Origin of the sequence: Variovorax sp. W2I14, assembly GCF_050435205.1 — a bacterium.
GTDB classification, from domain to species: domain Bacteria; phylum Pseudomonadota; class Gammaproteobacteria; order Burkholderiales; family Burkholderiaceae_C; genus Variovorax; species Variovorax paradoxus_C.
This window is the reverse complement of record NZ_JBNDJX010000001.1, coordinates 4,808,762-5,265,993: the sequence shown is the minus strand read 5'-3', so window position 1 is coordinate 5,265,993 and position 457,232 is coordinate 4,808,762. Positions and strand designations below refer to the sequence as shown.

Annotated in this window: 399 protein-coding genes, 3 tRNA genes, 3 rRNA genes, 7 pseudogenes and 1 riboswitch (1 of these 413 cut by a window edge); of the genes and pseudogenes, 229 read left to right on the top strand and 183 right to left on the bottom strand. The window is 67.0% G+C overall.

Annotation, left to right across the window (positions count from 1 at the left end):
- The first annotated feature begins 15 nt into the window (after positions 1-15).
- From QF040_RS24560 to QF040_RS24550, 3 genes are all read left to right on the top strand, one after another.
- Positions 16-618, top strand: coding sequence for a TetR/AcrR family transcriptional regulator (locus QF040_RS24560; protein WP_306883259.1), 603 nt, complete (start codon positions 16-18; stop codon positions 616-618).
- A 367-nt stretch (positions 619-985) separates the two neighbouring features.
- Positions 986-1,894 (top strand): alpha/beta fold hydrolase, encoded by a 909-nt coding sequence (locus tag QF040_RS24555; RefSeq protein ID WP_429613203.1) that lies wholly within the window; start codon positions 986-988, stop codon positions 1,892-1,894.
- A gap of 69 nt (positions 1,895-1,963) precedes the next feature.
- Complete coding sequence (locus QF040_RS24550) at positions 1,964-4,909, top strand: SEL1-like repeat protein (protein ID WP_429613202.1); 2,946 nt, start codon at positions 1,964-1,966, stop codon at positions 4,907-4,909.
- On the opposite strand, the gene QF040_RS24545 is transcribed toward QF040_RS24550, so the two are convergent.
- Positions 4,884-5,834, bottom strand: coding sequence for a fatty acid desaturase (locus QF040_RS24545; protein WP_429613201.1), 951 nt, complete (start codon positions 5,832-5,834; stop codon positions 4,884-4,886). The genes QF040_RS24550 and QF040_RS24545 overlap by 26 nt on opposite strands.
- 134 nt (positions 5,835-5,968) lie before the next feature.
- Here QF040_RS24545 and QF040_RS24540 point away from each other — a divergent pair, with 134 nt between their 5' ends.
- Positions 5,969-7,618 (top strand): rhodanese-like domain-containing protein, encoded by a 1,650-nt coding sequence (locus QF040_RS24540; RefSeq protein ID WP_429613200.1) that lies wholly within the window; start codon positions 5,969-5,971, stop codon positions 7,616-7,618.
- On the opposite strand, the gene minE is transcribed toward QF040_RS24540, so the two are convergent.
- From minE to QF040_RS24515, 5 genes are all read right to left on the bottom strand, one after another.
- The gene (gene minE / locus QF040_RS24535; protein ID WP_013538543.1) at positions 7,581-7,853 is read right to left on the bottom strand and encodes a cell division topological specificity factor MinE; all 273 of its coding nucleotides are present in this window, start codon (positions 7,851-7,853) and stop codon (positions 7,581-7,583) included. The genes QF040_RS24540 and minE overlap by 38 nt on opposite strands.
- A gap of 2 nt (positions 7,854-7,855) precedes the next feature.
- Positions 7,856-8,671: a septum site-determining protein MinD gene (minD, locus tag QF040_RS24530; protein ID WP_013538544.1), complete on the bottom strand. Its 816-nt coding sequence runs from the start codon at positions 8,669-8,671 to the stop codon at positions 7,856-7,858.
- Positions 8,672-8,723: 52 nt separating this feature from the next.
- Entirely contained in the window at positions 8,724-9,491 is a 768-nt protein-coding gene (minC, locus tag QF040_RS24525; protein WP_429613199.1) for a septum site-determining protein MinC, read from the bottom strand.
- A gap of 158 nt (positions 9,492-9,649) precedes the next feature.
- Positions 9,650-10,933 carry a solute carrier family 23 protein gene (locus QF040_RS24520; protein ID WP_307685123.1) on the bottom strand — a complete coding sequence of 428 codons (1,284 nt, stop codon included), beginning with the start codon at positions 10,931-10,933 and terminating at the stop codon, positions 9,650-9,652.
- Between the two features lie 131 nt (positions 10,934-11,064).
- Positions 11,065-11,487 carry a hotdog fold thioesterase gene (locus tag QF040_RS24515; RefSeq protein WP_013538547.1) on the bottom strand — a complete coding sequence of 141 codons (423 nt, stop codon included), beginning with the start codon at positions 11,485-11,487 and terminating at the stop codon, positions 11,065-11,067.
- Between the two features lie 84 nt (positions 11,488-11,571).
- Between QF040_RS24515 and QF040_RS24510 the strand changes: the two genes are divergently transcribed.
- The gene (locus QF040_RS24510; protein ID WP_429613198.1) at positions 11,572-12,912 is read left to right on the top strand and encodes a hypothetical protein; all 1,341 of its coding nucleotides are present in this window, start codon (positions 11,572-11,574) and stop codon (positions 12,910-12,912) included.
- A gap of 23 nt (positions 12,913-12,935) precedes the next feature.
- Here QF040_RS24510 and QF040_RS24505 read toward each other — a convergent pair whose 3' ends face one another.
- The 3 genes from QF040_RS24505 to QF040_RS24495 form a co-directional block, all read right to left on the bottom strand.
- On the bottom strand, positions 12,936-14,321 hold the full coding sequence (locus tag QF040_RS24505; protein WP_429614691.1) for a tripartite tricarboxylate transporter permease: 1,386 nt from the start codon (positions 14,319-14,321) through the stop codon (positions 12,936-12,938).
- The gene (locus QF040_RS24500) at positions 14,321-14,773 is read right to left on the bottom strand and encodes a hypothetical protein (protein WP_429613197.1); all 453 of its coding nucleotides are present in this window, start codon (positions 14,771-14,773) and stop codon (positions 14,321-14,323) included. Before QF040_RS24500 ends, QF040_RS24505 begins: the two co-directional genes overlap by 1 nt.
- A gap of 94 nt (positions 14,774-14,867) precedes the next feature.
- Positions 14,868-16,154, bottom strand: a complete 1,287-nt coding sequence (locus QF040_RS24495) for a hydroxymethylglutaryl-CoA reductase, degradative (protein WP_429613196.1) — start codon at positions 16,152-16,154, stop codon at positions 14,868-14,870.
- A 136-nt stretch (positions 16,155-16,290) separates the two neighbouring features.
- Here QF040_RS24495 and QF040_RS24490 point away from each other — a divergent pair, with 136 nt between their 5' ends.
- Positions 16,291-17,682 (top strand): PLP-dependent aminotransferase family protein, encoded by a 1,392-nt coding sequence (locus QF040_RS24490; protein WP_429613195.1) that lies wholly within the window; start codon positions 16,291-16,293, stop codon positions 17,680-17,682.
- 1 nt (position 17,683) lies between these two features.
- On the opposite strand, the gene QF040_RS24485 is transcribed toward QF040_RS24490, so the two are convergent.
- Positions 17,684-18,460 carry a crotonase/enoyl-CoA hydratase family protein gene (locus QF040_RS24485; protein WP_429614690.1) on the bottom strand — a complete coding sequence of 259 codons (777 nt, stop codon included), beginning with the start codon at positions 18,458-18,460 and terminating at the stop codon, positions 17,684-17,686.
- Between the two features lie 85 nt (positions 18,461-18,545).
- On the opposite strand from QF040_RS24485, the gene QF040_RS24480 reads away from it, so the two are divergent.
- Positions 18,546-19,352, top strand: coding sequence for a PaaX family transcriptional regulator (locus QF040_RS24480; protein ID WP_429613194.1), 807 nt, complete (start codon positions 18,546-18,548; stop codon positions 19,350-19,352).
- Between the two features lie 30 nt (positions 19,353-19,382).
- On the opposite strand, the gene QF040_RS24475 is transcribed toward QF040_RS24480, so the two are convergent.
- The 3 genes from QF040_RS24475 to QF040_RS24465 are packed head-to-tail and all read right to left on the bottom strand — an operon-like array spanning position 19,383 to position 22,522.
- Complete coding sequence (locus QF040_RS24475) at positions 19,383-20,630, bottom strand: amidohydrolase family protein (protein WP_429613193.1); 1,248 nt, start codon at positions 20,628-20,630, stop codon at positions 19,383-19,385.
- Positions 20,627-21,139 (bottom strand): GAF domain-containing protein, encoded by a 513-nt coding sequence (locus QF040_RS24470; protein ID WP_429613192.1) that lies wholly within the window; start codon positions 21,137-21,139, stop codon positions 20,627-20,629. Before QF040_RS24470 ends, QF040_RS24475 begins: the two co-directional genes overlap by 4 nt.
- Positions 21,140-21,154: 15 nt before the next feature.
- Complete coding sequence (locus tag QF040_RS24465) at positions 21,155-22,522, bottom strand: MFS transporter (protein ID WP_429613191.1); 1,368 nt, start codon at positions 22,520-22,522, stop codon at positions 21,155-21,157.
- A gap of 121 nt (positions 22,523-22,643) precedes the next feature.
- On the opposite strand from QF040_RS24465, the gene QF040_RS24460 reads away from it, so the two are divergent.
- A complete protein-coding gene (locus QF040_RS24460) occupies positions 22,644-23,135 on the top strand; it encodes a LysR family transcriptional regulator (RefSeq protein WP_429613190.1) in 492 nt (163 codons plus the stop codon).
- Between the two features lie 264 nt (positions 23,136-23,399).
- Here the strand turns inward: QF040_RS24460 and QF040_RS24455 are convergent, their stop codons facing one another.
- From QF040_RS24455 to QF040_RS24440, 4 genes are all read right to left on the bottom strand, one after another.
- Positions 23,400-25,208: a feruloyl-CoA synthase gene (locus QF040_RS24455; protein WP_429613189.1), complete on the bottom strand. Its 1,809-nt coding sequence runs from the start codon at positions 25,206-25,208 to the stop codon at positions 23,400-23,402.
- A 313-nt stretch (positions 25,209-25,521) separates the two neighbouring features.
- Positions 25,522-26,508, bottom strand: a complete 987-nt coding sequence (locus QF040_RS24450) for a 3-hydroxyacyl-CoA dehydrogenase NAD-binding domain-containing protein (RefSeq protein WP_429613188.1) — start codon at positions 26,506-26,508, stop codon at positions 25,522-25,524.
- Positions 26,463-27,677 (bottom strand): ABC transporter substrate-binding protein, encoded by a 1,215-nt coding sequence (locus QF040_RS24445; protein ID WP_429613187.1) that lies wholly within the window; start codon positions 27,675-27,677, stop codon positions 26,463-26,465. Before QF040_RS24445 ends, QF040_RS24450 begins: the two co-directional genes overlap by 46 nt.
- A gap of 31 nt (positions 27,678-27,708) precedes the next feature.
- On the bottom strand, positions 27,709-28,632 hold the full coding sequence (locus QF040_RS24440) for a 3-keto-5-aminohexanoate cleavage protein (protein WP_429613186.1): 924 nt from the start codon (positions 28,630-28,632) through the stop codon (positions 27,709-27,711).
- Between the two features lie 125 nt (positions 28,633-28,757).
- Between QF040_RS24440 and QF040_RS24435 the strand changes: the two genes are divergently transcribed.
- Positions 28,758-29,471, top strand: coding sequence for a Crp/Fnr family transcriptional regulator (locus tag QF040_RS24435; protein ID WP_429613185.1), 714 nt, complete (start codon positions 28,758-28,760; stop codon positions 29,469-29,471).
- Between the two features lie 21 nt (positions 29,472-29,492).
- Here QF040_RS24435 and QF040_RS24430 read toward each other — a convergent pair whose 3' ends face one another.
- Positions 29,493-29,717 (bottom strand): tautomerase family protein, encoded by a 225-nt coding sequence (locus QF040_RS24430; RefSeq protein WP_013538562.1) that lies wholly within the window; start codon positions 29,715-29,717, stop codon positions 29,493-29,495.
- Positions 29,718-29,760: 43 nt separating this feature from the next.
- Complete coding sequence (locus QF040_RS24425) at positions 29,761-30,504, bottom strand: SDR family NAD(P)-dependent oxidoreductase (protein ID WP_429613184.1); 744 nt, start codon at positions 30,502-30,504, stop codon at positions 29,761-29,763.
- Between the two features lie 105 nt (positions 30,505-30,609).
- Here QF040_RS24425 and QF040_RS24420 point away from each other — a divergent pair, with 105 nt between their 5' ends.
- Positions 30,610-31,521, top strand: coding sequence for a LysR substrate-binding domain-containing protein (locus QF040_RS24420; RefSeq protein WP_429613183.1), 912 nt, complete (start codon positions 30,610-30,612; stop codon positions 31,519-31,521).
- 4 nt (positions 31,522-31,525) lie between these two features.
- Here QF040_RS24420 and QF040_RS24415 read toward each other — a convergent pair whose 3' ends face one another.
- From QF040_RS24415 to QF040_RS24365, 11 genes and pseudogenes are all read right to left on the bottom strand, one after another.
- Positions 31,526-33,436 carry a tannase/feruloyl esterase family alpha/beta hydrolase gene (locus QF040_RS24415; protein ID WP_429613182.1) on the bottom strand — a complete coding sequence of 637 codons (1,911 nt, stop codon included), beginning with the start codon at positions 33,434-33,436 and terminating at the stop codon, positions 31,526-31,528.
- Positions 33,437-33,542: 106 nt separating this feature from the next.
- Positions 33,543-34,421, bottom strand: coding sequence for a helix-turn-helix domain-containing protein (locus QF040_RS24410; protein WP_429613181.1), 879 nt, complete (start codon positions 34,419-34,421; stop codon positions 33,543-33,545).
- A gap of 17 nt (positions 34,422-34,438) precedes the next feature.
- Entirely contained in the window at positions 34,439-35,140 is a 702-nt protein-coding gene (locus tag QF040_RS24405; protein WP_429613180.1) for an ABC transporter ATP-binding protein, read from the bottom strand.
- A 1-nt stretch (position 35,141) separates the two neighbouring features.
- Complete coding sequence (locus tag QF040_RS24400; RefSeq protein WP_429613179.1) at positions 35,142-35,894, bottom strand: ABC transporter ATP-binding protein; 753 nt, start codon at positions 35,892-35,894, stop codon at positions 35,142-35,144.
- A gap of 142 nt (positions 35,895-36,036) precedes the next feature.
- Complete coding sequence (locus QF040_RS24395) at positions 36,037-36,990, bottom strand: branched-chain amino acid ABC transporter permease (protein WP_429613178.1); 954 nt, start codon at positions 36,988-36,990, stop codon at positions 36,037-36,039.
- On the bottom strand, positions 36,987-37,859 hold the full coding sequence (locus QF040_RS24390) for a branched-chain amino acid ABC transporter permease (RefSeq protein ID WP_042580696.1): 873 nt from the start codon (positions 37,857-37,859) through the stop codon (positions 36,987-36,989). The genes QF040_RS24395 and QF040_RS24390 overlap by 4 nt, the downstream gene beginning before the upstream one ends.
- 104 nt (positions 37,860-37,963) lie before the next feature.
- A complete protein-coding gene (locus QF040_RS24385) occupies positions 37,964-39,139 on the bottom strand; it encodes an ABC transporter substrate-binding protein (RefSeq protein ID WP_429613177.1) in 1,176 nt (391 codons plus the stop codon).
- On the bottom strand, positions 39,136-39,942 hold the full coding sequence (locus QF040_RS24380) for an alpha/beta fold hydrolase (RefSeq protein ID WP_429613176.1): 807 nt from the start codon (positions 39,940-39,942) through the stop codon (positions 39,136-39,138). The genes QF040_RS24385 and QF040_RS24380 overlap by 4 nt, the downstream gene beginning before the upstream one ends.
- A gap of 133 nt (positions 39,943-40,075) precedes the next feature.
- On the bottom strand, positions 40,076-41,623 hold the full coding sequence (locus QF040_RS24375) for a benzoate-CoA ligase family protein (protein WP_429613175.1): 1,548 nt from the start codon (positions 41,621-41,623) through the stop codon (positions 40,076-40,078).
- Between the two features lie 42 nt (positions 41,624-41,665).
- Positions 41,666-43,217: pseudogene (locus tag QF040_RS24370) on the bottom strand (3,4-dehydroadipyl-CoA semialdehyde dehydrogenase).
- Positions 43,214-43,708 (bottom strand): DUF4863 family protein, encoded by a 495-nt coding sequence (locus QF040_RS24365; RefSeq protein ID WP_429613174.1) that lies wholly within the window; start codon positions 43,706-43,708, stop codon positions 43,214-43,216. Before QF040_RS24365 ends, QF040_RS24370 begins: the two are co-directional and overlap by 4 nt.
- Positions 43,709-43,872: 164 nt before the next feature.
- Here QF040_RS24365 and QF040_RS24360 point away from each other — a divergent pair, with 164 nt between their 5' ends.
- The 5 genes from QF040_RS24360 to QF040_RS24340 all read left to right on the top strand — a co-directional run bounded on the left by QF040_RS24360 (position 43,873) and on the right by QF040_RS24340 (position 49,952).
- Complete coding sequence (locus QF040_RS24360; RefSeq protein WP_306882876.1) at positions 43,873-44,811, top strand: helix-turn-helix transcriptional regulator; 939 nt, start codon at positions 43,873-43,875, stop codon at positions 44,809-44,811.
- Positions 44,812-44,950: 139 nt separating this feature from the next.
- Positions 44,951-46,627, top strand: coding sequence for a 2,3-epoxybenzoyl-CoA dihydrolase (gene boxC / locus QF040_RS24355; protein ID WP_429613173.1), 1,677 nt, complete (start codon positions 44,951-44,953; stop codon positions 46,625-46,627).
- A gap of 31 nt (positions 46,628-46,658) precedes the next feature.
- Positions 46,659-48,086 (top strand): benzoyl-CoA 2,3-epoxidase subunit BoxB, encoded by a 1,428-nt coding sequence (gene boxB, locus QF040_RS24350; RefSeq protein ID WP_307604168.1) that lies wholly within the window; start codon positions 46,659-46,661, stop codon positions 48,084-48,086.
- Positions 48,087-48,211: 125 nt separating this feature from the next.
- Positions 48,212-49,501, top strand: coding sequence for a benzoyl-CoA 2,3-epoxidase subunit BoxA (gene boxA, locus QF040_RS24345; protein WP_429613172.1), 1,290 nt, complete (start codon positions 48,212-48,214; stop codon positions 49,499-49,501).
- 10 nt (positions 49,502-49,511) lie between these two features.
- Positions 49,512-49,952 (top strand): MaoC family dehydratase, encoded by a 441-nt coding sequence (locus tag QF040_RS24340; protein ID WP_429613171.1) that lies wholly within the window; start codon positions 49,512-49,514, stop codon positions 49,950-49,952.
- A gap of 60 nt (positions 49,953-50,012) precedes the next feature.
- Here QF040_RS24340 and QF040_RS24335 read toward each other — a convergent pair whose 3' ends face one another.
- Positions 50,013-50,513 carry an adhesin gene (locus QF040_RS24335; RefSeq protein WP_429613170.1) on the bottom strand — a complete coding sequence of 167 codons (501 nt, stop codon included), beginning with the start codon at positions 50,511-50,513 and terminating at the stop codon, positions 50,013-50,015.
- A 261-nt stretch (positions 50,514-50,774) separates the two neighbouring features.
- On the opposite strand from QF040_RS24335, the pseudogene QF040_RS24330 reads away from it, so the two are divergent.
- The 3 genes and pseudogenes from QF040_RS24330 to QF040_RS24320 all read left to right on the top strand — a co-directional run.
- A pseudogene (locus tag QF040_RS24330) lies at positions 50,775-51,161 on the top strand (Rrf2 family transcriptional regulator); the annotation flags it as partial.
- Between the two features lie 64 nt (positions 51,162-51,225).
- Positions 51,226-52,131: an NAD(P)/FAD-dependent oxidoreductase gene (locus QF040_RS24325; protein WP_429613169.1), complete on the top strand. Its 906-nt coding sequence runs from the start codon at positions 51,226-51,228 to the stop codon at positions 52,129-52,131.
- Between the two features lie 65 nt (positions 52,132-52,196).
- Positions 52,197-52,272, top strand: a tRNA-Gly gene (locus QF040_RS24320).
- Between the two features lie 53 nt (positions 52,273-52,325).
- Here the strand turns inward: QF040_RS24320 and fahA (QF040_RS24315) are convergent.
- The 7 genes from fahA (QF040_RS24315) to QF040_RS24285 all read right to left on the bottom strand — a co-directional run bounded on the left by fahA (QF040_RS24315) (position 52,326) and on the right by QF040_RS24285 (position 58,625).
- On the bottom strand, positions 52,326-53,648 hold the full coding sequence (gene fahA, locus QF040_RS24315; protein ID WP_429613168.1) for a fumarylacetoacetase: 1,323 nt from the start codon (positions 53,646-53,648) through the stop codon (positions 52,326-52,328).
- Positions 53,649-53,667: 19 nt separating this feature from the next.
- Positions 53,668-54,474 carry a cyclase family protein gene (locus QF040_RS24310; RefSeq protein ID WP_013538585.1) on the bottom strand — a complete coding sequence of 269 codons (807 nt, stop codon included), beginning with the start codon at positions 54,472-54,474 and terminating at the stop codon, positions 53,668-53,670.
- A gap of 67 nt (positions 54,475-54,541) precedes the next feature.
- On the bottom strand, positions 54,542-55,333 hold the full coding sequence (locus QF040_RS24305; protein WP_429613167.1) for an ABC transporter permease: 792 nt from the start codon (positions 55,331-55,333) through the stop codon (positions 54,542-54,544).
- On the bottom strand, positions 55,330-56,100 hold the full coding sequence (locus QF040_RS24300) for an ABC transporter permease (protein WP_307604182.1): 771 nt from the start codon (positions 56,098-56,100) through the stop codon (positions 55,330-55,332). The genes QF040_RS24305 and QF040_RS24300 overlap by 4 nt, the downstream gene beginning before the upstream one ends.
- Positions 56,093-56,950, bottom strand: coding sequence for an ABC transporter ATP-binding protein (locus QF040_RS24295; protein WP_429613166.1), 858 nt, complete (start codon positions 56,948-56,950; stop codon positions 56,093-56,095). The genes QF040_RS24300 and QF040_RS24295 overlap by 8 nt, the downstream gene beginning before the upstream one ends.
- Positions 56,947-57,894 (bottom strand): ABC transporter substrate-binding protein, encoded by a 948-nt coding sequence (locus tag QF040_RS24290; RefSeq protein ID WP_307511884.1) that lies wholly within the window; start codon positions 57,892-57,894, stop codon positions 56,947-56,949. Before QF040_RS24290 ends, QF040_RS24295 begins: the two co-directional genes overlap by 4 nt.
- Positions 57,891-58,625 (bottom strand): TetR family transcriptional regulator, encoded by a 735-nt coding sequence (locus QF040_RS24285; RefSeq protein WP_429613165.1) that lies wholly within the window; start codon positions 58,623-58,625, stop codon positions 57,891-57,893. The genes QF040_RS24290 and QF040_RS24285 overlap by 4 nt, the downstream gene beginning before the upstream one ends.
- A gap of 100 nt (positions 58,626-58,725) precedes the next feature.
- On the opposite strand from QF040_RS24285, the gene QF040_RS24280 reads away from it, so the two are divergent.
- Both QF040_RS24280 and QF040_RS24275 read left to right on the top strand, forming a co-directional pair.
- Positions 58,726-60,729 (top strand): acetoacetate--CoA ligase, encoded by a 2,004-nt coding sequence (locus QF040_RS24280; protein WP_429613164.1) that lies wholly within the window; start codon positions 58,726-58,728, stop codon positions 60,727-60,729.
- 8 nt (positions 60,730-60,737) lie between these two features.
- Positions 60,738-61,184, top strand: coding sequence for a YbaY family lipoprotein (locus QF040_RS24275; RefSeq protein ID WP_429613163.1), 447 nt, complete (start codon positions 60,738-60,740; stop codon positions 61,182-61,184).
- Positions 61,185-61,191: 7 nt separating this feature from the next.
- On the opposite strand, the gene QF040_RS24270 is transcribed toward QF040_RS24275, so the two are convergent.
- From QF040_RS24270 to QF040_RS24245, 6 genes are all read right to left on the bottom strand, one after another.
- Positions 61,192-63,159, bottom strand: a complete 1,968-nt coding sequence (locus tag QF040_RS24270) for an adenylate/guanylate cyclase domain-containing protein (RefSeq protein WP_429613162.1) — start codon at positions 63,157-63,159, stop codon at positions 61,192-61,194.
- 184 nt (positions 63,160-63,343) lie between these two features.
- Positions 63,344-64,066 (bottom strand): 2OG-Fe(II) oxygenase, encoded by a 723-nt coding sequence (locus QF040_RS24265; RefSeq protein ID WP_429613161.1) that lies wholly within the window; start codon positions 64,064-64,066, stop codon positions 63,344-63,346.
- 90 nt (positions 64,067-64,156) lie between these two features.
- Positions 64,157-64,888, bottom strand: coding sequence for a nucleotidyl transferase AbiEii/AbiGii toxin family protein (locus QF040_RS24260; RefSeq protein WP_429613160.1), 732 nt, complete (start codon positions 64,886-64,888; stop codon positions 64,157-64,159).
- Positions 64,881-65,375, bottom strand: coding sequence for a helix-turn-helix domain-containing protein (locus QF040_RS24255; RefSeq protein ID WP_429613159.1), 495 nt, complete (start codon positions 65,373-65,375; stop codon positions 64,881-64,883). Before QF040_RS24255 ends, QF040_RS24260 begins: the two co-directional genes overlap by 8 nt.
- Positions 65,376-65,503: 128 nt before the next feature.
- The gene (locus QF040_RS24250; RefSeq protein ID WP_429613158.1) at positions 65,504-66,436 is read right to left on the bottom strand and encodes an AraC family transcriptional regulator; all 933 of its coding nucleotides are present in this window, start codon (positions 66,434-66,436) and stop codon (positions 65,504-65,506) included.
- An 11-nt stretch (positions 66,437-66,447) separates the two neighbouring features.
- The gene (locus QF040_RS24245; protein ID WP_013538598.1) at positions 66,448-67,350 is read right to left on the bottom strand and encodes a LysR substrate-binding domain-containing protein; all 903 of its coding nucleotides are present in this window, start codon (positions 67,348-67,350) and stop codon (positions 66,448-66,450) included.
- 185 nt (positions 67,351-67,535) lie between these two features.
- Between QF040_RS24245 and QF040_RS24240 the strand changes: the two genes are divergently transcribed.
- From QF040_RS24240 to QF040_RS24220, 5 genes are all read left to right on the top strand, one after another.
- Positions 67,536-68,735 carry an acyl-CoA dehydrogenase gene (locus tag QF040_RS24240; RefSeq protein WP_042580725.1) on the top strand — a complete coding sequence of 400 codons (1,200 nt, stop codon included), beginning with the start codon at positions 67,536-67,538 and terminating at the stop codon, positions 68,733-68,735.
- 10 nt (positions 68,736-68,745) lie between these two features.
- Positions 68,746-69,981, top strand: a complete 1,236-nt coding sequence (locus QF040_RS24235) for a CaiB/BaiF CoA transferase family protein (protein WP_429613157.1) — start codon at positions 68,746-68,748, stop codon at positions 69,979-69,981.
- A gap of 26 nt (positions 69,982-70,007) precedes the next feature.
- Positions 70,008-70,442 carry a VOC family protein gene (locus tag QF040_RS24230; protein ID WP_429613156.1) on the top strand — a complete coding sequence of 145 codons (435 nt, stop codon included), beginning with the start codon at positions 70,008-70,010 and terminating at the stop codon, positions 70,440-70,442.
- A 239-nt stretch (positions 70,443-70,681) separates the two neighbouring features.
- Positions 70,682-71,056 (top strand): helicase SNF2, encoded by a 375-nt coding sequence (locus QF040_RS24225; RefSeq protein WP_429613155.1) that lies wholly within the window; start codon positions 70,682-70,684, stop codon positions 71,054-71,056.
- A gap of 322 nt (positions 71,057-71,378) precedes the next feature.
- On the top strand, positions 71,379-71,735 hold the full coding sequence (locus QF040_RS24220) for a hypothetical protein (RefSeq protein WP_429613154.1): 357 nt from the start codon (positions 71,379-71,381) through the stop codon (positions 71,733-71,735).
- Positions 71,736-71,741: 6 nt separating this feature from the next.
- Here QF040_RS24220 and QF040_RS24215 read toward each other — a convergent pair whose 3' ends face one another.
- Entirely contained in the window at positions 71,742-72,200 is a 459-nt protein-coding gene (locus QF040_RS24215) for a CopD family protein (protein ID WP_429613153.1), read from the bottom strand.
- A gap of 97 nt (positions 72,201-72,297) precedes the next feature.
- On the opposite strand from QF040_RS24215, the gene QF040_RS24210 reads away from it, so the two are divergent.
- Both QF040_RS24210 and QF040_RS24205 read left to right on the top strand, forming a co-directional pair.
- The gene (locus QF040_RS24210; protein WP_429613152.1) at positions 72,298-73,128 is read left to right on the top strand and encodes an isocitrate lyase/PEP mutase family protein; all 831 of its coding nucleotides are present in this window, start codon (positions 72,298-72,300) and stop codon (positions 73,126-73,128) included.
- A 16-nt stretch (positions 73,129-73,144) separates the two neighbouring features.
- Complete coding sequence (locus QF040_RS24205; protein WP_429613151.1) at positions 73,145-73,723, top strand: uracil-DNA glycosylase family protein; 579 nt, start codon at positions 73,145-73,147, stop codon at positions 73,721-73,723.
- Here the strand turns inward: QF040_RS24205 and QF040_RS24200 are convergent, their stop codons facing one another.
- Complete coding sequence (locus QF040_RS24200; RefSeq protein ID WP_429613150.1) at positions 73,724-75,415, bottom strand: hypothetical protein; 1,692 nt, start codon at positions 75,413-75,415, stop codon at positions 73,724-73,726.
- A gap of 68 nt (positions 75,416-75,483) precedes the next feature.
- Positions 75,484-75,678 (bottom strand): DUF1127 domain-containing protein, encoded by a 195-nt coding sequence (locus tag QF040_RS24195; protein WP_429613149.1) that lies wholly within the window; start codon positions 75,676-75,678, stop codon positions 75,484-75,486.
- Between the two features lie 90 nt (positions 75,679-75,768).
- Between QF040_RS24195 and QF040_RS24190 the strand changes: the two genes are divergently transcribed.
- Positions 75,769-76,659, top strand: a complete 891-nt coding sequence (locus tag QF040_RS24190) for a LysR family transcriptional regulator (RefSeq protein WP_429613148.1) — start codon at positions 75,769-75,771, stop codon at positions 76,657-76,659.
- On the opposite strand, the gene QF040_RS24185 is transcribed toward QF040_RS24190, so the two are convergent.
- The 3 genes from QF040_RS24185 to QF040_RS24175 all read right to left on the bottom strand — a co-directional run bounded on the left by QF040_RS24185 (position 76,650) and on the right by QF040_RS24175 (position 79,330).
- Entirely contained in the window at positions 76,650-77,687 is a 1,038-nt protein-coding gene (locus QF040_RS24185; RefSeq protein WP_429613147.1) for an aliphatic amidase, read from the bottom strand. The two genes, QF040_RS24190 and QF040_RS24185, sit on opposite strands and share 10 nt — an antisense overlap.
- A gap of 192 nt (positions 77,688-77,879) precedes the next feature.
- Positions 77,880-78,380, bottom strand: coding sequence for a hypothetical protein (locus QF040_RS24180; protein WP_429613146.1), 501 nt, complete (start codon positions 78,378-78,380; stop codon positions 77,880-77,882).
- Entirely contained in the window at positions 78,377-79,330 is a 954-nt protein-coding gene (locus tag QF040_RS24175; RefSeq protein ID WP_429613145.1) for a LysR family transcriptional regulator, read from the bottom strand. Before QF040_RS24175 ends, QF040_RS24180 begins: the two co-directional genes overlap by 4 nt.
- Positions 79,331-79,425: 95 nt before the next feature.
- Between QF040_RS24175 and QF040_RS24170 the strand changes: the two genes are divergently transcribed.
- Positions 79,426-80,424, top strand: coding sequence for an NAD-dependent epimerase/dehydratase family protein (locus QF040_RS24170; protein WP_429613144.1), 999 nt, complete (start codon positions 79,426-79,428; stop codon positions 80,422-80,424).
- Positions 80,425-80,529: 105 nt separating this feature from the next.
- Here QF040_RS24170 and QF040_RS24165 read toward each other — a convergent pair whose 3' ends face one another.
- The 5 genes from QF040_RS24165 to QF040_RS24145 are packed head-to-tail and all read right to left on the bottom strand — an operon-like array spanning position 80,530 to position 84,415.
- Positions 80,530-81,459 (bottom strand): glutaminase, encoded by a 930-nt coding sequence (locus QF040_RS24165; RefSeq protein ID WP_429613143.1) that lies wholly within the window; start codon positions 81,457-81,459, stop codon positions 80,530-80,532.
- A gap of 8 nt (positions 81,460-81,467) precedes the next feature.
- Entirely contained in the window at positions 81,468-82,376 is a 909-nt protein-coding gene (locus QF040_RS24160) for a DMT family transporter (protein ID WP_429613142.1), read from the bottom strand.
- Positions 82,377-82,410: 34 nt separating this feature from the next.
- Positions 82,411-82,923 (bottom strand): BON domain-containing protein, encoded by a 513-nt coding sequence (locus QF040_RS24155; protein ID WP_429613141.1) that lies wholly within the window; start codon positions 82,921-82,923, stop codon positions 82,411-82,413.
- Positions 82,923-83,432, bottom strand: coding sequence for a flavin reductase family protein (locus QF040_RS24150; protein WP_429613140.1), 510 nt, complete (start codon positions 83,430-83,432; stop codon positions 82,923-82,925). The genes QF040_RS24155 and QF040_RS24150 overlap by 1 nt, the downstream gene beginning before the upstream one ends.
- Before the next feature lie 41 nt (positions 83,433-83,473).
- A complete protein-coding gene (locus QF040_RS24145; RefSeq protein WP_429613139.1) occupies positions 83,474-84,415 on the bottom strand; it encodes a LysR family transcriptional regulator in 942 nt (313 codons plus the stop codon).
- Positions 84,416-84,525: 110 nt separating this feature from the next.
- On the opposite strand from QF040_RS24145, the gene QF040_RS24140 reads away from it, so the two are divergent.
- A complete protein-coding gene (locus QF040_RS24140; RefSeq protein ID WP_429613138.1) occupies positions 84,526-86,517 on the top strand; it encodes an alkyl/aryl-sulfatase in 1,992 nt (663 codons plus the stop codon).
- A gap of 7 nt (positions 86,518-86,524) precedes the next feature.
- Here QF040_RS24140 and QF040_RS24135 read toward each other — a convergent pair whose 3' ends face one another.
- Positions 86,525-87,754, bottom strand: a complete 1,230-nt coding sequence (locus tag QF040_RS24135; protein WP_429613137.1) for a nucleoside recognition domain-containing protein — start codon at positions 87,752-87,754, stop codon at positions 86,525-86,527.
- 68 nt (positions 87,755-87,822) lie between these two features.
- Here QF040_RS24135 and QF040_RS24130 point away from each other — a divergent pair, with 68 nt between their 5' ends.
- The 3 genes from QF040_RS24130 (at position 87,823) to QF040_RS24120 (ending at position 91,107) form a co-directional block, all read left to right on the top strand.
- Positions 87,823-89,400, top strand: a complete 1,578-nt coding sequence (locus tag QF040_RS24130; protein ID WP_429613136.1) for a phospholipase D family protein — start codon at positions 87,823-87,825, stop codon at positions 89,398-89,400.
- 86 nt (positions 89,401-89,486) lie between these two features.
- Entirely contained in the window at positions 89,487-90,644 is a 1,158-nt protein-coding gene (locus QF040_RS24125; protein WP_429613135.1) for an ABC transporter substrate-binding protein, read from the top strand.
- Between the two features lie 97 nt (positions 90,645-90,741).
- Entirely contained in the window at positions 90,742-91,107 is a 366-nt protein-coding gene (locus QF040_RS24120) for a hypothetical protein (RefSeq protein ID WP_429613134.1), read from the top strand.
- A gap of 15 nt (positions 91,108-91,122) precedes the next feature.
- On the opposite strand, the gene QF040_RS24115 is transcribed toward QF040_RS24120, so the two are convergent.
- Genes QF040_RS24115 through QF040_RS24080 form a run of 8 tightly spaced genes read right to left on the bottom strand, consistent with a single transcriptional unit; the run spans position 91,123 to position 98,843 of the window.
- The gene (locus QF040_RS24115; protein ID WP_429613133.1) at positions 91,123-91,845 is read right to left on the bottom strand and encodes an ABC transporter ATP-binding protein; all 723 of its coding nucleotides are present in this window, start codon (positions 91,843-91,845) and stop codon (positions 91,123-91,125) included.
- Entirely contained in the window at positions 91,838-92,614 is a 777-nt protein-coding gene (locus QF040_RS24110; protein WP_429613132.1) for an ABC transporter ATP-binding protein, read from the bottom strand. Before QF040_RS24110 ends, QF040_RS24115 begins: the two co-directional genes overlap by 8 nt.
- Positions 92,611-93,573, bottom strand: a complete 963-nt coding sequence (locus QF040_RS24105; protein ID WP_429613131.1) for a branched-chain amino acid ABC transporter permease — start codon at positions 93,571-93,573, stop codon at positions 92,611-92,613. Before QF040_RS24105 ends, QF040_RS24110 begins: the two co-directional genes overlap by 4 nt.
- A complete protein-coding gene (locus tag QF040_RS24100) occupies positions 93,570-94,430 on the bottom strand; it encodes a branched-chain amino acid ABC transporter permease (RefSeq protein WP_429613130.1) in 861 nt (286 codons plus the stop codon). The genes QF040_RS24105 and QF040_RS24100 overlap by 4 nt, the downstream gene beginning before the upstream one ends.
- A gap of 34 nt (positions 94,431-94,464) precedes the next feature.
- Entirely contained in the window at positions 94,465-95,664 is a 1,200-nt protein-coding gene (locus QF040_RS24095; protein ID WP_429613129.1) for an ABC transporter substrate-binding protein, read from the bottom strand.
- Between the two features lie 48 nt (positions 95,665-95,712).
- Positions 95,713-96,036, bottom strand: coding sequence for a 2Fe-2S iron-sulfur cluster-binding protein (locus QF040_RS24090; RefSeq protein WP_429613128.1), 324 nt, complete (start codon positions 96,034-96,036; stop codon positions 95,713-95,715).
- Between the two features lie 15 nt (positions 96,037-96,051).
- Positions 96,052-97,500: a glutamine synthetase family protein gene (locus tag QF040_RS24085; protein WP_429613127.1), complete on the bottom strand. Its 1,449-nt coding sequence runs from the start codon at positions 97,498-97,500 to the stop codon at positions 96,052-96,054.
- A gap of 11 nt (positions 97,501-97,511) precedes the next feature.
- On the bottom strand, positions 97,512-98,843 hold the full coding sequence (locus QF040_RS24080; RefSeq protein WP_429613126.1) for a Rieske 2Fe-2S domain-containing protein: 1,332 nt from the start codon (positions 98,841-98,843) through the stop codon (positions 97,512-97,514).
- A gap of 284 nt (positions 98,844-99,127) precedes the next feature.
- Here QF040_RS24080 and QF040_RS24075 point away from each other — a divergent pair, with 284 nt between their 5' ends.
- A complete protein-coding gene (locus QF040_RS24075; protein ID WP_013538635.1) occupies positions 99,128-99,862 on the top strand; it encodes a GntR family transcriptional regulator in 735 nt (244 codons plus the stop codon).
- Between the two features lie 87 nt (positions 99,863-99,949).
- The gene (locus tag QF040_RS24070; RefSeq protein ID WP_429613125.1) at positions 99,950-100,573 is read left to right on the top strand and encodes a TetR/AcrR family transcriptional regulator; all 624 of its coding nucleotides are present in this window, start codon (positions 99,950-99,952) and stop codon (positions 100,571-100,573) included.
- 80 nt (positions 100,574-100,653) lie between these two features.
- On the opposite strand, the gene QF040_RS24065 is transcribed toward QF040_RS24070, so the two are convergent.
- Positions 100,654-101,460, bottom strand: a complete 807-nt coding sequence (locus tag QF040_RS24065) for a metallophosphoesterase (protein WP_429613124.1) — start codon at positions 101,458-101,460, stop codon at positions 100,654-100,656.
- Positions 101,461-101,586: 126 nt separating this feature from the next.
- On the opposite strand from QF040_RS24065, the gene QF040_RS24060 reads away from it, so the two are divergent.
- A complete protein-coding gene (locus QF040_RS24060; RefSeq protein ID WP_429613123.1) occupies positions 101,587-101,760 on the top strand; it encodes a hypothetical protein in 174 nt (57 codons plus the stop codon).
- Positions 101,761-101,774: 14 nt separating this feature from the next.
- On the opposite strand, the gene QF040_RS24055 is transcribed toward QF040_RS24060, so the two are convergent.
- The gene (locus tag QF040_RS24055; RefSeq protein WP_429613122.1) at positions 101,775-102,755 is read right to left on the bottom strand and encodes a LysR family transcriptional regulator; all 981 of its coding nucleotides are present in this window, start codon (positions 102,753-102,755) and stop codon (positions 101,775-101,777) included.
- Between the two features lie 110 nt (positions 102,756-102,865).
- On the opposite strand from QF040_RS24055, the gene QF040_RS24050 reads away from it, so the two are divergent.
- The 6 genes from QF040_RS24050 to rrf all read left to right on the top strand — a co-directional run bounded on the left by QF040_RS24050 (position 102,866) and on the right by rrf (position 109,368).
- On the top strand, positions 102,866-103,408 hold the full coding sequence (locus tag QF040_RS24050; RefSeq protein ID WP_429613121.1) for a hypothetical protein: 543 nt from the start codon (positions 102,866-102,868) through the stop codon (positions 103,406-103,408).
- A gap of 708 nt (positions 103,409-104,116) precedes the next feature.
- A 16S ribosomal RNA gene (locus QF040_RS24045) occupies positions 104,117-105,651 on the top strand.
- 79 nt (positions 105,652-105,730) lie between these two features.
- Positions 105,731-105,807 (top strand) — tRNA-Ile (locus QF040_RS24040).
- Positions 105,808-105,836: 29 nt separating this feature from the next.
- Positions 105,837-105,912 (top strand) — tRNA-Ala (locus tag QF040_RS24035).
- A 324-nt stretch (positions 105,913-106,236) separates the two neighbouring features.
- Positions 106,237-109,110: ribosomal RNA gene (locus QF040_RS24030) — 23S ribosomal RNA — on the top strand.
- Between the two features lie 145 nt (positions 109,111-109,255).
- Positions 109,256-109,368 (top strand): 5S ribosomal RNA (gene rrf, locus QF040_RS24025).
- The 16S, 23S and 5S rRNA genes sit together here with 2 tRNA genes alongside, the layout of an rRNA operon.
- Positions 109,369-109,542: 174 nt before the next feature.
- On the opposite strand, the gene QF040_RS24020 is transcribed toward rrf, so the two are convergent.
- The 3 genes from QF040_RS24020 to QF040_RS24010 form a co-directional block, all read right to left on the bottom strand.
- A complete protein-coding gene (locus QF040_RS24020) occupies positions 109,543-111,408 on the bottom strand; it encodes a phosphoenolpyruvate carboxykinase (GTP) (RefSeq protein WP_307687430.1) in 1,866 nt (621 codons plus the stop codon).
- A gap of 146 nt (positions 111,409-111,554) precedes the next feature.
- On the bottom strand, positions 111,555-111,707 hold the full coding sequence (locus QF040_RS24015; protein ID WP_013538642.1) for a hypothetical protein: 153 nt from the start codon (positions 111,705-111,707) through the stop codon (positions 111,555-111,557).
- Positions 111,708-111,809: 102 nt separating this feature from the next.
- Entirely contained in the window at positions 111,810-113,009 is a 1,200-nt protein-coding gene (locus tag QF040_RS24010; protein ID WP_307604055.1) for a threonine ammonia-lyase, read from the bottom strand.
- A gap of 116 nt (positions 113,010-113,125) precedes the next feature.
- Here QF040_RS24010 and QF040_RS24005 point away from each other — a divergent pair, with 116 nt between their 5' ends.
- From QF040_RS24005 to QF040_RS23995, 3 genes are all read left to right on the top strand, one after another.
- The gene (locus QF040_RS24005; RefSeq protein ID WP_429613120.1) at positions 113,126-115,450 is read left to right on the top strand and encodes an ATP-binding protein; all 2,325 of its coding nucleotides are present in this window, start codon (positions 113,126-113,128) and stop codon (positions 115,448-115,450) included.
- A 50-nt stretch (positions 115,451-115,500) separates the two neighbouring features.
- On the top strand, positions 115,501-117,126 hold the full coding sequence (locus QF040_RS24000; protein WP_429613119.1) for a S41 family peptidase: 1,626 nt from the start codon (positions 115,501-115,503) through the stop codon (positions 117,124-117,126).
- Positions 117,127-117,292: 166 nt separating this feature from the next.
- Positions 117,293-118,483, top strand: a complete 1,191-nt coding sequence (locus QF040_RS23995) for a nucleoside hydrolase (RefSeq protein WP_429613118.1) — start codon at positions 117,293-117,295, stop codon at positions 118,481-118,483.
- Positions 118,484-118,501: 18 nt separating this feature from the next.
- Here the strand turns inward: QF040_RS23995 and recQ are convergent.
- A pseudogene (recQ, locus tag QF040_RS23990) lies at positions 118,502-120,398 on the bottom strand (DNA helicase RecQ).
- Between the two features lie 300 nt (positions 120,399-120,698).
- Here recQ and QF040_RS23985 point away from each other — a divergent pair.
- The 15 genes from QF040_RS23985 (at position 120,699) to QF040_RS23915 (ending at position 135,457) form a co-directional block, all read left to right on the top strand.
- The gene (locus QF040_RS23985) at positions 120,699-121,670 is read left to right on the top strand and encodes an ABC transporter substrate-binding protein (protein ID WP_429613117.1); all 972 of its coding nucleotides are present in this window, start codon (positions 120,699-120,701) and stop codon (positions 121,668-121,670) included.
- A complete protein-coding gene (locus QF040_RS23980) occupies positions 121,651-122,532 on the top strand; it encodes an ABC transporter permease (protein ID WP_429613116.1) in 882 nt (293 codons plus the stop codon). Before QF040_RS23985 ends, QF040_RS23980 begins: the two co-directional genes overlap by 20 nt.
- The gene (locus QF040_RS23975) at positions 122,517-123,311 is read left to right on the top strand and encodes an ABC transporter ATP-binding protein (RefSeq protein ID WP_198789445.1); all 795 of its coding nucleotides are present in this window, start codon (positions 122,517-122,519) and stop codon (positions 123,309-123,311) included. Before QF040_RS23980 ends, QF040_RS23975 begins: the two co-directional genes overlap by 16 nt.
- A 10-nt stretch (positions 123,312-123,321) precedes the next feature.
- The gene (hutC, locus tag QF040_RS23970) at positions 123,322-124,059 is read left to right on the top strand and encodes a histidine utilization repressor (protein ID WP_280810327.1); all 738 of its coding nucleotides are present in this window, start codon (positions 123,322-123,324) and stop codon (positions 124,057-124,059) included.
- Positions 124,060-124,121: 62 nt separating this feature from the next.
- Complete coding sequence (hutH, locus tag QF040_RS23965; RefSeq protein ID WP_429613115.1) at positions 124,122-125,681, top strand: histidine ammonia-lyase; 1,560 nt, start codon at positions 124,122-124,124, stop codon at positions 125,679-125,681.
- A 27-nt stretch (positions 125,682-125,708) separates the two neighbouring features.
- A complete protein-coding gene (gene hutU / locus QF040_RS23960) occupies positions 125,709-127,436 on the top strand; it encodes a urocanate hydratase (protein WP_429613114.1) in 1,728 nt (575 codons plus the stop codon).
- A 119-nt stretch (positions 127,437-127,555) separates the two neighbouring features.
- Positions 127,556-128,290, top strand: a complete 735-nt coding sequence (locus tag QF040_RS23955) for an IclR family transcriptional regulator (protein ID WP_429613113.1) — start codon at positions 127,556-127,558, stop codon at positions 128,288-128,290.
- Positions 128,291-128,333: 43 nt separating this feature from the next.
- Positions 128,334-129,080 (top strand): transporter substrate-binding domain-containing protein, encoded by a 747-nt coding sequence (locus tag QF040_RS23950; protein WP_429613112.1) that lies wholly within the window; start codon positions 128,334-128,336, stop codon positions 129,078-129,080.
- Between the two features lie 19 nt (positions 129,081-129,099).
- Complete coding sequence (locus QF040_RS23945; RefSeq protein WP_306880890.1) at positions 129,100-129,768, top strand: amino acid ABC transporter permease; 669 nt, start codon at positions 129,100-129,102, stop codon at positions 129,766-129,768.
- Positions 129,769-129,916: 148 nt separating this feature from the next.
- Complete coding sequence (locus QF040_RS23940; RefSeq protein ID WP_429613111.1) at positions 129,917-130,489, top strand: HutD/Ves family protein; 573 nt, start codon at positions 129,917-129,919, stop codon at positions 130,487-130,489.
- A 22-nt stretch (positions 130,490-130,511) separates the two neighbouring features.
- Positions 130,512-131,774, top strand: coding sequence for an imidazolonepropionase (gene hutI, locus QF040_RS23935; protein WP_429613110.1), 1,263 nt, complete (start codon positions 130,512-130,514; stop codon positions 131,772-131,774).
- Complete coding sequence (locus QF040_RS23930; RefSeq protein WP_429613109.1) at positions 131,771-133,222, top strand: formimidoylglutamate deiminase; 1,452 nt, start codon at positions 131,771-131,773, stop codon at positions 133,220-133,222. Before hutI ends, QF040_RS23930 begins: the two co-directional genes overlap by 4 nt.
- Positions 133,223-133,226: 4 nt before the next feature.
- Positions 133,227-134,051, top strand: coding sequence for an N-formylglutamate deformylase (hutG, locus tag QF040_RS23925; RefSeq protein WP_429613108.1), 825 nt, complete (start codon positions 133,227-133,229; stop codon positions 134,049-134,051).
- Positions 134,052-134,091: 40 nt separating this feature from the next.
- Entirely contained in the window at positions 134,092-135,141 is a 1,050-nt protein-coding gene (locus QF040_RS23920) for a homocysteine S-methyltransferase family protein (RefSeq protein ID WP_429613107.1), read from the top strand.
- A gap of 52 nt (positions 135,142-135,193) precedes the next feature.
- Positions 135,194-135,457 (top strand): hypothetical protein, encoded by a 264-nt coding sequence (locus tag QF040_RS23915; RefSeq protein ID WP_429613106.1) that lies wholly within the window; start codon positions 135,194-135,196, stop codon positions 135,455-135,457.
- A 197-nt stretch (positions 135,458-135,654) separates the two neighbouring features.
- On the opposite strand, the gene QF040_RS23910 is transcribed toward QF040_RS23915, so the two are convergent.
- Positions 135,655-136,578 (bottom strand): LysR family transcriptional regulator, encoded by a 924-nt coding sequence (locus tag QF040_RS23910; RefSeq protein WP_429613105.1) that lies wholly within the window; start codon positions 136,576-136,578, stop codon positions 135,655-135,657.
- A gap of 98 nt (positions 136,579-136,676) precedes the next feature.
- On the opposite strand from QF040_RS23910, the gene QF040_RS23905 reads away from it, so the two are divergent.
- On the top strand, positions 136,677-137,150 hold the full coding sequence (locus QF040_RS23905; protein ID WP_307604025.1) for a PACE efflux transporter: 474 nt from the start codon (positions 136,677-136,679) through the stop codon (positions 137,148-137,150).
- On the opposite strand, the gene QF040_RS23900 is transcribed toward QF040_RS23905, so the two are convergent.
- Together QF040_RS23900 and QF040_RS23895 are read right to left on the bottom strand one after the other, a co-directional pair.
- On the bottom strand, positions 137,047-138,015 hold the full coding sequence (locus QF040_RS23900) for a lipase secretion chaperone (RefSeq protein ID WP_429613104.1): 969 nt from the start codon (positions 138,013-138,015) through the stop codon (positions 137,047-137,049). The genes QF040_RS23905 and QF040_RS23900 overlap by 104 nt on opposite strands.
- Before the next feature lie 19 nt (positions 138,016-138,034).
- A complete protein-coding gene (locus QF040_RS23895) occupies positions 138,035-139,072 on the bottom strand; it encodes a lipase family alpha/beta hydrolase (protein WP_429613103.1) in 1,038 nt (345 codons plus the stop codon).
- A gap of 140 nt (positions 139,073-139,212) precedes the next feature.
- Positions 139,213-139,286, top strand: a riboswitch (S-adenosyl-L-homocysteine riboswitch).
- A gap of 55 nt (positions 139,287-139,341) precedes the next feature.
- Between QF040_RS23895 and metH the strand changes: the two genes are divergently transcribed.
- Genes metH through QF040_RS23875 form a run of 4 tightly spaced genes read left to right on the top strand, consistent with a single transcriptional unit; the run spans position 139,342 to position 145,292 of the window.
- On the top strand, positions 139,342-142,056 hold the full coding sequence (gene metH / locus QF040_RS23890) for a methionine synthase (RefSeq protein WP_429613102.1): 2,715 nt from the start codon (positions 139,342-139,344) through the stop codon (positions 142,054-142,056).
- Positions 142,057-142,108: 52 nt separating this feature from the next.
- A complete protein-coding gene (locus tag QF040_RS23885) occupies positions 142,109-143,911 on the top strand; it encodes an ArnT family glycosyltransferase (RefSeq protein ID WP_429613101.1) in 1,803 nt (600 codons plus the stop codon).
- Positions 143,908-144,906, top strand: a complete 999-nt coding sequence (locus QF040_RS23880; protein WP_429613100.1) for a glycosyltransferase — start codon at positions 143,908-143,910, stop codon at positions 144,904-144,906. The genes QF040_RS23885 and QF040_RS23880 overlap by 4 nt, the downstream gene beginning before the upstream one ends.
- Positions 144,903-145,292 carry a GtrA family protein gene (locus QF040_RS23875; RefSeq protein ID WP_429613099.1) on the top strand — a complete coding sequence of 130 codons (390 nt, stop codon included), beginning with the start codon at positions 144,903-144,905 and terminating at the stop codon, positions 145,290-145,292. The genes QF040_RS23880 and QF040_RS23875 overlap by 4 nt, the downstream gene beginning before the upstream one ends.
- 144 nt (positions 145,293-145,436) lie before the next feature.
- Here QF040_RS23875 and QF040_RS23870 read toward each other — a convergent pair whose 3' ends face one another.
- The 3 genes from QF040_RS23870 to QF040_RS23860 are packed head-to-tail and all read right to left on the bottom strand — an operon-like array spanning position 145,437 to position 148,162.
- On the bottom strand, positions 145,437-146,636 hold the full coding sequence (locus tag QF040_RS23870; protein WP_257865064.1) for an amidohydrolase family protein: 1,200 nt from the start codon (positions 146,634-146,636) through the stop codon (positions 145,437-145,439).
- Positions 146,582-147,367, bottom strand: a complete 786-nt coding sequence (locus QF040_RS23865; RefSeq protein ID WP_429613098.1) for a TetR family transcriptional regulator — start codon at positions 147,365-147,367, stop codon at positions 146,582-146,584. Before QF040_RS23865 ends, QF040_RS23870 begins: the two co-directional genes overlap by 55 nt.
- 21 nt (positions 147,368-147,388) lie before the next feature.
- Positions 147,389-148,162 carry a ferredoxin--NADP reductase gene (locus QF040_RS23860; protein WP_130426483.1) on the bottom strand — a complete coding sequence of 258 codons (774 nt, stop codon included), beginning with the start codon at positions 148,160-148,162 and terminating at the stop codon, positions 147,389-147,391.
- Positions 148,163-148,478: 316 nt separating this feature from the next.
- Between QF040_RS23860 and QF040_RS23855 the strand changes: the two genes are divergently transcribed.
- The 13 genes from QF040_RS23855 to QF040_RS23795 all read left to right on the top strand — a co-directional run bounded on the left by QF040_RS23855 (position 148,479) and on the right by QF040_RS23795 (position 164,903).
- Complete coding sequence (locus QF040_RS23855) at positions 148,479-150,104, top strand: 6-hydroxynicotinate reductase (RefSeq protein WP_429613097.1); 1,626 nt, start codon at positions 148,479-148,481, stop codon at positions 150,102-150,104.
- A gap of 109 nt (positions 150,105-150,213) precedes the next feature.
- Complete coding sequence (locus QF040_RS23850; RefSeq protein ID WP_429613096.1) at positions 150,214-151,122, top strand: UPF0280 family protein; 909 nt, start codon at positions 150,214-150,216, stop codon at positions 151,120-151,122.
- Between the two features lie 20 nt (positions 151,123-151,142).
- Positions 151,143-151,784 carry an amino acid synthesis family protein gene (locus tag QF040_RS23845; RefSeq protein ID WP_429613095.1) on the top strand — a complete coding sequence of 214 codons (642 nt, stop codon included), beginning with the start codon at positions 151,143-151,145 and terminating at the stop codon, positions 151,782-151,784.
- A gap of 46 nt (positions 151,785-151,830) precedes the next feature.
- Complete coding sequence (locus QF040_RS23840; RefSeq protein WP_013538679.1) at positions 151,831-152,415, top strand: amino acid synthesis family protein; 585 nt, start codon at positions 151,831-151,833, stop codon at positions 152,413-152,415.
- Between the two features lie 65 nt (positions 152,416-152,480).
- Positions 152,481-153,686, top strand: coding sequence for an ABC transporter substrate-binding protein (locus tag QF040_RS23835; protein WP_429613094.1), 1,206 nt, complete (start codon positions 152,481-152,483; stop codon positions 153,684-153,686).
- A gap of 80 nt (positions 153,687-153,766) precedes the next feature.
- Positions 153,767-155,701, top strand: a complete 1,935-nt coding sequence (locus QF040_RS23830) for an ABC transporter permease (protein ID WP_429613093.1) — start codon at positions 153,767-153,769, stop codon at positions 155,699-155,701.
- On the top strand, positions 155,698-156,492 hold the full coding sequence (locus tag QF040_RS23825; protein WP_429613092.1) for an ABC transporter ATP-binding protein: 795 nt from the start codon (positions 155,698-155,700) through the stop codon (positions 156,490-156,492). The genes QF040_RS23830 and QF040_RS23825 overlap by 4 nt, the downstream gene beginning before the upstream one ends.
- Positions 156,489-157,223 carry an ABC transporter ATP-binding protein gene (locus tag QF040_RS23820; protein WP_429613091.1) on the top strand — a complete coding sequence of 245 codons (735 nt, stop codon included), beginning with the start codon at positions 156,489-156,491 and terminating at the stop codon, positions 157,221-157,223. Before QF040_RS23825 ends, QF040_RS23820 begins: the two co-directional genes overlap by 4 nt.
- A 43-nt stretch (positions 157,224-157,266) precedes the next feature.
- On the top strand, positions 157,267-157,992 hold the full coding sequence (gene pncA, locus QF040_RS23815) for a bifunctional nicotinamidase/pyrazinamidase (protein WP_429613090.1): 726 nt from the start codon (positions 157,267-157,269) through the stop codon (positions 157,990-157,992).
- 49 nt (positions 157,993-158,041) lie between these two features.
- Positions 158,042-159,202 carry an ABC transporter substrate-binding protein gene (locus QF040_RS23810; protein WP_307651433.1) on the top strand — a complete coding sequence of 387 codons (1,161 nt, stop codon included), beginning with the start codon at positions 158,042-158,044 and terminating at the stop codon, positions 159,200-159,202.
- The gene (locus tag QF040_RS23805; RefSeq protein WP_429613089.1) at positions 159,180-159,680 is read left to right on the top strand and encodes a (2Fe-2S)-binding protein; all 501 of its coding nucleotides are present in this window, start codon (positions 159,180-159,182) and stop codon (positions 159,678-159,680) included. The genes QF040_RS23810 and QF040_RS23805 overlap by 23 nt, the downstream gene beginning before the upstream one ends.
- Positions 159,681-159,831: 151 nt before the next feature.
- Positions 159,832-163,593, top strand: a complete 3,762-nt coding sequence (locus QF040_RS23800; protein ID WP_429613088.1) for a molybdopterin cofactor-binding domain-containing protein — start codon at positions 159,832-159,834, stop codon at positions 163,591-163,593.
- Between the two features lie 122 nt (positions 163,594-163,715).
- Positions 163,716-164,903 carry a fumarylacetoacetate hydrolase family protein gene (locus QF040_RS23795; protein WP_429613087.1) on the top strand — a complete coding sequence of 396 codons (1,188 nt, stop codon included), beginning with the start codon at positions 163,716-163,718 and terminating at the stop codon, positions 164,901-164,903.
- A 24-nt stretch (positions 164,904-164,927) separates the two neighbouring features.
- Here QF040_RS23795 and QF040_RS23790 read toward each other — a convergent pair whose 3' ends face one another.
- The gene (locus QF040_RS23790) at positions 164,928-166,469 is read right to left on the bottom strand and encodes a YifB family Mg chelatase-like AAA ATPase (RefSeq protein ID WP_429613086.1); all 1,542 of its coding nucleotides are present in this window, start codon (positions 166,467-166,469) and stop codon (positions 164,928-164,930) included.
- A 221-nt stretch (positions 166,470-166,690) separates the two neighbouring features.
- Here QF040_RS23790 and QF040_RS23785 point away from each other — a divergent pair, with 221 nt between their 5' ends.
- The 9 genes from QF040_RS23785 to QF040_RS23745 all read left to right on the top strand — a co-directional run bounded on the left by QF040_RS23785 (position 166,691) and on the right by QF040_RS23745 (position 176,369).
- Positions 166,691-167,560 (top strand): TorF family putative porin, encoded by an 870-nt coding sequence (locus QF040_RS23785; RefSeq protein WP_429613085.1) that lies wholly within the window; start codon positions 166,691-166,693, stop codon positions 167,558-167,560.
- Between the two features lie 66 nt (positions 167,561-167,626).
- Entirely contained in the window at positions 167,627-167,965 is a 339-nt protein-coding gene (gene glnK / locus QF040_RS23780; protein ID WP_007833403.1) for a P-II family nitrogen regulator, read from the top strand.
- A 28-nt stretch (positions 167,966-167,993) separates the two neighbouring features.
- Positions 167,994-169,538 carry an ammonium transporter gene (locus QF040_RS23775; RefSeq protein WP_200861448.1) on the top strand — a complete coding sequence of 515 codons (1,545 nt, stop codon included), beginning with the start codon at positions 167,994-167,996 and terminating at the stop codon, positions 169,536-169,538.
- Between the two features lie 192 nt (positions 169,539-169,730).
- Positions 169,731-170,663 (top strand): SMP-30/gluconolactonase/LRE family protein, encoded by a 933-nt coding sequence (locus QF040_RS23770; protein ID WP_429613084.1) that lies wholly within the window; start codon positions 169,731-169,733, stop codon positions 170,661-170,663.
- Positions 170,664-170,950: 287 nt separating this feature from the next.
- A complete protein-coding gene (locus QF040_RS23765; RefSeq protein WP_429613083.1) occupies positions 170,951-171,832 on the top strand; it encodes a LysR substrate-binding domain-containing protein in 882 nt (293 codons plus the stop codon).
- A 129-nt stretch (positions 171,833-171,961) separates the two neighbouring features.
- Entirely contained in the window at positions 171,962-173,464 is a 1,503-nt protein-coding gene (locus QF040_RS23760) for an FAD-linked oxidase C-terminal domain-containing protein (RefSeq protein ID WP_429613082.1), read from the top strand.
- Between the two features lie 21 nt (positions 173,465-173,485).
- Positions 173,486-174,577, top strand: a complete 1,092-nt coding sequence (gene glcE, locus QF040_RS23755) for a glycolate oxidase subunit GlcE (protein ID WP_429613081.1) — start codon at positions 173,486-173,488, stop codon at positions 174,575-174,577.
- 23 nt (positions 174,578-174,600) lie between these two features.
- On the top strand, positions 174,601-175,854 hold the full coding sequence (glcF, locus tag QF040_RS23750; RefSeq protein WP_429613080.1) for a glycolate oxidase subunit GlcF: 1,254 nt from the start codon (positions 174,601-174,603) through the stop codon (positions 175,852-175,854).
- 89 nt (positions 175,855-175,943) lie between these two features.
- A complete protein-coding gene (locus QF040_RS23745; protein ID WP_429613079.1) occupies positions 175,944-176,369 on the top strand; it encodes a carboxypeptidase regulatory-like domain-containing protein in 426 nt (141 codons plus the stop codon).
- A gap of 20 nt (positions 176,370-176,389) precedes the next feature.
- Here the strand turns inward: QF040_RS23745 and QF040_RS23740 are convergent, their stop codons facing one another.
- From QF040_RS23740 to lplT, 3 genes are all read right to left on the bottom strand, one after another.
- The gene (locus QF040_RS23740; RefSeq protein ID WP_429613078.1) at positions 176,390-176,878 is read right to left on the bottom strand and encodes a glutathione peroxidase; all 489 of its coding nucleotides are present in this window, start codon (positions 176,876-176,878) and stop codon (positions 176,390-176,392) included.
- Positions 176,879-176,888: 10 nt separating this feature from the next.
- Positions 176,889-177,779, bottom strand: coding sequence for a DMT family transporter (locus QF040_RS23735; protein ID WP_429613077.1), 891 nt, complete (start codon positions 177,777-177,779; stop codon positions 176,889-176,891).
- A 70-nt stretch (positions 177,780-177,849) separates the two neighbouring features.
- Entirely contained in the window at positions 177,850-179,154 is a 1,305-nt protein-coding gene (lplT, locus tag QF040_RS23730; protein ID WP_429613076.1) for a lysophospholipid transporter LplT, read from the bottom strand.
- 193 nt (positions 179,155-179,347) lie between these two features.
- Between lplT and alr the strand changes: the two genes are divergently transcribed.
- Together alr and QF040_RS23720 are read left to right on the top strand one after the other, a co-directional pair.
- Positions 179,348-180,448, top strand: a complete 1,101-nt coding sequence (alr, locus tag QF040_RS23725; protein WP_429613075.1) for an alanine racemase — start codon at positions 179,348-179,350, stop codon at positions 180,446-180,448.
- A complete protein-coding gene (locus tag QF040_RS23720; RefSeq protein ID WP_429613074.1) occupies positions 180,445-181,182 on the top strand; it encodes a hypothetical protein in 738 nt (245 codons plus the stop codon). The genes alr and QF040_RS23720 overlap by 4 nt, the downstream gene beginning before the upstream one ends.
- A 29-nt stretch (positions 181,183-181,211) precedes the next feature.
- On the opposite strand, the gene QF040_RS23715 is transcribed toward QF040_RS23720, so the two are convergent.
- The 15 genes from QF040_RS23715 to hpaR form a co-directional block, all read right to left on the bottom strand.
- Positions 181,212-182,189: a 2-dehydropantoate 2-reductase gene (locus QF040_RS23715; RefSeq protein WP_429613073.1), complete on the bottom strand. Its 978-nt coding sequence runs from the start codon at positions 182,187-182,189 to the stop codon at positions 181,212-181,214.
- Positions 182,190-182,211: 22 nt separating this feature from the next.
- Positions 182,212-183,012, bottom strand: a complete 801-nt coding sequence (locus QF040_RS23710) for a class II aldolase/adducin family protein (RefSeq protein ID WP_429613072.1) — start codon at positions 183,010-183,012, stop codon at positions 182,212-182,214.
- 18 nt (positions 183,013-183,030) lie between these two features.
- Complete coding sequence (locus QF040_RS23705; protein WP_307644605.1) at positions 183,031-184,020, bottom strand: Bug family tripartite tricarboxylate transporter substrate binding protein; 990 nt, start codon at positions 184,018-184,020, stop codon at positions 183,031-183,033.
- Between the two features lie 130 nt (positions 184,021-184,150).
- Entirely contained in the window at positions 184,151-184,618 is a 468-nt protein-coding gene (locus QF040_RS23700; RefSeq protein WP_429614689.1) for a nuclear transport factor 2 family protein, read from the bottom strand.
- 28 nt (positions 184,619-184,646) lie between these two features.
- Positions 184,647-185,477, bottom strand: a complete 831-nt coding sequence (gene hpaI, locus QF040_RS23695) for a 4-hydroxy-2-oxoheptanedioate aldolase (protein ID WP_429613071.1) — start codon at positions 185,475-185,477, stop codon at positions 184,647-184,649.
- Positions 185,478-185,490: 13 nt separating this feature from the next.
- On the bottom strand, positions 185,491-186,294 hold the full coding sequence (gene hpaH, locus QF040_RS23690) for a 2-oxo-hept-4-ene-1,7-dioate hydratase (RefSeq protein ID WP_429613070.1): 804 nt from the start codon (positions 186,292-186,294) through the stop codon (positions 185,491-185,493).
- Between the two features lie 12 nt (positions 186,295-186,306).
- Positions 186,307-186,714, bottom strand: a complete 408-nt coding sequence (locus QF040_RS23685; RefSeq protein WP_429613069.1) for a 5-carboxymethyl-2-hydroxymuconate Delta-isomerase — start codon at positions 186,712-186,714, stop codon at positions 186,307-186,309.
- A 14-nt stretch (positions 186,715-186,728) separates the two neighbouring features.
- Complete coding sequence (locus tag QF040_RS23680; protein ID WP_307603961.1) at positions 186,729-187,556, bottom strand: extradiol ring-cleavage dioxygenase; 828 nt, start codon at positions 187,554-187,556, stop codon at positions 186,729-186,731.
- 85 nt (positions 187,557-187,641) lie between these two features.
- Positions 187,642-187,977 (bottom strand): aromatic ring-opening dioxygenase subunit LigA, encoded by a 336-nt coding sequence (locus QF040_RS23675; protein WP_307684221.1) that lies wholly within the window; start codon positions 187,975-187,977, stop codon positions 187,642-187,644.
- Between the two features lie 6 nt (positions 187,978-187,983).
- Positions 187,984-188,967: a tripartite tricarboxylate transporter substrate binding protein gene (locus QF040_RS23670; protein ID WP_429613068.1), complete on the bottom strand. Its 984-nt coding sequence runs from the start codon at positions 188,965-188,967 to the stop codon at positions 187,984-187,986.
- Positions 188,964-190,430 carry a 5-carboxymethyl-2-hydroxymuconate semialdehyde dehydrogenase gene (gene hpaE, locus QF040_RS23665; protein WP_429613067.1) on the bottom strand — a complete coding sequence of 489 codons (1,467 nt, stop codon included), beginning with the start codon at positions 190,428-190,430 and terminating at the stop codon, positions 188,964-188,966. Before hpaE ends, QF040_RS23670 begins: the two co-directional genes overlap by 4 nt.
- A 17-nt stretch (positions 190,431-190,447) precedes the next feature.
- A complete protein-coding gene (locus QF040_RS23660; RefSeq protein WP_429613066.1) occupies positions 190,448-191,434 on the bottom strand; it encodes a Bug family tripartite tricarboxylate transporter substrate binding protein in 987 nt (328 codons plus the stop codon).
- Between the two features lie 45 nt (positions 191,435-191,479).
- On the bottom strand, positions 191,480-192,250 hold the full coding sequence (locus tag QF040_RS23655; RefSeq protein ID WP_429613065.1) for a fumarylacetoacetate hydrolase family protein: 771 nt from the start codon (positions 192,248-192,250) through the stop codon (positions 191,480-191,482).
- Positions 192,247-192,885 carry a fumarylacetoacetate hydrolase family protein gene (locus QF040_RS23650; RefSeq protein WP_429613064.1) on the bottom strand — a complete coding sequence of 213 codons (639 nt, stop codon included), beginning with the start codon at positions 192,883-192,885 and terminating at the stop codon, positions 192,247-192,249. Before QF040_RS23650 ends, QF040_RS23655 begins: the two co-directional genes overlap by 4 nt.
- The gene (hpaR, locus tag QF040_RS23645; RefSeq protein WP_429613063.1) at positions 192,882-193,316 is read right to left on the bottom strand and encodes a homoprotocatechuate degradation operon regulator HpaR; all 435 of its coding nucleotides are present in this window, start codon (positions 193,314-193,316) and stop codon (positions 192,882-192,884) included. Before hpaR ends, QF040_RS23650 begins: the two co-directional genes overlap by 4 nt.
- Positions 193,317-193,418: 102 nt before the next feature.
- Between hpaR and radA the strand changes: the two genes are divergently transcribed.
- A complete protein-coding gene (gene radA, locus QF040_RS23640) occupies positions 193,419-194,807 on the top strand; it encodes a DNA repair protein RadA (protein WP_429613062.1) in 1,389 nt (462 codons plus the stop codon).
- A gap of 55 nt (positions 194,808-194,862) precedes the next feature.
- Here the strand turns inward: radA and QF040_RS23635 are convergent, their stop codons facing one another.
- Positions 194,863-195,513, bottom strand: coding sequence for a hypothetical protein (locus QF040_RS23635; RefSeq protein WP_429613061.1), 651 nt, complete (start codon positions 195,511-195,513; stop codon positions 194,863-194,865).
- Here QF040_RS23635 and QF040_RS23630 point away from each other — a divergent pair.
- Positions 195,513-195,938 carry a glycerate kinase gene (locus tag QF040_RS23630; RefSeq protein ID WP_429613060.1) on the top strand — a complete coding sequence of 142 codons (426 nt, stop codon included), beginning with the start codon at positions 195,513-195,515 and terminating at the stop codon, positions 195,936-195,938. The two genes, QF040_RS23635 and QF040_RS23630, sit on opposite strands and share 1 nt — an antisense overlap.
- Here the strand turns inward: QF040_RS23630 and QF040_RS23625 are convergent.
- On the bottom strand, positions 195,935-196,879 hold the full coding sequence (locus tag QF040_RS23625) for a LysR family transcriptional regulator (protein WP_429613059.1): 945 nt from the start codon (positions 196,877-196,879) through the stop codon (positions 195,935-195,937). The two genes, QF040_RS23630 and QF040_RS23625, sit on opposite strands and share 4 nt — an antisense overlap.
- A gap of 130 nt (positions 196,880-197,009) precedes the next feature.
- Here QF040_RS23625 and QF040_RS23620 point away from each other — a divergent pair, with 130 nt between their 5' ends.
- Together QF040_RS23620 and QF040_RS23615 are read left to right on the top strand one after the other, a co-directional pair.
- Positions 197,010-198,359, top strand: a complete 1,350-nt coding sequence (locus QF040_RS23620; protein WP_429613058.1) for an MFS transporter — start codon at positions 197,010-197,012, stop codon at positions 198,357-198,359.
- 51 nt (positions 198,360-198,410) lie between these two features.
- Complete coding sequence (locus QF040_RS23615; protein ID WP_429613057.1) at positions 198,411-199,622, top strand: M20 aminoacylase family protein; 1,212 nt, start codon at positions 198,411-198,413, stop codon at positions 199,620-199,622.
- A 7-nt stretch (positions 199,623-199,629) separates the two neighbouring features.
- Here the strand turns inward: QF040_RS23615 and QF040_RS23610 are convergent, their stop codons facing one another.
- Entirely contained in the window at positions 199,630-200,631 is a 1,002-nt protein-coding gene (locus QF040_RS23610) for a recombination-associated protein RdgC (protein ID WP_429613056.1), read from the bottom strand.
- 134 nt (positions 200,632-200,765) lie between these two features.
- Between QF040_RS23610 and QF040_RS23605 the strand changes: the two genes are divergently transcribed.
- Genes QF040_RS23605 through QF040_RS23595 form a run of 3 tightly spaced genes read left to right on the top strand, consistent with a single transcriptional unit; the run spans position 200,766 to position 202,364 of the window.
- A complete protein-coding gene (locus QF040_RS23605; protein ID WP_198789380.1) occupies positions 200,766-201,719 on the top strand; it encodes a branched-chain amino acid transaminase in 954 nt (317 codons plus the stop codon).
- Between the two features lie 8 nt (positions 201,720-201,727).
- The gene (locus QF040_RS23600) at positions 201,728-201,937 is read left to right on the top strand and encodes a zinc-finger domain-containing protein (RefSeq protein ID WP_081270012.1); all 210 of its coding nucleotides are present in this window, start codon (positions 201,728-201,730) and stop codon (positions 201,935-201,937) included.
- Position 201,938: 1 nt separating this feature from the next.
- Positions 201,939-202,364, top strand: coding sequence for an ABZJ_00895 family protein (locus tag QF040_RS23595; protein ID WP_429613055.1), 426 nt, complete (start codon positions 201,939-201,941; stop codon positions 202,362-202,364).
- A gap of 1 nt (position 202,365) precedes the next feature.
- On the opposite strand, the gene QF040_RS23590 is transcribed toward QF040_RS23595, so the two are convergent.
- From QF040_RS23590 to QF040_RS23555, 8 genes are all read right to left on the bottom strand, one after another.
- Positions 202,366-203,415, bottom strand: a complete 1,050-nt coding sequence (locus QF040_RS23590) for a hypothetical protein (RefSeq protein WP_429613054.1) — start codon at positions 203,413-203,415, stop codon at positions 202,366-202,368.
- A 5-nt stretch (positions 203,416-203,420) separates the two neighbouring features.
- A complete protein-coding gene (locus tag QF040_RS23585; RefSeq protein ID WP_429613053.1) occupies positions 203,421-204,671 on the bottom strand; it encodes an O-antigen ligase family protein in 1,251 nt (416 codons plus the stop codon).
- A 62-nt stretch (positions 204,672-204,733) separates the two neighbouring features.
- On the bottom strand, positions 204,734-205,933 hold the full coding sequence (locus QF040_RS23580) for an ATP-binding protein (RefSeq protein ID WP_429613052.1): 1,200 nt from the start codon (positions 205,931-205,933) through the stop codon (positions 204,734-204,736).
- A gap of 6 nt (positions 205,934-205,939) precedes the next feature.
- Positions 205,940-206,662 (bottom strand): response regulator transcription factor, encoded by a 723-nt coding sequence (locus tag QF040_RS23575; RefSeq protein WP_013538733.1) that lies wholly within the window; start codon positions 206,660-206,662, stop codon positions 205,940-205,942.
- On the bottom strand, positions 206,659-208,365 hold the full coding sequence (locus QF040_RS23570) for an NAD(P)/FAD-dependent oxidoreductase (RefSeq protein ID WP_429613051.1): 1,707 nt from the start codon (positions 208,363-208,365) through the stop codon (positions 206,659-206,661). The genes QF040_RS23575 and QF040_RS23570 overlap by 4 nt, the downstream gene beginning before the upstream one ends.
- A gap of 4 nt (positions 208,366-208,369) precedes the next feature.
- The gene (locus QF040_RS23565) at positions 208,370-209,233 is read right to left on the bottom strand and encodes a beta-ketoacyl synthase chain length factor (RefSeq protein ID WP_429613050.1); all 864 of its coding nucleotides are present in this window, start codon (positions 209,231-209,233) and stop codon (positions 208,370-208,372) included.
- Entirely contained in the window at positions 209,230-210,438 is a 1,209-nt protein-coding gene (locus tag QF040_RS23560) for a beta-ketoacyl-[acyl-carrier-protein] synthase family protein (protein ID WP_429613049.1), read from the bottom strand. The genes QF040_RS23565 and QF040_RS23560 overlap by 4 nt, the downstream gene beginning before the upstream one ends.
- A 145-nt stretch (positions 210,439-210,583) precedes the next feature.
- The gene (locus QF040_RS23555; RefSeq protein ID WP_307684205.1) at positions 210,584-211,969 is read right to left on the bottom strand and encodes an AmpG family muropeptide MFS transporter; all 1,386 of its coding nucleotides are present in this window, start codon (positions 211,967-211,969) and stop codon (positions 210,584-210,586) included.
- 60 nt (positions 211,970-212,029) lie between these two features.
- On the opposite strand from QF040_RS23555, the gene QF040_RS23550 reads away from it, so the two are divergent.
- The 14 genes and pseudogenes from QF040_RS23550 (at position 212,030) to QF040_RS23485 (ending at position 225,856) form a co-directional block, all read left to right on the top strand.
- Positions 212,030-212,902 carry a M48 family metallopeptidase gene (locus QF040_RS23550; RefSeq protein WP_306880983.1) on the top strand — a complete coding sequence of 291 codons (873 nt, stop codon included), beginning with the start codon at positions 212,030-212,032 and terminating at the stop codon, positions 212,900-212,902.
- Positions 212,903-213,120: 218 nt separating this feature from the next.
- A complete protein-coding gene (gene atzF / locus QF040_RS23545; RefSeq protein ID WP_429613048.1) occupies positions 213,121-214,836 on the top strand; it encodes an allophanate hydrolase in 1,716 nt (571 codons plus the stop codon).
- A gap of 21 nt (positions 214,837-214,857) precedes the next feature.
- The gene (locus tag QF040_RS23540; protein WP_429613047.1) at positions 214,858-215,862 is read left to right on the top strand and encodes an ABC transporter substrate-binding protein; all 1,005 of its coding nucleotides are present in this window, start codon (positions 214,858-214,860) and stop codon (positions 215,860-215,862) included.
- Positions 215,863-215,864: 2 nt separating this feature from the next.
- Complete coding sequence (locus QF040_RS23535) at positions 215,865-216,692, top strand: ABC transporter permease (protein WP_307606918.1); 828 nt, start codon at positions 215,865-215,867, stop codon at positions 216,690-216,692.
- On the top strand, positions 216,689-217,522 hold the full coding sequence (locus QF040_RS23530) for an ABC transporter ATP-binding protein (protein WP_307603915.1): 834 nt from the start codon (positions 216,689-216,691) through the stop codon (positions 217,520-217,522). The genes QF040_RS23535 and QF040_RS23530 overlap by 4 nt, the downstream gene beginning before the upstream one ends.
- Complete coding sequence (hpxZ, locus tag QF040_RS23525) at positions 217,519-217,899, top strand: oxalurate catabolism protein HpxZ (protein WP_429613046.1); 381 nt, start codon at positions 217,519-217,521, stop codon at positions 217,897-217,899. Before QF040_RS23530 ends, hpxZ begins: the two co-directional genes overlap by 4 nt.
- A gap of 61 nt (positions 217,900-217,960) precedes the next feature.
- Positions 217,961-219,079, top strand: a complete 1,119-nt coding sequence (locus QF040_RS23520; protein WP_429613045.1) for a BMP family ABC transporter substrate-binding protein — start codon at positions 217,961-217,963, stop codon at positions 219,077-219,079.
- A 29-nt stretch (positions 219,080-219,108) separates the two neighbouring features.
- The gene (locus tag QF040_RS23515; RefSeq protein WP_429614688.1) at positions 219,109-220,170 is read left to right on the top strand and encodes an ABC transporter permease; all 1,062 of its coding nucleotides are present in this window, start codon (positions 219,109-219,111) and stop codon (positions 220,168-220,170) included.
- Entirely contained in the window at positions 220,167-221,090 is a 924-nt protein-coding gene (locus QF040_RS23510) for an ABC transporter permease (RefSeq protein ID WP_429613044.1), read from the top strand. The genes QF040_RS23515 and QF040_RS23510 overlap by 4 nt, the downstream gene beginning before the upstream one ends.
- Before the next feature lie 5 nt (positions 221,091-221,095).
- Positions 221,096-222,088, top strand: coding sequence for a formamidase (locus tag QF040_RS23505; RefSeq protein ID WP_429613043.1), 993 nt, complete (start codon positions 221,096-221,098; stop codon positions 222,086-222,088).
- An 8-nt stretch (positions 222,089-222,096) separates the two neighbouring features.
- Positions 222,097-222,810 (top strand): biuret amidohydrolase, encoded by a 714-nt coding sequence (gene biuH / locus QF040_RS23500; RefSeq protein ID WP_429613042.1) that lies wholly within the window; start codon positions 222,097-222,099, stop codon positions 222,808-222,810.
- A gap of 7 nt (positions 222,811-222,817) precedes the next feature.
- Positions 222,818-224,397 (top strand): annotated as a pseudogene (locus QF040_RS23495) (ABC transporter ATP-binding protein).
- 11 nt (positions 224,398-224,408) lie between these two features.
- Complete coding sequence (locus QF040_RS23490; protein ID WP_429613041.1) at positions 224,409-225,080, top strand: cysteine hydrolase family protein; 672 nt, start codon at positions 224,409-224,411, stop codon at positions 225,078-225,080.
- Between the two features lie 29 nt (positions 225,081-225,109).
- The gene (locus QF040_RS23485; protein WP_307603902.1) at positions 225,110-225,856 is read left to right on the top strand and encodes a GntR family transcriptional regulator; all 747 of its coding nucleotides are present in this window, start codon (positions 225,110-225,112) and stop codon (positions 225,854-225,856) included.
- Between the two features lie 6 nt (positions 225,857-225,862).
- On the opposite strand, the gene QF040_RS23480 is transcribed toward QF040_RS23485, so the two are convergent.
- Both QF040_RS23480 and QF040_RS23475 read right to left on the bottom strand, forming a co-directional pair.
- Entirely contained in the window at positions 225,863-226,825 is a 963-nt protein-coding gene (locus QF040_RS23480) for a tripartite tricarboxylate transporter substrate binding protein (protein WP_429613040.1), read from the bottom strand.
- Positions 226,826-226,865: 40 nt separating this feature from the next.
- Positions 226,866-228,107 (bottom strand): flavin-dependent oxidoreductase, encoded by a 1,242-nt coding sequence (locus QF040_RS23475; RefSeq protein WP_429613039.1) that lies wholly within the window; start codon positions 228,105-228,107, stop codon positions 226,866-226,868.
- A 99-nt stretch (positions 228,108-228,206) separates the two neighbouring features.
- On the opposite strand from QF040_RS23475, the gene QF040_RS23470 reads away from it, so the two are divergent.
- On the top strand, positions 228,207-229,121 hold the full coding sequence (locus QF040_RS23470) for a LysR family transcriptional regulator (protein WP_429613038.1): 915 nt from the start codon (positions 228,207-228,209) through the stop codon (positions 229,119-229,121).
- Here QF040_RS23470 and QF040_RS23465 read toward each other — a convergent pair.
- Complete coding sequence (locus QF040_RS23465; protein WP_429613037.1) at positions 229,118-230,020, bottom strand: LysR family transcriptional regulator; 903 nt, start codon at positions 230,018-230,020, stop codon at positions 229,118-229,120. The genes QF040_RS23470 and QF040_RS23465 overlap by 4 nt on opposite strands.
- Positions 230,021-230,148: 128 nt before the next feature.
- Between QF040_RS23465 and QF040_RS23460 the strand changes: the two genes are divergently transcribed.
- From QF040_RS23460 to QF040_RS23415, 10 genes are read left to right on the top strand one after another with little or no spacing between them, the layout of a single operon-like run.
- On the top strand, positions 230,149-230,991 hold the full coding sequence (locus QF040_RS23460) for a cysteine hydrolase family protein (protein ID WP_429613036.1): 843 nt from the start codon (positions 230,149-230,151) through the stop codon (positions 230,989-230,991).
- 10 nt (positions 230,992-231,001) lie between these two features.
- A complete protein-coding gene (locus QF040_RS23455; RefSeq protein WP_429613035.1) occupies positions 231,002-232,066 on the top strand; it encodes an ABC transporter substrate-binding protein in 1,065 nt (354 codons plus the stop codon).
- Between the two features lie 14 nt (positions 232,067-232,080).
- A complete protein-coding gene (locus QF040_RS23450; RefSeq protein ID WP_429613034.1) occupies positions 232,081-232,872 on the top strand; it encodes an SDR family NAD(P)-dependent oxidoreductase in 792 nt (263 codons plus the stop codon).
- 10 nt (positions 232,873-232,882) lie between these two features.
- A complete protein-coding gene (gene allB / locus QF040_RS23445) occupies positions 232,883-234,355 on the top strand; it encodes an allantoinase AllB (RefSeq protein WP_429613033.1) in 1,473 nt (490 codons plus the stop codon).
- Positions 234,352-235,512, top strand: coding sequence for a ring-opening amidohydrolase (locus QF040_RS23440; protein ID WP_429613032.1), 1,161 nt, complete (start codon positions 234,352-234,354; stop codon positions 235,510-235,512). Before allB ends, QF040_RS23440 begins: the two co-directional genes overlap by 4 nt.
- Positions 235,513-235,520: 8 nt before the next feature.
- Positions 235,521-236,411, top strand: coding sequence for an ABC transporter ATP-binding protein (locus QF040_RS23435; protein ID WP_429613031.1), 891 nt, complete (start codon positions 235,521-235,523; stop codon positions 236,409-236,411).
- On the top strand, positions 236,408-237,184 hold the full coding sequence (locus tag QF040_RS23430; RefSeq protein ID WP_429613030.1) for an ABC transporter permease: 777 nt from the start codon (positions 236,408-236,410) through the stop codon (positions 237,182-237,184). Before QF040_RS23435 ends, QF040_RS23430 begins: the two co-directional genes overlap by 4 nt.
- Positions 237,181-237,597 carry a DUF3830 family protein gene (locus QF040_RS23425; RefSeq protein ID WP_429613029.1) on the top strand — a complete coding sequence of 139 codons (417 nt, stop codon included), beginning with the start codon at positions 237,181-237,183 and terminating at the stop codon, positions 237,595-237,597. The genes QF040_RS23430 and QF040_RS23425 overlap by 4 nt, the downstream gene beginning before the upstream one ends.
- A gap of 20 nt (positions 237,598-237,617) precedes the next feature.
- Positions 237,618-238,673 carry an ABC transporter substrate-binding protein gene (locus QF040_RS23420; protein WP_429613028.1) on the top strand — a complete coding sequence of 352 codons (1,056 nt, stop codon included), beginning with the start codon at positions 237,618-237,620 and terminating at the stop codon, positions 238,671-238,673.
- 41 nt (positions 238,674-238,714) lie between these two features.
- A complete protein-coding gene (locus QF040_RS23415) occupies positions 238,715-240,223 on the top strand; it encodes an amidohydrolase family protein (RefSeq protein WP_429613027.1) in 1,509 nt (502 codons plus the stop codon).
- Between the two features lie 24 nt (positions 240,224-240,247).
- On the opposite strand, the gene QF040_RS23410 is transcribed toward QF040_RS23415, so the two are convergent.
- Positions 240,248-241,051, bottom strand: coding sequence for an exodeoxyribonuclease III (locus tag QF040_RS23410; RefSeq protein WP_429613026.1), 804 nt, complete (start codon positions 241,049-241,051; stop codon positions 240,248-240,250).
- Positions 241,052-241,063: 12 nt separating this feature from the next.
- Between QF040_RS23410 and pyrE the strand changes: the two genes are divergently transcribed.
- On the top strand, positions 241,064-241,747 hold the full coding sequence (gene pyrE, locus QF040_RS23405; protein WP_429613025.1) for an orotate phosphoribosyltransferase: 684 nt from the start codon (positions 241,064-241,066) through the stop codon (positions 241,745-241,747).
- Between the two features lie 13 nt (positions 241,748-241,760).
- Positions 241,761-242,459, top strand: coding sequence for a DUF4124 domain-containing protein (locus QF040_RS23400; RefSeq protein ID WP_429613024.1), 699 nt, complete (start codon positions 241,761-241,763; stop codon positions 242,457-242,459).
- Positions 242,460-242,499: 40 nt separating this feature from the next.
- Here QF040_RS23400 and gatB read toward each other — a convergent pair whose 3' ends face one another.
- Genes gatB through gatC form a run of 3 tightly spaced genes read right to left on the bottom strand, consistent with a single transcriptional unit; the run spans position 242,500 to position 245,787 of the window.
- Positions 242,500-243,993 (bottom strand): Asp-tRNA(Asn)/Glu-tRNA(Gln) amidotransferase subunit GatB, encoded by a 1,494-nt coding sequence (gene gatB, locus QF040_RS23395; RefSeq protein WP_429613023.1) that lies wholly within the window; start codon positions 243,991-243,993, stop codon positions 242,500-242,502.
- A 1-nt stretch (position 243,994) separates the two neighbouring features.
- The gene (gene gatA / locus QF040_RS23390; protein ID WP_429613022.1) at positions 243,995-245,488 is read right to left on the bottom strand and encodes an Asp-tRNA(Asn)/Glu-tRNA(Gln) amidotransferase subunit GatA; all 1,494 of its coding nucleotides are present in this window, start codon (positions 245,486-245,488) and stop codon (positions 243,995-243,997) included.
- Positions 245,488-245,787 (bottom strand): Asp-tRNA(Asn)/Glu-tRNA(Gln) amidotransferase subunit GatC, encoded by a 300-nt coding sequence (gene gatC, locus QF040_RS23385; RefSeq protein ID WP_013538760.1) that lies wholly within the window; start codon positions 245,785-245,787, stop codon positions 245,488-245,490. The genes gatA and gatC overlap by 1 nt, the downstream gene beginning before the upstream one ends.
- 213 nt (positions 245,788-246,000) lie before the next feature.
- Between gatC and QF040_RS23380 the strand changes: the two genes are divergently transcribed.
- The 4 genes from QF040_RS23380 to mrdA all read left to right on the top strand — a co-directional run bounded on the left by QF040_RS23380 (position 246,001) and on the right by mrdA (position 250,636).
- Positions 246,001-247,044, top strand: a complete 1,044-nt coding sequence (locus QF040_RS23380) for a rod shape-determining protein (protein WP_013538761.1) — start codon at positions 246,001-246,003, stop codon at positions 247,042-247,044.
- A gap of 86 nt (positions 247,045-247,130) precedes the next feature.
- The gene (mreC, locus tag QF040_RS23375; RefSeq protein WP_429613021.1) at positions 247,131-248,096 is read left to right on the top strand and encodes a rod shape-determining protein MreC; all 966 of its coding nucleotides are present in this window, start codon (positions 247,131-247,133) and stop codon (positions 248,094-248,096) included.
- Positions 248,093-248,614 carry a rod shape-determining protein MreD gene (mreD, locus tag QF040_RS23370; RefSeq protein ID WP_307603887.1) on the top strand — a complete coding sequence of 174 codons (522 nt, stop codon included), beginning with the start codon at positions 248,093-248,095 and terminating at the stop codon, positions 248,612-248,614. Before mreC ends, mreD begins: the two co-directional genes overlap by 4 nt.
- 54 nt (positions 248,615-248,668) lie before the next feature.
- Positions 248,669-250,636 carry a penicillin-binding protein 2 gene (gene mrdA, locus QF040_RS23365; RefSeq protein WP_429613020.1) on the top strand — a complete coding sequence of 656 codons (1,968 nt, stop codon included), beginning with the start codon at positions 248,669-248,671 and terminating at the stop codon, positions 250,634-250,636.
- A 136-nt stretch (positions 250,637-250,772) separates the two neighbouring features.
- Here the strand turns inward: mrdA and fahA (QF040_RS23360) are convergent, their stop codons facing one another.
- From fahA (QF040_RS23360) to QF040_RS23335, 6 genes are all read right to left on the bottom strand, one after another.
- Positions 250,773-252,041 (bottom strand): fumarylacetoacetase, encoded by a 1,269-nt coding sequence (gene fahA / locus QF040_RS23360; protein WP_429613019.1) that lies wholly within the window; start codon positions 252,039-252,041, stop codon positions 250,773-250,775.
- A gap of 155 nt (positions 252,042-252,196) precedes the next feature.
- On the bottom strand, positions 252,197-253,171 hold the full coding sequence (locus QF040_RS23355; RefSeq protein ID WP_429614687.1) for a Bug family tripartite tricarboxylate transporter substrate binding protein: 975 nt from the start codon (positions 253,169-253,171) through the stop codon (positions 252,197-252,199).
- Positions 253,171-254,478 (bottom strand): homogentisate 1,2-dioxygenase, encoded by a 1,308-nt coding sequence (gene hmgA, locus QF040_RS23350; RefSeq protein ID WP_429613018.1) that lies wholly within the window; start codon positions 254,476-254,478, stop codon positions 253,171-253,173. The genes QF040_RS23355 and hmgA overlap by 1 nt, the downstream gene beginning before the upstream one ends.
- A 42-nt stretch (positions 254,479-254,520) precedes the next feature.
- Complete coding sequence (locus tag QF040_RS23345; protein ID WP_429613017.1) at positions 254,521-254,712, bottom strand: DUF2783 domain-containing protein; 192 nt, start codon at positions 254,710-254,712, stop codon at positions 254,521-254,523.
- A gap of 13 nt (positions 254,713-254,725) precedes the next feature.
- A complete protein-coding gene (locus tag QF040_RS23340) occupies positions 254,726-256,447 on the bottom strand; it encodes an FAD-dependent oxidoreductase (RefSeq protein ID WP_429613016.1) in 1,722 nt (573 codons plus the stop codon).
- Between the two features lie 147 nt (positions 256,448-256,594).
- Positions 256,595-257,554 carry an MBL fold metallo-hydrolase gene (locus tag QF040_RS23335; RefSeq protein WP_307512071.1) on the bottom strand — a complete coding sequence of 320 codons (960 nt, stop codon included), beginning with the start codon at positions 257,552-257,554 and terminating at the stop codon, positions 256,595-256,597.
- Positions 257,555-257,702: 148 nt separating this feature from the next.
- Between QF040_RS23335 and QF040_RS23330 the strand changes: the two genes are divergently transcribed.
- On the top strand, positions 257,703-258,617 hold the full coding sequence (locus QF040_RS23330) for an IclR family transcriptional regulator (RefSeq protein ID WP_429613015.1): 915 nt from the start codon (positions 257,703-257,705) through the stop codon (positions 258,615-258,617).
- A complete protein-coding gene (locus QF040_RS23325; protein ID WP_429613014.1) occupies positions 258,614-259,369 on the top strand; it encodes an SIR2 family NAD-dependent protein deacylase in 756 nt (251 codons plus the stop codon). Before QF040_RS23330 ends, QF040_RS23325 begins: the two co-directional genes overlap by 4 nt.
- Before the next feature lie 18 nt (positions 259,370-259,387).
- On the opposite strand, the gene QF040_RS23320 is transcribed toward QF040_RS23325, so the two are convergent.
- The 7 genes and pseudogenes from QF040_RS23320 to QF040_RS23290 all read right to left on the bottom strand — a co-directional run bounded on the left by QF040_RS23320 (position 259,388) and on the right by QF040_RS23290 (position 265,058).
- Entirely contained in the window at positions 259,388-259,882 is a 495-nt protein-coding gene (locus tag QF040_RS23320) for a pentapeptide repeat-containing protein (RefSeq protein ID WP_307604684.1), read from the bottom strand.
- Between the two features lie 182 nt (positions 259,883-260,064).
- A complete protein-coding gene (locus tag QF040_RS23315) occupies positions 260,065-260,286 on the bottom strand; it encodes a hypothetical protein (protein ID WP_013538774.1) in 222 nt (73 codons plus the stop codon).
- 57 nt (positions 260,287-260,343) lie between these two features.
- A complete protein-coding gene (locus QF040_RS23310) occupies positions 260,344-261,018 on the bottom strand; it encodes an ABC-type transport auxiliary lipoprotein family protein (RefSeq protein ID WP_429613013.1) in 675 nt (224 codons plus the stop codon).
- Positions 261,019-261,033: 15 nt separating this feature from the next.
- Positions 261,034-261,990, bottom strand: a complete 957-nt coding sequence (locus tag QF040_RS23305) for an MlaD family protein (protein ID WP_429613012.1) — start codon at positions 261,988-261,990, stop codon at positions 261,034-261,036.
- Between the two features lie 16 nt (positions 261,991-262,006).
- The gene (locus QF040_RS23300) at positions 262,007-262,849 is read right to left on the bottom strand and encodes an ABC transporter ATP-binding protein (protein ID WP_429613011.1); all 843 of its coding nucleotides are present in this window, start codon (positions 262,847-262,849) and stop codon (positions 262,007-262,009) included.
- A complete protein-coding gene (locus QF040_RS23295) occupies positions 262,846-264,012 on the bottom strand; it encodes an MlaE family ABC transporter permease (RefSeq protein ID WP_429613010.1) in 1,167 nt (388 codons plus the stop codon). The genes QF040_RS23300 and QF040_RS23295 overlap by 4 nt, the downstream gene beginning before the upstream one ends.
- A 136-nt stretch (positions 264,013-264,148) precedes the next feature.
- Positions 264,149-265,058: pseudogene (locus tag QF040_RS23290) on the bottom strand (LysR family transcriptional regulator).
- Positions 265,059-265,151: 93 nt separating this feature from the next.
- Here QF040_RS23290 and QF040_RS23285 point away from each other — a divergent pair.
- From QF040_RS23285 to QF040_RS23275, 3 genes are read left to right on the top strand one after another with little or no spacing between them, the layout of a single operon-like run.
- Positions 265,152-266,663, top strand: coding sequence for a CoA-acylating methylmalonate-semialdehyde dehydrogenase (locus tag QF040_RS23285; RefSeq protein WP_429613009.1), 1,512 nt, complete (start codon positions 265,152-265,154; stop codon positions 266,661-266,663).
- A gap of 22 nt (positions 266,664-266,685) precedes the next feature.
- Positions 266,686-267,294, top strand: a complete 609-nt coding sequence (locus tag QF040_RS23280; RefSeq protein WP_429613008.1) for a hypothetical protein — start codon at positions 266,686-266,688, stop codon at positions 267,292-267,294.
- Between the two features lie 26 nt (positions 267,295-267,320).
- Positions 267,321-268,955, top strand: a complete 1,635-nt coding sequence (locus tag QF040_RS23275; protein ID WP_429613007.1) for a GMC family oxidoreductase — start codon at positions 267,321-267,323, stop codon at positions 268,953-268,955.
- A 124-nt stretch (positions 268,956-269,079) separates the two neighbouring features.
- Here QF040_RS23275 and tetR read toward each other — a convergent pair whose 3' ends face one another.
- Positions 269,080-269,754 (bottom strand): tetracycline resistance transcriptional repressor TetR, encoded by a 675-nt coding sequence (gene tetR, locus QF040_RS23270; protein WP_429613006.1) that lies wholly within the window; start codon positions 269,752-269,754, stop codon positions 269,080-269,082.
- A 92-nt stretch (positions 269,755-269,846) separates the two neighbouring features.
- Here tetR and tet point away from each other — a divergent pair, with 92 nt between their 5' ends.
- Positions 269,847-271,046 carry a Tet(A)/Tet(B)/Tet(C) family tetracycline efflux MFS transporter gene (gene tet / locus QF040_RS23265; RefSeq protein ID WP_429613005.1) on the top strand — a complete coding sequence of 400 codons (1,200 nt, stop codon included), beginning with the start codon at positions 269,847-269,849 and terminating at the stop codon, positions 271,044-271,046.
- Positions 271,047-271,050: 4 nt separating this feature from the next.
- Here tet and QF040_RS23260 read toward each other — a convergent pair whose 3' ends face one another.
- From QF040_RS23260 to QF040_RS23230, 7 genes are read right to left on the bottom strand one after another with little or no spacing between them, the layout of a single operon-like run.
- Complete coding sequence (locus QF040_RS23260) at positions 271,051-272,118, bottom strand: ABC transporter substrate-binding protein (RefSeq protein ID WP_013538783.1); 1,068 nt, start codon at positions 272,116-272,118, stop codon at positions 271,051-271,053.
- Positions 272,119-272,130: 12 nt separating this feature from the next.
- Positions 272,131-273,318, bottom strand: a complete 1,188-nt coding sequence (locus QF040_RS23255) for an NAD(P)/FAD-dependent oxidoreductase (RefSeq protein ID WP_429613004.1) — start codon at positions 273,316-273,318, stop codon at positions 272,131-272,133.
- Positions 273,315-274,727, bottom strand: coding sequence for an FAD-dependent oxidoreductase (locus QF040_RS23250; protein ID WP_429613003.1), 1,413 nt, complete (start codon positions 274,725-274,727; stop codon positions 273,315-273,317). The genes QF040_RS23255 and QF040_RS23250 overlap by 4 nt, the downstream gene beginning before the upstream one ends.
- Positions 274,724-275,029, bottom strand: a complete 306-nt coding sequence (locus QF040_RS23245) for a (2Fe-2S)-binding protein (RefSeq protein ID WP_429613002.1) — start codon at positions 275,027-275,029, stop codon at positions 274,724-274,726. Before QF040_RS23245 ends, QF040_RS23250 begins: the two co-directional genes overlap by 4 nt.
- Positions 275,030-275,824, bottom strand: coding sequence for an ABC transporter permease (locus QF040_RS23240; protein WP_429613001.1), 795 nt, complete (start codon positions 275,822-275,824; stop codon positions 275,030-275,032). It lies immediately after the preceding gene.
- 4 nt (positions 275,825-275,828) lie between these two features.
- On the bottom strand, positions 275,829-276,689 hold the full coding sequence (locus tag QF040_RS23235) for an ABC transporter permease (RefSeq protein ID WP_429613000.1): 861 nt from the start codon (positions 276,687-276,689) through the stop codon (positions 275,829-275,831).
- Positions 276,686-277,756 (bottom strand): ABC transporter ATP-binding protein, encoded by a 1,071-nt coding sequence (locus tag QF040_RS23230; protein WP_429612999.1) that lies wholly within the window; start codon positions 277,754-277,756, stop codon positions 276,686-276,688. Before QF040_RS23230 ends, QF040_RS23235 begins: the two co-directional genes overlap by 4 nt.
- A gap of 206 nt (positions 277,757-277,962) precedes the next feature.
- Here QF040_RS23230 and QF040_RS23225 point away from each other — a divergent pair, with 206 nt between their 5' ends.
- A complete protein-coding gene (locus tag QF040_RS23225; protein ID WP_429612998.1) occupies positions 277,963-278,841 on the top strand; it encodes an IclR family transcriptional regulator in 879 nt (292 codons plus the stop codon).
- Here QF040_RS23225 and QF040_RS23220 read toward each other — a convergent pair whose 3' ends face one another.
- Complete coding sequence (locus tag QF040_RS23220; RefSeq protein WP_307684169.1) at positions 278,842-279,342, bottom strand: hypothetical protein; 501 nt, start codon at positions 279,340-279,342, stop codon at positions 278,842-278,844. It lies immediately after the preceding gene.
- 227 nt (positions 279,343-279,569) lie between these two features.
- On the opposite strand from QF040_RS23220, the gene amaB reads away from it, so the two are divergent.
- From amaB to QF040_RS23200, 4 genes are all read left to right on the top strand, one after another.
- Entirely contained in the window at positions 279,570-281,108 is a 1,539-nt protein-coding gene (gene amaB, locus QF040_RS23215; RefSeq protein ID WP_429612997.1) for an L-piperidine-6-carboxylate dehydrogenase, read from the top strand.
- Between the two features lie 96 nt (positions 281,109-281,204).
- Positions 281,205-282,113: an amino acid ABC transporter substrate-binding protein gene (locus QF040_RS23210; protein ID WP_429612996.1), complete on the top strand. Its 909-nt coding sequence runs from the start codon at positions 281,205-281,207 to the stop codon at positions 282,111-282,113.
- Complete coding sequence (locus QF040_RS23205; RefSeq protein ID WP_429612995.1) at positions 282,110-283,327, top strand: pyridoxal phosphate-dependent aminotransferase; 1,218 nt, start codon at positions 282,110-282,112, stop codon at positions 283,325-283,327. The genes QF040_RS23210 and QF040_RS23205 overlap by 4 nt, the downstream gene beginning before the upstream one ends.
- Positions 283,328-283,484: 157 nt before the next feature.
- Positions 283,485-285,158: a thiamine pyrophosphate-binding protein gene (locus QF040_RS23200; protein WP_429612994.1), complete on the top strand. Its 1,674-nt coding sequence runs from the start codon at positions 283,485-283,487 to the stop codon at positions 285,156-285,158.
- A gap of 54 nt (positions 285,159-285,212) precedes the next feature.
- Here the strand turns inward: QF040_RS23200 and QF040_RS23195 are convergent, their stop codons facing one another.
- The 3 genes from QF040_RS23195 to QF040_RS23185 form a co-directional block, all read right to left on the bottom strand.
- Positions 285,213-286,307, bottom strand: a complete 1,095-nt coding sequence (locus QF040_RS23195; protein WP_429612993.1) for a M14 family metallopeptidase — start codon at positions 286,305-286,307, stop codon at positions 285,213-285,215.
- Positions 286,304-287,509 (bottom strand): M20 aminoacylase family protein, encoded by a 1,206-nt coding sequence (locus tag QF040_RS23190; protein ID WP_307604636.1) that lies wholly within the window; start codon positions 287,507-287,509, stop codon positions 286,304-286,306. The genes QF040_RS23195 and QF040_RS23190 overlap by 4 nt, the downstream gene beginning before the upstream one ends.
- Before the next feature lie 170 nt (positions 287,510-287,679).
- The gene (locus QF040_RS23185; RefSeq protein WP_429612992.1) at positions 287,680-288,873 is read right to left on the bottom strand and encodes a glycerophosphodiester phosphodiesterase; all 1,194 of its coding nucleotides are present in this window, start codon (positions 288,871-288,873) and stop codon (positions 287,680-287,682) included.
- Positions 288,874-288,973: 100 nt separating this feature from the next.
- Between QF040_RS23185 and argE the strand changes: the two genes are divergently transcribed.
- The 10 genes from argE (at position 288,974) to QF040_RS23135 (ending at position 301,589) form a co-directional block, all read left to right on the top strand.
- Positions 288,974-290,140, top strand: a complete 1,167-nt coding sequence (gene argE, locus QF040_RS23180; protein ID WP_013538799.1) for an acetylornithine deacetylase — start codon at positions 288,974-288,976, stop codon at positions 290,138-290,140.
- A complete protein-coding gene (locus QF040_RS23175; RefSeq protein WP_429612991.1) occupies positions 290,133-291,395 on the top strand; it encodes a DUF445 domain-containing protein in 1,263 nt (420 codons plus the stop codon). Before argE ends, QF040_RS23175 begins: the two co-directional genes overlap by 8 nt.
- Before the next feature lie 118 nt (positions 291,396-291,513).
- The gene (locus QF040_RS23170; RefSeq protein ID WP_429612990.1) at positions 291,514-293,223 is read left to right on the top strand and encodes a hypothetical protein; all 1,710 of its coding nucleotides are present in this window, start codon (positions 291,514-291,516) and stop codon (positions 293,221-293,223) included.
- 134 nt (positions 293,224-293,357) lie between these two features.
- Positions 293,358-294,134, top strand: a complete 777-nt coding sequence (locus QF040_RS23165) for an MHYT domain-containing protein (protein ID WP_429612989.1) — start codon at positions 293,358-293,360, stop codon at positions 294,132-294,134.
- 74 nt (positions 294,135-294,208) lie between these two features.
- Positions 294,209-295,819: an acyl-CoA carboxylase subunit beta gene (locus tag QF040_RS23160; protein WP_429612988.1), complete on the top strand. Its 1,611-nt coding sequence runs from the start codon at positions 294,209-294,211 to the stop codon at positions 295,817-295,819.
- The gene (locus QF040_RS23155) at positions 295,816-297,768 is read left to right on the top strand and encodes an acetyl/propionyl/methylcrotonyl-CoA carboxylase subunit alpha (RefSeq protein WP_429612987.1); all 1,953 of its coding nucleotides are present in this window, start codon (positions 295,816-295,818) and stop codon (positions 297,766-297,768) included. Before QF040_RS23160 ends, QF040_RS23155 begins: the two co-directional genes overlap by 4 nt.
- 40 nt (positions 297,769-297,808) lie before the next feature.
- Positions 297,809-298,720, top strand: coding sequence for an SDR family oxidoreductase (locus QF040_RS23150; RefSeq protein ID WP_429612986.1), 912 nt, complete (start codon positions 297,809-297,811; stop codon positions 298,718-298,720).
- 31 nt (positions 298,721-298,751) lie between these two features.
- A complete protein-coding gene (locus tag QF040_RS23145) occupies positions 298,752-299,912 on the top strand; it encodes an acyl-CoA dehydrogenase family protein (RefSeq protein ID WP_429612985.1) in 1,161 nt (386 codons plus the stop codon).
- A gap of 12 nt (positions 299,913-299,924) precedes the next feature.
- The gene (locus QF040_RS23140; RefSeq protein WP_429612984.1) at positions 299,925-301,103 is read left to right on the top strand and encodes an acyl-CoA dehydrogenase family protein; all 1,179 of its coding nucleotides are present in this window, start codon (positions 299,925-299,927) and stop codon (positions 301,101-301,103) included.
- Between the two features lie 165 nt (positions 301,104-301,268).
- The gene (locus QF040_RS23135; protein ID WP_306881045.1) at positions 301,269-301,589 is read left to right on the top strand and encodes a Dabb family protein; all 321 of its coding nucleotides are present in this window, start codon (positions 301,269-301,271) and stop codon (positions 301,587-301,589) included.
- 12 nt (positions 301,590-301,601) lie between these two features.
- Here QF040_RS23135 and QF040_RS23130 read toward each other — a convergent pair whose 3' ends face one another.
- Positions 301,602-302,528, bottom strand: coding sequence for a LysR family transcriptional regulator (locus QF040_RS23130; protein WP_429612983.1), 927 nt, complete (start codon positions 302,526-302,528; stop codon positions 301,602-301,604).
- A gap of 98 nt (positions 302,529-302,626) precedes the next feature.
- Here QF040_RS23130 and QF040_RS23125 point away from each other — a divergent pair, with 98 nt between their 5' ends.
- From QF040_RS23125 to QF040_RS23115, 3 genes are read left to right on the top strand one after another with little or no spacing between them, the layout of a single operon-like run.
- The gene (locus QF040_RS23125) at positions 302,627-303,625 is read left to right on the top strand and encodes a tripartite tricarboxylate transporter substrate binding protein (protein WP_429612982.1); all 999 of its coding nucleotides are present in this window, start codon (positions 302,627-302,629) and stop codon (positions 303,623-303,625) included.
- Between the two features lie 32 nt (positions 303,626-303,657).
- Entirely contained in the window at positions 303,658-305,334 is a 1,677-nt protein-coding gene (locus QF040_RS23120) for a carboxylesterase/lipase family protein (protein WP_429612981.1), read from the top strand.
- Between the two features lie 23 nt (positions 305,335-305,357).
- A complete protein-coding gene (locus QF040_RS23115) occupies positions 305,358-306,758 on the top strand; it encodes a dipeptidase (protein ID WP_429612980.1) in 1,401 nt (466 codons plus the stop codon).
- A gap of 3 nt (positions 306,759-306,761) precedes the next feature.
- On the opposite strand, the gene QF040_RS23110 is transcribed toward QF040_RS23115, so the two are convergent.
- Positions 306,762-308,033, bottom strand: coding sequence for a DEAD/DEAH box helicase (locus QF040_RS23110; protein WP_429612979.1), 1,272 nt, complete (start codon positions 308,031-308,033; stop codon positions 306,762-306,764).
- Positions 308,034-308,083: 50 nt separating this feature from the next.
- Between QF040_RS23110 and QF040_RS23105 the strand changes: the two genes are divergently transcribed.
- The 7 genes from QF040_RS23105 (at position 308,084) to QF040_RS23075 (ending at position 313,738) form a co-directional block, all read left to right on the top strand.
- A complete protein-coding gene (locus QF040_RS23105) occupies positions 308,084-308,461 on the top strand; it encodes a translation initiation factor Sui1 (protein ID WP_429612978.1) in 378 nt (125 codons plus the stop codon).
- Positions 308,462-308,475: 14 nt separating this feature from the next.
- Positions 308,476-308,712: a DUF3820 family protein gene (locus QF040_RS23100; protein ID WP_093053658.1), complete on the top strand. Its 237-nt coding sequence runs from the start codon at positions 308,476-308,478 to the stop codon at positions 308,710-308,712.
- A gap of 183 nt (positions 308,713-308,895) precedes the next feature.
- Positions 308,896-309,318 (top strand): RNA recognition motif domain-containing protein, encoded by a 423-nt coding sequence (locus QF040_RS23095; protein WP_307604615.1) that lies wholly within the window; start codon positions 308,896-308,898, stop codon positions 309,316-309,318.
- 205 nt (positions 309,319-309,523) lie between these two features.
- Positions 309,524-310,012 (top strand): tripartite tricarboxylate transporter TctB family protein, encoded by a 489-nt coding sequence (locus QF040_RS23090; RefSeq protein WP_013538813.1) that lies wholly within the window; start codon positions 309,524-309,526, stop codon positions 310,010-310,012.
- Positions 310,013-310,024: 12 nt separating this feature from the next.
- Positions 310,025-311,536, top strand: coding sequence for a tripartite tricarboxylate transporter permease (locus QF040_RS23085; protein ID WP_176660688.1), 1,512 nt, complete (start codon positions 310,025-310,027; stop codon positions 311,534-311,536).
- A gap of 645 nt (positions 311,537-312,181) precedes the next feature.
- On the top strand, positions 312,182-313,417 hold the full coding sequence (locus tag QF040_RS23080) for an ammonium transporter (protein WP_013538815.1): 1,236 nt from the start codon (positions 312,182-312,184) through the stop codon (positions 313,415-313,417).
- Positions 313,418-313,435: 18 nt separating this feature from the next.
- Positions 313,436-313,738 (top strand): hypothetical protein, encoded by a 303-nt coding sequence (locus tag QF040_RS23075; protein WP_013538816.1) that lies wholly within the window; start codon positions 313,436-313,438, stop codon positions 313,736-313,738.
- 60 nt (positions 313,739-313,798) lie between these two features.
- Here the strand turns inward: QF040_RS23075 and QF040_RS23070 are convergent, their stop codons facing one another.
- Positions 313,799-314,926: an ABC transporter substrate-binding protein gene (locus QF040_RS23070; protein WP_429612977.1), complete on the bottom strand. Its 1,128-nt coding sequence runs from the start codon at positions 314,924-314,926 to the stop codon at positions 313,799-313,801.
- Positions 314,927-314,986: 60 nt separating this feature from the next.
- Here QF040_RS23070 and QF040_RS23065 point away from each other — a divergent pair, with 60 nt between their 5' ends.
- The 3 genes from QF040_RS23065 to QF040_RS23055 are packed head-to-tail and all read left to right on the top strand — an operon-like array spanning position 314,987 to position 318,484.
- A complete protein-coding gene (locus QF040_RS23065) occupies positions 314,987-317,056 on the top strand; it encodes a molybdopterin-containing oxidoreductase family protein (RefSeq protein ID WP_429612976.1) in 2,070 nt (689 codons plus the stop codon).
- The gene (locus QF040_RS23060) at positions 317,053-318,177 is read left to right on the top strand and encodes an aminopeptidase (RefSeq protein WP_429612975.1); all 1,125 of its coding nucleotides are present in this window, start codon (positions 317,053-317,055) and stop codon (positions 318,175-318,177) included. The genes QF040_RS23065 and QF040_RS23060 overlap by 4 nt, the downstream gene beginning before the upstream one ends.
- Positions 318,170-318,484: a polyhydroxyalkanoic acid system family protein gene (locus tag QF040_RS23055; RefSeq protein WP_307644692.1), complete on the top strand. Its 315-nt coding sequence runs from the start codon at positions 318,170-318,172 to the stop codon at positions 318,482-318,484. The genes QF040_RS23060 and QF040_RS23055 overlap by 8 nt, the downstream gene beginning before the upstream one ends.
- Positions 318,485-318,496: 12 nt before the next feature.
- Here the strand turns inward: QF040_RS23055 and QF040_RS23050 are convergent, their stop codons facing one another.
- From QF040_RS23050 to QF040_RS23020, 7 genes are all read right to left on the bottom strand, one after another.
- Positions 318,497-319,234: an SDR family oxidoreductase gene (locus QF040_RS23050; protein ID WP_429612974.1), complete on the bottom strand. Its 738-nt coding sequence runs from the start codon at positions 319,232-319,234 to the stop codon at positions 318,497-318,499.
- A 313-nt stretch (positions 319,235-319,547) separates the two neighbouring features.
- Positions 319,548-321,074, bottom strand: a complete 1,527-nt coding sequence (locus QF040_RS23045; RefSeq protein ID WP_429612973.1) for an FGGY-family carbohydrate kinase — start codon at positions 321,072-321,074, stop codon at positions 319,548-319,550.
- Positions 321,075-321,096: 22 nt separating this feature from the next.
- Positions 321,097-322,170, bottom strand: a complete 1,074-nt coding sequence (locus tag QF040_RS23040) for an alcohol dehydrogenase catalytic domain-containing protein (RefSeq protein WP_306881125.1) — start codon at positions 322,168-322,170, stop codon at positions 321,097-321,099.
- Positions 322,171-322,404: 234 nt separating this feature from the next.
- Positions 322,405-323,394: an ABC transporter permease gene (locus QF040_RS23035; RefSeq protein ID WP_429612972.1), complete on the bottom strand. Its 990-nt coding sequence runs from the start codon at positions 323,392-323,394 to the stop codon at positions 322,405-322,407.
- Positions 323,391-324,908: a sugar ABC transporter ATP-binding protein gene (locus QF040_RS23030; RefSeq protein WP_429612971.1), complete on the bottom strand. Its 1,518-nt coding sequence runs from the start codon at positions 324,906-324,908 to the stop codon at positions 323,391-323,393. The genes QF040_RS23035 and QF040_RS23030 overlap by 4 nt, the downstream gene beginning before the upstream one ends.
- A gap of 19 nt (positions 324,909-324,927) precedes the next feature.
- Positions 324,928-325,848, bottom strand: a complete 921-nt coding sequence (locus tag QF040_RS23025; RefSeq protein ID WP_306881058.1) for an ABC transporter substrate-binding protein — start codon at positions 325,846-325,848, stop codon at positions 324,928-324,930.
- A gap of 130 nt (positions 325,849-325,978) precedes the next feature.
- Positions 325,979-326,869, bottom strand: coding sequence for an AraC family transcriptional regulator (locus QF040_RS23020; RefSeq protein WP_306881059.1), 891 nt, complete (start codon positions 326,867-326,869; stop codon positions 325,979-325,981).
- Positions 326,870-327,185: 316 nt separating this feature from the next.
- Between QF040_RS23020 and QF040_RS23015 the strand changes: the two genes are divergently transcribed.
- The 4 genes from QF040_RS23015 to QF040_RS23000 all read left to right on the top strand — a co-directional run bounded on the left by QF040_RS23015 (position 327,186) and on the right by QF040_RS23000 (position 331,383).
- Entirely contained in the window at positions 327,186-328,433 is a 1,248-nt protein-coding gene (locus QF040_RS23015; protein WP_429612970.1) for a CaiB/BaiF CoA transferase family protein, read from the top strand.
- Positions 328,434-328,499: 66 nt separating this feature from the next.
- Positions 328,500-330,161 (top strand): S8 family peptidase, encoded by a 1,662-nt coding sequence (locus tag QF040_RS23010; protein ID WP_429612969.1) that lies wholly within the window; start codon positions 328,500-328,502, stop codon positions 330,159-330,161.
- Positions 330,158-330,409 carry a hypothetical protein gene (locus QF040_RS23005; protein ID WP_307604592.1) on the top strand — a complete coding sequence of 84 codons (252 nt, stop codon included), beginning with the start codon at positions 330,158-330,160 and terminating at the stop codon, positions 330,407-330,409. The genes QF040_RS23010 and QF040_RS23005 overlap by 4 nt, the downstream gene beginning before the upstream one ends.
- A gap of 59 nt (positions 330,410-330,468) precedes the next feature.
- Positions 330,469-331,383, top strand: coding sequence for a DNA/RNA non-specific endonuclease (locus tag QF040_RS23000; protein WP_429612968.1), 915 nt, complete (start codon positions 330,469-330,471; stop codon positions 331,381-331,383).
- 13 nt (positions 331,384-331,396) lie between these two features.
- Here QF040_RS23000 and QF040_RS22995 read toward each other — a convergent pair whose 3' ends face one another.
- A complete protein-coding gene (locus tag QF040_RS22995) occupies positions 331,397-331,654 on the bottom strand; it encodes an acyl-CoA-binding protein (protein ID WP_306881064.1) in 258 nt (85 codons plus the stop codon).
- Between the two features lie 62 nt (positions 331,655-331,716).
- On the opposite strand from QF040_RS22995, the gene QF040_RS22990 reads away from it, so the two are divergent.
- Positions 331,717-332,601 (top strand): dienelactone hydrolase family protein, encoded by an 885-nt coding sequence (locus QF040_RS22990; protein ID WP_429612967.1) that lies wholly within the window; start codon positions 331,717-331,719, stop codon positions 332,599-332,601.
- A gap of 18 nt (positions 332,602-332,619) precedes the next feature.
- Here QF040_RS22990 and QF040_RS22985 read toward each other — a convergent pair whose 3' ends face one another.
- From QF040_RS22985 to QF040_RS22965, 5 genes are all read right to left on the bottom strand, one after another.
- Positions 332,620-333,456 (bottom strand): hypothetical protein, encoded by an 837-nt coding sequence (locus tag QF040_RS22985; RefSeq protein ID WP_429612966.1) that lies wholly within the window; start codon positions 333,454-333,456, stop codon positions 332,620-332,622.
- Positions 333,457-333,470: 14 nt separating this feature from the next.
- Positions 333,471-334,169 (bottom strand): TetR/AcrR family transcriptional regulator, encoded by a 699-nt coding sequence (locus QF040_RS22980; RefSeq protein ID WP_429612965.1) that lies wholly within the window; start codon positions 334,167-334,169, stop codon positions 333,471-333,473.
- A 124-nt stretch (positions 334,170-334,293) separates the two neighbouring features.
- Positions 334,294-334,788 (bottom strand): phasin family protein, encoded by a 495-nt coding sequence (locus tag QF040_RS22975; protein ID WP_429612964.1) that lies wholly within the window; start codon positions 334,786-334,788, stop codon positions 334,294-334,296.
- Positions 334,789-334,878: 90 nt separating this feature from the next.
- Entirely contained in the window at positions 334,879-335,328 is a 450-nt protein-coding gene (locus tag QF040_RS22970; RefSeq protein ID WP_013538834.1) for an acyl-CoA thioesterase, read from the bottom strand.
- Between the two features lie 179 nt (positions 335,329-335,507).
- Positions 335,508-336,404: a LysR family transcriptional regulator gene (locus QF040_RS22965; protein ID WP_429612963.1), complete on the bottom strand. Its 897-nt coding sequence runs from the start codon at positions 336,402-336,404 to the stop codon at positions 335,508-335,510.
- Positions 336,405-336,533: 129 nt separating this feature from the next.
- Between QF040_RS22965 and gtdA the strand changes: the two genes are divergently transcribed.
- From gtdA to QF040_RS22905, 12 genes and pseudogenes are all read left to right on the top strand, one after another.
- Positions 336,534-337,631: a gentisate 1,2-dioxygenase gene (gene gtdA / locus QF040_RS22960; RefSeq protein WP_429612962.1), complete on the top strand. Its 1,098-nt coding sequence runs from the start codon at positions 336,534-336,536 to the stop codon at positions 337,629-337,631.
- Positions 337,632-337,697: 66 nt separating this feature from the next.
- Positions 337,698-338,402: a fumarylacetoacetate hydrolase family protein gene (locus QF040_RS22955; RefSeq protein WP_429612961.1), complete on the top strand. Its 705-nt coding sequence runs from the start codon at positions 337,698-337,700 to the stop codon at positions 338,400-338,402.
- Between the two features lie 124 nt (positions 338,403-338,526).
- Positions 338,527-339,780 (top strand): 3-hydroxybenzoate 6-monooxygenase, encoded by a 1,254-nt coding sequence (locus QF040_RS22950; RefSeq protein WP_429612960.1) that lies wholly within the window; start codon positions 338,527-338,529, stop codon positions 339,778-339,780.
- Positions 339,781-339,835: 55 nt separating this feature from the next.
- On the top strand, positions 339,836-340,813 hold the full coding sequence (locus QF040_RS22945; RefSeq protein WP_429612959.1) for a Bug family tripartite tricarboxylate transporter substrate binding protein: 978 nt from the start codon (positions 339,836-339,838) through the stop codon (positions 340,811-340,813).
- Between the two features lie 88 nt (positions 340,814-340,901).
- Positions 340,902-341,879, top strand: coding sequence for a Bug family tripartite tricarboxylate transporter substrate binding protein (locus tag QF040_RS22940; protein WP_013538840.1), 978 nt, complete (start codon positions 340,902-340,904; stop codon positions 341,877-341,879).
- On the top strand, positions 341,879-343,234 hold the full coding sequence (locus QF040_RS22935) for an FAD-dependent oxidoreductase (RefSeq protein ID WP_429612958.1): 1,356 nt from the start codon (positions 341,879-341,881) through the stop codon (positions 343,232-343,234). Before QF040_RS22940 ends, QF040_RS22935 begins: the two co-directional genes overlap by 1 nt.
- Positions 343,235-343,371: 137 nt before the next feature.
- Positions 343,372-343,989, top strand: coding sequence for a hypothetical protein (locus QF040_RS22930; RefSeq protein ID WP_429612957.1), 618 nt, complete (start codon positions 343,372-343,374; stop codon positions 343,987-343,989).
- A gap of 93 nt (positions 343,990-344,082) precedes the next feature.
- Positions 344,083-344,961: an acyl-CoA thioesterase gene (locus tag QF040_RS22925; RefSeq protein ID WP_307644712.1), complete on the top strand. Its 879-nt coding sequence runs from the start codon at positions 344,083-344,085 to the stop codon at positions 344,959-344,961.
- A 32-nt stretch (positions 344,962-344,993) separates the two neighbouring features.
- Complete coding sequence (locus tag QF040_RS22920; RefSeq protein WP_306881077.1) at positions 344,994-345,605, top strand: glutathione S-transferase; 612 nt, start codon at positions 344,994-344,996, stop codon at positions 345,603-345,605.
- A gap of 307 nt (positions 345,606-345,912) precedes the next feature.
- Entirely contained in the window at positions 345,913-346,626 is a 714-nt protein-coding gene (locus QF040_RS22915) for an SDR family oxidoreductase (protein ID WP_429612956.1), read from the top strand.
- 232 nt (positions 346,627-346,858) lie between these two features.
- Positions 346,859-348,317 (top strand): annotated as a pseudogene (locus QF040_RS22910) (SulP family inorganic anion transporter).
- Between the two features lie 109 nt (positions 348,318-348,426).
- Complete coding sequence (locus tag QF040_RS22905; protein WP_429612955.1) at positions 348,427-349,038, top strand: methyltransferase domain-containing protein; 612 nt, start codon at positions 348,427-348,429, stop codon at positions 349,036-349,038.
- Between the two features lie 10 nt (positions 349,039-349,048).
- Here the strand turns inward: QF040_RS22905 and QF040_RS22900 are convergent, their stop codons facing one another.
- The 12 genes from QF040_RS22900 to QF040_RS22845 all read right to left on the bottom strand — a co-directional run bounded on the left by QF040_RS22900 (position 349,049) and on the right by QF040_RS22845 (position 364,755).
- Positions 349,049-349,777 (bottom strand): ABC transporter ATP-binding protein, encoded by a 729-nt coding sequence (locus tag QF040_RS22900; protein ID WP_306881081.1) that lies wholly within the window; start codon positions 349,775-349,777, stop codon positions 349,049-349,051.
- On the bottom strand, positions 349,774-350,529 hold the full coding sequence (locus QF040_RS22895; RefSeq protein WP_429612954.1) for an ABC transporter ATP-binding protein: 756 nt from the start codon (positions 350,527-350,529) through the stop codon (positions 349,774-349,776). The genes QF040_RS22900 and QF040_RS22895 overlap by 4 nt, the downstream gene beginning before the upstream one ends.
- Entirely contained in the window at positions 350,526-351,488 is a 963-nt protein-coding gene (locus QF040_RS22890; RefSeq protein ID WP_429612953.1) for a branched-chain amino acid ABC transporter permease, read from the bottom strand. The genes QF040_RS22895 and QF040_RS22890 overlap by 4 nt, the downstream gene beginning before the upstream one ends.
- On the bottom strand, positions 351,485-352,405 hold the full coding sequence (locus QF040_RS22885) for a branched-chain amino acid ABC transporter permease (protein WP_429612952.1): 921 nt from the start codon (positions 352,403-352,405) through the stop codon (positions 351,485-351,487). The genes QF040_RS22890 and QF040_RS22885 overlap by 4 nt, the downstream gene beginning before the upstream one ends.
- A 129-nt stretch (positions 352,406-352,534) precedes the next feature.
- On the bottom strand, positions 352,535-353,740 hold the full coding sequence (locus QF040_RS22880; RefSeq protein ID WP_429612951.1) for an ABC transporter substrate-binding protein: 1,206 nt from the start codon (positions 353,738-353,740) through the stop codon (positions 352,535-352,537).
- Between the two features lie 193 nt (positions 353,741-353,933).
- A complete protein-coding gene (gene atpE, locus QF040_RS22875) occupies positions 353,934-354,173 on the bottom strand; it encodes a F0F1 ATP synthase subunit C (RefSeq protein ID WP_013538854.1) in 240 nt (79 codons plus the stop codon).
- Between the two features lie 143 nt (positions 354,174-354,316).
- The gene (locus QF040_RS22870; RefSeq protein WP_429612950.1) at positions 354,317-359,038 is read right to left on the bottom strand and encodes an RICIN domain-containing protein; all 4,722 of its coding nucleotides are present in this window, start codon (positions 359,036-359,038) and stop codon (positions 354,317-354,319) included.
- A 229-nt stretch (positions 359,039-359,267) separates the two neighbouring features.
- Complete coding sequence (locus QF040_RS22865; RefSeq protein WP_429612949.1) at positions 359,268-360,128, bottom strand: class I fructose-bisphosphate aldolase; 861 nt, start codon at positions 360,126-360,128, stop codon at positions 359,268-359,270.
- Positions 360,129-360,171: 43 nt separating this feature from the next.
- Positions 360,172-361,152, bottom strand: coding sequence for an aldo/keto reductase (locus QF040_RS22860; RefSeq protein ID WP_429612948.1), 981 nt, complete (start codon positions 361,150-361,152; stop codon positions 360,172-360,174).
- Between the two features lie 8 nt (positions 361,153-361,160).
- On the bottom strand, positions 361,161-362,195 hold the full coding sequence (locus QF040_RS22855) for an ABC transporter permease (RefSeq protein WP_429612947.1): 1,035 nt from the start codon (positions 362,193-362,195) through the stop codon (positions 361,161-361,163).
- Positions 362,192-363,712, bottom strand: a complete 1,521-nt coding sequence (locus tag QF040_RS22850) for a sugar ABC transporter ATP-binding protein (RefSeq protein ID WP_429612946.1) — start codon at positions 363,710-363,712, stop codon at positions 362,192-362,194. Before QF040_RS22850 ends, QF040_RS22855 begins: the two co-directional genes overlap by 4 nt.
- The gene (locus tag QF040_RS22845) at positions 363,709-364,755 is read right to left on the bottom strand and encodes a substrate-binding domain-containing protein (protein WP_429612945.1); all 1,047 of its coding nucleotides are present in this window, start codon (positions 364,753-364,755) and stop codon (positions 363,709-363,711) included. The genes QF040_RS22850 and QF040_RS22845 overlap by 4 nt, the downstream gene beginning before the upstream one ends.
- Before the next feature lie 179 nt (positions 364,756-364,934).
- On the opposite strand from QF040_RS22845, the gene QF040_RS22840 reads away from it, so the two are divergent.
- Genes QF040_RS22840 through QF040_RS22830 form a run of 3 tightly spaced genes read left to right on the top strand, consistent with a single transcriptional unit; the run spans position 364,935 to position 368,943 of the window.
- On the top strand, positions 364,935-366,422 hold the full coding sequence (locus QF040_RS22840; protein WP_429612944.1) for an FGGY family carbohydrate kinase: 1,488 nt from the start codon (positions 364,935-364,937) through the stop codon (positions 366,420-366,422).
- Positions 366,419-368,179 carry a glycerol-3-phosphate dehydrogenase/oxidase gene (locus tag QF040_RS22835; protein ID WP_307604729.1) on the top strand — a complete coding sequence of 587 codons (1,761 nt, stop codon included), beginning with the start codon at positions 366,419-366,421 and terminating at the stop codon, positions 368,177-368,179. The genes QF040_RS22840 and QF040_RS22835 overlap by 4 nt, the downstream gene beginning before the upstream one ends.
- A 2-nt stretch (positions 368,180-368,181) precedes the next feature.
- The gene (locus tag QF040_RS22830; RefSeq protein WP_429612943.1) at positions 368,182-368,943 is read left to right on the top strand and encodes a GntR family transcriptional regulator; all 762 of its coding nucleotides are present in this window, start codon (positions 368,182-368,184) and stop codon (positions 368,941-368,943) included.
- 13 nt (positions 368,944-368,956) lie between these two features.
- Here the strand turns inward: QF040_RS22830 and QF040_RS22825 are convergent, their stop codons facing one another.
- Together QF040_RS22825 and uvrA are read right to left on the bottom strand one after the other, a co-directional pair.
- Positions 368,957-369,850, bottom strand: coding sequence for a DMT family transporter (locus tag QF040_RS22825; protein ID WP_429612942.1), 894 nt, complete (start codon positions 369,848-369,850; stop codon positions 368,957-368,959).
- A gap of 9 nt (positions 369,851-369,859) precedes the next feature.
- Positions 369,860-372,976: an excinuclease ABC subunit UvrA gene (gene uvrA / locus QF040_RS22820; protein ID WP_429612941.1), complete on the bottom strand. Its 3,117-nt coding sequence runs from the start codon at positions 372,974-372,976 to the stop codon at positions 369,860-369,862.
- A 172-nt stretch (positions 372,977-373,148) separates the two neighbouring features.
- On the opposite strand from uvrA, the gene ssb reads away from it, so the two are divergent.
- From ssb to QF040_RS22720, 20 genes are all read left to right on the top strand, one after another.
- Positions 373,149-373,712, top strand: a complete 564-nt coding sequence (ssb, locus tag QF040_RS22815; protein WP_429612940.1) for a single-stranded DNA-binding protein — start codon at positions 373,149-373,151, stop codon at positions 373,710-373,712.
- A gap of 1,107 nt (positions 373,713-374,819) precedes the next feature.
- The gene (locus QF040_RS22810; protein WP_429612939.1) at positions 374,820-375,485 is read left to right on the top strand and encodes a rhodanese-like domain-containing protein; all 666 of its coding nucleotides are present in this window, start codon (positions 374,820-374,822) and stop codon (positions 375,483-375,485) included.
- A gap of 7 nt (positions 375,486-375,492) precedes the next feature.
- Entirely contained in the window at positions 375,493-380,469 is a 4,977-nt protein-coding gene (locus tag QF040_RS22805) for a beta strand repeat-containing protein (RefSeq protein ID WP_429612938.1), read from the top strand.
- A 133-nt stretch (positions 380,470-380,602) separates the two neighbouring features.
- The gene (locus QF040_RS22800; RefSeq protein WP_429612937.1) at positions 380,603-386,857 is read left to right on the top strand and encodes an Ig-like domain-containing protein; all 6,255 of its coding nucleotides are present in this window, start codon (positions 380,603-380,605) and stop codon (positions 386,855-386,857) included.
- 22 nt (positions 386,858-386,879) lie between these two features.
- Complete coding sequence (locus QF040_RS22795; protein ID WP_429612936.1) at positions 386,880-392,171, top strand: RHS repeat-associated core domain-containing protein; 5,292 nt, start codon at positions 386,880-386,882, stop codon at positions 392,169-392,171.
- On the top strand, positions 392,168-392,782 hold the full coding sequence (locus QF040_RS22790) for a hypothetical protein (protein WP_429612935.1): 615 nt from the start codon (positions 392,168-392,170) through the stop codon (positions 392,780-392,782). The genes QF040_RS22795 and QF040_RS22790 overlap by 4 nt, the downstream gene beginning before the upstream one ends.
- Before the next feature lie 164 nt (positions 392,783-392,946).
- A complete protein-coding gene (locus QF040_RS22785; protein WP_429612934.1) occupies positions 392,947-396,912 on the top strand; it encodes a hypothetical protein in 3,966 nt (1,321 codons plus the stop codon).
- A complete protein-coding gene (gspG, locus tag QF040_RS22780) occupies positions 396,909-397,361 on the top strand; it encodes a type II secretion system major pseudopilin GspG (RefSeq protein ID WP_429612933.1) in 453 nt (150 codons plus the stop codon). Before QF040_RS22785 ends, gspG begins: the two co-directional genes overlap by 4 nt.
- Before the next feature lie 133 nt (positions 397,362-397,494).
- Positions 397,495-398,619 (top strand): type II secretion system F family protein, encoded by a 1,125-nt coding sequence (locus QF040_RS22775; RefSeq protein WP_429612932.1) that lies wholly within the window; start codon positions 397,495-397,497, stop codon positions 398,617-398,619.
- Positions 398,616-400,205 carry a GspE/PulE family protein gene (locus QF040_RS22770; protein WP_429612931.1) on the top strand — a complete coding sequence of 530 codons (1,590 nt, stop codon included), beginning with the start codon at positions 398,616-398,618 and terminating at the stop codon, positions 400,203-400,205. Before QF040_RS22775 ends, QF040_RS22770 begins: the two co-directional genes overlap by 4 nt.
- 11 nt (positions 400,206-400,216) lie before the next feature.
- The gene (locus QF040_RS22765) at positions 400,217-401,683 is read left to right on the top strand and encodes a hypothetical protein (protein ID WP_429612930.1); all 1,467 of its coding nucleotides are present in this window, start codon (positions 400,217-400,219) and stop codon (positions 401,681-401,683) included.
- Positions 401,671-402,330 carry a hypothetical protein gene (locus QF040_RS22760; protein WP_429612929.1) on the top strand — a complete coding sequence of 220 codons (660 nt, stop codon included), beginning with the start codon at positions 401,671-401,673 and terminating at the stop codon, positions 402,328-402,330. The genes QF040_RS22765 and QF040_RS22760 overlap by 13 nt, the downstream gene beginning before the upstream one ends.
- On the top strand, positions 402,327-402,869 hold the full coding sequence (locus QF040_RS22755; RefSeq protein ID WP_429612928.1) for a hypothetical protein: 543 nt from the start codon (positions 402,327-402,329) through the stop codon (positions 402,867-402,869). The genes QF040_RS22760 and QF040_RS22755 overlap by 4 nt, the downstream gene beginning before the upstream one ends.
- An 8-nt stretch (positions 402,870-402,877) precedes the next feature.
- The gene (locus tag QF040_RS22750; protein ID WP_429612927.1) at positions 402,878-405,298 is read left to right on the top strand and encodes a cohesin domain-containing protein; all 2,421 of its coding nucleotides are present in this window, start codon (positions 402,878-402,880) and stop codon (positions 405,296-405,298) included.
- On the top strand, positions 405,288-405,773 hold the full coding sequence (locus tag QF040_RS22745) for a type II secretion system protein (RefSeq protein WP_429612926.1): 486 nt from the start codon (positions 405,288-405,290) through the stop codon (positions 405,771-405,773). Before QF040_RS22750 ends, QF040_RS22745 begins: the two co-directional genes overlap by 11 nt.
- A 2-nt stretch (positions 405,774-405,775) precedes the next feature.
- Positions 405,776-406,171: a type II secretion system protein gene (locus QF040_RS22740; protein WP_429612925.1), complete on the top strand. Its 396-nt coding sequence runs from the start codon at positions 405,776-405,778 to the stop codon at positions 406,169-406,171.
- Between the two features lie 296 nt (positions 406,172-406,467).
- Positions 406,468-406,881, top strand: coding sequence for a hypothetical protein (locus QF040_RS22735; protein WP_429612924.1), 414 nt, complete (start codon positions 406,468-406,470; stop codon positions 406,879-406,881).
- Positions 406,882-406,898: 17 nt separating this feature from the next.
- Positions 406,899-407,822, top strand: a complete 924-nt coding sequence (locus QF040_RS22730; RefSeq protein WP_429612923.1) for a rhodanese-like domain-containing protein — start codon at positions 406,899-406,901, stop codon at positions 407,820-407,822.
- Positions 407,788-408,684: a transglutaminase-like domain-containing protein gene (locus tag QF040_RS22725; RefSeq protein ID WP_429612922.1), complete on the top strand. Its 897-nt coding sequence runs from the start codon at positions 407,788-407,790 to the stop codon at positions 408,682-408,684. The genes QF040_RS22730 and QF040_RS22725 overlap by 35 nt, the downstream gene beginning before the upstream one ends.
- A gap of 118 nt (positions 408,685-408,802) precedes the next feature.
- A complete protein-coding gene (locus QF040_RS22720) occupies positions 408,803-410,782 on the top strand; it encodes an ATP-binding protein (protein WP_429612921.1) in 1,980 nt (659 codons plus the stop codon).
- A gap of 9 nt (positions 410,783-410,791) precedes the next feature.
- Here the strand turns inward: QF040_RS22720 and QF040_RS22715 are convergent, their stop codons facing one another.
- Both QF040_RS22715 and QF040_RS22710 read right to left on the bottom strand, forming a co-directional pair.
- Positions 410,792-411,220: a GFA family protein gene (locus tag QF040_RS22715; protein WP_429612920.1), complete on the bottom strand. Its 429-nt coding sequence runs from the start codon at positions 411,218-411,220 to the stop codon at positions 410,792-410,794.
- Positions 411,221-411,247: 27 nt separating this feature from the next.
- Positions 411,248-411,961, bottom strand: a complete 714-nt coding sequence (locus QF040_RS22710) for a YebC/PmpR family DNA-binding transcriptional regulator (protein WP_429612919.1) — start codon at positions 411,959-411,961, stop codon at positions 411,248-411,250.
- Between the two features lie 131 nt (positions 411,962-412,092).
- On the opposite strand from QF040_RS22710, the gene QF040_RS22705 reads away from it, so the two are divergent.
- From QF040_RS22705 to QF040_RS22690, 4 genes and pseudogenes are all read left to right on the top strand, one after another.
- Entirely contained in the window at positions 412,093-412,938 is an 846-nt protein-coding gene (locus tag QF040_RS22705) for an isocitrate lyase/PEP mutase family protein (RefSeq protein ID WP_429612918.1), read from the top strand.
- A gap of 40 nt (positions 412,939-412,978) precedes the next feature.
- Positions 412,979-413,738, top strand: a pseudogene (locus QF040_RS22700) (energy-coupling factor ABC transporter ATP-binding protein).
- Positions 413,731-414,324 (top strand): energy-coupling factor transporter transmembrane component T family protein, encoded by a 594-nt coding sequence (locus QF040_RS22695; RefSeq protein ID WP_429612917.1) that lies wholly within the window; start codon positions 413,731-413,733, stop codon positions 414,322-414,324. Before QF040_RS22700 ends, QF040_RS22695 begins: the two are co-directional and overlap by 8 nt.
- A 51-nt stretch (positions 414,325-414,375) precedes the next feature.
- Positions 414,376-414,954, top strand: coding sequence for a biotin transporter BioY (locus QF040_RS22690; RefSeq protein ID WP_206176828.1), 579 nt, complete (start codon positions 414,376-414,378; stop codon positions 414,952-414,954).
- Positions 414,955-414,960: 6 nt separating this feature from the next.
- Here QF040_RS22690 and QF040_RS22685 read toward each other — a convergent pair whose 3' ends face one another.
- Positions 414,961-415,428 (bottom strand): DUF6314 family protein, encoded by a 468-nt coding sequence (locus QF040_RS22685; RefSeq protein ID WP_429612916.1) that lies wholly within the window; start codon positions 415,426-415,428, stop codon positions 414,961-414,963.
- 257 nt (positions 415,429-415,685) lie between these two features.
- Here QF040_RS22685 and QF040_RS22680 point away from each other — a divergent pair, with 257 nt between their 5' ends.
- The gene (locus QF040_RS22680) at positions 415,686-416,066 is read left to right on the top strand and encodes a hypothetical protein (protein WP_013538875.1); all 381 of its coding nucleotides are present in this window, start codon (positions 415,686-415,688) and stop codon (positions 416,064-416,066) included.
- A gap of 87 nt (positions 416,067-416,153) precedes the next feature.
- Here the strand turns inward: QF040_RS22680 and QF040_RS22675 are convergent, their stop codons facing one another.
- A complete protein-coding gene (locus QF040_RS22675) occupies positions 416,154-417,170 on the bottom strand; it encodes a hypothetical protein (RefSeq protein WP_429612915.1) in 1,017 nt (338 codons plus the stop codon).
- A 295-nt stretch (positions 417,171-417,465) separates the two neighbouring features.
- On the opposite strand from QF040_RS22675, the gene QF040_RS22670 reads away from it, so the two are divergent.
- The 5 genes from QF040_RS22670 to mnmA are packed head-to-tail and all read left to right on the top strand — an operon-like array spanning position 417,466 to position 423,770.
- On the top strand, positions 417,466-418,071 hold the full coding sequence (locus QF040_RS22670; RefSeq protein WP_429612914.1) for a DUF6891 domain-containing protein: 606 nt from the start codon (positions 417,466-417,468) through the stop codon (positions 418,069-418,071).
- A complete protein-coding gene (locus QF040_RS22665; RefSeq protein ID WP_429612913.1) occupies positions 418,044-419,915 on the top strand; it encodes a VanW family protein in 1,872 nt (623 codons plus the stop codon). Before QF040_RS22670 ends, QF040_RS22665 begins: the two co-directional genes overlap by 28 nt.
- Positions 419,912-421,588: an FxLYD domain-containing protein gene (locus QF040_RS22660; protein ID WP_429612912.1), complete on the top strand. Its 1,677-nt coding sequence runs from the start codon at positions 419,912-419,914 to the stop codon at positions 421,586-421,588. Before QF040_RS22665 ends, QF040_RS22660 begins: the two co-directional genes overlap by 4 nt.
- A 45-nt stretch (positions 421,589-421,633) precedes the next feature.
- Positions 421,634-422,611, top strand: coding sequence for an LLM class flavin-dependent oxidoreductase (locus QF040_RS22655; protein ID WP_429614686.1), 978 nt, complete (start codon positions 421,634-421,636; stop codon positions 422,609-422,611).
- A gap of 58 nt (positions 422,612-422,669) precedes the next feature.
- Positions 422,670-423,770 (top strand): tRNA 2-thiouridine(34) synthase MnmA, encoded by a 1,101-nt coding sequence (gene mnmA / locus QF040_RS22650; RefSeq protein WP_429612911.1) that lies wholly within the window; start codon positions 422,670-422,672, stop codon positions 423,768-423,770.
- Here the strand turns inward: mnmA and QF040_RS22645 are convergent.
- From QF040_RS22645 to QF040_RS22635, 3 genes are all read right to left on the bottom strand, one after another.
- On the bottom strand, positions 423,760-424,257 hold the full coding sequence (locus QF040_RS22645) for an NUDIX hydrolase (protein ID WP_429612910.1): 498 nt from the start codon (positions 424,255-424,257) through the stop codon (positions 423,760-423,762). The two genes, mnmA and QF040_RS22645, sit on opposite strands and share 11 nt — an antisense overlap.
- A 7-nt stretch (positions 424,258-424,264) precedes the next feature.
- The gene (locus tag QF040_RS22640; RefSeq protein WP_429612909.1) at positions 424,265-424,705 is read right to left on the bottom strand and encodes a DUF4019 domain-containing protein; all 441 of its coding nucleotides are present in this window, start codon (positions 424,703-424,705) and stop codon (positions 424,265-424,267) included.
- A gap of 90 nt (positions 424,706-424,795) precedes the next feature.
- On the bottom strand, positions 424,796-425,500 hold the full coding sequence (locus QF040_RS22635; RefSeq protein ID WP_429612908.1) for a response regulator transcription factor: 705 nt from the start codon (positions 425,498-425,500) through the stop codon (positions 424,796-424,798).
- A gap of 426 nt (positions 425,501-425,926) precedes the next feature.
- On the opposite strand from QF040_RS22635, the gene QF040_RS22630 reads away from it, so the two are divergent.
- From QF040_RS22630 to QF040_RS22585, 10 genes are all read left to right on the top strand, one after another.
- Positions 425,927-427,057, top strand: a complete 1,131-nt coding sequence (locus QF040_RS22630) for a Re/Si-specific NAD(P)(+) transhydrogenase subunit alpha (RefSeq protein ID WP_429612907.1) — start codon at positions 425,927-425,929, stop codon at positions 427,055-427,057.
- A gap of 31 nt (positions 427,058-427,088) precedes the next feature.
- On the top strand, positions 427,089-427,421 hold the full coding sequence (locus QF040_RS22625; protein ID WP_013538886.1) for an NAD(P) transhydrogenase subunit alpha: 333 nt from the start codon (positions 427,089-427,091) through the stop codon (positions 427,419-427,421).
- The gene (locus QF040_RS22620; RefSeq protein ID WP_307684106.1) at positions 427,418-428,917 is read left to right on the top strand and encodes an NAD(P)(+) transhydrogenase (Re/Si-specific) subunit beta; all 1,500 of its coding nucleotides are present in this window, start codon (positions 427,418-427,420) and stop codon (positions 428,915-428,917) included. Before QF040_RS22625 ends, QF040_RS22620 begins: the two co-directional genes overlap by 4 nt.
- 109 nt (positions 428,918-429,026) lie before the next feature.
- On the top strand, positions 429,027-430,706 hold the full coding sequence (locus QF040_RS22615) for a long-chain-fatty-acid--CoA ligase (protein ID WP_429612906.1): 1,680 nt from the start codon (positions 429,027-429,029) through the stop codon (positions 430,704-430,706).
- Positions 430,707-430,757: 51 nt separating this feature from the next.
- Entirely contained in the window at positions 430,758-431,762 is a 1,005-nt protein-coding gene (locus tag QF040_RS22610; protein WP_429612905.1) for an ABC transporter permease subunit, read from the top strand.
- The gene (locus QF040_RS22605; RefSeq protein WP_429612904.1) at positions 431,762-432,676 is read left to right on the top strand and encodes an ABC transporter permease subunit; all 915 of its coding nucleotides are present in this window, start codon (positions 431,762-431,764) and stop codon (positions 432,674-432,676) included. Before QF040_RS22610 ends, QF040_RS22605 begins: the two co-directional genes overlap by 1 nt.
- 22 nt (positions 432,677-432,698) lie before the next feature.
- Complete coding sequence (locus tag QF040_RS22600) at positions 432,699-433,727, top strand: ABC transporter ATP-binding protein (protein WP_429612903.1); 1,029 nt, start codon at positions 432,699-432,701, stop codon at positions 433,725-433,727.
- Positions 433,724-434,767 carry a dipeptide ABC transporter ATP-binding protein gene (locus QF040_RS22595; RefSeq protein ID WP_429612902.1) on the top strand — a complete coding sequence of 348 codons (1,044 nt, stop codon included), beginning with the start codon at positions 433,724-433,726 and terminating at the stop codon, positions 434,765-434,767. The genes QF040_RS22600 and QF040_RS22595 overlap by 4 nt, the downstream gene beginning before the upstream one ends.
- 39 nt (positions 434,768-434,806) lie before the next feature.
- Entirely contained in the window at positions 434,807-436,438 is a 1,632-nt protein-coding gene (locus tag QF040_RS22590; RefSeq protein ID WP_429612901.1) for an ABC transporter substrate-binding protein, read from the top strand.
- Positions 436,439-436,441: 3 nt separating this feature from the next.
- Complete coding sequence (locus QF040_RS22585; protein WP_429612900.1) at positions 436,442-437,206, top strand: 5'-methylthioadenosine/adenosylhomocysteine nucleosidase; 765 nt, start codon at positions 436,442-436,444, stop codon at positions 437,204-437,206.
- Here QF040_RS22585 and corA read toward each other — a convergent pair.
- Complete coding sequence (corA, locus tag QF040_RS22580) at positions 437,199-438,185, bottom strand: magnesium/cobalt transporter CorA (RefSeq protein ID WP_013538896.1); 987 nt, start codon at positions 438,183-438,185, stop codon at positions 437,199-437,201. The genes QF040_RS22585 and corA overlap by 8 nt on opposite strands.
- Before the next feature lie 213 nt (positions 438,186-438,398).
- On the opposite strand from corA, the gene QF040_RS22575 reads away from it, so the two are divergent.
- From QF040_RS22575 to hprK, 4 genes are all read left to right on the top strand, one after another.
- On the top strand, positions 438,399-440,516 hold the full coding sequence (locus tag QF040_RS22575) for an ATP-dependent helicase (RefSeq protein ID WP_429612899.1): 2,118 nt from the start codon (positions 438,399-438,401) through the stop codon (positions 440,514-440,516).
- 320 nt (positions 440,517-440,836) lie between these two features.
- Positions 440,837-441,166, top strand: a complete 330-nt coding sequence (hpf, locus tag QF040_RS22570; protein WP_013538898.1) for a ribosome hibernation-promoting factor, HPF/YfiA family — start codon at positions 440,837-440,839, stop codon at positions 441,164-441,166.
- Between the two features lie 223 nt (positions 441,167-441,389).
- Positions 441,390-441,857 carry a PTS sugar transporter subunit IIA gene (locus tag QF040_RS22565; RefSeq protein WP_042581318.1) on the top strand — a complete coding sequence of 156 codons (468 nt, stop codon included), beginning with the start codon at positions 441,390-441,392 and terminating at the stop codon, positions 441,855-441,857.
- Positions 441,858-441,955: 98 nt separating this feature from the next.
- Entirely contained in the window at positions 441,956-442,915 is a 960-nt protein-coding gene (gene hprK, locus QF040_RS22560; protein WP_429612898.1) for an HPr(Ser) kinase/phosphatase, read from the top strand.
- Positions 442,916-442,937: 22 nt separating this feature from the next.
- On the opposite strand, the gene fur is transcribed toward hprK, so the two are convergent.
- Positions 442,938-443,357, bottom strand: coding sequence for a ferric iron uptake transcriptional regulator (gene fur / locus QF040_RS22555; protein ID WP_013538901.1), 420 nt, complete (start codon positions 443,355-443,357; stop codon positions 442,938-442,940).
- 88 nt (positions 443,358-443,445) lie between these two features.
- Here fur and QF040_RS22550 point away from each other — a divergent pair, with 88 nt between their 5' ends.
- The 4 genes from QF040_RS22550 (at position 443,446) to QF040_RS22535 (ending at position 446,143) form a co-directional block, all read left to right on the top strand.
- The gene (locus QF040_RS22550; RefSeq protein ID WP_429612897.1) at positions 443,446-444,003 is read left to right on the top strand and encodes an outer membrane protein assembly factor BamE; all 558 of its coding nucleotides are present in this window, start codon (positions 443,446-443,448) and stop codon (positions 444,001-444,003) included.
- 100 nt (positions 444,004-444,103) lie between these two features.
- Complete coding sequence (gene dapB, locus QF040_RS22545) at positions 444,104-444,949, top strand: 4-hydroxy-tetrahydrodipicolinate reductase (protein WP_429612896.1); 846 nt, start codon at positions 444,104-444,106, stop codon at positions 444,947-444,949.
- A gap of 11 nt (positions 444,950-444,960) precedes the next feature.
- A complete protein-coding gene (locus QF040_RS22540; RefSeq protein WP_429612895.1) occupies positions 444,961-445,656 on the top strand; it encodes a MotA/TolQ/ExbB proton channel family protein in 696 nt (231 codons plus the stop codon).
- Positions 445,657-445,672: 16 nt separating this feature from the next.
- Positions 445,673-446,143 carry an ExbD/TolR family protein gene (locus tag QF040_RS22535; RefSeq protein WP_429612894.1) on the top strand — a complete coding sequence of 157 codons (471 nt, stop codon included), beginning with the start codon at positions 445,673-445,675 and terminating at the stop codon, positions 446,141-446,143.
- A gap of 124 nt (positions 446,144-446,267) precedes the next feature.
- Here QF040_RS22535 and QF040_RS22530 read toward each other — a convergent pair whose 3' ends face one another.
- From QF040_RS22530 to QF040_RS22505, 6 genes are all read right to left on the bottom strand, one after another.
- A complete protein-coding gene (locus QF040_RS22530; protein WP_429612893.1) occupies positions 446,268-448,751 on the bottom strand; it encodes a glycogen/starch/alpha-glucan phosphorylase in 2,484 nt (827 codons plus the stop codon).
- A 50-nt stretch (positions 448,752-448,801) separates the two neighbouring features.
- Positions 448,802-450,280, bottom strand: coding sequence for a glycogen synthase GlgA (glgA, locus tag QF040_RS22525; RefSeq protein ID WP_429612892.1), 1,479 nt, complete (start codon positions 450,278-450,280; stop codon positions 448,802-448,804).
- 26 nt (positions 450,281-450,306) lie between these two features.
- A complete protein-coding gene (gene glgC, locus QF040_RS22520; protein WP_306881121.1) occupies positions 450,307-451,614 on the bottom strand; it encodes a glucose-1-phosphate adenylyltransferase in 1,308 nt (435 codons plus the stop codon).
- Positions 451,615-451,693: 79 nt separating this feature from the next.
- Positions 451,694-453,784 carry a glycogen debranching protein GlgX gene (glgX, locus tag QF040_RS22515; protein WP_429612891.1) on the bottom strand — a complete coding sequence of 697 codons (2,091 nt, stop codon included), beginning with the start codon at positions 453,782-453,784 and terminating at the stop codon, positions 451,694-451,696.
- Between the two features lie 811 nt (positions 453,785-454,595).
- On the bottom strand, positions 454,596-456,770 hold the full coding sequence (gene glgB / locus QF040_RS22510) for a 1,4-alpha-glucan branching protein GlgB (protein WP_429612890.1): 2,175 nt from the start codon (positions 456,768-456,770) through the stop codon (positions 454,596-454,598).
- A gap of 5 nt (positions 456,771-456,775) precedes the next feature.
- Positions 456,776-457,232 carry the end of an alpha-amylase family glycosyl hydrolase gene (locus QF040_RS22505; protein ID WP_429612889.1) on the bottom strand. Its footprint extends 1,223 nt past the window's final position, so only the last 457 of its 1,680 coding nucleotides appear in the window; its start codon lies off the right edge, out of view — the gene reads right to left on this strand; it ends in the stop codon at positions 456,776-456,778.

Genomic DNA, 457,232 nt, shown 5'->3' with positions numbered 1-457,232 from the left:
GCTAAAGTTCGCCGCATGGACGCCAAGACCCAGAAAAGCGAACTCACCCGTGCCGCCATCGTCGGCGCCGCGTTGGACCTCGCCCTGGCCGAAGGCCTGGAAGCGATTTCGCTGCAGGTCATCGCGAGCCGCCTCGGGCTTTCCAAGAGCGGCGTGTTCTCCCGCGTGGGTTCGCGCGAGGCGCTGCAGAAGGCCGTCATCGAGGAGTACGGCCGCGGCTTCCTGGCCGATGTGTTCGTGCCGGCCATGCAGAAGCCCAAGGGCCTCGCGCGGCTGAACGACATCGTGGCCCGCTGGATCGCCCGCACCCGCGATGTCGAAGCCCAGACCGGCTGCCTCTATGTCGCCGGCGCCTTCGAATTCGACGACCGCGAAGGCGAGCTGCGCGACGTGCTCCTCGGAGAGATCACACGCTGGCGCGCGGCCTTGCGCCGCACCGTGACGCTCGCCATCGAGGCGGGCGAGCTCAAGGCCGACACCGAACCCGCACAGCTGGTCAGCGAGATCAACGGGATCATGATGAACCAGCTCCACGACGCGCGCTTCCTGCGCGACCCGCACACCGCCGACCGGGCCACGCAGACCTGGCAGCGGCTCCTTTCCAGCTATCTCGCCTGAGCCGTGAAGCAGGTGGATTTCCCTCATCTTTGTTTGCCATAATTTCGCACAGCTGTGCGATAACAGGAGAAGCAGCCATGCTGATCATTGCCCTTTGCCTCGCCATCTATGCCGTCGCCCTTGGCGTCGAAACCGCCCGCGACACGCTGCGCAGCCTGCCACGCAGCAACCAGGACTGGGTCTGGTATTAAGAGGCTGAGAGGCAATCCGACATGACCGCTCATCCCCCACAAATGGCCCCACTCCGCGTTGCAAATGCTCGCCATAGCCCGAGCTATGGCTGCGCTTTGCGCCTTGATTGGGACCATTTGCGGGGGGCTGCTCGGTCACGCCGAATTGCCTCTCAGCCTCTGAAGGAACCCCGCAAATGACAAGCACACCCGCCCCTTCGAACTACTACGGCGCCAGCCGGCTGATGCGCGCGATGCGCTTCGGCCTCGGCGCATCGCAACGCCTCTGGCCGGCACTGGGCATGCGCGCGGCTTACCGCGTGTTCGGCACGCCGCTGCCGCCCAAGTGGCTCTACCGCGGGCAGCACCCCGGCGCCGACTGGCGGCACGAGGCCTGGTCCTTCGAAGACGCGAGCGTCGGCATCTACCACCTGGCGGCGCAGGACTCGGGCGCGGAATCGGCGCCGGTCGCGCTGCTGGTGCACGGCTGGGGCGGGCATGCGGGCCAGATGCTGCCGCTTGCGCAGGCGCTGGCGGCGGCAGGTCTTCGGCCGGTGCTGCTCGAACTGCCCGCGCACGGCCGCAGCGAAGGCATGGCGACCAACGGTGCGCAGTTTGCGCGCGCCATCGACTACGTCACCGCCCGGCTCGCCGCGGACGGCCGCGCGTTGCGCGCCGTGGTCGCGCATTCGCTGGGCGCCAATGCGCTGGCCTATGCCGCGGGGCGCGGGCTGCCGGCCGAGCGCATCGTGCTGCTCGCACCGCCCGCGTCGCCGCGCGAATACACGCGCTACTTCGCGCACGCCTTCGGTCTCAGCGAGCAGACGCGTGCCGCGATGCAGCGGATGTTCGAGGCGCGCGAAGGCGTGCTGATGCCGCAGTTCGAGCCCGCGCTCGCCGGCCCGCGCATCGCGCAGCCGACGCTGATCGTTCATGACCGCGACGACCGCGTGAACCGTTTCGCCGACGGCGAGGCTTACCGCGATGCGATTCCCCGTGCGCAACTCTTCGCCACGCAGGGCTGGGGCCACCGCCGCATCCTCAAGGAAGAGGCCGTGCTTGCACAGGTCACGCAATTTCTGATGCAGCCTTCGGCGGTCATGTGAGCGTGAAAAGGCGCCTCTAAACTGGGCGCCACCCATGGCCTTCGCCGTGGAGGACACACGCGACCACACATGGGCAATCGTTCCTGGCTCTATCTCGAACACCGTCTTTCCGGCGCCGACAACGGCGCTGACCATCAAGAAACTTCGGCCAACGAAATCGCCGAAGCCAACAACAACTTCCCCGTGCTCTGGCAGCTTCTGCTGGCCGATGGCGCGGCCAGCGGCGCCATCGACCATCAGCGCGTCTTTGGCGATGCCGGCACCGACAACCTTTCCAGCGACGCGCATGCCGCGCTCGCGCGCATCCGGCAACTGCACGCTTTTGTCGAGCGGCATCCGATGCTGCACACGCTGCCGCAGATCGCGCTGCAGTTCCAGGCGCTGGCGCTGCACCTGGCCGAGCTGATCGACGAGGTGCCGGCCGACAGCGCGCCGCGCTTCTCCGCCAACCTCGACGAGCTGTCCTGGCTGGGCGGTGAAACCGAAGGCGAGGGCTTCATCGAACGCAACCGCCGCGAGTGCAACGAGCGATGGACCGAGGTGCGTCGCTGCATCGACAGCGGCAACCACCCGGGCGTGGACGCGGCCCTCGGTATCCAGCGCTTTGCGGACTGGGAGGCCTGGGCCTGGCAGTTCGGTTTCGGCGGGCTGTCGCATCCGTACTTCGATGGCTACGAGGCGCCGCGCGACGAGCGCTTTGCCGACTTCGAGCCGGAAGAAGAAGACGACGAAGACGGGTACGAACGCCCCGACTACGACAACCACCTGGGCGGTGAACTCTGGCGCTTCGAGGTCGATGGCCGCTGGGGCGTGATGCGCCTGGTGCACGACGACAACGGCGCCAGCCAGCGCACCACCGTGGTCGAGCCCGCATGGGACGACATCCGCAGCGCCGGCGGGCGCGATCGGCATCTGCTCTGGATCTCGCAGGGCGAGCGCTCGGGCCTGCTGCTCGCCGACCCAGAGGCGCCGCGCGTGCTGCTCGAACCGCAGCTCGACGAGGTCTGGGACTTCGAGGACGACATCGCCACGGCCCTGGTCGGCGACCACATCGGCTTGCTGCGCGCCAATGGCAGTTGGCTGCTCGAGCCCTCGGTCGACGAGGTCTGGAGCTTTGTCGAAGGCCGGGTGCGCGCCCGCGTGGGCGAGCGCATCGGGTACGTCGACCAGCAGGGCCAGTGGGCCATTGCGCCGCGATTCGAGGAGGCCGAAGACTTCACGCCCTTCGGCCTGGCGCCGGTGCGCGGCGACGAGGGCGGCTGGGGGCTCGTGCGCGCGGACGGCGACTGGGCCGTGCCGCCGGATTTCGAGCAGCTCCAGTGGCGCCACGACTGGGAGGCCTTCGAAGCCACGCGCAACGGCAAGAGCGGGCTGCTCGATGCGCAAGGCCGCGTCGTGATCGAGCCGGTGTACGAGCAGGTCGACCTGCTCGAGGAATACCCCATCGAGTTCCTGACGAGCGAAGACGACGATCCGGCGAACGAGCGCGGCGCCGAGGCCCGGCCGAAGCGCTTTGCCGTGGAACGCGCCGATGGCCTGTGCGGCCTGGTCGATGGCCAGGGCCGCGTGCTCGTGCCCTTCGACTACGGCCGGTTCGAGACCCTGGAGCCGCTGACCGGCCAGGAGCGCGCGCACGCCATGGCCCGGCGCGACCTGGTGCGCGTAGCGTCCAAGGGCGGGCGCACGGCGAAGAACGCGCCCTGGCTGCGCGGCATCTACGACGTGGCCGCCGGCCGCGAGCTGGTGCCTTGCCGGCACCGCACGCTCCAGCCGCTGGCCTGGGGCACGCAGGACATCGGCTGGCTGGTCGCCGATCCGCTGCCGCGCGGCGCGAAGACCGAAAAGATCGAGAAAGGGCAACTCGCCGTGGGCGTCCTGCACGGCGACGGCACCGTGCTGCATCCGCAGGCCTATCCGTGGATCGCCACCGCGGTCTCGGTCGCCGACAACTGGCTTGCCGCGGTGGTGCGCTCGGACCTGTGCAAGCGCTGGGGCGCGGGCGAGCCGGTGAAGGCCGTGCGCAACGACACCGGCCTCTATGTCTGGCTGCATGCCGACGGCCGGGAGCAGCCGCACGCCGAGCACATGGCCGCGCGCCATGCCGCCGGCGACCTGCGGGCCGCCTACGAGCTGGCCTGCCATCTGCGCGACGGCGAGGGCATCGAGGCCGACCCGCGCGAAGCCCTGCGCTGGATGGCGCGCGCCGCCGGCGTGCGCGAGCCCGGCGACGCTCCCGCGAACGCGTCATCCGACGGCCTGCCCGTGGCGATGTGCGAGCTCTCGAAGATGCTGCGCTGGGACACGGCGGGCCTGGGCGCCGATGCCGCCCTGGGCCGCGCGTGGCTGCTGCACGCGGTCGCCCATGGCGGCGCGGACGACGCCGCCACGCAGGCCCAGCTCGGCTACATGCTGTGCGAAGGCGAGGGTGGCGAGCGCGACCTGGAAGGCGGCGTGCGGCACTACGAGCTGGCGGCAGAGAAGAACAACACGATGGCGCTCTACAACCTCGGTCTGGCGCACAAGCTCGGCGAACCCGGGGAGCCTGACCTGGCGCGCGCGATCGGCTACTTCCGCCGTGGCCACGAAGCCGGCGACATCAGCGCCACGATGCAGCTCGGCCGCACGCTGTGCCTGCACGCAGAGGCGCTGGCCGAACAGGGCCATGGAGACGCGGAGGTGAACGTCCTGCATGCCGAAGCCCTCTACGCGCGGCAGAAGGTGGCGGAGGACAGCAACCAGCGCGAACAGGGCTGGGCCTGCTACGAACTGGGCTGGATGCGCTTTCGGGGTCAGGGCGCACCGGAAGATGCTGCGGCCGCGGAGCGCTGGCTGCTCGCCGGTGCCGCGCTCGACGACTGCGAAGAGAACCTGGAGAGCCAGCGCGCCTGCATGGAAGTTCTGGCAGAGACGTTCTACGGTGACCCCGACAGTCCGCTCTTCGACGAGGACAAGGCCCGCGAGTGGACACAGCGCCTGCAGGCGCTGCCCGCTACCACGCCGGATGCACCGGCGTGAACACCGGCCTGAACAGGTGGCGCCTGACGATCTCCCCGTAACCCCGATAGTAGAAATGGCCGTTCGCGGCCAGCACCTCGGCGCGGTGGCGCCGGAAGTACACGGGAATCTCGTACCAGGGCATCGTCGGCGCGCGGTGGTGCACGTGGTGCAGGTTGTTGAACAGGTAGAGCAGCCCGAAGACGACGTTCGATTCCACGATGGCCACGCGCTCGTGCGGCGTGTCGGCCCAGCGGTGTTCGGTGAAGGTGCGCAGCGAGCCCAGCATCATCCCGGGGTAGACGAAGTACAGCAGGTACTCGCCGAAGCCCATGCCGCAGATACCGGTGACGAAATACAGCACCGGCGCCACGCTCAGTGCATGCCAGCCCCAGGTGGGCAGCCGCGAGAAGTCTCCCCCGCGCACCCGCCCCGCCTCGAAGCGCGCCAGCTTCCATAGCCGCAGGAACGGTCCGAGCACGACGCGGAACGCGATCGTCTGGTTCGCCATGTAGATCCACCGCCGCACCGGCCCATAGCCTGCCCACGCGGGCGCCGAGTGGTAGGCGCTCTCGTCGTCGCGCTCCGGATGCGTGAGGTGGAAATTGACGTGGTGCGCGCTGTGCCCGCGGTTGTAGAACGGATACGGCAGCCACAAGGTGAGCGGCGGCCACACCACCGCATGGCGCAGCCACTTCGGGAGATGGCGCATCGCATGGATGCTCTCGTGCTGCAGCGAGGAATGCAGCTGCGCGAGAAAACCGCCCAGCAGGAACAGCGCCCATCCGGGCAGCGCCGCGTGCCACCACAGCAAAGCCACCCAGGCCCCGTACAGCGCGGCGGCGAGGGCGAGCGTCGGCAGCTCGAAGTGCCACCACCAATGCCGCCTGCGCGTGCCGGACGGTGCGCGCGTCGGTGCGGTGGACGAAGGGGCGGTCGATGTCATGGCTTGACGGCTCAAAGGACTGCGATCCTAGGTATGAAGACGCCGCTCGCATGCGCGCTTTTCGAATAAGCAAGGCCGCGAAATTTCGTTTCCGTTTGGCCGTGAAGTGCCTACGCTTGGCGGCTTTGGCCGAAATGAACAGCAGCGCTCCCACGACCCTCGCACCCGTGCTGCTGCAGGCGCTGCTGCTGGCCGAACCCGCCGGCGAGCTGGCCTTGCTGGACGTGCGCGAAACCCGCTGGTTCGTGCAGCGCCATCCCAACCTCGCGCGCAACGCGCCGCTCAGTGGGCTCGAACTGCAGGTCGGCGCCTTCGTGCCGCGCCGTTCCACGCCCGTGGTGCTTTACGACGACTACAACGCGCCCGACGGTCCGGCGCAGGCCGCGGCCGCGGTTCTCGCGCGGCTCGGCTACACCGACGTGCGCACGCTCGATGGCGGCCTGCAGCGCTGGGTGACCGAGGGCCTGCCTGCCATCGACGGCTACGGCACGCTGGTCAAGGCCTTCGGCGATCTCGCGCGGCTGCATTACGGCACGCCCTCGCTGTCCGTCGATGCCCTGCGCGCACGCCGGCGCCAAGGCCTGCCGACCACGCTGGTCGATGCACGGCCGCGCGCGGAATTCGAATTCCTCTCGCTGCCCGGCGCGCGAAACCACGCCGGCACCGAGCTCGCGCTGCGCCGCTTCGAGGCGGACGATGCGGAACACGTCTGGGCGATCAACTGCTTCAGCCGCACCCGCGGCATCATCGGCGCCACCACGCTGCGGGTGCTGGGCCGTGCGCCCGATGCGGTGTTCGTCGAGGACGGCGTGATGGCCTGGGGCCTGCAAGGCGCACCGACGGTGCAGAACGCGGCGCCCGACGACGAGCTTCCGCCTGAATCGCCCGAGGTGCTGCGACGCATCGCCGACGAGCTGGTCGAGCGCTTTGCCCTTCCCGTGGCCGACGCCGCGCAGCTCGCGAGCTGGCGCGCCGACGACACGCGCAGCCTCTACATCTTCGACGTGCGCCCCACCGCCGACCCGGCCTTCGCGGACACGGCGGTGCAACAAGTCCCCGGCGGCCAATTGCTCATGCACTTCGAGAACCTCGCCGGCACGCGCGGCGCCCGCATCGTGCTGGTCGACGATCCAGCGCACCGCCTGCGCGCCGCGGTCACCAGCTTCTGGCTCACGCAGTTGAATCAGGCGGAGGTGTACGTCTACGACGGTGCGCTGTCGCCGGAGCAAGCGCCCCCAGCGCAAGCTGTCACCGTGTCGGATGCACCCTCACCGCTGGATGCCGAAGCCCTCGCGCATCTGCGCAGGAACGGCGCGGTGACGGTGATCGACGTGGGCGCCAGCCTCGACTACGAACGCGGCCACCTGCCCGGCGCGCTCTACATGCTGCCGGCCTCGCTGGGCCCGCTGGCCTCCCACGCCGTGGCCGGCCGCACGCTGGTCTTCACCTCGCCCGACGGCGCGGCCGCACGCCGCGTCGCGCGCGATGCGCAGCAGCGCTGGCCGGGTTCGGGGGCGGTGTTCACCTGGCTGCGGGGCGGAACACAGGCGTGGAAGGCGTCAGGACGGCCGCTGTCGACCGCGTTCGTGCCGGCCCAGCTCCTCATCCCGTTCGACGACGACTGGGGCTCGGTCATGCGCGTCTTCGGCCCGCGCCGCGATGCGGTCTGGGCCGACTACCTCGCGTGGGAGCGGGCGCTGGCCGTGCGGGTCCTGCAGGACCCGTCGGTGCGCTTTCGCTTCTTTCCTACCGGGCAGGGGCCGGATCGGGCAGCTCGATCTTGATGTCGAGCACTTCGAGGTTGTCCTGGGTTTCCAGGTGCACCTTGATGTCGTCGGGATTGATCGACACGTACTTGGAAATCACCGCCACCAGCTCGCGCTGGAGTTCGGGCAGGTAGTCGGGGCGCTTCTTGCCGCTGAGGCTGGAGCGCTCGTGCGCGAGGATGATCTGCAGGCGCTCTTTCGCGACGCTTGCAGTCTTCTTCTTCTCGCCAAGCAGGAACGAGAGAAACGACATGCCTACTTGCCTCCGAAGATCCGCTTGAAGAAGCCCGGCTTCTCGGCGTCGACGAAGCGCATCGGCTTCTCTTCACCGAGAAAACGCGCCACCACGTCGCTGTAGGCCTGCGCCACGTCGGTGTCCTTGTCGTGGATCGCCGGCACGCCCTGGTTGGAGGCATGCAGCACGCTTTCCGACTCGGGAATCACACCGATCAGCTTGATGCGCAGGATGTCCTGGATGTCTTCCAGCGAAAGCATCTGGCCGCCCGCCACCCGGTTCGGGTTGTAGCGGGTGATCAAGAGGTGCTCCTTGATCGGGTCGCCGCCTTCCTTGGCGCGCTTGGTCTTGCTGCTGAGCATGCCCAGGATGCGGTCCGAGTCGCGCACCGAGGAGACCTCGGGGTTGGTCACCACCAGCGCCTCGTCGGCGAAGTGCATCGCCATCATCGCGCCGGTCTCGATGCCGGCGGGCGAGTCGCAGACGATGTATTCGAAGTCCATCGCCGCGAGGTCGTTCAGGATCTTCTCGACGCCTTCCTGCGTGAGCGCTTCCTTGTCGCGCGTCTGCGAGGCGGCCAGCACGAAGAGGTTTTCGCACTGCTTGTCCTTGATGAGCGCCTGGCTCAGGTTGGCTTCGCCCTGGATCACGTTGATGAGGTCGTACACCACGCGGCGTTCGCAGCCCATGATGAGGTCGAGGTTCCGCAGGCCCACGTCGAAGTCGATCACGGCCGTCTTCTTGCCCGCGAGCGCGAGGCCGGATGCGAAGCTGGCGCTGGTGGTCGTCTTGCCGACGCCACCCTTGCCCGAGGTCACCACCACAATTTTGGCCATGGCCATTCCTTCTTGTTTCGATTCTGTTGTTGGTTTCAGAGCGCCGCGTCCGTCAGGGAATCGCGTCGATCACTAGTTTCTTGCCGTCGAGCCGCACCTGCGCCGACTTGCCGAGCACCGGGTCGGGCAGCGGCACTTCGTTCGTGCGGTAGATGCCGGCGATGGCCACGAGCTGCGCTTCCATGCAGGTCGAGAAGATGCGCGCCTCGGTGTTGCCGCGCGCGCCTGCAATCGCCTTGCCGCGCAATGGCGCGTAAACGTGCACGTTCCCGTCGGCGATGACTTCGGCGCCGAAGCTCACCACGGCCGTCACCACCACGTCGCCGCCGCGGGCGTAGACCTGCTGGCCCGAGCGCAGCGGCTTGTCGATGAGGAGCGTGCCGTTGGCCGGCACCGGCACTTCACGAATGATCTGGGGGGCTTCGGCCGGCGCCTCGGCGGGCGGGGCCGGTGGCCGGGGCGCGGGCGCCGAGGGCATGGCCGCCAGCGAGAGGCCGGCGGCGCGGGCGGCGGCATTCTGGGTGTCGTTGCCGCCGCGCACCGCAATCGGCTGGGTCTGGTGGCGCGCCAGGAGGCTGCGCAGGGCCGCGAAGTCGATCTCGGCGGTGGCTTCGCCCGCTTCGTCGTGCTCGGGGAGCTGCGAGAGGTCGATCACCACCGGCTCCTGCTCGAAGAAGTCGGGCGAATCGGCCAGCTGGGCGTCGAGCGCCTCGGCCAGCACGTCCAGGTCGGACGTCTTGAGGATCACTGCAATCAGCGGCAGCGTGGCGCTCTTGAATTCGAAAACCGCCTTGGTGCGCGCGGCGGAGACATCGGCCATTGGGAAAACGTCGGTGCGAAAAGCGTTGGAGTCTAACGGGCGCGGGCTTCCGGGCGGTCACCGGGCCTCGCTTGATCCGCTCCGGACAACACTTCTTGCATGAGGTTACGAGGCGAACGCCAGGAATTGCGTGCACTTCGCGCCGCGCCGCCGGCCCCTCAGTTCTTCGTCTTGCCGAGCAATGCGTAAAGGATGATCGCCCCGAAAGTCGCGGTCCCGATGCCGCCCAGCGCGAAGTCGCCGAACTTCAGCGTGAAGTCGCCGGTGCCGATGATCAGCGTGATCGCGGCCACGATCAGGTTCTTGTTCTGCGAGAAATCGACCTTGTTGTCGACCCAGATCTTCGCGCCCGCAATCGCGATCAGGCCGAACACCACGATGCTCACGCCGCCCATCACCGGCAGCGGAATCGCCTGGATCAGCGCGCCGAACTTGGGGCTGAAGCCCAGCACCAGCGCAATCACCGCCGCCACCACGAACACCGCCGTCGAGTAGATGCGCGTGGCCGCCATCACGCCGATGTTCTCGGCATAGGTGGTCACGCCCGTGCCGCCCGCGGCGCCGCTCACCACGGTGGCGATGCCGTCGCCGATGAAGGCGCGGCCCATGTAGGGGTCGAGGTTGCGGCCGGTCATGGCGGTCACCGCCTTGAGGTGGCCGAGGTTTTCCGCCACGAGGATGATCGCCACGGGCGCGATCAGCAGCATCGCGTTGGCGGTGAACACCGGCGTGGTGAAGGTCGGCAGGCCGAACCAGGCGGCGTTGGCGATGCCGCTCAGGTCCACCGGCTTGCCCATGCCCAGGAGGTTCGTGAGCACCGCGTAGACGACAGTGGCCAGGATCAGCCCGACCAGGATCAGGAGGCGCTGCAGCATGCCCCGCGCAAACACCGCCACCAGCCCGACGCACAGGAAGGTCACGGCCTGCATCCACGAATCGAAGTTGCTGGCCGCCATGTTCTTGATCGGCACGCTGGCCAGGTTGAGCCCGATCACCGCCACCACGGCGCCGGTGACCACGGGCGGCATGAAGCGCTCGATCCAGCCGGTGCCGATGGCCTGCACCAGCGCCCCGATCAGGATGTAGACCACCCCGCAGGCCACGATGCCGCCGAGCGCCACCGCGATGTTGGCGTTCGGCCCCTTGCCTGCGTAGCCGCTGGCCGCGATCACCACGCCGATGAACGCGAAGCTCGAGCCCAGGTAGCTGGGCACCTTGCCGCCGGTGACGAAATAGAAGATCAGCGTGCCGATGCCGCTCATCAGGATCGCGATGTTGGGGCTGAAGCCCATGAGGATCGGCGCCAGCACCGTGGCGCCGAACATCGCGATCACGTGCTGGATGCCCATCGCGCCGGTCTGCAGCCAGGGCAGCCGCTCGTCGGGCCCGATGACCGCGCCGTCGGCCAGTGTGGACACCGGCTTTTCAGTCCAGTTGAACATTGCTTGTCTCCTCTTGTTGGTTGTGGCGGGCGCCCCGCGCGCTCCGGGGCGTGATTGTGGTCGATGAACCCCGCGCTGAACACATCCGCAAGAGAAGAAGATGGCGTGCCGCCCGGCCCGCCGGACCAGCCTCAGCGCGGCTGCAGCACCGCCATCGTGATCCGCGACACGCAGGTCAATTCGCCCGCCTCGTTCGTCAGGTCGATCTGCCAGACCTGCGTGCTGCGCCCCCGGTGCACCGGCCGCGCGGTGCCGATGACCCAGCCGCTGGTGACCGAGCGGATGTGGTTCGCGTTGATGTCCAGGCCCACGGCGCGGTCGCCTTCGGGGGCCGAGTAGTGCGCGCCGCAGGAGCCCAGCGTCTCGGCCAGCACCACCGACACGCCGCCGTGCAGGATGCCGTAGGGCTGGCGGGTGCGTTCGTCGACCGGCACGCGGGCGCGGATGAAGTCGTCGCCCACCTCCAGGAACTCCATGCCCAGCGTGGACACGGCCGTGCCGACATGGTTGCGGGTCAGTTCTTCGACGGAGATCTCTTTTTTCCAGATACGCATTCGCTTCTTTCGGGGACAGGGTTGCAGAAACTATAGCGACGGCGGCTGACAAGCGCAGTCGCCTTTGCGTGCTAACTTGGCCCGATGAAGCACCCCCTGCGCCGTTGGCTCCTCGGCATCGCCGCCGTCCTGCTGCTCGGCATCGGTGCGCTGGTGTGGTTCGTGAGTTCGCGGCTGCCGAGCGACGAGGAGGTCGCGGTCCGCATCTCCGAGGGCTTCGAAAAACGCTTCGGCGTCGGCCTGAAGGTCGGCGGCGCCCACTGGGCCCTGCTGCCGACGCCGATGCTCGTGCTCTCCGACATCGCCACCGACCAGCCGCGCCCGATCACCCTGCGCCGCGTGACGGCGCAGCTCAAGCTCACCGAGTTGCTGCACCGCGTCATCGCCGTGGACGAGCTGGAGATCGAAAGCCTCGTGCTGCCGCGCGAGTCGGTGCGCGCCTTCCGCGGCAAGGGGCCGAAGCCCCACGAAGGCGGCAACGTCATCGCGCTGCCCGCGCCCTGGACGCTTGCGCCCATTCCGCTGGAGCAGCTGCGCTGGCGCGACGTGGTCTGGATCGACCGGCGCGACATCGCGCTCGCCTACGATGGCGAAGTCGCCTTCGACCCCCAGTGGCGTCCGCGCCAGGCCCGCATCGAGCGCGCGGGTGCGACACCGCCCGCGCGCCTTCGCCTGGACCGCGAGGCCGGGCAGGACCGCTGGCGCACCCGCATCGACGTGGGCGGCGGCACGTGGAATGGCGTCACGCTGTTCGAGAGGCCGGCCGGCGGCAAGCTGCGCCTGTCGGCCGAGCTCGATCCGCGCCAGGTCGACATCGAAGGCCTCGTGCAGGCCTTCGGGCGGCGCACCTCGGTCGCGGGCAAGGTCAACGGCCATTCCACGCTCGTGGCCGAGGCCGACGAGGCCAACGAACTGGGCGCGCTCATACGCAGCATGCACACCCGCACCACCTTCTCGGTGCGGCCCGCCACGCTCACCAAGGTCGACATCGCCAAGGCCGTGACCACGGCCGGCATCAGCCGCGGCGGCACCACGCCGCTGGACGAACTCACCGGCACGCTCGACACCCAGGGCACAGAAAACGGCATCGTGATGCGCTACACCAACCTCAAGGCGCGATCGGGCGTGCTCACAGCGAGCGGCAACCTGCAGCTCTTCAATCGCAAGATGGAGGGTGACCTCGCGGTGGACCTGGTGGACGGCGTGGTCGGCGTGCCGCTCAAGATCGGCGGCAGCGTGAGCGATCCGGAGGTGTCGCTCACGGGCGGCGCGCTCGCGGGTGCCGCGGTCGGCAGCGCGGTGCTGCCGGGCGTGGGCACGGCCATCGGTGCGCGCGTGGGACAGCAGGTCGAAAAGCTGTTCGGCGGCGGCGAGCCCGAGAAGAAGCCGGCGCCGGCGCGCAAGCCGCCCGCTTCGCAACGCTGAACCGCCGCCGTCCGGCGCGTGGCCTAGGACATCGCCTTGATCACCGCCGGCACCGTCAGCACCGCTGTGTAGTAGCCCATGAACTGCACCCCGGTGTTGAACCCGATGGCGCGCGACAGCAACCCGCCGAGCAGGCCCATCGTGAGGATCACCAGCAACCCGAGCAACTGGCCTTCCCACACGCTGATCACCACGATCAACCCGACGAAGGTCGCGATGATCGCCTCGTGGCTCACCTTGCGCGAGACGAACAGCGCCGCGCGGCGCGCGAAGTTCATCGTGAACGGGTAGGCGACCAGCGCCGCGAGCACCACGGCCAGCATGCCGTAGCCGAGGAACTCCCAGTGGTTCAGCAGGTTGTGCAGGTTGTGGGTCTGGCCCGTGGCCGAGTCGATGGTGAACACCGGTGGCGCGTTGAAGAGCGGTGCGGCCGGGCCGGCCGCGACGGGGCTCAGCGGCAGGCCGATGGCGATCAGCGGGATCAGCGCCTCGGCGATGTAGGTCGCCTCGGTCACGCCGTTGCGCGCGGCCAGCGTGGTGGTGAGGCGGTGGTACGCATGCTTGATGCGCGAGCCCACCAGTTCGCCCAGCACCACGGTCATCGCGACAGGGCTGAACACGAAGGTGGCGCTGGAGATCGTGGCGGTCGCGAAGGTCCACTTCACCTGCGTGCGGTCGAGCACCTTGAACGGGTTCGGAAAATAGCCCGTCCAGCCCTTCACGTCGGGTGCGAGCGAGAAGGTGCGGACCTTGTCGCGCTTCATGCGCGCACGCGCCGCGGGCGAGATCACCGAGAACAGGTCCGCCACCAGCGGTCCGATGGCAATGCCCAGGAAGTAGCTGATGCTGAGCTTCACGCCGTACTTGCCGGTGAGCGCCTGCAGCGCCACGATCACCATCACGAACGGCACCAGCGTGGCGACCGACGCCCAGCGTCCGCTCGAGAAGTAGGCGATGGCCACGGCCGCGACCACGAAGATCCACGGCGCCGCCTTGGTGATGGCCGTGCCATAGGGCGCGAGCAGCACCGCGAACAGCACGGCCAGCGGCACGGCGATGAAGGCCGCGATGATCGCGCCCGACACCATCTTGCGCAGCGCGATGTGCGGCACGCCCAGGTTGCGCAGCACGTTCGCGTCCTGCAGCAGCGGCGTGGCCATGGTGTCGCCCGGAATGCCGAGCAGCGCGGTGGGCACCGCGTGCGTCATGTGCTTGGCAACCGCGGCTGCGAGAAAGAAGGTGAACACGCCTTCGGGCGGCACGCCGAGCAGCACCACCAGCAGGGTGAGCGGCGCGAGTGTGGTGGTTTCGTCGGTGCCCGAGACGAGGCCGATGGCCGCGAACACGATGGCGCCCACGAGGCCCATGCCGGTGGCGACGAGGATCTGGTTGAGGAGTGCGGCTTCGATCACGATGCGGCTCCTTCGGCGCTGCGAGCGCGGGGTTTGTAAGACGCGAACAGGTCGTAGATCTCCAGCTCCTTCATCTCGCGCACCACCGACGGCGGCAGGTCGTCCACCGAGCCCAGGTCGCCGTGCTCGCCGGCCAGTTCGGCCAGCACCTCTTCACGCCAGCGCGGATCGGGGTCCGTGCCCTCGACCACTTCGCGCTTCGGTGCGAAGAGCTTCGCGCAGATCACCCCCGACACCACGCATCCGCCGAGGCCCGCGAGCATGGCGTAGGCGCGCGCCAACTCGGGCGTGCTCACGACGCTCGCGAGCACGCGGCTCGCGACGAGGTAGCCGGTGAGGCTCACCGCGACGCCGATGACGATGGACCACGCGAGGTGCCCCAGGTCGGCCGTGTCGCCCCATATCTCCACCAGCCGCCACCGCGTGGGCGTTGCACCGTCTGCGTTCATTTGTGATGTCTCCGTCTTGGTTATGTGACGGCCAATTTCGTGGCCGCCGCGGTATCGGCCGCGGACCGTTGTGCGGGGCTCTCCCGCTTTCTGCTTACTTCTTGCGCAATGCTTCGAGCAGCGCGACGGCGCGATCGGTGCGCACGTCGTGCTCGGCGGCCATCTGCTTGGCGATGCTGTCGATCTCGTCGCCGGCGGCGCCCGCGACCAACGCGATGTTGCGGGCATGCAGCGCCATGTGGCCGCGCTGGATGCCTTCGGTGGCGAGCGCGCGCAAGGCACCGAGGTTCTGCGCGAGGCCGACGGCCACGGCGACCTCGCCAAGCTCCTGCGCCGACTTCACATCGAGGATCTTCAGCGCGAGCCGCGCGAGCGGATGCGTCTTGGTGGCGCCGCCCACGAGCCCCACCGGCATCGGCATCTCGATGGTGCCCACCAGCGCGCCCGTCGTGTCCTTTTCCCACGTGGTCAGCGAGGTGTATCGCCCACTGCGGCAGGCGTACGCATGCGCGCCGGCCTCCACCGCGCGCCAGTCGTTGCCGGTCGCGACGATCACCGGGTCGACGCCGTTCATGATGCCCTTGTTGTGCGTCGCCGCGCGGTAGGGGTCGATGGCCGCGAAGGTGTAGGCATCGATCACGCCCTCGACCACCTCTTCACCGCTGCGCTCGCGTGTGGCCAGCACAGAAGGTGCGAGCCGCACGCGCGCACGCGCCAGCCTGAGGTCCGCGAGGTTCGACAGGATGCGCAGGCGCACCGTGCCGCCGGTGAGCTTCTCGACCAGCGGCGACACTGCCTCGGCCATGGTGTTGACGGTGTTCGCGCCCATCGCGTCGCGCACGTCGACGATCAGGTGCATCACCACCATCGCGCCGCGCGGTGTGTCGCCGAACACATGCACCTCGATGTCGCGGCAGCCGCCGCCGAGATCAATCAGCACCTTGTCGCGGCTGTTCGCCACGGCCAGGATTTCGTCGCGCGCACGCAGCAGCGCGAGCCGTGCGCCGTAGGGGTCGGTGATGCCGATCACCTGCACCTGCGCGCGCATCAGCGGGCCGGTGCTCGAAGCCTCGAAGCCGCCGCCTTCGCGCGCCAGCTTGGCCATGAACGATGCGGCAGCGACCACAGAGGGTTCTTCCACCGCCATCGGCACGAGGTAGTCGCGCCCGTTCACGGTGAAGTTGCCGGCCACGCCCAGCGGCAGCTCGAAGGTGCCGATCACGTTCTCGACCATGCCGTTGGCGCGGTCCACGCTCAGCGCGCCGGGCTGGGCGAGGAGGGCCACCTCGTCGTCGGTGAGCGATGCGGCCTTGGCGATGTGGGCGAAGCGCTGCGCGGGCGTGAGGGCACGGAAATTGGGAATGCGGGAGTCGGCGACCATCGTTGCTTGTCTCTTGGGAAGATGAATTCGGGAGCAGGCAATTTAGGTCGGCTGTACCGCCGGCGGAAGGCACAGTTTGGCGGGACAGTGCGGACAGTGGTGCGCTGAAGCGGCCCGCTGTGTCAAAGTCCCGCCCATGACAACCATCGCCGATTCGCTCGCCGACACCCTCGCGCGCCAGATCGCGAGCGGCGCCTACAAGGCCGGCGACAAGCTGCCGTCGCTGCGCGAACTGGCGCAACTGCACAGCTATGCCAAGAACACCGTGGTGGCCGCGTTCGAGCTTCTGGTGTCGCGCGGCCTCGTCGAGCCGCGGCGCGGTTCCGGTTACTTCGTGCTCGCGCAATCGACGGCACCCAAGCCGCCCGAGGAAGACGCGGGCAGCCTCGGCCGCGCGATGGACATCGTGTGGCTCATGCGGGAGCAACTCAAGACGCAGCCCGATGCGGTGGCCGTGGGCGACGGCTTTCCGCCCGTCGAATGGCTCGCCGATGTGCGCCTGGACAAGTACCACCCGAAGGTTGTCCGCACGGGGCTCGGTGCGCTGTTCCGCTACGGCAGCCGCTTCGGTTATGCGCCGCTGCGCGACCACCTCGTGCGCAAGCTCGCGGACTTCGGCATCGGCGCCGAGCCGCGGCAGATCGTGCTCACGCATGGCGCCAACGAAGCGATGGACATCGTCATCCGCTACTTCGTGCCGCCCGGCGGCAAGGTGCTGGTGGACGACCCGGGTTACTACCCGCTGTTCGGCAAGCTCAAGCTCGCAGGCGCGCAGATGCTGGCCGTGCCGCGCCTGGCGGACGGGCCAGACCTCGACGTGCTGGAGCAGTTGCTCATCGCCGAGCGGCCGCGCCTCTTCTTCACGCAGTCGCTCGCGCACAACCCCACGGGGTCGGACATCTCGCCGGCCAAGGCCTTTCGAGTGCTGCAGCTCGCGCAAAAGTACGACCTGTTGATCGTGGAGAACGACCCGCTGGCCGACTTCAAGCCGACCGCGTTGCCGCGGCTCTCGGCGCTCGACCAACTGGAGCGCACGATTTACATCGGCAGCTTCTCGAAGTCGTTCTCGGCGGCGCTGCGTGTGGGCTTCATCGCCTGCGGAGCAGACCTCGCGAGCGATCTCGCCGACCTGAAGGCGCTGATCCACGTGAGCAGCTCGGAGTACAGCGAGCGCACGGTCGATGTGATCCTGAGCGAAGGCCACTACCAGCGACACCTGAACCGACTGCAGAACCGACTCGGCGAGGCCACGCGCAGTGCGCTGCAGCTCTTCGACTCGGTCGATGCGGAGGTCTTCGCGCGCACCCCGCAGTCGCTCTATATCTGGGCGGCGCTGCCCGGCGTGGCCGACTCGCTGGCGTTCGCGAAGGAACTGCTGCCGCGCAAGATCGTGATGGCGCCGGGCCGCATCTTCAGCGTCGATTCGACGCAGGTCTCGCGCTGGTCGCGCTTCAACGTCGGCGCGATGGCCGACCCGCGTTTCGCGAAGGCGCTGCGCACCGCGTTGCGGCGGCGATCCAGTCCTTGAATCAGCCCTTGAAGGCGCCGTGCCGCCCCGCGCCGCTGGCAAAGCGTGCGGCCCCGGCTTCGCCCTCGGCAAAGACGATCGGCACGCCCTGTGCGCCTTCGCGACGCAATGCCTCGGCCAGCGGCAGGTTCCACTGCTCGTAGGCGGAGCGGCGGTCGGTGAGCATGCATTGCTGCGGGAACGCGGCGATCTGCAGCGCCAGTTCCCGCGCCGCGGCGAGCGCGCCGCCCGGCGGCGTGACACGGTTGACCAGGCCCATCGACAGCGCCTCGGTGGCGGAGACGGGCCGGCCTGTGAGGATCATGTCCAACGCCCGCCCCATGCCCACGATGCGCGGCAGCCGCACCGTGCCGCCATCGATCAGCGGCACGCCCCAGCGGCGGCAGAACACGCCGAAGACCGCGTCGTCGTCGGCCACGCGCAAGTCGGCAAGCAGCGCGAGTTCGAGGCCGCCCGCGACCGCATAGCCGTTCACGGCTGCGATCAATGGCTTGGACAAGGCCATGCGCGTCGGCCCCATCGGCCCGCTGCCGCCGCCCTCGGGGTCGAGCTCGTTGCGTTCGTCAGGGTTGCCGACGGCGCCCAGGTCGGCGCCGGCGCAGAAGTGGCCGCCGGCGCCGGTGAGGATCGCCACGCGCAGCGCATCGTCGGCCTCGAAGCGCTCGAAGGCTTCGCGCAGCTCGGCGGCCACGATGCCGTTGACGGCATTGCGCTTGTCGGGGCGGTTCAGCGTGAGGGTGCAGACCGCCCGATCCGTGTCATAGGTCACGTATTCCATAGCCATGCTCGCGTTCCCTTGGAGGCAAAATTACTTACTCAATAGCTCTGGTTCATCGTAGGAAATATTTCTCCGATGTGCAAACGTGGAAAAAATATGCAATGTCCCGGTCGCCATTCCGAGTGCGCCGGAACTGATCCTCGACCTGCTCGTCGCCCACAGCGGGATGCTGGGTGCGCAGTCGCTGTGCCGCGCCGGCGCGCTGATGGGCATCGGTGAATCGACGCTGCGCGTGGCCCTCACGCGGCTCGCGAGCGACGGCAAGATCGAACGCGGCGAGCGCGGCAGCTATGCGCTCAACCGCGCGGGGCCGGCGCTGTCTCGCGCGGTCGATGGCTGGCGGCAGCGCGGCGCGCAGGCCGTCCCATGGCGCAACGACTGGCTCGCGGTGCACGACGCCGGTGTGCCGCGTTCGGACAAGACGGCCTGGCGCCACCACGGCCTGGCGCTGTCGCTGCGCGGCTTTGCTCCGTTGCAGGCCGGGCTGCACATCCGGCCCGACAACCTCCGAGGCGGGCTGGCGGCCGAGCGCGAACAGCTGCAGGGCCTGGGCCTGTCGTCGAAGGCGCTGGTGTTTCGCCTTGCCGACATGGACGAAGCCACCGAGGAGGCCGCGCGCAAGCTGTGGAATGTGCGCGCGCTGACGACCGGCTACCAGCGCCTGCAGACCGGCATCGAGCGCGGCGAAAAGCGGCTGGACAAGCTGCCGCTCGAAGCGGCGGTGCGCGAGTCGCTGCTGCTCGGGCGCGCCGTCATCGCGCACCTCATTCGCGATCCGCTGCTGCCGGCCGAACTCATGTCGCCCGCGCCGCGCACCGCGCTGCAGACCGTCACGCGGCGCTACCAGGACAAGGCGCGCAAGCTGTGGCGCGCGTGGTTCGCACAGGCCTGATCGCCACGGCCACGTCCGCGACCGAAAGCTTCAGCCCAGTTCGTCGAACTGGACCACGCCTTCCTTCATGACCAGCGGAATGCGCTCGCCCTGTCCCAGCAGGCATTCGACATCACGCAGCGGATTGCCATCGACCACGAGGATGTCGGCCAGCGCGCCCGGCACGAGACGACCGAGGCGATCCGGCATGCCCAGCACCTCGGCACCGACCACGGTGGCGCTCGCAATCGCCTCGGCCGGCGACAGCACGTCGGCGCGCAGGCGGAATTCGTCGCTCTGCAGGCGCTGCGATTCGCCCAGCAGGTCGGAGCCGAAGCCCATCTTCACGCCGGCCTTCTTGTAGATCTCCAGCGAGCGCAGGCCGGCCTCGCGCACGTCGGCCACCTTGGCGACGCTCTCCTTCGGCAGGCCGAAGCTCTCGCCCTCGTTGGCCAGCGCGTCGTAGGTGACCAGCGTCGGCACCGCGTAGGCGCCCAGCTCGGCCATCAGCGCGGCCGTGGGCGCGTCCACGAGGTTGCCGTGCTCGATGGTGCGCACGCCGCAGCGCACCGCGCGCGCGATGGCCGCAGCGGTATACGCATGCGCCATCACGTAGGTGCCGCGCCCCGCGGCTTCTTCCACGATGGCGCGGATCTCGTCCTCGCTGTAGCCGAAGGCGCCCACCGGATCGGTCGGCGAGGCCACGCCGCCGGAGGCCATGATCTTGATCTGGTCCGCGCCCATCTGCAGCTCTTCGCGCACGGCGCGGCGCACCGCATCGACGCCGTCGACCACGCGCGCGAGCGCACCGACGCGCACGCAGGTCGAACAGGTCGCGGCGGGGTCGATGAAGTCGGAGCGCCCGCGCATGTCGCCATGTCCGCCGGTCTGGCTCAGCGCGCGGCCCGAGACGAAGAGGCGCGGCCCCTGCGCGAGGCCCGCGTCCACCGCCTGCTTGAACGCGAAGCCCGCGCCGCCCGCATCGCGCACCGTGGTGAAGCCACGGCGCAGCATGCCGCGCAGCATGGGCACACTGCGCAGCGTGATGAGCACGTTGGGCATGTGGACCTGGCGCGAGAGATTCAGCTCCACCGCGATCACATGCACATGCAGGTCGATGAGGCCCGGCATCACCGTCTTGCCCTTCACGTCGATGACGCGCGCGGCCTTGCTCTGCAGCGGCTTGTCGGACACCTCGCGAACCACGCCGCCTTCGACCAGGATGTCGTGGCTTTCGAGCAGTTCGCCGCGCAGCGGATCGAGCAGGTTCGCGTTCTTGAAAAGGACCGTGTTCGTCATGCGATGGATTCCTTGGTCTGTTGCTGCGCCATCACGGCCGGCACCGCCAGTTGCGCGAACACCCGCGCGAGATCGACGTGGCCGTCGCCGTACCAGTTCTCTTCATGCAGCATGTTGAGCGTGCCGAGCGTCTCGCCCTGCCAGCGCAGCGGAATGTTCAGCACGCTGCGGCAGCCGAGCGACACGATGAGTTCGTGGTCGTAGAACACGTCGCGCAGGTCGTCGGCGTTGCGGCCGATGTAGGGCAGGCCTTGCTGCATCACCTGCTGCATCCACGGCGAATCGGTGATGGGCTTGCGCCCGCCCACCGGGTAGGCCTCGCGCATGTTGGTGTACACGCGCTCCGATTCGCGCGCTTCGCGGTGATGGACCAGGATGGTGAAGAGCCGGTGGCCGATGGTCTCGGCCACCGCCTTCTCGATGGCATCGAAGGTGGCGTGCGGCTGGGTGGTGTCGGCGTGGGCGCGTGCCACGGCCGACAGGGAATCTTCGAGAGAGGTCGATTGCATGGTTGTCGAGGGTCGTCAGGAAAGTTCGCCGGCCGCGATGTCTTCGAGCGAGCGGCCGCGCGTCGGAATGCCCATGAAGGTGACGGCCGCCGCGCCCAGCAGCAGCACCGCCGTCGTCATGCCGAACACGCCCGCGAAGCCGGCGGTCGGGTAGATGAAGCCCACCAGGATCGGCGCGGTGATGCCGCCGATGCGCCCGATGGCCGAGGCGAGGCCCGAGCCCGTCGCCCGCACCTGCGTCGGAAACACCTCGGGCGTGTAGGCATAGACGCCCGCATAGGTGCCGTTCATGAAGAAGGACAGCAGCACGCCCGCGGCCATGATCTGCGCATCGCTGTGCGTGAACGCGAGGCCCAGCGCGCAGAGCCCGCCCAGCAGCATGTAGCTCACGATGGTGGCCTGCCGGCCGATGCGCTCGTTGAACCATGCAGCCGAAAAGTAGCCGGGAATCTGCGCGATGTACATCACCAGCGAATAGCCGAAGCTCTTGGTGATCGTCATGCCGTTCTGGATCAGCAGGCTCGGAATCCAGGTGAAGAACGAGTAGTAGCTGAAGGTGATCGACAGCCACATCAGCCAGGTCATGGTGCTGATGCGGATGAGCTTCCTGGAGACCAGCGTTGCGTAGTTCGTCAGCAGGTTGCCGCGCGTGGTGCTCGGCGGCGGCGCGGCGACATCTTCGGCATTGAGCACGGGCAGCGCCTGGCCACGGCGCAGGTGGTCGGACTCCATCGCATCCATGATCGCGTCCGCCTCGACGGCGCGGCCCTGGCTCTCGAGCCAGCGCGGCGACTCCGGCAGCGCGCGGCGCCACCACAGCAACAGCACCACCGGCAGCGCCGTGATGAAGATGACGATGCGCCAGCCCTGAGGATGCGCCGGCACGATGAAGTAGCCCAGCAACGCCGCGGCGACGAAGCCGAACGAGAAGAAGCCCGCGAGCGCGCCGGTGAAGGTGCCGCGGTAGCGCCGCGCCACGAACTCCGAGAGGTACGGCGCGATGATCGCGCTCTCGGCCCCGGCGCCGAAGCCGGCCACGATGCGCAGCCCGAGGAAGAGCGTCCAGTCGTTGACCATGCCGCTGAAGAGCGAGGCCACGCAATAGATCGCGAGCGCCGACATCATCACCTTGCGCCGCCCGATCAGGTCGCCGCAGGCGCCGGCCGCCAGCGCGCCGAAGAAGAAACCGATGAAGTTCGCGCTGGCCAGCACGCCGATCTGCACGCTGCTCAGCCCCCATTCGGTGCGCAGCACCGGCAGCACGAAGGCGATCACCGCGGCATCCATCGCATCGAAGGTGTAGCCGAGGCCTCCCATGAGGAGCAGGCGTCGATGGAAACCAGAGAAGGGCAGGCGCTCGATGCGCGCCGACAGCATGGTCATGGGAATCCCTCGGCTTCAGGTGGGGTGGGGTGAAGCGGCAGATCGTAGGATCGGGGGGATATCACCGCAAATTTATATGCGTGATTGTGTTTATTGAGCTGGTGAATGAACGGGACGCACGATGAACTACCGCAATGCCGATCTCAACCTGCTGAAGGTGTTCGAAGCGCTGATGACCGAAGGCAACGTCACGCGCGCAGCCAGCAAGCTGTCGCTGACGCAGCCCGCCGTCAGCAATGCGCTGCGCCGGCTGCGCGACACCTTCGACGATCCGCTCTTCGTGCGCAGCGGCGCGGGCGTCAATCCGACCCGGCGCGCCATCGACCTGTGGGAGCCGCTGTCGCAGTCGCTGCATGCGATCCGCGCGACGATGGACGACGAGCGCTTCGACGCGCTGCGCAGCACCGCGAGCGTGAGCATCGCGATGTCCGACTACGTGTCCTCGATCGTGGTGCCGGCGGCTGGCGGCCCGGCTCGGCAAGGTCGCGCCGTCGATGCAGGTTCATGCCATTCCGAACACGCTGGTGGATTTCGGCCCGGTGCTGGCCGACAACAAAGCCGACTTCGCGATCAGCGTCTACAACGAGGAGGTGCGGCGGCCCGCGTTCCTTAAATCTAGGGCGTTGTGGTCACCCGATTTCCTCTGCTTCATGCGCGCGGGACATCCGCTGGCGCGCACGGGCAAGATTCCGCTGAAGAAATTCCTTGCGGCGCGGCATGTGGATGTGAGCCTGGTCGGCAAGACCACGCCGACCTACGACCTCTTTCTGCGCAGCCGCGCATCATCGAATTGTTCTGGCACCAGCGGCACGAGACCTCGGCGCTGCATCAATGGGTCAAGGAAACGCTGCTCGCGCTGTTCGAGCAGCCGTCCTGATCAGCCGCGCAGGCGCACCACCTGCGGGTCCGGGTCCGTCGCATGCAGGCGCGCCACGTCGGCCGCACGCCGCGCGAGCACCGCGCGCTGGTTGATGTAGCCCTTGTCGGTGATCTCGCCCGCGTCCAGGCTCGGCGGCTCCGCGAGCACCAGTGCACAGGCCGGGCATTGCGACGAGCCCGCGCCTTCGTCGCGCAGCACACGCAGCACACCGGCGATGCGCTCGGCCAACGCCTCGGGCGCGAGCGATGCGGCCTGCGGACTGGCGAACACCAGCATGCCGATCTCGTCGAGGTCGTGGCCGGTGAGCACCACGTCCTGCACATGCGGCGCGAGCATCGACACCAGCTTCACGCGCAGCGTGCCCACCGAGACCCAGGTGCCGGTCGAGAGCTTGAAGTCCTCGGCCACGCGGCCGTTGAAGATCACGCCTTGCTCGGGTTCCGCGGTGTTCGCAAGAAAGCCAGCATCGCCGATGCGGTAGTAGCCCTCTTCATCGAACGCCTCCGCCGTTTCACGTGGCGCATCGCGGTAGCCAGGGAACACCGACACGCCCTTGACCCGCATCTCCAGCTTCTGGCCGTTGGGCACGAACTTGAGTTCGAGCCCCGGCAGCGGCGCACCGATGCAGCCGGCACCGTCGAGCTTCCAGTGCGCGGAGGTGATGGCGGGCGAGGTTTCGGTCGCGCCCCACGAGGTGGTGAGCCACAGCGGCCGCGTGGGCCGCACGCGCTGCGCAACCGCTTCGAGCCGTTGCCATGTCGAAGGCGCGAGCGCGGCCGCCGCATAGAAGGCAAGGCGCAGCCGCGAGAACACCTCGGTGGCGAGTGTGTCGTCGGCTTCGAGAAAAGGCAGCAGCATGTCGAAGCCGCGCGGCACGTTGAACAGCAGCGTGGGTTTGACCTCGCGCAGGTTGCGCACCGTCTTCTCGATCAGGCCCGGCGCGGGCCGGCCTTCGTCGATGTAGAGCGCGCCGCCATGGCACAGCACCATGTGCAGGTTGTGGTTCGCGCTGAAGGTGTGGCTCCATGGAAGCCAGTCGACCAGCACCGGCTTTTCTTCCGCGAGGAAGCGCCAGGTCTGCGCCATCATCTGCTGGTTGGCGCACAGCATGCGGTGCGTGTTGATCACTACCTTGGGCTTGCCGGTGGAGCCGGAGGTCAGCAGGTACTTGGCGTGGGTGTCGGCAAGGATCGCTGCGAAGGCTTCCATCACGGCTGGCGTTTCCTTCGCCGCGAGCAATTGGTCGAAGGCCATCGCGCCTGGATGCGCGTCGGCGTCGCGGCTGAACACCGTCACGGCCTCGACACCGCAGCCTGCCAGCGCGCCGCCGTAGACCTTGGCGTCCGATGCGTAGATCAGCGAAGGACCGAGCGCTTTCAGCATGCCGTGCAGCCGCGACGGGTCCTTGGCCATGCGGGAGTACGCGCTCGACAGCGAGCACGCGGTGCGGCCGATGTGCATCGTCGCAAGCATCAGCACCGCATGGTCGATCGCGTTGTCCGAGAGGATCACGATGGGCTGGCCCGCGGGCAGCTTCAGGTCGAGCAAGCCCTGTGCGACCGCACCGACGGCGTGGCGCAGCGCGCGGTAATCGAGCTTGCGCCAGCCTTCGCCGCTCTCGTCGCGTTCGGCGAACGCCAGCGCGTCGGGCGTCTCGCGCGCCCAGCGTTCGATCCATTCGCCGATGCAGCGCGCATAGGGCTTCAGCGTCTGCGGCGAGCGCAGCGCGAAGGAGCCGTCGTCGAAGTCGATGCGCACCGTGCGAGGCGGGGCGATCAGGTTTTCGTCGTGGAGGAAGTCGGTCATTTCTGTATTCCGAGGGTTTTGTTCAGGGCGTGTGCACAGGCCACCGGGTACTCCCCTCCGCGAATGTCCCCCGGCCTGCGGCCTCCTCCTTGATTTCGCTGCGGGGAGCACCCGATGCCCTGCGCACACAGAGCGCGGTCGTTGTGCTTTCCGATCAACCAGTGCTCTGAAAACGAGCACGCCGATGGGGTGCCTTGCGCAGCGAAATCAAGGAGGAGCCCGAAGGGCGGGGGACATTCGCGAAGCAAGGTACCCCGTCGGCGGGATCGCAGCCTGAACGCACAGCGCAACGCATCGAAGAGCAAGGTTTCATCTAGCCAAGCTTGCCGGTGTCGGCCTTGGCGCGAATCAGGTTTAACAGCAGGGTGTCGCGCGCGGCTTCGAGGTCGACCGTGCGGCGCGTGCCCAGTTCCTCCGCCACACCCTCTGTCACCTTCTGCTTGAGCTCGGCCGTCATCGACGGCGCGCCCAGGTCCTTCCACCAATCTTCGATCGGCCCGCCCAGGTGCGCGAGCACATGTTCGATGCCGCCCGCACCGCCCGACAGATGCAGGTTCATGAACGGCCCCATCACCGCCCAGCGGAGGCCCGGGCCGTGCGCAATCGCCGTGTCGATGTCCGCCACGCTCGCCACGCCTTCATTGACGAGGTGGAAGGCCTCGCGCCAGAGCGCTGCCTGCAGCCGGTTCGCGATGTGGCCCTTGACCTCGCGCTTCACATGGATCGGCCGCTTGCCGATGGCCGCGTAGAACGCCATCGTGCGTTCGATGACCTCGGCCGAGGTCTTCTCGCCACCGATCACCTCCACCAGCGGAATCAGGTGCGGCGGATTGAACGGATGCCCGAGCACCACGCGCTGCGGATGCGCGCAGCCCGATTGCACGCCACTGATCGCGAGGCCCGACGAACTCGACGCGAGGATGGTTTCCGGCGGCGCTGCCGCGTCCATGCGGCGGAACAGATCGATCTTGAAGTCCATGCGCTCGGGGCCGTTCTCCTGCACGAAGTCGGCCACCGATACCGCGTCTTCCAGGCTGTCGTGAAAGCGCAAGCGATCCACCGATGCGCCTTCGGCAAGTCCGAAGCGTTCCAGCGTCGGCCAGTGCTGCGCCACCGCGGCGCGCAGCCTGTCTTCGGCGCCGGGCGACGGATCGGTCGCATTCACATCGAGCCCGTGCGCGAGGAAGTACGCCGCCCAGCTCGCGCCGATCACGCCAGTGCCGACGACTGCGACGCGTTGCACATTCAAGAGGGTCATGATTTCCACCGCGCGCAGCGGCTCTCTGCCTTCGTCGTCCATGCGGCCTCGCCGCGGATCGGCTCGACCACCTTGTAGTAGTCCCACGGTTCTTTCGATTCGTCGGGGGTCTTCACCTGCATCAGCTGCATGTCGTGCACCATGAGGCCGTCGTCGCGGAGCCACCCGCCCTTGACGAACATGTCATTGAACTTCGTCTTGCGCAGTTGCGCCATCACCTTGTCGGCATCGTCGCTGCCGGCCGCCTTCACCGCCTGCAGATATTGCAGCGCGGCCGAGTAGTCGCCGGCATGGAAGGAGGAGGGCATGCGCTTGTGCTTGTCGAAGAAGCGCCGCGCCCAGGTGCGGGCCTCGGGGCTCTGGTTCCAGTACCAGCTGTCGGTGAGGTACATGCCCTGCGAGGTCTTCAGCCCCAGCGCGTGCACGTCGTTGATGGTGATGATCATGCCGGCCAGCTTCATGTTCTTGCTGATGCCGAACTCGGCCGCCGACTTGATCGCGTTCACCGTGTCGCCGCCCGCATTGGCGAGCGCCAGCACCTGCGCCTTCGAGCCCTGCGCCTGCAGCATGAACGACGAGAAATCGCTCGCGCCCAGCGGGTGCTTCACCGAGCCCGCGACCGTGCCGCCGCTCGCGTTGATGATCTTGGCCGCGTCGGTCTGCAGCGCGGCGCCGAAGGCGTAGTCGGCGGTCACGAAGTACCAGCTCTTGCCGCCCGCCTTGACCACCGCGCTCGCGGTGCCGCGCGCCATGGCCACCGTGTCGTAAGCGTAGTGCACGGTGTAGGGCGAGCAGTATTCGTTGGTGAGGCTCGAGGCGCCCGAGCCGACCACGAAGTACGGCTTCTTCTTGTCCGCCGCCACGCCCGCCATCGCGATGGCCGCGCCGGAGTTGACGCCCGCGATCAGCATGTCGACCTTCTGCACGTCGAACCACTCGCGGGCCTTGGCGGCGGCGATGTCGGGCTTGTTCTGGTGATCGGCCGTGACCAACTCGATCTTCTTGCCATCGATGGCACCGCCCATGTCGGCAATCGCCATGCGGATCGCTTCAGCGCCGGCCGGGCCGTCGTAGTCGCGGTAGATGCCCGACATGTCGCTGATGAAGCCGATGCGGATGGTGTCGTCCGACACCTGCGCCGAGGCACTGGTGCTGGCGAAGGCGGTGCCGAGTGCGATGGCGAGCGCAGTGCGCGAGAGGGTGATGTTCATGGTCTTGTCTCCTGTCGTTGTAGTTGTTCGATCAGCCCAATGCGAACTCGGGCCATGGCGTGCCGGCGCGCGGCAGCCCCATCATCTGCCGCGCCTCGGCCGGCGTGGCCACTTCCATGTCGAGCTCGCGGATCACCCGCACGATGCGCTCGGTGAGCTGCACGTTGGTGGCCAGTTCGCCGTGGCGGAAGTAAAGGTTGTCTTCGAGCCCGACGCGCGCATGCCCGCCCAGCAGCAGCGCCGCCACATTGGCTTCGAGTTGCGAAGGGCCGATGCCGCTCACGCAGAAGATGCTGCCCTTGGGGAGCGTGTCGACCATCATCTGCAGGAAGCGCGGCGAATACGGCATCGCGTTCTGGAAATTGCGGTGCACGTTCATCACGAGGTTGATGAAGTACGGCTCCTCGTCATGACCCTCGCCGATCAGCGTGGTCGTGTCCTGCAGGATGTGCGTGGGGCTGAACACCTCCCACTCGGGCTTGATGCCGCGCGCCTTCATGCCGGCGGCCAGTTCGCGGCCCTTGGTGATGGGCGTGTCCATCAGGATCTGCTTGCCCTCGAAGCTCAGGTTGAGCGTGGTCGCATCCAGCGTGCACATCTCGGCGCCGGCGTCCATGCCCTTGATGCGCTCTTCCCACGCGATCTCCCAGCGGTCGCCCGCGAGCGGCTTGACCATGTCGCCGTGCACGCCGCCGCCGGTGGAGTTGTTGATGACGATGTCGCAGCCGCCCGCGCGGATGCGGCTGTTGATGTCGCGGTACACCTCGGCGTTGCAGGTGGCACCGTCGTCGGGCCGCCGCGCATGGATCGCCACCACGCTCGCGCCGGCGTTCCAGCAGCGCAGCACGTCGGCGGCAATCTCGGCGGGTTGCGTAGGCAGGTGCGGGTTCTGCGACTTGTGCGCCATGCCGCCGGTGGGAGCGATGGTCACGATCACTTTGCGCTTGGACGACATGGCGTTTTCCTGGTGTCTTGCATGAGGGGCGCGCTATTATTTTTGGGAGCGCATGCACACTCAGTCATCGCGACGACATTTGGGCTCAGGGTTTACGCACCCGTGCCTCCAGGAGCTTTCATTCCATGCCCACGAAGAAGGCGGAGCCGCCCATCACGGCGGCATCGCTGACCATTCCGCAACTGCTGCAAGGCTCTGCCTGGTTTCCGCTGCTCGATGCGGCCGCGCGCGAGCGCGTGCTCGACGAGATGCGCGAGGTCGAGGTGGCCGCCGGCGCCGCGCTGTGCCGGCGCGGCGACACGCCGCTGCACTGGTACGGCACGCTCGAAGGGCTGCTCAAGTGGTCGATCACATCCAGCGACGGGCGCTCGGTGACCTTCGGCGGTCTGTCGGTCGGCAGCTGGTTCGGCGAGGGCACGCTGCTGCGTGCGGTGCCGCGCTCGGCCGACATCATTGCGCTGCGCCCGAGCCGCGTGGCCCAGTTGCCGCTGGAGACCTTCGAATGGCTGCACCGCACGCAGCGCGGCTTCGATCATTTCTTGTTGCAGCAGATCAACGAGCGGCTGCACTGGTTCATGGGCAACTACGCGGCGCACCGGCTGCTCGACGCCGACAGCCAGGTGGCGCGCGCGCTCGCCGGGTTGTTCCACCCATGGCTGCATCCGGGGAGCGAGCCGCACCTGCAGACATCGCAGGAGGAGATCGCGAATCTCTCGGGGGTGTCGCGGCAGCGGTGCAATGCGGCGCTGAACCGGTTGAAGGAGGCGGGCTTCTTGCGGATCGAGTACGGAGGGATCACGGTGATCGACCTGGACGGGCTGCGGCGGTTCATCGAGTAGGCCGTCCGCGCCCGTCCGCCTTCATTGCGCTTTCTTGGCGGCCTCCGCCAGCCGCTTGCGGTACTCCGTGGTCGTCACGCCCCCGAACCCCCAGTCATCGGTATCGATCTCCTCGATCACGATGTGCGTCCACTCCGGCGGCTTCTTCAGCACGCGTTCGAGGACTTCGGTGAACTCGGCGATGACCTGGGTCTTCTGCTCGCGCGTGACGCCGTCGCGGGTGATCTTCAGATTGACGAAAGGCATGGTGTGCTCCTTGGGTGAGTGGATGAGTGCGTGAGCGAGGCGATTACCAGGTGCCGGCGCTCGCGCCGCCGTCCACCGCCAGCACCACGCCCGAGGTGAAGCCGGCGCCGGTGAGGTACAGCACCGCATCGGCGATCTCGCGCACGGTCGCGATGCGGCCCGCGGGCGCCAGGCCGCTCAAGAAGCCGTGGTTCTCGGCGGGGTGCATCGGCGTGTCGACGATGCCGGGAGCTACCGCATTCACCTGGATGTTGTGCGGCGAGAGCTCGAGCGCGAGGGCGCGCGTCGCCGCATTGATGCCGCCCTTGACCAGCACCGGCACCAGCGCCGGCACCTTGAGGTTCGGCTGCAGCGCGATGCCCGCGGTGATGTTCACGATGTGACCCTTGCGGCGCGGAATCATGTGCTTCGCGGCGGCCTGCGAGGCGTAGACGAAACCCTTGAGGTTGGTGGCGACCAGCTGGTCAAGCTCTTCCTCGGTGTAGTCGACGAAGGGCTTGGCGTTGAAGATGCCGGCGTTGTTGATGAGCACGTCGACGTGGCCGAAGCGCGCCACAGCACGGTCGATGAGCTGCTCGGCCGTTGCGCGCAGGGCGATGTCGCCCGCGACGCCGAGAAAGCGGTCCGGGTTGCCCAGCTGCTTTGCGGCGGCCGCGAGGCGCTCGTCGGTGCGGGCGTTGGCGACCACGTTGAAGCCACGTTCGAGGTACGCCGCCGCGAGGCCCAGCCCGATGCCGCTCGAGGCGCCGGTGATGACGACGGTGGGGGATGAATTGCTGTCTTGCATGTCGGTTCTCCAAAAGTTGATGACGTGGGGAGAACTGTATTGATGACGCAGCCGTAGATAAATCACTAGACTCGCACTTCACTTGATACGCAAGGTAATCAATCCATGCAACGGCAGTTCGGCGACATCCTCCTTGGCAGCATCGAGCTCTTCTGTCTCGCGGCGGAGACGGGCGGTTTCACCTCGGCGGCGCTTGCCGCGGGCGTGACGCCGGCGGCGGTGAGCCGCTCGATCTCACGACTGGAGAAACGACTCGGTCTTCGCCTGTTCGTGCGCACCACGCGCAGCGTGCGGCTCACCGACGCGGGCCGCTCCTACTTCGCGCAGTGCCGCCAGGCGCTCGCGCAACTCGCCGAGGCCGAGCGCGAAGTGATGGGCCAGCAGGCGCAGCCCTCGGGCACGCTGCGCATCAGCGTGCCGACCACCTACGGCCACCACCGCATCCTGCCGACGCTGCCCGCGTTCCGCGAACGCTATCCCGACATCCGGCTGCATGTGCACCTGAGCAACCGCAACATCGATTTCGTGGAAGAGGGCTACGACATGGCCGTGCGCGTGCGCGCCCAGCCCGACTCCACGCTGATCGCGCGGCACCTGGAGGACGCGGCGCTCGTGGTGGTCGCGACGCGCAAGTACCTGAAGGCGGCTGGCACGCCCCGCACGCCGGACGACCTCGCCGCGCACGAGTGCATCCAGTTCGAGCTGCCCAGCAGCGGCCGGCGCATCTCATGGCTCTTCAAGGAAGACGGCAAGGACCGCGAGGTGCTCGCGGACAGCGCCTACAGCTGCTCCGACGACGTGCTCGGCGGCGTCACGCTCGCCAAGAGCGGCGCCGGGTTGTTCCAGACCTACCGCTTCGTGGTGGAGAAGGAGCTTGCCGACGGCTCGCTCGTCGAGGTGCTGAAACCGTTCGCGGGCCGCTCGCGCCCGTACACGCTGCTGTACCCGGACGGGCGCCATGTGCCGCTGCGCATGCGGGTGTTCATCGATTTCCTGATGGCGCAGCGGCTCGTCTGAAAGCTCAGCGGCAGGCGAAGCTGGCCGCCGACTTCACATCGCCGCCGAGGTACGCGATCTTCTTCGGGTAGGTGCACAGCGGCCGCGCCAGTGACTTGTCGGCGTTCTGCAGCACGAGGTTGTCGGGCGCCACGCCTTTCTCGACCCAGTCGGTGAGCGCGGCGAACAACTGGTTCGGCGGGGGGAGCGGCGGGTTGGCCGCGGGGCTCACGCCAGCCAGGCCGTTCACCGAGCCCACGCCGGCGCAGTGCCCCATCGCGGGAATCTCGAGGTAGCGGTAGAACTTCTGCGTCGCGTCGATGCCGCCCATCGCCTTGGCCGCGCGCTCGTAGTAGTTGGCCGTGCCCGAGTTCGGGATCAGCTGGTCGGCCAGGCCGTGGTACGTCAGCAGCTTGGCGCCGCGGTCGCGAAACCTGGCCAGGTCGGGGTTGTCGGCGTTGATGTTCGCGAAGGCGGTTTGCAGCGCCTTGCCGCGATCGCTGGCGTTGGCCAACTGGGCATACGACAGGCCCTTCCAGAGGTTCGCGCCGTTGCCCGTCGCATTGATGAAATCCGGCGTCGCGATCGTCGGGTCCTGCAGGTTCAGCGCGACCTGGTGTGCGGCGATGGGAAACGGGTTGGGCACGCCGCCGGTGGAGTCCGCCAGCGAGAACCCTGGCATGCCGGGGCTGTTGAGCGCGGTGCCGCGCGTGAGGCCGTACCAGAGCTGGCCCGACGCCAGCGTGGCGCCGTAGCCGATGTCGCCCGCGGGCGCCGGTGCGCTGCCGTCGCGCGTCTGGCCGTACCAGATCTTGTTGACCGCCTGCGCCTGCACAGTGCTCAGGCAGGCTGCAGTCGCGTTGGTGCCGCCGCTGCCGGTGCACAGCACGGCCTTGTCCTGCGCGGGGTCGTACTTGCAGGCGGCCGGATCGCTGATGAAGCCTTCGTGTTGGCCGGTGAGCGTGCTGTCGCAGGCGCTCACGGCGGCCGAAGACACCAGCGTCATCTGGTCCGGCGTGAGCGGCGTGCCGCCCAGGTCGCGCTGCATCACGACCTGCGGATACAGCTCGGCGGTGATGAAGGTGGTCCAGTTGATCGCGCTGTTGCCGGCGAGGATGCCGTCGAAATCGTCGGGGTTCACCTGTGCCTGCATGTGGCCCTGGCGGCCGCCGGTGGAGCAGCCGTCCCAGTAGGCGTACTGCGCGCTGCGCTGGTAGAAGCCGGCCGCCAGCGCCTTGGCCTTGGCGGCCATCTCATGGATGCCGCGGCTTGCGAAGTCGGTCCACAGCGTGGTGTTGACGGTGCCGTCGGGGTTCATTGCGAACGAGCCGTCCACCGAAGCGATGGGCAACTTCGAGGCATGGCCCGCATCGGTCACGGCGCTCACCGAGCCTTCGCCCGCGGCAATGGCGGCCGCGGCCGCGCCGCCGATCTGCGCCTTGGCGCTGATGCCCGCATCGCCCACGAAGCCGCCACCGCCGAGCACGCGCACGCGGTTGTTCCACTTGGACATCGTCGGCAGCCACACCTCGATGCCGATGCCGGGCGAGGTCGACGGCGCATCCGCCGGCCCCGCATAGCCCGGTCCGACGTTGAGCTTGACCATGCACACGTCGCTGGCCGCCACGGTGCCCGAGGCCTTGCCGTCGAGGTTCAGGTCGTCGCCTTGCTTGAACTGCTTCACCACGGTGACGGTGGTGTTCGCGTCGGGCTTGAATGCGGTCTTCAGGCTGTCGTCGCAGGCGAGCGCCACGGGCGCGGCCGGACCCGATGGTGGCGGCGATGCGGGGATGAAGGGCAGCACCGTCCCCGAGGAGTCGCTGCCCCCGCACGCCGTGAGTGCTGCTGCGGCGCACATGCCCATGCAGAGCGCAGCCACCGCCGTGAACCGGGTGCGCGAAGGGTTGGGTGCTGTGCGATGAATCGTGCGGGGCATCTTCTTGTCTCCTGTTGTATGGACACCTGAATTTGCCTTTGCCTCGCTGTGCGGTCTATCGACAAGCGATCATGGTTTGCAGGATCCCTTCACCCTGCACGGGGACTTACCCGAGCCGTGCACGCGCGGGCGTGGTGCCCACCAGTTGCTTGAACACCTGCGTGAAATGCGCCTGGCTCGAGAAGCCGACGGCATGCGCGATCTCGGCGAGCGACAACCGCCCCTCCAGCAGCGACAGCGCATGGCGCACGCGCTGCTCCATCACGTAGCGGTACGGCGTCGCACCCGTGCTGGCCCTGAAGAGGCGCGTGAAATGGACGGCGCTCATGTGCAGCTCGGCCGCGAGTTCGTCGATGCCGAAGTCTTCGCCCAGGTGCTGCATCACCCAGTCGTACACCTTGCGCAGGTCCGCCTGCGAGAGGCGCCCGGGCGGCCGCTTCGCATTGCCCGCGCCGCCGTAGCGGTGCTGCAGGTAGCTCACCAATGCCATCGACAGGCCCTGCGCATGCAGGCGGCCTGAAGTGCAGCCGCGCTCCACTTCGTCGCGCATCGCGATGGCGAGCGACGTCAGGGTGGCGTCGGTGGTCGAGAGATGCGTCTGCAGGTGAAGCTCGCCATGGCCCTCGGGCATCAGGTCGCGCAGCGTCTCGGGGCGAATTTCCAGCGCGATCATTTCCTCGACGTGGCCGGACCACGTCACGCGGTCGACTTCGTAGCCCTGCTCGAAGATGCACAGCCCGCCGGACCGTATCTCGGTGTGACGGGTGCGGTGCCCCGTGGTCATCGCGGACTTCACGTGTCCGCGCACGCAGAACGCGAGCAGCGGGTGCGGGTTGTAGCAGGCCGGGTTCTCGCCGTCGCCCTGTATCGCGCGCACCTCCAGCGCAAAGCCCTGCCACGGCGTGGTGGCGGCGTTGATCAGCGTCTTGCCCTCGAAGCGAACCGGCTTGCCCGAGGGATCGAGGAGGCTGATCTCGCGTGTCACCGCCATGCTCCTTTTTGCTACACGCCCAGCAGCTCCTCGAGCGCATGCGGCTCCGCCAGCAGGTCGGCCGACGCCCCGTGCCGCACGATCTGCCCCTTCTCCATCACCACCGCGAGGTCGGTGTGCGCGAGCACCTTGCGGTAGTCGCGGTCCACGATCAGCGTGGCGATGCCGGTGCCGCGGATCTCGCCGATCACGCGCCAGATCTCGGCCACGATCAGCGGCGCGAGGCCTTCGGTGGCTTCGTCCAGGATCAAGAGGCGCGGGTTGGTCATGAGGGCGCGGCCGATCGAGAGCATCTGCTGCTCGCCGCCCGAGAGTTGCTGGCCGCCGTGCGAGAGCCGCTCGGCCAGCCGCGGGAAGGTGGCCATCACGCGGTCGAAGGTCCAGGCGCGGCGGCCGTCGATGCCCGCGCGCTCGCTCATCACGAGGTTCTCGCGCACCGAGAGGTTCGGGAAGATGCCTCGGCCCTCGGGCACGTAGCCGATGCCAAGGCGCGCCATCTTCTCAGGCGGCCAGCCGGTGACGGTGCGGCCGTCCACCTGCACTTCGCCCGAGGCGGGCCGCACGTAGCCCATCATGCTGCGGATGAGCGTGGTCTTGCCCATGCCGTTGCGGCCAAGCAGGCCCACCGACGTGGCCGTCGGGATGCCGGCGTGCACGCCGCGCAGGATGTGGCTGTTGCCGTAGTAGGTGTTGAGGTCGCGGACGATCAGCATGTCAGTGGTCCTCTCCGAGATACGCCGTGCGCACTTCGGGGTTCTCGCGGATCGATGTCGGGTCGCCGGTCGCGATGACGGTGCCGTTCACCATCACCGTGATGCGGTCGGCGATGCGGAAGACCGCGTCCATGTCGTGCTCCACCAGCAGGATCGCGTGCGTGGCCTTCAGCCGCGCGAGCAGCGTGAGCATGCGGTCGGTTTCCTCGGCGCCCATGCCGGCGAGCGGCTCGTCGAGCAGCAGCACGCGTGGATTTGTCGCGAGGCACATGGCGACTTCAAGCTGGCGCTGCGCGCCGTGGCTCAGCGTGCCCGCAATGCGCAAGGATTCGTTCGAAAGGCCTGCGGCTTCGAGCGCCGAGTCGGCGGCCGCATTGCTCGCCGTACAGCGTTGCGAGGCCTGCCAGATCGCCCACGGCCGCGCAGTCGCGGCTTGTGCGGCGAGCCGGCAGTTCTCGTGCACGCTGAACTCGGGAAAGATCGTCGTGCGCTGGTAGCTGCGGCCCACGCCGTCGCGCGCGCGCCTCGATTGCGCACGCTGCGTGATGTCGATGCCGTCCAGCGCGATGCGGCCCTCGGAGGCCTCGATCTCGCCCGAGAGCATGTTGATGAGCGTCGACTTGCCCGCGCCGTTGGTGCCGATCACCGCATGCACTTCGCCGACATGCAGGTCGAGCGTGACGGCGTTCACCGCGGTGAGGCCGCCGAAGCGGCGTGTGAGGCCGGCGACGGAAAGCAGTGTAGTGGTGTTCATGGCATTGCTCCTTCCCCCTTTGGGGGAAGGTTGGGATGGGGGCAAGCGGCGCTGGCGGAGGCCGTGCTTTTGCAAAGGCCGCGTGCCCCCACCCCGGCCCTCCCCCAGGAGGGGAGGGAGAAAGACGGAAGGTGCGAGCAGGTCATGCGGCCTCCTTCGGCGAGATGCGCTTCACGAGCCCGATCAGCCCCTTGGGCAACCACGCGACGAACACGATGATCGCGATGCCCAGCGTGAGCTGCCAGTGGTCCGCCAGAGGCCCCATCACGGCATGCGTCGAGAAGATTTCCTTCAAGAGCGTGAACGCGATCGCGCCGATCACCGCGCCGCGCAGGTGGCCGAGGCCGCCGAGGATCACCATCAGCAGCACCTCGCCCGAGTTGTGCCAGGCCATCAACTCGGGATTGACCACGCCGTCACGCGAAGCCAGCAGGAAACCCGCGAGACCCGCCAGCGCGCCCGCCAGCACGAAGGCCGCGAGCTTGTAGCCGTACACAGGGAACCCCGCCGCGCGCATGCGCTGTTCGTTCACGCGAATGCCCGCGAGCGCCGCGCCGAAGCGCGAGCGGCGAATCAGCGCAAGCAGCCCGTAGGTGAACACCAACGATGCAAGCACCACGTAGAACAGTACCGTGCGGTTCTCCAGGTCGAGCGCGCCGATGGCGGGCCGCACGTACATGTAGATGCCGTCGCTGCCGCCGCCGACCTTGGTGTCGTGGAACACGAAGAAGGCCATCTGCGCGAAAGCCAGCGTCACCATGATGAAGTACACGCCGCGCGTGCGCAGGCTCAAGGCGCCGACGAACAGCGCATAGAGCGCAGCCGCGCCCATGGCCATCGGCAGCAGCAGTGCGAAGTTGCCGCCTTCGCTGCCCGATGCGAGCACCGTCACGTAGGCGCCGATGCCGTAGAACGCCGCATGGCCCAGGCTCACGAGGCCGGTCATGCCGACCAGCAGTTCGAGGCTCAGCGCGAAGATCGAGAGGATCATCACCTTCACGACGAAGTCCGAGGCGTAGTTGCCCATCAACGGGCCGGCGATGCCGATGAGCACCGCGCAGGCCACGGGCACGAGGAATGCACCCTTCTTCGTCATGGCCGCCTCCCCATCAGCCCTTCGGGCTTCCAGATCAGCACGATGGCCATCAGCAGGTAGATGCCGATGCCGCTGAGGTCCGCGAAGAACACCTTGCCGAAGGTGTCGACAAAACCCACCAGCAGCGAAGCGAGCAGCGCGCCGGTGATCGAGCCGATGCCGCCGATCACCACCAGCACGAAGCAGATGATGAGCACGCTCGCGCCCATGTTCGGATACACCGAGGACATCGGCGCGGCGATCATCCCGGCCAGCGCCGCGAGCGCCACGCCGGCCGCGAACACGATGCGGTAGAGCCGCTTCACGTCGATGCCGAGGCCCCGCACCATGTCGCGGTTGCTCGCGCCGGCGCGGATCATCATGCCCAGGCGCGTGCGGTTCACCACCCAGTACAAGCCCACTGCGAGCACGATGCATGCGGCCGATGCGAAGAGCCGGTACCAGGGGTAGCTCATGACGTTGCCGAGCGCGAAGCTGCCGTCGAGCCATGCGGGCACCTTCACGCCGTGCACGTCGTTGCCCACGAGGATGGAGCGCAGCTCCTCGAACACCAGGATGAGCCCGTAGGTCATCAGCACCTGCTGCAGGTGGTCACGCTGGTAGAGATAACTGAAGAACGCCCATTCGAGCAGGTAGCCGAAGATCGCCGCGAGCACCACGCCCGCCACCAGCATCAGCAAGAACTGGTCGCCGAACAGCGGCGCGAGCGAGAACGCCAGGTACGCGCCGATCATGTAGAAGCTGCCGTGCGCGAGGTTGATCACGCCCATGATCCCGAAGATCAGCGTGAGGCCCGACGCCACGAGGAAGAGCAGCAGTCCGTACTGAACGGAGTTCAGGCACTGGACGAGGAAGGTTCCGAAATCCACCGTGTGAGATCCCAGTTGAATGTGGTTGCCGCAAGGCGGCTCGCAGCCGTGAACTCGGTCAGGGGCTGCGAGGGAACGAAATAACCGAAGGCCCTCAGGCCTGCTTACATCCGGCAGCCGCGGGCCGGATCTGCGAGGCCCTTGATCGCGGTGCTGACCAGCTTGTTCTCCTTGCCATCCACCTTGCGCAGATAGATGTCCTGCACCGGGTTGTGCGACTTGCTCATCGTGAACGTGCCGCGCGGGCTGTCGATCCTGGCCTTCTCGATGGCGGCGGTGAACTCGGCCTTCTTGCCGATGTCGCCCTTGGCGGCGGCAAGGCCCACGCCCAGCATCTGCGCCGCGTCGTAGCCCTGCACCGCATACACGTCGGGCTGCAGCTTGAACGACTTGGCATACGCCACGCGGAACGCGTTGTCGCGCGCGGTGTTGAGGCCGTCCGCATAGTGCAGCGTGGTCAGCATGCCCTGCGCCGAGTCGCCCTGCGCATCGAGCGTGCCGTCGGTCAGGAAGCCCGGGCCGTAGAGCGGAATGGTCTTGTTGAGGCCCGCGGCCTGGTAGTCCTTGACGAACTTCACCGCGCCGCCGCCCGCGAAGAAGGCATACACCGCATCGGGCTTGGCCGCCGCGATCTCGGTCAGCAGCGCCTGGAACTCGACGTTGGGAAAGGGCAGCGTGAGCTGCTTGTCCACCTTGCCGCCGTTCTTCTCGAAGCCTTCCTTGAAGCCGTTGACCGACTCGTCGCCGGCCGCGTACTTCCAGGTGATGGTCATCGCCTTTTTCTTGCCCTGCTGCTTGGCAGCGACCTCGCCCATCGCATAGGCGGGCTGCCAGTTGCTGAACGAGCTGCGGAAGATGTTGGGTGCGCACATCGGGCCGGTCACCGCGTCGGCGCCGGCGTTGGGCACGATCAGCACGGTGCCGCTTTCCTTCGCAGCCTTGGCCATCGCCATCGCGACGCCGGAGTGCACGGTGCCCACGATCACGTCGACGTTGTCGCGCTTGATGAGCTTGTTGACGTTGTCGGTCGCCTTGGCGGGATCGGATTCGTCGTCCACCTTGAAGTACTCGATCTCGCGGCCCGAGAGCTTGCCGCCCTGTTCGTCCACATAGAGCTTGAAGCCGTTCTCGATGGCCACGCCCAGCGCGGTGTAGGTGCCGCTGTACGGCAGCATCAGGCCGACCTTGAGCTTGCCGGTGCCCTGGGCGCCGGCCGCCGATGCGAGGGCGGCAAAGGCGATGGCGGTGAGCGCGAGGCGCGCCGTGCGGATGGTCGTCATGGTGTCTGTCTCCTGTTTTTGGTGATGAAAGAAGCGGTAGCGACGGTGACACGTTCCGGCTGATCGCGATGTGGGGAATGCCCGCATTCAGGGATTTCCACCAGTTCGCAACCGCCGCCGACGCGCGCGGCAATCCCGCGGATCTGCGCGAGCGTTCCGTACTCGTCGTCGAGGCCCTGGATGGCGAGCACGGGGCAGCGGATGGCGTCGAGTTCGGCCTCGATGTTCCAGTCGCGAAAGGGCGGATGCAGCCAGATGCGGTTCCAGCCCCAGAAGGCGGAATCGGCACTGTCGTGGTAGCGGGCGAGCTTCTTCGGCAGGTCGGTCGAGAGGTAGGCCGTGCGGGCCAGCTCGATGTTCGCGACCGTCACGTCTTCCACGAAGATGTGCGGGGCCAGTACGACAAGGCCCGACACGCGCTCGGGGAAGCGCGAGGCATACAGCAGCGAGATCGAGCCGCCGTCGCTGTGGCCGAAGAGCCAGGGCTTTTCGTGGTCGAGCTTCAAGGCGGTGAAGAGGGCGGGCAGCACCTCGTGCGCCTGGCGGTGCATGAAGTCGACGTCCCAGATTTCGTTGTCTTCGCGCGGCGTGGAGCGGCCATAGCCGGGGCGCGAGAACACGAGCCCGCGGGCGTTGGCGGCCTCGCAGACCTGTGCGGGAAAGTCCTTCCACATCGCGACGGAGCCGAGGCCTTCGTGCAGGAAGACGATGAGCGGCGCGTCGGTGCGCTCGGGGGCGATCCATGCGCACTCGACCTGCACGGCGCGGCCGCGCCAGGCGATGGTGGCGAAGGTGGTGCTCATCGCGTTGCTCCTTCCCCCTTTGGGGGAAGGTTGGGATGGGGGCAAGCGGCGCTTGCAGTGGCAGTGCTTTTGCCAAGGCCGCTTGCCCCCACCCCAGCCCTCCCCCAGAGCGGGAGGGAGAAAAACGGGAACCTCATGCCTGCTTCTCCCGCTCGCGCAACCTGAAGCGCTGGATCTTCCCAGTCGCCGTCTTCGGCAGCTCGCTCACGAATTCGAGAAAGCGCGGGTACTTGTACGGTGCGAGGCGCTCCTTCACGAAGGCCTTGAGTTCGTCTTCGGTCGCGGCACTGCCGTCCTTCAGCACGACGAAGGCCTTGGTCTTGGTGAGGCCCTCTGCGTCTTCCTTGCCGATCACCGCGGCTTCGAGCACAGACGGATGCTGCATCAGCGTGGCCTCGACCTCGAACGGCGAGACGTAGATGCCGCTCACCTTCAGCATGTCGTCGCTGCGGCCCGCGTAGGTGAAGTAGCCGTCGGCATCGCGCGTGTACTTGTCGCCGCTCTTGGTCCAGCCGCCCTGGAAGGTGTCGCGCGACTTCTCGCGGTTGTTCCAGTACATGAGCGCCGAGCTCGGGCCGCGGATGTAGAGATCGCCGACTTCGCCATCTGGAACGGGGCGGCCGTCCTCGCCGCGCAGTTCGACCTCGTAGCCTTCGACCGGCTTGCCGGTCGTGCCGTAGCGCACATCGCCGGGGCGGTTGGAGATGAAGATGTGCAGCATCTCGGTCGAGCCGATGCCGTCGATGATCTCGCAGCCGTAGTGCGCCTTGAAGCGCTGCGCGATCTCGCCGGGCAGGGCCTCGCCGGCAGACGAGCACATGCGCAGCGCGACAGTGTCGCGTGCGGGCAGCTTGGGTGAAGCCAGCATGCCGGCGAAGCCCGTGGGTGCGCCGAAGAACACGGTGGGCTTGTGCTCGGTCCAGCGGCGGAAGATGGCGTCGGGCGTGGGGCGCTCGGCCATCAGAACGACCGTCGCGCCGACCGAGAGCGGAAAGGTCAGCGCATTGCCCAGGCCGTAGGCGAAGTACATCTTGGCGGCCGAGAAGCACACGTCGTCTTCGGTCAGCGCGAGCACCGGCTTGCCGTAGAGCTCGGCCGTCCACCAGAGGTTGGCGTGCGTATGGACCGTGCCCTTGGGCTTGCCGGTGGAGCCGGAGGAATAGAGCCAGAAGCCGGGGTCGTCGGAGGCAGTGTTCACCGGCGCGGCCAGCGGTTCGGCATTGGCGAGCGCGTCGTTGAAGGTCTGTGCATTGGCAGGCAACGAGCCGGTAGGCTGCGAGACGATCAGCGCCTGCAACTCGTGCGCGCCGCGCCTCATCGCATCCTGCAGCACGGGCAACAGCGCGCCCGACACCAGCGCGGCCTGCGCGCGGCTGTGGTCGAGCATGTAGGCGTAGTCCTCGGGCGTGAGCAGCGTGTTGACGGCGACGGGAACGATGCCGGCATACAGGCAGCCGAGAAAGCTCACGGGCCAGTCGTTGGTGTCGAGCATCAAGAGCAGCACGCGCTCTTCGCGGCGCACGCCGGCTGCCTTGAGCGCGGCGGCCAGGCGGCGCGCGCGGTCTTCGAGCTGGCCGTAGCTCAGCGTGCCGCGGTCGTCGATGTACGCGGTGCGTTCGGCGCGGCTGCGGTTGAGGGCGAACAGGTGTTCGGCGAAATTGAATCGTGCGGGCAGGCTCATCGTGTTGTCTCCTTGGGGCCTCTTCTCTTCTCTCTGATTCTTCTAGAGGCCGAGGGCCGCGAGCACGCCGGGGCTCGCCTGCACCGCGCTCTTGCGGTGATAGAAATCGAGCGCGCGCAAGCCGCCCAGTTCGGCACCGCCGCCCGCGCGGCCGGGGGCCGCCGTGCATCGACATCGGCATCACGTTGCCGTGGCCGGTGTGGGCTTGCGCGACCTCGGGGGTGATCACATGCACGCGGCCGTGGCTCGGTGCGACGGCGAGTGCGGCCTGTGCGAGCGCGGTGTCGTCGCTGCCATAGAGCGAAGTCACGAGAGATCCTTGTCCGCGATGTGCCAATGCGATGCCGTGTGCGAGATCGCGGTACGGCAGCAGCGTGGCGACCGGCCCGAACACTTCCACGTCGTGCACGCGCTGCGCCGCATCGGCATCACGCGCGCCGAGCAGCACCGGGCCGATGCAGGCGGCGATGGCGGGGTCGGCATCGATCAGCGGCTTGCTGCGGCTGTCGTGCAGCACCGTGGTCTGCGCGGCGAGCGCATCGAGTCCATCGCGCACCGCATTCAGTTGCGCACGGCTCACCAGCGAACCCATGCGCACGCTCTCGTTGCGCGGATTGCCGACGGTGACGCCCGCGAGCTTCGCGCCAATGGCTTCGGCGGCGGCGTCGTACACCTCGGCGGGCACGAGGATGCGGCGGATGGCGGTGCACTTCTGGCCCGATTTCACCGTCATCTCGCGCACCACTTCGCGCACGAGCAGGTTGAAGGCCTCGCTGCCGGGCGCGGTGCCGGGCAGCAGCAGGGCGCTGTTGAGGCTGTCGGCCTCGATGTTCGCGCGCACCGAGCGCGCCGCGACGGCGGGGTGCGAGCGGATCACCGCCGCGGTTTCGGCCGACCCGGTGAACGAGACCACGTCGAAAGGCTGCAGCTGGTCCATCAACCCGGCCGAGCTGCCGCAGATGACCGAGAGCGCGCCCGCGGGCAGCACGCCCGCGTCGACCACGTCGCGCACCATGCGCTGCGTGAGCCAGGCGGTGGCCGTCGCGGGCTTCACGATCACGGGCACGCCCGAGAGCAATGCCGGCGCGGCCTTTTCCCACAGGCCCCATGACGGGAAGTTGAAGGCGTTGATGAAGAGCGCCACGCCGTGCGTCGGCACCTGGAGGTGCTGCGACTGGAACACCGGCTCCTTGCCGAGCTTGACCGCGTCGCCATCGCGCAGCGCACGCACGTCGCCGAGCGCATCGCCCCACTTGGCGTACTGGCCGAGCGTGAAGATGGCGCCGTCGATGTCGACGGCCGAGTCGTTCTTCACCGTGCCGGAGTTCGCGGTGGCGATCTCGTAATAGGCATCGCGGTTGGCCTGCAGCACCTTGACGATCGCGCCGAGCAGGCCGGCGCGCTGGCGGTAGGTGAGGGCGCGCAATGCGTTGCCGCCCTGTTCGCGCGCAAACAAGAAGGCTTCGGGCAGGTCGAGCCCCGTCGCATCGACACGCGCGAGTTCGGTGCCGAGCACCGGATCGAACAGCGGCGTGCCGGCGCCCGAGCCGCTTTGCCAGCGGCCGGCGACGTGGTTGGAAAGGAGTTCGGTCATTGCGTGAACTTGATCTGTCCTTCGGGCAGTAAATAGAGAACGAGCGCGCGGCCTTTCGCGACGGTCGGGCGGTGCGCGGTGCCGGGCCCGTAGACGCACCAGCCCGCGGGCCGCCCGTCGAAGGTGGCAGCGGCGCTGTCGTCGAGCGGCATGATCAGATCGATCTCGCCGTTGGGATGCGTGTGGTGCGGGCCGGCGATGTCCTGCATGTCGACCACGTCGACCGAGAAGCGGTGCAGCGCGTCTTCGGCCTTGAAGACGCGGCCATATTTGATGCCGCCGCCTTCGCGCTCGCAAAGCCAGCCTTCGGCGACGCCGCCGATGCAGGCCTGGCGCAGTTGTTCGAAGCTGGCGCTGCCCGCGCCGTGGGTGGCGTTGAGCCATTGGTCGAGTTGGGCGTCGAGCGGCCGGCCGGCGATTTCGGCGGTCAGGCCGGCGATCAACTGGTGAAATGCTTCCTTGCCGGTGGCTGGGTGGCTGCTGTCGGACATCGTGGGGCCTCGAACTTGTGGAACTGCCTTGCAGGAATACCGCGTGTGCAGTATCTTGCTTGTGGCCGAACAATAAGCACCGAGACAATGAGTGTCAAGCAATATAGTGCATCTATGGTGTTTACCCTGAGCGCGCACAATCCCGGCCACGAACGAGGACTCGCATGAATGAGCATGTAGACGCGGTGCTGACTACCGCGCCAGAGGGCGGCAACTCCAGCGCCGCACCGGCCGGGGAGGCCAAGAATCCGCTGCTGGCCGCGTTGGGCGACCGGGTGCGCAACCTGCGCGCGCAGCGCGGCCTCACGCGCAAGGCGGTGGCCGTTGCGGCCGACGTGTCGGAGCGGCACCTGGCCAACCTGGAATACGGCATCGGCAACGCATCGATCCTGGTGCTGCAGCAGGTGGCCGGCGCGCTGCATTGCTCGCTGGCCGAACTGGTCGGCGACGTCACGACCAGCTCGCCCGAGTGGCTGCTGATCCGCGAGCTGCTCGAGAACCGCAGCGAAGCGGACCTGCGCCGCGTGCGCGTGGCACTCGGCGAACTGCTGGGCACCGCCTCGGTCGATCCGGCGCGGCACCGCCGCATCGCGCTCGTGGGCCTGCGCGGCGCGGGCAAGTCCACGCTCGGGCAGATGCTGGCCGACGACCTCGACGTGCCCTTCGTGGAACTGAGCCGCGAAATCGAGAAGCTTGCGGGCTGCAGCGTGCGCGAGATCCACGACCTCTACGGCACCAACGCCTACCGCCGCTACGAGCGCCGTGCGCTCGAAGAGGCCGTGCAGATCTATAGCGAAGTGGTGATCGCGACGCCCGGCGGCATCGTTTCCGACCCCGCCACCTTCAACGAGCTGCTCGCGCACTGCACCACCGTGTGGCTGCAGGCCGCGCCCGAGGAGCACATGGGTCGCGTGGCCGCGCAGGGCGACACCCGCCCGATGGCCGCGAGCAAGGAAGCGATGGAAGACCTGCGCCGCATTCTCAATGGCCGCGCCGCCTTCTATTCGAAGGCCGACCTCTCGGTGGACACGAGTGGCAAGAGCCTCTCGCAAAGCTTCCACGCGCTGCGTGCGGTGACCCGCCAGTCGATGGGCCTGGTCTAAGGCCGGCTGAACTGAAAAAAAGCACAACAGGCATTGACTTGCCTGTTTGCATGCAGCATGATGCATGTCATCGGCGCAAGAAAGTGCATTATCTTTCCTGTTCCCGGTTTCCGAACACAGCCCCACAGGAGACTTCCGCATGACCGACACCACCACGCTGCAGGCGCCCCCGCGCGTCGACTACCGCACCGAACCCGGCCAGTACCGTCATTGGTCCCTGAGCTTCGACGGCGCCATCGCCCGCCTGGTGCTCGACATCGCGGAAGACGGCGGCATCCGCCCCGGCTACAAGCTGAAGCTCAATAGCTACGACCTGGGCGTGGACATCGAGCTGAACGACGCGCTCAACCGCGTGCGCTTCGAGCACCCCGAAGTGCGCAGCGTGATCGTCACCAGCGGCAAGGACCGCATCTTCTGTTCGGGCGCCAACATCTTCATGCTGGGCGTCTCTGGCCACGCCTGGAAGGTGAACTTCTGCAAGTTCACCAACGAAACCCGCAACGGCATCGAAGACTCCTCGAAGCACTCGGGCCTGAAGTTCCTCGCGGCCGTGAACGGCGCCTGCGCCGGCGGCGGCTACGAGCTGGCGCTGGCCTGCGACGAGATCCTGCTGGTGGACGATCGCTCCTCCGCCGTCTCGCTGCCCGAAGTGCCGCTGCTCGGCGTGCTGCCCGGCACCGGCGGCCTCACCCGCGTGACCGACAAGCGCCATGTGCGCCATGACCTCGCCGACATCTTCTGCACCAGCGTCGAAGGCGTGCGCGGCCAGCGTGCCGTCGAATGGCGTCTGGTCGATGCCGTGGCCAAGCCCGCGCAGTTCGCCGCCGCCGTGCAGGACCGCGCCTCGCAGCTCGCCGCCGGCAGCGACCGCCCCGCAGGCGGCAAGGGCGTGGCGCTCACGCGCCTGGAGCGAACCGACAGCGCCGACGGCATCGCGTATTCGACCGTCAACGTGCAGATCGATCGCAGCAAGCGCACCGCGACGATCACCGTGAAGGCACCCACCGGCGCGCAGCCGGGCGACATCGCCGCCATCGAAGCCGCGGGTGCCGCGTGGTGGCCGCTCGCGATGTGCCGCGAACTCGACGACGCGATCCTCAACCTGCGCACCAACGAGCTTGACGTGGGCACCTGGCTGCTCAAGACCGAAGGCGATGCGGCCGCCGTGCTCGCATCGGACGCCGTGATGTTCGCCAACAAGGACCACTGGCTGGTGCGTGAAACCATCGGCGCGCTGCGCCGCACGCTCGCGCGCCTCGATGTGTCGTCGCGCAGCCTGTTCGCGCTTGTCGAAGCCGGTTCGTGCTTCGCCGGCACGCTGGCCGAACTGGCCTTCGCGGCCGACCGCACCTACATGCTCGCGCTGCCCGACGATGCCGAGCGCGCGCCGAAGCTCGTGCTCAACGAATTCAACTTCGGCTTCTTCCCGATGGTGAACGACCAGAGCCGCCTGCAGCGCCGCTTCTATGAAGAGGCTGCACCGCTCGACGCAGCACGCGCAGCAGCCGGCAAGCCGCTGGACGCCGACGAGGCTCTCAAGCTCGGCCTGGTCACCGCCGCGCCCGACGACATCGACTGGGACGACGAAATCCGCATCGCCATCGAAGAACGCGCCGCCATGTCGCCCGATGCGCTCACCGGCCTGGAAGCGAACCTGCGCTTTGCAAGCAAGGAGAACATGGCCACCCGCATCTTCGGCCGGCTCACCGCCTGGCAGAACTGGATCTTCAACCGCCCCAACGCCGTCGGCGAAAAGGGTGCGCTCAAGGTCTACGGCACCGGCGAAAAGGCCGGCTTCGACATGAACCGCGTTTGATACCGCAGTCCGTACAACCCAAGGAACAACGATGAGCACGATCAACTACAGCGAGAAGATCCCCAACAACGTCAACCTCGGCGAAGACCGCACGCTGCAGCGCGCGCTCGAAGGCTGGCAGCCGAACTTCATCAACTGGTGGGACGACGTCGGCCCCGAAGGCTCGACCAACCACGACGTGTACCTGCGCACCGCGGTGAGCGTCGATCCCCAGGGCTGGGCGCAGTTCGGCCACGTGAAGATGCGCGACTACCGCTGGGGCATCTTCCTGAACCCGGGCGATGCCAACCGCGAGATCCACTTCGGTGACCACAAGGGCGAGAAGGCCTGGCAGGACGTGCCGGGCGAGCACCGCGCGAACCTGCGCCGCATCATCGTGACGCAGGGCGACACCGAGCCCGCGTCGGTCGAGCAGCAGCGCCACCTGGGCCTCACCGCGCCGTCGATGTACGACCTGCGCAACCTCTTCCAGATCAACGTGGAAGAAGGCCGCCACCTGTGGGCCATGGTGTACCTGCTGCAGAAGCACTTCGGCCGCGACGGCCGCGAAGAAGCCGATGCGCTGCTGCAGCGCACCTCGGGCGACGAGAACAACCCGCGCATCCTGGGCGCCTTCAACGAACGCACGCCCGACTGGCTCGCGTTCTTCATGTTCACCTACTTCACCGACCGCGACGGCAAGTTCCAGCTGTCGGCGCTGGCCGAGAGCGCGTTCGATCCGCTCGCGCGCACCACGAAGTTCATGCTGACCGAAGAGGCGCACCACATGTTCGTGGGCGAGAGCGGCGTCTCGCGCGTCATCGCGCGCACCGCACAGGTGATGAACGAATTGAAGACCGACGACGCGCAGAAGATCCGCGCCGCGGGCTGCATCGACCTGGGCACGATCCAGCGCTACCTGAACTTCCATTACAGCGTGACCATCGACCTGTTCGGCGCCGACCAGTCGAGCAACGCCGCCATCTTCTACAGCTCGGGCCTGAAGGGCCGCTACGAAGAGGGCAAGCGCACCGACGACCACATCCTGAAGGGCCAGACCTACAAGGTGCTGGAGGTGAAGGACGGCCAGCTCGTCGAAAAGGACGTGCCGATGCTCAACGCGCTCAACGAAGTGCTGCGCGATGACTTCATCAAGGACTCGGTGGCCGGCGTGGGCCGCTGGAACAAGGTGCTCGAGAAGGCCGGCATTCCGACCCGCCTGGTTGTGCCGCACAAGGCCTTCAACCGCCAGATCGGCGCGCTCGCCGGCATCAAGATGTCGCCCGAGGGCCGCGTGGTGAACGAGGTCGAATGGGCCGCCAAGCGCGATGAGTGGCTGCCCAGTTCCGAAGACTTCGCTTTCGTGGCATCGTTGATGGGCCGCGTGGTGGAGCCGGGCAAGTTTGCCGGCTGGATCTCGCCGCCGGTGATGGGCATCAATCGCCAGCCCGTCGATTTCGAGTACGTGCGCTTCGGGTAATTGGTATTGCTCCTTCCCCCTCTGGGGGAAGGCTGGGATGGGGGCACGCAGCGTGACCACGACAAGCGCCGCTTGCCCCCACCCAACCCTCCCCCAGAGGGGGAGGGCTTTCAGGAGAGAACAACATGGACATGGCCGTTGAAGCCGGAGTCATCAAGCAGCACCTGATCGACCCCGAGATCTGCATCCGCTGCAACACCTGCGAGGCCACCTGCCCCGTCAACGCGATCACGCACGACGACAACAACTACGTCGTGCGGGCCGACGTGTGCAATGGCTGCATGGCCTGCATCTCGCCTTGCCCGACTGGCTCGATCGACAACTGGCGCACGATGCCGCTGGTGCGCGCGTACACCATCGAAGAACAGCTCACCTGGGAAGAACTGCCCGCGGAGCTGACGCCCGAAGAACTCGAAGCCGCCGGTGTTTCCGCCGATGCGGGCGATGAAGCCGCTGGCACCGCCGCGCCTTCGCCGACACAGGCGCAAGCCCCGGCCGAGCCCATCGAAGCGGTCTTCAACTCCGCACAATACGGCGCCACGGTGCCCCCGTGGTCGGCCGCGCACGCATACACCAACCTGTTCCCGCCGAAGACCCCGACGACCGCCACTGTGGTGGGCAACTTCAACTGCACCGAAGCGGGCTTCGAGAGCGAGACGCACCACATCGTGCTCGACTTCGGCGTGGTGCCGTTCCCGGTGCTCGAAGGCCAGTCGATCGGCATCGTGCCGCCGGGCGTCGATGCCATCGGCAAGCGCCACCATGCACGCCAGTATTCCGTGGCGAGTCCGCGCAACGGCGAGCGGCCCGGCTACAACAACGTTTCGCTCACCGTGAAGCGCGTGACCGAAGACCACCAGGGCGACCCGGTGCTCGGCGTGTGCTCCAACTACGTGTGCGACCTGAAGGTGGGCGACACGGTGCAGGTGGTGGGGCCCTTCGGCGCCTCGTTCCTGATGCCGAACCACCCCAAGTCGCACATCGTGATGATCTGCACCGGCACCGGCAGCGCACCGATGCGCGCGATGACCGAGTGGCGCCGGCGCCTGCGCAAGAGCGGCAAGTTCGAAGGCGGCAAGCTCATGCTGTTCTTCGGCGCGCGCACGCAGCAGGAGCTGCCGTACTTCGGCCCGCTGCAGTCGCTGCCCAAGGACTTCATCGACATCAACCTCGCGTTCTCGCGCACGCCGGGAAGCCCCAAGCGCTACGTGCAGGACCTGATGCGCGAGCGTGCCGCGGACCTGGCCGCGCTGCTGAAGGACGGCAGCAGCCACTTCTATGTGTGCGGCTTGAAGAGCATGGAAGAGGGCGTGGTGCTCGCGCTGCGCGATGTGGCGGTGGAAGCGGGGCTCGACTGGGACACGCTCGGTGCATCGCTGAAGCGCGAAGGCCGCCTGCACCTGGAAACCTACTGAGCCGCGGCGAATGAAGTTCGCCGACTTCCATGCGGGCCAGGTCATCGAGGCCGGGCCGTACGTGCTCACCGAAGAAGAACTGGTCAGGTTCGCGAAGGACTACGACCCGCAGTGGTTCCACACCGATGCGGAGGCCGCCGCGGACAGCGCGTTCGGTGGATTGATCGCGAGCGGTTGGCACACCTGTGCGATCGCCATGCGCCTCGTGGTCGAAGCGGCGCTGAAGGGTTCGGAGTCTTTTGCTTCGCCGGGGCTCGAACATGTGCGCTGGCCCCACCCCGTGCGGCCCGGCGATGCCTTGCGGCTCGTGGCCGACGTGATCGAGGTGCGCCGCTCCGAGAAGCGGCCGACGCTGGGCATCCTGCGGTGGCAGTGGCGGCTGTTCAACCAGCGTGAACTGATGGTGCTCGACGTGGAAGTCACGAGTCTCTTTCGGCTCGAAGCGACCTGAAAAAAAGCCCGCAACGCGCGAGCGCTGCGGGCTTGTTCGGACGGCGTGATGCGCGTCTGCTTACTTCGTGAGGTCGACCGCGCCAGAGCCCTTGGCCTTGCCGCTGGCCTTCGCCCCCACGCCGGTGCCCGATGGCTTCACCGCGCCGCCCGCCGAGCCGACCGCACCGGTCGCACTGTTCAGCGTGCCGCCCACGGTGTTCGTGAGGCCGCCTGCCGCACTGGTCGCACCGCCCACCGCACCGGTGGCGCCGCCGACCGTGCTGGTCGCGTTGCCCACGGCGCCAGTCGTGCTGCCGACCACGCCACCGACAGTGCTACCCAGCCCGCCTGCTGCGTTGCTGGCACCGCCATTGGCTGATGTGCCCGCACCCGCCGCAGCGCCGGTACTTGCGCCTGCGCTGCCTTGCGCTGGTGCGGTCTTGACCGCGCCCGATGCATTCACATCGGCGTTCACGCCCACGCCGACCCCGACGCCCTGTGCCTGGGCGAAGCCGCTCATGGCAAGAAGGCCTGCGAGCAAGGCGCCGACGAAGATGGATTTGTTTTGTTGTTGCTTCATGGGTGACTGTTCCTTTCGTTTGAATGGTCACGGATTGACAAGAACCGGTTTGGAGCCAGTTCGGTCGCTACCGTGACCACCTCGAACCTTGTCGCCATGTGCGGAGTGTTCGCTCTCGCTTGTGAGACGTGTCCGTCGGCGGAAATGGAGGCTGGTGCGTTAGGGCGCGCTCAGGGCTTCGCATGGAACAAACCTTTCGTTCGTCAGGGTCAAAGAGACCTTTCGCGGGCGCCGGCAATTTCACGCAACTAATAATGTTGCATGAAACGAGACAGCAAGCTTTCAGCCGTTCTCCACGTGCTGCTGCACATGGCCGAGATGGACAGACCCATCACCTCCGAGTCGCTTGCGGCGGCGATGCACACCAACCCGGTTGTCGTGCGGCGGATCATGGCGGGCCTGCGACAAGCCGGCTTCGTGAGCTCGGCCAAGGGCCACGGCGGCGGCTGGGTGCTGTCATGCTCGCTGGCGCGCGTAACGCTCGGCGACATCCACAACGCCGTCGGCGCGCCTGCGCTGCTGGCCATGGGCAACCGGACCGAGAGCCCCGGCTGCATCGTCGAGCAGGCGGTGAATGCGGCGCTCGACGACGCCTTCGATGCGGCCGAGGCCTTGCTGCTCAAGCGTTTCAACAGCATCACGCTGGCCGATCTCTCCAAGGACTTTCATCGCCGCATGACGGGCGGCGGCTTCACCCAGAAGGACATTGAACATGCGCTATGACGCTCTCGTCGTGGGCGGCAGCTTTGCCGGCCTTTCCGCTGCCATGCAACTCGCACGCGCTCGAAAAAAGGTGTGCGTGGTCGATGCGGGCGCGCCGCGCAACCGCTTCGCCGCCGCGGCGCACGGCTTCTTCGGACAGGACGGCGTGCCGCCGCTGAAGATGATTGCCGATGCGCGGGCCAAGCTCCTGGCCTATCCGAACGTCACCTTCATCGAAGGCCGCGTGGCAAGCGCGCAAGCCGATGGCGCGGGCGGGTTCGTCGCATCGCTGGAGGACAACCGCCAGCTCTCGGCCGGCAAGCTCCTGCTGGCCTTCGGTGTGCAGGACGGCTTTCCGGGCGGCATTGCCGGTGTGCGCGAACGCTGGGGTACCAGCGTGCTGCACTGTCCGTACTGCCACGGTTATGAATTCAGCGGCCGCAGGCTCGGCGTGCTGATCGAGGCGCCGCACCCGCCGGATCACGCGATGCTGATCGCCGAGTGGGGGCCGGCGACGCTGTTCCTGAACGGCAACAACACGGTGGACGAGGAGGCGCGCGCGAAGCTGCTGGCGCGCGGCGTGACGATCGAACCCGGCCGCATCGTGGCGCTGGAAGGGCCGGCGAAGGACCTGTCCGGTGTTCGGCTCGACGACGGCCGCATCGTGCCCGTCGACGCGCTGTTCATGGTCCCGCGCACGCGTCCTTCCAGCCCCATTGCGGAACAGCTGGGATGCGCATTCGACGACGGCCCGGCCGGTCCGGTGATCCGCACCGACGCGATGAAGATGACCACCGTGACCGGCGTGTATGCCGCGGGCGATGTGGCCATGCCGATGCACAACGCCACGCTGTCCTCGGCCGACGGCGTGATGGCCGGCACGTCGATGCATCGCGCGATGGTGTTTGGCGCTTGACCCCACTTTTTTCTCGGGCTCGGGAAAAACGGGCTCGGAGCCCTCTATAATTCGACGCTCGAAATGCGGGAATAGCTCAGTTGGTAGAGCGCAACCTTGCCAAGGTTGAGGTCGAGAGTTCGAGACTCTTTTCCCGCTCCACATTTCATGCAAAAGGCCACCTCACCGGTGGCCTTTTCTTTTGGGGCGCGTGTTCAGCCCTTCGCGGGCAGCACCGTTCCGCGGCTCTCGCCGAATCCGATGCGCGCATGCCCCGGCTTCTCGCACCAGCCCCGCAGCAGCACCGCATCGCCGTCTTCCAGGAAGCCGCGCTGCTCGCCGTTCGCCAGCGCCACAGGGCTTTGCCCCGCACGCGTCAACTCGATGATCGCGCCGGCCTCGCCTTCGCCTGGCCCCGAAATCGTGCCGCTGCCGAACAGGTCGCCCGGGTTCAGCTGGCAGCCACCCATCGTGTGGTGCGCCACCATCTGCGCCACGCTCCAGTACTGGTGTTTGAAGCTCGTGCGCGACAGACGTGAGGGGCCGCTCTTGCCTTCGCGTGCCTTCTCGCTTTCGAGCCACACCTCCAGGCGGATGTCGATCGCGCCGTTCTCGCGGTTCGCCTTGCTCTCCAGGTAGTCGAGCGGCTGGGGCTCGCTGCTCGGCCGTGTCCAGGCCTGGCGATAGGGCGCGAGCGCTTCCATCGTCACGATCCACGGCGAGATCGTGGTCGCGAAGTTCTTCGCGAGGAAAGGCCCGAGCGGCGCCATCTCCCAGAACTGGATGTCGCGCGCGGACCAGTCGTTGAGCAAGCAGATGCCGAAGATATGTTCCTCCGCGCGTTCCAGCGGAATTGGCTCGCCGGCCGCGTTGCCTTCGCCGATCCACACGCCGAGTTCGAGCTCGTAGTCCAGCCGCGCGCACGCGTGGTACGTCGGCGCCTTCGCGCCCGGTGCCAAGGTCTGCCCCATCGGCCGGTGAAAGCGCTGCCCGCTCACGCCGATGGTCGAGACGCGCCCGTGGTAGGCCGTCGGAATCCAGCGGAAGTTCGGCGTCACGTCGCCCTCGGGATTGAACAGGCGCGTGATGTTCAGCGCATGGTCGATCGATGTGTAGAAGTCGGTGTAGTCGCCGATGCGCGCGGGCACGGTGTATTCGACTTCAGACTGCGGCACGAGGAACTTGCGCAAGTCGTCCACGGTCGCTGCCGGCGCATCGCTTCGCAGCAGCGCGAAAACCAGATGGCGCAGCGCTTGCCACGCAGCAGGGCCGAGAGCGAAGAAATCGTTCAGCGCGGGCAGGGCGGCCGCGCGAGCTGCATCGAGCGCGAGCCCGTCGGCATGCTGGCCGGCAGCCAGCGCTGCCAGGTCGAGCACTTGGTCGCCGATGGCCACGCCGCCGCGAAACGGCTCAGGGCTGCCGATGCGGCGGAACACCGCATACGGCAGGTTCTGGATCGGGAAGTCGTTGCCCGCGACGTTGGCGGTGTCCACCCAGCTGCGGGCATCGACGTCGTGCGTGTGGTTGAGTTCGATCATGGGAGCGGTTTTCCTTCGCTCAGACCGACGCCATCAGCGCGTCGTCGAAGATCGCCACCGCGCGCGTCCAACCCGCCGAGGCGCCGCGGATCTTGTGCGGAAAGCAGCTGATGAAGAAGCCCGTGGGCGGCAGCACTTCCAGGTTGTGCAGCTTTTCGATATGGCAGTAGCCGATGTCGCGACCGGCCTTGTGACCTTCCCAGATCAATGAGGCGTCCTGCGTCTCGCCGTATTTCTTCGCGGTGTGCACGAACGGCGCGTCCCAGCTCCACGCATCGGTGCCGGTGAGGCGCACGCCGCGTTCCAGCAAGTACATCGTCGCTTCGTAGCCCATGCCTGCGCCGGCCGAAACGTAGTCGTTGCTGCCGTAGCGCTTGCCCGCGCGCGTGTTGACCACCACGATCTCCAGCGGGCTCAGCGTGTGGCCGATGCGCTTCAGTTCGGCTTCCACGTCAGCGGCCGTGACCACGTAGCCATCGGCGAAGTGGCGAAAGTCGAGCTTCACGCCGGGCTGGAAGCACCATTCGAGCGGCACGTCGTGGATGGCGATGGCGGGCTTCTTTTCGCCGAGCGCCTTGTCCATGGTCGAGTGGAAGTGATAGGGCGCATCCAGGTGCGTGCCGTTGTGCGTGGAGAGCTGCACCAGTTCCACGGCCCAGCCTTCGCCGTCGGGGAGGTCTTCTTTCTTCAAGCCGGGGAAGAACGGCTCGATCTGCTCGTAGGTCTGCTCGTGGGTGAAGTACTGGATCTTCGGCGCGAAGGCGGGCGGATCGGAGAGCACATCGTTCTCCAGAAAGATCGAGAGGTCGACGAATTTGCGTGGCATGGCGGGGCTCCTTGTGGGGGATGTTGGTGTTGGCGTGAAGGAAGGAATGAATGACTGAAGCAATCGGTCAGGGCTGCTGCCAGCGCAGCAGGCGCTTCTCGGCAAAGGCCAGCAGCGCATTGCTCACGAAGCCGATGAGCCCGAGCAGCACGATGCCGGCGAAGAGATCGCTCGCGCGGAAGGCGCGCGCGGCCAGCAGGATGGCTTGGCCGAGGCCGCTTTGCGAGGCGATCATTTCGCCCACCACCGCGACGATGAGTGCGATGGTCAGCGCGAGGCGCATGCCGGCCAGGATGTCGGGCATCGCATTCGGCAATCCCATCTTCCAGATGTACGCGGCACGCGACATCTGCAGGCAGCGCGCCACTTCCGCGAGGCGCGGCTCCACCGCCGCGAAGCCGTGCACCGTGGCCAGCAGCACCGGCCACATCGCGCCGAACGCGACCACGAAAAGCACCATGCCGGGGTTCAGCCCGAAGATCGAAATGGCGAGCGGCAGCAATGCCGATGCGGGCAGCGGACGGATGAATTCGAGCGTCGGTTGAATCCACGCGCGCACTGCGGGCGACACGCCAATGGCCGCGCCCAGCACCACGCCGAAGAGCGAGGCGAGCAGCCAGCCCTCGACCATGCGGCCGACCGTCGCTTGCGTGAAGGCCAGCAGTTCGCCGTTGCCTGAATCACCGGAGAGGTTGAGGCCTTCGAGCAGGCTTGCGAAGGTGGCTTGCGGCGTGGGCAGGAACACGCGGCTGACCCAGCCCGCGTTGCTCGCGACCCACCAGAGCGCGACGAGCGCGCACAGCACGGCGAACGAGCCAAGCCAGTGCACGCCTGAAGGCGCGCGATCGTTGCTGTTCATGGCATCACCCCCATGCGCCGCGCGACCGTGCGCTGCAGCAGCACCATGCCCGCGTTGACCGCAAAGCCGACCACGCCGATCCAGCCGAGCCACGCGAGCATCAGCGCGGGGTCGAAGCTCTGCTGCGCAATCATCATCGCGTAGCCCATGCCGTTGGGGTTGGCGGCGATCTCCACCGTCACGGCCACCACCAGCGCCACGGCCACGCCCAGGCGCAGCGCGACGAACAGGCGCGGCACGATGGCCGGCAGCACGATCTTGAAGGCACGCTCGCGCGCCGAGAGGCCGAGCACGCGACTCACCTCGAGCAGGCGCGGCTCGATCTGCTGCACCGCCGACTGCACCAGCACCAGGAGCGGCCAGAAGGTGGCGAAGGCGACGATGGCCAGTTCCATGCGCACGCCGAAGCCGAAGGCCAGCATCGCGAGCGGAATCAGCGCGACCGAAGGCACGGGCCGCAGCACCTCGATCGAGACCGAGCCCAGCTGCGCGGCACGGCGCGAGAGGCCAAGCACCAGGCCCAGCGCAATGCCGAGCACAGCGCCGATCAGCAAGCCGAGCGCCGCGGTGCCGAGCGTGAAGCCCGTGGCCTGCCAGAGCGAGCCGTCGAGCGCCGCGCCAACGAAAGCCTTGGCGGCCGCACTCGGCGGCGCGAGCGCATCGCTGCCCAGCGCCGCTGCGCGCCGCGCATACCACTCGAAGGCACCGACCAGCAGCGCGGGAAACACCCACGGCCGCAGCCAGCGGAAGAGGCGGCCTTCAGTCATGACCTTGTTCGATGAAAGCGAACAGCTCACGCCGCAACTGCAGGTATTCGGGATGCTCCTTGGTCGTGAGCTGGTCGCGCGGGCGCGGGATCTTCACGTCGATCATCCGCGCGAGGCTCGGCCGTCCGGGGCCGGGGTTGGCCTGCAGCGCGATCACGCGGTCGCCGAGGTAGATGGCTTCTTCGAGGTCGTGCGTGACGAACAGCACCGTGAGCCCGTCGTCGCGCACCAGCCGCGCGAGCTCGTCCTGCAGGCTCTGGCGGGTGAGCGCGTCGAGCGCGCCGAAGGGCTCGTCCATCATCATCAGTTCGGGCTTCTGCGCGAGGCAGCGTGCGATCTGCGCGCGCTGTTGCATGCCGCCCGAGAGCTGCACCGGAAACTTCTGCGCATGCTTCGCGAGGCCGACCTTGCCGAGCACATCCGCGATCCGCGGCGCGCGTTCGGCGGCGGGCACGCCGGCCGCTTCGAGCGCGAGGCTCACGTTGCCTTCCACCGTGCGCCACGGCAGCAGCGCGCGGCCGTAGTCCTGGAACACGAAGGCCACTTCGCGTGAAGGCTCGGTCATCTTCACGCCATTGCGACGCACCTCGCCGGCACTCGCGGTGACGAGGCCGCTGGCCGCGCGCAGCAGCGTGGTCTTGCCGCAGCCGCTCGGGCCGACGATGCAGACGAACTCGCCGCGCGCCACGTCGAACGAGGTGGGCGACAGGATCTCGCGGCCGCCCAGGCGGATGGCGACGCCGTCGAAGCGAAGGAAGGGCGTGGCCTGCATCGCGGAACTTGTCGGCGAACGCGCGGCGCTCACGGAAAGCGCGGCGCGCGCGGTGATCGGGGCGGGTGACGAAATCACTTGGCGATCAGCTTCGCAACGTCGATGTTGGTCTTGAGCATGTCCTGCTCCTTCATGAGCCCGGTCCAGTAGCCGAGCTGCTTGTCGGTGACAACCGGGCCGGGCGGCGAGACCTGCACCTTGGCCAGCACCTCGGGCGGCAGCTTGATGTATTTGCCGATGGCCGCGCGCACCTTCGCGTCGTTCTTCGCCTGCTGCATGAAACCGCCGGACTCGACGAGGGCCTCGCGGAATGCACGTGCCGTCGCGGGGTTCTTCGCAACCCATTCGCGCTTGGCCGCATGCACGATGGTCTGGTTGTTCTCGGGCAGGAAGGTCGAGTAGTACGAGGCCACATAGCCCGCGCCGCTCTCGGTGATGCGGCTCATGAACGGATCGGCCGACACCACCGCATCCACCGAGCCGCCGCGCAAGAGGTCGGCATGCTGCGGGAAGGAGGCCTCGACGAAGTTGACCTTGCGGTAGTCGACGCCGCTGTCCTTCAGCCACGCACGGAAGGTCACGTGCAGGAAGGCGCCGAGGCCCGGCACGCCGATCTTCTTGCCCACGCAGTCCTGCGGACTCTTGATGCCCGAGCCTGCGCGCGCCACCAGGCCGAAGCCGGTGATGGTCTTCGAGGTGAGGCCGCCGCCGGCCACCAGCACCAGGTCGAGCCCGCCATCGACTGCCTGCAGGAACACCGAGGGCGTGGGGCCGCCGATCTGCAGCGAATCGGACTGCAGCGCCGCGGGAATGGTGGAGTTGAGCGGAATGAACTTCAGCTCGACATCGAGCCCGCGCTTCTTGAAATAGCCCTCTTCGGCAGCCACGAAGACAGAGGCGAAATCGGTCACGGCGGTGTAGCCGAACACGATCTTCGGATGGGACTGCTGCGCGCGCGAAGGCAGCGCCGCGCTGGCCGATGCGGCCGCAAGCGCCGACAGCAGGGTGCGTCGTTTCATCATGTCTTCTGTCTCCGGGTGGGGGTTTTCTGTTGTGTGCGCGAGGTCTTGGGCTTCGGCAGCGCGGCGCGCAGGCCGCCGACGATGAAGTTCACCAGCATCGGCGCCACGGCGGGGTCGGCGCGCTTGTTCTCGCCGCGCGAAAGCCGTTCGATGCGGCTGTCGTTCAGGTGGTGCAGCAGCGCACCGAGCGCGAACTGGTAGCCCCATGCGACCTGGCCGCGCGTGGCGTGCGGCAGCGCGACATGCAGCGCATCGATGTACGCGGCGGCCAGCGGGTCGAAGTAGCCGCGCAGCACGCGGTCGGCTTCCTCGGTCGCGTGATAGAGCTCGCGCGCCACCAGCAGCGCGTAGTACTCGCCCTCGGCGCTCGCGCGCAATGCGAGCACGGGCGTGGTGAAGGCTTCGATGATGCGCGGCAACGTGCAGGCGTCGTCGGGGTCGTTGTTCACCTCCGCGAGGCGAGTGAGCCGCTCCTCGATGGTGTGGCTCCAGTGCTCGAAGATGGCATGGAAGAGCTCGTGCTTCGGTCCGAAGTAGTAGCCCACCAGCGCGAGCGGCACGCCGGCCTCTTCTGCGATCTGCCGGATCGTCACCGCGTGGTAGCCGTGCTGTGCGAAGAGCTTCTCGGCGGCCAGCAGGATGGCCTGGCGGCGGTCGGGCCTGCCGGCCTCGGCGGTGATCGCCGCGGCCCGCGGGGCACTGCGTCGGGCGGTAGGGGTGCGGGTGTTCATGTGGGCGTATTGAACGGCCGTACAAAAATGTTGAACACGCGTACAAACCCTGAGGTCAACCCCCATTGAGCACGGTCGTTCGCAGCGCTACGCTCGGGTCATGCCTGTTCCCAATGTTCCCAACATCCCCCAGATCCGCCTCTATCAAAACTGGCTGCGCGACCAGCGCGGCCTCTCGTTCGACACCTACGACGCGCTCTGGCGCTGGTCCGTCACCGACCTCGATGCGTTCTGGCAGAGCATCTGGGACTACGCGGGCCTGGAGTCGCCCACGCCGCACACCGCGGTGCTCGCCGAGTCGCGCATGCCCGGTGCGCGCTGGTTCCCGGGCGCGCAGGTCAACTACGCGCGCGAGGTGCTGCGGCATGCCGATGCAGCGCATGCCGCCGGCATGCCCGCGATCGTGAGCGACAACGAACTCGGCGAAGTGCGCGAGCTGTCGTGGCCCGAGATGCGCCGTCAGGTCGCCGCAGTCGCGCTCACGCTCAAGTCGCTCGGTGTGCAGCGCGGCGACCGTGTCGCGGCCTACATGCCCAACGTGCCCGAGACCATGGTCGCGTTTCTCGCATGCTCCAGCATCGGCGCGATCTGGAGCGTGTGCGCGCCCGACATGGGCACCGCCGCCGTGGCCGATCGCTTCCGCCAGATCGAGCCCAAGGTGCTGATCGCTGTCGACGGCGTTCACTACGGCGGCAAGCCGCTCGACCGCAGCGCCGTGCTGCAGGAGCTGCGCGCCCAATTGCCGAGCGTGAAGAAGCTGCTGCTCGTGAAGACGCCTTTCGCCGCGAGCCCCGTTGCACACGACGTCGACTGGACCGAGGCCACCGCACGCAACGACGGCGAGGTCGCTGCCTTCGAACCCGAGTGGCTGCCCTTCGACCACCCGATCTGGATCGTCTATTCGAGCGGCACCACGGGTCTCCCCAAGCCCATCGTGCACGGGCAGGGCGGCATCCTGCTCACCATGCACGCCTGCGGGCTGCACAACGACGTGGGCGCGAGCTACGGCGCCAACAACTTCGGCGAGCGCTACCACTGGTACAGCTCCACCGGCTGGGTGATGTGGAATTCGCAGCTCTCCGGCATGGCCTTCGGCGCGACCATCTGCATCTACGACGGCAACCCGGCGGGCAGCAAGGAGAAGCCCGACTGGGGTGTGCTGTGGCGCTTCGTCGCACGCCACAAGGTCAGCTTCTTCGGCGCGGGCGCGGCCTACTTCACCAACTGCATGAAGGCCGGCATCGTCGCGAAGGAATGCGGCGACCTTTCTCGCGTGCGCGCGCTCGGCAGCACCGGCTCGCCGCTGCCCGAGGAGGTGCAGCGCTGGGGCTCGCAGCAGATCCTCGATGCGGGTTCGAAAGAAGTGTGGTGGTGCAACATCTCCGGCGGCACCGACTTCTGCGGCGCCTTCGTCGGCGGCAACCGCGAGCTGCCCGAGGTGCCGGGCCAGATGCAGTGCCGCGAGCTCGGCCATGCGGTCGAAGCGTGGAACGAGCAAGGGCAGCCGGTCATCGGCGAGGTCGGCGAGCTGGTCTGCACGAAAGCCATTCCGTCGATGCCGCTCTACTTCTGGGGCGACGAGGGCAACGCGCGCTACGTGTCGAGCTACTTCGACACCTACCCCGGCGTGTGGCGCCACGGCGACTGGATCAAGGTCGGCGAGGACGGCGGCTGCATCATCTACGGCCGCAGCGACGCCACCATCAACCGCCAGGGCCTGCGGATGGGCACCAGCGAGATCTACAGCGCGGTCGAGGGCCTGCCCGAAGTGCTCGACTCGATGGTGGTCGATCTCGAATACCTGGGCCGCGACAGCTACATGCCGCTCTTCGTGGTGTTGCGCCCGGGCGTGGCGCTCGACGAGGCGATGCGCACCCGCCTCAACAACGCGATCAAGACCTCGCTCTCGCCGCGCTTCGTGCCCAACGACATTTTTCAGGTCGCCGAGATTCCGCGCACGCTCTCGGGCAAGAAGCAGGAGCTGCCGATCAAGAAGCTGCTGCTGGGCCAGCCGATCGAGAAGGTCGTGAACCGCGAGGCAATGGCCAATCCGGGAAGCCTCGATTGGTACGTGGCCTTTGCCGCCGAGCGTGCCTCCGCATAATGAGCCGGATGAAAAGACGTACCAGCCTCCTGATGCTTTCCGCCGCAGCCGGCGCTTCCATGCTGAGCGCCTGTGCTTCTTCCACACCCGCATCGAAGCCCGCTGGCGCCGCATCGCTGCGCGTGAGCGGCACGGTGGCCTACCGCGAGCGCATCGCGCTCGACCCCGCGGCCGAGGTCGTGGTCCAGCTGCTCGATGTGTCGCGCATGGACGCGCCTTCGGTCACGCTCGCCGAGCAGCGCATCAAGGCCAACGGCAGGCAGGTGCCCTTCGCCTACGAGCTGCAGGTCGATGCCGCGCGCATCGATCCGCGCATGCGCTACGCGGTGTCGGCGCGCATCCTGCGCGGCGAGCAACTGCTCTTCATCAACGACACGCAGTACCCGGTGCTCACGCAGGGCAGCGGCACCACCGCCAACCTCTTGCTGGTGCGCGTCACGCCGTCGCCGCGCTGAGCGGCGCTCAAGGCGTCATCAGCTCGTAGAGCACCATCCGCGTCTGCCGGCCGCGCAGCTCCACCAGCTCCTCGATGCGGCGCGTGCTGAGCCGCCCCTTCAGTCCCGCGAAGGTGTCCTCCGACATCAGCGTCTGCGTCCCCAGTTGCTTGTTGATGCCCTCGATGCGGCTCGCCACGTTGATGACGTCGCCGAACGCCGTGTACGACAGCCGGTCGTTCGACCCCAGCACCCCCGCGATCACCACGCCGGTGTGGATGCCGATGCGGGTGCGGAACTCGGGCAGGCCCCGCGCGCGCCACTTGCTGTTGAGCTCGCCCATCTGCACATGCAGCTGCAGTGCGGCGAGACAGGCGCGGTACTCCGCATCCTTCATGTCGGCAGGCGCGCCCCACAGCACCATGATCCCGTCGCCGATGAACTTGTCGACCACGCCGCCGTAGCGCGCGAACACGCCGGTGGCGAGGTTGAAGTACTCGGTCAGCATGCCCACCAGCACGTCGATGGGCAGTGACTCCGAAATCGAGGTGAAGCCCTCCACGTCGGTGAACATCACCGTCACCCGCCGCGCCGAACCGCTGGGCGCAAGCGCATGCCCCTCGGCCACGAGCTGGTTGATCACGTTCACCGGCACGAACTTGCTGAAAGCCTTGAGGCTGCGCGCCGAGTCGTCCAGCGCCTGGTCCAGGTGCTGTATCTCCAGCACGCGGCTGGGTTCGCGCGGCAGGTTGTCCAATTCCAGCAGGCCGATGCGGCGCGCGATGCGCGAGAGGTTCTCCACCGGCGAGGTCACCAGCTTGGAGAGCTTGAGCGACATGAACAGCGCCAGCGCCAGGAACACCAGCGCCAGCAGCAGCCCCCAGAGCACCGCGCGGCGCAGGTCGCCCAGCACCATGTCCTCGGGCACCCAGCTCACCAGCTCCCATCCGGTCGATGGGATCAGAGAGGTCTGCACCAGGTAGCGCTTGCCTTCGAAGTCGAACGGGAAGGTCGAGTCGCCGTTGCCGTCGGGCGTGCCGTCGGTCGCCATGTGGAAGTGCATCTGCGCGTGCAGCGTGCCGAGCACGCCAGTGGGCGCATCCAGCTGGTGCAGCACGCCGGGCGTGTCGCTGCGCGCCAGCACCTTGTGGTCGGCGCTCAGCAGGGCGCTGTGGCCATGGCCGTTGCTGCTGAAGAGCCGCACGAACTCCGACAGCCGCCCGAGCGACACATCGCCCGCCACCACCAGCGCCTTGGGGCTGCCCTCGGTGTAGCGCCGCTCGCTCGGCAGCGCGTAGGTCACGCCCAGTTCCTGCGCCGCGGCGAACACGTAGGGCTGCGTCCATATCGGACCCTGCATCTTGCTGGCCTGCTGGAACCAGCTGCGCCGCGTCGGGTCGTAGCTGCTGCGAAAGGATTCGATGCGCTGCGTGGCAAAGCGCTGCTGCGCATCGAGCTCCGCGCCGAGCGGCCGCTTGTACTGCCAGGTCTCGGTGGTGAATTCCGCGCCACGCGCGATGTGCCGGATCGCGGGCACCGGGTAGCGCAGCGCCATCAGCATCTGGCCGCTTTCGTTGGCCACGTACACGCTGTCGAGCTCGGGTGATTGCTGCAGCAGCGTCCAGAGCAGTTCGGCGGTGCGCTCGGAATGCTCGCCCGCCGGGCTCAGGCTCGGCGCGCTGCCGATGGCGCCGACCACTGACTCGGCCTTCGTCAGGAAAGCGAGCACCTTGTCCTCGGTCCGGTCGTGCGCGGCCCGGTGCGCGGAGGTGCCGATGTTCGACACCAGCCGCTGCGAGCCCCAGTAGCCGAGGGAGACCAGCAGCAGCGACTGGGCCAGGGCGACCGCGCTGACGATGGTGCCCACGTCGACCCGGAAACGGCGCGAGCGCCTGGGCGACGCGTCGAGCCCTGCCGGCGGCGGCGTGCGCACACCGGCGGATTCAAACGGCGGCTTTCCCGCCACATCCGGCGATCCGGACGAGTTCATGTTCATACAGCTCCCTGTCGACCACTCCAACGCATCCGCTGCGGGTCGGCCGCGGATCGGCACCAGGCTTGCCCGCCGTTCCGATCGTTGGGTGTCGGGAATTCAGGCGGGCGCGCCTGGCGCGACAGGATTTTGCGCGACTTCGGCTTTTCTGTGCGTTATCGCACGGTCGTTCGGGAGTTGGGAGTTGTCAGCGCGCGTCGTGAAAGATGAGGCCCACCGTGTGCCGCCGCCCCGAGTGCAGGCGGCTCACGCCGTGGCGCATCGTCACGCGGTAGGTGCCGCGCGTGCCCGCCACCGGGCGCTGGTTGACCGCGAAGATCACGGCCTCGCCCTGCGCGAGCGACACCACCTCGGCGCGCGACTGCATGCGCGGCCGCTGCTCGGTCAGCACGAACTCGCCGCCGGTGAAGTCCGCGCCTGGCTGGCTCAGCAGCACCGTGAGCTGCAGCGGAAACTGCAGGTCGCCGTACAGGTCCTGGTGCAGGCAGTTGTAGTCGCCCTCGTCGTAGCGCAGCAGCAGCGGAGTGGGGCGCAGCTGGCCCGCCGCGTGGCAGCGCGCGAGGTAGGCGGCGTGGTCGGGTGGGTAGTCGGCCGGCTGGCCCATCGCGCTCGCCCAGGCATTGGCGAGCGGCGCGAGGCGTTCATAAAGCGCGCTGCGCCACGCAACGACGAGCGGCGGCAGCGGATTAGCGAAGTACTGGTATTCGCCTTGGCCGAAGCCATGGCGCTGCATGACCACGCGACTGCGGAAATGATGGCCGCCCCCGTCGTACATCGCCGCGAGCTGGGCGCATTCCTTCGGCGTGAAAAGCTGGCCGGTGGTGGCGCAGCCGCGCGTGGCGAGATCGGTCTCGATGCGGGGCCAGTCGAGCGCGTCGATCGCGCGGGCAGGGGTGACAGGGGTTTGCATCGGGCCAGTGTCCGGGCGCCAGGATGGCGGTGCTGGCCGTTTCCGGACTTGGTTCCGAATGCGACGCGCCGGACACCGGCGGGCGGCCGTTCAAGAGACGCTGCTGTGCTTCGCGCGGGGCGCTTTGGGAAGCAAGGCCTTGATCTGCTTGCGCAGCAGCGCCGGCGGGACCGAGGGCGTCATCTGCAGCATTTCCATGCACCGTTCCATGCGGCCAGTGCGCTGCAGCAAGGCGTCGGCTGCCTTTGCAAGGTCGGCGCCGATGCTGTCGCCGTAAGCGAGCCTGGCCTTCTCTGCCGCGCGCTCGAACAGCGCCTTGCCGGGCTGCATCATGGCCAGGTCGATCAGGTCCCGGCTGAACACGCTGTCGTCGGCCCAGCGGTCGGAGTTGGCGAGCAGCTTGCTTGCTGCCATGTCCAGAGGCGTGAGAGTGGCGATGCCGCCGATGCGATCGGCTGTGCCCGGCGCCTCGAGTTCGATGCGTGCTTCGAGCACGATCTCGAATTTGATCTCGATGTCTTCCACGCCGACGAGGGTTCGAATCCCGTATTGATCGGCACGGACTTCGCGTGTCTGCTGCAATTGCGCGCCTTCCCGTGCGAGTGCACGCAGGCCTTCACTGCCGGTTGCCAACTGGCGCAGGCAACGGTAGCCGGCCACATCGGACACGAGGAAGCCGATGTCCACCGATTCGCGGTACTCGCCATACCGAAGCGCGATGGCGGTGCCTCCACCGAACAGGCAATGCTTGTCCGCGAACAGCTTTGCGTTCAGTGCGGCGAGCACCTCGGCCACGCGGCGATGGTGCGCACGCTCAAACATCGAGCGGCTTGCGGCCCAGCGTGTGGGCCAGTTCTGCCAGCAACTGGCGTTCGTTGTCTTCGAGCGCGGACGGATCGGCGTGGCGCCAGTTGCGTTCGTAGGTGCCCCATGCCTCTTCGGGCGTGAGTTCCGCGTTTGCAGGCAGTTGCCAAGCGAGACGACGCAGCTGCGCAAAATCGGCGACCCGGACGGTTTGCGTCGACGCCCTTGCAGACGCGGGAGCCGCAACGTCATTGGCCGAGCGGTCGTCCGGCGCAACCACCTCGACATCCAGCCCCAACGCCGCCAAGGCATTCATGTAGGCCCCCATCGTGACGGACGGCTCTCCGCGCTCGATGCGATGCAGTGTCATGCGCGACATGCCCGCTGCCTCGGCCGTCGTGACGGCGCTGATCTTCAGCGCCTTTCGCCGAGCGTGGATGCGCCGGCCAAAAGCTTCGAGGCGTCGGCTCGCCGCTTGGAATGTTGGAGGTGCTGCAGGCTGCATATGTACCTCATGCTAGACACTTCGACTAAAAATGTCTAGTTTGAGATACGATTTACGTACTGCCAAAGTAACTGATTGGTTATTGGCGCACGGAGGCGGGCGCCTCCCCAGGGACTGCGCAAACGCGTTCAGAGCGGCGCGATCGGAATGCAGATGTCGCATTCGAAGGCGCCGGTCTTCTCGTCGAAGGCCATGCCGGGCCCGTAGTACTCGAACGCGGGCCGGCTGTCGAACTGGAAGCCGCTGGCCGGCAGCCAGTCGCGCATCAGGCGCATCCACGCATCGTTGATCTCCGCGGGCAGGCCTTGAAATTTCAGCGAGGCATAGCGCCCGCCCGGCAGCACCGTCTTCTGGAAGCCGCCATCGGTCACGAAGTCGTCGGGCACCTCCACGCAGGCGTCGTAGCGCGAGTGCTCGGGCGCGGTGATGCTCGGGTCGTCGTGGCTGATGCCGTAGCGCGCATGCGACCACAGGTCGTGCGCGCAGATCCAGGGCGCGACCTTGGTGGCCCAGAATTCGCCCACCGGCGCGCCGAACGGGCCGGTGTAGCGCAGGTAGGCAATGGTGACGGGTGGGCGGGTGATCAGCTGGACATTCACGGGTGGCTCCTCGTGCGCGGGGTTGCGCAGTGGAGAGCCATTCTTCGTGAAGCCGTGCAGGACGATCTGATCGGGATTGCTATCGCGTGAGGGGCCGTCGCAGGGCAGCGCCCCGTCGTGCGACGCACGCCACGCGCTGGGCGCGCTGCCGAAATGCGCACGGAACGCGCGGGTGAAAGCCTCGCCCGAACCGAAGCCCACCGACACCGCCGCCTCAAGCACCGACAGGCGCGGCTGCGTCGCGAGCCGCAGTGCCGCCACCTCCACGCGGCGGCGCCGGATGTAGTCGCCCAGCGTCTCGCCGGCCCAGGCCGCGAAGAGGCGATGGAAGTGAGACGCCGAGAAATGCGCCACATCGGCCAGCGCTGCGAGTTCGAGCGGCTCGTCCAGGTGGTCGTCGATGTGCGTGAGCACCTTGTGCATGCGCCATTCGTATTCGGAGCGGCTGTCGCGCGTCGTCATGGCGCGCATTCTCAACCTTGGCGCGCCTGCTCCAGCAACCAGTCGCTGAAGAACTTGAGCAGCGGCCGCTGATCGGCCCGCTCAGGCGTCACGAGGTAGTAGTTGCGTTCACCCGATAAAGGCCGCGCGCACGCCACCACCAGTTCACCGCGCGCCAGTTCGTCGGCCACCAGCATCGTGGGCATCAGCGCCACGCCCAGGCCGTGCGACGCGGCGGCGGCGAGGATGGAGAACAGCTCGTAGCGCGGGCCGCCGCGCGCATTGGGCGCGTCGATCTGCTGCGCGTCGAACCACTGGCGCCAGCCGTCGGGCCGCGTGCTCTGCTGCAGCAGCGGCATCTTCGAAATGACCGCCGGTGCCACGGCCTTGCCGCGCGGCAGAAGCGACGGGCTGCACACCGGCACCACGTCCTCGTGCATCAGCAGCAGCGCGCGCGTGCCGGCCCAGTTCTCGACCTGCGCGGGCGTGCCGGCGTAAAGGGCCGCGTCGAATTCCGCATCGGCAAAAAGAAAGGGGCGGGTGCGCGTCTCGATGTGCACCACCACGTCGGGCTGAAGCGCGGCAAAACCCTTCAGGCGCGGCATCAGCCAGCGCGTGGCGAAGGTGGGCACGGCCGCCAGCGAGAGCGAGCCGCCTTCGCCCTGGTGCGCCATGGCGTCGAGCGTGTCGCGCTCCATCGCTTCGAGCCGCTTGGTGATCTGCCGCGCATAGGCTGCGCCGCTCGCGGTGAGCGCCACGCCGTGCCGCGTGCGGCGAAAGAGCGCGACGCCGAGAAAAGCCTCCAGCGTGCCGATCTGCCGCGACACCGCGCTCTGGGTGAGCGCGAGTTCCTGCGCGGCGCGGGTGTAGCTCTCGTGGCGCGCGGCGGCGTCGAAGCACACGAGGGTTTGCAGGGGTGGGATCTTGCGGCGCATGTATGCCTCGGGTGTATGTATGGAGATCGAGCCTCGCCAATGGCAAGGCCGCTCGAACATCTTGCAAGACATTCTACAAACGCATATCTGGGTGAGGATTCATCGTTTGCGCCAGGCCCCTCGCGTGGCTAGGATCGCTCCCATCCCCCTCTTTTCTCTTTTTTCCCTCTTTCCGGAGACAGCACATGGCCGCCAAAGCGCAATTCCACTGGGACGATCCTCTTCTTCTCGACCAGCAACTGACCGACGAAGAACGCATGATCCGCGACGCGGCCAATGCCTATTGCCAGGAGCGCCTGGCGCCCCGCGTCATCGAGGGCTTCCGCACCGGTGAAACCGACCCCGCCATCTTTCGCGAAATGGGCGCGCTCGGCCTCCTCGGCCCCACGATCCCCGAGCAGTACGGCGGCCCCGGCCTCAACTACGTGGCCTACGGCCTGATCGCCCGCGAAGTCGAGCGCGTCGATTCGGGCTACCGCTCGATGGCCAGCGTGCAGAGCTCGCTGGTGATGGTGCCGATCTTCGAATTCGGCACCGAAGCGCAGAAGCAGAAGTTCCTGCCCAAGCTGGCCACCGGCGAATGGATCGGCTGCTTCGGCCTGACCGAACCCGACCACGGCTCGGACCCCGGCAGCATGGTCACGCGCGCCAAGAAGGTGCCGGGCGGCTATTCGCTCAGCGGCGCGAAGATGTGGATCAGCAACTCGCCTATCGCCGACGTGTTCGTCGTGTGGGCCAAGGAAGTCAGCGAAAGCGGCACGGTCGGCCCGATCCGCGGCTTCGTGCTCGAGAAGGGCATGAAGGGCCTCTCGGCTCCGGCGATCCACGGCAAGGTCGGTCTGCGCGCCAGCATCACCGGCGAAATCGTGATGGACGGCGTGTTCTGCCCTGAAGAAAACGCGTTCCCCGAAGTGCAGGGGCTCAAGGGTCCGTTCACCTGCCTCAACAGCGCCCGCTACGGCATCTCGTGGGGCGCGCTCGGTGCCGCCGAAGATTGCTGGCACCGCGCCCGCCAGTACACGCTGGACCGCAAGCAGTTCGGCCGCCCGCTCGCCGCCAACCAACTCATCCAGAAGAAGCTGGCCGACATGCAGACCGAGATCACGCTGGGCCTGCAAGGGAGCCTGCGCCTGGGCCGCATGAAGGACGAAGGCACGGCCTCGGTCGAGATCACCTCGATCATGAAGCGCAACAACTGCGGCAAGGCCCTGGACATCGCCCGCCTGGCGCGCGACATGATGGGCGGCAACGGCATCAGCGACGAGTTCGGCGTGGCCCGCCACCTGGTGAACCTGGAAGTGGTCAACACCTACGAAGGCACGCACGACATCCACGCGCTCATTCTTGGCCGCGCCATCACCGGCATCGCCGCTTTCGCGAACTAAGCAAGAACGAATGACCAAGCCCGCAGCGCTCGACGGCATCAAGGTCCTCGATCTGTCCCGCGTGCTCGCGGGCCCGTGGTGCACGCAGATCCTCGCGGACCTGGGTGCCGACGTCATCAAGATCGAGCGTCCCGGCGTGGGCGACGACACGCGCACCTGGGGCCCACCGTTCATCAAGGACGTGGACGGCAACGACACCGACCAGGCCAGCTACTTCACCGCCTGCAACCGCAACAAGCGCTCGGTCACGGTCGACATGGCCACGGCCGATGGGCAGGCGCTGCTGCAGCAAATGGCCGCGCAGGCCGACATCGTGGTGGAGAACTTCAAGACCGGCGGCCTCAAGCAATACGGCCTCGACCAGGAGAGCCTGCGCGCGGCCAACCCGCGCCTCATCTACTGCAGCGTGACCGGCTTCGGCCACGACGGCCCGTATGCCGAGCGCGCGGGCTACGACCTGATGATCCAGGCCATGACCGGCATGATGAGCATCACCGGCCGTCCCGACGACGTGCCCGGCGGTGGCCCGCTGCGCGTGGGCGTGGCGCTCACCGACCTGTTCACCGGTGTCTACGCGAGCACCGCGATTCTTGCGGCGCTGCAGGTGCGCGACCGCACCGGCGAAGGCCAGCACATCGACATGGCGCTGCTCGACGTGGGCATGGCCATCCTCGCCAACCAGGCGAGCGCATTTCTGAACACCGGCAAGGCGCCGCAGCGGCAGGGCAACACGCACCCGAGCCTCGCGCCGTATCAAGACTTTCCGACGCTCGACGGCGCGATGCTGCTGGCCATCGGCAACAACGGCCAGTTCGCGCGTTTCTGCGAAGCGGCCGGCCACCCAGAGTGGGCGGCTGATGCGCGCTTTGCGACCAACACGCTGCGCGTGAAGCACCGCGGCGTGCTGATCCCGATGATGGAAGAGCTCACCCGCACCCGCACCACCGCCGACTGGGTCACGCTGCTCGAAGACAAGGCCGTGCCCTGCGGTCCGATCAACGACATCGCGCAGGCCTTCGACGATGCGCAGGTCAAGGCGCGGGGCCTCGCGGTCACGCTGCCGCGCGACGCGGGCGACGGCATCGCCAGCATCACCGGCGTGGCGAGCCCGCTGCGCCTGTCGGCCACGCCGCCCGTGCTGCGCCATGCGCCGCCGGCGCTCGGGCAGCACACGCGCGAAGTGCTGGCCGAGTTCGGCATCGACGCTGCACGGTTCGATGCACTGCGCTCGGCGGGCGTGGTGTGAACCGCATGTAGAAAAGGAGGCACGTGATGACCGACAGCAAGACGCACAGCCTTCCGTTCTCGGTTCTGCGCATCGACCATGTCGTGTTGCGCGTGAAGGATGCCGAGCGCGCGATCGCCTTCTACCGCGATGTGCTGGGCTGCACGGTCGAGAAGCGCCGCGACGACCTGGGGCTCGTGCACCTGCGTGCGGGCACCAATCTCATCGACCTCGTCACGCCCGAGGGTCCGTTGGGCAAACAAGGCGGTGCCTTGGCCGGCAAGGAAGGCCGCAACGTCGACCACCTGTGCCTGCGCATCGAGCCTTTCGATGAAGCGGCGATTCGCGCCCTGATGGCGCAGCACGGCGTGCCGGTGCACGGCGAGGTGCAGAACAACTTCGGTGCCGAAGGCAACGGGCCTTCGATCTACATCTCCGACCCCGACGGCAACGCCGTCGAACTCAAGGGCGCGGCCGGCTGAGCGCCGGCCTTTCGTCCACTCTCTTTTTCCGAAGCGCAGTGCGGCCCGCGCGGGCCGATTTGTACGCCACTGTGTCCAGTCGGCGAAGCGCACACACGCGCATGCAAAACCGCCCGGATCTCGACACATCGCAGATACAGCCTGCCGATGTAATTCATTCATCGCCCCACGGCACCGTACCCCGCTGTAGCGATGAATGTCCCGACAGATCCCTCATCTACTTTTTGAAAGACACCGCCATGAAGACCACCAAGCTCCTCCTCGCCGCCGCCGTTCTCTCCGTTTTCGCCGTCGGCGCCAGCGCCGAGGAATACCAGGGCGTGCTGCAGTTCCAGTCGACCGCAAGCCGCGCCGCTGTGCGCGCCGACGCGGTCGTTGCAGCCCACAGCGCCGACCAGTACGCCGAAGGCGCATCGGCCGGCGTGCCCGTCGCCATCGCGAGCGCTACCGATCGCGCCACCGTGCGCACGCAAGCCGTGGCTGCCGCCCGCGCCGGCGACCTGTACGCCGAAGCCGCATCGGCCGGCACCGTGCCACGCTTGTCGAGCACGCTGGACCGCGCCACCGTTCGCGCCCAGGCCGTGGCGCATGGCATCGGCGCGCTCGGGCTGTAAGTCAATTGGCCACGTGGTGTCTCCATGCAGAATCGGGCGCGCGTCCCCAGAGGCGCGTTCGATTCACCAGGGAGATCACCAATGACCAGCCACCCGTTCGCCGCGCGCATTGCCGCGCGGCTTTCCTTTGCCGTGGGCACTGCCGCACTGCTCGCCGCCTGCGGTACGCGCCAGCCGGCGTCCCCCGAACCCCCACCGCCTGAAGCCACCGCGCGCAACAGCGTGGTCATGCCCGCCGTCACCTATGGCGCCACCGCCAAGGGCATCCAGCTGAAAAAGGAAGACGACGCGTGCGACGTCCCCGCATCGCTCAAGCAGGTCTGTGCAAGACCAGTTGCTCGAACCCTACGAATACCTTCTTGCGCCGCCGCCGACCGCCAACGCCGAGGGCGCGCCGGTTCTCAAGGTCGAGATCACCGACCTGCTGGCCAATGCAGGCGGCCTCTACGGCGGTCCGAAGATCGTGCAGTTGCGCGGCACGCTGGAACGCAAGGGCGAGGCGCCCGCGCGCTTCACCGCCGAGCGCCAGATGTTCATCTACTTCGGCATGCCGCGCAGCACCTGCAGCATGGTCGGTGTCGTGACCTATGCATTGGGCGAGGACATCGCCAAGTGGCTGCAGAAGCCCGTCGATGGCGCCCTGCTCGGCGAACTGAGCACCACTGCCGGGAAGCGCTGACGGGCTCTAGCCCGCGCGTCCGATGGTCGCGACGGCAAACACCACCACGCCGAGCGCGAGGTTCAGGCTCACCAGCTTGCGCACCGTGTTGAGCCGCGCGGCCGCCACCGGCCACGCGCTCTCTTCGACCGCACGGCGCAGCGCCGTGAACACCGAGGCGCGGATGTAGACGTAGATGCCGGTCATCACGATGGCAATGCTCATCATGGCCTCGATGCGCCAGTGCACGCTGCGGAATCCACCCGCGAGCAGGATCATCGACACGCCGCTCACGAACAGCAGCGTGATCGACGCGTCCACGCCGACAAAGAAGCGCCGCAGCGCCGCGGCCATCGTGCGCAGGCGCAGCGGCGGCTCCAGCGTGGCGACGGCGGCGGGGCGCACCGCGAAGTGCATCGTGGCCATGCCGCCGACCCAGAAGGCGGCAGCGACAAGGTGAAGGAAAAGCAGGATGGCGTAGGGCATGGGGGCCGATCAGAACACCGAACGCCGTGGGTGCGCAATGTCTGCCTCGTTGCGTTAAAAACCATCCTCCGCACAAAGCAAGAAAGATGAGGCCCCCATGACCCGCACCGTCGCCCAGAAACGCGCCGACTTCCGCGCGCTCCACGAACAGGGCTGCTTCGTCATCCCCAACCCCTGGGACACCGGCAGCGCGCGCTACCTGCAGGGCCTGGGCTTCAAGGCACTGGCCACCACGAGCTCGGGCCATGCGTGGTCGCAGGGCTTTGCCGACGGGGCGCAATCGCGCGATGTCGTGCTTGCGCACCTGCGCGACATCGTGGCGGCGACCGACCTGCCGGTGAACGCCGACTTCGAGAACGGCTTCGCATCCGACGCGCAAGGCGTGGCCGAGAGCGTGCGGCTCGCGGTCGAGACCGGCGTGGCGGGCCTGTCGATCGAAGATTCGACGGGCGACGCTACGAATCCGCTCTTTCCCATCGATGTCGCGGTCGAGCGCCTGCGCGCCGCGCGCCGGGCCATCGATGCGGCGGGTGGCGACATCTTGCTCGTGGGCCGCGCCGAGAACTTCTTCGCGGGCCGGCCCGACCTGAACGACACCATCGCGCGGCTCAAGGCCTATGCGGAGGCCGGAGCCGACTGCCTCTATGCGCCCGGCATCAAGACACGCGAGCAGATTGCCGCCGTGGTCGCGGCCGTGGCGCCGAAGCCCGTCAACCTGCTGGTCGGCGGGGTGAGCGATCTCACGATGAAGGACATCGCCGATCTCGGCGTGCGGCGCGTCAGCGTGGGCGGCGGGCTCGCGCGCGCGGCATGGGGCGGCTTCGATCGCGCCGCGCGCGCGCTCGCCGAACACGGGCGCTTCGACGGTTTCGAGGGGGCCGCCGCGGGTGCGGATCTCAATGGGTTCTTCGGCCGTTTTTCCAGTTAGCGGACCGGCCGGCGCCATGGATGCGCTGCTCACGGAAATCCGCGATTGCCGCGCCTGCGCCGCGCACCTGCCGCTCGGGCCACGTCCCGTCGTGCAGACCAGCGCCACGGCGCGCCTGCTGCTCGTCGGCCAGGCGCCGAGCATGACGGTGCACACCACCGGCGTGCCGTGGAACGACAAGAGCGGCGAGCAGCTGCGCCGCTGGCTCGGCATCGACCGCGAAGTGTTCTACGACGCCACGCGCGTCGCGCTCATGCCGATGGGTTTCTGCTACCCGGGTCGCGGCACCAGCGGCGACCTGCCGCCGCGCAGGGAATGCGCCGAGCTCTGGCAGGCGCGGCTGCTCGCAGAGATGAAGCAGGTCGAGCTCACGCTGCTGATCGGCCAGTACGCGCAGCGCCACTTCCTGGGCGCGGCGCGCAAGGCCGGCGTGACCGAAACCGTCGAGGCCTTTGCGGAATACGGGCCCCGCTTCATTCCGCTGCCGCATCCGTCGCCGCGCAACACCGGCTGGTTCAAGCACCACCCGTGGTTCGAAAGCGATGTGCTGCCGGTGCTGCGCGAGCGCGTGCGGCAGGCGCTCGCGCAGCGCTGATCAACGGGCTGTGCGGCGCACGGCCTTCTTGCGCGCTGCGGGGCGCCGCGGCGGCTTCGACTCCAGCACCAGTTCCGCGGGCAGCGTGTCGTTCCACGATTCGGTGAAGTAGGCGCGATCGCTCGGCACGAGCAGAGGCAGGGCTTCGCGCAACACGCCCAACGACTGCTCGGCCGCTTCCAGGTCGCCGGCATGCGCCGCATACCAGGCGTGCTCGAACAGAAGGCTGCAGTGCTGCAGGCCCGGGTAGCGCCGCCGACCGGCCTGGTGATCGGCCAGCCGCGCCTGCGCCACATCGACCCAGCGCGCTGGCCAATGCGTGGCATCGAAGGCATCGGCCAACGGTCCTGCGAGCCTGGAGATCGCCGCCGGGTCCAGCGGCTTCTGCATGCGGAATTGCGCGAGGGTGGGTTGCTTGTCGGGCCGGCAATGGCCACGCGCGATGCGCATCAGGTAGATCGCATTCCATGCCGAGCGGCCTTGCCCGTCGGCGTGGCCGCAAAGCCATTCGCTGAAGGCGATCCACTGCACTGCGCGGCGCGTGGTGTCGGCGTGGCCATCGTGCGCGAGCGCGGGAAGATCGGAGAGCCCGACGCGATCGAACAGCCAAGCCGCCATGCCCATGTTGGCGGCCACGTGCTGGGCTGCGTCGAACGAATGCGATTCGAAGGCCGCGGCCAGCGCCTCGCCGAAGCGCTGCAGCGACTCTTCGGCGAGCGCGGCGGCGGCCGGCTTGTCGTCGGCCGAGAGCCCGAGCGCGCGCGAGCGGCACACCAGCGCCCAGAGATTGCACCACTCGAAGCGCACATCGGGGTGATGCCGCAGCACCAGCCCGCGCGCCGCGTCCTCGGCCATGCCGCTCAAGAGCGATTGCGCGAGCGGCAGATCGCGCGCCGTGTAGGCGCACCACGCCGAGACGATGCATTCCATCGCGCCCAGGTAGTCGTTGCCCGCCACGTGATGCGCCAGGCGCTGCTTCTTGAGCGCCTGAAGCCGCCGACGTGCCTGCTCGTTGTCGCCGAGCCGGCGCCACAACATCGCTTCGTTGAGCGTGACCAGTGCGCGCTGAAAGTCGGTGGTGGCCAGCGTGCCGGCCAGGCGGATCGACTCCAGCGCGCTGGCCGGCAAACCGGTCGCGCTGCTGTCCGGCCTGGGCGCTATCGGTGTCATGAGCCGGCCCTGCCGCGCCGCCTGCTGCGACGCGACCAGTTGCTTCCAGAACGCCGCGTCCTGCAGATGCACCGCATCGGGCGGCGGCGAACCGGGTTCCGCCGTGCGGCGCTTGCGCGAGCGCAGGCCGAGAAAGGAGGCCACCTCCGCGGCGGTGGCCGCGTGGCCCTCCACCAGCACGCGCAGGCGCTTCGCCTCGGCGGCCGGCAGCCAGAACGGTCCCTGGCTGCGCCGCTCGGCATTGAGGAAGCGCGGCTCGCGCTGCGTGTCTTCGCCCCAGCCGACTTCGATGTTCCAGGCCTTGAAGTCGCGGAAGGCGCGGCTCACGACCATGCGCAGCGTGCTCGCATCGGAGACTTCGCCGCGCAGGTCGGCCAGTCGCACGAGGCCGCCTTCGGCATCGTGCGCGTGCTGCATGCGCACCAGCAGCCAGAGCGACTGGAAGGCCGCGCGCTTGCCGTTGACCGACTGCGGCGAGGTGAGTTCGATGGAGAGCGGGGCGGGTGTCTTGAGTTGGGGCACGCCCCGGATTGAACCTCAAATTCAGGGGCGAAGGCTGAAGGCCGGCGCCGCTTCCTTCGCTTCTTTCTTCAGTACCGCTCGCGGTCGATCAGCTCGCGGACTTCGCTGCGGCCGATGCCTAGGTCGCGCAGTTCGTGGTCGCTCATGCCGGTCAGGTGCCGTGAATCGGCGCGGCTGCGTCGGCGCTGTGCGGCGCGGCGGCGCCAGTCGTGCAGGGCATGCATCAGGCGTTGATGAAAAGTCGAAGGCTTCGGCGCTGTCACGGTGGGCTCCTTGGTGGGGAGCGCTCATCTTCAGTCGCTGCATGCTATTGTGGAAGTTGAGATTCCTGAACCACACAATCAGCATTCCTGATGCGACAGCTCAACCTCGACCAACTGCGAACGCTCATCGCCATTGCGGACCTGGGCACGTTTTCGGCGGCCGCCAAGGCGCTGCATTTGGCGCAACCCACGGTGAGCCTGCACATCAGCGAACTCGAATCGCGCCTCGGTGCGCAGCTGGTGGTGCGCGGCAGCCGCACCGTCACGCCCACGGCCGCGGGCGCTGCATTGGTGGAGCGCGGCCGCAGGCTGCTGCGCGACACCGACGAGGCCATCGACGCCGTCAAGCGCCAGACCGAAGGCCGCACCGGTCGTGTGCGGTTGGGCACATCGACCGGCGTGGTGGTCGACCTGTTGCCGCAGGTGCTCGAGGCACTGGGCACGGTGCATGCGGGCATCGACGTGGAGGTGAGCATCCTCGGCTCCAACGAGGCGATGGCACGGCTGGCCGCGGGCACGCTGGACATCGGGCTGGTCGCGATGCCGCAGCCGCCTGGGCGCGATCTCGTCGTCACCCCGTGGCGCGACCAGGCCATGATGGCCTTCGTGCCGCAGCGCTGGAAGGCTCCGAAGCGCGTGACGCCCGCATGGCTCGCCGCGCAGCCGCTGATCTTCAACGACGCCACCACCCACATGTACCGGCTCACGATGGAGTGGTTCGCCGAGGCCGGCTTCGCACCGCGCGCGCGCATCGAGCTCAACTACGACGCGGCGATCCAGAGCCTCGTCGCCGCCGGCTATGGCGCGGCACTTCTGCCGCTGCAGCACACGGCTGACGATGCACTCAACCAACGCATGCAGGTGCTGCCGATCACGCCGAGGCTCACGCGCCGCCTGGGCATCGCGCACCGCTTGCCCGGCGTGATCGATGGCGCGACGCAGAGCGTGCTGAAGGTGCTGAGGACGTTCCGTCAGCTTTGATTGCTGCCTTCATTCGGAAGCCCCTCGATCGGACACTCGGCCGTGCCGATCGTGCGGCGCGTGAACGACTCCACCTGCTCGCGCGCGCCCTCGGGATCGTTGATCCACTGCTTGTAGAAGTCGAAGGGGCAGTCCGCCACGCCCTTGTCGCCGTCGCCCGAGTTGATGACGCCGGTGTAGCCGCGGTGCATGAGCTTGAAGAGGTGGTTCTGCGACTGGCCGTTCCTGCGCGCATCGCGGATGAGGCTCATCGAGAGCTCGGCGTAGTTGATGCCCATTTCTTCCTCGCCACATTCGCCGAGCGTGCGGCCGTCGAAGCCGATGAGCGCGGAGTGGCCGAAGTAGGAGTACACGCCGTCGAAGCCCGCCGCGTTGGCCACCGCCACGTAGGTGTTGTTCATGAAGGCCATCGCCTTGGACACCAGGATCTGCTGCTCCTTGGCCGGGTACATGTAGCCCTGGCAGCGGATGACGAGCTCGGCGCCGCGCATCGTGCAGTCGCGCCAGATCTCGGGGTAGTTGCCGTCGTCGCAGACGATCAGGCTGATCTTCATGCCCTTGGGGCCGTCGCTCACGTAGGTGCGGTCGCCGGGGTACCACCCCTCGATGGGCACCCACGGCATGATCTTCCGGTACTTCTGGACGATCTCGCCCTCGTTGTTCATGAGGATCAGCGTGTTGTAGGGCGCCTTGTCCGGGTGCTGCTCGTGGCGCTCGCCGGTCAGCGAGAACACGCCCCACACGTTGGCGCGGCGGCAGGCGTCCGCGAAGATCGCGGTCTCCTCGCCGGGCACGGTGGCGGCGGTGTCGTACATCTCCTTGGTGTCGTACATGATCCCGTGCGTGGAGTACTCGGGAAAGATCACCAGGTCCATGCCGGGCAGGCCCCGCTTCATGCCGACCAGCATCTCGCCGATCTTGCGTGCGTTGTCCAGCACCTCGGCCTTGGTGTGAAGGCGAGGCATCTTGTAGTTGACGACCGCGACGCCCACGCAATCGCTGCTGCTCGAAATATCACCATGTCGCATGACGCTGCTCCTGAAATCCTGATGGATGGTTGAGAAAACAAAAAGGCCCGGCCGGTGTTCAACCGGGTCGGGCCTGCTTGTCTTGTCCGGCAACGATTTCGCGTCGTCGGAGCCGATTGTTCTCAACTCATCGCGGGCTGCCCATACGTCATTTCGCTGATTGCGGGTTGCGGCGGGTGGGCGGGCAAGCGCTCAGCGCGGGCGGGCGAAGTCGGCCTCGATCCAGCTGGTGGCGCTGCCGGACGTGAGCTTGAAGGCCGGCGAGACATTCACGCTCGCCAGTTCGCTGTCGTCTTCGTCGTCGTGCGCGCTCAGCGTGGCCGAGGGGTTGTCCTCGTCGGGGACGATGACCAGCGCCACGCGAATGCGCCGGCCGTCGCGCGCCGTCACCGTCACGCTCTTGTTGAGCGTGGCGTGCAGCTGCTGCTCGTGGCGGCGGATCACCTCGGCGGCGGTCTTCACCAGCGTGGAGAAGGCGGGGCCGTCCATGGGCTTGGGATTCTTCTTGTCGCGGCCCATGGTCCAGGGGCCGACCAGCGCGGGCTCGGGGTCGCCGTCGCGGGTCATTTCGACGGCCCAGCCGTCGTCTTCCTCGTTCTTGATGATGCGGGCGGTCCAGCCTCTGTCTTGCCAGAAGCGGTCTTGCTGGAGGGCGGGGGTGTCGGGGTTTGCGGAGTCGATGGGTTCGGTCATTCGGAGGCTTGTGTTCGTGCGCGGCCTATTTTCCCCTTTGTCCCTTGCACGGGCGGATCGATGTAGGCCTGCAGTCCGTCGACCAGTGCATCGAAGGCCACGCGGCAGCGCGGGCTGTTGCGCAGGTCTTCATGCATCGTGATCCAGGTCTCCAGCTTCATCGAGAAAGCGCGCGGCATCAGGCGCACCAGCGCGGCATCGCGCCGGGCGAGGCCGGCCTGGCAAATGCCGATGCCCGCGCCGGCGCGGATCAGCGCCAGTTGCGCGAGGTCGCTGTCGGTGCGCAGCGAGAAAGCGTCGCGGCCGTAGCCCGGCAGCGCCTTGCCCGCGTTGCGCACGAACGCCGAAGGCTGGTCGTAGCCGATGACGGCGTGCGCCGCGAGGTCTTCCATCTTGCGCGGCGTGCCGTGGCGGGCCAGGTAGTCCTTCTGCGCATGAAAGCCCAGTTCGATCTGCCCGACGCGGCGCGCGACCAGCTGTTCCTGCTTCGGCCGCACCATGCGCACGGCGATGTCGGCTTCGCGCCGCAGCAGGTCCTGCACGCGGTTGGTAAGCACGAGCTCGACCTTCAACGCGGGGTGCGCCTGGCGCAGCCGCGCGACGATGGGCGGCAGCACCTCGACGCCGATCACCTCGCTGGCCGAGATGCGCACGACGCCTCGGATCTTTCCTTCGCCTTCGCCCTGGCTCGTGGCAGCGCGCTCCAGCGAAGCGGCGGTGCTCTCCATTGCTTCGGCGTGGCCCTGCAATGCAAGCGCCACCTCGGTGGGCATCAGCCCCACCTGCGAGCGCGTGAACAGCACCACGCCGAGCGCCGTCTCGAGCGCGGCGACATGGCGGCCGGCCGTCGGCTGCGTGATGCCCAGCGCACGCGCCGCGCCGGAGAGCGAGCCTTCCCGCAGGACGCCGAGGAACGAGCGGTACAGCTCCCAGCCGATGTTCGAAGTCATACGCAAATGTATAGCTGCTGTCTCATGTTCGGCAATTCCAATGGAACAGGCATCGACCCAGAATTGGCCCATCGACAACATTTCTGGAGCATTTCATGGCACACGACAACAACACGGTTCTGGTTCTCGGCGCAACGGGCGGCATCGGCGGCGAGGTGACTCGGCAACTTCGCCAGGCGGGATGGACGGTGCGGGCGCTCCGGCGCGGCATGGCGCAGCCCATGAAGCAGGAGGACGGCATCATCTGGCTGCGCGGCGACGCGATGGACCGGCAGGCCGTCATGGACGCCGCGAAGGGTTGCTCGGTCATCGTGCATGCGGTCAACCCGCCCGGCTACCGCAACTGGGCGCAGCTGGTGCTGCCGATGCTCGACAACACCATCGCCGCCGCAAAGGCTGAAGGCGCGACCATCGTGCTGCCTGGCACGGTCTACAACTACGGCCCCGATGCGTTCTCCGGACCGATTGGCGAAGACGCGCCGCAGCAGCCCGTCACCCGCAAGGGCGCCATCCGGGTCGAACTGGAGCAGCGCCTCGAAGCCGCCAGCCGCAACGGCGCCCGCGTGCTCATCGTGCGTGCCGGCGACTTCTTCGGGCCGAAGGCCGGCAACAACTGGTTCTCGCAGGGCTTGGTGAAGGCGGGGCTGCCGGTCAAGGCCGTGAGCTATCCAGGCAATGCCAACACGGCGCATCAATGGTCGTACCTGCCGGACGTCGCCCGCACCATGGGCGCCTTGCTGGCGCGGCGTGACAGGCTCGAACCCTTTGCCCGCTTCCACATGGCGGGCCATCGCGACACCGACGGCACGCAGATGAGCAACACGATCCGCAATGTGGTGGCGCGCCGCACCGGCACCACGCCGCGCGTGACGGCCTTCCCGTGGTGGCTGCTGACGCTGGCTTCGCCCTTCGTCACCACCCTGCGAGAAATGCGCGAGATGCGCTACCTGTGGCAGACACCGGTGCTGATGGACAACGCGAAGCTGGTGGCCTTCCTCGGGCACGAGCCGCACACCCCGCTGGAAGAAGCGGTCGAGGCGTCGCTGGAAGGCATGGGCTGCCTGGGTGCGGCGCCGATGGCGGTTACGGCATAAGCGACTCGACCCACCGTTCGGGCTGAGCCTGTCGAAGCTGTGCGCGGCGCTTCGACAGGCTCAGCGTGAACGGGTTTGCTTTTTTTGGAGGGGGTGCGGCCCGGATCAGAAAACCGAGAGCCCCGTGCGCGTCACGAACAGCTCCAGCGCCTTCATGCCCAGCAGCGAATTGCCCGTCGCATCCAGCGCCGGCGACCAGACGCAGAGCGTGAGCTTGTCGGGCACGACCGCCACGATGCCGCCGCCCACGCCGCTCTTGCACGGCAGCCCGATGGAGAACGCCACGTCGCCCGCGGCATCGTAGGTGCCGCAGGTCAGCATCAGCGCGTTGATGCGCCGCGTCTGCCGCTCGCCGGTGATCTCGGGCTCGCCATCGATCGGATGCGCGCCGTCGCGGCAAAGGAAGGCGGCGGCGCGCGCGAGTTGGCGGCAGCTCATGCGCAGCGAGCACTGGTGGAAGTAGGTGTCGAGTACCGTGCCGACGTCGTTGTCGATCTTGCCGAAGCTCTTCATGAAGTTCGCGAGCGCCACGTTGCGAAAGCCCGTGTCGGCCTCGGACTTCGCCACCTCTTCATCGAACGCAATCGGCTCGCCGCACAAGCCGCCCATCAGCGCGAGGATGTCGGCCTTCGCGCTGCCGCCATTGGCCGCCGCCTGGCTCACCAGACGGTCGGCCACCGCGATCGCGCCTGCATTGATGAACGGATTGCGCGGCTTGCCCTGCTCGTTCTCCAGCTGTACCAGCGAATTGAACGGATTGCCCGAGGGCTCGCGCCCGATGCGTTCCCACAGCGCGTCGCCCATGCGCTGCATCGCGAGCGTCAGCGTGAAGAGCTTCGAGACGCTCTGGATCGAGAACGGCACCTCGCCATCGCCCGCGAAGGCTTCTTCGCCCTCGCAGGTGCGCAGCGCGATGCCGAACTGCCGCGCATCGACACGCGCGAGCGCGGGGATGTAGCTGGCCACGGTGCCTGCTTGGCCGAGTTCGGGGCGCAGGGTGGCGACGATGTCGTCGAGAACGTGCTGGAAGTTCATGGCCGCGCTCATGCCGTGCGTTGCACCGCGGGGCGCCGGTTCACCAGCACGATGCCGAGCGCGACGCCTGCGAGCGCCACCATCAGTTGCAGCGTCAGCGGCTCCTTCAGCAGGACCACGCCGAACACCAGTGCGAAGAGCGGCGTGAGAAAGGTGAAGGACGACATCTGCGTCGCGGGGTAGTGCCGAAGCAGCCACATCCAGGTGAGGTAGCTCGCGAACGCGCCGATCACGGTCTGCAGGCCGATCGAGGTCCAGGCCCAGCTGGAGTACGAAAAGCTCCAGGTCTCGCCCAGCGCGAGCGACAGCACCGGGCACGCCGCCGCGGTCACCGCCACCTGGTAGAAAAGCGTTTTCTCCGCGCTGGCCGTGGCGAGCTTGGTGGTGCGCAGCGTCAGCGTGGTCAGGCCCCAGAGCATGCCGGCCGCCAGGCCCATCGCATCGCCGATGAGTTGCGACGAACTCATGTGGCCGAAGCCTTCGCTGAAAGCGAGCACAACGCCCGAGAACGCGATGAAGAGCCCGAGCCATTGAAAGCCGCGCAGGCGCTCGGCGGGCACCCAGCGCGGCAGCAGCAGCGAGACCCAGAACGGCGCGGTATACAGGAACACCGTGAGCCGCGAGGCGCTGGTGTGCTGCAGGCCGAGGTAGATGCCGGCGAACTCGCCCGCGAAGAGCGCACCGGCCAGCAGGCCGGGCCACAGCGTGCCGTCGCGGTTGAACAGCGGCACGCCGCGCGAGGCGCACCACAGCCACAGGAGCACGGTGGCGCCCACCATGCGGATCGAGGCCTGCCACATGGGCGGCACTTCGGTCACGGTCGTCTTGATGAGGATCTGCTGCAGGCCCCAGAACGCGCAGCACGCGATGAGAAGGCCGATGGCGAGGGAGTCGAGGTGGGTCTTGCGCTGGATCATTCGTCGTCTGGTTGTCGTTGTTCGCTTCGTTCATTTATCGGCCGGCCACCGGATACGGCGGCTTGCCCCGCGTGCCGATCATCAGGTCGGGCACCACCGTCTCCACATCCGGCACCGCACGCGCTGCGCGTTCGAGCCGCTTGGCCAGCGCGGGCGTCGGCACGCAGCCCTGCAGGTAGACCCAGCGGCGCTGAACCATCACCCAGACGCTGCCGCTGCGCATGCCGGGCACGGCCAGCAGCGCGGCGCGCACCTTGGGCGCGAGGGGTTTGTCGTAGCGGTAGGCGTTGCTGTCGGTGCACTTGCCGGCGAGCCAGCAACTGGTGCCGCGCTCCAGGCGCGAGTGGGTCTGGGCACGCCGTTCCTCGGCGGTATAGAAGGGGCCTTCGGGCACGGCGCAGGCCGCAAGGCCGGTGGACACCTGGAAGAACGGGTCGTCGAACCAGTTCTGCTTGGGCGCCGTTCCCGCTGCGTCCTGTGCCTGCTGCTGCGCTACCGCGGTCTGCGCGGCCAGCAGCAGGACGGGCATGAGCGCAGCGGTGCGCATCACAAGGGATGTTCCGTGTAGAAACGTCCGCCGTGGAACAGCAACGGCGAGGCGCCTGCGTCGTGGGTGCAGCGCTCGACTTCGCCGACAAAGATCACGTGGTCGCCTTCGTCGTAGCGGCTGCGGTTGAAGCACTCGAAGCTCGCCGCAGCGCCGACCAGCACCGGCGCGCCTCCGATGCCCCGGGTGAACTCCACGTCGGCCCAGCGGTCGATGTTCTTGGTGGCGAAGCGCTCGGCCAGTTGCTTCTGGCTCGCGGCCAGGATGTTGACCGCGTAGTGCGAACCGGTGCTGAGCGCGGGCATCGAGCCCGCCGCGCGGGCCAGGCTCCACAGCACCAGCGGCGGCGTGAGCGACACCGAATTGAAGGAGTTGGCCGTGAGGCCGACCAGCGTGCCGTCGGCCGCGCGCGCGGTGACGATGGTGACGCCCGTGGCGAACATGCCGAGCGCTTCCCGGAACTCGTCGGGCGAAAAGGAGGGCGCTTGGGCCCGGCGGGGAGTGGTCACGAGGGAGGCTGGGCGGTGGTCGGCAAGAGGGCCATTTTGGCTCAGCGACTGGCGGGCCGCTTGAACGGCGCCATCAACTCTGTCACGAGGCGGGTATAGACGGTGGCGGCGGCAGAGGGCGTGCGGCCCGCGAGCGTGACCAGGCTGTAGTGCGTCTGCATGCCCGCGAAGCCGGCGATCGGCAGGGGCACGAGGGCGTCGGTGTCGGTGTTCAGGGCCGGCGCGTGCAGCGCATGCGGCGCGAGGATCACCGCGTTGGCGGTGAGGGCAAGGTGGCGCAGGGTGCCCGCGTCGTCGCAGGTGACGTTGAACACGCCGCGTTCGTCGCGTCCATCGCGCCAGGTGTCGCGCTGCACATGGCGCTCGAAATGCGCGGCCACTTCGGCGGGCAGGTTCGGGCCGGCCAAGGGATAGGCCATCGCCTTTTCCAGCGTCACCTGCTTCAGCCGGCGCAGTGGGTGCTTCGGCTGCACGAAGAAGGACACCGGCAGGTCGGGCAGGCGCGCGAGCTTCAGGCCGGGCTGCTTCTTCAGGTCGCGGGTGTCGGCGATGAACAGGTCCAACTGCCGCCGGTGCAGCCGCTCGCTGAGCGTGACGGTGTCGGCCACTTCCATGCGCATGAGCAATTGCGGGTGTCGCTGCGCCATCAGCGACAGAGCCATGCGCCCGAGCGTGCTGGCAGCGAAGGGGCCGAGCCCCACGGCAAGGCTGCCGATGGCCAGGCCTTCGAGCTGCAGCACGTCGCGCTGGATCTGCTGCGCATCGGCGATGAGCTCGCGGGCGCGCGCGAGCACCAGCTCGCCGGCCTGGGTAAAGCGCACGGTGCCGTAGGCCCGGTCGACCAGGCGTGCCTGCAGCTTGTCTTCGAGCATGTCGATGCTGCGCGAGAAAGCGGGCTGCGACAGGTGCACCGCCTGCGCGGCCCGGCCGAAGCTGCCTTGCTCGGCAAGGGCGACCAGATGCTGGAGTTGGCGCAGCTGCATTTTGCGTTTTCCGTAAAAAGGACTCGCACATTTTGCATTTGCCAATGCTTCGGGCGATTCGGAAAATCGCGCGCTGCTGTTCCCGCTCCACCGAAGACAAAGAGACACCGATGACCGCTTCTTCCGCCTGCTCCTCCTTTTCCTTCCCCGTGGCCCTGGTTGCACTGGCCTGCGCCTTCGGCAGCGCACACGCCTTCGCCCAGATCGCGCCCAAGCCACCTGAAGCCGCCACGCTCAAAGCCAATGCCGACATGGCGAAGACACTGCCCTTTGCCAACCGGCAGGACTTCGAGGACGCGATGCGCGGCTTCATCGGCACGGTGCCCGATGCGCTCGTGCCCGGCGCCGGCCCGCGCCCGGCCTGGAGCATGAAGCCCTATGACTTCCTGAAGTCGAACGAGCCCGCCGACAGCGTCAATCCGAGCCTGTGGCGTCAGGCACAGCTCAACGCGATCCACGGCCTCTTCCGGGTGACCGACCGCGTCTACCAGGTGCGCGGCTTCGACATCGCGAACATGACCATCGTCGAAGGCGACACCTCGCTGATCGTCATCGACCCGCTGCTCGCGGCCGAGACGGCGCGTGCCGCGCTGGCGCTGTATTACCAGCACCGCCCGAGGAAGCCCGTCGGCACGGTGATCTACACGCATGGCCATGCCGACCACTTCGGCGGCGTGAAGGGTGTGGTCGACGAGGCCGATGTCGCCGCGGGCAAGGTGCAGGTGATCGCGCCTTCGGGCTTCATGGAAACCGCGGTGGCCGAGAACATCCTCGCGGGCAATGCGATGAGCCGGCGCTCGCAATACCAGTTCGGCACGCTGCTGCCGCCGGGCGCGCGCGGGCAGGTCGACACCGGCCTGGGCAAGGCGCTCGCGCGCGGCACCATCACGCTGATCGCGCCGACCTCGACCGTCGACAAGACGACCGAGGAGCGCACCATCGACGGCGTGCAGGTCGTGTTCCAGCTGGTGCCGGGCTCCGAGGCGCCCTCGGAAATGCTCATGTACCTGCCGCAGTTCCGCGTGCTCAACATGGCCGAGGACGTGACGCACACCATGCACAACCTCTACACGATCCGCGGTGCCGAGGTGCGCGACGGCAATCTGTGGGCCAGGTACATCGACCAGGCGCGCGTGGCCTTCGCCGGCAAGACCGACGTGCTGATCGCCCAGCACCACTGGCCGACGACGGGGCAGGCGCGCATCGCCGACCTGCTGAAGAAGCAGCGCGACATGTACAAGTTCATCAACGACCAGTCGCTGCGCCTGCTGAACCAGGGCTACACCGCGGCCGATATCGCCGAGACGCTGCGCATGCCCGCGAGCCTGGAGCAGGAATGGTCGGCGCGCGGCTACTACGGCACGCTCAGGCACAACGCCAAGGCGGTCTACCAGAAGTACCTCGGCTGGTACGACGCGAACCCCGCGAACCTGAACCCGCTGCCGCCGGTCGACTACGCGAAGAAGACGGTGCAGTACATGGGCGGGGCGGATGCGGTGGTCGCGCGGGCGCGGGACGATTTCAAGAAGGGCGAGTACCGCTGGGTGGCGAGCGCGATGAGCCAGGTCGTCTACGCCGACCCCACGAACCGCGCGGCGCGCGAGCTCGGCGCCGATGCGCTCGAGCAGCTCGGCTACCAGTCGGAGGCCGGCACCTGGCGCAGCGCCTACCTCGTGGGCGCGATGGAGTTGCGCAATGGCGTGCCCAAGATCCCGGGCGGCAGCAGCTCGAATGCCGACACGCTCAAGGCGGTGAGCAACGACCTCTTCTTCGACTTCCTCGGCGTGCGGCTCGATGCGGCCAAGGCCGAGGGCAAGACGATGGTCATCAACTGGAACTTCACCGATTCGAACCAGCAGTTCGTGCTGACGCTGGAAAACTCGGCGCTCACGCACATCGCCGGCCAGCAGCCCGGCGCCGACGCCACGGTGACGCTGAGCCGCGCCACGCTCGATGCGATCACGCTGAAGGAGACGAGCTTTCCCGCGGCGGTGCTGGCGGGCAAGGTGAAGATCGATGGCGATCGCACGAAGCTCGGCGAGCTGATGGCGATGCTCGATACCTTCGAGCCGATGTTCCCCGTGGTCGAGCCGCGGAAGTGAACCTGGCTCAGCCGAAGAACCAGTAGCACACCGAAATCGCCGCGACCACGCCCGCCAGCTCGGCCAGCAGCGCGCACGTCACCGCATGCCGCGCGCGCTGGATGCCGACCGCGCCGAAGTACACGGCCAGCACATAGAAGGTGGTCTCGGTGCTGCCCTGGATGGTGGCGGCCACCAGCGCCGGGAAGCTGTCGACGCCCTGGCTCTTCATGGTTTCGATCAGCATTGCGCGCGCCGCGCTGCCCGAGAAGGGCTTGACCAGCGCGGTGGGCATGGCGTCGACGAAGCGTGCATCCCAGCCGCCCGCGGTCACCAGCCAGCGCAGACCGCCGAGGATGAGGTCGAGCGCTCCCGAAGCCCGCAGCACGCCGACCGCGCACAGCATCGCGACCAGGTACGGCAGCAGGTTCTTCGCGATGTCGAAGCCTTCCTTCGCGCCTTCGATGAAGCATTCGTAGACCTTGATGCGCCGGATCGCGCCGGCCGCCAGGAACACGAGGATCACGCCGAAGAGCGCGAGGTTGCCCATCAGCGAGGAGAGCGAGGCAATCGCCACCGCCGACAGCGTGCCCAAGAGGGCCATGAAACCGCCGAGCACCAGCGCGCCGGGGATCAGGTAGGCCAGCACCACCGGGTCCCAGAGCCGCAGGCGCTGCGCAACGGCCACCGTGAGCAGCCCGACCAGCGTCGATGCGCTCGTCGCCAGCAGGATCGGCAGGAACACCATCGTCGGGTCGGGCGCGCCTTGTTGCGCGCGGTACATGAAGATGGTGACGGGCAGCAGCGTCAGCGATGAGGCGTTGAGTACGAGGAAAAGAATCTGCGCGTTGGTGGCGGTGACCGGATCGGGGTTCAGCCGCTGCAATTCGCGCATCGCTTTCAGCCCAATGGGCGTGGCGGCGTTGTCCAGGCCGAGCGCATTGGCCGCGAAGTTCATCGTGATGAGGCCGAGCGCCGGATGTCCCGCAGGCACCCCCGGCATGAGCCGCCGGAACAACGGTCCGAGCAGCCGCGCGAGCCAGCCGACCAGCCCCGCCGCCTCGGCGATGCGCAGGAAACCGAGCCACAGCGTGAGCGTGCCGAACAGCAGCACCATCACCTCGACTGCGAGCCGCGCCATCGCGAACAGGCTCTCGACCAGCGCCGCGAACACGGTCGGATCGCCGCCGACGAGCCACCGCACCAGCGCCGCGAGCGCCGCCATCCCGAAGAAACCCAGCCACAAGCCGTTGAGCACGCTTTTTTCCTTTTGTCGGCGCGATCATAGGTCGCCGCGCACGCGCGCTGCGCGCTACAGTTCGGCCCATGCGCGCCTCCCTCGTCCGCAGTTTTGCCACCCTCCTGGGGGTGCTTGCGGCGGCGTGGCTGACCGGTTGCGTCAGCCTTCCGCCGCCCGAGCCGCGCACGCCGGTCATGGCCATCACCGATGTGGCGAACACCGAACTCGGCCAGCTCGCGGCCAAGGACGTGCCGGGCAATTCCACCGCGCTCTCGGGTTTCCGGCTGCTTCCGGAAGCGGCGTTCGCGTTCGATGCGCGCATCTCGCTCGCGCGCCACGCCGAGAAATCGCTCGACGTGCAGTACTACCTGATCCAGAAGGACGACGTGGGCCTCCTCTTCTTGAAGGAACTGCGCGAGGCCGCGGCGCGCGGCGTGCGGGTGCGCCTTTTGGTGGACGACCTCTACACGGCCGGCGAGGACGAGGTGTTCAGTTCGTTCTCGGCCTTTCCGAACGTGGAGGTGCGCCTCTTCAACCCGCTGCCTTCGCGCGCGGATTCGCTGGCCACGCGACTCCTGCTCTCCCTCACCGACTTCGGCCGCATCAACCACCGCATGCACAACAAGATGCTGATCGCGGACAACAGCTTCGCGGTCTCGGGCGGACGCAACATCGGCAACGAGTACTTCATGCGCAGCACGGCCGCGAACTTCATCGACATGGACGTGATCTCCAGCGGCCCGATCGTGCGGCAGATGTCCGAGGGGTTCGACCGCTACTGGAACAGTTCGCACGCCTGGCCCATCGAGCGCATCGCGCCGCGGCGCACGACGCCCGAGGCCGCGCAGCAACGCTTCGACGAGATCGTGCGCACGGCCGTGCCCGACGTGCCGATCCGCCCGCGTGACGTGCTGAACAAGTCGCCCGTCGGCGAGCAGCTGATCACCGGCAAGATCGACCGCTACTGGGCGCTGGGCACCTTGTTCATCGACGACCCCGAGAAGATCACGCGCAAGGCCGACGAGGCCTACCTGGGCAGCGTGACCGAGGGCGCGCTGAGCGTGATCAATGCGGCGCGCCGCGAAGTCACGATCGCCTCGCCGTACTTCATCCCGGGGCCCAAGGGCATGGAGGAGATGCGCGCCTGCATCGCCAAGGGCGGCCGCATCACGGTCGTGACCAACTCGCTGGGCGCGACCGACGAGCCGCTGGCCTACGCGGGTTACGAGCGCTACCGCGCCGACATGCTGAAGATCGGGGTGACCATCTTCGAGATCGCGCCCACGCTCACCGGGCGATCGGGGCGTTTCGGCGATTTCGGCCAATCGATCAGCCGGCTGCACGCCAAGCTCGCGATCGTCGACAACGAGCGCTTCTTCGTCGGCTCGATGAACCTGGACCACCGATCGGCCGCCGTCAATACCGAGGTCGGGCTGGTCATCGACAGCCCCGAGCTGGTGCGCGACTACAACCAGCTCATGATGGGCGAGCGCGTGAACCTCGGCTATCGCCTGCGCCTGGGACCGAACGGCCGGCGCGTGCAGTGGCTCGAATACGACGATGCGGGCGGCGACATCGTCCATGAAGACGAGCCAGGCGAATTCCTCTGGCTGCGCTTCAAGAACTGGCTGCTGCTGCCCATCGTGGGCGAAGAACTGCTGTAGCTGGCTGTCATCTCCGGCACGGTGACGTGCGTTACATTTCTGAGTGAAATGTGAATTTTTGTCACTGAATTCTGGAGACCTCGACCATGACCGTTCCCGAGCAGCGCGTGTTCCTTGCGCCGCCCACCACCAGCCGTCGCCGTGTGCTGACCGGACTGGCCGCCACCGCCGCCGCGGGCCTGGGCATGCCGGCCTTCGCGCAGGGCAAGCCGATCCGCATCGGGACCACCTTCGACAACAGCAGCGTGGAGAAGGCCAACGGGCAGGGGCTCTTCCAGGGTTCGAGCGCGTTCTTCAACGCGCTGAACAAGTCAGGGGGCCTCAACGGCGCCAAGGTCGAGCTGGTCATGGCCGACGACACCTTCAAGCCCGATGTGGCCAAGGCCAACGCGCTGGCCTTCGAGAAGGACAACTCGGTGCTCGCCCTGCTGCACCCGCTGGGCACCCGCCAGACCTCCGAGGTGATGGATGCCGTGCCCGGCATGGCCGTGGTCGGCCCGATCACCGGCACCGTCGCGCTGCGCAAGAAGGCCTCGCCCAACACCTTCTGGGTGCGGGTGAACTACGACCAGGAAGTTGAAAAGCTGGTGACCACGGCGGCCGTGCTGGGCCAGAGCCGCATCGGCCTCGTGCATTCGAACGACCCGCTGGGCCAATCGGTGCTGGCGGCATTCAAGGCCGCGCTCGCGAAGGCGAAGCTGGAGCCGGCCGTCATCGCGACCACGCCCAACACCACCAGCATGGAAGTCGGCCCCGCGGCCGAAGCCATCGCCAAGGCGAAGCCGCAGGTCGTCATCATCGGCCTGGCCGGCACGGCGCCGGTGTTCATGAAGGCGCTGCGCGATGCCGGTGGCAACAGCTCGGCGTACGGTCTGTCGATCACCGCCAGCGCGTTGGCCGCGATGGGCGATCTCGCGCGGGGTCTCGGCTTCGTGATCGTCGTGCCCTCGCCGTACTCGACCAAGTTCGAGATCGTGCGCCGCTACCAGGCCGACATGGTGGCCAACGGCACCAAGGATTTCTCGCTCACGAGCCTGGAGGGCTACATCAACGCCGCCGTGCTCGCCGAGGGCCTGCGCCGCGCGGGCGCCTCGCCCACCCGCGCCTCGGTGATGGCGGGCCTGGCCAGCATCGAGAACTTCGAACTGGGTGGGTTGAAGATCAACTACGGCCGCACCAACCGCGAAGGCGGGCATTTCGTGGACGTGGCCGTGATCGGCAGCCGCGGGCAGATGCTGAGCTGATCCGGGTTCGTATCGCGCGCCGTGGCGCGCGGTAGCGTGCATCGGTACTCCGGTAGACGCCGGCTGGTTTTCGGGGGCGCGACCTTACAGTGCGCGCATGGTCCTCGACTTCTGCATTTCCTTCGGCCTGGCCGCCCCTGTGGTGCTGAGCGTCGTTCTCTATCAAGTCGGCCATCGCGCCGTCGCGCAAGGACGCGTGGGTCCGGTGACGGCCAGCCTCGTCTACGGCCTGTGCGTGGCGGCGCTGCCGCTGGCCGTGTGGTGGGGCGTCCACGCCATCGCGGAGTTCTACATCGTCGGGGAGGGCACCTCGTTCTTGAAGTCGGTACTGCAGATCGGGCTGGCCTTCATCATGTATGCGTACCTCTGCATCTCGTGGGCCCTGAGCTTCGTGGCGGCGTGCCTCGCCGCATGGCGCTTTACGGTCTGCGCGAACCGGTTGAAGCAGGAAGCCCTGGCCTGACGGCGGGCGGGTCGTTCAGCCCGCCACGTCCTCGGCGATTCCCACGCCCAGCAGCCCTTCGAGCAACCCCTTGTCGGCCGCGAGTTCCGCGCTCGGGCCGGCGTGCACCACGGTGCCGCGCTCCAGCACGATGGCCTGGTGCGTCATCTCCAGCGCGAGCACCGGGTGCTGCTCGACCACGATCGACGCCAGCCCTTCCGATTCGCACAGCCGCCGGATCGCCGCGGACAGCTCCTCCACGATGATCGGTGCGAGGCCTTCCATTGGCTCGTCGAGCAGCAGGAGCTTGGGGTTGGTCATCAGCGCGCGGCCGATGGCCAGCATCTGCTGCTCGCCGCCCGAGAGCTGGTTGCCGTAGTTGCCGCGGCGCTCGCGCAGGCGCGGAAAGAAGTCGTAGACGCGCTTCAGGTTCCAGCCACCCAGCCGCGCGATCACCGTGAGGTTTTCCTCGACGGTGAGCGAGGGGAACACCTCGCGCTCCTGCGGCACCCAGCCCAGGCCGGCGCGCACGCGCTGGTGCGAGGGCCAGCGTGTGATGTCCACGCCTTGCCAGCGGATCGCACCCTGCATCACGCGCGTGTTGCCCATCAGCGTTTCGAGCAACGTGGTCTTGCCCACGCCGTTGCGCCCGAGGATCGCGAGGCTTTCGCCCTGCTGCAGCGAGAAGTCGAGACGGTCGAGCACCACGGCGTTGCCGTAGCCGGCGGTGACGTGGTCGAAGGCGAGCGCTTCAGGCATGGCGGTGGGAGCTTCCAAGGTAGACCTCGCGCACGCGCGGGTCGGCGCCGATTTCGGCGGGCGTGCCTTCGGTGAGGATGCGGCCGCCCACCAGCACCGAGATGCGGCGGGAAAAACGGAACACGAGCTTCATGTCGTGCTCGATGAAAAGCACGCTGATGTCGTCCGGCAGTGCCGCGATGGCTTCGAAGAGTTCGCCGCTTTCGCCTTCGGGCACGCCGGCCGCGGGCTCGTCGAGCAGGAGGATGCGGGGCTTGGCCGCAAGCGCGAGCGCGATCTCCAGCAGCCGCTGCTTACCGTAGGCGAGCTCGGAGACCGGTACGTCGGCCAGGCTGTCGAGCTTCAGCGTGCCGAGCAGCGCATGTGCCTCGTCGAACACCGCGGTGCAGCCCTTGAGCGGCCGCCACCAGGTGGCGCCCAGCCCTTCGCGCTCGCTGATCGCCAGCACCACCGACAAGAGCGGCGTGAGGCTGGGGAACAGCGTGTTGATCTGGAAGGTGCGCGCCAGGCCCATGCGCGCGCGCTTGTCGCCCGACAGACGCGTGATGTCGCGATCGCCCATGTGGATCGATCCGCTCGTGGGTTTGAACACGCCGGTGAGCAGGTTGATGAGCGTGGTCTTGCCCGCGCCGTTGGGCCCGATCAGCGCCTGCCGCGCGCCGGGTTCGAGCGAGAGGTTCACTTCGCTCACCGCCTGGAAGGCGCCGAAGCGGATGCCGAGGTCGCGGGTGCGCAGGGTGTGCGTGCCGTTCGTGGTGAAGGAACTCATCGCGCCTTCCCCGTCCGCACGAAGCGCGAGAGCGCGCCCATGATCCCGCCGCGCCCGAGCATCACCGCCGCGATCAGGAAGATGCCGAGCCAGAACATCCAGTACTGCGGGTTCATGTCCGCGAACCAGTCATGCACCAGCATGTAGACGATGGCGCCGATCATTCCGCCGTACAGGCGCCCGGTGCCACCGAGCACCAGGATGATCAGCACTTCGGCCGAGCGGTTGAAGCCGATCGATTCGATGCCGACGAACTGCGTCGTTTGCGCGAGCAGCGCGCCCGCCACGCCGGCCACCGCGGCCGAGAAGGCGTAGGCCATGCGCAGGCGCGCCTCGACCGGCGAGCCGATGGCCGTCATGCGCTTGCGGCTGTCGTGGATGCCGCGCAGCGCCAGGCCGAAGGGCGAGCGCAGCACCAGCCGCACCAGCAGGAACATCGCCAGCACCACGCCGAAGGCATAGCCGAATGCGGTCTTGCCGTAGAGATCGAACTCGAAGAAACCGAGCACCGGCGCGATGACCACGCCCTGCAGGCCGTCGGTGCCGCCGGTGATGCCCGAGAGCCGGTTGGCCAGTTCGTACAGCAGCACGCACACGCCGATGGTGATCATCAGCCGCGTGAGGTCGGCGCCACGCACCACGAGGTAGCTGAGGGCATAGCCGAGGAGGCCGCTCACGACCAGCGCGAACGCGAGGCCGGTGAAGGGCTCGCTCCAGCCGTACTTGGCGAGCAGGCCGGCCGCGTATGCGCCCGCGCCGAAGAAGGCCGCATGGCCGACGGTGAGGATGCCCGCATAGCCGAGCGCCATGTCGAGCGACACGGCGAACAGGCCGAAGATCATGATCTGGCTCATCAGCGTGAGCTTGTCGGGCAGAAGGAAGAAGCTGGATGCGAGCGCGACCCAGAAGGCGACTTCGGCGATGCGCAACTGCGCGGGTGACACGGTGAGGGCTTTCATGCGAGCCCCTTCTTCGCGACGATGCCGTTCGGCCGCACCAGCAGCATGACGATCATGAAGACGTAGATGAGAAAGGCGCCCGCTTCAGGCCAGTAGTACTTGCCGGCGACGTCGACGATACCCACCAGCAGCGCCGCGATGAACGGCCCGGTGACGGTGCCCGCACCGCCCACGCACACCACCATCAAAAAGTAGACGAGGTACTTGAGCGGGAACGACGGCTCCAGCCCCAGCATGCCCAGGCTCAGTGCGCCGCCCAGGCCCGCTAGGCCGCAGCCCAGCGAGAAGGTGAGAAAGAAAAGGCGCTGCACATGGATGCCGGTGGCGCCCGCCACGCGCTGGTTGTCCACCGCCGCGCGCACCATCGCGCCATAGCGCGTCTTGCCGAGCACCAGCAGCAGGGCCGCCAGCACGGCGACGCCGCAGACGATCAAAAAGAGCCGATAGCGGCCCACTTCGAGCCCGCCGATAGCGACCTGTCCGTCGAGCGCCGGCGGCAGCGTGAACGGCTGCATCGTCGGCCCGAAGAAATAGGTGAACGCGGCGATCGACACGAACACCACGCCGATCGACAGCAGCACCTGGTCCAGCGGATGCGCGCGGTACAGCCGCCGGTAGAACGCGAACTCCAGCACCGCGCCCACCAGCGCCGCGGACACGAAGGCGGCCGCGAGGGAGAGCCCGAAGCCCAGCCCCCAGTGGTTCATCAGCAGGCTCGCCGCGTAGCCGCCCACCATCGCGAAACTGCCGTGCGCGAGGTTGACGAAGTTCATCAGCCCCATCGTGATGGACAGGCCCACGCCGATGAGGAACAGGAGCATGCCGTAGGCCACCCCGTCGAAGATCACGATGCCCATGGGCCTCCTGGTGCTGCGCTGCTTGCCTGCGTGCTTAGTTCGAGCTTTCCTTGGCCGGGTCCTTCACGCGGTCGAACTTGTCGAACTCCACGTTCACCAGCTGGCCGTTCACGCGCTCGGTCTTGCGGATGTAGACGGTCTGCACGATGTCGCGCGTGAGCGGATCGACCTCGATCGGGCCGCGCGGGCTTTCGAAGCGCAGGCCGCGCAGCGCGTCCATGAATTTGTCGCCGGTGGCGTCGCCCTTGGTCTTTTGCAGCGTGAGGTCGATGGCGGCCATGGCGTCGTAGGCGGTCACGGCGAAGTAGCTGGGGCGCAGCTTGGCGCCGTTGTCGGCGGCGAAGTCCTTCACGAACTTCTGGTTCTTGGGCGAGTTGTGCGCGAAGGAATAGTGGTGGCTGGTGACGAGGCCGAGTGCCACGTCGCCGGTGGCATCGAGGTAGCTGTCGTCAGTCGCTTCACCCGTTGCGTAGAGCTTGATGCCGGCCTGTTCCATGCCGCGCTCCTTCCACACCTTGAGGAAGGCCGGCGGCATCACACCCGAGGGGAAGAAGAAGAACACGGCCTGGGGCTTGGCGTCCTTGATGCGCTGCACGTAGGCCGAGAAGTCAGGGTTGTTCATCGGCGTGCGCACCTCGCCCGAGACCTTGCCGCCGCCGGCGGTGAAGGTCTTCTTGAAGGCGGTTTCGGCATCCACGCCCGAGGCGTAGTCGGCGACCACGGTGTAGGCGTCCTTGATGCCATCCTTGAGCATGAAGCGCGCCATCGGGTCGGTGACCTGCTGCACGGTGAACGACAGCCGCGCGATGTAGGGCGAGCTGTTGGTGATTGCCGACGAGGCTGCGTTCATCACGATTGTCGGGATCTTCGCCTGCGTGGCGATGGCGCCCACGGCATAGGCGTTGGGGCTGAAGTCCAGGCCGGTGAGGATGCTCACCTTGTCGCGCACGACCAGCTCCTGGGCAATGCGCTTGGCGGCGTCGGGTGCGGGGCCGGCGGTGTCTTTCTTGATGATCTCGACGGTGCGCCCGCCCACCTTGCCGCCGTGCTCCTTCAGGTACAGCGCGATGCCGGCATCGAACTGGCGGCCGTAGTCGGCGTAGGGGCCGGAGTAGGTGGCGATGAGGCCGATGCGCAGCGGCTCGTCGGCAGCGTGCGCGGCCACGGAGCCCAGCATGCCGAAGCCGGCGAGCAGGAGGGTCGAGAGAACGGTTCTCTTCGTCATCGTCGTCATTGAAAAACGCCTTTCAGGTGGAATGGATGCGGAGCGGGCGAGTGTGCGTCAGACCTGTGACTCTGGAACGCGCACGGTGAGGCCGTCGAAGGCCGCGGTCACGGTGAGCTGGCAGCTCAGCCGCGAATGGGGCTGGCGCTCGGAGGCGACGACTTCGAGCAGGGCGCTCTCCATGTCGTCGGGCGGCGGCAGCAGGTCGGCGAAGGCGTCGTCCACGTAGACGTGGCAGGTGGCGCAGGAGCAGCAGCCGCCGCACTCGGCATCGATGCCGCGCACGTTGCCGCGGATGGCCGTCTCCATGACGCTGGCGCCGATCTTGGCGTCGACCGCGCGCGTGGTGCCGTCCTTGAGGATGTAGTGGATCGTGGGCATGTCGTGGGAACTGGTTCAGAACATGTCGAAGTACTCGCGGTGTTCCCACTCGCTGACTTCGAGGTTGAAGCGGGCGATTTCCGCTTCCTTGATGTGGCAGAGGTAGTCGATGAAGACCTTGCCCATCTGGGTGTTGAGCATCTCGTCGCGGCGCAGGCAGGCGAGGGCGTCGCCGAGCGAGCGCGGCAGGTGTTCGGCCGGCGTTTCGTAAGGCGCGTCGGCCGAGGGACCGGGATCGATCTTGTGGCGGACGCCGTCGAGCCCTGAGAACAGTTGCGATGCGAGATACAGGTACGGGTTGGCCGTCGGCTCCCCCACGCGGTTCTCGATGCGCGAGGCGCTCTGGCCCACGCCGCCGAGCACGCGCAGCATCGCGCCGCGGTTGTCGCGCGCCCAGATCGCGCGGTCGGGCGCGAGCGAGAAGGGACGGTAGCGCCGGTAGCCGTTGATCGTGGGGCTCGCGAGCGCGGCTGCGCCACAGGCATGCGCCTTCAGGCCGCCGAGGTAGTGCATGCCGATCTCGCTCAGGTCCTGGCCTTCGGCCTCGGGCATGAACGCGTTGACGCCATCGCTCTTGCGGCGCAGCGACTGGTGCAGGTGCCAGCCGCTGGACATCACGTTCGGAATCTTCGGCCGGCACATGAAGCTCGCGTGCAGCCCGTTGCGCTGGCAGATCTGCTTGATCGCGCTGCGCAGCAGCACCATGGTGTCGGCGGGCATCACGCCGGCCGTGGGGCCGAAGGTGAGCTCGAACTGGCTCGGGCCGAATTCGATTTCCAGCGAGCGCAGCGGCAGGCCCAGCGCGATGAGGTTCGAGCGCAGCAGTTCCATCAACCCGTCGACGCGGTCGTAGCGCAGCTCGGTGAGGTACTGGTGGCCGTGCGAGAGCAGCGACACGCGCGGCGGCTCGCCGGGCTGGCCCGAATCGGCCAGGCCCATGCGCGCATCGTCCAGCTTGAAGACATGGAACTCCACCTCGAGGCCGGCGATGAAGTCGAGCCCCAGCTCGTCGAGCTGGCGCACCGCGCGCTGCAGGATCTGTCGCGTCGCGAAGGGGCAGGGCTTGCCGTCGGCCATGTAGGCGTCGCACAGGATCCAGCCGGTGCGCGGCGCCCACGGCAGCACCTTGAAGGTGGCGGGGTCGGCCACGATGGTGAAGTCCGCGCCGCCCTGCAGGCCCTCGATGGCGAAGCCGCCGTTCGTGGTGAAGACCGGGAACACGGTCTTGTGCGAGGTATCCTTGGCGAGCAGCGTGGAGGTGAGGTTCACACCTTCCCACAGCGCCGAGCGCGCCTCGGTGGCGACCAGCGTCTTGCCGCGCAGGATGCCGTGCTGGTCGGGCCAGGCGAAGCGCACGAGGTCGACCCCGCCGCTGTCGATGCGGCGCACGAGTTCGCGCGCCTGTGCATGCTGGTCGTCGGACCAGAGACCGAAGCGGTCGACGAAGGTGTTGGAGCTGCTCATGGCCGGTGTGCTCAGGCGGCGAGCCGTGCGGAGGCCCAGTCGGACTTCAGGCGGCGCGCGCGGTCGGCTTCCTGCCAGTAAGTCTCGGTGGCGGCTTCATCGACGACTTGGCCGATGCCGTCGATGGAGGGTGGGCCGGTCATCGTGCTGGCCTGTGCGGCGTCGATCAGCATCGGTGCGGTCTCGCCGGCCAGCGTTGCCTCGATGGCCTTCACCAGCACGCGGCGGTAGGCAATGATTCCCTTGTCGGTGCTGCCCAGGTGCTCGCGCGTGCGGTCCTGGATGGCGCCCTGCGACTCCACCGCCCACTGGTCGTGCACGTTGATGTCGTCGCCCATGCCGGTGTAGGTTTCGGTCAACTGCTCGTCGATGCTGTAGCCGTAGTTGTTGCGCTTGTTCTTGCGCGAGGTGTAGTCGGGCAGTTCGTAGAGCTTCAGGCGCTGGTCGCGCATCTGCTCTTTGTCGACCGGGCCGGTGAAGCTGGTGAAGATGGCGTACCAATAGCAGTGCGTGTCATCCACCGGCACGTGCCATTGCGAGATGGTCATCTCCGCGCTCATCGGGATCACGAAGGCTTGCGGGAACACGACATTGGTCACGCGCACATGGGTGGTGTCTTCCGACAGCTTGCGCAGCGCCTTCAGGCGGAAGCCGTAGTCGGTGGGCTCCACGCTGATCTCGGGCCGGTCGTACTCGCGCAGCACCTTGGTGATCGGCATGTCGGAGTCGGCCGAGGCGCCGCGGAACTGCTTGCCGTAGCTCTCGGAGGTGTCTTCGTCCTCGAAGAAGCGGTGCAGGTACGAGGCGTGCGCGGGGTCGATGCCCACTTCCAGCGCCTGCAGCCAGTTGCATTCGAAGAGGCCCTTGAACGCGAAGGTGTGGGTGTCGGGGGCGACGAAGCAGTCGAAATCGGGAAAGGCCGGGGGCTCGCCCTCGCCGATGTACGCGAACACGACGCCGGCCTTCTCGACCACCGGATAGGCCGACTGCTTGATGCGGCTGCACAGCTTGCTGGTGGCGGGCTCGGCGGGGGTTTCGAGGCAATTGCCCTTGGCGTCGAACAGCCAGCCGTGGAAGGCGCAGCGGATGCCGCCGTTTTCGAGCCGGCCGAAGGCGAGATCGGCGCCGCGGTGCGGGCAGTCCCGGTCGAGCATGCCGAGCTGGCCGCTCTCGTCGCGGAACAGCACGAAGTCCTGGCCCATGAGCTTCACGGGCTTGACCGGGCGCGGACCGGCCAATTCGTCGGCCAGGGCCACCGGCTGCCAGTAGCGGCGCAGCAGCTTGCCGGCGGGGGCGTCGCGTCCGACGCGGGTGATGAAATCGTTCTGCTCGGCGCTGATCATCGTGCGGGCTCCATCGTGGGTCTTCGGAAAGAGGCTGCAAGACATTGCATGCAACTGTATGCATTGTCTTGGTGATCCTCGAGCCGGGTCAAACTTTCATCTGCGGTTTTGCTCTGATTTGGGGCTTGTGGCGCTCTAAATCAGGGTTAACGCTGAGTGTGGCGTGTGTTTTTGACACTTCTAGTGACGTGATGCATGCAACAAGCGAGCCAGGGTAAATATCCTGCGTGCAATGATCGACCCGTCTCCTAGAATCCGCTCATTCCTGCTCCCGGCGCCTCCTGATGGACTCTCAACAATCCCGCGTGCTCGTGCAGTTGCGCGACATGATCCTCAAGGGTGAATTCGTGCCTGGAGAGCGGCTGGCCGAGATCCCGCTCGCCGAGAAGCTCGAAGCCTCGCGCACCCCGGTGCGCCTTGCGCTCGCCAGCCTCGAGCACGAAGGCCTCATCGAACAATCGCCCAGCGGCGGCTACCAGATGCGCCGCTTTACTTCGCAGGAAGTGGCCGACGCGATCCGCGTGCGCGGCGTGATCGAAGGTTTCGCGGCGCGCCTGCTGGCCGAAGACGGCGCTTCGCGCCAGTTGCTGCGCGACCTGAAGGACTGCCTGGACGCCGGCGACCGGGCGGTGAACAAGCCCACCATGGAAATCGACGACTACGCCGCCTACGTCGAGATGAACGACCGCTTCCACAAGCTGATCGTCGAAGGCTGCGGCAATCTCGCGCTCAAGCGGGTGATGGACATGCTCGGCGGCCAGCCCTTCGCCGCACCGAGCGCGATGCTGCCGATGCAGTCGTCGATGGAAGAGGGCCAGCAGTGGATGCGCCAAGCGCACCGTACGCACCATGCAATGGTGCAGGCCATCGAGCGCGGGCAGGGCTCGCGCGCGCAGGCGTTGGGTGAAGAGCACGTCGAGATCGCGCGCATGAACCTCGACTACGCGCTGGAGCGGCCCGAGCTTGCGGCCGAGCTGATGCCGGGGATCAAGCTGGTTTCCAAGGGGCGCAACGCCTGAGCGAACCGTTCGGTCTGCCATGAAGACCGGACGGTATTTCCGCACTCGCACCGTCTGGCCGGCGACGGCCAAGACTAGAATTTCCGCATGACCACCGCTGCTGCCGCCCCCGCCAAGCCCTCGTTCAAGGAACAGATGCTGCAGGCCCGCGAAGAGGCCATTGTCCAAACCGCGAACCGTCTGCTCGCCGAGAAGGGTTTCGAATCGATGACGGTCGACGAGGTCGCGGCCTCCGTCGGCATCGCCAAGGCCAGTCTCTACAAGCACTTTCCCAGCAAGGAAGACCTCGCGGCCGCCGCGATGGTGCGCCTCATGCAGCGCACGCAGGATGTGCTGGCCTCGGTGCCGGCCGACCAGAAACCCATCGACAAGCTGCGCGCGGTAGTGCGCTGGGCGATGGAGGCGCAGTTGGCCGGCGAGATGCCCTCGCTGCCGCACCAGAACTCGAGCCTGCGCGCCGCGCTGATGAACAACCGCGGCTACCTCGACCGGCTGGTCGCGATCAGCGACACGCTCGGCGGCTGGATCCAGGCCGCGCAGGCCGATGGCACGCTGAACCCGAAGCTGCCCGCGATTGCCGTGCTCTACACGCTGTTCGCTCGCGCCTGCGATCCGGTCCTCGGTTTCCTCAAATCGAGCGGCCTGCAAAGCGATGCACAGATCGTCGACCTGGTGCTCGGCACCTGTTTCGACGGGCTCGCCTCGCGCTGAACGCGTTTTCGTCCTTCGCTGTTCAAAAGCGCTGCGGGATTGCCGCCGCCTTTTCGCACGCGGCGAATGTCGATTGGCCGCTATTTCACTTCGATGAGCAGGTCGGGCCTGTAGCCCTCTTGCTCGCCGTTGCGCTTGTAGCCCAGCGGATTGGCCACCACGCGGCAGCCGTCCTTCACATAGTCGAAGGCACAGTGCAGATGGCCGTGCAGCCAGAGCTTGGCGTTTGGCAGGAGTTCGTCCAGGGAATTGCAGAAACCGGCGGTGCCGGGCGTCAGTCCGTATCGCGGATCGGCGCTTGCCAGCGTCGGCGCGAAGTGAGTGATCGCAACCGTGGTGCCGTCGAAAGGCTGGGCCAGCGCTTCGCGCAGCCACGCCTGGCACACGAGCGCCTGCTCGCGCATCGGGCCGGACAGGAAGATTTCGCCGTGGCGCCGGGCGGCCATCTTTTCCAGGTAGAAATCGGCAGCGCGCATCGCCTTGCCGCGCTTCTTGAGCGCTTCGGCCAAACCATCGGTGGGTTCCACCAGCGCATCGAAGTCGGCCCAGAGCGTGGTGCCGACGAAGCGGATGCCGTCGATGACGAGGGTTTCGCGCTCGAGCCACTGGATGTCGAGCTCGGCGCAGAGCGCGCGAAGGCGGTCGTGCGTTTCGTCGAAGTCGGCGTTGTCGTATTCGTGGTTGCCTGGCACATAGATCACCGGCGCCGGCCAGCCGTTGCGGGGCGAGAAACGGCCGAGGCCGAAGTCGGTGTCCGTGAGGCGGGAGCCTTCCTGGTAGGAGCCGATGTCGCCCGCCAGGACCAGCAGGTCGGCGCCGGGAATCGGCTCGGCGTGGAATCGGGGGTGGGACTCCAGGTGCAGGTCGGAGAGCAGTTGAAGCTTCATCGTCGGGTCAGTCTAGGTGAATTGCCCCATGCATGAAGCGCATAAGACCAGGGTTGTTTTCCTAGGGAAAACCCTTAATCTTGGAGCATCAACCACTCAGAGCACGGCCATAAGCCGCGCAACACCATGTTCAGCCTCATCGCCCAAGTGGCCCGTTTCTTCCGTTCCTCCACCGACAGTGCACCGGCCAGCCACGCCGCCGCGCTGATGGAAAGCGCTGACGTTCGCGCCGGTCGCGGTGCGCACCACGCGCAGGAACTGCGCGCCGCCGCATCCGCCTGGCTCAGCGTCGTCCGCTGATCGACCAACGCCGGTCAGTCGGGCACCTTCTGCCCGAGGATCGAGCCCGCGAAGGCTGCCGCGGCCGACCGCAACAACGCGGTCCGCAGCCATTCATGCGCATGCCCATGCTGGGCGCGCCGGTGCCAGATGGCATCCACGTGCACCGGCGGCTGGTCAAAGGGCAGGTCGCGCAGCACCAACTGGTCGTCGATGCCTGTCACGGTCACGAAGTGGCGGGGCAGGACGGTCAAGAGGTCAGAGTTGGCGACCACCCGGCCGGCCGTGAAGAACTGGTTCACCGTCACCACGATGCGCCGCTCGCGTCCCAGCGCGCCCAGCGTCTGGTCGATGAAGCCGTATGGGCGCCCCGAAAAACTCACCAATAGATGCCGCGCGGCGCAATAGTCGTCAAGCGTGAGCGGCGCATTCGCGAGCGGATGGTCGCGGCGCATCACACATACATATTGACCCAGGTAGAGCCGCTGGGTCTCGAACGGCACCCCCACCCCCGATTGGCCTCGCGCCGCCAAGCTGGCGATGACCGCCGGGAAGTAGCCGATCGCCATGTCGACCTCTTCGTTCTCCAGCATCCGGCGCGGATCGCGTGTGGTCAACGGGAGCACGCGCAAAGAAATGGCGGGCGCTTCGTTTTCGGAGATCTGCACCAGGCCGGGAATCAGCTCCGCCGCGGTGGCGTCGGCCATGGCCAACAGGAAGGTGGTGTCGGCGTTCGCTGCATCGAACTCGCCCGGTGCCAAGGTGTGCTGCAACTGGCGCAGGGCATCGCGCACCGTTGGCCAGAGCGCCAGAGCCCGTGGCGTGGGCTCGACGCCGGCGCCGGCGCGGCGCACCAGTTCGTCACCCATCACCTCGCGAAGACGCCGCAGCGCATTGCTCACTGCCGGCTGGGTAATAGAGAGGTTGCGGGCGGCGCGCGTGAGATTGCGCTCCGCCATCACCTCGTCGAAGACGCGAAGCAGGTTGAGGTCGAGCGTGCGAAAGTTGACGTCCATCAGTGCTGTGAATGATAAACATCAGAAAGATAAAGTGGCAAAGCATTAGGGTAACCCCTAATATCACCGCATCGGCACTCGTTGCCATTCATCCCCGGAGGGATCGCACCATGACCAGCTTTGTCCACGTTGACCAACCTACTGTCCATCCCGGCGTCCGTCGCGCCGAAGTCCTGTTCGGCCAGATCCAGGCCGCCCGCGCAGGCGCCGAAGGCGCCCGTCCGCTGATCGCCCTGTTCATCGTTGCACTCGCTGCAGCGGTGCTGGTGGTCGCCGACATGCTCGTCTCCAACTGGAACGAAGGTGCACTGCTCGCCGCCTGGACCGTCTTCTGCCTCGCAGCGATCGCCCTGTTTGCGCTGTTCGCAAGCTCGGTGCGCAAGAGCAGCATCGCCGGCCTCTGGCAAGCTGCTGCCCAGCGCCGCGCTGCAAACCGCGCTGACGCACGTTTCATGGAAACCGCGAAGAACGATCCGCGCGTGATGCAGGAACTGCAAGCCGCCGTGTGGCGCCAGCAATCGGAAGGCACTGTGCCTGCCGCTGCAGTTGCCAAGGTCGACGCGCTGGCTCGCATGAGCACCCGTTCGCAGGAAGCGCGCATGCCGACGCTCTATGAAGCGATGCGCCGCATGAACAGCTCGCGCTATTACTAAGCTGAGCTGAAGCTCGCTCGAGATAGATAGCCGCTTTCGGGCGGCTTTTTCTTGTTTGGTCGAATCCTCCTTGGGCAGCTGCGGCTCGCTCCCCTACTAGTTAGTAAGAGAAGAGCGTGCGGGCTGCGCGTGCGCTAAGGGGATCATGAGCGACCTTGCCTGCCAAGTAGGGGCGGTTCGCACGCACCGCATAAGAACAAAACATCTCCGGCGTGGCGCCAAGCTAAAAAAACGATGTATACTCGTGGGCTCGGCTGACAGCGCATTGATGTGTTGTTCGGTGGTTGCCCTGGAAGGGGTGGTTGCTGAGAGTTGGCTGAGAAAAAGATTCTTCGAAGTTGACTGGATTGCAAAAAACAGTGCATAATCGAAGGCTCCGCTGAACAGCTTCAGCGTCTCGCAGCGAAGGTTGCGGGGTGCAAATAGGAAGATGTTGAAAGCGAAAAAAGTTTGACGGTTCTGTAAAAACCGTGATAGACTACAAGGCTTCGCTGATCGCAGCAAAGCAAAACGAAGTAAACGATAAGTTGCTTCGGTGATCGTTAAAAATTTACAGCCGATAAGCGTGGGCGTTTGAAGGTAATTGCGTAAGTTCTTCGGAACAAGTCGCAAGACTTAAAAACGCTCATGAGATAGAAGTGAAGTTCACTTTAATTCTTTTTTTATGAGTTTTGCTTGACCGCGAGGTCAGGCGCAAAAATCAAGATCGAACTATAGAGTTTGATCCTGGCTCAGATTGAACGCTGGCGGCATGCCTTACACATGCAAGTCGAACGGCAGCGCGGGAGCAATCCTGGCGGCGAGTGGCGAACGGGTGAGTAATACATCGGAACGTGCCCAATCGTGGGGGATAACGCAGCGAAAGCTGTGCTAATACCGCATACGATCTACGGATGAAAGCAGGGGATCGCAAGACCTTGCGCGAATGGAGCGGCCGATGGCAGATTAGGTAGTTGGTGAGGTAAAGGCTCACCAAGCCTTCGATCTGTAGCTGGTCTGAGAGGACGACCAGCCACACTGGGACTGAGACACGGCCCAGACTCCTACGGGAGGCAGCAGTGGGGAATTTTGGACAATGGGCGAAAGCCTGATCCAGCCATGCCGCGTGCAGGATGAAGGCCTTCGGGTTGTAAACTGCTTTTGTACGGAACGAAACGGCCTTTTCTAATAAAGAGGGCTAATGACGGTACCGTAAGAATAAGCACCGGCTAACTACGTGCCAGCAGCCGCGGTAATACGTAGGGTGCAAGCGTTAATCGGAATTACTGGGCGTAAAGCGTGCGCAGGCGGTTATGTAAGACAGTTGTGAAATCCCCGGGCTCAACCTGGGAACTGCATCTGTGACTGCATAGCTAGAGTACGGTAGAGGGGGATGGAATTCCGCGTGTAGCAGTGAAATGCGTAGATATGCGGAGGAACACCGATGGCGAAGGCAATCCCCTGGACCTGTACTGACGCTCATGCACGAAAGCGTGGGGAGCAAACAGGATTAGATACCCTGGTAGTCCACGCCCTAAACGATGTCAACTGGTTGTTGGGTCTTCACTGACTCAGTAACGAAGCTAACGCGTGAAGTTGACCGCCTGGGGAGTACGGCCGCAAGGTTGAAACTCAAAGGAATTGACGGGGACCCGCACAAGCGGTGGATGATGTGGTTTAATTCGATGCAACGCGAAAAACCTTACCCACCTTTGACATGTACGGAATTCGCCAGAGATGGCTTAGTGCTCGAAAGAGAACCGTAACACAGGTGCTGCATGGCTGTCGTCAGCTCGTGTCGTGAGATGTTGGGTTAAGTCCCGCAACGAGCGCAACCCTTGTCATTAGTTGCTACATTCAGTTGGGCACTCTAATGAGACTGCCGGTGACAAACCGGAGGAAGGTGGGGATGACGTCAAGTCCTCATGGCCCTTATAGGTGGGGCTACACACGTCATACAATGGCTGGTACAAAGGGTTGCCAACCCGCGAGGGGGAGCTAATCCCATAAAACCAGTCGTAGTCCGGATCGCAGTCTGCAACTCGACTGCGTGAAGTCGGAATCGCTAGTAATCGTGGATCAGAATGTCACGGTGAATACGTTCCCGGGTCTTGTACACACCGCCCGTCACACCATGGGAGCGGGTTCTGCCAGAAGTAGTTAGCTTAACCGCAAGGAGGGCGATTACCACGGCAGGGTTCGTGACTGGGGTGAAGTCGTAACAAGGTAGCCGTATCGGAAGGTGCGGCTGGATCACCTCCTTTCTGGAAACAAGCAATTTAATTTAAACGCCCACACTTATCGGTTGTTGGAAGAAGTCGAAATCTTCATTGATTCTCGATTGGGTCTGTAGCTCAGCTGGTTAGAGCACCGTCTTGATAAGGCGGGGGTCGTTGGTTCGAGCCCAACTAGACCCACCAAATCTTCTGATTTCTCGTGTGAGAGTTTTGGGGGATTAGCTCAGCTGGGAGAGCACCTGCTTTGCAAGCAGGGGGTCGTCGGTTCGATCCCGTCATCCTCCACCAATAAATCGATACTTAAATTCAACACCAAAGCGGCTTTGTGCGCGAGCATGAGGCTTCTTTGTTGTTGATCGAGATCTCTTGATCAATCGGCTGTTCTTTAAAAATTCATAGAGTCGAATCAGCGTTGCTGATGGAAACTGCACATTCGTAAAGGTTTAGTGCAGACCGTGCCATCAGCAACATAGAATTTTTGATTGCGTCAAAAGAAACTTCAATTTCGAGTCAAATCGAATTTTGAATGTAACGGCATAACGCGTCAGGTGAGAGACCTGACATATTCCTTGAAATGATTTTGTAGTTTCGCAAGAAACGTCAAAGTTATAGGGTCAAGTGAATAAGAGCACGTGGTGGATGCCTTGGCAATGATAGGCGACGAAGGACGTGATAGCCTGCGATAAGCTTCGGGGAGCTGGCAAATTAGCTTTGATCCGGAGATTTCCGAATGGGGAAACCCACCGAAAGGTATCGCATGATGAATACATAGTCATGCGAGGCGAACCGGGTGAACTGAAACATCTCAGTAGCTCGAGGAAAAGACATCAACCGAGATTCCGAAAGTAGTGGCGAGCGAAATCGGAAGAGCCTGTTAGTGATAGCACAAGACATAACGGAACAGTTTGGAAAGACTGGCCATAGCGGGTGATAGCCCCGTACGTGAAATGACCTGTGTGGTACTGAGCTAACGACAAGTAGGGCGGGACACGAGAAATCCTGTCTGAATATGGGGGGACCATCCTCCAAGGCTAAATACTCATCATTGACCGATAGTGAACTAGTACCGTGAGGGAAAGGCGAAAAGAACCCCGGGAGGGGAGTGAAATAGATCCTGAAACCGCGTGCTTACAAAAAGTAGGAGCCTCGTAAGGGGTGACTGCGTACCTTTTGTATAATGGGTCAGCGACTTACATTCAGTGGCAAGGTTAACCGAATAGGGAAGCCGTAGAGAAATCGAGTCCGAATAGGGCGATCAGTCGCTGGGTGTAGACCCGAAACCAAGTGATCTATCCATGGCCAGGATGAAGGTGCCGTAACAGGTACTGGAGGTCCGAACCGACTAGTGTTGCAAAACTAGCGGATGAGCTGTGGATAGGGGTGAAAGGCTAAACAAACTTGGAAATAGCTGGTTCTCTCCGAAAACTATTTAGGTAGTGCCTCAAGTATTACCATCGGGGGTAGAGCACTGTTTTGGCTAGGGGGTCATGGCGACTTACCAAACCAAGGCAAACTCCGAATACCGATGAGTACAGCTTGGGAGACAGAGCACCGGGTGCTAACGTCCGGACTCAAGAGGGAAACAACCCAGACCGCCAGCTAAGGTCCCTAAAATTGGCTAAGTGGGAAACGAAGTGGGAAGGCTAAAACAGTCAGGATGTTGGCTTAGAAGCAGCCATCATTTAAAGAAAGCGTAATAGCTCACTGATCGAGTCGTCCTGCGCGGAAGATGTAACGGGGCTAAGCCAGTTACCGAAGCTGCGGATTTGCAATTTATTGCAAGTGGTAGGAGAGCGTTCTGTAAGCCTGTGAAGGTGCGTTGTAAAGCGTGCTGGAGGTATCAGAAGTGCGAATGCTGACATGAGTAGCGTTAAAGGGGGTGAAAAGCCCCCTCGCCGTAAGCGCAAGGTTTTCTACGCAACGTTCATCGGCGTAGAGTGAGTCGGCCCCTAAGGCGAGGCAGAGATGCGTAGCTGATGGGAAACAGGTCAATATTCCTGTACCGTTATATAGTGCGATGTGGGGACGGATCTTAATAGGTCATCCAGTTATTGGATTATTCTGGTTTAGTTGGATGTAGGCGTGCATTAGGCAAATCCGGTGCACATATACCGAGGCCAACGATCGAGCGGACTTGTCCGTGAAGTGACTGAACGAGGTTCCAGGAAAAGCCACTAAGCTTCAGCTATATACGACCGTACCGCAAACCGACACTGGTGCGCGAGATGAGTATTCTAAGGCGCTTGAGAGAACTCAGGAGAAGGAACTCGGCAAATTGACACCGTAACTTCGGAAGAAGGTGTGCCCTATTAGTGTGTAGTGAACAACGAAGCATGAATGGGTTGCAAAAAATCGGTGGCTGCGACTGTTTATTAAAAACACAGCACTCTGCAAACACGAAAGTGGACGTATAGGGTGTGACGCCTGCCCGGTGCTGGAAGATTAAATGATGGGGTGCAAGCTCTTGATTGAAGTCCCAGTAAACGGCGGCCGTAACTATAACGGTCCTAAGGTAGCGAAATTCCTTGTCGGGTAAGTTCCGACCTGCACGAATGGCGTAACGATGGCCACACTGTCTCCTCCTGAGACTCAGCGAAGTTGAAATGTTTGTGATGATGCAATCTCCCCGCGGAAAGACGGAAAGACCCCATGAACCTTTACTGTAGCTTTGTATTGGACTTTGAACAGATCTGTGTAGGATAGGTGGGAGGCTTTGAAGCAGGGTCGCTAGATCTTGTGGAGCCAACGTTGAAATACCACCCTGGTGTGTTTGAGGTTCTAACCTAGGTCCATTATCTGGATCGGGGACAGTGCATGGTAGGCAGTTTGACTGGGGCGGTCTCCTCCCAAAGCGTAACGGAGGAGTTCGAAGGTACGCTAGTTACGGTCGGACATCGTGACGATAGTGCAATGGCATAAGCGTGCTTAACTGCGAGACTGACAAGTCGAGCAGATGCGAAAGCAGGACATAGTGATCCGGTGGTTCTGTATGGAAGGGCCATCGCTCAACGGATAAAAGGTACTCTGGGGATAACAGGCTGATACCGCCCAAGAGTTCATATCGACGGCGGTGTTTGGCACCTCGATGTCGGCTCATCTCATCCTGGGGCTGTAGCCGGTCCCAAGGGTATGGCTGTTCGCCATTTAAAGAGGTACGTGAGCTGGGTTTAAAACGTCGTGAGACAGTTTGGTCCCTATCTTCCGTGGGCGCTGCAGATTTGAGGAAGCCTGCTCCTAGTACGAGAGGACCGGAGTGGACACACCTCTGGTGTATCGGTTGTCACGCCAGTGGCATTGCCGAGTAGCTAAGTGTGGAAGAGATAACCGCTGAAAGCATCTAAGCGGGAAACTCGTTTCAAGATGAGATCTGCCGGGGCCTTGAGCCCCCTAAAGAGTCGTTCAAGACCAGGACGTTGATAGGTCAGGTGTGGAAGCGCAGTAATGCGTTAAGCTAACTGATACTAATTGCTCGTGCGGCTTGACCCTATAACTTTGATCAATCAGATCAAGGTGTTATGCCAAGTTGACGCATTCAAAATATATTCAAGCCAGCGCAAGACAATTGCGCGCTGATTCCAAACTCTATGAATTCGTTTGTTTGATCGCGTGATCAAATGAACAACCCTTTATGCCTGATGACCATAGCGAGTTGGTACCACTCCTTCCCATCCCGAACAGGACAGTGAAACGACTCAGCGCCGATGATAGTGCGGGTTCCCGTGTGAAAGTAGGTCATCGTCAGGCTCTTACAGCCCAGAAAACCCCAGTCAGCAATGACTGGGGTTTTTTGCTTTGGAGCAAACAACTTCAGTTACCAGTGCCAGATCGCGAGTAATTGATGGTGGCTAACCAAGCGACCAAGAAAAAAGCCCGGGGGAACAATCCACCGGGCTTTTGTTATTTGAAATCTGCTGAAGATCAGGCAGCCAGGCGCTGCTCAATAGCAGCCTTGGTCTCCGGCAACTCCTTCGGCAGGTGATGCGACAACTGCTGGAAGAGCTCTGCGTGCAGCTTGAGCTCCGCCTGCCAAGCCGCCTTGTCGATGCTGGTCACAGTCGCGAATTGCTCTGCGCTGAATTCCAGCCCCGTCCAGTTCAGATCTTCATAGCGCGGGCTCACACCAGTGATGTGCTCCACGCCTTCCGTCTTCTTGCCTTCGATGCGATCGATCATCCACTTCAGCACGCGCATGTTCTCGCCATAACCAGGCCAGACGAACTTGCCATCAGCGCCCTTGCGGAACCAGTTGGTCGTGTAGATCTTCGGCAGCTTCGCGCCCGAGGCCTCGAGCTTCTTGCCGACGTTGAGCCAATGCTGGAAGTAGTCGGCCATGTTGTAGCCGGCGAATGGCAACATCGCGAACGGATCGCGGCGCACCACACCTTGCTGGCCGCCGGCGGCTGCCGTCGTTTCGGAGCCCATCGTTGCGGCCATGTAGACGCCTTCGACCCAGTTGCGGGCTTCAGTCACCAGCGGCACGGTCGTCGAGCGGCGGCCGCCGAAGATGAAGGCGTCAATCGCCACACCCTTCGGGTCGTCCCATGCGTCGTCGAGTGCCGGGTTGTTGGTTGCGGCCACGGTGAAGCGCGAGTTCGGGTGCGCTGCCTTCGCGCCGGTTTCCTTGGCGATCTGCGGCGTCCAGTCCTTGCCCTGCCAGTCGGTCAGGTGCTCGGGCAGGGTTTTGGTGTCCTGCTCCATGCCTTCCCACCAGACGTCGCCATCATCGGTCAGCGCGACATTCGTGAAGATCACGTCGCTGTTCAGGCTGTCCATGCAGTTCGGATTGGTCAGCATGTTGGTGCCAGGCGCCACGCCGAAATAACCGGCCTCGGGATTGATCGCGTACAGGCGACCGTCCTTGCCGGGTTTGATCCAGGCGATGTCGTCGCCGATGGTCGTGACCTTCCAGCCTTCGAAACCAGCGGGCGGCACCAGCATCGAGAAATTCGTCTTGCCGCACGCGCTCGGGAAGGCGGCGGCCACGTGGTACTTCTTGCCCTCGGGGTTCGTCACGCCGAGGATCAACATGTGCTCGGCCAGCCAGCCTTCGTCGCGGCCCATGTTCGAGGCGATGCGCAGCGCGAAGCACTTCTTGCCCAGCAGCGCATTGCCGCCGTAGCCCGAGCCATAGCTCCAGATCTCGCGCGTCTCGGGGTAGTGAACGATGTACTTGGTCTTGTTGCAGGGCCAGGACACATCCTTCTGCCCAGCTTCGAGCGGCGCACCCACGGTGTGCACGCACGGCACGAACTCACCGTCGGCGCCCAGCACCTCGTACACGGCCTTGCCCATGCGGGTCATGATGCGCATGTTGACCGCCACGTAAGGCGAGTCGGAGAGTTCGATGCCGATGTGTGCGATCGGCGAACCCAGCGGGCCCATGCTGAACGGCACCACATACATCGTGCGGCCCTTCATGCAGCCGTCGAAAAGCGGCTGCAGCGTCGCACGCATCTCGGCCGGGGCCATCCAGTTGTTGGTGGGGCCGGCGCTTTCCTTCTCGTTGGAACAGATGAAGGTGCGGTCTTCGACGCGCGCGACGTCGGTCGGATCAGACACCGCGAGGAACGAATTGGGGCGCTTGGCGGGATTGAGCTTCTTGAAGGTGCCGGCGTCGACCAGTTGCTGGCAGAGGCGGTCGTACTCTTCCTTGCTGCCGTCGCACCAGTAGATGGACTCGGGTTTGCACAGTGCGGCCATGTCGGCCACCCAGGCAATCAGTTTCGCGTTCTTGACGTATGAGGGCGCCTGAATGGTGAGGCCCTTCATCGTGGGTGCGTTCATCGGAAATCTCCTAAGTTGAAAAATCGTCTTTCCGAACGGGACGCCGTGCCTGGGTGGGCGCAGAGGTCCGTTTGAGAAAACGTTTCGCGAAGGGAGATTGCGCTACCGCGGGCCGCACCGCCCGCGGACGACAGCCCAAGAGGCTGTCAGGCCAAGTAGACAGCGATGGACGCCAGGAGAAGCATCAGCACGCCGCCAGCGAGCGGCAGCACGATCGGCATCAGGTGAACGACCGATTCGACGGCGTCTTTTTCGACGGCGGCGGCGTGGCCGGGCTCGACGGGAGTGGGGTTGGACATCGGGAAGTACCTCGAATACACAAATGACAAAACTGCGGGCATTTTACCGGCGGGGCCCTGCGGAGCGGTCTAGGGGGTTGCGAGCCCCCTGGCACACATCTCTCAATGTTGCTCTTCGGCCTCGAAGCCGGCGTCCTTCAATGCCGTCAGCACGCTGGCCAGGTGGGCCCGCCCGCGGGTCTGCAGGACCAGCTCGATATCCACGTTCTGGGCCGCGAGCATGGTGAAGGCGCGCTGATGGTGAACTTCGTCGACGTTAGCGCCCGCTTCGGCCACAGTCGCCGTAATCTCGGCCAGCGAGCCCGGCACATCGCGCGCGCTCACCCGCACCCGCGCCAGCCGCCCGGCCCTGACCATGCCGCGCTCGATGATGGCCGCGAGCAGCAGCGGATCGATGTTTCCGCCCGAGAGCACCAGCCCGACGCGCTTGCCCTTGAAGCGCTCCGGATGCCGGATCAGCGCCGCAAGGCCTGCAGCACCCGCACCTTCCACCAGGGTCTTTTCGATCTCGAGCAGCATCAGCACGCCTTGCTCGATGTCGCCTTCGTCCACCAGCACCAGGTCGTCGACCTTGCTTGCGATGATTTCCTGCGTCAGCACGCCCGGCGTTCCGACCGCGATGCCTTCGGCGATGGTGCTCTTGCCCTGCACGTGGTGCGTGCCCTTGATGGCGTTGACCATGCCCGGGAAGCGCGTGGTCTGCACGCCGACGATCTCGATGCCGGGCTTGCGATCGCGCGCCGCGACCGCCATGCCGGCGATCAGCCCGCCGCCGCCGACCGCCACGACGAGCGTGTCGAGGTCGGGCACCGCATCGAGCATCTCGAGTGCGACCGTGCCCTGGCCGGCAATGATGGCTTCGTCGTCGTAGGGATGCACGAAGGCCAGCCCTTCGCGTTCGGCAAGCTCCAATGCATGCGCGCGCGCCGCATCGAGCGTGTCGCCGTGCAGCACCACCTCGGCGCCAAAGCCGCGGGTGCGCTCGATCTTCACGCCGGGCGTGAAGCGCGGCATCACGATCAGCGCCCGAAGGCCCAGCCGCTGCGCGTGATAGGCCACACCCTGCGCGTGGTTGCCGGCCGACATGGCGATCACGCCGCGCGTGCCCGCCTCCGACAGGTCGACCAGCTTGTTGCAGGCACCCCGCTCCTTGAAGGAGGATGTGAACTGCAGGTTCTCGAATTTCAGGAACACCTGCGCGCCGACGATTTCGGAGAGCGTGCGTGATTCGACACAGGGCGTATTGAGCACCTGACCCTGGAGGCGCACCGCGGCGCGCCGGATTTCTTCGATTCCGACCATGGCGCGCATTGTGGGCTGGAATCGCCAGATCAGGGTTTTTACCCTTTCGGCGTCTTCCCGAAGCCAAAAGTCTGCGTTATGGTCTCTCCACGAATTTCCTCATTGGAGGTTTCCTGATGGTCAAGCGTGCGGGTGTCGATGTAGTGGCTGCTGCGGTACGCGGGCAGGCATTGCCTTCGCCTGGACTCAAGGAGGCACCGGTGCTCGAGCTCATGTGCTCGCACTTCGTGCTCACGCTCGCAGCCAAGCAGGGACCGCGCTTCAATGTGCGGCGCGATATCAACGGATTGCTCTCGCTCACGGGACGTCACCTCGTGTGGCCCGCCCCGGTGCTGCAGCGATTGCGCGAGTTCCTTGGCCGGCGCTGTGCGGGCAACGAAGCGTGGAAGGGCGTCGAGAATTTCGATGGCCGCACGCTGCTCGAACGCCACGGCGTGTGGCGCGGCCCGTATGAAGAAGGCACGCTCTTCTTCTATCTCGACGAATACGCGAAGGACCAGCCGAAGGACCTGCTCTCGGTGCTCGCCGTCACGCGCGACTGGCTCACGCATGCGCTGCGCAAGCAATCGACGCTGGTCGAGAAGAACATCGATGCGCTCGCGGGCCTGCTGCAACTCAACAAGGCCGAACGCGCGCTGCTGCTCTACGGCACGCTCGCGCGCTATCAGCGCGACCTGCGCTCGCTGCTGGTCGAGTTCAAGGTCAACAACGCGCCCGAGGCTTATGCGGCCATCGCCGACATCGCAGGCGTCAACGCGAGCGAAGTGGGCGAGGCATTGCGCGCGGGCTCGCGGCTCGAGCGCATCGGCCTCGTGGAGAACCTGATCTCCGAGCACAACATCACCGACCTCGCCGATCTGATGAAGGTCAGCGAGAAGCTTCCGCCGGTGCTGATGCGCGAGTACCGCGACCACAACGAATTGATGGCGGTGTTCACGCGGCCTTCGGCCAAGAGCGCGCTCACGCCGCACGATTTTTCCTTCGTCGAGGAAGACGCGCAGATGCTCGTCACGCTGCTGCGCGCCGCGGTCGCGCGCAAGGAGCCCGGCGTCAACGTGCTGCTCTACGGGCCGCCCGGCACCGGCAAGACCGAGCTCGCGAAAGTGGTCGCGCAGGCTGCGGGCCTCGAACTCTTCGAGGTCGAATACGCCGACCGCGACGGCAACTCGCTGAGCGGTCGCGACCGCTACCGCTCGCTGCAGATCGCGCAGGTGTTCTTGAAGGGCAGCGCGCAGGCCGCGTTGCTGTTCGATGAAGTCGAGGATGTGTTCCCGCCCATCAGCACCGAGGCCGCGCAGTTCATGGCGCGCGCCGAGCAGATTCCGTCGTCCACCAGCGGCAGCGTGAGCGGCAAGGCGTGGGTCAACCAGATCCTCGAAGCCAACCCGGTGCCGACGCTGTGGGTCACCAACCGCATCGAGCAGATCGACCCGGCGTTCCGCCGCCGCTTCGCCTACCACCTCGAACTCAAGTCGCCGCCGCCCGGCGCGCGTGAGCAGCTCGTGAAGAAGACGCTCGAAGGCGTGGTCGTGTCCGAGGCGTTCACCGCCAAGCTCGCCGAGCGCAAGGGCCTCACGCCCGCGCAGATTCGCACCGCGGTGCGCTTCGCCGGGCTTGCGAAGACCGACGACGCCTCGATGGAAGGCCTCATCGAACGGCAGCTGCGCAACGCCGACTTGGCGCTGGGCACGCTGGACACCGGCCGCGGCGAGCGCCGCAACGTCACCACCTACGACCTCGACATGCTCAACGTCGAGACCCGCTTCGAGATTCCGCGCATCGTCGAGGCGCTCAAGGCGCGCGGCCATGGCTCGCTGTGCTTCTACGGCGCGCCGGGCACCGGCAAGACCGCGCTGGCCGAGCACATTGCGCGGGCCGTGGGCCGGCCGCTCATCATCAAGCAGGCCAGCGACCTCATGAGCAAGTACGTCGGCGAGACCGAGCAGAACATGGCCGCCATGTTCAAGGAAGCCGAGGCCGAAAAAGCCGTGCTGCTGCTGGACGAGGCCGACTCCTTCCTGCAGGACCGGCGCGGCGCGCAGCGCACCTACGAGGTCACCGAGGTCAACGAGATGCTGCAGGGCATGGAGCGCTTCAACGGCGTGTTCGTCTGCACGACCAACCTCTTGGACCGGCTCGACCAGGCGGCCCTGCGGCGCTTCACTTTCAAGATCAAGTTCAAGCCGCTCACGGCGGTGCAGCGCGAGCGCATGTTCGTGACCGAAGCGCTGGCGGGCGATGCCGCGCTCCTGACCGGCGAAGTGAAAACGCGGCTCGCGCAACTGGCGCAGCTGTGCCCGGGGGATTTCGCGGCGGTGAAACGCCAGACCGATATCCTCGCGGTCGAATTTTCGGCTGCGGAGTTTCTCGACCAGCTCGAGGCCGAGCACCGCATCAAGCCCGAGGTCCGCGAATCGCGCGGCATGGGCTTCGTCCAGTAGCAAAGATCAACAGGCGGGTGCCCGGTCAACGCGGGCACGAGGAGGATTCCATGGGCTTTCGCACCACCGACCTGCGGCGGCTGCCGCGTCCCGGCGCATGGGCTGCTGCGGCAGCGCTTGCCATCGCCGGTCTTCTGACGGGTTGCGGCGGCGGCGGGGGTGGAGGAGGCGGGGGCGGCGGTTTCCCCATCGTCGGTGGTGCGCCGCCACCGGGCGGCACTCCACCCACCAACGGCGGCGGCGGCGGCCTTGTTCCATCTTCGGAAGTCGCCGGCCAGTGCGCCGCACCGCGCCGCGGCATCGACCCCGCAACCGGCACCGCCTATCCCGACACTGCCGGCACGGTCGACAACGAAAAGAGCTGGGTGCGCAGCTGGATCGACGAGACCTACCTTTGGTACAACGAAGTGCCGGCCACGCTGGTGGCGGCCGACTACGCGACGCCCGTGGCGTTCTTCAACGTGCTCAAGACCACGGCCACCACCGCCTCCGGCCGCGCCAAGGACCGCTTTCACTACATCTACGACACCGAGGCATACCGCCAGCTGTCGAATGCCGGCATTTCGCCAAGCTACGGAATCGAGTTCGCGTTCGTGCGCGGCTCCCGCCCCAACCGTGACCTGCGCGTGGCCTTCGTCGAGCCGCATTCCAGCTCGCCCGCCGCAGCCCAGGGCATCGCGCGCGGCGCGAGGATTCTGGAGATCGACGGCGTCGATGTGCTCAACAGCACGAACACGGCGGTCATCAACCGCGGCATCTCGCCGCAGGCGGCCGGAGAGACGCACACCTTCAAGCTGCAGGAGGGCAGCACGACGCGAACCATCGACCTCACGGCCGCCCTGGTGACGCGCACGCCGGTGCAGAACGTCAAGTCCATCGACGATGCGGGCGGCCGTGTCGGCTACCTGCTGTTCAACGACCACATCCTCACCTCCGAGGCGCAGCTCATCGCGGCAATGAACAAGCTCAAGGGCGATGGCATCCAGGACCTGGTGCTTGATATGCGCTACAACGGCGGCGGCCGCCTCGACATTGCAAGCCGGCTCGCCTACATGGTGGCCGGGCCCGGCCAGACCGCCGGCAAGACTTTCGAGCTGCTGAGCTTCAACGACAAGAACCCGTTCCGCCTCACGCTCGCGCAGAGCCTCACGCCGTTCCACAGCACCAGTCGCACCAACCAGCCGCTGCCCACGCTGGGCCTCTCGCGCGTCACCGTGCTGACCAGCCCCGACACCTGCTCGGCCAGCGAGTCGGTGATCAACAGCCTTCGGGGCATCGGCGTCACGGTCAACCTCGTGGGCGGCACCACCTGCGGCAAGCCCTACGGCTTCTATCCGCAGGACAACTGCGGCACCACCTACTTCGCGATCCAGTTCAAGGGCGTGAACCAGGCGGGCTTCGGCGACTACGGCGACGGCTTCGCGCCCAACGCCAATTGCGTCGTGGCCGACGACTTCGGCCACCAGCTCGGCGATCCCGCCGAGGCGCGGCTGGCCGCGGCGCTCACGCTGCGCAGCTCCGGCGCGTGTCCGGTGCCCGTGGCGTCGTCCAAGGCCGTGCCGGGCATCGGGCTGGACAAGGCGGAGGTCGCACCCTCTGAAGAGCAACCCGCTCTTCTCAATCGCTCGCCATTGCGCGAGAACCGCCTGATCGATCCCCCTCCCAATGCGGGTTGACAGGCATCTGCGGCGCCAGTCAGCGCTTCCCGGAAACCGGGATTAAACGGCGCTTGCCACGCCCGTGCTTCGCCATTTAGAGTTTGGCAAACGTTTGCGCAAAGCTTTGCGCACGTTTGTATTCAGTGCCCTCTCGAGCTGAAAACCAAACACCTAGGAGAAGCAGATGCGCAAGTTGCACAAATGGATCGGGGCCGTGTTCGCCCTCGTCGCCGCGGCCGTGGTGGCGGGCTGCGGCGGAGGCGGTGACGGCAACGGCGGCTTCGGGCTCGCGCCCGGCTTCGGCGCACCTCCGCCGCCCGCGCAGAAGATCATCATCGACAGCGACTACAACACCATGAGCGACGACGGCCAGCTCGGCGTCATGGCCGCGCAGCTGCAGGCGCAGGGCAAGGTCCAGGTCATGGGCATCAGCGTGGTCTCGGGCAACCAGTGGCTCAAGCAGGGCGTGGCCGACGCGCTGATGTCGGTCGAGCGGCTCGGCGTGGGCGACCGCATCGGCGTGTACGTGGGCGAGAACTACGCGCTCAACCACACCTTCGCCGACGTCGAGGCCGAAATGGCGGCGGGCGCCGGCGGCGACGGCTACCTGGGCGCCTGGAGCGGCCCCGAGCCCAAGACCGACGCCGACCTGAAGCCCTCGCCCGACGGCTTTGCCACGCACACGCTGGTGCAGCGCAAGAGCGCGGTCGACTTCATCATCGACACGGTGAAGGCCAATCCGAACGAGATCACCATCCTGGCCATCGGGCCGCTCACCAACATCGCGCTCGCGGTGAAGAAGAGCCCCGAGATCGTCCCGCTGATCAAGAAGATCGTCTACATGGGCGGCGCGATCGACGTGCCCGGCAACACCACCAAGGCGGCCGAGTTCAACTGGTGGTTCGATCCCGATGCCGCGCAGTTCGTGGTGCGCCTGCCGATCCCGCAGGTGATCGTGCCGCTGGACGTGACCGACACCGTGTTCCTCACCAAGCCGATCTACGACCGCATCGCCCACCCGGCCAAGCCGACCGCGGTGACGGAAGTGTTCCGCAAGCTCAACGGCTACGGCTTCAGCGGCACGAACGGCTTCGAGAACAACCCCGACTACACGCAGAACATCTGGGACACCCTCACGCTGGCCTACCTGATCGATCCGACCTACGCGACGAAGACGGTGGAGCGCTATGTCGATGTGGTGGCCAAGCCGGGCGCCGCGGACAACGGCCGATCCATCGGCTACGCCTCGCAGCCCGCGGGCCCGACGCTGCAGAAGATGACGGTGGTGCAGCGCTTCGACAACACGCGCTTCTTCGAGCTTTTCGTCGATCTGCTGACGCGGCCCGTGCCGATCACGTTGCCGGCAACAAATTGATGAAGTCGGTGTGCCTGGCTAGAACGCCGAGCACACCCGCAGCACCTCGGTCCCATAAGCCTCGAGCTTCTTGGTGCCGATGCCGCTGATGCCCTGCAGGTCTTCGAGCGTCGCCGGTGCGCGCTCGGCGATCGACGCCAGCGTGGCGTCGTGGAAGATCACGTAGGCCGGCAGGTTGTGCTCCTTGGCCACCTCGCCGCGCCAGGCCTTGAGCGCCTCGAAGCGCTTCTTGCCGGTGTCGTCGAGCTTGGCGGCGGCCGGCGACGGCGCGCCCTTGGCGACCTTCTCGCGGCGGGGCTTGCGCTCCGCCGGTGACGAGATGGATTCGCGCAGCGTCACGTTCGCCTCGCCCTTGAGCACAGCGCGCGAGCCCTCGGTGAGCTTGAGCGTGTTGAAGGCCTCCGCATCGACCGCCAGCGCGCCGGTGGCGATCAGCTGGCGCAGCACGCCGCGCAGCTGCACCTCGCTGAACTCCGCGCCCAGCCCGAAGGTGCGTGATGCGCTCGTGGCCGAACTGCTTGACCTTCTCTGTTTCCTTGCCGCGCAGGATGTCCATGATGTGCCCCGCGCCGAAGCTGATGCCGCTGAGCTGCTGCACGCGGTAGATGGTGCTCAGCAGCTTGCGCGCTGCATCGGTGCCGTCCCACACCTGCGGCGGGTTCAGGCAGTTGTCGCAGTTGCCGCAGGGCGTGCTCTTCTCGCCGAAGTAGCCCAGGAGCCGCACGCGGCGGCAGTCGCTCGCCTCGGCCAGCGAGAGCAGCGCGTCGAGCTTGCCGCGCATCACCTGCTTGAACTCCTCGCCGGCCGGGCTCTCGTCGATCATGCGGCGCTGGTTGACCACGTCGTTCAGGCCGTAGGTCATCCAGGCATCGGCGGGAGCGCCGTCGCGGCCGGCACGGCCGGTTTCCTGGTAGTAGCCCTCGATGTTCTTGGGCATGTCCAGGTGGCCGACGAAGCGCACGTCGGGCTTGTCGATGCCCATGCCGAAGGCGATGGTCGCGACCATCACGATGCCTTCTTCGCGCAGGAACCGGTCCTGGTGCTTCTGGCGCACCGCGGCGTCGAGGCCCGCGTGGTAAGGCAGGGCATTGATGCCCGCACCCTGCAGCGTGGTCGCGAGGTCTTCCACGCGCTTGCGCGATTGGCAATAGACCACGCCCGCATCGCCCTCGTGCTCGCGCTCGATGAAGCGCAGGAGTTGCGTGGTCGCGTCCTTCTTCTCGACGATGGTGTAGCGGATGTTCGGCCGGTCGAAGCTGGAGACGAACTGGCGCGCTTCTTCGAGCTGCAGCCGTTCGACGATGTCCGCGCGCGTGAGCGCATCGGCCGTGGCGGTGAGCGCGATGCGCGGCACGCCCGCATAACGCTCGTGCAGCACGGTGAGCGCGCGGTATTCGGGGCGGAAGTCGTGGCCCCACTGGCTCACGCAATGCGCCTCGTCGATCGCGAACAGCGAGAGCTTGCCGCGCTCTTTGAGCGAATCGAGTTGCGACAGGAAGCGCGGCGTGTTGACCCGCTCGGGCGCCGCGTAGAGCAGCGTGATCTCGCCGCGCAGCATGCGGCGCTCCACGTCCTGCGTCTGCTCCCAGTCGAGCGTCGAATTGAGGAACGCCGCGTTCACCCCCGCCTCGTGCAGCGCGCCGACCTGGTCGTGCATCAGCGCGATCAGCGGCGACACCACCACCGCAACGCCGCGCCCCGCACGCTGCCGCGCGATGGCCGGGATCTGGTAGCAAAGCGACTTGCCGCCGCCGGTGGGCATCAGCACCAGCGCGTCGCCGCCGCCCACCACGTGATCGACGATGTCCTGCTGGGCCCCGCGGAACTGCGAATAGCCGAAGACTTCGTGGAGGATTTCGACCGGCGAGGTGCTGCTGCCGGGAGCGTCGAGGGGGTGGGATGCGAGGGAGGACACGGGCTGCGAGGCGGACTTCGGGAGAGATGAAAGAGGAACTGGCGGGGAGGGCGGTCGATTGTCCCCCAGCCACCCAGTTATGACTGTGGCACGAGCTTTGCAATGGTTGCCTCCGTCCCGCCGCCCTATTTGTCTAGACAGCAATCTGGTGCATCTTCCTTCCGAAATGCACCGGAACAGCCCTCCCGGGTTATCCTGTATATACAAGTTGGGGCGCTTGGCAACAATGCGAGGCGCGCGCAGCCCAGACGTTGGGGCGCATCGCCGAGCCATCTCAAGAAAACAGAACCAGGAGTACCCATGGTCAAGACGACGGTAGTTGTGAAAGTCGCTTCGCTGCTGGCAGCAGGTGCATGTGCAGCGGGCATGGCCGGAACGGCCGCCGCCCAGGACACCAAGATTGCGCTCGGCATGTCCGGCTGGACCGGCTTCGCGCCGCTCTCGCTGGCCGACAAGGCCGGCATCTTCAAGAAGAACGGGCTGGACGTCGAACTGAAGATGATTCCGCAGAAGGACCGCCACCTGGCCCTGGCCTCGGGCGCCATCCAGTGCGCGGCCACCACCGTGGAAACGCACGTCGCCTGGAACGCCAACGGCGTGCCGATCGTGCAGATCTTCCAGATGGACAAGTCCTACGGCGCCGACGGCATCGCGGTGCGCAATGACGTGAAGACCTTCGCCGACCTCAAGGGCAAGTCCATCGGCGTGAGCGCCCCCGGCACCGCGCCGTACTTCGGCCTGGCCTGGATGCTCAGCAAGAACGGCATGAGCCTGAAGGACGTGAAGGTCGTTTCGCTCGAGCCGCAGCCTGCGGCGCAAGCCTTCGTGGCCGGCCAGAACGACGCCGCCATGACCTATGAGCCGTACCTCTCGACCGTGCGCGCCAACCCGGCGGCCGGCAAGATTCTGGCCACCACGCTCGACTACCCGATGGTGATGGACACCGTCGGCTGCGCGCCGACCTGGCTCAAGGCCAACCCCAAGGCCGCCGCCGCGCTCACCAAGTCGTACTTCGACGCGCTGGACATGATCAAGGCCGACCCGGCCAAGTCGAACGAGCTCATGGGTTCGGCCGTCAAGCAGAGCGGCGAGCAGTTCGCCAAGTCGTCGGCGTACCTGCGCTGGCAGGACAAGGCGGCCAACCAGAAGTTCTTTGCGGGCGAACTCACCACCTTCATGAAGGAAGCCGCGGCGATCCTTCTGGAAGCCGGCGTGATCCGCAAGGCCCCTGAAGACTACGCAGTCACCTTCGATGCAAGCTACGTCAAGTAAGGCGCTGCCGCAGCAGGTGCCGCCGCGCGCGGCATCGGCGGGCGCCGCGTCCTCCCAGCCCGTCGTGCCAGCCGTGCGGCGCCGAGCGTTCGCGCCGCTCGAACCCATCGGCGCCCGTGCGCGGGTGCTGCTGGGGCTCGGCTTCTTCGTCGTGTTCGTGCTCGTGTGGTCGCTCGCCACGCTCGGCGGCTTCGTGTCGCCGACCTTCCTCGCGAGCCCGCCGACCATGGTCAAGGAAGGCTGGCTGCTCTTCACCGAGTACGGCTTCATCGGCGACATCGGCATGACCGTGTGGCGCGTGTTCGGCGGCTTCCTGCTGGCGGCCGTGTTCGCGGTGCCGCTGGGCATCGCGATGGGCACCTGGAAAACCGTCGAGGCCTTCTTCGAGCCCTTCGTGTCGTTCTGCCGCTACCTGCCAGCCTCGGCCTTCATTCCGCTGCTCATCCTGTGGGCGGGCCTGGGCGAAATGCAGAAGCTGCTGGTGATCTTCATCGGCTCCTTCTTCCAGATCGTGCTGATGGTGGCCGTCACCGTGGGCGGCGCGCGGCGCGACCTCGTCGAGGCCGCGTACACGCTGGGCGCGAAGAGCCGCGGCATCGTCGCGCGCGTGCTCATTCCGGGCGCCGCACCGGGCATCGCCGAAACGCTGCGCCTCGTGCTCGGCTGGGCGTGGACCTACGTGATCGTCGCGGAACTGATCGGCTCCTCCTCGGGCATCGGCCACATGATCACCGACAGCCAGGCGCTGCTGAACACCGGGCAGATCATCTTCGGGATCATCGTGATCGGCGTCATCGGCCTCCTGTCCGACTTCGCTTTCAAGGCGCTCAACCGCCGCCTTTTTGCATGGGCCGCACTGTGAAGAACCAGCTTTCCATCCAGGGCGTCTCGCGCGTCTTCACCGGCACCAAGGGCCAGAGCACGCAGGCATTGCTGCCCATCGACTTCGAGGTGAAGGAGAACGACTTCGTCACCATCCTCGGCCCCTCGGGCTGCGGCAAGTCGACGCTGCTGCGCATCGTGGCGGGGCTCGATTTCCCGACCACCGGCCAGGTGCTGCTCGACGGCGAGCGCATCGAGGGCCCGGGCGCCGACCGCGGCGTGGTGTTCCAGAGCTACACGCTCTTTCCGTGGCTCACCGTGGCGCAGAACATCCGCTTCGGCCTGCGCGAGCGCGGCATGAGCGAGGCCGACCAGAAGGAGCGCAGCGAGTTCTTCATCGCCAAGGTGGGCCTGCGCGGTTTCGAGAACCATTTTCCGAAGCAACTCTCGGGCGGCATGCAGCAGCGCACGGCGATTGCGCGCGCGCTCGCCAACGACCCCAAGATGCTGCTGCTCGACGAGCCCTTCGGCGCGCTGGACAACCAGACGCGCGTGCTGATGCAGGAGCTGCTGCTGGGCATCTGGGAGTCGGCGCAGAAGACGGTGCTCTTCGTCACGCACGACATCGACGAGGCGATCTTCATGGCCAACCGCGTGGCGGTGTTCAGCGCGCGGCCCGGGCGCATCAAGACCGAGATCGCGGTGGACTTTCCGCATCCGCGCAGCTACACGATCAAGACCTCGCCCGAGTTCATGGACATCAAGGCGCGCCTGACCGAAGAGATCCGCGCCGAGTCGATGGCCGCTGCAGAGCATTGAACAACCCACGATGAAACGCGACCTGCCGACCCTCGCGCTCTACGCGCAAGTCAAGGATCACATCTCCCGCAAGATCCAGGACGGCACCTGGCCGCCCGGCCACCGCCTGCCGTCGGAGCACGAGCTGGTCGCGCAGTTCGGCATGGCGCGCATGACGGTGAACCGGGCGCTGCGCGAACTCGTGGAGCAGGGCCGCATCGTGCGCGTGGCCGGCGTCGGCAGCTTCGTGGCGGAGAACAAGCCGCAATCGACGCTGCTGCAGATCGCGAACATCGCCAGCGAAATCCGCCAGCGCGGCCACGACTACCGCTGCGAGATGCTCGCGGTCGAGCGCATCGCTGCCTCGCCCGATGTGGCTGCATGGCTCGACCTGCGCGCGGGCGACTCTGTCTTCCACAGCGCCTGCCTGCACCTGGAGAACGACACGCCGGTGCAGCTCGAAGAGCGCTACGTCAACCCGCAGGTCGTGCCCGACTACCTCGAGCAGGACTTCAGCGCGATGCCGCCCAGCGAGTACCTGGTGCGCAACGTGCCCTTCGACCAGATCGAACATGTCGTCGATGCCGTGCTGCCCAACGCCGAACAGGCCGAGCGGCTCGCGATGGAAGTGACCGACCCCTGCCTCCTGCTCACGCGCCGCACCTGGACGCGCAACACGCCCGTGACCTGGGTGCGCTGCCTGCATCCGGCGTCGCGCTACAGCCTGGGCAGCCGCTTCCGAGCCGACGGCAACCCGAGCTTCGGCTAGCCTTTTTCTTGTCGCACCGACCGATCGTTATCTCTCGCAACCACTTGTATAGACAGGTTCACATGCCAAGCAACAACACCGCTTCGTCCAATACCACTTTGACCCTCACGCCCGGCAAGGTCGACCTTGCGATGCTGCGGCGCATCCAGGCCGGCGGCGTGCGGCTCGCGCTCGATCCGTCGGTGCGTGATGGCATGCAGAAGGCCGAGGCGGCGGTGCGCCACATCGTCGAGAACGACCAGGTGGTCTACGGCATCAACACCGGCTTCGGCAAGCTCGCGAGCACCCGCATCGGCAACGATCATCTGGCCGAGCTGCAGCGCAACCTCGTGCTCTCGCACAGCGTGGGCACGGGCGAGCCGCTGGCCGCGCCAGTGGTGCGCATGATCCTCGCGACCAAGGCGGTGAGCCTGGCGCGCGGGCACTCGGGCGTGCGGCCCGCGCTGGTCGATGCGCTGCTGGCGCTCTTCAACGCGGGCGCCACGCCGAGCATTCCGTGCAAGGGCTCGGTCGGCGCATCGGGCGACCTCGCGCCGCTCGCGCACATGGCCTGCGTGCTGATCGGTGAAGGCGAAGCGACGCTGGCCGACGGCAAGAAGGTCAGCGGTGCCGAGGCGATGCGCAGCATCGGCCTCGAGCCCTTCGTGCTCGGCCCGAAGGAAGGCCTCGCGCTGCTCAACGGCACGCAGGTGTCGACCGCGCTGGCACTCGCCGGCCTCTTCGGCGCGGAGGATGTGTTCGCCTCGGCGCTGATGTCGGGTGCGCTCTCGCTCGAAGCGATCCAGGGTTCGATCAAGCCGTTCGATGCCCGCATCCACGCCGCACGCGGCCAGCCCGGCCAGATCGCCGTTGCCTGCGCAGTGCGCACGCTGCTCGAAGGCAGCGAAATTGTGCCGTCTCACGCCGACTGCGGCCGTGTGCAGGATCCGTACTCGGTGCGCTGCATCCCGCAGGTGATGGGCGCCTGCCTTGACAACCTCGCCCACGCATCGCGCGTGCTGGTCATCGAAGCCAATGCCGCATCGGACAACCCGCTCGTGTTCTGCGACACCGGCGAAGTGATCTCGGGCGGCAACTTCCACGCCGAGCCTGTCGCGTTCGCGGCCGACATCATTGCGCTGGCCGTGAGCGAAGTCGGCGCGATCGCCGAGCGCCGCATTGCGCTGCTGCTCGACACTGGCCTCTCGGGCCTTCCGCCGTTCCTGGTGCGCGATGGCGGACTGAATTCCGGCTTCATGATCGCGCAGGTCACCGCCGCGGCGTTGGCTTCGGAAAACAAGTCGCTCGCGCATCCCGCCAGCGTCGACAGCCTGCCCACGTCAGCCAATCAAGAGGACCACGTCTCGATGGCCACCTTCGCAGCGCGCCGTCTCGGCGACATGGTCAACAACACCGCGGTGGTCGTCGGCATCGAAGCGATGGCCGCCGCGCAAGGCATCGAACTCAAGCGCAAGCTCAAGAGTTCGCCGATGGTCGAGGCGGAATTCGCCCGCATCCGCCAGAACGTTGCTTTTCTCGAACGCGACCGCTACCTCGCTCCCGACATCGAAGCCATGCGCCAGTGGGCGCTCAAGGCCGAGCTGCCGGCCGCGCTGCTGAACATCCTGCCCAGTCACTCGTAAAACATCACTCGATAGGAGAACCACGCCATGAACGCTCCCGAAAAATTCGCCCTGAACAATCCCGACGCCGCCGATCCGCGCCATGACCCGACGCGCGTGATCCGCGCCCCGCGCGGCAGCGAGCTCAACTGCAAGAGCTGGCTCACCGAAGCGCCGTTCCGCATGCTGCAGAACAACCTCGATGCCGAGGTGGCCGAGCGCCCGCAGGACCTCGTGGTGTACGGCGGCATCGGCCGCGCCGCGCGCAACTGGGAGTGCTACGACCAGATCCTCGCGTCGCTGAAAGAGCTGAACGACGACGAGACGCTGCTCATCCAGTCGGGCAAGCCGGTCGGCGTCTTCAAGACGCACGAGAACGCACCGCGCGTGCTGCTCGCCAATTCGAACCTCGTACCCAAGTGGGGCACCTGGGAGCACTTCAACGAGCTCGACCGCAAGGGCCTCTTCATGTACGGCCAGATGACGGCCGGCAGCTGGATCTACATCGGCAGCCAGGGCATCGTGCAGGGCACCTTCGAGACCTTCGTCGAAGCCGGCCGCCAGCACTACAACAACAGCCTCGCGGGCAAGTGGATCCTCACGGCCGGCCTCGGCGGCATGGGCGGCGCGCAGCCGCTCGCGGCCACGCTCGCGGGCGCGGTGTCGCTCAACATCGAGTGCCAGCAGTCGAGCATCGACTTTCGCCTGCGCACGCGTTACGTCGACAAGCAGGCACGCGACATCGACCATGCCTTCGAGCTCATCAAACAGCACTGCGATGCGAAGGAAGCCGTGTCAATCGCGCTGCTGGGCAATGCAGCCGACATCCTCCCCGAACTCGTGAAGCGCGCGAAGGCCGGCGGTCTCAAGCCCGACCTCGTGACCGACCAGACATCGGCGCATGACCTCATCAACGGCTACCTGCCCTCGGGTTGGACCGTGCCGCAATGGCAGGCCGCGATGAAGGATGTTTCGCAACACGACGCGCTGAAGAAGGCCGCCGCCAAGTCGTGCGCCGTCCACGTGCAGGCCATGCTGGACTTCCAGGCCATGGGCATCCCGACCGTCGACTACGGCAACAACATCCGCCAGGTCGCGTTCGACGAAGGCGTGAAGAACGCGTTCGACTTCCCCGGCTTCGTGCCCGCCTACATCCGTCCGCTCTTCTGCGAGGGCAAGGGTCCGTTCCGCTGGGTCGCGCTCTCGGGCGATCCGGAAGACATCTACAAGACCGACGCCAAGATCAAGGAGCTGTTCCCCGAGAACACCCACACCCACCGCTGGCTCGACATGGCGCGAGAGCGCATCGCCTTCCAGGGCCTGCCCGCGCGCATCTGCTGGCTGGGCCTGGGCGAGCGCCACATTGCGGGCCTGGCCTTCAACGAGATGGTGAAGAACGGCGAGCTGAAGGCGCCCATCGTCATCGGCCGCGATCACCTCGATACCGGTTCGGTCGCGAGCCCGAACCGCGAGACCGAAGCCATGAAGGACGGCACCGATGCCGTCTCCGACTGGCCGCTGCTCAATGCGCTGCTCAACACCGCAGGCGGTGCCACCTGGGTCAGCCTGCACCACGGCGGCGGCGTCGGCATGGGCTACTCGCAGCACTCGGGCGTGGTGATCGTGTGCGACGGCACCGACGCCGCGGCCAAGCGCATCGAGCGCGTGCTTTTCAACGACCCGGCCACCGGCGTCATGCGCCACGCCGATGCGGGCTACGACATCGCCGTCGCGACGGCCAAGAAGCAGGGCCTGAAGCTGCCGATGGTGCGTTGAACGAGCTCCTCGCGGCACGTCCACCGGTAAGACAAAGGTAGAAGTAAAAATCCGGCCCATTCCCACCCGGTGGGAATTCGGGCTTGGAAGTGAGAACGGCCAGCAAGATACTGCCTGCGATGACGCCCCCGACCGATGCTCCCGCCCACAACGACCGCGCGCTGTTCGTGCTGTCGGTGCTGGCGCAGAGCAAGGTCGCGATGACGGCGGCCGAGCTGGTGCAGGCCACCGGCCTCGTCAAGAGCACGCTCTATCGCCAGATCGCCACGCTGCGCCGCTGGGGCTTCGTGATGGAGTCCGACGGCCGCTACTCGCCGGGCCCGGTGAGCGTGCAGCTCGCGAGCGGCTTCGACGGCAACTCCGACCTCGTGATGGCCGCCCGCGCCGACATGCGCGCGCTGGTGCAGCAGAGCCACGAGAGCGTGGCGCTGGTCACAGCGGTGAACGACCGCGTGGTGTGCCTGGAGATGATCGACAGCGAACATTCGCTGCGCTGCTCGTTCGACCGGGGCCGCAGCGTTCCGGCCAGCGATGGCGCGAGCGCCAAGTGCCTGCTCGCGCACCTGCCGCTCGATCAGCGGGATGCCTTGCTCGACGGCCTCGGCGAACGCCCTGAGCGCCGCGCCGAACGCGCCGCCGAGCTCGATGCGATCCGCGAAGCCGGCCATGCCGTGACAGAGGGCGAGGTCGATGCCGGCGTCTGGGGCGCGAGCGCACCGGTGCTGGCCTCGGGCCGACGCCTTCGCGGCGCGATCACGCTCATGGCGCCGATCACGCGCGTCCAGGGCATGGAAGCTGCATTGCTCCACATGACCGTCGTCACGGCGGCCCGTATCTCTCGCGCGCTTCAGTAGCCAGTCGCCCCTGCCTTTTTCAAACCCACGAAAGCCTCACCTCATGAACACCCGTCGCACTCTTTTCACCGTTGCCGCCGCCGCTCTCTTGGGTTTCGCCGGCGCCGCACATGCGCAAGGCGAGCCGCTGCGCGTGGCCACCGATGCCACCTTCCCGCCGATGGAGTTCGTGGAGAACGGCAAACGCACCGGCTTCGACGTGGAACTGGTCGAGGCCGTCGGCAAGACGCTGGGCCGCAAGATCGAATGGATCGACATCGACTTCAAAGGGCTCGTGCCGGGCCTGATTTCCAAGCGCTTCGACATGGCTGTCTCGGCCATCTACATCACCGACGAGCGCAAGAAGGTCGTCGACTTCACCGTGCCGTACTACGCGGGCGGCCTCGTCGTGATGGTGAAGGACGGCAACACGGCGATCAAGGTGCCGGCCGACATCAACGGCAAGAAGGTCAGCGTGCAGGTGGGCACCAAGTCGGTCGCCTTCACGAAAGAGAAGTACCCGCAGGTGCAGTTGATGGAAGTCGAGAAGAACCAGGAAATGTTCAACCTCGTGGACATCGGCCGTGCCGACGCCGCCGTCACTGGCAAGCCCGCCGCTTATCAGTACGTGCGCACGCGCGGCGGCCTGAAGGTGCTGCCCGAGCAGATCACGACCGAGGAATACGGCATGGCGATCCGCAAGGACACGCCCGAGCTCACCAAGGCGGTGAATGGCGCGATCGAGAAGCTGAAGGCCGACGGCACCTACGCGCAGATCGAGAAGAAGTGGTTCAGCGCCACGGCCAAGTAAGCAAGAAAAGAAACGCGCGATGGATCTCGATTTCTCGCCGGTCTGGCAGGGCTGGCCCGACCTGCTGCGCGGTGCGCTCGTCACGGTGGAGATCACTGCGTGCGCGCTCGCGCTGGGCTGCGTGCTCGGCCTCATCGTCGGCATCGGCCGGCTGAACCCGAAGCGGCGCTGGATCTACAGCGTGTGCACGGCCTACGTGGCCGTCATCCGCGGCACGCCGCTGCTGGTGCAGCTGTTCATCCTGTTCTTCGGCCTGCCGCATTTCGGCATCCTGCTGCCCGCATTCCTCTGCGGCGTGCTGGGGCTCGGCGTGTACTCGGGCGCGTACGTGTCGGAGATCGTGCGCGGCGCGATCCAGTCGATCGACAAGGGCCAGACCATGGCCGCGCAGTCGCTGGGCATGACGCCCGGCGTGGCGATGCGCCAGATCGTGCTCCCGCAGGCGGTGGTGCGGATGATTCCGCCGCTGGGCAACGAGTTCATCGCGCTCATCAAGAACTCGGCGCTGGTGTCGCTGTTGACGATTCATGACGTGATGCACGAGGGGCAGAAGATCATCAGCGTGTCGTACCGGTCGCTGGAGGTGTACCTGGCGATCGCGCTCGTGTATTTCGTGCTGACCGGCACGATGACGCTGGTGCTGCGGCACTTCGAGCAGAAGCTGCGGCAAGGCGGGTTGATGCGATGAGCGTGCACTCTGTATTCGTATTTCTCCCTCCCCTCCCGGGGGAGGGTTTGGGTGGGGGCACGACGGCCTTGACCCGCGCTCGGCGCTCGTTGGGCGCTGCCCCCATCCCAGCCTTCCCCCGGAAGGGGAAGGAGCAAGAGGGACGGTCATGAACGAGTTGCAGCGCTTCTCTCGCGCCACGCTGCCCGCCATGCCCTGGAAGAACGGCGGCGGCACCACGCAGGAAATCGCGAGCTGGCCGCAGGGCGCGGGGCTCGACAGCTTCGGCTGGCGCGTGAGCATCGCGACCATCGCGGCGGCAGGGCCGTTCTCGGTGTTCGCGGGCATCGACCGCAGCATCATGCTGCTGGAAGGCGACGGGGTGCGACTCTTCACGCACGACGGACGCGTGGAGCACCGGCTCGATGTGCCGCACCGTCCGTTCGCATTCAGCGGCGACGACGCGATCGACTGCACGCTGCTGGGCGGCGCATCGAACGATTTCAACGTGATGACGCGGCACGGTCAGTGGCGTGCCGATGTGCATGTGCTGGACCACGCAACGGCCATCGAGGCCGCACCGCACGGCGTGCTGCTCGCCCTGCGCGGCGCATGGCGCTTGAACGACGAGCGGTGCGCCGAGGGCGAGGGCCTGCACTGGGCCGACGCGTCGTTGGCATGGCAAGCGGTGCCGGAGAGCGCAGACGCGCGGCTGGTGGCGGTCCGCATCGTGCCGGCGTAATCTGCAGAAAGAGAACGAGACGATGAAACCTGCCAACGAATACCCCTCGGCCGACGGCCTCTGGACCGGCCTGCGCCTGGCGAGCGATGCGGGGACAGAAGCCGCCATCGTGGTTGCGGAAGGCGCGATCCGCTGGGTCGGCGCACGCAGCGCGCTGCCGGCCGAGTTCGCAGGGCTTGCCGCGCACGACGGCGGCGATGCACTCGTCACGCCCGGCCTCGTCGATTGCCACACGCACCTCGTCTACGGCGGACAGCGCGCGAACGAATTCGCGATGCGGCTCGCAGGTGCGACCTACGAAGAAGTGGCGAAGGCAGGCGGCGGCATCGTTTCGTCGGTGCGCGCCACGCGCGAGGCCGACGAAGACACGCTCTTCGCGCAGGCCGCGCCGCGCCTCGAACAACTGCTGGCCGACGGCGTCTGCGCCATCGAGATCAAGTCGGGTTATGGGCTCTCGCTCGACCATGAGCGGAAGCAACTGCGTGTGGCGCGGCGCCTCGGCGAAGCGTACGGCGTCACCGTGCGCACCACTTTCCTCGGCGCCCATGCACTGCCGCCCGAATACGCGAACCGCAGCGGCGAGTACATCGACCTCGTATGCCGCGAGATGCTGCCCGCGCTCGCGGCCGAAGGCCTCGTCGATGCGGTGGACGTGTTCTGCGAGCGCATCGCCTTCTCGCTCGCGGAAACCGAGCAGGTCTTCCAGGCCGCGAAGGCGCTGGGCCTGCCGGTGAAGCTGCATGCCGAGCAGTTGTCGGACATGGGCGGTGCCGCGCTCGCCGCGCGCTACGGTGCGCTCTCGTGCGACCACATCGAGCACCTGTCGGCCGACGGCATCGAGGCGATGCGCCGGTCGGGCACGGTGGCCGTGCTGCTCCCCGGCGCCTACTACACGCTGGGCGACACGCACCTGCCGCCCATCGAGGCGCTGCGCGCGGCAGGCGTGCCGATGGCCGTATCGACCGACCACAACCCCGGTACCTCGCCGACACTGAGCCTGCTGCTGATGGTCAACATGGCTTGCACGCTGTTCCGCCTGACGGTGCCCGAGGCGCTGGCTGGCGTGACGCTGCATGCGGCACGCGCGCTGGGGCTGCAGAACACACACGGTGCGATCGCCGAAGGCATGCCCGCCAACTTCGTGCTGTGGAACGTGCGTGATGCGGCCGAGCTTGCTTACTGGTTCGGCCAACGACCGCTGCGCACCGCGGTGCGCCAAGGCCGCATTTGTATTTCTTTCCCCTCTCCCTCTGGGAGAGGGCAGGGTGAGGGCCTGCGGCCATGAATACGACGACGGCGTTATCGAAGGCCGACAGCCCTCACCCCAACCCTCTCCCAGAGGGAGAGGGAGCAAGACAAACACTCTTCGCAGCCGACGCGCTGCTGCCCGCGGGCTGGGCGAAGAACGTCCTGCTGACGTGGAACGATGCAGGCCAGCTCACGCAGGTCCAGTCCGCCGCGCAGGCGCCCGCAGGCGCGCAGGCAGCGACCGGCCCCGTGATCCCCGGCATGCCCAACCTGCACTCGCACGCCTTCCAGCGCGCCTTCGCGGGCCTCACCGAACACCGCGCCGAGCAGCGCGACAGCTTCTGGAGCTGGCGCACGCTGATGTACCGCTTCGCCGCGCGCCTCGGCCCGCAGCACATGGAAGCGATCGCGACCTGGCTCTATGCCGAGATGCTCGAGGCGGGCTACACCAGTGTCTGCGAATTCCAGTACGTGCACCACGACGCCGACGGCCGCCCCTATGCCGACGACGCGACGCTGAGCCTGGCGCTGCTGCGCGCCGCACAGAAGACCGGCATCGGCTTCACGCTGCTGCCGGTGCTCTACCAGACCAGCGGCTTCGGCGACCAGCCGCCCAACGAAGGGCAGCGCCGCTTCATCCGCTCGACCGAATCGATGCTGCGTTTGCTCGAAGCGCTCAAGCCCGCGTGCGATGCACAGGGTGCGCGCCTGGGCATGGCGCCGCACTCGCTGCGCGCCGTGCCGCCCGAGGCATTGCGCGATGCGGTCGCGGGGCTCGAAGCCATCGACCGCACCGCGCCGATCCACATCCACATCGCCGAGCAGACCAAGGAAGTGGACGATTGCGTGGAGTGGAGCGGGCTGCGCCCCGTCGAGTGGCTGCTCGATCACGCGCCGGTCGATGCGCGCTGGTGCCTCATCCATGCGACGCACATGAACGACGCCGAGTACGAGTACGCCGCGAAGAGCGGCGCGGTCGCGGGCTTGTGCCCGACGACCGAGGCGAACCTCGGCGACGGCATCTTTGATTTCTCCAAGTGGCGCAGCCACGGCGGCGCATGGGGCGTGGGCTCCGACAGCCACGCGAGCGTCAACGCGGCCGAAGAACTGCTGATGCTCGAATACAGCCAGCGCCTTGCCAAGCGCCAGCGCAATGTCGGCGCGAGCGCGGCGCAGCCGCATGTCGCCACCGCGCTCACGCTCGAAGCGGTGCAGGGCGGGGCGCAGGCCTCGGGCCGCGCGGTCGGCGGGCTCGCCGTGGGGCAGCAGGCCGACTTCATCGTGCTCGATGCAGCGCATGTCGCGCTGCAAGGCCTGTCGGCGCCCGACATGCTGTCGGCGCACGTCTTCGCAAGCCATCGCACTTCCGCCATCGATGCGGTCTGGGTGGCGGGCCGCGAGCGCGTCTCGAGCGGTCGCCATGCGCTGCACAACGAATCCGCGTCCGCCTTCGTCGCGGCGCGCACCCAACTTCTCAAGGATTGAATCCATGGCCTTCACCACCGCCGAGCCGGCGTTCCGCTTCCGCCAGGGCACGCGCCCGCTGCTGATCTCGATGCCGCATGTCGGCACCCACGTCCCGCCCGCGCTGGCCGCCCGCCTCACCGACGAGGCGCGCCATGTGCCCGACACCGACTGGCATCTCGAACAGCTCTACGACTTCGCCGATGAGCTCGGCGCCTCGGTGCTCGTGGCCACGCACTCGCGCTACGTGATCGACCTGAACCGTCCGCCGGATGGCGCGAGCCTCTACCCGGGCCAGAGCGTGACGGGCCTGTGCCCGGTCGACACCTTCGACGACACGCCGGTCTACGCATCCAAGGACGACCTGCCCGATGACGCGGAAGTCGCCGAACGCCGCGACGCGATCTGGCACCCGTACCACTGCCAGCTGCAGGCCGAACTCGACCGCCTGAAAGCTGCTCACGGCACCATTGCGCTGTGGGACGCGCACTCGATCCGCTCGGTGCTGCCGCGCTTCTTCGACGGCAAGCTGCCCGACCTGAACCTGGGCACGGGCAACGGCACGAGCTGCGATCCGGTGCTGGCCGCCACGCTGCTGGGGATCGCCGAATCGGCCACGGGCTACACCGGCGTGCTCAACGGCCGCTTCAAGGGCGGCCACATCACGCGCCAGTACGGCAATCCGGCTGGCGGCGTGCACGCGGTGCAGTTGGAGATGACGCAGTCGAGCTACATGCAGGAGCAGCTGCCGTTCGACTACCTGCCCGAGGTGGCGGCCGGCGTGAAGCCGCATGTGCGGCGGATGATCGAGGCGGTGCTGGCCTTCGTCGAGAACGCCGCAAAGCACTGACGCACGGCAGGGACAGGGCCGCTTTCTACAATCGGGGGCTATGAAGCCCCTTGTCTACACCCGCGGCCAGGCACTTGCCGGCATCCTCGAAAAGCGCATCGCCATCCTCGACGGCGCAATGGGCACGATGATCCAGCGCTTCAAGCTCACCGAGGCGCAGTACCGCGGCGAGCGCTTCAAGGACCTCGAGCGCGATGTGAAGGGCAACAACGAACTGCTCTCGCTCACCCGGCCCGACGTCATCTCCGACATCCACGAGGGCTACCTCGCTGCCGGCGCCGACCTCATCGAGACCAACACCTTCGGCGCGACCACCATCGCGCAGGAGGACTACAAGATGGCGCACCTGGCGCGCGAGATGAACCTCGAATCCGCCAAGCTCGCGCGCGCGGCCTGCGACAAGTTCAGCACCCCCGACAAGCCCCGCTTCGTGGCCGGTGCCCTCGGCCCGACGCCCAAGACCGCGAGCATCAGCCCCGACGTGAACGACCCGGGCGCACGCAATGTCGATTTCGAGTCGCTGCGCGCGGCCTACTACGAGCAGACCGAGGCGCTGGTCGAAGGCGGCGCCGACGTGATCCTGGTCGAGACGATCTTCGACACGCTCAACGCCAAGGCCGCGCTCTTCGCGGTGGACGAGTACTTCGACAACAGCGGCGAGCGCCTGCCGCTGATCATCAGCGGCACCGTGACCGACGCCTCGGGCCGCATCCTGAGCGGCCAGACCGTCACCGCGTTCTGGCACAGCGTGCGGCATGCGCGGCCGCTGGCCATCGGCCTCAATTGCGCGCTGGGCGCGGCGCTGATGCGCCCCTACATCCAGGAGCTCGCGCGCGTGGCGGGCGACACCTTCATCAGCTGCTACCCGAACGCGGGCCTGCCCAATCCGATGAGCGACACCGGCTTCGACGAGACGCCTGACGTCACCTCGCGCCTCTTGCACGAGTTCGCGGCCGCGGGGCTGGTGAACATCGTGGGCGGCTGCTGCGGCACGACGCCGGACCACATCGCGGCGATCGGCCGTGCCGTGGCTCCGGTGCCGGGGCGGCTGCTGAACAACACGGCGGGCTTCTACAGCGAAGCTGCCTGAGCCGGTGCACCGGGTGGGCGCTGCCGGCCTTCGCTTCGCGGGACTCGCGCTCATGACATCGGCGCTCGCGGCGGGTTGCGGCGACACCGGCAAGCCGCCTTCGTGGGACACGCTGCTGTCCGGCCGCATCGCCGATGCGCGCCCCGACTGCAAGGTCAGTGTGCCGATGCCTGGCAAGATCGCTGTGGCTTGCCCCGGACTGGCGCCGGCCATCTTTGATGTCGCGCCGACGGCCACCTACTGCCAGCGCGGGCCGCGCGATTGCGAGTTCGCGGTGACGCAGATGGTGTTGATGCTGCCGCCGCCCAAGCCTTGAGAGCCATCGACTCAAGACGCTTCGGGGTGATCGTCGTCGGCGCGGTGGTTGTTCAGCGGAACACCCACAGCGTGTTCTGTGCACGCACCCCGAACTGGCCGTTCGCCTCGCTGTGCGGCGCAGCTCAACAGACATCAAAAGGTGCGACGTTGTCGCACCAATGGAGCCATCGTCAGCACGGTCGGCCACCAATCAATTCATGGCTCCAGGTCTTTTGACGCGTGAGCCGCCGCCTGCCTGTCCCGCGCAATCAGCGCCACGAAGCGCTGCGCGCCCAGCCCGAGCGGGCGCTCCCGTGACCACACCACGTCGACCCACAGGTCGAGCCCGTTGCTGAGGTTCTCGAACGGGATCTCGACCAGCGCCCCCGCCGCCACATGCGGCCGCGCGAAGTTGCGCGGGAGCCACCCCCAGCCGAGACCGGCGGTGATCAGGCTCAGCGCCGCCAGCGCGTTGTCGGTGCGCCAGACATGACGCGCGAACACGAAGCGCGGATCGCTGGTGGCCAGGTCGCGGCCAGCGACGACGATCTGCCGGGTGTTCGTGAGGTGCTCTTCCCGCAACCGCTCGCCGGCCGCCGCGACGAGCGCCGGGTGGTCGGGGGCCATCACGGCCACCATCGTGTCGCTGCCCACTTCCTGAAAACCTTCGCGGCCGTCCAGGCTCGGGCGCTCGAACACCAGCGCCAGTTGCGCGCGGCCGCTGTGCAGCAGCGTGAGCGCATCAGCCTGCGGCGCGGCGAGCACCTCGACCTGCAGCAGCGGGTATTCCTGCGCCAGTTCGGCGAGCGGACCGCTCCAGGGCGCGGCCAGCAGTTCGGGCGCGATGGCGAGCGTCAGGCGGTTTTCCAGTCCCTGGGTAAGCGCGAGCGCCTGCACCTGCAATTGCTTTAACTGCGCCGCGAGCATGCGCGCCTGCGGCTCCAGCGAACGCGCGGCGGCGGTGGGTTGGGGCTCGCGGCCCTTGCGGTCGAACAGGGGCAGGTTCAACTCGGCTTCGAGGCCGGCGATGGCCATGCTCACGGCCGACGGCACCTTGTGCAGCGCCCGCGCGGCGGCTGAAAACGAGCCGTGGTCGATCACAGCCAGGAACACCTCGACGTTGTCGCTGGAGAAGGCCATGGCGTCCGATCTATCAGTTGAATTGAAATAAGGTGACTTTTTATATCAATAAATAGCAAATAAAGTCCAGCCATCGCATCAAGTTCAAGAGGAAAGTCATGCAAGGGCTCCAGCGTCGTGTCGTCTACATCTCCCTTTACGAAGGGATCGCCATCGTCTGCGCCAGCGCCGGCCTGGCCCTGATGACGGACGCCGGGCTCGGCCATTCGGGCGTGCTGGCGGTGGCCGCATCAGTGGTCGCGGTGATCTGGAACCTGATCTTCAACGCGCTCTTCGAGCGCTGGGAATCGCGCCAGGCCGTGCGCGGGCGCAGCGTGCGCCGCCGCATCGCCCACGCCATCGGTTTCGAGGGCGGGCTGATCGCGTTCCTGGTGCCCCTGTTCGCCTGGGGCCTGGGCGTGACGCTCTGGCAGGCGCTGGTGATGGACCTGGGCCTGGTGCTGTTCTTCCTGGTCTACACCTTCGTCTTCAACTGGGGCTTCGACCGGGTGTTCGGCCTGCCGCGTTCGGCGCAGGCCTTGCCGAGCGCAATGCCAACGCCCCGCTCAGGCGCAAGCGCTCCCGCTCGTTGAAGAGCGACTCGCGCAACTGCGCCTGCTGGTCCGGGGGCGCGTTGGCGTACTGGTCCAGGCGGCTGTTCCAGTCCTGGTTTTCCTGGTCCAGCGCGGCCAGTTGGCGGGCCGCTTCGTAACCGTAGGCGGCGTTGCGTTCGGCAAAGCGCTCCTGGGCGCTGGCGCCGCGCGCGTCCATGGCATCGGTCTGGCGCTGCACGTCGACCTGCGCGGTGAAGGCGCGCCGCTGCTCGCGCTGCTCCGGCGTGAGCAGGGCTTCCTCGCTGCGCTTGGCGGCCGCTTCGCGCTCCTCGGGCGTGAGGTTGACGTCGCGGGCGATCGCCATCTTGTCGGCCATGAGGGCGTCCTGGCGGATCTCGTCGCCGAAGAGGCCTTCGATTTCCTCGGGCGCGAAGTACCTGCGCCGCACTTCGGCACGCGCCTCGATGGTCTTGCGCAGCGATGCGGGGTCGCCGGCGTCGGGCGGCGGCAGCGCCTGCATGGCTTCCTGCATGTCGATGTAGCGCTCGAGCAGGCCCATGGCGCGAGCGACCAGCTCGGCCGGCAGGCGCTTGGCGAGCAGGCCGGGGGCCATCGCCATGAAGGCGGCCTTGCCGGTGGCCTGCGCCTCGGCGAGCGCGCTTTCGAAGATGAGGATCAGCGACGGGTTCAGCATCGCGTCGGGGGCGGGGCGGGCATCGCCGATCGGTTGAGCCGTTGCCGCCATCGCGCCGCCGGGCGCGGTGGCGGTGATGGTGGAAGTCGCCACCACCGTCTCCGGGGCGTCAGCCGGAGGCAGCCCGTCCACCCACCACCATCCGGCAAGGATGGCGAGCACCGCGGCGCCCGCCATCGCGCCGAGCTGCAGCGGTCTCGCTTTTTTCACAACAAGGCGCGCCGCATCGTCAGAGGCCCGCGCTCTTCAGCCGGGCGGCCTGCTCCTGGTAGAGCTGCACCGGCTTCTTCTCGAACAGCGTCCACAGCCCGATGTAGGTCAGGCCGAAGAGCTGGTTGACTTCGTCCAGGTGGTTCTGGCGGTAGTCGCCCAGGTGCGTGCCCAGGCGCGTGGAGCACACGGCCAGGAGGCCGTCGTTGGTCTCGCTCCCGAAGGCGACGAGGCTCAGCCCGCCCATGGCCGCGTCGCTCGCATCGAACGCGTTGGTGAGCGGCTGCACGCCGGACCACGAGTAATAGCGCACGCCGTTCGCCTCGGCCGGGCCGCTCTTCACGTCGCACGAGGAGCCGGGAGCCGGGCGGCCTTGGGGAAACTTCTTGTCGAAGGCCGCGCCGCCCGCGGTGGTGAGCGAATTGAGCGCGTTCAGCGGCACTTCGGGCAGCTGGCTCGGCTCCTTGCCCGAGATGGCGCCGAGCAGCAGCATCGCCAGCCGCAGCGTCTCCGCGACCACCGCCTCGGAGACGCTGCCCTCGGGAATCTTGCGCAAGAGGTCCGCCACCTTCGACCCGCCGTTGGCCCCGCCCACGGAGGTGACCGAGGCGACCAGCCCGGGCTCCACCGCCGCCACGTAGCGCGCGGTCGGCGCGCCCTGCGAATGGCCGACGAGGTTGAACTTGAGCGACGGGTCGCCCGAGAGCGCCCGCAGGTTCTTCAGCTCCTGGATCAACTGCTCGCCGCGGATCTCCGAGCTGTTGGCGCCCGAGACCTGGGCCACGTACACCTTCGCGCCCGCGCCGGCCAGGCTCTCGGGGATGCGATAGAAGTAGTCGATGCCCAGCACGTTGTCGAAACCGAAGAGGCCGTGCACCAGCACGATCGGGTTCTTGGTCTTCGCTTCGCTGGATGTCACCCGGGCCTGGACCTGCGTGGGGGTGTCGGCGATGGCCGCCTGGCTCAGCGTTGTCGTCCCCACCAGACCGAGAAGCAGTGCGGCGCACACCGGGCGGGCGGCGAGGCGCAGCAGCCTCGAATTCCTCTTTCTTGGCATATGTTCATTCCTTTGTTTTCAGATAAAAACACGAACGTTCGTTCTTCGACGAATTGCGCGCCCGCATTCTGTGGGGGGTGCCTGCGGGGGCTGACTAGGGCTTTCCCGCGGGCTCAGGCGAACGCCCTTAAAATGCATCCCCTCCCAAGGAGCGTTGCAGCGGTCCGCCCGGCGGGCCGTCAGGCTTGGGATTTCAAAACGACGCTCGCCTGTCCGTTCCTTTCGCAGGTGAGCCCATGGCGCAGACCCCACAGATTTCCGTTCCCCCCATGAAGTTGTCCGGCCTCGAGCCGGTCGCCATCGGCGAGGGCACGCTGTTCGTCAACATCGGCGAACGCACCAACGTCACCGGTTCCAAGGCCTTCGCGCGAATGATCCTGAACGGCCAGTTCGAGGAAGCGCTGGCCGTTGCGCGCCAGCAGGTCGAAAACGGCGCCCAGGTGATCGACATCAATATGGACGAGGCCATGCTCGACAGCAAGGTCGCGATGGTCCGGTTCCTGAATCTCATCGCGAGCGAGCCCGACATCGCGCGGGTGCCGGTGATGGTCGACAGCTCCAAGTGGGACGTGATCGAGGCGGGCCTGCGCTGCATCCAGGGCAAGGGCATCGTCAACTCCATCTCCATGAAGGAGGGCGTGGACAAGTTCAAGCACGAGGCCAAGCTCGTGAAGCGCTACGGCGCCGCCGCGGTGGTCATGGCCTTCGACGAGAAGGGCCAGGCCGACACCTACGAGCGCAAGGTCGAGATCTGCGAGCGCGCCTACCGCATCCTGGTGGACGAGGTGGGCTTTCCGCCCGAGGACATCATCTTCGACCCGAACATCTTCGCCATTGCCACCGGCATCGAGGAGCACGACAACTACGCGGTCGACTTCATCAATGCCGTGCGCTGGATCAAGGAAAACCTGCCGGGCGCGAAGGTGTCGGGCGGCGTGTCGAACGTGAGCTTCAGCTTCCGCGGCAACGACCCGATGCGCGAAGCCATCCACACCGTGTTCCTGTACCACGCGATCAAGGCGGGCATGGACATGGGCATCGTCAACGCCGGCATGGTGGGCGTGTACGACGACCTGGAGCCCGAGCTGCGCGAGCGCGTGGAAGATGTGGTGCTCAACCGCCGGCCCGACGCCGGCGAGCGCCTGGTCGAAGTGGCCGAAACCGCCAAGAGCGGCGCCAAGGACGAGAGCAAGCGCCTCGAGTGGCGCGGCACGCCCGAGAACCCGGTGCACGTCAACCAGCGCCTCTCGCACGCGATGGTGCACGGCATCACCGACTTCATCGTGGAAGACACCGAAGAGGCCTACCAGCAGATCCTCGCCAAGGGCGGGCGTCCGCTGCATGTGATCGAAGGCCCGCTCATGGACGGCATGAACATCGTGGGCGACCTCTTCGGCGCCGGCAAGATGTTCCTGCCGCAGGTGGTGAAGTCGGCGCGCGTGATGAAGTCCGCCGTGGCCCACCTGCTGCCCTACATCGAGGAAGAAAAGCTGCGCGATGAAGCCGCGGGTCGCGACGTGCGCACCAAGGGCAAGATCATCATCGCCACGGTGAAGGGCGACGTGCACGACATCGGCAAGAACATCGTGACCGTCGTGCTCCAGTGCAACAACTTCGAAGTGGTGAACATGGGCGTGATGGTCCCGTGCCACGAAATTCTGGCGCGCGCCAAGGTCGAGGGCGCGGACATCGTGGGTCTCTCGGGCCTGATCACGCCGAGCCTGGAAGAGATGCAGTACGTGGCCGGCGAGATGCAGCGCGACGACCATTTCCGCATCAAGAAGATCCCGCTGATGATCGGCGGCGCCACCACCAGCCGCGTGCACACGGCCGTGAAGATCGCGCCGCACTACGAGGGCCCCGTGGTCTACGTGCCCGACGCGTCGCGCAGCGTGAGCGTGGCGCAGTCGCTGCTCTCCGACCAGGCCACCGCGTACATCGACGAGATCAACGCCGACTACGAGAAGGTGCGCACGCAGCACGCCAACAAGAAGCAGGTGCCGATGTGGCCGCTCGCCAAGGCGCGCGCCAACAAGACGCCGATCGATTGGACGAACTACGTGCCGCCGGTGCCCAAGTTCATCGGCCGGCGCGTGTTCAAGAACTTCGACCTGACCGAACTCGCCAAGTACATCGACTGGGGCCCGTTCTTCCAGACCTGGGACCTGGCCGGCCCATTCCCCGCGATCCTGAAGGACGAAGTCGTCGGCACCGAGGCCGTGCGCGTGTACGCCGACGGCCAGCGCATGTTGAAGCGCCTGATCGAGGGCCGCTGGCTCAGCGCGAGCGGCATCGTCGGCTTCTGGCCCGCCAACACGGTGAACGACGACGACATCGAGCTCTACACCGACGAGACGCGCAGCGAAGTCGCGCTCACCTGGTACGGCATGCGCCAGCAGACCGAGAAGCAGGTGATCGACGGCGTGATGCGCCCGAGCCGGTGCCTGGCCGACTTCGTCGCGCCGAAGGACAGCGGCCTGAAGGATTACGTGGGCGTGTTCGCGGTCACCGCCGGCCTGGGCGTCGAGAAGAAAGAGAAGTACTTCATCGACGACCTGGACGACTACTCGGCCATCATGCTCAAGGCCCTGGCCGACCGGCTGGCCGAGGCCTTTGCCGAATCGCTGCACCACCGTTCGCGCACCGACCTCTGGGGCTACGCGCCCGACGAGGGCCTGAGCAACGAGGACATGATCGCGGAGAAATACCGCGGCATCCGCCCCGCGCCCGGCTACCCGGCCTGCCCGGACCACAGCGTGAAGGGCCCGATGTTCGACCTTCTGGCCTGCGCGGACATTGGCATGACCCTGACGGAAAGCCTCGCTATGATGCCCGCCGCCAGCGTCAGTGGCTTCTACCTGAGCCACCCCGATGCGACGTACTTCAACGTCGGCAAGATCGGGCACGACCAGTTGCAGGACCAGGCCGCGCGGCGCAAGGAGAGCGAGTCCGATCTCGAGCGGCTCCTCGCGCCCAACCTTTGAACCTGCCGGCCGGCCTGGCCGACCGGCACCGGGAGTTGTTATTCAGAAGCTGATGTTTGCAGCCGCGCACTACGCGGCACTCGTGGTTTTCGTCGTCAGCTGCTGGGGGTGGGGTCGCGGCGTGCTGGCTCGCCTGGCGCCGCCGTCGCGGCGCGATGGCTGGCTCGAAGCCGCGCTGGCGGTTGCGCTCGGCGTCGGGCTCTTCATCTGTGCGTTTCAGGTGTTGGCGATCTTCGGTGTGTTCAAGCTCGGCGCCACGCTGGCGGTGATTGCGGCGGGCGTCGTCGTCGCCGCGCTGCAGTTGCCCGCGTGGCTGCGCGAGCGGCGCGCCCTGAACGCGAGCGCCGTCGCCGTGCCGTGGACCTACTTCGACCGCATCGCGATGGTCGCGCTGGTGCTTGTCGCGCTGCCCGCACTGATCGCGCCGCTCGCACCGCCGGCTGCCTTCGACGAGCTGATGTACCACCTGCCCTATGCGCGCGAAGTCGCGCAGCAGGGCTCGCTCGGTATCCACAAGTGGCTGCGCTACCCCTGGTTTCCGTACAACTACAACCTGCTCTACGCCGCCGCCCTGCAGGTGGGCGACGACGTGCTGCCGCACTTCCTGAACGCGCTGGCGGGCGGGCTCTCGGTGGTGATGATCTATCGCCTCGGGATGCTCCACGCCAACCGGCTCACCGCCTGCATCGGCGCGGCGATCTGGCTGGGGCTCGGCGACTACTCGAACGCGCTGATCGACATGGGCGTGGCGCTCTTCGTGCTCACGGCCTGCGTGTCGCTGTGGTGGTGGCGCGAATCGCAACCCGTGCACAGCGGCATGCGCTGGCTTGGCCTTGCCGCCTTCTGCCTCGGCGTGGCCGCGGGCTCCAAGTACCAGGCGCTGGTCTTCATGCCGCTGGTGGCTCTCTTCGTCGTGTGGCACGAGCGCCGGCCCAAGGCCTGGGCGCTGGCGCTCGTCTGCTTCCTGATTCCGTGCATCTACTGGTATGCACGCAACGCCGTCATGACCGGCGATCCGTTCAACCCGATCGGCGCGCGCGTGTTCGGCTTCAGCGAGTGGATTCCGGCCGACTACGTGCAGCAACTCGCCGACGTGCGCGATCACGCCGAGATGCCGAACGCGCTGATCTGGTCGGTGTTCCTCGCGCCTTTCGGTGTGTTGTGGAAGCGCTCCGCCGCCGTGCGTGCCGCGGGCTGGTTCTGCTTCTATTCGCTGGCCGTGTGGGTCGTGACCTCGCGTTATCCGCGCTATCTGACGGCCTCGTTCCCTCTCCTTGCGATGACGGCGGCCATCGGCTGGCAGGTGCTGTTCGGCTGGATTGCAGCGGGCGTGCGCCGCGTTTTCGGCATGAAGGCGGCCGCCGCGGAAGGCGTGCCCGAGCTCACCAACCGGCGCAGCGCGGCCCGCATCGGCGACTGGGTCGTGGTGTTGCTCCTGGCCGTGCTGGCGGCCGTGTCGGTGCGGCAGACCGCAGGCAAGGTCGCGATGATCTCGCCCACGCCCGAGACGCGCGAAGCGTTCCTGCGCAAGCACGTGCCGGGCTATGCGGTGATGGATTACCTGCGCCGCAACCCGACCGGCCGCGTCTACCAGATCGCATTGAACGAGGCGATCTACTACGGCCCGAACCCGATCTGGGGCGATACGCTCGGCCCGTGGCGCTATGCCGACTTCCTGCTGCTGCCGCCCGGCGACATGGCGAACAAGCTCGCCAAGCTGGGCTTTACCGCCATCGTCATGCCCGACCACCTGGCACCGACGCTCGCGACCCGCGCCGGTTTCGACACCCACTTCACCCCGCTGTTCGCGCAAGATGGCAGCCGGGCCTACCGAATCCTTCCGACCGCACCATGAACGACGTTGACGACGCCGCCGACACCGTGAGCCGACGAAGCGCCGCGCCGCGCATTGCCGCGGTGATTCCGTGCTTCAACGAAGCGCTGGCCATCCGCCAGGTGGTCGAGGGCTTCCGCGCCTCGCTGCCGGCGGATGCCGAGATCCACGTGTTCGACAACAACTCGACCGACGACACGGCCGCCGTCGCGCGCGCGGCCGGCGCCATCGTCACGCACGTGGCGGCGCCGGGCAAGGGCAACGTGGTGCGGCGCATGTTCGCCGACGTGGAGGCCGACATCTACGTGATGGTCGACGGCGACGCCACCTACGAGACCGCCGCCGCGCCGCGCCTCATCCAGCGGCTGATCGACGGCAACCTCGACATGGTGGTGGGCAACCGCATCGACGACGGGCAGAACGCGCTCACTTATCGCGCCGGCCATCGCCTCGGCAACCGCATGCTCACCGGCGCGGTGGTGCAGCTGTTCGGCGGCGGCCTCACCGACATGCTCTCGGGCTACCGCGTGTTCTCGCGGCGCTATGCGAAGTCGTTCCCGGCGCTGTCGCGCGGTTTCGAGATCGAGACCGAGCTCACGGTGCACGCGCTGGAACTGCGCATGCCCTGGGCCGAGGAAAGCACCGCCTACAGCACGCGTCCCGAAGGTTCGCACAGCAAGCTGTCCACCTACCGCGACGGCTGGCGCATCCTCAAGACCATCTGCAAGCTCTTCGTGAGCGAGCGGCCGCTGCAGTTCTTCTCGATCATTGCGGCGTTGCTCGCGTTGGGCGCGATCACGCTGGTGGTGCCGCTCGTGGTCACCTACATGCACACCGGCCTGGTGCCCCGGCTCCCGACGGCGGTGCTGGCCACCGGCGCGATGCTGGGCGCGATGCTGTCGATGGTGTGCGGCGTGGTGATGCACGCGGTGACGCTCGGGCGCAGGGAGGCCAAGCGGCTGCGCTACCTGGCGATTCCCGGCGTGCGCAACTGCAGCTCCAACGCGCCGCGATGAAGCTGGGGCGGGAGTTCCTGTCGTTCGCCGTGGTCGGCGCGGCGGGCTTCGTGGTCGATGTGGCGGTGCTGTACCTGACGGCGCCGCTGCTGGGCTGGTATGGCGCGCGGGTGCTGTCTTTCCTGGCGGCTGCTACCGCGACTTGGGCATTGAACCGGCGCTATACGTTCAGTGCGCGGAGCTCCAACGACTCCATGCTGCGCGAGTACCTTGGCTACCTCGTGACCATGCTGGGCGGCGCCGTCGTCAACTACGGTGCGTATGTGCTCGTGTTGCATTGGGTCACGGGTCCGTGGGCGCCGGCGGCCGGCGTGGCGCTGGGCAGCTGCGCGGGACTGGTGGTGAACTTCCTGTCGGCGCGGTATCTGGTGTTTCGCGCGAAGTAGGATTCCCGTCTTGCTCCCTCTCCCCTCGGGGAGAGGGTTGGGGTGAGGGTCTGCGGCGCTCGCGAATGCGGTGCTTGTGCGAAGGTCGAGGCCCTCACCCTAGCCCTCTCCCGCAGGCGGGAGAGGAGACAAGACCGGTGCTGCTCAGTGCGCGCCTGACACCACCACCGGAATCTCCGTCGCAGGCGGCGTGTTGCGGCTGCGACCGCAGCGCACGATGCCGTCGATCATCACCATGCCCACGCCCGGGATGTCGCCCAGCTGCACGCTTTCGAGCAGGCCCGGTGCGGGCGAATGTTGCGCGCGGTCCATGAAGACGAAGTCGGCATCGCGGCCCACTTCGATCAGGCCGCAGTTGAGCTTGCGGATCTTCGCCGTGTTGCCGGTCGCGAAGCAGAACACCAGCTCGGCCGGGATGTTCGCGATGGACGACAGCATCGCCACCATGCGCAGGATGCCCAGCGGCTGCACGCCCGAGCCCGCGGGGCCGTCGGTGCCGAGGATCACGCGGTGCGGACACTTCAACTCCAGCGCTGCCTTGGCCGCCGCGATGGCGACCTTCTCGTTGCCGTTGTGCACGATCTCTATCGCGCGCGAGCTCTTCTCGCACAGCTCGCACACATGCGCCTCGGGCAGCGAGGTGTGGCCGCCGTTGATGTGGCCGATGATGTCTGCGTCGGCTTCGAGCACCACGTCCTTGTCGATCAGGCCCGAGCCAGGGATCGACGGGCCGCCCGTGTGGATCGTGCTCTGGATGCCGTACTTGCGTGCCCACGCCACCATTTCCTTGGCTTCGTAGCCGGCCTTCACCGAGCCCAGGCCCACTTCGCCCAACAGGCCCACGCCGGCTTCGGCGAGTTCCTTGAAGTCGCTCTCGACCATGCCCTTTTCGATGACTGGTGCACCGGCCAGCACCTTCACGCCGCCCGGGCGGAAGTTGTCGAACGCACGCTGCGCGGTGATGGCCAACGCCTTCAGGCCCACGATGTCCTTGGGGCGCCCCGGCAGGTGCACCTCGCCCGCCGAGATCATGGTGGTCACGCCGCCGTGCATCGTCGAATCGATCCAGCCGATCTGGCCCTGGCGCGGCGTCCAGTCGCCGAACACCGGGTGCACGTGGCTGTCGATGAGGCCGGGTGCGACGCAGGTTTTCTTCGCGTCGATGACGGTCTTCGCGCCTTCGAGGTCGCAGTCCTTTTCCTTGCCGACCGCGACGATCAGGCCGTCGTTCACAACGATGGTGTCGGCATCCAGGATGGGCTTGTCGATGTCGCCCGAGAGCAGCAGCCCTATGTTCTTGATGACGACCTTGCCCGACTTTGCGCCGGCTGCGATTTCTGCCATTTCGTGGTGTCCTCGTCGTGGGGTGGGGTGTTGTCTTGTTCGGTGATGTCGTCCGCGCGCACGGTGCGCAGCAGGGTCTCGATCACGAAGTTTTCCCAGTGCGTGATCGCCTCCGGCGACTCCAGCGGCTCGCCGAGGAAGGCGGTGAGCGTGTGGCGGTTGGAGGTGTAGAAATAACCGGTGGACGCGATCAGCAGGTAGATGTCGCGCGCCACCAGGTCCTTGCGAAACAGGCCCTGCGCCGAGCCGCTCGCGAGGATTTCCGCAATGATTGCCACTGCTCGCGACGAATACTCGCGCGCCCTGAGCGACTTGGAGATGTGCCGGCCCTTGTGCAGGTTCTCGGTGTTCAAGAGCGTCACGAACTCGGGGTTCTTGCGGTAGTAGCCGAGCACGAAGCGGATGACTTCGGTGAGCGCCTCCACCGGGCGCGAGGCGTCGAGCGCGATGGCGGCCTCGGCATCGTCCATGCGCTGGTAGATGCCTTCGAGCACCGCGATGAAGAGACCTTCCTTGCTGCCGAAGTAGTAATAGATCATCCGGTCGTACGACTTGGCAGCCTTGGAGATCTTCTCCACGCTGCCGCCGTCGTAGCCGTACTTGGCGAACACCTTGGTCGCCGACTTCAGGATGCTGTCGCGCGTAGCCTGGGCGGCCGCCTCGCGCACGCCGGTGCGGCGCTGGGGCTTGGTTGCCTTGCTTGTTTTCGAAGCGGTGCGGCTGTCGGCCATCGTGCGCGCGGCGTCTCTGGCTTACTTCTCGGCGAAGGCGCGTTCGACGACGAAGTCGCCGGGCGTCGAGGTGTTGCCTTCCTTGAAGCCGCGCTTCTCCAGGATGTGCTTCAGGTCCACCAAGAGGCCGGGGCTGCCGCACAGCATGACGCGGTCTTCCTCGACATTGAGTGGCGGCAGGCCCAGGTCGTCGGTGAGCTTGTTGCTCTCGATCAGGTCGGTGATGCGGCCCTGGTTGCGGAACTCTTCGCGCGTGACGGTCGGGTAGTAGAGCAACTGCTTCTCGATCATCTCGCCCAGGATCTCGTGCTTGGGCAGGTGATCGGTCACGAGGTCGTGATAGGCCAGCTCGTCGACCTGGCGCACGCCGTGCACCAGGATGACCTGCTCGAACTTCTCGTAGGTGTCCGGGTCGCGGATGATGCTCATGAACGGTGCGAGGCCGGTGCCCGTGCCGAAGAGGTACAGGCGCTTGGCGGGCAGCGTGTAGTCGATCAGCAGCGTGCCCGTGGGCTTGCGGCCCACGATGATGGTGTCGCCCACCTGGATGTGCTGCAGCTTCGAGGTGAGCGGGCCTTCTTCCACCTTGATGCTCAGGAACTCCAGGTGCTCCTCGTAGTTCGGGCTCACGATGCTGTAGGCGCGCAGCAGGGGCTTGTTGTTGACCTTCAGGCCGATCATCGTGAAATGACCGTTCGAGAAGCGCAGCGCCGGGTCGCGCGTGGTGGTGAAGGTGAACAGGCGGTCGGTCCAGTGGTGGACGCTCAGGACGCGTTCTTCGCTGAATGCACTCATACGGAACTCAAGAGTTGGTTGGTAACAGGGGAGGGGCTGGCTGAGCCGCGGATGCACACCCTTGGGGCATGACCGCCGGCCGGCTGCGAACCCTCCATTGTCGTTGGTCGTAAAAACCCCGATGAACACCGCGAGAAAACACCATTGCAAGCATCGGGCCTGTTTGCTACATTGATCTTCAATGTAGTGATTGCAACATGAAAGTGTAGGGAATGCTACACAAACGGCAGGCGGCGCACAAGCGGGCAGACGGCACGTTTGTTGCAAACCTCACCGGACCGATTGCCCCATACAGACAGCCCACGAGATCGCCCCGATGACCGAACACACCAAGACAGACGGATTGCCCGGCATGGATATGCCGGTGGTCGCCGAAGCCGGCGCGAGCGCCTTCGGCAAGGCGCCGCCGCGCAACGAGAAGATGAGCACTGCCAAGGTCGAGTGCAACGCGTGTCCGGTGCTTTGCCAGATTTCCGACGGCCGCACCGGCGCCTGCGACCGCTATGCGAACCGCGAAGGCGTGCTGGTGCGCGTCGACCCCGTCGTGCTGCTGCGCCGCGAGATCGCGAGCGAGGCGCCCACGCTGGTGCCTTTCGACCGCCCGGCCGCCGACAAGAGCGAAGTGATCGAAGCGGGCGCCCCCGACTGGAACGGCGACCTGCTGCACGCAGACGAAGTCTTCGTCACCGGCGTGGGCTCTTCCACCACCTACCCCGACTACAAGCCTGCCCCCTTCATCGTGGCCTCGAAAGCCCAGGGCGTGGACATGGTCACCGTCGTCACCGAGGGCATCTTCAGCTATTGCAGCTTCAAGGTGAAGATCGACACCGACCGTTTCCTCGGCTCCGAGCAGGCCAACGTGCGCTACCGCGGCGAGGTCGTGGGCCACGTCACCACGGCCGAATACGGCTCGCAGATGCTGTCGCTCGGCGGCGTGCACCACCTCACCGGCGGCAGCAAGAAGGAAGGCCGCATGACGGCCGAGCTGATGCAGTTCCTGGGCAACAAGAAGGCGGTGGAGTGCACCATCGACGGCGGCTCCACGCTCGTGATCCAGGCCGGCAAGGCGCCCATCGTCAACGGCGTGGAAGAGCAGCGCATGCGCGTGGGCTGCGGCTCCGCGGCGGTCGGCATCTTCGCGCGCCAGTTCGCGGGCGTGGCCGACGAGGTGGTGGTGGTCGACGACCACATCACCGGTGTGCTCACCGAGCACCAGGCCGGCCGGTGCCTCGACATGGCGCCTTCGGGCATCCAGATGCTGGGTCGCAAGTCCACGCCGGGGCGCTACTTCCAGGTGGCGAATCCGGGGAACGGCTGGGGCGGCACCGACATCGCCGATCCGCTCGCGATCATCGAAGGCTGGGAAGAGGGAGTCGCGCGCCCGGGTCTGCGATTGCTCATGACCTCGACCACCGGAGAGCACGCGCAGTGGTACGTGCTGGACGACGCGCTGAAGCCCGTCGAACAGGAGATGCCCGCCGAAGTGAAGCGCATCGTCGACCGCATCGGCGAGAACTGCGAGCCCTCGCTGTGCACCGTGCTGTTCCTCGGCGGCGCCGGCGGCAGCCTGCGTGCGGGCGTGACCGAAAACCCGGTGCTGCTGACGCGCGCGATCAAGCGTGCGCTGGTCAACGTCACCTGCGGCGGCGCGCCGGCTTATGTATGGCCCGGCGGCGGCATCACCGTGATGGCCGATGTCATGCGCATGCCCGACAACAGCTTCGGCACCGTGCCCACGCCGGCCATCGTCGCGCCCATCGAATTCAGCATGCGGCGCACCGACTACGAGGCGCTCGGCGGCCACATGGAACACATCTTCTCGCTCGAACAGGCGCTCGCGCGCGGGGCATGGCAGGAAGACGGCGCGCCGCTCGCGCGCCAATGGCTCGCGATGGACGCGGCCAACCCGTGGCCACTCGGCCACGCACCCATGCTGGGCTGAAAGAAATGTCAGCCCCCCGGCTTTTCATTCGCTGCGCTCATGTAACTCCACCCCCCGGGGGGGAGGCGCGGCGCGCCTTGGGGCGGCCCGGCGGCGGCCGCAATGTCGTATGACGGCATCTCGTCGTGCGCTGGACGGCGGTCGCTGGCACTTCAACCACGGCCCGATCGACATCGTGGCCGAGGCGCACGGCGATCCGTACGCCGTCGCGGCCGCGCACGATGCGGCCTGGGTGCGCTTCGGCCATGTGCTCGACGAGTTGGTGCGCGAACTGCCGCTCTTGCGTTTGCCGGTGACCGACAAGCTGCGCCCGCGCGGTGTCGTTGGTCAGCGCATGTGGGACGCGTGCGCCGCGTTCTCGCCGATGTTCATCACGCCGATGGCCGCCGTAGCCGGTTCGGTGGCGCAGGAGCTCATCGCGTTTTACGACCGCCCCGGCATCGAGCGCGCCTGGATCAACAACGGCGGCGACATCGCGGTGCACCTCGCGCCTGGTCAGTCCGCGCGCGTGGGCGTGTTCGCCGACATCGCGCGCTTCGACTGGCGCGACCACAGCAACAGCATCCTCACCACTGACGGCCAGTTCGAACTGCATGCGGACGAGCCCGTGCGCGGCGTCGCCACCAGCGGCTGGCGCGGCCGCAGCTTCTCGCTGGGCATCGCCGACAGCGTGACGGTCCTGGCCGCCACGGCAGCACAGGCCGATGCGGCGGCGACAGTGATCGCCAACGCCGTCGATGTCGACGACGCCCTCATCCAGCGCAAGCCCGCAAGCGAATGCAAGGATGACAGCGACTTGGGTGACACCCTCGTCACCATCGATGTGCCGCCGCTCGCACCATCGCAGGTGAAAAGCGCACTCGATACGGGCGCGATCTGCGCCAAGGTCCTGCAAAAAGGGGGGCTCGTCTGGGCCGTTCTACTCGTTTGCCAGGGGCAGTTCCGACTTGTCGAGCCCTTATGCTCGAAGTCGCTGCAGACCGTGCTGCCGAAATCACTTGGTTCAGTATTTGCTTAACGAAAGCAAGGTTCTTTTTCATGATCGATATCCGCCGCGTCTTCACCCATGTCGAGCACATCCACCACGAGTTCGGACCGCGTGCCGACATCCCGTTGGTGCGCGGTGCGATCGGCGCGGTGCTGACCAATCCTTTCGCCGGCCGCTATGAGCCCGACATCCTGCCGATGATGGCGCTGCTCGATCCCGTCGGCGTGGACATGGCGCACCAGCTGCACGCCGCGATGGACGTGCCGCTCGAGCAGATTTCCACCTACGGCAAGGGCGCCATCGTCGGCGCTGACGGCGAACTGGAGCACGGTGCGCTCTGGCACGTGCCCGGCGGCTACGCGATGCGCGAGCTGCTCGGCTGGAAGGGCAGCCGCGTGGCCTACACCGCAGGCATTGCTGAAGAGAAAAAAGGCCAGCCCGGCAATGCGCTTTCCATCGTGCCCTCGACCAAGAAGGTCGGCCCACCCGGCGCCGCGCTGGACGTGCCGCTCACCAACATCAATGCGAGCTATGTGCGCGGCCAGTTCGATGCCATCGAAGTGAGCGTGCCCGGCGCGCCGGCGGCCGACGAGATCGTCTTCATTCTCGCGATGAGCACCGGCTACCGCGTGCACGCCCGCGTCGGCGGTCTGCTCGCGAAAGACATCAGCAAGTGGGACGGCCTGCGCTGAGCCCGCGCACGCAGAAACAAGAGACAAGACAAGGAACACCCAGAACATGACCGCCAACATCCGCAAGCTCGTCATCCAGGTCGATGAAGTCCGCAAGGAAATGGGGCAAGACGTGACGCCGCCCACGCGCCGCGCCGTCGCCATTGCCGTGATCGAGAACCCGTACGCCGGCCGCTACAGCGAGAACCTCGATGAGCTCATCGCCATCGGCGAAGAGCTCGGCGCGCTGCTCGGCCAGAAGGCCGTGAAGGCGCTCGGCATCGAGCCCGGCCAGGCGCAGAGCTATGGCAAGGCCGCCATCGTCGGCGAGCGCGGCGAACTCGAGCATGCGGCTGCGATCCTGCATCCCAAGCTCGGTGCGCCGCTGCGCGTGGCGGTCGAGAAGGGCGCGGCGCTCGTGCCTTCGGCCAAGAAGCAAGGCACGCTCGGCACCGCCATCGACGTGCCGCTCGGCCATAAAGACGCCGCCTTCGTGCGCAGCCATTTCGACGCCATCGAGGCCCGCGTGTCCGATGCGCCGCGCGCCAACGAAATCGTCGTCGCCGTGGCCGTCACCGACAGCGGCCGTCCGCTGCCGCGCATCGGCGGGCTGCAGGCCAGCGAGATCAAGGGAGAAGACGGTCTTCGCTGATCGATTCGCCTTCTCGCCATCACCACGCACACGTGTTTTCTGTTCGAACCCCTAGGAGCTTCCCGATGAATCCATTGCGCCTTGCCTTCTGCGCCGCTTCCGTCGTCACGCTGGCCACAGCCCTTGTCCCCGCGCATGCGCAGGGCGTGATCAAGATCGGCGAAATCAACAGCTACAAGGCGCAACCCGCCTTCCTCGAGCCCTACAAGAAGGGCATGGAACTGGCGGTCGACGAGATCAACGCCAAGGGCGGCATCAACGGCAAGAAGATCGAGCTCATCAGCCGCGACGACAACGCCAACCCCGGCGACGCGGTGCGCGTGGCCGAGGAGCTCATCTCGCGCGAGAAGATCGACGTGCTGGCCGGCGCGTTCCTGTCGAACACGGGCTTGGCGCTCACCGACTTCGCCAAGCAAAAGAAATTCTTCTACCTCGCTGCCGAGCCGCTCACCGACAAGATCGTCTGGAGCAACGGCAACAAGTACACCTACCGCCTGCGCCCCTCGACCTACATGCAGGTAGCGATGCTGGTGCCCGAGGCCGCCAAGCTCAAGAAGAAGCGCTGGGCGATCGTGTACCCCAACTACGAATACGGCCAGTCGTCGGCCGCAACCTTCAAGACGCTGCTGAAGGCCGCGCAGCCCGATGTCGAGTTCGTCACCGAACAGGCCCCGCCGCTGGGCAAGGTCGATTCGGGCAGCGTGGTGCAGGCGCTGGCCGATGCCAAGCCCGACGCGATCTTCAACGTGCTCTTCGGCGCCGACCTTTCCAAGTTCGTGCGCGAAGGCAACACGCGCGGCCTCTTCAAGGACCGCGAAGTGGTGAGCGTGCTGACCGGCGAGCCCGAGTACCTCGACCCGCTGAAGGACGAAGCGCCCAACGGCTGGATCGTGACCGGCTACCCGTGGAACGGCGTGAAGACGCCCGAGCACAAGGCCTTCCTCGATGCCTACCAGGCCAAGTTCAAGGACTATCCGCGCCTGGGCTCGGTGGTCGGCTACAGCGCAATCCACTCGATCGCCGCGGGCATCAAGAAGGCCGGCGGCACCGACACCGAAAAGCTCATCGCGGCCTTCAAGGGCCTGCAGGTCGACACCCCCTTCGGCAAGATCAACTACCGCGCGCAGGACAACCAGTCCACCATGGGCGCGTATGTCGGCAAGACCAAGAACGACGGCGGCAAGGGCGTGATGGTCGACTACGTGTACCTCGACGGTGCCAAGTTCCAGCCTTCGGATGACGAAGTGAAAAAGATGCGCCCCGCAGACTGATTGCGCGGCTCCTGCAACGCGCCTGTCGCCGCTGATCGAGCGGGGCTGGGCGCGGTGTCTCCAGTTTCCTCAGGGTCCTTATGAGCTTTTCAGGCTTCGTTGTTCAGTTGCTCAACGGGTTGGCCGGCGCGTCCTCGCTTTTCCTCGTGGCGGCCGGCTTGTCGTTGATCTTCGGCGTGACGCGCATCGTCAACTTCGCCCATGGATCGTTTTTCATGGTCGGCATCTATGTCGCGTACACGCTCGTCGAGAAGCTGGGTTCGAGCCTGGGCTTCTGGCCTGCGCTCCTGATCGCGGCGCTCGCGGTCGGCGTGCTCGGCGCGCTGATCGAGGTGCTGCTGCTGCGCCGCATCTACAAGGCGCCCGAGTTGTTCCAGCTGCTCGCCACCTTCGCGCTGGTGCTCGTCATCAAGGACGCGGTGCTGTGGCTCTGGGGGCCTGACGAACTGCTCGGCCCGCGCGCGCCAGGACTCAAGGGCTCCATCGAAATCCTCGGTCGCCAGTTTCCTTCCTACGACCTGTTCCTGATCGTCGTCGGCCCACTCGTGCTCGGCCTCGTCTGGCTGCTGCTCACCCGCACGCGCTTCGGCACGCTGGTGCGCGCCGCCACGCAAGACCGCGAGATGGTGAGCGCGCTCGGCGTCAACCAGGCCTGGCTCTTCACCGCGGTGTTCGCGCTTGGCGCACTGCTTGCGGGTCTCGGCGGTGCGCTGCAACTGCCGCGCGAACCCGCCACGTTGGAGATGGACCTCAACACCATCGGCGCCGCGTTCGTGGTGGTGGTGGTCGGCGGCATGGGCTCGCTGCCCGGGGCTTACGTGGCCGCATTGCTCATCGCCGAGATCAAGGCCGTGTGCATCTGGCTCGGCGTGGTGCAGATCTTCGGCGTCGACGTGTCCTTCTCCAAGCTCACGCTGATGGTCGACTTCCTCGTGATGGCGATCGTGCTGGTCTGGCGGCCGTGGGGCCTGTTCGGCCGGCCGCAGGCGCCGAGCCGCTACGTCGGCATGCAGGAAGAGCCGCTGCGCCGGCCGAGCAATGCCTACCTCATCGCCGCCGCGGTGCTCGCACTGATGCTCGCGGTCCTGCCGTTCCTGACGGTGAATTCGCCCTACACGATGGTGCTGATGATCGACCTGCTGATCGCCGCGCTCTTCGCGACCAGCCTGCACTTCATCATGGGTCCGGCGGGTATGCACTCGTTCGGACATGCCGCGTACTTCGGGCTCGGTGCCTACGGCGCCGCATTGCTGGTGCGCTCGCTGCACCTGCCGATGGAACTCGCACTGATCGTCGCGCCGGTCGTGGCTGCGCTCGGCGCGCTGGTCTATGGCTGGTTCGCGGTGCGGCTCTCGGGCGTCTACCTTGCGATGCTCACGCTGGCCTTCGCGCAGATCACCTGGGCCATCACCTACCAATGGGACAGCTTCACCGGCGGCAGCAACGGCCTGACCGGCGTGTGGCCCTCCGAGTGGCTCTCGAACAAGCAGGCGTATTACTGGCTCACGCTGGTGCTCGTCGGCGCCGGCGTGTGGTGGCTGCGCCGCGTGCTGTTCTCGCCCTTCGGCTATGCGCTGCGCGCGGGCCGCGACTCGGTGCTGCGCGCCGACGCCATCGGCATCGACGTGAAGCGCATGCAGTGGATGGCCTTCGTCATCGCGGGCACGGTGGCCGGGTTGGCCGGTGCGCTCTACGCGTTCTCCAAGGGCAGCATCTCGCCAGAGAGCCTGTCGGTCGGCAAGTCGGTCGACGGCCTCGTGATGGTGCTGCTCGGCGGCATCCAGACGCTCGCGGGCCCGGTGGTCGGCGCCGTCACCTTCACCTGGCTGCACGACACCGTGGCGCGCAACACCGACTACTGGCGCGCGATGCTCGGCGCCATCATCCTGATCCTGGTGCTGCTGTTCCCGCAAGGTATCGCAGGCTCCGTCAAGCAACTCGCCGACCGCTGGCGCGCTCCGAAGAATGATGAAACCGCTGAAGCAGATGCGAAGCTCAAGGAGGTGAAGGCATGAGCCTTCTCAAAGTAGACAACCTGGGCAAGTCCTTCGGCGGCGTGAAGGCCGTCGACGGCATCAGCTTCGAGCTGCCCGCGGGCGAACTGCTCGCGCTCATCGGCCCCAACGGCGCGGGCAAGTCCACCACCTTCAACATGGTCAACGGCCAGCTGAAGGCCGACCAGGGCTCGATCACGCTCGACGGCCATGAGCTCGTGGGCCGCAAGCCCCGCGAGATCTGGCGCAAGGGCGTGGGCCGCACCTTCCAGATCGCCGAAACTTTTGCCTCGCTCACTGTCGTCGAGAACGTGCAGATGGCCTTGCTCTCGCACGACCAGAAGCTGTTCTCGATGTGGCGCCGCGCGGCCGACCACAAGCGCGACGAAGCGCTCGCGCTGCTCGATCAGGTGGGCATGAAGTCGCAGGCAGACCGGCCTTGCAGCGTGCTGGCATACGGCGACGTGAAGCGCGTCGAACTCGCCATTGCGATGGCCAACAGCCCCAAGCTCCTCTTGATGGACGAGCCCACCGCCGGCATGGCGCCCAAGGAGCGCAACTCGCTCATGGCATTGACCAAGGACCTCGTGATCCAACGCGGCATGGCCGTGCTCTTCACCGAGCACAGCATGGACGTGGTGTTCGCGTACGCCGACCGCATGATCGTGCTCGCGCGCGGCCGCCTCATCGCGCAGGGCAAGCCGCTGGAGATTCGCGACCATCCGAAGGTGCAGGAGGTGTATTTCGGCAGCGGCAAGACATTCGAGAAGATCGCAGAGAAAGCCGCAGCGCTGGGAGTGACAACCGCATGAGCACGCACGAACCTCTTCTTCAAGCCAAGGCGCTGTGCGCCTGGTACGGCGCCGCGCAGATCCTGTACGACGTCGACCTCGACGTGCGCCGCGGCGAAGTCGTCGCGCTCATGGGCCGCAACGGCGCGGGCAAGTCGACCACGCTGAAGGCGCTGATCGGCATGCTCGCCAAGCGCCGTGGCGTGGTGCGCTTCCTGGGCCACGACATTTCGAAGAGCGAGCCGCACCACGCGGCGCGCCTCGGCCTCGGCTTCGTGCCCGAAGACCGGCGCGTGTTCACCGACCTCACGGTGATGGAGAACCTCGAAGTCGGCAAGCAGCCCGCACGCCAATGGGCCGACGGCACCGAGGCGCCACTGTGGACGCCGGAGCGCCTGTTCAAGCTCTTTCCCAATCTCGGCGAAATGCCCAACCGCCCCGGTGGTCGCATGAGCGGCGGCGAGCAGCAGATGCTGACCGTCGCGCGCACGCTGATGGGCAACCCCTACCTCGTGCTGCTCGACGAGCCGTCCGAAGGCGTGGCGCCCGTCATCGTCGAACAGATGGCCAACATGATCCTGGAGCTCAAGGCGCAAGGCGTGAGCATCCTCCTGTCGGAGCAGAACATGCACTTCGCCGAGCTCGTGTCCGACCGGGCCTATGTGCTCGAGAAGGGCCAGATCCGCTATCACGCCACGATGGCCGAACTTTCTGCCAACGAAGAAGTGCGCCGCGCGTATCTCAGCGTTTGATCGTTTCCCTGATCGTTTTCGTCAACCCACCGGAGTCCACACCATGCATCGCAGAATCGTCTTGAAGTCCGCAGCAGCCCTTGGGCTCATGAGCGGCCTCGGCAGCTTCGGCCTCTCCGCTTTCGCAGCCGGCAAGATCAAGCCCGGCAGCAAGGCCGCACTCATCGTGGTCGATGTGCAGAACTGCTTTCTCGACGGCGGCACGCTCGCGGTGAAGGGCGGCAACGAGGTGATCCCGGTCATCAACGGCCTCGCACCCGCGTTCGAGAACATCGTTGTCACGCAGGATTGGCACACGGCCGGCCATGCGTCTTTTGCGAGCACCTACTCGGGCAAGAAGCCCTTTGAAACGACCAAGCTCAACTACGGCACGCAGGTGCTGTGGCCCGACCACTGCGTGCAGGGCACCGAAGATGCCGCGCTCGGCAAGGACCTGAAGGTGCCGACCGCGCAGCTCATCATCCGCAAGGGCTTCCACAAAGAGATGGACAGCTACTCGGCCTTCGAGGAAGCCGACCACAAGACGGCCACCGGCCTCGCGGGCTACCTCAAGGCGCGCGGCATCAAGACCGTGTTCGTCACGGGTCTGGCCACCGACTTTTGCGTGGCCTGGACCGCGATGGATGCGCGCAAGGCCGGCTTCGAGGCCTACGTGATCGAAGACGCCACGCGCGGCATCGACCTGAACGGCTCGCTCGCCGCCGCATGGAAGCAGATGACCGCCAAGGGCGTCAAGCGCATCCAGTCGGCGGACATCCAGACCGCCTGAAGGCGCCGCGGCACCACCCCCAACCACAACAACTCCGAAGCAACGACGCATGAAGCTTTCGATTTCAAGGCGCGCCATGGTGGCGGGCGGCGCAGCCCTGGCATTGGGCCCGGGCCTTCTCCGGTCGGCACGCGCAGAGAACGGCGTGACCGACACCACCATCCGCATCGGCCAGTCGGCCGTGTTCAGCGGGCCGGCCAAGGACTTCGGCGTCGACTACCGCGCGGGCATCAAGCTCTACTTCGACCGCGTCAACAAGTCGGGCGGCATCAACGGCCGCAAGATCGAACTCGTCACGTATGACGATGCCTACGACCCCGCGAAGACGGCCGTCAACACCGCCAAGCTGATCGACGAGGACAAGGTCTTCGCGCTCACCGGCTTCGTGGCTACCGGCAACCTCGCGGCGGCGATGCCGCTCGCCGAGAAGGCGGGCGTGCCGATGTTCGCGCCGCTGGTGGGCACCACCTCGTTCCGCACCAAGGTCAATCGCTACCTCTTTCATGTGCGCGCGGGCTACGACTTGGAGCTGCGCAAGATCATCAGCCACCTCTCGACCATCGGCATCTCGTCGATCGCGGTGGTGTTCCAGGACAGCCCCTTCGGCAAGTCGAACCTCGCCACCTGCGAGCAGCTCGCGGCCGAATACAAGGTGCAGGTGGTCAAGACGCTGCCGCTGGCCATCACCGCGGAAGACGCGAAACAGGTCGCCACCGAAATCTCCGCGGCCAAGCCCGGCGCGGTCGTGATGATCATGGCCGGCCGCATGGTCGAGACCTTCATTCGCGACTACCGCGCGGGCGGCGTGGGCGCGCCGCTGTACACGCTCTCGGTCGGCATCACCGATGCGGCCGGCTCGGCCAAGCGGCTGGACGGCAAGCTCGCGGGCCTGGTCACGGCCAGTATCGTGCCGCCGCCCAACGCGCAGCGCGTGCCCATCGTGGCCGACTACCAGCGCGACCGCGCCGAGTTCGGCGAGAAGATCGACAGCTACACCACGCTGGAGGGCTACATCGTCGCGCGCGTGATGGTCGAGGGCCTGCGCCGCGCGGGCAAGACGCTCACGCGCGACAGCTTCATCGCGGGGCTCGAGAGCATCGGCAGCACGCGCTTCGGCGATTTCCCCATCGACTACAGCGCGAAGAACCACAACGGCTCGACCTTCGTGGATCTGGAGATGTACACCCGTGACGGCCAGTTGCGGCGCTGAGCCGCTGCACCTGCAGGTCAACGGGCAGGCCCAGTCGCTCGCGGGCGTGTCCCGCGAGGCGTCGCTGCTGCACGTTCTGCGCAACGACCTTGGGCTCAACGGGCCGAAGTACGGATGCGGGTTGGGGCAGTGCGGTGCGTGCACGGTGCATGTCGATGGTGTGGCTGCGCGTTCGTGCGTGATTCCTGCGCATGGCGTGGCCGGGCGAGCTGTCACCACGCTCGAAGGCCTTGGCATGCGCGGGCGCTGGCATCCGGTGCAGGCCGCCTTCGAGGAAGCGCAGGCCGCGCAGTGCGGCTATTGCCTCAACGGCATGGTGATGCAGGCAGCGGCGCTGCTCGCGCGCGATCCGCATGCAAGCGAAGCGCGCATCCGCAGCGAACTGTCGGGCAACCTGTGCCGCTGCGGCACGCACATTGAAATCCTTGACGCCGTGCAGCGCGCGGCCGTGCGCATGAGCGCAAAGGTGAATCCATGAGCGGCCGGTCTTGTCCCCGCTCCCTGTCTTGTTCCCTCTCCCTCTGGGAGAGGGTTAGGGTGAGGGCATCGGCCTTCGCACAAGCACAGCCTTTGCTATCGCCGCTTTCCCTCACCCCAAGCCTCTCCCCGAGGGGAGAGGGAGCAAGCCTGTGACACGCCGCGCCGACCTGCCGCAGACCCGCGCGGAGTTCCTCGCCGCCGATGGCGTGCTCCTCGTCGTGCGCGAGACGCCGCCCGCGCCGGCGCCCGCCAAGGGCCAACCAATGGCGATCGCCGGCAATCCCATCGAAGGCGACGAGGTCCTGATCGCCGTGTGGGACGACGGCAGCGTCTCCGCGCTCAACGGCCACGTCGATCTCGGCACCGGCATCCAGACCGCGCTCGCGCAGATCGTGGCCGAAGAGCTCGACCTTGGCATGCCATGCGTGCGCATGATGCTGGGCGACACCGCGCGCGTCCCCAACCAGGGCGCGACGATCGCAAGCGCATCGATCCAGATCCATGCGCAGCCGCTGCGCCTTGCCGCTGCACAGGCGCGCGCGTGGCTGCTCGCGCGCGCGGCCGAACGCTTGGATATGGCGGTCGATGCGCTGCAGGTGCGCAACGGTGTGGTGCGCGTCACGGAGACACCGGACCGCCACATCAATTACGCGGACCTCGTGGCGCATCAGCGCACGGTGCTGCGCCTCGACCCCGCCGCGAAGCCCAAGGACCCCGCCGACTACCGCATCGTCGGCACGCGGCAGGCGCGCGTGGACATTCCCGCCAAGCTCGCGGGCGAGCTCGTGTTCGTGCACGACATGCGCGTGCCCGGCATGCTGCATGGCCGCGTCGTGCGTCCGCCGTACGCGGGCGCGGACCACGGCGACTTCATCGGCAACACGCTCGAGTCGGTCGATGAATCGTCGATTGCGCACATCCCCGGCATCCGCGCCGTCGTCGTGGTTCGCGACTTCGTCGGCATCGTCGCCGAGCGCGAGGAGCACGCCGAGCAGGCGCTGCGCGAGCTGCGCGTCACCTGGAAGCCGTGGCCCGGCATGCCCGACCTTTCCGATGTCGCGCAGGCCCTGCGCGACAACCCCTCGACGCAGCGCTTGCTGGTCGACGAAGGCGATGTCGATGGCGCCATTGCTTCGGCTGCGAAGCCGATGCCGCGCACCTACGTATGGCCCTACCAGATGCACGCCTCGATCGGCCCCTCGTGCGCGCTGGCCGACTGGCAACCGGCCGACGACAGCGGCGTGCAGTTGCGTGTGTGGGCCGGCTCGCAGAACCCGCACGTGCTGCGCGCGGACCTGGCGAAGCTCATGGCCGTGGACGACGTGCAGGTCGACGTGGTCCGCATGGAAGCCGCCGGCTGCTACGGCCGCAACGGCGCCGACGACGTGGCGGCCGATGCGGCGCTGCTCGCACGCGCCGTCGGTGCGCCGGTGCGCGTGCAGCTCACGCGCGAACAGGAACACGCGTGGGAGCCCAAGGGCGCCGCGCAACTCATGGAAGTCGATGGCGGCCTGATGGCCGACGGCCGCATCGCCGCCTACGACTTCGAGACTTCTTATCCATCGAACGGCGCACCCACGCTCGCGCTGCTGCTCACGCGCACCATCGAGCCGGTCGCGCAGGCCTACGAGATGGGCGACCGCACCGCGCGACCGCCCTACAGCTACGACAACCTGCGCGTGAAGGTCAACGACATGGCGCCGATCGTGCGCGCCTCGTGGTTGCGCGGCGTGTCGGCGCTGCCGAGTTCGTTCGCGCACGAGTCGTACATCGACGAGCTGGCGACGGCCGCGGGCGTCGATCCGGTGCAGTTTCGCTTGCGCCACCTCAACGATCCGCGCGCGGTCGAGCTCGTGCAGGCCACCGCGCAGAAGGCCGGCTGGCGCATGCGCACCGGCCCGCAGGAGAACGCGGACGGCGGGCTGGGCGAGGGCGGCGACATCCTCTTTGGCCAGGGCTTTGCGTACGCGCGCTACATCCACAGCAAGTGGCCGGGCTTCGGCGCCGCATGGGCCGCGTGGGTGGCTGACGTGGAGGTCAACCGCAAGACCGGCGAGGTGCATGTGCGCCGCGTGGTGGTGGGGCACGACGCGGGACTGATGGTCAACCCCGCGGGCGTCGAGCACCAGGTGCACGGCAACGTGATCCAGACCACGAGCCGCGCGCTCATGGAAGAGGTGAAATTCGCGCCGCAGCAGGGCACGCCGTCGGGCGGCGCGCAGCTGCCGGGCGTGCTGCCGACCGGCGTGGTGGCGAGCCGCGAATGGGGCAGCTACCCGATCATCAATTTCCGGGACGTGCCGGTGATCGAGGTGATGCACATGCCGCGGCCGGGCGAGCCGTCGCTGGGCGCGGGCGAGTCGTCGTCGGTGCCGGGGACGGCTGCGATTGCGAATGCGATCTTCGATGCGACGGGGGTGCGGTTCAGGGCGCCGCCGTTCACGCCGGAGACGGTGTTGGCCGAGTTGAACCGGGGGGCGCTCCCTCCCCCTCTGGGGGAGGGCGGGGGTGGGGGCGTGCGGCGCTCGAGTGGTGACGCCGCTGTGCCCCCATCCCAACCTTCCCCCGGAAGGGGAAGGAGCAAGACGGATGCGCCTTGGCCTGGGCGCAAAAGTGTGTGGGCGACGGGCGCCGCGCTTTTCATCGGCGGCATCGGCGTCATCGCCGGCCTGCTCGGCTGGCGCTCCGCCATCGCACCCGTTTCGCTCACGGCGCCGGTCTACAGCGAAGCCACCATCGAACGCGGCCGCGTGCTCGCTGCGCTCGGCGACTGCGCGGTGTGCCACACCGCACCCGGCGGCGCGGCCAACGCGGGCGGCCGCGCGATGGACACGCCCTTCGGCACGCTCTACACCACCAATCTCACGCCCGATGCCGACACCGGCCTCGGCCGCTGGTCCTTCAGCGCGTTCCAGCGCGCGATGCGCGAAGGCGTCTCGCGCGACGGCCATCACCTGTATCCGGCGTTTCCGTACACCGCGTTCGCCAAGACCAGCGACGACGACCTGCAGGCGCTCTATGCGTACTTCATGTCGATGCCCGCGGTGCGCGCGGAAACGCCGAAGTCCGAACTCAAGTTCCCGTTCAGCATGCGGCCGCTGATGGCCGGATGGAACGCGCTCTTCCACGACCCCGCACCGCTGCAGCCCGTCGCCACGCAAAGCGCCGAGTGGAACCGCGGCGCTTACCTCGTCAACGGCCTCGGCCATTGCGGCGCCTGCCACACGCCGCGCAATGCGTTCGGGGCGGAGCAGGGCGGCAGCGCGTTTCTCTCGGGCGCGATGGTCGACGGCTGGGAGGCGCCCGCGCTCACGCACCTGTCGAAGTCCGCCGTGCCATGGGACACCGAAGAGCTCTACCGGTACCTGCGCAACGGCCACACGCAAAGCCACGGCATCGCCGGCGGCCCGATGGCCGAGGTGGTGCGCGAACTCGGGCAGGTGTCCGACGCCGACGTGCGCGCGATGGCGACCTACCTCGGCTCCTTCAACCCCGCACCTGCCGCCGATCCGCAAGCCCTCGCGCAACAGGCCGTCGACAACGCCGCCCGCACGCAAGGCCAACTGCTCGGCCCCGCGCAGCGCATGTTCGACAGCGCCTGCGCCTCCTGCCACCACGACGGCAACGGCCCCACGCTGCTGGGCGTGAACACGCCGCTCGCGCTCAACAGCAGCCTCACGAGCGCGCGGCCCGACAACCTGCTGCGCACCATCCTCGACGGCGTGCGCGAGCCGGCGAACCGCGAGATCGGCTTCATGCCGGCCTTCCGCGAAGCGCTCGACGACCGGCAGATCGCCGAGCTGGCCGGTTACATGCGCGCGCGCTTCGCACCGCAGGAGCCGGCGTGGACCGACCTGCCCGCGCAGGTGGCGCGCGCACGCGCCGCGAAGGCGCACGGGGCGGGGCACTGAACCCAGTGTCCCGGTGCGCCCGCGGACGCACCGCCGACGCTACGATGCGGCGTCGCGCACCGGCCTCGTTGCTCGTTCGCGCGCTGCACCACTGAACACCATCAACGGAGACACACAGCACCATGGCCCTGAACCTCTCGCCCGCGACCAGCCTTCCCACCGACGCCGACCGCGCCACCCTGGTCGGCCGCATCTGGCAACCCGATGTGGGCCCGGTGCTGGTGGCCGTGCACGAAGGCGGCCTGCATGACCTGTCGAAGCTCGCGCCGACCATGAGCGACCTGCTCGAAGCCAAGGGATCGCCGTCCGCCGCTGTGCGCGAAGCGCTCAAGAGCGGCAAGGCGCCGCGCATCGCCGCGCTCGATGCCGTGCTCGCCAACAGCGACGAGACCGCGCGCGACAACGGCAAGCCCTGGCTGCTCGCACCCTGCGACCTGCAGGTCATCAAGGCCAGCGGCGTGACCTTCGTGGCGAGCCTGCTCGAGCGCGTGATCGAGGAGCAGGCTCGCGGCGATGCGTCGAAAGCCGAGGCCACGCGCGCGGCCATCGGCAAGGTGCTCGGCGACAACCTCGCCGACATCGTGCCCGGCTCGCCCGAGGCTGCACGGGTGAAGGAAGTGCTGATCGCGCAGGGCGTGTGGTCGCAGTACCTCGAAGTGGGCATCGGCCCCGATGCCGAGATCTTCACCAAGGCCCCGGTGCTCGCCGCCGTGGGCACCGGCGCCGACGTGGGCATCCATTCGGGCTCGGTCTGGAACAACCCCGAGCCCGAGGTCGTGCTCGCCGTCAACAGCCGCGGCGAGACGCTGGGTGCCGCGCTCGGCAACGACGTCAACCTGCGCGACTTCGAAGGCCGCAGCGCACTGCTGCTCGGCAAGGCGAAGGACAACAACGCCTCGTGCGCGATCGGTCCATTCATCCGCCTGTTCGACGAGCATTTCGGCATCGCCGACGTGCGGCGCATCACCGTGGGGCTCCAGGTGACCGGGCCCGAAGGCTTCGTGCTCGAAGGCTCGAGCTCGCTCACGAAGATCAGCCGCGATCCGCTGGACATCGTGTCGCAGGCTGTTGGCATTCACCACGACTACCCGGACGGCTTCATGCTGTTTCTGGGCACCATGTTTGCGCCGACGCAGGACCGGCATGGGCCGGGGCAGGGGTTCACTCATGTCGTGGGGGACCATGTGCGCGTCGGTGCGCCGGAATTGGGCGCGTTGTTCAACCGCGTCGTGCATTCGGATCAGGCGCCGCGCTGGACTTTCGGGCTGAGTGCGCTGATGCGCAACCTGGGCGCGCGCGGCCTGTTGTAGCCCCGGTCGTCGGCGCGGCGTGCCTCACGCCACGCCGTGCAACCCCCTGCGGTACTGCACCGCCTCCGCCACATGCACGACCTGCACCGTCTCCGACGAAGCCAGGTCCGCAATCGTGCGCGCCACCTTCAGCGCCCGGTGCGTGCTGCGCGCCGACCAGCCCAGCTTGGCGGCCGCGTTGTAGATGAACTTGAGCGCCGTGGCGTCCAGCTCCGCATGCTTGTCGATCGCGCTGCCCTGCAGGTTCTGGTTGGCGTGGCCCTGGCGCTGCATCGCGCGTTCGCGCGCCGCCACCACGCGGCTGCGGATGCTCTCGGTCGATTCGCCTGGAGGTGAGTTGAGCAGCTGCTCCGCCGACACCGCCGGCACTTCGATGTGCAGGTCGATGCGGTCCAGCAGCGGCCCGCTGAGCTTGCCCTGGTAACGCGAGACCTGGTCCGGCGTGCAGCGGCAAGACTTCAGCGACGAACCGAGATAGCCGCAAGGGCAGGGATTCATCGCCGCGATCAGCTGGAAGCGCGCAGGGAATTCGGCGCGACGCGCAGCACGGACGATCGTGATCGTGCCGGTCTCCAGCGGTTCGCGCAGCGCCTCCAAGGCAGAGCGCGCGAATTCGGGAAATTCGTCAAGGAACAGCACGCCGTGGTGCGCTCTTGAAATCTCGCCCGGCCGCGGCGGCGAGCCGCCGCCCACCAATGCCACCGCGGAAGAGGTGTGATGCGGCGCCGAAGTCGGCCTGCACATCCACCGCTCCGTCGCGAAGCGCCCGCCCAAGCTGGCGACCGCCGCGCTCTCCAGCGCCTCGTCGATGCTCATCACCGGCAGCAGGCCCGCAAAGCGCTGCGCGAGCATCGACTTGCCCGAGCCCGGCTCGCCCACCATCAACAGGCTGTGGCCGCCGGCCGCGGCGATCTCGAGCGCGCGCTTGGCACCGACATGGCCCTTGACCTCGGCCAGGTCCGCGTACTGCGATGCGGCGATGCCCGGTGTGACGTGGATCCGCGCCCAGCCATCGTCGGAGGGCTCGGGTGCCGCGGCCTTGTCGTCCTCGGGCAGGAACTGCCGCACCACATCGAGCAGGTGCCTCGCGCCGTACACCTCTCCGCCGGGCACCAGCGCGGCCTCTTGCGCGCTGTCCATCGGCAGCACCAGCTTCGTCGCGACGCCGCGCGTGTGCAGCGCCAGCGCCATGGCCAGCGCGCCGCGCACCGGCCGCAGCTCGCCCGACAGCGACAGCTCGCCCGCGAACTCGTGCCCCGCCAGCCGCGTGCCCTGGATCTGCCCGCTGGCCGCGAGGATGCCCAGCGCAATCGGCAGATCGAAGCGGCCGGAATCCTTTGGCAAATCGGCCGGCGCCAGACTGACGACGATTTTTTTGTTGTTTGGAAACTCCAACCCCGCGTTCTGGATGGCCGAGCGCACCCGGTCGCGCGATTCCTTCACCTCGGTTTCCGCCAGCCCCACGAGCGTGAAACTGGGCAAACCGTTCGCCAGATGCACCTCGACCGTGACATCGGCCGCTTCCAGCCCAAGCAAAGCGCGGCTTTGCACCAAAGACAGACTCATTTTTCTCCCTCTCCCCAAGATGGTGCATCCATCTTTTGTTGACCCCACGGCCGCGCGGCACGCTGGTGCCTGCAACCGATCGAAACAACGCTTGTAACGAATTGGCGCTCATCGGCAGCCATTCGCTTCCTGCTGGATGAAGGTATTCGTGCACTTTGGCACGCTCCCTGCTTTGAGGGTGTCAGGTCCCCAACACTTACTTACTTGCGAGGAGTTTCCCGATGACGCACCGTTCCGCCGTTCAGGCGCTGATCGTTCTGGCCACTGCATTGACCGCATCGGGCGCCGCCCTGGCGCAGACGGCTCCGGCAGATCCGGCGCCGGCCCCGGCTCCCTCGCTGACCGGCAACATCTCGCTGACCACGAACTACAAGTTCCGCGGCCAGGACCAGGACATGATCGGCCGCAACGACTACGCCAAGACCCGCGGCCTGAAGCCCGCCATCCAGGGCGGCTTCGACTACGCCTTCGGCGACAGCGGCTTCTACGTGGGCAACTGGAACTCGAGCGTCAACTGGCTCAAGGGCAACAGCATCGAGACGGACCTGTACGGCGGCTACAAGTTCAAGGCCGGCCCGATCGACATGGACGTTGGTGCGCTCACCTATATCTACCCGGGCAACTCCGTGGGCAACACCACCGAGCTCTACCTGGGCGCCACCTACGCCAACGAAACCTTCGGCTCGTTCACCGCCAAGTACTCGCACACCGTCTCCAAGGACTACTTCGGCTACGCCGGCAACAAGCTCGGCTCGGGCCTGAAGGGCCGCAACACCGGCTACCTGAACCTCGCGTACAGCAAGGAAATCGTGCCCAAGGTCACGCTGAAGGCGGCGGTCGGCTTCACGAACATGTCCAGCGACATCCGCAGCCTGGGCTACAAGAGCTATGTCGACTACAACGTCGGCGCCTCGTACGACTTCGGCAACGGCCTGTCGCTCACCGGCTCGGTGCAGGGCGCCAACAAGAAGGCGAACTACCAGGTCGTCGCAAACCCGGGCATCGAGATCCCCGACTTCGGCACCTTCGGCACGACGTACTACTCGCCGAACAAGGCGCGCTTCATCCTCACGCTGACGAAGACGCTCTAAATAAGAACAACGAGGTGCGGCCCAAGCTGCCGCACCATTCCATTTCCATCCAAAGGAGAAGTTCACATGAAGCTGGTCACAGCCATCATCAAACCGTTCAAGCTCGACGAAGTGCGTGAAGCACTGTCGGCGATCGGCGTGCAGGGGATCACCGTCACCGAGGTGAAGGGCTTCGGCCGCCAGAAGGGCCACACCGAGCTCTACCGCGGCGCGGAGTACGTGGTCGACTTCCTGCCCAAGGTCAAGATCGAAGCGGCCGTCTCCGACGACCTGGTCGATCGCGTGATCGAAGCCGTCGAAGGTGCAGCGCGCACCGGCAAGATCGGCGACGGAAAGATTTTTGTCTACAACCTCGAGCAGGTCGTACGCATCCGCACCGGCGAAACGGGCCGCGAAGCCCTCTGATCGAGTCTGGCCCGAAAGAACAACGATTATGAAAAAACTGCTTGTCTCTCTTGCGCTCGGCCTGAGCGTTCTCGCCGCCGGCACCTCCGGCTTTGCACAGACGCCCGCCGCGCCTGCTGAAGCGCCCGCCGCATCCGCGCCGGCTGCCGCAGCACCCGCGGCCGCTCCCGCCGCTGCAGCGCCTGCCGCCGCAGCAGCTGCCGCACCCGCCGCGGCCGAAGCAGCACCTGCTGCGGCACCCGCGCCGTCCTTCAACAAGGGCGACACCAGCTGGATGATGCTGTCCACGCTGCTCGTGATCATGATGACCATCCCCGGCCTCGCGCTGTTCTACGGCGGCCTGGTCCGCAGCAAGAACATGCTGTCGGTGCTGATGCAGGTGATGGTCACGTTCTCGCTGATCGTCGTGCTGTGGCTCATCTACGGCTACAGCCTCGCGTTCACCGAGGGCAATGCCTTCATCGGCGGATTCGACCGGCTCTTCATGAAGGGGATCTTCGATCCGGCCACCGGCGTGTTCGCAGCCGGCGCAACCTTCAGCAAGGGCGTCTACATCCCCGAACTGCTGTTCGCCGCCTTCCAGGCCACGTTCGCCGGCATCACCTGCTGCCTGATCGTGGGCGCCTTCGCCGAACGCGCCAAGTTCTCGGCAGTGCTGCTGTTCATGGTGATCTGGTTCACCTTCAGCTATGCACCGCTGGCTCACATGGTCTGGTTCTGGATGGGCCCTGACGCCTACACCGCCGCCAACGTGGTGGACGCACAGAACGCCAAGGCCGGCCTGATCTGGCAGTGGGGCGCTCTCGACTTCGCAGGCGGCACCGTGGTGCACATCAACGCAGCCGTCGCCGGCCTCGTGGGCGCCTTCCTGATCGGCAAGCGCGTGGGCTACGGCAAGGAAGCCTTCACGCCGCACTCGCTCACGCTCACCATGGTCGGCGCTTCGCTGCTGTGGGTCGGCTGGTTCGGCTTCAACGCAGGTTCGGCCCTGGAAGCCGGCACCAGCGCCGTGCTCGCCTTCATGAACACCTTCTCGGCCACCGCCGCCGCCGTGCTCGCATGGTGCATCGGTGAAGCGCTGATGCGCGGCAAGGCTTCGATGCTGGGTGCCGCTTCGGGCGCCGTTGCAGGCCTCGTGGCCATCACCCCGGCCGCCGGCAACGTCGGCCTGATGGGCGCCATCGTCATCGGCTTCATCGCCGGCTTCGCCTGCCTCTGGGGCGTCAACGGTCTCAAGAAGCTGCTCGGCGCGGACGACTCGCTTGACGTGTTCGGCGTGCACGGTGTCGGCGGTATCGTCGGCGCGCTGCTCACCGGCGTGTTCAACACCCAGGCCCTGGGCGGCCCCGGCCTCGTGGGCGACTGGGTCACGGCCAGCGTCGTCTCCAACGGCATCGGCGCCCAGGTCTGGATCCAGCTCAAGGGCGTGCTGCTGACCATCGTGTGGTCGGGCGTGGTGGCGTTCATCGCCTTCAAGATCGCCGACCTCACCATCGGCCTGCGTGTGTCGGAAGAAGAAGAGCGCGAAGGCCTCGACATCTCCTCGCACGGCGAGACTGCCTACAACCGTTGATCGGCCACTGGGGAGCCCTCATCAGGGGTTCCCCAGCCGGATGACCACCATCCTTTTTCTTCACAAGAACAATTCTTCGTAACGAGTTTTTCAAGCGAGGTCTCCTTTGGATGTTCAGCCCGCGAGCGCTTCGGCGCCAGCGGGCTTTTTTTTGCCTGCCGCCGCCATCGCCAGGGGCACAATCGCCCCACCATGTGGACCTCCCTCGACAACAGCCTCTGCGAGCTCGGCGAATCGCCGTTCTGGCACCCCGAAGAACGCTCCCTCTACTGGCTCGACATCCCAGGCCGCGCCGTGTTGCGAACGCGCGGCGAGATCGGCACACCGGCTGCCACCGTCGAGCGATGGTCGCTCTCCACCGAACCCGGCTGCATGGCGCCGGCCCGAAGCGGCGGCCTCGTGATCGCGCTGCGCGACGGCATCTACCGCGCGCGCGAATGGGGCGGTGAGCTGGTTGCGATGGCGCGCGTCGAGCACGACGTGCGCACCATGCGCTTCAACGACGGCAAGTGCGATCCGCTCGGCCGCTTCTGGGGCGGTTCGCTCAACGAGGCGAAAGACCGCGCCAACGCCGCGCTCTACTGCTTCGATGCGCGCCCCGGCACCGACATCGCTCCCACGCTTTCGCAAATGGCCAACGAGTCCACCACCGCCAACGGCCTCGCGTTCTCCCCCGACGCACGCACCCTGTACTGGGCCGACACCGCCGCGCACCTGGTCTGCGCATGGGACTGGGACGCCGAGGGCAACGCGCTCTCGCACGCCCGCGTGTTCCACCAGTTCGATGCCAAGCCCGAAGGCTGGACACCCGACTCGTCCGTTCGCTACGAAGGGCGGCCCGATGGCGCGACGGTCGATGCGGAAGGCCACTACTGGGTCGCGATGTTCGAAGGCGCGCAACTGTTGCGCTTCGCTCCGTCGGGCGAGATCGTGGCGTCGGTGCCCGTGCCTGTTCAATGCCCGACCATGCCGTGCTTTGGTAGCGACGATTTGAAGACGCTGTTTGTCACCAGCGGTCGCAAGGGCCGGCCTGCGGCGGAGATCGAACGGCTTCCGGCATCGGGCACTGTGATCTCGATGCGCGTCGATACGCCTGGGTTGCCCGTCAACTTCTTCGAGGACTGAAGTGGGGCATCCAGGGCGCGATCACGCCGACGGGGTACGCGGCGAAGCGAATGTCCCCCGCCTTCGGCTCCTCCTTGATTTCGCTGCGCAAGGCACCCCATCGGCGTGCTCGTTGTCCAGTGCAGTCATTGATCGGCCAGCACCACGACAGCGCCTTGCGTGCGCAGGGCATCGGGTGCTCCCCGCAGCGAAATCAAGGAGGAGGGCGAAGCCCGGGGGACATTCGCGGAGGGGAGTACCCGGTGGCCTGTGCACGCGCCCTGAACAAGAGATCAGAGCGTAAGACGATGGCCCTCCAGCACATCCCGCCCATCCAGTGCTTGCTCACCTTCGAAGCCGTGGCGAGATTGCGTCACGCGGGCCGAGCAGCCGACGAGCTGTGCGTCACCCCCAGTGCAGTCAGTCACCGCATCCGCCAACTCGAAGCGCACGTCGGCTTCAAGCTCTTCGGCCGCAGTGACTTCAGCCTGACGGCGGACGGCGCGGCCTACCTTGCGAACGTGCGCACCGGCCTCGCGGCACTGCAAGCCACGCCGCTGGCCAACGCCGCACCGCGCGCCACGCGGCTGCGCATCGCCGTCACGCCGACCTTCAGCCGCCAGTTCCTGATGCCCCGGCTCGAACTGTTCCGCAACATCTATCCGGACATCGAACTCGTGCTGCAGGTGTCGATCCCGCTGCTCGACGTGACGGCGGAGCAGGCCGACCTCGAAGTGCGCTACGGCACCGGCGCCTATGCCGACTGCGAACACCGTCTGTTGCTCGAGGAAGAAGTGGTGCCTGCGTGCAGCCCGAGCTTCCTCAACGAGTTCGGCCCGTTCGACGGATTCCGCACTGCCGCCGAAATCGCGAGCGCGCGGCTCATCCGCAGCCCGCTCGAACCCTGGGGCACCTGGTTCGCGCACTGCGGCATCGACCAGCCCGAGCCGCATGTCGGCTCGCAATTCAACGACCTGGGGCTGGTCTACGACGCGGCCGCGAGCGGCTTCGGCGTGGCGCTGGTGCGGCAGAAGATGGGCGCTGCGTGGTTCGAATCGGGGCGGCTCGTGGCGCTCTCCGACAAGGCCGTGCCGTCGCCGCACCGGCACACCATCTGCTGGCAGCCCGGCACCCTCGAGCGCTGGGAGTGCGCGGCCTTCGTCGACTGGCTTGCGCAGAGCCTGCGCTGAGCGGGCGGCCGGGCGGCCGGCAAAGTTCTTTCAAGCGCGGCGCAAAAAAGCTTCAACCCGGCGCCGCCGCATTTCCGTAGAGTGCGGTACCCCCGAGACATCCGCCAGAAAAGACAAGAGGCCCGCCGCATGAATGCGCCGCTCACTGCCGTCCAGCAAGATTCGCTACAGAAAACGGAGCGCCAGTCGCAGGTAGTGCGTGCGCTGCAAGCCCACCTGCCCGCGCATGCCTTGATCTGGCATGCCGAAGACACCACGCCTTACGAGTGCGACGGCCTCACCGCCTACCGGCAGCGGCCGCTCGTCGTGGCCCTGCCCGAGACCGAGGCACAGGTCGCCGCCGTGCTCAAGACCTGCCATCAGCTTGGCGTGCCCGTGGTGGCGCGCGGCGCGGGTACCGGGCTCTCGGGCGGCGCGATGCCGCATGCGCTGGGCGTGACGCTGTCGCTCGCCAAGTTCAACCGCATCCTGAAGATCGACCCGGTGAGCCGCACGGCCGTCGTGCAGTGCGGCGTGCGCAACCTCGCGATCAGCGAGGCGGCCGCGCCGTTCAACCTCTACTACGCGCCCGATCCGTCGAGCCAGATCGCCTGCACCATCGGCGGCAACGTGGCCGAGAACTCGGGCGGCGTGCATTGCCTGAAGTACGGTCTCACGCTGCACAACGTGCTGCGCGTGCGCGGCTTCACTGCGGAGGGCGACGCGATCGAATTCGGCGGCGAGGCGCTCGATGCGCCGGGGCTCGACCTGCTCGCACTCGTCATCGGCAGCGAAGGGATGCTGGCCGTGACCACCGAGGTCACCGTCAAGCTCGTGCCCAAGCCGCAGCTCGCGCGCTGCATCATGGCCAGCTTCGACGACGTGCGCAAAGCCGGCGATGCGGTCGCGGCGGTGATCGCGGCGGGCATCATCCCCGCGGGGCTGGAGATGATGGACAAGCCGATGACCGCTGCCGTCGAAGATTTCGTGCGCGCGGGCTACGACCTCGATGCCGCGGCGATCCTGCTGTGCGAATCGGACGGCACACCTGAAGAAGTGGAAGAGGAAATCGGCCGCATGACCGCCGTGCTGCGCGGCTGCGGCGCCACCGCCATCGCGGTGAGCAACAGCGAAGAAGAGCGCATGAAATTCTGGAGCGGCCGCAAGAACGCCTTTCCGGCGTCGGGCCGCATCAGCCCCGACTACATGTGCCTGGATTCCACCATTCCGCGCAAGCGCCTCGCGGACATCCTGCTCGCGATCCAGGAGATGGAGAAAAAGTACAACCTGCGCTGCTGCAACGTGTTCCACGCGGGCGACGGCAACCTGCATCCGCTGGTGCTGTTCGATGCGAACGACCCCGACGAGCTGCATCGCTGCGAGCTTTTCGGCGCCGACATCCTGGAGACCAGCGTCGCGATGGGCGGTACGGTGTCGGGCGAGCACGGCGTGGGCGTCGAAAAGCTCAACAGCATGTGCGTGCAGTTCACCGCGGCCGAGAACGAGCAGATGTTCGGCGTGAAGCGCGCCTTCGATCCGGCCGGGTTGTTGAACCCTGGCAAGGTGATTCCGACGCTGCAGCGCTGCGCCGAGTACGGCAAGCAGGTGGTGCGTGGCGGGAAGTTGCCGCATCCCGATCTGCCGCGCTTCTGAGAACAACAACAAAAAGAGACCATGGATTCAGCTCTCCACCAGATCGCAGAGCGCATCCGCGCCGCAGCCGCCGGCGCCACGCCGCTTTGCATTCGCGGCGGTGGCACCAAGGATTTTTACGGCGAGGCGCTGCAAGGCGACATCCTCGACACCACAGCGCTCACGGGCATCACGAGCTACGAGCCGAGCGAGCTCGTTGTCACCGTGCGCGCAGGTACGCCGCTCGCCGAACTCGACGCCGCGTTGGCAGGGAAAGGGCAATGCCTGCCCTTCGAGCCGCCGCACTTCGGCAGCGGCGGCACCGTAGGCGGCATGGTCGCCGCTGGCCTCAGCGGCCCCGCGCGCGCCAGCGTGGGCGCGGTGCGCGACTACGTGCTCGGTGCCACGCTGGTCAACGGCCGCGGTGATGTCCTGAGCTTTGGCGGGCAGGTGATGAAGAACGTCGCGGGCTATGACGTCTCGCGCGTGCTCGCGGGCTCGCTCGGTACGCTGGGCGTGATCGCCGAGGTGAGCCTCAAGGTGCTGCCCATCGCGCCGGCCGAGGCCACGCTGGAATTCGCCTGCAGCCAGGCCGATGCGCTGCGGCTGCTCAATGAATGGGGCGGCCGGCCGCTGCCGCTGAATGCGAGCTGCTGGTTTGAACACGGCGGAGCCGGTGCGCTCTACCTGCGGCTGCGCGGCGCGGTTGCTGCCGTGGAGGCGGCATGCACGCACCTCGGCGGCGAGCGCAAGGACGACGCACGTGCCGCCGCCGACTGGCAGGCGCTGCGCGACCAGCCGTTGCCGTGGTTCGACACCTCCGACGGAACGGATGCACTCTGGCGCCTGTCGGTGCCGCAGACCGCGCCGGTGCTCGCCATCGATGGCAACGCGCCTCTGATCGAGTGGCACGGCGGACAGCGCTGGTACAAGGCGCGGCCCGATCAAGCCGCACGCATCCGCGAGGCCGCGCACGCAGCAGGCGGACACGCCACGCTGTTCAGAACGCCTGTCTCCAACATCCCCCGCTTCGACGCGATGAGCGCCCCGATCGCCCGCATCCACCGCGCGCTGATGCAGGAGTTCGATCCGCACCGCATCTTCAACCGCGGCCGCCTTTTCGCAGACGCATAAAAAAGAGACGACAACACCCCGCGATGCAAACCGAACTCGCCCCCGAATTCCGCGACACCGACGAAGGCCGCGAAGCCGAAGCCATCCTGCGCAAATGCGTGCACTGCGGCTTCTGCACCGCCACCTGCCCGACCTACCAGCTGCTCGGCGACGAGCTCGACGGCCCGCGCGGTCGCATCTACCTCATCAAGCAGGTGCTCGAAGGCAAGGCGCCGACGCGCAGCACGCAGTTGCACCTCGACCGGTGCCTGACCTGCCGCAACTGCGAGAGCACCTGCCCGAGCGGCGTGCAGTACGGCAACCTCGTGGACATCGGCCGCAAGATCGTCGACGAGAAGGTGCCGCGCCCCGCGATGGAATCGGCCACGCGCTGGCTGCTGAAGGAAGGGCTGCCGTCGCCGCTCTTCGGCCCCGCGATGAAGCTCGGGCAGTCGGTGCGCAGCCTGTTGCCCGATGCGCTCAAGGCCAAGGTGCCGGCGAAGCAGGATGCGGGCGCCTGGCCCACCGCCACGCATGCGCGCAAGGTGCTGATGCTCGCGGGCTGCGTGCAGCCGTCGATGATGCCCAACATCAACAGCGCCACCGCGCGCGTGCTCGATGCGGCCGGCATCCAGGTCGTGATCGCGAAGGAGGCCGGCTGCTGCGGCGCGGTGAAGTTCCACCTCAACGACCAGGAAGGCGGAAAGGCGCAGATGCGCGCCAACATCGATGCGTGGTGGCCAGAGGTCGAGCGCAATGAAGTCGAAGCCATCGTGATGAACGCGTCGGGCTGCGGCGTCACGGTGCGCGAGTACGGCCACATCCTGCAGCACGACCCGGCGTATGCGGCGAAGGCGAAACGCATCAGCGAACTGACGCGCGACCTGAGCGAGCTGCTGCCCGATCTCGTGCCCGCGTTGAAGGCCCGCGTGCGCGCGCCCGAAGGCGTGGTCGCGTATCACCCGCCCTGCACGCTGCAGCATGGCCAGAAGCTGCGCGGTGGCGTCGAGACGCACCTGCGTGCATTGGGTTTCGACGTGCGCGTGGCGATGAACGAATCGCACCTGTGCTGCGGCTCGGCCGGCACGTATTCGGTGCTGCAACCCGAGCTGGCCTATCCGCTGCGCGACCGCAAGCTGGGGCACCTGAAGCAACTGCAGCCGGTCACCATCGCCTCAGCCAACATCGGCTGCATCACGCACCTGCAAAGCGGCAGCGGAGAGACGCCGGTTCGGCACTGGGTCGAGCTGCTGGACGCCGCGCTGGATCGCGTGGCGGGCGCGCAGGGTAGGGCCTGATCGCACAGCAGGGCAGGGCGCGGTCCGACTCGCGCGGCGGACGCTTGCGGCGCATCATGACGACACCGAATCTGCAAGGAGCCTGTGCCATGTCCCACGTTACCCAACTTCCGCTGCGACGCGTTCTGCTGGCCTGCGCTTGCGTGGCCGGTGCCGTGGCGGCGCACGCCCAGTCCGCCATGCCCGCGTGGCAGGGCGCCGGCCCGACGCGCTACGTCTGCGGCGGCATCGGCTCCGACGAATCGAACGCAATGCGCGCAGCCATGAAGGAGCATCCGCTCTCGCTGCTGTTTGCGCGCGCCGACGGCGCCTACATGGCCAGCGTGGACGTCACGATCAAGGGCGGCGACACCAACTCCTCCGCTGCCATGGCCTTTCGCGCCGGCGGGCCGGTATGCCTGATCGACATTCCCGACGGGCGCTACACCATCGATGTCACCACGCCCGGCGGGCAGGCCAAGAGCCAGACGGTGACGGTGGGCGGCGGCGCGAAGACCGCCAGCTTCCGCTTCTGAAGAGGGCGTGAAGCGGGTGCTCAGCCCGCTGCGAGCGCCGCCTCGACGTCGCGCGTGAGCGAGGCGGGCGTGTCGAGCGGCGCATAGCGCTTGAGCACTGTGCCATCGCGCCCGATGAGGAACTTGGTGAAGTTCCATTTGATGGCTGTCGAGCCCAGCAAGCCGGGCTTCTCCTTGGTGAGCCACTGGTAAAGCGGTGCGGCGTTGCTGCCGTTCACGTCGATCTTTTCCATCATCGGAAAACTCACGCCGTAGTTCGTGGTGCAGAAGGCGCCGATTTCCTCGTTGGTGCCCGGGTCCTGCGAGCCGAACTGGTTCGAGGGAAAACCCAGCACGGCGAGGCCTTGGTCGGCGTACTTCTCGTGCAGCGCTTCGAGCCCGGCGAACTGCGGCGTGAACCCGCATTTGCTCGCCGTGTTGACGATCAGCAGCACCTTGCCCTTGAAGGCGGAAAGCTTCACGGGCTTGCCGTCGATCTGGTTGGCCTCGAAGTCGTAGACGCTGGTCATGGGGTGTTCCTCAGGTGGACGCAGAGGCGCGATCATCGCCCCGTGCCGGCGTTCGTGCAAACGCGGCCCAGACGGCGCCCAGCACGATCAGCGCACCGCCCGTGAGGATGCGCGGGTCCATCGTGGACGCGCCGAGCGCCACCGACGAGACGCTGGCGAACAGCACCTCCGACAGCATGATCACCGAGGTCGCGCTGGCCGCGAGCCGTGCCGCGCCGTACTGAAGACACACGTTGCCGATCACGAAACCTGCGCCCAGCAGCACGGCCCAGCCGAGCCAGCCCGGCGCAGCCTGCAGGGGCGAAGCGATGGCGCCAAGCGAGGTACCGACCAGCGCCGCGATGCCCGCCACGAACGTGCAGCCGCAGAACATCGCGAGCGCACGCGATTCGCCCGGCGCGGGCCGCAGGTGGCGCAGCACGATGTTGGTCACCGCGAAGCTGAAGCCGGCCGCAAGGCCCAGCCAGTCGGGCAGGCTCGACGGCACCGGCCAGTCGGTGCCCGGCGCCTTGAGCACCACGACCACCCCGGTGAGCGCCAGCGCCACGCGCGCGAGTGCGCCGCCCGTGGGCCGCTCCCCCAGCAGCAGCCAGCCCAGCAGCACGCTCCACAGCGGCATCAGATAGAACAGCAGCACCACGCGCACCACGTCGCCCTGCGTCACCGCCCAGTTGAAACCCACGTTGGTGAAGCCCGCCGCGAGGCCCAGCACCGCGAGCATCGGGTAGGCCGCGAAGCTCTTCCAGGCATGGCGGCGCACGATGCCCATCACGGTCGCGATGGCCAGGTAGATGAGGCACGTGGTCCACAACGGGTGCAGGCCGTGGCTTTCGATGTGCCGGAAGGGAAACCACGACAGCCCCCAGACGAAGGCGTTGAAGATCAGCGCGAGGGCGGGCATGGCGGCGTCGGGAGAAAAGGGGCTTCGGCGCTCGGCGCGCCGGCCGTCTCACCAACGCAGTCGCGCAAGGTCAATGATGTTTGTCGCTGCGGGCGATGGCCAGCAGGTGCTCGACTTCTTCCGGGTACTTCTTCAGGTTGTTCTCGTGCCAGCGCTTGATGAGCCACATGCACCCGGCCACCACGAGGCCGAAGGCGCTGATCGCACCGTAGGCCGACAGGCCCAGCCCGGTGCACACGCTGTAGAAGCCGCCCAGCAAGAGAATGCAGGCCTGCTCGTTGAAGTTCTGCACCGCAATCGAACGGCCCGCGCCCATGAGGTTGTGGCCGCGGTGCTGCAAGAGCGCATTCATCGGCACCACCAGGAAGCCGCCCAGGCCGCCCAGGATGATGAGGAACGGCACCGCGAGCCACACGTTGCCGATGAAGTTCATGCAGATGACCATCAGCCCCATCGCGATGCCCATCGGGATCACGCGGGTGGCCATGTCCAGCCGCATGCGCATCGAGGCCACGATGGCGCCCACGGCCGTGCCGATGGTCACCACGCCAGTGAGCGCCGAGGCCTGCGTCGTGTTGTAGCCCAGCGCGAGCGAAGCCCAGGCCAGCACGATGTACTTGAGGTTGCCGCCCGCGCCCCAGAAGAGCGTGGTGGTGGCCAGCGAGATCTGGCCGAGGCGGTCGCGCCACAGGCGCGCATTGCAATGCCAGAAGTCGGGCAGCAGCGCGGCGAGGTTCCGCACGAAGCTGTGCTCGGGGTTGGAGCGCAGGGGTCGCATCTCGACGCCGGTGTGCGGGATGCGTGTGTTGAACCAGGCGGCCAGCATGTAGACCAGGATCAGCACCGAGATCGCGGCTTCGGCCGGCGAATCGATGCCGGTGTCGATCAGCGGGAAGTCGAAGGCCAGCAACTGGCTGGAGACCGCATGACCCACCAACGTGCCGCCGAGCACGATGCCCAGGAGGATGGAGGCGATGGTGAGGCCCTCGATCCAGCCGTTGGCCTTGACCAGTTGGGAGGCCGGCAGCAGCTCGGTGAGGATGCCGTACTTGGCCGGCGAGTAGGCCGCCGCGCCCAGGCCCACGATCGAATACGACAACAGGGGGTGCGAGCCGAACAGCATCATCAGGCAGCCGACGACCTTGATCGCGTTGCTGATGAACATCACCTTGCCCTTGGGCAACGCGTCTGCAAACGCGCCCACCAGCGGCGCGAGCACCACGTAGAAGACCGCGAAGATCGGCACCAGGGCCGCGCGCTGCCATTCGGGGGCGCCCGAACTTCGCATGAGATCGACGGCAACAACGAAAAGCGCTTGGTCGGCCAGCGACGAAAAGAACTGGGCCGACATGATCGTGTAGAAACCGCGCTTCATCGATGGGCTGGCTGGCCAGAGGGGTCTGCTGGCGGTAGTGAAAAAGTGTCGCGTCCGGAGCGAATGGGCGGTTATAGCATGGGGGTACGACGTGGAAATGGGCATCCCTTCCGTATTCGACCCCATTCCCGGAAATGCTAAAACGTGGTCTGAACTTACCCCCAGTCCGCCTGCAGCCTGCCCAGAGCACCCCATGCCGCGCCCCATTCTTGCCACCGTCCACACCGCCGCCCTTCGCAACAACCTGGAGCGGGTCCGCCGTTCGGCGCTCGACGCCCGTGTCTGGGCTGTGGTCAAGGCCAACGCCTATGGCCACGGCATCGAGCGGGTCTATGAAGGCCTGCGCGGCGCCGACGGCTTCGCGCTGCTCGACCTGGCCGAGGCCGAGCGCGTGCGCGCCCTGGGCTGGCGCGGCCCCGTGCTGCTGCTGGAAGGCGTGTTCGATGCGCGCGACCTGGAGCTGTGCTCGCGACTGGACCTCTGGCACACCGTGCATTGCGACGAGCAGATCGACATGCTCGCAGCGCACAAGACCCTCAAGCCGCAGCGTGTTTTCCTGAAGATGAACTCGGGCATGAACCGTCTGGGCTTCACGCCCGAGCGCTTCGGCTCGGCCTGGACGCGGCTCAACGCACTGACGCAGGTCGACGAGATCTCGCTGATGACGCACTTCAGCGACGCCGACGGCCCCCGCGGCATCGCGCACCAGCTCGAAGCCTTCGAGCGCGCCACGCGCGACCTGCCGGGCGAGCGCTCCATTGCCAACAGCGCAGCCACCCTGCGTCATGCCGACCAGACGCGCGGCGACTGGGTGCGCCCCGGCATCGTGCTGTACGGCAGCGCCCCCGACTTTCCGTTGCACGACGCGGCGCACTGGCAACTGCAGCCCACGATGACGCTTTCGACGCAACTGCTCTCGGTGCAGACGCTCAAGGCCGGCGACACCATCGGCTATGGCTCCAACTTCACGGCCGAGGGGCCGCTCACCATCGGCGTTGCCGCGGTCGGCTACGCCGATGGCTATCCGCGCCACTGCAACACCGGCACGCCGGTGCTGGTGAACGGCGTGCGCACCCGCATGGTGGGCCGCGTGAGCATGGACATGATCACCGTCGACCTCACGCCGGTGCCCGATGCGAAGTTCGGCGCCGAGGTCACGCTGTGGGGCCGCTCCGCCGCGACGGGCGCGATGCTCTCCATCGACGAGGTCGCGCAGGCGGCGGGCACCGTCGGCTACGAACTCATGTGCGCCGTGGCCCAACGCGTGCCGTTCGCCGCTCCCACCGACGAATGAAGATCCTTTCCAACTGGCGCTCGGTGCGCCTTTGGGAAACGGAGGTCGAGCGCGACCTGCACCGCAACCACAGCCTGCGCACGCACGGCATCCTGATCGGCACGTTCACGCTCCTCCTGATGTGGGGCGTGTCGGCGCTGCAGATGCACCTGCTGCATGTGGATTCGCTGGCGGTGCGCTACTTCCTCACGCTGGGCGTGGGTTACCTCGGCTACTTGCTCGTGCTGCGCTGGTGGGCGAAGCGCCTGGTCGAGGGGCGCAGCGTCGATGTGGATGTCGATGTGCCCGATATGGACTTCAACGGCGGGAGCTCATCCGATCACCTGAGCGTTGCCGATGTTGCCGATGGCGGCAGTGTGCTGTCCGACGTGGCCGGTGGCGTGCTCGACGTGGCGGGCGGCGCGGACGAAGGCGCCATCATCGTGGTGCCGGTGCTTGCGATCTTCGCAATCTGCGTGGCCGTGCTCTTCGGCGCCGGCTATCTCGCGCTCTTGTACTTCAGTTGGGACGCATTGCTGGCCGTGGCCGTCGAGGTGGCGTTCTCGTATGTCTCGGCTCGCGCAGCGGTGCGCGTGGCGCGCGAAGGCTGGTTGATGGCCGCGGTGCGGCTGACCTGGAAGCCGCTGCTCGGCGCAGTGATCTCCGCCGTGATCCTTGGCGCCGTGCTCGACCGCTTCATGCCGCAGGTCAACTCCTTGCCCGAGGCGGTGCGCGTCTTGCTGAAGACGCACTGACGCCACTCGCCGCGCGCGGGCGGCCCGTTTCAGTACAACCCAAGCTGCCGCGTCCTCAACCGCGCCAGCCCCAGCAGCGCATCGGTAAACGGCGTGGCCACCCCGGTCAACTCGCCCAGCTCGCGCACCACCGTCACCAGCGCATCGAGCTCCACCGATCGCCCGGCCTCCACGTCCTGCAGCATCGAGGTCTTGAATGCGCCGAGCTTCTTCGTCACCTCGTGCCGGTCTTCGGGGCTCTGCGTGATCTCGATGCCGATGCGCCGGCCGATCTCCTTGGCCTCCAGCATCACGGCCGAGATGAACCCGCGCACGTAGTCGTCGCCCATGATGAGGTCGGTGGTGGCACCGGTCAGCGCGCTGATCGGGTTCACCGTCATGTTGCCCCAGAGCTTGAACCACACGTCCTTCTGGATCTGCGGCGACAGCGTGGTGTTGATGCCCGCGCGGGTCAAGAGGTCGACCAGCGCCTGCACGCGCGGCGTGGCCTCGCCCGAAGGCTCGCCGACGATCAGCCCGTTGCCGAAGTGATGCCGCACCACGCCCGGTCCGTCGAGCGAGCAGCTCGCATGCACCACGCAGCCGATCACGTTGCGCGCCGGAATGGCCTTGGCGATGGCGCCATCGGGGTCGACCGCGGCCAGCCGGCGGCCCGTGATCTCGCCGCCGAAGCCGCCTTCGAGAAACCACCACGGCACGCCGTTCATTGCGACCAGCACGATGGTGTCGGGCCCGATCAGCGGCCCGATGCGTTCGGCCACGGCCGCCAGCGCGGGCGCCTTCACGGCGATGACCACCAGGTCCTGCACGCCGAGCGCCTCGGGGTCGGCCACTGCGTTGACCGGCACGCGCGTGCGCACGTCGCCGCGCATCAGCGAGAGGCCATCGCGTTGCAGCACTTCGAGCGTCGCGCCGCGTGCCACCACATTGAGCCGTTCGCCGGCCTGCGCAAGGCCGGCACCGATCCAGCCGCCGATCGCACCGGCGCCGTAAATACAAATCTTCATGGGAGAGGCCGTCTCGATCTTTTCAGTTTCTGTAGCTCGGGTCGATGCGGTCCACCTGCCGCACCAGCGCATTGAACACGTCCTGCCCGGCGCCGTGCGCGGGGCTGAACTGCAGCGCATCGCGCGTGCAGCGCTCGGCGATTTCCTCGCTCACCGGAATGGCCGTGCCCATCGAGAAGGTCGCCATCTGGATCTCGCAGGCGCGCTGCAGTGTCCACAGGATCGCGAAGGTCTGCGGCAGCGTCTGGCCCCAGGCCAGGAGGCCGTGGTTGCGCAGGATCACCGCGTTGCGGTTGTCGATGCTCTTCAAGAGGCGCGGGCCTTCGTCGGCATGGATCGTGATGCCTTCGAAGTCGTGGTACGCCACCATGCCGTGCAGCTGGGCGGTATAGAAGTTGGTCTGCTGCAGGCCGCCCTGCAGGCAGGCCACGGCCACGCCGGCCGTGGTGTGGGTGTGCATCACGCAGTGCGCGCCGGGCAGGCCGTCGTGAATGGCCGCGTGCACCGTGAAGCCGGCGGGGTTCACCGGGTACGACGAGCCGTCGAGCACCTTGCCCTGCAGGTCGATCTTCACGAGGTTGCTGGCCGTCACTTCGCTGTAGTGAAGCCCGAAGGGGTTGATGAGGAACTGCTTCTCGCCACCGGTCACGCTGTCGGGCAGCCGCACCGTGATGTGGTTGTAGATCATCTCGACCCAGCCCAGCATCGCGAAGACGCGATAGCAGGCCGCGAGCTCTTCGCGCGCGGCGCGCTCGTCGGGGTGGATCGAGGGATGGACCAGCGCCGAAGGCGTCGAGGTCGCGGTGGCGAGTGGGGTGTTCATTGCAGTTCCTTCATACGGTTAACCCTCCGCGGTGAAGCCGACCTCTTTCACGATCGGCGCCCACTTGGCGGTGTCTTTCTTCAGCAGCTCGGTCAGCTCCGCGGGCGTGGAAGACATGGCTTCCAGCCCGAAGGTGCCCAGGCCGTCGATCACGTCTTTTTGCGCGAGCGCGTTCTTCATCGCGGTGTTCAGGCGCGCCACCAGCTCGGGCGACGCCTTGGCAGGCAGGAAGAAGGCGAACCACTCGCTGTGCGCCATGTCCTTGATGCCCTGCTCGCCGAAGGTCGGCACATCGGGCGCGAAGCGGCTGCGCTTGGCACCTGACACACCCAGGATTCGCACCTTGCCCGACTGCAGATGCTGGGTGATGTCGCCGATCGGGCCCGACACGGCCGAGATGTTGCCGCCCAGGAGGTCGAGCATCGCCGGCTGCGTGCCGCGGTAGGCGGCGTGCTTGAGTTCGACATCGCCCTTCTTGCCCAGCAGCGCGCCGATGAAGTGCGGCGTGGAGCCCGCGGCCGGCGAGCCGAAGTTGGCGCCGGCCGGGTTGGCCTTGGCCCAGGCGAGGAACTCGGGCACGCTCTTCACGCTGGCGGGCACCGACGGGCCGACGGCAAAGCCGAAGTCGAAGATGCAGCCGATGCTGACCGGGGTGAGGTCCACCATCGGGTCGTACGGCAGCTTCTTGTAGATGTGCGGATAGATCGTGAGGATCGAGGTCGGCGTCTGCAGGATGGTGACGCCGTCGGCCGGCCGGCCCTTCACGTAGGTGACCGCGATCTGGCCGCCCGCGCCGGTGCGGTTCTCGACCACCGCCGCCTTGGCGTATTCGGGGCTGAGCTTCTGCGCCAGGCGACGGCAGATGGTGTCCGAGGTGCCGCCGGCCGCGAAGCCGGTGACGATGGTCGCGGTCTCGATGCCCGCCTGCGCGTAGGCCTGCTGGCCGATGCTCGCAAGCAGCGCCGAGGCGCCGGTGGTCTGAAGGATCTGGCGGCGTGTGAAGCTCATGATGGGTCTCTCTCCGGGTGGTGGTGGTTCGGGAGCGCGTATTTTTCCAGCAAGGCATGGGGCGGGACCCCCGCGTTTACCTCACGTTTTGAAAGCCGCGACACGTTTTCCTCGACCGGCGAGTTCGCTGTCAGAACATTCCGTTCTTGTTGGCGGCGGTTTCGGGCACGGGCTGCACCACATCCCAGTGTTCGACGATCTTTCCGTTCTCCAGCTTGAAGATGTCCACGATGGCGCTGCCGCGCGTGCCCGGCTCGCGCACCGCGTTCACATGCAGGATCACGTAATCGCCGTCGACGAAGGAGCGCTTGATCTCGCTGCGCGAATTCGGAAACTTCTCGCGCAGGAAGGCAATGAACTTGCGAAAGCCCTCGGCGCCGTCGGCTGCGGTGGGGTTGTGCTGCACGTAGCGGTTGCCGACGTACTGCAGGGCCGCGTCGGCGTCCTTCTGGTTCAGGCCCTTCTCGTAGAAGGCGAGCACGGTCTGGCGGTTGGCCTCCTGCCGTGCCTGGGCGGTCGGGCTGCCGCCCGGTTGTGCGCAGGCTGCGAGGAAGAGGGTGGCGGCCGCGAGTGCGGCGGCCAGGATCATGCGTTTCATCATCTAGGACTCCCGGTATGAAAGGACTTCAGTAGCCGTTGGGCACTACGCCACTCGTAGCGCCCGCGGCGTTCTTGTATTTCGCCGCCAGTTGCTTCGCCGCGGCCGTGAGCACGATGGTGTCCACGCCCACGGCCACGAACAGCGCACCGGCCGCGAGCCACTTGCGCGCCTGCTCCTCGGTGGTCGAGAGAATGCCCGGCGCTTTGCCGGCTTTCAGAATGCGCGCGATGGCATCGGCGATCACCGCCTGCACCTCCGGGTGGTTGGGCTGGCCCACGAAGCCCATCGATGCCGACAGGTCGGCCGGTCCGATGAACACGCCGTCCACGCCCGGCGTGGCCGCAATGGCATCGAGATTCTTCATCGCCTCGACCGTCTCGGCCTGCACCAGGAGGCAGGTCTGCGCATTGGCTTCGTGCAGGTACTGCGGATAGGCTTGCCAGCGCGACGCACGCGCGAGCGCGCTGCCCATGCCGCGGATGCCCTCGGGCGGATAGCGCATGCCCTGCACCATGCGCGCGGCCTGCTCGGCGGTGTCGACCATCGGCACCAGCAGTGTCTGCGCGCCGATGTCCAGGTACTGCTTGATCAGCGTGGTGTCGCCGGTCGGAATGCGCACCACCGGATGCGAGCGCTCCGATTCGGGTTGCGCGGACCACGCGCTCGAAATGCCCTGCAACTGACCGAGCACCGAGCGCACGTCGTTGGGCGCGTGCTCGCCGTCGACCAGCAGCCAGTCGTAGCCGCAGCCCGCGAGGATTTCCGCGACGTAGCCATCGGCGAGGCCGACCCAGAGGCCGATCTTTTGCTCGCCGGCCAGCATGGCCTGCTTGAAGGTGTTGATGGGGGTGTGCATGAACGTCTTTCTTTCAGACAAGGCGGAACGAGATGGCGCCGAGCGGGCCGTAGTCGGCGTGGAAGGTGTCGCCCGGCAGCGCCGTGGTCGGTCGGGTGAATGAACCCGCCAGCACCACTTCACCGGCTTCGAGGTGTTCGTCCCACGGTGCGAGCTTGTTCGCGAGCCACGCCACGCCGGTGGCGGGATGGTTGAGCACGCCCGCGGCCACGCCCGTTTCCTCGATCACGCCGTTCTTGTAGAGCAGGGCGCTCACCCAGCGCAGGTCGACCGCATCGGGCTTCACCGGCCGGCCGCCCATCACGATGCCGGCGTTGGCCGCGTTGTCGGAGATGGTGTCGAACACCTTGCGAGGCGCCTTGGTGTGGCGGTCGAACTGCTCGATGCGCGCATCGATGATCTCGATGGCGGGCACCACGTAGTCGGTGGCGGCGAGCACGTCGAAGATGGTCACGCCCGGGCCCTGCAGCTTCCTGCCGAGGATGAAGGCCAGCTCCACCTCGATGCGCGGCGCGATGAAACGCGTGAAGGGAATGTCGCCGCCCTGCTCGAAGAACATGTCGTCCAGCAGCGTGCCGTAGTCGGGCTCGTCGATCTGGCTGGACTGCTGCATCGCGCGCGAGGTGAGGCCGATCTTGTGGCCCTTCACCGTGCGGCCCTCGGCGATCTTGTGCTTCACCCATGCGCGCGAGATGGCGTAGCCGTCCTCGACGGTCATCTCGGGAAAGCGCTTGGAGAAGTGCTCGACCTGCACGCGCGATTTCTCGCTCTCGTGCAGCTCGGCGGCCAGCTTGGCAATGGTGTCGGAAGAGAGCATGGAGGCCTTCGCTCAGGTCTTGTTGAAGAGAGGATGCAGGTTGCTGTGCTTGCCGTCGTACACCTGGCCCGGGCTTTCGTCGATCTGCAGCGTGATGCCGATGTGGCGCTGGTCGAAGATCGGCGCGAAATGCGCGCGCACGTCGGCCAGCAGTTCATCGCCGGCCTTCTTCTTCACCGCCTCGGAACGCCCCGCGGCCATGCGGATGTTGAGGTAGACGAAGGCGTAGTCGGCCTTGCCGTCGGCCACCGCGTAGTGCGCGGCCGGATAGGCCAGCACGCGCGTGCCGCCGATGGGGAACACGGGCTTGCCGGACTCGTCGTGCTGCTTGAGCATCGTGTCGGCGAGCGTGCGGCACAGCGCCGACATGTCGGTCTCGGCTTCGATGTTGGGCGTGTAGAGGATCACCAGGTGCGGCATGCGTGTTCTTTCGTTCAGGCCACCGACATGACGGCGGCCGTGCAGGTCACCGCGAAGATCGGGATGGCCTTCATGTGGAAGATCTCGCCCTTGCCGCGCGCGGCCGCGGCCACGCTCAGGAAGGTGCGGATCTCGAAGCCGCCCTGGCCCGCTTCGCGGTAGGTGGCCTCGTCGTTGTAGTCGTCCTGCGAGAGCAGCGCCTCGCGGTCATTGGCGCACCAGCGGCGCATGAACTCGGCGTCCCACTCGGCATTCACCTTGCCCGAATCGGGCGTGGCCGGCCAGTGCGAGATGCCGCCCGTGCCCACCAGCGCGATGCGCTCGGGCGCCTTGTCGCAGGCGCGGCGCAAGGCTTCGCCGAAGGCCCAGGCGCGGTGCAGCGGCGTGAGCGGCGGGCCCTGGCAGTTGATGTTGACGGGGATGACCTTGGTGTCGAACGCCGGCGTGAGGAAATTCAGCGGCACCATGATCCCGTGGTCGAACTTCCACTCTTCCGCATAGGCCACGTCCACCGTCTGCATCACCTCGCGGATCAGGCGCTGGGAGAGCGCGGCGTCGCCCGGCACCCTCGTCTTCTCGATGCCGAGCCACTTCGGGTCCTCGATCGGACCCTCGTAGCTGTCGGCCATGCCGATGGCGTAGGCCGGCATGTTGTTCATGAAGAAGTTGGCGAAGTGCTCGGCGGCGATGACGATCACCGCGTCGGGCTTCGTCGCGCGCATCGCCTCGCCGAAGCGGTGGAACTGCGCGTGGAACTCGTCCTTCACCGCCGCGTCGGCGAGATGCGCGCGGCCGGTGATGCCGGGGGCGTGGCTGCACACGCCTGCGAATACGAGACTCATCTCGATGCCCGCCCGGCCGCCCGAAGGGCATCGAGCACCCCCGCGGGGGGCAGCGAACCACACGAAGTGGGGAGCGTGGGGGTCTTCATATTCCTGCCACTTTCTCGTTCGTTCCAGTTGTCATTGCGTAGATGCCGGCGCGCACGGGGCCGTACTTGCGCACGCCTTCGCGCATGGCTTCCAGGTAGTCGGCCCATGCGATGCCGAGCAGCGGCGCGAAGTGCATCAGCAACTGGCCATTGCAGCCGAGCACATAGAGCTTGCCGATGTCGCCGGTCGCGATGGCCTCGCGCTCTTCCTCGTCGAGGTCGTAGTCGGCGAGCAGCGCGGCACGCACCTCGCCGCCTTCCGCATACCGGCGCTGCACCTCGGCTTCGCGGTTGAGCGCGAAGAGGAATTTCTGCATCGCATAGAGGCTCATCGTTCTTCAGCCCTCGATCTGGATGTTGGCCTTGCGGATCACGTCGCCGTACTTCGCGATCTCGCTCTGGATGAACGCCGCGAAGCGCTCGGGCGTGCCCGACAGCGACGCGATGCCGCCCTTGCGGAAAGCCTCGGTCACGGCAGGGCCCGCGAGCGCGCGGTTCACTTCGTCGTTCATGCGCAGCACGATGGCATCGGGCGTGCCGGCGGGCGCCAGCAGGCCGTTCCACGAATTGGACTCGATGGCCACGCCCTGTTCTGCGAGTGTGGGTATGGCGGGCGCGTACTGCGATCGCCGCGCGGTCGCCATGCCCAGCGCGACCAGCTTGCCGCTCTGGATGTGCCCGCGGAACTCGGGCCAGTTGCCGAACATCATCGTCACCTGCCCGCCGAGCAGGTCGGTGAGCGCGGGCCCCTGGCCCTTGTAGGGCACGTGCACGATGTCCAGGCCCATCTGCAGCTTGAGCATTTCGCCCGACAGGTGGGCCGAGGTGCCGTTGCCGAAGGAGGCGAAGCTCAGCGTGCCGGGCTTCGCCTTGGCCTGGTTGCGCAGGTCGGCCAGCGTCTTCAGGCCGCTCGATGGATGCGTGGCGAGCACGTGTTCCGACATGCCCATGAGCGCGACGGGGCGCAGGTCTTTCTGCGTGTCGTAAGGGAGCTTGCGCACCAGCGTCTGGTTGGCTGTGAAGCTGTTGGCCACGCAGACGAAGCTGTAGCCATCGGGCGCGGACTTGGCGACCGAATCGACGCCGATCACCGTGCCCGCGCCGGGCTTGTTCTCGACGATTACCGCCTGATCGAGCGTCTTGCCGAGTTCGACCGCCACGAGCCGCGCGACGAAGTCGGTGGTGCCGCCGGGCGGGAAGGGCACGACGATGCGCACCGGCTTGTTGGGCCAGTCGCCGCGTGCGTGGGCGAATGGCGCGAGCGACGGCAGGGCCGCGAGCGCGGCGGCGCCCTGCAGCAGCGCACGGCGGCTGGTGTTCACGCCACGCCCCAGTGCGGAATGTGATGCGAGCCCATCGACACCGCGATGTTCTTCGGCTCGCAGAACACTTCGTAGCTCCAGGTGCCGCCTTCGCGGCCGGTGCCCGAAGCCTTGGTGCCGCCGAAGGGCTGTCGCAGGTCTCGCACGTTCTGGCTGTTGACGAAGCACATGCCGGCTTCCACCGCGGCGGCCACGCGGTGCGCCTTGCCGATGTTCTCGGTCCACACGTAGCTCGAGAGGCCGTACTGGATGTCGTTGGCGAGGCGAATCGCATCGGCCTCGTCCTTGAACGGGATGAGGCATGCGACCGGGCCGAAGATTTCTTCCTGCGCGATCTTCATGCGGTTGTCGACATCGGCGAAGACGGTGGGCATCACGTAGTTGCCGCGCTGAACGCGGTCAGGCAGGTTCGACGGCGCATCGAGGCCGCCGCACAGCAGCGTCGCGCCTTCCTTCGGACCGAGCTCGATGTAGCTGCGCACCTTGGCCAGGTGGGCCTGCGAAATCATCGGGCCGACGATGGTCTTCTCGTCGAGCGGGTCGCCCACCGTGATGCGCTTGGCGCGCTCGGCGAACTTCGCGGCGAAGTCGGCGTAGATCGACTGCTGCACCAGGATGCGCGAGCCCGCCGTGCAGCGCTCGCCGTTGTTGCTGAAGATCATGAACACGGCCGCGTCGAGCGCGCGGTCGAGGTCGGCATCCTCGAAGATCACGAAGGGGCTCTTGCCGCCCAGCTCCATGCTGAACTTCTTGAGGCCTGCGCTCTTCACGATGCGGTTGCCCGTGGCGGTGGAGCCGGTGAACGAAATCGCGCGCACATCGGGGTGCGCCGCCAGCGGCTCGCCCGCTTCCTTGCCGTAGCCGTGCACGAGGTTCAGCACGCCGGGCGGAATGCCGGCTTCGAGCGCCAGCTCACCCAGGCGCGCGGCCGTGAGCGGCGAGAGTTCGCTCATCTTCAGCACGGCCGTGTTGCCGAATGCCAGGCACGGCGCGACCTTCCAGGTGGCCGTCATGAACGGCACGTTCCACGGGCTGATCAGCGCGCACACGCCCACCGGGTGGAACAGCGTGTAGTTCAGGTGCGTGGGCGTGGGGTAGGTGTGGCCGTCCACGCGCGTGCACATCTCGGCGAAGTAATAGAAGTTGTCGGCCGCGCGCGGAATCAGCTGCTTGCCTGTTTGCGCGATGACCTGGCCGCAGTCGTTGGTCTCGGTCTGCGCGATCTCGGGCACGTGCGCGGCGATCAGGTCGCCGAGCTTGCGGATGAGCTTCGCGCGTTCGGGCGCGGGCATGCCGGCCCATTTCGGGAAGGCTTCCTTCGCCGCGGCGACGGCCGCATTCACCTCGGCCTCGCCGCCCGAGGCGACTTCGGCCAGCACCTCCTGCGTGGCAGGGTTGACGGTTTCGAAGTAGTCCTTGCCCGTGACGGACTTGCCGCCGATGAGGTGGTTGATCTGTTGCATGGAGGGTGTCCGGTTCTTCAGTCGAGCTTGATGTCGCGCGCCTTGATCAAGGCATGCCATTTCTTGCGCTCCGCATCGGTGTAGCGCGTCATTTCGGTGGCGTCGGCGGAGCGTGCTTCCCAGCCAGCGTCGTAGAGCTTCTGCTTCACGCCGGCATCGCCCATGGCCTTCTGCAATTCGGAGCCGAGCTTTGCCTGCACTTCCTTGGGCGTAGCGGCAGGCGTCACCAGGCCTTGCCAGGTGTAGGCCTCGACGTTGGCGTAGCCCATTTCTTTGGCGGTGGGCACGTTGGGCAGTTGCGGAATGCGCTCGGCCGACATCGCCAGCAGCGGAATCACCTTGCCGGCCTTCACCGCGCTCACGCCGCTGGGCAGGTCGAGCATCATCAGCGGCACCTGGCCGCCCATGAGGTCTTGCAATGCCGGCGCGCCGCCCTTGTAGGGCACGTGCAGCATCGACACGCCGGCCTCGCGCTGGAACAGTTCCATCGCCAGGTGGTGCGGGCTGCCGGTGCCGGGCGTCGCGATGCTGAACTTGCCGGGCGATGCCTTCAGCGCGGCAATGAGCGCCTTCGCATCGGCCACGCCGGCGTTGGGCGCGGCGGTGATGACGAGGGGCGAGCGGCCCATCATGCCGACGAGCGCGAAGTCTTTCTCGGCGTCGTAGGGCAGCTTCTTGTAGAGCGCGGGGTTGTAGACCAGCACGCCGTTGTCGGCCGAGAACACCGTGTAGCCGTCGCCCGGTGCGCGTGCCACGTTCTCCGACGCGATGATCGCGCCCGCGCCCGGCTTGTTGTCGACCAGCACCGGCTGGCCCATCTGCTGCGACACCTGCGCGCCGACCGTGCGCGCGAGAAAGTCGGTGCCGCCGCCGGCCGGGTAGCCCACCACCCATCGCACGGGCTTGGTGGGGTAGGCGGCCGTCTGCGCCGGTGCATCGAGCGCGAGCATCGAGGCAGCCAGCGCCACGAGGGCGACGGCGAGTGTTTTCTTTCTGGTGTTCATCGCGTTTGTCTCCGCTGGTTTTGTGTGTGTGTGACAGGAAAAAAATCAGGCCGCGTCGATCGTGTTGACCAGCGCGCCGATGTGCTCGATCTCGGTGACGATCACATCGCCCGGCTTGCAGTCGACGACGCCGTCAGGTGTGCCGGTGAGGATCAGGTCGCCCGGCGAGAGCGTCATGAAACGGCTGAAGTACTCGATGAGGAAGGGCGCATCGAAGATCATGTCGCGCGTGTTGCCCTGCTGCGTGACGGTGCCGTTGACGGTGGTTCGCAGCGCGAGCGCCATCGGGTCGGGTACATCGGCCGCATCGACGAACCAGGGGCCGAGCGGCGTGCAGGTGTCGCGGTTCTTCACACGCAGGTTCGGGCGGTACCAGTTCTCCAGGTAGTCGCGGATCGCGTAGTCGTTGGCGACCGTGTAGCCGCCGATGAAGTCGTAGGCGTCGTCGCGCCTCACGTTCCTCGCGGTCTTGCCGACCACGATCGCGAGCTCGCACTCGTAGTGCATGAACTGCACGCCGGCCGGCCGGTGCGTGAGCTGGCGGTGGCCGATCAGCGTGCTTTGGCCCTTGACGAAGACCAGCGGTTCCTCGGGCGCCTTGAACTCGAGTTCCTTGGCATGGTCGGCGTAGTTGAGGCCGAGCGCGAGGATCGTGCGCGGGCGTGCGGTGGGCGCGAGCGGAGGGAGCCAGGTGAGCTGTTCTTGCGGAACGACGCGACCGTCTTCGAGACGGACGGCAGCGTCTGGCTGGCCGTTGAATTCGTGGGCGATGCCGGTGTGCTCGCGGCCTTCGTGAATGACGCGTGCGTGCTTCATGCGGCGGTCTCCTGCACCAGCGTGTGGGTCAATGTTTCGAAGCCCGGCGCGGAGATCTCGATGCGGTCGCCCGCGCGCGCCAGCGGTCGGCCCGCATCGCAACCCAGCATCAGCACGTCGCCATGTGCGAGCGTCATGAATTCGCCGACGTCGGCGAGCAACTGCTGCGCAGGACGCACGAGCTGCGAGAAGTCGATCGACTGCTTCAGTTCGCCATTGATGCGCACCTCGACGCGGAAATTCGCGGGGTCGGCCACGTCCTGCGCATCGCGCATCGCGGGGCCGATGCCGAGGAAGCCATCGAGGCATTTGAACTTCACCGGCGGGCGGAAGAAGCTCGCGTGCGGGATCGACAGGTCGTTCATCAGCACGAAGCCCTCGATGTCGCCCTCGGCGCCGATCACCATGCCGACGCTCGCGCCGATCTCCACTTCGGGAACCGACGAAGGCACGGCGATGGCGCTGCCGTGCGGGCTCCAGGTGTTGGCGGTCTTCACGTAGAGCACGGGTGCTTTGGGCGGTGCCTTGTAGGGCGGCGCGGTCATCTGCGGCGCGAGCGCTTCGACCTCGGCGCGGAAGTTCAGCAGCGTGCCGTACACGGTGCCGGTGGGAAGGAAATGCGAGGCGGTGCTCATAAGGGCTGCTCCAGTGCGATCAGCTCGTCGAGCAGGCCGTAGAGCTGCGTGAGCTTGGCTTTGCCGAGCGACTTTTCCATCCAGTCGTAGTGCGCCTCGATGCTGGTGCCGAGGCGCTTGACCAGCTTCATGCCATGCGGCGTGGCCTCGACCACGGTGCGGCGCTGGTCGGCCGGATCGCGGGCACGCGTGATGAGGTTGTCGCGCTCCATGCGCGCGAGCACGCCGGTGAGGCTGGGTCCGAGGATGAAGGCCTCGCGCGCGACGCGGCCGGTGTCGACCGCGCCGTGTTCGCCGAGCACGCGCAGCACGCGCCATTGCTGGTCGGACAGCGCGTGTTCGCGCAGGCTGGGCCGCGTGTGGGCCATCACGGCTTCGCGGGCCTGCAGCAGCAGGCGCGGCAAATTGCGGTGGGTGAAGGTGGTGCTCAAGAGCGAGGCCTCATCATCAAATTAGTTAACATGTTAAATGAATGGCGATTTCTTTCCAAGCCATCGGCCATCAGGGTTTGTGCGGACACCTAAACTCGACCGATGGCCAAGGACAAAACGACTTTCGTCTGCAGTGAATGCGGCGGCACCAGCCCCAAGTGGCTCGGCAAATGCCCGAGCTGCGGGGCATGGAACACATTGATAGAACAGGCGGCCGGGAGCAACGCGCCGGCCAACAACCGCTTCGGCACGCAGTTCTCGCCGCTGGCGGGTGTGTCCGAACTGGCGACGCTCTCGGAGATCGAGGCGACCGACATCGCACGCACGCCCACCGGCATCGACGAACTCGACCGCGTGCTGGGCGGCGGCATCGTGTCGGGCGGCGTGACGCTCATCGGTGGCGACCCGGGCATCGGTAAATCCACGCTGCTGCTGCAGGCGGTCGATGCGCTGCAGCGCGCGGGGCAGAACGCGCTCTATGTGACAGGCGAGGAAAGCGGCGCGCAGGTCGCGCTGCGGTCGCGCCGGCTCGGACTCGATCACTCGCAGGTGCAGGTGCTCGCCGAGATCCAGCTCGAGAAGATCATCGCCACGCTCGACGCCACGCGACCCGCGATCGCGGTCATCGACTCGATCCAGACCGTGTATTCAGACCAGCTCACTTCGGCGCCAGGCTCCGTGGCGCAGGTGCGCGAATGCGCCGCGCACCTCACGCGCTTTGCCAAGACCAGCGGCACGGCCGTGGTGCTGGTGGGCCACGTCACGAAAGAGGGCGCCCTCGCAGGTCCGCGCGTGCTCGAGCACATGGTCGACACGGTGCTGTATTTCGAAGGCGACACGCATTCGAGCTTTCGCCTCGTGCGCGCCATCAAGAACCGCTTCGGCGCGGTCAATGAGATCGGCGTGTTCGCGATGACCGAGCGGGGCTTGAAGGGCGTGGCGAATCCGAGCGCGATCTTCCTGAGCCAGCACGCCGAACCAGTGCCCGGCAGCGTGGTGCTGGTCACGCTCGAAGGCACGCGGCCGATGCTGGTGGAAATCCAGGCGCTGGTCGACAACGGCGGGCCGAGCCCGCGGCGCCTGTCGGTGGGCTTGGACCGTGACCGTCTCGCCATGTTGCTGGCGGTGCTGCACCGCCACGCGGGCGTGGCCTGCATGGATCAGGACGTGTTCGTGAACGCGGTGGGCGGCGTGCGCATCAGCGAGCCTGCGGCCGACCTGGCTGTGATGCTGGCCATCACCTCGAGCCTGCGCGGCAAGCCGATGCCCAAGGGTTTCATCGCGTTCGGTGAAGTGGGACTGGCCGGTGAGGTGCGTCCGGCGCCACGTGGGCAGGAGCGCCTGCGCGAAGCCGCCAAGCTGGGCTTCAGCATCGCGGTGGTGCCCAAGGCCAATGCACCGCGCAAAGGTTCGAAGGAGATCGAGGGCTTGACCATCCATCCCGTCGAACGCATCGAAGAGGCGATGGACGTGGTCCGCCGCCTCGATTGATTCATTCATTGGGAAAAAATGCCCGGCGCGCCTGTGACGCGCCGGGCCACCCTCCCTATCCCCCGATGTGCATCGTGAACGCCGGCCCGCTGTTGAGCACGCATTGGCCGCTGCCCAACGTGGCCGAGTTCATCGTGTACTGGCAACTCAGGTTGCCGCCGCGATTGCCGCTGGCATTTGCCACACCGGCACTTCGCGAGCCGGCAACCCGGGTCGCCTCTCCCTGAAACTGTTCACTGCCAATCTGCGCGTTGAAATGGCCGCGGCCGTTCATGTCGTTGGTCACCGTGCCTGCGACGGTTCCGTAGCGCGCCGCTTCGGCGTTCGACGGATACAGGCGTGCACTGAAGCTCTGCGCGATCGGTCCCGGTGCAACGGCATAGGCCTGCGAAGGCGGCGCCGCGGGTGCGGGTTGTGCGATGGGCACCACGTAGCAACCGCTGAGTGCGGCGGCCGTGAGCGTGGCGGCGAGAGTGAGACGAACGATGGTGGCGGAACGCGGAATATTCATACGCTTTTCTGTGGCCCGGGTTGATGCCCGTGCGGTGAAATGTGCCGTCTCGCGCCACCGCGCCACTCGCATTTCGCAGTGAGTACCGTTTTTCGCGCCCGGTGGTAGCCACGGCCGATACAGCGCCGCCGCACTCATGTCGATATGTGAACTTTCGAATGCGCCGGCAGGGCGCAAAGCATCGAGCGGCGACAATGCGCGCCATGAATTTCCAGAAATTGCTGGTGCCCGTGGGCGGCATCGTCCTTCTCGGCCTGGCCTGGCGCAGCTACGGCTGGGCCGGTGTCGCATTGACCGGCGGCGTGATCGTGATGTTCCTGCTGCTGCACTTCAACCGCGCGATGCAGGTGCTCAAGCGCGCTGCCGACCGGCCGGTGGGCTATGTGGCCAGCGCGGTGATGCTCAACGCGAAGCTCAAGAAGGGCGTGACCCTGATGCATGTCATCGCGATGACACGCGCACTCGGCGAACTGCGTTCCCCCGCGGACACGCAGCCCGAGCTCTACCGCTGGACCGACACGGGCGGCTCGTACGTCGATGCGGTGTTCAACGGCGGCAAGCTGCAGAGCTGGGAAATGACGCGGCCCGAGACGCCCGAAGAAGAAACCCCGGCCAGCTAATCCGCAGCGGCCTTGTGGCGCGGCCGGCGCCACAGCGGATTCACCTTCGCGTGGTGGCGCACTTCCTTGGTGAACTCCGCGCACATGTGGGTCATGAGGTCGGCCGAGCGATAGACCAGGTAGACATCGAAGTCCGGCACCTCGTCGGTGATCGGCAGGCGCTCCAGCAGGCCGGGCTGCATCCGCACCGCGCCGGCGTCGTGGAACACACTGTCCGACCACATGCTCACGAGGTCGGTCTGCGTGGCCAGTTGCAGCCCCAGCAGGTTCGATGCGCTCTGCACCATGCGCTTGGGCATCTCCAGCCCGTTCACACGCATCGTGGACACCAGCGGACTGCCGGGCTCGTCGATGGGGTCGAGCACCAGCCAATCGGCCTCCAGCAGCGTGCGGAGCTTGCGCACCCGCCGCAGCGGATGCCCGGTGCGCACCGCCACATGCATCGACAGCGAGAACAGCGGCTCCCACTGAAAGACGTTGGTGCCCGGTCCGTTGCAGGTCGAAACCAGTGCCAGGTCGAGCCGGCCTTCGCGCAGCCCCTCGAAGAGCTGCTGCGGCCGCTGCTCGTAGGCGCGCAGCGCCACGTTGGGAAAGCGCTGCCTGAACGATGCCATCGCATTGGGCAGCGGCCCGCCCGAGGCGACCGCGGTAAAGCCGATATTGAGCTGTGCCTCGTCGCGCCCGCGAATCGCCTCGATGTCCTCGAGCGCGTGTCGCAGCTCCTGCTCGACGAGGCTCGCGCGCCTGACCAGTGCCGTGCCATAGGCCGTGAGGTTCACGCCGCGCGTGGTGCGCAGCATCAGCGTCACGCCGAGTTCGCGTTCCAGTTCGGCGATCGTCTTGGACAGCGCCGGCTGCGTGATGTGCAGGCTGCGCGCGGCCTCATGGATGCTTCCGTTCTGGGCGACCGCCAGGAGAACGCGCAGTTGTTGCAGCTTCATCTTGCCTCCGTGATCCCAAGGGGAATCCCTTGGGGGATTCCATTTGGTTATCAGCATGAAAATATGTGATTCTGCGCTGGCGCGCTTTGCCTGAATACTCCGCCGCTGTTCTGTTCGTGGAGTCGATTCGATGAGTGAAGCCGCTTTGCCCGCAAGCCAGATGGGGCGCTCCCCCGCGGCGGCCGCTGCGCCGTCTTCCCCCGCCGAGACCGTGCACGCCAAGGGCAAGCACAAGGGCAAGCAGACCCAGTTCCGCCTGATCGCCGCCTGCTCTCTCGGCAATGCGCTCGAGATGTACGACTTCACCGTCTACAGCTTCTTCGCGCTCCTGATCGGCAAGCTGTTCTTCCCGTCCGACAGCCCGTACGGTTCGCTGCTGCTGGCCGTGGCCACCTTCGGCATCGGCTTCGTGATGCGGCCGCTGGGCGGCGTGATCATCGGCAACTACGCCGACCGCAAGGGCCGCAAGGCCGCGTTGACGCTCACCATCGGGCTCATGGTGGCCGGCACGCTGTGCATCGCGCTCGCGCCCACCTACGCCTCGGCCGGTGTGTTCGGCTCGCTGATGATCCTGGCGGGGCGCCTCTTGCAGGGCTTCTCGCTCGGCGGCGAGGTGGGCGCCGCCACCTCGATGCTGATGGAGTCGGGCGGCATCCGGGGCCGCGGCTTTCGCGTGAGCTGGCAGCTCGCGAGCCAGGGCATCGCGGCGGTGTTGGGCGCGCTCACCGGCGCCGCGCTGTACGCCGCGCTGCCGCAGGCCTCGCTCGAGAGCTGGGGCTGGCGCCTGCCCTTCCTGTTCGGCCTGCTGATTGCGCCGGTGGGCTTCTACATCCGCGCCAACCTCGAGGAAACTCACCAGGCCCGCAGCCACGAATCCAGCCCGATGGGCCGGCTGCTGCGCGAGCACGGAGGCACGGTGCTCAAGGGCATCTTCGCCACGACGGCGGGCACGGCCGCCATGTACCTGGTCGTGTTCTTCATGCCGACCTACATGATCCGCGTGCTGCACATGCCGCCGTCGCTGTCGCTGCTGTCGGGCTGCGCCACCGGCATCACGATGTTCGCGGTGGCTCTGCTGGCGGGACGCCTGGCCGACAGGCTGCCGAACCGCAAGCCGCTGGTGATCGGCTCGTTGGCGCTCGGCGTGCTGGCGGTGTACCCGGCGTTCTGGCTCATCAACCACTACCCGAGCGTGCCGCTGGTGCTGTGCCTGTCGGTGCTGCTGACGGCGATCGTGAACCTTGGCACCACGCCCCTGTTCCTGATGCTGCTGGAGATGCTGCCGATCGGCGTGCGCGCGAGCGGCATTTCGGTGATCTACAGCGTCGGCGTGACGGTGTTCGGCGGCTCCTCGCAATTCATCGTGACCTGGCTGCTCGCGACGACCGGCAACCCGATGTCGCCGGCCTTCTACATGATGGCCTGCGGCGTGCTGAGCATCTGTGCGCTGGTGAGCCTGCGCGCACGAAGGGCCGACTGAAAAGATTTCCTCCCCGCAACATCGAAGAACAACACTCAACCACATCCATCCATGACCCGCGAACTCAGTCTCCAGACCACCCGGCTCCTGTCCCGATTGCTGCCGCAGGCCGACGTCGACACCCAGGCCTTCATCGACATCCGCCGACAGATTCACGCCCACCCCGAACTCGGCTTCGACGTGGGCGCGACCGGCGAGCTGGTCGCCAACCTGCTGCGCGAATGGGGCTACGAGGTGCACACGGGCATCGGCAAGACCGGCATCGTGGCGCAGCTCAAGGTCGGCAGCGGCACGCGGCGGCTGGGCATCCGCGCCGACATGGATGCGCTCCCCATCGTCGAGGCCACGGGCCTGCCCTATGCGAGCAAGACCCACGGCCGCATGCACGCCTGCGGCCACGATGGCCACACCGCCATCCTGCTCGCGGCCGCCAAGGCGCTCGCGAAGCGCCGCGATTTCGACGGCACGCTGAACCTGATCTTCCAGCCCGACGAGGAGAACCTCTGCGGCGCCCGCGCGATGATCCAGGACGGCCTGTTCGAGCGCTTTCCCTGCGATGCCGTCTACGCGCTGCACAACGCGCCGGGCGTGCCGGTCGGCAGCTTCCTGGTGATCGAGGGGCCGGTCACGCTGTCTTCGGACGTGGCCGACGTCACGATCAAGGGCGTGGGCGGGCATGGCGCCATGCCGCATCTCTCGCGCGATCCCGTGCCCGCGGCCGCCGCAGTGGTCACCGCGCTGCAGACCGTGGTGGCGCGCAATGTGACGCCGGGCGACACGGCCGTCGTGTCGGTCGGCTTCATCCGTGGTGGCGCGACGCACAACGTGATTCCGCAATCGGTGGCGCTGGGCCTCAACGTACGTGCGGCGCGGCCCGAGACGCGCGCGGTGGTGGAGCAGCGCATCCGCGAAATCGTCAGCCTCACGGCGCAGGCCCACGGCGTCGAGGCCGAGATCGACTACCGCCAGCTTGTGCCGCCGGTGGTCAACACCGCGGCCGAATGCCGGCTGATGGAGCAGGTCTGCGCCGAGCTCGTCGGCGTGGAGCATGTGGTCACCGAGGCGCCGAAGGGCTTTGCGGGCAGCGAGGACTTCGCCTGGATGCTCGCCGAGTTGCCGGGCTGCTATGTGCTGCTCGGCAACGGGGAGGGCGAGTTCGGGGGCTGCATGGTGCACAACCCCGGTTACGACTTCAACGACCAGGTGCTGCCGTTGGGTGCGGCCTGCTGGGTCCGTTTGGCCCAGGCCTACCTGGTCGCCTGACCGTCGATCAGAAAGGCGCGTCTTCTTCCTCGACGGCGTCGGCCGGCGTCGCGGGCGCCGATGCCGCTTTGGCAGCAGGCTTCGGTGCTTCGTCCGCCGGTGCAGCACCGAACGCCGCCTCGCCGCCCAGCGCATCGAGCAGTGCCGGCACCAGCTGGCCGAGTTCGCCGGTCGCGATTGCCACGTCGGCGTCGTAGTTGTCTTCTTTCTTGCCACCCGCCGCGCCGTCGCCCGTGCCCTCGAGGAACACGATCTTGCGGATCAGCATGCCGTGCGTCAGCTCGAACGACACGCGGTCGTCCCAGGTGAGCGCGAGACGCGTGGGCCGCTTGCCGTCGGTGATGTGCTTCTGCACTTCCTCGATATCGAGCGGATGCTTGGCGTAGCGCACCACAGCCTTCGAATCGTCCGAGGCCTTGAGCTCGCACTCGCGGTCGATGGTGAAGCCGGCCGGCGGCTCCTGCGTCAGGAGCCAGTTGGCCATGGCGGCGGCCGGCTCGATCTGCGTGTTGATCGGCGCCACCGCAAAGCCGTCGAGCGACTTCACGAGGCTGGTGACCACTTCGTCGGCGCGCGAGGCGTTGCCGCTGTTGATCACGAGGCGGTTCTCGGCCTTGTCGATCCACACCGCCACGCGTGCGCTGCGGGTGAAGGCCATCGGCAGCAGCTCGAGGGTGATGTCTTCCTTGAGCTCCTTCTTTTCCTTCTTGCCGGGCTTGCGGCCGGTGGTGGCCTCGATCTGCGCGCAGCGCTCGTCAAGCTTGCGGCGCACCACGGAACCGGGCACCTGCTTGCTCTCGATCATGTATTCGACGAGCCACTGGCCGTCGATGGATTCGACCAGCGGGCCGCCGGCTTCGCCGCGGGGCTCGGCCCAGCCAGCGGACTTTTCCTGCGAGGGGCCGCAGGGCTCGAAGCGGTGCTTGCCCAAGCCCTCTTCCGCCTCGGCCAACGTTTGGGACCAGGCAGGTTCGATGCGATAGACGATGACGTTCTTGAATACGGACACGGAAACCCTTTTTCCACTGGTTTGCACAACCCGCCATTGTCGGGCACCCGATTCCGGGCGCCGCCTTAAAATCGAAAGCTTTTGCGACTTCCCCCTCTGTCGCACCCCCACACCGCTCCCAAAGGAATCAGGAAATGAGCTCGATCCCCCCCTCGCTGGACGACCGTGACGGCAAGATCTGGATGGACGGCGAACTCGTGGACTGGCGCGACGCCAAGATCCACGTGCTGAGCCACACGCTGCACTACGGTTGCGGCGCCTTCGAGGGCGTGCGCGCCTACAAGACGGCGGACGGCGGCACGTCCATCTTCCGTTTGGCCGAGCACACCGAGCGCCTGTTCAACAGCGCCAAGATCCTGCGCATGAAGATCCCCTTCTCGCAGGAGCAACTGAACGAAGCCCAGAAGCAGGTCGTGCGCGAGAACAAGCTGGAAAGCTGTTACCTGCGCCCCCTCATCTGGATCGGCTCCGAAAAGCTCGGCGTGAGCCCCAAGGGCAACAAGATCCACGCCATGGTCGCGGCCTGGTCCTGGGGCGCCTACCTCGGCGAAGAAGGCATGCGCCGCGGCATCCGCGTGAAGACCTCCAGCTACACCCGCCACCACGTCAACATCACGATGACGCAGGCCAAGTCGGTGAGCAACTACACGAACTCGATCCTGGCCAACATGGAAGCGCTGGACGACGGCTACGACGAAGCGCTGCTGCTCGACGCGAGCGGCTTCGTGTCGGAAGGCGCGGGCGAGAACATCTTCGTGGTCAAGGGTGGCGTGGTGTACACGCCTGATCTCTCGGCCGGCGCCCTGAACGGCATCACGCGCAACACGATCCTGCACATCTGCAAGGACCTCGGTATCGAACTCGTGCAGAAGCGCATCACGCGCGACGAGGTCTACATCTCCGACGAAGCCTTCTTCACCGGCACCGCCGCCGAAGTGACGCCGATCCGCGAGCTCGACCGCATCGAGATCGGCAACCGTGGCGACGGCGGCTCGCGCGGCCCGATCACCGAGAAGATCCAGTCTGCCTTCTTCGACATCGTGAACGGCAAGAATCCCAAGTACGCCCACTGGCTCACGAAAGTCTGAGAAAACCCATGTCTACCAATGCAGTCGTCGAACTCCTGGCCAAGGAGCTCAACCATCAGGGCGGCGTGTTCTGCCCCAGCCCCAAGGCCGACATGAAGCTCTGGAACAGCCACCCCAAGGTCTACCTGGATGTGGCGCGCACCGGCGAAGCCAAGTGTCCGTACTGCGGCACGGTGTACCGGCTGAAGGCCGGTGAAACCGTGTCGGCGCGCCACTGACGTGACGCTGCGGGGCCTCCTGTGCCGCTTTGCAGCGGCCTACCTGGTCCTGTTGGTCGTTGTCGCCGTGGTGCTGAACCTGGCGGGTGCCAGTTCCCACACGAGCGGCAACGTGGCCGCCTTGCTCGCCGCGCTGACGTGGGTGTGCATGGACTTCGCCAAGAAGAACGGCCGCTACTTCACGCCCGACGAAAAGAAGCGGGCCATCGTGGGCATGCTGGTCATCGACATGGCCATGCAGGCGGCAGTGACGGCGGCGGCCGGCCTTTTTTCCATTTCTTCCGGAGAGCCGGTCCTTGCGCTCGGACCGACGATGCTGGTGCTGCTTTTCGTCGGCGTGCTGCACGCGCTGGTGATCTGGTTCTTCGTCGGCTTTGCCGGCAAGCAGCACGCGGCGGCCGAAGCCCGGCGCAACAAGACCGGTTGAGTCAGGGCGTGAGCACCATCGGCAACGTCTTCTGGCCGCTGATCCATTCGCCGCGCAGGCCGGCGCCATCGGGCTTGAGGCGCAGGCGCGTGTCGGTGGATTCCTCGAGCAGCAGCACGCCGTCCTGGTACTTGCCGAACACCGAGATCGCTTTGCGATAGCGGTCGTAAAAATACGTGGCGGCGACAGAGCCGTCGCTGCGCAGCGCCTCCAGCCGCAGGGTCACCGGCAGGCGCGCATCGATGGTGCCGTGCAACACCTGGTCGAACGGCGATGCCGGAGCAGGCGCCGCGCCTTCGCCCAGCAGCAGCGCGCGGCCATACGCCGTGAGCCATGGCTCGAGCTGCGCGGGCGTGAAGCGGGTGCTGAAGACATCGAGGTCGTCCAGCGCGCGCATCGCGTGGTTGCTGCAGCGGCCCTGTGTGAACAGCACGCCCTTCGCATCGATTTCCATGCCGCGCATGCCCTCGATCTTCTGGTAGACCGGGTCCTGGCGCGACGTCAGGCACTCGGTGTAGAGCGCGATCTTGTCTTCGCGCGCTTCCTCCTTGCTGCGCGCCTTGCTCCCCAGCGCGGCAATCTCCTTGCGCAGCCTAGCGGCGTTGTTCGCCTGGATCTTGCGCGCCATGTTGGCAAGGCCCTCGGCGGTGAACAGGTCGCTGGGCGAGAGATGGCGCCCGGTCGCCGCATCGAACGCGTGCCCGATGGAGAAGCTTTCGCAATACGCGCCGCAGCCTTCCCCTTCGACGCGCAGCGACAGCACGCGGCCGTCGTTGCGCAGCACCGCGTAGCCGAGGTTCGGCAACCGCTCCCAGTTTTTCGCATCGACGCCGCGCAGGCCCTCCGCGGCGCGCGCCGGGGCCATGGCCTCGAAGGTGTCGATGAAAAGAAACTGGTTGATGCGATCGGCGACCTTGGCGTCGTCGGTACGCACCCAGGGAAAGCGTTGCGCCTCGGGGCCTGAGCCGTGGACGAGGCTCTGCACGACGGCGGGGGCCGCGTGCGCACCGAAGGCGCAGGCCAGAAGCAGGGTGGCGAGGATGCGTCGCATGGTCTTTATGCCGCCGGGTTTGTGTTCAGGTCCGGCCGACGCCACGGCCACAGGTCGCGCCACGGCGCGGGATCGTTCTTTTCCTGCGCGAGCCGCAGATACACCATCGCGATCCAGAGCAGCGCAAGCCCGATCTGCGCATCGCGCATGGCCGAGTTCACGCTCGATGCGATCAGCGCGATCAGCGTTGCGGCCAATGCGAAGCGGCCGGCGATGTCGGGACGCCGCCACGCCTGCCATACCGCCGCCACCATGATGACCAGCAGGCTCAGCAGCGCGGGCAATCCGCCCTGCGCGCCCACCCAGAGGAAGTCGTTGTGCGGCATGTTCGAGTCCGCGAACAGGGTCGGGCCGCGCTTGTGCCACTGGCTGGTCCAGCCGCCGATGCCCCAGCCGGTGAGCGGCCGGTCGGCGATCATGAGGCCGGTGTCGCGGTACATGTAGTAGCGGATGACCCAGCTTCCGTGGAAGACCGCGCCGGTTTGCGCTTCCTCGATTTCCTGCACGCCGGTCTCGACCTTGTGCTGCAGCTGCGGCAACTGGTAGAGCGCGGCCCCGATCACGACCGCTCCCAGCACCAGCGCACTCACCAGCATCTTCAGATGGCTGCGCCACTGGTGGATGCACACCACCGGAATCACCAGCAGCAGGGCGAGCACCGAGGTGCGCGAGGTCAGCGGCAGCGCCACCACGAAGCCCAGTCCCAGCAGCAGCAGGAAAGCCGGAATGGCGCGCAGCGGCCTGTGGGCGGCGATCTGCGCAATGCCCCACACGGCGGCCGTGGTGGCCACCACGCTGAAAAGCAGCGCGTTGCTGATCGACTTGTTGCCCACCTCCATGACCACCCCGCGCAGCGGCGACCAGACCGGAAAGCCGATGCCATAGTGCAGAACGATCAGCAGGATGTTCAGCGCCGCGATCAGCAGGAAGCCGCGCAACGCCCAGATCGCTTCTTCGCGCGTGAGCGCCATCGCCATCAGGATCGTGAGGCCGATGCGCACGCCGTGAAAGAGGTTGGAGCCGGTCTCCGGGTAGTGCGGACCGAAGGCGAGCACAAGAAGGGTCCAGGCCAGGTAGGCGACCACCGGCCACCACAGCGGATTGGCACGCAGGCGCGCGAAGCGTTCGGCGTACCCGCCGGCAATCAGCATCGCGAGCAGCAACAGGATGGCCGACAGGTAGGTGACGCCGACCGGCATGAACACCACCAGCCCCCAGAACATGGCCGCGGGCCGAACGATGTGCGATCTCTGCATAGGGGCGGGATTTTAGGGTGGGCCTGATGGCGCCCACCTGACTTCGCCCGCAGGGGGAATGATCAGTGCGCGGCCGCGGCCACCGGCAGCCGGATCACGAAGCTCGCCCCGCCTTCCGGCGCGTCTTCGCAGCGCACGGTGCCGCCGTGCCGCTCGGCGATCGACTTCACCAGCGCCAGCCCCAGGCCGACGCCGCCATTGCGCTCGCTGGCGCCGGGCAGGCGGTAGAAGGGTTCGAAGATGCGCTCGCGCAGGGCGGGCGGCACGCCGGGGCCGCGGTCGTTCACGCGCACGGTGGCAAAGCCGTTGGCGCTGCCCAGTTCCACGCTGATGCTGCCGGCGCCGTAGCGGCGGGCGTTTTCCAGCAGGTTGCGGATCGCGCGGCGCAAGAGGCGCGACACGCCCGGCACCGTGAGCGCCGCGTTGTCGGTGCCCTCGGCCAGGTCGAGTTCGGCATTCACCTGCGAGCATTCCTCGGCGGCGAGACCCGTGAGATCGACCGCCTCGATGGTGCCCATGTCGGCCTCGCTCGCATCCAGGCGGCTGGCGAGCAGGATCTCGTCGATGAGCTGGTCGAGCTCGCCGATGTTGCGCGAGATTTCCTCGCGTGCCTTGGGGCTCGGGTGTTCGCCCATCAATTCCAGCCCCATGCGGATGCGGGTGAGCGGCGAGCGCAGTTCGTGCGATGCGTTGGCCAGCAGCGACTTGTGCGAGCGCACCAGCTGCTCGATGCGTTCGGCCGACGCGTTGAATCGTTTGGAGAGATCAGCCACTTCGTCCTGCCCTTCTTCGGTCACGCGCACCGAGAGATCGCCATCGCCCCAGCGCTGCACGCCGCGCTGCAGCGTTTCCAGCCGCTGGGTGATGCGCCGCACGATGGGGTAGACGCCCAGCGCCACCGCCACGCCCACCAGCGCGATCATCCAGCCGAGGCCGAAGGGCGTGCGCCATGGCGCGAAGCCGCCGGTGCCGGTGGGGCGCTCCCGCGGCGCCACGCGCAGCGTGATGGCCTTGCCGTCGCTCAGCGTCACGTCGAATTCCAGTCCCTGGCCCGGCACGCGCAATGCGGTGCCCGAGCCGATGGTCTTGTCCTGCGCATCGAGCACGACCACGTGGCGCGGCACCGGCGCCAGCCGCTCGCGCTCGGCCTCGGCGGCCTCGCGCACGATCCAGTTGGCCATCAGCGTGAGGATGACCACGCCGCCCACCACCGCGAGCCAGATGCGGACGTAGAGGTGGCCGGAGTAGAGCTTGCGCAGCATCAAGCTTCAGTCTTGTTGCTTGGCGAAAACGTAGCCCACGCCGCGTACCGTGAGGATGCGCTTCGGGTTCTTCGCATCGACTTCTATCGCGGCGCGGATGCGGCCCATGTGCACATCGATCGAGCGGTCGAAGGCCTCGAGCTCGCGGCCGCGCACCGCTTCCATGATCTGGTCGCGCGTGAGCACGCGGCCCGCGCGCTCGGCCATCGCGACCAGGAGGTCGAACTGGTAGGAGGTGAGGTCGGCCAGCGCGCCGGCCACCGACACGGTGCGCGCATTGCGGTCGATCTCCAGCGTGCCGAAGCGCATCACGGTGGAGGCTTCGCTCTCGGTGGCGTTCTCGCTGCGGCGGCGCAGCACGGCGCGGATGCGCGCCAGCAGCTCGCGCGGCTCGAAGGGCTTGGGCAGGTAGTCGTCGGCGCCGATCTCCAGGCCGATGATGCGGTCCATCGGATCGCCCTTGGCGGTGAGCATCAGCACCGACACCTTGGAGATCGGGCCGGGCAGCGCGCGGATGCGGCGGCAGACTTCGAGCCCGTCGGTGTCGGGCAGCATCAGGTCGAGGATCACGAGGTCGGGGGCGTGCTGCTGGAGCTGCTCCAGGCCGCTCGCGCCGTCACCGGCGTGGTTGAAGGCGAAGCCCGACTGCGTCAGGTACTCGCCCACCATCTGCGCCAGGCGGGCGTCGTCTTCGATCATCAGGAGTTGGGGGGTGCTCATGCGCTTCATGGTCGTCCACAGGGAGCAAGCGGGCTTGAACGCTCCGTAAAGTTGGGTAAACCTCGGGCGTGGGTGTCAACCGGAGGTGCTGCGAAAAGCATAGCGTCGCGCGCCGCCGCCGCGGGTGTTTTTCCGCGGTTTTCTTCGAGAAGCGCCAGCAGGGCGCCAGCCTCCACGTCGGGATCGGCGGTGCGCGCCCGCCCGAGGATTTCGCCGGCCAACTGCCGCAGCATGGCCGTGGAATTGCGGATGCGGTCCTTGAACCCGGCGTCGTCGAGCGTGTCTTTCAGGCTGCGGTTGAGCTCGGCGAACCACGGCATCGCGGCCTGGTCGAGCATCACGGCCGGGTTGCTCTTGTTGCTCGAGGCCGACCAGTCGCGCATCAGCCGCTGCACCGCGACATTCAGGTGCTGGCAGTGCTGCAGTTCGTCCTTCAGGCTTCCGAGCGCCGGCAGGTCGGTCAGACGCCGCTGGAAGAAGATCTGCGCGAGCACGCCCCAGTAGTAGGCGTAGTCCCAGATCACCTTCACCGGCAGCACCTCCGGGTCGCCGAAGAGCGGGTACTGGTCCTGATAAAGCGCAAGCGTGCTCTCGTAGAACGAGTGATAGATCTGGTCGTAGAGCTGGGCCCGGGCTTCCAGCGGCCGGCCGGCGCGGTCCTGCGCAATGAGGTCGGTGATGTAGGTGTTCGCGATCGCGATGAAGTCGCTGCCGGGTGAATAGAACGGGTCGAGAAAAAGCCCCGCCTCGCCCGTCATCGCCCAGCGCTCGCCCGAAAACACCTGCTTGCAGCCGTGCGAGAAGTGCCTGAGGAACGCGAAGTCCTGCAGCAGGTGGCGCTTGCCGTCCAGCGCCTCGTGCAGGCGCGGCTGGTAGGTGGCGAACCAGGCCATTGCCTTCTCGAAGGTGTCGAGGGTGTCCAGCGGATGCAGCGCCGGGTCGGCCACGATGCCCACCGAGTGCGAGCCGGAGGCCAGCGGAATCAGCCAGGCCCAGTAGCCGGCGCCCACGAAGTGGTTGGTCGAGAGCCAGCGCGCCTGCGGGTTGCAGCGTTCGCGCCATTCGGCGTTGTCGCTCCAGTCGTCGACCGCGATGCGCTCGCCGATGCGGAACCACACCGCGTTGACGTCGTGCGCGTTGGGCTCGGCAAGGCCGAGCTTGCGCTTGAGCATGCCGGCGCGGCCGCAGGCGTCGATGAGCCAGCGCGCCTCCGTGGCGTGGGTTTCGTCGCCGCGCGTCCATTCGATGCGGTGGGGCGCCGCGGGGTCCTGGGCCAGGTCGATGCGGCGCACCAGCGCGCTGTCGACGAAGCGCACGCCGTGCCGCACGGCTTCCTCGGCCAGGAAGTTCTCGAAGATGCCGCGGTCGATCTGGTAGCTGGGCACCGCCAGGTAGCGGCTCGCGCCGATCTCGGTGACGTTGTCGATGTCGCTGCGGCCTTCGCTGAAGAAGAAGCGAAAGCCGAACTTGCGCAGCTGCGCTTCGTCCATGTGCGCCTTGAGCCCGAGCACCGTGTCGAAGTAGTGCGCCCCGATCTCGACCGACGATTCGCCCACCTTGTGGGCCGCGTGCGGCACCGGATGCGTGCGGCGCTCCAGCACCAGCACCTTCAGGTCGCCGAAGCGCTGCTTCAGCTGGATCGCCAGCGTGAGGCCGGCGAGACCGCCTCCCATGATCACTGCGTCAAACGAATTCAGCGCAGTGTCGGTCATGGTGTCAGTCCTTCGGAGGAGGCCGCAGCTGCAGCCTGAGTGACAGGGTGGGCGAGAGCTGCAGGTGCAGCGGCGGTTCGTCGCCGCCCTCGACGTACGCCAGTGATTCGAACAGGCCGAGCGCCTGCGCCATCGGGTTGATGGCCACCAGCGACTTTGCGGCTTCCGATCGCAGTGGCGTGTAGGTGGCCGCCGCGTCGTCGCCCGCCGCACCGCGGCTGGCCAGCGACCACTGCAGCGCGGCCACGCTGCGTTCGGTGCGCACGGGCGCGATCACCATCGCCACCGCGAGCAGGCCGCGGCTGTCGGTCACCGATGTCAGGGCGCCGACGGTGGGCGTGTCGTAGCCCACCAGCAGCACCGGCTCCTGGTCGGCCGCGCACTGCACGGCCGCTTCGAGCAGGCCGGAGGCGAAGCTGTTTTCATAGGCCGACACGGCATTGCTCGCCGCCATGCAGCCCGTGCCGATGGTCCAGTACCCCACGGCCGCGTTGTGCACGGAGTTGTGGAACTTGGTGGGCGAGAGCATCTTCGGATCGCTCGCGAGCGTGCCGCACATGTAGTCGTTGATCGACAGGTCGCCATGCGCCGAGGCGAACACGCAGGGCACGTCGGCCGCATTGCGGCCCGAGGCGGCCATGGCGGCGGCGGCCACTTCGAGCGCCAGCGCCACGGTGTCGGGCGCACGGCGGCGCTCGGCCGGGGCCAGCACCTGCGGCGACGGCCGCTTGGCCGGCGGATCGGTCAGCGCGCCTTCGCCGCGGAAGGCCGCGCGCGCGGCGTCCCAGCCGGGGAGGGTGGGCGTCCAGAAGGCGGGGCCTTCGATGTAGAGGGTGGGGGGCATCGGGGGCGTCGCTGTCGTGCTCATGCGGCGTCCGCCTTGCCGAACACGAGCGAGCAGTTGTTGCCGCCGAAACCGAAGGAGTTGGAGAGCGCATAGCGCACCTCGCCGTATTCGGGTGCGAGCCGGATCTGCGGGCCGAAGCCTTCGTCGATCGTGCGGGTGCCCACCGTACCCGGCTTCAGGCCGCGTTCGATGGCCAGCAGGCTGATCACCGCTTCGACGATGCCCGCCGCGCCCAGCGTGTGGCCCATGAAGCCCTTGGTCGAACTCGCGTGCGTGGTGGCTGGGAAGCGGCGCGCCACCAGGGCGCCTTCGACTTCGTCGTTCTTCTGGCTCGCGGTGCCGTGCATGTTGATGTAGTCGATCGCCTCGGGCGGAAGTCCCGCGCGCAACAGCGCCTCGTCGAGCGCGCGCTCGGCGCCCAGGCCCTCGGGATGCGGGGTCGACATGTGGTGCGCGTCGCTCGCCTCGCCGTAGCCCAGGAGGTGCAGCGGCGCCGAGTCGGCCCCGCTTTGCACGCGCTCGACCAGCGCGAAGCCCGCTGCTTCGCCCAGGCTGATGCCGTTGCGTCCGGCATCGAACGGACGGCAGGGCTCCGTCGACACCAGCTCCAGCGAGTTGAAGCCGAACAGCACGCTGCCGCAGAGGGTGTCCACGCCGCCGACCACCGCCGCGTCGGCCAGGCCCAGGCGGATCAGCCGCTCGGCCGAGGCGAACACCTTGGCGCTCGATGAACAGGCGGTCGAGATCGTCTCGGCTGGGCCTTCGAGGCCGAGCACTTGCTGCACGAACATCGCGAGCGAATGGGGCGTGTGCACCGCGGCGCGGCGCTGGTCGGGCGGGAACATGCCGTTTCCGTCGAGTTGGGTGTAGGCCAGCTCGGTCTCGCCGATGCTCGAGGTCGAGGTGCCCAGGATCAGCGCGACGCGCGAAGCGCCGTACTTCTTGCGCGCGGCGGCCACCGCTTCGAGAAAACCATCGGCCTGCAGGCCCAGCCAGGCGAGCCGGTTGTTGCGGCAGTCCCACGAGGCCAGCGGCTCGGGCAGGCGGACGTCTTCGAGTCCGTCGACGCGGCCGATCCATGTGGGCAGGGGCGCATCGCCGAAGTCGTTGGCACGCAGGCCGCTGCGCGAGTTTTCGAGCGCTTCGGCCAGCGGCGCCTTGCCGACGCCGACGGCCGAGGTGGCCGTGTAGGCGCTGATCTGTAGAGGGGAAATACGGGAGAGCACGATGATTCTTGGAGCTGCGACAAGCGAAAGAACGTCGGTGTGACGACAGGCGTAATTTTCAGGCAATGAATGTCACGCAGCCTACCAGCAGAGCGCCCGGGCCCGCGTCGGCTGTTTCCCATAAGTGCAGCCTAGGGCCACGGCCCTATTGACGGTCCGCGGCGCTTGTGGTCGTCGTGAGGCGCGAGGCCAGCGCGACCAGGAGCAGCACCGGCACGCCCAGCAGCGCGGTGGCGGTGAAGAACTGGCTGTAGCCGTAGGCATCGACGAAGGCGCCCGAGTAGCCCGCAATGAACTTGGGCAGCAGCAGCATCAGCGAACTGAACAGGGCGTACTGCGTGGCCGAGTAGCTGATGTTCGTCAGGCTCGACAGGTAGGCGATGAAGGCCGCCGAGGCGATGCCGCCGGCCAGGTTGTCGGCCGAGACCACCGCGATGAGCGCCGTGAGGTCGTGCCCGCGCGAGGCCAGCCAGGCGAACAGCAGGTTGCTCGCGGCGCTGAGCACCGCGCCCAGCATCAGCACGCGCATGACGCCCAGGCGCATCGACAGCACGCCGCCCACGAAGGCGCCGGCCAGCGTCATGACCACGCCGTAGATCTTGCTGACCGTGGCCACCTCGTCCTTGGTGAAGCCCATGTCCACGTAGAACGGGTTGGCCATGATGCCCATCACCACGTCGCTGATGCGGTAGATGGCGATCAGCGCGAGGATCAGCGCGGCCTGCCACTTGTAGCGGCGGATGAAATCGGCAAAGGGATCGATCAGCACGTTCTGCAGCCACTCGGCCGCGTTCTTCGCCTTCGGCAGCACGAGCCGCACCGGCTCGGGCGACAGCAGCACCGTGAGCACGCCGACGCCCATCGAGGCGGCCATCACGAGGTAGGCGGTCTTCCAGGCGCCGTTCTGGTAGGCCGCCGCACCGGTCGCGGCGACGGCGGGCGCCACTTCGGCCCAGGCCGCGACCCACAGCACGCCGGCGCCGGCCCAGATCATCGCGAGCCGGTAGCCGGTCTGGTACGCGGCGGCGAGTGCTGCCTGCTTGCGCGTCTCGGCCGATTCGATGCGGAAGGCGTCCAGCGCGATGTCCTGCGTGGCCGAGCCGAAGGCCACCAGCAGCGCGCACCAGACCAGCGGCGCGAGGCCGTGGCGCGGATCGTTCATCGCCATGCCGACCAGCCCGACGATCACCAGCGCCTGCGCCAGCAGCAGCCAGCCGCGGCGCCGCCCGAGCAGCGTGGTCAGCGGCGGCAACGGCATCCGGTCGACCAGCGGCGCCCAGACCCACTTGAAGCCGTAGGCCAGGCCCACCCAGCTCAGGTAGCCGATGGTGGTGCGGTCGATGCCTGCTTCGCGCAGGCGAAAGCTCAGGGTGCCCAGCACCAGCAGCAGCGGCAGGCCGGCCGAGAAGCCCAGCGCCAGCATGCGCAGCGTGGCCGGCTCGAGGTAGACCTTCAGCGTGTCGCGCCAGGACGGTGAGGGGGCGGTGGGGGTTTCGAGCGGCGGGACGGACATGAGCCCCGGATTGTCCATGAGCCGCCGCGGGAATCGGCCGGCCCGTTTGTCTTCATTTGTTCCTATGATCCGCCCCCTATGTGCACACGATGCGAACGCCCCATTTCCGCAGCCTCGGCCGCTTCCCCGGCCTCGCCCTGGCAGCCGCGAAGAGCCTTCCTGCTGGCCGCGGCCGGTGCGGCCACCGCGGCGCTCGGCGGTCCCGCCTTCGCGCAGGTCAACGTCGGCAATGCGTCGGTGGCACGCAACCTCGTGCCGGCGGACAAGATCGAGGCGGCCGGCGTCCAGCAGTACGGCCAGTTGCTCGCGCAGGCCCGGGCCAAGAATGCGCTCGCTGGCGACAACAACGCGCAACTGCAGCGGCTGCGCGCCATCGCGCAGCGGCTCATTCCCTTCGCGACGCCCTGGAACACCCGGGCGCGCGAATGGAAGTGGGAGGTCAACCTGATCGGCAGCAAGCAGATCAACGCCTTCTGCATGCCCGGCGGCAAGATCGCCTTCTTCACCGGCATCCTCGAGCAGCTCAAGCTGAGCGACGACGAGGTCGCGATGGTGATGGGCCACGAGATGGCCCACGCGCTGCGCGAACACGCCCGCGCCCGCATGGCCAAGAGCGCCGGCACCGGCGCGGCGCTGTCGATCGGCGCGCAGCTGCTGGGCCTCGGGCAGGTGGGCGACATCGCGGCGCGCGCCGGCACGCAGCTCATCACGCTCAAGTTCAGCCGCAGCGACGAGACCGAAGCCGACCTCGTGGGGCTCGAACTCGCGGCACGCGCGGGCTACGATCCGAAGGCCTCGGTGTCGCTGTGGAACAAGATGGCGACCGCCTCGAAGAACCAGGGCGGCTTGAGCTTTCTCTCGACGCACCCGAGCGGGACCGACCGGATCGCGAAGCTCGAGGCGAACATCCCGAAGGTGGAGAGCCTTTACCGGAACGCCAAGCGGAGCTGAGGCCGGCCTCCCTGCATGACTCCCTCTTCCGCTGGGAGAGGGCGGGGGTGAGGGCAGCGGCCTTCATATAAGAGTTGCGCCTCATCGGCGGCACCTCACCCTCACCCCAACCCTCTCCCCAAGGGGGAGAGGGAGCAAATCCGATCTCCATTGCAGCCGTCATTCCGGCTGGCACATTGCTTGCATCTCGACTTGTACACAAGTTTGGATGCCTGAAGATGGTGCATGAATACGACCCGCTGACCGCCGCCGCCTGGATCGCGAAATTCGCGACGCCCGTGGCCGGTGCCGCAACCGCCGACACCCCCGGCGTGACCCTGCCGCTCGCCGGGCTGCGCTTCGCGGTCAAGGACAACATCGACGTGGCCGGCGTGCCTACCACCGCCGCCTGCCCGGCCTTCGACCGCCGGCCGACGGCGCACGCGGCCGTGGTGCAGCGGCTGCTCGAAGCCGGTGCATCGCTGGCCGGCAAGACCAACCTCGACCAGTTCGCCTGCGGCCTGAACGGCACGCGCTCGCCGTATGGCGAGGTGCCCAACGCCTTCGATGCGCGCTACGTCTCCGGCGGCTCCAGCTCCGGTTCGGCGTACGTGGTGGCTGCGGGCGAGGTCGACTTCGCGCTCGGCACCGACACCGCCGGCTCCGGCCGCGTGCCCGCCGGGCTCAACAACATCGTCGGCCTCAAGCCTTCGCGCGGGTTGCTCAGCACCTTCGGCGTGGTGCCGGCGGCGCAGAGCGCGGACTGCGTTTCGATCTTCGCGCGCACCGTGTCGCTGGCCGTCGACGTGATGCTCGCCGCCTCCGGCCACGACCCGCGCGATCCGTATTCGCGCGACATCGCGATGCACCGCGAGCCGCTGCCCGCACGCTTCAAGTTCGGCGTGCCCGACACGCTGAGCTTCTTCGGCGACACCGCGGCCGAAGCAGCCTTCCGCGATGCGCAGGCCAAGCTCGTGGCATTGGGCGGCTCGGCCGTCACCATTCCCTACGCGCCGCTCGCCGAGGCCGCGGCACTGCTTTATGAAAGCGCACTCGTCGCCGAACGCTACGCGGCCGTGCGCGAGTTCTTCGACGCGCACGCTGAAGAGGTGATCGAGCCCGTGCGCAGCATCCTCGCGAGCGGAAAGAAATATGTCGCCGCCGATGTGTTCGACGCGCAGACCCGCCTTCGCGCCATCGCGCAACAGGTCGAGCCGATGTGGCGCGACATCGACGTGCTCCTGGTGCCCACCGCGCCCACGCACTACACGCGCGAAGCCATGCGCGCCGACCCGGTCGTGCTCAACCGCAACCTCGGCGCGTACACCAACTTCGTCAACCTGCTCGACTACGCCGCGCTCTCGGTGCCGAGCAGCCTGAGGCCGGACAGCCTGCCGTTCGGCATCACGCTGATCGGCCCGAGCGGGAGCGATCTCGCACTGGCCGACCTCGGCCAGCGCTATCACCACGCGACCGGGCTTGCGCAGGGCGCGACCGGCCAGCCGCTGCCCGCACCGCGCCCGGTGCCGGGCCTCGCGACACCGGCGCCGCAGACCCTCGCCATCGCCGTCGTCGGCGCGCATCTGTCGGGCATGCCGCTCAATGGCCAGCTCACCGAGCGCGGCGCCACGCTGCTTCGCGCCACGGCCACATCGCCGGCCTACCGCCTCTTCGCACTCCCGGGCACCACGCCGCCCAAGCCCGGCCTGCAACGCAGCACGGAAGGCGGCGCCGCCATCGCGCTGGAGATCTGGGCCATGCCTATCGCGCAAGTCGGCAGCTTCCTCGCGCTGATCCCGCCACCGCTCGGCCTTGGCAGCGTCGAGCTGGCCGACGGCAGCTGGGTCCACGGCTTCATCTGCGAAGGCCATGCGCTGGCCGACGCGCAGGACGTGACCCACCACGGCAGCTGGCGCGCTTACGTCGCGAGCCGCACCACCGCTTCTTCCAACTGATCGACTGATCCAGGAGTCCCGATGAGCACCTTCGACAAATCTTCCGCCTCGCGCCGGCAGTTGCTGCAGGCCGGCATCGGTGCCGCGGGCCTGGCCGTGCTGGCCGCACCCGCCATCGTGCGTGCCCAGGCCGCACCCAAGCTGCGCATCGGCTACTGGCCCGTGGCCGCCGGCCTGCCGTTCTTCGCGGCGGTGGACCGCGGCTACTTCAAGGAAGCGGGGCTCGATGTGGAGCCGCTCAAGTTCGCCGCCGCGCAACAGATCATGGAAGGCATGCTCGCGGGCCGCTGCGACGGCAGCGCCAACGGCACCGGCTCGGCCAACCTCGCGATCGGCGAGATCGCACAGCCGGGCCTCTTCAAGATCTTCTGCACCAACCCGAGCAACGCCAAGTTCGTGCTCGACGAGTTCATCGTCGCCAAGGACAGCCCCGTCAAGACCGTGGCCGAGCTGGCCGGAAAGAAGGTCGCCTCCGGTCCCGGTATCCAGAACGTCACGCTGTGCAAGACCATGCTGGAGCGCGCCGGCGCCAAGGGCGCTGTGGTGAGCGAGCTGCCCATCGGCCAGCACGTGGCAGCGCTCGCCGCAGGCCAGGTCGATGCCTGCTACACGCTGGAGCCCACCGGCACCGTCGGCCGCATGAACGGCACCACGCGGGTGATCGAGGCGGGCGTCGTCGCCAGGTACATCCTCGGCGACCCGATGGCGCCGTGGCACGGCGGTGCCGCGAGCCTCACCTCCGAGTTCATCAAGAAGAACCCCGAGGTCGCGAAGAAGTACATCGCCGCCTACGCCCGCGGCGTGGAGCTGGTGCGCACCAAGCCCGACGACGCGCGCCAGCACATGAAGGGCTACACCGCCATCGAAGGCAAGCTCACGGCCGAAGTGCCGCTCGCCTCTTACATGCTCTACAACGAGTTCAAGCCGAGCGACGTCGCGTACTTCCAGAAGTTCTACGACCTGTTCACCGAGAAAGGCATCTTCGAGAAGAAGGTGCCGGTGGACGGCCTTCTCTACAAGGCCTGACCATGGCCGACGCAAGCACGACCACGGCCGCGCCGTGGACACCGCCGGCCAGCCTCAATGCCGCCGCGCCCAAGCCGCCGCTGCGCGACCGGCTGCTGCCTTTCATCGGTCCCGTGGTGCTCTTCATCGCATGGGACCTGGTGGTGCGCCTGGGCTTCATCAAGCCCATCCTGCTGCCCTCGCCGGCCGACACCATCGCCGCGCTGATCACCGGGCTCGCGGGTGGGCCGCTGCTCACCGACTTCGCGATGACGGTGTGGCGCACCTTGCAGGCCTTCCTCATCGCGGCGGTGGTCGGCGTGCCGCTGGGCGTGCTGCTCGGCAGCAACGAGAAGGCGTACCGCAGCGTCGAGTTTCTGATCGACTTCTTCCGCTCCACGCCATCGTCCGCGCTCATTCCGCTGTTCCTGCTGATCTTCGGCGTGAGCGACGTCAACAAGATCGCCATCGCGGCGTTCGGCGCGCTGCTCATCGTGGTGTTCAACAGCGCCTACGGCGTCATCAATGCGCGGAAGCAACGCGTGATGGCGGCCAAGGTCATGGGCGCCTCGCGCTGGCAGGTCTTCAAGGACGTGCTGATCTGGGAGAGCCTGCAGCCCAGCTTCGTCGGCCTGCGCTCGGCGGTGTCGATGGCGCTGGTGATCGTCATCGTGGCCGAGATGTTCATCGGCTCCGACACCGGCCTCGGCCATCGCATCATCGATGCGCAGCAGGTGCTCAATGTGAAGAGCATGTACGCGGCGATCCTGGCGGCGGGCGCTCTCGGCTACGCCCTCAACATTCTTTTCCTCGTCGCCGAGCGCCGCATCGTGCACTGGAGCGGAAGATGAAAGTCACGCCCGACATCGTCATCAACGGCCCGGTGTACGCCGACGTGCCCAAGCCGGTCTTCAAGCCCGGCCCGGCCGGCACGCACATCACCATCCGGGGCCTGACCAAGTACTTCGCGGGCTGGCCGCTGTACGAGAACTTCGACCTCGACATTCCCAAGCACAAGATCGTCTCGGTGTTCGGGCCCAACGGCTGCGGCAAGTCCACGCTGATCAACATGATCGCGGGGCTGGTTCCCATCGACGCGGGCGAGATCCTGTTCGACGGCAAGCAGCGCAAGGACACCAAGATCGGTTACGTGTTCCAGAACTACCGCGAGGCAATGTTCCCGTGGATGCGCACCATCGACAACATCGCCTATCCGCTGAAGCTCGAAGGCCGCAGCAAGGCCGAGGTCGACCGGCGCATGGAAGAACTGGTCGCATCGTTCGATGTGAAGTTCGACCTGAAGCGCTTTCCGTACGAGCTCTCGGGCGGCCAGCAGCAGACCGCATCGATCATGCGGGCCCTCGCGCCCAACCCCGAGGTGCTGTTCCTCGACGAACCCTTCTCCGCGCTCGACTTCGAGATGACGCTCTTCATCCGCGAGAAGCTGCAAGAGGTGTTCATGCAGACCGGCACCACGATGCTGCTGGTCTCGCACGACCTCGAAGAAGCCGTGTACCTCGCCGACGAGGTGCTGCTGCTGACCAAGCGGCCCACCAAGGTGGCCGAGATCCTGCGCTACGGCGATGCGCGTCCGCGCACCATCGAGACGCTGAGCACCGAGAGCTTCGTCGCGACGAAGAAGCTGAGCCTGGACATCTTTCAGCGCGAGGTGCGCCGATGACGCCAGAGATCAACCTCCCCGAGGTGCACGCCGAGGTCAGCGCCGTGTTCGCGCGCTACGAAGAAGCGCTCGTGACCAACCAGCGAGACGTGCTCGACGAGCTCTTCTGGAACAGCCCGCACACGCTGCGCTACGGCTTCTCGGAGAACCACTACGGCCACGCCGACATCAGCGCCTTCCGCGCGTCGCTGCCTGTGCAGAGCCCGCCGCGCGAGTTGCTGCGCACAGTGATCACCACCTACGGCCGCGACTTCGCGACGGCGAACGTCGAGTTCCGGCGCGAAGGCAGCCGCGAAGTCGGCCGCCAGAGCCAGACGTGGATACGCACGGCCGAGGGCTGGCGCGTCGTCGCCGCCCACGTGAGCATGCCGGCCTGAACGCGGCGCATCACGCGCGGCACATTTTTTGCACCTCCTTCAACTCTTCCGAAAGAACGCCATGACCAGTCAATTCAATCGTCGCGATTCCCTCAAGTCCCTGGCCGCGCTCGGCGCCGCCGGCACCCTCGGGGGCTGGAGCGCCCTCGCCAGCGCGCAGGCCAAGCCGCTCACCGTCGGCGTGATCTACGTCGGCGCGCGCGACGACTACGGCTACAACCAGGCGCACGCCATGGCCGCCGCCGAAATCAAGAAGCTGCCCGGCATCAAGGTGGTCGAGGAAGAAAACGTGCCCGAGACCGCCGCCGTGCAGAAGACCATGGCCGGCATGATTTCGCAGGACGGCGCCAAGCTCCTGTTCCCGACCTCGTTCGGCTACTTCGATCCGCACATCCTGGCCGTGGCGCCCAAGTACCCCGACGTGCGCTTCTCGCACTGCGGCGGCCTCTGGACCGAAGGCAAGCACCCGAAGAACGCCGGCAGCTTCTTCGGCTACATCGACGAGTGCCAGTTCCTCAACGGCGTGATCGCCGCGCACATGACCAAGAGCAACAAGATCGCCTTCGTTGCCGCCAAGCCGATCCCGCAGGTGCTGCGCAACATCAACGCCTTCACGCTCGGCGCGCGCTCGGTCAAGCCGAACATCACCTGCAGCGTGATCTTCACCGGCGACTGGTCGATGGCCGTGAAGGAAGCCGAGGCCACCAACAGCCTGGCCGACCAGGGCTGCGACGTGTTCACCATGCACGTCGACGGTCCCAAGGTGGTGGTCGAGACGGCAGCCAAACGCGGCAAGATGGTCTGCGGCTACCACGCGAGCCAGGCCAAGCTGGCGCCCAACGCGTACCTCACCGGCGCCGAGTGGAACTGGCTCACCGCCTACAAGACCGCCATCGAGGCCGCGCAAACCGGCAAGCCGCATCCCAACTTCCTGCGCGGCGGCCTGAAGGAAGGCTACGTGAAGATGTCGGCCTATGGCCCGATGGTGCCGGACGCCGCGAAGAAGCAGGCCGACGACATCAAGGCCAAGATGATCGCGGGCACCTTCGACATCTTCAAGGACGGCATCAAGGACAACAAGGGCGCGGTCGTGGTGCCGGCCGGCAAGGTGCTGAAGCAGACGGACCTGGAACTCGAAAAGATGAACTACCTCGTCGAAGGCGTCATCGGTTCGGCCTGAGTTCCGAGTTCATGCCCATGCCTTCGCCCATGCGCAGTGCGCTCAAGGAATTCGCCCTGCCGGTGTTCGCCATCGCGGCGGCGCTGCTGCTGTTCGGCGTGCTCGTGGCCTTCGCCGGCGTCGATCCGGTGGAGGTGTGGGCGACGCTCTTCAAGGGCGCGTTCGGCGACTGGTTCTCGTGGCAGAACACCTTGCAGCGCGCCGCACCGCTGATGCTCACTGCGCTGTGCGTGGCGCTGCCCGCGCGCGCGGGGTTGATCGTCATCGGCGGCGAAGGCGCGCTGGTGCTGGGCGGGCTGGCCTGTGCGGCGCTCGCGCATGCGGTGCCGCTGCCCGGCAATGTCGCGGGCACCGTGGTCGTCTGCATCGCGGGCGCGCTCGCCGGTGCGCTGTGGATCGTGCTCGCGGGGTGGCTGCGCCAGTACCGCGGCATCAACGAAACCATCAGCAGCCTGCTGCTGGCCTACATCGCCATCGGCATCTTCAAGCACCTGGTCGAAGGGCCGCTGCGCGATCCGGCGAGCCTGAACAAGCCATCGACCTATGCGCTGAACGACGGGCTGCTGATCGGCGGCATCGGCGGATCGGATGTGCACTGGGGCCTGGCGATCGGCGCCGTGGCGTGCCTGGGGCTCGGCTGGTGGCTGCGCGCGACCGCGTCCGGCTTCTCGGTGCGCGTGGTCGGCGGCAATCCGCGCACCGCGCAGCTCGTGGGCCTGCCGGCCACGCGGCTCATCCTCGGCAGCTGCGCGCTGGGCGGCGCGTGCGCGGGGCTCGCGGGCGCGGTCGAGGTGGCGGCGGTGCACACCAATGCCAACGCCTCGCTGATCGCGGGCTATGGCTACGCGGGCATCCTCGTGTCGTTCATCGCGCGGCACAACCCGGTCGCCATCGTGCCGGTGGCGATCCTGTTCGGCGGCTTCGGTGCGGCGGGCAGCCTGCTGCAGCGGCGGCTCGGGTTGCCCGATGCGTCGGTGTTGGTGCTGCAGGGCATCGCGTTCGTGCTGATCCTCGCGAGCGAGGGCCTGCGCATGATCGACTGGAAGGCGCTGCGCGCGCGTCTGTTCCGCGCTTCGGGGAGCCCGGCATGACAGCCGACCAATGGATCGCCCTCGTGGCCGGCATCGTCGGCGGCGCGCTGCGCGTTGGGGCGCCATTTCTCTTCGTGAGCCTCGGCGAATGCCTCACCGAGAAATCGGGCCGCATCAACCTCGGGCTCGAAGGCGTGCTGGTGTTGTCGGCGATGGCGGCCTTCGGCGGTGCGTATCTCACCGATTCGGCCTGGCTCGGCGTGCTGATCGGCGCAACGGCGGGCGCGGTGCTCGCGCTGCTGCACGGCCTTTTGTGTTCGCTCGATCGCGTGAACGACGTGGCGACGGGCATCGCATTGATGCTGCTCGGCACGGGGCTCGCGTTCTATCTCGGCAAGCCGCTGATCCAGCCGCAGGCGCCACAGATCCCCGCGATACCGCTGGGCTTCTGGAGCGACAACACGGTGGTGCGCTCGGCGCTGCAACTCAATGCGCTCGTGCCTATCGGCATCGCGCTCGCGGTGCTGCTCTGGTGGGGCTTTGCACGCACACGCGCGGGCTTGCTGGTGCGCATGGCCGGCGATTCGGCGCAAGCCACACGTGCGCTCGGCTACTCGGTCTCGGGCCTGCGCATCGCGGCGACCACGGCAGGCGGCTTCATCGCCGGGCTCGGCGGTGCATCGCTCACGCTGTTCTATCCCGGCAGCTGGAACGAAGGCATCTCCAGCGGCCAGGGCCTCATCGCCGTCGCGCTCGTGATCTTCGCGCGCTGGAGCCCGCTGCGCTGCGTGGGCGCGGCCTTTCTCTTCGGCGGTGCGGGCGCCATCGGGCCCGCGCTGCAGTCCATCGGCATCGGCTGGGGCTACCACCTCTTCAACACCGTGCCCTATGTGCTCACGCTGGTGATCCTGGTGCTCACCTGCAAGCCGGGCAGCGCGGCCATCGGCAGCCCCGGCGAACTGTCATCGACAAGGAACTGAACACCATGAGCGGTCTGGGTGGCCTCAACAAATCGGCGCACGGCGTCGTCGTCGGGCTGGTGCAACTGCAGTTGCCGAACGTGAAGACGCCGGCCGACCTCGCCGCGCAGACGCGGCGCATCTGCGACATGGTGGGCAAGGCGCGCCGCAACCAGTCGACGATGGACCTCGTGGTGTTCCCCGAGTACGCGCTGCACGGTCTCTCGATGGACACCAACCCCGAGATCATGTGCACGCTCGACGGCCCCGAGGTCGCGGCCTTCAAACGCGCCTGCATCGCGCACCATATCTGGGGCTGCTTCTCGATCATGGAAGCCAACCCCGGCGGCAACCCCTACAACAGCGGCCTCGTCATCGACGACCAGGGCGAGATCAAGCTCTACTACCGCAAGCTGCACCCGTGGGTGCCGGTCGAACCGTGGGAGCCCGGCAACCTCGGCATTCCGGTGTGCGACGGACCCAACGGCAGCAAGCTCGCACTGATCATCTGCCACGACGGCATGTTCCCCGAGATGGCGCGCGAGGCCGCGTACAAGGGCGCCGACATCATCCTGCGCACAGCGGGCTATACCGCGCCGATCCGCCATGCGTGGAAGATCACCAACCAGGCCAACGCCTTCTGCAACCTCGCCTACACAGCGAGCGTGTGCCTGTGCGGCAGCGACGGCAGCTTCGACTCGATGGGCGAGGGCATGTTCTGCAACTTCGACGGCACGGTGCTGGTCGAGGGCGGCGGGCGTGTGGACGAGATCATCACCGCCGAACTGCGCCCCGACCTCGTGCGCGAAGCGCGCACCGGCTGGGGCGTGGAAAACAACATCTATCAGCTCTACCACCGCGGCTACGTCGCGGTGAAGGGCGGCGCGCAGGACTGCCCCTACACCTACATGCACGACATGGCCGCTGGCACCTACAAGCTGCCGTGGAGCGCCGACGTGAAGGTGACCGACGGCACCTCCTGTGGCTTCGCGCCGCCGGAACGCAACTACCAAGGATGAGCATCGACATGACCACAGCAGCAGCAACCACCGCCGAACGCCATGTGGCCGCCGAGCCCTACGCCTGGCCCTACAACGGGGACCTGCGCCCCGGGAACACCGCGCTGATCGTGATCGACATGCAGACCGACTTCTGCGGCAAGGGCGGCTATGTCGACGTGATGGGCTACGACCTCTCGCTGGTGCAGGCGCCGATCCAGCCGATCGCGCGCACGCTCGCGGCGCTGCGGCCGCTGGGCTTTCACATCATCCACACGCGCGAGGGCCACCGCCCCGACCTCGCGGACCTGCCGGCCAACAAGCGCTGGCGCTCGCGGCAGATCGGCGCCAACGGCGTGGGCATCGGCGACGACGGCCCGTGCGGGCGCATCCTCGTGCGCGGCGAGCCGGGCTGGGAGCTCATTCCCGAACTCGCGCCGCTGCCCGGAGAAGTGGTGATCGACAAGCCCGGCAAGGGCTCGTTCTACGCCACCGACCTCGAGTTGATCCTGCGCACGCGCGGCATCGAGAACCTGATCCTAGCGGGCATCACCACCGACGTGTGCGTGCACACCACGATGCGCGATGCGAACGACCGCGGCTTCGAATGCCTCCTGCTGTCGGACTGCACGGCCGCGACAGACCACGGAAACCATCTCGCCGCGCTCAAGATGATCACGATGCAGGGCGGCGTGTTCGGTGCGCACACGACCTCGCAGCAACTGCTGGCCGCGCTGGGCTGATGCACGCATGAGCACCACTGCGCCTCACGCCATCGGCGCACTGCCTGCGGGCAGCGGCGCGCTCGCGCTCGACACCTACGAGCTGACCAAGCGCTTCGGCGCCTTCACCGCAATGGACCGCGTGACGATGCGCGTCGAGCCCGGCACGGTGCATGCGCTGCTCGGCGAGAGAACGGCGCGGGCAAGAGCACGCTGGTGAAGTGCGTGGCCGGTTTCCAGCGCGCGGAAGAGGGCAGCATCCTGATCGACGGGCGCGAGCAGGACATCGCCAACCCCATCGTCGCGCGTGCACTGGGCATCGGCATGGTCTACCAGCACTTCACGCTCGCGCCCGGCATGACGGTGGCCGAGAACCTGCTGCTGGCCGGCGGCAAGACGCCCGCGCTGATCGATTGGAAGAGCAAGCGCGCGGAGCTGAAGGCGTTTCTCGCGACCACGCCCTTCAGCCTCGACCTCGATGTGCGGCCTTCGGAGCTTGCAGCGGGCGAGAAGCAGAAGCTCGAACTGTTGAAGCAGCTGTACCTGAAGCCGCGCCTCCTGATCCTAGATGAGCCCACCTCGGTGCTCACGCCGCAGGAGGCCGACGAGGTGCTGGGCCATGTGCGCGAGTTCGCGCGCAGCGGGCTGTGCACCGTGCTCATCATCACGCACAAGTTTCGCGAAGTGATGGCGTATGCGGACAGCGTGACGGTGCTGCGCAGGGGCAAGGCGGTGCATCACTGCCGCGTGGCCGACACGAGCCCGGCGCAATTGGCGCAGGCGATGATGGGTGGCGAAGAGGCGGCGGTCGCCGCGCCGGCTTCAGCGCCCGCCATCAGGAAGCCCGTGGCCGATGCGGCGCCCATCGCGTTGAAGGTCGAAGGCCTCAAGGCCCAGGGCGACCGCGGCACCCTCGCGCTGCATGACTTGAGCCTGTCGGTGCGCGCGGGAGAAATCCTCGGCGTGGCGGGCGTCTCCGGCAACGGACAACGCGAACTGGTCGAAGCCCTGGTCGGGCAGCGCCCGCGGCTGGCCGGCCGCGTGAGCGTGATGGGCCAGCCGTACAACGCGCGCCGTGCCGAGAACCGCAGCCTCAAGGTGCGCAGCCTTCCCGAGGAGCCGCTGCGCAACGCCTGCGTGGGCGACCTCAGCGTGGCGGAAAACATGGCGCTGCGCGATTTCGACAGGCCACCGCTGTCGCGCGGCGGCGTGCTGAACTTTCCGTACTGGCGCAGCCGCGCACGCGAATGGATCGCCGAGTACGGCGTCAAGACGCAGGGCGAGGGCGCGCCGATCCGCAGCCTTTCGGGCGGCAACGTGCAGCGCGCGGTGCTCGCGCGCGAATTGGCCGGCGACATCAACGTGCTGATCGCGGCGAACCCGGTGTTCGGCCTCGACTTCGCAGCCGTCGCGGAGATCCACGCGCGCATCGTGCAGGTGCGCGAGAAGGGCGGGGCGGTGCTGCTGGTCAGCGAAGACCTCGACGAACTGCTCGAACTGGCCGACCGCATCGTGGTGATGAGCGAAGGGCAGATCGTGTTCGAGACTTCTGCCGCGGGTGCGGAGCGCCACGTCATCGGCGCGCACATGGGCGGCGGACACCACTGACGGGAGCCAGCATGCGCATAGAAGAAGCCAACCCCTTCGCCTACGAATTCGAGATCCGGAACACGGCGCTGGTCCTCATCGACATGCAGCGGGATTTCATCGAGCCCGGCGGCTTCGGTGAAACGCTGGGCAACGACGTGTCGCTGCTCGAAGCGATCGTTCCCGCGACGCAGGCCGCCCTGGCCGCGTGGCGCAAAGCCGGCGGCCTGGTGGTCCACACGCGCGAGACGCACAAGCCGGACCTCTCCGACTGCCCGTCCGCCAAGCGCAACCGCGGCAACCCGAGCTTGCGCATCGGCGACGAAGGCCCGATGGGCCGCATCCTCGTGGCTGGCGAGCCCGGCAACCAGATCATCGATGCGCTCGCGCCGGTCGAGGGCGAGATCGTCATCGACAAGCCTGGCAAGGGCATGTTTTACGCGACCGGCCTGCACGAGCTGCTGCAGCGGCGCGGCATCACGCACCTGCTGTTCGGCGGCGTCACCACCGAGGTCTGCGTGCAGACCAGCATGCGCGAAGCCAACGACCGCGGCTACGACGGCCTGCTGCTCGAGGACTGCACCGAGAGCTACTTCCCGGCCTTCAAGGCGGCCACGCTCGACATGATTCGCGCGCAAGGCGCCATCGTCGGCTGGACCGCACCGAGCGCGGCGCTGCTCGCCGCGCTGAACCACGCGGCGTGAAGCCGGTGCCAGCGACTACCATCCCCCACGTGTCTACCGTCCGACCCCGCCCAGCTCCCTCCGCGCCCGCGCCCGCCGCCGATACGGCCGTTTTTCGTACACGCGCCGACGAGGTCTACGCGCAGCTCAAGCGCGACGTGGCCGAGTTCATCCTCGTGCCCGGCGACCGCTTCACCGAGAACGAGATCAGCGACCGCCTCGGCGTCTCGCGCACGCCGGTGCGGCAGGCGCTGTTCCGGTTGCAGCAGGAGGGTTTCGTCGAGGTGCTGTTCCGCAGCGGCTGGCGCGTGCTGCCCTTCGACTTCGACCAGTTCGAGCAGCTCTACGACCTTCGCATGGTGCTGGAGACCACCGCGGTGCACCGCATCTGCGAGGCCGACCACCGCGTCGATCGCAGCCTGCTCGACACGCTGGCCGGCATCTGGCTCGTGCCGGTGGCCGAGCGCAGCACCGACACGGCGCAGGTCGCGCAGTGGGACGAAGCCTTTCATTGCTCACTGGTCGCGGCCGCCGGCAACGCCGAGATGGCGCGCGTGCACAGCGACGTGACCGACCGCATCCGCATCATCCGCCGGCTCGACTTCACGCAGCAGCCGCGCATCGAAGCCACCTACGACGAGCACGCGAAGATCCTGAAGGCGATCCGCGCGAACCGGGGTGATCAGGCCGCGATGCTGCTGCGCGCGCACATCGAGACCAGCCAGGCGGAGGTGCGCAAGATCACGTTGCACCAGGTGCATCTGGCGCGGCATGCGGGGAAGACGGCGCCGCGTTGAAGGAACTCAGTCCGCGGTGATGTTCCCGCGCTTGACCACCCCCGCCCACCGACCCGCATCTTTCTTCACCAACGCCCCGAACTCCCCTGGCGTCGAGCTCGCCGGCACCATCCCCTGAGACTCGAAGGACTTCGCCACGTCGGGTTGCTTCAACACCGCAGCAATCTCCTTGTTGAGCCGCGCCACCACATCGGGCGGCGTGCCCTTGGGCGCGAGCACGCCGTACCACATGTCCACGTTGTCGGCGGTCACGCCGGCCTCGGCGAGCGTCGGCACATCGGGCAACTGCGGCAGCCGCTTGCTGCTGCCGGTCGCGATGGCCTTGAGTTTGCCCACCTGGATGTGCTGCAGCGCCACATGCACCGGCAGGAACATGTAGTCGATGCGCCCGCCGAGCAAGTCGGTTACCGCGCCGGCCGTGCCCTTGTACGGCACGTGCAGCAGGTCGGTGCCGGTGCCCTGCATCAGGAGCGCCATCGACAGGTGATGCGGCGTGCCCACGCCCGGCGTGGCGTACGTCAGCTTGGCCGGCTCCGCCTTGGCCGCGCTCACCATCTGCGCGACCGAGGTCGCCTTCTGCACGTTCGGGTTGGTCACCAGCAGCAGCGTGCCCCACGAGGTGAGCGACACCGGCGCGAAGTCGGCCACAGGGTCGTAGCTCAGCGACTTGTAGAGGCTGCGGTTCATCACCAGCGTATTGACCTGCACCAGGAGCGTGTAGCCATCGGGCTTGGCGCGCGCGACTTTCTCGCTGCCGATGTTGCCGCTCGCGCCGGCGAGGTTCTCCACGATCACCGGCTGGCCCAGCAGCGCGGGCAGGCGGGCCGAGAGCTGGCGCGCGATGAGGTCGATGCCGGTGCCCGGCGTGTAGGGCACGACGAGCGTGATCGGCTGGTCGGGCCAGGCGTGGGCCGCCGCGGCGCTGGCCGCGACGAGCAGGGTGGTCAAGGTCTTGGTAATGAATCGCATGGGTTGTCTCCGTCTTGTTTTGTGAGAGAAGTGCCGGCGCTCAGAGGTAAGAGGCGCGCGCCTTCAACGCGACCGGGTCGTAGCCGGCCACCCGCTTGTAGTTGTCCGAGATGGCCTGCAGCTCGGCATGGCTCACCACGTCCTCGATCTGTCCGAAGCGCTTGCCGCCCGAGCGCTCGAACACCTCGCGCAGGATCGCGTCGGGCGGGTTGCTGCGGTTGGTCAGCACCACGTTGGTGGTGGCCTTCACGCGCACGCGGTCGTAGTCTTCGAGCGCCGCGGTGCCGACACCCAGGTCCTTGAGCGCGCCTGCGAGGAAGCGCGCGTCGATGATCGCCTGCCCCGCGCCGTTGGAGCCGCGCGGCACCATCGGGTGCGCGGCATCGCCCAAGAGCGTGAGGCGGCCGTGCGTCCAGCGCGGCAGCGGGTCCTGGTCGACCATCGGGTACTCGAGGATGGTGTCCGAGGCGCGGATCAGCGCGGGCACGTCGAGCCAGTCGAAGTGCCAGTCGGCGAACGCCGGGAGAAAGTCCTCGAGCCGGCCGGCACGGCTCCAGTCGCGCATCGCGGGTTGCGGCGCATGGATCTCGGCGACCCAGTTCACGAGCTGGTGGCCTTCGGCGTCGATGTCGTTGCGGATCGGGTAGATCACCATCTTGCCGACCGCGAGCCAGCCTGCGCGCACCATGCTCGCGCCCGAGAGAAAAGGCTTCCATCGCGCGGTGCCGCGCCACATGTTCACGCCCGAGTAGCGTGGCGCGCCTTCATTCGGATAGAGCTGCTTGCGCAAGGCCGAGTGAATGCCGTCGCAACCGATGGCCACCGCACCGCGCACGACGGGCGCGTCGGCGAAGTGCACGGTGACGCCGCCCGCATCCTGCGTCACGCCGGTGCAGCGGTGGTTGCAGACCACGCTGTCGGGGCCGAGGCGCTTGAGCGTTTCTTCGAGCAGCACCGTCTGCAGATCACCGCGATGGATCGAGAACTGCGGCCAGTCGTAGCCCGCATGCTCGCCCGCCGCCTCCTGAAAAATCAGCTGGCCGTGCTCGGTGAAGAAGATCGACTCCTTTGTGCGCACGCCCACCTTGTCCAGTTGCGGCAGCAGGCCGAGCTCGGTCAGTTCGCGCGCCGCGTGGGGCAGCAGGTTGACGCCCACGCCGAGCGGCTTGAGCTCGGGCACGGCCTCGTACACGCGGCATGCGATGCCGGCCTGGTGCAGGCTCAGCGCGAGGGTCAGGCCGCCGATGCCGGCGCCCAGGATGATCACTTGCTTGTCGTTCATGGCTCTCTCGAAAGGGGTCCGTTTGTCTCCAGCCGTATTGGGAACGGAAGTTCGCCATTTGTAAAATTTAGATGTGCTATGGATTTATCATGAATCCTTATGAACCTCTCGACCCGTCAGATGCGTGCCTTCCTGCAGGTGGCACGCCTCGGCAACTTCACGCGCGCGGCCGAGCAGGCCCACATCACGCAGGCGGGGCTCAGCATCCTGATTCGCGAGATGGAAAAGCAGCTGGGTTGCCGGCTCTTCGACCGCACCACGCGCGTGGTGACGCTCACGCCGTCGGGCCGCCGGCTGCTGCCGGTGGTGGAACGCCTCGTCACCGACCTGGACGACGTGGCCGCGCAACTCGGTGCCGAGGGCGACGAGGCGCGCCAGACCCTGCGCATCGCGGCGACGCCGCTGGTGTCCTCGCACCTGCTGCCGCAAGTCTTCAACACCTTCCGCCAGGCGCATCCGCAGGTGAGCCTGCGCCTCTTCGATGCCGACCTGCGCGATGTGGAGGCGATGGTCACGGCCGGCGATGCGGACATGGGCCTCGGCTTCTTCTTCAAGGCCGCGGCGGGCCTGGAGCGCACGCCGGTCGGGCGCTTTCACCTGATGCGCGTGGCGTCGTCTTCAGCGGATGAAGTTGATGAAGCGCCGGCCATCGGCACCGCGCCGTGGTCCGCGCTGCGCACCGCCGAACTCATCGGCCTGCCTTCGGGCAACCCGATCCAGAAGGTGATCGACCAGCACCTGATGGCCACCATCGGCCGCGCCGATGCGCAGCGGCCGACCTTCAATTTCTTCGGCACGCTGATCTCGATGGTCGAGGCCGGATTCGGCATCGCGGTGATGCCGACCTTCGCGCTCGCGGCCTGCCGCCGCCACCGCGTGCGCACCGACGTGCTGGTCGAGCCGAAGGTCGGGCTGGACTTCTATCGCATCGCCAAGCGCGGCACGCACGAGACCGAGGCGATGCAGGCCTTCGTCGCGACGCTGGAGAAGGCGCTGCCCGCGCTCTCGCGTTAATCCGCCTCGGCAGGTTCTGCCAGCCGCTTGCGCAGGAACTCCGCGAACGCATAGGCGATCACCGGCAGCTGCCGGCCGCGCAGGCTCGCCAGCACCAGTTCGCCGCGCGGAAAGCCGCGGTCCTCGATGTCGCGGGCCACGATGTTGGGGTCTTCGGTACGGGTGCCGATGGCCATCTGGAACGAGATCGACTGGCCGTCGTACAGGCAGCCGCGCAAAAACTCGAAGCTGTTGCTCTCCACCATCGCGCGGATCGAGGTGGAGCTGCGCGCGAGAAAGCGCTCGAGCAACTGGCGCCCGCCCGTGTCGCGGTTCGGCAGCACGACCGGGTAGTCGGCGCAGTCGCGCAGGCGCAGGTCCTTGGTCTTCGCGAGTGGATGGCGCCTGTGCATGATCGCCATGAGCTTCTGCTCGACCGCGCACACGCGTTCGATGTCGGCCTCGGGCGCGAGGTTGAACACCAGTGCAAGGTCAGTCTCGAAACTGCGCAGCGCGCTGGCCGCCTGCACGTGATCGCCGATGCGCGCATCGAAAGCCACCAGCGGATGCGTCTTGCCGAAGTCGTTGATGGCGGCCGGCAGGAAGCGCGGCGCGAGCGCCTGGCTCGCGACCAGCCGCACGGCGCCGCGCCGCAAGCCCTGCAGCTCCTCGATCTCGGAGCGCACGCGGTCCAGCTCCGATGCGCGCCCGCGGATGTAGCGCACAAACAGTTCGCCCGCCGCGGTGAGTCGCATGCCGCGCGGCAATCGCTCGAAGAGCGGCGTGCCCAGTTCCTCCTCGAGGTCCTGGATGCGGCGGTTGACGGCGGAGGGCGCCACATGCAGCCGCTCGGCCGCCTGGCGGATCGATCCGGCCCGGGCGACCTCGTCCGCGTAGCGCAGGAAACGAAGGTGGTTCATACCTGCGGCAGTTGCACGAAGCGCGCCAGAACCGCCGCATTCGCCGTTGCCGCAACGGCAACGCACAGTACGTGAATCGGTACGGATCAGGAGCACCTTCTGGCACGTCGGCTGCGTGCGCATTTCGCATGACACGCCGATCCGCACCTTCGCGCACCAATGCAGAGCCATCGCCGCCCGCCCGCTTCGGTCCGGTGCCCCACAACGCGTGGACGCTGGCCGACGGGCGCATCAGCCTCGTGCGTGCGCCGAAGCCGCCGCAGCCGGTGCGGATGCCGGCCGAGCCGCAGCCGATCGAGTTCGACCTCGCGCACAGCGCGCTCGTCGTGGTCGACATGCAGAACGACTTCTGCCACCCCGAGGGCTGGTTCGCGCAGAAGGGCATCGGCATCCGCGCGGCGCGCAAGCCGATCGCGGCCATCGCCCGGTTGCTGCCGGCGTGGCGCGCGGCCGGTGGCGCTGTCGTGTGGCTCAACTGGGGCATTCGCGCGGACCGCCTCAACCTCTCGCCCACGGTGCAGTTCAAGGGCAAGCGCAGCGCCGACGGCGTTGGGTATGCGGAGCATTCGCCCATCGACCACGGCCCCTCGCTGGTGCAGGGCGAGTGGGGCGCGCAGGTCATCGACGAACTGGCCGTCGCGCCCGGCGACATCACCGTCCACAAGCACCGCCTGAGCGGCTTCTGGGACAACGAGCTCGACAGCGTGCTGCGCCAGCAAGGCATCACGACGCTGCTGTTCGCGGGCATCAACACCGACCGCTGCGTGTTCTCGACGCTGCAGGACGCGAACTTCCTCGGCTACGACTGCGTGCTGCTGAAGGACGCGTGCGGCACGCCGTCGCCCGCCTATGTCACGCGCGGCATTCACTTCATCGTGCAGCAGCTGCACGGGTTCGTGGCGACCGCCGAGTCGCTGCTCGATTCGCTTGCTTCCCTTTCCTCCACTTCCTCTTCATCCAAGAAACGCTAGGAGTCCTCGCATGCCCCCGTCTCTCTTCGCCAACTCGCGCCTTGCGCGTTCGCTTGCTTCGCTGGCCGCAGCCGCCGGCCTGGCCCTCGCGGCCACCTGCGCCGCCGCGCAGGTGCCGGTCAAGCTCGTGCTCAACTGGAAGTACGAAGGCCCGCAGGCCTGGTTCTTCGTGGCCCAGGACAAGGGTTACTTCAAGGCCGAGGGCCTGGATGTCCTGATCGACCAGGGCGAGGGCTCCGCCGCATCGATTCCCAAGGTCGCGGCCGGCGCCTACCAGGCGGGCTTCGGCGATCTCAACGCGCTGATCGACCTCGCATCGAAGCGTCCGGCCGACGCGCCGGTTGCGGTCTACATGCTCTACAACACGCCACCCTTCACCATTGTGGTGAAGCAGGACAGCCCGATCAAATCGCCCAGGGACCTGGAAGGCAAGACCATCGGCGGTCCCGCCAACGACGGCGCGCTGAAGCTGTTCCCGGCCTTCGCCAAGCTCGCGAAGGTCGATGCCGGCAAGGTGACCATCACCAACATGGCGCCCAACCTGCGCGAGCAGATGCTCACGCGCGGGCAGATCGACGCCGCCTTCGGCTACGTGACCACCGTGAGCTTCAGCGCCAAGGCGATGGGGCTCGACCCTGCGAAGGACCTGCGCTTCATCCGCTACGGCGACAACGGCATGGACCTGTACTCGAACGGGGTGTTCTTTTCGCGCAGCTTCGCCAGGGAGAACCCCAAGGCGGTGCAAGGCTTCGTGAAGGCGCTGAACCGCGCGGTGAAGGAAGCCGTTGCCGACCCGGACATGGGCATCGACCACGTCATGAAGCGTGAGCCGCTGCTCAAGCGCGAGGTCGAGAAGGAAAAGCTGTTCGCCACGCTGCGCAACGACATGAGTCACCCCGAGGTGGCCCGCATCGGCCTGGGCGACGTGGACGACGCGCGCCTCAAGAAGTCCATCGACATCGTGGTGGACGCCAACCAGCTGCCGCGCACGCCGGCAACGGCCGAGGTGTTCGACCGGAGCTTCCTGCCCGCGCGCGCCGAGCGCCCCTCCAAGACCTTGAACGCATTGAACTGAAAGCGAGAAACGACATGGACCTGCAACTCAAAGACAAGGTGGTGCTCATCACCGGCCCGGCCAAGGGCATGGGCCGCGCCGTCACGCTGGCCTTTGCGCGCGAAGGCGCCCGGCTGGTGCTGGCCGGGCGCGACACCGGCGCCATCGAGCCCGTGGCGGCGGAAGCCCGCGCGCTCGGCGTCGCGGCGATCGTCGTGCCCTGCGACCTCACCGTGGGCGCACAGACCGAGGCGCTGGCGGCGCATGCGCTGGAAGCCTTCGGCCGCATCGACGTGCTGGTGAACGTGGCCGGCGGCTCCGGCCCCATCGGCAAGACCGGCTGGGAAACCACCACCGAGGAGTTCGACGAGATCGTGCAGCTCAACATGACCGGCTGCTTCAACACCATGCGCGCGGTGCTGCCCGGCATGGTCGCGCGCAAGAGCGGCAAGGTGGTGAACGTGGGCGGCACCTTCGGCATGCGCGGGCGCGCCGGTCGCATGGCGTACTCGGCCTCCAAGTGGGGCCTTCGCGGCATCACCAAGAGCTTCGCGCTGGAGGCTGGGCCGCACGGCATCAACGTGAACTGCGTCGCGCCCGGCATGGTCGATGGGCCGCGCTTTCGCGACAAGGTCTGCGCCAACATGGCCGAAAAACTCGGCATCACGCTGGAAGAAGCGATGACGCGGCACGCGGCCGACTACGCGCTGCGCCGCGTCTCCACCGATGCGGACGTGGCCAACGCCTGCCTCTTCATGGCAAGCGACGTGTCGCGCCAGATCACCGGCGTCGACCTGCCCGTCGATGGCGGCTGGGCGATGCTCTGAGGAGGCCGCGATGACCAAAGAAGTCGACCTCGTCATCCGCGGTGCCCGCGTGGTCTCCGCGGACCAGATCATCGAAGCCAGCGTGGCCGTTGCCGGCGAGCGCATCGTGGCCGTCGGCCACGACGACACGATGCCGCCGGCGCGCGAGGAAATGCGCGCCGACGGCCTCTACCTGCTGCCCGGCGCCATCGACAGCCACGTGCACTTTCGCGACCCCGGCTACCCGAACAAGGAAACCTGGAAGACCGGCTCGGCCGCTGCCGCGATGGGCGGCGTGACCACGGTGTTCGAGATGCCCAACACCAACCCGTCGACCGGCACCGTCGAGGCGCTGCGCATCAAGCAGAAGGCGGCCGAGTCGTCGTACTGCGACTTCGGCATCCACGGCCTCTTGGGCGACGACACGGTCGACCGGCTCGAGGAACTTCTCGACGCGGGCGTCACCAGCTTCAAGGCCTTCGTCGGCAACACCTTCGGCAACCTGCCCGCGCCCACCGACGGTGCGCTGCTCGAAGGTTTCGAAAAACTCGCGCCGCTGGGCATCCGCACGGTGGTGCATGCGGAGAACTCGTCGATCCTTCAGCGCCGCCAGAAGAAGATGCAGGCGGCCGGCCGCATCGATGCGATGGCCCACCTGGCCGCGCGGCCGGCCGTGGCCGAGATCGAGGCCATCGGCCGCGTGCTCACGCTGGCCGAATGGACCGGTGCGCGGGTGCACATCGCGCACCACAGCGCGGCCGATTCGCTCTTCCTGCTGCGCGAGGCCAAGCGCCGCGGCGTGGACGTGACGGCCGAGACCTGTCCGCAATACCTGCTGCTCAACACCGGCCACATGCTGAAGCTCGGCGGCGTGATGCGGCTCAACCCGCCGATCCGCGAGGCGCGACACAACCAGCCGCTGTGGGACGCGCTGCTCGACGGCACGCTCGACATGATCGCCACCGACCACGCGCCGCACACGCCGGAAGAAAAAACCCGCGAGAGCATCTGGGACTGCGACTGCGGCTTCCCGGGCGTCGAGACGCAGATGCCGCTGATGCTGACCGAGGTGAACCGCGAGCGCGCGACCTTGATGGACTACGTGCGCTGGAGCGCGGTGAACCCGGCCAAGGCCTGGGGCCTGTACGGCACCAAGGGCGTGATCGCACCGGGCGCGCATGCCGACATCGCCATCGTCGACATGCAGCGCGCGGGCACGCTGTCGCAGAACAGGCTGCAGAGCATCAGCAAGATCTCGCCGTGGAACGGCCGCGCGGTGAAGGGATACCCGCTGCACACATTGCTGCGCGGTCGCTTCGTGATGCGCGAAGGCAAGCTGGTGACCGATGCGGTCGGCTGGGGGCGCTCGGTGAAGGGCGTGCAGAAGATGCCAACGCCCGCGCCGCGCAACACCGAGCACTACAGCAGCGCGATCCTGCAGACGCCGCCCGGTGTGCCCGCGACGGCTGTGCCGGTGGGTGCGGTGGATTGGGACGCGGCATGAACGCGGCGCGTGTGCAGCAGGTGCAGGTCTGGCGCATCCCGTGCAGCGGACCGGGCGACCTGCGTGGCGTGAAGGCGCTGATCGACGCGGGCGAAATCGTCGCGGCCGACATCGTGGCTGTGGTGGGCAAGACCGAAGGCAACGGCTGCGTCAACGACTTCACGCGCGAGTACGCATCGACCGCGTGGTGCCACCTGCTCGCACCCGCGCTCGGCTGCACGCCCGAGGCGGTGCACGGGCGCGTCGCGCTGGTGATGTCGGGCGGCACCGAGGGCGTGCTGTCGCCGCACTTCACCGTATTCGCGCGGCGCTGGGTGTCCGATGCGCCCGCAGGCCGGGGCAAGCGCCTGGTGATCGGCATCGCGCAGACGCGCGACTTCCTGCCGGAAGAAATGGGTCGCGCCGCGCAGATCGACGCCACGGCCGAAGCCGTCGCCGAGGCCATGCGGGATGCCGGCATCCGGAGTGCGGACGACGTGCATTTCGTGCAGGTCAAGTGCCCGCTGCTCACTTCGGCGAAGGTGTCGGCGGCACTGGCGCGCGGCGCTTCGCCGGTCACCCACGACAGCTACGAATCGATGGGCTATTCGCGCGGCGCATCGGCACTTGGCGTGGCGGTGGCGCTGGGCGAGGTCGCGCGCGAAGCGATCGGCGATGCGAGCGTGATGAGCGACTGGCGGTTGTTCTCCGCGCGCGCCTCGGCATCGGCCGGCATCGAGCTGGAAGGCAACGTCGTCATCGTGCTCGGCGAGGCGGAGGGCAGCGCGTCGGCGTTCCGCATCGCCCATGCGGTGATGCGCGATGCGATCGATGCCGCGAGCGTGCGCGCGTTGCTGCGCGATGCCTTCGGGCTCGACGCGGAACACGACGCACAGGCGTTGTCCTCGCGCCTCGTGAACCTGCTCGCGAAAGCCGAGGCCAGTCCGGACGGCCGCGTGCGCGACGCCCGCCACACCATGCTCAACGACTCCGACATCCACTCGACCCGCCATGCGCGCGCCGTGGTGGGCGGCGTGCTGGCGTCGGTGGCAGGGCACACGGCGCTGTATGTGTCGGGCGGCGCCGAGCACCAGGGCCCCGCGGGCGGCGGACCGGTGGCCGCGATCCTGCGGATGGACGACGACACGGCTTCATCCACTTCACCCGTCTTTTCCTGAAGGACCCCATGGGCAACGCATTCATCCAACTGTCCGACGTGATGCTGCGCTACGGCGGCGGCACCATCGCCCTGGACCACACGACGCTGGACATCGAGAAGGGCGACTTCGTCGCGCTCGTGGGCCCGAGCGGCTGCGGCAAGTCGACCATCCTGAAGCTGGTGGCGGGCCTGTTGCGTCCGAGCGCGGGCGCGGTGATCGCCGGCGGGCGCGAGGTGGGCGCGGCCGGCACCGTGGTCGCGGCGGGCGCGCATGCCTCGCCCGCACCGCGCCTTCGCATCGGCCTCGCCTTCCAGAACCCGACCATGCTGCCGTGGCTCACGATCCGCGAGAACGTGATGATCCCGCTGAAGATCGTCGAGCCATTCCGCCAGCACTACCGCAGCAAGAAGCGCGGCGAATACGCCGAGCGCGCCGACGCGCTGCTCGCGCAGGTGGGGCTCAAGGGCTTCGGCGACAAGCGGCCGTGGCAGCTCTCGGGCGGCATGCTGCAGCGCGCTTCGCTGTGCCGCGCGCTGGTGCACGAGCCCGAGCTGCTGCTGCTCGACGAGCCCTTCGGCGCGCTCGACCAGTTCACGCGCGAGGAGCTGTGGGACATCATGCAGACGCTGTGGATCGCCAAGCGGCCGACCGTGCTGCTGGTGACGCACGACCTGCGCGAATCCGCCTACCTGGCCAACCGCATCTGCGTGATGAGCGCGCGGCCGGGGCGCATTCTCGAAACGCGCGATGTGGGCTTCGCGAGGCCGCGCACGCTGGAGAGCAGCTACGCGCCCGAGTTCGCGAGCCTGGTGCAGCAACTGCGCATGCGCATCGCCGAGGCGCGCCGCGAGAGCGATGCCGTGCCGGCAGCGCCAGTACAGGCTCCGGCGCGCTCGCTCGAGGAGGTGGCCGCATGATCGCGCCGCTCGCACGGCAGCGCCTCCTTTCCGCGGGCGCGCTCATCGGCTTCTTCGTGCTGTGGGAGGTGGTGTGCCTGGCCTTCGGCGTGTCCGACCTGATCCTGCCGCGCCCGAGCCAGATCGCGCTGGTGCTGGTCCAGAAGATGCCGCTCCTGTGGCCGCACACCGTGCAGACGCTCTACACCACGCTCGCCGGCTTCGTGCTGGGCGTGGGCGCGGGCATCGTCATCGGCGTGGTGATCGGCTCGTCGAAGCTGGCCTATGACGTGACTTATCCGCTGCTGGTGGGTTTCTCGAGCATCCCGAAGGTGGCGGTGGTGCCGCTCTTCGTGGTGTGGTTCGGCGCGGGCACGGTGCCGGCGATCCTGACCTCGATGGTGATCAGCGTCTTCCCGGTGGTGGTGAACGTGGCCACCGGCCTCGCGAGCACCGAGCCCGAGCTGGAGGACGTGCTGCGCGTGCTCGGCGCGAGAAAGCGCGACATCCTCTGGAACGTGGGCCTGCCGCGCGCGCTGCCGTATCTCTTTGCCTCGCTCAAGATCGCCATCACGCTGGCGTTCGTCGGCACGGTGCTGAGCGAGACCGTGGCCGCCAACCAGGGCATCGGCACGGTGATGATGATCGCCAGCGGCAACTTCGACGTGCCGATGGTGTTCGCGGGCCTCTTCCTGCTCGCGGCGATGGGCGTGGCGCTGTACGCCGTCTCCTCGCTGGTCGAGCGGCGGACGACCGGCTGGGCGCAGCGCAAGACCGACATGGCGATGGCATGAAGAACGACCTCATCCGGATCACCACCGGAGGCCTTCGCTTCGTGGCAGAGACGCACCCCGACGCACCGCTCACCGTCGCGGCCTTTCGCAAGCTGCTGCCTTACCGCCAGAAATTGATCCACGTGCGCTGGAGCGGCGAAGGCTGCTGGGTACCGCTGGGCGATTTCGAGCTGGGTGTGGGCTTCGAGAACCACACCAGCCATCCGTCGGTGGGGGACATCCTCTTCTACCCCGGCGGCTACAGCGAGACCGAGATCATCCTGGCCTACGGCGCCTGCAGCTTCGCCAGCAAGATGGGCACGCTCGCGGGCAACCACTTCCTCACCATCGTCGAAGGACGGGAGCAGTTGCGCACGCTCGGCACCAAGGTGCTGTGGGAAGGCGCGCAGGACGTTCTCTTCGAAGCCATTTGATCCATCCACGAAAGCCCCGCATGTCCTTCTCAGTGTCCCGCCGCGCTGCGGTCGTCGCGGTATCCGCCGCACTGGGCGCTTCGCTCGCGGCGCTTCCGGTGCGCGAAGCGTGCGCCCAGCCGCTCACGCCTGTCCGATTCGTCCTCGACTGGAAGCTCCAGGGCATCCATGCCTGGTACTACCTCGCGGAAGACCGCGGCTACTTCGCTGCCGAGAAACTCGCGGTGGCGATCGACCAGGGCGACGGCTCCGCGGCGACCGTGACCAAGGTGATGGCCGGCGCGTACGACGCAGGCTTTGGAGACGTGAATGCGGTCGTGCAGAACGCGGCCGCCAAGCCAGGGGCCGCGCCTGTGATGGTCTACATGGTCTACAACCGCGCGCCCTTCGCGCTCATCGTCAAGTCCAACAGCCCCATCAAGACATTGAAGGAGCTGGAGGGCCGCACGCTGGGTTCGGCGGCCGGCGGCGCCGCACTGCGCATGTTCCCGTTGATGGCAGCGAGGAACGGTGTGGACGCGGGCAAGGTCAAGTGGACGAACATGGCGCCCAACCTGCAGGAGCAGATGATGCTCAAGGACCATGTCGAAGGCTCGGCCGTGTTCTCGGTGACGAGCTACATGAACCTGGTGGCGCAGGGCGTGGACCCGGACAAGGACATCCGCTGGTTCCACTACGGCGACCACGGCCTCGACCTGTACGGCAACGGCGTGCTGGTGTCTCGCCAGTTCCTGAAAGACAAGCCGCAGGCCGTGGCCGGTCTCGTGCGCGCCATCAACAGGGGATTGCGCGACACCGTGGCCGACCCCGATGCGGCGATTGCCGCGCTCATGAAGCGCGAGCCGCTGCTCAACGCGGCGCTGGAAAAACGGCGCCTGCTCTACACGCTTCGCACCGTGATGCTGACGCCCGAGGTCGCGGCCAGCGGCATGGGCGATGTGAACGATGCGCGCATGGCGCGCGCCATCGGGCAGGTCAAGGAGGCGTTCGAGTTGGCGAACGCACCCGCGGCCGGCGAGGTCTTCGACCGGCGCTTTCTGCCTCCGCTGGCGGAGCGCAAAATCGCCGCGCCCTAGACCCATAGCCATAGATGCAACCCGACGACGAAGGACCCGCCATGCCAGCTCCGATGCACGAAGGCCGGCTCGACTGCGCATGGCTGCTGGCCGACCCCGGCGCGCAACCCGCGCAGCCCGACGTGCGCATCGCACTCGAGGGCGATCGCATCCGCTCGATCACGCCGCTGGCAGACGAAAGCGCTGACGGGCCGCGCCTGCTCGCGCTGCCGGCGCTGGCCAATGCGCACGACCATGCGCGCACCTTTCGCAGCGCCACGCTGGGCGCCTTCGGCCAGCCGCTCGAGAGTTGGCTGCCGTTCCTAGGCGTGGTGCCGGGCATGGACCCGTACCTTTGCGCCGCGACCTCGTTCGCGCGTTCGGTGCGGCACGGTGTCGCGAACCTCATGGTTCACTACACGCGCGTGCAGGGCGGCATGGCCTATGTCGACGAAGCCGAGGCGGTGGCGCGCGCGGCGCGCGATGTCGGTGTGCGCATCGGCTTTGCCATCGCGATGCGCGACCGTCACGGCATCGCCTACTGCGACGACGCGGCCGTGCTCGCGGCGCTGCGCCCGGGCATCCGCGATGCGGTGGCCGCTCGGCTCGCGGTGAAGCCGGTGACGCCGGCCCAGCAGCTTGCGCTGGTCGACGAAGTCGCGCGGATGGTGGAGGAGGGCGGCCACGGCGAGCACGTGACCGTGCAGTACGGCCCGACCGCGGTGCAGTGGTGCAGCACGCCGCTGCTCGAGGCGATCGCACGGGCCTCGGCCGACACGGGCCGGCCGGTCCACATGCACCTGCTCGAAACGCGCTACCAGCGCGAGTGGGCCGACGCGAATCACCCCGGCGGCATCGTCCGCTTTCTGGACGACATCGGCCTCCTGACGCCGCGCCTCACGCTCGCGCACTGCGCCTGGGCGCGGCCCGCGGACCTGGCGCTGATCGCCGAGCGTGGCGCGACCATCGCGGTCAACACGAGCTCCAACCTCGGGCTCAAGTCGGGCATCGCGCCGGTGCCCGACATGCTGAAGCACGGCTGCCGCGTCGCGATGGGCCTGGACGGCATGGCCTTCGACGAAGACGACGATGCATTGCGCGAGATGCGGCTCGCGTATTCGCTGCATCGCGGCTGGGGCTACGACACCACGATGACGCGCGAACAACTCTGGGCCTTCGCGTCAGGCCATGGCCCGCGCAGCGTGCGCGGCAGCCTGGCCGTGGGCGGCAGCATCGCGCCCGGCGCCGCGGCCGATCTCGTGCTGCTGGACTGGGACGCGCTCGATGACGACGCGCTCTTCGCCGATACCGATCCGCTCGATCTGCTGCTCGCGCGTGCCAATGGCAGCCACGTCGCCAAGGTGCTGGTCGGCGGGCGCGTGGTGGTGGATGCGGGCCGCGTGCAGGGAATCGACGAGCCCGCGTTGCGCGCCGAGCTGCTGGCACGCATGCGCAGCGCGTTGGCTGCAGACCGCGCCGGGGCCACGTCGTGGCGCGACACCGTCAGGGCGCTCGCGGACGACCTCGGGCCGTTCTATCGCCGCGGGCAGATGATGGGCGGTTGCTGCTAGACAGGCCGCCTCGCAAGCCCGGAGTCAGAGCGTGAAGTCGTAGTCCACCGTGATCGGCGCGTGGTCGCTGAACTTGATGGTCTTGAAGATCTGTTCGGTGCGCGCGAGCGCGGCGGTCTTCGGCGTGGCCAGGTGGTAATCGAGCCGCCACCCCACGTTGTTCGCATAGGCCTGGCCGCGGTTGCTCCACCAGGTGTAGGCCTCGTCGGTGGTCTCGGGCTTGAGCATGCGGTAGACGTCCACCAGGCCCGCGCCCTCGGCGCCGGCGTCCAGCAGCTTCGTCATCCAGGCGCGTTCCTCGGGCAGGAAGCCGCTGTTCTTCTGGTTGCTGCGCCAGTTCTTCAAATCGATCTGTTGGTGCGCGATGTTGATGTCGCCGCACAGCACGAACTCGCGCTCCTTCTTGAGCGCCACCAGGTGCGGAAAGAAGCCCTCGAGAAAACGGAACTTGGCCAGTTGCCGCTCCTCACCCGAGCTGCCGCTCGGGAAGTAGCAGCTGATGACCGAAAACTTGCGCTTGGGCGTATCGAAGCGCAGTTCGAGGTAGCGGCCTTCGGCGTCGAACTCGGCATCGCCCCAGCCCACGATGACCTGGCTCGGCGCGTGCCTGGTGTAGATCGCGGTGCCGGCGTAGCCCTTCTTCTCGGCGAAGTGGAAGTGGCCCTTGAGGCCCGCCATCTCCTCGAAGCGGCCTTCGATGTCGCTCGCCTGGACCCGGATCTCCTGCATGCAAATACAATCCGGCGCAAGTTCGGCCACCCAATCGGCGACGCCCTTGGTGGCCGCCGAACGCAGGCCATTGAGATTGAGACTGGTCAGTTTGAACACAAGGAATTCCCGATGGCTGTAGATGGTGAGAAAAGCAGCGCGGTGGCGCAGGACTTCGTCCAGTTCGCGCGCGATGCCGGCGTGCTTCGCTTCGGCGAGTTCAAGACCAAGGCCGGCCGGATGAGCCCCTACTTCTTCAATTCGGGGCTCTTCGACGACGGCGCCAAGATCGCACGGCTCGCGGGATTCTATGCAGACCGGCTGATCGAGAGCGGCCTCGAATTCGACATGATCTTCGGCCCCGCCTACAAGGGCATCCCGCTGGGCGCCACGGTGGCGGCCGAGCTGGCCCGGCGCGGCCGCAACTACCCCTTTGCCTACAACCGCAAGGAAGCCAAGGCGCATGGCGAAGGCGGCAACCTGGTGGGCGCGCCGCTCCAGGGCCGCGTGCTGATCGTCGATGACGTGATGTCCGCCGGCACCGCGGTGCGTGAATCGATCGCCGCGATCGAGGCCGCCGGCGCCACGCCGCATGCCGTGGCCATTGCGCTCGACCGGCAGGAAAAAGCCACCGAGAACGGCGTCGACGTGGACCACAGCGCCGTGCAGTACGTGCGCAACCAGCTCGGCCTTTCGGTGATCGCCATCGCCACGCTGGATGACCTGCTGAGCTACCTCTCGGGCGATGCCGCCGCCGACCTGGGCGCGCACCGCGAGCGCGTGCTGGCCTACCGCACGCGCTACGGCGCTCACTGAGGATCGAACAGCGATGCGCACACGCGATCACGGCAAGCCCCATCGCCTGCTGGCGGCGGCGTCGTTTTTCCTCGTGGGTTTTGCTTCCGTCGGCGTTGCGCATGCGCAGGGCAAGGACGTGCCAGCCGGCAGCATCTACACCTGCACCGATGCGCAGGGCCGCACGCTCACGGCGGACCGTCCGATCCCTGCCTGCAACGACCGCGAGCAGCGCGAACTGAGCCCGAGCGGCCTCACGCGCCGCAAGATCGAACCCACGTATTCGGCGCGCGAGATGGCCGAGCGCGAAGACCGCGCCCGCGAAGCCGCCGTGCAGGCCGCCAAAGCAACCGACGAGCGCCGCCGCGAGCGCGCGCTGCTGGTGCGCTACCCCAGCGCCGCCTCGCACGACCGCGAGCGCAACGAGGCGCTGTCGCAGGTCGATGCGGTGATCCAGGCGGCGCAGAAGCGCATTGCCGAACTGGGCGAAGACCGCAAGAAGATCGACGAGGAGCTCGAGTTCTACAAGAAGGACGTGAGCAAAGCGCCGGGGGCGATGCGCCGCAAGCTCGAGGACAACACGCAGAGCGTGGCGGTGCAGAACCGCTTCATCGCCGAGCAGGAAGAAGAGAAGAAGCGGGTGAATGCGCGCTTCGATGAAGAGCGCGCGCGGTTGAAGCCGCTCTGGGGACCCGCTCCGAGCGCAGCGGCCGCAGCAGCAGCACCGCGCTGAATCTTCCGGGGCCATCGCGGCCCCGGAATTCGCGGATCGATCAGCCCAGCTTGGCTTTCAGCAGTTCGGTGACCTGCGCCGGATTGGCCTTGCCGCCGCTGGCCTTCATCACCTGACCCACGAGGCCGTTCAGCGCCTTCTCCTTGCCGCCACGGTATTCCTCGACGTTCTTCGCGTTCTTGGCGATGACTTCGTCGAGGATCGCGTCGAGCGCGCCAGTGTCGGCCATCGGCTTCAGGTCCTTGGCTTCGATGATCGCGTCCACGTCGCTGCCTTCGCCGGTCCAGAGCGCATCGAACACCTGGCGTGCCGCGTTGTTCGGCAGCGTGCCGTCGGCGATGCGCTTGATCAGTTGGCCGAGCTGCAACGCGCCGACCGGTGCCGCTTCGATGCCAATCTCTTTTGCGTTCAGGCGACGCGCCATCTCGCCGGTGATCCAGTTGCTCGCGAGCTTCGGCGTCGCGCCGGCCTTCACCGCTTCATCGAAGTAGTGCGCGAGCGCGAGGCTCTGCGTGAGCTGCGCCGCGTCGTATTCCGACAGGCCATGGTCGCGCACATAGCGCTCGGCCATCGCACGCGGCAGCTCGGGCATTTCGCCGCGCACGCGTTCGATCCAGTCGGCCGCGATCACCAGCGGCGGCAGGTCCGGGTCGGGGAAGTAGCGGTAGTCGGCCGAGTCTTCCTTGGCGCGCATCGCACGCGTCTCGCCGGTGTCGGGGTTGAACAGCACGGTGGCCTGCTCGACCTTGCGGCCGTCCTCGATCTCCTCGATCTGCCAGCGGATCTCGTAGTCGATGGCCTGCTGCATGAACTTGAAGCTGTTCAGGTTCTTGATCTCTCGCCGCGTGCCCAGCTTGTCGCCGGGCTTGCGCACCGACACGTTGGCATCGCAGCGGAAGCTGCCTTCCTGCATGTTGCCGTCGCAGATGCCGATCCACGTCACGATCTTGTGCAGTTCCTTTGCATAGGCCACGGCCTCGGCGGTGGAGCGCATGTCGGGCTCGGTCACGATCTCCAGCAGCGGCGTGCCGGCGCGGTTCAGGTCGATGCCGCTCTGGCCGATGAAGTCCTCGTGCAGCGACTTGCCCGCGTCTTCTTCCAGGTGGGCGCGCACGAGGCGCACGGTCTTCTTCTCTTCGCCGAGGAAGAAAGACACCGAGCCACCCTGCACGACCGGAATCTCGAACTGGCTGATCTGGTAGCCCTTGGGCAGGTCGGGATAGAAGTAGTTCTTGCGCGCGAACACGCTGCGCGGCGCAACGTGCGAGCCGAGCGCCAGACCCAGCTTGATGGCGCGTTCGACCGCGCCCTTGTTCATCACCGGCAGCGTGCCGGGCAACGCGAGGTCCACCGCGCAGGCCTGCGTGTTGGGCTCGGCACCGAAGGCGGTGGAGGCGCGGCTGAAGATCTTGCTCGCGGTCGAGAGTTGCGCGTGCGTCTCGAAGCCGATGATGACTTCATAGCCGCGCACGAGCGGGCCGGTCGGGCGGCCTTGTTGTTGTGCTTCGAAGGTGTTCACTGCGGTCTCGCTCATTTCAGAAGCCCTCCGGCGTGCGCGTGTGCCAGTCGGTGGCTTGCTGGAAGCGGTGGGCTGCGTTGAGCAGCTTGGCTTCGCCGAAGTAGTTGCCGATCAGCTGCAGGCCGACGGGCATGCCGCCGTCGAAGCCCGCGGGCACGCTCATGCCCGGCAAGCCGGCCAGCGATGCGGGCAGCGTGAAGATGTCGGCGAGGTAGTCGGCCACCGGGTCGTCGCCGTGTTCGCCGATCTTCCAGGCGGTGGTCGGCGCGGCGGGGCCGGCGATCACGTCGCATTGCTTCAGCGCCTGCTGGAAGTCGTCGGCGATCATGCGGCGCACCTTCTGCGCCTGCAGGTAGTACGCGTCGTAGTAGCCGTGCGAGAGCACGTAGGTGCCGATCATGATGCGGCGCTTCACTTCGTCTCCGAAGCCCTCGGCACGCGTCTTCTCGTACATGTCGGACAGGTCCTTGTACTGCTTTGCGCGATGGCCGAACTTCACGCCGTCGAAGCGGCTCAGGTTGCTCGACGCTTCCGCCGCGGCCAGGATGTAGTACACGGGAATCGACAGCTCGGTGCGCGGCAGCGACACCTCGACGCGCTTGGCGCCGAGCTTCTCGTATTGCGCGAGCGCTGCGTCGATGGCGGCGCGCACGCCGGGTGCCACGCCTTCGCCGAAGAACTCCTTCGGCACGCCGATGCGAAGGCCCTCGAGCGAGTCGTTCAGCGCGCGGCCGAAGTCTTCGGCGGGCTTGTCGATGGAGGTCGAATCGCGGTCGAGATCGGGGCCGCAGAAGGCCGAGAGCAGCAGCGCGCAGTCTTCGGCCGAACGGGCCATCGGACCGGCCTGGTCGAGGCTCGATGCGAAGGCCACCATGCCGTAGCGCGAGGCGCGGCCGTAGGTCGGCTTGATGCCGGTCACGCCGCAGAACGATGCGGGCTGGCGGATCGAGCCGCCGGTGTCGGTGCCGGTGGCCGCGGGCGCGAGGCGTGCCGCCACGGCCGCCGCGCTGGCGCCTGAAGAGCCGCCCGGAATGCGGTCGCGGTTCCACGGGTTCTGCACCGGCACGGCCTTGTCGTGGCCCACGGCGGGCACGGCGACGTTCTCGTTGGCCGAGCCCATCGCGAACTCGTCGCAGCTCAGCTTGCCGAGCGTGACCGCGCCAGCCTCGGCCAGGCGGCGCACCACGGTCGCGTCGAAGGGCGAGCGGTAGCCCGCGAGCATCTTCGAGCCGGCGGTGGTGGCGAAATCGGTGGTGACGAAGATGTCCTTGTGCGCGATCGGCACGCCGGCCAGCGCCGGAGCATTGCCGGCGGCGAGGAGCGCATCGGCCTTGCGGGCCTGGGCCAGCGTGACTTCTTCATTGACGTCGACAAAGGTGCCGAGCGATTCGTGGGCCTTCATGCGGCCGAGAAAAGCCTGCGAGGCTTCGACGGCCGAGACCTTGCGCTCGGCCAAGGCCTTGGCCAGGGCTACCACGCCCATCTGGTGCAGTTGCTGTTCGCCGCTCATTATTCGATCACCTTGGGCACGAGGAAAAGGCCGGCTTCGACGGCGGGGGCGCTCTTCTGGTTGGCTTCGCGGTTGTCGGGTTCGCTCACCACGTCGTCGCGCAGGCGCAGGGTGATGTCTTCGATGGCAGCAACCGGATGGGCCAGGGGCTCGATGCCGGCGGTATCGACCGAACGCATACGTTCGACTAAATCGAAAAAGCCGTTGATCTGGCTGAGCATGCGCTCGCTTTCGTCGGAGGCAAGCTGCAGCCGCGCCAGGGAGGCGATGCGTGCGATATCTGAAGCGTCAAGGGACATGGGTCGGACCGGTCAAAAAACCGAAGGTAATCGCACGCCTAAGGGGGTGCTAACACGGGAATCAGAGGGGATTCGGGTATTATCCCGCCTTTGCCGCAACCCCCGCGAACGCGCCGGCTTTTGCGCCAAAAACGATCAATTCACCCCGTCAAACGACCCAAAAATAGAGCGACGACCTGCCGATGCGCAGGCCGTGCTCAGAGGATTCCGCACATGTTTGGAGCTTTCCGTCGGTACTTTTCCACCGACCTTGCGATCGACCTCGGCACCGCCAACACCCTGATATTCGCCCGCAACAAGGGCATCGTGCTGGACGAGCCCTCGGTCGTCGCGATCCGCCACGAAGGCGGCCCCCACGGCAAGAAGGTGATCCAGGCTGTCGGCCGCGAAGCCAAGGCCATGCTGGGCAAGGTGCCCGGCAACATCGAGGCGATCCGCCCGATGAAGGACGGCGTGATCGCCGACTTCGTGATCACCGAGCAGATGATCAAGCAGTTCATCAAGATGGTGCACCCGCGCACGCTGCTCACGCCGAGCCCGCGCATCATCATCTGTGTGCCCTGCGGCTCGACCCAGGTCGAGCGCCGCGCCATCAAGGACGCGGCCGAAGCTGCCGGCGCCACCTCGGTCTACCTCATCGAAGAACCCATGGCCGCGGCCATCGGCGCAGGCCTCCCCGTCAGCGAAGCCTCGGGCTCGATGGTGGTGGACATCGGCGGCGGCACCACCGAAGTGGGCGTGATCTCGCTGGGCGGCATGGTCTACAAGGGCTCAGTCCGCGTGGGCGGCGACCGCTTCGACGAAGCCATCATCAACTACATCCGCCGCAACTACGGCATGCTGATCGGCGAGCCGACGGCCGAAGTCATCAAGAAGACCATCGGCTCGGCCTTCCCGGGCTCCGAAGTCAAGGAAATGGAAGTCAAGGGCCGCAACCTTTCCGAAGGCGTGCCGCGCAGCTTCACCATCAGCAGCAACGAAGTGCTGGAAGCCCTGACCGATCCGCTCAACAACATCGTCTCGGCCGTGAAGAACGCGCTGGAGCAGACGCCGCCCGAACTGGGCGCCGACATCGCCGATCGCGGCATGATGCTCACCGGCGGCGGCGCCCTGCTGCGCGACCTCGACCGCCTGCTGGCCGAGGAAACCGGCCTCCCGGTGCTCGTGGCCGAAGACCCGCTGACCTGCGTGGTGCGCGGCTGCGGCATCGCCCTCGAGCGCATGGACCGTCTGGGCAGCATCTTCACGAGCGAGTAAAAGGCGAAAGCCATCATCGGCCGGCCTCTGCTTGCATAGGCCGGCTTTTTGTTATTTGATTCCGCACCACCGCCGGGTCTGAATTCATGCCTCTGGGCACGCTCGATCGCACAGCGCCACCCCTGTTCAACCAGGGACAGTCGGCACTCAGCAAGCTGATCTTCTTCGGCGCGCTCTCCCTGTTCCTCATGGTGGCCGATGCACGCTTTCATATCGTGCAGCCGATCCGCGCGACGCTCGGCGCGGTGCTCTACCCGGTGCAATGGGTGGCGCTCAAGCCGGTGCAGCTCATGATGGGCGGCGGGCGCTACCTCGAAGACCTGCAGACCGCCCAGCGCAACGAGGCCGATGCCCGCAAGGCGCTGATGATGCAGGCCCAGCGCGCGAGCCAGGCCGACACGCTGGCGCAGGACAACGCGCGCCTGCGCGAGCTGCTCGAGTTGCGCCAGACCACCACCACGCCGGGCCGCGCGGCCGAGGTGCTGTACGACGCGGCCGACCCCTACACCCGCAAGATCGTCATCGACCAGGGCCTCGCCCACGGCGTGGCCGCCGGCTCGCCGGTGATCGACGCGCACGGCGTGCTCGGACAGGTCACGCAGGTGCTGCCCCTCACGAGCGAAGTCACGCTGGTGATCGACCGCGACCTCGCGATTCCCGTGCAGAACACCCGCACGGGCGTGCGCAGCGTGGCCTTCGGCGACGCCTCGGCGCACGGCGGCGGCCTGGAGCTGCGCTTCATGGCCGCCAACGCCGACCTGCAGGAGGGCGACCTGCTCTCCACCAGCGGCGTCGACGGCATCTACCCGGCGGGCCTGCCGGTCGCGAAGATCGAGCGCATCGAGCGCCGCGCCGACTCGGCCTTTGCCCGCATCTACTGTGTGCCGCTCGCCAGCGTGACCGCCGCGCGCTACGTGCTGGTGCTCGAGCCGACCGGTGCCCCGACCGCGCCGCCACCCGCCGCGCCGGCGACCACGCAGCGCAAGCGCGCCGAGGGGAAGCCCGGCGCCGGCAAGAACGAGAAAAAACCTGCAGGAGGAGGCGGCCGATGATCAAGCGTCCCGGCCAGCAGCAGCTCCTGCTGCCCGTCAGCCCCCTCTTCATGTGGACCAGCCTCATCGTGGCGCTGCTGGTCAACATGATCCCCATCGGCCGTGCCGCCTGGATGCCCGACCTGCTGGCGCTGGTGATCGTGTTCTGGGGCGTGCACCAGCCCTCGCGCGTGGGCATCGGTGCGGCCTTCGTATTCGGCCTCTGCATGGACGTGCACCAGGCCTCCATGCTCGGCCAGCATGCGCTGTCCTATACGACGCTGGGCTTCTTCGCGATCATGATCCACCGGCGGCTGCTCTGGTATCCGGTGCTGTCGCAGGCGCTGCAGGTGCTGCCGCTCTTTGCGCTGTCGCAACTGATCGAAGTCATCACGCGGATGATCGGCGGCGGCGTGTTCCCGGGTTGGTCGGTGCTGATCTCGCCGGGTGTGGAGGCTGCGCTGTGGCCCTTGGCAAGCGCGTTGTTGCTGGCCCCCCAACGCCGCACCCCGGAACCGGACGAGAACCGCCCCCTCTAAGCCCTGCCCGCGGCATTTGCCATTGCCCCAGCGCGCGCCTAAGCTCCCACCGCCATGACCGAAATCCGCAACGTCGCCGCCGACCTCGCGCGCTTCAAGCGCCGCGTGATCGTGATCGGCCTCGCTGTGCTTTTCGCGTTCGGCCTGCTGAGTTCGCGGCTGATCTACCTGCAGGTCACGCGGCATGAAGACCTGGCCGAGCAGGCCGAGAGCAACCGCACGGCCATCGTGCCGGTGGTGCCCAACCGGGGCCTGATCCTCGACCGCAACGGCATCGTGCTGGCCTCGAACTACTCGGCCTACACGCTGGAGATCACGCCTTCCAAGGTGAACGATGTCGAGGAGACCATCGACAACCTCACGCAAGTGCTCGAAGTCTCGCCGCGCGACCGCCGCCGTTTCAAGCGCCTGCGCGAAGACTCGCGCAGCTTCGACTCCATCCCGATCCGCACCCGCCTGAGCGACGAAGAGGTCGCGCGCTTCGCGGCCCAGCGCTACCGCTTCCCGGGCGTGGAGATCAAGGCGCGCCTGTTCCGCAACTACCCGAACGGCGAGACCGGCTCGCACGTGCTCGGCTACATCGGCCGCATCAACCAGCGCGAGAAGACCGCGATGGAAGACTGGGAAGAAGAAGAGCAGGCCAACTACAAGGGCACCGACTACATCGGCAAGCTGGGCATCGAGCAGAGCTACGAGAAAACGCTGCACGGCCAGACCGGCGTGGAGCAGATGGAAACCTCCGCGGGCGGGCGTGCCATCCGCCGGCTCGCGAGCCATCCGGCGACGCCGGGCAACACCGTGATGCTGTCGCTCGACATCAAGCTGCAGAAGCTGGTCGAAGACATGTTCGGCGACCGCCGCGGCGCGCTGGTGGCCATCGATCCCAAGACGGGCGAGGTGCTGGCCTTCGTGAGCAAGCCCACGTTCGACCCCAACCTGTTCGTCGAAGGCATCGACACCGAGAGCTGGAAAGAGCTGAGCGAATCGCTCGACAAGCCGCTGCTCAACCGCGCGCTGCGCGGCACCTACCCGCCCGGCTCCACCTACAAGCCCTTCATGGCGCTGGCGGCGCTGCAGACCGGCAAGCGCGGCGCGAGCGTGGTGGTGAACGACCCCGGCTACTTCAACTTCGGCGGCCACCGCTTCGGCAGCCCCGAAGGCAACCTGGGCGGCGTCGACATGCGGCGCTCGATCCAGCTCTCGAGCAATATCTACTACTACTCGCTGGCCAACGAGATGGGCGTGGACCTGATCCACGACTTCATGAAGCCGCTGGGCTTCGGCCAGATCACCGGCATCGACCTGGGCGGCGAGGTGCGCGGCGTGCTGCCCAGCACCGAGTGGAAGCGCAACGCCTATAAGCGGCCCGAGGCGAAGAAGTGGTATGCGGGCGAGACCATTTCGCTGGGCATCGGCCAGGGCTACAACGCCTTCACCATGCTGCAGCTCGCGCAGGCGACGGCCATCGTGGCTGACGGCGGCATGAAGCACAAGCCGCACCTCGTGCTGGCGACCCGCAACACGGTGAGCGGACAGGTCGTGCCGCTGCCGCAGCCGCCGGCGGAAAACCTAGGTTTCACCGCTGCCAATGTCGCGGTGGTCCGCGAGGGCCTGACCAGCGTGGTCACCAGCGGCACCGCGCGCGGCGTGTTCGCGGGCGCGGGTTACCAGGCGGCCGGCAAGACCGGCACGGCGCAGGCGGTGACGCAGGCGCAGAACACCAAGTACAACGCCCGTGCGCTCGAGGAGCACCAGCGCGACCACGCGCTCTTCATGGCCTTCGCGCCGGTCAGCGATCCGAAGATCGCGGTGGCGGTGATCGTGGAGAACGCCGGCTGGGGCGCTGGCGCCGCGGCACCCATCGCGCGCCGGGTGTTCGACTACTGGCTCATGGACCAGTACCCGAGCGAGGCCGACATGGCCGCCATCAAGATCGGCAAGGCCGGCGCGCCGATGGGCAAGCCGCGCGTGGCGAGCGAAGTGGCGTGGCCCGTGGCGGCGACTGCAGCCCCTGCACCTTGAACCTCTTGCTCCATCTCCCCTGGGGGAGAGGGTTGGGGTGAGGGTGAGCGGCCATCGAGGCCGCGCGATGTGGTGAGGCCCGCAGCCCTCACCCTAGCCCTCTCCCGCGAGCGGGAGAGGGGACAACACGGGGGTCTCAGCCGGCCACCGTGCCGCTGACTTCACCCAGCCCGATACGCACAGCCCCCGCGCGCTCGCAGTAGCCGCGCATGACCAGCGTGTCGCCGTCCTCGAGGAAGGTGCGCTTCTCGCCGTTCGGCAGCGTGATCTGCTGCTTGCCGCCCAGCGTCAGTTCCATCAGCGAGCCGGCCTCGTCGGGCTTCGGCCCCGAAAGCGTGCCCGAACCCAGCAGGTCGCCGGGCTGCAGGTTGCAGCCGTTGACCGTGTGGTGCGTGATGAGTTGCGCGGCGGTCCAGTAGGCGGCCTCGGTGGTGTTGCCGCGCGTGAGGCGCGCGGGCGCTTCGCCGGCCGCGCGCATCTTCGCGGTCTGCAGCAGCACTTCGAGCGTGATGTCGAGCGCGCCGGTTTCGCGGTTCGACGGCGCATCGAGATACGGCAGCGGTTGCGGATCTTCGGCGGGCCGCTCGAACTTCGCGCGGAACGGCGCGAGCGCCTCCATCGTCACGATCCACGGCGACAGCGTGCTCGCGAAGTTCTTCGCGAGGAACGGGCCGAGCGGCTGGTATTCCCAGGCCTGCAGGTCGCGGGCCGACCAGTCGTTGAGCAGCGTCACGCCGAACAGGTGGTCTTCGGCCTCGCCGATGGCGATCGGCTCGCCCAGCGCGTTGCCGCGGCCGACCAGAAAGCCCAGCTCCAGTTCGTAGTCGAGCCGCTTGGACGGGCCGAAGCTCGGCTCGGCTGCATCGGGCGCCTTGGTCTGGCCCTGCGGGCGCTTGAAGACCTGGCCGCTCACGCCGATGGACGACGCACGGCCGTGATAGCCGATGGGCACCCACTTGTAGTTGGGCATCAGCGGCTGGTCGGGGCGGAAGAGCTTGCCGATGGTGGTCGCGTGATGGATGCCGGTGTAGAAGTCGGTGTAGTCGCCGATGCGGCAGGGCACCGTCATCTCGGCCTTGGCTTGCGCGAGCAGCGCTTTCGTCCAGGCCGTCTGCTTGTCGCTGCCTTCGGCGAGGCCCGTGGAGATCGCGGCGCGCAGGGCCTGGCGGTCCTTCACGCTCGCGCCCATCAGCGTGTTCATGTCGTCGGTGTCGACGAGGCCTGCAGCCTTCAGGTCGAGCACCTGGTCGCCGATGGCGACGCCGATCCGAAAGGCCTCGCTGCTGCCCGCGGTGCGGAAGCGGCCGAAGGGCAGGTTCTGGATCGGGAAGTCGGTGCCGGCTTCGTTGGCCGAGGCGACCCAGCTGCGCAGCTTTGGGTCGTGGGTGGCGTTCAGTGCGGTCATGCGTGTCCTTGAATTGGGTGGGAGAGGAATCCGGATGGGTGGGAACGGAATCCGGAACCGTTCGGACTGAGCTTGTCGAAGTCTTGCGCGGCGCTTCGACAGGCTCAGCGTGAACGGTGGGAGGGTGAATGAGTGGATTACGTGCGCGTCGGCCTTCAGTCCGCGGTCATGCCGGCCTTCCTGGCCACATCGCCCAGGCGCTGGTATTCGTTCTGCGTGAGCGTCGCCAGCTCCTGCGCGGTCGAGCCGCGCGGCGAGAAGCCGGCCTGCTGCAGCTTGGCCTTCACATCAGGCATCGCGAGCGCTTCGACAAAGGCTTCGTTCAGCGCCTTCACGACCGGCGCCGGCAGGTTCGCCGGCCCGTACACGCCGAACCACGGATCGAGCGCGTAGCCCTTGAGGCCTGCTTCGGCCATCGTCGGCACGTCGGGCAGCGACGGCGAGCGCGCGGGCCCCGCCACTGCCAGCGCACGCAGCTTGCCCGCCTGGATGTGCGGCAGCGACGCCGGCAGGTTGTCGAACATCACGCCGATGTTGTTGCCCAGCATGTCGGTGATGGCCGGGCCACTGCCCTTGTAGGCGACGTGGGTCAGCTCGGTGCCGGTCATCTGCGCGAACATCACGCCCGCCAGGTTCATCGACGTGCCGGCGCCCGCGGTGGCGTAAGGCAGGCCCGGGTTCTTCTTTGCGGCGGCGATCAGGTCGGGCACCGACTTGATCGGCGATGCCGCCGGCACTTCGAGCACGATGGTCGAGGTGCCCAGCAGGCTGATCGCTGTGAAGTCCTTGCGCGGATCGAAGGCCATCGACCTGTAGATGTGCGGGTTCAGCGCATTGGTCGAGATCGCGCCGAAGCCGATGGTGTAGCCGTCGGGCGCGGCCTTGGCCACGGCGTCCATGCCGATGTTGCCGCCCGCGCCGCCGCGGTTGTCGATGAGCACCGGCTGGCCGAGCTTTTCCGACACCTTCTGGCCCACGGTGCGCGCCACCAGGTCGGTGGTGCCGCCGGGTGTGTAGGGCACGATGAAGCGGATCGGCTTCGACGGAAAGTCCGCCGCGTGCGCGAACAAGGGCGCAGCGAGCACGGCGATGGCGACCGCGCGGCGCGTGAGAGCAAAGGCGTTTTTCATCATGGCTTGAACTGATCCTTCAACCCCGCCCAGCAATCGGCGTAGTCGGTGTCGAGCGCCGGGCTCTTCAGCGCGAAGTTCGTCGGAATGAAGCGAAAGCGGCTCTCGAACATGAAGGCCAGCGTGTTGTCCAGCTTGTGCGGCTTGAGGTCCGCGTGCGTCGCCTTGTCGAAGGCTTCCTCGTCGGGGCCGTGCGGCACCATGCAGTTGTGCAGGCTCGCGCCGCCGGGCTTGAAGCCGCCCGGCTTGGCGTCGTATTCGCCGAGCACCAGGCCCATGAATTCGCTCATGAGGTTGCGGTGGAACCACGGCGGACGGAAGGTGTTTTCCATCACCATCCAGCGCGGCGGGAAGATCACGAAGTCGCAGTTCGCGGTGCCGGGCGTGTCGCTCGGCGAGGTCAGCACGGTGAAGATCGACGGATCGGGATGGTCGAAGCTGATCGAGCCGATGGCCATGAAGTGCGCCGTGTCGTACTTCACCGGCGCGAGGTTGCCGTGCCAGGCGACCACGTTGAAGGGCGACTGCTTTGTCGGCGCCTTCCAGAAGCGGCCGGCGAATTTCTTGACCAGTTCATAGGCGCCGCCGTCTTCCTCGAACGCCGCCACGGGGGCCTGGAAATCGCGCGCGTTCGCGAGGCCGTTCGAGCCGATGGGGCCGAGCTCGGGCAGGCGGAAATGCGCGCCGTAGTTCTCGCAGACGTAGCCGCGCGAGAGACCATCGGGCAACGCGACCTTGAAGACCATGCCGCGCGGCAGCACCGCGATTTCGCCGGGCTTCACGTCGAGCACGCCGAGTTCCGTCGTGATGATCAAACGGCCCTGCTGCGGCACGACCAGCATCTCGCCGTCGGCGTTGACGAAGGCGCGCTTGTCCATCGAGCGGCCGGCCAGGTACATCAGCGAGCCGATGCCGACCTGCGATTCGGCATCGCCGTTCGCCGCGACCGTGTGCATGCCGTCGACGAAGTCGGCCTCGGCCGCGCCATCGAGCGGCATCGGATGCCAGCGCATCGGCTCGGGCGGCAGCGCGATCTCGCGGTCGCCGCCGGTCGTCCAGTGCGGCTGCGCGTACGGCTGGTAGCGGCCTGACACCACCGAGGGCTGGCGGCGGTAGAGCCAGGTGCGGCGGTTCTCATGGCGCGGCGCGGTGAAGGCGGTGCCCGAGAGCAGCTCGGTGTAGAGATCGAACGGCCCGCGCTGCGGGTTGTTGCGGCCCTGCGGCAGGGCGCCAGAAATGGCTTCGGAGGCGTATTCGTTGCCGAAGCCGCCGAGGTAGCGCCGTTCGGTGGCGGGAATGTCGGTCATGGTGTTCTCTTTCGAAAATCGCGATGAGGTTGGAATGCGCGCCTAGCTGCCGCGCGCCGCTTCGAAGGCCTCGCGCAGCACGGCGAGCGAGCCGATGTGGTTGGCCAGCACGAGCACGAGGCGCGCATTGAAGGCGTGGCTCTCCTCGGTGGAAAGCCCCTGGTGCGCCTCGATGAGCGCTTCGTAGAAATCGTCGGGCGCCTCGAGGTTCGGCGTGGTGATCAGTGCTTGCATGCTCATGCCTTTGTCATGCTCTTGCCAGTGCGCGGTCGATGGCCGCACGGATGTTCGCTGGGGTGGGTTGCCGCCAGCGCGCGCACACATGCTGGTCGGGCCGCAGCAGGTAGACGGTACCGGGTTGCGCGTCGTAGCGCTGGGTGGCGAGTTCGCCTTCGGGCGTCGTGCCTTGCACGCGCACGATGTGCAGCGGCGCATCGCTGGCCTTCAGCACCTCTGCGCTGCGCTCGGCGGCTTCGCCCGCGCCGAAGACCAGCGCGGTGAACTGCAGGCCATGGCATTCGCGCAGCAGCCAGCCGGTGCTTCCGTCGGCTCGCACGGTCGGCGCATCGGCCGCTGCGGCGCCCGGCACCATCGCGCCCTTGAAGGCATCCGCGTCGGGCGTGTTGAGCGGCGAGTCGCGCAGCACCGCCGGCACCGAGAGCCGACCGCTGTTGACCAGCGTGCGCGCAAAAGCATGGCGCTTGGTCAGTTCCAGCACCGCGTCGCGGAACAGGCGGCTCACCTCGCTCTTGGGCGTGATGAAGTCGGTCGCGCGCGTGGAGTGGCGGATGTTCTCGTCGGCCGCGTATTCACGCTCGCTCGCATAGCTGTCGAGCAGCGCATCGGGCGCATCGCCCTGCAGCACCGCGGCAAGTTTCCACGCGAGGTTGTCCGCGTCCTGCACGCCCGAGTTGGCACCGCGCGCGCCGAAGGGCGACACGCCGTGCGCCGAGTCGCCCGCGAACAGCACCTGGCCATGGCGAAAGCGCTCCATGCGCTGGCAGGCGAAGGTGTAGACGCTGGCCCAGCCGATCTGGAACTGCACGTCCGCAAAACCGATGCTGTCGAGCAGCGCGCGCACCCGCGGCGTGATGTGCTCGGGCTTGCGTTCTTCCACCGGGTCGGCGTCCCAGCCGAGCTGGAAGTCGACGCGCCACATGCCGTCGGCCTGCTTGTGCAGCAGCACGCTCTGGCCGGGATGGAACGAAGGATCGAACCAGAAGCGGCGCTCGGTGGGGAGAATGTCGCCCCCCACGCTCGGCACTTCGTGTCCTCGCTGCCCCCCCGAGGGGGGCGCGTCCGCCTTGGGGCGGCCCGGCGGCGGACCGGCATCTATCGTGATGTCGGCGATCAGGAAGCGGTCGCGGAAGGTGCGGCCCTTGGCCTCCTGGCCGAGCAGCTGGCGCAGGTTGGAGCGCGAGCCGTCGCAGGCGGCGACGTAGCCGGCCGACAGTTGATAGTTGCCTTCGGGTGTCTCGACCGTGAGCACCGCGCCGTCCTCGCGCTGTTCGATGCCCGTCACCTTGTTGTTCCAGCGCAGGTCGATCAGCGGCAGCGCGGCGGCACGTTCGACGAGGTAGCCCTCGACGTAGTACTGCTGCAGGTTGATGAACGCGGGCCGCTCGTGGCCGGGCTCGGGCAGCAGGTCGAAGCGGTAGACCTGCTCGTCGTGGAAGAACACCTTGCCCACGCTCCAAGAGACGCCCTTGTCGACCATGCGGTCGCCGCAGCCCAGGCGGTCGAACACTTCGAGCGAGCGCTTGGCAAAGCAGATCGCGCGCGAGCCGCTGGAGAGGGTGTTGTCGTTGTCGAGCAGCACCACAGGCACCTGGCGCAACGCGAGGTCGATGGCGAGCGTGAGGCCGACCGGGCCGGCACCGACGATCACCACCGGGTGATGGGCGGGGGGCGCTGCGTCCTGGTCGGCATGGCGGTGGTAGTCGAAGCGCAGACTTTGATAGTCGATCACGTTTGTCTCCGTGTCTTTTGTCTTTGTCTTGCTCCTTCCCCCTTTGGGGGAAGGTTGGGATGGGGGCGAGCGGCGCTCGAAACCGGCACTCTGCCTGCCCCCCACCCCAGCCCTCCCCCAGAGGGGGAGGGAGCAAGGCAAGACCGATCAGCCTTCCAGCGCCTTCCACATCTCGATGTCCCGCTCGGCCGTCCACACGCGCGGATCGGCGTGGCCCGAGGCCTCGTCGTACGCGCGGCTCACGTCGAACGGCATGCAGTGGTCGAAGATCACCCACTGGCTGTACTTGGGCTTGAGCTTCGCGTAGGTGTCCTTGTAGACCGTGTTCAGGTCGCGGCCTGCCTTCACGCCTTCCTGCACGCTCGCATACACGTCGGAGATGAAGTTGCGCGTGCCGGTGAGGCCCTCGGCCACCTCGGCCGGCGTGGTGAGCGCCGCGCCGCGGCCCGGCACCAAGGCGGCGGGCTTCAGGGCGGCGATGTTGTCCAGCGTCTGCGGCCAGTCCTGGAAGTAGGCGTCGCCGGCGTACGGCGTGGCGCCGAACTCGACCAGGTCGCCCGACAGCAGCGTCTTCTCGCCCGGCAGCCAGACGACGGTGTCGCCCTTCGTGTGGCCGCGGCCCAGCTGGATCAGCTGCACCTCGAGCTTGCCGAGCCACAGCGTCATCTTGCCGGTGAAGGTCATGGTGGGCCAGGTGAGGCCCGGGGGCACGGTCTCCACGTTCTGGAAGAGGCGCGGGAAGCGGCCGATTTCGCTGGCCTTGTCGGCCTCGCCGCGCTCCACGATCAGGTCGCGGGTGTCCTGGCTCGCCAGGATGTGCTCGGCGCCATAGCCCGCCGCGCCCAGCACACGCACCGCGTGGTAATGGGTAAGCACCACGTACTTGATGGGCTTGTCGGTCACTTCGCGGATGCGGCGCACCACGTCGGCGGCCATGGCGGGGGTGGCTTGCGTGTCGGCGACCAGCACAGAGGCGTCGCCGATCACGATGCCGGTGTTCGGGTCGCCCTCGGCGGTGTAGGCCCAGGCGTGCTCCGAGATCTGGCTGAAGGTGATCTTCTTTTCTTCCATGTCGGCCTGGCTGGCGAACTTCTTGGCTTGGCTCATCGTGTTGTCTCCGGTCTGTGTGGGGTTGGAAAGCGTTGTGAAAATTCGTTTAGGGCAAACGAATTCGCGGATAACGAATTTTCGCAGTGTAAGCCTCGGATCAGGTAATGTCTAATCCCTTCTTCATGAACGAACGATCGGCAGCCCTGTGACCGAGGACTCCAGCCACACCAGCGACAGCAGCGACAGCAGCGCCCCCCCCGAGACCGACCGCTCCGCCCAGCGCGGCATCCAGAGCATCGAGGTCGGCGGCCAGCTGTTGCGTGCGCTGGTGCACCACGGCCGGCCGATGGCGCTCAAGGACCTGGCGCGCGAGGCCGACATGACGCCCGCCAAGGCCCATCCCTACATGGTGAGCTTCGGGCGGCTCGGGCTCATCGAGCAGGACCGTGCCAGCGGCCACTATCTGCTCGGTCCGCTGGCCTTGCAACTGGGGCTCATCAGCCTGCAGCAGGCCGATCCGGTGCACATCGCCACCCCGCTGCTCAGCCCGCTGGCGCTGCAGATCGGCCACACGGTGGCGCTGGCGGTGTGGGGCGCGCGCGGCGCGACCATCGTCCGCACGGCCGAGTCGCCGTCGCCGGTGCATGTGACCATGCGGCACGGCACGGTGTTCTCGCTGACCAACACGGCTTCGGGGCGCATCTTCGCGGCCTACCTGGATGCCGACGCGGTGCGGCAACTGCTCGAAGAGGAGCGCCAGCGCCAGAAACCGCGCAAGGGCGCAGCCGCCGAGCCCGCTGCACCCGCCGGCGGCATGCCGGCCGCGCAGCCGCTGCCGTCGTGGAGCGACTTCGAGCGCCAACTCAAAGAAGTGCGCGAACACGGCATCAGCCGCTCCGACGGCGAAGTGATCAAGGGCGTGAGCGCCATGGCCGCGCCGGTGTTCGACCACACCGGCGCCATCGTGCTGGCCGTGACCGCGATCGGCCCGTCCGGCGTTTTCGACACCGCGTGGGACGGCGAGCTTTCACGCGCACTCAAGGCCTGTGCGGGCGCCGTGTCGCAGCGGCTCGGCGCGCCCGCCGCAGGGCCTTCCGGATCTTCGAAACCCGAGCGATGACGCGACCCGACGCCACCGACACCACCTCTTTCTCTTCCCCGCTGGCAGCCGCCATCGCGCTGCTACGCGACGCCCGGCGCATCGTGGTTTTCTCGGGCGCCGGCTTGTCCCGCGCCTCGGGCATCCCGACCTACCGCGATGCCGACGGCCTCTGGAAAAGCCAGAACGCCCTGCAGTTCTCCCATGCCGAAGACCTCCAGCGCGACCCCTCGGGCTTCACGAAGTTCTGGGGCCAGCGGATGTCGGTCGTCGAATCGGCCGCACCCAACCCGGGGCACCGGGCGCTCGCGCAGTTGCAGCGACTGCGCCCGGCGACGCGGCTGGTCACGCAGAACGTCGATGGGCTCCTCACCCAGGCGGGCGGGCTCGACGTGCTCGAACTCCACGGGTCGCTGCGCCGCTGGCGCTGCGACCACTGCGGCAACCGCAGCGGGCCATGGCCCTTTCACCGGTGCCTGCGCTGCGGCTCGCATGCGCGGCCCGACGTCGTGATGTTCGGCGAGATGCTCAACCCTGGCGTGCTGCTCGAGGCCCAGGTGGCGGCGCAGGAGTCGGACCTCTTCCTGGTGGTCGGCAGCACGACCATCGTCTATCCGGCGGCCGAACTGCCCGAGCTTGCGATGGCGCGCGGCAGCCGGCTCATCACGCTGAACCTGGAGCCGCTGCCGCACCTGGACGATTCGGCGGCGGTGGTGCTGCGCGGGACTTCGGAAGACCTGTTGCCGTGCTTGCTGGCAGGGCTGGGCGGCTAGCGCAGCACCACTTCTCCGTCAGTTGATGCGCGCGTTGGTGAACTGCATGTCCTCGAACCGGCTTCCCGTGAAGTCCACCTGCTCGCCGACGAGGTCGGCGGCGCTCACTTGCTGGCCCCGGCAATCCAGCAGCTTGACCTGCGACCAGTGGCTCGCATCGAAATTCAGCGAGATGAGGTTGCAGTGACTGAACGTGCAGTCGCTGAAGCTGCTGGCCCTGAGTTGCGATGCCGCGAAGGTGCAGCCCACGAATGAACAGCCGCTGACCTTGATCCGCTGCATGTCGCACCGGCTGAACGAGCAGCCGGTGAACCGGCACGCGGTCCACACGGCATCCACGAAGCTGGTGGTGCCGAAGCGGCTGCTCTTGAAGGTGCTGGACGTGAAGGTGATCAGGCCGAGATCGAGGCCGAGGTAGACATTGCCGTCGCTTTCACCCGCCAGTCCCGCGGGCGCGCCGCCCGTGCCTTTGCGCCATTTGTCGTGGTCCTGGATGATCTGAAGAGAGCTCATGGAAGTGCGCCAGAAATGAAGGAGGGCGCATTGTGCGAAGGCACCCTCGGCGCAAGAACTGCGAGAAATGTTCCGGCCACCATTGCACCGCCAGCAGCGTGACGGATTGCATGGGAGGCCGGCTTCGCCCCGCCGCGGCCTTCCTCTTCACCCACCCATCCCGCAGCGCGCGGGGCGGGTGCTCAACTCTTCTTGCCGCCCAGCAGCACCAGCGCGCCGCCCACCACGATGGCGGCTACGCCGGCCCAGGCCGGGAAGTTGACGGTCTGCTTTTCCTTCACCGAGAACTCCAGCGGGCCGAGCTTGGCCTGGTGGGTTTCCTTGGTGAAGCTGAAGCCGCCGAGGCCCAGCCCCGCGATGCCTGCCACGATCAGCAGGATGCCGACGATGCGTGTTGCGTTCATGGGGCGGGTCTCCTCGTCTTTGGTTTGAAGCTGCGCGCTGCGCAGGGGGATTGCAGCTTACTGCCGCGGTTGCCGCTGCAGTGCATCCATCCACTGCGTGACTTCGGCCACGGCCGCATCGCTGGCCGCCGTCAGGGCCTTCACGCCGCCGGGCGCGTCGGCGCTGGGCGCGGGCCTGCGCACGGTGAAGGTCTTCTGGCCGAGCACGCGGTCGCCGCCGGTGCCGCCGCGGATCAGCGTGGCGCGCAGGCGCACCAGGCCGGCGCTGCTGGCGGGCGAATCGAAGTAGTGGCTGAACTCGTCCAGCGAGATGCGCAGCGTGTCGGGCACCTCGCCCTTGCTGCGCGCGAGCGTGGCGCTTTCCTCCGGGCCGAGCACGGTGCGGCGCTCCGCAAGGCTGTCGCGCAGCCGCTGGCGAAGCAGTTGCGCGGGCGGCTGGCTCCAGCGCGACTGGCCATAGGGGCGCAGTTCGTTGGTGTCCGCGTAGCCGAGGCGGTAGAGGATCTGCGTGCCGTCCAGCCGGGTGTTGGCCTCGATCTCGGCCAGCGCGAGCATCGGCAGCGCGGGTGACGGCGCGGCGGCCGGGGCCGTGGCCATGGCTGAAACGCCGGGGCCGAAGTCGTACAGCTTGGCGCGCGCCGGCTTGTCGGGCAGCGCGCCGCAACCGGCGACCAGCAGCGCGATGCCGAGGCCCGCCAAGGCCGATGCAAGAGGATGGGTGGTTGTCTTCATGCTCATCACCTTCGATCAAGGACGCACGGCCGGCGCGGAGAAACCCGGCTCGCCCGGGCCCGCCGCGGCGCCGCCGTTGCCGAACAGCAGCGATTGCGGGTTGTCGTTGATGCTGTCCGCCGCGCGGCCCAGCCGGCGCACCGCATGCGAGGTGTCGTCGGCCACGCGGTTCACGCGCGGCAGCGTGGCGGCGTTGAACGAATCGACCGCCTGCGCGAGCGCCTTGGTGCCGTCGCTCAGCCGCTCGACAGGGCCGTCGGGCGCGTTCAGCCGGCCCACGGTGGTGTTGAAGTTATTGGCCACGCGCGAGACATCGCTGGCCGCCTTCTTCACCGTGCCCAGCGTGTCGGGCAGCTTCTCCAGCGCCGGGTTCAGGCCGGTCTTCACCGTGCTGTCGAGCGTCTTGAGCAGTGTGTTGGCGCTGGCCGAGGCGGCAGCGATGTTCTCCAGCGCATCGGCCGCGCGCTTCTGGTTCGGGTCGCTCAGCAACTGGTTGGCGCGCTTGGTCACTTCCTCGACCTGGTTGATGATGGCTTCGCCCCGGTCCTGCAACTGCGCGAGCATCGAGGGCTTGAGTGGAATGCGCGGCGGATCGTCGTCGTTGGGCTTGAGTGCGACCTGCGATTCGCCCTTGTCGTCCAGCGCGATGAAGGCCAGGCCCGTCACGCCCTGGTAGCTCAGCGTGGCAAAGCTGGAGGTGGTGAGCGGCACGCGCTGGTCGACCGTGATGCGCACGCGCACATTGCCCTTCACCTTGGGGTCGAAGTCGATCGACGCCACCTTGCCGACCGCGATGCCGCGGTAGCGCACCATCGCCTGCGGCTGCAGCCCGCTGACGGCATCGCGGGTGGACAACTCGTAGACGTTGCGCACGGTGTTGTCGCGCGTGAACCAGATCACCAGCCCGACGAGCACGGCCAGAAGGCCGAGCACGAAGGCGCCGGCGGCGAGGGCATGGGCCTTGTTTTCCATGGTGGCTACCTACCTTTCAGCGCGGTGCGGCTTCGGGCCGCGGCGCGTGTTGTTCTGTGGCTGGCTTGTCATGCAGCGCCTCCAAGGCGCGCTGGCCGCGCCCCCCTAGAAAGTATTCGTGGATGAACGGATGCGGGTAGGCGATGACCTCGCGCGCCGTGCCGCTGACGATGACTTTCTGGTCGGCCAGCACCGCAATGCGGGTGCTCAGGTCGAACAGCGTGTCCAGGTCGTGCGTGACCATCACCACCGTCAGGCCCAGCTCGCGGTGCAGGCCGCGCAGCAGATTGCAGAAGCTGTCGGAAGCCTCGGGGTCCAGGCCCGCGGTGGGCTCGTCGAGCAAGAGCAGCGGCGGGTCCATGATGAGCGCGCGCGCCAGCGCCACGCGCTTGATCATCCCGCCCGACAGGTCCGACGGGCTCTTGTTCGCATGCTGCGGCTCCAGCCCGACCATCTGCAGTTTCACGAGCGCCGCGTGGCGGATCAGTTCGTCGGGCAGGAGCTTCAGCTCGCGCAGCGGAAAGGCGATGTTCTCCAGCACGCTGAAGGCCGAGAACAGCGCGCCGTGCTGGAACAGCATGCCCACGTTGGCCGCGCCCGAGGCGCTGAGTTCGCCCGGCTGCTGGCCCAGCACCTGGACCACGCCCTGCGTCGGCTTTTCCAGCCCGAGGATCTGCCGCAGCAGCACCGTCTTGCCGGTGCCCGAGCCGCCCACCAGCGAGAGCACCTCGCCCCGGTCGATGTGCATGTTGAGATCGCGATGCACCACCTGCTCGCCGTCGGTGTTCTTGAACACCGTCCAGAGCTTGCGGATGTCGACGACGGTGGGGTCGTCGCGGGTGGTCGTTGCGGCGTTCATCCGCGGAACCCTATGCCCTTGAACAGCACCGCGAACAGCGCGTCCACCAGGATCACCGCGGTGATCGAGGTCACCACCGACGAGGTCGTGCCGCGCCCGAGGCTCTCGGTGTTGGGCTTGACCTTCATGCCGAAGTAGCAGCCGATCAGCGCGATCAGGATGCCGAACACGGCCGACTTGGCCATCGCGAGCCACAGGTTGGCAATCGGCACCGCGCGCGGCAGCGCCGAGAGAAAGTAGGCCGGCGAAATGTCGAGCGCCGCGTCGGCGGCCAGCATGCCGCCGAGCAGCGCCGCCATCGAGGTCCACAGGCTGATGAGCGGCATCGCGATCGCCAGCGCCAGCACGCGCGGCATCACCAGGCGAAAGCCGTGCGGGATGCCCATGACGCGCATCGCATCGAGCTCCTCGGTCACCCGCATCACGCCGATCTGCGCGGTGATGGCCGATCCCGAGCGCCCGGCGATCAACACCGCGGCCAGCACCGGCCCGAGTTCGCGCACCAGCGAGAGCCCGAGGATGTTGACCACGAAGGCCTCGGCGCCGTAGTTGCGCAGCTGCTGCGAGATCAGGTAGGCCAGCACCACGCCGATCAAGAGTCCGACCAGCGCCGTGATGTGCAGCGCCGTCGCGCCGAACTGATAAAGGTGCCCCGAGAAGTCGCGCCACGGTGCGCGATGCGGCGCACGGATCAGCGTGCCGACATCGATCGCGAGCTGGCCGATGAGCCCGATGAAGTCGCGCGCCACGACCATCGCGCGCGGCCCGTTGTGCGAGAAGGTGCGGATGCGGTCGGCCAGCGTCTTTGGCGGCTCGTCCGGCGTGGCGACGGTGTATTGCGCCACCTGGTCGAGCACCGCCTTGTGCTGCGCTTCCATCTCCAGCGTGGCGGGCCATTCGTGGCGCCAGTGCTCCCACAGGAGCTGGGCGCCGATGTGATCGAGCTGCTCGATGGGGCGCAGGTCCCAGGCGCGGTCGTCCGCGGGAGGTGCCGCCGCCAGGCTTTTGGAGAGCGCCTGCCAGGCCGGCAGCGATGACATGCCCAGCGCGGTCCAGCGGCCGGTGGCCACCGTCCATTGACGGCCTTCCTGCTCCCGCTGCGCTACACGCGGCCACGCGCTGTCGGCGGCTGGGGCGTCGGCAGTCGGGGTGGCGGAAGGCATGGGTCGGAGGATGAGCAGAAAGTAAACAAATGACCGGTTTTGGGGGACGCGCGCATCGTAACCGGGTGCATCCCGCGCCCATGTGCTCCAGACCCCTCATTGGCGTAGGGCGGAGCGCCGTTTTTTCAGCTTTTCTTCAGCTCCAGGCCTTGGCCAGCGCGTCCCAGGCGCTCGCGATCACCGGCTCGTCGCGCCGCGACGCGAGCGACACGAAACGCAGCGCGCAATCGAGCTGCACCCGGTCGGCCATCGCGAGGCCATGGGCCTGGCATTCGCGGATCGCGATCGAGTCGCGCACGAGGCTGAGGCCAATGCCCGACTTCAGCAGGTCGAGCATCGATGCCTCCTGGTCGACCATCGCCACTCGCCGCGGCGAAAGGCCCAGCGGCGCGAACACGCGCTCCAGCAGCCGGTGGTGCGCCGACTCGGGCGGCGTCGCGAGCCAGGGCAGCGCGGCCAGCGCCCTCCAGTCGCGGCCCTGCACCTGCGGCCCCCAGCCGGCGGGCGCGACTACGCGGTAGGTGAAGCGGGTGAGGGTGCGGACCGAGAGCGCGGGCGTTGCCGCGGCCTGGTCGTCGTCGCCGGGGTCGAGGTGAAAGCCCACGTCCAGGTCGCCGCGCAGCACCTGCGCCAGCACGCTGCCGCTCATGCCGTGGCGCAGCTCGGTCTCGATCTGCGGCGCGGCCTCGACCAGCTCGCGCAGGAACACGCCCAGGCGCGTGAACTCCGGATCGAGGATGGTGCCGATGCGCAGCGCCCCGCGCACCGTGCCCTGCAGCTTGCGCGCCGCCTGCTGCAGGTCGCCGACGGCGGCCAGCACCCGCTCGGCCTGCGGCAGCATCGCCGCGCCGTCGGCCGTGAGCGCGAGGCCGTGCGGCGTGCGCGTGAAGAGCACGAGCCCGGTTTCCTCGGCAAAGCGCTTGAGCTGCAGGCTCACCGCCGGCTGCGTGAGGTGCAGCCGCTCGGGCGGCGCGGGAGACGTTGCCTTCCTTCGCTGCGAGAACGAAGGCGCGCAAAATCTGGAGGTCCATGGCGGCGGTAGTCATATAAGTCTGGTTTATAAGCCCGTGGCGCCGAATTCATTGGCCTTTCCTTCGTGGAACGGGCCAAATTGCCCTCAAGGAGACCCCAACATGTCCATGAATATCAGAAATATCGATCACTACATCGCCGGCCTGCCGTCCGCCAACACCTCGGGCCGCACGCAAGATGTGACGAACCCCGCCACGGGCGCCGTCACCGGCAAGGTCGGCCTCGCCGACGCCGCGCAGGTCTCGGCCGCCGTGGCCGCCGCCCAGGCCGCGTTCCCCGCCTGGGCCGACACCCCGCCGATCCGCCGGGCGCGCGTGATGTTCAAGTTCCTGCAACTGCTCAACGAGCACAAGGACGAACTCGCCCACCTCATCACCGCCGAGCACGGCAAGGTCTTCACCGACGCGCAGGGCGAGGTCTCGCGCGGCATCGACATCGTCGAATTCGCCTGCGGCATCCCGCAGCTCCTCAAGGGCGACTTCACCGACCAGGTGAGCACCGGCATCGACAACTGGACGCTGCGCCAGCCGCTGGGCGTGGTCGCCGGCATCACGCCCTTCAACTTCCCGGTGATGGTGCCGATGTGGATGTTCCCGGTGGCCATTGCCGCGGGCAACACCTTCGTGCTCAAGCCCAGCCCGACCGACCCGAGCCCGTCGCTGCTGATCGCCGAGCTGTTCAAGCAGGCCGGCCTGCCCGATGGCGTGTTCAACGTCGTGCAGGGCGACAAGGTCGCGGTCGATGCGCTGCTCGAGCACCCCGACGTCAAGGCCATCAGCTTCGTGGGCTCCACGCCCATTGCCAACTACATCTACGAAACCGGCGCCCACCACGGCAAGCGCGTGCAGGCGCTGGGCGGCGCGAAGAACCACATGGTCGTCATGCCCGACGCGGACATTGACCAGACAGTCGATGCGCTGATCGGCGCGGGCTACGGCTCGGCCGGCGAGCGCTGCATGGCGATCAGCGTCGCGGTGCTGGTGGGCGACGTGGCCGACAAGGTGATTCCGAAGCTCATCGAGCGCACGAAGACACTCAAGGTCTTGAACGGCACCAACCTCGCGGCCGAGATGGGCCCGATCGTCACGCGCGCGGCGCACGAACGCATCACCGGCTACATCGCCCAAGGCGAGAAGGAAGGCGCGAAGCTCCTGGTCGATGGCCGTTCGTTCGACGGCAGCGTGGCCGGCGAAGGCTGCGGCGATGGCTTCTGGATGGGCGGCACGCTGTTCGACCACGTCACGCCCGAGATGCGCATCTACAAGGAAGAGATCTTCGGCCCGGTGCTCAGTTGCGTGCGCGTGGAGAACTTCAAGGACGCGGTGGACCTCATCAACGCCCACGAGTTCGGCAACGGCGTGAGCTGCTTCACCCGCGACGGCAACGTGGCGCGCGAATTCAGCCGGCGCATCCAGGTGGGCATGGTCGGCATCAACGTGCCGATTCCGGTGCCGATGGCCTGGCACGGTTTCGGCGGCTGGAAGAAGAGCCTGTTCGGCGACATGCACGCGTACGGTGAAGAGGGCGTGCGCTTCTATACGAAGCAGAAGTCGATCATGCAGCGCTGGCCCGAGAGCATCGGCAAGGGTGCCGAGTTCGTCATGCCCACGGCCAAGTAACTTCACGCGCCCGGAAGCACGCATGCAAGAAAGCGGCTGGCAGCCGATCGCGGGCCGCGTCGGGCATGTGGGCGGCATCGAGTCGTTCACGCTCGATGGCCGGCACCACTGCTTCGGCTTCGACCACAAGCGGGGGCTCGTGCTGTCCCCGGCCATCGACGATGCGGCGGCGATGGCGCATTTCGCGAGCCGCCACATGCAGGCGCTCTACAGGGGCCGCCTGTTCGGGCTGCTCGGCAAGACCGGGCCGCGTGACGAAGCCTTCTGGGCCGAGGCGGTGGAATGGTCGGAGAACGACACCGATCTGCCCGGCCGGCCGGAGCGCACGCTGACGCGCATGCGGCTTGCCGCGAGCATGTCGAAGCTCGGCCTCGCAATCGAGGAGAACCGCGTCGCAAGCGAGTTCATGCCCGACGCATTGCCGTGCATGCTGCTCGCAGCCGCGGGTGATGGATCAACCGATGAAGCCGAAGGCATCCAGGCCGAGATTGCCATCGTCTGGGGCCGCGAGCCGCTGCCGCCGGGGCGCGAGATCGCCGACACGGCGCGCGCGTTGCAGGCCCGCCTGAACGCGCTGGTCGACCGCGCGCAAGGCAACTGGGCGCAGATTTTTTCGATGCTGAAATCCTGAGCAGTGATCCCAAGAAAAGAAGAACCATGCGAGACAACGACAACACCTTCGACTACATCATCATCGGCGCCGGCACCGCCGGTTCGCTCATCGCCAACCGCCTGAGTGCCGACAAGAGCAAGCGCGTGCTGCTCATCGAGGCGGGCCGCAAGGACGACTACCACTGGATCCACATTCCGGTCGGGTATCTCTACTGCATCGGCAATCCGCGCACCGACTGGCTCTACAACACCGAGCCCGATGCGGGGCTCAATGGCCGCGCGCTGCGCTACCCGCGTGGCAAGACGCTGGGCGGCTGCTCCAGCATCAACGGAATGATCTACATGCGCGGCCAGTCGCGCGACTATGACCAGTGGGCCGACCTCACCGGCGACGACGGCTGGCGCTGGCAGAACGTGCTGCCCGCATTCAAGAAACACGAGGACTTCTATCTCGGCGCCGACGACATGCACGGCGCGGGCGGCGAGTGGCGCGTCGAGAAGCAGCGGCTGCGCTGGGACGTCCTCGATGCGTTCGCCGAAGCCGCGGTGCAGGCCGGTGTGCCGCACACCACCGACTTCAATCGCGGCAGCAACGAAGGCGTGGGCTACTTCCAGGTCAACCAGAAGAACGGCTGGCGCTGGAACACGGCCAAGGCGTTCCTGCGCCCCACCTGCTATGGCCGGCCCAACTTCGAGCTGTGGACCGGCGCGCAGGTCTCGCGCCTTCTCTTCGAGACGCAGCCCGACGGCACGAAACGCTGCACCGGCGCCGAAGTCTGGAACGGCAGCGAGATGGCAACCGCGCATGCCGAGCGCGAAGTGATCCTCTCGGCGGGCGCCATCGGCTCGCCGCAGATCCTGCAGCTTTCGGGCATTGGCCCGGCCGCGCTGTTGCAGCAGCACGGCATCGACGTGGTGCTCGATGCGCCCGGCGTCGGCGCCAATCTGCAGGACCATCTGCAGATCCGCGCGGTCTACAAGATCGATGGTGCGCCCACGCTCAACGTGCTGGCATCGTCGATGGTCGGCAAGGCGAAGATCGGGCTCGAATATTTGCTGAAGCGCAGCGGCCCGATGAGCATGGCGCCTTCGCAGCTGGGTGCCTTCACGCGCAGCTCCGAAGCCTACGAATGGCCGAACCTCGAATACCACGTGCAGCCGCTGTCGCTCGATGCCTTCGGCGATCCGCTGCACAGCTTTCCGGCCTTCACCGCGAGCGTGTGCAACCTCAACCCGACGAGCCGGGGCTCGGTGCGCATCAAGAGCAAGCGCTTCGAAGATGCGCCCGCCATCGCGCCCAATTACCTCAGCACGGATGAAGACCGCAAGGTGGCAGCCGATTCGCTGCGCGTGACGCGCCGAATCGCGTCGCAGCCCGCGCTCGCCAAGTACAAGCCCGAGGAATGGAAGCCCGGCGTTCAGTACCAGAGCGACGAAGACCTCGCGCGTCTGGCCGGCGACATCGCGACCACCATCTTCCATCCGGTGGGCACCACGAAGATGGGCGCCGACGGCGACCCGATGGCGGTGCTCGATGCGAAGCTGCGCGTGCGCGGCATCCAGGGCCTGCGCGTGGTGGATGCGGGCGCGATGCCCACCATCACGAGCGGCAACACGAACAGTCCGACCTTGATGATGGCCGAGAAGGCCGCGGGCTGGATCGTCGAAGCCAACCGCTGATACCAAGTTGCGTTCGAAGAGATCAATCCGTTCACGCTGAGCTTGTCGAAGCGCCGCGCGAGGCTTCGACAAGCTCAGCCAGAACGGTTCTTGTTGATCGAGCGCAATACCGTATGAGGCCGCCTCAACGGTGCGGGGTCGACTTGCGCCGCCTGGCCTTGGATTCCTTGCCCTCTTCGCTTTCCCTGTTCGCAAGGCGCGCCTTCGCGCCTTCGATCATCAAATCCACGCCGATGTCGAACATCGCATCGGGTCCGGCCTTGCGGTAGCTGGCGAACGCCTCGGCCAGCAGGGGCCGCGATGCCGCGGCGGCATCGAGCGTCTGCTGGCGCGCCGGCGCGTCGTCGGGCGCGGCTTGTTCCTCCAGCACGCAGCCTACGGTGTAGCGGCCGAGCGCAATCATCAGCGCCATCGCGTCCGTCGCCGCCATGCCCCGGCTGACCACGGCGGCAAGCTGGGCCTCGACCATTTCCAGGTCGCCCGGGTCGGGCTCTGTGCCCGCATGCAGGCGCGCGCCATCGCGGCGTGCCAGCAGCGCACGGCGGAAGCTGCGCGCGTTCTCGCGCAAGAAGTCTTCCCACGACTCGCCTTCCAGCGGCAGCCGGCGCTCGTGCGCGCGGCGCAGGATCTGGCCGTTCATCGCATCGAGCAGCGCACGCTTGTTCTTGAAGTGCCAGTACAGCGCGGGCTGCTGCACGCCGAGGCGCTCGGCCAGCAGCCGGGTGCTGAGCTTGTCCATGCCGACCTCGTCGAGCAGCGCGAGCGCCGCCTCGAGGATCGTTTCGCTGTCCAGTTTCATGCCGTTCTTTGTGCCCTCGTCGGGGCCGATGGGTGGGGGTTCACAGCCCAGAATTTATCGCTGATAATTCCTTATCAACGATAAATTTCCGTATGTCTTCTTCCTTTTTTCCCAGCGGCCGCCCGGCGCAGGCCGTGATCCTCGCGATCGTCACGCTCGACGCCATCGGCATCAGCCTGGTCATGCCGATCGTGCCGAGCCTGCTGCGCGAGGTCGGCCACACCGGCGATCTCGGCTGGCACTTCGGCGCCTTTCTCTCGCTGTATGCGCTGATGCAGTTCCTCTGCGCACCGGTGCTCGGCGCGCTCAGCGACCGCTTCGGCCGCCGGCCGGTGCTGCTGGTGTCGGTGGCGGGCGCGGCGATCGATGCGCTCTTCATGGCCTTCGCGCCCTCGCTGTGGATGCTGTTCGTGGGCCGTGCGATCGCGGGCATCACGGGCGCGAACATGGCGGTGGCCTCCGCGGCCATCGCCGACCTCACGCCCGAGAACCAGCGCGCGCGCTGGTTCGGCCGCATGGGCGCCTGCTTCGGCCTGGGCTTCATCGCGGGGCCTGCCATCGGCGGCGTGCTCGGCGACCACGGCGTGCGCCTGCCGTTCATCGCGGCCGCGGTGCTCAACGGACTGACTTTCCTCGTCGGCCTTTTGGTGTTGCGCGAGTCGCGCCCGCCGGCGCTCGCATCGAAGCCCTTTGATCGCGGCGTGCTGCATCCGCTCGCGTCGCTGCGCTGGGCCACAGGCTTCCCCGCGCTGCTGCCGATCCTCGGTGTATTCCTGGTGCTCGTGCTGGTGGGCGAGGTCGCCGGCACGACCTGGGTGATTCACGGCGAAGACCGCTACGCCTGGAACGGCACCACGGTCGGCCTGTCGCTCGCGGGCTTCGGCTTGATCCATGCGCTGGTGCAAGGCGTGCTGGCGGGGCCGCTGGTCGAGCGCTGGGGCGAGCGCGTGGCGATCGCGGTCGGCACCCTCTCGGACTGCACGGCCTACGCGTTGATCGCCTTCGCCTCGCAGGGCTGGATGGCGCTCGCGCTGCTACCGTTCCTGTGCATGGGCGGCGTCGGCCAGCCCGCGCTGCAGGCGATGCTCTCGCGGCGCGTGGGCGAGGCCGACCAGGGCCGGTTGCAGGGCGTGCTCGCGAGTATCTCCAGCCTGGCCTCGGTGGTCGGCCCTTTGCTGATCAGCTCGCTGTACTTCGCGTTCCGCGCGCGCTTTCCGGGCATCGTGTGGCTGGTCGGCGCGGTGCTCTATCTGCTGTGCCTGCCGGTGCTGATGCGCAAGACCGCGCCCTGATCACTTACTTCTCGATGGTCTTGTTCCAGCGCGAATTCCACGCGGGCCGGTTCGCGTTGATGCTTTCCCAATCGATGGTGATCGCCGTCTTCATCCACTTGTTGATGTCCGCCACCTGCGTCGCGCCTTCGCCCACGGCCGGCGCCTTCGGGTTGGTCGGGATCTGTGCGCCGTACTGAAGCACGTTGGCCTGCGCGAGCGGGCTCAGCAGGAACTCGGCGAGCTTCTGCGACAGCTCGGGCTCGCTGTTGTTGGCGATCACGCACTGGCCCACCATGAGCACCACCGCGCCTTCCTTGGGCGGCGCGTACTCGACCGGAATGCCCTTGGTCTTGAGCGCGGCCACCGCCGTGGGCGTGAGCGGGAAGATCGCCGCCTCGCCCGTCTGCACCATCTCCGAGAGCTTGGCCGAGCTCGGGATGTACTCCAGCACGTTGGGGCCGACGGTGGTGGGCCAGGCCTTGAAGCCGGGCTCCACGTTCTTGTCGTTGCCGCCCTGGATGCGGTTGAACATCAAGAAGCCGTGCAGCCCGAACGACGAGGACGACATCGATTGGAACACCACCTTGCCCTTGAACTTCGGATCGGCCAGGTCCATCCACGAGGTGGGCGCGGCCCAGCCCTTTTCCTTGAACATCTTGGCGTTGTAGGCCAGGCCCGTCATGCCCAGGCTCACGCCGCTGGCCATGTCGTCCTTGAAGCGCGCGGCGGGGTAGATTTCGGCGAGCGACGGGTTGGGCTTCTGCTTCTGGCACAGGCCCATGCCGATGGCGCGCACCATGATCCCGTCGTCCAGGAACATCACATGCATCTGCGGGCGGTCCTTGTTGGCCTGTGCCTTCGCGAGGATGTCCGACGAGGTGCCCGGCACCACCACCACCTTCGCGCCGTAGAGCTTCTCGAAGGCCGGGAACACGTACTGCGTGTACGCCTTCTCCATGGTGCCGCCGTTCATGCCGATGTAGAGCGTCTTGGTCTGAGCGCTGGCCGCGCCGGTGGCCGCGAGCAGGGAAACCGCCGCCGCCCCGAGCAGGGTCCGGCGAAGGGAAAAGGTCTTCTGGGTACGGGACATGGTGGTTGCCTTTCAGGGACGGGTGGGAACGGAAGTGAGAGGGGAGTGGGTCTGTTCTTCATCCGCTGCTTCCCCGTCTTCTTCGGGGAAGGAGCGGTCGACCGCGAACGCGTCGATCGGCGTGCTGCTGTGGCCGTCGCGCACCAGCTCGGCGAGCACCTCGCCCGCGGCCGGTCCGATCTGGAAGCCCGCGCCCGAGAAGCCGAAGCCATGGAAGAGGCCCGGCGTGGTGCGGCTGGGGCCGAGCACCGGCTGGCGGTCGGGCATGTTGCCCTCGGTGCCGCTCCAGGTGCGGATGAAGTGCGCATGGCGCAGCGCGGGCAGCAGTTCGATGGCCTGCGTTGCGAGCGTGGCGATGGCGTCGCGGTCGACACGCGCGCGGTCGGCATCGAGCGCATAGCCCCGGCCGCCGCCGAGCACGAGGTTGCCGCGCGCCACCTGCCGGCCGTAGATGCCGCCGCCCTCGACGCCCAGGCTCCAGACCATGAAGTGCGGCAGTGGCTCGGTCACCACCATCACGGGATGGCTCGCGCGCAGCGGCACCGCTTCGCCGAACTGGGCGGCGAGCGGGCCGGCCCATGCGCCCGCGCAGTTGAGCAGCACCGGCGCATGCACTTCGAGCGCATTGCCCGAGCGCAGCATGAACATCGCGCCGTCGTGCGCCACCTCGTCGACCTTGTGGCGCTCGAAAATCTGCGCGCCCGCGCGCTGCGCCGCGAGCGCGAAGGCGGGCGACACCAGCCGCGGGTTGGCCTGCCCGTCTTCCACGCACAGCGAGCCGCCGACCGCGCGCGGGCCGAGCCAGGGGCAGCGCTCGCGCAGGCGCGCCGCGGAGATCAGTTCGAGCCCGAGGTCGAAGTCCAGGCTCTGCGCGCGGTAGCGTTCGAGCGAGGCCATGTCGGATTCGCTGCGCGCGACCTTGAAGTGACCCGAGCGCAGGTATTCGCCATCGGTGCCGAGCAGCGACGGCAGGCGCCCCCATATCCGATGCGCGCGCTGCGCGAGCGGCAACTGGCTCAGCGGCCGCCCCTGGCGTCGCACGCCGCCGAAGTTGACGCCGCTGGAGCGCGAGCCGCAGAGGTCGCGCTCCAGCAGCGCGACGCCGATGCCCATCTGCCGCAGCGCGAGCGCGGCCGACGAACCGACGATGCCGCCGCCGACGATGGCCACATCGGTGTGCAGCGTCCGAATCGAGCTCATGCGCCGGCTCCTTCGCTGGCCGCGTGCACGGCGAGATGGATCGGGATCGGCTTGATCGGCGCCTGCCCGCGCAGCCGGCCCACCTGCTGCAGCGGCTGGCCCGTCGCGTGCGCGAGGATTTCTGCCGCGGCCACGCCGCACATGCGGCCCTGGCAGCGGCCCATGCCGACGCGCGACAACGCCTTGAGGCGGTTCATTTCGTCGGCGCCGTTGATGGTGACCGTCTGGCGCAGCGTGCCGGCGGTGACGTTCTCGCAGCGGCAGACGACGAGGTCGTCGGGCACGTTCGCGGCCCAATCGTGTGGCAGCGGAAAGGCGCGTTCCAGTCCGCGGCGAAAGCCCGTCAAGCCTTCGAGCTTGGCTTCGAGCGCAGCGGCGCGCGCGGCGTCGATGGCCACGCCGCGGTCCGCGAGCAACGCGAGCGCGGCGCGTTCACCCGCCCACTCGGCCGCGTCAGCGCCCATGATCCCGGCGCCATCGCCCGCGAGGTACACGCCGGGGGCGCTGGCGCGGCCCGCCGCATCGCGCACCGGCAGGTGGGCGCGGTGCATCGGCGCGAACTCGAAGCGGCAGCCGAGCAGATCGGCCAGTTGGGTCTCGGAGCGCAGCGCGTAGCCGAAGCCGACGGCGTCGCAATCGAGCGTGCGCTCTTCGCGGCCGTCGTGCCATGCAACGCCAGTGACGCGCCGCGCCTCGTCGTCGCCGATCACGCGCAGCGGACGCACGCCGCTGTGCAGCGGCACGCCGTGCGCGCGCAGCCACGCGACGAAGTACACGCCCTTCGCGAACACGGCCGGCTGGCGCAGCATCGCGGGCGTCGCGGCGATCTGGTCGGCAAGCCGCGCGGTGTCGAGCACCGCCGCGACCTCCGCGCCGGCTTTTGCATATTGATAAGCCACGAGGTACAGCAGCGGCCCGGTGCCCATGAACACCACGCGCTGCCCGATGGCGCAGCCCTGGAACTTGAGCGCCACCTGTGCGCCGCCGAGCGTGTAGACGCCGGGCAGCGTCCAGCCCGGCACGGGCAGCACGCGGTCGGTCGCACCGGTCGCGACGATCAGCGCGCCGTGCGGCACGCGCGTCGTGGTGCGCGTCGGGTTGTGCAGCACGTCGAGCACGCCGCCCTGTGCGTTCCACACGAGGCTGTCGGGGCGGTAGTCGATGTGGTCGCGCAGTGCGTCGAAGGCCAGGTGCACCGCGTTCGCCCGCGATGCCTCGAAGCCGTAGAGCGTGGCCGCCGTGCGCTGGATGAAGTTGGCGGGCGGGCGGCGATAGATCTGTCCGCCGGCACGCGAAGCCTCGTCGATCACGAGGGGGCGCAGTCCATGCGCGACCAGCGCCTCGGCTGCGCGCACGCCGGCCGGCCCGGCGCCGACGATCACGGGTTGAAGCCCGACATTCGTCGTCATGCGCCGCTTCTCCCGGTGACCAGTTCCATGCCCGGCGCGATGAAGGTCGAGCAGGCGCGCAGGCGTTCGCCTTCGGCGGTCGCGATCCAGCAGTCCTGGCAGGCGCCCATCATGCAGAAGCCGGCGCGCGGCATGTCGCTGAATTCGTTGCGGCGAAGCTGCCCGGCTTGCGTGAGCACGGCCGTGAGCACCGTGTCGCCGGCGAGTGCCGAAGCGGGCTCGCCGTCGAGCGTGAAGGCCACGGCGGCACGGCCGGTCTCGGCGACGCGATGCAGCAGAGCGTGTGATGCGGTCGATGCCATCTACTTGCGCCCCACCAGCACGCGGTCCAGCCCGTAGAGCCGGTCGAGGATCACCATCGCGACCGCGGTCACCGCCACCATCAGCGCCGACACCGCCGCCATCAGCGGATCGATCGACTCGGTCGCATACATGTACATGCGCACCGGCAGCGTCACCGTGCTCGGCGAGGTCACGAAGATCGACATCGTCACTTCGTCGAAGCTGTTGATGAAGGCCAGCATCCAGCCGCCCGTGACGCCCGGCAGGATCATCGGCAGCGTGATGCGCCGGAACACCGTCGCCTGGCTCGCGCCCAGCGAAAGCGCCGCCTGCTCCGCGCTGCGGTCGAAGCCCACGAGCGCGGCCACGACGAGGCGCAGCGTGTAGGGCGTGACGATGAGCGCATGCGCCATCACCAGCCAGCCGAAGCTGCCGGTGCCGCCCACCAGCGCGAACAGCCGCAGGAGCGCCACGCCCAGCACCAGGTGCGGAATGATCAGCGGCGAGAGGAACAGCGCGTTGAGGAAGTCGCGCCCCGGAAAGTCATAGCGCGTGATCGCCATGCCCGCCGGCACTGCCAGCAGCGTGGCGATGGTGGCCGAGGCGAGCGCGAGCCACAGGCTGTTCCAGAACGACTGCATGAAGTCCGGGTGCGCGAACACCGCGGCGAACCAGCGCAGCGAGAAGCTGGTGGTCGGAATCGTCAGCGTGTTCTCGGGTGTGAACGCGACGATGCACACCACCAAGAGCGGCGCGAGCATGAAGGTGATGACGAGCGCGTTGAACGCGAGGGCGATGGGGCCGTTCTTGCTCATGGCTTCAGCCCAGCGCTTTCTTGTAGCGGCCTTCGACGAGGCGGTTGTAGCTCAGCATCACGATGAGGTTGGCAGCGAGCAGCGTGAGCGCGATGGCTGCACCGAGCGGCCAGTTCAGTTCGCTCAGGTACTCGTCGTACACCACTGTCGCGACCATCTTCAGGCGGCGTCCGCCGAGCAGCCCCGGAATCGCGAACGAACTCGCGGCGAGGCCGAAGACGATCAGGCTGCCCGAGAGGATGCCGGGCATCACCTGCGGCAGCACGATGCGTCGCAGCGTGGTGAATGGCGAAGCCTTGAGCGAGAGCGCCGCGTTCTCCACGCCCGCATCCAGCTTCTGCAGCGAGGTCCACACCGGGATCACCATGAACGGCAGCATCACGTGGACCAGCGCAACGATCACCGCGATCTCGGTGTAGAGCATCTTCACCGGCCCGATGCCCACGAGGCCCAGCAGCGAATTGACCGCGCCTTCGGGCCCGAGCAGCATGCTCCAGCCGAAGGCGCGCACCACCACCGACACCAGCAGCGGCGCGAGCACCACCAAGAGCAGGATCGAGCGCCACGGGTTGCGCATGCGGCTGAGCACATAGGCCTCGGGCGCGCCGATGACCACGCAGATCAGCGTGACCAGCGCCGAGATCCAGAAGGTGCGCCAGAAGATGCCGTGGTAGTACGAGTCGGTGAACACATGCGCGTAGTGCGCCAGCGTGAACTCGCCGGCCTTCGGCCCGGTGGCCGGGTCGTACACGTTGAACGACAGCACTGCGGTAAGCAGCAGCGGCACCACAAGCAGGGCAATGAAGAGCAGCAGCGCGGGGCCCGACAGCCACCACGGCGCCGCCTTGTTCTTGATGCCGCTCATGCCGCGACCGCCTCCTCGGCCGGCAAGAGCCGCGTGCAGTGCGCGGGCCAGTCGATGCCGACGGCGTTGCCTTCGTCCAGCGCATCGCGGCCGTCGTTGGGGCTCAGCACCATCAGGTCGCCGGCGGGCGTGGCGATGCGGTAGAGCCACTGGCTGCCGAGGAAGAAGCGTTCCTGCACCGTGCCGTCGAGCCGGCCGTGGCCTGCGGTGACCAGCTGGAGCTTTTCGGGCCGCACGCTCAGGAGCACCGCAGCACCGGACTTGAAGCCGTCTTCGTCGACCTGCACCGCAAGCGGGCCGACCTCGACGTTGCAACTGCCGGTGCTGCAGGTCGTCACGCGTCCGTTCAGCAGATTCGCCTTGCCCACGAAGGTAGAGATGAAGCGCGTGCTCGGATGTTCGTACACGCGGTGCGGATGGTCGATCTGCGTGGCGCAGCCGCCTTCCATCACCACCACGCGGTCGCTGATGGACATGGCTTCGCTCTGGTCGTGCGTGACCATCACCGTGGTGGTGCCGACCTTGCGCTGGATCTGGCGCAGCTCGAACTGCATCTCTTCGCGCAGCTTGGCGTCCAGGTTGGAGAGCGGCTCGTCAAGCAGCAGCACCGGTGGCTCGATCACCAATGCACGGGCGAGCGCCACGCGCTGCCGCTGGCCGCCCGAGAGCTCGCGCGGGTAGCGCGTGGCGTGCGCCTCCAGGTGCACCAGCGCCAGCGCCTGCTTCACCCGGTCGGCGCGCTCGGCCTTGGGCATCTTGCGCATCTCGAGGCCGAAGCTCACGTTGTCGGCCACCGTCATGTGCGGGAAGAGCGCATAGCTCTGGAACACGATGCCCAGTCCCCGCGTGTTGGCCTTGGCGTTCGTGATGTCCTTGCCCGCAAGTTCGATGCGGCCGCTGCTGACGGCCTCGAATCCCGCAATCATCTGCAGCGTCGTCGTCTTGCCGCAGCCCGAGGGGCCGAGCAGCGAGACGAACTCGCCCTTTTCGACGCTGAGGTTCATCGCCGACACCGCGCGGGTGCTGCCGTAGAACTTGGTCACGTCGGTAAGCCGTAGGAATGACATGGAAGCGCCTTTCGTGGGGGACCCAAGGATGGCGTGCGACACCTTGGTGCAGGCCATGGACTGCTGAGTACTTTCAATTCACTCTATTGCAACGATTGCGCCAGAACGCCTCGGGTATTCCATTAATCAGAATCTTTCTACGATTTATTCCATTAATTGGAATATCATCGCCAAAATCGATCCAGAGAATTCCACGGGAGCAAGGTATGGAAAGCAATTCGGAGGCAGCTTCGGCGTCGGCCGTGTCCAGCGGCGGCGTGCCGCGCGTCTTTTCGGTGATCCGCGCGCTCGGCGCGGTGCAGGCCGAAGGCGGCCGGGTGACCCAGATCGCACGGTCCGTGGGCTTGACGCAAGCCACCACGCACCGTTTGCTGCAATCGCTCATGGCCGAAGGCATGGTCGAGCAGGACGAGCGCACCAAGCTCTATCGCCTCGGCATCGATTTCTTCGCGCTCGCGGCGAGCGCGGGCAACCCCGGCGACCTGCGCTCGATCTGCCGGCCGGTGCTGCTGCGGCTGTGCGCGAGCCTGGGGGACAGCATCTTCCTGTTGGCGCGCAGCGGCTTCGACGCCGTCTGCCTGGACCGCAGCGAAGGGCCGTTTCCGATCCGCTCGTTCACCGGCGACATCGGCGGGCGCATCGCGCTGGGCGTGGGGCAGGGCGCACTCGCGATCCTGGCCTTCCTACCGGAGGCCGAGCGCGAAGAAGTGATCCGCTTCAATCTCTCGCGGGTGCGCGAGTACGGCGTGTACGACGAGGTCTATCTGCGCACCGAGATCGAGCGCGTGCGTCAGCAGGGTTATGCGGGGCGCAACACCGGGCTGCTCGAAGGCATGGCCGGCGTGGCGGTGCCGATCCTCGACCGCGAAGGCCGTGCGGTGGCCGCGCTGAGCGTGGGCACGATTGCCGACCGGCTCAATGCGGACCGCATGCCGACGGTGGTGGAACTGCTCAAGCGGGAAGCCGCGGCCATCGGGCCGAAGATCAATCCGTTCGATGCGACGCTCCGGCGGCCGGCGCAGAGCCTCGCGGGCTCGCCGGGCGGCCAGAGGATCCCGTTGCCCGAGGCGCCCGGGGCGGGCTGATCACTTCAGCTTGCGGTCTTCGCTCTTGGCTTCTTCCATCGCCTCGGGCTCCAGCTCCTCGGCATAGCGGTTGAAGCGGATGAAGAGGCCCCAGCCCGCCATCAGCAGCCCGACCGCGCCCAGCATCGTGGCGGCATGCAGCATCAGCTCGGGCGCCTCGCGCGCCTTGAAGGTCGCGACCAGCCCTTCGACCGCGACGGCCACGACGATGACGACCATGAAGCGCGAGAGAAAGCGCCGCACACGGGTCGGCGCGCTGATGTGCGCCTCGCGCAGCACTTCTTCCTCGAGCACAGTCTGCGAGATCTGCAGCGCGACCACGCCGGCCGCCAGCACGCCCACCGCTTCGATGATGGCCTCGGCCGTCGGAAGGCCCAGGCCCTGCATCACGGCGCCCCAGCCGGCACGCGCCGCGATCACGACCAGCACGATCGAGGCGACGGCGAACGCGAGCGCCATCAGCGCATGGATCGCGGCGTAGAGGGCGTGGATGAGCTTCATGGCGCTCCGGGCGGTGAAGTGAAGGTGCGGAATCTTCAGCGCGCACCGGCGCGCCGTGCGTAGGCGCGCAGCCCGACGCGCGGGGAGCGAACGCCGAGTTCATTCCGCAAACGCATCAAGTCCTTCCTTTTTTTCACTAGGCAAGCGCGCGGGATTCGCAGATATTGGCCGCATTTCCCCGGCCTCCTGTTGCCTTTCTTCTTCTCCCTCCTTCCCGGAGCGCGCCCATGTCCGAAGCCCAAGCCATCCTCCCTGTCCCCACCGAAGTCGAACAACTGCTGCAGCGCCTGGGCGTGCCCCGCATCGCCCACACCGGTGGCGAGCTGACAGTGCGCTCGCCGGTCAGCGGCGAGGTGATCGCACAGGTGCCGCAGACCGTGGCCGTGGAAGCCAGCGCCACCATCGGCCGCGCCCACGAGGCCTTCAAGGCTTGGCGCAATGTGCCGGCGCCGCGCCGCGGCGAACTGGTGCGCCTCCTGGGCGAAGAGCTGCGCGCCGCCAAGCGCGACCTGGGCCGCCTCGTCACGCTGGAGGCCGGCAAGATCCCGTCCGAAGGCGCGGGCGAGGTGCAGGAAATGATCGACATCTGCGACTTCGCGGTCGGCCTCTCGCGCCAGCTCTACGGCCTCACGCTGGCCACCGAGCGCGCCGAGCACCGGATGATGGAAACCTGGCATCCGCTGGGCGTGTGCGGCGTGATCTCGGCCTTCAACTTCCCGGTGGCCGTGTGGTCGTGGAATGCGGCGCTCGCGCTGGTGTGCGGCGATTCGGTGGTGTGGAAGCCGTCCGAGAAAACGCCGCTCACCGCACTGGCCGTGCACGCCATTGCGCAGCGCGCCATCGAACGTTTCGGCGATGCGCCCGAAGGCCTGCTCGGTTTGCTGCTGGGCCAGCGCGACATCGGCGAAGTGCTGGTGGACGACCACCGCGTGCCGATCCTTTCGGCCACCGGCTCCACGGCGATGGGCCGGCAGGTCGGGCCGAAGCTCGCTGCGCGTTTCGCCCGCGCCATTCTTGAACTCGGCGGCAACAACGCCGCCATCGTCACGCCCTCGGCCGACCTGGACCTCACGCTGCGCGGTATCGCGTTCTCGGCCATGGGCACGGCGGGCCAGCGCTGCACGACGCTGCGGCGTCTCTTCGTGCACGACAGCGTGTACGACCAGCTCGTGCCCAAGCTCGCGAAGGTCTACGGCAACGTGCAGGTGGGCGATCCGCGCGAGGCCGGCACGCTGGTCGGTCCACTGATCGACCGCGCGGCCTTCGATGGCATGCAGAAGGCACTGAGCGAAAGCCGCGAGCTTGGCGCCAAGGTGCACGGCGGCAGCCGCGTCGACGGCATCGGCACGCAGGACGCCTACTACGTGCGCCCCGCGCTGGTGGAGCTGAAGTCGCACGACGGCCCGGTGCTGCGCGAGACCTTCGCGCCCATCCTCTACGTGGTGCGCTACAGCACGCTCGACGAAGCGATCGAATGGCACAACGCGGTGGGCGCGGGGCTGTCGTCGTCGATCTTCACGCTCAACGTGCGCGAGGCCGAGCGCTTCATGTCGAGCGCCGGTTCGGATTGCGGCATTGCCAACGTCAACATCGGCCCGAGCGGTGCCGAGATCGGCGGCGCCTTCGGTGGCGAGAAGGAAACCGGTGGCGGGCGCGAAGCAGGCTCGGACAGCTGGAAGGCGTACATGCGCCGCGCGACCAACACCATCAATTACTCGACGGCATTGCCCTTGGCGCAGGGCGTGACCTTCGACATCGGCGACTGATTGACCCCGGACCGTTGTTCCTGCCGCGCAGCGTTCGCTGCAGCGGCAAGGCAACGGCCGCGCGCATCCAAGAAAAACCACCAGGAGACAGAGAAGATGAAGAAGCAACTGAAGACCCTCGCCACCGCAGCGCTGCTCGCGCTCGTTTTCGGCACCACAGCCACCGCGCAGCAGGCCCCGACCGGCGGCACGCTCGACAAGATCAAGGCGAGCGGCAAGGTCGTGCTCGGCGTTCGCGAAGCCTCGCCGCCGATGGCCTACATGCTGGGCGCGGGCGAGAAGTACGTGGGCTATCACGTCGAACTCTGCGAGCGCGTGCTGAAAGACATCACGCCGAATGCGAAGCTCGAATACATGGCGGTGACCGCGCAGAACACCATCCCGCTGGTGCAGAACGGCACGCTCGATATCGGCTGCGGCCCCACCACCAACAACACCGCGCGCCAGCAGCAGGTGGCCTTCGCGCTCACCACGTATGTGAGCGAAGTGCGCATGGCGACCAGGGTCGATTCGGGCATCACCACGCTCGACCAGCTCGCGGGCCGCAACGTGTCGGCATCGACCGGCACCACCGCTGTGCAGTTGCTGCGCAAGCGCGAGCGCGCGCAGAACGTTTCGTACAACACGATGCTCGGCAAGGACCACCTGGAGAGCTTCCTGCTCATGGAGTCGGGCCGCGCCGATGCCTTCGTGCTCGACGACAACCTGCTTGCCGGGATCATCGCGAACTCGAAGAACCCTGCGGCTTACCGCATCGCCGGCGAGGCGCTGGGCTCCGAGCCGATCGCGCTCCTGTTCCGCAAGGACGACCCGGCCTTCAAGACCGCGGTGGACGAGTCGCTGCGCAAGCTCATGAAGAGCGGCGAGCTCGAGAAGATCTACACCAAGTGGTTCGTGGCCGCGATTCCGCCGAAGAACACCAGCCTCAACCTGCCGATGAGCCCGGCGCTCAAGCAGTTGCTGCTCGAACCCAACGACAAGCCATTGGAAGCCTACGCCAAGTGACAGACGCCGCCGTGTTCTCGCCGGCGCAACGTGTGCGCGCCATCCACGTCTCGGAGATCCTGCGCATCACCGACCATGCGCAGGCGCTCAAGCGCGCCGGTCGCCCGGTGATCGTGCTCGGTGCCGGCGAGCCCGACTTCGACACGCCCGAGAACATCCGGCATGCGGCCTCGCAGGCGATTGCGCGCGGCGACACGCGCTATACGGTGCTCGACGGCAGCCCTGCGATGAAGGCGGCCGTGCAGCTCAAGTTCAAGCGCGACAACGCGCTGGACTTCGCGCTCGACGAGATCAGCGTGAGCGCGGGCGCCAAGCAGGTGATCTTCAACGCGCTGATGGCGAGCCTGAATCCCGGCGACGAAGTGATCCTGCCCGCGCCGTACTGGACGTCTTACGCAGACATCGTGCAGATCTGCGGCGGCGTGCCGGTGTCGGTGGCGTGCGGCGAGGAGAACGGCTTTCGCCTGACCGCGGCGCAACTGCATGCAGCGATCACGCCGCGCACGCGCTGGCTGTTTCTCAACTCGCCGTCGAACCCGAGCGGCGCGGCCTACAGCGCGGCGCAGCTCAAGCCGATCACCGATGTGCTGCTCGATCACCCGGGCGTCTGGGTGCTGGCGGACGACATCTACGAACACATCCTCTACGACGGCCTTGCCTTCGCGACACCGGTGGCCGTCGAGCCGCGGCTCTGCGAACGCACGCTCACGGTGAACGGCGTGTCCAAGGCCTATGCGATGACCGGCTGGCGCGTGGGCTACGGCGCCGGGCCGCGCGCATTGATCGCGGCGATGGCCGTGGTGCAGAGCCAGTCGACCTCGTGCCCCTCGTCGGTGAGCCAGGCCGCGGCGATCGAGGCGCTCACCGGGCCGCAGGGTATCGTGGCCGAGCGCTGCGCATCGTTTCAACAGCGCCGCGACTTCGTCGTGGCCGCGCTCAACCGCACGCCGGGCCTGCACTGCCGCGTGCCCGAGGGCGCCTTCTACACATTCGCGAGTTGCGCCGGCGTGCTCGGCAAGCGCACCGCCGCGGGCGCGCTGCTGCAGTCCGACAGCGACTTCTGCCGCTACCTGCTGCAGGACTTCGACGTGGCCGTGGTGCCGGGCAGCGTGTTCGGGCTCGCGCCGTATTTCCGCATCTCGTATGCGACGTCGATGGCGCAGCTCGAAGAGGCGTGCGCGCGCATCACCGCCGCCTGCGCCGCGCTCACATGACCCCGCATTTCTCCCTCCCCTCGCGGGGGAGGGTAGGGGTGGGGGCTCGCGGCGTATCCATCGCTGTCGGCGAATCCAACGCCGCTTGCCCCCATCCCTGCCTTCCCCCGGAAGGGGAAGGAGCGAATACCAAGACCTTCATTGCATTGGACACAGCATGACTTCCTCCCGCACCGGCGGCCAGATCCTGGTCGACCAGCTCATCACCCACGGCGTGCAGCAGCTCTTCTGCGTGCCCGGCGAAAGCTTCCTGGCCGTGCTCGACGCGCTGCACGATGCATCGATCGACGTGACGGTGTGCCGGCAAGAGGGCGGCGCGACGATGATGGCCGAGGCGCAGGGCAAGCTCACCGGCAAGCCCGGCATCTGCTTCGTCACGCGCGGCCCCGGCGCCACCAACGCGGCAGCGGGCGTGCACATCGCGCACCAGGACTCGACGCCGCTCCTGCTGTTCGTCGGCCAGGTCGCGCGCGATGCGATGGGTCGCGAGGCCTTCCAGGAACTGGACTACGGCGCGGTCTTCGGCACGATGGCCAAGTGGGTCGTGCAGATCGACGATCCGGCGCGTGTGCCCGAACTGGTGTCGCGCGCCTTCCATGTCGCGACCTCGGGCCGCCCCGGTCCGGTGGTGATCGCGCTGCCCGAAGACATGCTGACCGAAGCCGCCGTGGTGGCCGACGCGCTGCCTTATGCGGTGACCGAAACCCATCCCGGCGCGGCGCAACTGGCCGAGCTGCAGCAGCGGCTGTCGCAGGCGCAGCGGCCGGTCGTCATCCTGGGCGGCAGCCGCTGGTCCGAAGCCGCGACGCAGCAGTTCGCGCAGTTCGCCGAGGCGTATGCGCTCCCGGTGTACTGCTCGTTCCGTCGCCAGATGCTGATGTCCGCCGAGCACCCCTGCTACGCGGGCGACCTGGGACTCGGCGCGAACCCGCGCATGCTGGCGCGCATCCGCGATGCGGACCTCGTGCTGCTGGTGGGCGGGCGTCTTTCGGAGGTGCCGTCGCAGGGCTACGAGCTGTTCGCGATTCCGCAGCCGAAGCAGGCGCTGGTGCATGTGCACGCCGATGCCGACGAGCTCGGCAAGCTCTACCGACCGGCGCAGGGCATCCATGCCACGCCGCAGGCTTTCGCGGAAGCGGTGTCCGCGCTGCGTCCGGCGTCGGCGCCAGCGTGGGAGGCCGAGACCCAGATCGCGCGCGAAGAATTCCTGCGCTGGAGCGACCCGGCCCCCATCCGCATTCCCGGCCCGCTGCAGATGGGCGAGGTCATGCAGCACCTGCGCGAGGTACTGCCGGCCGACACCATCTTCTGCAACGGCGCGGGCAACTTCGCGACCTGGGTGCATCGCTTCTGGCCGTTCCGCGCGTTCGCGAGCCAGCTCGCGCCGACCAGCGGCTCGATGGGCTACGGCCTGCCGGCCGGCGTCGGTGCCAAGCGGCTGTGGCCCGAACGCGAGGTGGTCGTGTTCGCGGGCGACGGCGATTTCATGATGCACGGGCAGGAGTTCGCCACTGCCGTGCAGTACGGCCTGCCGCTCCTCGTGGTGCTGCTGGACAACGGCATGTACGGCACGATCCGCATGCACCAGGAAAAGCACTACCCCGGCCGCATCAGCGCCACGCAGTTGAAGAACCCCGACTTCCGCGGCTATGCCGAGGTGTTCGGCGGCCACGGCGAACGCGTGACCACGACGGAAGAGTTCGGCCCCGCACTCGCGTGTGCGCGGGCGAGCGGCAAGCCGGCGATCCTGCATTGCCTGCTGGACCCGGAGGCGATCACGCCGGCCAGCACGCTGCAGTCGATCCGCAAGGCTGCGCTGGCGGCGAACTGAAGCGTTGTTCGGGGCGGCCCTTGCCGGCCGCACCCCGAACCAACGGTCAGCCGTTCAGCCGCTCAGACCATCCACCGCCTGGAACATCGCCTGCCGCGCCTGGCTGACGATCTGCCCCCGCCAGGCGTCAGTGTCCGTATAGAACGCCTCGACCATCCGCGCACGGATGCCGTCGGCGAGGTCGGCCGGCGCATCCGGGTGCTTGTGCAGCCAGTGGTCGGCGCGGAGGGCACCCGTCACTTCGAGGATGGGCAGCGTGCCGTATTCGAGTGCGATGCCGGTGTATTCGGCCTTCGGGCATTCCTCGTAGACGGCGTCCCACATCAGCCCGCGCAGCAGCGCCGAAGTCGATGAACCGTCGTAGATCGACGTGACGGGCGCCGCGGGCGTGCCCCACCAGGCGTTGGCGCGGGCATAGGCGGTCTTGTCGTCCTTGCCCGCGTAGATGCGCTCGCCCAGGCCGTTGGGGCCGAGTCCCGTGTGCAGGTCGATCCAGGCGATGTGTTTGGCGTTGCCCGCGTGGCGGCGCAGCACGCCGCGGAGGGTCTTGTTGCTCCAGGTGGGCGCCTTGCCGCCGAAGAACAGGCCATCGTCGAACTGGTACTGGCCGCTGGTAACGGCCGCTTGGTACGCAGTGGTGCCGTGCTTCTCGATCCACTTCTCGACCGCCGCCTGGTTCTCGGGCGTGGGCGGCCAGGTGTCGGGCAGCAGCAGCGGATGCAGCTTGGCGTAGGGTTCGTTGACCGGCACCGGCTGCGAGAAGTCGATGAAGTTGCGGTTCAGGTCGACGTTTTCGTGCGTCACGCGCCGGCCGTACGAAAAGCCGTGCGGGTTGAGCGCGTGCACGTAGAGCACCGCCACGCCCTGCGCCTTGGCCTTGTCGCGCCACTCGGCATCGTGCAGCGCGAACACCTGCACGCCGCTGCCGCAATGGCCCTCGACGCCGTGGCAGGCGCTCGTGACGAGCAGCAGGCGCTCGGCGTTCGCATCGCCGTCCAGCGCCACGTCCATCGACAAGTCTTCGCCGTCGCGGCCCTTGAGCGGATGTGCATGCGGCTCGACGGTGAGGCCCGCGCTCACGCAGCCTTGCAGGAACTTCTGGCGCGCCTGGGCGTAGCGCGGCGAAAAGGCCTCGCCGATGCCGATCATGAGACGTTGCCGCCGGGCTTGTTCAGGAACTGCTCGGCGATCTGCACCCAGCAGGTGGCGCCCAGCGGGATCAGGTCGTCGTTGAAGTCGTAGCTCGCGTTGTGCAGCGTGCAGGGGCCTTCGCCGTGGTGCACGTCGCGGTGCGTGCCGTCGCCGTTGCCGATGAAGGCATAGGCGCCGGGCTTGGCCTGCAGCATGAAGGCGAAGTCTTCGGAGGTCATGGCGGCCTCCTGCTTCAGCACGTTCTCGGGGCCGACGATGCCGGCCATCACGTCGCGCGCGAAGTGGGCCTCGGCCTCGGTGTTGATGGTGGGCGGGTAGTAGCGCTCGAAGCGGAAGTCGCAGGTCGCGTCGTGCGCCGCGCAGATGTGCTCGGCGATCTGGCGCATCTTGGCTTCGATCATGTCGAGCACCTCGATCGAGAAGGTGCGCACCGTGCCCGACAGCTCGCAGTTGTCGGGAATCACGTTGTTGGCTTCGCCCGCATGGATGGTGGTGACCGAGATCACGGCCGAATCGGTCGGCTTCATCTTGCGGGTGAGCACGGTCTGGAAGGCCTGCACGATCTCGCAGGCGATCGGCACCGGGTCGATGCCGGTCTGCGGCAGTGCGGCGTGGCCGCCCTTGCCGATCACGTTCACGAAGAACTTGTTGCCCGAGGCCATCACCGGGCCGGGGCTCACGGCGAACTGGCCGGCCTTCATGCCGGGCCAGTTGTGCATGCCGAAGACGGCATCCATGGGGAACTGCTCGAAGAGCCCTTCCTTGATCATTTCGCGGGCGCCGCCGCCGCCTTCTTCGGCCGGCTGGAAGATCAGGTAGACGGTGCCGTCGAAATTGCGGTTCTTCGCCAGGTGCTGGGCGGCTGCGAGCAGCATCGCGGTGTGGCCATCGTGGCCGCAGGCGTGCATCTTGCCGTGGTGCTTGCTGGCGTGGGCGAAGGTGTTGAGCTCGGTGACGGGAAGCGCGTCCATGTCGGCGCGAAGGCCGACCGCGCGGCTGCTGGTGCCGTTCTTGACGATGCCGACGACGCCGGTGGTGCCCAGGCCCCGATGGATGGGAATGCCCCATTCGGTGAGCTTGCCTGCCACCACATCGGCGGTGCGGACTTCCTGGAAACAGAGTTCGGGGTGGGCGTGGAGGTCACGTCGGACGGCGGCAATGCCGGCCGCCTGCGTGACGAGCGAATCGATGAGTTTCATAGGACACAGTCTAGGCTTTGCCGAATGCGCCGCAAAGACCGTGCCGGGTAATTACGCACTCCCCCAGGCTGCGCGCACTTCGTGTCGCTTCTCCTTCCCCCTCGCCGGGGGCGACACCTGCGGCCCGACAAAGCCGGTTCCGCGGTGTCCCTCGAAAAGAGCCAAACGGCTCAGCGGCCCATGCTCTTGAGGTACTCGGTACGCGCGGCGATCGCGGTATCGGTGAAGTCGGTGAAAACGCCGTCCACGCCGAGCTTGTAATAAATCGCGTACTCGTTCTTGCCGTCCTTGTTGTAGTCCGCGGCCAGTCGGCGCGACTCGTTGCGGAAGGTGAAGGGGTGCACGAAGAGGCCCGCCTTGTGGGCATCGGCGATCAAGGAGGTGGGCGAGACCGAGGTGGCGTCGGCGTCGTTGACCTTGCCGTCCTTGTTCACATCGATCGGCTTGCCGTCGGGGCCGATGCTGCCCTTGATGGTCACGATGTAGCGCTTCCACGGGCCGATGCCGTCGGCATAGGTCTTGATCTCGGCCAGGCCCGCGGGCGTGACCATGACGTCGAAGTTGCGCGTGTCGCCGGCCTTGGTCCATTCGTAGGGGCGGTCGACCGGAATCGCATAGGTCATGGCGCCGGTCTTCATGTCGATGCCGTCGCCGTCGATCAGCTGGATGAGCCTGGTGTTCAGGCCCTTGGCCTTCATGTATTTGAGGCTCCCGGGCTCGAACGACTGCACGTAGATCGGCGCGGTCTTGCTGTTCCAGCCGGCCGCGGTGATGGCGGCGACGACCTTGTCTTCCATCGGCATGCCGAGGTCACGGAAGTAGGTCGGGTTCTTGGTCTCGGGATAGATCGCGATGGTGCGGCCGGTTTCCTTGGACTTGGCCTTGGCGAAATCGATGATCTCCTGGAAGGTCACGATCTTGAACTTGCCGTTGAATTCCTGCGGGCGCTCGGCGTCGGTCGAGATGCCGCCCAGCGTCTTGATCTCGGCCAGCGTGAAGTCGTTGCTGAACCAGCCGGTCTGGGTTTCGCCGTCGACCTTGATGGTCTTCTTGCGCGAGGCGAAGCGGGCGTGCTTGGCCACGTCGGTGCTGATGGCCAGGTTGGGGTCGTGGCGGGCGATGAGCACGCCGTCCTTGGTGGAGACCAGGTCCATCTCGATCACGTCGGCACCCAGTTCGATGGCTTTCGCGTAGGCCTCCAGCGTCTGTTCCGGCAGGTAGCCCGAGGCGCCGCGGTGGGCGATGACCAGCGGCGGATTGCCGTCGAGCGTCAGCAGCTTGGCGGGACCCGAGGGGCCGGTGCTGCCGCAGGCGGCCAGGCACAGGGCGGCGGTGGCGGTCAGTGCGATCTGAAGGGTGCGCATGGTTTTTTTCTCCATCCAAAAGAGGCGCAGGGTACCCGCTCCCGATGACAGCCGGGACAACCGCGGACGCGGGGCATCGACTTCTTGGACAATCTGTTGCATGCCCCACACGCTTTCCCCCCAAAGCCTCGCGCTGGCCCAGTCGCTGGTGCGCATGAACACCGTCAGCGAGAACAGCAACCTGCAGCTGATCGACCTCGCGCAGAGCCACCTCGCCGCCCTCGGCGTGAAGAGCCGCATCACCTACAACGCCGAGCGCACCAAGGCGAACCTCTTTGCCACGCTGGGCGAGGGCAAGCCGGCCGGAGTCATCATTTCGGGGCACACCGATACGGTGCCCTGGGACGGCCAGGACTGGAGCGTCGATCCGCTCTCGGCCGTGGTGCAGCACGAACGCCTCTACGGCCGCGGTTCGGCCGACATGAAGAGCTTCATCGCCATCGCGCTCTCCAATGCCAAGCGTTTTCTTGAAAGCGACTCGCCCTTCGCGGTGCACTTTGCCTTCAGCTACGAGGAAGAAATCGGCTGCTTCGGCGTGAAGGAACTCATCGCCGACATGCGCGATGCGGGCATCAAGCCGCTCGCCTGCATCGTGGGCGAACCCACCAGCATGGTGCCGGCCATCGCGCACAAGGGCGTGTACCGCTACAAGTGCTGCGTGCGCGGCAAGGAGGCGCATTCGTCGCTCACGCCCAAGTCGGTCAACGCCATCGAGATGGCTGCGCGCGTGATCGGCAAGGTGCGCGACATGGCGGAAGACTTCGAGCGCAGCGAGCCGCGCTACGAGGGCTTCGATGTACCCTTCAGCACCGCGAGCGTGGGCCAGTTCCACGGCGGCATCGCCGACAACGTGGTGCCGCGCGATGCCGAGTTCCGCTATGAATTCCGCGACCTGCCCACGGCCGACGCCAAGCGCATGCAGTCCGACGTGCTGGCCTATGCGGCGGGGCTCGAGCCCGCGATGAAGAAGGTGGCGCCCGATGCGGGCTTCAAGTTCGAGACGATCTGCGAGATACCGAGCTTCCTCGGCGCGGCGAACGATCCGGTCACGCTGCTCGCGCAGCGCCTGGCGGGCGAGGACCGCACCACGTTGGTGGCCTTCGGCACCGAAGCGGGCCTGTTCAAGAACGCCGGCATCCCCACGGTGGTGTGCGGCCCGGGCAGCATCGAGCAGGCGCACCAGCCCGACGAGTTCGTGAGCCTGGAGCAACTCGCGCGCTGCGAGCTGTTCATGGAACGCCTCGCCACTTCGCACACCATTGGCTGAAGAAGACCCAAGCAGCGCCGCGCTGCGGCGCATGAAGCGCGTCGCGCTCGGCCTCTTGTGCGCGGCGGCGCTGCTTTACGCGCTGGCGAGCGTGCTGCACGCGCAGCATCCGGCCTGGGGCTATGTGGCCGCGTTCGCCGAGGCCGCGATGGTCGGCGCGATTGCCGACTGGTTCGCGGTGGTGGCGCTGTTCCGCCATCCGCTGGGCCTGCCGATTCCGCACACCGCGATCATCCCGAGCAACAAGGACCGCATCGGCGCGAAGCTCGCGGGCTTCATCTGCAACAACTTCCTGAGCACCGAACAGGTGCTCGCCAAGCTGCGCGAGTTCGACACCGCCGGCCGCATCGCCGACTGGCTCGCGCGGCCCGCGAGCGGCGAGAAGCTGGGCGAATGGGGCGTGGCCGCCACGCGCTACGGGCTCACCGCCTTCGACGACGACCGCGTGCGCGACTTCATGGGCCGCGCGGCCGCAGCGGGCCTCGAGAAGATCGACCTCTCGCGCCTCACCGGCCAGGCGCTCGATGCGCTCACCGCGGGCGGCCGCCACCAGGCGCTGCTCGACGACGTGCTGCACCAAGTGGCGGGCCTGCTCGAAGGCGACGAGGTGCAGGCGCACATCACCGAAGCCATCGCGCGCGAGATCAAGACGCTGCGCTACGTCGGCCTCGACCAGGTCGCGGCCAAGCTCGCCACGCGCAAGATCGTGGCCGCCGTCGCGCACACCATCGGCGAACTGGCCGCCGAGCCCGACCATCCGATGCGCAAGCGCTTCGACCATTTCGTCGACGATTTCGTGGTGCGCCTGAAGCTCGACCCCGAGTTCCAGCAGCGCGGCGAGCAGATCCGCGCCGAGCTGATGGCGCATCCCGCGCTCGGCGACTACCTGCACGGGCTCTGGGGCGAACTGCTCGCGTGGCTGGACGGCGACCTGCGCCGCGGCGATTCGACGATCCGCCAGCGCATCGCATCGATGGCCGGCGCGCTCGGCACCCGGCTGCAGGCCGACGACGCCATCCGCCACTGGATCAACGAGCAGATCGAGGCCGCCGCGCCCCTGGCGATCGAGCGCTATCGGGAGGACATCCGCCGTTACATCGAGGAGCGGGTCGGCGAGTGGAACGCCGAGGAGATGACGGTGGAACTGGAGCGCCACATCGGGCGCGACCTGCAGTTCATCCGCATCAACGGCACGCTGGTGGGCGGGCTCGTGGGGCTTGCGATCCACACCATCACGCAGTTGCTGCGCGGCTGAGCGGCCCTTGATCCGCGGGTAATCCGCAGCGGACGAAAGTCCGCATGTCGCGGAAGAGATCGCGCCACGGCCCCGGGCTCCTTCTAGACTGCGCGCGCATTCACAAGAAGGAGAAGACATGCCCCGTGGCTCGTTCCGCAGCGCTGCTGCGCTGGTCGCCGTGCTCGCCCTGCTGGGCGCCTGCAGCACCGTTGCACCGCTTTTGCCCTCGCCCACGCCCGCGATTCCGACGTCTACGCCGCCCTTGCCGTCGCCAACGGCGACCGGCCGGCCCGCCTCGTGGACCGCGCCCGAGGCGCTGGTGCCGCCGTCGTCGTTTTCGGGTGTGCACGGCCTGGCCATCGATGCCAAGGGCCGGCTGCTCGCGGGCTCGGTGCTCGGCAACACGCTGTGGGAAGTCGACCGCACCACCGGCGCGGCCAAGGTGCTGATCGACGCGCCCGAAGGCCAGGCCGACGACATCGCGGTCGGCCCGCAGGGCGAGCTGGCGTGGACCAACTACCTCATGGGCATGCTGCGCTACCGCGAGAGCGACACCGCGCCGATGCGCGTGCTCGCCAAGGACCTGCCCGGCCTCAACTCGCTGGACTTCGACCGCAAGAACGGCAAGCTCTACGCCTCGCAGGTGTTCCTGGGCGATGCGCTGTGGGAAATCGACCGCGCCGGCCAGAAGCCGCCGCGGCTCATCAAGAAGGACATGGGCGGCTTCAACGGCTTCGAGGTCGGGCCCGACGGCCTGCTCTACGGGCCGCTGTGGTTCAAGGGCCAGGTGGTGAAGATCGATCCGGCGAACGGCAACATGACCGTGATTGCCGATGGCTTCAAGATCCCGGCCGCAGCCAACCTCGACGGCAAGGGCAACCTGTGGGTGGTCGATGCGCGCAGCGGCGAGCTGGTGCGGGTCGAGCTCGCCACCGGCAACAAGACCGTCGCCAAGCAGCTTCGGCCCTCGCTCGACAACCTCGTCATCGCGCCGGACGGCACGATCTACGTGTCGAACATGGCCAACAACGAGGTGCAGGCCTTCAACCCCGCCACGGGCGACCTGCGCACCCTCACCAGCGGCAAGGTGGCGGTGCCCGCGGGCCTGAAGATCGACGGCAACGACCTCTGGGTGGCCGACGTCTTCGGCTTCCGTCAGGTGGACGTGCGCACCGGCGAAGTGCGCGACGTGTTCCGCATGCAGCGCGAGCCGGAGCTCGACTATCCCTTCGCGGTCGGCCTCTCGCCCACGCGCTTCGCGCTGACCTCGTGGTTCACCGGCACGGTCCAACTGGTCGATCGCCAGACGCTCAAGACCATCACAACCATCCACGGCCTGAAGGCGCCGTTCGATGCGATCCCCATGCCCGACGGCAGCGTGATCTATGCCGAAATCGCGACCGGCAGTATCACGCGGGCCAGCGGGCCTAAGTTCGCAGAAAAGTCAGTGCTTGCTAGTGGATTGAACGGCCCGGTGCAGATGGTCCTGGGCCAGGACGGCGCGCTCTACGTCACCGAGGCAGCCGGCAAGCTGCTGCGCATTCCGCTCGATGCCAGCGCGCCGCTGCGCACCATCGTCGACGGCCTCGCGCTGCCCGAGGGCGTGGCACAGACGCCGTGGGGCACCTTCATCGTGGCCGAGAGCGCGGCGGGGCGGCTCGTGGAAATCGACCCGGCCAATGGCACCCGCCGGACCATCGCCGAGAACCTGCCGATCGGCCTCGCGCCCGGGCCCGGCCTCCCGCCGCCGTACGTGGTCACCGGCGTGGCCGTGGGTGCCGACGGCACCGTCTATGTGAGCGCCGACCGCAACAATGCGATATATCGAATCCGCGCCGTAAGGTAGGGTAACGATAAGTACAGATTTCTATTTACTTTTAAAAACAAATATTACAAACTGGCCGGGACGCCGCTCTGGTGCCCCGGTCACATCCGTTTTTCCGGGGTTTTGCAGGCGTTTGGCTCTGAAAGGAAAAACGCATGACTCCCCTCGTCGTAGGCCAGTTGCTGTCGCCCGAGTACTCGCTGGGGTTGGTGGCGCTTTCATTCCTCATCTCGTTCGCGGGATCGCTGGTGGCGCTGATCTGCGCGGGCCGCATGGTCAACGCGGACGGCAAACCCAACCTCGCCCTCGTGGCCTGCGCCGCGGTGGCGCTCGGTGGCATCGGCATCTGGTCGATGCACTTCATCGGCATGCTGGCCTACCGGTTGCCGGTGGCCATTTCGTACAACATGCCGCTGACGATCGTGTCGCTCGTGGCGGCGATCCTGATCTCCGGCATCGCCCTTTACCTGGCCGGTGGCAGGCGCAAGTTCAGCAAACCCGGCTGGGCGGCCGGCAGCCTGCTGGCAGGCATCGGCGTCTGCGTGATGCACTACATGGGGATGTTCGCGATGAACATGCGCGCCACGATGGAGCTCGACATGGGGACCGTCGCGCTGTCGGTGGTGATCGCAATCACCGCCGCCGCGGCCGCCTTGTGGCTGGCCTTCAACCTGCGCAAGTTGAGCCATCAGATCGGCGCCGCCGCGGTGATGGGCGTGGCGGTCTGCACGATGCACTACGTAGGCATGACCGCCGCCAGCATGATCTGCACGGCCGCGGCGCCGACCGATGCGCTCGCCATCGGCGGCAGCTACATGGGCCTGTCGGTGTTCGGCACGGCCGGTGCGGTGCTGATCTTCATCTACTGGGTGGCCACCGGCAGCAGCCTCGACGCCCCGACGCCGCAGCGCGCCCGCCCCCGCACCAGCTAGTTGGCGCAAGCGGGCGGAAGGCCCGGTCCCTACAGTCTGTGCAGAGCGAAAAACCAGCGACCTGCACAGACCCCATGCCCGTCATCGAATCCCGGCTGTCATCGGCCAGCGACACCTTCCAGGCCAACCGCACCGGCATGCTCGCGCTGCTGGACCAGGTGCGTGCGCACGAGGCCCGCGCCGCGGCCGCCTCGGGCGCCTCGGCCGAGCGCTTTGCCAAGCGCGGCCAGCTCTTGCCGCGCGAGCGCATCGCGCTGCTGCTGGACACCGGCGCGCCCTTTCTTCCGCTGGCCTCGCTCGCAGGCCTCGGTCATGACAACCCCGATCTTTCGAAGAGCGTGCCCGGCGGCGGGTTGATCTCCGGCATCGGCCAGGTCGCGGGCGTGCGCTGCATGGTGAGCGCCTCCGATTCGGGCATCGACGCCGGCGCGCTGCAACCGATGGGCCTGGACAAGCAACTGCGCGTGCAAGAGATCGCGTTGGAGAACAAGCTCCCCTACGTGCAGCTGGTCGAAAGCGCCGGCGCCAACCTCATGCAGTACCGCGTGCAGGACTTCGTGCGCGGCGGCAGCATCTTTCGCAACCTCGCGCGGCTCTCGGCGGCGGGGCTGCCGGTGGTGACGGTGACGCACGGCTCTTCGACCGCGGGCGGCGCCTACCAGACGGGTTTGTCGGACTACATCGTGATGGTGCGCGACCGCACCCGGGCCTTTCTCGCGGGGCCGCCCTTGCTGAAGGCCGCCACCGGCGAGATCGCGACCGAAGAAGAACTCGGCGGTGCCGTGATGCACACCCACATCTCGGGCCTGGGCGACTACCTCGCCGAAGACGATCGCGACGCCATCCGCATCGCGCGTTCGATCCTCGGCGGCATCGACTGGACCTGCGACGAAGCACCGCGCGCCTTCACGCCGCCGCGCTACGACGCCGAAGACCTGCTGGGCGTCATGCCGAGCGACGGACGCCGGCCGGTGGACATGCGGGAGGTCATCGCGCGCATCGCCGACGGCTCCGAGTTCCTCGAATTCAGCGAGCACTACGGCAGCGCCACCGTCTGCGGCCACATCCGGATCGAAGGCCATGCGGTGGGCATCGTCACCAACAACGGCCCGATCGACTCCGACGGCGCGACCAAGGCCACGCACTTCATCCAGGCCTGCTGCCAGTCGCGCACGCCCATCGTCTACCTGCAGAACATCACCGGCTACATGGTGGGCCGCGCGCACGAGGAGGCCGGCATCATCAAGCACGGCGCCAAGATGATCCAGGCCGTGACGAATGCGACCGTGCCGCAGATCACGCTGTACTGCGGCGCCTCGTACGGCGCGGGCAACTACGGCATGTGCGGCCGCGGCTTCGCGCCGCGCTTCTGCTTCTCGTGGCCGAATGCGCGCACCGCCGTGATGGGCGGCGAGCAGGCGGCCAAGACCATGGCCATCGTCATGGAGGCCGGCATGGCGCGCAAGGGTGCGGTCGACACCGCGAAGATCGATGCGATGCAGCAGCAGATCGTCGAGCGCTTCGACCGGCAGATGAGCGTGTTCACCACCAGCGCGATGCTGCTGGACGACGGCGTGATCGATCCGCGCGACACGCGTGCGGTGCTGGCCGAGGTGCTGTCGGTGTGCCGCGATGCCGATGCGCGCGTGCCGCAGGCGATGCAGTTCTCGGTGGCGCGGCCATGAAGGGATTCAACAAGATCCTCATCGCCAACCGCGGCGAAATCACGGTGCGTGTGATGCGCACCGCCCGCGCCATGGGCTATCGCACCGTCGCTGTGTATTCGAGCGCCGATGTCGACGCGGAACATGTGCGGCAAGCCGAGCAGGCCGTGTGGATCGGTGAGTCGCTGCCCGCGCAGAGCTACCTCAACATCGCCGCGATCATCGAGGCCGCACGTGCGAGCGGCGCAGAGGCCGTGCATCCCGGCTACGGATTTCTCGCGGAGAACGCGGAGTTCGCACAGGCCTGCCGTGATGCCGGCTTCGTCTTCATCGGTCCTACGCCCGAAGCCATCCGCGCGATGGGCGACAAGGCGGGCGCCAAGCGACTCATGCAGGCGGCCGGCGTGCCGTGCATTCCCGGCTACCAGGGCGAAGACCAGAGCCAATCCACGCTCGCAGCCGAAGCCGCGCGCATCGGCTGGCCCGTGATGATCAAGGCGACCGCCGGCGGCGGCGGTCGCGGCATGCGGCTCGTGCCAACAGCTGCCGCATTTGCCGACCTGCTGCAGAGCGCGCAGTCCGAAGCGCTCAACGCTTTCGGCGATGCGGCCGTGATCCTGGAGCGCGCGATCGTCGCGCCGCGCCACATCGAGATCCAGGTGTTCGCCGACCGACACGGCAATGCCATCCACCTCGGCGAGCGCGACTGCTCGGTGCAGCGGCGGCATCAGAAGGTGATCGAGGAATCGCCGTCGCCGGCCGTGTCTGCTGAATTGCGCGAACGCATGGGCGCGACCGCCGTCGCCGCGGCAAAAGCCATCTCGTACGAAGGCGCGGGCACGCTCGAATTCCTGCTCGATGCCGGCGGCCAATACTGGTTCATGGAAATGAATACGCGGCTGCAGGTGGAGCATCCGGTGACGGAGGCGGTGACGGGGCTCGACCTCGTCGAGTTGCAGTTGCGCGTCGCCGCCGGAGAGCCATTGCCGCTCACTCAGCAGGACGTGCAGATGAACGGCCACGCGATCGAAGTGCGCCTGTGCGCCGAAGACCCGCAGCAGGGCTTCATGCCGCAGAGCGGCACGCTCGCTGCATGGCGGCCGTCGCCGGCTCTTCGCATCGAACACGCGCTGCGCGATGGCGCCGAAGTGCCGGCGTTCTACGATTCGATGATCGCCAAGCTGGTGTCGCACGGCCGCACGCGCGACGAAACGAGGCAGCGTCTCGTCGCAGGCGTGCAGGACACTGTGGCGCTCGGCATCGCGACCAACCAAGAGTTTCTGCAGCGCGCGCTGTCGCATCCGGTGTTTGCCGAGGGCGCGGCGACGACGGCCTTCATCGCCGAGCATGCCGAGGCGCTGCTCGCGCCTGACGCCGGAACGGAAGGCCGTGCCGCGTTGCTGGCTGCGCTGCTGCTTCAACTCGGCGAGCGCGGTTGGCCTTCACCGCTTGCGCACACGCTGCCCAACGCACTGCGCTTTTCGCTCAACGGCGAGGTGCATGCGGCACGCATGACGCCGCAAGGCGCAGGCCGTTTCGATGTCGCACTCGATGCAACCACACCCGAGCGCATCGAACTGCTTGCGCTGCCCGCTGACGGCGTCGTGCGCTTCTCATGCGGCGGTGTTTCCGGGCAGGCCATGTCGGTGCGCAAGTCCGCCACGCACCTGTGGATTCATTTCCGCGGCCAGGCCTTCGAACTCGAGAACCTCACGCATGTGGCGGTGCCCCGCGCCGGTGCTGCGGGCGGCGATGGCCTGCTGCGCGCCTCGATGAACGGCCGCGTCATTGCGCTGCTGGTCGCCGAGGGGGACACGGTCGCTGCCGGCCAGCCCCTCGTCACGCTCGAGGCGATGAAGATGGAGCACGTGCATTGCGCGCCGCGTGCAGGCCGCGTCGCAGCGCTGCATGTCGCGGTGGGCGCGCAGGTGGCCGCGCGCCATGTGGTGGCGGAGATTGCCGAGGCATGACGCGGCGCACCGTCTTCCCGATTTCCTGAAAGCCATTCGAATGAACGCCTCTTCCCGCTACCGCTCCGTGTTCTCGCCCGGCCTGTTCGATGGACAGGTGATCGTCGTCACTGGCGGCGGCTCGGGCATCGGCCGCTGCACGGCGCACGAGCTCGCATCGCTCGGCGCGCAGGTCGTGCTTGTCGGCCGAAATGCCGAGAAGCTGCAGCAGGTACAGAAAGAAATCGCTACCGCCGGCGGAAAGGCCATCACCCAGGCCTTCGACATCCGCCAGGAAGAAGCTGTGCGCGCGGCGATCGCAGAGGTCGTTGCGGCACACGGCCGGATCGACGGCTTGGTCAACAACGCGGGCGGCCAGTACATCACGCCGCTCGCCGCCATCTCGGCCAAGGGCTGGGAAGCGGTGATCCACACCAATCTCACCGGCGGCTTCCTCGTGGCGCGCGAATGCTTCGTGCAGAGCATGCAGGCGAACGGCGGCGCCATCGTCAACATCGTGGCGGACATGTGGGGCTCGATGCCCAACATGGGCCATAGCGGTGCGGCGCGCGCGGGCATGGTGAGCTTCACCGAGACAGCCGCGCTCGAATGGGCCGCGAGCGGCGTGCGCGTGAACGCGGTGGCACCGGGCTACATCGCATCGAGCGGCATGGACCACTACCCGCCCGAGGCTGGCGACATGCTGCGCGCGATGCGCAAGACCGTGCCCGCAGGCCGCTTCGGCAACGAGGCTGAGACCTCCGCGGCCATCGCCTTCCTCTTGAGCCCGGCGGCGAGCTTCATCAGCGGCAGCGTGCTGCGCGTGGACGGCGCGCGGCCGCAGGTGCGCATGGGCTGGCCGATGGCGCTGCCGGATGCAGCGGCGCAGCAGCGCCCGGCAGTGCGGCCGTTCGACGGCTTCCATCTGGCGCAGACGCCCCGCGTGTTCCAGGACAAAGAAACGAACGATTGATTGATTGATTGACTGATCGGAAACAAGCGACATGCAGTACACCCACGAACATCTCGAGATCCAGAAGACGCTGCGCCGCTTCATCGATGACGAGATCAACCCGCACGTCGACGAATGGGAAGCGGCCGAGATCTTCCCCGCACACGAGGTCTTCAAGAAGCTCGGCAACCTCGGCATGCTGGGCCTGAACAAGCCCGAAGCCTTCGGCGGCGCCGGCCTCGACTACTCGTACGCGATGGCGATGGCCGAGGCGCTCGGCCATGTGAGCTGCGGCGGCGTGCCGATGGCCATCGGCGTGCAGACCGACATGTGCACACCCGCGCTCGCACGCTTCGGCAGCGACGAGCTGCGCCGCGAATTCCTCGCACCCGCCATCGCGGGCGACACGGTCGGCTGCATCGGCGTGAGCGAGCCCGGCGCGGGCAGCGACGTCGCGGGTTTGAAGAGCCACGCGCGCAAGGACGGCGACGACTACCTCATCAGCGGCCAGAAGATGTGGATCACCAACAGCCTGCAGGCCGACTGGATGTGCATGCTGGTCAACACCAGCGACGGCCCCGTGCACCGCAACAAGTCGCTGGTGATGGTGCCGATGAACAGCCCCGGCATCGAGAAGGCCAAGAAGATCCGCAAGATCGGCATGAACTCAAGCGATACCGGGCTCATCTACTTCGACAACGTGCGCGTGCCGCAGCGCTACCGCATCGGCGACGAGGGCCAGGGCTTCGTCTACCAGATGCAGCAGTTCCAGGAAGAGCGTCTCTGGGCCGCCGCCAGCTCGCTCGAACCGATGGAAGACTGCATCGCGCAGACCATCGAATGGGCGCAGCAGCGCCACATGTTCGGCGGCACGCTGGCCGACCAGCAGTGGGTGCAGTTCAAGCTGGCCGAACTCAAGACCGAAGTGGAGGCACTGCGCGCGCTCACCTACCGCGCCTGCGACCTGCATGTGCAGGGCGAGGACGTGCTCGAACTCGCCTCGATGGCCAAGCTCAAGACGGGGCGGCTCACGCGGCAGGTGTCGGACACCTGCCTGCAGTTCTGGGGCGGCATGGGTTTCACGCTGGAGAACCGCGTGTCGCGCCTGTACCGCGATGGCCGCCTCGGCTCGATCGGCGGCGGTGCGGACGAAGTGATGCTCGGCATCCTCGCAAAGACGATGGGCATCGCCAAGCGGCCGCCGCGCGGTTGAGGCTGGCTGCGCATGGACGCTGAACTGCAAGCCGACCGCGCGGCGCTCGCCGACACGGTGCGGCGCTTTGCCGAAATCGAGATCGCGCCGAATGTCGAAGCCTGGGACGACGCGGGCGAATTTCCGCGCGCGCTCTACACGCGCGCCGCGGAGCTTGGGCTGCTCGGGCTTGGCTATCCCGAAGCGCTCGGCGGCACGCCGGCCTCGTATTCGCTCAAGCTTCCCGCATGGATCGCCCTCGCGCGCCACGGCAAGAGCGGTGGCGTGCTCGCGAGCCTGTTCTCGCACAACATCGGCCTGCCGCCGGTGGCGCTGCATGCGAGCGACGCCGTGCGCCACGAGGTCGTGCCCGCCGTGCTGCGCGGCGAGAAGATCGCGGCGCTTGCGATCACCGAACCCGGCGGCGGCTCCGATGTCGCGGCGCTGCGCACGACGGCCAGACGGGAGAGTGCAGGCGACGGTGATCACTACGTGCTGAACGGCGAGAAGACCTTCATCACCTCGGGCATGCGCGCCGACTGGATCACGGTCGCCGTACGCACCGGGGAAGGACGCGGTGCAGGCGGCATCTCGATGCTGCTGGTGCCCGGCGATGCACCCGGCCTTTCGCGCACGCGCCTCGCGAAGATGGGCTGGCTGTGCTCCGACACCGCCGCGCTGCACTTCGACAACGTCCGCGTGCCGGCGCGCTACCTGCTCGGCGACGAAGGTGTGGGCTTCCGAATGATCATGGGCAACTTCAACGGCGAACGCATCGGCCTCGCAGCCGGCGCGCTCGGCTTCGCGCAGGCCTGCCTCGACGAAGCCCTGGCCTGGTCGCACGAGCGCAAGACCTTCGGTGCCGCGCTCATCGAACACCAGGCGGTGCGCCACAAGCTGGTGGACATGCAGATGCGCATCGCCTCCACCGAAGCATGGATCGAGGCGGTGTCCACGGAAGGCGATGCGCATGAAGCGGCCGGCCGCTTCAACGCGCCCGAATGGGTGGCGCAGGTCTGCATGCTCAAGAACCACGCGACGCAGACCATGCAGTTCTGCGCCGACCAGGCCGTGCAGATCCTCGGCGGCATGGGCTTCATGCGCGGCACGACGAGCGAGCGCATCTACCGCGAAGTCAAGGTGATGATGATCGGCGGCGGTGCCGAGGAAATCATGAAGGAGCTAGCGGCGCGGCAGCTCGGCTGGCTGTAGCGCACCGCATCGCCTTTCCGCCAGCGGAAAACTGTTCTTCACCGGCGAGGTGCCCGGCGCATGGCCTTTCGCGCGAGGCCTGCTTACCATCGGCCGCACATTGCATGAAGCCGGAGCCGCCGTGATCCTTGTTTTCCATCTCTTCGACAAGCCCGATTCCGCCGAATGAACGAGCCCCGCACCATGTTCAAGCACATCGTGATGTGGGACCTGCGCGGCGAATCGCCTGAAGAAAAGGCGGAGGCCGTGCAGTTGCTCAAGCGCAAGTTCGAATCGCTGCGCGGACAGATCCCAGGGCTGCTGCACCTCGAGGTGGGCGTCGATTCGAGCCGCATCGCCTACGCCTGCGACGTGGTGCTCTACAGCGAGTTCGACAGCCAGGCATCGCTCGACGGCTATGCCACGCACCCCGCGCATCTGCGGGTGCGCGAGGAGTTGGGCGATCTGCGGATCGCGCGGCACCAGGTCGACTACGCGATGGAGTGAGCCGCAGGCTCGCTAACCACGGACTGCTTCCGATTCGGCCCGCGCGAGATCGACGCAGAACGAACGCACGAGCTGAAGTGCCGGCGCTTCGGTCCGGCCTGCGAGCGTGACGAAGGCGAACTGGGCGTTCAAGCCCGCGGCGGGGTCGACCTTCAGCTCCACCAGTTCGCCGCTGTCGAGCAACGCACGAGTGGCCGCGAGCACCCCGAGAAAGACCGCATCGGTGTTGCGCACGGCTTCGATCAGCGCGCCGATTTCTTCCGACGACACATGCAGCCAGCGCTGCGGACTCGCCTCACTGCCGTAGCGCTCGACGAGCAGGCGCGCCACGTCGTCGCTCACCATCGTCGAGACCACCGGATACCGCGTGAGGTCGGCGAAGCGCACCGCCGATGCACCCTGCCGCAGCAGCGGATGCCCGCGCCGGCAGACAAAGCCCGAGCGCATCGTCGGCAGCACGTCGATGTGCAGGTCGTCCCTCGGTGACACCGCGCGGTAGGTGAGCACCACGGCATCGATGGCCCGCGCGCGCAGCGCGGCGAGCTGAAGGTCCGGCCCGCCGCCGTGCAACTGCACGCCCACGCGCGGGTGGTTGCGCAGCATGTGGATCAGGAGCGGCGCCGAGAACAAGGCGCTCGGCGCCGCGCCGAAACCCAGCCGCACCGAGCCGGCCTGCCCCTCGGCGAGCAGCGCCGCGGCGCGCTTGAGTTCGTGCGCCTCCGCCGAGATGCGCTTGGCGCGCGCCAGCACCATCGCGCCGAAAGGCGTGAGCTCGTTGCGCTTGCCGATGCGGTCGACCAGCTGCATGCCCAGCTCCTGCTCGAGCATCTGGATGCTGCGGCTCAAGGCCGGCTGCGTGAGGTGCACCTTCTCGGACGCGCGGCTGAACGAGCCCGTTTCGGCGAGCGCCAACAGATGGTCGAGCTGCTGCAGGTTCATGAGCGAGGCTCATGGTAATTACAAAAACAATGCATTGGACAGATGAAACCCTGATTCCTAGCATCCACCGCGTACTACTTTTGAACCCAGGACACCCCATGAATCGGTTCGGTCAATGGCTCTGTGCAGGCTTTGCAGGGGCGGTTTTCTTCGGTGGCGGCACGGCCGCGATGGCGCAGGTGCCTTACCCCTCGAAGGTGATCGCGATGATGGTCCCCTACCCGGCGGGGGCCGCCAGCGACTTCACCGCGCGGGTGCTCAACGATCTGGTCGGCAAGGAGCTTGGCGGACAGGTGATCGTGGAGAACCTGGGCGGCGCGAGCGGTGCGATCGCCGCCGGCAAGGTGCTGGCGGCGCCAGCCGACGGCTACTTCCTGTTCCAGGGCTCGCCCAGCGAGTTGATTCTTTCGGGGCTGGTCAACAAGGCGGTCAGGTACAAGCCGGAAGACTTCCAGTGGATTGCGCCGGTGGCCACTTCGCCGCTGGTGGTCGTGGTCAGCAGCAAGCTGCCGGTTCATTCGCTGGACGAACTGGTCGAGCTCGCGCGGTCGCGCAAGGACGCGCCGCTCACCTACGGCTCGACCGGCCCCGGCACGCTGTACCACCTGCTGGGCGAACTGTTCTCCAGGCGCATCGGCGCACCGGCGACGCACGTGCCCTACAAGGGCGGCGCGCCGCTGATCCAGGATCTCATCGGCGGGCAGATCGACTTCGCCTTCATGCCCTACCAGGCCTTCTATGCGGACTACGCGCGGCAGGGCCGGCTGCGGGTCGTCGGCTCGCTGTCGGGCAAGAACAACCTGCCGCCGCCGTTCGAGAACGTGCAGTCGAGCGCCGACAGCAAGGCGATGAAGGGCTTCGAGTTCGGCATCTGGACCTCGTACATGGTCCGCAAGGGCACGGCGCGGCCGATCGCGGAAAAGCTCAACGCGGCCATCGCCGCATCGCTGAGGAACCCCCATGCGCGTGCGCAGCTCGAGTCGCAGGCCAAGACCGTGTTCGAGCCGATGAGCCTGGAGGCGGGAGAGAAGTTCTACGCGGCCGAAATCGCCCGCTACCGCGAACTCGTCAAGTCCATCGGCTACGAGTCGCAGTGAAACGCCATCCGATTCCAACAAGAGGTGCATCCATGACAACCCCATCGACGAGACATTGCCTCGCCCTGCTCATCGCACTGTCGCTGTCCGCCTGCGGCGGCGGCGGTGGCAGCGGTGGTCCGGGCTTCACGCCATTGCCGCCCGCTGCTGCAGGCCCCGCGCCCGCCGCTCCGCCGCCGCCGGTGCCTGATCCTGCCATCGCGACGACGACCGAAGGCAAGATCGCGGGCAATGCCGCGGCCGATGTGGTCTCCTTCCTCGGCATTCCCTATGCGCAGCCGCCGGTGGGCGCCTTGCGCTGGGCGCCGCCGCAAGCGCCGGTGGTCCACGCCGACACGCTGAAGGCCACGGCGTTCGGCAGCGCCTGCGCACAGGCGCCCGGCGCGGAGGCTTCGTCGTCCGAAGACTGCCTTTACCTGAACGTGTGGAAGCCCGCGGACACGAAGCCCGGGGACAAGCTGCCGGTGGTCTTCTATATCCACGGAGGCGCCTTCACGCTTGGCTCGGGCGCCATGGGCCCGAGCCCGCTCGCCAGGCAAGGCGTGGTCGTCGTGAGCTTCAACTACCGGCTCGGCGCGCTCGGCTATCTCGCGAACAAGGCGCTGCGCGCCGCGAACAAGGACGGCAGCCTGGGCAACTTCGCGGTGATGGACCAGCTCGCCGCGCTCGGTTGGGTGCAGCGGAACATTGCGGCCTTCGGCGGCGATGCCGGCAACGTCACGCTCTGGGGCACTTCGGCGGGCGCGACGCAGAGCTTCTCGCTGCTGCAGTCGCCCAAGGCCAAGGGACTGTTCCACAGGGCCGTGATGCAAAGCGGCGGCGGTGCGGAGTATTCGAACCCGAGCATGGAAAGCGCGCTCGCCGTGGGCGATACCGCCGTGGCGAATTGGGGTTGCAACAATGCGGCCGACATGGTCGCGTGCTTGCGCGCGCTGCCGGTCTCGGCGCTGCTCGCGCAGGGCGGGCTGAAATGGCGGCCGACGGTGGACGCGCAGATCCTCACGCAAGTGCCCGCGCGCGCATTTCTCACCGGCAACTTCAACCAGGTGCCCGTGATGATCGGGGGCGTCTACGACGAAGGCACGCTCTTCGTCGACACGAAGCTGAGCGCGGCGGTCTACCCGTTCTACCTGCGCGGGCTGGCACCGGCCGGCTTCGACACCAGCGCGATCGAAGCGGCGTATCCGGTCTCCGATTACGCGGTGCCCGCGCAAGGCGTGGCACGGGCCATCGGCGATGCGATGTACGCCTGCGGCAACAGCGCCCGCCGCGATGCGCTGTCGGCGTGGGTGCCGGTGTACGGCTGGGAGCTGACCGATCCGCAGCTGTCGTTCCCCGCGAATCCGACGGCCTTCTACTACGGTACCGCGCACGGCATGGACAGCTTCTATCTGACCGGCACGACCGATGCGCTCGGCACCTATCCCTTCTTCGACCAGGCAGGCACAGCGCCCGATGCGGACACGGCCGCGCAACGCAAGGCGCTCTCCGCGCAGATGGTCGCGTACCTCCTGAACTTCGCGAAGAACGGCGATCCGAATGGCGACGGCCGCAACATCGCGACGCGTTGGCCACGCTTCATGGGCGCGGCCGACCGCGCGCTGATCGATTTCACCTACCCCGCGATCAAGACATCGAGCAACGCGTTCGAGCACACGCACAAGTGCGACACGCTGTGGGGCCCGGACGTGTTCCCCGCGCAGTACTGAACGAGGCAGGACGGCATCCATCCATGAACGAATCACAAACCGTTATCGATCACCTCGCATCCCGCCAGGCGGACATCGTGGCGTGGCTCAAGCAGTTCCTGCGCATTCCAAGCGTGAGCGCGGACGCGTCGTTCGCTGCGGGCATGCACGAGGCGCGGGGCTTCCTGCGTGAGAGGCTGCAGCAGATCGGCCTTGACGACGTGCGCCTGCTGGACGGCGGCGGCGAGCCCGCCGTGTACGGCGAATGGCGCGGTGCGCCGGGCAAGGCCACGCTGATGGTCTACGGCCACTACGACGTGCAGCCCGCCGACTCCATCGACCAGTGGCGCACGCCGCCCTTCGAGCCGACAGAAGTGGATGGCCGGCTCTACGGGCGGGGCACCTCGGACGTGAAGGGCTCGACGACCATCGCGCTCGAAGTGGTCGCGGCCTTCCTCGCGGTGCGGGGCGGCTGCCCCGTCAACATCAAGGTGTTCCTCGAAGGGGAAGAGGAGACGGGCAGCCCGTCGCTCCGGACGCTCGTCGAACGCCATCGCGACCTGCTGCAGGCCGATGCGGTGCTGTCGGCCGACGGTGGCCGTGCGAGCGCCAGCGTGCCGACGATCAACACCGGCGCACGCGGCAATGCGCAACTCGAAGTGCGCCTGCGGACGGCCGCCAAGGACCTGCACTCCGGCCGCTACGGCGGCGGCGTGCGCAATGCGCTGCACGAGATGGCGCGACTGATTGCGTCGCTGCATCGCGCCGATGGCGGCGTGGCGGTGACGGGCTTCTACGAGGGCGCGATGCCACTCAGCGCAAGGCAGCGCGCCGACATCGCGGCATTCCCGTACGACGAAGCCACGTTCTTCTCAGACGTCGGCGGCAGCGCGCACGGCGAGCCCGGATACACCGCGCGCGAGCGCATCACGCTGCGCCCGGCGCTCGATGTCAACGGCCTGTGGGGCGGCTACACGGGCGACGGCGGCAAGACCATCGTGCCTTGCGAGGCGACAGCCAAGCTCACGGTGCGCGTGGTCGCGGGGCAGGACCCGGCCTGGGTCATCCGCGCGGTGCTGCGCCATCTACAGGCGCAGAGCCCCGCAGGCTGCGCGCTGGACGTGGTGGCGATGAACGACGGCTCGCCCGCATCGACGCTCGCGCCCGACCACCCGCTGGTGCGCGCCGCCGAGGCCGTGCTCGAACGCGAGACCGGCCGCCAGGCGATTCACGTGCGGCTCGGCGCGAGCGTGCCGATCACGTCGATTTTCAAGGAGATGCTGGGCATCGACACGCTGATGTTCGGCTTCAACCTGCCCGATGAAGACGTGCATGCGCCGAACGAATTCTTCAGGCTGGCGTCGATCCAGCAAGGTGCGCGGGCCTGGACACTGCTGCTGTGCGAACTGGCGAAGCATCCGCCGGCGTCGTTTCACAGCGCGTAGTTTTCAGCGCTCTTCGCCGCCCTCGCTCGAGCCTTGCTGCGCGGCCTGCGCCGCCGCACGCAGCTTGTCCTTCTTGCTCGGCCGCTTGCCCTTGATGCCGCCGGTGCCCGACGTATCGACAAGCGGCACCGCCACCTCGGTCGGCTCGAAGCCTTCGATGCGTTCGCGCGGCAGGCTCAGGCCCTGGCGCTTCTCGATCAGGCGGAAATGCGCCTCGGTCGATGCGCTCACGAAGCTGATCGCGAGGCCGCTTTCGCCCGCGCGGCCGGTGCGGCCGATGCGGTGGATGTAGTCGGTGGGCGAGCGCGGCAGGTCGTAGTTGATGACCACCGGGAGCTGCGCGATGTCGATGCCGCGCGCCGCGAGGTCGGTGGCGATCACCACGTCCCATCGGCTCTCCTTGAACTGCGCGAGGATGCCGGTGCGCGTGCCCTGCGCGATGTCGCCGTGGAAGGGCACGGCGTAGACGCCGTTCTTGTAGAGCTTCTCGGCCACGATCTGCGCCGAATGCTGCGTGGCGACGAACACCAGTACGCGCTCCCACTCGTTCTCTTTCAGCAGATGGCGCAGGAGCTGCGTGCGGCGGTTCGCATCGACCTCGATCACGCGCTGCACGATGTTCGGCTCGGTGCCCGGTTCGCCCTGCACGTCGATGACCGCGGGGTCGCGCAGCATGCCGTCTGCCAGCGACTGGATGGCGGGCGGGAAGGTGGCGGAGAAAAGCAGGTTCTGTCGTTGCGCCGGCAGCAGCGCGAGGATGCGGCCGAGCTCTTCGGCAAAGCCGAGGTCGAACAGGCGATCGGCCTCGTCGAGCACCAGCATCGAGACGGCGCCCAGCTTGAGCGCGTTGTGCTCGACCAGGTCGAGCAGCCGGCCGGGCGTGGCGACGACGATGTCGGCGCCGCCGCGCAGGCTCATCATCTGCGGGTTGATCGAGACGCCGCCGAAGGCGATGGCGATCTTCAGGCGTTCGGGCAGGTGCTGCGCCAGGCTGCGCATGGTTTCGCCGACCTGCGCTGCGAGTTCGCGCGTGGGCACGAGCACCAGTGCGCGCACGCGACGCGGCGACTGTGCGGGCTCGGCGGCCAGGCGCTGCAGCAGCGGCAGGGAAAATGCGGCGGTCTTGCCGGAGCCGGTCTGCGCCGAGCCCCGCACGTCGCGGCCCTGCAGAATTGCGGGGATGGCCGCGGCCTGGATGGCGGTCGGCGCGGCATAACCGCTTTCGGCGGCAGCCTGCACGAGCGCGGGGGCCAGGCCCAGTGAGTCGAATGGCATGTGAGCAGACAGAGAGAAGAACCCAGAGATAAACAAGAGAGATGGATCGAATGGCGACGACGAAAAGCAATCAGGCCAGCGCCCTGGTGTATTCCACCGAGGCGGGCGGCCGCATGTGCCCCGATTGCCGTGCGCCGATGGCGCAATGCCGCTGCAAGGAACTCGAGAAGGCGCGCGCGCCGGCCACTGACGGCATTGTGCGTGTATCGCACGAGACCAAGGGCCGCAAAGGCAAGGGCGTGACGGTCATCAAGGGCCTCGCACTGGACGCCGCGGCGCTCACGGCGGTGGGCAAGCAACTGAAAACAGCCTGCGGCTCGGGCGGCACGGTGAAGGACGGCGTCATCGAGATCCAGGGCGATCACCGCGAACTGGTGATCGCCGCGCTCGTGAAGCAGGGCCACACCGTCAAGCGCGCCGGAGGTTGAGGAAGAACCAACCCATGAAACCCGAAGACCTGCAGCGCCTCGTGACCCTCGAAATGCCTTTTGGCAAGCACAAGGGCACGCTGATCGCCGATTTGCCCGGAAATTACCTGACCTGGTTCGCACGCGAGGGTTTTCCCTCGGGAGAAATCGGCCGGCTGCTCCATTTGATGCATGAAATAGACCACAACGGCCTGTCGGACCTGCTCAAACCGTTGCGAAACCGCCCGTCGCGCCGGGATGTTTCTCAATAACACACGATTTATCCACGTTTTTTCGCAAAGTGGCGTGGATAATTCCCCCCACGTGTCTGTGAGACCTTGTCTCCCGTGCACGTAATTTGGTGATCGGTCAGTTTCGCGCCACAGCGCACTTGTTTGTTGTGATTCTGGGACTCCATCGCTTTTGTTTTGTTGGTTTGAATTAGGAGTCCCTCCATGGGCAAGAAACTCTACGTAGGCAACCTCGCCTACTCTGTGCGTGACAACGACCTGGAACAAGCTTTCGGCGAGTTCGGCGCAATCGTCAGCGCCAAGGTCATGATGGAACGTGACACCGGCCGTTCGAAGGGCTTCGGCTTTGTCGAAATGGGTTCGGATGCTGAAGCACTCGCAGCCATTGAAGCCATGAACGGCCATTCGCTCCAGGGCCGTGCCCTGACGGTGAACGAAGCCCGTCCGATGGAAGCTCGTCCTCCCCGCACCGGCGGTGGTGGCGGCTACGGCGGCGGCGCTGGTGGTGGCGGCGGCTACGGTGGCGGCGGCGGCGGCGGCGGTTACGGCGGCGGCGGCGGTGGCCGTAGCGGCGGTGGCGGCGGCGGTGGTTACGGCGGCGGCGGCGGTGGTCGCGGCGGCTACTAAGCCCTCACCCACACTCACGAGAGCTTCGGCTCTCTGAATGAAAGAAAGCTCCTTCGGGAGCTTTTTTCGTTTCCGGGCCGTCCCTTTCCAGGGGCACCGGGGAGAACCCTTGCCTCGCGGTAAGCATTTGTCCGTACAGGCAAGGTCAGCCAACGGTCAGCCGCGGACGACGACCCTCACTGCTCCAAAACAGAGGGTCGAGGCGATGAAGATCAAGAGTCAGGCGGACTTCTTTTCAGGAGTCATGTTCACCACCGTGGGGGGCGCTTTCGCGATAGGCGCCACCACCTACACCGTCGGCAACGGCGCCCGAATGGGCCCCGGCTATTTCCCGCTCATGCTGGGCATTCTCCTGGCCATCCTCGGGGTGGTCATCATGTTCCAGGCCATGGTGGTGGAGACCACCGACGGCGACAAGATCGGCAAATGGGCCTGGAAGCCGCTGGCCTTCGTGCTCGGCGCCAACCTCGCGTTCGGCATCCTCCTGGGCGGCCTGCCGAGCATCGGCCTGCCGGCGATGGGAATGATCATTGCGATCTACGCGCTCACGATCATCTCCAGCATGGCGGGCACGCAGTTCAAGCTGCGCGACGTGCTGGTGCTCTCCACCATCCTGGCGGCCGGCAGCTATGTGGCCTTCATCTGGGCGCTCAAGCTCCAGATCCAGGTCTGGCCCACTTTCATTTCGGGCTGAGGAGCGCACACCATGGACCTGATCCACAACCTTTCCATCGGTTTCGGCGTTGCCTTCACCTTCACCAACCTGCTGTATTGCCTTCTGGGCTGCATCCTGGGCACGCTGATCGGCGTGCTGCCAGGTATTGGCCCGGTCGCGACCATCGCGATGCTGCTGCCCGCGACGTACGCGCTGCCGCCCGTGTCGGCGCTGATCATGCTGGCCGGCATCTACTACGGCGCGCAATACGGCGGCTCGACCACCGCCATCCTGGTGAACCTGCCGGGCGAGTCGTCCTCTGTGGTCACCTGCATCGACGGCTACCAGATGGCAAGGCAGGGCCGCGCAGGCCCCGCACTCGCGGCCGCGGGCCTGGGCTCGTTCTTCGCGGGGTGCGTCGGAACGCTGATCCTGGCCGCCTTTGCGCCGCCATTGACCGAACTGGCCTTCAAGTTCGGCCCGGCCGAATACTTCTCGCTGATGACGCTGGGCCTGATCGGCGCCGTGGTGCTGGCCTCGGGCTCGCTGCTGAAGGCGGTGGCGATGATCGTGCTGGGCCTGCTGCTGGGCATCGTGGGCACCGACGTCAACTCGGGCGTCGCGCGCTTCAGCTTCGACATTCCCGAGCTCACCGACGGCATCGGCTTCGTGGTGATCGCCATGGGCGTGTTCGGCTACGGCGAAATCATCGGCAACCTCTCGCAGCCCGACGACGAGCGCGAAGTCTTCACGCACAAGGTCAAGGGCCTGTGGCCCACCAAGGACGACTTCAAGCGCATGACGCCCGCGGTGCTGCGCGGCACGGCCCTCGGTTCGGCCTTGGGCATCCTGCCCGGCGGCGGTGCGCTGCTGGCGGCCTTCGCGGCCTATGCGCTGGAGAAGAAGATCAAGATGCGCCCCGGCGAAGTGCCCTTCGGCAAGGGCAACATCCGCGGCGTGGCATCGCCCGAGTCGGCCAACAACGCCGGCGCGCAGACCTCCTTCATCCCGCTGCTGACGCTGGGCATTCCGCCCAACGCGGTGATGGCGCTGATGGTGGGCGCGATGACGATCCACAACATCCAGCCCGGCCCGCAGGTGATGACCAGCAACCCGGAGCTCTTCTGGGGCCTGATCGCCTCGATGTGGATCGGCAACGCGATGCTGATCGTGCTGAACCTGCCGCTGATCGGCATGTGGATCAAGCTGCTGACGGTGCCCTACAAGTTCCTGTTCCCCGCCATCGTGCTGTTCTGCGCGATCGGCGTGTACTCGACCAACAACAACACCTTCGACGTGTGGATGGTCGCGATCTTCGGCTTCATCGGCTACCTGTTCCTGAAGCTCAAGACCGAACCGGCGCCGCTGCTGCTGGGCTTCATCCTCGGGCCGATGATGGAAGAGAACCTGCGGCGCGCGCTGCTGCTGTCGCGCGGCGCGTGGAGCGTGTTCGTCACGCGGCCGCTGTCTGCCGGGCTGCTGGTGGCTGCTGCGGCGCTGTTGTGCATCGTGCTGCTGCCATCGATCAAGGCGAAGCGCGAGGAGGCCTTTGTCGAGGAATAGGCTCCCGCCGCTCCTGAGCAAGCCCCTGCACGAAAGCGCAGGGGCTTTTTTCATTTCTGGGACGCCGCGGCGGCGGCCATGCCCCATATCGACGCGCTCTTGTTGGTGCCCGGCGGCGGTGGCGGTGGGTGCGCTTGGAAGGCCGTGAACAGCGCCGATACCACTCAATCCATCTCGAATCGGCAAGTCCCGCAGGTACCGAGACACCCCTCGCCGACGGCATTTCAAGGACAAGATCGCTCCTTTCAGACCGCTACTGAAAAGATAGCTATAAAGATCCGCTGTATGAGGTTGATTCAGGGATTTGGCGGGGAGAAAAAGACCCGCCAATGCCTTCCGCGCGGACATAAAAAAGGCGCCGACCAGCGGCGCCTTTCAAGTTCGAGCTGGCATCTCGTATGGATGCCTTGAAGGATTTTTCTTTTTGAAGGGGAAGTTGTCTCCTCGGACCCTCGGCAGTACGAGCAGGGCCCGTTCGCGAGTGCGCAGACTTTATGTGCTGCACCGCACCAGTGCATTGGGAATTACCCGCTTTGCCTTACTCCAGACGTCCGATTCGCAAACCAAAGTGTTTCCGGGAGTTAACGATGTGGCACGACTCATGCACGTAGCGCCACACCTGACAACTCGAAGAAGCGCAACGCCATGGCCCTGGTCCCGCAAGCCTCCATCAACGCGGCCGACACCGCCTGGATGATGACGTCGACCGCGCTGGTGCTGCTGATGACGCTGCCCGGCATCGCGCTCTTCTACGCCGGCATGGTGCGGCGCAAGAACGTGCTGGCCACGATGGCGGCCGTCGTGGCGATTGCCGCGGCGGTCTCGCTCACCTGGTTCACGCTCGGCTACTCGCTGGCCTTCACGCCGGGCTGGCCGTGGCTCGGCGGAACCGGGCGCTTCTGGTTCTCGGGCTTCGAATACCTGAAGGAAGCCGGGCAGATCGCGGTGAGCCACGTCGCGCCCAACGTGCCCGAGTCGGTCTACGCGATGTTCCAGCTCACCTTCGCGATCATCACCACCGCGCTGGTGCTGGGCGCCTTCGTCGAGCGCATGCGCTTCTCGGCGGTGCTGTGGTTCGCGCTGCTGTGGAGCGTGCTGGTCTATGCGCCCGTCGCGCACTGGGTGTGGGAGCCGGGTGGCTGGCTCGCGCAGATGGGCGCGCTCGATTTCGCGGGTGGCTCGGTGGTGCACGTCAACGCGGGCATCGCGGGGCTGGTGTGCGCCTATGCGCTCGGCCCGCGCAAGGGCTACGGCCGCGAGGCCTTCGAGCCCTACAGCCTGGCGATGACGATGATGGGCGCCGGCCTCCTGTGGGTGGGCTGGTTCGGCTTCAATGCCGGCTCGGCGGTGGCGGCGGACGGGCGCGCTGGACTTGCGATGCTGGTCACGCACATCGCGGCGGCAGCCGGTGCGATGAGCTGGATGATCGGCGAATGGATCGTGCGGCGCAGCCCTTCGCTGCTGGGGCTCTGCTCGGGCCTCGTGGCCGGGCTGGTGGCGATCACGCCGGCCGCCGGTTTCGTCACGCCGCTCTCGGCGCTGGCCATCGGCGCCATCGCGGGCCTGGCCTGTTATTGGGGCGCCACGGGCCTGAAGCACATGCTCGGCGCGGACGATTCGCTCGACGTCTTCGGCGTGCACGGCATCGGTGGCATCGTGGGGGCGCTGCTCACGGGCGTGTTCGCCGATGCACGCATCTCGGGCGCGGCCGGCAATGTGCTGACGCAGGCCATCGCCGTCGGCAGCGTGGCGATCTACAGCGCGGCGGGAACGGCGATCGTGCTGTTCCTGGTGCACGTGCTGGTCGGACTGCGCGTCGATCCCGAGAGCGAACAGCTGGGCCTCGATCTTGCTCAGCACCGTGAACACCTGGGAGCCTGACCACCCGAGGGAGACACCATGCCATCCATGTCCGAAAGCGAACGCATCGCGCTTGCAGCCCGTCTTCACGTGGCACTGCGGCGAAAGCACGGGCGCGTGACCGACACCGAATGGATGGCCACCAATGCCGAGTACGCCGCCGAGATCGTGCGCATGACGCGGGCGCATGCGGCGGAGACGAAGGACGAGGAACTCGACCAGCTCGCGACGCGGCTCGAGCTGGCGATGGAGCCGCTGGCTCGCGCCGCGCGGCTGGCGGCGCGGCAGCCCGATGGGACACCGCCTACGCCGCCGCCTCGTTATGTGGGCGGGTTGCGGTGACGCTTTGAGTCGGCTGGCGTTCGGGGCGGGTGCACGCGGCCCGAACAAGAGCGCCAAGAACTAGGTTCGAACCCGCCCGTCGCCAGTCAGCATCGACAACTCGACGAACTTCGACCCCACGTGGTTCTTCGCCGAGAACGACACCTCGAACCCGCCGAATTGCTGCCGATCGATGCTCTCCAGCCCCGCGACGAGGCTGTCTCGCGTCACCTTGCCCGAAGCCTTGCGCAGCCCCTCGGTCAGCACCTTCGCGGCGAGGTAGCCCTCCATGCTCGAGAAGTTCGCGCTGGCCCCGCCGCCCGCCTTGCGCACCGCCTCGGCGAATTCGCGCGTGATCGCGTTGGCCGGGTTGTAGGGGGAGGGCACCACCTGCGTCACCATCACGCCCGCGGCTTCCTTGCCGAGCTCGTCCGCCAGCGCCTGCGTGCCGACGAACGAGAGATTGATGAAGGTGCCGCCATAGCTCGCCTTGCGCGCCTCGCGGATGAATGCCGCGCAGGCCTTGTACGCACCCACCTGCACCACCGCATCGGGTTTTGCGCCCACGATGGATTTCACGGCCTGCGCCACGTCGGCCGAGTTGCGCTCCACCGTGGCCATCGCGACCGGCTTCAGGTCGAGCTGCGACAGCGCGAGCGTTACCCCGTCGAGCCCGGCCTTGCCGTAGGCGTCGTTCTGATAGAAGACCGCGATTTTCTTGAGCCCGAGATGGGTGAGCTGCTTGACCATCAGCGCCGTCTCGTCGTTGTACGAGGCGCGCAGGTGGAACACGTTCTTCTGGAAGGGCTCGCGCAGCGACATGGCGCCGGTGAACGGGGCGATGAACGGCACCTTGTCCTTCACCGCCAGCGGCAGCGCGGCCAGGCTGGTCGGCGTGCCGATGTAGCCGAAGAGGGCGAACACGTCTTCATCGATCAGCTTTTGCGTGTTGGCGGCGCAGCGGTCGGGCTCGTAGCCGTCGTCCAGGTTCTTGATCACCACGTTGCGGCGACCGGGCTGGGCGTTGTACTGGTCCAGGAACACCTTGGCGCCCTGGTGGAACTGGATGCCCAGTTGAGCGGCCGGACCGGTGAAAGGCGCGGATTGACCCAGTACCAAGGGCGCTTCAGCCTGCGCCTGCGCGATCCGGAAGCTGCCCAGCGTGGCAGCGGCGCCGACGGCCAGGGAAAAATGCCTGCGATTCACCATGGTGAAAACTCCCTCTGCGCGCGCTGCGCGTTTTTCTCGCACTCAAATTAGACTTGTCCGATGCCCCACGCAACGGACTCCCTGGAAGCCACGCCTTCCCCCGCCCCGACCACCGAGACCATCACCGTGCTGGGCGCTTGCCCCCACGATTGCCCCGACACCTGCGCGCTCGTCACCACCGTCAAGGACGGCGTGGCCGTGAAGCTGCAGGGCAATGCCGCCCACTCGCACACCGGCGGCGTTCTGTGCACCAAGGTGTCGCGCTACATCGAACGCAACGACCATGCCGAGCGGCTGGTGCAGCCCATGAAGCGCGTCGGCCCCAAGGGCAGCGGCCAGTTCGAACCGGTCTCGTGGGACGCCGCACTGGACGACATCGCCGCGCATCTTCGGTCATTGCGGGCCGATCCGGAAACAATTCTCCCCTACTCTTATGCGGGCACCATGGGGCTGGTGCAGGGCGAATCGATGGACCGGCGCTTCTTCCACAAGCTGGGCGCGTCGCTGCTGGACCGCACGATCTGCTCGATGGCAGGCGGCGAGGCCATGGTCCACACGCTGGGCGGCAAGGTCGGCATGCGGATCGAGTTCTTCGCCGAAGCGAAGCTGATCCTGATCTGGGGCAGCAACTCCATCGCCAGCAACCTGCATTTCTGGCGTCATGCCCAGGCCGCCAAGCGCGCGGGCGCACGGCTGGTGTGCATCGATCCGCGCAAGACCGAAACCGCCGACAAGTGCGACGAGCACATCGCGCTTCTGCCCGGCACCGACGCCGCGCTGGCCCTGGCGCTGATGCACGAGCTGATCGTGCACGACTGGCTCGACCACGACTACATCGCCAACCACACGCTGGGCTGGGAGCAACTGCGCGAGCGCGCACTGCAATGGCCGCCGTCGCGCGCGGCAGAGGTCTGCGGCATTCCCGAAGCGCAGATCGTGGCGCTGGCCGAGGCCTACGGCACCACCAAGCCCGCCGCCATTCGCCTGAACTACGGCATGCAGCGCGTGCGCGGCGGTGGCAACGCGGCTCGTGCCGTCGCCTGCCTGCCGGCGCTGGTGGGCGCTTGGCGCGACCGGGCGGGCGGGTTGCTGCTGAGCAGCTCGGGCCATTTCCCGGTCGACCGCGCCGCGCTGCAGCGGCCCGACCTGCTCGAAGGCCGCCGCCCGCGCACCATCAACATGAGCACCATCGGCGATGCGCTGCTCGACGTGGCGAAGCCGGTGAAGGCCATCGTGGTCTACAACAGCAACCCGGTCGCGGTGGCGCCCGATTCGGCCAAGGTGGTGGCGGGCTTCGCGCGCGACGATCTCTTCACCGTGGTGCTGGAGCAGTTCCGCACCGACACCGCCGACTACGCCGACTACCTCCTGCCCGCCACCACGCAGCTGGAGCACTGGGACATCCACACGAGCTATGGCCACACCGACGTGCTGCTGAACCGCCCCGCGGTCGCGCCGCGCGGCGAGGCCCGCAGCAACGCCTGGGTGTTCCGCGAACTGGCGCGCCGCATGGGCTTCGACGAGTCCTGCTTCTCGGACGACGACGAAGCGCTGTGCCGCACCGCGTTCGCCGAGAACGCGATCGACTACGCGCAGATGCTGACCCAGGGCTTCACCACGGTGAAGCTGCCCGAAGCGCCGTTCGCCGAAGGCCAATTCCCCACGCCGTCGGGTCGCTGCGAATTCTTCAGCGCGCGCCTGGAAGCTATGGGCATGGACGGCCTGCCCGACCACGTGCCCAACTGGGAGCCGGCCGGCAGCTCGACCGAATTCCCGCTCGCGATGATCTCGCCGCCCGCGCGCAATTTCCTCAACTCCACGTTCGTCAACGTGACGAGCCTGCGCGCCATCGAGGTCGAGCCGCTGCTCGAAATCCACGCGGCCGACGCCGCCGCGCGCGGCATCGAGGACGGCGCGATGGTGCGCGTGTTCAACCAGCGCGGCGAGCACCGCTGCCGCGCCGAGGTGTCGCGCCGCGCGCGCCAGGGCGTGGTGCACGGCATGGGCATCTGGTGGCGCAAGTTCGGCGGCGACGGCACCAACGTCAACCAGCTCACGAGCCAGCGGCTGACCGACATCGGCCGCGGCCCGACGTTCTACGACTGCCTCGTCGAAGTCGAACGTTTGTGAGAGCGCTCCCGGCACTGACGCTGGCCGGCGCCCTGTTCCTCACGGGTTGCGCCGACCTCGGCTACTACTGGCAGTCCGCCAGTGGCCACATCGACATCATGCGGGCCGCCAGGCCGGTGCCCGAATGGCTCGCGGACCCGGCCACCTCGGCGCCGCTGAAGGCCAAGCTCGAACTCACCCAGCGCATCCGCCGCTTCGCCTCGGCCGAACTCGGCCTGCCCGACAACCCGAGCTACAAGTCGTACGCCGACCTGCACCGCCCCGCAGCCGTGTGGAACGTGGTGGCGGCGCCGCCGTATTCGCTCACGCTCAAGAACTGGTGCTTTCCGGTGGCCGGCTGCGTGGGCTACCGCGGCTACTACAGCGAGGACGCGGCCAAGGCCGAAGCCGAGGCGCAGCGCGCGCTCGACCTCGAAGTGGCCGTGTACCCCGTGCCCGCGTATTCGACGCTCGGCTGGATGAACTGGGCCGGCGGCGATCCGCTGCTCTCCACCTTCATCGGCTACCCCGAGGGCGAACTCGCGCGCCTCGTGTTCCACGAGCTCGCGCACCAGGTGCTGTACGTGCCGGGCGACACGGTGTTCAACGAGTCGTACGCCACCGCGGTCGAGCGCATCGGCGGCGGCATGTGGCTGCAGCGCGAAGCCAGCGAGGCGGCACGCCGCGAGTACGCGCAGTTCGACGGCCAGCGCCAGGAATTCCGCGCGCTCGCCCTCAACACGCGCCGCGCGCTCACGCAGGTGTATGAGTCACCCGAGGCCAAGGCCAAGGACTGGCCCGCCGTCGAGGCGATGAAGAAGGCCGCGATGGCCGACTTCCGCGCCCGCTATGCCGAGCTGAAGCAGGGCTGGCAGGGCCCTCGCCAGAACGCCTACGACGGCTGGGTGGCGCGTGCCAACAATGCGGCCTTCGGCGCCCAGGGCGCCTACGACGACCTGGTGCCGGCTTTCGAGGCGCTGTTCGACCGCGAAGGCCGCGACTGGCCGCGCTTCTACACTGAGGTCCGGCGCATTGCCGCGCTGCCGACCACGGAAGAACGCCGGAGTGCCCTGCAGACTGCCACGGGCATCCTGCAAACCCATTCCAGCGAAGACAACAACAACGGAGATCACGGTGCCTGACATCCATATCGAGAGAAACCACACGCTGGGCATTGCCGGCGCCCGCGAAGTCGCGCGCCAATGGGTGCAGCAGGTCGAGCAGGACTACGGCCTGGAGTGCACCTACACCGAAGGCAAGACCTGCGATGTCGCCCAGTTCAGCCGCCCCGGCATCGACGGCACGGTCGAGGTGACGGCCGACACCTTCAAGCTCGAAGCGACGCTGGGCTTTTTGTTCAGCAGCTTCAGCGAGCAGATCGAGCAGAAGATATCGCGCAACCTCGACGCGCTGCTCGAGTCGCCGAACGGCGGCACGCGCTTCGCCTGAGCCCGGGCCGGCTCACACGATCGTGTAGCCGCCGTCGACCGGCAGCGCCACGCCGCTGACCATCGACGCGCCATCGGAGAGCAGGAAGAGGATCGGTGCCACCACCTCCTCGACCTCTGCAAACCTTCCCATCGGAATGTTCCTCAGGACCGCCGCGCTCTTGGCCGGATCGGCCCAGGCCTCCGCAGCCATCGGCGTGAGCGTGACGGTCGGGTTCACGCTGTTCACGCGGATGCCGTGCGGTCCGAATTCGAGACACAGCGAGCGCGTGATCGCATCCATTGCGGCCTTCGATGCGCAGTAGCAAAGATGCGCATCGAGCGCGACGAGCGCGGCCTGGCTCGATACGTTGACGATGCTGCCGCGCACGCCGGCCGCAATCATCGCCTTGCCGCAGCGCGAGGCGACCAGTGCGGCGGCGCGTGCGTTGACGGCCATCACGGCGTCGAAGCTTTCCGCTTGCAGGTCGAGCGCGGATTCGAGCAGTGCGATGCCTGCGCAGTTCACCACGAGGTCGAACGCTGGCAACGGGGCGAGCGCGCGTTCCAATGCGCTTGCATCGCCCACGTCGATCACTAGCGGCGTGCAGCCTGCTTCTGCCTGCAACGTGTCGAGTGCCGCGGTGTTGCGGCCTACGGCCGTCACAGCCGCGCCCGATTGAGCGAGCTGCAACGCTACTGCGCGGCCGATGCCGCTGGTGGCGCCAGTCACAAGGGCGCGGCGGGTGGAGAAATCGAAGGTTGTTGTCATGGTGCTGTTGTCTGGTTGGAGGGGGTGGTTCAGGGCGTGTGCACAGGCCACCGGGTACTCCCCTCCGCGAATGTCCCCCGGCCTGCGGCCTCCTCCTTGATTTCGCTGCGGGGAGCACCCGATGCCCTGCGCACTTGGACACGCTGCCGGTTATCAGCCGATCAACCAGAGCTCTGAAAACGAGCGCGCCGATGGGGTGCCTTGCGCAGCGAAATCAAGGAGGAGGGGCGAAGCCCCGGGGGACATTCGCGGAGCAAGGTACCCCGTCGGCGTGGGCGTCGCCCTGAACCTGCGCCGGATCAGGAAGCCAAGTTCATTTCAGTCGGTGCATCGCGTCCCGCAGCGCGGGATAAAGAGATTTGTAGATATCGAAACGTTCGCGATAGACGGCCTGCGCCGAGGGCTCCGGCCGCGCGCGTTCCACCAGCGTGACCCAGCCGCGCTCTGCAGTAGCCGCATCGACCAGCCCCGCGCCGAGCGCCGCGAGCATCGCCGCACCGAGGGCCGCCTCGACCTCTTCCTCGATGGTGAACACGGGGTAGCCCGTGATGTCCGCGACAATCTGCATCCAGAGGTCCGAATGCGCCGCGCCGCCGACGACGATCAGGCGGTCGTCCAGCGGCTGCCCGCTTTGCCGGCCGGCTTCGATGTTGTGCTGCAGCGCGAAGCTCACGCCTTCGAGCACCGCGCGGTACAGATGCGCGCGGCTGTGCGCGAGCGAGAGGCCGATGAATGCGCCCTTGGCCTGCGCATCCCATATCGGACTGCGCTCACCCATGAGGTACGGCAGGAAGACCAGGCCCTCCGCGCCGGGCGGCACGTCGACGGCGTTGCGCTCGATCAGCGCGTGCGCGTCCTCGCCAGTGCGCGCGGCCTCGGCCACTTCGGCCTGGCAGAAGGTTTCGCGAAACCAGGTGACGGCGGCGCCCGCAGTGATCGCGCCGCCGAACACATAGCTGCGGTCGGCGCCGCGGTAGACGTGCGGCATTGTGATGAGCTTGTGGCGCGCATCGACGGTCGGGCTCACGAAGCCCCAGCACATGCTGGTGCCGATCATCGCGACGTGGTCGCCGCTGCCGGTCACGCCCGCGCAAAAGGTGGCCACTGCCGCATCGACGCCGCCCGCCATCAGCGGCATGCCTTCGGCGAGGCCCAGCTTTTCGGCCCATTCGGCGCTCAACCCACCGACCACATCGCTCGATTCGACCAGGCGCGGCGGCATCATGCGCGCCGGAATGCCCAGCATGCCGAGTGCTTCGAACGACCAGCGGCGCTGCACCGCGTCGTACACACCGCCGATGTTGCCGGCCGAGCTGTGATCGACCGCGAGCTCGCCCGTCAACCGCCAGTTGATGTAGCTGTTGGGCGGCAAGAACCAGCGCGTCTTCGCCCATACCTCGGGCAGGTGCTCGCGCACCCACAGGATCTTGGTGTAGCCGTAGTAGCTGTCCACGCCGTTGCCGGTGATCGCCTGCAGCCGCGCGACGTCGACGTTCGCGTTCACCGCATCGACCTCGGCGGTGGCGCGCCGGTCCATCCAGATGAGGCACGGATGCAGCGGCTGCATGGCTTCATCGACCGGGATGCCTGCGCCGCCGTAGAGGCTGCTCACGAACATCGCGGCGATGTCGCTTGCCGCGATGCCGCTCTTCGCCACGCAGGCGCGCACGCTCTCGCACACCGCATCGAACCAGACTGCGCAGTCCTGTTGCGCCCACAGCGGCTTGGGTGTTTCCGGCTGATAGGCGACGCTCGCCTGCGCATGCACCTTGCCGTCGATGCCGACCAGCAGGCACTTGGTGCTCTGCGTGCCGATGTCGACGCCGATCACGTATTTCATGGTGTGTTGTCTCTCAAGCTCTTCAGGATCGGGGCTGCGGCTTGAGCAGCACCTTGATGGAGTCCAGCGAGTTTGCCAGCGCGAAAGCGCGCTCCCATTCGGTCAGGGGAAAGTCGTGCGTCACGATGCCCTTCGAAGTGACGAGACCGCGCGCCAGCAGGTCGATGGCAATCGGGTAGCAGTACGGTCCCAGGTGCGCGCCGCGCACGTCGAGTTCCTTGCGGTCGCCGATGATGGACCAGTCGGCACTCGTCTCCGAGCCGAACACGCTGAACTCGACGAAGCGGCCGAGCTTGCGGATCATCTCCAGGCCCTGCGTCACGCCGATGGGCGCGCCGGTGGTCTCGATGTACACGTCGCAGCCGTAGCCTTCGGTCAGGCCCTTGACGATGGCGTCGGCGTTCTCGGTCTTGGGGTTGATGGTCACGTCCGCGCCGAACTCCTTTGCCAGCGCGAGGCGCTCGGGCACGAGGTCGATCACGATCAGCTTCTTCGGCGTCTTCAGCCGCGCGGCCTGCACCATCATCAGCCCGAGCGGGCCGGCGCCCGCGATCACCACCACGTCGTCGAACTGGATGTCTCCGCGGTTCACCGTGTGGATCGCGCACGAGAGTGGCTCGATGATGGCCGCGTCTTCCAGCGAAATGCCGTCGGGGATCTTGTGCACGCGCGAGGTCGGCGGCAGCCGCATGTAGTCGGCCATGCCGCCATCGGCCACGATGCGCTGGAAGCCGAAGATGTTGTGCACCTCGCACATCCAGTACTTGCCCGAAGTGCAGAAGCGGCACTTGCCGCAGGGCACGATCTGCTCGGCGATCACGCGGTCGCCTTTCTCCACGCCGAAGTGTTCGGCCGCGCCTTCGCCGAGTGCTTCGACGTAGCCGAAGAATTCATGGCCCGGGATGACGGGCGCCTTGACCCACGAGGGCTGGCCGTCGCCGCCCCAGAACATCTTCGCGCCCGAGTGGCATTTGCAGTCGGAAGCGCAGATGCCGCAGGCCGCGATGGAGATCAGCAGTTCGTTGCGGCCGATGGTCGGCATCGCGACGGTTTCGAGCCGGTAGTCCTTCGGGCCGTGGCACACGACGGCCTGCATGGCGGCCTGCACTGCGGAGAGTGCACCGATGGCGCCCGAGGCACCGGGCTGGAGCTTTTGATAAGACATGGGTTCCTTGTGGTCTGAGAGGGTGTTGGATATTTCTCCCTCCCCTTCCGGGGGAGGGCGGGGGTGGGGGCAAGCGGCGGTCGATACGGCGCTGTGGCTGAACCAGCGCCGCTTGCCCCCATCCCAGCCTTCCCCCGGGAGGGGAAGGAGCAAGACAGAAGAGGGTCAGCGTTTGGCTTCCCGGCTGATGAAGATGGCGAGCAGGACGATGCCGCCCTTGATGATCAATTGCAGGTACGGCGACACGCCGATCATGTTGAGACCGTTGTTCAGCACGCCGAGCAAAAGCGCACCGACCAGCGTGCCGACGATCGCGCCGCGTCCGCCGGCGATGGACGTGCCGCCCATCACCACCGCCGCGATCGCATCGAGCTCGAAACCCACGCCCACGCCGGGCTGCCCGCTCGTGACACGCGCCGCCTGCACGATGCCGGCGATGGCCGCGGTAAGACCGCTCAACGCATAGACGAGCAGCTTGTAGCGAGACACGCGCACGCCGGACAAGCGCGTCGCTTCCTCATTGCCGCCGATGGCATACACATACCGACCGAACGGCGCCATGTTCAGCAGCACATAGGCCACAAGGTAGGTCGCCAGCATGATGAGGATCGGCACCTTGATGCCCGCGAGCACGCCGCCGCCGAGAAAAGCGAACGACTCGGGCAGTCCGTCGATCGGATAGCCGCCGGTGTAGATGAGCGCAATGCCGCGCGCGATGCCCATGGTGGCCAGCGTCACGATGATCGGCGGCATGCGCAGGTACGCCACGCAGTAGCCGTTGAAGAGGCCGATCACCACGCCGACCGCGAGGCCGAGCGGCACGGCAAGCATCGGCGGGAGGCCGAACTGCACCATCATTCCCGAGGCCAGCGTGCCCGACAGCGCCACCACCGCGCCCACCGAAAGGTCGATGCCGCCGGTGAGGATCGCGGCCGTCATGCCCACCGCGATGATCGCGTTGATCGACGACTGCAGCGCGATGTTCTGCAGGTTGCCCCACGAGAGGAAGTTGTCGGTCGCGACGATCATGAAGACCGAGATCGCAACGAGGCCGACGAGCGGCAGGAAAGCCGTCGAGCGACGCAGTTGGGTGAAAAATCCGCCGAAAAGAGCTTGAGGCGTGGGCGGCGTGGGATGGCTGGCGGTGGCATTCATTGCGAACCCCCTGTGGTTGCGTGGCGCATGATGTCGCCCGAGTTGATGGAGTCGCCTTCGAGCGTGGCCACGATGGACCCGCCCGAGAAAACGGCGACGCGGTCGCACATGCCGACGATCTCGGGCAGCTCGCTCGAGATCATCACGATGGCTTTTCCCTGGCGCGTGAGTTCGCGCATCAGGCTGTAGATCTCGGCCTTGGCGCCGACGTCGATGCCGCGCGTGGGCTCGTCGAAGATCAGCACTTCGCTCGCGTGGCCGAGCCAGCGCGCGATCACCACCTTCTGCTGGTTGCCGCCCGAGAGCGTGGCCACGCGGGTCTCGATGCTCGGGGCCTTCACGCCGACGCGCCTGGCGAGCTCGCTGGCCGACTGCTTCTCCGACTTCTGGCTCACCAGACCCGCGCTCTTGTGCTTGCCCAGGTTGTTCATCGAGATGTTGAAGCGGACCGTGAAGTCGGTGATCAGCCCCTCGACCTTGCGGCTCTCGGGCAAGAGGCCGATGCCGTTTTCCAGCGCCTCGGTCGGGTCCTTCAGGCGCACGGGCTTGCCGTTGCGAAGCACCGTCTTGCGGTGCACGCGGTCGGCGCCCATCACCCCGAGCGCGAGTTCGGTGCGGCCCGATCCCACGAGCCCCGCGAAGCCGAGGATCTCGCCTTCATGCAGCGTGAAGCTGTTGACCGGACCGCCCTTGGCGAGCTGGATCTCGGGCACTTCGAGCACCTTGCGTCCACGCGGCGCGGGCTGCGGCTTCGGTGGAAAGTTGTGCTCGATCCTGCGGCCCACCATCATCTCGACCAGTGCATTCACATTCGTTGCGCCCACGTCCGCGTGCCCCGCGTTGGCGCCGTCGCGCAGCACGCTGATGCGATCGCACACCTCGAAGATCTCGTCCAGGTGGTGCGAGATGAAGATCATCGCCACGCCCTTGGCGCGCAGCTCCCGCATGATCTTGAAGAGGTGTCCGGCCTCGTTCGGCGTGAGCGTGGCGGTCGGCTCGTCCAGCACCAGCAGGCGCGCCTTCAGCGACAGCGCCTTGCCGATTTCCACGAACTGCTGCTGCGCGACCGAGAGCCGGCAGATCGGCACGCCGAGGTCGATCTGCACGCCCAGTTCGTCGAAGAGCTGCTGTGCGGAGCGCTTCATCGCCGCCTTGTCCATCAGCCCGAAGCGGTTCGTGAGGTAGCGGCCGAGAAAGATGTTCTCCACCGCGTTCAGGTGCGGGATGAGGCTGAACTCCTGGAAGATGATGCCGATGCCCGCCGCGATCGCGTCGTTGTAGCCCGCGAACTTGCGCTCGCTGCCTTCGATGAAGATGCGGCCCTCGTCGGCCTGGTAGATGCCGCCGAGGATCTTCATCAGCGTCGACTTGCCCGCGCCGTTCTCGCCGAGCAGTGCATGCACCTCGCCCTTGCGGATCGAGAGGTCGATGCCCGAGAGCGCCTTCACGCCTGGAAAGCGCTTGGACACGCCTTCCAGCCGGAGCATTTCTTCGCCTTCTGCAAAAGAGGTCATGACGGAGCCGATGAACCGCTTACCAGGTGAAGGTCTTCGCGCCTTCGGCGTCGATGAGCTTCACGTCGACAGGCACCGCGGCCGGCACGTTGGCGCCCCACTTCTTGGCGAGCGCGATGCCGATGGCCAGGCGGATCTGGTCGCGCGGGTACTGGGCGGTGGTGGCGATGAACTTGGAGCCCGGCTTCTGCATCGCCTTGATGGCTTCGGGTGCGCCGTCCACGCTGGCGAGCTTCACGTCCTTGCCGCTCGCGTCGATGGCGGCGAGCGCGCCCATCGAGCCGCCGTCGTTCACGCTGAAGATGCCCTTGAGGTCCTTGTTGGCCTGCAGGATGTTCTCGGTCACGGTGAGCGCGGTGGCGCGCTCCTGCTTGCCGTTCTGGGTGCTCACGACCTTGATGCCGGGGTACTTGGCGAGCGCTTCGCGGCAGCCCTTCACCCGCTCCAGGATCGGCACGACCGGGATGCCGTCGAGGATCGCGACGTCGCCTTTTTCGCCGATGCTCTTGGCAAGGTAGTCACAGGCCAGGCGCCCGGCGTCGGTGTTCTTGGAGCCGACGAAGGAGTCGACCGGACCCTGTGCATTCGCATCGACAGCCACCACGACGAGGCCCGCCTTCTTGGCCGAGCGCACCGCCGACTGCACGCCGGTGGAGTCGGTCGGGTTCAAGAGCAGGATGTCGACCTTCTTCTGGATCATGTCTTCCACGTCGCCGATCTGCTTGGCCACGTCGTGCCGCGCGTCGGTGGTGACGACGGTGGCGCCGATGCTGGCCGCGGCTTCTTCCAGCGCCTGCTTCATCGTCACGAAGTAAGGGTTGTTCAGTTCCTGGAAGGTCATGCCGATGCGCAGCGGCTGCTTGGGCGCCTGCGCCTGGGCAGCAGATGCTGCGCAGACCAGTGCGGCGGTGAGGGCGGTGGCTTTGAGAAGGTTCTTCATGGTTGCGGTCTCCTTGGGTTTGTTGGCTGACAGAAAACGTGGACAAAAAGCGCGGGCAAAGGCGTCCCCCACGCGGCGCCCGGAGCGCCGCGCCGGTAACGACGCGGGGAACGAAAGAGGCGAACGCCGGCTACGGCGCGTTGGCGGCACGCGAGGCCGCGGCCTGCATGCGGTGGAAGTTGCGGAACTTGGTCGGCGGCATGCGCTTGTGCAGGAGGAACTGCCGGTTGAAGTTCGACACGTTGTTGAAGCCCACGTCCATGCAGACGTCGAGCACCGGCTTCTCGCTGTTGGTGAGCAACTCGCAGGCACGGCTGATGCGCAGCCGGTTCACATAGCGAACGAACGACTGGCCCGTGTGCTTGCGGAACGACCGAGAGAACGCGCTCGGGCTCTGGCCCACCAGTTCGGCCAGCATGGGCTCGCGCAGCTCGTCGCCGAGGTTGGCCGAGATGTGCGCGAGCACGTTGTTGATGGCGTGCGACATGAAGGCCTTGGGGTCGGGCTTGAACGCGGGGCTCGCGAGCCGCTGGCGGTCGTGGCTGTCGACCAGCAGTTCGAGCAGCGAGAGCAGCAGGATCACGCGGCGCAGGCCCCGCGCTTCCAGCAACGATTCCATGACCGGCTTGGCCGCGAGGGCCGTCTCGGCGGAGAACAGCAGCCCCGAACCCGACTCGGCCAGCAGCGGCGCGATGCGCTCGAACTCGGGAAAGGCGGCGCTCATGTTCTTCACCAGCTCGGCGGGAAACTGGATCACGATGCCGCGCCGCTCGACGCTCTGGCCGGCGGGCACGTCGCTGATCCAGTTGTGCGGAAGGTCGGGTCCCATCAGCACGAGGTTGCCGGGCTCGAAGTGGCCGACGTGGTCGCCCACGAAGTAGACGCCCTTGGTCTCCACGATCAACTGGATCTCGTACTCGGGATGGAAGTGCCAGCGCACCGTGCGGTACGGATAGCCGTGCGCCCAGGCGGTGAACGATTCATCGCTGCGGACTTCGACGATTTCCAGATCGGGTTGCATCGGTGGTCTCCTGTGCTTTCTTTCTTGTCTCTTCGTTTGTCTTGTGATCGGCACAAGACAACGTGGGGCGGACTGTACGAATCGCCCAGGACGCCAACAACCAGAGATGAGGCTTGAAATTGATACTTTTTTGACTTTTGCGCAAGCGGTTCGGCGAGGGCATTGCGGTGCAGCAAGCGCCTTTCTCCTCGGGGGAGAGGGCCAGGCGGCAGGCGATTGCTGCGGTGCGGAAAGCGCTGGAAATGCGAAGTCAAGAATTCATAGGTGTTTTCCCGCCCCGGAGGGCGCTCGCCGCGACGCGGCACACTCTGGCGCCATGACGAAAACCACTTCTTCCCAGGCCACGCTGACCGCGGCGGGCCCGCTCGCCGGCCTCAAGGTGGTCGAACTCGGACAACTGATCGCCGGTCCTTTCGCCGCACGCACGCTGGCCGACTTCGGTGCCGAGGTGGTCAAGATCGAGCCGCCCGGCGCGGGCGACCCGCTGCGCACCTGGCGGCTCATGAAAGACGGCACTTCCGTCTGGTGGCAGGTGCAGTCGCGCAACAAGCGCTCGCTGGCACTCGACCTGCGCGAGCCCGAGGCGCAGGCCATCGTGCGGCAGCTCGCGGCCGAGGCCGATGTGCTGATCGAGAACTTCCGCCCCGGCGCCATGGAAGGCTGGGGCCTCGGCCCCGACGCGCTGCTGGCCGCCAACCCCGCGCTCGTGATGCTGCGCATCAGCGGCTACGGCCAGACCGGCCCCTACCGCGACCGCCCCGGCTTCGGCGTGGTGGCCGAGGCGATGGGCGGGCTGCGCCACCTCACGGGCGAGCCGGGCCGCGTGCCGGTGCGCGTGGGCGTGTCGATCGGCGACACGCTGGCGTCGCTGCACGGCGTGATCGGCGTGCTGATGGCGATGCAGCACCGCCATGCGACGGTGAGCGCCGAATACCCGAAGGGCAGGGGGCAGGTGATCGACGTGGCGCTCTACGAAGCGGTCTTCAACTGCATGGAAAGCCTGCTGCCTGAGTACGGCGAATTCGGCGCGGTGCGCGAGGCCGCCGGCAGTGCGCTGCCCGGCATTGCGCCGACCAATGCCTACCGCTGCGCGGATGGCGGCTACGCGATCATTGCCGGCAATGGCGACGGCATCTTCCGCCGCCTGATGGAATGCGTCGGCCGGCCGGACCTGGCCGCCGACCCGGCGCTCGTAGGCAACGCAGGCCGCGTAGCCCAGGTCGAAATGCTCGATGCCGCCATCGGCGACTGGGCCGCCGCGCGCACCGTGGACGAAGTGCTTGCCGCCCTCGATGCGGCGCATGTGCCGGCCGGCCGCATCTACACGATCGCCGACATCGCGGCCGACCCGCACTACGCCGCGCGCGGCATGCTGCAGCAGGTGCAAATGCCCGACGGCAGCGCGCTCGCGGTGCCCGGCTTCGTGCCGAAGCTCTCGCTCACGCCGGCGAGCCACCGGCACAGCGCGCCGGCGCTCGGCGCGGACACCGATGCGGTGCTGAAGGAGATCGGCCTGAGCGCCGAGCAGATCGCCGCGCTGCACGCACGCGGGATCGTGGGTTGACCGGCACGGGCCATTCATTGGCCTGAAACGCTGCGCATGCGATAAACCGGTCAACAAGGAGAGTCCATGGCAGCAGCGAGCAAGCGGCAGGAAGCACCGAAGCGAACGCCAGTGGCGCGTGACACGCGCGACACCGGGCGCGCGCAGCAGCAACAGCAGGCGAGGGGCGAGATCTCGAAGTCGGACGGCGAGAACATCGAGCGCCTGCTGCAGGCGCTGCGCCTGCGTCGCATGGTGGCGGAGCCGAAGTTCTCGGACGACGTCATCGTCTGGCCTTCGCGCAGTGCCGCGCCCGGCGGCGCGGAGCTCGCGACATTGAGCGCGATCAACCTGGGCAATTCGGCCGAGGCGCTCGGCCAAAGGGTGGAGGGCCGCGGCGTTCCGCGCATGAAGCTCGTCAAGCAGATCGACGACGTGTCCGTGATGAAGGCCAATTCGTCCGCACTGCTGGCGATGCGCAGGAACACGCCGGGCCTGCGGATCGCACCCGCCGCATGGGCCTACCTTCAGTACATCCGGCCGCTGGGCGACGAGATGGATTCCAGCGCGATCCAGGTGGCGCCCGGGGCCAAGGTCAAGCGCTTCGAGCTGCATCTGGCAGACCCGCAGGGCAAGCCCGTGGCGGGCGTGCGGATCAAGGCGCTCGTCAACTGGGACGGCGCGCACGTGCCCGCCGTGACCGACAGCCGGGGCATCGCGGACCTGGGCATTCCAGTGCTCTATCCGCGGGTGGAAATGATCCTGGTCGAACCCGAGCACACGCACTGGTCGGTCTTCGTCAAGGGGTTCGATCGCGTCGCGGCGCCCAAGCGCCTGAATGTGCAGGCGCTGCCGCTGGTGCCCGACAGCTTCCAGCTGCTGGCGAACTACGCACCCTACGACCCCGAGGCGGGCGCGGGCGTGACGGTCGGCGTGATCGACAGCGGCGTCGGGCCGCATGCGGACGTCGCGGTGGCGGGCGGCGCCTGTTTCGTCACCGGCGAGAACGCCTCGGATTTCCTGGACAACGGCATCGGGCACGGCACCCACGTCGCCGGAATCATCGCGGGCAGGAAGGCCGAGGCCACCGGCATCCATGGCCTCGCGCCGGCCTGCCGGCTGCTCGCCTACCGCGTCTGCCCGAAGAGCGGCGAGCGCGGGCGCGCGAAATCGACCGACATCGCCAGCGCGCTCGAACGCGCGATCGCCGACGGCTGCCACATCGTCAACATCAGCATGGGCAGCCTGGAGCCGATGCCGGAGATGCCCGACGTGCTCCAGCGGGCCCGCGACGCCGGGGTGGTGGTGTTCGCCGCCACCGGCAACGACGGCCAGCCGCTCCTGCGCTATCCGGCCCGCTACAGCCACACGATGGCGGTCGGCGCGCTGGGCCGCGACGGCACGTTTCCGGCGGACTGCCCCGAGAGCTTTCAGGAGAGCGAGATCCGCCGCAAGAAGGAATTCGTCGCCGAGTTCTCCAACTATGGGCTGTCGACCGATTTCATCGGCCCCGGCGTGGCCGTGCTGTCGACTTTTCCGGGCGACAGGTACGCCATGATGTCCGGCACTTCGATGGCCACGCCCTACACATCGGGCATGGCGGCCCGTCTGTTGTCAGGGAATTCGAAGCTGCTTAACATGCCAAACGGCCCTGACAAGGCCGACGCCATCGTCACGATGCTGTCGCAGGCAGCGCAAAAAGTGGGGTGGCCGGCCGAATATGAAGGTTTTGGAGTTCTGAAGAAGTGACCAGCGTCGTCTTGACCTACACAGGCAGCCCCGGCAAGAAGTTGTCGGCGGAAGCACGGCTGCGCCGCTGCGTGCCCGGTGTCGTGCTCACGCCGAAAACGGGCACGCTGGTCGAAGCCCAGCTCGACGACGAGCAACTGGCCGCCATCGAGCAGAACCCCGAGTGGGTCGTGTCCCAGCCCACCTTCGCGGAAATCCGCAAGCCTGTCTTCAACCTGAAAAACGCACGCGCCAAGCTCGCGAAGTAGCCGCAAGGCGCCCGCGGCCGTTTTCGGTCGTGGTGGTGTTTTTCCGAAGAGGGAGCTTCATGTCCGATACAGACATCCAGGTCGTGAGCAGTTCGTGGGCCGGCATCCAGCGCGTCGCCGCCATCCCCAAGCCGCCGGAATTCTTCGAGGGCCGCAAGGGCTACGAACCCGGGTTCTTCGGCGACGACAACCGCGTGGAGTTGCCGTCGATGGGCGATGCCATCGACAGGGACGACATCGCAACGCTCGACGACGGCTCCTTCGAACTCAAGTACCAGCACTTCAGCACGGTGCAATGCATCTCGCGGCGCGTGCCGCTTTATTCCGCGTGCAACATCGACGGCTCGAAGTCGAAGAACGTGCCGCGCCACGACACCTGGAACTACGACGGCCGCATCAGGAAGGAATACCAGATGCTGCGCGAAGCCTACGGCCCCGGGCAGGATCAGAAGTTCTCCCGCGGCCACATGACGCGAAGGCAGGACCCGAACTGGGGCTCGCTCGCCACGGCGCAGCGCGCCAACATCGACACCTTCTTCGCCACCAACGCTTGCCCGCAGTGGCAGCCTTTCAACGACGGGCTCTGGGGCGATCTGGAGGACTACATCCTCGGCAATGCGCAGGGCGACGACAAGCGCATCAGCGTGTTCACCGGTCCTATCCTCCGGTCGGACGACCCCGAGCGCTTCGGCATCCGGATTCCGCGGGATTTCTGGAAGGTCGTCGCCTTCATCAGCGAGGCGACGGGCGAGCTGAGCGCCATCGCCTACCTGATGAGCCAGGGCACCTACCTTGATTCGGGCGTGGCGCGCGACCTGGAAGATTTCGGCACCTCGCAGCGCCCCCTCGCATTCGTCGAAGCGGAGACTGGTCTCCGCTTCGAAAGCCTCGACGGGCGCGACGTGCTCGACGGCGCGGACCTTGCGTTCGTGCAGCCCATCCGGCGCTTCTCCGACACGAAGCTGCCGGCCTGAGCGCTTCGCCCGCTCAGGCGCGCAGGGATTCGATCAGGTCGATGTACTTCTGCTTGGCCTCGTCGCTGCTCGCACCCTTCTGGGCGGTCCAGGCGTCCCACTTGGCGCGCGCGACGATGTCGCTGAAACTGGGCTTCTTGGCGGTGTTGTCGCCTTCGGTGGCCTGCTTGAAAAGGCCGTAGATCTTCAGCAGCGTCGGGTTGTCGGGGCGCTCGGCCAGGAGCTTGGAGTTGGCCTGGGCGGCTTCGAATTGGGCGTTGAGGTCGGACATGGCGGTGGGAAGAAGATGAGTCGAAACGGCAATCTTAATAACCGGGAGCGCGAGGAACATTCATGAAGAAGGCATCCGCACTCTGGTGTGCAGCGCTGCTGCAGCTTCTGCTGCTGGCCGCGACGAGCGCGCATGGCGCCTTGCGCGAGGAGCAACTCGACGTGCCGGTGCAGGTCAGCGACATCTACGGCAAGCGCGTCGAGCAGTCCATCCGGGTGACGGTCTTCTCGGACGACGCGAACCCCGGGCCGGCTCCGCTGATCGTCCTCAATCACGGCCGGGCGGCGCAGTCCGCGGAGCGCGCGGCCATGGGGCGCGCGCGCTATTCGGTGGCGTCGCGCTTCTTCGTGGCGCAGGGCTTCGTCGTCGCCGTGCCGACCCGCATCGGCTACGGCGTGACCGGCGGCGAAGACGTGGAAGCCAGCGGCCAGTGCGGCGCCAGGCGCTACGCACCGGCCTACGAAGCGGGGCTGGCACAGACGCTGCGGGTGCTCCAGGTGATGCGCGCGAGGCCCGATGTCGATCCGGCGCGCGCCGTCATCGTCGGCCAGTCGTTCGGCGGGACCATCGCCATTGCGGCGGCCGCCCAGAACCCCGCGGGCGTGGTGGCGGCCATCAACTTCGCGGGCGGCGGTGGCGGCAATCCGAAGACCCAGCCGCAGCGCCCGTGCTCGCCAGAGGCGCTGGAGCGGCTGTTCGGCCACTACGGCAAGACGGCGCACATGCCGACGCTGTGGATCTACACCGAGAACGACCAGTACTTCGGGCCCACCTATCCGCAGGAGTGGTTCAAGGCTTTCAGGGAGGCGGGCGGCAAGGGCGAATTCACGCAGTTCCCGCCGTACGGCGAGGACGGGCATGCGCTGTTTTCGCGCTATCCCGAGGTGTGGCAGCCGCGGGTGCGGGCGTTCCTGGAGCAGGTCGGGCTGACGCGCCAGAGGCGGTGAGGCGGTGAGGCGCGCCGATCAGTCGCGAAGGCCTGCCCGCGCCAGTTCCACGTCCAGCCGCTCCCGCGCATCCGCCGGTGTCATCGCCGCGGCCTTTTCGTAGAGCCGGGTGGCTTCGGCCATGCGCGAGTCGCCATGCAGCATCAGGAGGGCGCGGGCGTATTCCATCATTCCGGCGGGCGAGTGCGGGTGCAGTTCGAGCCCGCGCTCGAACAGCTCTACCGAGGTCTCGGCGCGCACGCCGTAGGTCATGCGGCCGACCAGCGCGCCCACCTTGTCGATCACCTCGGCATGGAACGCGGCCAGCGCGAGGTGCGCGTCGGCGTGCGCCGGCTGCAGCGCGATCACATGCTCCAGCGCGCCCTTGAGCTTGGTGCCCAGGCCCTGCGCCAGCGCGCGCGCCACGCTGATGCCCTGGCTGTAGCGGCCCAGCGCATAGGCCTGCCAGTAGAGCGCCTGGCAGTTGTCGGGCTCGGCGGCGGCCTGCGCACTGGCGCGCTCGATCACCTGGCGGAACATCGCGAGGCGGGTGGCCTCGCGCGGCTCGAGGTAGTTGGCGTAGATGGCGGTGGCCTGGTTGGCCAGCACGAGGCCTTCGGAGCCGTGCAGGAGGCCGATGGCGGCGGCGCGTTCGAATTCGCCGCTGTGGTACAGCGCCCAGCCTTCGGCCAGCGGCGCGTCGGGGTCGGGCGGCGGCAGGTGGTGGCCGGCGTGCAGGCGCGGCCAGTGCGGCAGCACGCTGCGTGCATCGAAGCGCGGCACGTCGGCGTAGGGAAGGGGCGTCCAGGGTTCCGCGTTCGCGGCGACCGGGCCGGCGGACATCAGCGAGAGCGGTTTGAAATCGGGATGGGGCATGGTGTGAACAGGCCCTAGGCCGCCATGTCGACCGTGGGAGCCACGTGGTGCGTGGCATCTTCGCCGTTGTAGGCATTGCTCAGTGTCAGCAGATGCCGCCGTTGTTCGCGTCCGAGGTAGGGCGCGAGCAGGTGCAGGGTGTGGTGGCCGCCGCGCATCAGCGCGCCCTGCGCATGCGCGGGCTCGAGCGCCTCGCGCGGGTTGCGCACGTACTCGTAGCTCAGCCAGTAGGTGAGCACCACGACCATGCTCTGCGCCAGCGGATCGATCTCGTGCGCGTCGATGTCCAGGTGGCCGGCGCGGCCGAGGCCGGAAATCAATTGGCGGATCGCGCGGGTCTTGTTCTTGAGCACCAGCTGGAACTGCGTTTCCAGGTGCCGGTTCTTGCTCAGCAGGTCGTTCAGGTCGCGGTAGAGGAATCGGTAGCGCCAGATCAGCTCGAACAGCGTGTGCATGAAGAACCACGCGTCCTCCACGTCGTGCACGCCTTCGCTCGCATGCAGCAGCTCGTTGAGCTCGGCTTCGTAGCCCTGGTAGAGCTTGTTGATGAGCTCTTCCTTGGCGGGGTAGTGGTAGTAGAGGTTGCCGGGGCTGATGTTGAGCTCGCCCGCGATCAGCGTGGTCGAGACGTTCGGTTCCCCGAAGCGGTTGAACAGGTCCAATGCGGCTTCGAGGATGCGTTGCGCTGTACGGCGTGGCGCCTTCTTTGCCATGTCGGTGCCCCCGGTGTGTCTCTTGGTCTTGGGAGCACTCTAGCGTATGTGCACTGCACCATGAACGGTGCGGGACATGTTTTGCGGCGCTGATTTTTTGTGCAGCGCCGCAATTCAGGCGAGGTCAGCCGGCCTTGGTGCGGCGCAGCGTCTTCTTCGCGGCGGGGGCGGGTGCCGCGGCTTTGCGCGCGGTGGTCTTGCGGGTGGCTGCGGCTGCCTTCGCACTGCCCTTCAGTTGCGCCTCGAGGGCTTCGACGCGCGCCTGCAGCGCCGCCATGTCGGCGGCTGAAGGGACACCGAGTTTTTCGAGGGCGCGCGCCACGCGCTCTTCGAAGATGTTCTCCAGCTTGCCCCACTGGCCCGCGGCCTTGGTGCCGAACTCGCTGGCGAAGCCGGCCATGCGCTGCTGGGCCTGGGCGAGGGTTTCTTCGGCGGCCGCCTGGGTCTTCTTCTGCATGCCGGCGCCGTCCTTGACCAGCGCCTCGAAGGCCTTGCTGCCTTCCTGCTGCATCTTGGCGAAGGCGCCGAGGCCGGCCAGCCAGATCTGCTGGGCGGAATCCTTGATGCGGTCGGAGGATTTGTCGTTGCCGTTGTTGCTGTCGTCGTCTTGAGTCGCCATTGCGAAGTCGTCCTTTGAAAACTTGTCGCCTGACTCTAGCCGCTGGGCATCGCTCCCGTTAGAGCTTCGCCTCTACGACGATGACGGTGGCTACGGCGTGGCGCCGGCTGCGCGGCTGGCATCGAGATGCGCCTTCGCGCGCTCGGCCAGTGCCATTTCGCCGGGCGTGCCGGGCACGAAGGCTTCCACCGGGAGCGGCCGGCCGTGCGAGTCGACCGAGACGAAGACGATCAGGCACTCGGTGGTCTTTTCCATCATGCCGCCCTTCATGTCGCCGCTGCGCACCTCGACCGAGATGTTCATGCTGGTGGTGCCGGTGTAGGCGAGGCGGGCTTCGACCTCGACGAGGTCGCCGATCATGATCGGCCGGTGAAAGCGGATGCTGCCGATGAAGGCGGTGACGCAGTAGCGCTTGGCCCAGCTGGTGGCACAGGCGTAGCCGGCCTCGTCGATCCACTTCATGACCGTGCCGCCGTGGACCTTGCCGCCGAAGTTGACGGTGTTGGGTTCGGCCAGAAATCGCAGGGTGATCGAGGACATGGGGCGCCTTATGGGGGGCTGTGGGTGGAGAGCCGCGATTATGCGAGCGGGCGCCCGCTTCCGGCCGCGCCGCCTGTCGCGAGGGCCTGTTTACCCTACGCAAGGGGTCGCGAAGCTGGCCACAGCCCGCCCCTCAAGGCGCGCGACCCCTTGCGTAGGGTAAACAGGCCCTGGCACGCTCAGCTGCCGCTGAAGAGCTGGGCCAGCGTGCGCCGCAGCCAGGCGTTGCCCGGGTCCGCGTGGAAGCGCTCGTGCCAGTGCTGCTTGACCGCGTAGTCCGGCAGCGCGAACGGCAGCTCCAGCAGCTTCACCGGCTCCTGCGTGGCCAGCACCTTGCCCAGGATGCGCGGCACCACGACGAGCAGCTCGGTGTGCGCCACGATCCGCGCCACGCTCAGGAAGCTCGACAGCCGCACCACCACATCGCGCTTCAACCCGAGCCGCGCGATGGTCGTGTCGACGATGGCATGCCCCGTGCCCGACGTGGACACCACCGCATGCGCCTCCGCCTCGAAGCGCTTGCGCGTGAGCCGGGCGCCGATGCGCGGATGGTTCTGCGCCGCGAGGCACACGAAGTTCTGCATGAAAAGCGTCTGCTGGTAGAAGCCCGCGTCCAGCTGCGGCATGAAGCCCACGGCGAGGTCGACCTCGCCGTCCTGCAGCCGGCGGCCGCTGTTGGTGGAGATGATCTCGGTCTCGATGTGCACGCCCGGCGCCACGTGCCGCAGGTGGTCGAGCAGGCCGGGCAGCAGCACCACCTCGCTGATGTCGGTCATGCAGATGCGAAAGCGCCGCTGCGCTTCGGCGGGCTCGAAGCTGCTGCGGTTGCCCTGGGCCTGCGCCAACTGGGCCAGCACTTCGCGCAGGTTCGGGTAGATGCGCTCGGCATGCGGCGTGGGCTGCATGCCCTGCGCGGTGCGGGTGAACAGGCGATCGTCGAAATGCGCGCGCAGCTTGTTGAGCGCGGTGCTGGCCGCGGCCTGCGCGATGCCCAGCCGCTCGGCCGCCTTGGAGACGTTGCCGGTCTTGTAGACCTCGTCGAACACGGCGAGCCATTCGAGATCGAGCTTGGACATGGTGTTCTCCGGGCTTCTTGGCTTAGGGCGAAAGACACCATTATCGAAATTTCGAATTCCGTGTATTGGCTGCCGGTCTTGAGGAAATAGTGGGGCGGCTCAACAATGCCGAAACGGAGACAACCACGCATGAATTCCGCTTCCCAGAGCCCCGCCAAGAGCCCCGCACAAAGCGCCCCGGCCAACGCCGCCGAACGCCGCGACTACTACGCCCGCATCCGCCCCCTGAACCTCACGCCGCTGTGGGAATCGCTGCACGCCCTGGTGCCGCGCGAGCCGCAGACGCCGTGCGTGCCCGCGCTCTGGCGCTACGACGAGATCCGCCCGCTGCTGATGGAATCGGCCGAGCTCATCACCGCCGAGGAGGCCGTGCGCCGCGTGCTGGTGCTCGAGAACCCGGCGCTGCCCGGCAATTCGTCGATCACGCAGTCGATCTACGCGGGGCTGCAGCTCATCATGCCGGGCGAGGTGGCGCCTTCGCACCGCCATGTGCAGTCGGCGCTGCGCTTCATCGTCGATGGCAAGGGCGCCTACACCACGGTGGGCGGCGAGCGCACCACCATGTACCCGGGCGACTTCATCATCACGCCCTCGTGGGCCTGGCACGACCATGGCAACGAAGGCATCGAAGGCGTGAGCGAGCCGGTGGTGTGGCTCGACGGGCTCGACATCCCGATGCTGCGCTTCTTCGATGCCGGCTTCGCCGAGAACGACGACGCCAAGGTGCAGCATGTCGCGCGGCCCGAGGGCCACAGCCTCGCGCGCTTCGGCCACAACATGGTGCCGGTCCGGCACGACCACGTGTCGGCCACCTCGCCGATCTTCAACTACCCCTATGCGCGCAGCCGCGAGGCGCTGGCGCAGCTGCAGAAGCAGGAAGCGCCCGATGCGTGGCTGGGCCACAAGCTGCGCTACATCAATCCGCTGACGGGCGGCTCGCCGATGCCGACGATCTCGACCAACCTGCAGCTTTGCCCCAAGGGCTTCGCGGGCAAGACGCACCGCGCGACCGATGGTGCCGTGTACAGCGTGGTCGAAGGCCACGGCATCGCCGAGATCGCGGGCCAGCGCTTCGAATTCGGACCGCGCGACACCTTCGTCGTGCCGTCGTGGGCGCCGCTGCGGCTGCTTTCGCCGGTCAGCGATGTGGTGCTCTTCAGTTTTTCCGACCGGCCCGTGCAGCAGGCCATGGGCATCCTGCGCGAAGCCTTTCTCGAAGACGCCTGAACGGCGCCTGCCCTCTTTTCATTTCATCGTTTGACCGTGTGCCGCCGCGTGCGGCAGGAGCCTTCCATGTCCTTCGTCTTCACACCTCCCTCCATCGTCGGCCTGCCCATCGCCGATTCCGACAAGCTGTTCCCCGTGCGCCGCGTCTACTGCGTGGGCCGCAACTACGCGGCGCACGCCCGCGAGATGGGGTTCGACCCCGACCGCGAACCGCCGTTCTTCTTCTGCAAGCCCAACGACGACGCCTCGGTGGTGCCCGTCGCCGAAGGCCAGACCGGCACGATTCCGTATCCGCCGCTCACCAGCAACTACCACTACGAAGCCGAACTCGTGGTCGCCATCGGCAAGGGCGGCCGCGACATCCCGGTGGACCAAGCCTCGAGCCACATCCACAGCTACGCCGTCGGCCTCGACATGACGCGCCGAGACCTGCAGATGAAGATGCGCGAAGCCGGCCGCCCTTGGGAAATCGGCAAGGCCTTCGACTTCTCGGCGCCCATCGCGCCGCTGCGCACGCTTGCCGACGTGGGTGAGATCAACGCGGGCGCGATCACGCTCACGGTCGATGACGAGGTGCGCCAGAACAGCGACATCACGCACCTGATCTGGTCGGTCAATGAAGTGATCGCCAATCTCTCGACGCTCTTCACGCTGCAGCCCGGCGACCTGATCTTCACCGGCACGCCCGAAGGCGTGGGTGCGGTGAAGGCCGGCCAGACGATCAAGGTGAGCATCGAGCGGCTGCCTTCGCTCACCGTTCGCATCGACTGATACGGAATGCGGTCTGTCGTTGCAACCGTTCGGGCTGAGCTTGTCGAAGCCTCGCGCAGCGCTTCGACAAGCTCAGCGTGAACGGATTTTTCTTGAACACAATTTGTACGAGGCCGCAGTCCCCATGAGTGCACTCCCCTGCAAAACAAGCCACCCGTCCGTGCTGCTCGTCGGCGGCGGCATCGGCGGCATGGCCGCGGCACTTGCGCTCGCGCGCCTCGGTGTTTCCATCGACCTGCTCGAACAGAGCGCAGCCATCGGCGAGATCGGCGCGGGGCTGCAGCTCGGCCCCAACGCCTTCGCGGCACTCGACGCGCTGGGTGTGGGCGAGGCGGTGCGCCGGAGCTCGGTCTTCACGGACCGGCTTGTGATGATGGATGCGGTCGATTGCGGCGAAGTGGCCTCGGTGCCGGTCGGCGAAGCCTTCCGCGCGCGCTTCAAGAATCCGTATGCGGTGAGCCACCGCGCCGACCTGCATGGCGCGATCCACGAGGCGGTGAAACAGCATCCGCTGATCCGCTTCCACACCTCGGCGCAGGTCGAATCCATCGACACCGGGGCGCACGGCGTCACGGCGGTCACGCGCGACGGCCGGCGCTTCCAGGCCGACGCCATCGTGGGCTGCGACGGCGTGAAGTCGGTGGTGCGCGCCAAGCTCATCGGCGATGCGCCGCGTGTCTCGGGCCACGTCGTCTACCGTGCGGTCGTGCCCGCGTCCGACATGCCGGCCGACCTGCGCTGGAACGCGCCCGTCGTCTGGGCCGGCCCCAACTGCCACTTGGTGCACTACCCGCTGCGCCATGGCGAGCAATACAACCTGGTCGTCACCTTCCACAGCCGTGACGAAGAAGAGTGGGGCGTCACCGACGGCAGCAAGGAAGAGGTGCTCTCGTACTTCGAGGGCGTGCATGCGCGCCCGCGCCAACTGCTCGACCGGCCCACCTCGTGGCGCCGCTGGAGCACCGCCGACCGCGACCCCGTCGACCGCTGGAGCGAAGGCCCGGCCACGCTGCTGGGCGATGCGGCGCATCCGATGATGCAGTACCTCGCGCAAGGCGCCTGCATGGCGCTCGAAGACGCGGTGACGCTGGGCGCTGCAGTGAATGCCTGCGATTTCGACATGACCGCCGCGTTCAAGCTGTACGAAGCCGCGCGCGTCGCCCGCACGGCGCGTGTGGTGCTGTCGGTGCGCGAGATGGGGCGCCTGTACCACGCGAAGGGCGTCGAGCGGCTGGTGCGCAACAGCCTCTGGGTCGGGCGCACGCCGGAGCGTTTCTACGATGCCGTCGAGTGGCTCTATGCGTGGCGGCCTGAGCACTGCCTGGACGATGCACCCGCGTCGTTGCGGCCCGCAACGGTCGAGCTTTCGTTGCACTGAAACGAGTTTCTTCCATCATCCCTATACGAGGCCAAAGGCCCAGGAGACAAGCACCATGAATTTCTCGCGCGCATTGCTGACAGGCACCCTTGCCCTGACCGCCACCACCGGCGCGCTGGCGCAGGCCGGCGACTTCCCGAACAAGCCCGTGACGCTGGTCACTCCCTTCGCCGCCGGCAGCGGCCCCGACGCGGTGCTGCGCCTCGTGTCCGACAAGCTCTCGCGTCTGTGGAACCAGCGCGTGGTGATCGACAACAAGCCCGGCGGCGGTGGCTTCATCGCGATCGACCAGGCCCGCCGCGCCGCGCCCGACGGCTACACGCTGCTGCAGCTGGACAGCGAGCACGTCGCCGCGCTGCCGCACCTCTACAAGTCGAAGAACTTCGTGACGCTGCAGCACTTCGACCCGGTGGCTTCGCTGTTCCGCACGCCTTTCTTCGTGGCGGTGGGCACCGATTCGAAGTGGAAGACCATGGGCGATCTCATCGCCGCCGCCAAGGCCGAGCCCGAAGGCGTGGTGTACGGCTCGTGGGGCGTCGGGAGCCCGGGCCACCTGGGTGCGCAGCAGCTGGAGGCGCTCACCGGCATCCGCATGCGGCATGCCCCGTACCGCGAGGTGTCGCAGCTCTATTCCAACGTCGGCACGGGCGAGGTGCCGTGGGCCTTCGCGAGCATTCCGTCGAGCCAGGGCATCTACAAGGCCGGCAAGCTGCGCTACATCGCCGTGGCCGCGCCCAAGCGCATTCCGCAGATGCCCGACGTGCCGACCATGGCCGAGGCGGGCGGGCCGGCCTCGCTCGAAGTCAATTCCTTCGTCTCGCTGCTCGCGCCCAAGGGCGTGCCGGCGGCGGTGAAGGCAAAGATCAACGCCGATGTGGCCAAGGTCATCGCCGACCCCGAGATCCGCGCCCGCTTCGACACCTTCGCCTTCGAGCCGCTGGCATGGTCGCCCGAGGAGATCCAGCGCAACGCCGAGGCCAAGTCGAAGGTGTACGGCGAATTGGTGCGCAGGGGCAACATCAGCCTCGAGTAGCGGCTGGCCTGCCTTCCCAGGGGTGGGGCCCGCAGTTAAGCTGCCCCTCTTTGCTTTTTTTGACAAATTTTTCACGTTCTTTTCGCCCATGCAAGCCCAAAAAAGAGCCCTCCTGATCGCCTGCGGCCTGGCCGCCGCCGCCCTGCTGCCGCTCGCCGCCCACGCACAGGCCGCCGACTGGCCGACCAAACCCATCCGCCTGCTCGTGGGCTTTCCGGGCGGCTCCACGCCCGACATCGCGGCGCGCACCATCGCCGAGCCGCTGGGCAAGGCGCTGGGCCAGCCGATCGTCGTGGACAACAAGGCCGGCGCCTCGGGCAACATCGCGGCCGACCAGGTGGCCAAGGCCACCGACGACCACACGCTGGGCCTGGTCATCAACGGCAATCTGACCTCGTCGAAGATGCTGTATCCCAAGCTGCCCTACGACCCGGTCAAGGACTTCACGTATCTCTCGCTGATCGCGACGGCGCCGCTGGTGCTGGTGGCGCAGAACAACCTGCCCTCGGGCACCGCCTTCTTCGACGCCGCGCGCCAGGCCGGCGACAAGTGGAACTACGGCTCGGTGGGCATCGGCTCGGTGGGCCACCTCGGCATGGAACTGCTCAAGAGCCGCGTGGCCGGCTTCAAGCCCGAGCACGTGCCCTACCAGGGCAATCCGCAGGTCATTACCGCGATGCTGGGCGACCAGGTGCAGATGGGCCTGATCCCGCCGGGCGTGGCGATGCCCCAGGTGCGCGCCGGCAAGCTCAAGGCGATCGGCCTGACTGGCGGCCGCAGCGCGCTGGTGCCCGAGCTGCCGCCGCTGTCCGAAGCCGGCGTGAAGGACTTCAGCCTCGAGGTGTGGGTCGCGCTGCTCGGCCCGGCCAACCTCTCGAAGGCCGCGCAGGCGCGCATCAGCCGCGAACTCGAGGTCGTCATGAAAACCCCCGAGGTCCGCCGCAAGCTCTTCGAGCAGGGCTGGCAGGCCGTGGGCACTTCGCCGGACGGCATGCGCACCCGCGTGACGGAAGAGGCCGCGATCATGACCAAGATCATTTCCACCCGCGGCATCAAGCTCCAGTGATGGCAGTCCAGCAGAAGACCCTGACCGAACCGGCACGCGAACTGCCGGTCTTCGGCGAATACGACGTGGTGGTGGTCGGCGGCGGCCCCGCCGGCATCGCGGCCGCCGTGAGCGCCGCGCGCCACGGCGCCAACACCCTGCTGGTGGAGCGCTACGGCTTCCTCGGCGGCATGGGCACCGCGGGCGGCGTGACCAACTTCGCCGGCCTCTACGGCAAGCGCAACGGCGAGATGACGCTGCTCGTGCGCGGCGTGGCCGATGACCTGCTCGCACGCATCGGCGCGCTCGGCGGCCTCAACAAGCCGCAGGACGGCATGCAGGGCCGCATCCGCGTTCGCTCCTACGACACCTCGGCCTACAAGATCGCGGCCGACCAGTTGCTGCTCGATGCGGGCGTGAACCTGCTGTTCCACGCCTGGGCGGCGGCGGTGATCCGCGACGGCGACCGCATCGCCGCGCTCGTGGTGGAGACCAAGTCCGGTCGCCAGGCGATCCGCGCCAATGCTTTCATCGACGCGAGCGGCGACGCCGACGTGGCCGCCTTCGCAGGCGTGCCCTTCGAGGTGGGAGACGGCCACGGCAGCGGCCTTTTTCCGACCACGATGTTCCGCGTCGGCCAGGTCGATGCCGAACCCGCGCTTGCGGCCGTGGGCGAGTTCAAGGCCATCAACGACCTGATGGCCGAGGTGCAGCAGCAGAAGCCCGGCACCTACAAATTTCCGCGCGAAGGCGCGATCCTGCGGCCCAATATCGATCCGCGCGAATGGCGCGCCAATGTCACGCAGATCCGCAACGCGGCCGGCCGCGCGATGAACGGCGTCGATGCGCGCGAACTCACCGAGGGCGAGCTCGAAGGCCGTCGCCAGATCGCCGAGTACTTCAAGTTCATGAAGGCCGAGGTGCCGGGTTTCGCAAACTCGGCCATCGTGGAGATCGCGCCGCAGGTCGGCATCCGCGAAACGCGTCGCATCCAAGGCCTCTATGCGCTCGCGGGCGAAGACATCCTCTCGTCGGCCAGGTTCGACGACAGCATCGGCATCAACGCCTGGCCGATGGAAATGCATGCCGACGGCCGCATCGAATGGGCCTTTCCGCGCGACGACAACCGCACCTACAACCAGTTGCCCTGGCGCATGCTGGTGCCGCGCACGGTCGACAACCTGCTGGTGGCCGGCCGCTGCGCCGCGATGACGCACGAGGGCCAGTCGGCCGCGCGCGCGAGCGGCGGTTGTTTCGTGATGGGGCAGGCTGCGGGCACCGCGGCGGCGTCGCTGGGCAGCGCAAATTTTGCGGCTGTCGATGTGCCGGCGCTGCAGAAGAAGCTGGTCGCCGACGGCGCCGACATCGACCGCTGAAGCCACCGAATCCGCGGTATGGCGCTAGAGTCCGGGGCTTGATGAACTCCAACCCCGGACGAAAAGTGCACCTCCTTTCGTTTTCGACCCCAGCGCGTCGTCTCCTCCTCGCCCTTTCCTGCGCCGCGCTCGGCCTCATGCAATGGGGCTGCGCCAGCACCCCCGAAGGCGAACCCGTCCACGGCAAGGACGAAGTGGTGAGCTTCCTCGCCGCCAAGGACGGCCGCAAGGTCGTCGTTGCCGCCGAGAAATATCACTACGTGTTCGACGGCGACCCGTCCGTGGCCGCGCTGCTGCGCTGGAGCGGACGCACCAAGGTCACGCCCAGCCTCAACGGCGAACTCAAGGTGGCGCGCAACAACAGCTTCGAAGGGTCGTACACGCTCGTCGCCTTCGATGCCGACCTGACGCCAGAAGACCGCACCTTCCTCATCCAGACCGGTTTCGCCAAGACCGACATGAAATACGGCGACCGCACCGGCCCGGCGCTGCGCTACTTCGGCACCGTCTACGGCACGCGCTACGCGGCCGCGCCGCTCAAGCCGGCCGACACGCTCGACTTCTCCCGTTCGTTCCTCATCAGGTACGTCGAGCAGGAAACCGCCACCGGCCCCGCGGCCCAACCCGCCCCCTCGCCGCTGATCTATGCCGACGGCGGCAAGCTGCTGGTGGGCGGCGTGCCCATGTTCATCGTGCAGGGCGGCACCGACTACCGCTGCCGGGCGCGCTTCATGGACATCTGCTTCTACAAATAGCAGCAGCGCACTGACCGGGCCGCGACAGCTCGCCGGCCCGTCCTTTGCTATGGTCGAGGGCTGCTTTTTTCCTGCACGGACCGCCCTTTGCCGATGACCACCGATCCCGCCACCGCCGCCCGCCTCGTCGACGAACTCGTCGCCCTCATGCAGCTCGAACCGCTCGGCGGCGACCGCTTTCGAGCCCAGAGCGAAGACATCGGCACCCCGGCCGTCTTCGGCGGCCAGGTGCTCGGCCAGTCGCTCGCAGCCGCAAGCCTCACGGTCGGCGCCGACCGGCCCGTGCATTCGATGCACGCCTACTTCCTGCTGCCGGGCGAGCATGCGCCCATCGAGTACAGCGTCGACCGCGTGCGCGACGGCCGCAGCTTCACCACCCGCCACGTGGTGGCGCGCCAGGGGGAGCGGATCATCTTCGAGATGTCGGCGTCGTTCCAGACGGTGGACGACGGCGTCGAACACCAGCTCGCGATGCCTGCCGTCGAAGGCCCCGAAGGCCTGGTGAGCGAACTCGACCAGCGCCTTGCCCTCGGCGACCGCCTGCCCGAGCGCTGGCGCATCAAGGGCCTGGAGCCGCACGGTATCGAGTACCGCCGCGTCGAGGCCGACGACCTGCTCACGCCCATCGTGCGGCCCTCGGAAAGCGCGATCTGGATGCGCGCCATCGCGCCGCTGCCCGACGACCCGGTCGTGCACCGCGCGCTGCTCGCCTACGCCTCCGACCATGGCCTCCTGCGCGCCGCGATGCTGCCGCACGGCCTGAGCTTCATGAGCGGCCAGGTGCGCCCCGCGAGCCTGGACCACGCGATGTGGTTCCACCGCGATTTCCGCATGGACGACTGGCTGCTCTACGTGCTCGACTCGCCCAGTGCGAGCGGTGCGCGGGGCCTGTGCCGCGGCAGCCTGTTCACGCGCGACGGCCGGCTCGTGGCCTCGACCGCGCAAGAGGGCATGCTGCGCATCGTGCGCTGAGAAGACAGACCCGCAACCCAAGGACACACCGAATGAAGATCTTCCACTCGCCCGCTTCGCCGTTCGTGCGCAAGTGCATGGTCGTCGCGCACGAACTCGGCATTGCCGACCGCATCGAGAAGCTGCCGAGCGCGGCCGGCCCGGTGAAGCGCGACGCGACCATCCTCCCGAAGAACCCGCTCGGCCAGGTGCCGACTTTCCTGTGCGACGACGGGCAGGTTCTGTACGACAGCCGCGTGATCTGCGAATACCTCGACGCCACGCATTCGGGTTCGCTGTTTCCCGCCGATGGCACGCAGCGCTGGGCTCGTCTCACCGAACTGGCCCTCGCCGACGGCATGACCGCCGCCGCACTGCTCGCGCGCTACGAAACCATGCTGCGCCCCGAAGCCCTGCGCTGGAACGACTGGACCGAGGGCCAGCTCGCGAAGGTGCGCACCGGTCTCGAATGGCTCGAAACGGCGGCGCCTTCTTTTGGCGATCGCGTCGATATCGGGACCATCGCCTTCGGTTGCACGCTGGGCTACATGGACTTCCGGTTTCCGTCGGTCGATTGGCGCGGCGAGGCGCCGAACACAGCCAAGTGGTTCGAGGTGTTCAATCAGCGGGCATCGATGCAGGCGACGCTGCCGGCTGTCGCCTGAGTCCGTTCAGGGCGGCACTCGCGCCGACGGTGGACTCTGTTTCGCGAATGTCCCCCGCCTTCGGCTCCTCCTTGATTTCGCGAAACAGAGCCCACCATCAGCGCGAGCGCTTTCAGAGCAGTCGTTGATCGCCGATCACCAACAGCGTGCCCAAGTGCGCAGGGCATCGGGTGCTCCCCGCAGCGAAATCAAGGACGAGGCGAAGCCGGGGGACATTCGCGGAGGGGAGTACCCGGTGGCCTGTGCACCCGCCCCGAAAACTCGGCCAAATGCACCCCTCGCATGAATTCAAACCAAGGACCAATGCATGTCTTCTGAAGCACCAAAGAAAGTAGCCATCGTCACCGCCGGCGGCAGCGGCATGGGCGCCGCTGCCGCCCGCAAGCTCGCGGACGACGGCTTCCGCGTTGCCATCCTCTCGTCGTCGGGCAAGGGCGAGGCGCTGGCGCAGGAGCTTGGCGGCATCGGCGTGACTGGCTCGAATCAGTCGAACGACGACCTCAAGCGGCTGGTCGACAAGGTGACGGACACATGGGGCCGCGTCGACGTGCTGGTCAACAGCGCAGGCCACGGCCCCCGCGCGCCGATTTTGGAAATCTCCGACGAAGACTGGCACCGCGGCATGGACGTCTACCTGCTGAGCGCCGTGCGCCCGAGCCGCCTCGTGGCGCCGCTGATGGTGAAGCAGGGCGGCGGCGCGATCATCAACATCTCGACCTTCGCCGCGTTCGAGCCCGATCCCGTGTTCCCGACCTCCGGCGTGTTCCGCGCCGGCCTCGCGGCCTTCACCAAGCTCTTCGCCGACCAGTACGCCGCACACAACGTGCGCATGAACAACGTGCTGCCCGGCTTCATCGACAGCCTGCCCGAGAAGGAAGTGTTCCGCGAGCGCATCCCGATGGGGCGCTACGGCAAGAGCAGCGAGATCGCTGCCACCATCGGTTTTCTCGCTTCGGAAGGCGCGGGCTACATCACCGGGCAGAACCTGCGCGTGGACGGCGGCATCACGCGCTCGGTGTGAAGGCGAAGGCTGGGTCGCTCTCTACAATCGCGCCCCATGTGTCCGAGGATGCCCCGCTTTCCCATTCGCCGCCGGCAGTCCGGCTGCTCGCGGCCTACGCCTCCTTGACGACTGCGCAGTGACGCGCTGTGGCTCTGACCACGGCGACACCCGAGGCTGCAGCGCCTGCCTTTCTTCTCTGCCCCTGTTCCGCATCGCCTCGCCAGCGCATGCGGGCCGCTTTCCTCTTTCCATGTCCTCCTCCCACAGCCGCCTGCGCACCGAGTGGTGCCCGAGCATTCCGCGCGAACTGATGGCCGGTGCCGTCGCCACGTTCGCGCTCATCCCTGAAGTCATCGCTTTCTCTTTTGTCGCGGGCGTCGATCCGGCCGTCGGGCTGTTCGCATCGTTCGTGATCAGCATCGTCATCGCCTTCACCGGCGGGCGCCCGGCGATGGTGTCGGCCGCCGCGGGCTCGGTCGCGCTCGTGGCCGCGCCGCTGGTGCATGCGCACGGGCTGCAGTACCTGCTGGCCGCCGGCGTGCTCGCGGGCGCGATGCAGATCGTGTTCGGCCTGCTGCGCCTGGGCGTGCTGATGCGCTTCGTCTCGACCTCGGTGCGCACGGGCTTCGTCAACGCGCTCGCCATCCTGATCTTCGCGGCGCAGATGCCGCATTTCATCGGCGCCAACACGGCCACCTGGGCGATGGTGGGGCTCGGCCTCGCCGTCATCTATCTGCTGCCGCGCATCACACGCGCCGTGCCTTCGCCGCTGGTGTGCATCGTGGTGGTGACGCTGGTCGGCCATTGGCTCGACCTGCCGCTCAAGACCGTGGCGGACCTCGGGCACCTGCCCGATGCGCTGCCGGCGTTTCGCATTCCCGTCAGTGCCGTTCACGCTCGACACGCTGCGCATCATCGCGCTGCCCGCCTTCGCCATCGCGATGGTCGGCCTGCTCGAATCGATGATGACCGCGAGCGTGGTGGACGAGCTCACCGACACGCCGAGCTCCAAGAACCGCGAGTGCAGCGGCCTGGGCGTGGCGAACGTCGCGGCCAGTTTCTTCGGCGGCATTGCGGGCTGCGGAATGATCGGCCAGACGGTGAGCAATGTGCGCTACGGCGGGCGCGGGCGGCTGTCGACGCTGTTCGCGGGCGCCTTCCTGCTGATCCTCATGGTGCTGCTCAAACCCTGGGTGTCGCAGGTGCCGGTGGCGGCGCTGGTCGCGATCATGGTGATGGTGTCGGCATCGACCTTCGACTGGGGATCGCTGCGCACGCTGGTGCGCCATCCGCGCATGTCGAGCGCGGTGATGCTCGCGACGGTGGCGGTCACCGTCGCCACCGACAACCTGGCCGCGGGCGTGGCCGTGGGCGTGCTGCTGAGCGGCGTGTTCTTCACCTTCAAGGTGGCGCGGCTGCTGCACGTGCATGCGGAGGTGGGCGAAGGGGGTCTGCGCACCTACCGCATCACGGGCCAGGTGTTCTTCGCGTCGGCCGACATGCTGGTGGATGCCTTCGATGTGCGCGAGATCGACGGCGCGCCCGTGCACATCGATGTGTCGAACGCACATTTCTGGGACGTCACCGCCGTGGCTGCGCTGACGAAGGTGGTCGAGCGGCTGCGCAAGCACGGCAGCACGGTGGAATTGACCGGGCTCAACCAGGCCAGCCGCGACCTGATCCTGCAGCTCGACGCCGCGCCCGAGTAACGCTGGGTGTAGTGCTTGGGTCCTAGGTAGTTTTCCCGGTGAACGGGTGCTGTCCTGGACCTAGCCTTTCCGGTTTCCGTCGGAGGTCCGATGGACCGCAAAGGCTCCCGTGGAAATTCCCGCCTCGGTGTTGAAGAACATGGATCGCACCATCCAGTCCTACGAAGACTCCGCCCGCGAATACAACGCGATCGTCGCGGGCCACCGGCCGCCCGAGATCGTGGACGCGCTGCGTCGGATGATGCAGCTCGTGCCCGCCGGCGGCATCGTGCTCGAGATCGGTTCCGGATCGGGGCAGGACGCGGACTTCATCGAGTCCCTGGGCGGGGTCGTCAGGCGCACGGATGCGGCGCAGGCGTTTCTCGACCTGCAGGCCGAGCGCGGCAAGAAGGGCGAGCTGCTCAACGTCGTCACGGATGCGTTGGGCGGGCCCTACAGCGCGATCCTTGCGATGGCCGTGCTGATCCATGTCGATCGTGAGCAGGTTGCGCCCGTTCTCAGCAAAGTGTTCGATGCGCTCGAGCCCGGCGGAGCTTTCCTCGCGGGCATGCGCATCGGCGAAGGCGAGACGAACGGCGACTACCAGACCGTGTACTGGGCGAAGGACCGGTTCGCCGAAGCGCTCGAAGCGGCGGGCCTGCGCCTGCAATGGGACACGCAGTGGATCGGCCGCAAGGACGTGAGGTGGGCCGGCTTCCTCGCGTGCCGTCCACCGGCCTGAACGCGCGCGGCTACACGCCCAGGTAGCGCGTCCAGAGCGACCGGTCGGCGTCCAGCGCGGCCGAGTCGCCCCGCCACACCACGCGCCCGCGTTCGAGGATCACATGCCGGTCGGCCAGCGGCAGCAGGCGCTGCACGTACTTGTCGACCACCAGGATCGCTTCGCCTTCGGACTTGAGCGTGGCGATGCAATGCCAGATTTCCTCGCGGATCACCGGGGCGAGGCCTTCGGTGGCTTCGTCGAGGATCAACAGGCGCGGATGCGTCGACAGCGCACGCGCAATCGCGAGCATCTGCTGCTCGCCGCCCGAGAGCTGGTTGCCTGCGTTGGCCTTGCGTTCCGCGAGGCGCGGAAACAGGCCGTACAGCGCCTCGACCGTCCAGCGCGGCGCGCTGCCGGGGCGTGGCCGCGCGAAGGCGCGCAGGTGCTCGTCGACGCTGAGGTTCGGGAACACATGGCGCCCCTCGGGCACGATGGCCACGCCGCGCCGTGCGATCGCATCGGGCTTGTGGCCGCCGATGGCCGCGCCGCCGAACTGCACGTCGCCGCGCATCGGCGAGAGCGTGCCGGTCAGCACCTTCAGCAGCGTGCTCTTGCCCATGCCGTTGCGGCCCAGCAGCGCGAGCACTTCGCCCGCGCCGATCGTGAGGTCGATGCCGAACAGCACCTGGCTCGCGCCGTAGCCGGCCTCGATGGACTTCGCCTCGAGCAAAGTCTTCGTTGTCGTTGCGGTGCTCATGCGTGTCCTTCCGCTTCGGTGCCGAGGTACACGGCTTGCACATCGGGATGCCCGCGCACTTCATCGGCCGTGCCGCTCATCAGCACGCGGCCCTGCACCAGCACGGTGAGCCGGTTGGCGAGGCGAAACACCGCGTCCATGTCGTGCTCGATCAGGAGGATGGCCATCGATTCGCGCAGCGACTCGATCAGGTCCACCATGCGCGCCGATTCGTCCGGGCCCATGCCCGCCATCGGCTCGTCGAGCAGCAGCAGCTTGGGTTCGGCCGCGAGCGCGAGCGCCACGTCGAGCGCGCGCTGCGCACCGTGCGGCAGCGTGCCCGCGATGCGGTCGCGCTCGCCTCCGAGGCCCACGCGGTCGGCCAGCGCGATGGCGCGCTGCACCAGGTCGCGCTCGGTCGCGCGCGGCGCCATGAAGCGCAGGCTGCTGCCCGCGTGCGCCTGCGCCGCGAGCATCAGGTTGTCGAGCACGGTTTCCTTGGCGAACACGCGCGTCACCTGGAAGCAGCGCGACATGCCGGCCGCCACGCGCTGGTGATCGCGCAGCTTGGTGATGTCGATCTCGTCGAGCAGGATGCGGCCCGCGTCGGCCTTGAGCAGGCCGGTGATCAGATTCACCAGCGTGGTCTTGCCCGCGCCGTTGGGGCCGATCAGCGCATGCACCTCGCCGCGTTCGACGGTGAGGCTCACATGGTCGGTCGCCAGCAGGCCGCCGAAGCGCTTGACCAATCCTTCGATTCTGAAAAGGCTCATGGTGTTGCCTTGGTGAGTGGCGCCGCACGACGGCGGCGCGCGAGTGCTGCCAGTCCCTTGGGTGCCCATAACGCGACGGCGATCAGAAGCAGGCCCAGCGGCATGTGCCAGTGCTCGGTGTGCTGCTTCAGGAACTCTTCGAGCAGCAGCCAGACGATGGCGCCCACGGGCCCACCCCAGCTTCGGCCGAGGCCGCCGATCACGACCATCACGAGCAGCGTGGCCGATTGCGTCCAGTGCATCGTCGCGGGACTGACGAAGCCGTTGCCGCCTGCAAGAAGCGCACCCGCGAGCCCGGCGATGGCGCCGGCGATCGCGAACGCCACCAGCTGCAGCCGGAACACCGGGTAGCCCAGCGCACGCATGCGCGTCTCGTTGTCGCGGATGCCCATGAGCGCATGGCCGAAGCGCGATTGCGTCGCGCGGTGCAGCCACCAGAGCGCGAGCGCCACGATGACCAGCACGACCCAGTAGAAGTTCGATTCGTTGCCCAGGTCGAGCCCGGGCAAGAGCGTCGGCCGGCTCATGAGCGTGTAGCCGTCGTCGCCGCCATATCGGCGCAGCGACACCACCACGAAGTACAGCATCTGCGCGAAGGCCAGCGTGGTCATGATGAAGTAGACGCCGCGCGTGCGCAGCGCCACCGTGCCGATCAGCGTGGCGACGACGCCGGCCACCAGCGCGGCCAGCGGCCACATCACCCAGGCCGACATCACGCCTGCGTCGCTGAGCGCCACCACCGTGTACGCGCCCATGCCGATGAAGCCCGCATGCCCGAGCGCCACCATGCCGCCGAAGCCGAGGATGAAGTTGAGGCTCGCCGCGGCCAGCGCCACGATGAGCACGCGGCGCACGAAGCCGATGTAGAAGTCGAGCCCGAAGAGCGGCGCGACCAGCGGAAACGCCGCGAGCAGCACGAAGACCAGCCCGAGGCCGATGGAGCGTGAGGAGAGCTTCATGCGCGCGCCGAGAAGAGGCCCGAGGGCCGGAAGATCAGAACAATCACCATCAGCGCGTACATCGCGACCTCGGCGAAGAGCGGACCGAGGTCGGCTGCAGTGGCGGGCGGCAGCGTGGCGCGCAGCAGCATCGGCACGAACGCGCGGCCGATGGTGTCGACCACGCCCACCAGGAGGGCGGCCACGAAAGCGCCGCGCACCGAACCGATGCCGCCGATCACCAGCACCACGAGCGCTGGAATCAGGATGGCTTCGCCCATGCCGACCTGCACCGCGACTATGGGTCCCATCAGCGCGCCGGCCAGTGCGGCGAGCGCCGCGCCGAGCAGGAACACGCCGTTGAAGATGCGTCCCACGCGCACGCCCATCAGCTCGGCCATCGGCCGGTCGGACGCGCCCGCGCGCACCCGCATGCCGATGCGCGTGTGGTTCACCAGAAGGTAGAGCGCGAGCGCCACCAGCAGGCCGCCGACGAGGATCACGAGGCGGTAGGCCGGGTAGGGCAGGCCGTCCATCAGGTTGACCGGACCCGAGAGCGCGGCGGGCGTGGGCGCCATCACCGGCGACGGGCCCCAGGCCATCGTCACGATGTCGTCGGCCACCAGGATCACGCCGAAGGTGGCGAGCACCTGCGCGAGGTGGTCGCGTGTGTAGAGGCGGCGCATCAGCAGCACTTCGAGCAGCAGCGCCACCACGACGGTGACCGCCACCGCGATCACGATGGCGGCGGTGAACGAGCCGGTGCGCGTGTGCGCCTCGGCCGCCACGTACGCGCCCGACATGAACAGCGAGCCGTGCGCGAGGTTCAGCACGTCCATGATGCCGAACACCAGCGTGAGGCCCGCGGCCAGCAGGAACAGCATCAGGCCGTAGCCCAGGCCGTTGAGCAGCTGCTCGAGAACAAGAATTCCACTCATAGGATGAAGAGCGTTGCCCGTGGTTTCATTCGAGAAACACCGAGGAGCCGGCTTTGCCGGGCCTCAGGTGTTGCCCCGCTAGGGGAAGGAGAAGCGGACACGAAGTGCCGCGCAGCCTGGGGGCGAGCTTTACTTCAGCGGGCACTTGTCGGCGTAGCTGTCGCCGTAGTTGGTCAGCACGGTATTGATCAGCTTGTTCGTGACCTTGCCCTGCGCATCCTTGCCGATCACGCGCAGGTAGAAGTTCTCGATGGGGTAGTGGTTGTTCGCGTACTTGAAGGCGCCGCGCGTCGAGGCGTAGTTGGCCTTCTTCAGCGCTGCGACCACGGCTTCGCGGTTCTGCGCGTTGCCGCCCGATTGCTTCACGGCCGCGTCCATCGCGAGGATCGCGTCATACGCCTGCGCCGCGTACACGGAGGGGTAGCGGCCGTTGTATTCCTTGCGGAACGCGGCCACGAACGCCTTGTTGGCGGGGTTGTCCAGGTCGTGCGCCCAGTGCGAGGTGTTGAAGAGGCCAAGCATCGGCTCGCCCACGGCGCCGATCACGTCCTCGTCGGCCGAGAAGCCGCTGGTCACGAGCGTGATGTCCTTCGACAGACCCGCGCCCACGAACTGCTTGATGAAGTTGATGCCCATCGCGCCGGGCAGGAAGAAGTAGATCGAGTCGGGCTTGGCCGCGCGAAGTTGCGCGAGTTCGGCGGCGTAGTCGATCTGGCCGAGCTTGGTGTAGAGCTCGTCGGCCACCTGGCCCTTGAACTGGCGCTTGAAGCCGCCCAGTGCATCCTTGCCGGCGGGGTAGTTGGGAGCGATGAGCACGGTCTTCTTGAAGCCGCGGTCTTGTGCGAACTTGCCGGCGGCCTCGTGGAACTGGTCGTTCTGGTAGGCGGTGCCGAAGAAGAACGCATTGCACTGCGCACCCGCGAACTGGCTCGGGCCGGCATTGGCCGAGAGGTACGGCACCTTGGCGTTGAAGAGCGTGGGGCCCACGGCCAGCGCCACGTTGGAGCCGATGGGGCCGCTGAAGATGTCGATCTTGTCGCGCTGGATCATGCGGTCGACCAGCTGCTTGGCCTGGTCGGGGCTGCCGGCCATGTCGGCCTGCACGAATTCGACGTCCTGTCCGCCGAGCTTGCCGTTCAGCTGCTTGATGCCGAGTGCGAAACCATCGCGCGCCTCGGCGCCCAATGCCGCGAAAGGCCCCGAGATGTCGAGGGCCAAACCCACCTTCACGGGGGCGGCCATGGCCGACGCCGCGGTGCCAAGGGCTGCGCCGCAGAGCAGCAACGAGACGAGGGTGCGCGGCAGCGCGGGCGACTTCGGGGACAGGTGGCTCATGGGTTCTCCGAGGGAGGAAGGATGAAACGACGCACCGGCACCGCGTCATGCAGCACCGGCAACATCGAACCGTTGATGGCTAAATACTTTAGCCGTAAACGATTTAGTGTCAACGGTGCTAGCACGAATGGTGCCAGTGAAACGTGTCACTTCCTGGTGCGGAGGCCCCGTTTCCGGGGCTCCTGAACCGTGTTCAGCCGAAGGGGTTGGCAGTCGCAAACCAGAGGCCGATGCCGGTGGCGATGATGAACGCGCCGTCGGTCACGCCCGCGATCAGGAAGAACTTGGTCTGCAGCACGTCGACCATCTCGGGCTGGCGCGCGGTGCTCTCCAGGAACTTCTGGCCGACCAGCCCGATGCCCAGGCACGAGCCGAGCGCTGCAATGCCGATCAGCAGGGCGACTGCAAGGGGAAGGATGTTGAAGCCGGTCATGGTGTTTTCTCCTGGTGGTTGGTTGATCGATGGACGTACTTTCCCGCAACGGGTGCGCACGGTCCATGACGTGGGAGGTCATGGGCGGGACGAAAAAAAGCCGGCCGCGGTGAGGCGGCCGGCTTTCGGGGAGCGTCAAACCGTCAGGGCAACTGCGTCCAGCTCTGGTTGGTGCCGCCGTTGCAGGTCCAGGTGATGAGCGCCGTGTCCTGCGCCGTCGAGGCGTTCGGAACGTCGAGGCACGAACCCGAGGCGCGGTTCTTGATCGTGCCGCCCACCAGGCTCCACTGCGTCGTGTCGCCGGCCGAGCAGGCCAGTTGCACCACCGCCGCGTTCGTCGTCGCGGTGCCGCTCTGCGCCAGGCACAGGCCGCTGTGTTCGGCCTTGAACTGCACGTAGCCGCCCGTGAGGCTCGTCACCGTGAACTTCTCGTTGTTCGCAGTGCCGCACGGCCACTGCACCGCCGTGGCACCGCTGGCAGTCGACACGCCCTTGATGTTCACGCACAGGTTGCTGAGGTTCGAGCGGATGCGCGTGATCGTCGGCGTCGGGTCGCTGTCCTGCGACCGCACGTACTCGCGAATCGCCACCACGTCGGCAGGCGGCAGGCTGCTGGCGTTGCCGTGACCGCCAGCGAGCACGTCCTGCAGCGTCGCGGCCTGTCCGTTGTGGAAGAAGGCCGTGGTGTTCCAGGTGCCCACGAGCGTCGGCGTGTCGAAGCCCACGCCCGCCAGCGGCTGGTTCATGCCCTTGCCCGACGAGAGCTGGATGGTGCCCACGTCGTGCCGCTGTCCGTCGCGGAAGGTGGCGCCGGTGTGACAGGTCACGCACTGCGCCGAGGCGAACAGCGCCTGGCCCCGCGCCGCATCGACGCTGAGGCTGCCGTCGGCGTTGCGCGCCGGGCTGCGCATGTACTTGTTCAGCGAGGTGAGGTAAGCCGCGAGATCGTCCAGCTGCGCGTTCTTGCCGGCCTTGGGGGCGCCCAGCGGGTCTTGCGTGGCCGTGAAGTCCGCGTTCGAGAGGAAGCCGGTGCCGCCGAACTCGTTGCGGATGTCGTTCTCGAAGTCCTGCACCTCGTCGAAGTTGGCCGTCCAGTGCAGCTTGCCGTGGCCGAGGCCCCGTCGGCCCATCAGGCTGATGGTGCGGCGCAGGCCCTCTCCGCGCTGGGTGAAGTCCCACACCATGCCGTCGTCGCCGGCATCCGCATGGCAGCTCGCGCAGGAGATGTAGTTGTCCTTGCTCATGCGCCGGTCCGACGCGTTGTAGAACACCTGCTTGCCGCGCAGCGCAGCGGCCGCCATCGGTTCCTGCGCCACTGTCGAGACGTTCTGCAGGAAGACCGGCGCCGCCGTCTCGGACGCCAGCACCGAGGCCACGTCGTGCACCGACACCGAGCGCGCGAGGAAGTTGTTGACGAACAGGCGCTTCCTCGCCGCGTCCAGGTACAGGCCATGCGGCGCGCTGCTGGCGTTGATCTCGCCCCGCACCGAGCGGCTGTACGGATCGACGATCGCCACGCGGTTGCCTTCCATCTGCGCGACGAAGAGGTAGTCGCCCGGCGGCGAGTACAGCGCGGCGCGTGCCGGTGCCCGGTCGTCGAAGTCGATCTGCTCGGCGAACACTTCCGCGGCCGTCTGCAGGTTGACCTGCGAGAGGATGGAGCGCACCGTCTGGTCATGCGACAGGTTGATGCCGTCCCTGAACTTGCCGCGCACGATGTTGTCCTTCTTCGAAGGCAGCACCGCCCGCGTGCCGTCCGGCGAAATGATCACCTGGCTCAGGTAGTTGGCGACGCCGCGCGCACGGCTCTCGGTGTCGACCGTGGTGGTGTCGACCGGCAGCGCGATGGTGGGCATCGCGCTCATGCTCTGCAGGTTGACCTTGTGCAGCTGGCCGCCGGTCATCTTCGACTTGAAGCGTGTGACGTAGGCCACTTGCGCATCGCCGCTCACGGCGATGCCGCGCAGGTTGCCTTCGAGCGCGACCGCCCCGGTGGTGCTGCCGTTGCTCGGGTCGAAGCTCATCAGCACCGACTTGCTCTCCAGCGTCAGCAGGCCCTTGGCGCCGTCGGGCGTGAAGGCCACGCCGTAGGGACCGCTGCCGTAGGCGAGCGGCACGGTGGCCGAGACGCTGCCGTCGGCCGCGTTGAGCGCCACCAGCTTGTCTTCGCCCTGCACCGTGACCCAGATGCGGCCGTCGGGGCCGACGGCCAGCGTCTTCGCCTCGTCGCCTACGCGCACTTCCCAGCGCTTGGCCAGTGTCTGCGCGTCGATGGCGGCGACCGTGCCGCTGTCGGGGTTGACCGAGTACACCGAGTTCGCATCGCCCGCGATGTTGGTGGTGTGCGTGGGCGCCCGCGCCGTGGTCGGAACGATCACGGTGAGGTTGTAGGTGTAGAAGGTTTCGCGGCCGTTGGCGTCCTTCACCGTCAGCGTCACCGTGAAATGGCCGGGGCGCGTGTAGGTGTAGGTGTAGTTCGGCTGGTTGGAGTAGGCCGTCTGCGTGCCGTCGCCGAAGTTCCAGCGGAACTGCGCGCCGCTGCTGCCCAGCGTGCCGGGGTTGAACACCAGCTGGCCGTTGACCAGCTTCGGCCCGCCGCCGATACCGGGGTCCCCGATGATGGCCTGCCCGCGCAGCGTGTTCACCTCGGTGTCGGACAGCACGCGGCCGTAGACACGCACTTCGGCCAGCGTGCCCTTGAAGAGCGCCGTGTTGCCCTGGATCTGGCCCAGCACGCTGAACTTGTTCGCGAGGCCCTTGGTGCCTGTGAGGCCCGCGGAGGTGGTCTTCACGCCGTCGACGTACACCGCCTGCGCGCCGGAGGCCGCGTCTCGCGTCAGCACCACGTGGTGCCAGTTGCCGTCGTTCACCGCCGCGGTGGAGGCGGTGCCGCCGTCGTTGCCGACCGAGAGCTTGATGCGCCCGTTGCTGTCGAGCCAGCCCCAGAACACATCGTCCGCACCGCTCGGCTGGTCGCGCCCGAAGATGCCGGGTGCGGTCCATGAGTTCGCGCCGCCCGCCTGCGTGGTCTTCATGTAGAAGCTCAGCGATGCGGTGCCGCCGAGCACGGTGGCCACGCCGTCATTCTTCAGCGGCACCCCGGCGGTGCGGTTCGCGAAGTTCATGCCGATGCTCTCGAACGCGTCGCCCGAGGCCGGCGTGCCGCCGTTGTTGCCGATCTGGTCCGAGAGGTTGCCCGCCAGCGTCCAGTAGTGCATCAGGTTGATGTCGGTCGCGTTGCCGGTGTTGAAGGTCGAGCGGTAGTCCGCGCCGATCGCGTTGCCCGCATAGTCCTTCAGGCCGTTGGCGGGCAGGAACACTTCATAGCTCGTGCCCGGCTGCAGCGGCTGGTCGGGATGGAAGTTGACGATGCCAAGCTGCACGCTGTAGGTGCCCGCCAGCGTGTTGCCGCCCACCGGGCGCACGATGAAGGTGTTGGAATTCACGCTCTCGGGGCGGATGTTGTCGGTCATGCCCAGGCCGATGCGCGAGGTCAGCGCCTGCTGCTTCGCGCCGTTGGCGGGCGAGACCTGCTTGACTTCAGGCTTGGTGATGTCGGGATCCACCGAGTGCACGACGAAGCCGCTGCCCGAGCCGTGGTCGTTGCCCACGAACACGAGGTTGCCGAAGATCGCGACCTGGCCGTTGTCCGAATGCGAGAAGTTCGGATCGTCCTCGCGCAGGATGCTGCCGCGGCCCACTTCCACGTGGTTCAGCGGATTGCTCACGTCCACCTTGTGGATGCGCGTCTGCGCGCCTTGAATGACGTAGTTGTCCTGCGTGGCGCAATAGAGCTGCTCGTCGATGACCAGCCGGTTGTCCTCGGCCACGAAGCGCGAGCGGTCGGAGAGGTCGTAGCTGTACATCTTCGCGCCGCTGTTGCGCGTGGAGACGTGCAGGTTCCGGCCGTCGAAGCAGGTCGCGTAATAGAACGGCGTGGTGCCCACGATGGAATCGAGCACCTTGGGGTTGAGCGGGTCGGAGATGTCGAGGCTCGCAAAACCGCCGTTGCTTTCCATCGCGGTCAGCACCATGTGGTTGCCCATCGTGAAGATCGGGCCGATGCGAAAGCCCCCGAGTTCGCCCGTAGGCACGGGGTTGGGTTTGCCTGCGCCGCGGTTCGCGACCACGGCGTTCGCGGGGTCCGTCGCATCGACGATGAAGATGCCCCGGCCCGCCGACGCCACGTACAGATAAGGCGCCTGCCACCAGAGCTGCCAGGCCACGTTCTCGTAGTCGCCGGCGTTCACGCCGGGCAGCGCGAGTTTCTTGACCTGCTTGATGTCGTTGACGTCGGTGAAGTCCCAGAACTCGACGCCGTTGATGCTGGGCAGCACCACATACGTCTTGCCGCCGATCTTCGCGGTGCCGAAGGAGTGCGTTTCGCGGAACTCCTTGGTGCGACCCCCTGTGGCCTCATCGGGCTCGTAGATCTTCTTGACGAGCCGGATCTGGCGCGGGTTCGACACGTCGTACAGCAAAAAGCCGCCGGGGCCGAGGCCGCTGTCCGGCGCGAAGGAGGTGAGGAAGTAGCCGTTGACCATGATCCCGGCATTCATGCCGTAGTCCTTGCGGCCCGCGTAGGTGGCGGGCACCTCGCGCGACTCGTAGGCGCTGCTGTGCGCCGGATCGAGCGGGTGGTTGGGGCTGGTGATCATCGACACCGGCTTGAACAGTTCCTCCGAGGTGTAGGTGAGGTTGCCCAGGCCCGGCCCTTGCAGCGGGAGCGGGTCGGCGACGGCTGCGGAGACCGCCGTGGCCATGTTGCTGAGGGTCGTCATCGGACTGACCCCGGTGATTGCCGCGTGCGTCAGCAGTGTGACGAACGGCACCATCAATGCCATCACGTAATACCGGATCTTCATCGTTGCCTCCAAGTTGTTAGAAGTTCGCAGGGGGACCCACTGACTCGTTTCTTCTTCTCTGGCTCGACTTGCAAAGTGCGCGCGCAGCACGCACCCCGGCAGGCGACGGGTGATCGCCTGCCGTAAACCCTCCAGGAACCGTTCACGCTGAGCTTGTCGAAGCGCTGGCGCAAGGCTTCGACAAGCTCAGCCCGAACGGTTCTGGTTTTCGCTCCCTCTGGCAGCGGCTTTACTTGCCTTGCTTCGCGCCGCCGGATTCGTAGATGTCCCAGGCCGCCTCGGCGCTGGCATCGCGATGGATCATGGCCATCAGTGCGCTGACCACCGCCGACGGATTGCCGTGCTGGTAGACGTTGCGCCCGTACACCATGCCGACCGCGCCCTGGTCGAGCAGCGTGCGCGAGCGCGCGAACACCTGCTGCAGGTCTTCGCGTCCGCCGCCGCGCACGAGCACGGGGCAACGCGCGGCCTGCACCACGCGATGGAAATCCTTCGGGTCGCTGGTCGGGTCGGCCTTGACGATGTCGGCGCCCATCTCGCGCGCGAGGCGCACCAGCGTCACGATCTTTTCGGCATCGCCATCGACCATGTAGCGGCTGCCGGGCGTGGGCGACTGCATCACCAGCGGCTCGATCATCAGCGGCATGCCGTAGCGGTCGCAGTCGGCGCGCACGCGTGCGATGTTCTGCACGCACTGGCGGAACAGGTCGGGCTCGTTCGGCAGCATGAAGAGGTTCACGACCACGCAAGCCGCATCGCGCTGCACGGCCGGCAGCACCGGGTCGTGCTCGTTCTGCAGCTGCGCCCACATCACGCGGTGAAGCGTGGCGTTGTAGGGGTTGCCCATGTCGATGCGCATCACCAGCGCGGGCTTGTCGCGGCCCGGGCGATCCTGCAGCAGGTCGGACTGGCCGTAGTTCAGTTGCAGCGCATCGGGCGCGGCGGCCACGAGCTTGTCGATGACCTGGGGCATGTCCTCCAGGCCGTCGAGGAACGAGGGCTCGTTGCACACGCCGTGATCGAGGGCGATGTCCAGGCAGCGGCCGTTGGTGAGCAGGCGGTTGAGCCGTGCTGTCTTGTCTTTCGACATGGGAAAGAACTCCTTGTGGGGGTCGGAAATGAAGAGGGAGGTATCAGGCGAGAGCGGAGAGGTGGCGCTTCGCCGCGGCGTCGATCAGCCGCAGGGCTTCGTCGCCCAGTTCGACCGCGCCGGCACCGGCGTTCTCGATGGCCTGCTGGCGCACACGCGCGCCGCAGAGTGCAACGGCCACGGTGCCGCGCGCAACGGTCCACGCGATCATCATCTGGCCGAACGAGCAGCCGAGCTTGGCGCGAATGGGCTCGAGCTCTTGGAAGAAGGCCTTGAGCGTCGCGCGGTTGGCTGCGCTGAAGCGCGGATTGCTCGCGCGCTGGTCGTCGCCCTTGAATTCGCGCTCGGGATCGATCGGGCCGGCAAGCAGGCCGAGCGCCAGCGACGAGTAGCCGAGCACCGCGACGTTGTGCTCGCTGCACAAGGGCGCGAGCGTGGCCTCGATCTCGCGGTCGATCAGGCTGTAGCGCTCCTGTGCCGCATCGACCGGACCGTAGCGCAGGTACTCGGCGAGCGTTTCGGGGCTCACGTTGCTCACGCCGATGGCGCGGATCTTTCCCTGCTTCTTCAGGTCGAGCAGCGCGTCCATGGTCTCGGCCACGGGCGTGGTGCTGTCCTGCCAGTGGGTGATGTAGAGGTCGATGTAGTCGGTCTGCAGGCGCTTCAGGCTCTCTTCGCACTCATGGAAGATCGACTCGCGCCCGAGGAAGCGGTACACCGGGTGGCCGTCTTCTTCGAAGAAGTGCGTACCTTGTTGTGTGTGCCAGACGAGGCCGCACTTGGTGGCGATCACGGCCTCTTGCCGGCGTCCCTTGAGCGCGGTGCCGACGATGCTTTCGGAGCGGCCGAGGCCGTAGGCCGGCGCGGTGTCGATCAGGTTCACGCCCGCATCGAGCGAGGCCTGGATGGCGATGACGGCGGCCGCGTTGTCCCCGCCGCCCCACATCCAGCCGCCCATGGCCCAGGTGCCCAGGCCGATGGCCGAGCATTCGATGCCCGACGGGCCCAGGGTGGTCTTCTTCATCTCGCTCTTCATCGCGTCTTCTTTCTGGTGTTCATGATGTGGTCGATGGTCACGGCCGCGAGCAGGATCAAGCCCTTGATCACGTCCTGCCAATACGGCGATACGTCCAGCAGGATCAGCGAGCTGGTCACCACCGAGAGGAGCGCCAGGCCGAGCACCGCGCCCAGCACCGTGCCCGAGCCGCCCTTGAGGCTGGCGCCGCCGATCACCGCTGCGGCGATCACGTTGAGTTCCATGCCCATGCCGAAGGTCGGCGTGGCGGCGCCGAAGCGCGCCGTGTAGATCACGCCGGCCAGGCCCGCCGAAGCGGAGCACAGCACCGTGACCCAGAACTTCACGCGGCCCACGCGAATGCCCGAATAGAGCGCCGCCTTCTCGTTGCTGCCCGTGTAGAACACGCGGCGCAGGAGCGTCGAGCGGCGCAGCACGAAGTCGCTCACCACCACGATCGCCAGGAAGATCAGGATGACCGCCGGCACACCGAAGAGCGTGCCCTGCCCGATGAACTTGAACTCCGCCGGCAGCGAGAACAGCGACTGCGGCGTGCCCTGCGTGAGCGCGAGGCAGAGGCCCCGCACGATCACCATGAACGCCAGCGAGGCAATGAAGTGATTGAGGCCGATGCGCGTGACGCAGCCGCCGATCATGGCGCCGATGAGCCCGCACATGCCGATGGCCACCAGGCTCGCCAGCCACGGGTCCACGCCCATCAGGAAGAGCTTGCCCGTCACCACCATCGCGAAGCACACCACCGAGCCCACCGAGAGGTCGATGCCGCCGACGATCAAGAGGATCGTCATGCCCACCACCACGATGCCTTCGATGGAGAAGGACAACAGCATCGCGCGCACGTTGTCCCAGGTGAGGAAGTAGGGTGACGCGAAGCTCATCGCGATGCACAGCACCGCAATGATCAGCAGCAGCCCTGCTTCGCGCATGCTTGTGAGTTTGTTGGCGGGCTTCACGGGGTCGCCTCCTAATTGGCCAGATTGCCCAGAATTCCGAGGAGGAAGGCCCGCATCGAGTTGTGCCGGGTAGTTCATGCTGTTTCCTGTTCGCAGAGTCCGGAAGCCAGCCGCAGCAGGGCCTCTTCCGTCATTTCGTTAGCTTCAAGTTCGCCCGCGACCTGGCCGTCGCGGATCACCAGGGCCCGGTCGCAGAGGCCGATGATTTCGGGCAGCTCCGACGAGATCACGATCACGCCCACGCCCTGGTTCGCGAGCTCGCGCAGGATGTGGTGGATCTCCGACTTCGCGCCCACGTCGACGCCGCGCGTGGGCTCGTCCATCAGCAGCACCGACGGGTTGGTGGCCAAGAGCTTGGCGATGGCCACCTTCTGCTGGTTGCCGCCCGAGAGGCTGGAGACCTCGATGGCGACGCCGTCGGATTTCAGGTTCAGCCTGGCGCCGAGCGTCTTCGCGAGCTTGTGCTCGGCCGAGCGCTGCAGGAGGCCCCAGGCCGAGCTCACGCGGCCGAGTGCCATCGACGACACGTTCTGTGCGATCGGCAGGTCGAGGAACACACCGGCCGCCTTGCGGTCTTCGCTGAGGTAGGCGATGCCGGCGCGCAGCGCGTCGCTGTACTTGCGGATGGTGAGCGTCTTGCCGTTCAAACGTACTGCGCCGCGCTTGGCGATGCGCAGGCCGCAGATGGTTTCGGCGAGTTCGCTGCGGCCGGCGCCCATGAGGCCCGCGATGCCGAGGATCTCGCCGCGCTGGAGCGCAAACGAGACGCCGTGCACGCGCTCGCCATCGGCGATGTCGTTCACTTCGAGCACGGGGCCGGAGGATTCCGAAGTTGGGGACGCGGATTGCTTCGGCGGGTAGTAGTTGCCGAGATCGCGCCCGACCATGCGGCGCACCAGCTCATCGGGCGTCGACCCAGCCAGCGGTCCGCAGTGAACATTGCGCCCGTCGCGCAGCACCGTGACGCGGTCGCAGTGCGTGAAGATTTCCGCCATGCGATGGCTGATGTAGATGATGCCGATGCCCTGCGCCTTCAGGTCGTGCAGCACGCGGAACAGCGCCGCCGACTCGTTGTCGGTCAGCGCGGCCGTGGGCTCGTCGAGGATCAGCACCTTGCAGTCGAGCGTGAGCGCCTTGGCGATCTCCACCAGCTGCTGGCTGGAGATGCTGAGGTCGCCCACCGGCGTGGCGGGGTCGATGTCCTGCCCGAGCCGGCGCAGCACCTTGGCCGCGCGTTCGTTGAAGCTGGCGTAGTTCATCCACGCCGCCTTGCCGGCGTTGATCTCCGGCATGAAGATGTTCTCGGCGACGGTCGCATCGGCGCACAGCGCGATCTCCTGGTGCACCAGGCCGATGCCCAGGCGCATCGCGTGCGCCGGTCCGTCGATCACGACCTTCTGGCCGTTCAGCAGGATCTCTCCCTCGTCGGGGCGGTGGATGCCGTCGATGATGTTCATCAACGTCGACTTCCCCGCGCCGTTCTCGCCGCACAGGGCGTGGATCTCGCCCGCATGCAGCGAGAAGTCCACGCCCGAGAGCGCGCGCGAAGCGCCGAAGCGCTTGCTGATTCCCTTCAGTTCGAGCAAGGCGCTCACTCGCCAATTCCCTTGGTGCCGCGGCGCGCGAGGTACTTGTCCCAGTAGAAGTCGTCGGCGTTGGCCTTGCTCACCACGGCCAGGCCGTTGTCCAGGAAGGGCACGGCCATCGGGTTCGTGCCGTTGCGCTTGGCGTCGTTCATCGGGTCGATGAGCGAGGGGTTCTTGGCCAGGAACAACATCATCATGCCCATGTAGCCCTGCATGCCCTGGTTCGGGTTGATGGCACCGAACACGTCGCCGGACTTGATCATGTCCAGGATCTTGGCGTTCACGTCGCAGCACATCACCTTGATGTTCTTCTTGGTCTCGACCTTGGCCTGCGCCGCGCCGAGCGCCGAGTTGGCCTCGGGCATGAAGAGCGCGCCCAGGTTCGGGTTGGCTTGCGCAAGACTCAGCACCGCCTGGTAGGCCTTGTTCGGGTCCTGGTTGCTGGCGGCGCGGCCGACCAGCTTCATGCCCGTGTGCTTGGTCTTCATGCGGTTCACGAAGGCCGAGATGCGGCGGTCGTGGTTGTCCTGGCCCGGGTTCTCCAGCACGGCGTATTCGCCCTTGCCGTTGAGCGAGGCGGCAATCGCGTCGGCCGCCTGCGTGCCTTCGCGGTCGTTGTCGGAAGTGACGAACGAGGTGCGCTTCGAATTCGGCGAATCGGCCGCGAAGGTGACGACCGGGATGCCCATCGCCGCCGCACGGTTGATCGGCTCGATGAACGGATCGGGGTTCATCGGATGCAGCAGGATGCCCGCGGGCTTGCGCGCCAGTTCCTGCTCGAACGACGCGAGCTGCTTGTTCACGTCGTACTCGGGCGTGCCGGTGTAGCGCGTCTTCACGCCCAGCGTGCGGCCGAGCTGCTTCATCATTTCGTAGACCGGAAACCAGTACTCCACGCCGGAGACCATCACGTTCATCACGTAGACGTCGCTGGCATTGCCGCGCAGGCCCGCGCCTGCAGCGGGGGCAGCTGCTTGCTGTTGCGCGAACGCGCTCGCACCGGCCAGGCCGATACCGGCAGCGGCTGCGGACTTCAGGAAATTACGCCTCATTCTTTGTCTCCTCACGTTGACTGGCAGAGCTTGCGACCTGCTTTTCGGGCAGGTCTTCGGGACCTCGGTGTCACATCGGTTGTTATGACAGGCTAGAATGTAATCCCGGCCCGATTGCCCCGAGTACTAGGGGAAACGCTACTGGTGATGGGCTTTTTTTCCGCCGAAGCTGTTATGACATGATGCCAAACATACTGATCGGCGTGGACATGGGCTCGAGCAGCCTGAAAGCCCTGGCGCTCGAAGCCGGAAGCGGCCGAGCCGTTGCCCTGTCCCGCATGCCTTTGCCGCACGACCGGCTCGCCGGCGGCGGCTGCGAAGTGCAAGCCACGGCCATCCGCGCCGCGCTCACCCACGTGCTGCGCGACGTGGCCCACCAGCTCGGGCCGCGTGCCGCCGAGGTCCGCGCCATGGCCTGCACCGGCCACGGCGCCGGCCTCTACGCGCTCGATGCGAACAACGAACTGGTCGGCGGCCGCGCCGTCGCCTCTACCGACCAGCGCGCCGATGCCCGCGCACGGACATTGGCCAAAAGCCAGGGCTCGCGGCTCTTCGAAGATGTGGGCTGCGGCCCCTGGCCCGGCCAGCCGACGGTGATCGCCGCCGAGCTGCTGGGCGCCGATGCCGTGCAGCGCGGCGAGCTGCGCCGCCTGCTGTTCGCGAAGGACTACCTCGGCTTCCTGCTGACCGGCGAAATCGCCACCGACGCCAGCGATGCGAGCACCGCCGGCCTGGTGTCGCTCGCCACCGGCGGCTGGTCGCAGATCGCCTTCGAGGCTTCGGGCCTCACGGACCTGGGCGCGCACAACTTCGGCCCGATCCTGCCGAGCGGCACCGTGCTCGGAAAACTGCGCGCCTCGGAGGCGGCGCTGTGCGGCCTGCCCGCCGGTATTCCGGTCGCGATGGGCGCCATCGACCTGCTCGCCTCGATGACCGCCATTTGCGCTGAACGCCGTGGCCGCGCGGTGCAGGTGTTCGGCACGTGGTGCGTGAACGCCGTCATCGGCCCGGTCATGGAGCCCAAGCCCGCCGTCGCCTCCATCGTGAATTTCGGCCGCACGCACGAGCGGCTCTATATGGAGAACAGCCCCTCTTCGATGGCCAACATCGCGTGGCTCGCGGGCGTGCTCGCGCTGCCCGATGCGCGCGCGGTGGTCGACCTCGCGATGACCGTGCCGCTCGGCGCCAGCGGCCTGCGCTTCGCGCCCTTCATCAATGGCGGCGGTGGCGTGACGGCCGGCTTCGTCGGCCTCAAGAGCCACCACACCCGGGCCGACATGGCACGCGCCGTGGTCGATGCCGTGGCGGCGCTGCATGTGCGCCAGACGGCGCGCCTGGCGGCCGGCGGCCTCGCCGTGTCCGCATCGACCGTGCTGGGCGGCGGCGCGAGCGATGCGCGCCTCGTGCGCCTGCTCGCCTCCTTCCTGGGCCGCCCGGTCGAGCGGTGCGCCGACGACGAGACCGGCGCGCGCGGCGCCGCGCTCTACGCCGCCATGTCGCAGGGCCTGGACGACGCGGCCGAGGGCAGTGCGCTGCTCGCGCCGTGCGACCTCATCGAACCCGATGCACGGGACGCACGCGCCCATGCGGATTTCAACGCCGATTTCAACGAACTGATCGACAGCATGTCACCTGTATTCACTCACATCGCGGGCGGTGCGCAATGAGCGCATGGCAACTCCCTTTCGTGCGTCCAGCCTCCTTGGCAGATCGCCATTTTTCGACCGTGATCGTCGGTGCCGGCATCAACGGCGTCGGCGTGTTCCGCGACCTGTCGCTGCAGCGCGTCGATTGCCTGATCGTCGACAAGGGCGACTTCGGCGCCGGCGCCAGCAGCGCGCCCTCGCGCATGATCCACGGCGGCCTGCGCTACCTGGAGAACGGCAGCTTCTCGCTGGTGGCCGAGGCCACGCGCGAGCGCAACCTGCTGCTGCGCAACGCTCCGCATCTCGTGCGTCCGCTCAAGACCGTGGTGCCGCTCGCGAACTTCTTCGGCGGCCTCATGAGCAGCGCGCTCAAGTTCTTCGGCCGCACGCCGCCGCAGCGCACGCGCGGCCTGCTGGCGGTGGCGCTGGGCCTGCGGCTCTATGACATCCTCGGCCGCCGCCAGCGCGTGATGCCGGGCCACCGCATCAGCCGCGTGCCGACCAACGACCGCAGCCTCTTCCGTGCGGCGATCCGCTGGACCGCGACCTTTTTCGATGCGTGGATCAGCCATCCCGAATGGCTCATCCTCGAACTCATCGGCGACGCCTGCCGCGACCAGCCGCGCTCGGCCGCCGCCAACTACTGCCGCGTGATGGGCTGCGCGGGCAACATCCTCACGCTGCGCGACGAACTCACCGGCGCATTGGTGCGCGTGACCGCCGACACCGTGGTGAACGCCACCGGCGCATGGCTCGACCGCAGCGCGGCCGTGCTCGGCGGCGCCGGCCCGCGCGTGATGGGCACCAAGGGCTCGCACCTCGTGCTCGACCATCCGGCGCTGCGCGATGCGCTCGACGGCCGCATGGCGTATTTCGAGGCGGTGGACGGGCGCGTGTGCATCGTCTATCCGTTCCTCGACCGTGTGCTCGTGGGCTCGACCGACATCCCGGTCGAAGACCCGGACCAGATCGTCACCGAACCCGCCGAGGTCGACTACCTCATCGACGTGCTGCGCGAGGTGTTCCCCAACATGGCCTTCGGCCGCGACCACGTGGTCTACACCTATGTCGGCGTGCGGCCGCTCGCGCGCTCCGATGCCGACAAGCCGGGCCAGATCTCGCGCGACCACTCGGTGGTCGTCGATCCGCCGAGCGCGACGCGCGACATTCCCATCGTCGGCCTCGTCGGCGGCAAGTGGACCACCTTCCGCTCGCTCGCCGAGGAAGCGACCACCGAAGTGCTGCAGCTTCTGGGGCGCTCGCGCACCGCATCGACCGAGCTGCTGCCCATCGGCGGTGGTGCGGACCTGCCGGCCGATGCGGCCGCGACCGAACGCTTCATCGAGAAGATGACGGCCTCGGGCATGGGCCGCGCGCGTGCACTGACGCTGCTCGCGCGCTACGGCTCGAAGGCGCTGCCGCTCGCGCAGCGCCTCGCCGCTTCGGGCGACGTGCCGTTGCAACACGCGCCCGACTATTCGGCCGCCGAACTCTCGTACCTGTGCCTGGAAACCGGAGTGGTGCACCTGGACGACCTCGTGATCCGCCGCACGCTGCTGGCGATTCGTGGCCTCGTCACCGATGCCGCGTTGGCGGAAATCTCGGGCATCGCGGCCGAGGCGCTGGGCTGGGACGCGGCGCGCGCGCACAAGGAGCTGCGCACCTGCGCGACCGCCCTGCGCGAGCACCACAACGTGCGCCTGCAGGCCGTGGCGCCCGACGTGGCGCCTTCTTTCGATGCATCATTGATGGCCAGCTCCGCCCTCGGCCAGTCCTAAAAGTGAACAGTCCCAACGACACCCTGTCGACCGTGCTCGACCGCAACTCCGAGTCCCCGCTGTGGGCCCAGTTCCGCGATGCGATCCGCCTGCAGATCCTGCAGGGCGTGCTGCCCATCGGCGCCAAGCTGCCATCCGAAGCCGAGCTGGGCGACCAGTTCGGCATCTCGCGCATCGTGGTGCGGGAAGCCCTGGCCGACCTGGTGCGCAACAACCTCATCTACAAGATCAAGGGCCGCGGCGCCTTCGTGTCGGCGCGGGAGCGCGACGAGGATTTCGTCTCGACCGTGCTGGGCTTCTCCGACGAAATGGAGCGCAAGGGCCGCTCGGTGCGCACGCAGATCCTCACGCAGGAACTGCGCGCGCCCACCGAGCAGGAAGCCGCGTCGCTGGGGCTCACGGAACCCGATGCACTGGTCGTTGCGCTCAAGCGTCTTCGCAGTGTCGATGGCGAGCTGCGCCTCCTGGTCGAGACCGTGGTGCCCGCGGACCTCACGCCGGGGCTGCATCGCACGCGGCTGGACGACCGTTCGCTCTACGACGTGCTCCGCCGCCAATATGGCCTGCGCCTGGTGCGCGCTGAACGCTGGATCGATGCAGTGCTGCCCGATGCAGAAACCTGCAAGCTGCTCGACCTGCCGCACCCCGAGCCGCTGTTGCGCATCGAATCGATCGCCTACGGCGCGAACGGCCGGCCGCTGGAGCACTACCGCGCGCTGCACCGCTGCAAGACGAGCCGCCTGCACGTGCAGACGACGACCTGAGTTCTCTGCTCCGTCAGGCCTTGGCGGCGTTGCCGCGCGAGGGCCAGAGCACCGAGGCGATCGCTACCATCATCAGTGCGACCGCGACCCAGTCCTGCCAATGGACGACCTCACCGAGCCACACCGCGCCGCTGAACACGCCGAGCACGGGGATGAACATCACGCTCAGGGTCGAAGCCACCGGCGGCAGGCCGCGAGCGAGGTAGAACCACGCCGCGTGCGCGAAGCCGAAGATCAGCACCGCGTTGTAGAGGATCGATCCCCAGGTCACCGTGCCTGGCCAGCGCCACGGGTCGCGCTCGAAGAGGAACGAGAGCACCGTCATCACGACGGCCGTCATCGCGGTCATCCAGAACGAAAGCGTGAGCGTCGGCAGCCCGATTCGCGTGTGGCGCAGCAGCTGCGTGCCCAGTGCCCATGTCGCCGCGGCCACCAGCGCGAGCGCGACGTAGCCGGGCCGCCCCGCAAGGTCGGTGAGTTCGTGCCACAGCAAGAGGCCCACGCCGATCGCGCACGCCCCCACGCCGATCCATGAACGCCGTGTGAGCACGGCAGAGAAGAGCACCGCGCCGATCACCGCCGAGAACACTGGCATCGTGTACCCCAGGATCGCCGCGCGCCCGCCCGACAGTGCCTTCACCGCAAGGATGATGCAGGCGTGCCAGACGAACATGTTGGTCGCGCCCAGCCACACCAGCTCGGGCCAGGCGCTGCGCGGCACGCGGAACGGCACCTTCATCCACACCAGCGCGAGGCCCAGCACGGGCAGGCCCAGCCAGATCGAGATCGCGCGAAAGGCGAGCGGCGGATAGTCGGCCACGCCCAGTTTCATCACCGGCCAGTTGAAACCCCAGGCGAGGGTCAGGAGGACGAGCAGGACGAACTGGCGCGGGGTGAAGGAGGGCATCTGTGAGGTCTACAGCAGACGCTTGAGATAACGCCCCGTATGGCTCGCTTCGTTCGCCGCGATGTCCTCGGGCGTGCCTTCGCCCACCACCGTGCCGCCGCCCGCGCCGCCCTCGGGGCCCATGTCGATGAGCCAGTCGGCTGTCTTGATGACGTCCAGGTTGTGCTCGATCACAACGATCGTGTTGCCCGCGTCGCGCAGCTGGTGCAGCACCTTCAGCAGCAGTTCGATGTCGGCGAAGTGCAGGCCGGTGGTCGGTTCGTCCAGGATGTAGAGCGTGCGGCCGGTGTCGCGCTTGCTCAGCTCCAGCGCAAGCTTCACGCGCTGCGCCTCGCCGCCCGAGAGCGTGGTGGCCGACTGGCCGAGCTTGATGTACGAGAGGCCCACGTCCAGCAGCGTGCGCAGCTTGCGCTCGATGGTCGGCACGGCCTTCAGGAACTCGTGCGCGGTCTCGACCGTCATCTCGAGGATCTGCGCGATGTTCTTGCCCTTGTACTGGACCTCGAGCGTTTCGCGGTTGTAGCGCTGACCGTGGCAGACCTCGCAAGGCACGTACACGTCGGGCAGGAAGTGCATCTCGACCTTCACCACGCCGTCGCCCTGGCAGGCCTCGCAGCGGCCGCCCGCCACGTTGAAGCTGAAGCGGCCCGGGCCGTAGCCGCGCTCGCGCGCGGTGTTGGTCTCGGCCATCAGCTCGCGGATCGGCGTGAAGAGGCCCGTGTAGGTGGCCGGGTTGCTGCGCGGCGTGCGGCCGATGGGGCTCTGGTCGACGTTGATGACCTTGTCGAAATACTCGATGCCCTCGACCGACTCGTGCTCGGCGGGCTCTTCGTGCGCGCGATACAGCGTGCGCGCGACGGCGGTGTAGAGCGTGTCGTTCACCAGCGTCGATTTGCCGGAGCCCGAGACGCCGGTCACGCACGTCAGCAGGCCGACCGGGAAGGCGACGCTCACGTTCTTGAGGTTGTTGCCGGTGGCGCCGACGACGCGGATTTCCTGCAGGTCGGTTTGCGAGGCGATGTGCGCCGCTTCGCGCGCGGCACGGCGTTCGGCCGCGGGGCTCTGCGGAAAGCGCGAAGGCTTCTTGCCTTCGTTGAAGGCCGGCTTCTTCACAGCGGGCAGCCACGCGGTGCGGTGCTTCGGCACCTCGATCTTCTTCGTGCCCGACAGGTACTGGCCGGTGAGCGAGTCGGGGTTGGCCGACACCTCGGCGTAGGTGCCCTGCGCCATCACGCGCCCACCGTGCACGCCGGCGCCGGGGCCCATGTCGATCACGTGGTCGGCGGCGTGGATCATGTCCTCGTCGTGCTCGACCACGATCACGCTGTTGCCGATGTCGCGCAGGTGCTTGAGCGTGCCGATGAGCCGGTCGTTGTCGCGCTGGTGCAGGCCGATGCTGGGCTCGTCGAGCACGTACATCACGCCCGTGAGGCCCGAGCCGATCTGCGAGGCCAGGCGGATGCGCTGTGCCTCGCCGCCCGAGAGCGTCTCGGCGCTGCGGTCCAGGCTCAGGTAGTTCAGGCCCACGTCGTTGAGGAATTTCAGGCGCAGGCCGATCTCGCGCACCACCTTGTCGGCGATGTCGGCCTTGGCGCCGCGCAGCTTGAGTGTCTGGAACCAGGCGAGCGAATCGCGCAGCGTGAGGTGGCTCAGTTCGAAGATCGCCATGCGCGGCGGCTCGCCGCCGTCGGCCGGGCGCGCCGATTCATCGACCAGGAACACGTTGCGGGCTTCGCGTCGAAGGCGCGAACCGCCGCAGTCGGGGCAGGGCTGAAGGTTGCGAAAGCGCGCGAGGTCTTCGCGCACCATCACCGAATCGGTCTCGCGGTAGCGCCGCGTCATGTTGGGGATGATCCCCTCGAAGGGGTGCTTCTTCGTGAGCTTCTTGCCCGCGAAGTTGCCCGATTCCGTGGTGTAGTTGAACTTGATCTCTTCAGCCGCCGAGCCGTTCAGCAGCACCTGCTGCACCGAGGCGGGCAGCGACTCGAAGGGCGCATCGACGTCGAACTTGTAGTGCTTCGCGACGCTCTCGATCATGCTGAAGTAATAGCCGTTGCGGCGGTCCCAGCCCTTGATGGCGCCGCTGGCGATCGAGAGCGACGGGAAGGCGACGACGCGCGCCGGGTCGAACACCTCGCGGTGACCGAGGCCGTCGCAGCTCGGGCACGCGCCCACGGGCGAGTTGAACGAGAAGAGGCGTGGCTCGAGCTCCGACAGCGAGTAGTGGCAGATCGGGCAGGCGAACTTGGCGTTGAACAGGTGTTCCTTGTCGGCCACCCCTTCAGCGCCCAGCTCGAGCGCAATCGCACGGCCTTCGGCCAGGCGCAGCGCGGCCTCGAAGCTCTCGGCCAGGCGCTGCTGCATGTCGGGTCGTGCGCGCAGGCGGTCGATGACGACGTCGATGTCGTGTTTCTCGGTCTTCTTGAGCTTGGGGAGGTCGTTGTATTCGTACGTCTGGCCGTCGACGCGGAAGCGCACGTAGCCGGCGGCCTGCATCTCGGCGAAGAGTTCGAGGAACTCGCCTTTCTTCTCGCGCGCCACGGGCGCCAGGATCAACAGGCGCGGCTCGTCGGGAATGGCGAGCGTGGCGTCCACCATCTGCGAGACCGTCTGAGCCTGCAGCGGCAGGTGGTGGTCGGGGCAGTAGGGCGTGCCGGCGCGGGCGAAGAGCAGGCGCAGGTAGTCGTGAATCTCGGTCACCGTGCCCACGGTGGAGCGCGGGTTGTGGCTGGTGGCCTTCTGCTCGATGCTGATCGCGGGCGACAGGCCTTCGATGACGTCCACGTCCGGCTTGTCCATCAACTGCAAAAACTGCCGCGCATAGGCCGACAGGCTCTCCACGTAACGCCGCTGCCCTTCGGCATACAGCGTGTCGAAGGCCAGGCTCGACTTGCCCGAGCCCGACAGGCCGGTGATCACCACCAGCTTGTTGCGCGGAATGTCCAGGTCGACGTTCTTCAGGTTGTGGGTGCGCGCACCGCGGATGCTGATGCGCTGCTGCGCCAGCACCGCGCCGAGGTAGGTGTCGCGTTCGAGTTGCGCGTCGCGTGCGCTTTCCTCTTGGGCGGCGAGTTCTTCAGTGGCTTTGGAATTCAAGGGGGCGATCGTCCGAGGGCAACCGGACATGATAGTCCGAGCAGCATTTCATGGCCAATGGACGGCTTCTGGCGCTTTCATGGCTGCTTCGCTGGTCGGCGCGTTCCAGGAGCCCGGCGGTGGCGCCCCGCCGGCCGGCATCGGGCACAATCCCCGGTTCTCTTTCTCCTCCTCCTTCATCTACTTATCAGGGGCAGTGCATATGGCATCGGTCAATAAAGTCATCGTCGTCGGCAATCTGGGGCGCGACCCCGAAATGCGTACCTTCCCGAGCGGCGACCAGGTCGCAAACGTCACGGTGGCCACCACCGATCGCTGGAAAGACAAGCAAAGCGGCGAAATGCGCGAAGCCACCGAATGGCACCGCATCGTCTTCAACGGCCGCCTGGCCGAAATCGCCGGCCAGTACCTGCGCAAGGGCTCGCAGGTCTATGTCGAAGGCTCGCTGCGCACGCGCAAGTGGACCGACAAGGACGGCATCGAGAAATACACCACCGAAATCCGCGCTGACCAGATGCAGATGCTGGGCAGCCGCCAGGGCCAGGGCGGCCCGTCGGGTGGTCCGGAAGACGACGGTGGGTATTCGCAAGGCGGCGGAGGTGGCGGCGGCTACTCGCAGGGCGGCAATGGTGGTGGCGGCGGCGGCGGTGGTTACGCTCCCCGCGCTCCGGCTGCGGCACCCCGGGCACCCTCGGCTGCACCGCGCCAGGCGCCGGCCAAGTCGTCGACGGGCTTCGACGACATGGATGACGACATCCCGTTCTAAATAGAGCCGACTTTTCCGGCTTCACCAACAAGAGCCAGACACTGCAAGGTGTCTGGCTTTTTGCATCTCTGGGCAACTGCTCGCCAGTAGCACCCGGGAAGAAGGCGCAAAAAAATAGCGGCATGTGGTCCGACGGCTTCGGTCACCAATCATCTGATTGCGCGATGAGCGCATGAGATCGATAGCCCAGGATGCCGCCACGCAACTAGCAATGGTGCGAGGTGGCGGCAGCCCGCGCCTTCAATAAATAGCGCAACCACACCGTGCACTCAATTGACCGAAGCGCATGTTGGTGGGATTGCCTGAGCTTAGATTTTTCTTTCCAGAAACGATGCCCGTTTTTAGCGGGACATTGCTGTTTGTGAAACTAAAGGGTTAAAGGCAAATAAGGAATTGAATTTCTAGTCCCAGGTTTCAAGCCTGAATTTCTCAAAGAAAAAAGCGAAATACGCGACTTGCCGGCTCGCATATCCGTTGCATCAGCACGTCAATGTGTTGCTTACGGGAGTGACTCAAAAACGTAGTTCTCACCAAAAGTCAACTACCAAAATTTCAGTGGCGCTCAATCCCAGTCAATTTAGTTAATGCTTTTTATTTAATAACTAGGGTCAACAGGTAGTTTTAGTAGTCGTTGGATTTTTGTTGGTCAGGCTGTGTTCAGTACGCGAGCATCTGTAAGCGAATGCTAGTATTCGTAAGGTTTCGGTTAACAACGAATCCCATAATTAATAAGCATTGGCGTGAGGGACGCAGTTTGAGCAATAGCCTGTTGCATGTGCGGCGCTGGATTCCCGCGCCTGATTCGGTATCTCGATTCAGGAATGGTGTCACCCCGATTTGCCCGAAGACGACGTTCGGTGCGACCGGGATTTGCTCGAAATTTTGTGATCCCAGCGCCCGTGTTGATCGGTGCAGAACCTCGATAGCCGAATTTCTCGCCGATGTCGCAACAAAGCTTGGGCATCGGGCAGATATAAAAAATGCACCTGCTGCATTTCTCGCAGCAGCTTGCGCAGAAAAAATTCAAAGGGAGTGGAAGTGAAGCCAAATGCAATGCCGAGCAGTGGTGCTCGGGCGTACCGTTCGCTGTGTCTTGCGCTTGCTGCAATGCTCGCGACCGTTTCCGTGGCATGGGCTGCGGAACCCGGTTCGTCATCCACTCCCATCGAAATCTCGCCAGAAGGCGTCCAAGCCCTTCTGAGTACCAGTCAGCCGTTTCTCCTGGCGGATGCCGAGCAACCTGGCGGCGTCAAAGCCGGTGGGGGCGCCCAGACTCGGGTCATTTACTACACCCAAGGTCCTTCATTCCGGGCTGCCCAGGTGCGCGCGGTTCAAGACCGCAGCACCGCTTCCGGTGCGAACCAGAACGCGGTCAAGTTTGCCAGTCAGCGCCTCACCGGCACCCCGCTCGATTGGAAGCGGCTGGGCCTGAAGTTCAGCCTGGATCCGGTCCCGGCAAAGGCATTGGAACTGACCCCGCGCCAGCTTTCGGAGGCCTTGAAAGACGGCGCCGATCTCCAGATCGTTGATCTGCGTCCGACATCCGATCCCGCGGTACCCGTCGCACCGTTCATGCCGGAAGCGCTTCGGTTGATGCCTCACCAAGTCGAGGCGGAGTTGCCCAAGCTTTCCAAGCAGCGCTGGCTGGTGTTTGTCGACGGTGGCGACGGCATCGGAGCGTCCATCGCGCAATCCTCGTTCCACCACGGGTACCCGCTGGCGACGAGCCTGAAGGGCGGGTACCCGGCATGGACTGCCGCAACAGATCGCTGAAATCTTCATGACTGCACCGTTCGCACTCTTGGCAAGGGGCAGCGCATTCAGCGCCTGCGTGTTGAACCTCCGCGGATCGACGCGGTTTTTCGCTTGGTTTCGCATGCTCTGGCTGGCATTGACCTGCCTGCTCGTCGTCGCGCCCGCAGCAATGGCGCAAACGGCAGTCTCCGGTGCGATTGCAGTGAACGCCCGATGGACCACATCGGGCAATCCTTATCTCGTGACCAGCGACGTTGTTGTGCAGAACGGTGCCGTGCTCACAGTCGACCCTGGCGTCGTGGTTTACATGGGGGCCGACACGAGCCTGACGGTCCAGTCCGGGGCCATTCGGGCATTGGGAACCGCAGCCACACCGATCCGGGTGCTGTCGGACAAGACGCGCTCCGGGCAAGTCGCGGCGCCAGGCGACTGGAAGCAATGGACGTTCAATCCTGGCACTGTCAGCACACAGCTCGAAAACGTTCTTTTTGATCACGGCAGCGGGCTCACGGTCAATGGCTCTGCGCCGGTTTTCAACTACGTCAGTGTCCGCAATCAGAATGGTCCGGCGATTTCGGTGGACCTCGCGGCTTCGCTGAGTGGCGTCGGCAATCAGGCCAGCGGCAACACACTCAACGGCGTGCTCGTGCCGGCCGGCGATGTGGTCGGCAACGTCAGGTGGGGTCTGCGCGGCATTCCCTATGTCGTCTCGACAGGCGCGGTTTCCGTCGGCGCGACGCCGACTGTCACGGCCGTCACCCCCAATACCCTCCAGCAGGGCGAAAGCGCCACCCTCACCCTGACCGGCACGCGCCTCGCGGGCCTCGCGAGCGTGCGTTTCGACAAAGCCGGGCTCACCGCCGAGGTTGCTCCCGGCAGCACCGACACACAGGCGAAGGTGACGGTCGCGGCCGATGGCGCCGCTATCCCCGGCTCCAGCGCCATGACGCTGCTGCTGGACGCCGGCGAAATGCGCCTGGCCAACGCTCTCACCGTGGCGCAGTCGCAACCCGCCCTCACCGGCCTCGCACCGACGACGCTGTATGTGGGGCAGGGCACCGTGGACGTCACGCTGTCCGGTCGCAATTTCACCGCGCAGTCGGTCGTGCTCGTGAACGGCGCCGCCGTCACTACCCAATTCATCTCTGCGAGCCAGCTGAAAGCCAGCATCGTTGCACCGGCCGCGGCAAGCAGTCTGCTCGTGAGGCTGCGGACGCCCAACCCGACCTCTGGCGGTGCCGAGCTCCTGTCCAACGAACTGCCTCTGCAGGTTGCGCCGGCGCAGCTTGTGCTGAGCCCGTCGAGCCTCACGGCCGTCAAGGGTGGCAGCAAGACCATGAACCTCAGCCTGCCCTATGCGGCAGCAACAGGCGGTACTGCCGTGACCTTGGTGTCGAGCGTGCCCACGGTGGCTTCGGTCCCCGCGATGGTCACGATCCCGGCCGGGCAAACTACCGCCGCATTCCAGGTGGGCGCGAGCGAACTCGGAAGCACCACCATCACGGCCAGCCGCTCGGGTCTGATCAGCGGCCAGGCTCAGGTCACCGTGATCACGCCGCCGAGCCTGACCCTGGCGCCATCCGTGTTGACTTTGGGCGTGGGCCGGGCCGTCGATCTGACCGTCCAGTCGAGCGCGCCGGCGCCAGCGGGTGGCCTCGAGGTCGCCTTGGCCAGCAGCAACGCTGCGGCGGCCACCGTGCCGGCGTCGGTGACGATTGCAGCAGGCAGCAGCGCCGCCACGACCCAGGTCACGACCGTGGCCGTGGGGGCGGCCAGTATCACGGCCCAGGCAACCGACTATGTGAGTGGCCAGGCGACGGTGACCGTTCGCCCGACCTCGCTCAACCTGCCGGCAGGCGCGCTGGTGGCGCCGGGCCTCGCGCGCTCGGTTCCCTTGACCTTGTCGGATCCGGCGCCCGCAGGCGGCCTGGTTGTGCAACTGGTCAGCAGTGCCCCCGCCACCGTGTCGGTGCCTGCATCGCTCAACGTGCCCGAAGGCCAGACCAACATCAATTTCACGCTGACCGGCGTGGCCGCGGGGACCGCGACCGTGACGGCATCTGCCAGTGGTTACCAGGCGGCGAGCCTGCCCGTGACCGTGGAGGCCGTGACGATCAGCGTGGGCAGCCCGGCCGTGACAGGAATCTCGCTGCCGGCGGAGATCACCAAAAACTACACGGTGAACCTGTCGCGACCGGCACCTGTCGGTGGCGTTGTGGTGACGTTGAGCACCGCCGATGCCGGCAAGGCGACCGTGTCGCCCTCTACCGTGACGATCGCCGAGGGACAGACCTCAGGCGGGCTGGTGACCATCGGTGTGACGGGCGTGACCAAGGGCGCCACCACGCTGTCGGCCGGCGCACCCGGGCTGACGGCGGCGAGCGTACCTGTGACGGTGACGGACAAACCGGCACTGGCGTTCAATGTTGCCGCAGTGACTGTGGGCAAGGCACTGAAGACCTACTACTACGAAGCCCGCATCCTGCGCCGCACGGATGGCGCCGCCTATGCTCCGGCGGAGGCAGTGACAGTGAGCCTCACGAGCAGCAATGCGAGCAAGGCGAGCGTCCCCGCGGCGGTGACGATCCCTGCGGGCAGCAGCGAGGCGTACTTCTACATCACGGGTGTGGACCTGACGAGCGGTACGCCCGTGACCATCGACGCGACGGCAACGGGCTACACAGCGCCGGCGACCAAGCTGGCGACCACCGTGGCGACACCGGTGTTCAACATCCAGTCGCTGGATGCCAACCGCAGTCCGTCCAGCGCACGCGATGACTTCACGGTCTATGTCACGACACCGGGCGCCAACTACTCGGGCAGTCAGACGGCCGCGGCCGATCTGCTGATCAGCCTGGGCATCGTCGAAGGCACGCCTGCGGGCATCGTCGATGGCTTCTACAGCGCGACGACCGGCGGGACTGCAGTGACTCAACTCGTTCTGCGCAAGGACAACACCACCAGCGAAACAGCGTACGTCGGCACACCGACCGTTGCGGGCAGCTACAAGGTGCAAGCCAGTGCGGCGGGCGTGGCCAGCGGCACTTCGGGCGTGACCACCGTGAGCGCGCCGCAGTTGCAGTTCAATGTCAGCAGCGTGATCGTGGGCAAGGGGCTGAAGACCTACTACTACGAAGCGCGCGTGCGGCGCGCGGTCAACGGCACTGTCTTCAATGGGGCGGAGGCGGTGACGGTGAACCTCACGAGCAGCGATGCGAGCAAGGCGAGCGTTCCCGCGGCGGTGACGATCCCGGCAGGTGGCAGCGAGGTGTACTTCTACATCACGGGTGTGGACCTGACGGGCGGTACGCCCGTGACCATCGACGCGACGGCAACGGGCTACACAGCGCCGGCGACCAAGCTGGCGACCACCGTGGCGGCACCGGTGTTCAACATCCAGTCCCTGGATGCCAATCGCAGTCCGTCCAGCGCACGCGATGACTTCACGGTCTATGTCACGACACCGGGTGCCAACTATTCGGGCAGCCAGACGGCGGCGGCCGATCTGCCGATCAGCCTGGGCATCGTCGAAGGCACGCCTGCGGGCATCGTCGATGGCTTCTACAGCGCGACGACCGGCGGTACTGCAGTGACCCAGCTCGTTCTGCGCAAGGACAACGTCACCAGCGAAACAGCGTACGTCGGGACACCGACTGCTGCGGGCAGCTACAAGGTGCAGGTCAGTGCGGCGGGAGTGTCCAGCAATACCTCGGGCGTGATCACCGTGAGTGCGCCGCAGCTGCAATTCAATATCAGCAGCGTGATCGTGGGCAAGGGGCTGAAGACCTACTACTACGAAGCGCGCGTGCGGCGCGCGGTCAACGGCACCGTCTTCAACGGGACGGAGGCAGTGACGGTGAACCTCGCAAGCAGCGATGCGAGCAAGGCGAGCGTTCCCGCGACAGTGACGATCCCGGCAGGTGGCAGCGAGGTGTACTTCTACATCACGGGTGTGGACCTGACAGGTGGTACGCCGGTGGCTATCGACGCGACGGCAACGGGCTACACAGCGCCGGCGACCAAGCTGGCGACCACCGTGGCGACCCCGGTGTTCAACATCCAGTCGCTGGACACCAATCGCAGTCCGGCCAGCGCACGCGATGACTTCACGGTCTATGTCACGACACCGGGTGCCAACTATTCGGGCAGCCAGACGGCGGCGGCCGATCTGCCGATCAGCCTGGGCATCGTCGAAGGCACGCCTGCGGGCATCGTCAATGGTTTCTACAGCGCGCTGACCGGTGGGACTGCAGTGACCCAGCTCATTCTGCGCAAGGACAACGTCACCAGCGAAACGGCGTACGTCGGCACGCCGGCGAATGCGGGCAGCTACAAGGTACAGGCCAGTGCGGCGGGCGTGGCCAGCGGCACCTCGGGCGTGACTACCGTGAGCGCGCCGCAGCTGCAGTTCAATGTCGGCAGCGTGATCGTGGGCAAGGGCCTGAAGACCTACGCCTCCGAAGTGCGCGTGCGCCGTGCGGTCAACGGCACCGTCTTCAACGGCGTCGAAGCAGTGACGGTGAATCTCAGCTGCAGTTCCACGGCGATTTGCACCGTGCCGGCCACTGTCACGATCCCAGCAGGCGCCAGCGAGGCGTACGTCTCCATCACAGGTATGGGCGTGGGCAACACCACCGTGGTGGCCAATGCCGTGGGCTACAGCGCAACCCAGGATCTCGCGGTCAGCGTGGTGCAGCCACAGCTGAATTTCAGCGGACCGGGCAACGTGCGGGTGGGCGCGCAGTATGGCTTCTCGCTCTACCTGACCTCACCAGGCGCTTCTTATTCCGGCAGCCAGACGACAGCAGTTCCGTTCACCGCCAATCTGACGAGCAGCGCCCCCGGTGTGGCAACGGTGCCGCCGACGGTTTCGTTTGCCATCGGCAACACCTCGTCCGCCACGGTGAACATGACGGGCGTCGGTCCCGGAACCACCACCCTGACCGCCAGCGGTGCGGAATTGTCCAGCGCCACATCGGGCGTGATCACTGTCAGTCCTTGAGACAACTGCGATGACTCTTGCTCTCTTGAACCAAACGCCAGTGTTGCCCACGTCGCATCATTCCAACTCGCCGCGTGCGGGTGCAGTTTCCAGCCGGTGGCGGCAGGCGATCGCGTCGGTGGTGGCCTTGTCCATGCTGGCCCCGACATTGATCGGCACAGCCCACGCCGCCGAGCTCATCCTCGACGAAGGCGTCGTCGTCAAGTTCGGCGCAGATGCCCAACTGGTCGTGCGCGACAGGCTGCGCGCAGGTGCCGCCGTCACGCTCACCAGCGTCAACGACGACACGGCCGCCGGCCAGACGAATCCCACCGCGGGCACGCCTGCTGCCGGCAACTGGCGCGGCCTCAGCATCGAGAAGACATCGACCGCCTTCGGCCAGCCGGCGTTGAACGGCCTTTCCCTGCGCTATGGCGCCGGCCTGTCTGTGCGCAGCGCAAGCCCGGCGCTGCAGTTCATGCAGCTGACCGACAACACCGTCGGCCTGCGCCTGCTCGATGGCGCCAAACCCGCCATCACCGGCTCCAGTTTCCTGCGCAACGGCATCGGCATCGAAGCGCTCGGCGGCAGCTTGCCGAACGTCACGAGCACGCAGTTCTCGCAGAACACCGGCTCTGCGATCACGAACGCGAACCCGGCCACTGTCATCCAGGCAACGGGCAACTGGTGGGGCCACGCGAGTGGTCCGCGCGATGCCGCGGGCAATCCGCAAGGGCAGGGCGATGCCGTATCGACGGGCGTCAACTACAGCAGCTATCTGGCCCAGGCACCGCTGATCAGTCCGAGCGTCCGACTTGTAGCGCCGGCGGCGTTCTACACGACCAACACGCTGCAGCTCGAACTCGCGTGCGTGAACGCCACGGAGTACCGCATCGCCGAGAACGGCGAGTTCGCGGCGGCGACCTTCGTGCCACTGACAGGCGGCAAGGCCGTCATCGACTACGCCGCCTCGGCGGGCGATGGCCGCAAGACCATCGGCGTGCAGTTCCGCAACGCCGCAGGCACCGTGGTGTCGGCCAACCTCATCAATCCCGCGGCCACCAACACAGCGACCGTGCTCATCGACAGCGCGGCGCCGGTGGTCAGCATCAACAACCCCGCGGCCGGCAGCGTGCTCGCGCAGCCGATCACGGTCGAGGCCACGGCCACCGATGCGGGCGGCCTGGTCAAGGTCGTGTTCTATCTCGACGGCCAGGTGGTTTCCACGCAGACGACGATCTCTCCGTCGGGCAGCTACAGCTACGCGTGGAACACCGACAACAGCGCCAACGGCGACCACACATTGCGCGTGGTGGCCACCGACGAGGCCGGCCGCAGCAGCGAGCAATCGCGCGTGGCCACGGTGTCCAGAACACCGCCGGCACCCGACACCGCCGGCCCCGCCATCGTCAACGTGCGGCTCGACGGCGTGGCACTGGCCAACGGCGCCACGCTGACCCGCGATGCGGTCACCGCCGCCGAAGTGACGGACCGCAGCGGCGTGGCGCGCGTCGAGCTGCTGCTCGACGGCCAGACCGTCGCCACCCCGACGGGCTCCGGCGGGCAGTACAGCGCGCCGTTCAGCATCGCCGGCGTTGCCAACGGCAGCCACGCACTCGCATGGCGCGCGGTCGACTCGCTGAACAACGTCAGCACCGCCAGCTACCAGATCACCGTTGCGCATGCGGCGCCCAACGCGCCTGTCATCACCAGCCCGAAAACCGGGCTGACCACGCGCACCGCCACCTTGCCTGTGACCGGCACCTCTGCCGCCGGAAGCAGCGTGCAGCTGCTGGTCAATGGCCAGCCATCCGGCCCGTTGTTGACCACCAGCAACGGCGCATTCAGCGGTGCGGTCACGCTCGTTTCCGGCGGCAACCAGGTGCAGGCGATCGCCAGCGATACCTACGGCCAGAGCGCGCCGTCGGCCGCGGTGTCGGTCACGCTTGATGCCACCGTGCCCTCCAGCCCGAGCAACCTCGCGGCGGCCGCACTGGTCGACGGCAAGGTCCGGCTGACGTGGACCCGCTCCACCGATCCGAACGCCATCGGCTACGACCTCTATCGTTCGCGCAGCGCATTCGCCGACATCGGCGCGGCCGCCAAGGCGAACACATCGCCGATCACCGGCACCGTCTACGAAGACCTGCCCAAGCCCGACGGCGCGTGGTTCTACCGGCTGGTGGCGGTCAACTCCGTCTTCACGCCCTCCGTGCCCACCGATCAGGTGCAGGTATTGGCGGACGGGACATTGCCCAAGGCTGTGTCGGTGGTGTACCAACCGCTGGGCAAGGTGGACGCTGTGTCCGGCCGCATAGGCCAGGGCAAGGTGAACGTGCAGCTGACGGTAAGCGAAGAGCTGCAGACAGCGCCTTACTTGGCGGTGGTCCCTGCAGGCGGCGCGCCGATCGTGCTGGAGCTGACCAAGGCCAGCGCGACCAACTACACGGGCGCCTTCTTCGTGGACGCCAACACCCCCTCGGGCACGGCCAACGCGCTGTTCTCCGCGCGAGACATGGTGGGCAACCGCGGCACCGAGATCGGTGGCGGCGCCACGCTCAAGATCGATACCGAAGGCCCGGCCCTGTCCTCCATCACGCTGAACCCCGGCGCCCCCATCAAGGCCGGTTCGGCAACCACCGTGCAGGCCACCTTCGTCTTCAGCAAGGCCCCCAAGCCCGGCGCCGCGCCCCAGGTCAAGTACCTCTTGTCCGGCCCCGCACGCCAGGCCACGCCGATCGCCGGCCTCACTGCTGTCGATGCCACCACCTGGAAGGCCAGCTTCGTGCTGCCCAACGACGCAGGCCTGTCCGCCCCCGAGATCCTGAGCTTCAGTAGCCAGGCGCAGGACGACCTGGACAACGTCTCCACCCGCGTGAGCGCGGCCAACCGCTTCCAGGTCTACCAGGGCAACCTGCCGCCTGCCGGCGCACCGCTGCTGCTCACCGGCCAGGCCCTGCCCGGCGGCAAGGCCTCGCTCACCTGGCAGGCCGTGGACGAAGCCTTCGCCTACCAGGTCTACCGCAAGGGCCCCAGCGACGCGGCACTGGTTGCACTCGCACGCGCTGCCGGCGCTACCTACGTCGACCAGACCCCGGCCGACGGCCGCTACACCTACGCCGTTGCCTCCATCCGCAAGTCCAACGACGAAGAGACCGTCTCCAGCCAGAGCGCAACGGTGGACGTGACCACCGTTGCCAACGCCCCCGGCGCACCGCAGAACCTCGCGCTGCTGCTCACCGGCCAAGGCATCAAGGCCACCTGGCAGGCCCCCGTCGCCAGCACCGTGGACTACTACAACCTCTACCGCGCCAGCGGCACCAGCATCACCAGCGTGGCCGGCCTCACACCGCTCAAGACGCGCGTGAAGAACCCCATCACCTACGACCCGCAGCCCTCGCCCAGCCAGGGTGCCTACGTCGTCACCGCCGTCGATGCCGCCGGCAACGAATCGGCCGTCTCCAACTCGGCCTACCTCAACGCGAGCTTGCTGCCCGTGGTCAACCTGCGCATCGAGCAGATCGGCAACACCCTGCCCGCCATCTCCTGGCAGGCACCCAACGGCAGTCTTGCGGGCTACAACGTGTACGTCGGCCCCGACGCCACGCGCACCAAGCTCACGCCCAGCCCCATCACCGCCACCACCTTCAGCGACAGCGGCTTCTCCGGCGGCGAGCGCCGCTACACCGTGGCCAGCGTCGACGGCTCCGGCCAGGAGATCGGCCGCAGCCTGAGCTTGCCGGCCGTCAGCACCCAGATCGTCTCGGGCCTTCCGCTCAAGCGCGGCGTCATGAACAAGGTGCAGGCCCAGGTCGTCAACACCTCCGCCAGCGCCGTCACCAACGCCCGCGTGGTCGTGCGCCTGCCCATCAACCGCGAAGCCACCCAGTTCGCCGACCACAAGTCCGAGCCCTTCGACCTGGGCAGCAACCAGACCCAACTGGTCAGCGTCGTCGTCGGCGGCTATGCCGACCTGCCCGGCCAGGCCCAGGCCCAGGTCGGCCTGGAGAGCAGCCCCAACGAAGGCGAGAGCTTCAAGATCGCACGCAACCAGACCCTGGACGTGGGCGACAGCGCCCTCGTCGTGGGCATGTCCACCGGCGAGTTCACCCGCGGAGCCACCGGCAAGGTGCGCCTGACCATCGAGAACACCTCCGAGGTCGAGGTCGAGTTCCTCACCGCCACCGCCGGCGGCAGCAATCCTTCGAGCGAGCTGCGCTTCAAGATCCTGGATGCCGACGGCAACGTGCTGGCCACCCAGCCCTACAAGCAGGCCGTGGGCGCCAACGTCGTCACCCTCACCAACGGCCAGACCGTCGCGCGCATCCCGGCCGGCGCCAGCTACACCTCCGACCAGTTCGAGCTGGCCGTCCCCGGCTCCAGCCCCAACAGCATCCGCGTCAAGCTGGAAGTGGACAAGATGCGCTATCACAGCGGCCAGGACGACCAGGTCCTCATCGCCGGACGCGGCAGCGAGAAGGCCGTCTCCCTCATGGACACCGCCTACGTGGGCGAGATCACCAACGTCACGCCGCTCAGTTCCTTCGGCGACCAGGACATCGTCATCACCGGCCGTGCGCTGGCACGTGGAAGTAATCAGGCACTGCCCAGCACGCGTTTGAAGCTCGTGTTCAACCAGCAGGGCTTCGAGCGCGTCTTCAGCGTGCTCACCGATGCGAGCGGTGCCTTCACCTACACCTTCCAGCCCACGGCGACGGACGCCGGCCTCTACAAGATCAGCGCCATCCATCCGGACCTGACCGACCGGCCCGAGCAGCGCAGCTTCACCATCAACCGCGTGACCTTCGGGCCCACGCCGTTCAAGGTCGACGTGCCGCGCAACTACAGCTACCCCGTGCCCTTCATCGCACGCTCGGGCGCCGGCACCACCGCCACCAACATGCGCTTCGTGCTGGAGGCCAGCGCCCAGCCCACCGGCCAGCTGCCCGCGGGCATCAACCTGCAACTGCCCCCGCCGGCGAGCATCGGCGAGCGCGCGCAGGTCAACATCCCCGTGGTCTTCAGCGCCACCAACGAAGCGCTGGCCTCGGGCAGCGTCATCCTGAGCGTGTACAGCGACGAGCGCCCGCAAGGCGCGGGTGCGCCCATCGGTCTGGTGCGCATCAACTACGCGCTGAGCGAAGCCAAGGCCTACCTGGTGAGCCTGCCCAGCGTGATCGAGACGGGCATGTCGCAAGGCGCCAACCAGATCGAGAGCGTGACCGTGCAGAACAAGGGCACGCAAGAAGCGTTGGCCCTGGCCTTCACGCTCACCAAGGCCGACGGCGGCGCCGTGCCCGGCTGGGTCAACCTCTCGAGCAATGCCGACGGCAACCTGGCCGTGGGCGAGAAGCGCACCGTGGACATCGCCTTCAAGCCGCCCACGGGCCTCCAGGAGGGCGTGTACGAGTTCCGCCTGAACGTGCAGGGCACCAACGTGCCCGCGCAGAGCCTGAACATCTACGCGAGCATCACGCAAAGCGGCAAGGGCAACGCGCTGTTCCGCGCGAGCGACATCTACACCGCCACGCTGGACAAGCAGGGCCACCTGATCCCGGGCCTGGCCGGCGCCAGCATCACGCTGCAGAACGAGGACGTTGCCAGCGTGAGCCAGCAGCTGACCACCGACGCGCTGGGCGAAGCCTACTTCCAGGACATCCCGGCCGGGCGCTACACGTACCGTGCGCGCGCCAACAACCACCAGGAGGTGGCCGGGCGCCTGCAGATCAAGCCGGGCGTGACGCTCACCCAGCCGATCTTCCTGAACTACAACCTCATCACGGTGGAGTGGAGCGTGCGCGAGGTCACCATCCAGGACCGCTACGAGATCACCATCGATGCGACCTTCGAGACCGATGTGCCGGCGGCGGTGGTGGTGATGCAGCCCAGCTCGGTGAACCTGCCCAAGATGAACCCGGGTGATGTGTTCTACGGCGAGCTGTCCCTCACCAACCACGGCTTGATCCGTGCCGATGGCGTCAAGCAGCAGCTGCCCGCGAGCGACGCGAACTTCCGCTACGAATTCCTGGTCGAGGTGCCCACCGAGCTGCAGGCCAAGCAGCGCGTGACCATTCCGTACCGGGTCGTGGCCCTGCAGTCGCTGGACACACCGGCCAACGCGGGCAATGCGAGCGGGGGCGGTTGCTACAGCTACAGCAACACCACGCGCGTGAACTACGACTTCACCTGCAAGAACGGGGAGCAGTCCAACGGCACCACGTCCACCAGTTGGTTCAACAACTCCAGCAGCACGTGTCCTGCGCCGGGCAGTGGCGGGGGTGGTGGCGGAGGTGGTGGCGGTGGCTGGGGCGGAGGAGGCTTCGGCGGCATCGGCGGGGGCAGCACGTCCATGCCGCTGCCGGGCAAGAAGTGCGTGGCCGTGCCAGGTGGCAAGACTCAGTGCAGTTGAGCGGGATCAGGAAGAGAAAAGAATGAATACACAAAAAAGCATCGGGCGCGTGGTGTGCCGCATGGGCGCAGCACTGGCGGCATTGCTCTGTCTTGTCCTGCCCGTGGCCGTCGTGGCTCAAGGCAATGTCGTTCCGCCGAACGGCACCATGAACGCAGATGTCGTCGACCTCAGCGTGCAGACTGCCGCCGGCCCGGTCGAATGGACGCGCACTTTCAACGGAACGGGCTGGCGCTTCAATCGCAATTGGGACGGCATCTCCGCCAGCTTCAAGCCATCCATGACGCAGAGCACCGGTGGCGGTGCACCCGGAATGAGCTACGGCAACCAGAGCAGCGCGCCTTCGACCTGCTGGATCTGGGTCGACGAGGACTGGCAGCCCGGCAACGGCGTGACCGTTCCGATAGGCGGAGGCGGCGGCAGCACCCCGGCCCCGGCGGTACCCCCCGAAACCTATCTGCCGCTCAATCGCAGCTACAGCCAGACGGCAGTTCCGCTGGACACGGTGATCACCACGGGTTTCGCGAGCGGCTGCGCCAGCATCGGCGGCAACGTCGGCGGCAGCTCCAGCGAAGTCATGGAGGGTTGGCGCCGCCAAAGCCAACTGTATGTCGGTGCCGGCGGAACTTACATCTTCAAGAACCGCTACTTCCTAAGGAAGCAGGCCATCTTCAAGCTCCCGGCGGGCAGCGCCGTTCCCGTGGGAGGCAGCGTGCCCTTGATCGGCGCGGCGAACGTCGCCAGCGGCTGGCGCTGGAGCGACAAGTCCGGCGAGTGGGCCGAGTATGACGACGAAGGCCGGATGAGCCGGTATGGTGACAAGAACAACAACGCCATCTGGCTGCAGCGCAATGCGGCGGGCCAACTGGTGCGCATCGTCGATGGTGGTGCTGGCGGTACTGCCATCAGCGGCAACGTCCTGATCACGCTGCACTACAACGCAGCCGGTTATCTCGTGCAGGCCAAGGATTGGCCGCAGGCCGGCAACAGCCTGGACCTGCCGCAGCGCACCGTCACCTACACGTACGACGCACAGGGCCATATGACTGCCGTCGTCGACGTGCGCGGCAACACCACTGCTTACGACTACGACAGCAAGTCCAGGCTGATCAAGACAACTGACCCGAGAAGCAGTGAAACTAAACTGACGTACGAAGCCGAGGGCAACACCGTCAAGAGCATGACGGCGGCCGATGGCGGCGTCACGGACTACGGCTCCAGCTGGGACAGCACCAAGAAGCTTTTCTACAGCAAGGTGCAGGGCCCCGCAACGGACGCCGGCCGGCGCACCGAAGACTACAGCCATGACCGCGCGGGCGATCTGGTGAGGTACGAGGTCAACGGACGCACCGAGATCGAGGTCAAGCGGGACCCCAGCACAAGAACCGAAACCAGAACCAACGCCAGGGGTTTCGCTACCACCTACACGAGAGACGAGTTCGAGCAGATCACGCAGATCGAGTATCCGGACGGGAGCAAGCGCGCGACGAGCTACGACGCGAATCTGCTGAACCCGGTCGAGGAAACGGATGAGTTGGGAGTCAAGACCCGCTACGAGTACGACGGCAAGGGCAATCTCACGAAGATCATCGAAGCAATGGGACTGCCCGATGAGCGCATCACCGAGTACCAGCGCGATGCGGCAGGGAGGTCCTCCGGCATCACGCGTAAGGGCAGGACGGAAACCAACGGCACTGTCACCCCAGATGCCACCTGGCGCCTGAGCTACGACCAGGCAGGCCAACTGGCCCAGACCATCGATCCGGAAGGCAAGCAGCGTGGATACGTCTACAGCCGCCTCGGCGATCTGATGCAGTACACCAGCCCCACCGGAGCAGTGTGGAAGTACATCTACGACGCCGATAGCAACCAGCTCTCTGAAACAGATCCGTTGGGCAGGACTATCGCGGCCGTATACGACGCAACAGGCAACCCGACGTCGGCGACCGACGAACGCGGCAAGGTGTATCAATTCACCTACGACAAGATGGGCCGGGAGCTCAAGCAGAGCGATCCCAAGGGAGCGGCCTATGCCTCGAACTACAACACGCAGGGCTCACTGACATCCGTGACCGATGGCGGCGGCAAGTCCATGCGGATGGACTATGACGCGCTCGTCCGGCTGACAAAGGCCACCGATGCCAAAGGCCAGAGTTATTCGTTGGACTATGCCGAGCCGGACGGTGCTGACAAAGGTGCGCGGAAGCCAAGCCAGCTGAGCTATCCCACCTTTCAGCGCCAGTTCCGTTACGACGCACGCGAGCGAACGACGCTGACAAATGACAAGGCAGGCGCCGAGTCTCGCATCGAGAGCTACACGTGGGATGGTGCGGACCGTCAAAAAACCGTGACTGATGCCAACGGCAAGACTCGCTACTACAGCCATACACCGTACGGTGAGGTCAGTGAAGTCAAGGATCCTCTGGGCAACACGGTCAGGTTGATACGCGATACGCGCGGCAACATCATCGAGGTCGTGGATGCCAACGGAAAGTCCACGCGCATGGCCTACGATCGACGCAATCTGCCGGCTTCGACGACGGATGCTCTGGGCAACACCACCGCCTATACGCACGATGCCAACGGCTGGCTCAACACGATCACTCGGGCCAATGGGCAGAAGGTTGCCTACGACCTCGACGCCGTGGGTCGAATTGCCGCCCAGCGCGAGTACGACGCCCAGGCCACGCTGACCAAGACCACCAGCTTCACCTACGACGCTGCCGGCAATCTCCTGACCTGGAACGACGGCACTTACAGCGCAGCGCGAACCTATGACGACGCCAACCAGTTAAGCAGCGAAACCGTCAACTACGGCAGCTTCAATCTCACGCACGCGTATTCGTACGAGGGCAACTACGAGATCAAGACATACACCGGGCCAGATGGCGCCACCATCGAGTACGGCTACGACGATGCCGGCGTATTGGAAAGCCTCACGATTCCTGGCGCAGGCACCTTGTCGGTGACCGAATGGCAATGGTTTGCGCCGAAGAAGGTGGTGCTGCCCGGTGGTACCGAGCAGCGCATGGAGTTCGACGCCTACCAGGGGCTCACACGCTTGAAGGTTGTCAATCCAGCCCAGGCGACAGTGTTCGAATTGCAGAACAAGTTCGGCAAGCTGTCGGAAGTCACGCAATCCAGCATCGATGGCAACACCTTCGACTACACCTTGGATGACGCAGGGCAGCTCAAGGCACTTGGTGCCAGCGCGTTGAGCGGGCGCAGCGAAGCCTTCACTATCGACGCCAACAGCAATCGCCTGACCCACAGCAAAACAGGCAGCGGCACTTGGGTGTATGACAGTGCCAGCCAACTGACGCAACGCCCTGCTGCGGGCGGCGCTGGCACCGTCAGCTACGAATACGACGCGTCGGGCAATCTCACGCAAAAGATCGATACCAGCAAGACCGAGCCCGCGCGAACCACGCGCTACACATGGGATGCGCTGACGCGTCTGACTGAAGTACACGATGGTGCCGGTGACCTCATCGCGCGCTATCAATACGACCCCTTCGACCGCCGCATCCGCAAGGAACTGGGCAACTCCGCCACCCTGAGCGCTGCGGGGCCGAGCGATAGTGACATTCGCAATGTTGTCATCCACTATCTTCAAAGCGAGTGGGGCATCCTGGCCGAAGCCGACGGAGCGGGAAAAATCCAGACCGCCTATGGCTGGAACCCGCAGAACCAAGCCAGTACCGCACCCGTCTATGCACGGTTGGCCGACAAGAGTCAACCCGGCACGTGGCGCACTGTCTACTACCACAACGATCATCTAGGCACCCCACAGCGCATCACTGATGCGGCCGGTACGGTGGTGTGGAGTGCTAGCTACGACGCCTATGGCAAGGCCACCACGCAGACCACCACCAACGCGGCCACGGCTCTGACCAGCTATCTGCGTTATCCCGGCCAATATTGGGACGCGGAAACCGGTCTGCACTACAACGACCGTCGCTACTACGACCCTGACACGGGCCGCTACACCGCGCGCGACCCGGTTGGTTTAGGGGGGGGCATTAATCCGTATGCCTATGCAGGCGCATCGCCCAACCGTTTCGTTGACTCAACGGGAGAACTGGGGTTTCTTGTCCCCGCAGCATGGGCCGGCGCACGTGCTGCGGCCGGCGCCGCGATCAGATGGGCGGCGCGTCGCTACACAGCCTGCATGGTTAGCTGTGTGGGTATGGATGTGGCGATGGATGCCGCAGGCCAAATGCTGGGCGTGAGCTGTGACGATCCGGACTTGGTGGCATCGTTCAAGGAATGTGCCAAGGATTGCTTGTGGTCTCTGATTCCCATCCCGAAACCTTGCAAATATGCTCGCGCATTTGGAGCCGCCATTGGGATCGCTGGAGCTGCAACTGGAGGCGGGGAGGGCGGCGGTGGTGGTGGTGGTGGTTTCACCATGCCGTCGGTGTCGCTGCCTGGATTGCCCAGATTTGGCGAGGGGGGGCTGGTCGACAAAGGCCTAAACAGCTTCCCTGGTCACACCTTGGTGCATGTCAGAGGCCAAGATGGTCAGTCGGCTCTCAAGCCCATTGTGGACATCAGAGTTGGAGATGAAGTGCTGGCCTGGGACGAGTTGGCCGTGGTGGACGGCGCGCTCAGTCAAAGCCGCCAGCTGAACCCGAAGCAAAAGGAACCGCAGGTTCAGGATTCACCAGCCCGTAGTGCTTCTGCTGCCCGCGCGCCGGACGCGACTCGCTACGAAAAAGTGAGCGACATCATCAGTAGTGAGAAGCTCCAGCGGCTGGTGCATCTGACATTAGATACAGGCGAGAAGCTGACGGCCACGGATGGCCACCCTTTCCGCACGACGGAAGGATGGCGCGACGCCATCCTGTTGAAAAAGGGGGGCAAGTTACTGCTCAGGGGCAATGGGGATGGTGAGGACAGGGCAGTCCAAACCTCCACCATTGCGGACATTCAAATCGAATTAAAGACGCTGAAAGTCTTTAATCTCGAAGTTGAAAACTTGCATACCTTCTTCGTGGGTGAAGAGGGGATATTGGTTCATAACTCTGTTCAGCAGAACAGGTCAAATGGCAAGCAGCTTGAAACTGACGTAACCAACTCAATTAACAACACAGGTACGCACACGGCTACAAATGGAGGAAAGGGTAGCGGGATAAAAACACCATTTGGAATGCGTTATCCCGACATCACCGTGAGAGATCGCTTTAAGAATATCGTTGGTCTTCTTGAATGCAAAAAAGGTGGCGCAAAGCGCAGCGCCAGTCAAATCTCCAAAGATCAGTGGATCGAGCAAAATCTCGGGCATAAAACAACCGTTGTTCATCAGCCATGAAAAATTCCCTCGATAATTACAAAGAAGTGCAGAGACTTATTTCTATTGAATTTAAGGCATACGGATTCAAAAAATCCGGAGCTGAAATGCGAAAAAAATTCGAGGAGGCAACCTGCATATTTAAATTCAGTAGGGTGATTGGACACGAGGAGGAAGGGGAGATTCTCTGGCAAATGCTTGGCGCCGTAATTTACGATGCATTCAATCCAATTTTTCGCCCAGAACGACCCATTGAATCGCTGCGAATCTACGATGAGGATGTGGGCTTGACTGAAGGCCGACACGGACTTTCCTTGGTGCCAGGAAATCCGACGCGCCATTGGCGCTTGAGTCCGTCAACGGATGTAAGTGAGCAAGTACTCGAATTCATGGAGATATATCGCCCTGCTTTGAATGAGCTCGAAGATTGCATGACTCTTGAGCATGTTGTTAAGGGGGTGAGATTTCATCTGGAGAATGGCGCAAAATTGGGCATGAGATCGTTCATTCATGCGCTATTGGCTGCGCGAAAATTGAATCGCCCAAGTGACTTTGATTACGTGATGGCGTTTGCAAAAAACCATTCGGAAATAAATTCCGTTTGGGCGAGAAAATATTTGGCGATGATGTAGGAGGACCAATTCTTTTTTTGGCGGATGGGTTGGGTATCTGTCCAATCGATGATTTCGGGTAATTTTTTCTTGACAAAAACAGCGCCGATTCGCGAAATTGATCGCGAAAAATATTAATGACGCACAAAACTAGCGCTCACTGAAAAGCAAAAGAGGGTCGGAGGATGAAAAACAAACTGGTCAGGTTCCTATGCGCAGGCGCGCTTGCCGCCTGCGGCTTTGTCGCGCCCGCTTTCCCCCAGGAAACCGTCTGCGCCAGCGTAAAAATCCAGATCAAGCAACAGCTGACCCTCGAGCGCCAGGCATTCGACGCCGAGATGAAGATCAACAACACCACCGACAGTGGCGTGATCTCCAACGTCTCGGTGGTGGTCAAGGTCATGGAGGAGAACGGCACGCCGGTCTCCGTCACCGAAGACCCCAACGCCAGCGGCGCGAAGTTCTTCATCCGCGTCTCCAACAAGCAGAACATCTCCGACGTCACCGGCACTGGCACCATCAGCCCGGCCACCTCTGCCGTCATCAACTGGCTGATCATTCCCGCCCCCGGCTCGGCGGGCCTCACCCCCGCAGGCAAGAAGTACCTCGTGGGCGCCACGCTCAAGTACCGCTACGCCGGTGAAGACCAGACCCTGGAGGTCTCGCCCGATGTGGTGACGGTCAAACCGCTGCCGCTGCTCACGCTCGACTACTTCCTGCCCCGCGAAGTCGAGGCCGACGATCCGCTCACGGCCGAGATCGAGCCCGTGGTGCCCTTCACGCTGGGCGTGCGTGTCAAGAACAACGGCCAGGCGGCCGCGCGCAACCTCAAGATCGATTCGGCCCAGCCCAAGATCATCGAGAACAACCAGGGCCTGTTGATCAACTTCCAGCTCACCGGCAGCTACGTCAACGACGCGCCCGCGCAGAACACCCTGCTGATCAACTTCGGCGACATCGCCGCCACCACCAGCAAGACCGGGCGCTGGGTCATGGAGACATCGCTCTCGGGCAAGTTCACCGAGTTCAGCGCCAGCTTCAGCCATGCGGACGAGCTGGGCGGTGCGGTCACCTCCATCCTGCAGGCGACCAATGCCCATCCGTTGTTGCGCGACGTGCGCGTCGATCTGCCGGGCCGCGACACCGTGCGCGACTTCCTCGCGGTCGATGGCGACTACATCCGCGTGTACGAATCCGAAGGTGTGGACACGCTGGTCACCGACCGCAGCACGGTGGCGCAACTGCAGGCTGGCACCAACTCGCAGGGCGCGGCCACCTACAAGCTCACGATGCCGCCCACCGACGGCTTCGTCTTCGCGAAGATGCGCGACCCGTTCAACGGCACCAAGGCCATCGGCAACGTGGTGCGCTCGGATGCCAAGCAGATCCTGCCCGAGAACGTCTGGCTCTCGCGCAGCCGCAACGTGACGACCAAGCAGTGGGAGTACTTCGTCAACTTCTTCGACGTCAACACCACGGGCGTCTACGAGAGCGACTTCCAGGCGCCGCCGCAGGTGGCATTGCCGCCGGTGATCCAGTTCATCCCTGATCGCGTGACCAAGGTCGGCCAGCAGGTGTCGTTCCTGGTGGAAGCGTCGAGTCCGCAGGGCACGCCGGTCACGCTAGTGGCGGCGCCGCTGCCCACGGGCGCGAGCTTCACGCCACAGGCGGCCAGTCCGCAAAGTCCGACGGTGGCACGCGCCACGTTCAGCTGGACGCCGGGCACGGGCTCGGCGGGCAACTACCTCATCAACTACACGGCCACCGACGGCACGTTGAGTGCGAGCCGCGCGGCGAGCATCAAGGTGGAGACCGATGTGCCGCCGCCAGGACCGGGAACGCCGACCATCGACAGCCCGGCCTCGGGCGCGCAGGTCACCACGCTGCGCCCGACGCTGCAGGTCATGACCTCGGCCGATGCCAAGGACCCGACGACCAAGGTGCAGTTCGAGGTCTATGCCGATGAGGCGATGACGCAGCAGGTCGCCACGGGCCTGGTCGACAAGGCACCGGCATTGCCGGGCAACGGTACCGGCACGGTGGTGCAGCCCACCGGCTGGGTTGTGAGCGTGGACCTCAGCGACAACACCAAGTACTGGTGGCGCGCGCGTGGGTTCAACGGCACGACCATCTACAGCCCCTGGGTCAACGGCCGCTTCTTCGTCAACACCTTCAACGATCCGCCGGACAACTTCAACCTGACCAACCCGGTGCCGGGCTCCGACGTGACCACGCTGGTGCCCACGCTGGACTGGACCAACAGCCTGGACAAGGACGGCGACGCCATCACCTACAGCGTCGTCGTCTACCGCGACGCCGCACTGACGGACATCGTCGTGCAGGCCGCGGACCTGCCGGAAACGGCCGGCGGCAGCACCTCGTGGACCGTGCCCACGCCGTTGGTGAACCACGGCCGCTACTACTGGCGCGTGATCGCCAAGGACGCGCTGGGTGCGGTCACGCCGACGCCTTCGCGCCTGTTCATCGTCAACACCGGCAACCTCGCGCCGACGCTGCCGGCGATCGTGTCGCCGCCCGTGGGCGGGCAGAGCGCAACCCCCGCCACGCCGTTGACGGTGCTCAACAGCACCGACCCCGAGAACGACCTGATCACCTATGTGTTCGAGATCGATTCGGTCAACACCTTCGATTCATCCGACAAGCGCACGTCGGGCCAGGTGATGCAGAACAGCTCCGGCTCGACCACCTGGGTGACGCCCGCGCTCGTGGAGAACAAGCCCTACTGGTGGCGCGCCAAGGCACAGGACGGCCATGCGGAATCGGCCTGGGCAACCGGCCACTTCCTGATGAACGCGGTGAACGACCCGCCGCCCGCGCCGACGGTGAAGAACCCGGGCAGCGGTGCCTGGTCCGCCACGCAGCAGCCCAGCCTGGAAGCCAACCCGGTGATCGACCCGGAGAACGAGGCGGTGCGCTACGAGTTCGAGGTGTTCCGCGATGCGGGCCTTACGCAGCGCGTGGCCAGCGGCATGTCGAACACCACTGCGCTGATCGTGGGCACGGTGCTGGAAGACAAGGCCACGCACTGGTGGCATGTGCGCGCGGTCGACGCCTCGGGCGCCACCAGCGCCTGGAGCGCGCCGGCGGTGCTCTACATCAGCACGGGTCCGTATCAGAACCCGAGCATCGGCCTGACCGCGCCGGCCACACCGACCGTGCCTGACACGGTGACGGTGGGCGGTGCGCAGCGCAAGCAGGTCACGCTGCGCTGGGAGGGCGTGGACCCCAACATCGAGCCGACGGTGGCGCTGTACTACAGCACCAGTGCCTCGGGCTATGCGGGCAACCTGATCGTCGATGGCTTGCGCCAGAGCGCGGGCACGCAATCGGGCAGCCATGTGTGGGACGTGTCGGCGCTCTCCACGGGCACCTACTACGTCTATGCGGTGATCTACGACTCGCGCGGCATGGGGCGCGCCTATGCGCCGGGCACCGTGGTCATTCCGGCCGAATCGCCATCGGGCGGCATCGTGGTGACGGCCGCGTCCGGATTGACGACCTCCGAGCAGGGCGCTTCGGCCTCCTACAAGGTGCGCCTGGCCAATGCGCCGACCGCCAACGTGACGGTCCCGGTCGCATCGAGCAACGCGCACGAAGGGGAGCCGTCGCCGGCCCAGCTGGTCTTCACGCCGCAGAACTGGTCGGTGGACCAGAACGTGGTGGTGAGCGGCCGCAACGACTGCGTGCGGGATGGTTCGAAGAGCTACCAGGTGACCAACGGCAAGGCGGTCTCCAACGATCCCAACTACATCGGCATCTCCGGCGCGCCCGTGAACCTGGTCAACCAGGACAACATGGAGACGATGGCGAGCACCAGCAACCCGAACATCCTCTTGTGCGGCTTGAAGGTGGTGAGCCAGCGGATGGTCAACCTGCTGACGGTGGAGTACACGCTGCGTGGCGAGCTGACCAATACCGGCCTGCCGGTCTCGGGCGTCAGCGCGAAGTTCAACAACCCGCCGCTCAGCGGCATCACGGTGGTGGAGGACACGCTGGTGTTCGGCGCGGTCGGTGCGGGCGAAACCGCAAAGACCAACGACACCATCACCGTTCGCGCGGGGATCCTGGTTCCTCCGATGGCATTCGAGCTTGGACTCGGATTCCACTGGACCGTCACGGTACAGCCATGAAGCAAAAGCAAATACACGCCTGCGGGCATTCCGGTTCGGGTCTTCGCCGCGCGCGCGGCTTCACGCTGCTCGAGCTCCTGGTGGTGATCGTGATCATCGGTCTGCTCACCGCCATCGTCGGTCCCCGCTATTTCTCGCAGATCGGAAAGTCCGAGCAGAGCACGGCCAAGGCGCAGATCGATGCGCTGTCGAAGGCGCTCGACGCCTATCGCCTCGACACCGGCCGCTACCCGACCACCGAGCAGGGCCTGCAGGCCCTGGTGGTCAAGCCGAACGGCGAGGCCAAGTGGAACGGCCCCTACATGCAGAAGAAGATACCGCCCGATCCGTGGGGCAAGGAATACATCTACCGCACACCGGGGCAGACGGCGGAATTCGACCTGCTCTCGTACGGCAAGGACGGGCAGGCCGGCGGCGAAAAAGAGAACGCCGATGTCTCCTTTCATTGAGTTGGCGGGTTGATGGCTACGGCGGGTGTGCGGCTCCGGGTCCAGGGCCGTGATGGGCAAAGCAGCTGGATGCGCTTTGCCGGGTTGGATGCCGCGGCAGCCACGCGGCAGGCGCGCCCGCGACGGGTTGCGCGTGCTCGAAGTCGAAGCCTCGTCCGATGCGGGCGAACCGGCTGGCGATGGATCGAGAGTCCAGGCGCGGACAACGGGCGCGGCGGCCGCAGCAACGCGTGGTGCTGCCTTCGACCTGCTGCTGTTCAGCCAGGAAATGCATTCGCTACTGCAGGCGGGCCTGAATCTCGGCGAGGCGCTCAACACGCTGGTCGAGAAGTCGCAGGGCCCCACGCGTGTGCTGCTGTCGGGCGTCGAGGCGAGCCTGCGCGAGGGCAAGAATTTCTCCGACGTGCTCGAGGCCCATCCGCTCCAGTTTCCCGCGGTATACGTGGCAACGGTCCGCTCCAGCGAGCGCACCGGCAACCTGCCCGAAGCGATGGAGCGATTCATCGCCTACCAGCAGCAGTTCGACGTGTTGCGCAAGAAGCTGGTGTCGGCGGCCATCTATCCGGCGCTCCTGGTCACGGTGGGCGGATTCGTCACGCTGTTCCTGCTGGGCTACGTGGTGCCGCGGTTCGCGGCGGTGTATGAAAGCTCGGGCCGCCCGATGCCCTGGGCTTCAGGCGTGCTGCTGTCGATCGGCCACCTGGTCTACGACCACGCGGTGATCGCGCTGAGCCTGCTGGCCGCGGTGGTCGTTCTGGCGGTGTGGCAGTTGCGCCAGGCCGCAACGCGGCAGAAGCTGGTCGAGTTGGCGCTGCGGTTGCCGGGCCTGGCGCCGCGCGCCGACCTGTTCCGGCTGAGCCGCTTCTATCGCGCGCTGAGCCTGTTGCTGTCTTCCGGCATCGCGCTGCCTCGCGCGATGGGCATGGTGGGCGGCTTGCTCAGTTCCGCGCAGCGCAAGGCGCTGGTCGGTGCGCGCGAGCGCATCGAGGAGGGCGGCAGCGTATCGCAGGCGCTGGTCCAGTTCGGCCTTGCCACGCCGGTCGCGAAGTCGCTGGTCCAGGTGGGCGAGCGTTCGGGCCAGCTCGCGCCGATGTTCGATCGCACGGCACGCTTTCACGACGAAGAAATGACGCGCTGGATCGACGCCACTTCCAAGCTGCTGGAGCCGGTGCTGATGCTGGCCATCGGCCTGGTCATCGGCCTCGTGGTGGTGTTGATGTACATGCCGATCTTCGAACTCGCGGGGAGCCTGCAATGAGCACGCCCAACACGGTCGAGCTCGCGCATTCGCTGGGTCTGGTGTGGATGGACATGGCGCGCCTGCGCGAGCTGCGCACGCGCTGGGATGCGGTCGGCTACACCGACGCGGTGGCGCGCAAGATCGCGGTGCTGCAGTCGCCGGCCGACGATCCGACCGGTGCGGGCCAGGTCTACCTCGCGCTGACCGATCACCGCGATGCCGCCGCCGAAACCTGGGGGCTCAACCAATGCCGCCGCCTGGGTATTCGCAACGTGGCGGTCGGGCTCGTCGATGCCGACGACTTCGACGGCCTGCTGGCGCAACAGGAGCGCCAGATGCGCGCGATGGACGGCTTCCAGGCGGTCGAGGCCGAGGCCGACGACGGCGAACTGGCGGCGCTGATCAGCATGGTCTCGATCCAGCAGGAGACGAGCCCGGTGATCAAGCTGGTCAACTCGACGCTGTACGACGCGCTGAAGCTCAACGCGAGCGACATCCACCTGGAGTGCGACGCACAGGGGCTGCGCGTGCAGTACCGGCTCGATGGCGTGCTGGTCTCCATCACCGAAGTGTCCGGCGCCGACATGGCCGAGCAGGTGATCCAGCGCGTCAAGGTGATGGCCGAGCTCGACATCGCCGAGCGCCGCATTCCGCAGGACGGACGCTTCAAGGTGCGCGTGAGCGATCGCGACATCGACTTCCGGGTGTCGGTGATGCCGAGCATCTTTGGCGAGGACGCGGTGCTGCGGCTCCTGGACCGCAAGGCCCTGACCGAGCAGGCGCAGAGCCTCACGCTCGAAAGCCTTGGGCTGCGTGAGCAGACCAAGGCATCGATCCGGCGGCTGGCCAGCAAGCCGCACGGCATGCTGCTGGTGACGGGGCCCACGGGCTCGGGCAAGACGACCACGCTGTACGGAACCATCACCGAGATCCACACGGGCCGCGACAAGATCATCACCATCGAAGACCCGGTCGAGTACCGCCTGCCGCATGTGCTGCAGATTCCGGTGAACGAGAAAAAAGGGCTGACCTTCGCGCGCGGGCTGCGCTCCATCCTCCGCCACGACCCCGACAAGATCATGGTGGGCGAGATCCGCGACGACGAGACCGCGCAGATCGCTGTGCAGGCCGCGCTGACGGGCCACCTGGTGTTCACCACGGTCCACGCCAACAACGTGTTCGACGTGCTCGGGCGCTTCCTTCACATGGGGGTGGACGCCTACAGTTTTTCGGCGGCGCTCAACGGCATCGTGGCGCAGCGGCTGGTGCGCGTGAACTGCCCCGTGTGCTCCGAGCCGGTGGTGCCGACGCCCGAGGCCATGCAGGCTGTGGGCGTCGATGCGGCCGCCACGAGCACCTGGACCTTGCGGGCCGGCAAGGGCTGCGGCCATTGCCGCGGCACCGGCTTCAAGGGGCGGCGCGCCGTGGCCGAGGTGCTGGTGATGAACGACAAGCTGCGCGAGCTGATTGCCGCGCAGGCCTCGATCTCCGTCGTGAAGGAAGAAGCACGGCTGGCCGGCTGGATACCGCTGGCCGACATGGCGCTCGAGCTGGTGGCCTCCGGCGAAACGACGCTCGACGAAGTCGCGCGCGTGGCGGGTTGAGAGGTTTGTTCATGTCGAAGCCCGTCCTCTACATCTACATCGGCGCGCAGCGGTTGCAGGCGGCCTGGGCCGTGCGACGCGGCGCCGAGTTGCGCATGCTGTTCGACGCGGCCTACGAGCAGCCGATCGTCGACGAGCCCATGGCTTCGATCGACGCATGGCCCTCCGCTGTGTCGACGGCCATGGAAGCGCTCGGCCGCGGTTGCCAGGCCGAACTCGCCTTGCAGCGCGGCGCCGAGCTGCGCGTGCTGGTGTCCGACCAGTGGGTGCCCAGCGCCTCCGTGCCATGGAACGCGGCGCAGTACCGCCCGGGCGCCGCCGTTTCGGCCGCGCGCGGCGAGCTCCGCGAAGCGGGGCACGAGGTCCTGTCCGGCGACCTGTTGCGACTGGACGATGCACCGCTTCGCCAGCCCCGGCTCGCGGTCTGTTATCCGGCGTCGCTGCTCGAACATGTGGACCGGCTGGCCGCAACACTGAAGACGCGCCCGCACTCGGTCACCACTTTGTCTGCGCTGGCCTGGCGCGGCAGCGATACGCCCGGGCAGACGCCCGCGCATTCCGAACGCGTGCTGGCCATCCTCGAGCCGGGCGACGTATCGGCGCGTCAGGTGATCCTTGTGCGGGGCCAGCGGGCCTCGGCATGCATCGACGAGGTGCTGATCCGTCCCCTGCATGCCGGACTTCATCCGGATGGCGTCGGACGGCCCGCGGCGCGCGAGCTGGCAGCGTCCGTCGCGGCCATCGTCCAGCGGCTGGGGTGGAATGCCGTGCCCACGCCTTCTTCGCCCGAAGTCGCCACGCTGTTTTCCGTGACCGACCTGACGCCGAACGATCCGCTCTCCAGCGCCACCGGCCCGATGGCGTGGTGGGTCACGCCGCAAGGCCGGCGCGATCTGGTGGCGGCGCATGCGCTCGATGCGGTGGCGCGCGCCGCCCGTCCTTCCGCTGTCAAGCTGCTGGTGCTCGCATGTGTCCTCGGCGGCATCGGCTTTTCCGGCTTCGCACTCTGGCGCAACGAAGCCCGGCTGCAGGAGGCCCTCGATGCGGCCTCGGCGGCGCGGCGCGCGGCCGTGGTGCCCGCAGCGCCACCACCTTCGGCGGAGCAGGCCAAGCGGATCGCTGCCGTCAATGGCGTGGTCTCCGAACTCAACATTCCCCTGCCGCGCCTGCTGCGTGCGCTCCAGCCGCCGAAGGACATCCGCGTCGGGCTGCTGGGCCTTGAGTTGGTGGCGGGGCGGGAGCGCGGCGCCGGACCTGGCGGGGCCGCGGATGCGCGCGTGTCGCGCCCGACGCTCAAGGTCCATGCCGAGGCGCCCGCGAGCACCGACATGACGCGCTACGTCGCCTTCCTGTCGGACCGCAAGCCGCTGAATCACGCCTATCTCGTCAGGCACGAGGTGCCCGATGGCGCCGCCGCCCAGGCGGGCAGCCAGCGAGCGGCCTACCGTTTCACCGTGGAGGTCGCATGGAAGGACTGACACGCTGGACGCGTCACGCCTTGGCCGATGGCTGGTGGCAATGCCGACGCAGCGCGCAGCGGCTCTACCGCATGGCAGGGCCGGACGGCCTCGCGATCCTGTTGGGGCTGCTCGTGATCTGCGGGCTCGCCGCGGCCGTGGTGCAGGTGAGGGAGCAGCGCATCGGCTTGCGCGCCATGGATGCGGCCGCCGAGACGGGCGAGTCGTTGCCGCGACCGGTGGCGGAACTCTCCAACCTGCAGAAGTTTGAGCAGGTGCTGCCCGCGCATGACGACATTCCCGAAGTGCTTGAGCGCCTGTTCGAGCTCGGCGTGGAAGAGAAGCTGGTGCTCTCGCGCGGCGAATACCGCGCGCAGAACGACGAGGTCGGCCAGTTCGTGCGCTACCGGATGACCATGCCGATCAAGGGCAACGCGCCCGCGGTGCAACGCTTCCTGGAGCGTGCGTTGGCCGGCAATCGCAGCCTCGTGTTCGAGTCGGTGCAGTTCAAGCGCGACCGCATCCAGGCCGAGCAGATCGAGGCGATCGTGCAATGGACCCTGATCACCGGCTGGCCTGCTGTGCCCGCTGCACAGGCGCGCGAATCGTCCGGCATGCCACCGCCGATGCCGGCGCCTCTGCAAACACCGGAAGGAGGCGCGCCATGACGCAGCGCAGGGTGATGCTGGTCCTGGCCCTCGCGGCCACGCTGCTCGCGGTGTACTTCGCGCCGGCCAAGGACGATGCCGTGGTGCAGGTCGTCGAGCGGCCTGCCGTGTCCGATGCGGCGACGCGCCCGGTGCCGATGACGGTGCCGACGCAGCTGGAAAGCCGACGGTCGGTGGGTGGTGCAGCCGACGTGCTCGGATTGCGCTCGCGCGACGACCTCGATGGCGACGACTCGAACCTGTTCGCGTCACTGAGTTGGGAGCCCCCGCCCGCCACCAGGGTCGAGGCGCCGCCGCCGGCCGCGTCCGAACCCGTGGCGCCGCGCGCGCCGCCTGCACCGTTGCAGTTGCTGGGCCGCTACCAGGAAGGCGACAGGACGGCCATGTTCGCGACATTCAACGGCGACAGCGTGGTGCTGTGGCCCGGTGAAAACATCAACCCCGAATGGCGCGTCGACGCCATCGAGGCCGGGCAGGTCGTGCTGACCTACCTGCCCCTTGGGCAGAAGCAAAGCCTGCCGTGGACCGGCTCCCAATGAAAGAAGAAATGACGATGTTCATGCACCCGCGCCCGAAGAAGCGCTGGGCCCGTGTGGTGGAAGCGTGCGCGCCGGCCTGCTTCGTGCTGGCCTGCCTTGTGCTGGCCGGCTGTGCGAGCCAGGTGGCTTTTCGTGATGCCAACCGGCTGCTCGCGGAGAACAAGCCCACCGAAGGACTCGCGAAGCTGGAAGAGGCGGTCAAGCTCGATCCCAAGAATGCGGAGTACCGGGTGGCCTTGTCGACCACCCGCACCAGCCTAGTCAGCCGCTATCTCACCGCGGCCGAGGCCAACCGGCGCGACGGGCGGCTGACCGAGGCGGAGAAGTGGTACCGCCAGGTCATGGCGTACGAACCCGAGAACGCGATGGCGCGCCAGGGCCTGGAGCTGCTGGTCGTCGAGCGCAAGCACCGGCTCGTGGTCGCCGAGGGCGAAGCCCTGCTGAAGAAGGGCAAGCCCGAGGATCTGGTCATGGCGCTGGACATGCTGCGCCCGGTGCTGAACGAGAACCCGCGGCAGCGCGAGGCGCTGAATCTGAAGGAGCGCATCGACGAAGCCCAGAACAAGCAGGCCAAGCCCGAAGCCAAGCTCGCGGAAAGCTTTCGCAAGACCATCACGCTGGAGTTTCGCGACGCACCGCTGCGCACGGTGTTCGACGTGATCGCCAAGGTGTCGAGCCTGAACTTCTTCTTCGACAAGGACATCCGTCCCGACCTGAAGGCGAACATCATGGCGCGCAACACCACCATCGAGGACGCGGTGCGCCTGCTGATGGTGACCAACCAGCTCGAGCAGAAGATCCTGAACGAGAACTCGGTGCTCATCTATCCGAACACGCCGCAGAAGCTCAAGGACTACCAGACGCTGTCGGTGCGTACCTTCTACCTGGCCAACGCCGACGTGAAGGCGGTCTCGAACACCATCAAGACCATCGTCAAGACCAAGGACCTGGTGATCGACGAGCGGCTCGGCCTGATCATCATGCGCGACACGCCCGATGCGATCCGCATGGCTGAACGCATCGTGGCGCTGCAGGACTTGACCGATCCGGAAGTGATGCTCGAAGTGGAGGTCGTCGAGATGAAGCGCTCGCGCCTGCTTGAGCTGGGCATCAACTGGCCCGCCCAGTTGTCGTTGTCCCCGTTGCAGATCGACGGCGCGCCGCTGGTGCTCAACGACCTTGGCAATCTCAATCGTCGCAATCTCCAGGTGGGAGGAACCCCGAGCGTCACCGCCAATGCGCGCAAGGAAAACGGGGACGTGAGCATCCTTGCCAACCCCAGGATTCGCGTGCGCAACAAGGAGAAGGCCAAGATCCTGATCGGCGACCGGGTGCCGGTGATCACGACGACATCGAACGTGACGGGCTTCGTGTCGGAGTCGATCAACTATCTGGACGTAGGCCTCAAGCTGGAGGTCGAACCCAGCATCTACCTAGACGAAGAGGTGGCGATCAAGGTCAACCTCGAAGTCTCCAGCCTGGTGAAGGAAATCATCAGCAAGTCGGGCTCGCAGGCCTACCAGATCGGCACGCGCGGCGCGAGCACCGTGCTGCGGCTGAAGGACGGCGAGACGCAGATCCTGGCGGGCCTGATCAGCGACGAAGACCGCTCGACCTCGAACAAGGTGCCGGGCCTCGGCGAGATGCCGGTGGCCGGGCGCCTGTTCGGGAGCCAGAAGGACGACACGCTGCGCAGCGAAATCCTGCTGTCCATCACGCCGCGCGTGGTGCGCTCCATTCGCCGGCCCGATCTGCAGGCGGCCGAGTTCGAGTCCGGCACCGAAAGCAACATCGGCGCGCGGCCGCTGCAGTTCACGGGCGGCGCGCCCGATGCACCGAAGGCTGTCGCTGCGCCGGCTGCTGCTGCAGTTCCCACAGGTGCGGGCGCCGCCGCTGGCGTCGTGGCGCCGGGTGCCGGCGCGGCAAGCGCAGTGGCGCCCGTGAACGCCGCACCGCCGCGGCCCAACAAGGCGGCGCCTGCGCCGCAAGGTGCGCCCGCAACCGGTGCCATCAGCCTGAGTTGGCAGGCGCCCGCGCAGGTGAAGGTGGGCGAGCAGTTCAGCGCGGTGCTGCGCGTCAACAGCCAGCAGGCCTTGCGCGGCTTGCCGCTGCTCGTGGGCTTCGATCCGCAACTGATGCAGGTCGTGAGCGCACAAGAGGGTGACTTCTTCCGGCAGGCCGGCGGCAAGAGCACCTTCAACCAGCGCGTGGACGGCGTGCAGGGCAAGGTGTTCATCGCGGCCCTGCGCGAGAACCCGGCCGGCGGCGAGGCCGGGATCAACGGCACCGGTAGCGTGGCCACGCTCACCTTCAAGGCCGTCAAGGCCAGCGCCGGCGCGAAGCTCCAGCTGCTGTCCGCCACGCCGGAGCCGGCATCGGCATCGCCGGTGGCCGTGCCGATAGAACAGGTGTTCAAAATTGTCCCGTAGCGCCCATTCCGCGCGTGGCTTCACCTTCGTGGAGCTGCTCGTGACGCTCGCCATCATGGCCGTGCTGGCGACCGTGGCGGTGCCGCTGGCCCAGGTGAGCGTGCAGCGCCAGAAGGAGCAGGAATTGCGGGCCTCGCTGATGCAGATCCGCGAAGCGCTCGATGCTTACAAGCGCGCGTCCGACCAGGGGCGCATCCAGATGAAGCTGGGAGAGAGCGGCTTTCCGAAGACGCTCGACGACCTGTGGCAGGGCGTGCCCGACCAGCGCAGCCCGAACCAGCAGAAGCTTTATTTCCTGCGGTCGCTGCCGCGCGATCCGACCTTTGCGGATGCCCGGGCACCCGCTGCGCAGACCTGGGGCCTGCGCAGCTACAGCTCGCCGCCCGACGCACCAGCCGAAGGAGACGACGTGTTCGACGTGTATTCCAGATCGAAGAAGACCGGCCTCAACGGGGTCGAGTACGCGCTGTGGTGACCATGCGAACGCCAACCGTCAACGCCGCCCGCCGCGCCGGCTTCACCCTGATCGAGTTGCTGGTCGTGCTGTCTATCGTCGCGTTGCTGCTGAGCATTGCCGCACCGCGCTACTTCGGATCGATCGACAAATCAAAGGACCAGGTGCTGCAGGAGAACCTGCGCGTCGTGCGCATCACGCTGGACAAGTTCTACGCGGACAAAGGGCGCTGGCCGAAGTCGCTCGACGAACTGGTCGAGCAGCGCTACCTGCATGCGGTGCCCACGGACCCTGTGACCGAGTCGCGCACCAGCTGGATCTTGTTGCCCTCGCAGAACGCCGAGGAAACAGGAATCGCCGGCATCAAGAGCGGGGCATCGGGGGCCACCAAGGACGGCCGTTCGTATGAGAGCTTCTGACGGCCGCTCCCGTGAGATGCGCGCGTCCGCGCAGCGGGGGTTCACCTACATCTGGATGCTGCTGCTGATCGCGCTCATGGGAGTGGGCATGACCGTGGCGGCCGATGTGCAGACCACCGTCAGCCAGCGCGACCGCGAGAAAGAGCTGCTCGCCATCGGGCGCCAGTTCCGCACCGCGCTCGCCAGCTATTACGCGGCCCGGCTGCCGACCGTCGGTGCGGCCGGCGGCCTGCCTCTGCCCTCGGGCATGGGGCCCGGTCAACCCGTTTCGGGACTGCCGCCTGCCGCCGGTGGTGGTGCGAATTTTCCCTGGCGCAGGCGGCCAGCCCGCGCTGCCGCCGCAGAACGATCCGAGCGGCTACCCAGCCAGCCTCGAGGCGCTGCTGAAGGACGAACGCTTTCCTGGCATCCGCCGCCATCTGCGCAAGGTCTTCGTCGATCCGATGACCGGAAAGGCCGAATGGGGACTGGTTCAGGTGTCGGGCCGCATCGTGGGCATCCATTCGCTCTCGACGGCCATGCCGATCAAGCAGGCGGGCTTCGAGGGCGACGAGCAGGCCTTCACGGGCGCGCAAAGCTATGCCGAATGGATCTTCGGTCCGCTCGCCCAGATGCCCGTGCCGCCCGGGGGCAAGACGATCGGGTCGAACTCCGCCACGTCGCTTCCCTCTTTTTCGACGACGCCTTTCTCCGCGTCCCCACGACCTTGAACCGAGCCGAGGTGCCCATGCACAACAGGAAGATTTCTCTCACCCTCACTGCGTCAGTCGCTGCCGCCCTGTCGACGATGTTGCTCTGCGCGTCCGCGAGCGCGCAGACGGATTCGGGGCTGCCGCCCATCCTGCGGGACATGCCCCAGTCGGGGTCGATGTGCAAGAACGAGCGGCTGCCCGGTGCCTCGTTGTCCGGCGGCGGGCGAGCCGATGGTGGTCTCGAAGCGGGCTGTGCGCTGCCGGTCTCCGGGGCGGCAGCCTTCCTGCAAAAGAACGGCGCTGCGGTCATCGACACGCGCCACGAGAGCGACTTCCTGCAGTTCCATATCGCGAACGCCATGCGCGTCGACGCGGCAAGCATCCGGCTCAAGACGCACCTGCGCGACAAGCCCTTGCTGCTGGTTGGCGACGGCAAGTCGGACCGCGAGCTCTACGGAGCCTGCGGGCGCTTGCGGGCCCAGGGCTTCAAGTCGGTCCAGGTGCTGATGGGCGGCATGGCCGGCTACTTCGCGAAGGAATTGCCCGTGAGCGGCCCGGGCGCGCCCGATGCCTTCGAGTCCGCGCGGCTCGACCCCGCGCAACTGTGGGCGCAGAGCCAGTTTCCTGAAAGCCTGGTCGTCGTCATGAACAGCCCGGCATCGGCCGAGCTCCTGCCGCTCGCGCCGCGGGTGTCCATCTCCTCGGACACGGCGCTGCGAGCCCTCGCCGGCGCCGTGGAGCGGCGCCGCAAGGAGCAGAAGGCCGTGCTGGCCAACGTGACGGTGGTGGTCGACGGTGCGATGTCCGAGGCCATGTTCCGCCAGTACAGCCAGGTGGTGGCCCCCACGCCGCTGCTGGTGTACACGGGCGGCGCCCCCGCGTTGAAGAGCTTCCTGCGCTCGCAGGAGGCGGCGTGGGCCGCGCATGCACGCGGACCCAAGCAACCGCGCTGCGGCTGAGGTGGCCATGCAGCGGCGTGCGTGGCTCAAGGCTGCAGGCGCACTGGCCGGCGGCGCCCTCGTGCCGATGAGGAGCAGCCTTGCCGCGCAGGGAGCGTTGCAGCTTCGCTTCAACTTCGGCATGAACAACCCCGGCGCGACCGACCTTCCGCTCCAGCGGCTCTGGATGTATTTGCCCGTGCGCCGGAACGCCTGGTGGGCGCTGGACGGCATCGAGACCGGCCTGCCGCACGAGCTGCAGAGCGATCCGCTGGGGCACACCATCCTCTTCGTTGCGATAGACAAGCTTGGCGCGTATGCACGGCGCGTGGCGGCGCTGACGGTCAACCTGAATCAAAGCGCGGCACCGTTGCCTGCGGCCAGGAATGCGCAGGACTGGCTGGCGCCGGAGCGCTACATCGAATCGGACCACGAAGCGATCGCCGCGCAGGCATTGGCGCTGAAGTCCGCGACCGATGCCGGAACCGTGCGCAACATCTACGAGTTCGTTGCCTCTCGCATGGATTACGCGGGCTACATGCCGGAGGACTTCGGCGCCCTCTATGCGCTGCGCCAGCGGCGCGGGGATTGTTCCGAATACGCCTGTCTCGTCGTGGCCCTGTGCCGCGCGTCGGGCATTCCGGCCCGCATGGTCGAGGGCTATGTCACGGACCGCAGCTTCGCGCCCCGGCCTATGGATTTCCACGACTGGGCCGAAGTGCTGGTCGACGGGCAATGGCGGGTCGTCGATGCACAGAAGAGAGCCTTGCTGGAGCGGGACGCCCAGTACATCGCGTTCCGCTACTACCGCGACAAGGCACTGAACGGCGTGGGGCTGGCGCATCGCTACCGCCTCGAAGGCGAAATGGAATTCAGCGTATAGCAACGCCGACCCAAAGGGCAGGCGGGGGCCTTGCAAAAAGCGGGGAAAATCCCGCCAGCACTGTCGTTCGGACACTTCTGCCCGCGGCAACTTCACTCTTCTGAAGAACACCAGTTTCATGTTCCCGCACCGGCTGCATGCGTGGCTGCTCGAACACTTCTCGAAATACCGCGCGGCTCCCTTGTGGGCGAACGTGGTGCTGGTTGCTTCCCTCGCCCTCCTGGCGCTCATGATCGTCTTCTTCGGCGGCTCCTCCGCCACGCCAGGCGTGCCGGCGACCCGGATCACCCATGCCGACTGGCAGGTCACCGAAGCGCCAGGCTTTCGCGAACCCTCGATCGTCATGGACAGCCGGGCCCTGCCCGACACCTGGCAGTCCATCGAGCTGCCCCTGTCCCTGCCCATCGCGCTGCTGCGCCAGGCCGACGACCGCTTCATCGCCAGCGCGACCCGCACCACCTGGCTGCGCGTGGCCGTGCATGACCTGCCCGTCACCACGGGGCCGCTCGCGCTGTACGGCGTGCGCATCAAGACCGACGGCACCATCGCGGTGTACGCCGACGGCCGGCTGGTCCACCGCGACCAGGAAAACGGACCGCTGTGGAACAGCACCCGCACGCCGCTGTGGGTGGTGATCGAGAAAACGCCCGATGCGGTGCCGCTGAAGGAAATCCTCGTCCGACTGGAGCACACGCGCAATGCGCAGGTGGCGGTGTCCTCGCTGTGGCTGGGCCCGGTCGATTCGCTGAAGGACCGCTACAACAAGCGCCTGTGGTTCCAGCAGGACCTGCCCGCCATGCTCGGCGCGGCCTTCATGGCGGTGGGCCTGTTCGCGCTGTTCGTGTGGTTCCGGCGCCGGCACGAAACCGGCTACCTGCTTTTCTTCAACCTCGCGACCACGTCGTTCCTGCGAGGCCTGCATTTCTACGTGAGCCTGCCGGTGGCCAACGACTGGTTCGCATGGCTCACGGTCAACTCGCTGTTCTGGCTGGTCGCGGTGGTGCACTTTGCGCTGCGCCAGTTGCATGGCCGCCCGCTCCAGTGGCTCACGTACGCGGTGGTCGGCTGGACCGCGCTGACCGGCGTGCTGACCCTGCCGGGCCTCGGCATCCTGACGAACACCCCGCAGGTCACGCCGCTCATCTACATCGGCGCGGCCGCCATGGGCGGTGCCGTGGCGCTGGTGGGCGGCATCAGCGCATGGCGCCGCTCGAACGAAGGCCGGCTGGTGGCCTTCGGCATCGGCGTGTGCGTGCTGCTGGGCCTGTCCGACTGGCTGCTGCAGAACAACTTCGCGAATCCGGAGGGCTGGTACCTCGGGTCCTACACCAACGCCGTGACCTTCGCCGTCTTCGGCACGTTGATGTACCGGCGCTACGTCAACGCCATCGCCGAGGTGGAGCGGGTCAACGCCAACCTGGCCGAGCGCCTGCAGGCGCGCGAGGCCGAGCTCGAACAGAGCCACCGCCGGCTGCGCGAGGTGGAAAAGCGCCAGACCATCAGCGACGAGCGCCAGCGGCTGATGCAGGACATGCACGACGGCCTGGGCTCATCGCTCATCAGCGCGATCCGTTCGGTGGAGAACGGGCGCCTCAGCGACGAGAAGGTGTCGCACATCCTCAGAAGCTGCCTGGACGACCTGAAGCTCACCATCGATTCGATGGAGCCGCTCGAGGAAGACCTGCTGCTCCTGCTGGCCACGTTGCGCTACCGCCTCGGTCCCCGGCTCGAGGGCTCCGGCGTCGCGCTGCGCTGGGAGGTGCAGGAGATACCGCCGCTCGACTGGCTCGACCCGACCAGCGCGCTGCACATCCTGCGCATCGTGCAGGAGAGCATCGCCAACATCCTGCGCCACACGCGCGCCACCGAAATCCGCGTGGGCACGGCGCCCGAGGCCGAGGGCGTGCGGGTGACCATCGAGGACAACGGCCAGGGTTTCGACGTCGACAAGGCGATGGCCGAGGCCGGCGGGCGCGGCATGCAGAACCAGCTGCGCCGCGCGGAAGCCATCGGCGGGGGCGTCAGTTGGCGTTCGGGGCCGACGGGCACGCTGTTCACGCTGTGGCTGCCGCTGCAGCGCAAGCCGCGGAAGGCTTGAAGCCCGCGCTCAGTCGGCGCCCGCGTGCCCCTGATGCTGCGGCAGGTCGTCGTTGATAGTGAACCACGGAGCCTTCGAGCCGACGAAGATGTGCGCGCTGGGTCGGATGGTTGGGTTGTCGACCAGCGTGCCCAGGGTGACGTGCACGAACATGCCCTCGCGCACCACCGAATACAGGAACGAGCCGCACTTGCCGCAGTGGATGTCGCCGGCGTTTTCCTCGCCGTGGATCAGCAGCGTGTCGGCGCCCTGCGTGATCGCCAGCTTGTGCCGCTCGATGCCGGCAAAGGGCTTGAAGGCCGAGCCCGTCGCGCGCCGGCAGTCCGCGCAGTGGCAATTGAGGGCATAGGTGAATTCGTCGGCCACCGTGTAGTGGACGGCCCCGCACAGGCACTTGCCGGCGAGGCTGCGGACGGTGGTGGTCCCGGGGCTTGTCACCGGTGTCTCTCGTCAGCGAAGGAGGCTTCAGCCCGCCAGGCCCACGTACACGTTCTGCACATCGTCGTTCGCGTCGATGGCCGCCAGGAAGACTTCGACTTCTTCCAGATCCGCGGCGCTCAGGCTCGCCGGATCGACCGGGTTCTTCGGCTTGTAGCCCAGCTTGGCCGAGAGCACCGTGAAGCCCTGCGCCGGCAGGGCGCGGCTCACGAGGTCCAGGTCGGTCGGGTCGGTCAGGAACACGGTGGCGTTGCTTTCGCCGGCCGGCTCGAAGTCCTGCGCGCCGGCTTCGATGGCGGCGACCTCGGCGTCGGCCGTGGCGTTCGCGGGCTCGGCTTCGATCATGCCGACGTGGTCGAAATCCCACGACACCGAGCCCGAGGTGCCCAGTTGGCCCTTGCGGAACAGCACGCGCATTTCAGGCGCGGTGCGGTTCACGTTGTCGGTCAGGCACTCGACCATCACCGGCACGCGGTGCGGCGCGAAGCCCTCGTAGATCACATGCTCGAAATGCACCGCCTCGCCCGTGAGGCCCGCGCCCTTCTTGATGGCGCGGTCCAGCGTGTCCTTGGGCATCGAGACCTTGCGGGCCTGCTCCACCACCAGCCGCAGGCGCGAATTGGAGGCCGGCTCGGCGCCGTTGCGCGCGGCCATCATGATTTCCTTGGCCAGCTTTCCGAAGAGGCGGCCCTTGGCATTGGCGGCCAGGTCCTTGTGCTTTGCTTTCCACTGTGCGCCCATGGCGGTGTTCCTTCGATTCGGGGGAGCTACTGTAGCCGCAGCGCGCCGGGCCGCAGTTTTCTCCAAGTTTCGGGAGCGGGGCGTCGTTACGCTCGCGTCGTTTCCACATCCATCGATACAGACGCCACACCATGCCCTCCATCGAAACAAGACAACAGCAAATGGAAACCTTCCACCGACTCCACGCGGGCCCCGATCCCCTGGTGCTCGTGAACGCATGGGACGCGGTCAGCGCGCGGATCGTCGAGCGGGCCGGGGCGAAGGCCATCGCCACCACCAGCGCGGGCATCGCCTGGGCGCTCGGCTACCCGGACGGCGAGCGCGTGCCCGTCGATGAACTGCTCGCCGCCACCGCGCGGATCTGCCGTGTGAGCAGCGTGCCGGTTACGGTCGACATGGAACGCGGCTTCGGCGACACCACCGAGGCTGTGTGCGACCTGGTGCGTGCGTTCATCGACATGGGCGTGGCCGGCATCAACATCGAAGACGGCACGCTGCCCGGCACGCGGGAACTCGCGCCGCCGGAAATCCTGTGCGAGCGCATCGAGGCGCTGCGCAAGCTGGATGCGCGCCTCTTCATCAACGCCCGCACCGACACCTACTTCGTCGCCAACGACGACCCCGCCGCGCGCTACCAGGACACGCTGCGGCGCGCCCGGCTCTACGCATCGGCCGGCGCCGACGGCATCTTCGTGCCGGGCATGTCGAAGCTGGAGGAAATCGCGGGTCTCGCTGCGGCGGTGCCCTTGCCGGTGAACGTCTACGCCGGCCACACCCAGGCACCGCCGGTCGCGGTGCTCGCAGGCGCGGGGGCGCGACGCATCAGCCTGGGCTGCGGCCCGCTGCAGGCGGCGCTCGGGCTGCTCGGGCGCATCGCCACCGAGGCCTTCGACGGCAGCGACGCCGGCTTTCGCGCGATGGGCGCCGGGATGCTGTCCGCAGGTGAGATCAACGCGCTTTTTTCCGGCACGTCCTGAGAAAGACCACGGGAAGGGCTTGGGGTACAGTGGCGACCCCTTGCCGCAGCCGACCCCTACCGACCCCCACGTCCCGTACAGCATCCGCCTCGAATCGGTCGCGCTGGTTCGCGGTGAACAGCGCGTTTTCGACGGGCTGACGCTCAGCCTCGATGAAGCGCGCATCGGCCTCGTGGGCGACAACGGCGCGGGCAAGAGCAGCCTGTTCCGCCTCATCAGCGGGCTCGACCAGCCGCAGCAAGGGCGCGTCGTGGTGCATGGCTGCGACACGCAGGGGACGCAGGCCGACCGCCGCCAGCTCTCGCAGCACGTGGGGCTGATGTTCCAGAACCCCGACGACCAGATCATCTTTCCCACCGTGGCCGAGGAGCTCGCGTTCAGCCTCACCGCGCGCGGCGAAACCCGGCAGGCGGCGCGCGAGCGGGCGCGTGAATTCCTGGCCGAACGCGGGCTCGCGGCCTGGGCCGGGCGCGCCATCGGCGAACTGAGCCAGGGGCAGCGCCAGCAGGTGTGCCTGCTCGCGCTGCAGATCGGCCAGCCCGCCCACGCTGCTGCTCGACGAGCCTTTTGCAAGCCTCGACCTCTTGAGCCAGGCGCGGCTCGCGGCACAGCTCGAAGCCACGGGCCAGCAGATCGTCGTCTCCACGCACCTGCTCGAGCATGTGTACGACTTCGAGCGCGTGCTGTGGCTCGAACAGGGCCGGGTGCGCGCCGATGGCCCGGGGCGCGAAGTCTGCGAGGCCTATGCCGAGAACGTGCGCCAGCGCGCCGAGGCCGAGCGGGGCGCCGACCGTGCGTAGCCTCTACTCGTCGCATCCGACCTGGATGCATGCGCTGCCGGCGTGGGTCAAGCTCGCGGTGCTTTCGGTGTGCGGCACGCTGCTGGTACTGGTCGAGCGGCCGGTTCACCTGGGCATCGCCTGCATCGTGGTGCTGCTGCTTTTCGCATCGCTAAGCCGCACGGCGTGGTTGCGCGTGCGGATGCTGGTGGGTATCGCGATCGGCTGCGCGCTGATCGTCGGCTTTCACTGGTTCCTGGGCACGATTGCGCTCGGCGTGGCGAGCGCGCTGCGCCTGGCCAGCGCGGCCGTGCTCGCGCTGATGCTGACGCTCACCACGCGCTTCGAAGATCTGCTGGCGGTGCTCGAAACCCTGATGCAGCCGCTGCAGCGTTTCGGCGTGCCGACCGAGCGGATCGCGCTCGGCATCGGCCTGATGCTGCGCTTTGCCGAGAACTTCTACGTGCAGTGGCAGCGCCTGGACGACGCCTACCGCGCCCGCGCCGGGCATGGCGGCGGGCTGCGCCTCCTGGCGCCGCTGACCATCCGCACGCTGCAGACCGCCGAGCGGGTGGCCGATGCGCTGGCCGCGCGGCTGGGGCGCTAACCCATGCGCGCGGCGCAGAATCCGACGAACACCCCCTCTCCGAATCCCGTCATGACCACCACCGGCTCCATCACCTCGTCCCGCTCGCTCTCGTACATCGCGCTGTTCGCCGCGCTGATGGCGGTGTTCGGCCTGATTCCCAAGGTCGACCTGCCGTTCGGCGTGCCGATCACGCTGCAGTCGCTGGGCGTGATGCTGGCGGGTTGCCTGCTGGGACCGCGGCGCGGCTTCTTCGCGATTGCGCTGTTCCTGCTGGCGGTGGCGCTCGGGCTGCCGCTGCTGCCGGGTGGGCGCGGCGGGCTGGCGGTGTTCGTCGCGCCGGCCGGGGGCTTCCTGTTCGGCTGGATGTTCGGCGCCTTTGCATGCGGCCTCCTGATGCGCCGCATGGCGGGTGCGACCGGCAAGGGGCTGCTGGCCGCGGCGTTCTTCGCGTCGGTGGTCGGCGGGATCGTCGTGGTCTATGCCTTCGGCATCGTCGGGCTCTCACTCATCGCCCACATGTCGCTCACGCAGGCGGCGCTGGCGATGCTGGTGTTCATTCCCGGCGACCTCATCAAGTGCGGCATCTGCGCGATGCTCGTGCAGACGGTGATGCGCGGCATGCCGAGCTGGCGGCTCGACCGCGACTGAGCAGCGCTACAGCCCGCGCCGCTTGAACACGGTGCGCGAGAGGTAGTCCTTGCGCGGACCCTTCACCAGGTGCTCGATGACGAACGAGCCGTCCGTGCGGAACCGGTAGACGCTGTCGTACTGGTCGGCAACGCAGAGGTGGCCGGCCGAGCCGACGAGCTCGTCGCCTTCGCGCACGATGGCGATTTCGTGGAAGAGCCGCAACGGCATCTCGGCGAAGTACACCGAGAAGCCATCGGTGATGCCCTCGAAGACGTACTCGCGGTGCCCATCGAACGACTGTCCGTCTGGCAACTGGATTCGGCCTTCCTCGCGGTATTTCAGCCAGGCACTGTCATGCCGCATGAACCGGGCGGTTCCGCGCATGGTGGCCTTGCCCTCGATGGTGCGGTCCAGGTCCCACATGCCTTCGAGCCGGTCGAAGACCGAGTCCGGCGTGCCCCAGGCGAGGGGCGGGAGAGGCGTCGTTTCCATGTCCCGAACTCTAAGCCAGCCCGAGTTCCCTGACCTTTGAGCATTGATTGTTTCCGTTCTGTGAACGCCGCGGTTCCTTTTGCTAAGGGTTTTTACGTAGATGGCGTCGCACAATACATCCACAGACCGGCCCCCAAGCCGATCTGGGTGAACAGGGCCCCGAGCGAGGTGGCCGCCCCCCGGAGGGACGGTGACCCACCCAAGACCGGTTCGAAATCATCCGAAGCAAAAACTGAACTGAATTGAAGGAAATCCAAATGACCGCCTCGAAGATCCTCTCCGCCGTTGCTGTTGCCCTGATGGCTGTTGCCGGTGCCGCCCACGCTGAAAGCTATGACGGCGTGCATCAACTGACCTCGGCCGCCTCCCGCGCCGATGTCGCCAGCCAGGCTGTGGTTGCCGCGCACAGCGCCAACCCGTACGCCACCGGCGCCAATGCAGGCCCTGCGCAAGTGTTCGTGTCGTCGACCAGCCGCGCTGCCGTCCGTTCGGAAGCCGTTGCCGCCGCACACAGCGCCGATCCGTACGCCGAAGGCGCATCGGCCGGCGTGGCCCCGCTGGTCGCCAGCACCGTGGACCGCAACGCCGTTCGCGCCGCAGCCCGCGCTGCCGCTCGTGGCGACGCACTGCCGCTGTAATCCTCCGAGAGCGTCAGCTCTTGTCGAAGCCGGCCCTGCGAAAGCAGGGGCCGGCTTTTTCTTGTCGTCTCGTTTCGCACGCCCGAGTCAGCGTGCGGGCAGCAGCCGCAGGACGGCGACGACGAAGGGCGCGCTGTCCGGCGCGGCCGTTTCGTGCAGCGTGACGAACCACTGCGCCGGCGCGTCGTCGGGAGCGGGGCGCGCGCAAAGCTCGCACGCATAGAGCACCCGGCCGACGCGCGTCGTGCCGTCTCGCACGGCAACCGCCTCGTCGCGGCATTCGTCCATCACGCTCCAGCGGCCGTCGGCTTCGCTGCGGATCGACCGCCGCATCAGCCGCACGGCGATGCGTTCCGGCGCCACCGTGCGCTCGCCTGCATGCGCGTCGGGCACGGTCGCCAGCAGGCGCACGTCGAGCGGCTCGCCGACACGAAAGCCTTCCCCGCGCTCCAGCGACATGCCGCTCAATGCCACGCGCACATGGCGCCGCTCGCGCAAGGTCGTGGCGACGAAGACGACGGTCAGCACCGAGAACATCGCGAACACCGGCAGGCCGACCACCATCCAGAGCCACTGCCAACCGCCGGCCAGCGCCCAGGTCATCGCCCTGACGCCGAAGACCGCGAAGAAGGCCAGCACCGCGAGCGCGACGAACCAGGCCACCCAGTCGCCGATGGATCTGCGCACGCGTTCCGTGGCTTGCGGTGCCTCGGAGGTCCATTCGGCAGGGAGCGTTTCATCGACCGGTGGCAAGTCGGCTGATCGTCGATCGGGTGGATCGGGCCATGGCGTCCAGAAATCTTCCGCCGTGTTCTCCAGCGCGATCCATTGAAGATCCGTCCAGGCCGGCAGGTAGGCGGTGGCGGTTTCCTCGCCTTCCACCCGCAGCGTGATGCCTGTCGCGCCATCGGGCGCCGCCTCCTCGAAGCCGCGCGGGTACACGCCGGGCGCCCGGTGCATCCGCCGCGCGTGCAGGTCGACGATCAAGGTGTCGCCGCCGACCTCCACCGCCTGGTAGCGGCCGTCGGGCGAGACGTACCCGTACCCCGGCGCGTGTCCGGACAGATGGGCGATGCGTGCGACGGAAGGATGAAGGCGGGCCATGAAGAGGCGACGAGCATAGCCATGCGTCCGGCGTTCCATGTGGCCCCATGCCGGTGCGCCACTAGGCCGAAAGTTCGTGTGGACCGGCCGTGCGGCGTGCGGCGATTGGGCCAAAAGGCGCATTGCCTTGCCGCAGCGCATCAATCATGATGGCGGCGCGGAAGGGATGGCCTCCCGACCTCATGCTTTCGCATTACTGCGCCACTGTGGTGCGGACACGCGAAAATACGACGACGTTTCCGCCAGGAAAAATGAAAGCATGACCCGTCGCCCGTGATGCGACAACCCAACACGCATGGCTCTAACTCTTGCCCCTGAAGATACGCGCGGACGCATTCACGACCTTGTGTGGTGCGGCTTCTATCCCGATGCCGACGTCGAGTGGATGATCACCGACGAGTATCTGGACCCCGACGAGCTCACGAGTGAAGACCGGGCCTGGGTCAAGGCCGAGGTGGCCAGCATCTGCGCCGCCAAGCACGCAGCCGAGGCCGAGTGGCCGGCAGAGACCGAATACGACCGGCTCGAAGCCGTGTTCGCCCAACTGCGCGGCGAGAAGATCATTGCCCTGCATCGCGCCGGCAACACCCTCTCCGACGGCCACGACGACGTGCGCGAGCACTGGCGCGCGGCCGGGCGGCTGGCCTCGGGCATCCGGGGCTGCTGCTTCTATCACTCGCAGGACTTGGACACGGCGGTGCGCACCGGCCGGCTGCATCTGGCGTTCAGCGGCGGGATGATTCCCGAGATCGAGCAGCGCGAGGCCAACACCGTGGTGATCGGCCACCGCATCGTCGAACTGCTGCGCGCGGCCGGCTTCCAGGCGAACTGGAGCGGCAACATCAACGAGCGCATCGAGGCCGACCTCGGCCAATGGCGCAAGCGAGGCCCGTCGGTGTGAGCGTGCGGGCCTGGCAGCCGCCGCGCCGCATCGACGCCATCGATTTCTGGCTGCGCTCCCGGTTGCTGGCCAGCGCCCACGCGCTGCGGGAGGCGCTGCGGCCTTCGGCGCGGCGCTGGGACACCACACTCGACACGCAAGCGCTGGCCGATGCACCGGTGCTCGCGCAGTACCGCACCCCGCTCTGGTCCGACGGGCGCGCGGACGAATTTCCGCTCGTGGCCGGCAAGGTGCAGAACCTGCGCGTGGCGCGCCGCGCCTTCGATGCCGTCGAGGTACCCGCCGGCGAGATGCTGAGCTTCTGGCGCCAGCTGGGTCGGCCGACCGCCTCGCGCGGCTTCGTGCAGGGTCGCGAACTGCGCGGCGGCTGCGTGGTGCCGACGCTGGCCGGGGGCCTGTGCCAGCTCTCGAATGCGCTCGCCACCGTGGCCGCCCGCGCCGGACTCGAACTGGTGGAGCGCCACGGACACACCGCGCGCATCGAACAGGCCGCCGATGCGGTGGGCGATGTCGTGGACGCGACGGTGTTCTGGAACTACGTCGATCTGAAGGTGCGGGCGAAGCATGCGTGGCGGCTCGAGGTCGAGCTGACCTCCGATGAACTGGTGCTGCGCATCCGCGCGCGCTCGCCGATCGCGATGCCGGCGGTGCCGATGGCGCTGCGGCGGGCGAGCGAAGAGGGCGCGAGCGCTGCGTTGCCGCTGGCTCGCGGCTGCCTGAGCTGCGACCAGACCGCCTGCTTCCGGCACCGCCCGCTCCTGGCCGTGGCGCAGCAAGGGCGCACGGCCGTCCTGCTCGACGCGTGGACGCCCGAGTTCGCGCGCTATCTCGCCGCACACCACACCGGCGCCGACCGCATGCAGCCGGTGCCGCTGCGGCTCGCGTTCTGGCGCGCCGGGCCGGCCACGGGCTGGCACCGGGAAGCCGTCGCGGATGGCGCCGCATCCGTCCAGTCGCCGTGGTGGGCCAGCCTGCGCCGCGCCGTGTGGCAGCGGCTCTGGGCGCGGCATGCGGGTCGGCGGCAGGGCAGCCTGATCGACGGACAGCGCTGGCTGGCGCTCGCCTTCGCCGCGCGCCTGAAGCCCGAGCACACGCAACTCGTGATCGACCAGGCGCTGTTGCCGCATCTGCAGCAGCTCGGCGCGCTCGACGGCCGCCGCGTCACGGTGCTGGCCAGCGCCTTGCCGATGGCGGAGATCCAACGCCGGCTCGATGCGGCCGCGCAGCGCTGGCCCGACGACGCCACGCTGCGCAACTTTCGCGCGGGTGCCGCGCTCGTGCAGGCGGAGGCCGCCGCGTTGGCGCGGGTTGCAGCGGTGGTCACGCCGCATGCCGAAGTCGCCACGCATCTGGCCGCGATGGCGCCGCGGGCGGCATCGTTGCGGCTCGATTGGGTGCTGCCTGCCGCTCGCGACATCGATGCCGCATGCGATGCGCCGCCGTTGATCGTTTTCGCCGCAAGCGCGCTCGCGCGAAAGGGCGCGCGCGAACTGGCCGCGGCGCTGCAAGGCTGGCCCTGCCGCCTGCGCGTGCTCGGATCGCCCTCGGACGACGCACAGCTCTGGCGCGGCATCGGCAGCGTCGAGCACATGCACTGGCGGGGCGACGGGTTGAACGGCGCCCGCGTGGTCGTGCTGCCCGCGCACATCGAGCACGCACCGCGCGCGCTGCTGCGCGCGCTGGCGGCCGGCGTGCCGGTGGTGGCATCGGGCGCCTGCGGCCTCGCCGGACTGCCCGGCGTGCGCGAAGTGGCGGCGGGCGATGTGGAGGGTCTGCGTGCGGCATTGAAGAACGCCTGCGACGCGGACGACGGCAACAACAAGAGCGACGAAAGCGCTTCATGACCATCGATCTCCAGACGCTCAAGTGCGGCGAATGCGGCAGCAGCGTGCTCAAGCGCACCGGCCTGAATGAATACACCTGCGATCACTGCGGCTCGGTCACGCTGGTGGAAGACAAGGTCTCGGACCGGCTCGAGCGCGTGCTGGACCAGGTCAAGAACGAAGCGGGCCGGCGGCTCGCGGCCGAAGAGGCGCTGCGGCAGAAGCTGATGCTGCGCAAGGTCGGCATCGGCATCGCCGTCGTGCTGGCCGTGGTGCTGGTGGCGCGCATCGCCGAGCTGCTGATCGCGTCGCGCCAGCCCGCCGGGACGCAGCAGCCCGTGGTGGCCGCGTTCGTCGACCGCACCATCCCGGTGGACGGCCTGAAGCTCGGCGAGCCGCGGCAGGTGCTGTTGGGCAGCGGCAGTTCGGCGCAACCCAAGCTGCTGGTGGTGGCACGCAACGAGACCGGCAAGCCGCTGTCGCGCGCGGGCATCCGGGCGACGTATTACGACGGCGACAGCAAGGTGGACGAGCGCACCGAGACGCTGCCGATCTTCGTGCTGGAGCCGGGCGAGAGCGCGCCCGCGCTGATCGACATGCCGAACGGAAAGAACGTCACGCGGCAGGAGCTGCAGGTGCAGAAGCTCGCCGAGCCCTACACCGCGACCGAGGGGCCGCGCATGACTTTCTCGCGCGTGCGGCTGGTGCAGCAGGGCGAGCGCGTGCGGCTGGTGGGCCGCATCGACAACACGCGCAAGGACGCGGCCATCGTCGGCGGCATCGACGTGCTGGCCACGCTGTACGACGACGCCGGGCAGGTGATCGGCTTCGGCCACGGCTATGCGCAGGCGAGCGAACTCAAAGCCGGCGCACAGACCTCGGTGGATGTGAGCGTCGCACGCTTCGGCCGTGGAGCGGCGATCGCGGCGTGGGACTACCGCATTGGCTACAACATCGTCGACGCCTCGGGTTCGCGCACGCCGGTGCTGAGCGCCGACCGGGTGATCCGCACCGCGGCCGGGCCGGAGAGCTTCAACCCGGACCTCCGCCTGGGCACTGAGGACCTGCTGGCCGAGGACAGCGAGCGCTTCGATCCGAAGGACCTCGAGCTGCTGCCGCTGGTCGATGGGCGCAACAACATCCAGCAACGGCTCTTTCTGGGCGAGCTGGTGAACCGCAGCACCGATGCGATCGTGCTCGCGCCGGTAGGCGTGATCTCGCGCTTCAGCGGCAGCAAGGCGCATGGCACGACGAACATCACGGGCCTCGCGTACCTCTATCCGGGCGAGCGCTTCCCGATCTTCCTGGAGCCGGAGGACATGGAGCGCTTCACCTCGACCCGCATCGAATGGAAGCCGATGCGCCGCGCCGCGTTGCCGGGCCCGCGCAAGCCGCTCGAAGTGAAGGTGACCGGCACCAAGGCAGAGCTCGGCAGCGTGCTGCTCAACTTCAGCCAGCGCTTCACCTACAAGAGCGTGGAGGTCACGGGCAGCGTGAAGAACCCGGGCAACGCCATCATCGGCAAGGTGCGGCTGTGGGTGAGCCTGCGCGACCGCAACGGCCAGCTCACCGGCTTCAAGCTGGTCGACAACCTGCCGGCCATCGCGCCGGGCGAAAGCGTGCCGTTCCAGGTGGACATCACGCAGAACGGCCGGGACTTTGCGAGCGTTTCGACGCTATACCAAACCGAATAGCCCCTGCCGGGGCGACGTTGGACGGATCGCGCCATGATGGCGCCCATGATTCCGTTCTCGATCCTCGACCTCTCCCCCATCACCGAGGGCAGCGACGCCGCGCAGTCGTTCCGCAACTCGCTCTCGCTGGCGCAGCACGGCGAAAAGCTCGGCTACACGCGCTACTGGCTTGCCGAGCACCACGGAATGCCGGGCATCGCGAGCGCGGCGACCGCGGTGCTGCTGTCGTACATCGGGGCGGGCACCACGTCCATTCGCATCGGTGCCGGCGGCGTGATGCTGCCGAACCATTCGCCGCTGGTGATCGCGGAGCAGTTCGGCACGCTGGCGTCGCTGTACCCGGGGCGCATCGACCTGGGGCTCGGGCGGGCGCCGGGCTCCGACCAGCGCACGGCGCGCGCGCTGCGCCGCAACCTCGAATCGGATGCCGACCAGTTCCCGCAGGACGTGGTCGAACTGATGGATTTCATGTCGAAGACGCCGCAGCAACCGGTGCGGGCCGTGCCCGGCGAGGGGCTCGAGGTGCCGGTGTGGATCCTCGGCTCCAGCACCTTCGGCGCGCAGCTCGCGGCGCACCTGGGCCTGCCCTATGCCTTCGCCTCGCACTTCGCGCCTCAGCAGATCATGCAGGCCATCCAGATCTATCGCGAGACCTTCAAGCCTTCGGCGCAGTTGAAGAAGCCGTACGTGATGCTGGGCTTCAACGTGTTCGCGGCCGACAGCGACGAGGAGGCCGAGTTCCGCGCCACCTCGTGGCAGCAGGCTTTCGTCAACCTGCGCAGCGGCCGGCCCGGCCGCCTGCCGCCGCCGGTGGAAAACTACCGTCAGAAGGTCGGCCCGGCGGAGAACGCGCTGCTCGACTCGGTGCTCTCGTGCTCGGCGGTCGGTTCGGTCGGGACGGTGCGCAAGGGCGTCGAGGCTTTCGTCGCCCGCACCGGCGCCGATGAACTGATGATCACGTCGCAAGTCTTCGATCACGCGGCGCGGCTGCGCTCCTACGAGCTGCTGGCCGGCATCCGCTAAAGGCCGATTTCCCCCACGCCCGAGCCCGCTACCTCGGGGCTGGGACAATGGCGGGCTTATGGCAAAGCAACGGATCGTGGTCGGACTGAGCGGCGGAGTGGACTCCGCCGTCACCGCGCACCTGCTCAAGCAGCAGGGGCACGAGGTGGTCGGCATCTTCATGAAGAACTGGGAAGACGACGACGACAGCGAGTACTGCTCGTCGAACATCGACTTCATCGACGCCGCCAGCGTGGCCGACGTGCTGGGCATCGAGATCGAGCACGTCAACTTCGCGGCCGACTACAAGGACCGCGTGTTCGCCGAGTTCCTGCGCGAATACAAGGCCGGCCGCACGCCGAATCCCGATGTGCTGTGCAACGCCGAGATCAAGTTCAAGGCCTTTCTCGACCATGCGATGCGCCTGGGCGCGGAGAAGATCGCGACGGGCCACTACGCACGGGTGCGGCACAACGAAGCCACCGGCCGGCACGAGTTGCTCAAGGGGCTCGATCCGTCGAAGGACCAGAGCTATTTCCTGCACCGTCTGAACCAGGCGCAGTTGTCGAAGACGCTGTTCCCGGTCGGCGAACTGCACAAGACCGAGGTGCGCCGCATCGCGGAGGACATCGGCCTGCCCAATGCGAAGAAGAAGGACTCGACCGGCATCTGCTTCATCGGCGAGCGGCCGTTCCGCAACTTCCTGAACCGCTACATCTCCAAGGAGCCGGGCCCGATCAAGGACGACCGCGGCCGCAAGCTCGGCGAGCACCAGGGCCTGAGCTTCTACACGCTGGGGCAGCGGCAGGGGCTGGGCATCGGCGGCGTCAAGGAGAAGGGCGCGCAGCGCGGCTCGGGCGACCATTCGCCGTGGTTCGTGGCGCGGAAGGACGTCGAGAAGAACACGCTGTGGGTGGTGCAGGGGCACGACCATCCGTGGCTGCTGTCGTCGGCGCTGAATGCGGACGATGCGAGCTGGGTGTCGGGCGAGGCGCCCGCCGCGGGCAGCTACGGCTCGAAGGCGCGCTACCGGCAGGCCGATGCGGGGTGTGAGCTGTCCGATGGTGCGAATGGCGCTTTCAGCCTGCGCTTCGGCGCGCCGCAATGGGCTGTGACGCCGGGGCAGTCGGCCGTGCTGTATGACGGCGAGCGCTGCCTCGGGGGCGGCGTCATCGTCTGACCGGCGGCGGGGTCCGCACCGATTCGTCGATGTGGATCAATTCGAGCGGGTGACGCTGGCCAGCCAGATAGTCTTCGACGCACTGCAGCAACAACGGGCTGCGATGCCGCGTCACGCTGGCGCGAATTTCATCGGGTGTCATCCACAGTGTGCGCACGATGCCTTCGTCGAGTGCGCGGCCTTCCTCCTTGGCGCCGAGCACGCCGGCGAAGGCGAAGCGCATGTAGGTCACGTCTTCTCCCTGCTCGGCCTTCGGCCGCGAACGCGCCATGTAGATGCCGACGAGCGCGGTGGGTGTGAAGTGGTGGGCGGTTTCCTCGAGCGTTTCGCGAATGCAGCCTTCGGTGGGCGATTCACCGGGATCGAGATGGCCCGCAGGCGTGTTGATCATCAGGCCGTCGGCGGTGTGCTCCTCGACCAGCAGGAAGCGGCCGTCCTGCTCGATCACCGCGGCCACGGTGACGTTGGGCTTCCAGCGTGCGGCCATGGCCGGCTCAGCGCAGCACGTAGCCGCTGAAGCGCCAAGTGCGGTCGCGGTCGAGGTGAAAGCTCACGAGTTCGCGCAGGGTGCCTTCGGGCTTGCTGGCGAAGCGGGTCTCGTATTCGACACTGACGTACTGGCCGGCGGTGTCAGCGTCGGCATCGGCCACGACCTGGCGGTTGACTGCCACCCAGGTGCGCTGCTGGGGCGCGCCGAGCGACGCGCGGCTCTTGGCGACCTGCCCGGTGAAATCGGCACGGGTCACGCGCTTGCGGGTGGCCGGCGTGGCGCCGTCCCAGAGTTCGCCGGCCTTGCCCTGGTCGATCATCTGGATCGCCTGCATGCCGCCGCGCACCATGTCGCTGGGCTCCACGATGTCCTGCGCGGCTGCCAGGCCGGTGAAGCTGCTCCAGAGCAGTGCGGCGGAGACCAGCAGCCGGGTCATGCGGTTCATCGTCTCTTTCCTTGTTGCGGAGTGCGGTTGGAGACTGTAGCCCGGCGGAGATTCCCGGCCTGTCGGGTCGGCACCACGCTGCGCCGGGTGCTATCGCGAAGGCAGCGTGTTCGCCTCGATCGTTTCCAACCGGTAGCCCAGCCCGTAGATGGCCAGCAGCAGGAAACCGTTCGCGGGGCGAAGATCGAGCTTGGTCCGCAGGCGCGACACGTGGGTGTCGAGCGAGCGCGAGAGCGCCTCGACGCCCAGCCCCCACACCGCCTCGTGCAGGTGTTCGCGCGAGAGCAGCCGACCGAGGTTCTGGAACAGGAAGAGCGCCAACTCGTACTCGCGGTTCTTCAACTCGACCAGCTTGCCCCGGACCTTGAGCACGCGCGAAGGCGGATAGAAATGGTATGGACCGAAGACCAACTCGGACTCGTGCTTCGCGGGGTAGGACCGGCGCAGCAGCGCGGTGACACGCGCTTCGAGTTCACCGGCCCGGATGGGCTTGGCCATGAAGTCATCGGCGCCGCTGTTGAGGGCCTCGACCATGTCCGCTTCATCGCGCTTGTCGGTCACAAAAAGTATGGGCAATCGGCTCTTGAGTTCGTGCCGGATGGCCTTCACCACATCGAGCCCCTTGATATCCGGAAGGCTCCAATCGAGGATCAACAAGTCGAAGGTCTGCCTGCGCAAGGACTGCAGCAGCGTTTTTCCTTCGGTGTACATGTGGGACTCGTGTCCGAGTCCCGCCATGGTGTGATTGATCAACTTGAGCTGTTCCGCCCCGTTGTCCAGTACGGCAATACGCATTCCATCCCCTTTTCCTCCCTTCGCCAGCCTCAGTGAGCGGACGATTGCAGGAAGTGTATCTATCTGCGTCTGACGTAAGAAATAGAGATTGCAACTAATGCACGCTAATTGCGTTTTTCGAATCAAATGTAAACACAGTTAACTGCAGTTCGATGCAAATGCTGTTAATCGCAGCATCGGAGGTTGCCTATTGATGCTGATCCATGGGTTCTTGATCGGGATCAAGACGCCGATCAGGGCTTCGGGCGAGACTTCCGCGTTCGACCGGCAAATACCGAAGTCGCTATAAATTGAATAGCTATACCGATAGCATGCATGGGGCTTGGCAGGCAAATTCGTTGCGACATTCTTGCGACACGAGCATCTGTAATCTTGCTGTAAGCTCTGCCCGCATTCCGTGCTGCCCCTTCCCCTGAGGAGATCTCTATGCTGATAGGCGTGCCTGCCGAAACCACGGCTGGCGAAACCCGAGTGGCCGTCACACCTGAAACGGTGAAGAAACTGGTCGCTTCCGGGCACATCGTTCGTGTTCAGTCGGGGGCAGGCGTTGCAGCCAGCGTCACCGATGCGGCCTACCAGACCGCCGGCGCTGAAATGACGGACCAGACGGGTGCGCTGTCCGCCGACATGGTGCTCAAGGTGCGCACGCCCAGCGATGCCGAGGCGGGGCTGATGAAGCCAGGCGCCGTCGTCATCGGCATGCTCAACCCGTTCGATGCCGCAGGCCTGCAGCGCCTGGCATCGGCCGGCGTGACCGGCTTCGCCCTCGAAGCCGCCCCACGCACCACCCGCGCCCAGAGCATGGACGTGCTCTCCTCGCAAGCCAACATCGCCGGCTACAAGGCCGTGATGATCGCGGCCGACCGCTACCAGCGCTTCTTCCCGATGCTCATGACCGCAGCCGGCACCGTGAAGGCCGCGCGCGTCGTCATCCTGGGCGTCGGCGTGGCCGGCCTGCAGGCGATCGCCACGGCCAAGCGGCTGGGCGCCGTCATCGAAGCCTCCGACGTGCGTCCGAGCGTCAAGGAGCAGATCGAATCGCTCGGCGGCAAGTTCATCGAGGTCTCCTACGACACCGATGAAGAAAAGGAAGCCGCCGTCGGCGTCGGCGGCTACGCCAAGCCGATGCCCCCGAGCTGGCTCGCGCGCCAGCAGGTCGAGGTCGCCAAGCGCGTGGCGCTGGCCGACATCGTGATCAGCACCGCGCTCATTCCCGGGCGCGCCGCGCCCACGCTTATCACCGAGGACATGGTCAAGTCCATGAAGCCCGGCTCGGTGATCGTGGACATCGCCGCCGGCAAAGGCGCCGATGGCGTGGGCGGCAACTGCCCCCTCTCCGAAGCCGACAAGACCGTCGTCAAGCACGGCGTGACCATCGTCGGCGAAACCAACCTCGCAGCGCTCGTGGCGGCCGATGCATCGGCGCTCTATGCGCGCAACGTGCTCGACTTCCTCAAGCTCATCGTCACGAAGGAAGGTGCGCTCAAGATCGACCTCGAAGACGACATCGTCGCAGCCTGCCGCATGACGCAGGACGGCCAGGTCACGAAGAAGTAAGCGAACAGCGAACACGCGAGGAGAAGAGCCCATGGATCCCGTTTCCCACACAGTCATCAACCTGATCATCTTCGTGCTGGCCATCTACGTCGGCTACCACGTGGTCTGGACCGTCACGCCCGCGCTGCACACGCCGCTGATGGCCGTGACCAACGCGATCTCGGCGATCGTGATCGTGGGCGCCATGCTGGCGGCCGCGCTCACCACCACGCCGCTGGGCAAGACCATGGGCGTGCTCGCGGTGGCCCTGGCCGCGGTGAACGTCTTCGGCGGTTTCCTCGTCACGCGGCGGATGCTGGAGATGTTCAAGAAGAAGGACAAGAAAGCGGCTGCCCCCAAGGCTGAAGAGGGAGCTTCCAAGTGAGCATGAACCTCGTCACGCTGCTGTACCTCGTTGCCAGCGTCTGCTTCATCCAGGCCCTGAAGGGCCTGTCGCATCCCACCACCTCGATCCGCGGCAACATCTTCGGCATGACCGGCATGGCGATCGCCGTGCTCACGACCATCGCGCTGATCCACGGACAGGCGCGCTCGCTCAACGTGGACTTCGGCACGGGCCTCGCCTGGGTGCTCGCGGCCGTGGTGGTCGGCGGGGGCCTGGGGGCCTTCATGGCGAACAAGGTCGAGATGACCAAGATGCCCGAACTGGTCGCCTTCATGCACAGCATGATCGGCCTGGCGGCGGTCTTCATCGGCGTCGCTGCCGTGGCCGAGCCCTGGGCCTTCGGCATCACCGCCGCGCCCATCGCTGCCCTGGTCGGCGCGCAGACGCCGGATGGCGCCGTGGTGCTCGACGGCTTCGTGCGCTATGCCATTCCCGCGGGCAACCGGCTCGAACTGTTCCTGGGTGCGGCCATCGGCGCCATCACCTTCAGCGGATCGGTCATCGCCTTCGGCAAGCTCTCGGGCAAGTACAAGTTCCGCCTGTTCCAGGGCGCGCCGGTGCAGTTCTCGGGCCAGCACATGCTCAACCTCGTGCTGGGCCTGCTGACTGTCGCACTGGGCCTGGTGTTCGTCTTCACCGAAAGCTGGCCGGCCTTCTTCGCGATGCTGGCACTGGCCTTCGTGATGGGCGTGCTCATCATCATCCCGATCGGCGGTGCCGACATGCCGGTGGTGGTGTCGATGCTCAACAGCTACTCGGGCTGGGCGGCCGCGGGCATCGGTTTCAGCCTGAACAACGCGATGCTGATCGTGGCCGGTTCGCTGGTGGGCTCCTCGGGCGCGATCCTCTCGTACATCATGTGCAAGGCCATGAACCGCTCGTTCTTCAACGTGATCCTGGGCGGCTTCGGCGGCGAGGCGGCCACCACCGGCGGCGCGGCCAAGGAGCAGCGCCCGGTGAAGACCGGCAGCGCCGACGACGCGGCCTTCGTGCTCGGCAATGCCGAGACGGTGGTGATCGTGCCGGGCTACGGCCTGGCCGTGGCGCGTGCCCAGCATGCGGTGAAGGAACTCGCGGCCAAGCTCACCGAGAAGGGCATCACCGTCAAGTACGCGATTCACCCGGTGGCGGGCCGCATGCCCGGCCACATGAACGTGCTGCTGGCCGAGGCCGAGGTGCCCTACGACCAGGTGTTCGAGATGGAAGACATCAACGGCGAGTTCGGCCAGGCCGACGTGGCGATCATCCTGGGCGCCAACGACGTGGTGAACCCGGCCGCGCACACCAAGGGCAGCCCGATCTACGGCATGCCCATCCTGGAAGCCTACAAGGCCAAGACGGTGATCGTGAACAAGCGCTCCATGGCGGCGGGCTACGCCGGCCTGGACAACGAACTCTTCTACATGGACAAGACCATGATGGTTTTTGGGGATGCGAAGAAAGTAGTGGAAGATATGGGCAAGGCCATCGAATAGGCCGGCGATCCAGGCCCGCAGCAATGCGGGCCAGATCATCGCGGCGCCATTCGAGCGCCGTTTTCGTTTCAGTTACCCGCAAGTTCCAAGACCTGGAGGAGACACATCCATGACCGACCGCCCCTGGCTCAGCAGCTATCCGCAAGGCGTGCCCGCCGACATCGACGCTTCGCACTATTCATCGCTGGTCGGGCTCATGGAAGAGAGCTTCACCAAGTACGCCGACCGCACCGCCTACAGCTTCATGGGCAAGGACGTGAGCTATGCGGAAACCGACAAGCAGAGCAAGGCCTTCGCCGCGTACCTGCAGGGCCTGGGCCTCGTGAAGGGCGACCGCGTGGCCGCGATGATGCCCAACTGCCCGCAGTACCCGATCGCGGTGGCGGCCATCCTTCGCGCGGGGCTGATCCTGGTGAACGTGAATCCGCTCTACACGCCGCGCGAACTGGAGCACCAGCTCAAGGACTCCGGCGCCAAGGCCATCGTCATCATGGAGAACTTCGGCACCACGCTGCAGCAATGCATCGCCGCCACGCCGATCAAACACATCGTGCTCACCTCGATGGGCGACCGCCTCGGTTTCCTCAAGGGCGCGCTGGTCAACTACGTGGTGCGCAACGTCAAGAAGATGGTGCCGCACTTCAGCCTGCCGGGCGCCGTGCGCTTCAACGATGCGCTCGACAAGGGCGCGAGCCGCACGCTGCAGGCCCCGACCATCGGCCCCGACGACGTGGCCGTGCTGCAGTACACCGGCGGCACCACCGGCGTCTCGAAGGGCGCGGTGCTGCTGCATCGCAACGTGATCGCCAACGTGCTGCAGTCCGAGGCCTGGAACGAACCCGTCATGGCGCAGGTGCCGGCCGGTGAGCAGCCCACCAGCGTGTGCGCGCTGCCGCTGTATCACATCTTCGCGTTCACGGTCGGCATGATGCTGAACATGCGCACGGGCGGAAAGCTGATCCTGATCCCGAATCCGCGCGACCTCGCGGGCGTGCTGAAGGAGCTCTCGAAGCACACGATCCACAGCTTCCCCGCGGTCAACACGCTGTTCAACGGCCTGGCGAACCATCCCGACTTCAACACCGTCAACTGGAAGAACCTCAAGGTCTCGGTGGGCGGCGGCATGGCGGTGCAGGCTGCGGTCGCGAAGCTCTGGCTCGAGAAAACCGGCTGCCCGATCTGCGAAGGCTACGGCCTCTCCGAGACCTCGCCCTCGACCACCTGCAACCCCACGAACAGCAAGGCCTACACCGGCACCATCGGCCTGCCGCTGCCGGGCACCTGGCTCAAGCTGCTCGACGACGACGGCCATGAAGTGCCGATGGGCCAGCCCGGCGAAATCGCCATCAAGGGTCCGCAGGTGATGGCCGGCTACTGGCAGCGCCCCGACGAGACCGCCAAGGTCATGACGCCCGACGGCTACTTCAAGAGCGGCGACATCGGCGTGGTCGACGAGCGCGGCTATTTCAAGGTGGTCGACCGCAAGAAGGACATGATCCTGGTGTCGGGCTTCAACGTGTACCCGAACGAGATCGAAGACGTCGTTGCACAGATTCCGGGCGTGCTCGAATGCGCGGCGGTGGGCGTGGTCGACGACAAGACCGGCGAGGCCGTGAAGCTCGTGATCGTGAAGAAAGACGAGTCGCTCACCGAGGCGCAGGTGCGCGAATACTGCAGAGCAAACCTTACGGGTTACAAGCAGCCGCGAATCGTAGAGTTTCGTACGGACCTCCCGAAAACACCGGTCGGAAAAATCCTCCGCCGCGAATTGCGCGACGCCAAGAAGTAAGGGTTCGGCCCGGGTAGGGCCACGGCATCGATCTTGCATATTCGCGGGTCGATGTTCAGATTCATATTGACCCGCGTGAGCCTGCTGGTGCCGACCTTCATCGGCATGACGCTGCTGGCCTTCTTTCTCATCCGGCTGGTGCCGGGCGACCCCATTGAAACCATGGCCGGCGAGCGCGGGATCGATCCCGCGCGCCATGCCGAACTGCGCACCGCCTACGGCTTCGACAAGCCGATCCTCGTGCAGTACGGCATCTACATCGGCCGCGTGCTGCATGGCGACCTCGGCAAGTCGATCATCACGCAGGACAAGGTGATGAGCGAGTTCCTCGCGCTCTTCCCGGCCACCGTCGAACTCGGCGTCTGCGCAATTCTTTTCGCACTGCTGCTGGGACTGCCCGCCGGCATCCTCGCGGCGGTGCGGCGCAATTCCATCTTCGACCACGGCGTGATGGCCACCTCGCTCACCGGCTACTCGATGCCGATCTTCTGGTGGGGGCTGCTGCTGATTTTGTTCTTCTCGGTGCAGCTCGGATGGACGCCCGTTTCCGGGCGCATCGCGGTGCAGTATTTCATCGAGCCCGAGACCGGCTTCCTCTTGATCGATTCGCTGCGTGCCAGCGACACCGATGCCTTCTGGTCGGCGCTGCACCACCTGATTCTTCCGGCCATCGTGCTGGGCACCGTGCCGCTCGCGGTGATTGCGCGCATGACGCGCTCGGCCATGCTCGAAGTGCTCGGCGAGGACTACATCCGCACCGCGCGCGCCAAGGGCCTCTCGCGCTTTCGCGTGGTGGGCCTGCATGCACTGCGCAACGCGCTGATCCCGGTTGTGACCGTGATCGGCCTGCAGGTGGGCGTGCTCTTCACCGGCGCGATCCTCACCGAGACCATCTTCTCCTGGCCCGGTGTCGGCAAGTGGCTCATCGAAGCCATCGGCCGGCGCGACTACCCGGTGCTGCAGGGCGGCATGCTGCTGCTCGGCGGCATCGTGATGCTGGTGAACCTTCTGGTCGACGTTGCCTACGGCGTCATCAATCCCCGTATCCGACGCTGATGATGAACACCACTTCGACCCCCATCATTCCGACGACCGGCGCGGGTGCCGCTCCGCCCGGCCCCTGGCGCGAGTTCTGGACCGCCTTCTCGGCGAATCGCGGTGCAGTCATCGGGCTCGCGACCATCGTCGTGCTGCTGCTCGTTGCGCTGTTCGCGCCGTGGATCGCGCCGCACGCGCCCAACGAAACCAACAGCGCCGTGTTCTTGCAGCCGCCTGCATGGCAGCAGGGCGGAACGTGGAGCTACCTGCTGGGCACCGACGCCATCGGGCGCGACATCCTGTCGCGCCTCATGTACGGCGCGCGGCTCTCGCTGTCGATCGGCGTCGCGGTGGTGGCGCTGTCGGTGGTGGCGGGCGTGGTGCTCGGCCTCATCGCCGGGTTTTTCCGCGGCGTGCTCGAGATCGCGATCATGCGGCTCATGGACATCGTGCTCACGCTGCCGAGCTTGCTGCTCGCCATCGTGATCGTCGCGATCCTCGGCCCGGGGCTCGTCAACGCGATGCTCGCGGTGGCCATCGTGGTGCTGCCGCATTACGTGCGCATCACACGTGCGGCCGTCATCGCCGAGGTCTCGCGCGACTACGTCACCGCGGCCCGCGTGAGCGGCGCCGGCACGCTGCGCCTCATGTTCCGTGAGGTGCTGCCCAATTGCGCGGCACCGCTGATCGTGCAGGCCTCGCTCGGCATCTCCACCGCCATCCTCGATGCGGCGGCGCTCGGCTTCCTCGGTCTCGGCGCGCAGCCGCCATCGCCCGAGTGGGGAACGATGCTGGCCGATGCGCGCGAGTTCGTGCTGCGCGCATGGTGGGTCGTGACCTTTCCGGGTCTCGCGATCCTCGCGGCGGTGCTGGCTTTCAATCTGCTTGGCGACGGTCTGCGCGATGCGCTCGACCCCAAGCTCAAGCGCTGATTCAACGCAAAGGAGAGAAACGATGCCTTTGCTGGACATCAAAGATCTGCACGTCGAATTCCCGACGCAAGGCGGCGTGCTGCACGCGGTCGATGGCGTGAGCCTCACGCTCGAAGAAGGCGAGGTGCTCGGCATCGTCGGCGAATCGGGCTCGGGCAAGAGCGTCACGATGATGGCGCTCATGGGCCTCGTCGGTTTCCCCGGCCGCGTGCGCGCGGAGCACATGCGCTTCGCGGGCAAGGACCTGCTCGGCATCTCCGACAAGGCGCGCCGCTCGCTGGTCGGCAAGGAGGTCGCGATGATCTTCCAGGAGCCGACCACCAGCCTCAACCCCTGCTTCACCATCGGCTTCCAGTTGATGGAAACGCTGCGGCTGCACCTGAACCTCGACAAGCGCACGGCGAAGAAGCGCGCGACCGAACTGCTGGAGCAGGTCGGCATTCCCGCCGCGTCGTCGCGCCTCGGAAGCTATCCGCACCAGCTTTCGGGCGGCATGAACCAGCGCGTGATGATCGCAATGGCCATCGCTTGCAACCCGCGCCTCCTGATTGCAGACGAGCCGACCACCGCGCTCGACGTGACGATCCAGGCGCAGATCCTCGACCTGCTGCGCGACCTGCAGAAGGAGCGCGGCATGGCGCTGGTGCTCATCACGCACAACATGGGCGTGGTGAGCGAAATGGCGCAGCGCATCGCCGTGATGTATGCGGGTCAAGTGATGGAGCACCAGCGCGTCGACCGGCTCTTCGCATCGCCGCAGCACCCGTACACCGAGGCGCTGCTCGCGGCGTTGCCCGAGCGCGCGGCGCCCGAAGGACGGCTGGCCACCATCAGCGGCGTGGTGCCCGGCGTGCACGACCGGCCTTCGGGCTGCCTGTTCGCGCCGCGCTGCAGCTACGTCACCACGCGCGCCTGCAATGTGCGCCCTGCATTGCGCGAGTGGCAGGGCGCGGAGGTGCGCTGCCACTATCCGCTCGGCGAACCGGGCCGCATCGTGGCGATCGAGCAGGACCGGCCGCAGCAGGTGCCCGCGGCGGAGGCGCTGCAATGAACAACGACAAAGGCGCGCCCGGCGACGTCGTGGTCGAAGCCGCGAACCTGCAGCGCACCTACGACGTGCGGCGCGGGCTCTTTCGCGCGCCGGCGCATCTGCGCGCGGTGGGCGACATCTCGTTCCGGCTCGAACGCGGCCGCACGCTGGCGGTGGTCGGCGAATCGGGCTGCGGCAAGTCCACGCTCGCGCGCATGGTCGCATTGATCGAGAAGCCGACGGCCGGGCAGCTCACGCTCGTCGGCGCCGATGCGGTGAACCCGCCGGCCGAGCGCAAGCGCGAGTTGCGCCAGGCCGTGCAGCTGGTGTTCCAGAACCCCTACGGCTCTCTCAATCCGCGCAAGAAGATCTCGGCTGTGCTCGAAGACCCGCTCGCGATCAACACCCCGATGGGCAAGTCGGAGCGCGCTGCAAAGGCGCGCGAAATGCTCGCCCGTGTCGGCCTGCGCCCCGAGTACGCGAACCGCTATCCCCACATGTTCTCGGGCGGTCAACGCCAGCGCATCGCGATTGCGCGCGCGCTCATGCTGTCGCCGCGCCTCCTGGTGGCCGACGAGCCGGTGTCGGCGCTCGACGTGTCGATCCAGGCACAGGTGCTGAACCTGCTGGCCGATCTGCAGGCCGAGCTGGGCCTCGCCTACCTTTTCATCTCGCACGACCTCGGCGTGGTGCGCCACATCGCGCACGACGTGCTTGTGATGTACCTCGGCCACGCGGTGGAGCAAGGCCCGAAGGGGCGCATCTTCGCGCGGCCGCTGCATCCGTACACGCAGGCGCTGCTCGCATCGACGCCGGGGCTCAGCAGCCAGCGCATCGTCCTCAAGGGCGAGCTGCCGTCGCCGCTGAATCCGCCCACGGGCTGCGTCTTCAACACGCGCTGCCAGCACGTGCAGCAGCGCTGCCGCGAAGAGCGCCCCTTGCTGCGCGCGCTCGACGAGCGGCTGGTGGCCTGCCACTACGCAGAGAAGTTCCTCGATGGCGCGCCGCCCGTGCGCGCCGATGTTCCCGTGCTCGCCGTTCCGATGGCGACGAATCCCTGAGCTCATCCGTTTTTTTCAACCGTGTCTGAAGGAGTCCTCATGAAGACCCAATCCTCCGTTTCGCGCCGCTCACGAATGCTGGCGCTCCTGGCACCGACAGCGCTTGCGGCCCTTACCCTGGCCGCGGGTGCTGTGTCAGCCAAGACGCTGGTGTATTGCTCCGAAGGAAGCCCGGAGAATTTCTATCCTGGCATGAACACCACCGGCACGTCGTTCGACGTGACCACGCAGGTCTACAACACCATCGTCGAGTTCGAGCGCGGCGGCACCAAGGTCACGCCGGGCCTTGCCGAAAAGTGGGACATCTCGCCCGACGGCACCGTCTACACCTTTCACCTGCGCAAGGGCGTGAAGTGGCACACCACGAGCAAGAGCTTCAAGCCCACGCGCGACTTCAACGCCGACGACTTCATCTTCATGCTCGAGCGCCAGTGGAAGGAGAGCGATCCGTTCTTCAAGGTCACGAGCCAGAACCACTCGTACTTCAACGACATGGGCATGCCCAAGCTGCTGAAGTCGGTGGACCGCATCGACGACTTCACGGTGAAGATCACGCTCAACCAGGCCGAGGCGCCGTTCCTCGCCAACCTGGCGATGCAGTACGCGGGCATCCAGTCGAAGGAGTACGCGATCGCGATGCTGAAGGCCGGCACGCCCGAGAAGGTCGACCAGGACCCCATCGGCACCGGTCCCTTCTACCTCGTGCAGTACCAGAAGGACGCGATCATCCGCTTCAAGGCCTTCCCGCAGTACTGGGGCGGCAAGGCGAAGATCGACGACCTCGTGTTCGCGATCACGCCCGATGCGTCGGTGCGCTGGGCCAAGCTGCAGAAGGGCGAATGCCACGTGATGCCGTACCCGAACCCGGCGGACCTCGACGCGATCCGCAAGGACCCGAACGTGCAGGTGCTGGAGCAGCCGGGCCTGAACGTCGGCTACCTCTCGTACAACACGACCAAGAAGCCGTTCGACGACGTGCGCGTGCGCAAGGCCATCAACATGGCGATCAACAAGAAGGCCATCATCGACGGCGTGTACCTCACGACCGGCGTTGCGGCGAAGAACCCGATTCCGCCGACCATGTGGTCCTACAACGACGCGATCAAGGACGACCCGTACGACCCCGAAGCCGCGAAGAAGCTGCTGGCGCAGGCCGGCTTCCCCGACGGTTTCTCGACCGACCTGTGGGCCATGCCGGTGCAGCGTCCGTACAACCCGAACGCCAAGCGCATCGCCGAGCTGATGCAGGCCGACCTCGCCAAGATCAACGTCAAGGCCGAGATCAAGAGCTTCGAATGGGGCGAGTACCGCAAGCGCCTGCAGGCCGGCGAGCACCAGATGGGCATGCTGGGCTGGACCGGCGACAACGGCGACCCGGACAACTTCATGTACACGCTATTGGGCTGCGCCTCGGCCAAGTCGGCGAGCGGCAGCAACATCTCGAAGTTCTGCTACCAGCCGTATGAAGACCTCGTGGTGAAGGCCAAGAGCACGGTCAAGCAGGCCGACCGCGACGCGCTCTACAAGAAGGCGCAGGTCATCTTCAAGGAGCAGGCGCCGTGGTTCACCATCGCGCACGCGGTGCAACTGAAGCCCGTGCGCAAGGAAGTGATCGACTTCAAGCTGAGCCCGTTCGGCCGCCACACCTTCTACGGCGTGGACATCAAGTAAGCGGTGGCTGTGCCCATCGCCATCGTCGCGGCGATGCATGAGGAGCTGAAGGCGCTCCTCGCGCAGATGCCCGACGAGCAGCGGGTGCGCATCGCCGGACGCGACTTCTGGGTGGGCCATCTGCATGGCCAGCCCGTGGTCGCGGTGTTGTCGCGCATCGGCAAGGTCGCCGCGGCGGTGACGGCCACGGTGCTGCTCGAACGCTTCGGCGTGCGGGCCATCGTGTTCAGTGGTGTCGCGGGCGGGCTCGCGCCGGGCGTGAACGTCGGGGATGTTGTGGTGGCGACCGAACTGCTTCAGCACGACATGGATGCCTCGCCGCTCTTTCCGAAGTACGAAGTGCCCTTGATGGGCCTTTCGCGCTTCACGACGGATGCTGCAATCAGTGATGCACTGGCTGTCGTTGCAGAAGAGTCGCTGCGTGGCTCCGCGATGCTGGTTGGGCAGGAGGCTGTCGACGAGTTCGGCTTGCACTCACCGAAGGTCCATCGCGGCTTGCTGGTGAGCGGCGACCGCTTCGTCTCGACCGCCGCAGAAAGCGAAACGTTGCGCCGCCATCTGCCCGACGCGCTCGCGGTGGAAATGGAAGGCGCCGCAGTGGCCCAGGTCTGCCACGACTACGGCGTGCCCTTCGCGGCGATGCGGACGATTTCAGACCGCGCCGACGACGAGGCCCACGGCGACTTCGCGCGCTTTGTCGCCGAGGTCGCGAGTCGCTACAGCCTCGCGCTGGTCGGCGCGTGGCTCGCGAGGCTGCCGGCTACTTGAGCCAGCCGCGCCGGCGGAAGTACCACATCGGCACCAGCGCGCTCGCCGCCATCAGCACGATGGCATACGGGTAGCCCATGGCCCAGTCGAGCTCGGGCATGAACTTGAAGTTCATGCCGTAGATGCTCGCGATAAGCGTGGGCGGCAGCAGCGCGACGCTCGCCACCGAGAAGATCTTGATGGTCTTGTTCTGGTTGATGTTGATGAAACCGACGGTCGCATCCATCAGGAAGTTGATCTTGTCGAAGAGGAAGGCCGTGTGGTTGTCCAGCGATTCGATGTCGCGCAGGATCTGCCGGGCCTCTTCGAACTGCTCGGCGTTGAGCATCTTGCTGCGCATCATGAAGCTCACCGCGCGGCGCGTGTCCATCACGTTGCGGCGGATGCGGCCGTTCAAGTCTTCCTGGCGCGCGATGAGGCCGAGCACCTCGCCGGCCAGCTCGTCGGTGACGTTGCCCGAGAGCACCTTCTTGCCGGCAACTTCGAGCTCGTCGTAGATGTTCTCCAGCGTGTCGGCCGAGTATTCGGCGTCGGCGTCGAAGAGCTTGAGCATCACCTCTTTTGCGTCTTCGATCAGCCCCGGCGCGCGGCGTGCGCGCATGCGCAGGAGGCGGAACACGGGCACGTCTTCGTCGTGGATCGAGAACAGCACGCCGCGGCTGCGCAGATCGGTGTTGTGCTGGTTGAGGATGAAAGCCACGCGCACGGTGCGCGGGTCTTCGTCGTCGTCGATCAGGAAGTCGGAGCGGATGTGCAGTTCGCCGTTGTCTTCCTCGTAGAAGCGGGCGGACTCCTCGATGTCCTCGTCCATCGCGTCTTCGGGAATCGAGAGGCCGTAGTACTGCTTGATCCAGCGCTTTTCCTCGAGCGTGGGCGATTCGAGATCGACCCAGATCGGCTGGAACTTGGAGAGCTCCTCCAGCGACTCGATCTCTTCCTGGACGAGGCGGCCGTTGGCGAGCGTAAAGATGTTGAGCATGGGCTCACTCCCGGGGATGACTGAAACGGTGGGCGAGGGAGGGGCGCTTTCAATTCCCGGGCCCGGCGCGAGCGCGTCAGAGGGGAGTTGAAAGCTGCCGAGACGGGGCGGTTTCCATGGGGAGTCTCCGGTTGCAGCGAGGCGCGATTATGTCACCGGGCACATGTCGGCAACCTGACTGAACTGGACGGACATACAGTAAAGTCGTGCCCCATGCAGACCGCTGCGTCCCCCGTTTTTTCCGCTGCGCCAAAGACCCAGGCCGAGCGCTTGGCCGCGGCGTTGGCCACGCTCAACGACGACCAGCGCGCGGCCGTTGAACACGGTGTCGGCGCCGCAGTGGCCGACGATCACCGCCCGCTGCTGGTGATTGCCGGTGCTGGTTCCGGCAAGACCAGCACGTTGGCGCATCGGGTGGCGCATCTGATCGCGGACGGGGTCGATCCGCAGCGCATGCTGCTGCTGACCTTCTCGCGCCGCGCCGCGCAGGAAATGGAGCGCCGCGCGGGCCAGGTGCTGGCCAAGGTGCTCGGCCTCAAGTCGGAACGCCCGCCCGCGCTGCCGTGGGCCGGCACCTTTCACGGCATCGGGGCGCGGCTTTTGCGCGAGTACGCGCAGCAGATCGGGCTCGACGAGAACTTCACGATCCACGACCGCGGCGATGCCGAAGACCTGATGGGGCTGGTGCGCCACGAGCTGGGCCTGTCTTCCACGGTCAACCGCTTCCCGCGCAAGGGCACGTGCCTCTCTATCTATTCACGCTGCGTGAACACGCGCGCTTCGGTGGCCGAGGTGCTGAAGGACGCCTTCCCGTGGTGTGGCGAATGGGAGGCCGAGCTCAAGAAGCTGTTCGGCGCCTACGTCGAAGCCAAGCAACAACAGAACGTGCTCGACTACGACGACCTGCTGCTCTACTGGGTCGAGATGGTCGCCGAGCCCGCACTGGCGGAGGCGGTGGGTGCGCGCTTCGACCATGTGCTGGTCGACGAGTACCAGGACACCAACCTGCTGCAGGCCTCGATCCTGCTGGCGATGAAGCCCGATGGGCGCGGCGTCACGGTAGTGGGGGACGACGCGCAGTCGATCTACTCATTCCGCGGCGCGACGGTGCGCAACATCCTCGATTTCCCGTCTCAGTTCAGTCGGGAGGCGAGGGTGGTCACGCTGGAGCGCAACTACCGCTCGACGCAGCCGATCCTCGACGTATCGAACCGCGTGATCGCGCAGGCGGCCGAGCGGCATGCCAAGACGCTCTGGACCGACAAGCCCTCTGCCGGCAAGCCGCAGCTGGTGCTGGTGCCCGACGAGGCGGGGCAGGCGCGCTGGGTGGCCGACAAGGTGCTCGCGCACCGCGAGGGCGGGCTCGCGCTCAAGTCGCAGGCGGTGCTGTTTCGCACCTCGTCGCACAGCGCGGCGCTCGAACTGGAACTCGCGCGTCGCAACATCCCGTTCGTGAAGTTCGGCGGGCTCAAGTTTCTCGAGGCCTCGCATGTGAAGGACCTGCTCGCGGTGCTGCGCTTCGCCGAGAACCCGCGCGGGCGCATGGCGGGATTTCGCGTCACGCAGCTGATTCCCGGCATCGGGCCCGTCACGGGCACGCGGCTGCTCGATGCGATGGACCAGGCGGCCGATCCGGCCGCGGCCGTGCGCGACTTCGCGCCGCCGTCCGCCGCGCGCGAGCAGTGGACGGGCTTTGCCGAGGCCTACGCTGCGTTGCGCGCACCGTCGCTGGCATGGCCGGCCGATGTCGAATTGGCGATGGACTGGTATCTGCCGCACCTGGAGCGGCTCTATGACGACACCTCCGGCGTGCGCCGCCAGGACGTGGAGCAACTGGTGCGCCTCGCCGCGGGCTACGGTTCGCGCGAGCGCTTCCTGACCGAGCTCACGCTCGATCCGCCGGAAGCCACGAGCGATCGCCCGGGGCCGCCGCTGCTCGACGAGGACTACCTGATCCTCTCCACCATCCATTCGGCCAAGGGGCAGGAGTGGAACTCGGTGCATGTGCTCAACGTGGTCGACGGCTGCCTGCCGGCCGACGTGGCACAGGGCGCGCACGAACTCGAGGAAGAGCGGCGCCTGCTCTACGTCGCGATGACCCGGGCCCGCGACCACCTGCACCTCCTGGTGCCGCAACGCTTCTACATCACGCAGCAGGCGGTGCGGGGCGACCGGCATCTCTATGCGAACCGCACGCGCTTCATCACGGAATCGGACCTCGCGGGCTTCGAGCAGCAGACCTGGCCACCGCCGCCGGTACAGCCGCCCGCAGTGCCTCCGCCCGCCGCCGTGATCGACTTGCGCAACCGCATGCGCGCGGCCTGGCGCTGAAGCGGCTGGCCCTTCGCCCGGGAGGGTCACCGGGCGAAAAGTGCGTTAACACTTGCAAGCAAAGCGCCACGAAGGCGGGCCAAGCTGCGCGGGCAGCTATGGATTCAATAGCGGATTGAAGCAGGCCCCAGGCGCTCTCGCCACCCGGAGAACCCAGGTATTGCAATACCGTGACAGCTTGGGCATAGTGAATCGACGGACCCTCTTTCTTCCCCTCCTCCTCTTCTCTCCCTTTCTCCCGCACCACACCTGTTTCGCCGGCCACGCTCCATTCCGGAGCGGGGTCATTTCCCCAACCGTCAATTCTCAGGAGGTCATTCATGAATTTGACGATCAGCGGTCATCACCTCGACGTCACCCCTGCCTTGCGCACCTACGTCACGAGCAAGCTGGACCGGATCACACGGCACTTCGACCAGGTGGTCGATGTGAAGGTGATCCTCACGGTGGAAAAGCAGAAGGAAAAGGAACGCCGCCAACGGGCGGAGTGCAACATTCACGTCAAGGGCAATGACATGTTCGCGGAGTCGAGCCACGCTGATCTCTACGCTGCGGTCGATGAGCTGGTCGACAAGCTCGACCGCCAGGTGGTTCGCCACAAGGACCGCCTGCAGGACCACCATCACGTGGCGCCCAAGCGCGTGATGTGAACAAGGGGCGGGGCTCTCTCGGGCCCGCTCGCACCACAGGCCGCCTTCGGGCGGCCTTTTGCTTTTCCGACCACCGCCGTCGGACTTTTGGGTTTTCTGCTGGTTTCCGCCGGCTTCTGCCTGGGGCAGCGAGGCCTCCGGGCAACATGTAAACAGAAAGTAGATAGGGGGACTGGGGGTTTTTACCAACCGGGTGCATAATCGCCCCCGCTCTGCTCCCACCATGAATCGCCTCGCGTCCATCCTGCCGCCCGCCCAAGTGCTTGTGAGCGTTGACGCTACCAGCAAGAAACGTGCTTTCGAAGAAGCTGGCCTTCTGTTCGAAAGCCTCCATGGCCTGGGGCGCGCCCTCATCACCGACAGCCTCTTTGCGCGCGAGCGCCTCGGTTCCACCGGCCTGGGTCACGGCGTCGCCATTCCGCATGGCCGCATCAAGGGCCTCAAGGCGCCGATGGCCGCGGTGTTCCAGCTGGCGAATCCCATCGGTTTCGACGCTCCCGACGAGCAGCCCGTCGCCCTCCTGATCTTCCTGCTGGTGCCCGAAGCGGCCACGCAGAAGCACCTCGAAATCCTCTCTGAAATCGCCGAACTGCTGAGCGACGCCGGCCTGCGCGAACAGATCAAGTCCAGCACCGACGCCGCCGCACTCCACGGCCTGATCGCCGGCTGGCAATCCACGCAAGTCGCCTGAGCGCATGCGTCGGCGTGCGCGGCTGCTGCTAAGCTGCGCGACACCTCCCCTGTCACTCATCCATCCAATGCCGGCGCCGAGCGCCGCCTTCTGAACGCATGAAGCCGACCGTCATCAGCGCCGATGCCATGTTCGAGGAGTTCCGCGGGTCGCTCCGCTGGGAATGGCTCGCGGGGCTCGGCGCTTCGGAACGCCAGTTCGATCCCGAGGTCATCAGCCGCGCCCAGTCGGCCGCCGACCTGGTCGGTTACCTCAATTACATCCACCCGTATCGCGTGCAGATCCTGGGCGCCCGCGAGGTGGCCTACCTCACGCGCGGCAGCCCCGAAGACTGCGCACGGCGCATTGCCCGCATCGTCACGCTGGAGCCGCCGATGCTGGTGCTGGCCGACGGCCAGGCCGCGCCGGACGAGCTGCTGTCGATCTGCGAGCGTGCCCAGCTGCCGCTTTTTGCCACGCGCGAATCGTCGGCCTTCGTCATCGACCTGCTGCGCGCCTACCTGTCCAAGCACTTCGCCGAGCGCACCTCGATGCACGGCGTGTTCATGGACATCCTGGGCATGGGCGTGATGATCACGGGCGAGTCCGGCCTCGGAAAAAGCGAGCTGGGGCTCGAGCTGATTTCACGCGGCAATGGCCTGGTGGCCGACGATGCGGTCGACCTCTACCGCATCAACCAGAACACCATCGAGGGCCGCTGCCCCGACCTGCTGCTGAACCTGCTGGAAGTGCGCGGCATCGGCCTCCTAGACATCCGCGCGATCTTCGGCGAGACGGCGGTACGCCGGAAGATGCGCCTGAAGCTCATCGTGCACCTGGTGCGGCGCGACAGCTTCGAGCGCGACTACGAGCGCATGCCCTCGGCGCCGCTCACGCAGGACGTGCTGGGCATTCCGGTGCGCAAGGTCATCATCCAGGTGGTGGCAGGGCGCAACATCGCCGTGCTGGTCGAGGCGGCCGTGCGCAATTCGATCCTGCAACTGCGCGGCATCGACACCTATGCGGATTTCGTGGCGCGCCACCACAAGGCGATGGAAAGCGGCCGCGACGGCGACTGACTCGCCGCCGTCTTTACACGGTTCAGCGCTTCTTTACGCAGTCGCCGCAGAGGCCGTAGAGCGACATGGCGTGGTCCTGCAGGATCCAGCCCTTGTCCTTGGAAATCATCTGCTGGCGGCGCTCGATCTCGGCGTCGTAGAACTCCTCGACCTTGCCGCACGAGGTGCAGATCAGGTGGTCGTGGTGCGTGCCTTCGTTGAGTTCGTAGACTGCCTTGCCGCTCTCGAAGTGGCTGCGCTCCAGGATGCCGGCCTGCTCGAACTGCGTGAGCACGCGGTAAACGGTGGCAAGGCCGATGTCGGAATGTTCGTTGAGCAGGACGCGAAACACGTCTTCGGCCGTCATGTGCCGCTGGCTGCCCGTCTGGAAGATTTCCAGAATCTTCAGGCGTGGCAAGGTGGCCTTGAGGCCGGTATTTTTGAGTTCGTCGATATTGGCCATGATGGTTCCTGCGCCCTGTGCCGCGGTCAGGTCCTGAAAAGGCCAGCCGCTACAATGGCCGATCATATCGCTACCCCCTTTTCCTCCCATGCCTGCCATTTTCCAACGCCGTTCCTGGCTGCTGGCTGCTGCCGTCGCCGCGACGCTCTGCCTCGGTGCCTGCAGCGGTTTCAGCGATCGCACGCGTGGCGCGCTGGCCGCGGTCACGCCCTACAAGGTCGAAGTGGTCCAGGGCAATTTCGTGTCGAAGGAGCAGGTCGCGGCGCTCAAGCCCGGCATGTCGCGCCAGCAGGTGCGTGAAATCCTCGGTACTTCGCTGCTGAACGATGTGTTCCATGCCAATCGCTGGGATTACGTATTCACCATCCGCCGCCAGGGCGTCGAACCCCAGGAGCGCCGCCTGACTGTGTTCTTCAACGGCGAGTTGATGGACCGCTTCGTAGGCGACGAGATGCCCAGCGAAGAAGAATTCGTCGCCACGCTCGACACCCGCAAGAAAACCGGCAAGGTGCCTCCGCTCGAGGCCACGGAAGACGAGCTCAAGAAATTCGCTCCGGCCAAGGATCAGAAAGCCGATGCCTCCGCCTCGGCGACGACCGTGCCCCCGCTGCCGGCCGCCTACCCGCCGCTCGAAGCCACGCGCTGAGCGCAACCAGAGCGGGCGGCGCCCGCCGAGTCAGGCGGCGTCCGTCCGGTGTCCTTTTGGTTCCCAGTGGCCTGCGGGCCATTCCGAAGACTGAATCCGCGTGACTGAACCTATCTCTTCCCCTTCCGCTTCTTCTGCCCCGGCGCTGCGCCGCATCGCCATTGCCGGCGCTTCGGGCCGCATGGGCCGCATGCTGATCGAGGCCGTGCGCAATGCGCCCGACTGCCGTCTGGCCGGCGCCCTCGACATCGCCGGCAGCGAAGCCATCGGCGCCGACGCAGCAGCCTTCCTTGGCTTCACGAGCGGCGTGCCCATCGTGGCCGACCTGCGCAAGGGCCTGCAAGACGCGCAGGTGCTCATCGACTTCACCCGCCCCGAAGGCACGCTCGCCCACCTGGCGGTCTGCCGGGAACTCGGCGTGCAGGCCGTCATCGGCACCACCGGCTTCAGCGACGCGCAGAAGGCCGAAATCGCCGAGATCGCGAAAGACGTGGCCATCATGCTGGCCCCGAACATGAGCGTGGGCGTCAACGTCACCTTCAAGCTGCTCGAGATGGCCGCCAAGGCGATGTCGACCGGTTACGACATCGAGATCATCGAAGCCCACCACCGCCACAAGGTCGACGCGCCCTCGGGTACCGCGCTCAAGATGGGCGAAGTGATTGCCGACGCGCTGGGCCGTGATCTCAAGGACTGCGCCGTCTACGCGCGCGAAGGCATCACGGGCGAGCGCGACCCGTCGACCATCGGCTTCTCGGCCATCCGCGGCGGCGACATCGTCGGCGACCACACCGTGCTGTTCGCGGGCATCGGCGAGCGCATCGAGATCACGCACAAGTCGTCGAGCCGCGTGACCTATGCGCAAGGCGCCCTGCGCGCGGTGCGCTTCCTGGCCGAGCAGAAGGCCGGCCTGTTCGACATGTACGACGTGCTCGGTCTCCGTTAAGGCCAACCGTGATGAGCGTCCTCGAACTGCTGACCCATGGCGACAGCGTCAGCCGTTCGGTGGCGGCGCTCTTGCTGGCGATGTCGATCGCGAGCTGGGTCGTGATTCTCTGGAAGGCGTGGCTGCTGCGCGGCGGCACGCGCGATGTGCTGCGCAGCATCGCGGCGTTCTGGCAGTCGGCCACGCTGGCCGATGCCGAGCAGAAGCTCCAGGCCTTCGACCGTGCGGGGCTGGTCTTGCCCGCGGTCGTTGCCATCAAGAATGCAGCGGCCGTCAACGTCAATGGAACGCTGGGCGCCACGGCCGACCGCAACCAGCGCCTCACGCGCGTGCTGCGCGATGCCTTGCACGGCGCATTGCGGCGCCTGCAGGCCGGGCAGATCCTTCTTGCCACTGTCGGCGCCACCGCGCCCTTCGTCGGGTTGCTGGGCACGGTCTGGGGCATCTACGGCGCGCTCGCGGGCATCGCGGGCCAGACCGGCGGCTTCACTATCGACAAGGTGGCAGGCCCCGTCGGCGAAGCGCTCGTCATGACCGCCTTCGGCCTCGCGGTCGCCATTCCGGCCGTGCTGGCTTACAACGTCTTCGGCCGTGTCATCGGCCGCGTCGAAGCCGAGCTCGAAGGCTTCGCGCACGACCTGCTCGGCAGCTTCGGCGAGGCGCCAGCGCCCGCCGCACCGCCGCCCGCGCGGCCGATGCCCGTCTAGGCAGGAGCACTGCACCATGGCCTTCGGACGCACATCGCTAGGCAGCAGCGCCGCAGGCGGCGGGCGTGCGACGGGCGCCGGCGGGCAGCGGCCACTCTCGGATATCAACGTCACGCCGCTGGTCGACGTGATGCTGGTGCTGCTGGTGATCTTCATCATCACGGCGCCGCTGATGGCCAGTTCGATCAAGCTCGACCTGCCGCAGACCGATGCCGGCCAGCCCAACGACACGCCCAAGTTCGTGAGCCTCGCGGTCGATGCATCGGGCAAGGTGTTCCTGAACGACAAGCCCGTGACCGACGAAGAGCTGGCGGCCCAGCTCGAGAAGTCCGCGACGGACAGCAAGGACACCGAAGTGCAACTGCGCGCCGACCAGACCGTGCCTTACGGCAAGGTGGTGGCGCTCATGGGTATTGCGAACAAGGCGGGGCTGAGCCGCATCGGGTTCGTGACAGAGGCCGAAGCGGCCCCCGAAAAGCCGCGCTGAATTTGTCTTGCTCCTTCCCCCTTTGGGGGAAGGTTGGGATGGGGGTGGGCAGAGCGCTCGATGGATGCGCCGCGTGCCCCCACCCCGGCCCTCCCCCGGAAGGGGAGGGAGAAATTCCGGAGACTCAGCCGAGCACCACCGGCTTCGTGTTCCAGATCTCATGCGCGTACTGCGCAATCGTGCGGTCCGACGAAAACGCCCCCATCCCCGCCACATTGAGAATCGCCATCCGCGTCCACGCGTCCGAATCGCGGTAGAGCGCATCGACCTCGGCCTGCTTCGCGACATAGCTCGCGTAGTCGGCCAGCAGCAGGTAGTGGTCGCCCCAGTTCACCAGCGCGTCGTAGATGCCCTGGTAGCGCGACGGCTCGCCCGGCGAGAACGCGCCGCCGCGGATCGCGTCCAGCACGCGCTTCAGGTCCGCGTTCTCCTCGTAGATCTCGCGCGGCTGGTAGCCGCGTGCCCGGATGTCCGCCACCTCCGGCGTCGTGTTGCCGAAGATGAAGATGTTCTCCGGCCCCACGTTCTCGCGCATCTCCACGTTGGCGCCGTCGAGCGTGCCGATGGTGAGCGCGCCGTTCAGCGCGAACTTCATGTTGCCGGTGCCGGATGCTTCCGTGCCCGCGGTCGAGATCTGCTCCGACAGGTCGGCCGCCGGCATGATGATTTCCGCCAGGCTCACGCTGTAGTTCGGCAGGAACACCACCTTCAGCAGCTTGCCCACGCGCGCATCGGCGTTGATGGTGCTCGCCACGTCGTTGATGAGCCGGATCACCAGCTTGGCCATCGCGTACGCCGACGCGGCCTTGCCCGCGAACACCACCACGCGCGGCACGATGTCGAGGGGCGTGCCGGCCGCCTGCGCGTCGAGGATGCGGTGATAGCGCGTCACCACATGCAGCACGTTGAGCAGCTGCCGCTTGTATTCGTGGATGCGCTTGACCTGCACGTCGAACATCGCGTCGGTGTCCAGGTCGATCTTCAGGTGCTCCCCGACCCAGTTGGCCAGCCGCAGCTTGTTCTCGCGCTTGGCGTGGCGGAACGCGCGCACGAACGCGGGTTGCGCGGCCATGGGCTTGAGCGCCTCGAGTTGCGACAGGTCGCGCCGCCAGCCCTTGCCGATGCGCTGGTCGAGCAGCCCGGCCAGCGGCGGGTTGGCCTGCGCCAGCCAGCGTCGCGGCGTGACCCCATTGGTCTTGTTGTTGAAGCGCTCGGGAAAGATCTTGTCGAAGTCCGCAAAGATCGACTGCTTCATCAGTTCCGAATGCAGCCCCGACACGCCGTTGATCGAGTGGCTCGCGAGCACCGCCACATAGGCCATGCGCACGCGCCGCTCGCCCGCTTCGTCCACCAGCGAAAGCCGGCGCATCAACTCCACGTCGTTGCCGACCTTCTGCGTCACGGTGGCAAGGAACTTCGCGTTCATGTCGTAGATGATCTGCAGGTGCCGCGGCAGGATGCGGCCCAGCATTTCCACCGGCCAGGTCTCCAGCGCCTCGTGCATCAGCGTGTGGTTGGTGTAGCTGAACACCTTCTGCGTGTGCGCCCAGGCCTCGTCCCACGCGAGCCCGTGTTCGTCGAGCAAAAGGCGCATGAGCTCGGGCACCGCGAGCACCGGGTGCGTGTCGTTCAGGTGGATGCTGACCTTCTCGGAGAGCTGGTCGAAGGTCTTGTGGCTGCGCAGGTACCGGCGCAGCAGATCCTGCACGCTCGCGCTGCAGAAAAAATACTCCTGGTGCAGCCGCAGCTCGCGGCCCGAGGGCGTGGAGTCGTCGGGGTAGAGCACGCGCGAGACGTTCTCCGACTGGTTCTTGCTTTCCACCGCGCCCATGTAGTTGCCGCGGTTGAACGCCGAAAGGTCGATTTCCTCGGTGGCGCGCGCCGACCAGAGCCGCAGCGTGTTGGTGGCCTGCGTGCCGTAACCCGGGATGATGGTGTCGTAGGCCACGGCCAGCACGTCGTGCGTGTCGACCCAGTCGGCCGCGCCGTAGGGTGCGTTGGTGCCTTCGCGCTTTTGCACATGGCCGCCGAAGCGCACGCGGTAGTTCACCTCGGGCCGCTGGAACTCCCACGGGTTGCCGCGCGTGAGCCAGTAGTCGGGCGTTTCCACCTGCTGGCCATCGACGATGCGCTGGCGGAACATGCCGTATTCGTAGCGGATGCCATAGCCCATGCCGGGCACGCCGAGCGTGGCCATCGAATCGAGGAAGCAGGCGGCGAGCCGCCCGAGCCCGCCGTTGCCGAGCGCCGCATCGGGCTCGCGCTCGGCCAGCGCCGACATGTCGACGCCGAAGTCGGCCAGCGCTTCGCGCACCGTGTCGTAGAGGTCGACCGCGAGCAGCGCGTTGGTGAAGGTGCGCCCGATGAGGAACTCCATCGAGAGGTAATAAACGCGCTTCAAGTCCTGTGCGTAGTTGGCGCGCGTGGTCATCATCCAGCGCTCGACCAGCTGGTCGCGCACGGCTTGCGAGGTGGCGTTGAGCCAGTCGTCCTGGCTGGCGGCGACCGGGTCCTTGCCGACCGCGTAGATCAGCTTGTTGGCCACGGCGCGCTTGAAGGCCGCGACGTCGCGGTCGGGATGGTCGTAGGCAAAGTCTTTGATCGTCATGGTGGGTGGCGTTCTCGGAGTGAGTGGTGTTGTGTCTGCCGTGCGCTGGATCAGGTGGGCGCCAGCGCCTGCCGGTAGACGTCGATGTATTGCGCGGCGGCCGTGGCCCAGTCGGCCGGGCGCCGCATGGCGTTGCCGCGCACGCGGCGCCAGTCGGGCGCGCGCTCGTAGAGGGCGAAGGCGCGGCGCAGCGCGCGTTCGTAGTCGGCTGCGTCGAAGCGGTCGAACACGAAGCCGGTGGCCTCGCCGCTCGCCATGTCTTCCAGCGTGCTGTCGACCACCGTGTCGGCGAGGCCGCCCACGCGGCGCACCAGCGGCAGGCTGCCGTATTTCAGGCCGTACATCTGCGTGAGGCCGCAGGGCTCGAAGAGGGACGGCACGAGCGTCACGTCGCCGCCGCCGAAGAGCTGGTGCGCCAGCGTTTCGTTGTAGCCGATGGTGACGCTGACCGATTGCGCCGCCGCCGCCGCGCGCTGGCGAAAAGCCTCTTCGAGCCATGCTTCGCCGCTGCCCAGCAGCGCGAGCTGGCCGCCTTGGGCGAGCAATGCATCGATGCCGCCGAGCACGAGGTGCAGGCCCTTCTGTTCGGTGAGCCGGCTCACCAGGATGAAGAGCGGCGCGTCCGGCCGCTCGGCCAGGCCGAGCTGATGCTGCAGCACCGCCTTGCAGCGCGCCTTGCCGGCCATGTGGCGGCCTTCGGGCGAGTGATAGCCCTGCACCAGCGCGGTATCGGCGGCCGGATTCCAGACCTTGTCGTCCACCGCGTTGAGGATGCCGGTGAGCGCGCCGCTGCGCTGGCGCAGCAGGCCATCGAGGCCGCAGCCCTGCTCGGGCGTCTGGATCTCGCGCGCGTAGGTCGGGCTCACGGTGGTGATGCGGTCGGCGAAGTACAGGCCGGCCTTCATGAAGGAGACCTGTCCGTGGTATTCGAGCCCGTTCATGTGGAAGGCAGGCGCGGGCAAGCCGAGGTCGGCGAAGTTCCAGGGCGCGGAAATGCCCTGGTAGGCGAGGTTGTGCACGGTGAACACGCTGCCGGCGCGCGTCGAGCCGGCTTCGCGCGCGAAGTGCAGGTAGGCCGGGGCCAGGCCCGCGTGCCAGTCGTGCGCGTGCACGACCTCGGGCTGCCAGGCCGGGTCCAGCCCTTGCGCGAGCTGCGCCGCCGCCCAGCCTAGCAGTGCGAAGCGCCGGTGGTTGTCGCCGTAGGGTTGGCGCGTCGCGTCTTCGTAGGGATTGCCCGGCCGGTCGTACAGCGCTGGCGCATCGATCACGTAGGCGGGTATCGGCGGCGCACCATCGATGGCGATGTGCCCCGCGCGCAGCGCGAAGCGCTCGCTGCCCCAGGGCGCGGTGAGCTCGGCCACCGGCGCCAGGTCGCGCACGCCGGCCACGATGGCCGGAAAACCCGGCAGCAGCACGCGCGCGTCCTGCCCCGCGGCCATGAGCGCGAGGGGCAGGGCGCCGGCGACATCCGCCAGGCCGCCGGTTTTCAGGAGGGGAAAGAGTTCGGCGCTGACCTGGAGGATTCGCATCGTTTGTGGCGGTGACGGCGGCAGCGTCAGGCGGTCAATCGTTTGAGCATTTCGCGGGTGACCAGCACCACGCCGGTCTCGGTGCGCTCGAAGCGGGCCGCATCGGCGGCGGCATCCTCGCCGATCACCATGTCGTCGGGAATCACGCAGCCGCGGTCGATCACCACCTTGCTGAGCCGGGCGCCGCGGCCCACCTCGACATCGGGCAGCAGCACCGCCTCGTTGATCTCGCAGAACGAATGGATGCGCACGCCCGAGAACAGCACCGAGCTGCTCACCTTGGAGCCCGAGACGATGCAGCCGCCCGAGACGATGGTGTTGACCGTCATGCCGTGCTTGCCGTCGCGGTCGAGCACGAACTTGGCCGGGGGCAGTTGCCGCTGGTAGGTCCAGATGGGCCAGTCCGTGTCATAGATGTCGAGTTCGGGGGTGATCGAGGCCAGGTCGAGGTTGGCTGCCCAGAATGCATCAATCGTGCCCACGTCGCGCCAGTAGGCCTTGGCATCGGGACCGCGCGAGGCCCGCGTGACGCACGACATGCCGAAGGGATGCGCCAGCGCGCGGCCCTGCGCCACGGCGCGCGGGATGATGTCCTTTCCGAAGTCGTGGCTCGAATCGGGGTTGGCGGCGTCTTCCTCGAGCAGTTGGTAGAGGTAGTTGGAGTCGAACACGTAGATGCCCATGCTGGCCAGCGCCACGTCGGGGTGGCCCGGCATGGCGGGCGGGTCGGCCGGCTTCTCGAGAAAGGCGGTGATCTGGCGGCCGTCGTCGATGGCCATCACGCCGAACGCGGTGGCCTCCATGCGCGGCACCTCGATGCAGCCCACGGTGCAGCCCAGGCCGCGCTCGGCATGGTCCTTCACCATGATCGAGTAGTCCATCTTGTAGATGTGGTCGCCGGCCAGCACCACCACGTAGTCGTGCTTGGTCGAGCGGGTCTGGATGATGTCCAGGTTCTGGAACACCGCGTCGGCCGTGCCGCGATACCAGTGCTCGTCGCCCACGCGCTGTTGCGCGGGCAGCACGTCGACCATCTCGTTGAGCTCGGCCCTGAGGAAGCTCCAGCCGCGCTGCAGGTGGCGCATGAGCGAGTGCGACTTGTACTGCGTGACCACCGCCATGCGCCGGATGCCCGAATTGAGGCAGTTCGACAAGGCGAAATCGATGATGCGGAATTTGCCGCCGAAGTATACGGCCGGCTTGGCGCGCCGATCGGTCAGCTGCTTGAGGCGCGAGCCGCGGCCGCCGGCCAGCACCAGGGCGATGGTGCGGCGAACCAGTTGATGGGCCTGCAGGGGTTCCTGCGAGGTGGGCGTGCTCAGCTTGTTGTCCATCCTGTGTCTCCGTTCGTTCGTTGGAATTCGGTCATCAGAGTTCTATCGCGAGGCTAGCACCGCGCCGCGTGCATGGCTTCTACGTTCTTGCAACCCGGATGCTCGAGAACGGCACCTCCGCCGCATCGCCGAGTGCCTGGGGCGAGGCGTCGTGGTCGTGCCCCGGATCGGTCGAGAGACAGTGGCGCCAGTTGCCCGGGGACAGCGTGAAATTCACTGTCTCCGCCCCCGCATTGACCAGCACCAGCCATGCGCCCGCGTCCTTGCTCTCCGCGCTTTTGTTGTCGTCGAAGAGGATCGCAAGCGCCGTGCCCGCATGCCAGTCGTGGGGCGTCATCGGCTGGCCGTCGGGGCGCAGCCAGCGGATGGCCGGTGCGCCTTCGGGCGGATCGGCCGGCCACCAGCGCGTGCTGCGCAGCACCGGTGCTTCGCGGCGCAGGGCCGAAAGGCGCGCGACGAAATCGCTCGTGCGCGCCATGTCGCTGGCGGGATCGGACGCGCCGATCCATGCGAGCCAGGTGGTCTCGTCGTCCTGGCAGTAGGCGTTGTTGTTGCCCTGCTGGCTGTGGCCGAGTTCGTCGCCGGCCAGCAGCATCGGCGTGCCTTGGGAGAGCAGCAGCACCGCGAGCAGCGCGCGCTGCAGGCGGCTGCGTTTGGCCAGCACGCCCGCGTCGTCGCTCGGGCCTTCGACCCCGCAGTTGTTGCTCAGGTTGTGGCCGTGTCCATCGCGGTTGTTCTCGCCGTTCGCGAGGTTGTGGCGCTCTTCGTAACTCACGAGGTCGCGCAGCGTGAAGCCGTCGTGCGCGGTGATGAAGTTGACGGTCGCCGTCGGCGCGCGGCCGTGGTGGGCGAACTGCGCGCTGGAGGCGGTGAAGCGGTGCGCGAAATCGCCGAGACCACTTGCGTCGTCGCGCCCCTGCCGCAGCCAGAAGCCGCGCTGCGTGTCGCGGTAGCGGTCGTTCCATTCGAGCCAGCCCGGAGGAAATTCGCCGAGCCGGTAGCCGCCGGGGCCGATGTCCCATGGTTCAGCGATCAGCAGCGTGCGCGAGAGCACCGGGTCTTGCGCGATGGCAGCGAAGAAGGGTGCGCGCGCATCGAACCCTGTTTTCGCATCGCGTCCCAGCACCGGTGCGAGGTCGAAGCGGAAGCCGTCGACGCCCATCTCGCAGGCCCAGAAGCGCAGGCTGTCCATCACGAGTTGCAGCACGCGGGGCTCGCCGAGGTTCAGGCAGTTGCCGGTGCCGGTCCAGTTTTCGTAGAGCGCGCGGTCATCTTCGCGCAGGTGGTAGTACAGGGCGTTGTCGATGCCGCGCATCGAGAGCGTCGGGCCGACCTCGTCGCTCTCGGCGCTGTGGTTGTAGACCACGTCGATCACCAGTTCCATGCCGCGCGCATGCACCGCGTCGGCCATCGCGCGGAACTCGCTCGCGGGCGTGGTGCCGGGGCGGCCGCTCCAGTAGCGCGCTTCGGGCGCGAACCAGCCGATGGTGTTGTAGCCCCAGTAGTTGGAGAGGTTCATGGCGAGCAGGCGCTGTTCGTCGGCGCGGTGCTGCACGGGCATGAGGCTGAGCGTGGTGACGCCCAGGCGCTGCAGATGGTCGAGCATTGCGGGTTCGGCCAGGCCGGCGTAGGTGCCGCGCAGGGGGGCGGGCACGCCGGGGTGCAGGCGGGTCTGGCCGCGGACGTGCAGTTCGTAGAGGACGCGATCTGTTGCCGCGATGCGTGCGTGGCCTGGAGGCGTTGCGTCGCTTCTGCTCGCCGTCGTCACGCGTCCCTTGAGGGCGACTGTTCCGTTGTCGCGGGTGTCGCGTTGATCGGGATTTGCCGGGTCATGGCCTAGGAACAGGTCGCTGCCGTCGTAGTAGCCGACGATTTCTCTTGCGTAGGGGTCGAGCAGCAGCTTGGCGGGGTTGAAGCGGTGGCCTTCGTGGGGTGCCCAGGGGCCGTGGACTCGGTAGCCATAGACCAGGCCTTCGCGGCCGGCTGGGAGCAGGCCGTGCCAGATGCCGTCTGTGCAGGCGGGCAGCCTGAGTCGTTGCTGCTCGTTTTGCCCGGTGCTGTCGAAAAGACAGAGTTCTACGGACTCTGCGGTGGGGGCTGCTATTGCGAAGTTGACGCCTTGAGGTGTCGGGGTTGCGCCCAAGGGGAATGGGGTGCCTGGGCTCAGCATTCTTGTTGCCCTTGAGTTTGTTTTCTTCCCGAGGCCGGGTCTCGCCCCGGCAGGCGACCTACTTTTCTTTGCTTCGCCAAAGAAAGGTAGGCAAAAGAAAGGCGACCCCACTGTCTGCGACCCTTCGCTGCGCTGCGGGCAACCTGCGGTGCTCGCGTTTCGCGGGGTCTCGCAGAACTCGCTTCGCTCAAACAGCTGCGAGCCCTGATCCGCGAACCGCTGCGCTCCTCGGCGCAGCCAGAGGGGGTGGGCACCGAACGGGCCATCGCTTTGCTCGGCTTGCAATTGGGCCTTTGCTTCGCTCGGCCACCGTGCCCCCACCCCGGCCCTCCCCCGGGAGGGGAGGGAGAAAGGCAAGACATGCGCACCGGGCCTGCATTGCTCCTTCCCCTCCCGGGGGAAGGTTGGGATGGGGGCACGACGGCCCTCACTACACGGCAGTGCTTCAACGAGCGCCGCGTGCCCCCACCCCAACCCTCCCCCGTAAGGGGAGGGAGCCAATCCAAGCCGAGCGAAGCGAAGGCCCGAGGGCGCCGCCGAGCGCAGCGATGGCCTGTCGGTCCCCCAAGCCCTTCTGTATGCGCCGAGGAGCGCAGCGTTTCGCGGATCAGGGCTCGCCCTTGTTTGAGCGAAGCGAGTTTGGGCGAGACCCCGCGAAACGCGAGCACCGCAGGTTGCCCGCAGCGAAGCGGAGGGTCGCAGACAGCAGGGTCGCCTTTTCTTTGCTTACGTTCTTTTGGCGAAGCAAAAGAAAGTAAGTCGCCCGCCGGGGCGAGACCCGGCCTCGGGAAAAAAAACGATTCCAGACCCATCAAACCAACACCCACATCACAGTAGCCAGCGGCGGCACGCTGACAACAATCGAATCCGCCTTCCCATGCCAGGCGGTAGGAGCACTTTCGACAATCCCGTTCCCCACACCACTCCCGCCATACACCGCACCATCCGTATTGATGATCTCCCGGTAAGCCCCCGCAACAGGAACCCCCAGCCGATACGCATGCCGAGGCAATGGCGTGAAGTTGCAAACGACAACAACAAACGCCCCGTCCCGCGCACGACGAACAAACGCAAACACCGACTGATCCGCATCGTCATGCACGATCCACTCGAACCCCGCCGAGTCGTTGTCCAGCTCATGCAACGCCGGAAAGTGCCGATACACGTTGTTCAGATCGCGTACCAACCGCCGCACCCCTTGATGCGACGCATGCTCCAGCAGATGCCAGTCCAGGCTGCGATCCGCATTCCACTCGGCGACCTGCGCGAACTCGCCTCCCATGAACAACAACTTCTTCCCCGGATATCCCCAGAGGTATCCATACAGGTTGCGCAATCCAGCGAACTTCTGCCACTCGTCGCCCGGCATCCGCCCGATCATCGACCCCTTGCCGTGCACCACTTCATCGTGCGAGAGCGGCAGCACGAAGTTCTCGGTGTGCGCGTACATCAGACCGAAGGTGATCTGCTGGTGATGGTGCTTGCGGTAGACCGGGTCGGTGCCGGCATACGCGAGCGTGTCGTTCATCCAGCCCATGTTCCATTTGTAGTGAAAGCCCAGCCCGCCGTTTTCCGGCGGCCGCGTCACGCCTGGAAAGCTCGTCGATTCCTCGGCCAGCGTCACCGCGCCGGGCCGCTCGATGCCCACCACGCGGTTCATGCGGCGAAGGAAATCGATGGCCTCCAGGTTCTCGCGGCCACCTTGCGCATTCGGCACCCACTCGCCGGCCTTGCGGCTGTAGTCGCGATACAGCATCGACGCCACCGCATCGACCCGCAGGCCGTCCACGCCATAGCGCTCCAGCCAGTACAGCGCATTGCCGACCAGGTAGTTGCGCACCTCCGTGCGCGCGAAGTTGAAGATCAGCGTCTGCCAGTCATTGTGAAAGCCCTCGCGCGGATCGGCGTACTCGTACAGCGCCGTGCCGTCGAAGTTGCCAAGGCCGTGCGCATCGGTCGGAAAGTGCGCTGGCACCCAGTCGAGGATCACGCCCAGCCCCGCCGCGTGCGCGGCCTCCACGAAATGCCGAAAGTCGCCCGGCGTGCCGAAGCGCGAGGTCGGCGCGTAGAGCCCGATCGGCTGGTAGCCCCACGAGCCGTCGAACGGGTGCTCGCTGATCGGCAGCAATTCGATGTGCGTGAAGCCCATGTCGCGCACGTAGGGCACCAGCGTGTCGGCCAGTTCGCGGTAGTCGAGCCATTCTTGGCCGTTGTTCTTGCGCCGCCACGAGCCCAGGTGCACTTCGTAGATGCTGACCGGCGCATGGCGCTCGTTAGCCTCGGCACGACCTTCGGGCATCTTCACCGCGGCCGGCAGCGGCGCCACCACGCAGGCGGTCTCGGGCCGCAGGCGCGAGGAGAACGCGAACGGGTCGGCCTTGCGCAGCACCTCGCCCTTGGCCGAAAGAATCTCGAACTCGTAGCTGTCGCCGGTCGCCACGTGCGGTGCGAAGATTTCCCACACGCCGCATTCGCGGCGCAGCCGCATCATGTGGCGCCGGCCGTCCCAGTTGTTGAAGTCACCGACCACCGAGACCCGGCGCGCGTTCGGCGCCCAGACCGCGAAGGCCACGCCCTTCACGCCATCGATCTCGCGCAGGTGCGCGCCCAGCCGCTCCCAGGGCCGCAGGTGCGTGCCCTCGGCCAGCAGCCACACATCGGTTTCGCCGAGCACGAACGGAAAACGGTACGGGTCCTCGAGCCGCGAGGTGTGCGACTCCCAATCGACCTGGAACGAATAGCCCAGGCGCGCTTCCGCAGCCGGCACCAGCCCACTGAACAGGTCGGAGCCCTCGTGCCGCGTGAGCATCGCCAGCGGCCAGCCGGTGCGCGAGTGCATCACCGCCACGCTGTGAGCGCCGGGCATCAGCGCGCGCACTTCCAGCCCCTCGCGCGTTTCGTGCGGCCCGAGCACGGCAAAGGGATCGCCGTGTTCGGCGCGCATCAGTGCGCGGATTTCGGAGGCGGGCAGGGACTTCGGTGGCATGGCGTTCAGCTGTGTCCTTCTTCTTCGTTGGCGGGTGTTCCGAAAAAGACGCCGTAGGGCGCCAGTGCCAGCATGCGCTTTTCGTTATTGCCCCGCACGCTGGCGGTCGCGGCGAGCGGATGGCCCTGCAGCGGCGCCAACGCCTCAGGCAGCGAGATCGACACGGGCTCGCTCCCCATGTTGAAGATCGCCTGCAGCGATTGGTTCCCGTCGCGCCGCTCGAACCACAGCACGGGCTCGGGCGCATCGAAGAACACGATGCCGCCGGTGCGCAGAAGCGGCTGCGTGCGACGCCAGTGCAACAGCGCACGGCTGAAGGCCAGCATCGAGCCCGGGTCGTCGGCCTGGTTGTCGATGGCCAGCGGTAGGTGCGGGCCGTACACGGGCAGCCACGGCGTGCCGGTGGTGAAGCCGCCGTGCGGCGCATCGGCCTGCCACGGGATCGGGGTGCGGCAGCCATCG

Coding starts and splice junctions, on each gene's coding strand:
- QF040_RS24405 (WP_429613180.1), bottom strand. CDS start 35,140: ATGCTGATCGTCCGCGACCTCAACACCTACTACGGCAACAGCCACATC.
- QF040_RS22595 (WP_429612902.1), top strand. CDS start 433,724: ATGAACAACGACAAAGGCGCGCCCGGCGACGTCGTGGTCGAAGCCGCG.
- QF040_RS23115 (WP_429612980.1), top strand. CDS start 305,358: ATGAACGAATCACAAACCGTTATCGATCACCTCGCATCCCGCCAGGCG.
- hutC (WP_280810327.1), top strand. CDS start 123,322: ATGAAACGCGACCTGCCGACCCTCGCGCTCTACGCGCAAGTCAAGGAT.
- hutU (WP_429613114.1), top strand. CDS start 125,709: ATGAACGCTCCCGAAAAATTCGCCCTGAACAATCCCGACGCCGCCGAT.
- QF040_RS24115 (WP_429613133.1), bottom strand. CDS start 91,845: ATGCCTGAAGCGCTCGCCTTCGACCACGTCACCGCCGGCTACGGCAAC.
- QF040_RS22600 (WP_429612903.1), top strand. CDS start 432,699: ATGCCTTTGCTGGACATCAAAGATCTGCACGTCGAATTCCCGACGCAA.
- QF040_RS24265 (WP_429613161.1), bottom strand. CDS start 64,066: ATGCAAACCCCTGTCACCCCTGCCCGCGCGATCGACGCGCTCGACTGG.
- QF040_RS23700 (WP_429614689.1), bottom strand. CDS start 184,618: ATGAAACGCATGATCCTGGCCGCCGCACTCGCGGCCGCCACCCTCTTC.
- QF040_RS23615 (WP_429613057.1), top strand. CDS start 198,411: ATGACCCGCGAACTCAGTCTCCAGACCACCCGGCTCCTGTCCCGATTG.
- mrdA (WP_429613020.1), top strand. CDS start 248,669: ATGACCGAAATCCGCAACGTCGCCGCCGACCTCGCGCGCTTCAAGCGC.
- QF040_RS24250 (WP_429613158.1), bottom strand. CDS start 66,436: ATGACGACGCGCGACAGCCGCTCCGAATACGAATGGCGCATGCACAAG.
- QF040_RS23255 (WP_429613004.1), bottom strand. CDS start 273,318: ATGAGCTCGATTCGGACGCTGCACACCGATGTGGCCATCGTCGGCGGC.
- QF040_RS23120 (WP_429612981.1), top strand. CDS start 303,658: ATGACAACCCCATCGACGAGACATTGCCTCGCCCTGCTCATCGCACTG.
- boxB (WP_307604168.1), top strand. CDS start 46,659: ATGAGCACGATCAACTACAGCGAGAAGATCCCCAACAACGTCAACCTC.
- QF040_RS24260 (WP_429613160.1), bottom strand. CDS start 64,888: ATGTTTGAGCGTGCGCACCATCGCCGCGTGGCCGAGGTGCTCGCCGCA.
- QF040_RS24395 (WP_429613178.1), bottom strand. CDS start 36,990: ATGACGAAGAAGGGTGCATTCCTCGTGCCCGTGGCCTGCGCGGTGCTC.
- QF040_RS23710 (WP_429613072.1), bottom strand. CDS start 183,012: ATGAACACCCCACTCGCCACCGCGACCTCGACGCCTTCGGCGCTGGTC.
- QF040_RS23435 (WP_429613031.1), top strand. CDS start 235,521: ATGGGCAACGCATTCATCCAACTGTCCGACGTGATGCTGCGCTACGGC.
- QF040_RS24020 (WP_307687430.1), bottom strand. CDS start 111,408: ATGAACGCACCCACGATGAAGGGCCTCACCATTCAGGCGCCCTCATAC.
- QF040_RS24015 (WP_013538642.1), bottom strand. CDS start 111,707: ATGTCCAACCCCACTCCCGTCGAGCCCGGCCACGCCGCCGCCGTCGAA.
- QF040_RS23240 (WP_429613001.1), bottom strand. CDS start 275,824: ATGAGCAAGAACGGCCCCATCGCCCTCGCGTTCAACGCGCTCGTCATC.
- QF040_RS23165 (WP_429612989.1), top strand. CDS start 293,358: ATGACTCCCCTCGTCGTAGGCCAGTTGCTGTCGCCCGAGTACTCGCTG.
- gatB (WP_429613023.1), bottom strand. CDS start 243,993: ATGAGCGAGACCGCAGTGAACACCTTCGAAGCACAACAACAAGGCCGC.
- QF040_RS24085 (WP_429613127.1), bottom strand. CDS start 97,500: ATGAGCAGCTCCAACACCTTCGTCGACCGCTTCGGTCTCTGGTCCGAC.
- QF040_RS23235 (WP_429613000.1), bottom strand. CDS start 276,689: ATGAGCGGCATCAAGAACAAGGCGGCGCCGTGGTGGCTGTCGGGCCCC.
- QF040_RS24460 (WP_429613190.1), top strand. CDS start 22,644: ATGAACTACCGCAATGCCGATCTCAACCTGCTGAAGGTGTTCGAAGCG.
- QF040_RS22985 (WP_429612966.1), bottom strand. CDS start 333,456: ATGCCCCATCCCGATTTCAAACCGCTCTCGCTGATGTCCGCCGGCCCG.
- fahA (WP_429613019.1), bottom strand. CDS start 252,041: ATGACCGCACTGAACGCCACCCACGACCCAAAGCTGCGCAGCTGGGTC.
- QF040_RS23865 (WP_429613098.1), bottom strand. CDS start 147,367: ATGGCCGACAGCCGCACCGCTTCGAAAACAAGCAAGGCAACCAAGCCC.
- QF040_RS22720 (WP_429612921.1), top strand. CDS start 408,803: ATGTTCCCGCACCGGCTGCATGCGTGGCTGCTCGAACACTTCTCGAAA.
- QF040_RS22805 (WP_429612938.1), top strand. CDS start 375,493: ATGACTGCACCGTTCGCACTCTTGGCAAGGGGCAGCGCATTCAGCGCC.
- QF040_RS22725 (WP_429612922.1), top strand. CDS start 407,788: ATGCACGCGGACCCAAGCAACCGCGCTGCGGCTGAGGTGGCCATGCAG.
- QF040_RS24440 (WP_429613186.1), bottom strand. CDS start 28,632: ATGTCGTCCAAGCGCAAAGTGATCGTGACCATCGCTCCCACCGGCGGC.
- QF040_RS23145 (WP_429612985.1), top strand. CDS start 298,752: ATGCAGTACACCCACGAACATCTCGAGATCCAGAAGACGCTGCGCCGC.
- QF040_RS23480 (WP_429613040.1), bottom strand. CDS start 226,825: ATGCGATTCATTACCAAGACCTTGACCACCCTGCTCGTCGCGGCCAGC.
- QF040_RS24485 (WP_429614690.1), bottom strand. CDS start 18,460: ATGGAATACGTGACCTATGACACGGATCGGGCGGTCTGCACCCTCACG.
- QF040_RS23020 (WP_306881059.1), bottom strand. CDS start 326,869: ATGCAACCCGATCTGGAAATCGTCGAAGTCCGCAGCGATGAATCGTTC.
- glgX (WP_429612891.1), bottom strand. CDS start 453,784: ATGCTGAGCCCAGGCACCCCATTCCCCTTGGGCGCAACCCCGACACCT.
- QF040_RS23085 (WP_176660688.1), top strand. CDS start 310,025: ATGGACCTGATCCACAACCTTTCCATCGGTTTCGGCGTTGCCTTCACC.
- gatA (WP_429613022.1), bottom strand. CDS start 245,488: ATGAGCGGCGAACAGCAACTGCACCAGATGGGCGTGGTAGCCCTGGCC.
- QF040_RS24455 (WP_429613189.1), bottom strand. CDS start 25,208: ATGACCGACTTCCTCCACGACGAAAACCTGATCGCCCCGCCTCGCACG.
- glcF (WP_429613080.1), top strand. CDS start 174,601: ATGCAAACCGAACTCGCCCCCGAATTCCGCGACACCGACGAAGGCCGC.
- QF040_RS23320 (WP_307604684.1), bottom strand. CDS start 259,882: ATGAGCTCTCTTCAGATCATCCAGGACCACGACAAATGGCGCAAAGGC.
- QF040_RS23920 (WP_429613107.1), top strand. CDS start 134,092: ATGAAGCCCCTTGTCTACACCCGCGGCCAGGCACTTGCCGGCATCCTC.
- minE (WP_013538543.1), bottom strand. CDS start 7,853: ATGTCGTTTCTCTCGTTCCTGCTTGGCGAGAAGAAGAAGACTGCAAGC.
- QF040_RS24290 (WP_307511884.1), bottom strand. CDS start 57,894: ATGATGAAACGACGCACCCTGCTGTCGGCGCTTGCGGCCGCATCGGCC.
- QF040_RS23910 (WP_429613105.1), bottom strand. CDS start 136,578: ATGGCCTTCTCCAGCGACAACGTCGAGGTGTTCCTGGCTGTGATCGAC.
- QF040_RS23895 (WP_429613103.1), bottom strand. CDS start 139,072: ATGCCAAGAAAGAGGAATTCGAGGCTGCTGCGCCTCGCCGCCCGCCCG.
- QF040_RS23720 (WP_429613074.1), top strand. CDS start 180,445: ATGAAGATCCTTTCCAACTGGCGCTCGGTGCGCCTTTGGGAAACGGAG.
- QF040_RS22790 (WP_429612935.1), top strand. CDS start 392,168: ATGAAAAATTCCCTCGATAATTACAAAGAAGTGCAGAGACTTATTTCT.
- QF040_RS23535 (WP_307606918.1), top strand. CDS start 215,865: ATGGCCGACGCAAGCACGACCACGGCCGCGCCGTGGACACCGCCGGCC.
- hpf (WP_013538898.1), top strand. CDS start 440,837: ATGAATTTGACGATCAGCGGTCATCACCTCGACGTCACCCCTGCCTTG.
- QF040_RS23090 (WP_013538813.1), top strand. CDS start 309,524: ATGAAGATCAAGAGTCAGGCGGACTTCTTTTCAGGAGTCATGTTCACC.
- QF040_RS23075 (WP_013538816.1), top strand. CDS start 313,436: ATGCCATCCATGTCCGAAAGCGAACGCATCGCGCTTGCAGCCCGTCTT.
- atzF (WP_429613048.1), top strand. CDS start 213,121: ATGGTGCATGAATACGACCCGCTGACCGCCGCCGCCTGGATCGCGAAA.
- QF040_RS23260 (WP_013538783.1), bottom strand. CDS start 272,118: ATGTCCCGTACCCAGAAGACCTTTTCCCTTCGCCGGACCCTGCTCGGG.
- QF040_RS24285 (WP_429613165.1), bottom strand. CDS start 58,625: ATGAACACCCGCACCCCTACCGCCCGACGCAGTGCCCCGCGGGCCGCG.
- QF040_RS22690 (WP_206176828.1), top strand. CDS start 414,376: ATGACCACCACCGGCTCCATCACCTCGTCCCGCTCGCTCTCGTACATC.
- QF040_RS22970 (WP_013538834.1), bottom strand. CDS start 335,328: ATGTCCTCGATCACCCTGCGATTTCTGGCCGAACCCAACACCGTCAAC.
- QF040_RS24510 (WP_429613198.1), top strand. CDS start 11,572: ATGAAGCACCCCCTGCGCCGTTGGCTCCTCGGCATCGCCGCCGTCCTG.
- QF040_RS23110 (WP_429612979.1), bottom strand. CDS start 308,033: ATGCCATTCGACTCACTGGGCCTGGCCCCCGCGCTCGTGCAGGCTGCC.
- hutG (WP_429613108.1), top strand. CDS start 133,227: ATGGCCTTCACCACCGCCGAGCCGGCGTTCCGCTTCCGCCAGGGCACG.
- QF040_RS24540 (WP_429613200.1), top strand. CDS start 5,969: ATGAACAGCAGCGCTCCCACGACCCTCGCACCCGTGCTGCTGCAGGCG.
- QF040_RS22535 (WP_429612894.1), top strand. CDS start 445,673: ATGGCCTTCGGACGCACATCGCTAGGCAGCAGCGCCGCAGGCGGCGGG.
- QF040_RS24550 (WP_429613202.1), top strand. CDS start 1,964: ATGGGCAATCGTTCCTGGCTCTATCTCGAACACCGTCTTTCCGGCGCC.
- QF040_RS23745 (WP_429613079.1), top strand. CDS start 175,944: ATGTCCCACGTTACCCAACTTCCGCTGCGACGCGTTCTGCTGGCCTGC.
- QF040_RS23220 (WP_307684169.1), bottom strand. CDS start 279,342: ATGAAGCTCATCCACGCCCTCTACGCCGCGATCCATGCGCTGATGGCG.
- QF040_RS24205 (WP_429613151.1), top strand. CDS start 73,145: ATGGATGCGCTGCTCACGGAAATCCGCGATTGCCGCGCCTGCGCCGCG.
- QF040_RS23420 (WP_429613028.1), top strand. CDS start 237,618: ATGTCCTTCTCAGTGTCCCGCCGCGCTGCGGTCGTCGCGGTATCCGCC.
- argE (WP_013538799.1), top strand. CDS start 288,974: ATGCCCCACACGCTTTCCCCCCAAAGCCTCGCGCTGGCCCAGTCGCTG.
- QF040_RS24000 (WP_429613119.1), top strand. CDS start 115,501: ATGGGCTTTCGCACCACCGACCTGCGGCGGCTGCCGCGTCCCGGCGCA.
- QF040_RS24100 (WP_429613130.1), bottom strand. CDS start 94,430: ATGGGCATCGTGATCTTCGACGGGGTGGCCTACGGCATGCTCCTGTTC.
- QF040_RS23095 (WP_307604615.1), top strand. CDS start 308,896: ATGGGCAAGAAACTCTACGTAGGCAACCTCGCCTACTCTGTGCGTGAC.
- QF040_RS22955 (WP_429612961.1), top strand. CDS start 337,698: ATGTCCTTCGTCTTCACACCTCCCTCCATCGTCGGCCTGCCCATCGCC.
- QF040_RS24120 (WP_429613134.1), top strand. CDS start 90,742: ATGGTCCTCGACTTCTGCATTTCCTTCGGCCTGGCCGCCCCTGTGGTG.
- QF040_RS24515 (WP_013538547.1), bottom strand. CDS start 11,487: ATGCGTATCTGGAAAAAAGAGATCTCCGTCGAAGAACTGACCCGCAAC.
- QF040_RS24500 (WP_429613197.1), bottom strand. CDS start 14,773: ATGAACGCAGACGGTGCAACGCCCACGCGGTGGCGGCTGGTGGAGATA.
- QF040_RS23810 (WP_307651433.1), top strand. CDS start 158,042: ATGAAGCTTTCGATTTCAAGGCGCGCCATGGTGGCGGGCGGCGCAGCC.
- QF040_RS22765 (WP_429612930.1), top strand. CDS start 400,217: ATGTCGAAGCCCGTCCTCTACATCTACATCGGCGCGCAGCGGTTGCAG.
- QF040_RS24010 (WP_307604055.1), bottom strand. CDS start 113,009: ATGGTCGGAATCGAAGAAATCCGGCGCGCCGCGGTGCGCCTCCAGGGT.
- glgC (WP_306881121.1), bottom strand. CDS start 451,614: ATGGACAACAAGCTGAGCACGCCCACCTCGCAGGAACCCCTGCAGGCC.
- metH (WP_429613102.1), top strand. CDS start 139,342: ATGAAGTTGTCCGGCCTCGAGCCGGTCGCCATCGGCGAGGGCACGCTG.
- glnK (WP_007833403.1), top strand. CDS start 167,627: ATGAAGCTGGTCACAGCCATCATCAAACCGTTCAAGCTCGACGAAGTG.
- QF040_RS22835 (WP_307604729.1), top strand. CDS start 366,419: ATGAGCGCATGGCAACTCCCTTTCGTGCGTCCAGCCTCCTTGGCAGAT.
- QF040_RS24375 (WP_429613175.1), bottom strand. CDS start 41,623: ATGAGCCTGCCCGCACGATTCAATTTCGCCGAACACCTGTTCGCCCTC.
- QF040_RS24065 (WP_429613124.1), bottom strand. CDS start 101,460: ATGAAGCTTCAACTGCTCTCCGACCTGCACCTGGAGTCCCACCCCCGA.
- QF040_RS23275 (WP_429613007.1), top strand. CDS start 267,321: ATGCGAGACAACGACAACACCTTCGACTACATCATCATCGGCGCCGGC.
- QF040_RS23155 (WP_429612987.1), top strand. CDS start 295,816: ATGAAGGGATTCAACAAGATCCTCATCGCCAACCGCGGCGAAATCACG.
- QF040_RS24190 (WP_429613148.1), top strand. CDS start 75,769: ATGCGACAGCTCAACCTCGACCAACTGCGAACGCTCATCGCCATTGCG.
- QF040_RS22755 (WP_429612928.1), top strand. CDS start 402,327: ATGACGCAGCGCAGGGTGATGCTGGTCCTGGCCCTCGCGGCCACGCTG.
- QF040_RS22915 (WP_429612956.1), top strand. CDS start 345,913: ATGTCTTCTGAAGCACCAAAGAAAGTAGCCATCGTCACCGCCGGCGGC.
- QF040_RS23210 (WP_429612996.1), top strand. CDS start 281,205: ATGAAGAAGCAACTGAAGACCCTCGCCACCGCAGCGCTGCTCGCGCTC.
- QF040_RS23465 (WP_429613037.1), bottom strand. CDS start 230,020: ATGAACCACCTTCGTTTCCTGCGCTACGCGGACGAGGTCGCCCGGGCC.
- QF040_RS23010 (WP_429612969.1), top strand. CDS start 328,500: ATGGCAGCAGCGAGCAAGCGGCAGGAAGCACCGAAGCGAACGCCAGTG.
- QF040_RS23555 (WP_307684205.1), bottom strand. CDS start 211,969: ATGGACAATCCGGGGCTCATGTCCGTCCCGCCGCTCGAAACCCCCACC.
- QF040_RS22590 (WP_429612901.1), top strand. CDS start 434,807: ATGAAGACCCAATCCTCCGTTTCGCGCCGCTCACGAATGCTGGCGCTC.
- QF040_RS22670 (WP_429612914.1), top strand. CDS start 417,466: ATGGCTCTAACTCTTGCCCCTGAAGATACGCGCGGACGCATTCACGAC.
- corA (WP_013538896.1), bottom strand. CDS start 438,185: ATGCTCAACATCTTTACGCTCGCCAACGGCCGCCTCGTCCAGGAAGAG.
- QF040_RS23825 (WP_429613092.1), top strand. CDS start 155,698: ATGAGCCTTCTCAAAGTAGACAACCTGGGCAAGTCCTTCGGCGGCGTG.
- mnmA (WP_429612911.1), top strand. CDS start 422,670: ATGGCAAAGCAACGGATCGTGGTCGGACTGAGCGGCGGAGTGGACTCC.
- glcE (WP_429613081.1), top strand. CDS start 173,486: ATGGATTCAGCTCTCCACCAGATCGCAGAGCGCATCCGCGCCGCAGCC.
- QF040_RS23105 (WP_429612978.1), top strand. CDS start 308,084: ATGGCGACGACGAAAAGCAATCAGGCCAGCGCCCTGGTGTATTCCACC.
- biuH (WP_429613042.1), top strand. CDS start 222,097: ATGACCACAGCAGCAGCAACCACCGCCGAACGCCATGTGGCCGCCGAG.
- pyrE (WP_429613025.1), top strand. CDS start 241,064: ATGGCTGTAGATGGTGAGAAAAGCAGCGCGGTGGCGCAGGACTTCGTC.
- QF040_RS23550 (WP_306880983.1), top strand. CDS start 212,030: ATGTGCACACGATGCGAACGCCCCATTTCCGCAGCCTCGGCCGCTTCC.
- QF040_RS24430 (WP_013538562.1), bottom strand. CDS start 29,717: ATGCCTTTCGTCAATCTGAAGATCACCCGCGACGGCGTCACGCGCGAG.
- QF040_RS23715 (WP_429613073.1), bottom strand. CDS start 182,189: ATGAAGATTTGTATTTACGGCGCCGGTGCGATCGGCGGCTGGATCGGT.
- QF040_RS23875 (WP_429613099.1), top strand. CDS start 144,903: ATGAAGCTGGGGCGGGAGTTCCTGTCGTTCGCCGTGGTCGGCGCGGCG.
- QF040_RS23760 (WP_429613082.1), top strand. CDS start 171,962: ATGAATGCGCCGCTCACTGCCGTCCAGCAAGATTCGCTACAGAAAACG.
- QF040_RS24240 (WP_042580725.1), top strand. CDS start 67,536: ATGGCCGCCAAAGCGCAATTCCACTGGGACGATCCTCTTCTTCTCGAC.
- QF040_RS24270 (WP_429613162.1), bottom strand. CDS start 63,159: ATGAACATGAACTCGTCCGGATCGCCGGATGTGGCGGGAAAGCCGCCG.
- QF040_RS22730 (WP_429612923.1), top strand. CDS start 406,899: ATGCACAACAGGAAGATTTCTCTCACCCTCACTGCGTCAGTCGCTGCC.
- QF040_RS23975 (WP_198789445.1), top strand. CDS start 122,517: ATGGGCCGCACTGTGAAGAACCAGCTTTCCATCCAGGGCGTCTCGCGC.
- QF040_RS24075 (WP_013538635.1), top strand. CDS start 99,128: ATGGACTCTCAACAATCCCGCGTGCTCGTGCAGTTGCGCGACATGATC.
- QF040_RS23460 (WP_429613036.1), top strand. CDS start 230,149: ATGACACGCCGATCCGCACCTTCGCGCACCAATGCAGAGCCATCGCCG.
- QF040_RS23065 (WP_429612976.1), top strand. CDS start 314,987: ATGCCCCACGCAACGGACTCCCTGGAAGCCACGCCTTCCCCCGCCCCG.
- QF040_RS23295 (WP_429613010.1), bottom strand. CDS start 264,012: ATGCCTTCCGCCACCCCGACTGCCGACGCCCCAGCCGCCGACAGCGCG.
- QF040_RS23325 (WP_429613014.1), top strand. CDS start 258,614: ATGACGCGACCCGACGCCACCGACACCACCTCTTTCTCTTCCCCGCTG.
- QF040_RS23245 (WP_429613002.1), bottom strand. CDS start 275,029: ATGGCATCGACCGCATCACACGCTCTGCTGCATCGCGTCGCCGAGACC.
- QF040_RS22760 (WP_429612929.1), top strand. CDS start 401,671: ATGGAAGGACTGACACGCTGGACGCGTCACGCCTTGGCCGATGGCTGG.
- gspG (WP_429612933.1), top strand. CDS start 396,909: ATGAAGCAAAAGCAAATACACGCCTGCGGGCATTCCGGTTCGGGTCTT.
- QF040_RS24400 (WP_429613179.1), bottom strand. CDS start 35,894: ATGAACACCACTACACTGCTTTCCGTCGCCGGCCTCACACGCCGCTTC.
- QF040_RS23160 (WP_429612988.1), top strand. CDS start 294,209: ATGCCCGTCATCGAATCCCGGCTGTCATCGGCCAGCGACACCTTCCAG.
- QF040_RS23430 (WP_429613030.1), top strand. CDS start 236,408: ATGATCGCGCCGCTCGCACGGCAGCGCCTCCTTTCCGCGGGCGCGCTC.
- QF040_RS22890 (WP_429612953.1), bottom strand. CDS start 351,488: ATGAAGCTCTCCTCACGCTCCATCGGCCTCGGGCTGGTCTTCGTGCTG.
- QF040_RS24420 (WP_429613183.1), top strand. CDS start 30,610: ATGCAACGGCAGTTCGGCGACATCCTCCTTGGCAGCATCGAGCTCTTC.
- QF040_RS23630 (WP_429613060.1), top strand. CDS start 195,513: ATGCGCGCCATGAATTTCCAGAAATTGCTGGTGCCCGTGGGCGGCATC.
- QF040_RS23620 (WP_429613058.1), top strand. CDS start 197,010: ATGAGTGAAGCCGCTTTGCCCGCAAGCCAGATGGGGCGCTCCCCCGCG.
- QF040_RS23140 (WP_429612984.1), top strand. CDS start 299,925: ATGGACGCTGAACTGCAAGCCGACCGCGCGGCGCTCGCCGACACGGTG.
- QF040_RS23950 (WP_429613112.1), top strand. CDS start 128,334: ATGAACACCCGTCGCACTCTTTTCACCGTTGCCGCCGCCGCTCTCTTG.
- QF040_RS22920 (WP_306881077.1), top strand. CDS start 344,994: ATGAAGATCTTCCACTCGCCCGCTTCGCCGTTCGTGCGCAAGTGCATG.
- QF040_RS23575 (WP_013538733.1), bottom strand. CDS start 206,662: ATGAAGCGCATGAGCACCCCCCAACTCCTGATGATCGAAGACGACGCC.
- boxA (WP_429613172.1), top strand. CDS start 48,212: ATGGACATGGCCGTTGAAGCCGGAGTCATCAAGCAGCACCTGATCGAC.
- atpE (WP_013538854.1), bottom strand. CDS start 354,173: ATGACCGGCTTCAACATCCTTCCCCTTGCAGTCGCCCTGCTGATCGGC.
- QF040_RS24380 (WP_429613176.1), bottom strand. CDS start 39,942: ATGAGCACCACCTTCGCCACCATCGCCTGGCGCGGCCGCGCCGTGCAG.
- QF040_RS23070 (WP_429612977.1), bottom strand. CDS start 314,926: ATGGTGAATCGCAGGCATTTTTCCCTGGCCGTCGGCGCCGCTGCCACG.
- QF040_RS23195 (WP_429612993.1), bottom strand. CDS start 286,307: ATGATCGGCATCGGCGAGGCCTTTTCGCCGCGCTACGCCCAGGCGCGC.
- QF040_RS24520 (WP_307685123.1), bottom strand. CDS start 10,933: ATGTTCAACTGGACTGAAAAGCCGGTGTCCACACTGGCCGACGGCGCG.
- QF040_RS22965 (WP_429612963.1), bottom strand. CDS start 336,404: ATGTCCAAGCTCGATCTCGAATGGCTCGCCGTGTTCGACGAGGTCTAC.
- QF040_RS22950 (WP_429612960.1), top strand. CDS start 338,527: ATGAGTGCACTCCCCTGCAAAACAAGCCACCCGTCCGTGCTGCTCGTC.
- QF040_RS23490 (WP_429613041.1), top strand. CDS start 224,409: ATGCGCATAGAAGAAGCCAACCCCTTCGCCTACGAATTCGAGATCCGG.
- QF040_RS23565 (WP_429613050.1), bottom strand. CDS start 209,233: ATGAGCACGACAGCGACGCCCCCGATGCCCCCCACCCTCTACATCGAA.
- QF040_RS23915 (WP_429613106.1), top strand. CDS start 135,194: ATGACATCGGCGCTCGCGGCGGGTTGCGGCGACACCGGCAAGCCGCCT.
- QF040_RS23425 (WP_429613029.1), top strand. CDS start 237,181: ATGAAGAACGACCTCATCCGGATCACCACCGGAGGCCTTCGCTTCGTG.
- QF040_RS23985 (WP_429613117.1), top strand. CDS start 120,699: ATGGTCAAGACGACGGTAGTTGTGAAAGTCGCTTCGCTGCTGGCAGCA.
- QF040_RS23650 (WP_429613064.1), bottom strand. CDS start 192,885: ATGAGCACCGCCTCGCATTTCCTTCCCACCGGCACCGTGTACGGCACG.
- QF040_RS23190 (WP_307604636.1), bottom strand. CDS start 287,509: ATGAAACTCATCGATTCGCTCGTCACGCAGGCGGCCGGCATTGCCGCC.
- QF040_RS23995 (WP_429613118.1), top strand. CDS start 117,293: ATGCGCAAGTTGCACAAATGGATCGGGGCCGTGTTCGCCCTCGTCGCC.
- hprK (WP_429612898.1), top strand. CDS start 441,956: ATGAAGCCGACCGTCATCAGCGCCGATGCCATGTTCGAGGAGTTCCGC.
- QF040_RS23600 (WP_081270012.1), top strand. CDS start 201,728: ATGTCTACCAATGCAGTCGTCGAACTCCTGGCCAAGGAGCTCAACCAT.
- QF040_RS24050 (WP_429613121.1), top strand. CDS start 102,866: ATGACCAGCTTTGTCCACGTTGACCAACCTACTGTCCATCCCGGCGTC.
- QF040_RS22895 (WP_429612954.1), bottom strand. CDS start 350,529: ATGAGCCTTTTCAGAATCGAAGGATTGGTCAAGCGCTTCGGCGGCCTG.
- QF040_RS23050 (WP_429612974.1), bottom strand. CDS start 319,234: ATGACAACAACCTTCGATTTCTCCACCCGCCGCGCCCTTGTGACTGGC.
- QF040_RS24090 (WP_429613128.1), bottom strand. CDS start 96,036: ATGCCCACGATCCACTACATCCTCAAGGACGGCACCACGCGCGCGGTC.
- QF040_RS24155 (WP_429613141.1), bottom strand. CDS start 82,923: ATGCGCACCGCTGCGCTCATGCCCGTCCTGCTGCTGGCCGCGCAGACC.
- QF040_RS24130 (WP_429613136.1), top strand. CDS start 87,823: ATGCGCGCCTCCCTCGTCCGCAGTTTTGCCACCCTCCTGGGGGTGCTT.
- QF040_RS23860 (WP_130426483.1), bottom strand. CDS start 148,162: ATGAGTGCATTCAGCGAAGAACGCGTCCTGAGCGTCCACCACTGGACC.
- QF040_RS23655 (WP_429613065.1), bottom strand. CDS start 192,250: ATGAAGCACGCACGCGTCATTCACGAAGGCCGCGAGCACACCGGCATC.
- QF040_RS23285 (WP_429613009.1), top strand. CDS start 265,152: ATGAATATCAGAAATATCGATCACTACATCGCCGGCCTGCCGTCCGCC.
- QF040_RS23045 (WP_429612973.1), bottom strand. CDS start 321,074: ATGAAATACGTGATCGGCGTCGACATCGGCACGCAGAGCACCAAGTGC.
- uvrA (WP_429612941.1), bottom strand. CDS start 372,976: ATGTCCGGTTGCCCTCGGACGATCGCCCCCTTGAATTCCAAAGCCACT.
- QF040_RS22935 (WP_429612958.1), top strand. CDS start 341,879: ATGGCAGTCCAGCAGAAGACCCTGACCGAACCGGCACGCGAACTGCCG.
- hpaI (WP_429613071.1), bottom strand. CDS start 185,477: ATGCACACCCCCATCAACACCTTCAAGCAGGCCATGCTGGCCGGCGAG.
- QF040_RS23150 (WP_429612986.1), top strand. CDS start 297,809: ATGAACGCCTCTTCCCGCTACCGCTCCGTGTTCTCGCCCGGCCTGTTC.
- QF040_RS24335 (WP_429613170.1), bottom strand. CDS start 50,513: ATGAAGCAACAACAAAACAAATCCATCTTCGTCGGCGCCTTGCTCGCA.
- QF040_RS24055 (WP_429613122.1), bottom strand. CDS start 102,755: ATGGACGTCAACTTTCGCACGCTCGACCTCAACCTGCTTCGCGTCTTC.
- QF040_RS24235 (WP_429613157.1), top strand. CDS start 68,746: ATGACCAAGCCCGCAGCGCTCGACGGCATCAAGGTCCTCGATCTGTCC.
- QF040_RS22705 (WP_429612918.1), top strand. CDS start 412,093: ATGCCCTCCATCGAAACAAGACAACAGCAAATGGAAACCTTCCACCGA.
- QF040_RS22870 (WP_429612950.1), bottom strand. CDS start 359,038: ATGAAGATCCGGTATTACGTGATGGCATTGATGGTGCCGTTCGTCACA.
- QF040_RS23540 (WP_429613047.1), top strand. CDS start 214,858: ATGAGCACCTTCGACAAATCTTCCGCCTCGCGCCGGCAGTTGCTGCAG.
- pncA (WP_429613090.1), top strand. CDS start 157,267: ATGCATCGCAGAATCGTCTTGAAGTCCGCAGCAGCCCTTGGGCTCATG.
- QF040_RS24005 (WP_429613120.1), top strand. CDS start 113,126: ATGGTCAAGCGTGCGGGTGTCGATGTAGTGGCTGCTGCGGTACGCGGG.
- QF040_RS24070 (WP_429613125.1), top strand. CDS start 99,950: ATGACCACCGCTGCTGCCGCCCCCGCCAAGCCCTCGTTCAAGGAACAG.
- QF040_RS23080 (WP_013538815.1), top strand. CDS start 312,182: ATGGCCCTGGTCCCGCAAGCCTCCATCAACGCGGCCGACACCGCCTGG.
- fur (WP_013538901.1), bottom strand. CDS start 443,357: ATGGCCAATATCGACGAACTCAAAAATACCGGCCTCAAGGCCACCTTG.
- QF040_RS24475 (WP_429613193.1), bottom strand. CDS start 20,630: ATGACGAACACGGTCCTTTTCAAGAACGCGAACCTGCTCGATCCGCTG.
- QF040_RS23025 (WP_306881058.1), bottom strand. CDS start 325,848: ATGAAGAACCTTCTCAAAGCCACCGCCCTCACCGCCGCACTGGTCTGC.
- hpxZ (WP_429613046.1), top strand. CDS start 217,519: ATGACGCCAGAGATCAACCTCCCCGAGGTGCACGCCGAGGTCAGCGCC.
- QF040_RS23200 (WP_429612994.1), top strand. CDS start 283,485: ATGACTTCCTCCCGCACCGGCGGCCAGATCCTGGTCGACCAGCTCATC.
- QF040_RS22685 (WP_429612916.1), bottom strand. CDS start 415,428: ATGGAAACGACGCCTCTCCCGCCCCTCGCCTGGGGCACGCCGGACTCG.
- QF040_RS24360 (WP_306882876.1), top strand. CDS start 43,873: ATGAATGAGCATGTAGACGCGGTGCTGACTACCGCGCCAGAGGGCGGC.
- QF040_RS23740 (WP_429613078.1), bottom strand. CDS start 176,878: ATGACCAGCGTCTACGACTTCGAGGCCAACCAGATCGACGGCAAGCCC.
- mreC (WP_429613021.1), top strand. CDS start 247,131: ATGCCTCTGGGCACGCTCGATCGCACAGCGCCACCCCTGTTCAACCAG.
- QF040_RS24060 (WP_429613123.1), top strand. CDS start 101,587: ATGTTCAGCCTCATCGCCCAAGTGGCCCGTTTCTTCCGTTCCTCCACC.
- QF040_RS24170 (WP_429613144.1), top strand. CDS start 79,426: ATGGCACACGACAACAACACGGTTCTGGTTCTCGGCGCAACGGGCGGC.
- QF040_RS23980 (WP_429613116.1), top strand. CDS start 121,651: ATGCAAGCTACGTCAAGTAAGGCGCTGCCGCAGCAGGTGCCGCCGCGC.
- QF040_RS23675 (WP_307684221.1), bottom strand. CDS start 187,977: ATGAGCCTCTATGCGATGCAGAAATTCCTCTTCGCGCTCAACCGCGAA.
- QF040_RS23505 (WP_429613043.1), top strand. CDS start 221,096: ATGAGCGGTCTGGGTGGCCTCAACAAATCGGCGCACGGCGTCGTCGTC.
- QF040_RS24230 (WP_429613156.1), top strand. CDS start 70,008: ATGACCGACAGCAAGACGCACAGCCTTCCGTTCTCGGTTCTGCGCATC.
- QF040_RS24280 (WP_429613164.1), top strand. CDS start 58,726: ATGCCTGTTCCCAATGTTCCCAACATCCCCCAGATCCGCCTCTATCAA.
- QF040_RS23455 (WP_429613035.1), top strand. CDS start 231,002: ATGCCCCCGTCTCTCTTCGCCAACTCGCGCCTTGCGCGTTCGCTTGCT.
- QF040_RS22825 (WP_429612942.1), bottom strand. CDS start 369,850: ATGCCCTCCTTCACCCCGCGCCAGTTCGTCCTGCTCGTCCTCCTGACC.
- QF040_RS24470 (WP_429613192.1), bottom strand. CDS start 21,139: ATGCAATCGACCTCTCTCGAAGATTCCCTGTCGGCCGTGGCACGCGCC.
- QF040_RS23450 (WP_429613034.1), top strand. CDS start 232,081: ATGGACCTGCAACTCAAAGACAAGGTGGTGCTCATCACCGGCCCGGCC.
- QF040_RS23605 (WP_198789380.1), top strand. CDS start 200,766: ATGAGCTCGATCCCCCCCTCGCTGGACGACCGTGACGGCAAGATCTGG.
- QF040_RS22865 (WP_429612949.1), bottom strand. CDS start 360,128: ATGTCGAAAGACAAGACAGCACGGCTCAACCGCCTGCTCACCAACGGC.
- QF040_RS22615 (WP_429612906.1), top strand. CDS start 429,027: ATGACCGACCGCCCCTGGCTCAGCAGCTATCCGCAAGGCGTGCCCGCC.
- ssb (WP_429612940.1), top strand. CDS start 373,149: ATGGCATCGGTCAATAAAGTCATCGTCGTCGGCAATCTGGGGCGCGAC.
- QF040_RS23000 (WP_429612968.1), top strand. CDS start 330,469: ATGTCCGATACAGACATCCAGGTCGTGAGCAGTTCGTGGGCCGGCATC.
- tetR (WP_429613006.1), bottom strand. CDS start 269,754: ATGAAACTGGACAGCGAAACGATCCTCGAGGCGGCGCTCGCGCTGCTC.
- QF040_RS24300 (WP_307604182.1), bottom strand. CDS start 56,100: ATGACTGAAGGCCGCCTCTTCCGCTGGCTGCGGCCGTGGGTGTTTCCC.
- QF040_RS23030 (WP_429612971.1), bottom strand. CDS start 324,908: ATGACCTCTTTTGCAGAAGGCGAAGAAATGCTCCGGCTGGAAGGCGTG.
- QF040_RS24560 (WP_306883259.1), top strand. CDS start 16: ATGGACGCCAAGACCCAGAAAAGCGAACTCACCCGTGCCGCCATCGTC.
- QF040_RS23840 (WP_013538679.1), top strand. CDS start 151,831: ATGACCGCCAACATCCGCAAGCTCGTCATCCAGGTCGATGAAGTCCGC.
- QF040_RS24305 (WP_429613167.1), bottom strand. CDS start 55,333: ATGAACAGCAACGATCGCGCGCCTTCAGGCGTGCACTGGCTTGGCTCG.
- QF040_RS23520 (WP_429613045.1), top strand. CDS start 217,961: ATGACCAGTCAATTCAATCGTCGCGATTCCCTCAAGTCCCTGGCCGCG.
- QF040_RS22540 (WP_429612895.1), top strand. CDS start 444,961: ATGAGCGTCCTCGAACTGCTGACCCATGGCGACAGCGTCAGCCGTTCG.
- QF040_RS23855 (WP_429613097.1), top strand. CDS start 148,479: ATGACCGAACACACCAAGACAGACGGATTGCCCGGCATGGATATGCCG.
- QF040_RS24255 (WP_429613159.1), bottom strand. CDS start 65,375: ATGCAGCCTGCAGCACCTCCAACATTCCAAGCGGCGAGCCGACGCCTC.
- QF040_RS23785 (WP_429613085.1), top strand. CDS start 166,691: ATGACGCACCGTTCCGCCGTTCAGGCGCTGATCGTTCTGGCCACTGCA.
- QF040_RS22665 (WP_429612913.1), top strand. CDS start 418,044: ATGGCGCAAGCGAGGCCCGTCGGTGTGAGCGTGCGGGCCTGGCAGCCG.
- QF040_RS22635 (WP_429612908.1), bottom strand. CDS start 425,500: ATGCGTATTGCCGTACTGGACAACGGGGCGGAACAGCTCAAGTTGATC.
- QF040_RS22900 (WP_306881081.1), bottom strand. CDS start 349,777: ATGAGCACCGCAACGACAACGAAGACTTTGCTCGAGGCGAAGTCCATC.
- QF040_RS24325 (WP_429613169.1), top strand. CDS start 51,226: ATGCGCTATGACGCTCTCGTCGTGGGCGGCAGCTTTGCCGGCCTTTCC.
- lplT (WP_429613076.1), bottom strand. CDS start 179,154: ATGAAGCGCGGTTTCTACACGATCATGTCGGCCCAGTTCTTTTCGTCG.
- QF040_RS23510 (WP_429613044.1), top strand. CDS start 220,167: ATGACAGCCGACCAATGGATCGCCCTCGTGGCCGGCATCGTCGGCGGC.
- QF040_RS22795 (WP_429612936.1), top strand. CDS start 386,880: ATGAATACACAAAAAAGCATCGGGCGCGTGGTGTGCCGCATGGGCGCA.
- QF040_RS24450 (WP_429613188.1), bottom strand. CDS start 26,508: ATGGACGACGAAGGCAGAGAGCCGCTGCGCGCGGTGGAAATCATGACC.
- QF040_RS22710 (WP_429612919.1), bottom strand. CDS start 411,961: ATGGGCGCACAGTGGAAAGCAAAGCACAAGGACCTGGCCGCCAATGCC.
- minD (WP_013538544.1), bottom strand. CDS start 8,671: ATGGCCAAAATTGTGGTGGTGACCTCGGGCAAGGGTGGCGTCGGCAAG.
- QF040_RS22855 (WP_429612947.1), bottom strand. CDS start 362,195: ATGAACTACCCGGCACAACTCGATGCGGGCCTTCCTCCTCGGAATTCT.
- QF040_RS23820 (WP_429613091.1), top strand. CDS start 156,489: ATGAGCACGCACGAACCTCTTCTTCAAGCCAAGGCGCTGTGCGCCTGG.
- QF040_RS22680 (WP_013538875.1), top strand. CDS start 415,686: ATGACCGCCTCGAAGATCCTCTCCGCCGTTGCTGTTGCCCTGATGGCT.
- hmgA (WP_429613018.1), bottom strand. CDS start 254,478: ATGACCGACATTCCCGCCACCGAACGGCGCTACCTCGGCGGCTTCGGC.
- QF040_RS24435 (WP_429613185.1), top strand. CDS start 28,758: ATGCCCACGAAGAAGGCGGAGCCGCCCATCACGGCGGCATCGCTGACC.
- QF040_RS24160 (WP_429613142.1), bottom strand. CDS start 82,376: ATGATCCAGCGCAAGACCCACCTCGACTCCCTCGCCATCGGCCTTCTC.
- QF040_RS23305 (WP_429613012.1), bottom strand. CDS start 261,990: ATGGAAAACAAGGCCCATGCCCTCGCCGCCGGCGCCTTCGTGCTCGGC.
- QF040_RS24490 (WP_429613195.1), top strand. CDS start 16,291: ATGACAACCATCGCCGATTCGCTCGCCGACACCCTCGCGCGCCAGATC.
- QF040_RS23530 (WP_307603915.1), top strand. CDS start 216,689: ATGAAAGTCACGCCCGACATCGTCATCAACGGCCCGGTGTACGCCGAC.
- QF040_RS22740 (WP_429612925.1), top strand. CDS start 405,776: ATGCGAACGCCAACCGTCAACGCCGCCCGCCGCGCCGGCTTCACCCTG.
- QF040_RS23625 (WP_429613059.1), bottom strand. CDS start 196,879: ATGAAGCTGCAACAACTGCGCGTTCTCCTGGCGGTCGCCCAGAACGGA.
- QF040_RS23680 (WP_307603961.1), bottom strand. CDS start 187,556: ATGAGTCTCGTATTCGCAGGCGTGTGCAGCCACGCCCCCGGCATCACC.
- QF040_RS22995 (WP_306881064.1), bottom strand. CDS start 331,654: ATGTCCGACCTCAACGCCCAATTCGAAGCCGCCCAGGCCAACTCCAAG.
- QF040_RS24165 (WP_429613143.1), bottom strand. CDS start 81,459: ATGAACTTCCAGCACGTTCTCGACGACATCGTCGCCACCCTGCGCCCC.
- allB (WP_429613033.1), top strand. CDS start 232,883: ATGACCAAAGAAGTCGACCTCGTCATCCGCGGTGCCCGCGTGGTCTCC.
- QF040_RS22845 (WP_429612945.1), bottom strand. CDS start 364,755: ATGAGGCGTAATTTCCTGAAGTCCGCAGCCGCTGCCGGTATCGGCCTG.
- QF040_RS22770 (WP_429612931.1), top strand. CDS start 398,616: ATGAGCACGCCCAACACGGTCGAGCTCGCGCATTCGCTGGGTCTGGTG.
- QF040_RS22675 (WP_429612915.1), bottom strand. CDS start 417,170: ATGGCCCGCCTTCATCCTTCCGTCGCACGCATCGCCCATCTGTCCGGA.
- QF040_RS23415 (WP_429613027.1), top strand. CDS start 238,715: ATGCCAGCTCCGATGCACGAAGGCCGGCTCGACTGCGCATGGCTGCTG.
- QF040_RS22945 (WP_429612959.1), top strand. CDS start 339,836: ATGAATTTCTCGCGCGCATTGCTGACAGGCACCCTTGCCCTGACCGCC.
- QF040_RS23770 (WP_429613084.1), top strand. CDS start 169,731: ATGTGGACCTCCCTCGACAACAGCCTCTGCGAGCTCGGCGAATCGCCG.
- QF040_RS23100 (WP_093053658.1), top strand. CDS start 308,476: ATGAAACCCGAAGACCTGCAGCGCCTCGTGACCCTCGAAATGCCTTTT.
- QF040_RS22605 (WP_429612904.1), top strand. CDS start 431,762: ATGATGAACACCACTTCGACCCCCATCATTCCGACGACCGGCGCGGGT.
- QF040_RS23570 (WP_429613051.1), bottom strand. CDS start 208,365: ATGACCGACACTGCGCTGAATTCGTTTGACGCAGTGATCATGGGAGGC.
- QF040_RS23225 (WP_429612998.1), top strand. CDS start 277,963: ATGGAAAGCAATTCGGAGGCAGCTTCGGCGTCGGCCGTGTCCAGCGGC.
- QF040_RS23130 (WP_429612983.1), bottom strand. CDS start 302,528: ATGAACCTGCAGCAGCTCGACCATCTGTTGGCGCTCGCCGAAACGGGC.
- QF040_RS24080 (WP_429613126.1), bottom strand. CDS start 98,843: ATGATCAGCGCCGAGCAGAACGATTTCATCACCCGCGTCGGACGCGAC.
- QF040_RS23170 (WP_429612990.1), top strand. CDS start 291,514: ATGCCCCGTGGCTCGTTCCGCAGCGCTGCTGCGCTGGTCGCCGTGCTC.
- QF040_RS22575 (WP_429612899.1), top strand. CDS start 438,399: ATGCAGACCGCTGCGTCCCCCGTTTTTTCCGCTGCGCCAAAGACCCAG.
- QF040_RS23850 (WP_429613096.1), top strand. CDS start 150,214: ATGACGGCATCTCGTCGTGCGCTGGACGGCGGTCGCTGGCACTTCAAC.
- QF040_RS23845 (WP_429613095.1), top strand. CDS start 151,143: ATGATCGATATCCGCCGCGTCTTCACCCATGTCGAGCACATCCACCAC.
- QF040_RS23440 (WP_429613032.1), top strand. CDS start 234,352: ATGAACGCGGCGCGTGTGCAGCAGGTGCAGGTCTGGCGCATCCCGTGC.
- glgA (WP_429612892.1), bottom strand. CDS start 450,280: ATGCGAATCCTCCAGGTCAGCGCCGAACTCTTTCCCCTCCTGAAAACC.
- QF040_RS22885 (WP_429612952.1), bottom strand. CDS start 352,405: ATGAGTGGAATTCTTGTTCTCGAGCAGCTGCTCAACGGCCTGGGCTAC.
- QF040_RS23400 (WP_429613024.1), top strand. CDS start 241,761: ATGCGCACACGCGATCACGGCAAGCCCCATCGCCTGCTGGCGGCGGCG.
- QF040_RS23470 (WP_429613038.1), top strand. CDS start 228,207: ATGAACCTCTCGACCCGTCAGATGCGTGCCTTCCTGCAGGTGGCACGC.
- QF040_RS22810 (WP_429612939.1), top strand. CDS start 374,820: ATGCTCGCGACCGTTTCCGTGGCATGGGCTGCGGAACCCGGTTCGTCA.
- QF040_RS23015 (WP_429612970.1), top strand. CDS start 327,186: ATGACGAAAACCACTTCTTCCCAGGCCACGCTGACCGCGGCGGGCCCG.
- QF040_RS23940 (WP_429613111.1), top strand. CDS start 129,917: ATGAACGAGTTGCAGCGCTTCTCTCGCGCCACGCTGCCCGCCATGCCC.
- QF040_RS23335 (WP_307512071.1), bottom strand. CDS start 257,554: ATGAGCCAAGCCAAGAAGTTCGCCAGCCAGGCCGACATGGAAGAAAAG.
- QF040_RS23765 (WP_429613083.1), top strand. CDS start 170,951: ATGGCCCTCCAGCACATCCCGCCCATCCAGTGCTTGCTCACCTTCGAA.
- QF040_RS23250 (WP_429613003.1), bottom strand. CDS start 274,727: ATGACGACGAATGTCGGGCTTCAACCCGTGATCGTCGGCGCCGGGCCG.
- minC (WP_429613199.1), bottom strand. CDS start 9,491: ATGGCCGATGTCTCCGCCGCGCGCACCAAGGCGGTTTTCGAATTCAAG.
- QF040_RS23945 (WP_306880890.1), top strand. CDS start 129,100: ATGGATCTCGATTTCTCGCCGGTCTGGCAGGGCTGGCCCGACCTGCTG.
- QF040_RS23475 (WP_429613039.1), bottom strand. CDS start 228,107: ATGAACGACAAGCAAGTGATCATCCTGGGCGCCGGCATCGGCGGCCTG.
- QF040_RS24415 (WP_429613182.1), bottom strand. CDS start 33,436: ATGCCCCGCACGATTCATCGCACAGCACCCAACCCTTCGCGCACCCGG.
- QF040_RS23660 (WP_429613066.1), bottom strand. CDS start 191,434: ATGAACACCAGAAAGAAAACACTCGCCGTCGCCCTCGTGGCGCTGGCT.
- QF040_RS24175 (WP_429613145.1), bottom strand. CDS start 79,330: ATGACTTCGAACATCGGCTGGGAGCTGTACCGCTCGTTCCTCGGCGTC.
- QF040_RS23585 (WP_429613053.1), bottom strand. CDS start 204,671: ATGCAGAGATCGCACATCGTTCGGCCCGCGGCCATGTTCTGGGGGCTG.
- QF040_RS24275 (WP_429613163.1), top strand. CDS start 60,738: ATGAAAAGACGTACCAGCCTCCTGATGCTTTCCGCCGCAGCCGGCGCT.
- QF040_RS23185 (WP_429612992.1), bottom strand. CDS start 288,873: ATGCGCACCCTTCAGATCGCACTGACCGCCACCGCCGCCCTGTGCCTG.
- QF040_RS22645 (WP_429612910.1), bottom strand. CDS start 424,257: ATGGCCGCACGCTGGAAGCCCAACGTCACCGTGGCCGCGGTGATCGAG.
- QF040_RS24425 (WP_429613184.1), bottom strand. CDS start 30,504: ATGCAAGACAGCAATTCATCCCCCACCGTCGTCATCACCGGCGCCTCG.
- QF040_RS24495 (WP_429613196.1), bottom strand. CDS start 16,154: ATGGTCGCCGACTCCCGCATTCCCAATTTCCGTGCCCTCACGCCCGCG.
- glgB (WP_429612890.1), bottom strand. CDS start 456,770: ATGCCACCGAAGTCCCTGCCCGCCTCCGAAATCCGCGCACTGATGCGC.
- QF040_RS22940 (WP_013538840.1), top strand. CDS start 340,902: ATGCAAGCCCAAAAAAGAGCCCTCCTGATCGCCTGCGGCCTGGCCGCC.
- QF040_RS23125 (WP_429612982.1), top strand. CDS start 302,627: ATGAATCGGTTCGGTCAATGGCTCTGTGCAGGCTTTGCAGGGGCGGTT.
- QF040_RS23230 (WP_429612999.1), bottom strand. CDS start 277,756: ATGTCATTCCTACGGCTTACCGACGTGACCAAGTTCTACGGCAGCACC.
- QF040_RS22530 (WP_429612893.1), bottom strand. CDS start 448,751: ATGACGATCAAAGACTTTGCCTACGACCATCCCGACCGCGACGTCGCG.
- tet (WP_429613005.1), top strand. CDS start 269,847: ATGTCTTCTTCCTTTTTTCCCAGCGGCCGCCCGGCGCAGGCCGTGATC.
- QF040_RS24555 (WP_429613203.1), top strand. CDS start 986: ATGACAAGCACACCCGCCCCTTCGAACTACTACGGCGCCAGCCGGCTG.
- hpaH (WP_429613070.1), bottom strand. CDS start 186,294: ATGCTCTCTTCCGACACCATTGCCAAGCTGGCCGCCGAGCTGCACGAG.
- QF040_RS24180 (WP_429613146.1), bottom strand. CDS start 78,380: ATGACCGAACCCATCGACTCCGCAAACCCCGACACCCCCGCCCTCCAG.
- QF040_RS22840 (WP_429612944.1), top strand. CDS start 364,935: ATGATGCCAAACATACTGATCGGCGTGGACATGGGCTCGAGCAGCCTG.
- mreD (WP_307603887.1), top strand. CDS start 248,093: ATGATCAAGCGTCCCGGCCAGCAGCAGCTCCTGCTGCCCGTCAGCCCC.
- QF040_RS23280 (WP_429613008.1), top strand. CDS start 266,686: ATGCAAGAAAGCGGCTGGCAGCCGATCGCGGGCCGCGTCGGGCATGTG.
- QF040_RS24210 (WP_429613152.1), top strand. CDS start 72,298: ATGACCCGCACCGTCGCCCAGAAACGCGCCGACTTCCGCGCGCTCCAC.
- QF040_RS23590 (WP_429613054.1), bottom strand. CDS start 203,415: ATGCGACGCATCCTCGCCACCCTGCTTCTGGCCTGCGCCTTCGGTGCG.
- QF040_RS22925 (WP_307644712.1), top strand. CDS start 344,083: ATGACCACCGATCCCGCCACCGCCGCCCGCCTCGTCGACGAACTCGTC.
- QF040_RS23345 (WP_429613017.1), bottom strand. CDS start 254,712: ATGCAAGCACTGATCACCACGCCGAACCTCGAGGCGCCCGACGATTTC.
- QF040_RS24125 (WP_429613135.1), top strand. CDS start 89,487: ATGACCGTTCCCGAGCAGCGCGTGTTCCTTGCGCCGCCCACCACCAGC.
- QF040_RS23870 (WP_257865064.1), bottom strand. CDS start 146,636: ATGGCAGAAATCGCAGCCGGCGCAAAGTCGGGCAAGGTCGTCATCAAG.
- QF040_RS23580 (WP_429613052.1), bottom strand. CDS start 205,933: ATGCTGCGCAAGCTCTACTCCGGCCACCTCTACGTCCGCATCTGGCTC.
- QF040_RS24445 (WP_429613187.1), bottom strand. CDS start 27,677: ATGAACATCACCCTCTCGCGCACTGCGCTCGCCATCGCACTCGGCACC.
- QF040_RS23685 (WP_429613069.1), bottom strand. CDS start 186,714: ATGCCGCACCTGGTGATCCTCTACACGCCCAACATCGAAGCCGAGACC.
- QF040_RS24545 (WP_429613201.1), bottom strand. CDS start 5,834: ATGACATCGACCGCCCCTTCGTCCACCGCACCGACGCGCGCACCGTCC.
- QF040_RS23355 (WP_429614687.1), bottom strand. CDS start 253,171: ATGAAAAACGCCTTTGCTCTCACGCGCCGCGCGGTCGCCATCGCCGTG.
- gatC (WP_013538760.1), bottom strand. CDS start 245,787: ATGTCCCTTGACGCTTCAGATATCGCACGCATCGCCTCCCTGGCGCGG.
- hutH (WP_429613115.1), top strand. CDS start 124,122: ATGCCAAGCAACAACACCGCTTCGTCCAATACCACTTTGACCCTCACG.
- QF040_RS23735 (WP_429613077.1), bottom strand. CDS start 177,779: ATGCCCGCCCTCGCGCTGATCTTCAACGCCTTCGTCTGGGGGCTGTCG.
- boxC (WP_429613173.1), top strand. CDS start 44,951: ATGACCGACACCACCACGCTGCAGGCGCCCCCGCGCGTCGACTACCGC.
- QF040_RS24310 (WP_013538585.1), bottom strand. CDS start 54,474: ATGCCACGCAAATTCGTCGACCTCTCGATCTTTCTGGAGAACGATGTG.
- alr (WP_429613075.1), top strand. CDS start 179,348: ATGCCGCGCCCCATTCTTGCCACCGTCCACACCGCCGCCCTTCGCAAC.
- QF040_RS23795 (WP_429613087.1), top strand. CDS start 163,716: ATGGCCCTGAACCTCTCGCCCGCGACCAGCCTTCCCACCGACGCCGAC.
- QF040_RS22655 (WP_429614686.1), top strand. CDS start 421,634: ATGATTCCGTTCTCGATCCTCGACCTCTCCCCCATCACCGAGGGCAGC.
- QF040_RS24105 (WP_429613131.1), bottom strand. CDS start 93,573: ATGAAAGCCCTCACCGTGTCACCCGCGCAGTTGCGCATCGCCGAAGTC.
- radA (WP_429613062.1), top strand. CDS start 193,419: ATGGCCAAGGACAAAACGACTTTCGTCTGCAGTGAATGCGGCGGCACC.
- QF040_RS23300 (WP_429613011.1), bottom strand. CDS start 262,849: ATGAACGCCGCAACGACCACCCGCGACGACCCCACCGTCGTCGACATC.
- QF040_RS23930 (WP_429613109.1), top strand. CDS start 131,771: ATGAATACGACGACGGCGTTATCGAAGGCCGACAGCCCTCACCCCAAC.
- QF040_RS23310 (WP_429613013.1), bottom strand. CDS start 261,018: ATGAAGACAACCACCCATCCTCTTGCATCGGCCTTGGCGGGCCTCGGC.
- QF040_RS22660 (WP_429612912.1), top strand. CDS start 419,912: ATGACCATCGATCTCCAGACGCTCAAGTGCGGCGAATGCGGCAGCAGC.
- QF040_RS24140 (WP_429613138.1), top strand. CDS start 84,526: ATGACCGCTTCTTCCGCCTGCTCCTCCTTTTCCTTCCCCGTGGCCCTG.
- QF040_RS24340 (WP_429613171.1), top strand. CDS start 49,512: ATGAAGTTCGCCGACTTCCATGCGGGCCAGGTCATCGAGGCCGGGCCG.
- QF040_RS22565 (WP_042581318.1), top strand. CDS start 441,390: ATGAATCGCCTCGCGTCCATCCTGCCGCCCGCCCAAGTGCTTGTGAGC.
- QF040_RS23790 (WP_429613086.1), bottom strand. CDS start 166,469: ATGAGTCTGTCTTTGGTGCAAAGCCGCGCTTTGCTTGGGCTGGAAGCG.
- QF040_RS23040 (WP_306881125.1), bottom strand. CDS start 322,170: ATGCAGGCCGTCGTGTGCCACGGCCCGAAGGACTACCGGCTCGAAACC.
- QF040_RS24095 (WP_429613129.1), bottom strand. CDS start 95,664: ATGACGACGATGACGAAGAGAACCGTTCTCTCGACCCTCCTGCTCGCC.
- QF040_RS22785 (WP_429612934.1), top strand. CDS start 392,947: ATGAAAAACAAACTGGTCAGGTTCCTATGCGCAGGCGCGCTTGCCGCC.
- QF040_RS22975 (WP_429612964.1), bottom strand. CDS start 334,788: ATGGCGACTCAAGACGACGACAGCAACAACGGCAACGACAAATCCTCC.
- QF040_RS24110 (WP_429613132.1), bottom strand. CDS start 92,614: ATGAGTTCCTTCACCACGAACGGCACGCACACCCTGCGCACCCGCGAC.
- QF040_RS24145 (WP_429613139.1), bottom strand. CDS start 84,415: ATGCAGCTGCGCCAACTCCAGCATCTGGTCGCCCTTGCCGAGCAAGGC.
- QF040_RS23955 (WP_429613113.1), top strand. CDS start 127,556: ATGACGCCCCCGACCGATGCTCCCGCCCACAACGACCGCGCGCTGTTC.
- QF040_RS22800 (WP_429612937.1), top strand. CDS start 380,603: ATGCTGGCCCCGACATTGATCGGCACAGCCCACGCCGCCGAGCTCATC.
- QF040_RS22980 (WP_429612965.1), bottom strand. CDS start 334,169: ATGGCAAAGAAGGCGCCACGCCGTACAGCGCAACGCATCCTCGAAGCC.
- QF040_RS23515 (WP_429614688.1), top strand. CDS start 219,109: ATGCGCAGTGCGCTCAAGGAATTCGCCCTGCCGGTGTTCGCCATCGCG.
- QF040_RS22610 (WP_429612905.1), top strand. CDS start 430,758: ATGTTCAGATTCATATTGACCCGCGTGAGCCTGCTGGTGCCGACCTTC.
- gtdA (WP_429612962.1), top strand. CDS start 336,534: ATGAATTCCGCTTCCCAGAGCCCCGCCAAGAGCCCCGCACAAAGCGCC.
- QF040_RS24465 (WP_429613191.1), bottom strand. CDS start 22,522: ATGACCATGCTGTCGGCGCGCATCGAGCGCCTGCCCTTCTCTGGTTTC.
- QF040_RS22550 (WP_429612897.1), top strand. CDS start 443,446: ATGCCTGCCATTTTCCAACGCCGTTCCTGGCTGCTGGCTGCTGCCGTC.
- QF040_RS23135 (WP_306881045.1), top strand. CDS start 301,269: ATGAACGAGCCCCGCACCATGTTCAAGCACATCGTGATGTGGGACCTG.
- QF040_RS22860 (WP_429612948.1), bottom strand. CDS start 361,152: ATGAAGAAGACCACCCTGGGCCCGTCGGGCATCGAATGCTCGGCCATC.
- QF040_RS22990 (WP_429612967.1), top strand. CDS start 331,717: ATGAAGAAGGCATCCGCACTCTGGTGTGCAGCGCTGCTGCAGCTTCTG.
- QF040_RS23380 (WP_013538761.1), top strand. CDS start 246,001: ATGTTTGGAGCTTTCCGTCGGTACTTTTCCACCGACCTTGCGATCGAC.
- QF040_RS24185 (WP_429613147.1), bottom strand. CDS start 77,687: ATGCGACATGGTGATATTTCGAGCAGCAGCGATTGCGTGGGCGTCGCG.
- QF040_RS23880 (WP_429613100.1), top strand. CDS start 143,908: ATGAACGACGTTGACGACGCCGCCGACACCGTGAGCCGACGAAGCGCC.
- QF040_RS22880 (WP_429612951.1), bottom strand. CDS start 353,740: ATGAGCCACCTGTCCCCGAAGTCGCCCGCGCTGCCGCGCACCCTCGTC.
- QF040_RS24365 (WP_429613174.1), bottom strand. CDS start 43,708: ATGTCCGACAGCAGCCACCCAGCCACCGGCAAGGAAGCATTTCACCAG.
- QF040_RS23705 (WP_307644605.1), bottom strand. CDS start 184,020: ATGAGCTTCACACGCCGCCAGATCCTTCAGACCACCGGCGCCTCGGCG.
- QF040_RS23835 (WP_429613094.1), top strand. CDS start 152,481: ATGAATCCATTGCGCCTTGCCTTCTGCGCCGCTTCCGTCGTCACGCTG.
- fahA (WP_429613168.1), bottom strand. CDS start 53,648: ATGATCGAACTCAACCACACGCACGACGTCGATGCCCGCAGCTGGGTG.
- QF040_RS22750 (WP_429612927.1), top strand. CDS start 402,878: ATGACGATGTTCATGCACCCGCGCCCGAAGAAGCGCTGGGCCCGTGTG.
- QF040_RS23905 (WP_307604025.1), top strand. CDS start 136,677: ATGCAAGGGCTCCAGCGTCGTGTCGTCTACATCTCCCTTTACGAAGGG.
- QF040_RS23885 (WP_429613101.1), top strand. CDS start 142,109: ATGTTTGCAGCCGCGCACTACGCGGCACTCGTGGTTTTCGTCGTCAGC.
- QF040_RS22640 (WP_429612909.1), bottom strand. CDS start 424,705: ATGAACCGCATGACCCGGCTGCTGGTCTCCGCCGCACTGCTCTGGAGC.
- QF040_RS23775 (WP_200861448.1), top strand. CDS start 167,994: ATGAAAAAACTGCTTGTCTCTCTTGCGCTCGGCCTGAGCGTTCTCGCC.
- amaB (WP_429612997.1), top strand. CDS start 279,570: ATGTCCGAAGCCCAAGCCATCCTCCCTGTCCCCACCGAAGTCGAACAA.
- QF040_RS23830 (WP_429613093.1), top strand. CDS start 153,767: ATGAGCTTTTCAGGCTTCGTTGTTCAGTTGCTCAACGGGTTGGCCGGC.
- QF040_RS24215 (WP_429613153.1), bottom strand. CDS start 72,200: ATGCCCTACGCCATCCTGCTTTTCCTTCACCTTGTCGCTGCCGCCTTC.
- QF040_RS24385 (WP_429613177.1), bottom strand. CDS start 39,139: ATGACGACCATCCGCACGGCGCGCCTCGCGCTCACCGCCATCGCCTTT.
- QF040_RS22930 (WP_429612957.1), top strand. CDS start 343,372: ATGCAATGGGGCTGCGCCAGCACCCCCGAAGGCGAACCCGTCCACGGC.
- hpaE (WP_429613067.1), bottom strand. CDS start 190,430: ATGCAACAGATCAACCACCTCATCGGCGGCAAGTCCGTCACGGGCAAG.
- QF040_RS23035 (WP_429612972.1), bottom strand. CDS start 323,394: ATGAATGCCACCGCCAGCCATCCCACGCCGCCCACGCCTCAAGCTCTT.
- QF040_RS24225 (WP_429613155.1), top strand. CDS start 70,682: ATGAAGACCACCAAGCTCCTCCTCGCCGCCGCCGTTCTCTCCGTTTTC.
- QF040_RS22630 (WP_429612907.1), top strand. CDS start 425,927: ATGCTGATAGGCGTGCCTGCCGAAACCACGGCTGGCGAAACCCGAGTG.
- QF040_RS23315 (WP_013538774.1), bottom strand. CDS start 260,286: ATGAACGCAACACGCATCGTCGGCATCCTGCTGATCGTGGCAGGCATC.
- QF040_RS22625 (WP_013538886.1), top strand. CDS start 427,089: ATGGATCCCGTTTCCCACACAGTCATCAACCTGATCATCTTCGTGCTG.
- hutI (WP_429613110.1), top strand. CDS start 130,512: ATGAAACCTGCCAACGAATACCCCTCGGCCGACGGCCTCTGGACCGGC.
- QF040_RS24245 (WP_013538598.1), bottom strand. CDS start 67,350: ATGCGCCGCAAGATCCCACCCCTGCAAACCCTCGTGTGCTTCGACGCC.